The following is a 461373-nucleotide window of genomic DNA, read 5'->3' as shown; positions in this document are numbered from 1 at the left end:
CGCTCCGCCCGCCGGGCCTTTCGGGCCGGGGCGGCCCGATAGGCTCGCCCCATGCTCTGGCCCATGATCGCTGTCGCCCTCGGTTTCCTGGGGATCGCCGTCCTCGGAGTCCTCGCCCTCCGCGTCTTCGCGGAGGTGCGGCGGCTGGCCAGGGAGGTCGGCACGGCGACCGAGCGGATCCAGCGGGCCGCACAGGACCTGGAACGGGCCGCGGTGCCGCTCGCCTCCCGGATGCACGACGTGGGACGCGACCGTAGCTGACGGCGGCAGCACCCTGCTGACCCGGACGTCCGGAAGGTAGGCTGCTCAGCGGTTCAGACACCGCGGTGGCGCGGTCAATCCACAGGATGCACGGGGATTGCCGGACGTTCACCGCCGAACGTTACGATCGAGGCACCACCAGGACGCCAGTCCGACTCCATCGGCAGGCACCACAGGAGACGCCGCCCCGGCGAGAAGGTAGTCGCACATGCTAGCCAACCTGAGGCTCCCCGAGATTCTGCTGATCATCGCCGTGATCTTCCTGCTGTTCGGCGCGAAGAAGCTTCCGGACATGGCGCGTTCGCTCGGCAAGTCGGCCCGCATCCTCAAGAGCGAGGCCAAGGCGATGAAGAAGGAGAGCGAGGCGGAGCGGACGGCTGACGCCGGCACCGCGTCGCAGGCTCCGGCCGACGCCGCCCAGCAGGCGCCTCGTACGATTCAGGCTGCGCCCGGTGACGTGGCCAGCTCGCGCCCCGTGGCAGAGCCGAACCGCACCAACCAGAGCTGACCCAGCCGATCCCGGCCGTGCCGACGCCGTCGGTGCGGCTGACGTACGAGACGAGGAAGTGGGTTGCTCAAGTCTGCCCGCAATCAGCAGAAGGACCCCGAGGGGCGGATGCCCCTCGCGGCGCATCTGCGTGAGCTGCGCAACCGGCTGCTGAAATCGGTGCTTGCGATCCTCGTGGTCACCGTCGTCGCCATGTGGCAGTACGACCCCATCGCCCATTTCATCACCGGGCCGACCATCGCGGCCGTGGGCTGCCCCAAGGGTGGTGCTTCCGCCGGTGGGCAGCCCCATCCGTGCGCGGAGATCGTCGCGAACGGCTTCATCGCGCCGTTCACGATCATGCTGAAGCTGTCGCTGACCGTGGGCCTGGTCGCAGCCAGCCCGCTCTGGCTCTACCAGTTGTGGGCCTTCCTCGCTCCCGGCCTGCACAAGCACGAGAAGAAGTACGCGCTGAGCTTCGTGGCCGCCGGTGCGCCGCTCTTCCTGGGTGGCGCCTACCTCGCCTACGCGGTGCTGCCGACCACCGCGGGCGCGCTGGTCGGCCTGACCCCGAGCGACTGGTCCAACCTCTTCCCGGCCGACGACTTCTTCGACATCGTCACGCGGATGGTCCTGGTCTTCGGACTCTCCTTCGAGCTGCCGCTGCTGCTGGTGCTGCTGAATTTCGGTGGTGTGCTCACCGGTAAGCGGGTGCTGAGCTGGTGGCGGTTCATGGTGCTGGGCATCACGATCTTCGCGGCGGTCGCCACGCCGACCGGTGACCCGCTGACGATGTCGCTGCTGGCCGCGCCGATCGTGCTGCTGTACTTCGGCGCCGTGGGCATCTGCTTGTTCAACGACCGCCGCCGGCGGCTGGCCAACCCCGACCGGGAACTGGCCGACGACGAGGCGTCCGAGCTCGACCTGACGCCCACCGACATAGAGGCGATCGAGCCGGTCGCGCCGACCCGGATGCTGCCGGAGCAGACCGACGGGGACGGTGCCCAGGACGGGCGCCGCGGTTACGACGACGTCACGTGAGGTGATGGGTAGTCGCGGGGTCACGTGAAGTGACCTTCCGCGGAACGGATTTCGCGGCCCCCGCGCTCTTCGAGCCGGGGGCCGCGGCTGTGGGCGGTGGTCGTGACGGGCGGGCAGGTAAAGGGCCGCCATAAAGATCCGGTCGATGTCAGAGGTGGCCGGTAGTCTCGTAAGCACGATGACCGAGGACATGTCCCCTGCTGAGCGCTATGCCGCCGCCAAAATCCGCGCGGCCGAGCAGGCCACCGCACTCGCGCCGTTCCGGGAGCTGTACGACTTCGACCTGGACCCGTACCAGGTCGAGGCGTGCCAGGCCCTGGAGGCCGGAAAGGGTGTACTGGTCGCCGCTCCCACCGGATCCGGCAAGACGATCGTCGGCGAGTTCGCCGTCCACCTGGCCCTGACACAGGGCCGAAAATGCTTCTACACCACGCCGATTAAGGCGTTGTCCAACCAGAAGTTCCAGGACCTGGTCAAGCGCTACGGTCCCGAGAAGGTCGGTCTGCTGACCGGCGACAACAGCGTCAACGGCGACGCCCCCGTGGTCGTGATGACCACCGAGGTGCTGCGCAACATGCTCTACGCCGGCTCGCAGTCGCTGACCGGCCTGGGCCATGTCGTCATGGACGAGGTGCACTACCTCTCCGACCGCTTCCGCGGCGCCGTCTGGGAAGAGGTGATCATCCACCTCCCGGAGTCGGTGACGCTGGTGTCGCTGTCGGCGACGGTCTCCAACGCCGAGGAGTTCGGCGACTGGTTGGACACCGTCCGCGGCGACACCGAGGTGATCGTCTCCGAGCACCGCCCGGTCCCGCTGTGGCAGCACGTCCTCGCCGGCCGCCGGATCTACGACCTCTTCGAGGAGCGGAACGGCGCCGCCGGCAGCCGCCGCGAGGTCAACCCCGACCTGGAGCGGCTGGCCCGGATGGAGGGCAGCCGGCCGACGTTCGGCCGGGACAAGCGGCGCGGCCGCACGATGCGCGAGGCCGACCGGGAGCGGGAGCGGCGCCAGCGCGCCCGGATCTGGACGCCGAGCCGGCCCGAGGTGATCGACCGGCTGGACAACGAGGGCCTGCTGCCGGCGATCACCTTCATCTTCAGCCGCGCCGGCTGCGAGGCGGCCGTCCAGCAGTGCCTCCACTCCGGCCTGCGGCTCAATGACACGGAGGCCCGGGAGAAGGTCCGCCGGATAGTCGAGGCCCGGACGGCCGGCATTCCGGACGACGACCTGCACGTGCTCGGCTACTTCGAGTGGCTGGAGGGCCTGGAGCGGGGCATCGCGGCGCACCACGCCGGGATGCTGCCCACCTTCAAGGAGGTCGTCGAGGAGCTGTTCGTCAAGGGCCTGGTCAAGGCCGTCTTCGCGACCGAGACGCTGGCGCTGGGCATCAACATGCCCGCGCGGTCGGTGGTGTTGGAGAAGCTCGTCAAGTGGAACGGCGAACAGCACGCCGACATCACCCCCGGCGAGTACACCCAGCTGACCGGCCGGGCCGGGCGGCGCGGGATCGACGTCGAGGGCCATGCGGTGGTGCTGTGGCAGCGCGGGATGAACCCGGCCGCGCTGGCCGGTCTCGCCGGGACCCGGACGTACCCGCTGCGCTCCTCCTTCAAGCCGTCGTACAACATGGCGGTCAATCTCGTCTCGCAGTTCGGGCGGCATCGTTCGCGGGAGCTGCTGGAGATGTCGTTCGCGCAGTTCCAGGCCGACAGGTCGGTGGTCGGCATCACCCGTCAGGTGCAGCGGAACGAGGAGGGCCTGGGCGGATACCGCGAGGCGATGATCTGCCACCTCGGCGACTTCGAGGAGTACTCGCGGCTGCGGCGGGAGTTGAAGGACCGCGAGACCGAACTCGCCAAGCAGGGCGCGGTCCAGCGGCGCGCGGCCGCCGCGGCGGCGCTGGAGAAGCTCCGACCGGGCGATGTCATCCACGTGCCGACGGGCAAGTACGCCGGACTGGCGCTGGTGCTGGATCCCGGTATGCCCTCCGGGCGGACCAACGGCCACCGCGGCCTGGACGCCCACGACGGCCCGCGGCCACTGGTGCTCACCGCCGAGCGGCAGGTCAAGCGGCTCGCTTCGATCGACTTCCCGGTGCCCGTGACGGCCCTGGACCGGATGCGGATCCCGCGCACCTTCAACGCCCGCAGTCCGCAGTCGCGCCGCGATCTGGCGTCCGCGCTGCGCACCAAGGCCGGCCACCTGGTGCCCTCGCGGCACCGCAAGCCGCGCGCGGAGGCGGCCGACGACCGCGAGGTCGCCCGGCTGCGCAAGGAGATCCGCGCGCATCCCTGCCACGGCTGCGACGAGCGGGAGGACCACGCCCGCTGGGCGGAGCGCTACCACCGGCTGCTGCGGGACACCCGTCAGCTGGAGCGCCGGATCGAGGGCCGGACGAACACCATCGCCCGCACTTTCGACCGGATCTGCGCGCTGCTGACCGAGCTGGACTACCTGGAAGGCGACACCGTCACCGACGAGGGCCGCCGACTGGGCCGCCTCTACGGCGAGTTGGACCTGCTGGCCAGCGAGTGTCTGCGGGAGGGCGTCTGGGAGGACCTCGGCCCCGCGGAGCTGGCGGCCTGCGCCTCGGCGCTGGTCTACGAGGCGCGGCAGGCGGACGACGCGGTGGCGCCCAAGCTCCCGGCCGGCAAGGCGCGGGACGCGCTGGCGGAGATGGTGCACATCTGGGGCCGGCTGGACGCCCTGGAGGAGGACCACAAGATCAGCCAGGCGGAGGGTGTCGGCCAGCGGGAGCCCGATCTGGGCTTCGCCTGGGCGGCGTACCGCTGGGCCTCCGGCTTCGGCCTCGACGAGGTGCTGAGCGAGGCGGACATGCCGGCCGGCGACTTCGTCCGCTGGTGCAAGCAGCTGGTGGACGTCCTCGGGCAGATCGCGGCGGCGGCGCCGACCGAGGGCACGGTGGCGCGGTCCGCGCGCAAGGCGATGGACGGGGTGCTGCGCGGAGTCGTGGCGTACTCGTCGGTCGGCTGAGCGGCTGAGCGGCCGCCGGGCCGCGGCGTCGGAGCGGGATGTTCCGACGCCGCGGCGCGGTGGGTGCCGCGGCGGCAGCGGTCAGGACGCCGTGCGCTCCGCCGCCCGTTCGGTGCCGCGCCGGGCGTCGCGCTTGGCGACCTCCTCGCGGACGATCGGGATGACGTGCCGTCCGAAGTCGATGGCGTCGTCGAGCAGGTCGTAGCCGCGCGCGGAGAGGATGGTCACGCCCAGGTCGTAGTAGTCCAGCAGGGCCTGGGCGACGGTCTCCGGCGTGCCGACCAGGGCGGTGGAGTTGCCGGCGCCGCCGGTCTCCGCGGCGGTCGGCGTCCACAGCGCCCGGTCGTGCCGCTCGCCCTGCGCGGCCACCGCCAACAGCCGCTGCGAGCCGGCGTTCTGAGGGCTCGTCAGCGGATGGCGGCGGCTGAGTGCCCCGCCCGCCTTGCGGGCCTTGATCCGGGCCAGGGTGTGGTGGGCCTTCTCCCAGGCCAGCTCCTCGGTGGGCGCGATGATCGGCCGGAAGGCGACCTGGATCCTGGGCGCGTCGGTGCGGCCGGCCGCGGCGGCGGCCGCCTTGACCGACGCGATCTGCTCGGCGGTCTGCGCCAGCGGCTCGCCCCACAGGCAGTAGATGTCCGCCTCGGCGCCGCCCGCCGCGTAGGCCGCCGGCGACGAGCCGCCGAACGACACCCGCGGATGCGGCTGCTGGACGGGGAAGGTGTCGGAGACGAAGTCCTGGAAGCGGTAGTGCGCGCCCTCGTGGTCGAAGGGCTCCCGGCTCGTCCAGACCTTCTTGACGATCCGGATGTACTCGCGGGTGCGGGCGTAGCGTTCGTCCTTGGTGAGGGTGTCGCCCTCGCGGCGCTGCTCGTGGTCGTTGCCGCCGGTGATGAAGTGCACCGCGAGCCGGCCGTCGCTGATCCGGTCCAGCGTGGCGAAGGTCTTGGCGGCGAACGTCGGGTAGGAGACGTTGGGGCGGTGCGCCACCAGGAGCTGGAGCCGCTCGGTGTGGGCCGCGACATAGGCGGCGGCCGGGGAGGGGTCGGGGGAGCCGGAGCCGTAGGCGAACAGGACCCGGTCCCAGCCGTACTCCTCGTGGGCGCGGGCGAGTTCGAGGGTGTAGTCCTTGTCGAAGGAGACGCCGGAGCGCGGGGTGACTTCGGAACCGTCGTGGGTGGCGGCTATGCCGAGGAACTCGACAGGCATGGGTGCGGCCTCGTCTTCTCGTCGATCATGCGTGGGTGGGCATGCGAGGGCATGCGCGGTGCGCGGGAATACCGGCAGGGCGGCATGCGGGTGTGCGGGGCGGTGCGCCCGGCGCGACACCGTGACGTCAGAGGCAACAGGAGGCGGACCACACGCGACCGAAGTCGATGTGGTCCCGGGTGACCAGCCGTTGCTGAGGTCGCATGGGGCCAGTGGAACAGGCAGGTCCATGCGCCGTCAACCATTGCTCGGGAAAGCATGTGCCGTCGGAAGTCGGGCGCTTCTGCGCGCTCGACCGCCTGCTCGCCCCAACGCGCATGACGGAGGGGTTAGTTCGACGCCACTGGTCGCCGCTGCCGGCCTCGTAGCCGGAGCGTGCCGCGCAGGCACAGAAAGAGCAGGACGCCGAAGGGGGAGAGCAGGATGGTCAGGGCCAGGAGCGGAGCCATCACCAAGGGGTGGATGCCCAGGGTGCGCGCCTCGCGGTACATCCACTGGCCGAGGAAGAGGTCCCAGGCGATCAGCTGCGCCCAGATCGCCCCGGCGCCGCCGCCGAGGGCCAGCAGCTGCTGGAAGCCGGCCAGGTCCGGGCGGCTCACCGCGGCCCACAGCTGCGGGAAGACCGGTATGGCCAGGGCGAGGTAGACGCCGATGACCGGCACCATCGGCAGCGGTGAGGCGGCGATCCGGTCGGTCCAGCGGCGGCCGGGTGCGAGGATCAGCAGGGCCCAGAACGGGGCCGCGAGGACGAACGCGAGACTGAAGAGGGTGCGGTCCGTCATCGGGTCAACTCCGTTGGGCGGCAGGTCTGTTCGGTGTCGGTGTCGGTGTCGGTGCTGGTGGCGGCATCGGCGGCGGGGGAGGGGTGGAGCGCCGCGCAGCCGCCGGCCGTGGTGGCGACGGCGAGGGCGGTCAGCGCGCTGAGGGTGACCGCGTCGGGGTGGATCAGGGCCTGGCCGCGCAGTGCCTGCCAGGTCACCAGCGCGAGCAGCCCGGTGAGGAAACCGGCCGCGGTGAGCACCAGCCGCAGCCGGACCCGCTCGTCGCGCAGTCGGGCGCTGCGGCGGGCCAGCGCCTCGATCGCGTAGAGGAAGAGCGGCAGGGTCTGGAGGGCGTGCATGCCGACGAAGTGCGGGATGCGCAGATCGCCGCCGGTGGTGTTCCAGCCGGTCAGCGGCATGGCCGGGCCGCCGTCGGGGACGCCGACGCTGTGCGCGCCGATGAGGGTGGGCGCGAGGCCCGCGGCCTGCTGGGCCTGCTGCTCGGGGGTGGGCATCACCATCAGCCCGCCGAGCAGCAGTCCGGCCAGGGCGATCAGTGCGCCGAGCCGGATCGCCCAGGTCGTGGCGCGGTCGCCCAGCCGGGCCCGGAACAGCAGCACCGCGAGGACCAGGGTGGCGGTCCACAGGGCGACGATGGTGCCGCCCATGACCAGGAGCAGGCCCCGGTCCAGCGGGGTTTCGATATTGAAGTGGCTGCGCCGGCCGCGCAGCGTCTGGCCGACGATGATCGCCATCTCGATCAGGCCGGCGACCACGACGGTGTGCGCGGCCCAGGTGCCGGCCCGGCCCGGGGCGGGGTGGCGGGACAGCATCCAGGCCAGCGTCAGCCCGTAGGCGGCGAACGACACCGCGAACTTCAGCGGTTTGAACCAGATCGGCGCGCCGACCAACACCCGGTCGTCGACGATCATCCCGACCGCCGCGATCACGGCCAGTGCGGCCATCGCCCATGAGAAGCCGAGCAGCGAACGGTATCTGGACATGCGCACGGAACCCCCTGGAAGAACAGTGGATAGTTGCACTACGGATAGTGGTGCTCTCCGCTATCTGATAGCGCGACTATCTATGATGGGAGGCCGGTTGGCAAGGCCGGGTGGTGGTGGGGCGCCCGGACATTGCGGAACACGCGGATCCCGGGACCGGGGTCCGGGACGGAGAGGGCATCGGATGCGCATCGGTGAGTTGGGTCGCGAGACGGGCGTGGCGGTCCCGACGATCAAGTTCTACGTCCGCGAGGGGCTCCTGCCCGCGGGCCGGCTCACCAGCCCCAACCAGGCCAGCTACGACGAGAGTCACGTCCGCCGGCTGCGGCTGATCCGCGGGCTGATCGACGTCGGTGGTCTCTCGGTCGCGGCGGTGCGCGAGGTGCTGGCCGCCGTGGACGCACCAGGTGGGGCGGTGCACAAGGTGCTCGGGGCGGCGCACGACGCGATCACCCCGGTGCCGCCCGGCCGCCCGGAAGGGCTGCCGCAGGCCCGCCGGACGGTCGCGGAGCTGATCCGTCGGCGCGGCTGGCTGGCCGAGGAGGGCCACCCGGCCGCCGAGGCCATGGCGGTCGCGCTGGCCGCCTTCCAGGACCTCGGGCAGGGCGCGTTCGTGGAGGTGCTCGACGACTACGCCGACGCCTGCGAGCAGATCGCCGACGCCGACCTGGCGTACGTGGGGCGCCACGCGGACGTGGAGGAACTGGTGGAGAGCGTGGTGGTGGGGACCGTCCTCGGGGACGCGGTGCTCACCGCGCTGCGGCGGCTGGCGCACGTCGACCGCTCGGCGCGGCGGTACGAGGGGTACGGGGAGGGCCGGCCGGTGGCGGGGGGCGGCGCGGACGAGGGTATGGAGAAGGGCGGCGCCGACCCGTCCTGAGTCGTGCCGCCCTCGGCGTGATGGAGCGTCAGGCCGCCGCCACGGGCTCCTGCTCCGCCTCCACCTGGTCGTTCCAGGCGCGCTTGCCGGCCTGCCAGCCGTCCTCGTCGTGGCCGGTGCGCCAGTAGCCGGAGATCGACAGCGCCTCGCGGGGGACGGCGTGCTCGACGCGGAGCAGCTTGCGCAGCTCCTTCACGCAGCCCGCCTCGCCGTGCACGAACGCCTGGACCCGGCCCTGGGGGAACTCCAACGCCCGTACGGCGGCGACCAGTTCGCGGCCGACCGGGGCGGCGCCGCGGAACAGCCAGTTGACCGTCACGCCGGGCGGCGCGGTCAGCTCCTGCCGCTCCTCGGCGTCGGCGACCTCGACGAAGGCGTGCCCCACCGCGTCCGCCGGCATCCCGGCCAGTGCGGCGGCGATGGCCGGCAGGGCACTCTCGTCGCCGGCCAGCAGATGCCAGTCGGCGGTGGCGTCCGGGGCGTAGGCGCCGCCGGGGCCGAGGAAGGCGATCTCGTCGCCCGGCCGCGCGGCCAGCGCCCACGGCCCGGCCAGCCCCGTGTCGCCGTGGACGACGAAGTCCACGGTCAGCTCGCGCGCCGCCGGGTCCCAGGCGCGCACGGTGTACGTGCGCGTCCGGGGCCACTGGTCGCGCGGCAGCTCGGCCCGGATGCGGCCCATGTCGAAGGGCTCGGGGTAGCTGATGTGCGGCAGCGGGAAGACCAGCTTGACGTAGTGGTCGGTGTAGGTGCCCGCGTCGAACGCGGCCAGTCCCTCGCCGCCCAGGACGACCCGCATCATGTGCGGGGTGAGCTGCTCGGTGCGCCGCACCCGGGCGCGGTGCAGTGTGGGCGTGCTGCGGGCCGGTCGCTCTGCTGCCACGGTGGTCTCCCCTGACGCGGTCGAGGGCGGGCGCGCTCGCGGGCGGCACCGCCGGTTAGGTTTACCTAACCTAACAGGTCACCGTCGCAGTGTGACCAACAACCGCTGCAATGCGCCACCCAGGCCCCACTGTGCGGCCAGCGCCTCCAGACGCTCCGGGTCGGCCGGCTCGTCCGGCAGCGCGTGGTCGACGTCCGGCACCGGGACGTCGGTGGCCACCTTGACCACCTTCGGGGCCACCGCCAGATAGGGGCGCGCCTCGGTGAGCCGCTTGCGCTGCGCCGGGGTGATCTTGGAGGACGGGTCCTCGGCGGCGGCGATGATCCCGGCCAGGTCGCCGTAGGCGTCCAGCAGCTTGGCGGCGGTCTTCTCGCCCACGCCCGGGACGCCCGGCAGGCCGTCGCTGGGGTCGCCGCGCAGCAGCGCCAGGTCCGCGTAGCCGGGGCCGTCCACGCCGTACTTCTCGTGCAGCAGCGCCCCGTCGGTGAGTTGGAGGGTGCCGACGCCCTTGAGGGGGTACAGGACGCGGATGCCGCGGGCGTCGTCGACGAGCTGGAAGAGGTCGCGGTCGCCGGTGACGATGTCGACCGGGCCCTTCGCCCGCGCGGTCAGGGTGCCGATGACGTCGTCGGCCTCGTAGCCCGCGGCGCCGATCCGGGCGATGCCCAGCGCGTCGAGCACCTCCTCGATCACCGGGACCTGCGGGGAGAGGGTGTCCGGGATCTCTTCCGTGTCGGGCGCGGCCGAGCCCGCGGGGGCCTCCTCGGCGACCCGGTGCGCCTTGTAGGAGGGGATCAGATCGACCCGCCACTGGGGGCGCCAGTCGAAGTCCATGCAGGCGACCAGGTCGTCGGGGTGGTGGTCCTGGACGAGCCGGGCGATGAAGTCCAGCAGTCCGCGCACCGCGTTCACCGGGGTGCCGTCCGGGGCTTTGACCGATTCCGGTACCCCGAAATAGGCGCGGAAGTACAAGGAGGCGGTGTCGAGGAGCATCAGGCGTCGAGTCACACCCCGCATGATGCCGTATGCCCCAAACGTGCCTGCGTTGTGAGCTGAATCACCGATGTGTTTGAGCCCTACAAAGCCGGGCAGGCGCGCAGCCGGAGCGGGCCCGGCCGAACTTTTCCCACACCGCCGGTGAAGACGAGCGGAACTCGTCCCGCACCACGACCTGCCGACCCATCGGACGGACCCTGCGGGGGTGGCAGGTCGTTTCTCGTGCGACAAGAGAGGTATATGTGTCCAGGCTGCAAGCCGAGCACCTGTACAAGGTGTTCGGCAGACGACCCGAGGACGCGGTCCGCAAACTCCAGGCCGGCGCCGGCCGGGACGAGTTGCGGGCCGAAGGCACCACCGCCGCGGTGATCGACGCCTCCATCGAGGTGGACGAGGGCCAGATCTTCGTCGTCATGGGTCTGTCCGGATCCGGCAAGTCCACGCTGCTGCGCATGCTGAACGGGCTGCTGGAACCGACCTCGGGCACCGTCCGCTTCGACGGCCAGGACCTCACCTCGCTCAGCGACAAGGAGCTGCGCACCGTCCGCTCCCGGAAGATCTCCATGGTCTTCCAGCACTTCGCGCTCTTCCCGCACCGCAGCGTGCTGGAGAACGCCGCCTACGGTCTGGAGGTCCAGGGCGTGGCGCGCGCCGAGCGGGAGCGGCGCGCGACCCAGGCGCTGGAGCTGGCCGGACTCAAGGGCTGGGAGAAGTCCTGGCCGGACGAGCTCTCCGGCGGTATGCAGCAGCGGGTCGGCCTGGCCCGCGCGCTGGCCACCGACGCCGACCTGCTGCTGATGGACGAGTCCTTCAGCGCGCTCGACCCGCTGATCCGCCGCGACATGCAGGACCAGCTCCTGGAGCTCCAGAAGACACTGAAGAAGACCATCGTCTTCATCACCCACGACCTCAACGAGGCGATGCGGCTCGGCGACCGGATCGCGGTCATGCGCGACGGCCGGATCGTCCAGACCGGCAGCGCCGAGGACATCCTCGTCCGGCCCGCCAACGACTATGTCGCCTCCTTCATCCAGGACGTGGACCGCAGTCGGGTGCTGACCGCCGGTGCGGTCATGGCGGAGGTCGGCACCGTCCTCGGCATGACCTGCCCGGACGGGACGAAGCTCGGCACCGCCGCCGAGTTCCGGGCCGCCGCGCCCGCCACCGTCGGCACCGAGACCCCGCTCGTGGAGCTGTTCAGCGCCTGTTCGGCCAGCGACGTACCGGTCGCGGTCACCGACGAGCGCGGCGAACTGGCCGGCGCGGTCACCGCCGAGCGGCTGCTCGCCGTCCTCGGCGAGCCGGGCCGACCGGCACCCGGTGCAAGCACCGGCTCCACTGGAGCGGCTGGAGCCGCGCCCCCTGCTGTGCCGACCCAGTCCGGGTCCTCCGCCAAGACCGGGACCGAGACCGGGACCGAGGGGACGGTGGCCGCCGATGCCTAGGATCCAGATAGGCAGCTGGGCCAACGACGCCGTCAACTGGCTGCGGGACAACCTCGACTGGCTGTTCAACCTGATCACCACGGTCCTGAACGGCCTCTACAACGCCATCCACACCGTCCTCGCGGCCCCCGAACCGCTGATCCTGGCGGGCATCCTGGCGGTGCTCGCCTGGTGGCTGCGCGGGCTGCCGGCCGCGGTGCTCACCTTCCTCGGCTTCGCGCTGATCGACTCCATCCAGCAGTGGAACCCGACCATCGAGTCGCTCTCGCTGGTGCTGGTGGCCTGCCTGATCACCGTCGTGGTCGCGGTGCCGCTGGGCATCTGGGCGGCCCGCAGCAAGGTCGTCGGCGGGGTGCTGCGCCCCGTGCTGGACCTGATGCAGACCATGCCGGCGATGGTCTACCTCATCCCCGGCATCCTCTTCTTCGGCCTCGGTGTCGTCCCCGGCATCGTCGCCACCATCGTCTTCTCCATGCCGCCCGCGGTGCGGATGACCGAGCTGGGCATCCGGCAGGTGGACGAGGAACTGGTCGAGGCGGCCGAGGCGTTCGGCACCCACCCGCGGCGCACCCTCCTGCGGGTGCAGCTGCCGCTGGCGCTGCCCACGATCATGGCCGGAATCAACCAGGTCATCATGCTCGCGCTGTCCATGGTCGTGATCGCCGGCATGGTCGGCGGCGGTGGCCTGGGCGCCTCCGTCTACAACGCCATCAGCTCGGTCAACGTGGCCCTGGGCGCCGAGGCCGGCCTCGCCGTGGTCATCCTCGCCATGTACCTGGACCGGATGACCGGCGCGCTCAACCAGCGGGTCTCGCCGCTCGGCCGGCGGGCGCTGGCCAAGGCGCAGGCGGCGCTGGGCGGATGGAGGTTCCTGCACTGGCGGCCGGCGACCTCGGTGGCCATGGTCGGCGTCGTCGTCCTGGCGCTGCTGGCCGGCGGGATGAGCTACCTGAACAAGGGCGGCGGCGCCGGGTCCGGCGGCAACGGCAAGCCGATCACCCTGGGCTACGTCAACTGGGACGAGGGCAAGGCCACCACCTACCTCTGGAAGGAGATCCTGGAGGAGCGCGGCTACAAGCCCAAGGTCCAGGCGCTGGAGGCCGGCCCGCTCTTCGCCGGGCAGGCCCGCGGCGACATCGACGTCCAGACCAACGCCTGGCTGCCGGTCACCCACGCCGAGTACTGGAACAAGTACAAGGACAAGCTGGAGGACCTCGGCACCTGGTACGACAAGACCTCGCTGGAGATCGCGGTCCCGTCGTACGTCAAGGACGTCAAGACGCTCGACGACCTCAAGGGCAAGGGCGCCGAGTTCGGCGGCAGGATCACCGGCATCGAGCCGGGCGCCGGTGAGATGAAGATCCTCAAGGACAAGGTCCTCAAGGACTACGGCCTCGGCGGCGAGTACCAGGTGCAGGAGTCCAGCACCGCCTCCATGCTGAGCGAGCTGGACCGCGCCCTCCACAACAAGAAGCCGATCGCGGTCACCCTGTGGTCCCCGCACTGGGCGTACGACAAGTACCAGCTCACCAAGCTCAAGGACCCCAAGGGCTCCTTCGGCTCCGGCGACGGCCTGCACCTGATCGGCCGCAAGGGCTTCAGCAAGGACCTGCCCGAGGTCGCGAAGTGGATGAAGAACTTCCACCTCGACGAGAAGCAGCTCACCAGCCTGGAGAACGACATCAAGTCGGCCGGTGAGGGCCATGAGCAGGACGGCGTCCGCACCTGGCTGAAGAAGAACCCGGGCCTGGTCGAGAAGATCGCCCCGTCCGCGCACGCCAGCTACGCCAAGGGCAAGGACGCCGGCAAGGCCCCCCATATCGGCTACCCGGCGTGGGACGAGGGCATCGCCACCGCCTACCTGTGGAAGAACGTCCTGGAGAAGCGCGGCTACCGCCCCGACCTGCGCAACCTCGACGTCGGACCGATGTGGACCGGCCTGTCCACCGGCCAGATCGACGTGGAGACCGACGGCTGGCTGCCGGTCGCCCAGAAGCAGTACTGGGACCAGTACCAGAACGACCTCACCGACGTCGGCGCCTGGTACGACAAGACCTCGCTGGAGATCGCCGTCCCCTCGTACGTCAAGGACGTCAAGTCCATGGACGACCTGCGGGAGCACAAGGACGAGTTCAAGGGCAAGATCATCGGCATCGAGCCGGGCACCGGCGAGATGCAGCGCCTGAAGAGCACCGTGCTGCCCGCCTACGGCCTGACGGACTTCGAGGTCACCTCGGCCGGCACCAGCGCGATGCTCGCGGAGCTGGACCGGGCCTACCACAAGAAGGAGCCGATCGCGGTCGTCCTGTGGTCGCCGCACTGGGCGTACAGCAAGTACCAGCTCACCAAGCTCGCCGACCCCAAGGGCACCTGGGGCGCCAACAACCAGATCAAGACGCTCGCCAACAAGAGCTTCCCGGACAAGTTCCCGGAGTTCCACGGCTGGCTGAAGAACTGGAAGATGTCCCCCGACGAGCTCGGCAGCCTGGAGCAGGACATCCAGGACGCCGGAAAGGGCAACGAGGACAAGGGCGTCGAGAAGTGGATCGACGACCACCCGGGCATCGTGGACAAGATGGCACCGGTGAAGTAGCCCCGGACCACGGGCTCATGGCGGCGCGCCCCGCCCCGGCAACGGCCGGCGGCGGGGCGCGCCGTCGTTCCCGGACACGGTGGCGGCGGCCCGCCACCTGACTGGGCGCGTCCGCCTGGCCCGGCGGGCCGGCCGGTGGTTCGCTCGCCCTGTGCCGGTGTCCGTCCTCGGCGGCCACAGCAGCCGCGGCCGGCCCGGGAGCCGACCGTGAAGCCTGCCCGACCGACCGCCGCCGTGCTGCTCGGCCTCCTCGCGGTCACCCTGGCCGCACCGGCGGCCCGGGCCGCGGCCGAGCCCGATCCGGTGGTGGCCGGCGAGCGGGTCAGCATCAACGACGGCGGATGGTGCGGGCCGATCCGGCAGGCCACCGCGGCCTCGGAGCTGTTCGGGGCGGTGGCGCTGCGGCCCGTCGCCCGGGGAATGGCCGCGGAGGTCCGGGTCGGCCAGGAGGTGGCACCGGGCCGCTACCAGGTGACCATCGAGTGCGGGCGCGGCGGGGCCCGGCACGTCGACAGCGTGACGGTGACCGAGGGGCGGGCCGACTCCGTCGGCGCGGCGCAGGTGATCGGAGGGTTGGCGCTGTTGGCGGTGGCGGGTGGGGCGGCGTATCGGCTGCGGCGTCGGGGGTCCGCGGCCCTTGGTTGACATCCCACGGTGTCGGCCCTTTCGCTGCGCTCGGCCGGCTTCCCGCGGTGTCGGCCTTCCCGCCGTGGGGTTTGCCTTGTGCGCCTGCGGCGCGGGCGGATCCGCTGCGCGGGGCTGTTGGGTGCGGTGCCGGGGCTGCGGGGCTGGGGGTGTCCGGACTGCTGCGCTTTACGTCCGGACACCCCCAGCCCCGCAGCCCCGTCCCCTCCCGTGGGTGGTCATCAAGACGGTGGGTGGGGGCCCGCGTGAGTGGTGTCAACGGGGTGGTGGGGTGGTGGGGTTGGGTTCTCCGGTGGGGTGGGGGTGGACGCGTACGGTGGGGGGATGGAGCTGCGTGGAGGCGGGCGGCGGGTGGTGTCGCTGGTGCCGTCGTTGACCGAGGCGGTGGCGGTGAGCGCGCCGGGGATGGTGGTCGGGGCGACCGACTGGTGCAGTCATCCGGTGGGGCTGGATGTCGTGCGGATCGGTGGGACCAAGAACCCCGATACCGAACGGATCGCCCGTCTGGCGCCGGATCTGGTGATCGCCAATGAGGAGGAGAACCGTCCGCAGGACCTCGACGCGCTGCGGGAGGCGGGGCTGGCCGTCATGGTCACCGAGGTCCGCACCCTGGAGCAGGCGTTCCGGGAGCTGGCGCGGGTGCTGGTGGAGGGCTGCGGGCTGGCCCGGCCCGGGTGGTTGGACGCCGCCGAGGAGGCATGGCGGGCGTTGCCGGGCGGGCCGCCGGAGCGGGCCGCGGTGGTGCCGATCTGGCGGCGGCCGTGGATGGTGCTGGGGCGGGACACCTTCGCCGGGGACGTGCTGGCCCGGCTCGGGGTGCGCAACGTCCACGCCGGGCACGCCGAGCGGTATCCGCGGATCCCGCTGGAGGACCTCCGTGCCGCGTCGGCGGACCTGGTCGTGCTGCCCGACGAGCCCTACCGCTTCACCGCGGAGGACGGGCCCGAGGCGTTTCCCGGGCTGCCCGCCGCGCTGCTCAGCGGGCGCCATCTGACCTGGTACGGGCCCTCGTTGGTGGAGGCGCCGAAGGTGCTGGCGGCGGCCCTGGACGGGCCGGCGCTGCTCCGCAGCACCGGCCCCTGAGCCGTCAGGCCGCCGTCCGTCGGGGCGCCGCGGCGGGCGGCGGGGCCAGCAGTGTGCCGCGCAGCAGGCCCTGGGCGGTGCGCGTGCCGGCGACCGCGACCGCGGTGACCAGGAGCGCGAACAGCGCCGTCGCGAGCCAGCCGAAGGCCGTCAGCCCGGTGTGCCGGGCCAGGCCCGCGGCGCCGGTGACGCAGGTGCCGAGGGGGAAGGTGAAGCCCCACCAGGTCATCGCGAAGCCCATGCCGTGCCGGGCGGCGCGCACCACCAGCGCCGTCGCCAGCACCAGCCACAGCAGCGCGAAGCCCAGCACCGGCACTCCGTAGAGCACCGCGAAGGCGCTCATGGCGTGCGCGTACGAGGGGACGACGACTCCGGGGGCGGCGTCGGCGAGGTTGTTGACGGCGGTGGTGGACTGGCCCAGCGGACCCAGGACGAGGAAGAGGGCGGGGGTGAGGGCGAGCGGTAGCGGCCCGTGGTGGATCAGCCGGCTGAGCACCAGCGGCAGCACCAGCACGGTCATCAGCAGCGACATCCCGAAGAGCGCGTAGCACCCCAGCAGCAGCGTCTCGCGCGGCTGGCCGGGCGGCAGGTGCGGCACCAGCGCGGGGCCCAGCGCGGCCGAGACCATCGGGGCGACCAGCGGCAGCAGCCACACCGGTGAGGCGCTGCCCTCGGTGATCCGGTGCCGGACCACCATCAGGTACGGGATGCCCGCGGCGGCGGCCAGGCCGACCAGGGTTCCCACGGACCACAGCACCGCGTCGGCGGCGACCGCGGCCGGCTCGCCGAGCACGTCCTTGCCGACCGCCAGGGTGCCGCCGCCGACCGCGAGCAGCGCCATGGACAGGCACCCGTAGAACGGGGCGACGGTCGGGTCGAGCAGGTGGCGGCGGGCCTGGTCGCGGTGGTGGATCCAGTGGACGGCGCGGGCGGCCAACAGGGTGAGCAGCATCAGCGCCGACAGCGCCCAGACCACCCGGTACGCCGTGCGGAGGCCGGGCGCGGCGAGTGGCAGCGTCGCGCCGGCGTTGGCGACGATCGCGGTGCCCATGACGGCGGCGTACCAGTTCGGGCCGAGGTGACGGACCGAGGGGCCGGTGCCGGGGGAGCCGCCGCTGGTGGCGGGGTTCCGGGACGGGGTGGGGGCGAGCGTTGGCATGTCTCCAGGTTCGCCGGAGCGGGGCGCGCCCACCAGGGATCTTGTTTCTATGAGGGCATAAGCTGGGGTTATGAGTGGGGAGATCAAGGGGCGGCCGGTCGAGCCGCCGGAAGCCGGCGTGCCGCTGCACCACCGGGTGCCCGACCTCGGGGCGCTGGAGCTGCTGCTCGCCGTCGCCCGGCTCGGCAGTCTGGGCCGGGCCGCCCGAACACTGGGCATCACCCAGCCGGCCGCCAGCAGCCGGATCCGGTCCATGGAGCGGCAGTTGGGGGTGGCGCTGGTCGAGCGGTCGCCGCGCGGCTCCCGGCTCACCGACGCCGGGGTGCTGGTCACCGACTGGGCGCGCCGGGTGGTGGAGGCCGCCGAGGCGTTCGACGCCGGCACCCAGGCGCTGCGCGGGCGGCGCGACTCCCGGCTGCGGGTCGCGGCCAGCATGACCATCGCCGAGTACCTGCTGCCCGGCTGGCTGATCGCGCTGCGCGCCCAGCGCCCGGGGACGGCCGTGTCGCTGCTGGCCGGGAACTCCCGGGTGGTCGCCGAGCGGCTGCTGGCGGGCGAGGCGGACCTCGGCTTCGTGGAGGGGCTGGACGTCCCGGCGGGGCTGGACGGCGCGGTGATCGGCCACGACCGGCTCATCGTGGTGGCCGCCCCGTCCCACCCCTGGGCCCGGCGGCGCACCGAACTGACCGCCGTCGAGCTGGCCGCCACGCCGCTGATCCTGCGGGAGCGCGGCTCGGGCACCCGCCAGGTGCTGGACGCGGCACTGGCCGAGGCGGGCGGGCTGGCCGAGCCGCTGCTGGAGCTGGCCTCGACCACCGCGGTGAAGTCGGCGGTGGTCAGCGAGGCGGCCCCGTCCGTGGTGAGCGAGCTGGCGGTCCGCGAGGAGCTGACCGCCGGCCGGCTGGTGGAGGTCCCGGTGCGTGCGCTGCGGCTGGGCCGGGAGCTGCGCGCGGTGTGGCCGGCCGGCCAGCGCCCGGTGGGCCCGGCCCGCGATCTGCTGGGGTTGACCCGGCGCGTGTCCTGACCCGGCCGGGGTCGCCCGCGGCCGTCAGCCCGCCCCGGCCGGTGCGGTCCGGCCGCCCGCGTCCAGCCGGTCGAAGAGCGCTGAGAGCAGCGCGGCGGTGAGCGCGGCGGCCGGTACGCCGCTGCCGAAGAGGGTGTGCGCCCAGTCGGGCAGCGGCGCGTACAGCCGCGGGGCCAGGACGGGGAGCAGGCCGGCCAGGAGGGCCAGGGCGACGATGGTGGAGGCGGCGCGGTCGGTGAGGTCGGTGCGGCGCAGCATGTCGATGCCCATGGCGGCGATCACCGCGTAGATCACCAGGGCGGCGCCGCCGACGACCGGCACCGGCAGCGCCGCCAGCAGCCGGGTGACCGGCGCCAGCAGCCCGCCGACGACCAGCAGCGCCCCGGCCGCCGCGGTCACGAACCGGCTGCGCACGCCGGTGAGTCGGACGATGCCGATGTTCTCCGCGCTGGTCACCATCGTCGTGCCGCCGAGCAGCCCGGCGGCGAGCGAGGCCACCGCGTCCGCGCGGGCGGTGCGCGGTACGTCGCGGGCCGGCTCCGGGGCCCGGCCCACCGCCTCGCTGTTGAGCACCGTCTGACCGGTGGCCTCGGCGAGCGAGGCGAGCGCGAAGACCAGCAGCGGCAGCGCGGCAAGCAGATCGAAGTGCGGCGCACCGTACGGGAGGAGGCGGGGGAGGGCCAGCACCGCGTCTCCGGGTACCGCGCGGAACGGGGCGTCGGTCAGGGCCGCGGTGGCGGTGCCCACCGCCATGCCCAGCAGGACCGACAGCTGGCGCAGGACGCCGCGCAGCAGCACGAGGCCCAGCGCGGTGGCGGCTACGGTGACCAGCGCCGGACCGCTGCCGACGGCCGCCATCGGGGCCGCCGCGGCGACCATGTTGACGCCGATGACCAGCACCGTGGTGCCCATCACCAGCGGCGGGAAGAACCGCACGATCCGCCCGTACAGCGGCAGGACGGCCAGCAGCAGCGCGGCCGCGAGCAGCACCGCGCCGGAGGCGGTGGCCGGTCCGTGCTCCCGGGCGATCTGGAGGAAGAGGGCCGCCGCCGCGCCGCCGGGCAGCATCATGAACGGCAGCCGGGCGCCGATCCGCAGCACCCCGAAGGACTGCAGCAGCGCCCCGATGCCGCACAGCACGAGGGTGGCGCTGAGCAGGGCGGCGGTGCGGTCGGGCGGCAGGCGCAAGCCGCCGGCCAGCAGGAAGACGGTGGAGACCGGCGCGGCGAGCATCGCCAGGACGTGCTGGGCGGCGAGCGGCACCAGCCGGGCTGGGGGCACCCGTGCGTCCACCGGCGCCACGGCGGGCGCGGGGGCGGCCATCGCTACACCTGCCGCTTCAGCCAGGGGAGTTCCCCGGCGGCGTAGCGGTAGGCGCGGAAGACCGCGTTGTGCCGGCTGGGGAACAGCTCGCCGACCTCCGGTTCGTGGTAGCCGCCGAACTCCGGGACGACGTACTCCCAGCACACCTGCCCCTCGGCGGTGACCTCGAAGAGCCGGCCGGCGGGGGAGTCGGTGACCAGGGTGTTGCCGTTGGGCAGTCGCTGGGCGCTGCCCATGAACGGCGCGAAGAACGCCTCCCGGGCCGGGTCGTGGTACTCCCAGACCACCGCGCCGGTGGCCCGTTCCACCTCGATGACGCGGGAGTGGGGTACGTCGCAGCCGGGCCGGAAGACGCCGTTGTCGAAGATCAGGAAGTTGCCGTTCGGCAGCTCGGTGGGATGGTGCTGCTGGGAGACCACGCCGGGCCCGGTGCGCCAGAGCACCTCGCCGGTCGCCCGGCTGATGACGATCACCGCCGAGGTGCTGCGCAGGCTGGCCAGCACGTTGCCGTCGGCGAGCGGCAGCACGGAGTTGATCAGCGGCCAGTGCTCGCGGGAGTAGGCGGGGTGCAGGGCGTAGCCGTCCGGGTCGAGGTGGTCGGCGGCGTTCCAGGACCACAACAGCCGCCCGTCCGCGTCGACTTCGCGGAGGGTGTCGGCGTACACCGTGCCGTCCGGCGCGGAGCCGGGGACGCCGCCGCGGACCGCCGCGGCCCGGTCGCCGGTGAGCGGTTCCAGCGCGGAGTAGAGGATCCGCCCGTCGCCGTGGTGGTGGGCGTCGTGGTGCTGGAGCGGATCGGTGAAGGAGCGCAGCACCGTGCCGTCCGGGGCGATCTCCTGCATCAGGCCGCCGCGGTACTTGTGCCACATCGGGAAGAGCGCGTGCTGGTCCGGGAGGGTGGCGTTGTAGGCGAGGTTGCCGTTGGGGAGGATGCGGGCGTGACGGCCGGGGCGGTGCGGCAGCTGCCAGCGGTGGACGACGGTGCCGCGCAGGTCGATCAGCAGGACCTGGCCGCCGCCGGTGAGCGGGGCGTAGAGCGTGTAGCCGTCGTACGCGGCGGTGGCGTCGAGCGCGATCAGGCCGGTGCCGCGGCGGCGCCGTGTGTTTTGATCGACTGCGGTAGGGCCGGAGGTCATGCCGAGTTCCCCTCGTCAAACTACGTCTTGTCAAACTTTGTTTGATGGGATCAAACAGCGTAGACGCTAGGGGCGGAGTGTTGCAGCGCCGTGAACGGCTCGATAAGGAGTGTGCGGGTGCGCGAGGGAGTCGGTGAGGAGCGGGGGATGGGCGGGGGCGAGGCCGGGGCGGAGGTCCCGCGGGTGGGGACGGCGGTCCGTCGGCGGCGCCGCGCGCGGGAGTTGACGCTGGCCGACCTCGCCCGCGCCACCGGGCTGTCCGCGCCCTTCCTCAGCCAGGTCGAGAACGACCGGGCCCGGCCGAGCATGCGCTCGCTCCAACTGATCGCCGACGCCCTGGAGACGACCGCCGTCCGGCTGCTGGCCGCCGCCGACGGGCCGCGCACGGTCGATGTGGTGCGGGCCGACTCCGCCGCGGTCCCCGAGGACGGCGAGGTCGGCCGGGTGCGCCCGCTGGTCCGCGGCCACCAGCAGCTGCACGCCCTGGAGTTCACCGGCCGGCACGACTGGCGGCGCGAATTCCGGCATCCGCACGACGAGTTGATGTACGTCATCCAGGGCGCGGTGGAGGCCGAGGCGGACGGCCACCGCTACGAGCTCGGACCGGGCGACACCCTCTACTGCTCCGGCGGGGTCACCCACCGCTGGCGGGCGCTGGTCCCGGAGAGCCGGGTGCTGCTGGTGGGGGTGTCGGACGACTTCCGGGGCTGAGCCGCCGAGGGCCAGGACGGGACCCTGCGCGACGGGCGTTGTCAGACCCGCGCGCTACTGTGTGCGCAATCGTCGATCGCGGCCGTTCCGGCGGCCGCGGTAGCGACTGACGCACCGTCACCGGACAACAGGGGGATGCCCGATGAAGCTGAAGACCGCCGTTCCCGCACTCGCCTGCGCGGCCGTGCTCGGCACGGTCGTGGCCGGCGGGACCGCCGCCGCCGCGCCCGCGACCGCCCGCCCGGCCGCCGTGGCACGGGCCGCCGCGCCCGCCACCTGCGTCTACGCGGAGGCCAAGGAGAGCGTGAAGATCCGCAACGCTCGGAAGGTGAACGCCACCGCGCTCGGGCTGCTCCCCAAGGGCGCGCTGGGCTGCCGCACCAGCACCCCGACCACCGCCGGCGAGTCCTACGACCTCTGCGGCGTCAAGGACAACGCCTGGTCGGAGATCACCTACCGCGGCAGCCGCGGCTGGATACCCCGCGGCTGCACGGTGAACCGCGCCTAGGTCCTGACCCGTCGGGCAGGCCCTGGGGCGTGTCCGCCGAAGCGGGCGCCCGGTGGTCGGGCGCCCGCCGGGCCGTCAGGGGTTCACACCCCGGCCGGGGACGCCTCGCGGGCCGCCGCCACCAGCGCGTCCATCACCCGGGTGTCCTCGCCGGCCTCCGGATGCCACTGCACCGCCAGCGTGAAGGCCGGTGCGTCCGGCAGCTCCACCGCCTCGATGGTGCCGTCCGCCGCGTGGGCCGAGGCCACCAGCCCGCGGCCGAGCCGGTCCACCGCCTGGTGGTGGTAGGTCGGCACGGCCACCGGCTCGGGCAGCGCGGCGGCCAGCAGCGTGCTGGGCACCGGCTCGATGTCGTGCCGGCCGAAGACCCCGGGCGGACCGGAGTGCCCGTCCAGGTGCTGGACGAGGGTGCCGCCGAGCGCCACGTTCAGCAGCTGGAGCCCCCGGCAGATGCCCAGTAGCGGCACCCGGGCCGCCAACGCCGCCTCGATCAGGGCCAGTTCCCAGGCGTCCCGGTCCGGCGCGGGCGGGCCGGTTCGGGGGTGCGGCTCCGCGCCGTAGCGGTCCGGGGCGATGTCCGCGCCGCCGGCGATCACCAGTCCGTCCAGCCGGGCGACGGTCGCTGCGGCGGTCTCCGGGTCACCGGGCGGCAACAGCGCCGCCAGCCCGCCCGAGCGCCGCACCAGGCGGGGATATCCGGCGGGCACCAGCGCGGCGGGCAGCGTCCACACCCCCCACCGGGCCTCTTCCTGGTAGGTGCTGATGCCGATGAGGGGCGGCTGCGGCTGGGACATCGGGTGGTTCCTCCGTACGGTGCGGTGCGGGGCGGGTCAGTCGCGTTCGAGTTCGGCCTCGGCGGCGGCCAGCGCCGCGAACTCCTCCTCGGGCGCGGCGGCCACCAGCCGGTGGCGGGAGTAGAAGGCGAAATAAGCCAGGGCGACCCCGTAGACGCCGAGTGCGATGAACGCGGCCTCCTTGTCGACCAGGAACGTCGCCACCAGCGCCGAGCATGCCAGCACGAAGGCGACGGCGGAGGTCAGCATGCCGCCGGGGGTGCGGTACGGGCGGTGCAGACCGGGCTCGCGACGGCGCAGCACGAGGTGCGAAAGGGCCATCAGCGCATAGGAGATGGTGGCCCCGAAGACCGCGACGTTGAGCATCCGGGCGCCGTCGCCGGTCGCCGCGGCGAGCCCGAAGCCCAGCGCGCCGGGGACCAGCAGCCCCAGGTAGGGCGCCTTGCGGCGGCTGGTCAGGGAGAGGAAGCGGGGCAGATAGCCGGCCCGGGAGAGCGCGAAGAGCTGCCGGGAGCCGGCGAAGATCAGGGAGAAGAAGGACGCCACCAGGCCGGCCAGCCCGGCGTAGTTGACGATCCGGCTGACCGTGGTCGGGGTGCCGTGCGGCTGGAGCGCCTGGACCAGCGGGTCGCCGACGGACTGGATCGCGGCCGAGCCGCGTGCCCCGGTCGCCGCGGCGAAGGTGATCAGCGCGAGCAGCAGCAGGACGCCCATCGCGGCGGCCATCGCCCGGGGCAGTGAGCGGACCGGGTCCTTGGTCTCCTCGGCCGCCAGTGGCACACCCTCCACGCCCAGGAAGAACCACATGCCGAACGGGAACGCCGCCCAGATCCCCAACACGCCGAACGGCAGCCAGGAACTCGCCCCGAAGGCACCGGACTTGACCGGGATGTCGTTGAGCGCGTCCACATGGAAGTCGCTGAGCGCGGCGACCGCGAAGACCAGCAGCGCGGCGACCGCGATCGCGGTGACGATCAGGCTGAACCGCAGCGCCTCGCCCACGCCCCACAGATGGATCCCGATGAAGATCACGAAGCAGGCGAGATAGACCGGCCAGCTGGAGTGCAGCCCGAACAGTCCCAGCGATTCGACGTAGTCGCCGATGAAGATGGAGATCGCGGCCGGCGCCAGCACGTACTCGATCAGGATCGCGGTGCCGGTCAGGAAGCCGCCCCAGGTGCCCAGCGCGCGCCGGGCGAAGCCGTAGCCGCCGCCCGCGGTGGGCAGGATCGAGGCCAGCTCCGCCAGCGCGAAGACCAGGCAGGTGTACATCAGGCCCATCAGGACCGCGGCTATCGCCAGCCCGCCGAAACCGCCCTGTGCCAGCCCGTTGTTCCAGCCGGAGAAGTCGCCGGAGACGACGTAGGCGACCCCCAGGCCGGTCAGCAGCAGCGGGCCGGCGCTGCCGCGGCGCAGCGTCCGCCGCTCCAGATAGGCGTCGCCGTCGCCCGGGGGCCCGCCACCGGGGGACGCTGCGGTCTGCGCACGGGTGCTGTCGGCCATGAGCCGCTCCTGCCTCGCGGGGACATCCGGAGTAAAGGTTTAGCCGCATACCTTTGCTGTCCGGGTGGCTCAGCGCAAGACCCCTGCGTAAAAGACTGGTTACGGGGCGGCGGAGCGGGCCGCGGGGCCGGTGCGGCGGGGGCTACGGGGCCGGCGCCGCCAGGAAGCCGCGCAGCAGGGCCGCGGTGCCGCAGCAGTGCTCCCGCATCACCTCGCGGGCGCCGTCCGCGTCGCCCTCCAGCACCGCCTCCACCAGCGCGGCGTGCTGGGTCTGGGAGTGCTCCAGATTCCGCACCAGCAGCGGGATGCAGTCCAGCAGGTCGTTGACGCCGGCCCGGACCGCGGCGTACTGGGCGGCCAGCGACGGCGACCCGGACAGCTCCGCCAGGGTCAGGTGGAGCAGCGTGTCGCGCCGGCGGTAGTCGGCCAGCGGCGCGTCCTGGGTCGCGGCCAGCGCCTCCCGCAGCCGCTCCGCCTGGTCGTCCGACAGCCCGTGCGTCGCGCACAGCCCGGCCGCGCCGACCTCCAGCACCTCGCGGAAGCGCAGCACGTCCTCCACGTCGATGCCCTCGACCCGGCGGCGCAGCTCCGCCTCGCCCGGATTCTCGGTGCGCACCCGCACGAAGGTGCCCCCGTACCGGCCGCGCCGGCTCTCCACCAGGCCCTCGTCCTGGAGGACCTTGAGCACCTCGCGCAGGGTGACCCGGCTGATCTGCAGCCGCTCCGCCAACTCCCGCTCGGCGGGCAGCCGTTCGCCCTGCGGCACCAGCCCGAGCCGGACGATCTGGAGTATCTGCTCCAGCGCCTCCTCGAAGCCGTTGCCCGCCCGGACCGGCCGCAGCACCGGCGCCAGCCGATCGGACGCACCGTCCATCTGAACCCCTTCCCAATCAATGGTTCGCGTGCCTACCTTATGACCTCCGGATGCAGCGACAGGAGGCACCACCGTGGCAGACCGCAGGCCCCCGCTCTCCGTCGAGGAGCTCACCGCCCTCGTCGACAACGGGGAGATCGACACTGTCGTCCTCGCCTTCACCGATATGCAAGGCAGGCTCCAGGGCAAGCGGTTCGCCGCCCGCTACTTCCTCGACACCGTCCTCGAACACGGCACGGAGGGCTGCAACTACCTCCTCGCCGTCGACGTCGACCTGAACACCGTCGACGGCTATGCGATGTCCTCCTGGGAGCGCGGCTACGGCGACTTCGCCATGCACGGCGACCCCGCCACCCTCCGCCGCACCCCCTGGAACCCCGGCACCGCCCTGATCACCGCCGATCTCGCCTGGCACGACGGCTCCCCGGTCGTCGCCTCCCCCCGGCAGATCCTCCGCCGCCAGCTCGACCGGCTGGCCGAGCGCGGCTGGACCGCCCACGCCGGCACCGAGCTGGAGTTCATGATCTTCAAGGACTCCTACGAGGACGCCTGGACGCGCGGCTACCGGGGGATGACCCCGGCCAACCAGTGGAACGGCGACTACTCGGTCCTCGGCACCGGCCGGGTCGAGCCCGTCCTGCGCCGGATCCGCAACGAGATGGGCGCGGCCGGCATGACCGTCGAGTCCGCCAAGGGCGAGTGCAACCTCGGCCAGCACGAGATCGTGTTCGTCTACGACGAGGCGCTCACCACCTGCGACCAGCACAGCATCTACAAGACCGGCGCCAAGGAGATCGCCGCCCAGGAGGGCATGGCGCTCACCTTCATGGCCAAGTACGACGAGCGCGAGGGCAATTCCTGTCACATCCACCTCTCGCTCCAGGACGAGCTGGGCCGGCCGGTGCTGGCCGACGACGCGGGACCGCACGGCATGTCGCGGACCATGCAGCACTTCCTCGCCGGCCAACTCGCCGCGATGCGCGACTTCACGCTGCTGTACGCCCCCAACATCAACTCCTACAAGCGGTTCCGCCCCGGCTCCTTCGCGCCCACCGCCGTCGCCTGGGGCCCGGACAACCGCACCTGCGCCCTGCGGGTGGTCGGCCACGGCCGCTCCCACCGCCTGGAGAACCGCCTGCCCGGCGGTGACGTCAATCCCTACCTCGCGGTCGCCGGCATGGTCGCGGCCGGCCTGTACGGCATAGAGCACGAGCTGGAGCTCCCCGACGCCACCACCGGCAACGCCTACACGGGGGGTGCCGCGCACGTCCCCACCACCCTCCGCGAGGCCGCCGACCTGTGGGAGCGCAGCCCGATCGCCCGCGCCGCCTTCGGCGACGAGGTTGTCGACCACTACCGCCACATGGCCCGCGTCGAACAGGACGCCTACGACGCCGCCGTCACGGACTGGGAGCGCTTCCGCTCCTTCGAGCGCATGTGAGGAACGCCCGTGTTGCAAGAGCTGACCATCCTCAACCCGGCGACCGAGGAGGTGGTGGCCACCGTCCCCACCACCTCGCCCGCCGAGGTCGACGCGGCCGTCCGCCGGGCCGCCGCCGCGCAGGAAGCCTGGGCCGCGGTGGCCCCCGGCGACCGGGCCCGCCTGCTGCGCCGGTTCGCCGACGTCGTCGACGCAGCGATCGAACCCCTCGCCGCGCTGGAACTGCGCGAGGCCGGCCATCCGCTGGGCAACGCCCGCTGGGAGGCGGGCAACGTCCGCGACCTGCTGCACTACGCGGCCGGGGGAGTGGAGCGCCTGACCGGTACGCAGATCCCGGTCGCCGGCGGCCTGAACATCACCGTCCAGGAACCGCTGGGCGTGGTCGCCGTCATCGCCCCCTGGAACTTCCCGATGCCGATCGCCGCCTGGGGCACCGCCCCCGCCCTCGCGGCCGGCAACGCCGTCCTGCTCAAGCCCGCCGAGACCACCCCGCTCACCGCGCTCCGGCTCGCCGAACTCGCCCTGGAGGCCGGGCTCCCCGAGGGCCTCTTCCAGGTCCTGCCCGGCGAGGGCCCGGTCACCGGCAGCGCACTGGTCGACCACCCCGGCGTCGCCAAGGTCGTCTTCACCGGCTCCACCGCCACCGGCCGCCGGATCGCCGCCCAGTGCGCCGCGCAGACCAAGCGGCTCACCCTCGAACTCGGCGGCAAGAGCCCCAACATCGTCTTCGCCGACGCCGACATCGAGGCCGCCGCGGCCGCCGCCCCCGGCTCCTTCCTCGACAACACCGGCCAGGACTGCTGCGCCCGCAGCCGGATCCTGGTCCAGCGCAGCGTCTACGACCGCTTCCTGGAGCTGCTGGAGCCCGCCGTCAAGGCGTTCGCCGTCGGCGACCCGAGCGACCCCGCCACCCAGATGGGCCCGCTGATCTCCGCCGCCCAGCGCGACCGCGTACGGTCCTACGTCCCCGAGGACGCCCCGGCCGCCATCCGCGGTGAGGCCCCGGCCGGCAAGGGCTTCTGGTACCCGGCCACCGTCCTGGAGGGCCGCCCCGAGGACCGCGCCGCCGTCGAGGAGATCTTCGGCCCGGTCGCGGTGGCCATCCCCTTCGACGACGAGGCCGACGCGATCCGGATCGCCAACGCCACCGACTACGGCCTGGCCGGCTCGCTGTGGACCCGCGACGTCGGCCGCGCACTGCGCGTCTCGCGGGCCGTCGCGGCCGGCAACCTCTCCGTCAACTCCCACAGCAGCGTGCGCTATTGGACCCCCTTCGGCGGGTTCAAGCAGTCCGGACTCGGCCGCGAGCTCGGCCCGGACGCGCTGGCCGCCTTCACCGAGACCAAGAACGTCTTCATCGCCACCGAGCCGGCCGGCTCGTGATCCGCACCGCAACCAGCACCGCCACCACCCGCGAGGAGAGCAAGTGACCGACCAGACCGCCGTGTGCCGCCGCCTCGTCGGCCGTACCGCCGTGATCACCGGGGCCGGCAGCGGCATCGGACTGGCCACCGCCCGCCGGCTGGCCTCCGAGGGCGCCAACGTCGTCTGCGCCGACATCGACGAGACAGCCGGCAAGGCCGCCGCCGAAGAGGTCGGCGGCACCTTCGTCCAGGTCGACGTCACCGACGCCGAGCAGGTCGAGGCGCTCTACAAGACCGCCTTCGACACCTACGGCTCGGTGGACATCGCCTTCAACAACGCCGGCATCTCGCCGCCCGACGACGACTCCATCCTCACCACCGGGATCGACGCCTGGAAGCGCGTCCAGGAGGTCAACCTCACCTCGGTCTACCTCTGCTGCAAGCACGCCCTGCCCTATATGCAGCGCCAGTTCGAGCAGACCGGGCGCGGCGGCTCCATCATCAACACCGCCTCCTTCGTGGCCGTGATGGGCGCCGCCACCTCGCAGATCAGCTATACCGCCTCCAAGGGCGGCGTGCTGGCCATGTCCCGCGAGCTGGGCGTGCAGTTCGCCCGCGAGGGCATCCGCGTCAACGCGCTCTGCCCGGGGCCGGTCAACACCCCGCTGCTGAAGGAGCTGTTCGCCAAGGACCCCGAGCGCGCCGCGCGCCGCCTGGTGCACGTCCCGGTCGGCCGGTTCGCCGAGCCGGAGGAGATCGCGTCCGCGGTCGCCTTCCTCGCCAGCGACGACTCCTCGTTCGTCAACGCCGCCGAATTCCTCGTCGACGGAGGCATCGCGGGCGCCTACGTCACCCCCCTGTAGGCTCCATGATCAACAGCGGGACCGGCACCACCGGGTGCCGGTCCCGCCGTGCTTCCCCCCTTGACCACGGAGGACCCATGACGACACCTCTCAGGCGGCTGCTCGCCCTCGGCCTCGCCGGCACCGCCGCGCTCGCCGCCCTCACGGCCACCACGCCGGCCACCGCCGCCGCACCCGGCTCGGCGCCGACCCGCGCCCGCTGCCCGCAGCTCTCCAAGGACCTCCCCTGGTACGGCGACAACCGCGCCAAGCTCCAGAAGATGATCGACGAACGCGGCACCTGCTCGGCGTCCCACGACGGCCCCCGCCCGGTCGCCGCCTTCGACTGGGACAACACCGTCGTCAAGAACGACATCTCCGACGCCACGCTGGCCTGGATGCTCCGGCACGACAAGCTGCCCCGGCCCACGAGTTGGCGGGACACCAGCCGCTGGCTCACCCCCGCCGCCGACCGCGCGCTGACCCGCGCCTGCGGCACCGGCACCCCCGGCCGCCCGCTGCCGACCTCCCGCAACGCCGCCTGCGCCGACGAGATCATGGAGATCCGCGGCGAGGCACGGACCATGAGCGGCGCCGCGGCCTTCGCCGGCGACTGGAACCACCGCCGCACGGTCCCCGAATACGCCTGGGTGCCCCAGCTGTTCGCAGGTCTGAAGCCCGCCACCCTCACCGCGTACGCCAAGCGGGCCCGGGCCGAGAACCTCGCCGCGCCCGTCGGCGCCGTACAGACCGTCGGCACCCACAAGCTGGCCGGGTACATCCGCTACTACGACCAGCAGAAGGACCTGATCCGCACGCTCAAGGCGGCCGGCTTCGACGTCTACATCGTCTCCGCGTCGTCCGAGACCGTCGCCGAGGCGTGGTCCGGCGGTGTCGGGGTGGACGCCCGGCACACCATCGGCATACGCAACCGCGTCCGCCACGGCCGCCTCACCACCACCATCGCCGGCTGCGGAGACGTCAAGGACGGCGAGGGCGAGGTCATCCCCTACGTCGACGGCAAGCGCTGCTGGATCAACCAGGAGATCTACGGGATCAAGGGCGCCGAGGCGTGGCGGAAGCAGGACCCCGCGCACCGCATCGCCCTGGGCGGCGGCGACGCCAACACCGACGTCACCTTCGTCGACGACGCCACCGGCGCCCACCTGGCGATCAACCGCAACAAGGACGAGCTGATGTGCCGCGGCTACGACAACGCCGACGGCCGCTGGGTGGTCAACCCGATGTTCATCGACCCGCTGCCCCGCAAGTCCGGCGCCTACCCGTGCGCCACCAAGGGCTACACCAACACCGACGGCTCCCACGGCCCGGTCCGCCGCCCCGACGGCACGGTCGTCGCCGACCAACTGGACCGGATCCACGGCTGACCCGGCCGCGCCCGGCCACCCGAGGAGCAGCTGCGGCCCCACCCGGCAGGGCGGGGCCGCACCACCGCCCTATAACGCCGTTACAGGAAGGTGTGGCCCTCGCCCCGGTACGTCGGCACCGTCCCCACCACCCGGTCCCCCTCGATCAGGTGCAGCTCCGCGAACCGCTCGCACAGCTCCCCGGCCTTGGCGTGCCGGAACCACACCTTGTCGCCGACCGCCAGCCCGTCCGCCGCCGCCCCCAGCAGCGGCGTCTGCACCTCGCCCGGCCCCTCCTGCGGGTCGTAGCGCAGCCCGGCCGGCAGATACGGCTCCGGCAGCCGATCCGCACCGGCCACCCCCGACGCCGGATACCCGCCCCCCAGCACCGTGACGACGCCGGGCCCCGGCCGCCGCACCACCGGCTGGGCGAACAGCGCCGCCGGACGCCCGCGGAACGACCGGAAGTTGTCGAACAGCCGCGGGACGTACAGCCCCGAACCGGCCGCGATCTCGGTGACCGCCGCCTCCGCCGCGGTGTGCTGCACGCTCCCCGTCCCACCGCCGTTGACGAACTCCAGCCGCGGCGCCACCGCCCGCACCGCCCGCACCGCCTCCCAGCGCCGCCGCGCCAGCTCCTTGCGGGCCGCCGCCTGCATCACCCGTATCGCCCGCGAGAACACCGGCTTCCCGGCGACCTCGTCGCCCACCCCCGCCACGTGCCCCTCGTAGGCCATCAGCCCCACCAACCGGAACCCGGGGCGCCGGACCACCGTCCGGGCCAGCGCGGCGAGCGCCCCCGGATCCCGCAGCGGCGACCGCCGCGCCCCGACCCGGACCCGCCCGGCCAGCACCCGGTACGAGGTGTCCAGCTCCAGGCAGACCCGGATCTCCTCGCCGCGGCCCGGACCGGCCGGGCGCGCGGCGTCGATCAGATCCAGCTGCGCCGGGTCGTCGACCACCACCGTCACCGCCGCCGCGAGCCCGGGGTCACCGGCCAGCTCCGCGAACCCGGCCCGGTCCGCCGACGGATACGCCAGCAGCACGTCCGGGAATCCCGACCGCGCCAGCCACAGCGACTCGGCCAGCGTGAAGCTCATGACCCCCGCGAAGCCCTCGCGCGCCAGCACCCGCTCCAGCAGCGCCCGGCAGCGCACCGACTTGCTCGCCACCCGGATCGGCTTCCCCTTCGAACGGCGCACCAGATCGGCGGCGTTGGCGTCGAAGGCCGCCAGATCGACGACGGCCAGCGGCGCGTCGAGGTGGGCGGTGGCCCGGTCGTACGGGGTCTCTCCGGCGCGCGGGGGTCCACCCTGCACGAGCGGGGAGGGTCGCTCGGGGGAGCGGCGGCGGGCCCGGGGAAGGGCGCTGCCGGCGGGCGCGTCGGTGGAGTGCGGGGACATGGCCGCAGCCTGCCAGACCCCGCTACCACTGGGTAGGGGGACGAACCGCATCGGAAGTGACGCCGGAGCGCCGAGGGGTTGGAGCAGCGGCCGGGCCAGCCCTTACAGTGGCTCGACACCGCAACCAGCAGGTCAGCGGCGTGATGTCCGGATACGAACCACCCTGCCCCGATTGCCTGTCGGGTCCGGGGCACACCGTGCGAAGGGGAGCGCTGGTGAGCGCCGACGCCGATTACGCCGATGCTCCGCGCATCCCACCCATACCCCCGCGCCCGCCGCACCGCCCCGCCGCGCCGCCCGCCGACGAGGACCCCAGGACCACCGTCCTGCGCCCGGTCCCCGCCGACCCCACCGTCCCCCCGCCCGCGGCCCCGGCCACCTCCTCCGCCACGCCCCCCGCCGCCCGGCAGCCGCTCCCCGCCGAGACCGCCCCGGCCCCCACACCGCCGGCCACACCCCTGGCTCCGGCCGCCCCGCCCCGCCCGTCGGCCCCGCCGACCACCCCGCCCCCGCCGCGCACCGAGCCGCCGGCCGCCCCGCCGCGCCCCGGCCGCGCCCCCCGGTCGTTCCGCGACACCGCCGCCTTCCACCTGGCCAACAGCGCCCCCCTGTGGGACGAGTCGTCCGACCGCCCCGCGAGCCCCCCGCCGCCCGCGAGCCCCCCGCCGCCCGCCGGGCCCACGCCCCCGCCCGCCCCGGCCTGGCCGGCACCTCCCGCCCGCCCCGCGGCGGACGAGCCCGCCCCGCGCCGCCCGCTGGCCGACCGGCTGCCCGGCACCCGGGTCGTCGCCGCGGCCGCCGGCCTGGTCCTCGGCGTCGGCCTGATCGTCGGCGCGGCGGCCGGCAGCTGGCTCACCGAAGCCCCCGCCAAGGGCGCCCCGACGCCCGAGAGCATCTTCACCAAGGGCCAGGACGCCTGGCGCAACACCCCCGTCGACACCCTCTTCCCGCGCACCGTCGAGGGTCTGGCCGCCGGCCCCGGCGGCGCCGACCGGACCTGGACGCGGATCGCCGTCGCCCCCGACACCGACTGCACCGCCCGCTACGAGGGCCCCCTCGCCAAGGAACTCGCCCCGGCCGGCTGCGCCCGCCTGCTGCGCGCCACCTACGTCGACGCCACCCGCACCCACGTCATCACCGTCGGCGCCCAGACCACCAAAGCCGACCGGTCCGGGATGATGGACCTCAACGCCCGCTTCAGCACCAACGACCTGGCCGACCACAAGGCCCTGATGCCGCTGCCGCTGGCCGCCAAGGGCACCCCGGCAGAGGACTTCGGCCCCGCCCAACGGGCCAGCTGGACGGTGCGGATACTCACCGACGTCCCGGTCGTGGTCTACACCGTCTCCGGCTTCGCGGACGGCCGAGAGATCACCGACCCGCAGCCCGCCGACGCCGCGGTCCAGCCCGGGACCGCCACCACCGCCGCCGAGTCCGGGCTCGGCCACGACGCCAAGGGCCTCGCGGACAAGATCAGCGCGACCTTCCGCACCGCGTCCGGCGTCCCCGCCCGGTCCACGGAGGTGGCGTCGTGATCAAGTCCGCGCTGCGGGCCGGGACCGTCGCCCTGGCCTCCGCCGCCCTGGCCGTCCTGCCCGCGCTGCCGGCCCGCGCGGACGCCATCCGTGCCCAGCAGTGGGGCCTGACCGCCATCCACGCCCAGGAAGCCTGGCAGACCACCAAGGGCGCCGGGATCACCGTCGCCGTCCTGGACACCGGCGTGGACGCGGACCACCCCGACCTCAAGGGCCAGGTGCTGCCGGAGAAGGACCTGATCGGCTTCGGCGCCCGCCCCGGCGACGACGCCTGGGCCCAGCACGGCACCGGCATGGCCAGCGTCATCGCCGGCCACGGCCATGGCGCCGGCCGCTCCGACGGCATCCTCGGCGTCGCCCCCGAGGCCAGGATCCTGCCGATCCGGGTGATCCTGGAGGACCACGACCCCGACCGCCGGCGGGCCCGCGACCAGAAGCCCGGCGCCCTCGCCGACGGCATCCGCTGGGCCGCCGACCACGGCGCCGACGTGATCAACATGTCCCTGGGCGACGACAGCGAGACCGCCCACCCCGACCCCCGCGAGGACTCCGCGATCCAGTACGCCCTCGGCAAGGGCATCCCGGTGGTCGCCTCGGCCGGCAACGGCGGCGAGAAGGGCAACCACATCTCCTACCCGGCGGCCTACCCCGGCGTCATCGCGGCCACCGCCGTCACCCACCTGGACGCCCGCGCCTCGTTCTCCACCAGCCACTGGTACGCCACGGTCAGCGCCCCCGGCTACGACATCCTCATGGACGACCACGGCACCGGCTACCTCTCCGGACAGGGCACCAGCCCCGCCGCCGCCTTCGTCTCCGGCTCCATCGCACTGATCCGCTCCGCGCACCGCGACCTCAGCCCCGCCCAGATCCGCGACCTGCTGACCAGCACGGCCCAGCACCGCCCCGACGGCGGCCGCAACGACGACTTCGGCGCCGGCCTCGTCGACCCCGCCGCCGCCCTCAAGGCCGCCGCGGACCTCGCCCCCACTCCCCAGAAGCCGGCCCCCGTCGCCTACCCCCACCGCTACTTCGGCCCCGGCCCCGTCACCGACCCCGCCGACGACACCCCCGTCAACTGGCTCCCCTGGACCCTCGCCGCCACCGGCCTGGCCCTCACCACCGCCTCCTACTTCGCCTGGCGCACCCGCCCCACCGGCCCCCCGAGGCACACCCCCACCCACCCATAACTCACCGCACCCAACAACCCCGCGCCGCAGGCGCACAAGGCGAACCCCACGGCGGGAAACCCGACAACGCGCGAAGCCGGCCGCAGGCCCACGGCGGGAAACCCAACAACGTGGGAAGCAGCCAGCCGCAGGCGGATACGCTCAGGACCGTGCAAAAGAACATCCCCAACCCCGGTTTCGCCGACGACGACGGCTCCGCCGACCCCGCCCTCGGCGCGGCGCTCGCGGCCTACGCGACGGACCGCGGCACCGAACCCGGCCTGCTCGCCGCCCTGGCGGACGCCCGCCTCCTCGTCCCGGTCGTGGCGGTCCTCGGCGAGGTCGAGACCGGCCCCGACGGGCTGCGCCGGGAGAAGACCAGCGACATGGCGGTGCCCACCCTCACCGCCCCCGACGGTCGCCGCGCGCTGCCCGCCTTCACCTCCATGGAGACCCTCCAGCGCTGGCGGCCGGATGCCCGCCCGGTCGCGGTGCCGCTCCGCCAGGCGCTGCTGGCCGCCGCGCACGAGCAGGCCGACACCGTCGTCCTCGACCTGGCCGGACCGGTCACCTACCAGCTCACCGGCGCCGCCCTCCGGGCCCTCGCGGAGGGCCGGACCAGCGCCGACCCGCTCGCCGACCCGGCCGTCACCGAGGCGCTGCGGGCCCTCCTCGCCGCCGAGCCGGCGGTCCACGTCGCACGTCTGACGCGGTCCGCGGAGACCGACGGCACCCTCGCCCTGGGCCTCGCCCCCGGCGCCGTCCCCGCCGAGGCCGCCCAGCGCCTGGCCCAGGCACTCGCCACCGACGAGACCCTCCGCGCCCGACTCGTCCGCGGCCTCGACCTGGCCCTCCTTCCGCCCGGCGCCGACGCCTCCGGAGACCTCCTCTACCAGCGCTGATCCGCCGGCAGCCGGGCCGGCCGGACGCTCCTCGCGGCGGGCCCGACGGCTCGCCCGCCGCTCGCGCTCAACGGGCGGCGCCGCTCTCCGGGCCGCACAATGCCAGGAGAGCTCAAGATCCACGCGAGGAGAGCCCATGGAGACCACGGAGACCCGCACGGTCGTATCCGAATTCCTCGGCACGCTGCTCCTGGTGTTCTTCGCCGTCGGCGCGGCAGTGCTGGCCGGCGAATACATCGGCACCTTCGGCATCGCCCTGGCCTTCGGCTTCGTCATGCTGGCGCTTGCCTACGCGCTAGGCCCGATCTCGGGCTGCCACATCAACCCCGCGGTGACGCTCGGCATGCTGGTGGCCCGGCGCATCACGGTCCGGACCGCCGTCGAGTACTGGATCGCGCAGATCCTGGGCGGCATCGTCGGCGCGGCCCTGCTCTTCCTGGTCGCCAAGCAGGTCCCGGGGCTGCAGACCCACGCGGCCTTCGGCACGAACGGCTGGGGCGACCGTTCGGCGGTGCACATCAACCTCGGCGGCGCGTTCGTGGCCGAGATCGTGATGACCTTCCTGTTCGTCTTCGTCGTGCTCGGCGTCACGCACAAAGTGGCGGTGGTGGGCTTCGGCGGCCTGGCGATCGGTCTGGCCCTGGCCACCGTCCACCTCATCGGCATCCCGTTGGACGGCACCTCGGTGAACCCGGCGCGGAGCCTGGGCCCGGCCCTGTTCGCGGGCGGCGCGGCGATCACCCAGGTGTGGTTGTTCCTCATCGCGCCACTGATCGGCGGTGCGCTGGCGGCAGTGGTGCACCAGATCACCCACCCGCCCCAGGAGCCGGTCGTGGTCGCCGACCGGGCCGCCCGCGGCGAATCGAAGGCTTCGGGCGAGCCGCCGGCCTCCGGCGACCGCGTCTGAGGGCACGGGGCGCGGCCCCGTACGCGCACGAGCCCCGGCCGGAGCGGATCCGGCCGGGGCTCGTCGTCGCTGTGCGGGGCTACCCGCCGGGCTCAGCCGTAGACCGGCCCGGTGAACTTCTCCCCGGGGCCCTGGCCCGGCTCGTCCGGGACCACCGACGCCTCGCGGAAGGCGAGCTGGAGCGACTTCAGGCCGTCCCGCAGCGGCGCCGCGTGGTAGGAGCCGATCTCGGTGGCGCTGGCGGTGACCAGCCCGGCCAGTGCGTGGATGAGCTTGCGGGCTTCGTCCAGGTCCTTGTGGTCCTCGCCGCCCTCGGCGAGCCCGAGGTTGACCGCCGCCGAGCTCATCAGGTGCACCGCGACCGTGGTGATCACCTCGACCGCCGGCACGTCCGCGATGTCCCGGGTCATGGTCTCGAAGTCGGGCCGGGCCGCGTCGCCGGTCTCCGGGGCGGTCGGCTGCTGGGGGGTCTGCTCGCTCATGTGCTGGCGCTTCACTTCCTGCTGGACGGGTCGCCCCCAGCCTATGGCCCCGGTCCGGCGACCCCGCGCCCGGGAGCGCCGGACCGGCGCCGGACGGGCGGCGGCGGGCCGCGGCGGGCGCCGGGCCGGGCGAGGGCCCGGCGCACAGGAGTGGGGCTGCCCTCTTGACTCGTGTATTCTGGTGTTCCGACCGGCCGGACACGCATGTGACCGGCCCACAAGTGGAGGCTCCGATCTCCCACCCGACCGATCTCAGGTTGGCGGGTCAACGGTCTGGCTGCGCCCCGCGGAGATTTCGCGGCGGTGCTCCTGATCCACGTGGAGCCCCGCCTGTGTCCCGTCCGGGGCGTTTTTCGTATGCCGGCGCGGTTGGTCACATCGAAACAGACGTTACGCGGCAGTCCGCCAGGCCGTCGCGTGGTGCTACCGAGGAGGATCCATCAGCGCCGAGCCCCGCATCAACGACCGGATTCGCGTCCCCGAGGTGCGACTCGTCGGTCCCAGCGGCGAGCAGGTCGGCATTGTGCCGCTTGCCAAGGCCCTGGAGCTTGCGCAGGAGTACGACCTCGACCTGGTCGAGGTGGCGGCGAACGCCCGTCCGCCGGTCTGCAAGCTCATGGACTACGGGAAGTTCAAGTACGAGTCGGCCATGAAGGCCCGTGAGGCGCGCAAGAACCAGGCGCACACGGTCATCAAGGAGATGAAGCTCCGGCCGAAGATCGACCCGCACGACTACGACACCAAAAAGGGTCACGTCGTCCGGTTCCTCAAGCAGGGTGACAAGGTCAAGATCACGATCATGTTCCGTGGTCGTGAGCAGTCGCGCCCCGAGCTGGGCTTCCGACTGCTCCAGCGGCTCGCGGAGGACGTCCAGGACCTCGGCTTCATCGAGTCGAACCCGAAGCAGGACGGCCGGAACATGATCATGGTCCTCGGTCCGCACAAGAAGAAGACCGAGGCGATGGCCGAGGCCCGCGAGGCGCAGGCCGCCCGCAAGGCGGAGCGCCAGGGCGTCGCTCCCGCGGAGCCCGCTGAGGAGCACGCCGAGGCGTGAGCTCTTGGGTGAGCCGCCCCGGATCCAGGCCGGGGCGCCAGCCCCGGAACAACCGATACATCTGACGCTCCCGCGTGCCGGTCCCCGCCGGTGGGAGCGCCACTGACGAGGAGAGAACGGCGCATGCCGAAGAACAAGACGCACAGCGGTGCCAGCAAGCGCTTCAAGGTCACCGGCTCCGGCAAGGTCCTGCGCGAGCGCGCCGGCAAGCGCCACCTGCTCGAGCACAAGTCGTCCCGCGTGACGCGTCGCCTCACCGGCAACGCCGAGATGGCCCCGGGCGACGCCGCGAAGATCAAGAAGCTTCTCGGCAAGTGAGCCGGGGCGCTCCGCCACACGGGCGGGGCGCACCGTCCCGACCGGGACCTAACGTCGATTCGGGCTGTGTGACGAACAACCACGGCCCCGCTACAAGGAGTTAACAAGTGGCACGCGTCAAGCGGGCAGTCAACGCTCACAAGAAGCGCCGGGCGATCCTGGAGCAGGCCAGCGGCTACCGCGGTCAGCGCTCCCGCCTGTACCGCAAGGCCAAGGAGCAGGTCACCCACTCCTTCGTCTACAACTACAACGACCGCAAGAAGCGCAAGGGCGACTTCCGTCAGCTGTGGATCCAGCGCATCAACGCCGCTGCCCGCGCCAACGGCATGACCTACAACCGCCTCATCCAGGGTCTGAAGGCCGCCAGCATCGAGGTGGACCGCAAGATCCTCGCCGACCTCGCCGTGAACGACGCCGGTGCGTTCGCCGCGCTGGTCGAGGTGGCCCAGAAGGCGCTGCCGAGCGACGTCAACGCCCCGAAGGCTGCTGCCTGAATCGCGGCCTGACGGCGTCGTGACGATGTGACGACGTTGTGATTGCGGACCCGCGGGCCCCGGCCTGCGGGTCCGCCGCGTTTCCGGGATTCCCGGGCCCTCCCCCCGCGCTCTCCGTTCGAGCGGGGGAGACCCCCATCGTCCGCACCGGGCCCCCGCACCGAACGAAAGAAGCGAGCCGCCGCCCATGGGCACCCCCGAGCTGATCTCCCCGCGTTCCCCGCGAGTCGCCGCCGCCCGGCGGTTGGCCCGGCGGCACTTCCGGGGCAAGGAACGCCGGTTCATCGCCGAGGGCCCGCAGGCCGTCCGCGAGGCCGTCGCGCACCGCGCCGGCGGATCGCCCACCCTCATCGAGCTGTTCGCCACCGTCGAGGCCGCCGAGCGGCACGCCGAGATCGTCGAGGCGGCCCGGGCGGCGGGGGCGCTGGTGCACTTCGCCGACGACAGGACCGTCGCGGACGTCTCGCAGACCGTCACCCCGCAGGGACTGGTGGGCGTCTGCCGGTTCCTGGACTCGCCGTTCGAGGAGATCCTCGCCGCCCGCCCGCGGCTGGTGGCCGTGCTGGCCAACGTGCGCGACCCCGGCAACGCCGGCACGGTGCTGCGCTGTGCGGACGCCGCGGGCGCCGACGCGGTGGTGCTGACCGACGCGTCCGTGGACCTCTACAACCCCAAGTCGGTGCGGGCATCGGTGGGTTCGCTGTTCCACCTGCCGGTCGCGGTGGGCGTGCCGGTGGAGCAGGTGGTGACCGGGCTGCAGGGCGCCGGGGTGCGGATCCTGGCCGCCGACGGGGCCGGCGACCGCGACCTGGACGCGGAGCTGGACGCCGGTTCCATGGGCGGGCCGACCGCCTGGATCTTCGGCAACGAGGCGTGGGGGCTGCCCGAGGAGACCCGGGCGCTGGCCGACGCCGTCGTCCGGGTGCCGATCCACGGCAAGGCCGAGAGCCTCAACCTCGCGACCGCCGCCGCGGTTTGCCTGTACGCCTCCGCGCGGGCCCAGCGCACCACCGGCGGGTGCCGCGCGACGTCACCCGCCGGAGGGGCGTAGCCGCGAACCCGACGGTGGGGCCGGGCCGAGCGAGTAGTCTTGCCAGCTCCGGCCCGGGAGGGGGTAACACGGCGATGACGGCGAGGACTTCGGCCAGTACTGCCACCGCTGGTGGCTGCCCGCCCGAGGGGGCCGGCGCGGATCTCGGGCTGGCCCCGGACGACCTCCCCGACGGTCTGGTCGTCGCCGACGAACACGGCCGGGTGATCTGCTTCAACGCCGCCGCCGCCCGGATCACCGGCATCGAGCCGCCGCAGGCGCTGGGCCGCCCGGTCGGGGAAGCCCTGCCGCTGCAGGACATCGAGGGGCGCCGCTGGTGGCAGCTGACCGACCCGTACGGGGGACTGGCCATCCGCCGCGGCCAGCCGGAGCGGAACCTGCTGCTGGGCGGCCGCGAGGTGCTGGTCTCGGCCCGCTACGTCCGCAGTCGCCCCACCGGTCCGGTGCGGCGACTGGTGATCGCGCTGCGCGGCACCGAGGCCCGGCGGCGCACCGAGCTGAGCCACGCCGAGCTGATCGCCACCGTCGCCCACGAGCTGCGTTCGCCGCTGACCTCCGTCAAGGGCTTCACCGCGACCCTCCTCCAGAAGTGGGAACGGTTCACCGACGACCAGAAGCGGCTGATGCTGGAGACGGTGGACGCCGACGCCAACCGCGTCACCCGGCTCATCGCCGAGCTGCTGGACATCTCCCGGATCGACTCCGGGCGGCTGGAGGTCCGCCGGCAGCGGGTGGACATGATCGCCGCGGTCCGACGGCACGTGCAGGCGCAGACCACCGCGGGTCAGCTGCCGGACCGCTTCCTGATCCGGATGATGGAGCCGCTGCCCGATCTGTGGGCAGACCCGGACAAGGTGGACCAGGTCCTGGGCAATCTCCTGGAAAACGCCGTGCGTCACGGTGACGGAACGGTCACCATCGAGGTGGGACCGGCGAAGGAGACCGGCGGCGGAGAGGGGACGAGCGTCACCGTGAGCGACGAGGGCCCCGGCATCCCCGAGGAGTCGATGAGCCGCGTGTTCACCCGTTTCTGGCGGGGCAGCAAGCGCGGCGGCACCGGGCTGGGCCTGTACATCGTCAAGGGCATCGTCGAGGCGCACGGCGGCACGATCACGGTCGGCCGGGCCCCGGCCGGCGGCGCCCAGTTCCGATTTAGCCTGCCCGTCGCGGCCCCTGCCTTCCTGGCGTGAAGGGGAGCGGCGGGCGCCGCGCGACGGCCCGGACAGGGCCGACGGCGGGTCCGGGAGGGCCCGCCCCTTAGACTTGACCTTTGGCACCTTTGGCGCACAGGCATCGCGGACACGCGGGCGCAGAGCCGAGGCGAAGCGAGCCGCGCCAAGCCACACCACCGGAAGCACGGGAAGAGATGTCCGCACCCAATAAGTCGTACGACCCTGTCGAGGTCGAAGCCCTGAAACCGGAAGAGATCGCCCGACGGGTCGACGAGGCGCTGGCCGCCATCGCCGCCGCGGGCGACCTCGACGCGCTCGCCCAGGCGAAGATCGCGCACGCCGGTGGCACATCGCCGCTCGCCCTCGCCAACCGCGAGATCGGCGCCCTCCCCCCGCAGGCCAAGGCGGACGCCGGCAAGCGCGTCGGCCAGGCCCGCGGCCGGGTGGGCCAGGCGCTCAAGGCCCGCCAGGAAGAGCTGGAGGCGGAGCGTGACGCACGCGTCCTGGTCGAGGAGGCGGTGGACGTCACCCTGCCGTACGACCGGGTCGCGGCCGGCGCCCGGCACCCGCTGACCACCTTCATGGAGCGGGTCGCGGATGTCTTCGTGGCGATGGGCTACGAGATCGCCGAGGGCCCCGAGGTCGAGGCCGAGTGGTTCAACTTCGACGCCCTGAACTTCGTGCCGGACCACCCGGCGCGGCAGATGCAGGACACCTTCTTCGTCCAGGGCAACGGCACCCAGGGCGACGAGTCGGGCGTGGTGCTGCGCACCCACACCTCGCCGGTGCAGGCCCGCACGCTGGTCGACCGCGAGCCGCCGGTCTACGTCGTCTGCCCGGGGCGGGTCTACCGCACCGACGAGCTGGACGCCACGCACTCCCCGGTCTTCCACCAGATCGAGCTGCTGGCCGTCGACGAGGGCCTGACCATGGCGGACCTGAAGGGCACCCTGGACCACATGGTCCGGGCGCTGTTCGGTCCGGACATGAAGACCCGGCTGCGGCCCAACTACTTCCCGTTCACCGAGCCGTCCGCCGAGATGGACATGGTCTGCTACGTCTGCCGTGGCGCGTCCGTGGGCAACCCGGACCGGCCGTGCCGTACCTGCTCCAGCGAGGGCTGGATCGAGCTGGGCGGCTGCGGCATGGTCAACCCCAAGGTGCTCATCGCCTGCGGCGTCGACCCCGAGAAGTACAGCGGCTTCGCCTTCGGGTTCGGAATCGACCGGATGCTGATGTTCCGGCACAACGTGGAAGACATGCGCGACATGTTCGAGGGCGACGTCCGGTTCACCCGGCCGTTCGGGATGGAGATCTGATGCGGGTCCCGCTTTCTTGGCTGCGGGAATACGTCGACCTGCCGGCGACGACGACCGGCCGGGACGTCCAGGAGAAGCTCATCGAGGTCGGCCTGGAGGTCGAGACCGTCGAGCAGCTCGGCGAGGGCCTGAGCGGCCCGCTGGTCGTCGGCCAGGTGCTGACCATCGAGGAGCTGGACGGCTTCAAGAAGCCGATCCGCTTCTGCACGGTCGACGTCGGCCGGGCCAACGGCACCGGTGAGCCGCAGGAGATCGTCTGCGGTGCGCGGAACTTCGCGGTCGGCGACAAGGTCGTCGTGGTGCTGCCCGGCGCGGTGCTGCCCGGCGACTTCAAGATCGCCGCTCGCAAGACCTACGGCAAGAAGTCGCACGGCATGATCTGCTCCGGCGACGAGCTGGGCATGGGCGACGACGGCACGCACGGCATCATCGTGCTGCCGCCGGAGTACGAGGTCGGCACCGACGCCATCGAGCTGCTGGAGCTCCGTGACGAGGTGCTGGACATCGCCGTCACCCCGGACCGCGGCTACTGCCTGTCGATGCGCGGCGTGGCCCGTGAGGCGGCCATCGCGTTCGGGCTGCCGCTGCGCGACCCGGCGCTGCTGGACGTGGCGCCGCCGAACGCCGGTGGCTACCCGGTCCAGGTCGGCGACCCGATCGGCTGCGACCGCTTCACCGCGCGTACGGTGACCGGTTTGGACCCGGAGGCCCGCACCCCGATCTGGATGCAGCGCCGGCTGCAGAAGGCCGGGATGCGGTCGGTGTCGCTCGCCGTGGACATCACCAACTACGTGATGCTGGAGCTGGGCCAGCCGCTGCACGCCTACGACCGGACGACCGTCGAGGGTCCGATCGGCGTCCGCCGCGCCACGCCCGGCGAGGAGCTGGTCACCCTGGACGGCACCAAGCGGGTGCTGGACGGCGAGGACCTGGTCATCACCGACAACCGCGGCCCGATCGGGTTGGCCGGCGTGATGGGCGGCGCCAACACGGAGATCGCCGCGCCGGTCGCCGACCCCGGGACCGGGCGGGTGCACGGCACCACCGACGTGGTGATCGAGGCCGCGCACTTCGACGCGATCTCCATCGCCCGGACCGCCCGCCGCCACCGGCTGTCCTCCGAGGCCGCCAAGCGCTTCGAGCGCGGGGTGGACCCGGAGGCGGCGTCCGCGGCGGCCCAGCGGACCGTGGACCTGCTGGTGCTGCTCGCCGGCGGCACCGCCGAGGACGGCGTCACCGAGGTCGTCTCGCCGCGCGGGCCGCGGACGATCACCATCCCGGCGGACCACCCGGACAAGGTCGCCGGCGTGACGTACGGGCGGGAGACCGTCGTGCGCCGCCTCCAGCAGGTCGGCTGCGACGTCTACGGGCAGGACGAGCTGGTGGTCACCGTGCCGTCCTGGCGGCCCGACCTCGGCGACCCGAACGACCTGGCCGAGGAGGTCATCCGGCTGGAGGGCTACGAGAACCTGCCCTCCACGCTGCCGCTGCCGCCCGCCGGCCGTGGGCTGACCGAGCGTCAGCGACTGCACCGCCGGGTCGGCCGCGCGCTGGCCGGCGCCGGCTACGTCGAGACGCTGAACTACCCGTTCACCGGCCCGGCCGTCCTCGACCAGCTCGGCATCGAGCCGGACGACCCGCGACGGGACGCGGTCACCCTGGTGAACCCGCTCTCGGACGAGGAGCCGGACCTCCGCACGACCCTGATCCCGGGGCTGCTGGCCGCGCTGCGCCGCAACTACGGGCGGGGCAACCACGACCTGGCGCTCTTCGAGACCGGTCCGGTGTTCCGGGCGACCGGCACGGAGCTGCCGGCCCGCCGGCTGGTGGTCGACCGCCGGCCGACCGACGACGAGATCGCCTCGCTGGACGCCTCGCTGCCGCAGCAGCCGCGCCGGGCCGCGGTGGTCCTGGCCGGCGCCCGTGAGCAGGCCGGCTGGTGGGGTGCCGGGTACCCGTCCGGGTGGGCCGACGCCGTCGAGGCCGGTCGGGCCGTCGCCCGGGAGGCGGGCGTCGAGCTGATCGTCCGTCAGGACCAGCACGCCCCGTGGCACCCCGGCCGGTGCGCGGCGCTGCTCGCCCTGGTCGACGGCGAGGAGGTGCTCGTCGGCAACGCCGGTGAGCTGCACCCCCGGGTCGTCAAGACCCTCGGTCTGCCGGAGCGCACCAGCGCGATGGAGATCGACCTGGACCGGCTGGAGCGGGCCGTGGCCGGTTCGCTGCAGGCGCCGCGGATCTCCACCTTCCCGGTCGCCACGCAGGACGTCGCGCTGATCGTCGACGCCTCGGTGGCGGCGGCGGACGTGGAGACCGCCCTGCGGGACGGCGCCGGCGAACTGCTGGAGTCGGTGCGGCTGTTCGACGTCTTCACCGGTGAGCAGGTGGGCGACGGCAAGAAGTCGCTGGCCTACGCGCTGCGGTTCCGGGCGGACGACCGGACGCTGACCGCCGAGGAGGCCACCGCTGCCCGGGACGCGGCGGTCGCCGTCGCGGTCGAGCGGGTGGGCGCGGCCCTGCGCGGCTGACGCCCAGCGGCCCCGTGCCTCGTACGGGCCTCCGTCCACGCTGGTGGGCGGGGGCCCGTCGTGCTGTGCGGGCGGACGCCGCCGGCCGGTTCGGCACCGCTTCACACCGGGTGTGAACTCCCCCTGATTACGCTGGACTTACGGAGTCCGTACGTCCTTGGGGGCGAGGCATGGAGCCCAACACGCTGCTCGACGCGATCCTGGACGAGGCCGGCATCTCGCACGCCGGGCTCGCGGCGCGGATCAACCACCTCGGGCGGCGGCGCGGGCTCGCGCTGCGCTACGAGCACACGGCCGTGGCGCGGTGGCTCAAGGGGCAGCGGCCGCGCGGGCAGGTACCCGACCTGATCTGCGAGATCCTCGGCGAGCGGCTGCACCGGCCGGTGGGCCTGGCCGACATCGGGCTGAGCGGGCCGGGGGCGCGCCAGGATCCGGGCACCCCGCTGTCCGGGTTCGTCGAGCGGGCCACCGCGCTGTGGCGGTCCGACGAGCAGCAGCGGCCGCACGTGGTCGCGGCGCCCGCGCTCACCGGGACCTCGGCGATCATCCCGGTGTGGGAGTGGGAGAACCCGCCGGAGGACTTCGACGTCTCGCGCGACGGGATGACCCGGGTCGGGATGGCCGACATCGAGATGTTGCGGGTCGCGCGGACCCACTACGAGCAGATGTACCGGAAGGCGGGTGGTATCGCTACCAGAGCGCGCATCGTCGGATTCCTCAACACCGAGGCGGCGCCGCTGCTGCGGGGCAGCTACAGCGACGCGACGGGGCGTCAGCTGCACCGGGCGACCGGTGGGCTGGTGGCCGTCGCGGGCATCTGCGCGTACGACTCGGACGCTCTCGGGCTGGCTCAGCGCTACTTCCATCAGGCGCTGCGGCTGGCCAAGGCCAGCGGGGACCGCGGACTCGGCGCGTATGTCATCGCGCTGTTGGTCAACCAGTCCCTCTTCGTACGGGAGTACCGCCAGGCGGTCGCCTTCGCGGAAGCGGCCCTGCGCACCGCCGGCGGGCAGCTCACCCCGGCGCTCTCGGCCGACCTCTACGCCATGCAGGCCAAGGCGTATGCGCGGCTGGGCGACGGCACGGGCGCGCTGGACTGCATCCGGCGGGCCGAGGCCGCGGCGGAGCGGATCCGCCCGGGACTGGAGCCCGCCGAGACGGGCTATGTGCAGCCGGGCCTGGTGAACGTACAAGTGGCGGAGGCGCTGCTCAGCCTCGGGGACCTACGGTCCGCCCGGGAGCAGGCGGACGCCGCCGTGGACACCCCCGCACACGACCGCGGCCGGGTTCACCGGCTGGCCATGCTCACTCATATCGAGCTGCGCCAAGGGGATGCGGACCGGGCCGTGGCCAACGCCGCGGAGATGACGGAGCAGGCTCGGGGCATGGAGTCGCAACGCCTGCGGGACCGGCTGCGGGCGGTGCGCGAGCATCTGGCGGAGACCGGGAGCTCCGCGACGGACGAGGCTGCCGATCTCATCGACGAGGTGCTGCGCGTTCCGCTGTGACCGGGCTCGTGTCACCTTGCCGGCCCTCAAGCGGAAGGTGGCAGTTACGTGCGTTGGAACAATCTCAGCGAAAAGCCGGTCTACGCGAATCCCTGGTTCCGGGTCAATCTGGCCGATGTGGAACTCCCCGACGGCCGTCACCTGGATCACTTCCTGATCCGGATGCGGCCGGTGGCGGTGGCCACCGCGGTCAACGAGGCCAATGAGGTGCTGCTGCTGTGGCGGCACCGGTTCATCACCGACAGCTGGGGCTGGGAACTGGCCGCCGGCGTGGTGGAGGACGGGGAGGACCCGGTCGCCGCGGCCGCGCGGGAGATGGAGGAGGAGACCGGGTGGCGACCCGGACCCCTCCAACACCTCCTCTCGGTGGAGCCGTCCAACGGCCTCACCGACGCGCGGCACCACATCTACTGGTCCGACCGGGCGGAGTACCTCGGTGCGCCGCAGGACGACTTCGAATCGGACCGGCGGGAGTGGATCGACCTCAAGCTGGTGCCCGACATGGTCGCGAGGGGGGAGGTGCCGGCCGCGAACATGGCCGCGGCGCTGCTGATGCTGCACCACATCCGGCTCGGCTGAGGCCGGCCGGCCTCAGCGTCCGGACGCCTGCCACAAGGCGGCCGCCATCGCCGCGAGTCCCGTGAGCGCGGCGAGCGAGGGCAGCGGCCAGCGGCGGCTCTCCAACCGCGTGATGCGGGCCTGGAGTTCGTCCGCGTCCCGGGTGGTCTGTTCGCAGCGTTGGGCCTGCAGCCTGAGCTGACCGTCGACCGTGGCGGTGCGTACGTCGAGTAGGCGTCGCAGCTCCGCTAAGTCGGCGGCGATCGTATCGGGGTCCCGATGGGCGGTCACGTTCCGCTCCTCTTTCCTTCTCCGAGTGACGGTCGGGTGGTTACCCGCACCAGTCAACTGCCCAGGGAGGGAAGGCGGGAGCGTGTGCGGCGGGCGGATCCGGGTCAGCGGTTCACACCCCGTGCGAAGTGACGCAGGGTGAGCATTTCGCACGGGGTGCGAACCAGGCGCACGGAGATGGCGCATTCACACGCTGTCATCAACGGGGGGAAAGGGGTTGACTCTTAGTACGGGGGCCGAAGCCGGCGGTCGGGCGCCCGCCGGCCGGGTCCGCCCGCCGAACCATCCCCCGAGCGGCGGGCGGACGGCCCCCGTTTCCCCGTGATGGGCGTTCGGCCGAGCAGATGCTCGCTGACGAACGCCGGGGCGCTGTCGAAGGCGGTGCAACGCCGCCTTCGACAAAGGCGCTTGACGTGATCTGCGGCCTCGGATGGAATACCTCGACCGTTGCGAAATCTGTTCGTACCACCGGAATTGCTCCGGAATCAAACAGCTTTCCTTGGGGGGCCATGGAGAACGCCACCATCAGCATGGACGAATTCGACCTCGACCTGGATGTGGACATCATGGATTCGGCCACGGTCGCCGTGGACGCCCAGGAGTCGAAGCTCATGACGCAGGTGTGTCCGTCCACGTCCTGGCGCTGCGGCTGGTAACGGCCGCCGAGCCACAGGTGCGGGGTGGTGCCCGGGACGTGGTCCCCGCCACCCCGCACCGTTGCCAGGTGAAGGAGCGTACGGGGAGCGGGGCGGGGCCGGCGTGGGTGGTACGGGTGACGTTGATTTCGCATGCGGGACGGTGGTTCTGGTACGCGCCGCGGCCCTCCCGCTGCCCCCGGACGACGCCCCTGGGGGCGGTCCCGGCCGTCCGACGGGGCCCCGTACGACGAGGACCGGCTGCGCCGGAGGATAGCCGAACTCGCCGCCGATCCACGGCTCATGGAGGCGGTTGGCCTGGCCAGCGCGGGCCTGGCGGCGGAGGTCGACCGCGCCGTCGCGGGGGGATCGGCTCAGGCTCAAGTCCCTGCGTCGGATCGCGCTCTCGCTAGCTGCTGACACCGGGCTGGGACGCCCTGCGCGGCGGGGACTTCCCTCTGGTGCTCGCGCCCGATGCGGTCTCCCCGCTGGCCGGGGCGACCTTCAGCCGGTTCGCGCCGGTGCTCGGCCGGTCGGCCGCACAGGTCCGGGAGCTGGCGCTGCGCACCGAGCGGAGCGCACCGCAGGACGAGATCCCCGCCGCTGTCGCCTTCCGGCCCAGGGTGATGCGGTCCGCCAATGTGTCCGCCGTCCCCCAATGGCTTGCCCATCGCATCCCGTTGGGGGTCGGACCCGCCGCGGCGGAGACGGCCCACGACCTGCGCCTGGAGCACCTGGCGGTCTGCGCGGACACCGACGGCCTCCGGCTCGTCGACACCGCGACCGGCCGAAGGGTCCGGCCGCTGTCGTACTCGATGCTCAACCCCAGCGGCCGCCATCTTCCGTATGTGGCACGGTTCCTGCTGGAGATCGGGCAGGAGGGGCGGTCCTTCTGCGCGCCGTGGAGCTGGGGAGGCTGGGCCGCGGCCCCCGCGCTGCCACGGGTGCGCCACGGCCGGACCGTGCTCTCCCCGGCGCGCTGGCTGCCGGACCGCGCGCTGCGTGCCGCGGCCGACCGGGGGGGACGCGGAGTGGAGCGGACAGGTCGGGCGGTGGCGGCGGCGCTGGGTCGTCCCCCGGCGGGTGCTGCTCACCAAGGCCGACCACCGCGTCGCGGTCGATCTCGACGACCCGCTGCACCTCCTGGTGTTCCGCGACGAGGTGCGGCGGGCGCCCGGGCTGACGGTGGTGGAGCGGTTCGCAGGGCCGGCGGAACGGCAGTGGTTCCGGGGCCCCGAGGGTGCCCATGCCGCCGAGTTCTTCTTCCCCCTCTTCGCCAGGCCCACCGGCCCGGGCGTTGCGCGCGACACCCGGCGGGCCGGCCCCGTGGCGGCGCCGGTCCCGCCGCTTTCGGGCGAGTCCGCCACGGGCCGCGCAGCGCGTGCCCATCTGCCCGGTGGCGAGTGGCTCTACGCGAAGATCCATGTGCCGCAGGCCCGCCAGCCGGAGGTGTTGGCCCGCCACCTCGGGCCGTTGACCGATCCCGGGCTGCTGCGCAGGGCCGGCGTCGACCTCTGGTTCTTCGTCCGCTACGAGGATCCGGCCCCGCACATCCGGCTGCGCTTCCACGGCACCCCGGAGTCCCTGTGGCCGGTGCTGCTGCCCGAACTCCATGCCTGGGCGCGGGCGCGCGAGGAGGCGGGGGTCCTCGGGAAGGTGGTCCTGGACACCTACGAGCCCGAGGCCGAACGGTACGGGGGAGCGGCCGCCCTCCCGCATGCCGAGCGCTTCTTCCACGCCGACAGCGAGGCCGTCGTCGCGCTGCTCGCCGGGTCCGCCGCCCGGCCGGACGATCCGACGCTGCCGGCCGTGCCGGGCATACTCCACATCGTCACCCGCCTCGGCTCTCCGGAAGATGCGCTCGGCTGGCTCAGCGGCCCGGCGGTGCTGGCGCGCCGGGGGGACATCCCGCGGGAGCGGAAGCAGGCCGTCGCCGCTCTGCTGGACTCCCGGGCCAGGCCCCGGCCGCCGGCCGCGGCGGACGGCCGCGGCGGACGGCGGGGACGCGGGGTGGAGCGCCGGTGCCGCGGCGCTGTCCGGTCTGCGCGAGGTGCTGTCCGCCGGCGCGCCGGACCCCGGGCGGCGGGCACGGATCGCCCTGAGCCTGACCCATATGCACGCCAACCGGCTGCTCGGCCCCCGGCCCGAGCAGGAACTGGCCGCGCGGGTGACGGCCCGTGAGGCGCTCGCGCTGTGGCTCGGCCGGAAGCGGAACACCGGATGACCGCACCCCGCGCCCTGTGCGACGCGGCATCGGACACCGCCCACCGCGTCGCCGAGCTGCTGAGCTCGCCGGAGCGGGTGGCCGGCGCCGCCCGTAGCGCGTTCGCCGCGCTGCCGTCCGAGGTGCCGCCGCCCGCCTGGCAGCCCGCATCGCTGCTGCTGGGGCACCCCGGCATCGCGCTGCTGCACACCAGGTGCGCCCGGAACGACGCACGGTACGCGGCGACCGGGCACGCCCATCTCGCGGCCGCCGTCGCGGCGACCTCCGACGCCGGCCCGGCCGCGGTCGGTGACCTGCTGCTGCCCGCACGGCTCCACGCGCGCGCCCACGGCGGGTACACCCGGCTGCTGGCGCGCTCCGCCGAGGTGCACGCCGCACACGTCGGGGCGCGCGTCGCCCGGCTCGTGACGCGGCGGCAGGAGCACGGCCCGGGGCTGGCGTACGGCGACTACGACGCGATCTCGGGCCTGGCGGGACAGGCGCGCGGCCTGTTGGCGGCGGCCGACGACGGCGACGAGCGGAGCGCGCGGGTACTCCATGACGTCCTGGGCTTCCTGGTCGGGATGACGCACCCCGTGCGGCCCGCGGAAGGCGACGGGAGCCAGGTGCCGGGGTGGTGGTGCGCGCCCGACCGCTATCTCCTCCCGCGCGATCGCACGGAGTTCCCCGGAGGCGACCTCAACGTCGGCGTCGCCCACGGGATCTGCGGTCCGCTCGCGCTGATGTCGCTGGCGTACCGCGCCGGACACCGGGTGCCGGGCATACGGGACGCGCTGTGCCGCATGGCCGACTGGGTGGTGGGCGTGGGCCGTGCCGACGACCGCGGCAGCCAGTGGCCCGGCCTCGCGCACCGCCCGCGGGACGCGGTCACCGCCGTCGATCCGGGCTTCTGCCACGGCCGCGCGGGCATCCTGCACATCGTCGGTCGGATGGCCGCCGCCGGCGGGTCGACGGAGTTGTGGGCGGCGGCGGATGCCCTCGCCCGGGAACTCGTGGCGGACTTCGACGCCCGAACTCCCTTCGGCTATCGCCAGGTTCTGCCGCCCTCCGGCACGTCGCGGCCGGCACCGCACCGGGTCCACCACCAGGGGCTGCTGGACGGCGCCGCCGGCATCGCCCTCGCCCTGGCCGACTACGCCGACGCCCGCCGCGGAGCCGCGATCGAGGACACCGCCGGCTGGGACGCGGCGTTCCTCATGAGCTGAAGCGCCCCCCTCCCCGCCGCCCGGGCACGACCACGCGGCCGAACGGGCCGGGACTTTTCAGGGGCGTGGGGGCCCGCCAGGACCTCGGTCCGGGCGGGCCCACGCCGATGATTTCTCTAGGCGTCGATTTCTTTAGGCGTCCTGCCTGAAGGACGGGTTGCAGATGGTCGGGGCAGCAGCGGCTGACGTCTGGTGGGCGGTGCGGGTGTGTGATGCGGAACGTACGGCGACTGTCGATGGGTGGGTCGTGGAGGGTGCTTGGTCGGCGGCCATCGCCACCGTCGAAATAAGGGCGAGCAGGCCGACAGAGGCAGCATGCATCATGAGGTTAGCCTTACTTTATTTCGTGACCCTGTATCCGTGCGCGCATGTGAAGCCACGGTTAATGGGGTCGGGTAATCAATGAAATGCTCAAGCGACGCTACACGGGGCTGCACGGCATTGCGAAATCCAGCTCATAGGTCCTGGAGGGAACCATTGAGGCTCAGTCCGTGGCCCCATTCGAGGTCTGCTGCAGCCGGCCGCTCACACGCGCGGCCGCGCCCTCGTCGCCTAGCTCGCGGAATATGCCAAGAGCATTTTCCCAGAGTGTCTGCGCTGTATCGAGGGCGCCCGCATCGTGCCGGACTTCCGCCAGGGCCTCCAAAGCTCGCCCGGTTTCCTCGGGATCCTGGGTGCGGCGGGCCAAGAGGAGTGCGGACTCGAAGTGCTCGGTGGCCGGCCGCAGCTGTCGTATGGCGGCTTCCGCGTTCCCCAGGTGGCGCAGGGCGCGGCACTCCTCGTATCGGGCGCCGATGCTACGTGCGAGGTCAAGCGCCCGGGTGTGGTATTCGATGGCCTCGGGGAAACGCCCCAGACTGTGCTGGGCGGCGCCGAGGCCGATGAGTCCGTTGGCCTCGTTCTTCCGGTCACCGAGTCGCTGAAAATCGAGGAGGCAGTCCCGGTAGAGCTTTGATGCTTCCTTGGCGTTTCCGGCGAGTGCCGTAATGTCTGCGAGGTTGAATCGGGCTATCGCTTCGTCGTGCGGGTTTCTGATTTTCTTGGCGATGTCTAGTGCTTCCTCGATGCACCGTCGAGCGAAGGGGATATTTCCCATGCGTACATGGAGATCGCCCAGGTTGTTCTTCGTTTTGCCGACGGTCCTTGTGTCGCCGGCCCGCTGGGATTCGTCAATGGCTTCCAGGAAACGCTCCTGCGCCTTTTGGTACTCACCCAGGTGCAGCAGGACGATGGCGATGTTGTTCACGTACTTGGCGCGGTTGCCGGCGTTTCCGGATGCATTTTGTACGGCCAGCGCCTGCAAGTAGAAGTCCAGGGCCGTCCGGTACTTTCCGCGATTCCAGTCGAGCACGCCGAGCGCGCGCAGCGCCTCGCTCTCCGCATCCGGGTCGCCCAGGGCGCGGGCCAGTTCCAGTGCGCGGTGGCAGGCTTCCTCGGCCTGCGGGTAGTGGCCGGTCTGTGCGTGCGCGCCGCCTAGATCCAGCAGGGCGAGGCAGAGCGCGCGCCGGTCATCGGTGCGCTGCCAGTGGCTGACGGCGTGTCCGTGCAGCCGGTCGGCGTGTGTCCAGTGGCATTCGGCGTCGAGGAAGCCGGCCAGTATGTGACAGAGCTGGGCGGCGCGCCCGGGGGAGCTGTGAACGCGGTTGTAGTGCTCTGTGGTGAGGAGGTTGGCGCGTTCGAGGCTCAGCCATGACCGGGCGTCATCAACATCCCTGAAGGGAGGCAACGGCCAAGGTCCTGGGGCGAGTTCATGGATCAAGCGCAGCCGCTGGGGGTAGATCAGGGCGTCGGCCCGTGACGCGGTGCACAGATAGAAGTCGGTCAATCGGTCGAGGGCATTACACCGCTCGGCGTCGTCGTCCTTGGAGTTGACCAGGGCGCGCGCGTACTCACCGAGAAGATCATGAAATCGATACCGGTGCGGGGCGGGTTCCTGCAGCAGGTGGCACTGCAGTAAGGCTTCAAGAAGTCGCTCGGTTGCCTCCAGGGACCGGTTCAGCAGGGCGGCAGCCGCGTGTGGGCCGAACTCCGATCCCAAATGCAGACCGAGAAGGCGGAATGCGGACCGCTGGCCGGGCGTCAGCGTCTGGTACGAGATTTCGAATGCACGGCCTATTTCGCGGAAGCCGTCCCGGATTTCTCCCAGCCGTCCCGAACCGCGTGCGAGGCGCTCGCGGAGGGTGGCCAGCGTCCATGACGGGTGGGCGCTGAAGCGGTTGGCGACCAGCTCGATCGCCAGCGGCAAATACCCGCAAAGATGGACGATTTGCTCGACTTCCCTGATGTCCTGGCTGCGGTGCTCCCCGGCGAACTGCAGAAAGAGCGCAATCGCGTCCTGTGGCGGCAGTACGTCCAGAGCCAGCGAGTGGGCGCCGGGCAGGCCGGCCAGGTGCCATCGGCTCGTGACGATCGCCAGGCTGCGGGAGTCACTGGGGAGGAGGGGGATGACCTGGGAGGGCGAGGCGGCATCGTCCAGGACGAGGATCACGCGCCGGCGCGCCAGAATGGTGCGCCACAGTGCGGTGCGTTCCTCGATGTCGGCGGGGATGGCGTCGGCGGGAACGCCCAGCAGTCGCAGCAGCATGGCGAGTGCCTGGCCGGCTTCCAGCGGTTCCTGTACGCGGGCGTGGGCGCGGAGATCGAGATAGAGCTGCCCGTCCGGGAACCGGTCGCCCATGTGCCGCGCGGCGTTGATCGCCAGCGCCGTCTTGCCGATCCCGGCCATCCCGGAGATCGATTCCAGGGTGACCACCGACCCGTGGTCGGCAACCGCTTCGACGGTCTGGCTCAGCCGCCGTAGCTCCGCCTGCCGTCCGACGAGGGCGGATTGCCGGGGCAGATTGTGCGGTGCGGGCATCGTTACGGGCGGCGCGGCGCCGGAGGGGGCCGCGACGGACCACGTTGCCGCGGTGGCGCCGGCGGACGCGGCGGATGCGAGGGGCCCTGTGGGACCTGTGGGCCCTGTGGACCCGGTGGATCCGGCGGACTCGGCGCTCCCGGGAAGCAGGTCCTGCACCGGCGCGCGCCGGAGGATGCGCTGATGGATGTGCGCCAGTTCCTCACCCGGCTCCGTGCCCAATTCGGCGCGCAGTCTGCGTAAGGCGACCTGGTAGGCGCGGAGGGCGTCGGCGTGCCGTCCGCATCCGTAGTAGGCGACCATGAGGTGGCCGATCAGCGTTTCGTCGTCGGGGTGCTGGTCCACCAGGTCGGCCAGGTCCCCGACGACGTCGGCGAAACGGTGCAACCGCAGTTCGAGGGCGATCCGGGAGGACGTGACGCCGAGGCGCCGCTGGGCGAGCTTCCTTCGTGTGCGCTCGGGCCACAGCCCGGGTAGCCCGGCCAGTGCGTCGCCACGCCAGAGATCGTCGGCCTGGTGCAGGAGGTCGACGGCGGCTTTGGTGTCCCCGCGGTCCGCTGTGGAGCGGGCCTGGGAGGTCAGGTGCTGGAAGCGGTGCCAGTCGATCGAGCCCGCGTTCACGCGCAGCGCGTAGGTGTGCGCGTGACGTGAGATATGTGGCGAATCGGGTCCGGCGCCGTACTCGCGCAGTGCCTTGCGGATGCGCGATACGTAAACGTGCACGTTCTTACGGTCGTTGGCCGGCGCATCGCCCTCCCAGAGTCGATCGATGAGCGTATCCAGCGAGACCGGACGGCCGGCTTCCAGAGCGAGTGAGGCCAGGATCAGACGTTCTTTGTCCGAACCGAGGCCGAAACGGCGACTTTGTGCCACGAGTCCTACCGGGCCGAGCACTTGGATTTCCACCGGCGCCTCCCCCTGGCAGCGCACACCCCGCCGATAACGACTATGACAGGGGTCACAAAAGAGGGGCCAGAGGGCCTGGCGCAATGGCCGAATTACTATGCCATCGCTCTATGTCGGGGTCTCTGTGCCGTACTTGATGGGTAGCTCCCTTCCGATCAATGCGCGGCCGGTCGCCCGTCCGTGACCGATCCGTGAGCGAGTCGATCCACTTTTTGGTGCAGAGGTGATCGGTAGTGGGGTTGGCGGAACAGGGGGGCGGATGCGTCGGGACGGGAACGTGGTCGGCGGCGAGGCGCAGCTCAACGGCCCCGTCATCCAGGCGGGAGAGGTCACCGGTGGCATCCATCTTCATGGCGCCGAGCGGCGGCCACCCCTTCCGGTCCCACGCCAACTCCCGCCCCTCACTGCCCATTTCATGGGCCGCGACGACGACCTGGCGGCCCTGGACGCTCTGCGTTCCCGGCACGATGGACACGCGGCGCCGCTGATAGTGGTCAGCGGTCCTGCCGGCGTCGGCAAGACGGCGTTGGTGACACGGTGGCTGCGCGATACCAGTGAGGCGTATCCGGACGGGCATCTTTACGCCGACCTGCGCGGGCACTCCCCCGAGGGGCCAGCCGAGCCCGGAGAGATTCTCGGCCAGTTCTTACGGGCCCTCGGAGTGGGCCCGGTCCCGGCCGGGCTGGCCGAACAAGCCGCGCTCTGGCGCTCGGTCACCGCGAACCTCCGGATCGGCCTGGTGATCGACAACGTTCTGTCCGCGGCCCAGGTCCGGCCCATCCTGCCCGGCGGCAGAGGCGGCCTCACCGTCGTGACCAGCAGAAACCGGCTGACCGGACTGGGCGTGGACGGCGCTGTGGTGTACCACCTGGGCGTCTTGGACCCGGCGGCGGCCGAGGAACTCCTGTCGCGTGGAGTGGGTCGGGAACGGGTGCAGAAGGAGGCCGCGGCGGCTCGCGAGGTGGTTCTGCTGTGCGCCGGCCTCCCCCTGGCCGTATGCCTGGCCGCCGCGCGTCTCGCAGCGCGGCCCAAGCAGCCGCTGCGCGCCCTGGTCGACGCGCTCGCCGAGGATCGCGATCGCCTGGAGGAGCTGACAGTGGAAGGGGAAAAGGCGGTACGCAGCGGACTGGACGGCTCGTATGCGGTCCTGTCGGAGGGCGCCGCGCGGCTGTACCGGCGCTGGGGCCTGCTGCCGGTGCGGGTGTTCGAGGTGCGCAGCGCGGCGGCGGTCTGCGGGGTGCCCATGCGGGTGGCCGAGCGGCTGATCGACGCGCTGCTCGAGGCCAATCTGATCGAGGAGTCCGGGCCCGACGCGTATCGCTTCCATGATCTGGTGCGGCTCCATGCGCGCGAGCGCGGCTTCCTGGACGAGACGGACGGCGGCCGCAGCGAGACCCTGCGCCGGGCGTGCGACTGGTACCTGGCGACGGCCACTGAGGCTCAACGGTTGCTGACGCCCATTCAGTTCACCCTGCGGCGGGACTTCGCCTTCTGTCCCGACGGTCTCCCGCTCCCGTTCGACGACGAGATCGGGGCGCTGGAGTGGTTGGCCGCACACCGGCTGGACCTGCTGGAAGCCGTCCGCACCGCGACCGGACAGGGCTGGTACGACACGGGCTGGCAGATCGTCGACGCGATGTGGCCGCTGTTTCTGCGGCTGAGACACTACGGCCTGTGGATCGAGGCCCACGAACTGGGACTTGCCGCCGCGGAACGCGCCGGTGACCGGGCCGCGGAGCGCCAGATGCTCAACTCCGGCGCCATCGGCTTCACCAGCGCGCATCGCATCGACGACGCCATCGACTGGTACCACCGGTCCCTGATCGCCGCGCGCGAGGCCGGCGATGTGCGGGACGAAGGACAGGCGCTGCACGGTCTGGGCACATGCCATCGCGAGGCGGGCCGCACCGGGCAGGCCGTCTCGTACCTCGCCCAGGCCATCACGGCGTGGGAGAGCTGCGGCTATCAGCGCGGTGCCGCGCTGTCCCGGATCATTGTCGGTGAGATCGCCCTGGAGGGCGACGACATCGACCGCGCCGTCGGCTGCTTCTCCCAGGCGCACACCGTGCTGACCGAGGTACGGGACCCGTACGACGCGGCGCGGGCGCTGGCCTTCCTCGGATACGCGCACACACGGGCCGCAAGCCCGGGAAAGCGGGCCGCAGGCGCCGGGGCCGATGCCTACGAGCGGGGCATCGGCGAACTCCGGGAGGCACTGGCCGTATTCGAGGAGTCGGGAGCGACTCACTGGCGGGCCAGGGCCTTGGAACTGCTCGGCCGGAGTGCCCAGCACCATGGCGATACGGATGCCGCCCGGGAGTTCTACGAGCGTTCCCGGGCGGCTCACCTGCCGCACAGCCCTGATGAGGCGGAGCGGCTGGCGGGGCGGTTGGGCGAGCTGGGCGGGTGAAGCCGCTGGGGGGCGGACGCTCCCCAGGGACGCCCGAACAAAACCCGTAGGGGGCGCGAGGACCCCCTACGGGTCCACAACGCGCCGGGCGGCGGCGGTCTTCCCGTAGCTCGGCGTGTGAGCGACTCGTGAGTGCCTTGGTACGTACCAGGCTCTCAAACTGTGTATGTAGCGCGGGTGAGTACGACCATCGACGCCAGCTTGCCCCAGGGTTGTCCCGCTGCCGCCCAGCCGTACAGGCAAGAGGGGAGCAACGCTCGGTCCGCGGCCGTGGGCGGACTGCCACACCAGGACGGCGCGGGCACCAGGCACGGTCGCACCTGCCCCCGGCCGCCCCGGCGTTCCGCCACTGCCCAGCCCCCGTCATCCAGGGGCAGCGTGGCGAGCCGGCAGCCGACCCGGTCGGCGAGTACGTCCGTCACCCAGCGCAGGGCGTGGTCACGTGGGCGGGGAACGCTGCCGTGCAGCAGGTCGGCGCACCCGAGCCAGCGTTCTTCGGCACAGAGGTCGATATCGACCGCGAAGTGGTCATGCAGGCAGGGCGGTCGGCCTGCGTCGACGCGTTCATCGGCGGTCTTGGCCGTCCCGTCGCCCTGTGCGTTGACGACGTACACGCCTTCCCTCACGGCCTCCACCACATAGGCGCCCCCCGGCGTGCCGAGGACCATCCGCAGCGTCGGCGCCCCGGTGCCGGGCAGGGCCCACCGGCCGCCCGCTGTCGTGGCCGGTTCGACGCTCACCAGTCGGCCGCCGCGCCGCACCCATCGGGGCGCATCGGACGTGGACGCGGTCATGCCGGGACCTCCGACTCTCCCGCGTGCCAGGCGTCCCCGTCATCCCCCGCCACCCAGGTCTCCAGCGCCGGCGGAAGCGGCAGGCGCCGGGTGAGGGCGGGGAATGCGGGCTGGCCGAGGCCCAGGACGCGGTACATCAGCCGCCGCATGTTCCGGCTGAACCGACCCGGTTCGGAGGTGATACGCGCGGCGATGGCGGCGTAGTCCTGCCGTCGGTATTCGGCCGCCGCGTAGTCCAGTTGCTCCAGCAGCCCGTGGGCGGGCGACAGCGTGGGTGCGGTGAGGGCGAGCGCGGCGGCCGGCGAGGCAGGGTTGATCTCCGCTTCCGGTGACGCCGCCAGCAGGATCGGCGCGTGGGTGAGCGTGCCGTAGAGGGTGACCGAGCCGTGGTCCCCGATGATGCCGTCGGCCGCGATCAGGACCGTGCGCCAGTCCGCCTCGGGCGGCACCACCGCGATGCCCCGCGTCCGGCATTGCGCCAGCCAGGCGCGTACCTGCCAGGCCCCGTGCCCGGACCACACATTGGGGTGGACGAGGACGGCCACCCGTACCGAGTCGTCGTTCAGCTCGCTCAGGAGCCGGGGCAGCAGCGTCTCGAACGAGCCGAAGGACGAATGCGGACCCCAGGTGGAGACCACGCCGATCAGCCGCTCCCGGGCGCCGAGGCCGAGCGCCCTACGATAGGCATCGCGCTGCGGCAGGCTGATCGCCATCCGGTCATGCGCCGGGTCACCGGCCACGACCGCCACGGGAAGGGCCGCCGGGCAGTGACGTGCCAGTTCACCCGCATCGTCCTCGTGGGGCAGTACGACGGCGGCCGGCAGCGGCCTGCCGTCCGGGACGATGTCCCGCCGGGACAGTCCCGCCACCCACTGCTTGCCCGAAGGCCCCACCCGCTTGAGGTAGTTGGCGCCATGAGGCAGTGTGATCAGCGGTCCCCGGATCTCCTCCACGCCACGCGGACCGGCGGCCAGTACGAGATCGAACTCCATCCGCACCGCTTCCTGCCAGGTGAGGTGCACACTGCCCAGCCGGCGGAGCAACTGCGCCACCCCGTCGCTGAACTCATGCGGCGGCGCGGTGAACATCACCTGGACGCGGAAGTCCGACTCCAGCAGCGAGAACACCTCCTGCAGCCGCTTCCCGTAGGTCACGGTGTGCACGATGACCAGGACGCGTTTGCGGCCGACCAGCGTCAGCCACTCGCGCTTGTGCTCCGGTTTCTGGCTCTCCCGCCCCGGTCCGTAGGACGTGGTGATTGCCGACATGACATCCCCCAATGCCTGCTGTCCGCCGCCGTCGTCGTGACGGCCGCCTCCCGTTGCCCCCTGCCGATCCGCGGGGGTATGGAGGAGATGCCCGGGCGGGTGTGCGAAAGGCTTGCCGGGGGGTTGCAGAAAACTTGCGGCGCGGGCGACGCCGACAGGTCCTGGAGCGTCTGCGCCGGTCAGGGCGTGTCGTCGTCGAAGGTGGCCAGCCAGCGGGCGGTTCGAACGGATCGGAGTGCACGCCGCGTTTCCGCGCCGCTGACGTGAGCACCCACCAGGCACGGTCGTCGCCGACCGGGGCTTCGGCACCGCGGCCGACGACCAGGCCCAGACCTGGGCCGGACGTGGATTCTTCGCCCGCAACCTCCCGCGGACGACCACCCTCAGCCGTTGAGACAGGAACCGATGTCTGGCCGTCGGACGGGTGCCCTCCAACAGCTCCGACCGCGTGGACGAGTTGCCTGCGGGGAGGGGGAGCGGCGCCACTCGTTCGCCGCGCCACCACTGGCGCCGCTCCAGGTGAACTCCCCCTGAAGTAGCGCCACTTGATGACGTCGGCGCGCTCCCTGGTACGAGTAGAACCCCGACCCGCTCTTGCGCCCGAGCCGGCCCGCGTCCACCATCCTCTGCAGCAGCGGGGGAGCGGCGTACAGGGGCTCGTTGTACTCCTCGTACAGGCTGACGATGCGGGCGACTACTGCCCGGATGTCATCGAGAGTGCGGACTTCTGGAGCTCCCCGGAGTGTATGGGGAGCTTTGCCCGTCCGCCGTCAACGCCTCGCGGACATCGGCCGCCGGCGGGCCAGCCCTGCCCTGGAGTCCACAGCCGTCCTCCCGCCGGGACTCGGCTTGCTCGCGAAAGGGCGCTACGAGGAGGCCATCCCGCCGCTGCGACGCTCGGCCGACCTCGAACGCGAGGGCGGAAAGCCCGAGCGGGAGGCATACGCCCTGATCAACCTCGGCCGCGCCCTGTCCCGTTCGCAGCGAACAGCGAGTCCGTCGCCTTGGCCCGCAGCCTCGGGCAGCACGACCTGGAGCGATCGGCCCTCAGCTTCCTGGCCAAGGCCCAGGCGGCGCTGGGCCACTCGGGTGCGTATCGCGTCGTGCTCGATCTGCGGGAATCGCCCTCGCGGCGGGGCCTGAACCGGTAGATCTTCTTGCGTGACGCGGCCCTGTGGGATGCCCACACGGCCGGTGCTCCTCGTCAGGCGGGGACGGCCGTGGTGTCGAAGGTCAGGTGGACAGCCTGATCGTGGAGGGCGGCGGTGCTGACGACCGCGACGGTCTCATCTCCGATCGCGGCGAGGGTGGCGGTGTAGCCGCCGTACGTGACTGCCTGCGCATCGACCTCCGTTCCGTCGACGACGAGCTGGCCTGTTCCGGTGGTGAGTACGTTGGGCAGCCAGATCGGTCCGTCAGGCGAAGAGTTGAAGAGGAACTCACCCAGGAGCGCATCGGGCTTCAGCGTGGAGAACACGCGGACGTGCTCAGGCAGGCGCCGCTGGGTGGTGACCTGCACCAGCATGGTGTGCTCCTCGTAATATCCGAGGTCGAGCCGCTGGAGGAAGCCGTCGACGGACCCCTGGCTCACCAGGCGGCGCCATCCGGGCTGGGGCCGTACGAGGACGGCCACCGGGCGGCTGAACGCCCGGAGAGTCTCCAGCCAGATGCGATCGTCGGGACGGCCCGGGTGGGCGGAGCTGTGGAACATGACGGCCCTCTCTGGATGGTCGCAGCCGCGAGCGCGGTGCCTTCATCGTGGCATCGCACCGGCGTTCGCGGGCCGGAATATCGACGGACCCGATCATGGAGGACACCGCGGCGGGGCCAAGGAAAGGTGCCTGCCGCGCGCGGGGCCCGAGGCGTCCGCAGCAAGGGTGCGTATCGGGTCGTGCTCGATCTGCGGGAATCGCCCTCGCGGCGAGCCTGAACCGGTAGGTCTTCTTGCGTGACGCGAGTACAACTGACGGACGAGGAACGGGAGTTCATCGGGCCGTACCTGCCGATCGGTGAGTACGGCCCGTATCTCGGGGTGTGCAGCAGGCGTCCAACCGTTGCCGCGCTGACCGGGTGGCCCTGAGTGGTCAGCGCGGCAGGCCAGGGACCGCAGCGAGAGCGTGGTCCAGCGCAACGGCGAGACCGGATCGCCCCGGGTGTGCGGCTCGATCAGCGCTTCGAGCGCGGCAGCAGACCGCCCCGGGCCGCTGCGAGAATCCCCGACGAGCGCGCCTTCGCCACCAAGGGTGACCTGGCCAAGGCCATGGTGACGCGTGCACTGGCTTCGCCGCTGCCCGTCGCCTGGGTGACCGCGGACTCCGCCTCCGGCCAGGAATGGCGGATGCGCCGCATGCTGGAGGAGGCCGGCGTCGGCTGCGTCCTGGCCGTGCCGAAGTCCCAGTATGTCCTCGCCGCCACGGCATCAGCGGCAGCCGAAAGGGGGCGGCAGAGACGGTTCCGGCACTCTTGCCCCGCTCACCGTGGCAAAGATCCGGCGCCTCATGGCAGTTGGCCGTCCCTCGGCCACGCACCTTCGGCGCGCCGGCCACGCGCTGAACTGGTCCCGCTGGCGCCGCCACCACCAGGCCATCGCCAGACGCTGCCACTACCGCCGCCGCACGCGAGGTCGCGAACTTCCACAACCCGACGGAACGTCAGCCAAATACGCCCAGGGGCGCGGCCCTGACCAGCAGTGATAGCGAACCGTGACTGGAGTGCTAGTCAGCGAGCCGGCTCGCGCGGCGGCTGGATGCGGGTGTCTGGTTGATCTCGTTCATGCGGCGACCGGCTCGGGGCGACAGTTACTCGCTCATTCTGACGATGCGGCCTGCCAGGCCGTCGAGAACCCTTTGAAGCCCGTACGCGAACTTGTCGTCGCGCATCTCGCGCGGGTCCCTTCCCCGTAGCGAGGCGTATTGCTCCCGCAGTTGGGGGTGGTCCTGCACGGCTTCCTCGGCGGCCGGCCACAGGCGCTCCATCCACTCCCGCTCGTCCTCTCCGCTGCGGGCGAGCATCGTCAGCCAGGCGGCCTCGCTGGTGGTCATGCCGATGACGTACGCGGTGAGGGTGGTCACGGCGTGATCGACCTCGTCCGCGGGGAAGCCCGCCTTCTGGAGCACGTCGAGCATCGTCTCGGAGATCCGCATCATGTTCGGCCCGAGGTACGACATCCCCACCCCGCCGAGGACGGAGGCCATCCAGGGGTGCCGCAGAATCGCTGCCCGCAGACTGTGGGCGCAGTCGCCGACGGCGCTGCGCCAGTCTGCCCGTGCCCCGGCGTCCGGGACCTCGATCTCGCCGTAGACCTCGTCGACGACCAGCTCGATGAGCTCGTCCTTGTTGGCCACGTGCGAGTACAGGGAGGCCGCGCCTGCGTTCAGGCGGGTGCCCAGGTTGCGCATGCTCAGGGCGTCGATCCCCTCCTCGTCCAGCAGCCGGACGGCCGCGGAGACGATCTGCTCCGGGCTCAGCGCGGGCTGTTCCCGCTTGCGGCGTTGGGGGCGGGTCCACACCGACGGAATCGGCTGCTTCTTGTCGACCGGCATGCGTGCGGCCTCCTCTCTCTGCGGCTCAGGATATCCCCTGCTCCGCACGCCGTACGTAGTTGCGAACACCGTTCGGACCACCGTACGATGTTCGAAGAAGTCGTGGACCGTTCATCACCGTTCATCACAACGAGGGAGACGTCATGTCGAAAAACCTGAGCCGCGAGGTGTCCGAGCTCGTGAACCGGGAAGTGGCGCGGGCCGTCGGCCGGGCCGACCGGGCGGTCGCGAGGGCGGTGCACCGCGAACTGAGCCTGGAGGGCTCGGCGTTCACTCGGGACGGTCTGCGCAGGTTGCGCGACACCCTGGCCGGACCTGTGGACTCCGGTGCGATCCCCGGCTTTGTCGCCCTGATCGACCGGCACGGGCAGACCCACGTCGAGACGATGGGAACGCTGCACACGGGCGGCGCCGAGCCGATGCGCCGGGACACGATCTTCCGGATGGCCTCGTCGACCAAGCCGGTCACCGCGGCGGCCGTCATGACCCTCGTGGACGACTGCCGACTGCGCCTGGACGACCCGGTCGACCCCTGGCTGCCCGAGCTCGCCGACCGACAGGTGCTCAAGCGGATCGACAGCCCGCTGGACGATACCGTGCCGGCCCGCCGCGCGATCACTGTGCGGGACCTGCTGACCTTCACGTTCGGGTTCGGAGCGGTCGTGGCAGCGCCGGACACTTACCCCATCCAGGTCGCGATGCGCGAGTCGGGGCTCTACAGTGACGGCGCCTTCCCGTCCGGCGACCCCGACGAATGGATGCGCCGCCTCGGCGCACTTCCCCTGATGTACCAGCCCGGAGAGCGGTGGCTGTACAACACGGGGGCCGATGTGCTCGGCATACTCATCGCCAGGGTTACAGGACAGTCGTTCGGGTCGTATCTGCAGGAGCGCGTCTTCGCGCCGCTCGGGATGACGGACTCCGGATTCTGGGTGCCGCAGGAGAAGATCCACCGACTGCCGACCAGTTACGCCCACGACCCGGAGACCGGCGCCCTCGCGGTGTACGACGAGGCGGCCGGTGGCCGGTTCAGCAAGCCGCAAGCGTTCGAAGTCGGCGGCAGCGGCCTCACCTCGACCGCCGACGACTACCGTGCGTTCTGTCGGATGCTCCTCAACAAGGGCATGGGGGACGGAGTGCGCGTCCTGTCCCGGCAGTCGGTTGAGCTGATGACCGCCGACCAGCTGACGCCGGAACAGAAGATCGAGAAGGACCAGTTCCCCGAGCTTTTCGGGAACCACGGCGGTTTCGGCTTCGGAATGGGCGTACGCACCCGCCGACTGGGCTTCGCCGGGGTCGGCCAGTTCGGCTGGGACGGCGGATTGGGCGTGTCGGTGCAGATGGACCCGGCCGAGGACCTCACCTTGATCCTGCTGACCCAGACGGCGATGGACACCCCGGATTCACCGCACCTGGTGAACGACTTCCAGACCTTGGCCTACCAGGCGATCAACGACTGCTCGGGCCAGCGCATTGGCGAATGAGATCGTTCCATCCTGAACGCGCAGGTCATGGGGCTGGCGTGGGTCGCGACCGGGATGTTCGTACCAGCCGGAAGTGCGACCCTTCGCCGGTGATCGTCCGTCAACCCTGAACCTCGGTGTCGGTCATCACGAGCAGGGCGCGGAGGAGCTCGGCGGGACCAGGTCCCGCCGCGCCCTTCCGATTGGCGATGACGTAGGAGGGCACTCGGAACGACGGCCCCACGCCGGGTTGAACAAATCAGCCCAGCACGGTTCCGTGCGGCTGTGGTGGCGGCTCACTGATGGCGCGGGCCCGAGGACGCCGAGTTCGCGGAGCACGGACAGGCCAGCCGTAAGCCGCAGGGGTGCCCCCTCGACATCGGCCTCGGCGGCGCGCACGTGGCGCTGGACCTGCCGCGTCACAGGTACGGGAGAGACGGCGGCGTCGTGCTGCTGAGGCCGTGGCCAAGAGGTCGGCGGCGGGTGGTGCTCTCGTCCGGCCGGGCCAGGCTGCGGCGGGCCAGGACCCAGCGTTGGTGGGTGGGCTGATCGCGTCGAAGTCGTCGATGGCGGGCAGTTGGGCTGCGGCCCAGTCGTCGCCGCGCGGGCCTTTGGCGCCGTTGCGGCAGGAGTGGTGCCCCCAGGCGTCGTCGGGTGCCTGGGTGACGGCGAAGTCGATGCGGCCGAGGGAGTGGACATGCTGGGACTTCGGCAACGGCCAGGACGCAGCCGACGCCGGCCGCCCCAGCATGCGGCGCGTCCGCCATTCCTGGCCGTAGGCGGAGTCCGCGGTCACCCAGGCGATGGGCAGCGGCGAAGCACTCCCGCAAGCTGACGAAACGTCAGTCACATGCGCTCAGGAACACGGCCCCGACCAGCAGGAACAGCGACACCCCCATGGCGATCGTGGCGATGTCACCTGTGGTGTTCCGGTGCTTTCTTCGCCTTTGGTACATCGCCTAGCGTCGGTCGTAGGACCGGTGCATGGCGGGCCAAGAAGTCCCACAGCTGGTCAGCGACTGGTCCGTGCGGCCGGTCGCGCCGGCGAGCTGCCGAGAGTTCCTCAACCACACCGGGAAAGTGCCGTCCGGCGATGGAAAGCAGGCTTCCGTCACGCAACTCGGTCTCGATCATGAACCGCGGCACGTGTCCCCACGCCATGCCGTGCAAGATCAGCTCCTTCTTCATGAGGTGGTCCGGAACGGAGCTCCGGGGCGCGCCGTCGACCAGGAAATGGCCTTGCTCCGACGGATGCCGCGCCGAATCCCGGACCACGCATTGGGTGAAGGTCTGCATCCGCTGCGGTGTGATGTCGGTGTCCGGAGGGAAGGGCAGGAAACCGGGCGCCACGACGGGCACCAGCGCGACGCGGCCGAGATCGATCCACTCCATCCGCACGTCGCTTTTGGGGACGCGGTGCACGATGAGGTCGGCTTCGTCCTCCAGCAGCCGCTCCCAGGGGCCGGTGACCGTCTCGAACTGCAGGTGCAGTCGTGTCTGCGGGCACTGCGCGAAGAAGCGGCTGAGCATCTCCAACACCGGTGGGAGTGGACACAGGTCCCCCAGCACCACTCGCAGTTCGGCCTCTTCGCCCATCGCCAACTGCGCGGCGTAGGTCTGCAGTTCCTCGGCCTCGTGTAGCAGGAAGCGCACCTTGCGGTGGAAGGCGTGCCCCGCCTCGGTGAGCTGAACCCGATAGCCCGAGCGATCCAGCAGGTCCAGGCCCAGCTGGCGCTCCAGCTTGGCGACTGCTGCGAACACAGAAGGGTGCGAGCGGTGCAGCCGCTCGGCGGCGGCCTGGAAGCCGCCGTCGAGCACAACGGCGTTGAAGCACTGCAACTCGTGGAGCGTGAAGTTTGACATTGTCCAGCCAACCTACAGGGCTCGTTCGATCTTTGTAATAGAACTCTGCAGGTGGCGTTCATAGGCTGAGCGCATACCCGCTAGATCACTGGAGCTGACATGACTTCTCAGACCCGTACTGCCATCACCACCGGCGATGGCGTCCGCATCGTCTACCGCTTCGACGGTGACGAGAACAAGCCGGTGCTGCTGCTCTCGAACTCCATCGGCACCGACCTCCACATGTGGGATGGCCAGGTGTCGGCCCTGACCGAGCACTTCCGGCTGCTGCGTTACGACGCGCGCGGCCACGGCGCTTCCGATGTCCCGAGCGGCCCGTATTCCCTGGACCGACTGGGGCGCGACGTGGTGGAACTGCTGGATGCCCTGGGCCTGCAGCGGGTGCACGTGCTGGGCCTGTCTCTGGGCGGAATCGTCGCGCAGTGGTTGGGGATCCACGTTCCGGAGCGCGTTGACCGCCTGGTGCTCTCCAACACCGCCGCGTACCTCGGCCCGGCGAATCAGTGGGATCGACCGATCGCCGAACTGCTGGAAGCCTCCGACATGCAGGTCACCGCGGAGAGGTTCCTGCACAACTGGTTCCCGGCCCGCATGCTGCAAGGCGACGACGAGGTTGTCGAGGGCTTCCGCCGCACCCTGCTCGCCACGCAGCGCGAGGGCGTGGCCGGGAGCTGGGCTGCGGTGCGCGACTACGACCTGCGCCGCACGGCCACGCTCATCCACAACCCGACACTGGTCATCGCGGGCGAGCACGACACCGTCACGTCCGCCGACCACGGGAAGGAGCTCGCCGCGACCGTCCCCGGCGCGCGGTTCACCGTCCTGCCCACGGTGCACATGGCGAACGTCGAAGCGCAGGCGGAGTTCGTGGACGCTGTGGTGGCCTTCCTCGCAGAACGGTCTTGACGGTTACTGCGTCGTGTCTGGACGGCTCCTTCCCACTGCCCCGACCAACAGGCTCTTACCTTGATTCCGCCGGTGATCTTGGAGTTTCCCGATGCGTCGGTTGCAGGCGTTCATGCAACTCGCCGCCCTCGGAACTTCTCCGCCTGCGCGGAGATGTCCCAGACCAAGAGAGAGCGACCTGGTTGAGCGGTTTCCACATGCCGCCGGCATCGTCCGCAGAAGGACTTGTCATGACTGGGGTGACCCACGCACCCTCGCCGCCGCACCAGGGCAGACGTTGGTGCACCCTCGAAGGCACCGCGAGTGTCAAAGACATGGGTACCGCCAAGCCTCCTGGCTGGTAACTCCAAGAGGTTGGCGCCTACGTCAACATTGAAGCCGCGCCAACTTGATTCGCGCTGGTCGGGCGGGCTGGTGTGAGGCCGTCGAGGGAGCCTTGGGCTGGTGGTGGGCGGTAGTCCGTCGTCTTGATCGTCGGGCGAGAGTCACGGGCGGTCTGTCCGTTTCCAGGCCAGGGGGCTGAGCGGGTTCGTAGGCTCGCGGGATGACGGAGATCAGCGAAGTCGCCGAACGCGTCGCCGCTCGCCGGGCGGAACTCGACGAGGAGGAGAAGCTCCTGGTCGAACGACTTGAGAAGGTCCGCGCCGAGCGCGAGGATCTCGCTGCGGCGATGCGCGTGTGGGAGCGCATGCGCGCTCAGCTGGAGGCGGAGCAGGCCGCCACGCAAGCGGTGCCCGCGCAGGTCGGCGGCCGTGGCGTGCTGCTGGTCCGGCACCGCGAGGCGGGCATCGCCGAGGACGCGCTGCCGCCGGACTACCAGCAGACCATGAAGATCGTCCGGGAGGCGGGCGGCCCGGTACGCGTCAAGGACGTCGGCACCGCGCTCGGCCTCGAAGTAGAGGTCAAGGGCCGACTGGAGCCACTGCGCGGGAAGCTGACCAAGCTGTCGGGCCGGGGCTGGCTGCGCAAGCTGCCCGACGGGCGCTTCCAGCGCATGCCGTAGCCACGGCCGCAGGCCGTAACCGGCGTGCCCCCGGCGGCCGTTGACTTCGACGTGTACATGAAGAAGATCAACGAGCCCACCGGGGACACCGGCTTCCCTGTCTACCAGTGCCGTCTGCCGGTGTCCCGGAAAACCAACGAATACTGCGCGGGCCTGCTGCGGCGCCACCTCAAGACGATCGGCTCGCGTTGGCGCCGCCTGGAGCCTGGGCAGATCGTCGTCATCGTCCTCGCCGTGCTCCGCCACGACCAGCGCATCGCCGACATGGCCGGCGGCAACCAGATCGGCGAAACGACCATACGACGCTGGCGAGATGAGCTGACTGCCCTGCTCGCCGCCCGTGCACCGCGGCTGGACCGCGCGTGCAAGAAGATCGTCAAACGGGGCGGCGAAGTCGTCCTGATCGACGGCGCCCTCATCCCCACCGTCCGCCGCACCGGCAAGGACAACCGGCCCAACTACTCGGGTAAACACCGACGTCACGGCCTGCACTTCCTCGCCCTCACCGACGAGAAGGGCCGCCTCATCTGGATCTCCGCGGCCCGCCCCGGCCGCACCCATGACATCACCGCGGCCCGCCGCGACCACATCCTCGAGCATCTGCGCGCCGCCGGTCTCGGCGCCCTGGCCGACCTCGGCTTCCTTGGGCTGGACGACGACGATGACCAGCCGGTCGTCGTCACCGGTTACAAAGCCACCCGCGCCCGCAAGCTCACCCCCGGCCAAAAGGAGGCCAACCGCGTCCTGGCCGCCTCACGCGCTCCCGTCGAACACGGCTTCGCCCACCTCGAGATGTGGCGCACCCTCGCCAAGCTCCGTACCGATCCGGCCCGCGCCACCGAACTCGTGCGAGCTCTGCTCGTGCTGACGAACCTTGAGGCGAACCGCTGACAGGCAATCAAGGGCAGAGACCGTCGCTCGCGAACCGCATGGGCATGCCCCTCAACGATCACGCCACCTCGCTGACCCGCGACTTCACGTTGGCACGGCTTCAATCCTGGGGCATGTCGATGAGTAGGCGAATACCGTCGATCAGTGCCCGTGCCTGCCCATCGGGCCAGTCCGCGATCCGGTCCGCAAGGTGCCGGGTCAGCGCGTTGCGGAGCCCAGTGACCGTGGCGTGACCCTTGGGCGTCAATGCGAGCAGGGTGGCCCGGCCGTCGCAGGGGTCGGGGCTGCGCTCAAGCAGACCCGCGCTTTCGAGCCGGTCGGCGTAGCGGCTTGCGCCGGATCGGTCGATGCCGACCTCGTCGGCAAGCCGCGCCGCCGATTGCGGTCCGAGTCGAGCCAGCCCACTGAGCACCGGGTAGGTCTGACGATCGACACCCGTCGGTGCCGAGTCGAGGACCGCGTCGTAGAGCACGCTGCGGTTGCGCCGCAGCAACAGCTGTCCCAGCGCTTGCTCCAGGTCCCGTGCCAAACCCGTATTCGCCATCCACCAATGATACGTGCGAAGCGCACGGAATGGGCGTACTGTTGCGTGCAAGTCGCACGCACTTCTCTTGGGAGGTCTCATGGTCGTAGGTAATGTGCTGACCCGGCGGATCACCGGTCAGCCGGACGACGCTGCGGTCGACATCGCGCGCTACTTCCAGCCGTCCGACGTTCAGGTCACCGATGGCGTCGTCAGCGACTACCCGGAGTGCGTCGAGCACATCACACAGGTTCCCCAAGGCGCGTTACTCGGCCTTGCAGACACCGAGCTTGCGACGTTGATCGGCGCGGGCGAGGTTGTTGAGCGACTGATGGGCACGCGGCGGACCGAGGGGACACGGTGATGACCGAGAGGCGTCGCAGCGCGCTGATCGGGCCGGTGCTGGTGCTGGCCACGCTGGTCGCCAGCATCATCAGCTCGTTCGGTGCTCCGCTGATCCCCACTGTTGCTCGCGATTTTCATGAGTCGCTGAGTACGGCGCAGTGGTCGCTGACCGTGGCGCTGCTGGTCGGCGCGGCGAGTTCCCCGGTCCTGGGTCGGCTCGGCGACGGCCCGCGACGGCGAGTGACGTTGCTCGGCGGCTTGGCCGTGGTCACGGCGGGCGGTGTCGTGGCTGCGCTGGCAGGCGGCTTCGGGATGCTGCTCGTCGGCCGCGGACTGCAGGGCGTCGGGCTCGGGCTGGCGCCGCTGGCGATGGCCACCGCCCGGGAAGAACTGCCGCAGGCCAAGGTCGCGCCGATGATTGCGCTGTTGTCGGTATCGGCGGGGGCCGGCCTCGGCGCCGGTTACCCGATCAGCGGGTTGCTCGCCGAGGAGTGGGGATTGGCGGGTGCGTACTGGTTCGGCACGATCGTGTCCGGCCTCGCGTTGATCTGTGTCGCCGCAGTCGTACCGTCGAGCGCGGGGCGTAGCGCCCCCAACCGGCTCGACTGGGCCGGCGCCGTGCTGCTCGCGCTGGCGATGGTCACCGCACTGGTGGCAGTGGCAGAGGGGACACAGTGGGGCTGGGGCTCGCCGGCGATCACCGGCCTGTTGGCCGTCGGCGTAGTGCTCTTCACGGTGTGGGCCGTGCAGCAACTGCGCGCCGGGAACCCGCTGGTTCAGCTGCGTCTGCTGCGCCATCCATCCGTGCTTTCCGCCGATGCCTGCGCCATGGTGCTCGGCGTCGCGATGTACATGGTGCTTTCGGGGGTGACGGAGTTTGTGCAATCCCCACGCTCGGGCGGATTCGGGTTCTCCGCATCGGCCGTCGTGGCCGGCCTCGTCCTCATCCCCCTGTCCTTCTTCATGCTGATCAGCTCCCGCACACTGCCGGCCTTGGTGACACGCATAGGGATCCGGGCGGTGCTGACACTGGGCTGCCTCGTAGCCGCGCTGGGCTGCGGATTCTTCGCGGTCTTCCATGGCGCCCTGTGGCAAGCCTTCGTGATGACGGGTGTCCTGGGAGTGGGACTGGGCACCACCTTCGCCGCGATTCCCGGTTTGATCGTGCAGTCGATCCCCGCTCGGGAGACAGGTAGCGCCATGGGCTTCTACCAAGTGGTCCGCTTCACCGGCTTTTCCCTGGGCAGCGCGCTCACCGCCACCATCCTGGCCGCTCATGTCAGCGGCAATGGTCAGCCAGCGGTGGGCGGTTACACCATGGCGCTGTGGTTCTCCGCCGGCTTCTGTGTCCTCGCCGCCGCCCTTGCCTGGTTCCTGCCCGCCCGATCCACCCGGCTCACGCCCGCGGAGCGCCTGCCCGCCGACGAGGTCCGGCTACTGGAACAGGCCGACGGCGACGACGTCTTGTCGTAGGCAGCCCCCAGGCCTGACGCCCCGCGCCAGAGTCCGCCTCTCCTGCCCGTGGTTCGATCCACGGACCCCGTCCAGCCACGTCAGGGCTGCATCGTGGTTCCTGAACGGGGCACGGGCGTTGCGCGGCGGCACCGGTAGATCGGCAATGTGCAGCCGGTCTCCGTACAGGATCCGGTCGGCGGAAGGACGGAGCACTTGGACACCAGGGTGTCCACCGAGCCATCCCGTCTGCGATCAACTGGTTCCGTGGCGTTACTCTGCCGCTCTGCATAGAGTCATGCAGCACGATCTCGGCAAGCAGGAGTCTCAACATGTTGCGCTCCGCTCTCCCACACGTATTGAAGGCCCGTGGCTCGGTCGTCGCGTCGAAGTCAACGGCCGTCGGGGGCGCGCCGGTTACGGCCTGCGGCCGTGGCTACGGCATGCGCTGGAAGCGCCCGTCGGGCAGCTTGCGCAGCCAGCCCCGGCCCGACAGCTTGGTCAACTTCCCGCGCAGTGGCTCCAGCCGGCCCTTGACCTCTACTTCGAGGCCGAGCGCGGTACCGACGTCCTTGACGCGTACCGGGCCGCCCGCCTCCCGGACGATCTTCATGGTCTGCTGGTAGTCCGGCGGCAGCGCGTCCTCGGCGATGCCCGCCTCGCGGTGCCGGACCAGCAGCACGCCACGGCCGCCGACCTGCGCGGGCACCGCTTGCGTGGCGGCCTGCTCCGCCTCCAGCTGAGCGCGCATGCACTCCCACACGCGCATCGCCGCAGCGAGATCCTCGCGCTCGGCGCGGACCTTCTCAAGTCGTTCGACCAGGAGCTTCTCCTCCTCGTCGAGTTCCGCCCGGCGAGCGGCGACGCGTTCGTACCGCCTACGCCGGATCGTCGGCCTGTTCTTCGGAGCCATGCTCTGGCTCGGTGTCGCGGCTGGGTGCCTGCTCACGCGCTGAGCTTGTTCTCCCTCCTCGTTCTCACTCACGGATCCACCGCCAGACCGGTCACGGGACCCATCGGACACGCCCCAAGCCGTGGCCCTCGAATGAACGTGTCGCCGTGCCTGGGCGCATGAATGCCGGGTGCACGGCCTGGTGACCGAGCGCGTAAGCCGATCCCGGCCGCTCAACCGTGACCACGCCGGGCTGCAGATCAGTGCCCGTGAAGTCGCCGTCCGCACAGCCCGGGGCCTCTTCGCGGTCAGTTCCGATCTGCCAGGCGGCGGCGGGCGGTGCCCGCCGGAGCGGTCAGCGGGATGTCGTCGTCCATGGACGGTCGCCTCGGCACCGCTGGCGCCGCTCCAGGTGAACTCCCCCTGAAGCAGCGCCACTTGATGGCGTCGGCGCACTCCTAGTACGAGTAGAACCCCGACCCGCTCTTGCGCCCGAGCCGTCCCGCGTCCACCATCCTCTGCAACAGCGGGGGAGCGGCGTACAGCGGCTCCTTGTACTCCTCGTACATGGAGGCGGCGACCGAGGCCACGGTGTCCAGGCCGATCAGGTCGGAGAGCCTGAGCGGGCCCATCGGGTGGGCGCAGCCCATCTCCATGCCGTGGTCGATGTCCTCGCGGCTGGCCATGCCGGACTCGAACATCCGGATCGCGGAGAGCAGGTACGGGATGAGCAGGGCGTTCACCACGAAGCCGGAGCGGTCCTGGGCGCGGATGGCGTGCTTGCCGAGCACGTCCTGGACGAGCGACTCGGCGCGCTTGAGGGTCTCCTCGCCGGTGGTCAGGGCGGGGATCAGTTCGACGAGCTTCTGGACCGGTGCAGGGTTGAAGAAGTGGATGCCGATGACCTGGTCGGGCCGCGAGGTCGCCACCGCCAGCTTCACCAGCGGGATGGACGAGGTGTTGGAGGCCAGGATCGCGTCCGAGCGGACCACCACCTGGTCGAGCACCTGGAAGATCTCCGTCTTGACCTGCTCGTTCTCCACCACGGCCTCGATGACGAGGTCGCGGTCGGCGAACTCACCGAGGTCGGTGGTGAAGCTGAGTCGGCCGAGCGTCGCATCGCGCTCGGCCACGGTGATCTTGCCGCGTTCGGCGGCTTTGCCGAGGGAGTTGGTCAGGCGGGTACGCCCCAGCTCCAATGCCTCGCCGGTGGTCTCCGCGACCTTGACGTCCAGCCCGGCGCGGGCGCACACCTCGGCGATGCCAGCGCCCATCTGGCCGCAGCCGACCACTCCGACGCGTGCAATGTCGGCGAATGAGTCCGTCACCTCGTGCCTTTCGCTGATCTTCAGGACCGGCGGTACGCCGTAAGGGTCCGGCGCCCGCCTCGCCCCCGACGTTACTCCGCGAGGTGCTGGGAGGACGGCGCCGGGGCGGGCATTCTGAGCCTGCCACATCGGACGAAACGGACAAGATGGGGGCTTTTCATGCGAGGGATCACACGCCGCGGGTTCGGCGCCGCGACACTGGGCGCGGCCTCCTGGCTGCTGGGCCCGGGCGCCGAGGCCGCCCGGGCCGCCGAGGGCGCCCCGGTCGCGCGGGAACTGCGCGGGATGTGGCTGGCGACGGTCGCCAACCTGGACTGGCCGACCCGCCCCGGCCTGGACCGCACCACCCAGCAGCGGCAGCTGACCATGCTGCTGGACACGGCGGTCGAGCGGCGGCTGAACGCGGTGTTCTTCCAGGTACGGCCGACGGCGGACGCGCTGTGGCCGTCGCGGTACGAGCCCTGGGCGCAGTACCTGACCGGGGTCCAGGGCCGCGACCCGGGCTGGGACCCGCTGGGGTTCGCGGTCCGCGAGGCCCACCGGCGCAACCTGGAGCTGCACGCCTGGTTCAACCCGTACCGGGTGGCCAACCACACCGACCTCGGCCGGCTGAGCCCCGACCACCCCGCCCGCCGGCACCCGGGCTGGATCGTCCCCTACGGCGGCAAGCTCTACTACAACCCCGGGCTGCCCGAGGTCCGCCGCTTCGTCCAGGACGCGATGCTGGACGCGGTGCGCCGCTATCCCGTCGACGGGGTGCACTTCGACGACTACTTCTACCCGTACCCGGTCGCCGGCCAGGCGTTCCGCGACGACGCGGCCTACGAGGCGTACGGCGCGGACTTCGCCTCCCGCGCCGACTGGCGGCGGGACAACATCGACCGGCTGATCCGGGAGATGGGGCAGCGGATGGTGGCGATTGACCGGCAGGTGCGCCTCGGCGTCAGCCCGTTCGCAGTCTGGCGCAACGCCGCGACCGACCCGCGCGGCTCCCGGACCGAGGCCGGGGTGCAGACCTACGACGACCTCTACGCCGACACCCGGCGCTGGGTGCGGGAGGGCTGGATCGACTACATCGTGCCGCAGGTGTACTGGCCGCTGGGCTTCGCCGCGGCCGACTACGCGGAGCTGGTGCCGTGGTGGGCCCGGACCGTGGCGGGCACCCAGGTGGAGCTCTACATCGGCGAGGCCCTCTACAAGGCGGACCGGAACGCGCAGTCGGAAGCCTGGCGGAACCCGGCCGAGCTCTCCCGCCATGTCTCCTTCGCCCGCCGCTACCCGCAGGTCCGCGGGCACGTCTACTTCTCGGCCAAGGACGTGGTGCGGGACCCGCTGGGCGCGCTGGCCCGGGTCGTCGAGGACCACTACGGGGGCCCGGCACGGCGGTGATCGCGGCTGCCGCCGGGCGGTCGCACGGACGCGGCGGTGGCGGGCCGCCCGCCACCGCCGCGAGGTCCGTCAGTGGATGGTGTGGGGTTCGGTCGACTTGGGGTGCTGGACGACGCAGTCCGGGCCGGGCCACATGATCGTTTCGTGGCCGTCCTCGGCGCGGATGCGGTAGGGCGGTTCGCCGTTGGTCCCCAGCACTTCCACGATCTCGACCATGTGGTCGCCATGACCGACGGTTCTGCCGTGCACCAGCAGCCGGTCGCCCTTGCTCGCGTGCATCTGGGCTCCTCCCGCCTCGGGTGGCCGCCGACCGGGGCGGCCGACGCGCACGACGGCCGGGCGGTGGAACGGCCAAACGGATTGCGGGCCCGGGAACGGCCCGGACGGCACGACTGCCGTCGCCGCCAGTTTATGTCCGCACGCCCGGGGCGCACCCGGTGAAGCGGGCCCGCGCCCCGGCCCGCGGCCCCGCCGCCCGGGTCCGTCAGGTGCGTGCCCGCTGGGTGACCACGATGCACGCCAGGACCGCCAGCGCGGTCAGCGGCGCGGCCGGCGGCAGCTGCTCGCCGAGCAGCACCACCGACCACACCAGGGTCAGCAGCGGCTGGGCGAGCTGGAGCTGGCTGGCCCGGGAGACGCCGATGGCGGCCATCCCGCGGTACCAGACCACCATCCCCAGGAACGTCGAGCCGACCGCCAGCCACAGCAGCCCGGCCACCGCGCGGCCCGTAAGGTGCGGCGGCTCGGCGCACAGCGCCCACACCGCGCCCGGCCCGGTCACCGGCAGCGCCAGCACCAGGGCCCAGCCGATCACCTGCCACCCCGGCATGTGGCGGGCCAGCCGGCCGCCCTCGGCGTAGCCCGCCGCGCACACCAGCAGCGCCGCGAAGAGATACAGGTCGCCGGTGGTCGGCGCGCCGCCGCTCTGCTGCAGCGCGAAGGCGATCACGGCGGCGGCGCCGACCGACGCGGCGATCCAGAACGTACGCGAGGGCCGGGCCCCGGTGCGCGCCACCGAGCAGGCGGCGGTGGCCAGCGGCAGCAGGCCGATCACCACGGCGGCGTGCGAGGTGGTGGAGGTCTTCAGTGCGAGGGTGGTCAGCAGCGGGAAGCCCAGCACCACCCCGCCGGCGACCACCGCGATGCCGGCCCAGTGGCGGCGTTCGGGGACCCGGGCCCGGCAGACCGCCAGGCACGTCCCGGCCAGTGCGGCGGCCAGCACGCTGCGCAGCATCACCACCGTCCAGGCGCCCATGCCCGTCAGCGCCCAGGCGGTCGCCGGGAAGGTCAGCGAGAAGGTGGCGACCCCGAGGGCGGCGAGGAGGGCGCCGGAGCCGGACGCGCGGGCCGGGGGCGCCGGGCGCGGTGCGGCAGGGCCGGCGGCCGGGGTGGGATCCGGGGCGGTGACCGCTATCGGCGTGGCGGCAGTAGCGCTATCGTTGGCTCTCATGCATGAGCGTAGCAGTGGTGCTGAGCTGGCCGCGATCCTGCGAGAGGAGCTAAAGCGCTACTCTCCCGGTGAGAAGCTGCCGTCGAGTCGCGCCCTGGTCGAGCGCCACCGGGTCAGCCCGGTGACGGTCTCCCGGGCGCTCGCCGAACTGGCCGCCGAGGGGCTGGTCGTCACCCGCCCCGGTGCCGGGGCCTTCCGCGCCGAGCCGCGCCGCGCGACCCCGCCCCCGGTCGACACCTCCTGGCAGGAGATCGCGCTGAGCGCCGAACCGGCCGGCGACCAGGTGCCGCGCAGCGTCGACGCCTCCGGGGTCCTGGCCACGCTCTCCGCCCCCGGGCCCGGCGTCATCGAGCTCAACGGCGGCTATCTGCCGCCCGCCCTCCAGCCCGAACGCGCCCTGGCCGCCGCGCTGGCGCGGGCCGGCCGGCGGCCCGGCGCCTGGAGCCGCCCGGCGGTCGACGGGGTGCCGGAGCTGCGGGCCTGGTTCGCCCGGGAGATCGGCGGCCCCGGCGGCCCGCTCTCCGCCAACGACGTGCTGATCACCGCCGGCGGCCAGAGCGCCCTGACCGCCGCGCTGCGCGCCCTCGCCGCGCCCGGCGCCCCGGTCCTCGTCGAGTCGCCGACCTACCCCGGCATGCTCGCCGTCGCCCGGGCCTCCGGGCTGCGCCCGGTGCCGGTCCCGATGGACGCCGACGGCGTCCGCACCGATCTGCTCGCCGACGCCTTCCGGGTCAGCGGCGCCCGGCTGTTCGTCTGCCAGCCGCTGTTCCAGAACCCGTCCGGCGCGGTGCTGGCCGCCGAGCGCCGCCGGGAGGTGCTGCGGGTGGCCCGGGCGGCCGGCGCCTTCGTCGTCGAGGACGACTTCGCCCGGCTGCTGGGGCACGCCGACGCGCCCCCGCTGCCACCGACCCTGCTCGCCGACGACCCGGACGGCACCGTGGTGCACGTCCGCTCGCTGACCAAGGCGACCTCGCCGAGCCTGCGGGTGGGCGCCCTGGCGGCCCGCGGCCCGGTGTTCGACCGGCTGCGCGCCATCCAGGTCGTCGACAGCTTCTTCGTGCCCGGCCCGCTCCAGGAGGCCGCACTGGAACTCGTCGGCTCGCCCGCCTGGCCGCGTCACCTCCGTCTGATCGCGGGGGAGTTGACCTCCCGTCGGCAGACCGTCCGGGCCGCCCTGCAGCGCGAACTGCCGGCGCTGGCCGTGGCGGGCGCCGGGCAGCGCACCGCGCTCGGCGGCTACCACCTGTGGCTGCGGCTGCCGGACGGCACCGACGAGGCGGCGCTGACCGGTGCCGCACTGCACGCGGGCGTCGCGGTCGCGGCCGGCCGCCCCTACTTCGCCGCCGAGCCGCCGGCCGCCCACCTCCGGCTGAGTTACGCCTCGGCGGCCGGCGCCGCCGAACTGACCGAGGGGGTCCGCCGGCTCCGCACCGCCTGCGACGAACTGGGCGTACCGGTGGCCTGAACGGGACGGCGGGGCCGGGCCCGGCAACCCGTTCGACGCGGGCCCGACCCTTCTGCCAGGCTCCGGGCATGACTGCCCGCGCCCTCGACGGCTACGAGATCTCCACCGACCCGGACCGCCTCGACTCCGGCCTGGTCCACGACTGGCTCGCCAACGACTCCTACTGGGCCCTGGGCCGTACCCGCGCGCACCACGACCGCGCCGTCGCCGGCTCGCTCAACTTCGGCCTGTACGAGGCGGCTTCGGGCCGTCAGGTCGCCTACGCCCGGGTCGTCACGGACCACGCCACCTTCGCCTGGCTCTGCGACGTCTACGTCTCCCCCGACGACCGCGGCAAGGGCCTGGGCACCGCCCTGGTGGAGGAGGTCGCCGAGCACCTGGCGTCGCAGGGACTGGCCCGGCTCACCCTCGCCACCAAGGACGCGCACGGCGTCTACGAGAAGGTCGGCTTCCGGCCGCTGGCCGCCCCCGAGCAGTGGATGACGCTGGGGCTGCTCGACCCGGGCCCGGTCGGCCCCTGACCCGCGCCGGGAGCCCGCCGATGACCGAGCGTGCCGTCCCGCCGCCCGACGACTGGGCGGTCCGGGCGCTGCGCGACCTGGCCGCCGACGCCGCGCCGACCCCGCTGCGGCCGGTGCGCCTGCCCGCCCTCCCGGAGATCGACCTGTACGTCAAGGACGAGTCGGCGCACCCCACCGGCAGCGTCAAGCACCGGCTGCTGCGCGAGCTGTTCCGCGCCGCCGTCCAGGACGGGACCCTCACCGAGGGGACGCCGGTGGTGATGGGCAGCGGCGGCGCGGCGGCGGTGGCCGGGGCGTACTTCGCCCGGCTGCTGGGCCTGCCGTTCACCGCCGTCCTGCCGCGGACCGCGCCGGCCGCCGCCCACGACCGGATCGCGGCACACGGCGGCCGGTGCCGGACCGGCGAACTGCCGCCCGCCGCCGTGCTGGAGGAGGCCCGGACGCTGGCCGGGCGCACCGGGGGCCGTTTCCTCGACCACTTCGCCGCGGCCGGGCGGTCGCCGGACGGTCCGGCCCCGATGCCGGACCTCGGCACCGAGATCCTCGACGGGCTGCGGGGCGCCCGCCATCCCGTCCCGCGGTGGCTGGTGACCGGCGCCGGCACCGGCGCCACCTCCGCCTCCCTGGGCCGCCATCTGCGCCGCCACGGCCTGCCGACCCGGCTGGCCGTCGCCGACCCGGAGCACTCCGCCTACTTCCCGGCCTGGGCGAGCGGCTGCGGCGACTACGCGACCGGGATGCCGTCCCGGATCCCGGGCATCGGCCGCCCGCGCACCGAACCCGGCTTCCGGCCGGAGCTGATCGACCTGGTCGTCCCGGTCCCGGACGCCGCCTCCGTCGCCGCGATGCGCTGGCTGCACCGGGCCGCCGGCCTGGCCTGCGGCCCGGCGACCGGCACCGCGCTGTGGGCGGCCTGCCACCTCGCCGCGCGCCTGCGGGCCGAGGGCACCGGGGGCGGCCTGGTCCTCCTCGCCGGGGACGGCGCGGAGCCGTACCGCACCACCCATCTCGACGCCGGCTGGCTGGCCGCAAAGGGGCTCGAACCGGCCCCGTACGAGGCCGGGTTGGCGCGCTTCGCGCAGAGCGGCCGGTGGACCTGGCCGCCCGCGTCCCGCTGAGCCGGCGGCGGCCCGCCCGGCGCCTCACGCCCCGGCGTCCGGCCCCCGGCCCGGCCGCCCGGCCTCCCGCATCAGCCAGGCGTTGGCCGCCGCGACCCGGCCGCCCACCTGCAGCTTGGCGTAGGCGTGCTCCAGGTGCTTGTCCACCGTGCGGGGGCTGATCGCCAGCCGGTGCGCGATCTGCTGGTTGGTCAGACCGTCGGCGAGCAGGCGCAGCACGGCCGATTCGCGGCGGGTGACCAGGTCCCGGGCCGGGGCCGGGGCCGGCGGGGCGAGGCGGCCCATGACCCGGCTGAGGCGGGTGCGCAGCAGCACCGCTGCGGCCACGTCCGCGTCGCTGAAGTCGCTGCCGTGGCGGTCGCGGCTGACCACCACCGAGACCCGCCGCGGAACGCCCGCGGCATAGCCCGCGGGGAAGGACATCGCCAGCTGCCGCTCGGCCCCGAACGGCCGGTAGACATCGGAGTAGACCGGGAGCGCGTGGAACTCGCCGGGGGTCTGCAGCGTCGAGCGGCGCAGCGGGACGCCGCTGCCGATCCGGGTGTGCCGGACGAAGGAGTCGCACCACCACCCGCGGTCGAACGCGTCCAGCACGTCCTGGCTCAGCAGGTCGTCCGGGAGGGTGCGCAGCGGATGGGCGGGGTCGGGTCGGGGCGACCAGATGATGCTGTCGCCGGGCAGCGCGCCGAGCAGCAGCGGCAGCAGCGCCGGAACCAGGGTGTCCTCGTCCACGGCGTCGATCAGGAGGTCGACGACGGAGAGGATGCGCCGCAGGCCGGCCTCCGCGGCCGCGCTCATACATCCAGCCTGCCGAGCCCTTCAGCCCGGGTCAAGGCCGCTCGGAGCGGCTCCCGGGGCGTTGCCGGGAGCCGCCCGGAGCGGGGCCGCCCGGCCGGCCGGGGGAAGACCGGCCGGGGGCGTCGGGCGGGTCAGCGCCCGACGGCATAGACGCGGTTGACCGGGCTCTGGGCCGCCAGCCGCCAGTGGTGCAGCCCGGCCGCGTCGGCGAGTTCCCGCAGCGCCCGCTCGCCCGCGTGGTTCCCCAGCGCCTGCGGGCCGTGCTGGGCCAGCGCGGACGGCAGGCAGACGGCCACCGAGGCGGCGGTCAGCACCCGGCCGACCGGGTTGGCGTTCTCCTCGGCGTGCGGGGAGGCGTTCGGTTCCACGATCATGCAGGTGCCGCCCTCGGCGAGGGCGTGCTCGGCGTGCCGGAGCGCGGCGCCCGGGTCGCCGATGTCGTGCAGGCAGTCGAAGTAGGTGATCAGGTCGAAGTCCTCGCCGGGGAAGTCGTCGGCGCCCGCCACCTCGAAGGTCACCCGGTCGGCCACGCCCTGCTCGGCGGCGATCCCGCGGGCCGCCTCCACGGACGGGCGGTGGAAGTCGTAGCCGGTGAAGCGGGAGTTGGGGAACGCCCGCGCCATCAGCGCCGTCGAGTAGCCGTAACCGCATCCGACGTCCGCCACCGCGGCCCCGCGCTCCAGCTTCTCCACCACACCGTCCAGCGAGGCCAGCCACTCGGGCACCAGCGACGCCGCGTAACCGGGGCGGAAGAACTTCGCGGTGCCCTCGAACAGCGCCGCTCCGTGTTCCTCCCAGCCGATGCCCTCGCCGGTGCGGAACGCGTCCATCAGGCTGTCCTCGGTGGCGTACAGCGCCTGCAGCATGGTGAAGAAGCCGGCCGCGTAGCTGGGCAGCCCGGGCTCGGCGAGGACCGCGGCGTGCTCGTCCGGGAGCAGGTAGGTGTCGCGGTCCGGCGCGTACGTCACGTACCCGCCGGCCACCTGGGCCGCCAGCCACTCCCGGACGTACCGCTCGACCAGCCCGGTGCGGGCGGCGAGCTGGGCGGAGGTCAGCGGGCCGACGCCGGCCATCGCCCGGTACAGCCCGAGCCGGTCGCCGAGAGAGGTGCACAGGCCCGCGACCGCGGCCCCGCCGTCGGTGATCACCCGTTCCAGGAACGCGCTCACCCGTTCCTGCCGGGTGGTCCCGCCGCCGACGGCGCCCGGTGCGGCCGGGGCGGACACCGCCATGGCCGTCACCTCCTCGCCTTGCTGCTTCCACTGCACCAGCTCCGACCGCCGTCGCGCCATACGCGGTTCCCCGTATACGCGCGGCGCCTGAGCCGACGGGGGAGCGGTGGCCCCTGCCCGGCCGTCCCCGCGGGGCGGCCGGGCCCCGTGTGCCTCCGGGCGGGCCCCCGATACCCGCGTTCGGGCCCGCTGCGGTCGTCCGGCCGCGCCGCCGGGCGCAGGATCGTCCTGGGACGGATCGTCCCGGACGGACCAGGCACCAGGAACGCACGGACGGGAGCGACCCGATGGCGGACGGCGCCGCACGCGACGCGGGGGAGCGCCGCGCCGCGGACCGGCCGCCCGCCGGCCTGGACCGCCGGCACTTCCTCGGCGCCGCCACCCGCATCGCGGCCCTGGCCACCGGCCTGGCCGGCTGCGACTCCCCGGCCGGCACCCGCGGCCACCGGCCCGCGGACCCGCTCACCGCCGAGCGCACCCGCCCCGGCAGCCCGGACTGGCGGCTGCGCGCCACCGGCCCGCCGGACGCGATCGAGGGCTATGCGGACCGGGTGAGCGTGCTGCCCGGCGAGGAGTTCGGCCTGCACGTCTCCACCACCGCGCCCGGCTTCCGCATCTGCGCCTACCGGGTCGGCTGGTACGGCGGCGCCCAGGCGCGGCTGGTGTGGCGCTCGGCGCGGCTCGCCGGGCGGCGCGGCCCGGACCCGCGGCTGCTGGCCGCGACCCGCACGGTGGTGGCCGGCTGGCCGCGCAGCACGGCCGTCCGCACCGACGGCTGGCCGCCCGGCGCCTATCTGCTCCGCCTCGACACCGACCACGGCCACCAGCGGTACGTCCCGCTGATCGTCCGCTCGGCCGGCGCCGCGGGCCGCACCGCCCTGATGCACGCGGTGACGACCTGGCAGGCGTACAACGCCTGGGGCGGCCACAGCCTCTACCGGGGCCGGGACGGCGCCTACGCCACCCGCTCGCTGGCGGTCACCTTCGACCGCCCCTACGACGCCACCGGCGCCGAGAAGTTCCTGGTCTACGAGCGCGCCCTGGTGGTGCTGGCCGAACGCCTGGGCCTGCCGCTGGCCTACACCACCTCGGTGGACGTCCACCGCGACCCGTCCGCGCTGCGCGGCGCCACCGCCGTGCTCTCCCTCGGCCACGACGAATACTGGACGCCGCAGCAGCGCGCGCACGTCACCCGGGCCCGCGACAGCGGCACCAACATCGCCTTCCTGGGCGCCAACGCCTGCTTCCGCCGGGTCCGTCTGGACGCCGGCGAGGACGGCCCGCTGCGCACCGTGACCTGCTACAAGACCGCCTACCGCGACGACCCGGGGTTCGCCGACCACGGCGACCCGCCCACCCACGACTTCCGCGCACCGCCCGCCGCCGACCCGGAGTCGGCCCTGACCGGCGTGTTCTACGAGGGCTACCCGACGGACGCGCCCTACGTGGTGCACGGCGCCGGCCACTGGCTCTTCGAGGGGACCGGCGTCAGGACCGGCGACGCCTTCCCGCACCTGGTCGGCGTGGAGTACGACCGGGTCACGCCCGAGGCCCCCACCCCCGCCGACCTGGAGATCGTCGCGCATTCCCCGCTGGTCTGCCAGGGCCGCGCCAGCCACGCCGACTCCGCCTACTACACCGTCCCCGGGGGTGCCGGCGTCTTCGCCACCGGCACCATGCGCTGGGTCGAGGCCCTCATGGCGGGCACCCGGGACGACGGCCGCGACCACGGCATGGACCGCCGCACCGGCGCCTTCGTCACCCGCACCACCGAGAACCTGCTGCGTGCCTTCGCCGCGGGCCCGGCGGCGCAGCACCGCCCGGCGCCGGAACCGAACACCGGCCGGGTGTACGGGAGATGAGCCGGCCGGCCCCCGGCCCGGGCCCCGGCGCGGCGTGATGCCCGGGCCCCTTCCCGTGTCCGGGGCCGCCCTCCGCCCCTCTTGCCCCGGTGAGCACATCTCTCTTGCGCGGGTGAGCAAAACGTCTTGCTCGGGCGAGCAAACCCGGCTACCGTCTTGCTCATGCAAGCAAAGAACAGCACGGCCAAGCAAAAGGCGACGCGCAAGACCGGCCAGCCCTCGTTCACCGAGTCGGGCCGCCGGGCCCAGATCGTCGCCGCGGCGATCGACGTCATCGCCGAGGTCGGCTATCACCGGGCCTCGTTCGCGAAGATCGCGGAGCGCGCCGGGCTGAGCAGCACGGGGATGATCTCCTACCACTTCGACGGCCGGGACGACCTGATGCGTGAGGTCGTCACCGAGGTGATGCGGCTCGCGGACGGCTTCATCCGCCCCCGCATCGAGGCCCACGAGAGCTACGCGGCCCGCCTGCGCGCCTCCATCGAGGGCAACCTCGACCTGTTCGCCGAGTACCCCAACCACCTCGCGGCGATCGTCGAGATCCTCGGCAACCTCCGCGGCGAGGACCCCGGCATGGTCGCCTTCCTCGGCACGACGGAGGCGAACCTCGCCGTCCAGGTGGAGCAGCTCCGCAAGGCGCAGCGCGCCGGCGAGTTCTGCGACTTCGACCCGTGGGTGATGATGCGCGCGATCCGCGCCGCCATCGACGACGTGGTGCGCCGCGCCACCCACGATCCCGATCTCGATGTACGGGCCGCCGGCCGGGAGTTGGCGGACCTGTTCGACCGCGCCACCAGGAGGGCGTCATGACCGCGGACACGGGGGCACACACCATGGCCACGCACCGGGCACCACGGACCGAAGCGGACGGGGCCCTCGCGGCGGCCGCCCGGCGCCGCACGAAGGCGCTGCGCCGCCGGCTCGCCGCGCAGCTCCTCTTCGAGCTGGCCCTCCCGCTCGGCTCCTACTACGGACTGCGCGCGGCCGGCCTCGACCAGTGGCTCGCGATGGCCGTCGGCGGCGCGCTGCTGCTGCCGTGGATCGCCTACGGCATCGTGCGGCAGCGCCGGGTGGAGGCGATGGCGGTGTTCACGCTGAGCCTGGTGGTGATCGGCACGGTGCTGACCCTGATCTCCGGCAGCCCCCGGGTGGTGATGATCCGGGACAGCTGGCTGACCGCGGCGATCGGCCTCTGGGTGCTCGGCACGCTGCTCACCCGGCGCCCGTTCATCATGACCGCCTCGCGCGGCATCGTCATCGCCAAGGTCGGCGAGGCCGGACTGGTCGAGTGGGAGGCGCGGTGGGACACCGAGCCGACGTTCCGCCATCACCTGCGGCTGGTCACGGCGGTGTGGGGCGCGGTCTTCCTGCTCGACGCGGTGCTGCGGGTGGTGCTGGCGTACACGATCCCGGTGGACGACTTCCCGCTCACCAGCACCGTGCTGTGGCTGGTGATGCTCGGCGGGCTGTTCGCCTGGCACAACTGGTACCTCACCCGGCACGGCATGAAGCTGTAGGGGAGCCGTGGACACCGACTACGAGGTGCTGATCGCGGGGGCGGGCCCGACCGGCCTGCTGCTCGCCAACGAGCTGGGCCTGGCCGGAGTGCGGGCGGCCGTCGTGGAACGGCTGCCCTTCCGGACCGGTCGGTCCAAGGCACTCAACCTCCAGCCGCGCACCGCCGAGGTGCTGGACTGCCGAGGCTGGCTGGAGCCGGTCCTGGACCGGTCGCTGACGCTGCTCCCCGCCGGCCACTTCGCCGGACTTCCGCTCCACTACGACGCGCTGGACACGCCGTTCCCGCACCAGGTCGGCATCCCGCAGGCCCGGGTCGAGGAGTTCCTGGAGGACCATCTCGCCGGGTACGGCGTCCCGGTGCTGCGGGGACGGGAGTTGACGTCGTTCCGGCAGGACGAGGGCGGTGTCACCACCACCCTCCGCGGGCCCGACGGTGCGGAGCGCACCGTCCGGGCCGGGTACCTGGTGGGCGCGGACGGCGGGCGCAGCACGGTGCGCCGCGCCCTGGGCGTGCCCTTCCCGGGGTGGGACGGCCGGATCGGCATGGTCGTCGCCGACGTCGAACTCGTCGCGCCCGCCGCGGCGGAGGCCGGATCCGCCGGCCCCGGCGAGGCATGGCGCCTGCCCGACCTCACCCCGGACCCCGCGGGCGTCGCCTTCCTGCTCCCGCTCGGCGACGGGGTGCACCGGCTGATCCTCGGCGGCCCCGATCAGCAGGGCGTGGACCGCGACGCCCCGGTCACCGAGGACGAGGTGCGCACGGCGCTGGCCCGCTGCCCCGGCCCGCCGCGCGAACTGCGCGCCGTCCGCTGGGCGTCCCGCTTCACCGACGCAGCCCGGCAGGCCGAGCGGTACGCCGACGGCCGGGTGCTGCTGGCCGGCGACGCGGCCCACATCCACGCCCCCGCCGGCGGGCAGGGCCTCAACCTCGGCATGCAGGACGCGTTCAACCTGGGCTGGAAGCTGGCCGCGGTGATCCGCGGCCGGGCCCCGGACGGCCTGCTGGCCACCTACGACGCCGAGCGGCACCCGGTCGGCGCCCGGGTGCTCGCCAACACCCGCGCACAGATGGTGCTGACGCTCCCCGACCCGGATGCCGTGGTGGTCCGCGAGATGTTCGCCGACCTGCTCACCGTGCCGGAGGCCAACCACCGCATCGCCGCCGTGATCGCCGGCACGGACATCCGCTACCCGATGCCCGACGCGCCGGACCACCCGCTGCTGGGGGCGCGGCTGCCCGGCGTCCGGCTGCCGTCCGGCCGCGGCGTCCTGCTGGCCGGCGCCGCCTCGACGGCCGCCGCCGCGGCGGACGGCTGGGCGGACCGGGTCGACCGCGCCGATGTCGGGCCCGCGGCGGGCGCCGGCGAGGCACTGCTGGTCCGCCCTGACGGGCACGTCTGCTGGGCCGGCCGGGACGGCGGGGCGGAGGGCCTGCGCGCCGCCCTGGCCCGGTGGTTCGGCGCGCCCCGCCCGGGCCGCCCGCCCGGCATTGCATAAAACTGCAATCATCCGTATAGTCATGCCATCGAGACGGAGGGTCCAGGGGTCATGACGGTACGAGCAGCAGTCGCCGGTGCGAGCGGATACGCGGGAGGGGAACTCCTGCGCCTGCTCCTGGGGCACCCGGAGGTCGAGATCGGCGCGGTGACCGGGCACTCCAACGCGGGGCAGCGCCTGGCCGCGCTCCAGCCGCACCTGGCCCCGCTCGCCGACCGCGTGCTGGCGCCGACCTCGCCCGAGGCGCTGGCCGGCCACGACGTGGTGTTCCTCGCGCTGCCGCACGGCCAGTCCGCGGCGGTCGCCGAGCAGCTCGGCCCCGAGGTGCTGGTGGTGGACTGCGGCGCGGACTTCCGGCTGAAGGACGCCGCCGACTGGGAGGCGTTCTACGGTTCGCCGCACGCCGGCACCTGGCCGTACGGCCTGCCGGAGCTGCCCGGCGGCCGCGCGGCGCTGCGGGGGTCCAAGCGCATCGCGGTCCCGGGCTGCTACCCCACCGCCGTCTCGCTCGCGCTGTTCCCGGCCTACGCGGCCGGCCTCGCCGAGCCGGAGGCCGTGATCGTCGCGGCGTCCGGCACCTCCGGCGCGGGCAAGGCCCTCAAGCCGCACCTCCTGGGCTCCGAGGTCATGGGCTCGATGAGTCCGTACGGCGTCGGCGGCGGGCACCGGCACACCCCGGAGATGATCCAGAACCTCGGCGCGGCGGCCGGCGAGCCGGTCACGGTGTCCTTCACCCCGACCCTGGCGCCGATGCCCCGCGGCATCCTCGCCACCTGCTCGGCCAAGGCCCGACCCGGCGTGGACGCCGAGGCGGTGCGCGCCGCCTACGAGAAGGCGCTGGCCGGCGAACCGTTCGTCCGGCTGCTGCCCGAGGGACAGTGGCCCACCACCGCCGCCGTGTACGGCTCCAACGCCGCACAGATCCAGGTGGCCCTCGACCCGGCGGCCGGCCGGATCATCGCGATCAGCGCCATCGACAACCTGACCAAGGGGACCGCGGGCGGCGCGGTCCAGAGCATGAACATCGCCCTCGGCCTCCCCGAGGAGCTGGGACTTTCCGCGACGGGAGTCGCGCCGTGAGGGTCGCACGCGCGGCCACCGGCCGGCGGACGACCGGGGGCACCTCCCAGGCCCTTGAGGCACTGGGGGAGGATGCCGCGCCGCTGCGCTGCGCGGGCGAGAAGGACACGAGCCGCTGCGGCGGCGGGGCGAACGAGGAGAAGCAGTGAGTGTGACGGCAGCGCAGGGATTCCTCGCGGCGGGCATCGCCGCCGGGATCAAGGAGAACGGCAACCCCGATCTCGCCCTGGTGGTCAACAGCGGGCCGCGCCTGGCCGCCGCCGGCGTGTTCACCTCGAACCGCGTCAAGGCGGCGCCGGTGCGGTGGTCCGAGCAGGTCCTCAAGGGCGGCCGGGTCTCCGCGGTGATCCTCAACTCCGGTGGCGCCAACGCCTGTACGGGCCCGCTCGGCTTCCAGGACACCCACGCGACCGCGGAGAGGGTCGCCGAGGTGCTGGACGGGCACAGCGCCGCCGAGGTCGCGGTGGCCTCCACCGGCCTGATCGGCGTGCGATTGCCCATGGACAAGCTGCTGCCCGGCGTCGAGAAGGCCGCGGCCGAACTCACCGGCCACGGCGGCGAGAAGGCCGCGATCGCCATCAAGACCACCGACAGCGTCCACAAGACCGCGCAGGTCACCAAGGACGGCTGGACGGTCGGCGGCATGGCCAAGGGCGCCGGCATGCTCGCCCCCGGCCTGGCCACCATGCTCGCCGTGCTGACCACCGACGCCGACGTGCCGGCCGAGCAGCTGGACGCCGCGCTGCGCGCCGCCACCCGCGCCACCTTCGACCGGGTCGACTCCGACGGCTGCATGTCCACCAACGACACGGTGCTGCTGCTGGCCTCCGGCGCCTCCGGTGTCGTGCCGGACCAGGACGCCTTCGCCGAGGCGGTCCGGGAGGTCTGCGACGACCTGGCCCGGCAGCTGATCGGCGACGCGGAGGGTGCCAGCAAGGACATCCGCATCGAGGTGATCAACGCCGCCGACGAGGACGACGCGGTCGAGGTCGGCCGCTCCATCGCCCGGAACAACCTGCTCAAGTGCGCCATCCACGGCGAGGACCCCAACTGGGGCCGGGTGCTCTCCGCGATCGGCACCACCGCCGCCGCCTTCGACCCGGACCGGCTCAACGTCGCGATCAACGACGTCTGGGTCTGCAAGAACGGTTCGGTGGGCGAGGACCGGGAACTGGTGGACATGCGCTACCGCGAGGTGCGGATCACCGCCGACCTCGCCGCCGGCACGGAGTCCGCGGTCATCTGGGCCAACGACCTCACCGCCGACTACGTCCACGAGAACAGCGCGTACTCCTCATGACCGGCCCCGCCGCGCACCGGCGCGTACCGGACGGACACCCCACGGAGCGGAACGAGGCCGCCGCATGACCACCCGTAAGCACACCGCGCTCCCCAAGGCCCGCACGCTCGTCGAGGCGCTGCCCTGGCTGACCCGGCACCACGGCAAGACCGTGGTGATCAAGTTCGGCGGCAACGCCATGGTCGACGACGAGCTCAAGCGCGCCTTCGCCCAGGACGTGGTCTTCCTGCGGCACGCCGGACTGCGCCCGGTCGTCGTCCACGGCGGCGGCCCGCAGATCAGCGCCCAGCTCGAACTCCTCGGCCTGCAGTCGGAGTTCAAGGCCGGGCTGCGGGTCACCTCGCCCGAGGCGATGAACGTCGTCCGGATGGTGCTGGCCGGCCAGGTCCAGCGCGAGCTGGTCGGCCTGCTCAACGAGCACGGCCCGCTCGCCGTCGGCATGACCGGCGAGGACGCCCGGCTGATGTCCGCCACCAAGCACTACGCGGACGTCGACGGCGAGCGGGTCGACATCGGCCGGGTCGGCGAGATCACCGCCATCGACCCCGGCGCGGTGCGGGCGCTGCTGGACGACGGCCGGATCCCGGTGATCTCGTCCGTCGCCCGCAGCAGCGACGACGGCGACGGCGCCGGCGTCTTCAACGTCAACGCCGACACCGCCGCAGCCGCCCTGGCGGCGGCGCTCGGCGCGGAGACCCTGATGGTGCTCACCGACGTCGAGGGCCTCTACGAGGACTGGCCGCACAGCGACGAGGTGATCTCCCGGCTCACCGCGAGCCAGCTGGAGAAGCTGCTGCCCGACCTGGCCAGCGGCATGGTCCCGAAGATGCAGGGCTGCCTGCACGCCGTGCGCCACGGCGTGCGCAACGCCCGGGTCATCGACGGGCGGGTCCAGCACTCGATCCTGCTGGAGATCTTCACCGACGAGGGCATCGGCACGATGGTGGTCCCGGACCCCGATCCGGCGACGGCCACCGGCCCGCACGGCAGCACCACACACCACACTGCGGAGGGGACGGCATGAGCAACGGCACGGCGGCGGACACCCCGGCCACCCGGGGCACGGTGACCGGCGGAGGACCGGTCACCAACGAGGGGCTCACCGGGCGCTGGCAGGGCGCCATGATGGACAACTTCGGCACCCCCCGCGTCCCGCTCGTCCGCGGCGAGGGCGTCACCGTCTGGGACGCCGACGGCAGTGCCTACCTCGACTTCCTCGGCGGGATCGCGGTCAACGCGCTCGGCCACGCCCACCCCGCGGTGGTCCGCGCGGTCTCCGACCAGGTCGCCACCCTCGGCCACGTGTCGAACCTCTTCGTCGCCGAGCCCACCGTGGCCCTGGCCGAGCGCCTGCTCGCGCTCACCGGCCGGCCCGGCCGGGTCTACTTCTCCAACTCCGGTGCCGAGGCGAACGAGGCCGCCTTCAAGATCGGCCGGCTGACCGGCCGCACCCACATGGTCAGCACCACCGGCGGCTTCCACGGCCGCACCATGGGCGCCCTGGCCCTCACCGGCCAGCCCGCCAAGCAGGACCCGTTCCGCCCGCTGCCCGGCGACGTCGACCACGTCCCGTACGGCGACGTGGACGCCCTGCGGGCCGCCGTCACCACCGACACCGCCATGGTCGTCCTGGAGCCGATCCAGGGCGAGAACGGCGTGGTCGTCCCGCCGCCCGGCTACCTCCGGGCCGCCCGCGAGATCACCGCCGCCACCGGCACCCTGCTGGTCCTCGACGAGATCCAGACCGGCATCGGCCGCACCGGCCACTGGCTGGCGTCCACGGCCCAGGGCGTCGAGGCCGACGTCATCACCCTCGCCAAGGGCCTCGGCGGCGGCCTCCCCATCGGCGCCACCCTCGCCTTCGGCCCGGCCGCCGACCTGCTCACCCCCGGCTCGCACGGCTCGACGTTCAGCGGCAACCCGATCGTCTGCGCCGGCGCCCTCGCCGTCCTGGACACCATCGAGGCGGACGGCCTCCTCGACCACGTCCAGCGGGTCGGTGCGCGCCTGCGCGCCGGCATCGCCGCCCTGGAGCACCCGTTGGTCGGCCAGGTCCGCGGCGCCGGGCTGCTCCTCGGTATCGTCTTGACCGGGCCCCTCGCGTCACACGCGCAGCAGGCGGCCCAGGACGCGGGCCTTCTGGTCAACGCGGTCGCGCCGGACGTCATCCGGCTCGCCCCGCCGCTGATCGTCTCCGACGAGCAGGTGGAGACCTTCCTCCAGAAGCTCCCCGGCGTCCTCAAGAAGGCCGAGGAATCGGCCAACGGGGTACGAGGATCCGGAGACTGACGCAACGATGACCGAGCCGCAGGGCAACGAGTCGCACACCAGCGGCCCGGCCGTACCGCAGACCCGCACCGCCCGCCACCGCCGGATCGTGGACATCCTCAACCGGCAACCGGTCCGCTCCCAGAGCCAGCTCGCCAAACTGCTCGCCGACGACGGGCTCTCCGTCACCCAGGCGACGCTCTCCCGCGACCTGGACGAACTGGGTGCGGTCAAGATCCGCAACACCGGCGGGGAGCTGATCTACGCGGTACCGAGCGAGGGCGGCGACCGCAAGCCGCGGGCGCCGCTGGGGGAGTCCGCCAAGGAGGAGCGGATGCGCCGCCTCTCCGGCGAACTCCTCATCTCCGCCGAGGCGTCCGCCAACCTCGTTGTCCTGCGCACCCCGCCGGGCGCCGCCCAGTTCCTGGCCTCCGCCATCGACCAGGCGGAACTCCACGACATCCTCGGCACCATCGCGGGCGACGACACCCTGATGCTGATCAGCCGCGACCCGTCGGGCGGGCAGGCGCTCGCGGACCACCTGCTGCGGCTGGCGCAGAAGGACGACCGCGGGGCGCCGTGACCGCCCTACTGCGGCAATCACCATCCGTAGGCATATAAGTGCATATAGTGACTGAGGGTGCGGTGGTGGCTCCGGCGCTCACCGCCGCGCGAGCCGCCGCCGTACGGACGGACGCCGCGACGGCGCGGCGTCATCACCCTCAGCTGCGTCGGCCGGGGCCGGTCCGCAGGAAGGAGCGCTGCACAGTGAAGCCTCAGCGGAAGGCCGGCCCGCGCACCAGGGCCCTCGGGGCGGTGGCCGTGTGCGGCGCCCTCGCCCTCACGGCCTGCGGTGCGAACGGCGGCTCGGCCCCCTCTCCCAGCCCGTCCGCCCCGTCCCCCAGCCCGTCCGCCGCCGCGGGCGCCATCGCCTGCGGCAAGGCGGCCACCCTGCGGGCCTCCGGCTCGACGGCCCAGCAGTACGCGATGAAGTACTGGATCACCACCTACACGCGGGCCTGCGCCGGCACCAAGATCAGCTACGACGGCAACGGCTCGGGGGCCGGCCAGGACGACTTCCTGCGCGGCCGGACGGCCTTCGCCGGCTCGGACTCCCCGCTCGACGCCGACCAGGTCAAGCAGTCCGAGAAGGTCTGCGCCGACGGCGGCCGCGCCATCCACCTGCCGATCGTCGGCGGGCCGATCGCGGTCGCCTTCCACCTCCCCGGGGTCGATCGGCTGGTCCTCGACGCCCCCACCCTCGCCAAGATCTTCAACGGCCGGATCACGCAGTGGGACGACCCGGCGATCGCCGGGCTCAACAAGGACGCCAAGCTCCCCGCCACGCCGATCCGGACGTTCCACCGCTCCGACTCCTCCGGCACGACCGACAACTTCACGGCGTACCTCGCCGCCACCGCCCGGGACGCCTGGCCGTATCCGCACGCCAAGGAGTGGCCGGCGCAGGGCGGCGGATCCGCCAAGGGCTCTGCGGACCTCGCCGCCCAGGTGCAGCGGACCACGGGCGGGATCGGCTACGTCGAGCTGCCGTACGCGGTGGACCGGATGCTGCACACCGTCTCGGTCGCCACCGGCGCGGCGACCCCCGCCGACGCCAACGTGATCGCGGCATCCCACGCGATCGCCGGTGCCCGGACGGTCAACACCGGCCATGACGTCATCCTCGACCTCGACTACGGGACCAAGGTCCCCGGCGCCTATCCCATCGACGTGGTCACCTACGAGATCGTCTGCGACAAGGGCAACAAGCCGGAGACCTGGCCCGCGACCAAGGCGTTCCTGGCGTACATGGCCAGCCAGAAGGGCCAGCAGAACCTGACCTTCCAGGGCTATGCGACGCTCCCGGCCAAGGTCGTGGACGCGGTCCGCCACGAGATCGGCACGCTGTCCTGAGCCCCGCGCGGCCGGCTGACGGGCCGTGAGCTCGCGGCCCGGAAGCGTGCGGCCCGACGCCGCGCCCCATACGGCACAAGGCCCGTCGATCCGGGATTCCTCCCGGATCGACGGGCCTTGCGACACCGTCGGGACGACAGGATTTGAACCTGCGACCCCTTGACCCCCAGTCAAGTGCGCTACCAAGCTGCGCCACGTCCCGGTGCCGTGTTCCGACCGGAGACTCCCGGTCGGGCCGTGCAGACAGAAAAATACCCTGTCCGGGCCGATGAATCCAAAGCGGGTCCCCTTTGGGGTGCTCCGGGGCCTCCCGGCGGGCCCGCGGCGACCGTGTTCTGATGGGAATATGCCGGCAAAAGCGCAGAAAACGAAGAAAACGAACAGGTCGCGCACGGTCGAGGTGCGCCGGGTGTACGACCCGCCGGAACCGGCGGACGGGGCGCGGGTCCTGGTGGACCGGCTGTGGCCCCGGGGGATGGCGAAGGGTGACGAGCGGGTCGCCGACGCCGAGTGGTGCAAGGACGTGGCGCCCTCGACGGAGCTGCGCAAGTGGTACGGGCACGACGAGGCGCGGTTCGAGGAGTTCGCCGAGCGGTACCGGGCCGAATTGGCCGAGGGGGCGCCGGGCGCGGCGCTGGAGCACCTGCGGGAGCTGGCGGCGGACGGTCCGCTGACGCTGCTGACGGCGACGAAGGAAGTGCCGCTGAGCCATACGGCGGTGTTGCTGGAGGCGCTCCGCGAGGGCTGAGGGGTGCGTCGCGGCACTTCGGGGGTGGGTCCCGCGTCCGTGCGGGACCGCTGGCGGCGTCGCCGACCTGGGGTTTTCCGAATCCGTTGACGAAGCATGCAGTGGAGTGCATACTTATGCCTAGCAGTGAATGCACCGTAAGGAGAAACCCATGACCGAGCGTGTCGTACTCGCCTATTCGGGCGGCCTGGACACCTCCGTCTGCATCGGCTGGATAGCCGAGGAGACGGGCGCCGAGGTCATCGCCGTTGCCGTGGACGTCGGCCAGGGCGGCGAGGACCTGGACGTCATCCGCAAGCGCGCGCTCGCCTGCGGTGCGGTGGAGGCCGAGGTCGCCGACGCCAAGGACGAGTTCGCCGAGGGGTACTGCCTCCCGGCGATCAAGGCCAACGCCCTCTACATGGACCGCTACCCGCTGGTCTCCGCGCTCTCCCGGCCGGCCATCGTCAAGCACCTGGTCGCCGCCGCCGAGAAGCACGGCGCGACCACGGTCGCCCATGGTTGCACCGGCAAGGGGAACGACCAGGTCCGGTTCGAGGCGGGCATCTCCTCGCTCGCCCCCGGCCTGAAGTGCATCGCCCCGGTCCGCGACTACGCGATGACCCGGGACAAGGCGATCGCCTTCGCCGAGAAGGCCGAACTGCCGATCGCCACCACCAAGAAGTCGCCGTACTCCATCGACCAGAACGTCTTCGGGCGGGCCGTGGAGACCGGCTTCCTGGAGGACATCTGGAACGCGCCGATCGAGGACCTCTACGAGTACACCGAGAACCCGGCCACCCCGCGCGAGGCCGACGAGGTCGTGATCACCTTCAAGGAAGGCGCGCCGGTCGCCCTCGATGGCAGGCCAGTCACCGTCCTCCAGGCCATCCAGGAGCTCAACGCGCGGGCCGGCGCCCAGGGCATCGGCCGGATCGACATGGTCGAGGACCGCCTGGTCGGCATCAAGTCCCGCGAGGTGTACGAGGCCCCGGGTGCGATCGCGCTGATCACCGCGCACCAGGAGCTGGAGAACGTCACCGTCGAGCGCGAACTGGCCCGCTACAAGCGGCAGGTCGAGCAGCGTTGGGGCGAGCTGGTCTACGACGGCCTGTGGTTCTCGCCGCTCAAGCGGGCCCTGGACGGCTTCCTCGACGAGGCCAACGCGGCGGTCTCCGGCGACGTCCGGATGACCCTGCACGGCGGTCGCGCGGTGGTCACCGGCCGGCGCTCCGCGCAGTCGCTGTACGACTTCAACCTGGCCACCTACGACACCGGCGACACGTTCGACCAGTCGCTCTCCAAGGGCTTCATCGAGCTCTTCGGCATGTCGAGCAAGATTGCCGCGCAGCGCGACCTGGCAGGCTGACCCTTCCGGGATCCGGCGCACGGGGCCGACCCGCCCGCCGTTCGAGCGCCGAACGGGCTGACCGTCAGTCCGTCCGGCGCTCGCCGTGAATCCACCACCGACGAGGAGCACAGCAAGTGAGCAGCAACAACGGCGACGTCCGGCTCTGGGGCGGTCGCTTCGCCGACGGACCGGCCGAGGCGCTGGCCAAACTCTCCGCCTCCGTCCACTTCGACTGGCGGCTGGCCCCGTACGACATCGCCGGCTCCCGCGCGCACGCCCGTGTGCTGCACAAGGCCGGACTGCTCACCGCCGACGAACTGGCCCGCATGATCGAGGGGTTGGACCGGCTCGAACGGGACGTCGCCGACGGCTCGTTCACCGGCACCATCGCCGACGAGGACGTGCACACCGCCCTGGAGCGCGGGCTGCTGGAGCGGCTCGGCCCGGACCTCGGTGGCAAGCTGCGGGCCGGCCGGTCCCGCAACGACCAGGTCGCCACGCTCTTCCGGATGTATCTGCGGGACCACGCCCGGATCGTCGGGGGGCTGCTGGCCGACCTCCAGGAGGCGCTGATCGGCCTCGCCGAGGCGCACCCGGACGTCGCCATGCCCGGCCGCACCCACCTCCAGCACGCCCAGCCGGTGCTCTTCGCCCACCATGTGCTCGCCCATGTGCAGTCGCTGTCCCGGGACGCCGAGCGGCTGCGGCAGTGGGACGAGCGGACCGCGGTCTCGCCGTACGGCTCCGGCGCGCTGGCCGGCAGCAGCCTCGGCCTCGACCCGGAGGCGGTCGCCGCGGACCTCGGCTTCGAGCGGGGCTCGGCGGGGAACTCCATCGACGGCACGGCCTCCCGGGACTTCGTCGCGGAGTTCGCCTTCATCACCGCGATGATCGGGGTCAACCTCTCCCGGATCGCGGAGGAGGTCATCATCTGGAACACGAAGGAGTTCTCCTTCGTCACGCTGCACGACGCCTTCTCCACCGGCTCGTCGATCATGCCGCAGAAGAAGAACCCGGACATCGCGGAGCTGGCGCGGGGCAAGTCGGGGCGTCTGATCGGCAACCTGACGGGGCTGCTGGCGACGCTCAAGGCCCTGCCGCTCGCCTACAACCGCGACCTCCAGGAGGACAAGGAGCCGGTCTTCGACTCCTGCGACCAACTGGAGGTGCTGCTTCCGGCGTTCACCGGGATGATGGCCACGCTGACCGTCAACCGCGCACGGATGGAGGAACTGGCGCCGGCCGGCTTCTCGCTCGCCACCGATGTCGCCGAGTGGCTGGTCAAGCAGGGTGTGCCGTTCCGGGTGGCGCACGAGGTGGCCGGCGAGTGCGTCAAGGAGTGCGAGGCGCAGGGCATCGAGCTGGACGAGCTGACCGACGAGCAGTTCGCCAAGATCTCGCCGCACCTGACGCCCGAGGTCCGGGGCGTCCTCAACGTCCCCGGTGCGCTCGCGGCGCGCGACGGCCGCGGCGGCACCGCGCCGTCGGCGGTGGCGGTGCAGCTCGCCGAGGTGCGGGCGGACCTGGTGCGGCAGCAGGAGTGGGCCGCGGCCAAGAAGTGACGGCGCGGCCGGCGCGGCCCGCGCCGGCCGACGAGGGCGGCACCACCTGATCAGGTGGTGCCGCCCTCGCGTTTCACGGGTGCCCGGCGCCGGTGCGGTGGCCCGGAGGGGCGTCCGTCTGCGACAGCACAGAATTGAATGAGACGTGAACGTCTCATTCGGGTATCCTCCGTCTCATGCCCGTGGACAGAGAACACGTACTCACCGAAGCCGCCGCCCTGCTCGCCCGGCGCGCGACGACGTTGATGGACGAGATCGCCCGCGCCGCGGGCATCAGCCGGGCGACCCTGCACCGGCACTTCGCGGGCCGCGACGCGCTGATCCGCGCCCTGGAGGAGCACGGGATCGAGCGGTTCGCCCGGGCCATCGACGCCGCCCGGCTCGACGAGGGGGACGCCGCCGGCGGGCTGCGCCGACTGGTCCGCGAGGCCGAGCCGGTCGCCGGCGTGCTGGCCTTCCTCTTCACCGAGAACCAGCTCTTCGAGAACGAGCCGGTCAACGCCGGCTGGGCCCAGCTCGACGCCCGGCTCACCGCACTGTTCCGTCGCGGCCAGGAGGAGGGCACCTTCCGGGTCGACCTCAGCGCGAACTGGCTGACCGAGGCGTTCTACGGCCTCCTCGGCGCCGGCGCCTGGGCGGTGCACGAAGGCCGCGTCGCCCGGAACGACCTCGACCACTCGATCGCCGAGCTGCTGCTCGGCGGCATCCGACGGAGCATGGAGAAATGAGCGATCCCATAGCCGAAAGGCGGGCTGGTTCGGCCCATGTGGACGACCAGCCCCGGCCGGGCCGTTGGCTCGCCCTCTCGGTCCTGGTCCTGGCGGTCCTGCTGGTCGGCGTCGACGCCACCGTGCTCGGCCTGGCCACCCCGTTCCTGAGCGAGGACCTGAAGCCGTCCGGCACCCAGCTGCTGTGGATCGGTGACATCTACTCGTTCGTCATCGCCGGACTGCTGGTCTCCATGGGCAGCCTCGGCGACCGGATCGGCCGGAAGAAGCTGCTGCTCATCGGCTCGGTGGCGTTCGGTGCGCTGTCGGTGCTCGCCGCCTACGCCACCAGCCCGTCGATGATGATCATCGCGCGCGGCCTGCAGGGCGTGGCCGGGGCGACGCTGATGCCCTCCACCCTCGCCCTGATCCGCAACCTCTTCCACGACCCCAAGGAACGCAGCCTGGCGATCGGCATCTGGGGCGCCATGGCCTCGGCCGGCACGGCGGTCGGGCCGGTCCTCGGCGGCTTCCTGCTGGGCCACTTCTGGTGGGGCTCGGTCTTCCTGATCAACCTCCCGGTGATGGCGCTGCTGGTCGTCGTCGGCGCCAAGGTGATCCCCGAGTCCCGCAACCCCGACCCCGGTCCGTGGGACGTCCCCAGTGTCGTGCTGTCGCTGGTGGGCATCGTCGGCGTCGTCTACGCCATCAAGGAAGCGGCGGTGCACGGCCTCCGCTGGGACATCGGGCCGGCCGCCGTCATCGGCGTGCTCGCCCTGCTGCTGTTCGTCCGCCGCCAGCACACCCTGGCCTCGCCGCTGCTGAACATGAAGCTCTTCCAGCACCGGGGCTTCTCCGGCGCGGTGCTGGCCGACCTGCTGACCATCCTCGGACTGTCCGGTCTGGTCTTCTTCCTCTCCCAGTTCCTCCAGATGGTGCAGATGCGCTCGCCGTTCAACGCCGGGCTGGTCGAACTCCCGGCCGCGGTCGGCGCGGTGGGCGCCGGCCTGGCCGCCGGCTGGGTCGCCCGCCGGCTGTCGGTGCGCCTGGTGGTGGCCGGCGGCCTCGCGGTGGTCGGCCTCTCGCTCGCCGGCTGCATGGCCCTGCACGCCGACACCGGCACCCTCGCGCTGTGCGTCATCCTCTTCGTCGTGGGCGTCGGCGCCGGCTTCGCCTTCACCGTCACCGCCGACGTCATCCTCTCCAGCGTGCCCAAGGAGGAGGCCGGTTCCGCCTCCGCGGTCTCCGAGACCGCCTACGAACTGGGCGCCGCGCTCGGCATCGCCCTGCTGGGCTCCATCGTCACCAGCATGTACCAGGGCTTCAGCGTCCCCGCCGGCGTGCCCGAACACGCCGCCGAAACCGCCCGCTCCTCGCTCGGCGGCGCCGTGGACGCCGCCGCCCACCTCCCCGCCGAGCAGGGCGCCGCCCTGCTGAAGGCCGCTCAGGACTCCTTCGTCAACGGCGTGGACACCGCGGCCGGACTGGGCGCGGTGGTGCTGCTGGGCGCCGCGGTGGCCGCGTGGTTCCTGCTCCGCGGCCAGACCCTGGCCGACAGTGCGGAGCCGCAGCCCGCGCCGGAGGCCGAGACCGCTCCGGTGGCCGGCTCCGGCTCCACCGCCGATGGCCCGACCGGGCACCCGTAAGGGCCCCACCCGGCGGGCGAACGAGGGACACCACACCGCCCCCTGCCCCCGCACAGGCGTGTCCCGTGGATCGTGACCGCGCGCACCGGCCATGATCCACAGGACACGCCCCTGGGGGCGACTGTCCCCTGCCGTTCACGCCCGGTACGCGTCCTGGTGACCGGTTGTCCCGCACGGCTCGTTTGACTCTCGCGTCGTCCCCCCAACGGTCGGACCCGCTCAGGAGAGTGACGCAGTGCGCGACATCGGACGACGGTCCTTCGTAACCGCCGCGGGGGCGATGGCCACCGCCAGCGCGATCGGCAGCAACGCCTACGCCACCGGCCACGCCCGCGACGCCGCCACGGCCGACGAGTACGTCGACGTCCAGCTGCTCAACATCACCGATCTGCACGGCTATCTACAGGGCGCACCGGGCGCCAACTCCGTCATCACCGGCACCGGCGGCAAGCGCCACACCGTCGGCGGCGTCGCCTACATGGCCGCCCACCTGGAGCGGCTGCGCGCCGGACGGCGCAACTCCCTCTTCTTCGCCCCCGGCGACCTCTTCTCCGGCTGGGAGTTCGACGCCGCCGCCTTCGCCGACGAGCCCACCATCGAGGCCCTCAACGCCCTGCAGATGGACTTCGCCTCGGCCGGCAACCACGAGTTCGACAAGTCGACGGTCTTCCTGCGGGAGCACATGGAGCGCGGCCGGCCGTTCCCGGTCGTCGGCCGCGACGCCTCCTTCACCGACTCCACCGGCCACCGCTTCCGCGGCGCGAACTTCCCCTACTACAGCGCCAACATGGTCTGGCACGACACCGGCGAACGGGTGCTGCCGCCGTACAACATCGTGCACGTGGACGCCGGCCGCGGCCGGCGGCTGCCGATCGGCTTCATCCACCTGACCGCCATCGGCACCGAGTCCTTCCCCGGCTCCTACCAGCCCCAACTGCGCACCCTGGACGAACTGGAGACCGCCAACCGCTGCGCGGCGGCCCTCAAGAGCCGGGGCGTCAACGCGATCGTCCTCAGCATGCACGACGGCGCGGTCGCCGGCAGCAACTTCGAAAGCGGCACCAACCCCTCCGGCCCCGCCTACGAACTGGCGCTGCGGGTCTCGCCCGCCATCGACGCCATCGTCACCGGCCACTGGCACTGCGCCTTCACCATGATGCTGCCCGACCCCAAGGGCGTGCCCCGCCCGTTCGTCGAGGCCGGCTGCTACGGCCAGATCATCAACGAGATCAACCTGCGGCTGGACCCGGTCTCCGGCAGGGTGATCCGGGAGCTGACCACCTCGGTCAACCACCCCAACACCCGTGATGTGACGCCGGATCCGGAGCTGAAGTCGATCGCCGACTACTGGGCCGGTTACGGCGCCCGCCGCGCCCGCACCCGTATCGGCACCCAGACCGCCTCGTTCACCCGGCGGCGCAACGCGATGGGGGAGTCCACCATGGGCAACCTCGTCGCCGACTGGGCACTGTGGGCGGGCGGCCGACCGCACGGCCCGATGGACGACCGCGGAGGGCACCGCAACGTCCCCGCCGAACTCGCCGTCATCGCGCTGGCCCCGCGGGTCGGTGCCGCGATCATCGCCGGCGACCTGGTGCGTGACGAGGCGTCGGGCGGCGTGGTCACCTTCGGGCAGGCGTGGAACGCGGTCGGCTTCGGCGACCCGATCATGACCGTCACGGTCACCGGCCGGCAGATCCACGACGCCCTGGAACAGCAGTGGGCCCCCACCCCCGGCGGCGGGATGTCCTTCTCCCCGCTGGCCGTCTCCGGCAACGTCCGCTACACCTTCGACGCCACCGGCCCGGCCGGCCACCGGATCGACCCCGCCGATGTCCTCATCGACGGCGAGCCGCTGGACCCCGCCCGCCGCTACCGCCTCGCCGCCCCCTCCTACACCCTCATCAACCAGGACGGGTTCAGCGCCTTCACCGGCTTCACCGAACCCGTCCGGCACACCCGGGACTTCGAGAGCTTCGTCTCCTACGTCCGCACCCGGCGGAGGCTGTCCCCGTCCGAACCGAACCGCGTCATGGCCAAGAACGCCCATCGCCCCGGCGCCCACGTCGGCTCCGTCGCCGAGCACCAGCAACTCCTGCAGGCCGACGCCAACCACGTCCCGCGCCCGGAGGTGGCCCTGCGCGCCGCGCTGACGGGCGACGCCGAGGGGCAGCGCGCGCCCGGCGGCTTCCAGGTGCCCTGCTGACCGCCCGGTAGCGGCGAGGGGCCCCGTCCGGGGATACGGACGGGGCCCCTGGCGGCGTGGGACGGGTCAGGCGGCGGCGCGGGCCTTGGTGGCGTACACGTCGACGTACTCCTGGCCGGACAGCTCCATGACGTCGCTCATCACCTCGTCGGTGACCGCCCGCAGCACATAGCGGTCCCGGTCCATGCCCTCGTAGCGCGAGAAGTCCAGCGGCTCGCCGAACCGCACGGTCACCGGGGCGATGCGCGGACGGCCCTTGCCGCCGGGCTGCACCTTGTCCGTGCCGATCATGGCGAACGGGACGACCGGGGCGCCGGTCATCAGCGCGAGCCGGGCGACGCCGGTCCGGCCGCGGTACAGGCGGCCGTCGGGGGAGCGGGTGCCCTCCGGGTAGATGCCGAAGGCGTGGCCCTCGTCCAGGATCCGGCGGCCGGTCATCAGCGCCGCCACCCCGCCGTGCCCGCCGTCGCGGTCCACCGGGACCATCCCGGCGGTGGTGAAGAACCAGGCCATCAGCCGGCCCTTGATCCCCTTGCCGGTGACGTACTCGTCCTTGCCGATGAAGAACACCGGGCGCTTGACCACGAGGCTGAGGAAGATCGAGTCGATGAACGTGACGTGGTTTCCGGCCATGATCACCGGGCCGGTACCCGGAATCCGCTCGATGCCCTCGACCTTCGGGCGGAACAGGACACGCATCATCAGTCCGAGGATCGCCTTCAGCACAATGCGGGACAACGGGCCCTCCGGGTCGTGGCTGGACAGGATCAGGGCGGCGCAGCGCTCTGCAGCCCAGGACCATACTCGCGGGTCACTCCCGCGCGCACATCGGGTTCACGGGGCCGATACGCAGAGTTGACGTGCGTCACGTCCATGTTCCGCGCGGTACCCCCGCACGTCTCCCCGGCATCACCCGTCCGTGCTTACGATCAAGGCGCTTCCGGGAGACGTGCGTATACAGCTCGCGGGACACCTTGATACACCGGAACGCCCTGGAACGCCCGGAACGTCACCGGGCCGGCCGGGGCACGACGCAGAACGAGGAGCACGGGCATGGAGAAGCGGCACGAGCCGGGGCGGCGGACAGTACTGGGAGCCGCCGCACTGGGCGCGGGGGCGGCGGTACTGGCCGGCGCGGGACAGGCCCAGGCCGCCGGCCCGGCGGAGCGGGCGGCGGGCCCGGCGGCCCGGCAGGCGCCCGCCGGACGGCCCGACAAGCTGCCGGTCCCGCTGGTCGTCGGCCACCGGGGCGCCAGCGGCTACCGCCCCGAGCACACCTTCGGCTCCTACCAACTGGCCCTCGACATGGGCGCGGACGTCATCGAGGCCGGTGACCTCGTCCCCACCAAGGACGGGCACCTGGTCTGCCGGCACGAGAACGACATCACCGCCACCACCGACGTCGCCGACCACCGCGAGTTCGCCGGTCGCAAGACCACCAAGACCGTGGACGGCAAGAAGCTCACCGGCTGGTTCACCGAGGACTTCACGCTCGCCGAGCTGAAGACCCTGCGCGCCAAGGAGCGCATCCCGGACGTCCGCCAGCACAACACCCTGTACAACGGCCACTGGCAGATACCCACCTTCGAAGAGGTCCTCCAGTGGGCCGAGCGCGAGGGACGCCGCCGCGGCCGCCCCGTCTGGATCTACCCCGAGACCAAGCACCCCACCTACTTCCGCAAGCTGGGCCTGGGCATCGAGGAGCCGCTCGCCAAGCTGCTGCGCCGCTACGGCCGGCACACCGCGCACGCCCCGAACTTCGTGCAGTCCTTCGAGCCCAGCAGCATCCAGCGGCTCGGCAGGCTCGGCGTGAAGTGTCCCAAGGTCGTCCTGCTCGACGAGCCGTCCGTCAAGCCCTGGGACTTCGTCGAGTCCGGCGACCCGCGCACCACCGCCGACCTCCTCACGCCCGAGGGGCTCAAGTGGATCTCCGGCTTCGCCCAGGGCATCGGCCCCTGGCTGCCGCAGATCATCGCGCAGGACGAGCAGGGCAAGCTCGGCAAGCCCACCACCCTCGTCCGTGACGCGCACGCCGCGGGCCTGGTCCTCCACCCGTACACCGTGCGGAACGAGAACAACTTCCTGCCGCTGGACTTCAGGGTCGGCAAGAACCCGGGCGACTACGGCAACTCGCTCGCGTACTTCAAGGCGCTCTTCGCCACCGGCATCGACGGGCTCTTCTCCGACAACCCGGACACCGCGCTGCTGGCCGCCGAGGAGTTCCGCCGGCACTAGGTCGCGCCCGGACCGGCGCCCGGCCCCCATCCGCCCGCGTACTCATCTGAGTTGGGAATGTCACAGGGGAGCTTGGCGCCGGTCCGTTCCGCTTGTCCCGAATGCCTGCGCAGAATGCCCGCGGCGGAGATTGCCACCGCCGAATGCCGGGGAGTCCGGAAGCGAACAGCGAACCCAAAAAGGGGAGGCAGACGCGCATGGGCACGAGCGTGACCATCTCGACGGCGACCGACGACGACGGCGAGCAGATCCTCAAACTCCAGTACCTCTGTTACCAGGCCGAGGCCGCGCTCTACGACGACTACGGCATCGAGCCGCTGACCCAGACGCTGGACTCCCTGCGCGCCGAACTCGCCCAGGGCTGCGTCATGGTGGCCAGACTCGGCCGGGAGGTCGTCGGGTCGGTGCGCGGCACCGTGGACGCCGACGGCACCGCGAAGATCGGCAAGCTGATCGTGCACCCCCGGCTCCAGCGGCACGGCCTCGGCGGTCGGCTGCTGGCGGCCGTCGAGCGGCGGCTGGCCGAGGAGCGCTCCGCCAAGCGCTACCGCCTCTTCACCGGCCACCGCAGCGAGGGCAACCTCCGGCTCTACCGCAACCACGGCTACGCGCCGGTCGGCACCGAGCAACTGACCCACCGGCTGAGCCTGGTCACTCTGGAGAAGGAGCCGAGCGCCGCGCCGTGACCCGGGACCGGGCCCGCGTCCACGGCGGGCCCGGACGTCCGACCGCGCGCTACGCCGTCGCCGTACGGGCCCGGCGCAGCCACATCAGCCCGGTGACCGGCAGCGCGACCGGGATGAAGAGGTAGTCCATGCCGAAGTACGACCAGACCGTGGAGTCCGCGAACGCCGCCGGGTCCACCAGCGTCCAGGTGCCGATGCCGACCACCCCGATCAGCTCCAGCGCACAACAGGCCACCGCCGCCCGCCGGGCCCCCTCGCCGCCGCGCACCAGCGAGAACGTGATGAAGCCGTAGACCAGCGCGGAGACCGCCGACAGCAGGTACGCCAGCGGGGCGCGGTCGAACTGGGCGATCAGCTGGTAGATCGAGCGGGACGCGGCGGCCACGGTGAAGACGCCGTAGAGGGTGACCAGCAGCCGCCCCGGGCCCGCGCCCAGCCTCGTGACCGGATCCCGGCCGGTGGTCTCGTCCGCGGCACCGGCCGCCGTGGTCCTCGGCGCAGTCTCAGGCACTGCCGCCTCCCCAGATGTCGAAGAGCCGTACTTCCAGAACGGCCAGCACCACGGAGCCCGCGGCGACGGTGGCCGAACCCCACCGGGTGCGCTCGGAGAGCGACATGAACCCGGTCGCCGGGACGCACGCGGCCGCCCCCAGCAGATACGCCAGGAAGAGCGCGGTGCCCTTGTCCGGGTGCTGCCCGCGCGCCAACTGCACGACGGCGACGACCAGTTGGACGACGCACAGCACGGACACCACGGCCATGCCGATGAAGTGCCAGTCCTTGGTGGGTTCGTTGCGGTACGCGGCGAGGCCGCACCAGGCGGCCAGCGCGAGAGCGGTCACGCCGACCGCGAGCGTCAGCGCGTCGATCACCGCGGCCTCCGGACGAGGCGGCCGCGCGCCGTGGGGTTGTGGGGCATGCGCCCGATGCTAATCGGCGCCGGGTCGGGCACCGCGTCCGGCCCCGCCGCGGCCGGACGCGGCGCTCGCCGGGACGGGCGCCGCCCCGGCGGCCGTGGCGTTGGCCACAGCCCGTCCCGCGCCGCACCGGCCGACCGGGCGCCGTGCCCCCGCCCCGCCGGCGGCATCCGCGCAGGCCACGCGCGGACCGGCCGAGATCATTCGGGACGGGCGGGGCCCGGTCCAGGCTCCGGTCGCCGCTGTCCGCTATACGGACGGGCTTGATCGGGCCACACCGCTGTCTGGTTTACTGACCGCCATGACCACGACGAGCAGCCGCACCCCTGCGACCGAGGCGCTTCCCGCGCCCGGTGCTCGTTGCATGTGTCGAATGTGTGACCGCTGAGGGCCCCCGTCCGAGCCTCGCGCCCCGAAGCGAGACCTCCGCCATGAGCCGAACGTCGCACCCCGGCGCCATCGGCCGCCCCGCGTCACCGGAACCAGGAGCCGGGCCCCGCGCCCACCGCCGCTCCCCGTTTCCCCCTGCCGCACTCGCAAGAATGCCCCGTGCCCGGCGGGCCAGCCGCCGAGCACTCGACAGTGACGGAATTCCCCTGTGATCACCACAACGGGCCTGACCAAGGTCTACCGATCGGGAGGCCGTGAGGTCACCGCCCTTGACGGCGTCGATCTGCACGTCCGAGAGGGCGAGGTGTACGGCGTCATCGGTCAGAGCGGCGCCGGCAAGTCCACCCTGATCCGCTGCCTCAACCTCCTGGAGCGCCCCACCTCCGGCACGGTCACCGTGGCCGGCCAGGACCTCACCGCCCTCGGCGGACGGGGGCAGCGCGCCAACGCCGCGCTGCGCGCGGCGCGCAGCCACATCGGCATGGTCTTCCAGCACTTCAACCTGCTGTCCTCGCGCACCGTCCAGGACAACGTCGAACTGCCCCTGGAGATCCTCAAGGTCGGCCGCCGCGACCGCGCCGCCAAGGCGCTGGAACTCCTGGACCTGGTCGGCCTCGCCGACAAGGCCAACGCCTACCCCGCCCAGCTCTCCGGCGGTCAGAAGCAGCGCGTCGGCATCGCCCGCGCCCTGGCCGGCGACCCCAAGGTGCTGCTCTCCGACGAGGCCACCAGCGCCCTCGACCCGGAGACCACCCGCTCCATCCTGACGCTGCTGCGCGACCTCAACCAGCAGCTCGGCCTCACCGTCGTCCTCATCACGCACGAGATGGACGTCGTCAAGACCATCTGCGACTCCGCCGCGCTGATGAAGGGCGGCCGGGTCGTCGAGCAGGGCACCGTCGCCGAGCTCCTCGCCACCCCCGGCTCCGAGCTGGCCCGCGAGCTGTTCCCGGTCGGCGGCGAGCCCTCCGCCGAGGACCGCACCGTCGTCGACGTCACCTTCCACGGCGCGGCCGCCACCCGCCCGGTGATCTCCGAGCTGGCCCGCACCTACAACGTCGACATCTCCATCCTCGGCGCCGCCATGGACACCATCGGCGGCAAGCAGGTCGGCCGGATGCGCATCGAGCTGCCCGGCCGCTTCGAGGACAACGTCGTGCCCATCGGCTACCTGCGCGAGCAGGGCCTGCAGGTCGACGTCGTCGACGGCGCCGCTGCCGACGCCGCCCCGGCGACCACTCCGCTCCAGAAGGAAGATGCCAAGTGAGCTGGAACGACATGCAGCCGCTGCTGTCCGACGCCACCCTCGACACCCTCTTCATGCTGTGGTGGTCCGCGGTCTACTCGGTCCTCATCGGCATCCCCGTCGGCGTCCTGCTGCACCTGACCGACCGCGGCGCCCTGCTCCAGAACGTCGTGGTGAACAAGGTCCTCGGCGCGATCGCGAACATCGGGCGGTCCTTCCCGTTCCTGATCCTGATCGTCGTGCTGATGCCCTTCACCCGCTTCCTGGTTGGTACCGCCATCGGCCCGACCGGTGCCGTGGTCACGCTCACCATCGCCGCCATCCCGTTCTTCGCCCGCCTCGTGGAGGCCGCGCTGCGCGAGGTCGACCACGGACTGGTCGAGGCGGCCCAGGCGATGGGCGGCGGCACCTGGACCGTCATCTTCAAGGTGCTGCTCCCGCAGGCGCTGCCGGCCCTGGTCGCCGCCGTCACCACCACCGTCATCACGCTGATCGGCTACTCGGCGATCGCCGGCGCGGTCGGCGGCGGCGGGCTCGGCGCCCTGGCCTACAACTACGGCTACCTGCGCTACGACACCAGGCTCATGATCATCACCGTCGCCGAGCTGATCCTCATCGTCACCGTCGTCCAGCTGCTCGGCGACCTGATCGTCCGCCGGCTCGCCGCCCGCGGCACCCGCTCCTCCGCCCTGCGGGTCGGCCTGCGCAGGGTCCGCACCGAGGAGCCGACCCCGGTCACCGAGGCCGCCTGACCCCACGCACCACCCGCGTCACCCGCACCCCCAAAGCCCGGACCCTTTGCCGGGCGCAGCCCACACGGATCCCCGTGTGCACAAGAAAGAGGCACTCTTCGTGCGTAACACCATCAAGATCACCGTGGCCATAGCCGCCGCCTCCGCCGTCGCCCTCGGCGCGAGCGCCTGCAGCGCCCCCTCCGACGTCAGCGCGAGCGGCGACAAGGGCGACAAGAACGCCCCGCTGGTCATCGCCGCCAGCCCCACGCCGCACGCGACGATCCTCGACTACGTCAAGGAGAAGCTGGCGCCCCAGGTGGGCCTCAAGCTGGTCGTCAAGCCCTTCAACGACTACAAGCTGCCGAACAAGGTCACCGACGACGGTCAGGTCGACGCCAACTTCTTCCAGCACAAGCCGTTCCTGGACACCTTCAACAAGGAGAACGGCACCCACATCGTCCCGGTCGTGAACGTCGAGATCGAGCCGCTTGGCATCTACTCCAAGAAGATCCACAAGCTCTCCGACCTCAAGGCCGGCTCCACCGTCTCGGTGCCCAACGACCCGTCCAACGAGGGCCGCGCGCTCAAGCTGCTCGCCGACAACGGTGTGATCACCCTCAAGCCCGGCGTCGGCTCCGACGCCACGCTGACCGATGTCAAGGACAACAAGGGCATCAAGATCACCGAGCTGGAGGCCGCCCAGACCGCGCCGCGGCTCGCCGACGTCGACGCCGCCGTCATCAACGGCAACTTCGCGGTCGGCGCCAACCTCAAGCCCTCCAGCGACGCGCTGGCCCTGGAGAAGGCGCAGGGCAACCCCTACGCCAACTTCCTCGCCGTCAAGCAGGGCAACGAGAACGACCCGCGGATCAAGAAGCTCGCCAAGCTCCTCAACTCCGACGAGGTCAAGAAGTTCATCGAGGACAAGTACAAGGACGGCTCGGTCATCCCGGCCTTCGGTCCCGTCAAGGGCTGACGCTCCGTTCCCGGGAGGCGGGGCGCGTCCTCGCTCCACGCGGCCGCCCCACCGTGCCTCCCGTCCTCTCCGCGCCGCCCACCCCTGCCACAGGGGTGGGCGGCTGCGGTCACGGGCCCCGGGCGCGTGGCACGCCCGCGGGCCCATGCTGCATGCTGGTGCATTCAGGACGGTCAGGACGGCCCCGGCCGCGCGGTGCACACGGCCCGCGACATCCCGGGGCACCCCAGTCAACGGCGTTGGAGCAGCAGCATGACATCCACCTTTCCGGACATCTCCCTCAGCACGGACCGGTTGGTGCTGCGCGCGCTCGACGAGGACGACATCCCCGCCCTGGCCGCGATGATGAACGACGAACTGGTCGCCGCCTGGACCGCGGTGCCCCAGCCGTACACCGAGGACGCCGCCCGCACCTGGGTCACCCAGTACGCACCCACCGAACGCATCGCCGGCCGCGGCCTCGACCTCGCGGTCACCGAGTTCCTCACCCAGCGCCTGGTCGGCATCGTCCAACTCGGCCACACCAACTGGCGGGTCCGCTCCACCGAGATCTCCTACATCGTCGCCTCCTGGGCCCGCGGCGAGGGATACGCCTCCGAGGCGGCCCTCGCCACCGCCCGCTGGCTCTTCGAGGACCAGAAGTTCGAGCGCCTGGAGCTGCGCACCGCCGCCGGCAACACCGCCTCCCAACAGGTCGCCCAGAAGATCGGCTGCATCAGTGAGGGCGTGCTGCGCAACGCCTGCATAGCCCGCACCCGTGCCGACGACGGCGGTTGGACCGACGTCCGCACGGATCAGATCGTCTGGAGCCTGCTCCCCGAGGACCTCGACGGGCCGCCCGCCCGGACGGTCGACGCCAACGGCTTCGCCTACCCCGAGTGGAACTGACCACGCGGCACCTCCCACCCCGGTCGCCGGGGTACCCTCGGCCTGCCGGACGGCGGCCGGGCCCGCCCCGACCAGCACGGACCGGCACCCCGCAGCACCCCCGGACGGCGGCCACCGCACCCGTCAACCGCCCCAGGAATTCCCACCAGCCCCAGGAGACTGACGAGCATGGCCGACCGGGTCACGGTGATCGGATGGGACGGCTCTCCGCTGACCGCCGCCGGCCGCTCCGCCCTCGGCGCCGCGACCCTCGTCGCCGGTGCCGCCCACCACCTCGCGCTGCCCGAAGTCCCGCCGTCCGCCGAACGGATCCGGCTCGGCAGCGCCACCCTCGCCGCCCGCCGCATCGCCCAGCACCGCGGCACCGCCGTCGTCCTCGCCGACGGCGACCCCGGCTTCTTCGGCGTGGTGCGCACCCTGCGCGACCCCGAATACGGCCTGGAGGTCGAGGTCGTACCGGCCGTCTCCTCCGTCGCCGCCGCCTTCGCCCGCGCCGGCATGCCCTGGGACGACGCCCAGATCGTCGTCGCCCACAGCCGCGACCTGCGCCGCGCGGTCAACGTCTGCCGCGCCCACCCCAAGGTCGCGGTGCTCACCTCGCCCGGCGCCGGACCCGCCGAACTCGCCCTCCTCCTGGAAGGCGTGCACCGCACCTTCGTCATCTGCGAGGACCTCGGCACCGAACGGGAACGGGTGACGGTCCTCACATCCGACAAGGTCGCCGACCACGTCTGGCGCGACCCCAACGTCGTCATCGTCGTCGGCGGTTCGCCGTCCGGCGCCGCCGCCCAGGGCACCGGATGGATCGCCGGGACCCCCGGCAACGCCGCGGGCCACCCCACCGGACCGCGCGGCTGGGGACTTCCGGACCGCGCCTACGGCGGAGCACTCGGCGAGGGCGAGGCCGTCCAGCTGCGCACCGCCCAACTCGCCCGCCTCGGGCCGCGGGTGGGCGACCTGATCTGGGACATCGGATCCGGCAGCGGTGCCGCGGCGGTCGAGGCCGCGCGGTTCGGTGCCGCGGTCATCGCGGTCGACGCCGACCCCGACGCCTGCGGCCGCGCCACCGCCCTCGCCCGCCGGTACGGCGTCCAACTCCAGGCCGTGCACGGCCTGGCGCCACAGATCCTGGAGGACCTCCCGGAGCCCGACGTGGTGCGCGTCGGCGCCGGGGGAGCGGCCGTGGTCGCCGCCTGCGCGACCCGTCGCCCCGAACGGATCGTCACCCACGCCGCCACCCGCGACGAGGCCGAGGCGCTCGGCCGCGCCCTCGCCGACGGCGGCTACGAAGTCGAGTGCGCCCTCCTGCAGTCCGTCGAACTCGACACCTCCGTCTGGGTCGAACGTGAACGCTCTGTGGTGTTTTTGCTGAGCGGCTATCGCGTTCCTCACCCGTGACCAGGAAGGCCACCCGCGCGCGGTAGGCTGGCGGATCGTTGCGCCGCCGTTCCGCGTTCGCCTTCGTACGCCAATATCCGGAAATTGCCGTGGTTTTGGACGAAAATGAAGCACTTGAGTGCGGACGTGCCGGGAGGCGTGCTCGCTCGTTCTCGCTATCGGGGCGTCGGTGCGCACCGGTCGGCGCGTCGCACGAGCGGTTGGAAGGAGCACTAGCAGTGGGCGAGGGGTACGCATGACCGACACCGGCCAGGTCCCGGGCCAGGGACAGCCGGAGAACGCAGGCGGACACCGCGGGCAGCCGCAGGCCGTTCCCACCCCTGCCGACCCCGGACCCACCCAGCACCCCGGCGACTATCCCTACCTCGGCCCGGCCGACGGCGTCGTCGAGGACGACGACCTGCTGATGCCCGGTGCCCAGGGCGCCTGGAGCGAGCAGGGCGCCCAACAGATGCCGCAGCCCCCGCAGCCGCTTCTCCCGCCGCAGGCCGTACCGCCGCAGCAGGCCGTGCCGTTCGACCCTGCCGCCGGCGACCACGAGAGCGGCGGCCGGGACACCGGCGCCGTCGACCTCACTGCCGTCCGCGCCCCGCAGCCCACGGTCCCGCAGCAGGTCCGCGCGCACGCCGGCGAGCAGACCGCCGCCGCGCCCCGCCGCCCGCTCCACATGGGCCCGCCGGTCCCGGACGCGACCGGCGGCGTGGTCCGTTCGCTGGCCGACCGCGGGCCCGCCGAGGCGCCCCAGCAGGCCGTCCGGCCGAGCGCCCGCCCGACCGGTGGCCCCGAGTACCTCGACGGCCCGGCCGAGACCCCCCAGCCCGTACCGCTCCCCGCCCAGGAACAGCCCGCCGCCGCGCCGGCCGTCGAGCCGCAGCCGGTTGACGACGGGTCGGCCGCCGCGCAGGCCGTGCCCGCCCAGCCGTTCCCGGAGCAGGCCACCCCCGTGGACGCCGCCCACCAGGAGCCGCCGGCCGCCCCGGTGACGCCGTACGGCCAGCAGCCCTACGAAGGCCAGTTGTACGCCGAGCAGTCCTACGGGGCAGCGGGCCAGGGCCCGTTGCCCGGCCCGCAGCTGGGCGAGATCCCGTCCCAGGTGCCGGCCCAGGTGCAGCCGTGGGGCGAGGCGTCAGCCCAGGTCGCCGCGGTGCCCGTCGCGGAGCCGACGGTCGCCCCGGTCGCCCCGGCCGGCGGCGAAGCGGTCGCGCCCGAGGCACAGCCGCCCGCCCGGGAGGGCACGCCCGCCGACCAGCCCACCGCCGAGCAGCCGCCTGTCGAGCTGCCCGCCGAGCAGCCGACGGCCGAGCAGGTACCGGCCGCGCAGCCGCAGGAGCAGCCCGCGCCGGTGGCCACCGAGGTCGCGCCGGCGGTCGCCGAGGACGGCGCCGCCGCCCCGGTCGTCGCGGAGCCGGCCGAGGCCGACCCCGCCGCCCAGGCCCCGGCGGCGGAGCCCGCTGCCGAGCAGCCGCAGGCCGTGGACGCCCCCACCGAGGCCGTCACCGCCCCGGACCCCGCCGCTCAGCAGCCCGCACCGGAGCAGACCGCCCCCGAGCAGTCCGCCCCCGAGCCGGTCGCCGCCGCGCAGCCGGTCGCCGACCCGCCCGCCCCGGCCCAGGCCGTCCCGGAGGCCGCGCCCGAGCAGCCCGAGGCGCCGGCGCAGGAGGCAGCGGTGGCGAGCCCGGAGGCCGTCCAGCCGCCGGCCGCCGAGCCCCAGCCCGCTCCGGCCCCCGCCGAGGCGCCCCAGGCCCCGCAGGACGCCGCCCAGCCCGAGGCCCAGCCCGTGGCGGAGCAGCCCGCCGAGCAGCCGGCAGCCGACGCCCCGGTCCAGGCCCCGGTGACGGACCAGCCGCAGACCGAGGCCCCGGCCGAGCAGCCCGCCCCCGAGGCCGCCGCGGAGCCCGCCCCGGCCGAGGCCGCCGCCCCGGCCGCGCAGCCCGAACACCCCACCACCGAGGACCAGGCCAGCGCGCCGCAGCTCGTCGAGGACGGCACCGTGGCCGAGGTCGAGCAGGCCGCCGTCGAGACCGAGCCGGCCCTCGTCGAGGTCGAGCAGGCCCCGGCGGACGCCGCGCCCGCCCCCCAGGAAGCCGACGCCGCGCCGGCTCCGGAGCAGACGCCCCAGCAGCCCGTCATAGAGGCAGCCGCAACGCAGCCGCCGCAGGACGCCGGACAGCCGGAGCCCACCGCCCCCGAGGACGCCGCGGGCCAGCAGCCCGCAGAGGAGGCGGCGACACCGCAGCCCGCCCCCGAGGACGCGCAGCCCGAGCCGGCCGCCGACGCCGCCCCGGAGCACCCCGGCGAGCCGGCCGAGTCCCCCGCCCCGCCGGCCCCCGACGAGACCGCCGACCAGGCCCCCCGGCCCGCCGCGGCCCCCGCCCCGCAGGACCCCGCCCAGGCGCCCCCCGAGCCGGCCGACGCCGCGCCGCAGCCCGCCGCCGACCAGGCAGCGCAGGCCCCCGAAGCCGACTCCGTCGCCGCCGAGGCCCGCCCGCACGAGCAGGACGACGCCCAGCTCGTCGAACACGCCGAGGGCGACGACACGCACCCGGCCGAGGCCCCCGCCGCCGAGCCGACGCCCGCCACGGCCCCCGCGCCCGGCTACGACGACTCCGAGCGCGCCGCCGTCCACCGCGTCATCCGCGAACGCCGCGACATCCGCAACGGCTTCCGCTCCGACCCGATCCCCAACGAGGTCCTGCTGCGGGTCCTGGAGGCGGCCCACACCGCCCCCAGCGTCGGCCACTCCCAGCCCTGGGACTTCGTCGTCATCCGCTCCGACGAGACCCGCGGCAAGATGCACGAGCTCGCCATGCGGCAGCGCGACGCCTACGCCAAGTCGCTGCCCAAGGCCCGGGCCAAGCAGTTCCGCGAGCTGAAGATCGAGGCCATCCTCGAAACGCCGGTGAACATCGTCGTCACCGCCGACGCCACCCGCGGCGGCCGCCACACCCTCGGCCGGCACACCCAGCCGCAGATGGCCCCGTACTCCTCCGCGCTCGCCGTCGAGAACCTCTGGCTCGCCGCCCGCGCCGAGGGCCTGGGCGTCGGCTGGGTCAGCTTCTTCGACGAGCGGGAGATGGTCCGCGAACTGGGCCTGCCCGACCACCTTGAGATCGTCGCCTACCTCTGCGTCGGCTACGTCGACGAGTTCCCGGACGAGCCCGAACTGCTCCAGGCCGGCTGGTCCAAGCGCCGCCCGCTGTCCTGGGTCGTCCACGAGGAGACCTACGGCCGCCGCGCCCTGCCCGGCGAGGACCCGCACGACCTCCTCCAGGAGACCCTCGCCGGCATCCGCCCGCTGGACGCCAAGGCGCTCGGCGAGGCGTGGGAGCGGCAGAAGCGGATGACCAAGCCGGCCGGCGCGCTCGGCATGCTGGAGATCATCTCCGCGCAGCTCAGCGGCCTGTCCCGCAAGTGCCCGCCGCCCATCCCGGAGCCGGCCGCGGTCGCCATCTTCGCCGGCGACCACGGCGTGCACGCCCAGGGCGTGACCCCCTGGCCCCAGGAGGTCACCGGCCAGATGGTCGCCAACTTCCTGGGCGGCGGCGCGGTCTGCAACGCCTTCGCCAACCAGGTCGGCGCGGAGGTCTGCGTGGTCGACGTCGGCGTGGCCGGCGACCTGCCCGCCACCCCCGGACTGCTGCCCCGCAAGGTCCGCCCCGGCACCGCCGACTTCACCCAGGGCCCGGCGATGACCCAGGAGGAGGCCCTCAAGGCCATCGAGGTCGGCATCGAGACCGCCCGGGACCTCGTCGCCGCCGGCAACAAGGCGCTGCTGACCGGTGAGATGGGCATCGCCAACACCACCGCCTCGGCCGCCCTGATCGCCGTCTACACCGGCGTCGACCCGGCCGAGGTCACCGGCCGCGGCACCGGCATCAACGACGAGACGCACGCCCGCAAGGTCGAGGTGGTCCGCCGTGCCCTGGAGTTCCACCAGCCGGACCCGGCCGACCCGATCGGTGTCCTCACCGCCCTCGGCGGCCTGGAGCACGCGGCCATGATCGGGCTGATCCTCGGCGGCGCCTCCCTGCGCACGCCGGTGATCCTCGACGGCGTCAGCGCCGGTGCCGCCGCCCTGGTGGCCCGGGCCATCGCCCCCGAGGCGCTGGCCGCCTGCATCGCCGGCCACCGCAGCGCCGAGCCCGGCCACGTCGCGGCCCTCAACAAGCTGGGCCTGCGCCCGCTGATCGACCTCGACCTGCGGCTGGGCGAGGGCACCGGCGCCCTGCTCGCCCTGCCCGTCGTGCAGAGTGCCGCCCGCGCCATGCACGAGGTCGCCACCTTCGACTCCGCCGGAGTCACCGAGAAGAGCTGACACCGGGGCCGACCCGAGCCGGGGCCACCCCGCGTGACCCCCGGCCCGCAGCCCCCGTACCTGTCGGCGCACCCCCGCCCGTCGTCCCTCCGGGCGGCCGGCGGGAGCGCGCCGACAGGCCCTAGGCTGTGGGCCGGGGCCGTAAGCTCCCACGGGCACGCCCCGAAGGGCCGCACCACCCCTCAGCCGCTCCGGCGTCGCAGCGACTGAACGGTCGTCGAATTCGCACCACCGCACAAGGAGCCCACCCCACCATGGCCGAGCCTGCTGCCGAACACGCTGCCTACCCCGTCGGACTGCGGCTGTCCGGCCGCCGTGTGGTCGTCCTGGGCGCCGGCCAGGTCGCCCAGCGCCGGCTCCCCGCGCTGCTCGCCGCGGGCGCCGACGTCCTGCTGGTCTCCCCGTCCGCCACCCCCTCCGTCGAGGCGATGGCCGACGCCGGCGAACTCCGCTGGGAGCGCCGCCGCTACCGCGCCGGCGACCTCGACGGTGCCTGGTACGCGCTGATCTCCACCGACGACCCCGAGGCCAACGCCGCCGCCTCCCAGGAGGCCGAGGAGCGCCGCGTCTGGGCCGTCCGCTCCGACGACGCCGAGGCCGCCACCGCCTGGACGCCGGCCACCGGCCGCAGCGAAGGCGTCACCGTGGCCGTCCTCACCGGCCGCGACCCGCGCCGCTCCGCCGCCGTCCGCGACGCCATCGTCGAGGGCCTGCGCGATGGCAGCATCGCCGCCCCGCACCACCGCCGCCCGCACACCCCCGGTGTCGCGCTGGTCGGCGGCGGCCCCGGCGACCCCGACCTGATCACCGTCCGCGGCCGTCGGCTGCTGGCCGAGGCGGACGTGGTCATCGCCGACCGGCTCGGCCCGCGCGATCTGCTCGCCGAACTCCCGCCGCACGTCGAGGTCATCGACGCCGCCAAGATCCCCTACGGGCGGTTCATGGCCCAGGAGGCCATCAACAACGCCCTGATCGAGCACGCCAAGGCCGGCAAGGCCGTGGTCCGCCTCAAGGGCGGCGACCCGTTCGTCTTCGGCCGCGGCATGGAGGAGGCCCAGGCGCTCGCCGACGCGGGCATCCCCTGCACCGTCGTCCCCGGCATCTCCAGCACCATCTCCGTCCCCGGCGCCGCCGGCATCCCCGTCACCCACCGCGGCGTCGCCCACGAGTTCACCGTGGTCAGCGGCCATGTCGCCCCGGAGGACGAGCGTTCCCTGGTGGACTGGGCGGCGCTCGCCAAGCTGCGCGGCACCCTCGTCGTCCTGATGGGCGTGGAGAACAGCGGCGCCATCGCCGCCAAGCTCATAGAGTGCGGCCGCCCCGCCGACACCCCGGTCGCCGTCGTCCAGGAGGGCACCACCGCCGCCCAGCGCCGCGTGGACGCCACCCTCGCCACCCTCGGCGAGACGGTACGGGCCGAGGGCGTCCGCCCGCCGGCCGTCATCGTCATCGGCGACGTCGTCGCCCTGACCCCCGCCGCGCCCGCCCAGTAACCGGACCGCTCCCCGGCATAGGCTCCTCGACACCGACAAGGCACTATCTCCCCGTGGCAGAAATCATCACCGTCGATGACCCGGACGACCCGCGGCTGCGCGACTACACCGGCCTCACCGACGTCGAGCTGCGGCGCCGCCGCGAACCGGCCGAAGGACTCTTCATCGCCGAGGGCGAGAAGGTCATCCGCCGCGCCCGGCACGCCGGCTACGAGATGCGCTCCATGCTGCTCTCGGCCAAGTGGGTCGACGTCATGCGCGACGTCATCGACGAGGTCCCGGCCCCGGTCTACGCCGTCAGCCCGGACCTCGCCGAGCGGGTGACGGGCTATCACGTGCACCGCGGCGCGCTCGCCTCCATGCAGCGCAAGCCGCTGCCCACGGCCGCCGAACTCCTCGCCGGCACCCGCCGGATCGCGGTCATGGAGGCGGTCAACGACCACACCAACATCGGCGCCATCTTCCGCAGCGCCGCGGCCCTCGGCATGGACGCGGTCCTGCTGTCCCCGGACTGCGCCGACCCGCTCTACCGCCGCTCGGTGAAGGTCTCCATGGGCGCGGTGTTCTCGGTCCCGTACGCCCGCCTGGAGAGCTGGCCGCGCGACCTGGCCGTCGTACGGGAGTCGGGCTTCAAGCTGCTCGCGCTGACCCCGGCCGAAGGGGCCACCGGCATCGACGAGGTCGCCCCGCACACCCTCGAACGCGTCGCCCTGATGCTCGGCGCGGAGGGCGGCGGCCTGACCACGGGCGCCCTGCGCGCCGCCGACGAATGGGTCCGCATCCCCATGGCCCACGGCGTGGACTCCCTCAACGTAGGCGCCGCCGCCGCGGTCGCCTTCTACGCGGTCTCCACGCCCCGCCGTCCCCCGGAATAATCCCCCCATCCACCCCGTTGTGGCCCCGCAGGGGGCCCACGCACCCCCTAGGGAATCCGTTCCCCCACCCCCTAAGGCCCCACCCGAGCCCCGTCCACCGCCCCCGCGCGCCCACAGCCCCGGCACACCCGCACCGACGCGGCAGGACGCACCGAGGTCACCGGCACTTCCGGCGTACCCGCCCCGGGCGGCCGAGGTGATTCGCCGTCAGGGACGCTGGGCTCCGCCACCGGGCGTGCCGCCGCCGTCGTGCGACGCGACACTCACCGGCCGCTCCACACCCAGCCCGCGGGTCGGCCCCTGACACCCCTGGGCCGCCGCGATCCCGAGCGCCACCAGCAGCGTCACCACCACGAACACCACGACGCGCTGCCGCAGCAGCCGACGGTCCGGGCCCGGCCGCCGGCCGCCCGCGCCGGTGCGCACCGGGGTACGCGAACCGTTTCGCCCGGTGGGCCGCGAGGCCGGCCCCCGCCCGGTGTTCCGCCCGCCGGTCCGCGAGTTGGCCCCCGACGCCGGACCCTGCGCCCGCGCCGCGCCGCCGCGGGACGCCGCGTCCCGGGACGCCGCCGGCCGGGCCGGCCGGGGACGCGGCGCGGGGGTACCGTCCGCCCCCCGCTCGGTCCGCTGGCGCGCGTACTCCTCGGCGCGCTGTCCGGTCGGACGCCCCGACGGCCGCCGCTCCGCGCGCTCCCAGCCGTCCCCGCCCCCCGAACCGTTCTCCCAGGCTCCGGCCGAGTGCCCGTGCGCCTCACGGGCCGCGATCTCCTTCAGCCGCAGCGACAGCGACAGCGTGCTGGGCCGGTCCGCCGGGTCCTTGGCGAGGCACGCCGCGAGCAGCGGCGCCAGCGCGTCCGGCACCCCGGCCAGCTGCGCCTCCTCGTGGACCACGCGGTAGAGCATGACCTCCGAACTGCCCTGTCCGAACGGCGAGTCCGCGGTGCAGGCGTAGGCGAGCGTGGCGCCCAACGAGAAGATGTCGGTGGCCGGCGTCACCGCGGCGCCGCGCACCTGCTCCGGCGCCAGGAAGCCGGGCGACCCGACGGCCGTCCCGACGTGCGTCAACGTGCTGGCCCCGGTGGCCCAGGCGATGCCGAAGTCGATGATCCGCGGGCCCTTGGGCGACAGCAGGATGTTGGACGGCTTCAGGTCCCGGTGCACCACGCCCGCGTCATGGACGGCCAGCAGCCCCTCGGACAGCGCCGCGCCGATGGCGGCGACCTGCGCGGGGGAGAGCGGCCCCTCCTCGTTCACCTTGTCGTGCAGCGAGGGGCCGGGGACGTACTGGGTGGCGAACCACGGGCGGTCGGCGTCCAGGTCGGCCGCCACCAGCCGCGCCGTGCAGCCGCCGCGGATCCGCCGGGCGGCCGAGACCTCGCGGGCGAACCGCGACCGGAATTCCTGATCCTCCGCCAGATCCGGCCGGATCACCTTCAGGGCGACCCGCTGCCCGCGCTTGTCCGAGCCGAGGTAGACCACGCCCATCCCGCCCGCGCCGAGCCGGCGGTGCAGTCGGAACGAGCCGACGACACGCGGGTCCTCGCGTCGGAGCCGCATCATCGCCATGTCCGTCCCCTGCCTGCGGTGGGGAGGCCCCACTCCGCTCAACCGTCTGACGTGGCACAGCTTACGGATTGCCGGCTCGCTGTGCTGAGAGGCCGCGCATGCGTCGGCAACCGGATTACCCGCGGCCGTCCCGATCCCCGCCGCACGGAAGGAAATCGGCCCGCCCCCCGGCCTCGCTACCCGCACCGCCCCCCAATGATCCCTTTCCCAAGGGAGTTTGACGGTGCGAAAGGTGCGGGGGCGGCGCGGGCCCCGGATCCCGCGAGCCCCGTCCCGCGGCGGGGGCGGCCGGCCGCGGGGGAGCGCCCCGAGTGATCGAAGTCACCGTTTCGACACCCTTGCGCCCGGCAAGCCCGATACCCGCCGTCGCGCCGCCCACCTGCGCCGTGCGCCCCTGTCAGGGATCTCTCCGGGCCCCGCCCCCGTTCTCTCCACCCAGGGGAGTACTCCGGGCCCCCTCCCGTCATCCTCCCGGAGGCCCGCCAAGCGGTACGACGGCATGACGCCCGCTACCCCCACGCCCGCCTAGGCTTGAGGTCAAGCGGCGGGTGCAGCACTCGTCCCCCGAGGTCAGACGCCCGCCGCCCTGGAACACGACAGGAGCAGAAGGATGGCGGACAGTACGGGGCGGACGGCCCTCCGGACGCGGGGCCGCAGGGCCACCACCGCGCTCGGCGGCAACCGGCCCGCCGGCACCCGCCATCCCCTCATAGCGGTCGCCATGGTGCTGCCGCTGGTGTTCCTCCTGGCCGTGGTCTTCGGCGGCTGGGAGGCCGTCGTCACACAGGCGTCGTCCGTGGTCGGAATGCTGGGGCGCTGAGCGGCGCCCCGGTCCTGGGAGAGCGGCCCGGGACGGGGACTTCCGGCTGAAACCCCGTGGGGACGGGGGTGCGGCGGACGGCACGAGTGGCCGGGCATCTGGGGAGATGCCCGGCCATCGGGTTTTCGGGAACCGCCCGTCGGGCCTGTCGGGAACTGCCTCGCCGCCCGGGGGAGTTGACCGCCGAAATGCGGTGACACAAACGACCGAGGGCCGGAGCTGCTGCTCCGGCCCTCGGGCTTCGGTGTGGACGATACTGGGATTGAACCAGTGACCTCTTCCGTGTCAGGGAAGCGCTCTCCCGCTGAGCTAATCGTCCTCGGGACCGCGGATCTCAAAGATCACCGCGGGCACTGCGTGCGCGATACTGGGATTGAACCAGTGACCTCTTCCGTGTCAGGGAAGCGCTCTCCCGCTGAGCTAATCGCGCGGGGATCCGGCGTTACCGGATCAGTGGACGATACTGGGATTGAACCAGTGACCTCTTCCGTGTCAGGGAAGCGCTCTCCCGCTGAGCTAATCGTCCTTGGAGGTGGAGACGGGATTTGAACCCGTGTAGACGGCTTTGCAGGCCGTTGCCTCGCCTCTCGGCCACTCCACCAGGAGTGTGTGTAGGGGGTTCGGGATGATCCCCCACATCGAGCGGACGACGAGACTCGAACTCGCGACATCCACCTTGGCAAGGTGGTGCTCTACCAACTGAGCTACGTCCGCGGGTGGCTCTCCCTGACTAGGTCGGGAAGCTACCTGGCCTCCGGGGCGCTTCCGCGTCCCGGCGACGTGTTGAACTCTAGCGGATTCCTGGGCCAGTACAAAAACGCGTTTGTGCAGCGTGCTGCGGTGCTCGGTCGGCCCGGGCGATCGAGGGTGCCCCGCCATAGACTCACTGACGTGCACGATTTCGCTCCGATGGCCCGCTTCGGCGGCCTGATAGCCACCGACCTGCGCGATGTGACCAGCGATCCGGCGGCACTGGATTCCGCGGGTTGGTGGGCGGTGACCGCCGACTTCGAGGGGGGCGTGGTCTGCGCCCGCTTCGGCGACGTACGCCCCGCCACCGCCGCGGACGCCCCGGCGCCCGGCGCCTGGCGCGGCCCCGCCCCGGCCGACTGGCGCAGCTCGCTGGACCGCGCCGCCTATACGGAAGGCGTCCGGCGCATCCGGGCCCACATCGCGGCCGGCACGGTCTATCAGGTGAACCTCTGCCGGGTCCTGACCGCGCCGTTGCCCGACCCCGAGCGCGCCGACGTGGACGCGCTCTCCGCGGTCCTGGCGCACGGCAACCCGGCGCCCTACGCAGGAACGATTCGTTTGCCCGGTCACGGCGTCGAGATCGCGACCGCCTCCCCGGAGCTGTTCCTGCGCCGGGACGGCCGCACCGTCGAGTCCGGTCCCATCAAGGGGACCGGCCGCATCGCCGCGGACCTCTCGGAGAAGGACCGGGCGGAGAACGTGATGATCGTGGACCTGGTCCGCAACGACCTCGGGCGGGTCTGCGCCACCGGCTCGGTGACCGTTCCCGCCCTGTGCGCGGTGGAGGAACACCCCGGCCTGGTCCACCTCGTCTCCACCGTGCGCGGTGAACTGGCCGAGGCACACGAGAAGACGGCGTGGGCCGATCTGCTCGGCGCCACCTTCCCGCCCGGCTCGGTCACCGGAGCCCCCAAGTCCAGCGCCCTGCGGATCATCGACGAGTTGGAGACCGCCCCGCGCGGTCCGTACTGCGGCGGCATCGGCTGGGTGGACGCCGACCGCCGTACCGGCTGGCTCAACGTCGGCATCCGCACGTTCTGGATCGACCGCGCCCCCACCGAGGGGCCGGTGCTCCGCTTCGGCGCGGGAGCCGGGATCATCTGGGACTCGGACCCGGAGCGGGAGTGGGCGGAGACCGAGTTGAAGGCGCGCCGGCTGCTGGCGGTAGCGTCTGGTGAGCACGAAGTGACGGAAGGACCCAAGCGATGAAGATCTGGCTCGACGGGGAACTGCGGGACGCCGAGGGCGCCCGCGTCTCGGTCTTCGACCACGGCCTCACGGTCGGCGACGGGGTCTTCGAGACGATCAAGGCCGAGCGGGGGCGGGCCTTCGCCCTTACCCGCCATCTGGAGCGCCTGGCCACGTCCGCCCGGGGGCTCGGCCTGCCCGAACCCGACCTCGACGAGGTGCGGCGCGGCTGCACGGCCGTCCTGGACGCCAACCCGATGCCGCTGGGCCGGCTGCGGATCACCTACACCGGCGGTGTCTCGCCGCTCGGCTCGGACCGTGGCGAGGCCGGCCCGACCCTGGTCGTCGCCGTCTCCGCGACCAGCCGGCGGCCGGACACCACCGCCGCCGTCACCGTCCCCTGGACCCGCAACGAGCGCGGCGCCCTCACCGGCCTGAAGACCACGTCGTACGGCGAGAACGTCGTCGCCCTGGCCCGCGCCCGCGAACAGGGCGCTTCCGAGGCGCTGTTCGCCAACACCACCGGCGCGCTCTGCGAGGGCACCGGCTCCAACATCTTCGTCGTCCTCGACGGCGAACTGCACACCCCGCCGCTGGCCTCCGGTTGCCTGGCCGGCATCACCCGCGCCCTGACCGTCGCCTGGGCCGGCGCCAAGGAGACCGACCTGCCGCTGGACGTCCTGGAGAGCGCCGAGGAGATCTTCCTGACCTCCACGTTGCGCGATGTCCAGGCCGTGACCCGGATCGACGGCCGCCAACTCGCCGACGAGCCGGGCCCCGTGACCGCCGAGGCGATGCGGATCTTCGACCGGGAGTCGGCCGCGGACTTCGACCCGCGCTGAGGGTGACGGGCTCGCGGGCGGGCGAGTAGAAAGTCCTTCGTGACCACTACGCTGCGCCCCGCGGGCCCCGAAGTACGACACGACGACGGCCGCCGGTCCCGCCCCTACGACATCTGCGTCAACAGCCGCCGGGTCGGCGGGATCCAGCTGGCCACGGACGCCCGCTTCGGGCCCACCGCCGGCCGGATCGAGGCCCTGCACGTCGAGGCCCCCGACCGGCACCGGGGCCGCGCCACGGTCGCCGCGCTGGCCGCCGAGGAGGTACTGCGCGGCTGGGGCTGCCGACAGATCGAACTGACCGTGCCCAGGGACGCCGAGGCCGCGGTGCGGCTCTCGGCGGCGCTGGGCTACACCGAACGCGGCCGGATCATGACCCGGGCCCTCACCCGCCCGGGCGGGCTCCCCGACGGCAGCGTCGACCGGCCGATGTCCGAGGACGGGTACCCGGCCTGGCGGGACGCCGCGATCGCCGAGCGCGTCCGGCAGCAGACCGCCGAGGGGATGTCCCGCGAACGCGCCGAGGCGACCGTGCCCGCCGAGCACGCGGCACTGCTCCCCGAGGGCGCGGCCACCCCCGGTCACGTCCTGCGGGTCCTCGCCCACGAGGGCACCGACGTCGGCACCCTGTGGCTCGCCCTGCGGCTCCCCGGGCAGCCCGGCGGGTACGTGATGGACGTGCGGGTGGCGCCCGAGCACCGCGGCGAGGGACACGGCCGCAGCCTGATGCTCGTCGCCGAACGGGAGACCCTGGCCGCGGGCCGCTCCTCGCTGGCGCTCCACGTCCACCCGGACAACGCCGCGGCGCTGGGTCTGTACCGCTCGCTGGGCTACCGGACCACCGCGTACCGGATGTGGAAGCCGATCCTCTGACCCGCTCCACCGACCGGCCCGCGGGGGCCTGACGGGCCCGACCGGAGCGGGCGGCCGGGCCGCGGTCGCGTCAGCCGGCGGCGGAGTCCGGCCCGGCCAGCAGCCGTTCGGCGATCTCCTCGATCCGGGCGCGCAGCCCCTCCTGGCTCCTGCCGCCGTCCAGCCGCTCGCCGCCGATCTCGTACGTCGGGGTGCCGGTCACCCCGATCGCCTTGCCCTCGGCCTGGTCCGCGTCCACCGCCAGCAGATGCCGCCCGTCGACCAGCGCGGTGTCGATCTCCTCGGCGTCCAGCCCCAGCTCCCCGGCGACGTCGAGCAGCACCTTCTCGCCGTGCTTGCCGAGCTCCGCGGTGCGCGCTAGCAACGCCTCGATGTACGGCCAGCCCTGCCCCTGTTCGGCGGCCTCCTCGGCGGCCTGGGCGGCCGCGTAGGCGTGCTTGTGCTTGGCCAGCGGGAAGTGCCGCAGCCGGATCTCCAGCCGGTCGCCGAAGCGCTCGCGCAGCGCCCGTACGTCCGCGAGGGCGGTGGCGCAGTCCGGGCACTGCAGATCGCACCACACGTCGAGGACGGGGCTGACAGGGCGGTCGGGGCTGACGGGACTGGTGGGGCCGGAGGCGGCGGCGTCGTTCATACGGCCAGTCTTCCAGCCCGCCGCCCTGGGGAGGAACCCGGACCTGCGGAGGAGAGCGACCCGGAGATCTCCCTGAGGTCCTGGCCCGGACGTGGCCTGTGCGGGGTCGGAGGGGGCAGGATGGAGGGGAGCGCGGAACGCCCGCTCGCCCTTTGGACCGGCAGGAGGACCGGATGCTGACCTCGACAGTCTGTGCCGCGGTGTCGGCAGCGGGCCTGGGTATCGCCGCGCTGACCGCTTATCGCAAGCGTTTCCTGGCCGCGACCCGGATCGCCGCCTTCGCCCTGATCCCGATCGGCCTGGTCATGACGGGCGTCATCGACTGGGTCACGAGCATCGTCTTCAAACCCACGGTCTGGGCCGGGTTCGGGGTGCTCGCGCTCTCCGCGGGGCTGTTCGCGATCAGCAGGCTGGTGGAGCGGCGTCGCGGGATAGCCGGTCGCAAGGAGCGCCGGGCCGCGGCGGGTTCCGGGGCGCCGGCGGTGGCGCCGGCCGCTTCCGCGCCGTCCCTCGGCCCCGGCCGGAAGGCGCCGAAGAGCACCCCCGCGCCGAGCGCGGGCAGCGCTCCCAAGGATGACTTCTCGGACATCGAAGCGATCCTGAAAAAGCACGGGATCTGATGAACTCCCGCTGCTGAGCGGCCTATTGCGGCTTCCGGGACGATCATCTGCGCGATGATGCGCGCGAGATGAACGATGAGTGCGCCCTCGCCCAAGACGACGCCCCGTCCCCCGAGCCACGCGGCTGCCTGTTCGCGCTGTCCCAGCCGCCGCTGATGCTCTTCCTAGCCGTGATCGGCCTACTGCTCCTCCTAGGCGCGGTACACGACCTCTACATCCTCTGAGGTCCGCACGGGCCGGATGCGGACCCGGCCCGCCGGCCACCGTGCGACCGCGGGCCGTACCCGCCGCGGTCGCTCAGCCCGCCGCCTCCCGCCGCCGTGCGCGGTACGCCGCGACGTGCAGCCGGTTCCCGCAGGTCCGGCTGTCGCAGTAGCGCCGCGAGCGGTTGCGGGAGAGGTCGACGAAGGCGTGTCGGCAGTCCGGTGCCTCGCAGCGCCGCAGCCGCTCGCGCTCCCCGGCGACGAGGATGAAGGACAGCGCCATCCCGCCGTCCGCGGCCAGGTGGTCGGCGACCGAGGCGCCCGGCGCGAAGTAGTGGACGTGCCAGTCGTAGCCGTCGTGGTCGGTCAGCCGCGGGGTGGTGCCCGCCGAAGCGACCAGCGTGTTCAGCCGTGCGGCGGCGGCGCGGTCGTCGCCGGCGGCGAAGACCTCCGCGAACCGCGCCCGGACGGCCCGTACGGCCGCCAGGTCGTCCGGGCCGAGGGATCCGACGTCGCTGACGTCGTTGCGCCGGACGAACTCCGCGAGGGCCGCGAGGTCGGTCAGGCTGTCCGGGGCGCCGGGGGAGTCGCCCTCGGGGGCGGTGTTCAGCAGATCGACGACCGCGTCCAGCGCGCACCGGGTGTCATGGGTGATCATCACGGTTCCGCTCCCTGGCCGGGTGGGGTCGGCCGCTGCCGCCCCGGTGTCGTTGGCGAATGGTCGCCGACTCTAGCGCCTGGGACAAGCCTCGGCGCCGTCACCGCGGTGGGTCCGCGGTGACGGCGCCGAAGTGTGCCGTGTGAACTTGTCGGTCCTGCGCCGTCTCCCCGAGTCGGACGGTCGCAAGTGTGAGCGGGTGGATGCGGTGGGTGTGCGTGCTGCGTCTCAGCTCTCCGCCAGGATGTGGGAGAGCTCGGTGTCGAGGTCGAAATGCCGGTGTTCCGTACCGGGCGGTACGGCGGCATCCGTCCGCTTGAGGAACGATTCCAGTGCCCGCGCCGGCGCCTCCAGGAGGGCTTCCCCCTCCGGGGAGCTCAGGGCGATGCAGACGACGCCCTGTCCGTGGCTCCGGGACGGCCACACGCGGACGTCTCCGGTGCCCGTGGGCCGATGCAGGCCCTCGGCGAGGAGGTCGCGGGCGAAGACCCACTCAACCGTTTCCTCGGCTCCGGTGTGGAAGGTGGCGTGCACGGCATACGGATCGGCCGTGTCATACCGCAGGCCCGCGGGTACAGGCAGTGAGGACTCGCTCGACACAACGAGGCGCAGGTGCAGCTCGCAGCTGACCGTGGTGTTCATAAGCGCCAGGGCCTTTCGCTCAGTGTGCGCTCGGGGATTCGCACGTCGGCGAAATCGACATGCCACCTACGGTGCCGTTGTAAACCCCTCTGACGGTTTTGTGTGGCTTCAGGTACCTCTTACGGCGGATTGCGTGAGCGTCCTCGGCGGTAAGTTCGGCCAGGCGAACATGCCGGTTGCATAGGCGATACGAATACGCAGAGTAATGGAGCGGGCAGCGCTTCGCGATGATCTCGGGCGGTTCGGCGTGCCGGGTGTCGGGGTTCGGCGCCCGGCGCACGGCCGGGTGCCCGGTGCGTGCCGGGTGAAGATCGGCGATGCCGCGACGGTGGTCAGGAGCGCCCCCGACGTGCGGTAATGTTGTCGATGCGCCCGGGCGATTAGCTCAGTGGGAGAGCGCTTCGTTCACACCGAAGAGGTCACTGGTTCGAACCCAGTATCGCCCACCCCGGACGACGGCCCGGAGACTTCAAGTCTCCGGGCCGTTGCGGTTGTTGGGCCGTTCTCGGCCGGCGGGGGCGCACACTGGGATCATGCCCGACTCGTCAGGTCGATCGTGCCGTCTGCACCGCTACCGCTTCCGCAGCGTCTGGCTGCTGCATGCCCCGCCCGCCGTCGTCTACGCGGTACTGGGGCGGGCCGAGGCGTATCCCCGCTGGTGGCCGCAGGTGCGTGAGGTCGTCCCGCTCGACGATCGCAGCGGCACCGCGCGGTTCCGGTCCTTCCTGCCGTACGAGCTGACCGTGGTGGCGACCGAGACCCTGCGGGATCCGGCGGCCCGGGTGCTGGAAATAGGGATGCGCGGCGACCTGGCCGGCTGGGCGCGCTGGACGATCATGCCGGGGGAGGGCGGTACGCGGGCCGTCTTCGAGCAGGAGGTGGAGGTCCGCAAGCCGGTGCTGCGGCGCTGGGCGCTGCTGGGACGGCCGGTGTTCCGGGTCAATCACGCGCTGATGATGCGGGCCGGGCGGCGCGGCCTGAGGGCCTGGCTGGCCCGCGGGTGAGGGGTGGCGGGACAGGAATTTGATGGAAGGGCGTGACGACCTGTATCGTTCAGGTCGTTCGCGAGGGAAACCCCGCCGACACCCGGGCGATTAGCTCAGTGGGAGAGCGCTTCGTTCACACCGAAGAGGTCACTGGTTCGAACCCAGTATCGCCCACCGGGATCGAGAACCGGGCCGCCAAAAGGCGGTCCGGTTCTTTTTGTTGGTCGGGTGCGGCCGTGATCCGGGGCGGGCGATTGTGCGGTCGACGGCGGAGTCCCCCGGGGAAGGCGCGGTGGGAACCCTGACGAGGAATCAGGCCGCGGAGGGGAGTTCCGGCCGCAGCGGCCAGTGCGGATCGACCGGCTCGGGGGAGCCGCTGCGGGCGAACCACGCCTGGAGGCCGCGTGCCTGGGCCGCGTGCCAGACCGCCTGCCGGGTGTGCAGCTCGGCCGGCTGCAGCCCCTCCAGCCGGTCGGCGAAGCGCAGGCCCAGCTCCCGGACCACCCGCAGTGCGGCCAGTGCGTCCGCCGCCGCCTCGTGGGCGTCGGTCAGCTCGACCTCGTAGTGCGCGCAGAGATCGGTGAGGGTGCGACGGCCCTTGCGGTAGCGGTCCAGGTGCTTGTCCAGGACGCGCGGGTCGAGGACGTGCAGGGGGTACGCCCCCAGATAGGTGCTCAGCGAGCTGGCGCGGTGGCGCTTCAACTCCCGCTCCAGGAGCGTGAGATCGAACGGGGCGTTCATCACCACCAGCGGCCGACCGGCCACCGCCTGGGCGGCCAGTGCGCGGGCCAGCTCCTCCAGCACCGGCGCCGGCCAGCGGCCGTGCAGCGCGAGGTGACCGGCCGTGAGCCCGTGCACCGCGGTCGCGGCCTCGGGTATCTCCACCCCCGGGTTGATCAGCCAGCGGGTGATGCGCGGGGCGGCGCGCGGGGTCTCCTGGACGACCAGGGCGGCCGAGACGATGCGATCGCGCTCCACGTCGATGCCCGTCGTCTCGGTGTCGAAGGCGGCAAGTGGACCGTCATACCAGCGCGGCATCACCCAACTCCTCGCGGTCGTACGGGGGATGACGGTGCACGTCACCCGAGCTGGTGATACCCGAGACCAGGTCGGCTCGAACCGCCCTTGTTTGCGGCCGGTCTGACGCGGAGACAACCACAGTGACGGGCCGGCGCACACCGCGCGGCCCGGCGTCTCCCCCGCGCCGGGTCCCGCCCCGCCGCCCCGACGCATCGATTCGGCACGGCCCGGAAGGCATCCCGCGATGACCCTCGCGCAGCCCGAACCGGGCGGGCTGTCCCCCGCAAGCGGGCGGTACCCCCGGCCCTCCCTCACCTCGCAGCGTGGTGGCCTGGCCACCACGGCCTGCATGGAAACCCTCCAGGTGGGCTACCTGCACGCGGTCGCCGCCGCCTCCGGGTGCTCGCTGGCCCAGCCCTTCCCGGACAACGGAATCGACTGGCACGTCAGCCACGCCGCGCCCGACCACGCCGTCGACGACGAGGTGACCATCAAGGTGCAGCTCAAGTGCACCTACCAGACCGCCCCGCGCCCGCCCGGGCCCACCTTCGCCTTCACGCTCGACAACGACCACCTGGTGAAGCTGGCCCGCACGCCGGTGGCGGTGCACAAGATCCTCGTCGTGATGCTCGTCCCGCGGGATCCGGACGACTGGCTGCGGGCCGGGCACGACCACCTCGAACTGCGGCACTGCTGCTACTGGATCAACCTCGCCGGCCATCCGGTGACCGGCCGGCGCAGGACCACTGTGCGGATCCCGACCACGCGGATCTTCGACGACCGCGCGCTCCGCGAGATCATGACGCGGATCGGGGCGGGAGGGAGGCCCTGATGGACCGGCCGATCGACGACTACGGCGCGCGGTCTCCGGACCCCGCGCGACTCGACCCGGCGGTGCTCGGCGCCCTGCTGGCCCGGCACGGCTGGCGGCGCCGGGGCGGCCCGGCCGGCGACTACGCCCGCTGGATCCCGCCGGACGGGACGGGCGGCACCAGCCTGCTGGTGCCCCACCACCGTCTCTTTCCGGACAGCGCCGAGCTGCTGGCCGAGGCATTGGCGGCGCTGGAGCGGAGTGCCGCGCCCTCGGCCCGGGAGGTGCTGGTCGGGCTGGCGGTGCCCAGCGACGAGGTCCGCTGGGAGCGCGAGGTGCCCGACGGCGGTCCCGGCACCGCGCACTGGGTGGCGCAGGAGCAGCTGCGCGGCGCGGCCCGGGCCCTGCTGACCGCCGGCGCGCTGGGCAGTTACTCCCGGGCCGGCTTCTACGGTGCCCGGCACAAGCGGCGGGCCGAGGGGTTCCTGGGCCAGGTGCTGGTCGGCCCGGCGCCGGCGGGGCGGCGCCTGGCCGCGTTCGTCCCCGTACCGGCCGGGCGGGACGTGGTCGCCGGGCTCCAGCGGGCGCTGCACGCGGCCCGGGACGCCACCGACTACCAGCGGGCCACCGGCGGCATGGAGGCGTTCGACGCGGCGGTCGGGCTGGGCGTCTGCCACGAGCTGGCGCAGGCGCTGATCGCGCTGGTGCGGGGCGCGGAGGGGGTGCGGATCAGCATCGCCTGGTCGCCCGCGGCCGGCGCCCCGGCCGGCTCCGCGGCGCGCCCCGAACCGGTCGAGTTCTCCCCCGGCGACCTGCCCGCGCTCCAGCAGGCGGCCCGGCGCTACGTCCGCACCGAGCCGTCGCTGCCGGTGCGGGTGACCGGCACCGTCGTGCGGCTGCGCCGGGAACGGCCGGACGGCCCGGGGTCGGTGCGGCTGCGGGTGATCACCGGGGCGGACGTGGGGCAGGTGCGGGCCGCGCTGGAGGAGGAGGACTACCGGATCGCCGGGCACGCGCATCTGGCGGGGCTGCCGATCCGGGTCAGCGGCCGGCTGGAGAGCCGGGGCGGGTTCCGACGGATCACCGGCGGCCGGGACGTCACCCCCGTACAGGTCGATCCGGCCGACCGCGACCGGCTGCTGAAGGCGCTCAGAGAGGAGCCCGGGGACGGGGGATTCGACGACGCCGACGAGGCGTGCGGCGGGCCGCCGGCGGACGCCTGAGCGGGCGGGGGCAATCCGTTTCGCGGTGCGGTCCTGCGGCTCGGTACGATTCGGGAGCGCAGCAAACGCTGACGCGAGGGAGACATGAGTCAGGAGAGACCGGTGTCAGACGTCCGTGTGACCGTCCAACGCGATTCCGAGCGGGAAGAACGCGTGGTGACCACGGGCACTACGGCCGCCGACCTCTTCCAGGGCGAGCGCAGCATCGTGGCCGCACGGGTGGCCGGCGAGCTGAAGGACCTCACCCACGAGCTGGCCGACGGCGACGAGGTCGAGCCCGTGGAGATCACCTCCGAGGACGGCCTGAACATCCTGCGGCACTCCGCCGCGCACGTGATGGCCCAGGCCGTGCAGGAGCTCTTCCCGGAGGCCAAGCTCGGCATCGGTCCGCCGATCAAGGACGGCTTCTACTACGACTTCGACGTCGAGAAGCCCTTCCACCCCGACGATCTCAAGCGCATCGAGAAGAAGATGCAGGAGATCCAGAAGCGCGGGCAGAAGTTCGCCCGCCGTGTGGTGTCCGACGACGAGGCCCGCGCCGAGCTGGTGGACGAGCCGTACAAGCTGGAGCTGATCGGCCTCAAGGGCTCCGCGGCGGACGCCGCCGAGGGCGCCTCCGCCGAGGTCGGCGCCGGCGAGCTCAGCATCTACGACAACCTCGACGCCAAGACCGGCGAGCTGTGCTGGAAGGACCTGTGCCGCGGCCCGCACCTGCCCAGCACCCGGCACATCCCGGTCTTCAAGCTGATGCGGTCCGCCGCCGCCTACTGGCGCGGCAGCGAGAAGAACCCGCAGCTCCAGCGCATCTACGGCACCGCCTGGCCGACCAAGGACGAGCTCAAGGCGTACCTGGACTTCCTCGCCGAGGCCGAGAAGCGCGACCACCGCAAGCTCGGCGCCGAGCTGGACCTCTTCTCCATCCCGGAGGAGCTGGGCTCCGGCCTCGCCGTCTTCCACCCCAAGGGCGGTGTCGTCCGCCGGGTGATGGAGGACTACTCCCGCAAGCGGCACGAGCTGTCGGACTACGAGTTCGTCAACACCCCGCACATCACCAAGGAAGCCCTCTTCGAGACCTCGGGGCACCTGCCGAACTACGGCGACGCGATGTTCCCGCCGCTGGAGTTCGACGGGCAGAACTACCGCCTCAAGGCGATGAACTGCCCCATGCACAACCTGATCTTCAAGGCGCGCGGCCGGTCGTACCGCGAACTCCCGCTGCGGCTCTTCGAGTTCGGCACGGTCTACCGCTACGAGAAGTCGGGCGTCGTGCACGGCCTGACCCGCGCCCGCGGCTTCACCCAGGACGACTCGCACATCTACTGCACCAAGGAGCAGATGGCGGACGAGCTGGACAGCCTGCTCACCTTCGTCCTGGACCTGCTGCGCGACTACGGCCTGACCGACTTCGAGCTGGAACTGTCCACCCGCGACCCCGAGTCCGACAAGTTCATCGGCGAGGACGCGGAGTGGGAGGAGGCAACCGAGGCGCTGCGCCAGGCGGCCGAGAAGCAGGGGCTGCCGCTGGTGCCCGACCCGGGCGGCGCCGCGTTCTACGGGCCGAAGATCTCGGTGCAGGCGCGCGATGCGATCGGCCGGTCCTGGCAGATGTCGACGATCCAGGTCGACTTCCAGCAGCCCGCCCGCTTCGGCCTGGAGTACACCGCGGCGGACGGCTCCAAGCAGCAGCCCGTCATGATCCACCGGGCGCTGTTCGGCTCCATCGAGCGGTTCTTCGCGGTGCTGCTGGAACACTACGCGGGTGCCTTCCCGGCGTGGCTGGCCCCGGTGCAGGCGACCTGCATCCCGATCGGCGACGCCCACGTCCCGTACCTGGAGGAGTTCGCCGCGGAGGCGAAGGCCAAGGGGCTGCGGGTCGAGGTGGACTCCTCCTCGGACCGGATGCAGAAGAAGATCCGGAACGCGCAGAAGTCCAAGGTGCCGTTCATGATCCTCGCCGGTGACGAGGACATGGCCGCCGGGGCAGTGTCGTTCCGCTACCGCGACGGGTCGCAGGAGAACGGCATCCCGCGCGAGCAGGCGATCGCCAAGCTGCTGGACGTGGTGGAGCGCCGCGTCCAGGTCTGACGCAGTCCAGGTGGCGAGGGGCGGTCCCAACGGGACCGCCCCTCGCCGCTTCCCCCGCCGGCCGGGGAGAATATGCTTCGCAACATGACGAGTGAGCCGGAACAGCAGATCGGAGTCGGGACGCAGGACGCCTTCCAGCGCCTGTGGACGCCCCACCGGATGGCCTACATCCAGGGGGAGAACAAGCCGAGCGGCCCGGGGGCCGAGGACGGCTGTCCGTTCTGCACCATTCCCTCGAAGTCGGACGAGGACGGCCTCGTGGTCGCCCGCGGTACGTACGTGTACGCGGTGCTGAACCTCTACCCGTACAACGGCGGCCACCTCATGGTCGTCCCGTTCCGCCACGTCGCCGACTACACCGACCTCGATGAGCCGGAGACGGCGGAGCTGGCGGACTTCACCAAGCGGGCGATGACGGCGCTGCGCGGCGCGTCCGGGGCGCACGGCTTCAACATCGGGATGAACCAGGGAGCGGTCGCCGGCGCCGGCATCGCCGCCCACCTCCACCAGCACGTCGTCCCCCGGTGGGGCGGCGACACCAACTTCATGCCGGTGGTCGGGCACACCAAGGTGCTGCCCCAACTCCTCGCCGACACCCGCGCGATGCTGGCCGCGGCCTGGCCGGCGTAGCCGGGGTCCACGCCGGGTGAACGGGGCGACACGCGCCCGGATGAATCGTATGAATCGCCCCGATTGGGAATTCTTGCCCCTCTAATGGGGTGGTGACCTCCCTGGATCGTCGCTCCGTGCTGCGCGTGGCCGCCTCGGCCGCGGCGGCCGGTGCGCTTGCGTCGGGCTGCGACCCCAAGCGATCGGCGGACTCCGCCCCCTCCGTACGGGCCGCCGGTGGACCGAGCCCCCGAGCGACGGGCCGGTCCGCCCCCGCCCGACACCCCGCCGCCCGGCCCCCGACCCGCGCGCCCGGCCTGCCCGCGGAGATCGAACACGGGCCCCGGGACGGCCACGCGGTGGCCCTCACCTTCCACGGCCGGGGCGACCCCAAGCTGGCCGAGGCGCTGCTCGGCGAGGCCGAGCGGGCCGGCGCCCGGATCACCGTGCTCGCGGTCGGCGACTGGCTCGACGCGCAGCCCGCGATGGCCCGCCGCGTCCTGGACGGCGGCCATGAGCTGGGCAACCACACCATGCACCACCGCAACATCTGCGCGCTGCCCGCCGACGCCGCGTACGCCGAGATCAGCCAGTGCGCCGACCGGCTGCGGAAGCTCACCGGCAGCATCGGCAGCTGGTTCCGCCCCTCGCAGACCCAGCGGGCCACCGGGCAGGTGATCCGGCTGGCGCGTCGGGCGGGCTATCCGCACGTCCTGTCGTACGACGTGGACTCCCTCGATGCGAACGACCCCGGCGCCCCGGCCGTCCAGCGCACGGTCCTGGACGGCATCCGCCCGGGCTCGGTCGTCAGTCTCCACCTCGGGCACGCCGGCACGGTGGCCGCGCTGCCCCCGATCCTCGACGGCCTCCGCCGGCGCGGTCTGCGCGCGGTGACGACAACGGAGCTTGTGACCTGATGGCTGACCGGAACCGTACCCACCCCCGTCCGACCTGCTCCCGCCCCGACCGTCCCACCCGCCGGGCCGCACTGCTGGTCGTGGCCTGCGCCCTGGTGGCGGCGGGTTGTGCCGGCGGCGGGGAGCAGTCCGCCCCCACGCGCCCCGTCGGACCCTCGCCCCACAAGGCCGTCACCCAGGGCCTGCCCGGGATGCCGCCGCCGCTGGACGACCACGACCTGTACGCCGCGGACCGGCCCAACCGGCTGGCGCCGCAGGTCAAGCACTACCCGTCGCGGGTGTACGTGCCCAACACCGGCTCCGACACGGTCAGCGTCATCGACCCCAAGACGTACAAGGTCATCGAGACGATCCCGGTGGGCGTGCAGCCGCAGCACGTGGTGCCGTCCTGGGACATGAAGACCCTGTGGGTCAACAACAACCGGGGCCACGACCTGACCCCGATCGACCCGGCCACCGGCAAGGCCGGCAAGCCGGTCAAGGTCCACGACCCGTACAACCTCTACTTCACGCCGGACGGGAAGTACGCGGTGGTGATGGCGTCGATGGACAAGCAGCTGGTGTTCCGGGACCCGCACACGATGGAGGTCCGCAAGACCGTCCCGGTCAGCTGCGCGGGCGTCAACCACGCCGATTTCTCGCCGGACGGGAAGTACTTCATCGTCTCCTGCGAGTTCTCCGGCGAGCTGCTCAAGGTCGACACCGCGAAGATGGCGGTGATCGGCCAGCAGAAGCTGCCGTTCGAGGGCGCCATGCCCCAGGACGTGAAGATCTCCCCGGACGGGAAGACCTGGTACGTCGCCGACATGATGGCCGACGGCGTGTGGATCCTGAACGGCGACACCTTCGGCCGGCCCAAGCTGCTGCCCACCGGCAAGGGCACGCACGGGCTCTACGTCAGCCGCGACTCCCGCACCATGTACATCTCCAACCGGGGCGAGGGGTCCATCTCGCTGCTGAACTTCAAGACCGGCGAACTCGCCGACAAGTGGCACATCCGCGGCGGCGGGAGCCCCGACATGGGCGGGGTCTCCTCGGACGGCAACGTGCTGTGGCTGTCCGGGCGGTACAACTCCGAGGTCTACGCGCTCGACACCCACACCGGGAAGACCCTGGCGAAGATCCCGGTGGGGCTGGGCCCGCACGGGCTGGCGGTGTACCCGCAGCCGGGACGGTACTCGCTGGGGCACACCGGGATCTTCCGCTAGCGAAGGGACGGGCGCGCGCACGGCGGAAGGTCGTGCGCGCGCCCGCCCGTGCGGTGCGCGGGGTGGTGCTACGCGTGGTACTCGTCGGCGTTCTTCGGCTCGGCGCTCTGGACCATGCCGCTGAGCACCAGGGAGCGGTTGTCGAAGCGCTCGGTGTTGACGCCGTGCTCCTGCAGGACGCTCATCGCGGCGGCGTGCACCGCCCGCAGCACCGGGGTCGCGGCGCGCAGCGCGTCATCGGCCATGAAGCGGTGGCGCCAGGGCTTGTCGGCCCAGACGTGGCGCAGGCCGAACGGCTCGGGGAGGGCGAGCTTGCCGCCGAGGAAGTCCAGCACCGGCGGGAACCACGTCAGCGGAGCGCGGGCGGCGAGCCGGACCACCTCCGACGGCTCGATCAGCGGCAGCGTCTGGGTCCTGGTCTCCCAGAACCGGACGACCTTGGCGATCTCCTTGGTCTTGGGCTCCGGCTTGCTGGTGAAGAGGGAGTTGACCGGACCGAGGGCGTGACCGCTGACCTCGATGCGCAGCGTCTCGTGCAGGACGGTGACGGTGATCATCAGCGTGAGCACCAACTGGCCGTCCCACAGGACGAATTGGACGCCGAGGTAGTGGCGGTCGCCGCTGCCGAACTGCTGCTCGTTGCAGATCCGCTCTATCTCGTGGCCGCGGACCTCGTACCCGTCGACGTGGGCGCCGTCGGGGCGGCCGACGGCCTTGGCCTTCTCGCCCACCGGGGAGACGATCCAGTGGCGGACGGACGGCGGCTGCTGGAATCCGCCGGTGTGCAGCGGGCTGCGCTCCAGCAGGCGCAGTCGGTCGTGGATCGCGCGGATCACGTCCCAGCTGCGGAAGGGGTGGATGTCGGTGCCCTCCTGGGCCGGCCGGAGCTCCTCGGCCAGCTGCCAGCTGCCCCAGCGGGTGCCCATGCCGAGTATGCCCTTGGGGCCGGCGTAGAAGACGACGTTGCTGCGCTGCTCGGCGGAGACCTTGGCGAGGTTGTGCCGGAGGGTCTCGGCGGAGGTGTGGTTGGGGTCCTGCGGCACCGCCTCGGGGATCTTCGCGGCGACCCCGCCGCCCTCCAGCAGCCCCTTCCACGCCTCCCGCAGGGTCACCGCGGTCCGCTCGCAGATCTGCTTGGCCAGCCACCAGCCCACCACCGGGGCGATGAGCATGCCGCGGGCGTACAGCGGCCAGAAGCCGGTGAACGGCAGCTTGACCATGAAGAACACGCCGGCCAGCGCGAGCAGGATCAGCAGCGCGCCGCCCGCCAGGGAGATGCCCTTGCCCTCGCCGTCCTTGGAGAACATCTTCCGGAGCTGGAAGGCGCCCAGCCAGAGCAGCACACCGGGCAGGAACAGCAGCCCGCACACCACCATCAGGACCGTCAGCTGGCTGTCGCGCTGCTTGCGGATGCGGGTGGCCGACAGGCAGTGCTCGACGATCGTCTGCGGCTCCGTCCCGAAGGACTGGATCAGCGGCTTGCGGCCGCCGCCGAGCATCCGCACCTGGACGGCGCGGGAGAACGCCTCGCCGAGGTTGGGCGCGAACAGCGACAGCTTGGGTTTCTTGATCTCCGAGGTGCCGGAGTCGGAGTCCGCCTTGGAGATGTCGGCCAACGGGCTGTCGCGGTAGGCGGCCGAGGCCAGGGCCTGGGTCGCCGCCGTCTGCCCGGCACCCCCCGAGATGGGGACCTGCGCCCCCGGACTGAAGTCAAAGCCGTCTGCCACTACCCGCCCCCATCACGCGCGTATCCGCTGATGCGCTCTACCCGACTACGCCGACGCGCACACCTGCCGGGCCGGCGTGCTCGCAGGTTGGCCCGGAACGCGCGGCGCGGCGGTGGAGTCCCAGCGTACAGCCGCCGGCCCGGCCCAAGTGGGCTGTCCGGGACGGCGGCTGACCGACCGTTAACTACGCGCTGACCGCCTCCTGTTCCCGCATCCGGGCGGCGAGCTGGCCGGGCATCGGCTCATGCCGCAGGTAGCCGCGGTTGAAGCGGCCGGTGCCGTGGGAGAGCGACCGCAGATCGACGGCGTACCGTCCGATCTCGATCTCCGGCACCTCCGCGCGGACCAGGGTGCGGCCGGCGCCGGCCTGCTCGGTGCCCACCACCCGGCCGCGGCGGCCGGAGAGGTCGCTGAGCACCGGGCCGACGTACTCGTCCGGTATCAGGACGCGCACCTCGGAGACCGGTTCCAGCAGGTCGATCCTGGTCTGCGCGGCGGCCTCCCGCAGCGCCAACGCGCCCGCCGTCTGGAACGCGGCGTCCGAGGAGTCCACCGAGTGGGACTTGCCGTCGAGCAGGGTGACCCGGATGTCGACGAGCGGGTTCCCGGCGGCGATCCCGCGGGCGGCCTGGGCGCGGACGCCCTTCTCCACGGACGGGATGAACTGCCGGGGGACCGCGCCGCCGACGACCTTGTCGACGAACTCGATGCCGGAGCCGCCCGGCAGCGGTTCGACCTGGATCTCGCAGATCGCGAACTGGCCGTGGCCGCCGGACTGTTTGACGTGCCGGCCGCGGCCCGCGGCGGAGCCGCTGAAGGTCTCCCGGAGCGCGACCTTGTGCTCGACGGCGTCGACCTGGACGCCGTAGCGCGAGCGCAGCCGCTCCAGGGCCACGTCGGTGTGCGCCTCGCCCATGCACCACAGGACGACCTGGCGGGTGTCCTGGTTGTGCTCCAGACGCATCGTGGGGTCCTCGGCGACCAGCCGCGCCAGGCCCTGGGAGAGCTTGTCCTCGTCCGCCTTGCTGTGCGCCCGGATGGCGATCGGCAGCAGCGGGTCCGGCATCGCCCACGGCTCCATCAGCAGCGGGTCGTCCTTGGCGGAGAGGGTGTCGCCGGTCTCGGCGCGGGTGAGCTTGGCGACGCAGGCCAGATCGCCGGCGATGGCCAGCGGGAGCGGCCGCTGCTGCTTGCCGAACGGCGCGGACAGCGCGCCGACCCGCTCGTCGACGTCGTGGTCCTCGTGGCCGCGGTCCGTCAGGCCGTGCCCGGAGACGTGCACCGTGTCGTCCGGGCGCAGGGTGCCGGAGAAGACCCGGACCAGGGAGAGCCGGCCCACGTACGGGTCGGAGGAGGTCTTGACCACCTCGGCGGCCAGTGGACCCTCCGGGTCGCAGCCCAGGCTCGGCCGCGGCGAGCCGTCCGGGCCGGTGACCGCGGGGGCCTCGCGCTCCGCGGGGGTGGGGAAGCCACCGGTGATCAGCTCCAGCAGTTCGACGGTGCCCAGCCCCTGCTTGGCGCCGTCGACGGCCGGGGCGGCGGCCAGCACGGGGTGGAAGGAACCCCGGGCGACCGCGGTCTCCAGGTCCCCGACGAGCGTTTTGAGGTCGATGTCCTCGCCCGCGAGGTAGCGGTCCATGAGGGTCTCGTCCTCGCTCTCGGCGATGATCCCCTCGATGAGGCGGTTGCGGGCCGCTTCGATCAGCGGGAGCTCGTCGTCGGTGGGCGCGCGCTCGGTGCGGGTGCCCGAGGAGTAGTCGAAGACGCGCTGGGAGAGCAGGCCGATCAGACCGTCGACGGGGGCGTGGCCGTCGGACCCGGGAGTGCCGTACAGCGGCAGGTACAGGGGCAGGACGGCGTCCAGGTCGTCGCCGCCGAAGGTCAGCGCGCACCGCCGGGTCATCTCGTCGAAGTCGGCGCGGGCGGCTTCCAGGTGGGTGACCACCAGGGCGCGCGGCATGCCGACGGCCGCGCACTCGTCCCAGACCATCCGGGTCGCGCCGGCCACGCCGTCGGCGGCCGAGACGACGAAAAGGGCCGCGTCCGCCGCGCGCAGACCGGCCCTGAGCTCCCCGACGAAATCGGCATATCCGGGGGTGTCCAACAGATTGATCTTGATTCCGCCCCAGTCGACCGGGACGAGGGAGAGCTGTACGGAGCGTTGCTGCCGGTGCTCGATCTCGTCGTAGTCGGACAGGGTGCCACCGTCCTCGACCCGGCCCGCCCGGTTGACTGCGCCGGACGCCTGTGCCAGCGCCTCGACCAGAGTGGTCTTTCCCGAGCCGCTGTGGCCGACCAGCACCACATTGCGCAGGGCGGCGGGCCGGTCGGCCGCCGGTGCCCTTCCGGCGGCTCCTGGGTTCGTACTCGACTTCTCGCTCATGTGTCTCGCCTCCAGGTCGACACTTTGCGGTGATTCGAGCTTTCCACCGGGTTCAGGATGCGTCCATACGTGGCACGTGCGCGCGGTGCGCTCAAGGGGGCCGTCGGCCGTCCTCCGGGTCCCGCCGGCGCGCTCGCGGGCGCGCGGGGGCCGGTCCGAGCCGCGGGATGCACCCCGCGCCGCGATGCGTTCGCGGTGCCCCACGGCCTCGTGGCTACGATGGGCCAGCCGGTGGCCCCTTGACCGCGCGGCCCGTATCGACTTTCCGGGAAGGTCATGCTGAACAAGTACGCGCGTGCGTTCTTCACGCGTGTTCTCACACCGTTCGCCGCCCTGCTCATCCGTCTCGGGGTCAGCCCGGACGCGGTCACCCTCGTCGGGACCGGCGGTGTGGTCGCCGGCGCCCTGGTCTTCTACCCCCGGGGCGAGTTCTTCTGGGGCACGGTCGTGATCACGCTGTTCGTCTTTTCCGACCTGGTCGACGGCAATATGGCGCGGCAGCTGGGGCGCTCCAGCCGGTGGGGCGCCTTCCTGGACTCCACCCTCGACCGGGTCGCGGACTCGGCGATCTTCGGCGGGCTGGCCCTGTGGTACGCCGGCCGCGGCGACAGCCTGGCGCTCTGCGCGATCGCCATCTTCTGCCTCGCCAGTGGCCAGGTCGTCTCGTACACCAAGGCGCGCGGTGAGGCCATCGGGCTGCCGGTGGACGTCAACGGCCTGGTGGAGCGGGCCGAGCGGCTGGTCATCACGCTGGTCGCCTGCGGTCTGTCCGGGCTGCACACGTTCGGCGTGCCGGGCGTCGAGGTCCTGCTGCCGATCGCCCTGTGGGTGGTCGCCGTGGGCAGCGCCGTCACCCTCGGCCAGCGCGTGGTGACGGTACGCCGGGAGTCGGCCGAGGCCGACGCCGTGGCGCAAGGGGGGAACGGCTGATGCGGATCGACACCGACAAGCTGACGGACGGGCTGTACGGCCTGGGCTGGAGCACCGTCAAGCGGCTGCCCGAAGGGGTCGCGGTGCAGCTCGGGCGGCAGCTCGCCGACCTGGCCTGGCGACGCCGCGGCAAGGGCGTCCAGCGCCTGGAGTCCAACCTCGCCCGGGTCGTCCCGGACGCCTCCCCGGAGCGACTGGCCGAGCTCTCCCGGGCCGGGATGCGGTCGTACATGCGCTACTGGATGGAGTCCTTCCGGCTGCCGGTGTGGAGCCCGGAGCGGATAAAGGCCGGTTTCACCCCCGAGGACGTGCACCACCTGGAGGACGGCCTCAAGAGCGACCGCGGGGTGATCCTGGCGCTGCCCCACATGGGCAACTACGACCTCGCCGGCGTCTGGGTCACCACCAAGCTCGACACCCCGTTCACCACCGTCGCCGAGCGCCTCAAGCCGGAGTCCCTCTACGACCGGTTCGTCGCCTACCGCGAAGGACTGGGCATGGAGGTGCTGCCGCACACCGGCGGCGCCGCGTTCGGCACGCTGGCCCGGCGGCTGCGCGCCGGCGGCCTGGTCTGCCTGGTCGCCGACCGCGACCTGTCCAGCTCCGGGATACCGGTGAAGTTCTTCGGCGAGGAGACGAAGATGCCGGCCGGGCCCGCGATGCTGGCCCTCCAGACCGGCGCGATGCTGCTGCCGGTCACCCTCTGGTACGACGACACCCCCATCATGCGCGGCCGGGTCCACCCGGAGATCGAGGTGTCGCAGAACGGCACCCGCACCGAGAAGGCCGCCCTCATGACCCAGGCGCTGGCCGACGCCTTCGCCTCCGGCATCGCCGAACACCCCACGGACTGGCACATGCTGCAGCGCCTGTGGCTCGCCGATCTGGAGCCGCGCGGCGCCGCCGGAACGGAGCCCGCGTGAAGATCGGCATCGTCTGCCCGTACTCCTGGGACGTCCCCGGCGGCGTGCAGTTCCACATCCGCGACCTGGCGGAGCACCTGATCCGCCTCGGCCACGAGGTCTCCGTCCTGGCCCCCGCCGACGACGAGACCCCGCTGCCGCCCTACGTCGTCCCGGCCGGCCGCGCCGTCCCCGTGCCCTACAACGGCTCGGTCGCCCGCCTCAACTTCGGCTTCCTCTCCGCCGCCCGGGTCCGCCGCTGGCTCCAGAACGGCGCCTTCGACGTCATCCACATCCACGAGCCCGCCTCGCCGTCCCTGGGCCTGCTCGCCTGCTGGGCGGCGCAGGGCCCGATCGTGGCGACGTTCCACACCTCCAACCCGCGCTCCCGCGCCATGATCGCCGCGTACCCGATCCTCCAGCCCGCCCTGGAGAAGATCAGCGCCCGGATCGCGGTCAGCGAGTACGCCCGCCGGACCCTGGTCGAGCACCTCGGCGGCGATGCGGTGGTCATCCCCAACGGCGTGGACGTGGACTTCTTCGCCCGGGCCGAGCCCCGGCCGGAGTGGCAGGGCCGCACCATCGGCTTCATCGGCCGGATCGACGAGCCCCGCAAGGGCCTGCCGGTCCTCATGAAGGCGCTGCCCGCGATCCTCGCCGCGGTCCCCGACGCCCGACTGCTGGTCGCCGGCCGCGGCGACCAGGACGAGGCCGTCGCCGGCCTGCCCGCCGAACTGCGCTCCCGCGTCGAGTTCCTCGGCATGGTCTCCGACGAGGACAAGGCACGACTGCTGCGCAGCGTCGACGTCTACGTCGCGCCCAACACGGGCGGCGAGTCCTTCGGCATCGTCCTCGTGGAGGCGTTGTCCGCCGGGGCCCCCGTACTGGCCAGCGACCTCGACGCGTTCGCCCAGGTCCTGGACCAGGGCGAGGCCGGCGAACTCTTCGCCAACGAGGACGCCGCCGCGCTCGCCGCCGCGGCCGTCCGCCTGCTGAACACCCCGGACCGCCTCGCCGAACTCCGCGAACGCGGCACCAAGCACGTCCGCCGCTTCGACTGGACCACGGTCGGCGCCGACATCCTCGCCGTCTACGAGACGGTGACGACGGGCGCCTCGGCAGTGGCTACCGACGAACGAGTGGGAGCCCGGGGCCGTCGCTGGCCGTAGCGCGGAGCTTGGTTGGCTTCCCACGTTGTTGGCTGTCCCGCCGTGGGGGTTGCTCGCTTTCGCGCCTGCGGCGCCGGGCCGCCTGACGGCGGATGTTGTCCGCTGCGCGGGGCTGGTCGGCCGCGGTGCGAATCCGCTGCGCGGGGCTTTCGGCCGCGGTGACGGGTCTGTGGGGTGGGGGTTGTGCGGACTGCTGCGCTTTACGTCCGCACAACCCCCACCCCACAGACCCGTCCCCTCCCGTGGGTGGTCATGGAAACGATGGGTGGGGGCGTATGCCGGTGGCCCCCTGCGGGTCCGTCGCTGAGTGGTGACCGTCACCGGACCACCGGCATCAGCACCCGCGTGCCTGTCTTTCCCACCCCTCAACGGGAGGGGACGGGCCGGAGGGGGTGGTGTGCAGGACGTAAAGCGCAGCAGTCCTGCACACCACCCCCGCAGGCCCGTCACCGCACCCAACAGCCCCGCGCAGCGGACCCGCAAGACCCCGCCGTCAGGCGGGCCCGGCGCCCGCAGGCGCAAAAACGCGAACCCCCACGGCGGGACAGCCGACAACGTGGGAAGCCAGCCAAGCGCAGCGGACGGGTAACGTGACCCCGCGTGACCACGTTTATCTGGATCGCCGCCGCGATCGTCCTCATCGGTGTCTACCTGAGCTGGACGGCCGGTCGGCTCGACCGACTGCATGCGCGCATCGACGCGGCGAAGGCGGCGCTGGACGCCCAGTTGCTGCGGCGGGCCTCGGTCGCGCAGGAGGTGGGCACGTCGGGGGTGTTGGATCCGGCCGCGTCGATCGTGTTGTACCAGGCCGCGCACGAGGCCCGGCAGGCGGCGGAGGATCATCGCGAGGTCGCGGAGAGCGAGCTGAGTCAGGCGCTGCGTGCGGTCTTCGAGGACGAGGCGCAGTTGGAGGCGGTGCGGGAGGCCCCGGGCGGGGAGCGGACGGTCGCGGAGCTGATCGCGGCGGTGCGCCGGGTGCCGATGGCGCGCCGGTTCCACAACGACGCGGTGCGGGCCGCGCGGGCGGTCCGTCGGCACCGGTTGGTCCGCTATCTGCGGCTGGCCGGCCACGCGCCGTTCCCGATGGCCTTCGAGATGGACGACGAGCCGCCGGCCGTCCTGGACGACCGCTCGGGCGGGAACTGACCGACCACGAAGCGGAAGTGGCACGTCCGAATACCGCGACGGCAGAGCCGACAAGCCACTGGCCTCTAATTGGCCCTTTTCCCGGGCCGCTGACCAACGGTTGTGTGGGCGGCGAAGTACAACCACCCGCACTGAGTGAGGTCAACGTGTCCAGCACGCCCACCACGCCCCAGACCCCCGAGACCGGAACCGCGCGCGTCAAGCGCGGAATGGCCGAGCAGCTCAAGGGCGGCGTGATCATGGACGTCGTCACGCCGGAAGAGGCGAAGATCGCCGAGGACGCCGGTGCCGTCGCCGTCATGGCCCTGGAGCGGGTCCCGGCCGACATCCGCAAGGACGGCGGGGTGGCCCGGATGTCCGACCCCGACATGATCGACGGCATCATCAACGCCGTCTCCATCCCGGTCATGGCCAAGTCCCGGATCGGCCACTTCGTCGAGGCCCAGGTCCTGCAGTCGCTCGGCGTCGACTACATCGACGAGTCCGAGGTCCTCACCCCGGCCGACGAGGTCAACCACTCCGACAAGTGGGCCTTCACCACCCCCTTCGTCTGCGGTGCCACCAACCTCGGTGAGGCGCTGCGCCGGATCGCCGAGGGCGCGGCCATGATCCGCTCCAAGGGCGAGGCCGGCACCGGCAACGTCGTCGAGGCGGTCCGTCACCTGCGTCAGATCAAGGGCGAGATCGCCAAGCTGCGCGGCTGCGACCACAACGAGCTGTTCGCCGCCGCCAAGGAGCTGCGCGCCCCGTACGAGCTCGTCAAGGAGGTCGCCGAACTCGGCAAGCTCCCCGTCGTCCTGTTCTCCGCCGGTGGCGTCGCCACTCCGGCCGACGCCGCGCTGATGCGCCAGCTGGGCGCCGAGGGCGTCTTCGTCGGCTCCGGCATCTTCAAGTCCGGCGACCCGGCCAAGCGCGCCGCCGCGATCGTGAAGGCCACCACCTTCTACGACGACCCCAAGGTCATCGCGGACGTCTCCCGCAACCTGGGCGAGGCCATGGTCGGCATCAACTGCGACACCCTCCCCGAGGCCGAGCGCTACGCCAACCGCGGCTGGTAAGGACGCAGAAACTGATGAGCACCACTCCCACCATCGGTGTGCTGGCGCTCCAGGGCGACGTCCGCGAGCACCTCACGGCGCTCGCGGACGCCGGCGCCCGGGCGCTGCCGGTACGCCGTCCCGAGGAGCTCGCCGGGGTCGACGGCCTGGTGATACCGGGCGGCGAGTCCACCACCATGTCCAAACTGGCGGTCGCGTTCGGGATGTTGGAGCCGCTGCGCGCCTTCGTCCGGGCCGGCCGGCCGGTCTACGGCACCTGCGCCGGCATGATCATGGTCGCCGACAAGCTGCTGGACGCCCGCGAGGACCAGGAGACGCTCGGCGGCATCGACATGATCGTGCGCCGCAACGCCTTCGGGCGGCAGAACGAGTCGTTCGAGGCGGCCGTCGAGGTCGCCGGGATCGACGGCGGCCCGGTGGAGGGCGTCTTCATCCGGGCGCCCTGGGTCGAGTCGGTCGGTGCCTCCGTCGATGTCCTTGCGACGTACGGTGGACATACGGTGGCAGTGCGGCAGGATAACGTCCTGGCCACGTCGTTCCACCCGGAGTTGACCGGCGATCACCGCATCCACGCGTTCTTCGTGGACATGGTGCGTTCGGGGGCCTGACGCAATCCCGGTAGGATCTGGGGCGATCGTTTCTGAAATGGGTTACGCGAAGGAGACAGGCGGATGTCCGGCCACTCTAAATGGGCTACGACGAAGCACAAGAAGGCCGTGATCGATGCCAAGCGCGGCAAGCTCTTCGCGAAGCTGATCAAGAACGTCGAGGTCGCGGCGCGGATGGGCGGCGTTGACCTGGAAGGCAACCCGACGCTGTACGACGCCGTGCAGAAGGCGAAGAAGCAGTCGGTCCCGAACAAGAACATCGACTCCGCGATCAAGCGCGGTGGCGGTCTCGAAGCCGGCGGCGCCGACTACGAGACGATCATGTACGAGGGCTACGGCCCCAACGGCGTCGCCGTCCTGATCGAGTGCCTCACCGACAACCGCAACCGTGCCGCCTCCGACGTCCGCGTCGCGATGACCCGCAACGGCGGCTCCATGGCCGACCCGGGCTCGGTCTCGTACCTGTTCAACCGCAAGGGCGTGGTGATCGTCCCCAAGGGCGAGCTGTCCGAGGACGACGTGCTGGACGCGGTCCTGGACGCCGGTGCCGAGGAGGTCAACGACCTCGGTGAGTCCTTCGAGGTGCTCAGCGAGGCCACCGACCTGGTCGCGGTGCGCACCGCGCTCCAGGAGGCCGGCATCGACTACGACTCGGCCGAGGCCAACTTCGTCCCGACCCTGCAGGTCGAGCTGGAGGAAGAGGGCGCGCGCAAGATCTTCAAGCTGATCGACGCGCTGGAGGACAGCGACGACGTGCAGAACGTCTTCGCCAACTTCGACGTGTCCGATGAGGTCATGGCCAAGGTCGACGCCTGACGGCCAGGGGCTTACCGGTCTACGACGGGCCGGCGGGGACACACCCCGCCGGCCCGTCGGTTTGTCAGTGGCAGCCACTAACCTGCAGGAACATAAGGAACAGGCGACCGAACGACGGCGAGGGGCGGGGCCGATGAAGGTGCTGGGGGTGGACCCGGGACTGACCCGGTGCGGGGTCGGCGTGGTGGACGGGGTCGCCGGGCGTCCCCTGACCATGGTCGGCGTCGGCGTCGTGCGGACCCCGGCGGACGCGGACACCGCGCACCGCCTGGTGCTGATCGAGCGCGGCATAGACGAGTGGCTCGACACCCACCGCCCCGAATGCGTCGCCGTGGAGCGGGTGTTCAGCCAGCACAACGTCCGTACGGTCATGGGCACCGCCCAGGCCAGCGCGGTCGCCATGCTGTGCGCAGCCCGCCGCGGACTGCCGGTCGCGCTGCACACCCCCAGCGAGGTCAAGGCCGCCGTCACCGGCTCGGGACGAGCCGACAAGGCGCAGGTCGGCGCGATGGTCACCCGCCTGCTGCGGCTCGCCGAGCCGCCCAAGCCGGCCGACGCCGCCGACGCCCTCGCCCTGGCCATCTGCCACATCTGGCGCGCCCCCGCGGTCAACCGCCTCCAGCAGGCCCAGGCCGCGGCCCGTCGCACCCCCGCTCCCGTACGCACGCTGAAGGGCACCCGATGATCGCCTTTGTCTCCGGCCCGGTCGCGGCCCTGGCACCGGATCTCGCCGTCGTCGAGGTCGGCGGTGTGGGCATGGCCGTCCAGTGCACGCCGAACACCCTCTCCGGCCTCCGGGTCGGCGAGCACGCCAAGCTCGCCACCTCCCTCGTCGTCCGCGAGGACTCGCTCACCCTCTACGGCTTCGCCGACGACGACGAGCGGCAGACCTTCGAGCTGCTGCAGACCGCCAGCGGCGTAGGCCCCCGGCTCGCCCAGGCGATGCTCGCGGTGCACTCCCCGGACGCGCTGCGGCTCGCGGTGTCCACCGGGGACGAGAAGTCGCTGACGGCCGTACCGGGCATCGGCAAGAAGGGCGCGCAGAAGCTGCTGCTGGAGCTCAAGGACCGGCTCGGCGCACCGACCGGCGCCGCCCGCCCGGTGGCCCGGGCCGCGGCGCCGGCCGGCTGGCGCGATCAGCTCCAGGCCGCGTTGATGGGGCTGGGCTATGCCGCGCGGGAGGCCGACGAGGCGGTCGCCGCGGTGGCGCCGCAGGCCGAGGCGACCGCCGCCGCGGGCGGCACGCCGCAGGTGCCGCAGCTGCTCAAGGCGGCCCTCCAGACCCTCAACCGGGCCCGCTGACCGACGCGCTCCGGCGCCCCCGACCCCACGACCACGCAGGCGGCCCGGCCGCCCCGACCCCGCGAGGCAATCCGCAGTGAACTGGGACGACACCGCACCGTCGACCGCCGAGGAGAGCGCCGGCGCCCCGGCCGACCGGCTGGTGGCGGCCGACGCCGATGGCGAGGAGAACGCCGTCGAGGCCGCGCTGCGGCCCAAGGACCTGGACGAGTTCGTCGGCCAGGAGCGGGTGCGCGAGCAGCTCGACCTGGTGCTGAAGGCGGCCCGGGCCCGTGGCGCCACCGCCGACCACGTTCTGCTCTCCGGGGCGCCCGGGCTCGGCAAGACCACCCTCTCCATGATCATCGCGGCGGAGATGGGCGCCCCGATCCGGATCACCTCCGGTCCCGCCATCCAGCACGCCGGCGACCTGGCGGCGATCCTCTCCTCCCTGCAGGAGGGCGAGGTGCTCTTCCTCGACGAGATCCACCGGATGTCCCGGCCCGCCGAGGAGATGCTCTACATGGCGATGGAGGACTTCCGGGTCGACGTGATCGTCGGCAAGGGGCCGGGCGCCACCGCCATCCCGCTGGAGCTCCCGCCGTTCACGCTGGTCGGGGCGACGACCCGGGCGGGGCTGCTGCCGCCGCCGCTGCGCGACCGGTTCGGCTTCACCGGCCACATGGAGTTCTACGCCCCCGCCGAGCTCCAGCGCGTTATCCACCGCTCTGCCGGCCTGCTGGACGTGGCGATAGAGCCCGAGGGCGCCGCCGAGATCGCCGGTCGCTCCCGCGGCACGCCCCGGATCGCCAACCGCCTGCTGCGCCGGGTCCGCGACTACGCCCAGGTCAAGGCCGACGGCGTGATCACCCGCGAGGTCGCGGCGCAGGCCCTGGGGGTCTACGAGGTCGACGGCCGTGGGCTGGACCGGCTCGACCGGGCGGTGCTCACCGCCCTGCTCAAGCTGTTCGGCGGCGGCCCGGTCGGGCTGTCCACCCTCGCGGTCGCGGTGGGGGAGGAGCGCGAGACGGTCGAGGAGGTCGCCGAGCCCTTCTTGGTGCGCGAGGGGCTGCTGGCCCGTACGCCGCGCGGCCGGATCGCGACCCCGGCGGCCTGGGCCCACCTCGGGCTGGTGCCGCCGCAGCAGGCGGGCGGCGGACAGCACGGCCTGTTCGAGGCATGACGGCGCGGAGACTCGCCCGGTCAGGAACTGCGGTGCGATGCTGGGCGTTGTTCCTGTGGTGCGGACTCGCTTAGACTCCGCCGATGCCGTCCGTCAGGATCGGTATACCCACCCCGCTATATGAGACCGCGAGAGAAGCGGTCGTGCGAAGGATTTCCGTCCCGTGCCCAATATCGTGACTCTCCTCCCCTTCATCGTCCTCATCGGGGCCATGTTCCTGATGACGCGGTCCGCCAAGAAGAAGCAGCAGGCGGCCCAGCAGATGCGCAATGAGATGCAGCCCGGCACCGGCGTCCGGACGATCGGTGGCATGTATGCCACCGTGAAGGAAATCCACGAGGACACCGTCCTCCTGGAGGTCGCTCCCGGCGTGCACGCCATCTACGCGAAGAACGCCATCGGCGCGGTGCTCGCGGATGAGGAGTACAACCGCATTCTGGACGGTGCCGACCCGATCGTCGCCGAGGAGAGCCCGGTCGTACCGGACGATGTCTCGTCGCTGACCGGTGACGGTGCCGACAAGGCCACCGAAAAGGGTGACAAGTCCGGCAAGATCGACCTGGGCAAGGCCGAGGCCGGCGAGGGCACCGAGCCCGCCGCCGACAAGGCCGAGGCCGCTGAGGCCGCCGAGGGCGACAAGGCCGGAAAGGCCGACGAGCCGGCCGCCGAGACCGGCAAGGACAAGAAGGCCGGCGACGCCGACGCGAAGTAGTCCGTTCCGTAACGTGGAACCGCGGCACGCCCCCGATCGGGCGCACCGCGGTTCCCGGACGGTCTAGGCTCCGGCGGGGGCACGTCCCCACAAGACTTCGTGGCCGCTCGGCAGACATCCCAGGCCGAGGGGTTGGACAGGGAGAAACGACAAGGTGGCAGCACCGAAGAAGGGCCGCAGGGCGCCCGCGAGCCAGGGGCATCCGGGGCGCACCCTGATCCTGGTCCTGATCGCGATGGCGGCGCTCATCGGAGGCATGTTCTACTCCGGCACGATGACTCCTCGCCTGGGCATCGACCTGGCGGGCGGCACCAGCTTCACGCTGGCGGCGCAGAACCAGCCGGGCAAGCCCAACGCGATCAACGAGACCAACATGAACACCGCCGCCGGCATCATGGAGCGGCGGGTCAACGGTCTCGGTGTGACCGAGTCCGAGGTCCAGACGCAGGGCAGCAACCACATCATCGTGAACATCCCCAAGGGGACGGACGCGAAACAGGCTCGCCAGCAGGTCGGTACCACCGCCCAGCTCGCGTTCCGGCCGGTGCTGACCACCGCCGCCGGCACCAAGGCCCCCGAGCCCACGCCCAGCCCCTCGCAGGGCGGCAAGGGCAAGGAAGGTGAGAAGGCCACCGGCGGCAAGGGCTCGCAGCAGAGCGCCTCGCCGACCCCGAGCGCCAGCTCCACCAGCCAGGGCCGCGCGGTCACCGACGCGCTGAAGAAGCCGTCCGCCTCGCCCTCGGCCTCCGCGTCGGACAAGTCCTCGACGCCGCCGACTCCGCCCGTCCCCGGCGGCGCTGACATCCCGCCCGCCCTGCAGAAGCAGTTCGCGGCGCTGGACTGCTCCACGAAGAAGGGCCTGGCCCAGGCCAATGAGCAGGCCGCCGGCTCCAAGCCCACCGACCCGGTCGTGGCCTGCAAGGACGACGGTTCGCAGAAGTACGTGCTCGGCCCGGTAGGCGTCGAGGGCACGGACGTCAAGGACGCCAAGGCGGTCTTCGACAGCCAGCAGGGCCAGGGCTGGATCGTCCAGATGGACTTCACCTCCGACGGCGGCAAGAAGTTCGCGGACATCACCGGCAAGCTCGCCACCAAGACCCCGCCGCAGAACCAGTTCGCGATCGTGCTGGACGGCGCGGTGGTCTCCGACCCGCGCGTCAACGAGCGGCTCAACGGCGGCAACGCCACCATCTCCGGCGGCTTCACCCAGCAGTCCGCCGAGGACCTCGGCAACATGCTGTCCTACGGTGCGCTGCCGCTCTCGTTCAAGATCGACGACGAGACCACGGTCACCGCGGCGCTCGGTGGCGAGCAGCTGCACGCCGGTCTGATCGCCGGTGCCATCGGCCTCGCGCTGGTCATCGTCTACCTGGTCGCCTACTACCGCGGGCTGGCGCTGGTCGCGCTGGCGAGCCTGGGCGTCTCGGCGATCCTGACGTACACGATCATGACGTTGCTCGGCCCGGCCATCGGGTTCGCGCTGAACCTCCCGGCGGTCTGCGGCGCCATCGTCGCCATCGGTATCACCGCCGACTCGTTCATCGTCTACTTCGAGCGCATCCGGGACGAGATCCGCGAGGGCCGCACGCTGCGCCCGGCCGTCGAGCGCGGTTGGCCGCGGGCCCGCCGCACGATCCTGGTCTCCGACTTCGTGTCGTTCCTGGCCGCGGCGGTGCTGTTCATCGTCACCGTCGGCAAGGTGCAGGGCTTCGCGTTCACGCTCGGCCTGACCACCCTGCTCGACGTCGTCGTGGTCTTCCTGTTCACCAAGCCGCTGATGACGCTGCTGGCCCGGCGGAAGTTCTTCTCCGAGGGTCACTCCTGGTCCGGTCTCGATCCCAAGCGTCTGGGCGCCAAGCCCCCGCTGCGTCGTCGTCGCACCGCCCCCACCCAGACGAAGGAGGCGTGAGATGTCCAAGCTCGGCAACCTCGGCGCCCGGCTCTACCGCGGTGAGGTCGGCTACGACTTCATCGGCAAGCGGAAGATCTGGTACGGCGTCTCGATCCTGATCACCATCACGGCCATCGTCGGCCTGGCGGTGCGGGGCCTGAACTTCGGCATCGAGTTCTCCGGCGGCGCGGTCTTCACCACCCCGAAGACCTCCGTCTCCACCTCGGAGGCCCAGCACCACGCCGAGTCGGCCGCCCCCGGCCACCAGGCCACGGTGCAGAAGCTCGGCGGCGGCGCGCTGCGCATCCAGATCAGCGGTCTGGACACCAAGCAGTCGCTGCCCGTCCAGGAGGAGATCGCCAAGGACCTCAAGGTCCCGGTCAAGGACGTCAACACCCAGCTGGTCGGCCCGAGTTGGGGCGAGCAGATCGCCAACAAGGCGTGGCTGGGCCTGGGGATCTTCATGGTCCTCGTGGTGCTCTACCTGGCCATCGCCTTCGAGTGGCGGATGGCGGTCGCGGCACTGGTCGCGCTGATCCACGACCTGACGATCACCGTCGGCGTCTACGCCCTGGTCGGCTTCGAGGTCACCCCGGGCACGGTCATCGGTCTGCTGACCATCCTCGGCTACTCGCTCTACGACACCGTGGTGGTCTTCGACAGCCTGAAGGAAGCCTCCAAGGACATCACCAAGCAGAGCCGCTTCACCTACAGCGAGATCGCCAACCGCAGCATCAACGGCACCCTGGTGCGCTCGATCAACACCACAATCGTGGCGCTGCTCCCGGTCGCCGGGCTGCTCTTCGTCGGTGGCGGCGTCCTGGGCGCGGGCATGCTGAACGACATCTCGCTGGCCCTGTTCGTGGGTCTGGCCGCCGGCGCCTACTCGTCGATCTTCATCGCGACGCCGCTGGTCGCCGACCTGAAGAACGGCGAGCCGGAGATGAAGGCGCTGGCCAGGCGGGTCGCCGCCAAGCGCGCCTCGGCCGCCGCCAAGGAGGCCGCCCGTCAGGATGAGGGCGGCGCCGGTGAGGCGGAGGGCGCCGAGGACGACGCCGAGGGCGCCGCGGTGGTCGGCCAGCGCGGACAGACCGACACCCGTGGCCGTGGCCGCGGCGGCCGTCCCTCGGGGAGGCGTCGATGAGCGCCCCCGTCGAGCTGCGCGAGCTGCTGCTCAGCCGGATCTCGGACGTCCCGGACTACCCGCAGCCGGGCGTGATGTTCAAGGACATCACCCCGCTGCTCGCCGATCCGTCCGCGTTCCGCGCCCTGACCGGTGCCTTCGTCGACCTGTGCGAGCGTTTCCGGGCGGACAAGGTGGTGGGCCTGGAGGCCCGCGGCTTCATCCTCGCCGCGCCGGTCGCGGTGGCCGCCGGCATCGGTTTCGTCCCGGTCCGCAAGGCCGGCAAGCTGCCCGGTGCGACGCTCGGCCAGGCGTACGAGCTGGAGTACGGCACCGCGGAGATCGAGATCCACGCGGACGCGCTGGCGCCCGGCGACCGGGTCCTGGTGATCGACGACGTGCTGGCCACCGGCGGCACCGCGGACGCCTCGCTCCAGCTCATCCGACGGGCCGGCGCCGAGGTGGCGGGCCTGGCGGTGCTGCTGGAGCTGGGATTCCTGGACGGCCGGCAGCGGCTGGAGGAGGGCCTGAAGGGCGCTCCGCTGGAGGCCCTGATCACCGTCTGAGAGCCCGCTCGGGGCTCGTCGCCGGCACCGTCCGGCACCCGTGGCGATAGTGGGGGCATTCGGAACATTCCGGATGCCCCCGCTGCTGTGTCATGTACGGACCCATGGCCGCGGGGCAGTCATGGCCATGGGCTCGATACCATGGCACCCCGGCCGCTTCGAGGCCCTGGGGTCCGTACCCGCATGAGGAGTGCTCTTGCCAGACGAGGCCCAGCCGCTCTCCCCCGGACCGCGTCCGACGGGAACCCCCGCCGTGCGCCCGGACGAGCCGAAGCCGCAGTCCGCGGTTTCCTCCGACGCGCCGAAGCCCGAGCGGCAGGGCGCGGCCGACGGCACCGCCGCGCCCACCGCGTCCCAGGCCCCCGCCGGCCGGTCCCGCCCGTCCCCGGCGTCGCAGCCGCCGGCCAGGAACCTGCCGGCCGGTCCGGTCGGCCGCTCCGGCTCGCCCAACCGCGTCCGGGCCCGCCTCGCCCGTCTGGGCGTCCAGCGCTCCAGCCCGTACAACCCGGTCCTGGAGCCGCTGCTGCGGGCCGTGCGCAGCAACGACCCCAAGATCGAGACGGCCACCCTGCGCCAGGTCGAGCGGGCCTACCAGGTCGCCGAGCGCTGGCACCGCGGCCAGAAGCGCAAGAGCGGCGACCCGTACATCACCCACCCGCTCGCGGTGACCACCATCCTCGCCGAGCTGGGCATGGACCCGGCGACGCTGATGGCGGGGCTGCTGCACGACACCGTCGAGGACACCGAGTACGGGCTCGACACCCTGCGCCGGGACTTCGGCGACCAGGTCGCGCTGCTCGTCGACGGCGTCACCAAGCTGGACAAGGTCAAGTTCGGTGAGGCGGCGCAGGCCGAGACGGTCCGCAAGATGGTCGTCGCGATGGCCAAGGACCCGCGGGTGCTGGTCATCAAGCTCGCCGACCGGCTGCACAACATGCGCACCATGCGCTACCTCAAGCGGGAGAAGCAGGAGAAGAAGGCCCGCGAGACGCTGGAGATCTACGCCCCGCTGGCGCACCGGCTGGGCATGAACACCATCAAGTGGGAGCTGGAGGACCTCGCCTTCGCGATCCTCTACCCCAAGATGTACGACGAGATCGTCCGGCTGGTCGCCGAGCGGGCGCCCAAACGGGACGAGTACCTCGCGATAGTGACCGACGAGGTCCAGGCCGATCTGCGGGCCGCCCGCATCAAGGCCACCGTCACCGGCCGGCCCAAGCACTACTACAGCGTCTACCAGAAGATGATCGTGCGCGGCCGCGACTTCGCCGAGATCTACGACCTGGTGGGCATCCGCGTCCTCGTCGACACGGTCCGGGACTGCTACGCGGCCCTGGGCACCATCCACGCGCGGTGGAATCCGGTCCCCGGCCGGTTCAAGGACTACATCGCGATGCCCAAGTTCAACATGTACCAGTCGCTGCACACGACGGTGATCGGCCCCAGCGGCAAGCCCGTTGAACTCCAGATCCGTACCTTCGACATGCACCGGCGCGCCGAGTACGGCATCGCCGCGCACTGGAAGTACAAGCAGGAGGCGGTCGCCGGCGCCTCCAAGGTGCGCACCGACGCGCCCAAGGGCAGCGGCAAGGGCGTCGGCCAGGACACCGTCAACGACATGGCCTGGCTGCGGCAGTTGCTGGACTGGCAGAAGGAGACCGAGGACCCGGGCGAGTTCCTGGAGTCGCTGCGCTTCGACCTCTCGCGCAACGAGGTCTTCGTCTTCACGCCCAAGGGCGACGTGATAGCGCTGCCCGCCGGCGCCACCCCGGTCGACTTCGCGTACGCGGTGCACACCGAGGTCGGCCACCGCACGATAGGGGCGCGGGTCAACGGCCGTCTGGTGCCGCTCGAATCGACGCTGGACAACGGCGACCTGGTGGAGGTCTTCACCTCCAAGGCGCCCGGCGCGGGCCCGTCCCGCGACTGGCTGAGCTTCGTGAAGTCCCCGCGCGCCCGCAACAAGATCCGCGCATGGTTCTCCAAGGAGCGCCGCGACGAGGCCATCGAGCAGGGCAAGGACGCCATCGCCCGGGCGATGCGCAAGCAGAACCTGCCGATCCAGCGGATCCTGACCGGCGACTCCCTGGTCACCCTCGCGCACGAGATGCGCTACCCGGACATCTCCTCGCTCTACGCCGCCATCGGCGAGGGCCATGTCGCCGCGCAGGGCGTCGTCCAGAAGCTGGTGCAGGCGCTCGGCGGACAGGACGAGGCCACCGAGGACATCGCCGAGTCGACGCCGATCCGGCCGCGCTCCAAGCGCCGGTCCAGCGCCGATCCGGGCGTGGTCGTCAAGGGCGTGGACGACGTGTGGGTGAAGCTGGCCCGCTGTTGTACGCCGGTGCCGGGCGACCCCATCATCGGGTTCGTCACCCGCGGCAGCGGTGTCTCGGTGCACCGCGCGGACTGCGTGAACGTGGACTCGCTCTCCCGGCAGCCCGAGCGGATCCTGGAGGTCGAGTGGGCGCCGACCCAGTCCTCGGTCTTCCTCGTCGCCATCCAGGTGGAGGCGCTGGACCGCTCCCGGCTGCTGTCGGACGTCACCCGGGTCCTCTCCGACCAGCACGTCAACATCCTCTCCGCGGCCGTGCAGACCTCCCGCGACCGGGTCGCCACCTCCCGCTTCACCTTCGAGATGGGCGACCCCAAGCACCTGGGCCATGTGCTCAAGGCGGTCCGGGGCGTCGAGGGGGTCTACGACGTCTACCGGGTGACCTCGGCACGTCGGCCCTGAGCGCGGCGCGGGGCGGACGGCGGGGGAGACGAGGGGGAGGGCGATGGGGGAGGACGTGCTCGGCGGGCGGTACCGCCTCGTCCGGCTGATCGGCCGGGGCGGGATGGGCGCCGTCCACGAGGCGGTGGACACCGGTCTGGACCGCCGGGTGGCGGTCAAACGGCTGCTGTCCGTGGGCGGTCCGGACGCGGCCTCGACGGCCCTGCGGCGCTTCCGGCGGGAGGCCCAGGGACTGGCCCGGATCAGCCACCCGGGAGTGGTGCACGTCTACGACAGCGGCGTCCACGAGGGCACGCCGTACATCGTGATGGAGCTGCTGGACGGGGTGGGACTGGCGGAACTGGTCGAGAGGCACGGGCCGCTGCCGCCACCGCTGGCCGCCGAGGTCGGGCTGGGCATGTGCCGGGCGCTGGCCGCCGCCCACGCGGCCGGTGTGCTGCACCGCGACGTCAAACCGACCAACGTCGCGATCACCCGCGCCGGCCGGGTGGTGCTGCAGGACTTCGGCCTGGCACGGCTCGTCGAGGAACCGGCCATCACCCAGGCCGGTGCGCTGATCGGCACCCCGCAGTACATGGCCCCGGACCTGATGCGGGGCGAACTCCCCGGCGCCGCCGCCGACTTGTACGGGCTCGGCGCCTGCCTGTACCTGATGCTGACCGGCACGCCGCCGCTGGGCACCGAGGCCGTCGACGTCGGCGCGCTGGTGGAGCTGGCGGTCGGCCCGGGCGTCCCGCGGTTGGCCGGCCGGGCCGGCGGCGGGCTCCCGGAGGAGCTGGCGCGGCTGGTGGACGCGTTGTGCCGGCAGGATCCGCGGGACCGGCCGTCCGCCGCGGAGACCGAGGCGGCGCTGGCGGAGCTGCTGGACGCGGACGGCGGGCGGGGACTGCGGGAGCTGGTGGCGCGCTGCGTCCGCGAGCAGGCCGTGGAGTTCGTCTACAGCCCGCCGGCCCTGGACGCCTCCGCGCCGGAGCTGCTGGACTGGGCGGCGATCCCGCAGTCGGAGCCGGCCGGCCCGGACGTCCACCGGCCGCTGACGCTCAGCGACGGCACCCGCCAGCTGCTGCTGCGCAGCATGACGGCGGAGAGCGCCCGGTCCCGCCAGCGCGAGGCGGTCAACCTCGTCCTGCGCGGCGACATCCAGGAAGCGGTGCGGATGATCACCGCGGTCGCCCAGGTCTGCGCCTCGGCCCTGGGGCCGGATCATCCGACCACCCTGACCAGCCAGTACTGGCAGGCGGTGTGCCTGGCGCGGCTCGGGGCCGGCGCGGAGGCACTGGAACTGTTCTCACGGGTCAACGCGGCAACCGAACACAGGAGGGGGCGGGATCGTGACTGATCTCGACGTACGGGCGGCAACGGAACCGGGCGGCGACCCGGAGGAGGAACTCCGTTCCCTGATGCGGTGGTTGCACGAGGACGAGGGGCTGCACCGCCAGGTGCGCGGCACCCTCACCGCCTCCCGCGGCCCCCGGCCCGGCGAGATGGGCCTCGGCTTCGACCTGCTCCAACTGGCCCTCGGCACCGCGGTCTCCGGCGGCTCGCTCGCGGTGTCGGTCCTCCAGTGGCGGGACGCCCGCCGCCGCGCCCCGGAACTCACCCTGCGCGCCGGCGAGATCGAGATCCGCATCCCGCGCGACGCGGCCGGCGACCCGGAGACGCTGCGCCGGATCGCCGCTCTGCTCGACGAGGCCCGGGAGCCCGGGGGCGATGACCGGACTGCCTGATCCGGCCACCTCCCGGGCCGTACTGCTCGGCACCGCCTCCTACCGCCACCTCGACGCGCTCCCGTCCGTCGAGGCCAACCTGCGCGACCTGGCGGCCACCCTTGGCGACGCCACGGTCTGGGGCCTGCCGGAGCCGCACTGCGAGGTGGTGCTCGACCCGGGCAGTGCCGACGCGATGCTCGACCCCGTGCACCGCGCCGGCGACGAGGCCACCGACACCCTCGTCGTCTACTACGCCGGCCACGGCATGCGGGACACCGAGTCGGCTGACCTCTACCTCGGCCTGACCGGCTCCCGGGACGGCGTCGGCTACACCGCGGTCGCCTACCAGCACCTGCGCGGCGCCATCCGGTCCGCCCGGGCCCGCCGCAAGATCATCGTCCTGGACTGCTGCTTCAGCGGCCGGGCCGTCCGCACGCTCGCCGGCCGGGGCGACGTCCTGGCCGCCCGGGCCGCGGTGGACGGCGCGTACGTCCTGACCGCCTCCCCACGGGACCGGGTCGCCCTGGCCCCGGACGGCGAGCGGCACACCGCCTTCACCGGCGAACTGCTCGGCATCCTCCGGCACGGCCTCACCGACGGCCCCGAACTGCTCGACCTCGACACCCTCTACCGGGCGCTGACCGAGCGGCTGGGCGCCAAGAACCGGCCCCTGCCGCAGCGGGCGCAGGAGAACGGCGTGGGACGGCTGCCGCTGGCCCGCAACCGGGCGCTGGCGCAGCGCCGCGCCCCCGCCGGGCCGGTGCTCGACGCCGAGGTCCGCGCCGCCATGGTGGCGTCCGGCCTCGGTCTGGCGCGGATGCTGCGGGCGACCGGCAACAGCCGCGACGCGCTGCCGGTGCTCCGGCTCGCCCTCAGGGAGCGCGGCCCGAAGGACGCGGGCAGCCTGCTGCCGGTGCAGCTGGAGCTCTCCGAACTCCTCGCCGAGACCGGGCAGATCAAGGAGGCCATCGAGGTCCTGGAGCAGGCGTTCCACCAGGCCCGTCAGGTCTACGGCCCGGAGGCCGTGCTGGTCTGCCGGCGGCTGGCCGACCTGCTCCAGGAGTCCGGCAACCACATCCAGGCGTGCGAGGTGCTCAAGCACGCCCTCGACCTGATGGAGACGGGCCACCGCAGCCGGCTGTGAAACGCCCCGGAACAGGCCGAACGGCCCGCCGGGAATCCCGGCGGGCCGTCACAGGGGGTGCGGCCGCTCAGCCGCCGAACTCCTCCAGGCCCTTCAGCGCCTGGTCCAGCAGCGCCTTGCGGCCCTCCAGCTCCCGACCGAGCTTGTCGGCCTTGGCGGTGTTGCCGGCCGCCCGGGCCTGGTCGATCTGCTTCTGGAGCTTGTCGACGGCGTCCTGGAGCTGACCGGTCAGCCCCGCGGCGCGGGCCCGCGCCTCAGGGTTGGTCCGCCGCCACTCGGCCTCCTCGGCGTCCTGGATGGCCCGCTCGACGGCGTGCATCCGGCCCTCGATCTTGGGACGCGCGTCCCGCGGCACGTGGCCGATGGCCTCCCACCGCTCGTTGATCCCCCGGAACGCGGCCCGGGCCGCCTTCAGTTCGGTGACCGGGAGCAGCTTCTCCGCCTCGGCGGCCAGCTCCTCCTTGCGGGTCAGGTTCTCCCGCTGCTCGGCGTCCCGCTCCGCGAAGACCTCGCCGCGCGCCTGGAAGAAGACGTCCTGCGCACCGCGGAAGCGGTTCCACAGGTCGTCCTCGTGCTCGCGCTGGGCGCGCCCGGCGGCCTTCCAGTCCTGCATCAGCTCGCGGTAGCGGGCGGCGGTGGCCCCCCAGTCCGTGGAGCCGGACAGCGACTCGGCCTCGGCGACCAGCTTCTCCTTGGCCTTGCGGGAGTCCTCGCGCTGCGCGTCCAGCGAGGCGAAGTGCGCCTTGCGCCGCTTGGAGAACGCCGACCGGGCGTGCGAGAAGCGGTGCCACAGCTCGTCGTCGGCCTTGCGGTCCAGCCGCGGCAGGCCCTTCCAAGTGTCCACCAGCGCCCGCAGCCGCTCGCCGGCCACCCGCCACTGCTCGCTGGCGGCCAGCTCCTCGGCCTCGGCGACCAGCTTCTCCTTGGACTGCCGGGCCTCGTCCGTCTGCCGGGCCTTGGCCGCCCGGCGCTCCTCGCGCCGCGAGTCGACCACGGCTACCAGCGCGTCCAGCCGCTTGCCCAGCGTCGCCAGATCGCCCACCGCGTGGTGCTCGTCGACCTGCTGGCGCAGGTGGTCGATGGCGGTCTGTGCGTCCTTCGCCGAGAGGTCGGTGGTCTTGACCCGCCGTTCCAGGAGGTCGATCTCCACGACCAGGCCCTCATACTTGCGCTCGAAGTAGGCGAGGGCCTCCTCGGGAGTTCCCGCCTGCCACGATCCGACGACCTGCTCGCCATCGGCGGTACGCACGTACACGGTCCCCGTCTCATCGACGCGGCCCCATGGGTCGCTGCTCACAGCGCCTCCTCCACATGATGCCGACGCGGGCCTGTGGCCCCCCGGCATCGTCCACAGTTTCTGTCCGGCGGGGCAGCGCCCCGGCCGGTCCGACGGGCTGAATTGCGGTGAGGGTGGCAGGCCGTCGGAGCAGGCACCCTACACAACGCCAATCTAGGCGACCGGAGGTCGGCTGTCCGCATCCAGCACGACCGAAATTGCCGCCGGGACGCCGGAACGCGCCCCCGGCCGGCCCGATCGCTCAGGATTTGCCGACCGTCGCCCGGTCGATGACCACCGTGGCGTTGGGCGCGGTGTTGCCGGTCGCCGGTTCGGGGTGCGAACCGGCGTCGGCGATCTTCTTCAGGACGTCCATCCCGCCGGTGACCCGGCCGAACGGCGTGTAGTTCGGCGGCAGCTGGCTGTCCTTGTAGACGAGGAAGAACTGACTGCCGCCGGAATTGCGGGTCTTGGGGTTCGTGCCGTCGTAGCGGTTGGCCATGGCGACCGTGCCCGCCGGATAGACATTGCCCTTGATCCGCGGGTCCTTGAGGTTCTCGTCCGGCAGGGTGTAGCCGGGCGTGCCCTCGCCGGTGCCCTTGGGGTCGCCGCACTGCAGGACGTAGATGTTCTGGTCGACCAGCCGGTGGCAGCGGCTGTGGTCGAAGTAGCCCTGGCCCGCGAGGAAGGCGAACGAGTTCACGGTGTGCGGCGCCTTGGCCGCGTCCATCGTGAACGTGATCTGCCCGCAGGTGGTGGCCAGTCGGGCGGTGTACGGCGCCGAGGCGTCGATCGCCATCGCCGGCTCCTTCGGCCAGGTCTTCTTCGACGGCGTGCCCGGGGCGGGCCGGGCACACGGGTCGGCGGACGCGTCGTCGGTGGTCGACCGGTCGCCGCCGATCAGCTTGACGGACGCGTAGGCGGTGGCGCCCGCGGCCAGGGCCACGGCCACGACGCCCGCGATGAGCACGTTGCGGCGCTTGGCCCGCTGCGCGGACTCGACCCGCCGCTGCTGCTGGCGCGCGTACTTCTGCCGGGCGAGTTCGCGCCGCCGCCGGTCCTTGTTGACCACCGGTCGCCTCCTTGTCCTGGGCGTCGATCGCTGCCGCCGGGCCCCTCGCCGGACTCCCGCCCGCCGTTCCGGGCGGGCGGCGGGAGGTGCGACGACGGGCGCCGGTCGTGGCCGTACCGTATACGGGTTCGCCCTGCCGGGAGTCCCGCCGGTAGGCTCTGGAGCTGCCGAGATGTTCCGGGCGCGGCCCCGCTGGCCGCTCCCCGCCGATCTTTAAGGACGAACGTGCTGATTGCCGGGTTCCCCGCCGGGGCCTGGGGGACCAACTGCTACCTGGTCGCCCCCGCCGCCGGCGAGGAGTGCGTGATCATCGATCCGGGCCACCAAGCGGCCCCCGGGGTCGAGGACGCGCTCAGGAAGCATCGGCTCAAGCCCGTCGCGGTGATCCTCACGCACGGCCACATCGACCACGTCGCGTCCGTCGTCCCGGTGTGCGGTGCGCACGACGTCCCCGCCTGGATCCACCCCGAGGACCGCTACATGATGAGCGACCCGGAGAAGGCCCTGGGCCGCTCCATCGGTCAGCAGCTCATGGGCGAGCTGACCGTGGGCGAGCCGGACGACGTCAAGGAACTGGCCGACGGCAGCCTCCTGGAACTGGCCGGATTGGAGTTCTCGGTTGCGCACGCCCCGGGCCATACCAAGGGGTCGGTGACCTTCCGGATGCCCGAGCAGGCCGACATCCCCTCGGTCTTCTTCTCGGGCGACCTGCTGTTCGCCGGCTCCATCGGACGTACCGACATGCCGGGCGGCGACCACGCCGAGATCCTCACGTCGCTGGCACGCGTGTGCCTGCCGCTGGAGGACTCCACCGTCGTCCTGTCCGGCCACGGCCCCCAGACCACCATCGGCCGCGAGCGCGCCACCAACCCCTTCCTCCGGCAGGTGGCCGCCGGCCTCGGAGACGGCATCCCGACCGCCGCTCCGCGACGAGGAATGTGACGAGAACCTTCCGTGAGCACCTTTCAGGCACCCAAGGGCACCTACGACCTGATCCCGCCGAACTCCGCGACGTACCTCGCGGTGCGCGAGGCGATCTCCGTACCGCTGAGGAACTCCGGCTACGGCTACATCGAGACGCCCGGCTTCGAGAACGTCGAGCTGTTCGCCCGCGGTGTCGGTGAGTCCACCGACATCGTCACCAAGGAGATGTACGCCTTCGAGACCAAGGGCGGCGACAAGCTCGCCCTGCGCCCCGAGGGCACCGCCTCCGTGCTGCGCGCCGCGCTGGAGGCCAACCTCCACAAGGGCGGCAACCTCCCGGTCAAGCTCTGGTACTCCGGCTCGTACTACCGCTACGAGCGCCCGCAGAAGGGCCGCTACCGGCACTTCTCGCAGGTCGGCGCAGAGGCGATCGGCGCGGAGGACCCGGCGCTGGACGCCGAGCTGATCATCCTGGCCCACCAGGCGTACCGCTCGCTGGGCCTGCGCGACTTCCGGATCCTGCTGAACTCGCTCGGCGACAAGGAGTGCCGCCCCGTCTACCGCGCCGCGCTCCAGGACTTCCTGCGCGGGCTGCAGTTGGACGAGGACACCCGCCGCCGGATCGAGATCAACCCGCTGCGGGTCCTGGACGACAAGCGCGAGGCGGTCCAGGAGCAGCTGATCGGCGCGCCGATGCTGCGCGACTACCTCTGCGAGGCGTGCAAGACCTACCACGAGCAGGTGCGCGAGCTGCTGACCGCGGCGGGTGTGGCCTTCGAGGACGACCCGAAGCTGGTCCGTGGCCTGGACTACTACACCCGCACCACCTTCGAGTTCGTCCACGACGGCCTGGGCTCGCAGTCCGCGGTGGGCGGCGGCGGTCGCTACGACGGCCTGTCCGAGATGATCGGCGGCCCCGCGCTGCCGTCCGTCGGCTGGGCGCTGGGCGTGGACCGCACGGTGCTCGCCCTGGAGGCCGAGGGCATCACCCTCGACATCCCGGCCGCCACCGCCGTCTACGCCGTCCCGCTCGGCGAGGAGGCCCGCCGGGTGCTGTTCGGCAAGGTCACCGAGCTGCGCCGGGCCGGTGTCGCGACCGACTTCGCCTACGGCGGCAAGGGCCTGAAGAACGCCATGAAGTCCGCCAACCGTTCCGGTGCCCGGCTGGCCCTGGTCGCCGGCGAGCGGGACCTGGCCGAGGGCGTGGTCCAGCTCAAGGACCTGGTGAGCGGCGAGCAGACCCCGATCGCGCTGGACGCGGTGGTCGACGAGGTCCGGCGGGCACTGGGCTGAGCCCGAACCTTCAGATCCCGAGGGGCCCGGACGGCAGCGCGCCGTCCGGGCCCCTCGCGTCAACGGCGGCCGCACCGAATCACCCCGCATCCGCGCAGAGCGCCCCGGGTTCACAGGGAGGTGCGGCACAATGAAGGTCGCGGCCGGGTCCGCCGGCCGGGTGACACCTCCCACGGGACCGACGGAACGGCCATATGACGACGACAGAGCTTGACGACGTGTCCACCGACGACGACCACGTGGGCGCCGCGGAGACGACCGGCTCCGGTCGCGCCTTCGCCCTGCTCCTGGTGATCACCGGTGCGCTCGGCGGGCTGGCCGCCTGGGTCATCACCCTGGACAAGTTCGAGCTGCTGAAGGACCCGAATTTCAAGCCGGCCTGCAGCCTCAACCCGATCATCTCCTGCGGCAGCGTCATGCAGAGCAAGCAGGCGGAGGTCTTCGGCTTCCCCAACCCGATGGCCGGGCTGGTCGGCTTCGGGGTGGTCGTCGCGATCGGCATGGCCCTGCTGGCCGGTGCCCGCTTCCGCCGCTGGTACTGGCTCGGCCTCAACGTCGGCACGCTGCTGGCCGCGGTCTTCTGCATGTGGCTGATGACCCAGTCGCTCTACGACATCAACGCGCTCTGCCTGTGGTGCACGCTGACCTGGTGCGTGACCATCCTGATGTTCTGGTACACCACCGTGCACAACCTCAAGCACGGCATCATCCCGGCGCCCCGGGGGCTGCGCGACGCGGTCCTGGAGTTCCACTGGGTGGTCCCGGTGCTCTGGTACGGCGTGATCGCGCTGCTGATCCTGACCCGCTGGTGGTCGTACTGGAGCAGCCTGCTCTGAGCCGCCCCGGAGCCCGTCCGGACCCGTCCGGAACCGCCTCTCCGCCCCGGCCCGCCGACCCCGGCGGCCGGGGCGTTGTCAGTGGGGTGGCATAGGCTCCGTAGGCGTGGAGCCCGACCTGTTCACCGCCGCCGCGGAAGACCGTCAGGAGAAGGACCCAGCGGGGTCCCCTCTCGCCGTACGCATGCGCCCCCGCACCCTCGACGAGGTCGTCGGGCAGCAGCATCTGCTCAAGCCCGGCTCGCCGCTGCGGCGGCTGGTCGGCGAGGGCGCGGGAGGACCGGCGGGCCCGTCGTCGGTGTTCCTGTGGGGCCCGCCCGGCATCGGCAAGACGACCCTGGCGTACGTCGTCAGCCAGGCGACGAACAAGCGCTTCGTCGAGCTCTCCGCGATCACGGCCGGCGTCAAGGAGGTCCGGGCGGTCATCGACGGCGCCCGCCGCGCCTCGGGCGGCTACGGCAAGGAGACCGTCCTCTTCCTCGACGAGATCCACCGCTTCAGCAAGGCCCAGCAGGACTCCCTGCTGCCCGCGGTGGAGAACCGCTGGGTGACGCTGATCGCCGCCACCACCGAGAACCCGTACTTCTCGGTGATCTCCCCGCTGCTCTCCCGCTCCCTGCTGCTGACCCTCGAACCGCTCACCGACGACGACCTGCGGGGCCTGCTGCGCCGGGCGCTGACCGACGAGCGCGGGCTCGGCGGGGCGGTCACCCTCCCCGAGGACTCCGAGGCCCATCTGCTGAGGATCGCGGGCGGCGACGCCCGGCGGGCGCTCACGGCCCTGGAGGCGGGCGCCGGATCCGCGCTGGCCAAGCGGGAGCAGGAGATCACCCTCCAGACGCTGGAGGAGGCGGTGGACCGCGCGGCGGTGAAGTACGACCGGGACGGCGACCAGCACTACGACGTCGCCAGCGCCTTGATCAAGTCCATCCGCGGCTCCGACGTGGACGCCGCGCTGCACTATCTGGCGCGGATGATCGAGGCGGGGGAGGACCCGCGGTTCATCGCCCGCCGCCTGATGATCTCGGCCAGCGAGGACATCGGCCTGGCCGACCCGACGGCGCTGCAGACGGCGGTGGCCGCCGCCCAGGCGGTGGCGCTGATCGGCTTCCCCGAGGCCCGGATCACGCTGAGCCAGGCCACCATCGCGCTCGCCCTCGCCCCGAAGTCGAACGCCGCGTATCTGGCGATAGACGCCGCGCTGGCGGACGTCCGGGCCGGCAAGGCCGGGCCGGTGCCCGCCCACCTGCGCGACAGCCACTACAAGGGCGCCCAGAAGCTCGGTCACGGTCAGGGCTATCAGTACCCGCACGACCTGCCGGGCGGCATCGCGGCCCAGCAGTACGCCCCGGACGCGGTGCACGGCACGCGCTACTACACCCCCACCCGGCACGGCACCGAGGCGCGCTACGCCGATGTCGCCGAGCGGGTGCGGGCCCGGCTGCGCGGCGAGAGCGGCGGCGACTGACCGGCCGGGGTCGGGCCGGGCGGTCAGCTCGCCGCGGCCTCGAAGAGGACGTGCATCGCCCGGCGCAGCTCGACGATGTCCCGGACCGGCTGGGGGAAGTCGAAGCGGGCGTCGAAGGTCCGCCGGTCGCCATCGGTGAAGCGGACCCGCAGCCCGAAGCGGTCCAGGCCCACCGGCACGGCCCGGTCGCGCAGCCCGCAGACCTCGCCGCGCTCGCCGAGCAGCGCGCACAGCCCGCGCACCTGCTCGGCGTGGGCCGCGTGCAGGTGCTGGAGCAGCTCCGCCTCGTGGGCGACCAGCGGGTCGGGTGCCGCGGCGGCGAACTCCTCCGGTTCGAAGGACTCCGCGCCCCACAGGTCGTCCACCGCACCCTCGCCGACCTCCAGGCGCAGCAGCATCCAGGCGGGCCGCCCGTAGAGGCCCGGTGCCGGGTCCGGTGCCAGGGCCTCGTCGATGCCCAGCAGCTCGCCGACCGGGTGCCGCTCGGCGAGCAGCATCGCAGCCCGGGCGCGCTGCTCGTTGCGCACGGGGGTGAGCCAGCCGGCCACCCAGGCCCGGCCGCGGATCCGGTGGGGCACCGAAACCGGCGCCACATCCGTGATCTCCATCACGGCGGGAAGGTCGTCGTCCTGGGCGTGCGCGGCGGCCCGAGCGGCCGCGGAACCCCCAGGAACCAAGAGCAGCACGTCTCCTTCGGGCGTCACGGTCCGGCAGACGGGAGCCGAGAGGCCGGTCTCGTCGGAATCCTCGACTCCGGGGATGTCCAGCGACGCCATACCATGGGAGTCGACGAGAGTTCGTACGCGCTCAGCCGCCGAGGGCCGCTGGGCGTCTTCCACGGGACGCGGCTGACCCGTCCCGGTGCGGTCTGCGCCGGGCAGGTGGATCCCAGGTCGAAACATGCGTTCTCCTCGCGCTAAGGTAAGCCTCACCTAACTTACATGGAGGAACGTTCCACGTGAACCAGTCGCGTCCCAAGGTCAAGAAGTCCCGCGCGCTCGGCATCGCGCTGACGCCGAAGGCCGTCAAGTACTTCGAGGCCCGTCCCTACCCGCCCGGCGAGCACGGCCGTGGCCGCAAGCAGAGCAGCGACTACAAGGTCCGACTGCTGGAGAAGCAGCGTCTGCGCGCTCAGTACGACATCAGCGAGCGCCAGATGGTCCGTGCCTACGACCGCGCTCGGAAGGTCGAAGGCAAGACGGGCGAGGCCCTGATCGTCGAGCTTGAGCGCCGTCTGGACGCGCTCGTCCTGCGTTCCGGCCTGGCCCGGACCATCTACCAGGCCCGCCAGATGGTCGTCCACGGCCACATCTCGGTCAACGACCGCAAGGTCGACAAGCCGTCCTTCCGCGTCCGCCCCGGCGACGTCGTGATGGTCCGCGAGCGCAGCCGCGAGAAGCACCCCTTCCAGGTTGCCCGTGAGGGTGGCTACGCCACCGACGGCGAGACCCCGCGCTACCTGGAGGTCAACCTCCAGGCGCTGGCGTTCCGCCTGGACCGGGACCCCAACCGCAAGGAGATCCCGGTGATCTGCGACGAGCAGCTCGTCGTCGAGTACTACGCCCGCTGATCCACTCGGCCGGCGCACCGCCCAGCCCGCCGGCTCCCCCTCCACTCGTGGACGGGGAGCCGGCGGGCCGGCGCGTTTCCGGGGCGGTGATCCGTGCCTCCCGGGCTGCCGATCCGGCGGTCAACTCCCTTCCAGCGCACGGGAGTTCAGGGGTGGTCGAGTCCCGTTCCCGGTGGCTGCGCGCGGCCGCCGCCGTGCCGGACCGTCCGGTGAGGAGCGATGGCCGCACCCCGCGACGGTGGGCGGCGCCGCCGCGCGAGGCGCCGCACGCCCGACGGAGCGTGGTCGCATCGCAACGGACCGTGCGCTCCCCCCTCTTGGCGACCCGGACGGGAACGGCGACGCGGTACGGACGGACAGTCACGGCGCGATAAGGTCAAGGTTGCCGTTCGAGCAGGACGAGACCAGACCAGAGCAGACCAGTCGGAGTGTGGTGCCAGCGTGTCCGGTGGAGAGGTGGCCGGGATCCTCGTGGCCGTCTTCTGGGCGATCCTCGTGTCGTTCCTCGCCCTCGTGCTGGTGAGGCTCGCACAGACCCTCAAGGCGACCACCAAGATGGTGACCCAGGTGTCCGAGCAGGCCGTTCCGCTCCTCGCCGACGCGTCCGAGACCGTCCGCTCCGCGCACACCCAGCTCGCCCGCGTCGACGCCATCGCCGCCGACGTCCAAGAGGTCACCGCCAACGCCTCGGCGCTCTCCTCGACCGTCTCCTCCGCCTTCGGCGGGCCGCTGGTCAAGGTCGCCGCGTTCGGCTACGGCGTACGGCGTGCGATCGGCAAGAAGGGCCTGCCCGAGCCGGACCGCACCGTCGTCGTCGGCCGCACCCTGCCCGGCGCCCGCCGCGGTGGGCGCCGCTCCCGTCGCTCCAAGGACTGATCACCGCGATGTTCCGCCGTGCATTCTGGTTCACCACCGGCGCCGCCGCCGGGGTGTGGGCCACCAACAAGGTCCACCAGAAGCTGCGCAAGCTGCAGCCCGACAGCCTCGCCGCGCAGGCCGCGGACAAGGCCGTCGAGACCGGACACCGGCTGCGTCAATTTGCATTGGACGTACGGGCCGGAATGGCGGACCGTGAAGAGCAACTGCACGACGCCCTCGGGCTCGCGGAGCCCACCGAGGTGCGCGAGCTGCCGGCACCGCGCCGCGCGGTGCCTCACCTGCCCTACCGAACCACGAGAACACCCGGCCTGACCGGACCGACCGGAAATGAGGACCACTGATGGAGTCGGCTGAAATCCGCCGCCGCTGGCTGCGCTTCTTCGAAGAGCGCGGGCACACCGTCGTGCCGTCGGCGTCGCTCATCGCGGACGACCCGACGCTGCTCCTGGTCCCGGCGGGCATGGTCCCCTTCAAGCCGTACTTCCTCGGCGAGGTCAAGCCCCCGTTCAAGACCGCCACCAGCGTCCAGAAGTGCGTCCGCACGCCGGACATCGAAGAGGTCGGCAAGACCACCCGGCACGGCACGTTCTTCCAGATGTGCGGCAACTTCTCCTTCGGCGACTACTTCAAGGAAGGCGCCATCAAGTACGCCTGGGAGCTGCTGACGACTCCCGTGGCGGAGGGCGGCTACGGCCTGGAGCCCGAGAAGCTCTGGATCACCGTCTACCTGGACGACGACGAGGCCGAGCGCATCTGGCACGAGGTCGTCGGGGTGCCCAAGGAGCGCATCCAGCGCCTGGGCAAGAAGGAGAACTACTGGTCCATGGGCGTCCCGGGCCCCTGCGGCCCGTGCTCGGAGATCAACTACGACCGGGGCCCCGAGTTCGGCGTCGAGGGCGGCCCGGCCGTCAACGACGAGCGCTACGTGGAGATCTGGAACCTGGTCTTCATGCAGTACGAGCGCGGCCAGGGCATCGGCAAGGAGGACTTCGAGATCCTCGGCGAGCTGCCGTCGAAGAACATCGACACCGGCCTCGGCCTGGAACGCCTCGCCATGATCCTGCAGGGCGTGCACAACATGTACGAGACCGACACCCTCCGCGTGGTCATCGACAAGGCCGGCGAGCTCACCGGCGTCCGCTACGGCGCCGCCGTCGACTCCGACGTCTCGCTGCGCGTGGTCGCCGACCACATGCGCACCTCCACGATGCTCATCGGCGACGGCGTCACCCCCGGCAACGAGGGCCGCGGCTACGTCCTGCGCCGCATCATGCGCCGCGCCATCCGCAACATGCGCCTGCTCGGCGCCACCGGCCCGGTCGTCGGTGACCTGCTCGACGTGGTCATCCGGGCGATGGGGCAGCAGTACCCGGAGCTTCTGGAGGACCGCAAGCGGATCGAGACGGTCGCCCTCGCCGAGGAGGCCGCCTTCCTCAAGACCCTCAAGGCCGGCACCAACATCCTCGACAGCGCGGTGACCGAGACCAAGGCCGGCGGCGGCACGGTGCTCGCCGGCGACAAGGCGTTCCTGCTCCACGACACTTGGGGCTTCCCGATCGACCTCACCCTCGAAATGGCCGCCGAGCAGGGCCTGTCGGTGGACGAGGACGGCTTCCGCCGCCTGATGAAGGAGCAGCGGGAGCGCGCCAAGGCCGACGCCCAGGCCAAGAAGCACGGCCACGCCGACATGTCGGCGTACCGCGAGATCGCCGACACCTCCGGCTCCTCGGTCTTCACCGGCTACACCGACACCGAGGGCGAGTCCACCGTCGTCGGCCTGGTGGTCAACGGCGCCTGCGCCCCGGCCGCCCACGAGGGCGACGACGTCGAGGTCGTGCTGGACCGCACGCCGTTCTACGCCGAGGGCGGCGGCCAGCTCGCCGACACCGGCCGCATCAAGCTGGACAACGGCGCCGTCGTCGAGGTGCGCGACGTCCAGCAGCCGGTCCCCGGCGTCACCGTCCACAAGGGCGTGGTGCAGGTCGGCGAGGTGGTGCTCGGCTCCGCCGCGTACGCCGGCATCGACATCCAGCGCCGCCGGGCCATCGCCCGCGCCCACAGCGCCACCCACCTCACCCACCAGGCGCTGCGCGACGCCCTGGGCCCGACGGCCGCCCAGGCCGGTTCGGAGAACTCCCCGGGCCGCTTCCGCTTCGACTTCGGTTCGCCGACGGCCGTGCCCGGCTCGGTCCTCACCGACGTCGAGCAGAAGATCAACGACGTCCTGGCCCGTGAACTCGACGTGCACGCCGAGGTCATGAGCATGGACGAGGCCAAGAAGCAGGGCGCCATCGCCGAGTTCGGCGAGAAGTACGGCGAGCGGGTCCGCGTGGTCACCATCGGTGACTTCTCCAAGGAGCTGTGCGGCGGTACGCACGTCCACAACACCGCCCAGCTGGGCCTGGTGAAGCTGCTCGGCGAGTCCTCCATCGGCTCCGGCGTGCGCCGCGTCGAGGCCCTGGTCGGCGTGGACGCCTACCGCTTCCTGGCCCGTGAGCACACCGTCGTCTCGCAGCTCACCGAGCTGGTCAAGGGGCGCCCCGAGGAACTGCCGGAGAAGATCTCCGGTGTCCTGGCCAAGCTGAAGGACGCCGAGAAGGAGATCGAGAAGTACCGCGCGGAGAAGGTGCTGCAGGCCGCGGCCGGGCTGGCCGAGGGCGCCAAGGACGTCCGCGGGGTGGCCCTGGTCGCCGCCCGGGTCCAGGACGGCACCTCCGCCGACGACCTGCGCAAGCTGGTCCTCGACGTGCGCGGCCGGATCCAGGGCGACCGCGCCGTCGTGGTGGCCCTGTTCACCGTGGCGGGCGGCCGCCCGCTGACCGTCATCGCCACCAACGAGGCTGCCCGCGAGCGCGGCATCAAGGCCGGCGACCTGGTCCGCACCGCGGCCAAGACGCTCGGCGGTGGCGGCGGCGGCAAGCCGGACGTCGCCCAGGGCGGCGGGCAGAACGCCGCCGCGGTGCCCGAGGCCGTCGAGGCCGTCGAGCGCCTCGTGGCCGAGGCGGCCTGACGGCCGTGAGTGAGATGCGACGCGGCCGCCGCATCGCCGTGGATGTCGGGGACGCCCGGATCGGGGTCGCCTCGTGCGACCCCGACGGGGTCCTCGCCACCCCCGTCGAGACTGTGCCGGGGCGGGACGTCCCGGCGGCGCACCGGCGGCTCAAGGCGATCGTCGAGGAGTACGAGCCGCTCGAAGTCGTGGTCGGCCTGCCCCGCTCCCTCAGTGGGGGAGAGGGGCCGGCCGCGGCCAAGGTCCGGGCGTTCGCCCAGGAACTCGCCGGGAACATCGCCCCCGTCGGGGTCCGGTTGGTCGACGAGCGGATGTCGACGGTCACCGCGACCCACGGGCTGCGGGCCTCCGGCGTCCGCAGCAAGAAGGGCCGCTCGGTGGTCGACCAGGCCGCCGCGGTGGTCATCCTCCAGAGCGCGTTGGAGACCGAACGGACCTCCGGGCGGCCGCCCGGGGAGCACGTCGAAGTGGTCATCTGATCGCGGTACGGTAACGTTCCGCGCGTTGTGGCGGCGGTTCGAACAGCCGCGCGTGCAAGTAGAGGCGGAACGGTACGTCAGGCGCTGCCCGGATGGAGCGCCCCGCCTCGCGGCTCTAGGGGATCGATGACCGAGTATGGCCGGGGCTACGGCTCCGAACCGTGGCATCCCGACGACCCGCTCTACGGAGACCGGGGTCAGTACGGAAGCCAGGATCAGCAGCCACAGTGGGCCGGACAGCAGCCCGCCGGGTATCCCCAGGAGCAGTACCCCCACCAGCAGCACCAGCAGCACCAGCAGCACCAGCAGCACCAGCAGCACCAGCAGCACCAGCAGCACCAGCAGCACCAGCAGCACCAGCAGCACCAGCAGCACCAGCAGCACCCGCAGCACCCGCAGCACCCTCAGCAGTACCCGGCGGGCCACGGCGGCTGGGACGGCACCCAGCAGCCGGGCGGCCAGGGGTCGTACGACCCGTACGACCCCTACGCGCAGCACCCGCAGGCCGACCCTTACCTCCAGCCGGGCCAGGACTACCGGGCCCCGCAGCACCCCGGCCAACAGCACCCCGGCCAGCACTACGCCGGCCAGGAGTACTACGCCGGCCACGACGGCTATGCGCTCGACGGGACCCAGCAGATGCCCGCCCAGCCGCCGGCCCCGCAGCACGGGATGCCGGAGCAGACCCCGGCGGACCCGCACCGACAGCCTTACGGACAGGCCCCGCACCCGCAGCACCCGCAGACCGGCCCGCACCACGACGAGCCGCGCGCCGGCGACGACTGGCGGGCGGCACCGGACGCCGACGAGCTGGAGCCGCGCGCCCCGGAGCGGGACCACCCGTTCTTCGCCGACGACCCGGACGCCGAGGACGACGGCCACGACGACGAGGACGACCGGCAGTCCGGCCGCGATCGCCGGGGCCGGAAGAACAAGAACAAGAAGAACAAGCGGCGCAGCGGTACCGCCTGCCTGGTCGTGACCCTCGCCCTGACCGGTGTCGTCGGCGGCGTCGGCTACTTCGGCTACGACTTCTTCATGCGCCACTTCGGCTCGTCCCCCGACTACGAGGGCGAGGGCAGCGGCGAGGTCCAGGTGGACATTCCGGACGGGGTGCCGCTCTCCGAGATGGGTACGATCCTCGCCCGCGACGGCGTGATCAAGAGCGCCGGCGCGTTCACCGAGGCGGCCCGTGACAACAAGAAGGCGCAGAGCCTCCAGCCCGGGACGTACACGCTGCGCAAGCAGATGTCGGCGGCGTCCGCCATCGACCTCATGCTGGATCCCAAGAGCCGCAACGGTCTGACGATCCGGGAGGGCCTGCGGTCCAGCGCGGTCTACGAGCTGATCGACAAGAAGCTCAAGCTCACGACGGGCACCACCAAGGAGATCGCGCACAGCCAGGCCAAGAACCTCGGCCTGCCGTCCTGGGCCGGCGACTCCCCGAAGATCAAGGACCCGCTGGAGGGCTTCCTCTACCCCTCGACGTACAGCGTCGGCGATCACGCCAAACCCGCGGACGTGCTCAAGCAGATGATCTCGCGGGCCACCCAGGAATACCAGAAGTACGATCTCGAAACGAACGCCAAGAAGTTCCATCTGGATTCTCCGCTCCAGCTCATCACCGTCGCCAGCCTCACCCAGGCCGAGGGCATGACGCACGATGACTTCCGAAAGATGGCGGCCGTCGTCTACAACCGACTGGCCCCGACAAACACCGCCACGAACCAGAAGCTGGAATTCGACTCGACGTTCAACTACCTCAAGAACCAGAGCAAGATCAATATCAGTACGAAGGAGATCCGGAACTTCGACGACCCCTACAACACGTACTTCTACCGGGGGTTGCCGCCCGGTCCGATCGGAAACCCCGGCGCGGACGCGCTGAAGGCGACGATCAATCCGGACGACTCCGAGAAGTGGCTCTACTTCATCTCGGTGGACGGCAAGAAGACGGACTTCACCACCAACTACGCCGACCACTCGAAGCTCGTCCAGGAATTCAACAAGCGGCAGCAAGAACAGAAGCAGAACGGAAACTGAAGGCCGACCGGTGTCCCACAGCCCCGAGCACAAGAAGGCGGCGGTCCTCGGATCGCCCATCGCGCACTCCCTCTCGCCGGTGCTGCACCGCGCCGCCTACGACGAACTCGGTCTGACCGGCTGGGAGTACGGCCGGTACGAGGTCGACGAGGCTGCCCTGCCCGCGTTCCTGGAGAAGCTCGGCCCCCAGTGGGCGGGCCTGTCGCTGACCATGCCGCTCAAGCGCGCGGTGATCCCGCTGCTGGACGAGATCAGCCCCACCGCGGCCTCCGTGGAGGCGGTCAACACCGTCGTGTTCACCCCCGACGGGCGCCGGCGCGGCGACAACACCGACATCCCCGGCATGCTCGCCGCGCTGCGCGAACGCGGCGTCCAGCAGGTCGAGCGGGCCGCCGTGCTCGGCGCCGGCGCCACCGCTTCCTCGGCGCTGGCCGCGCTCGCCCGGATCTGCACCGGCGAGGTCACCGCGTACGTCCGCAGCGCGGCGCGCGCCGACGAGATGCGCGGCTGGGGCGAGCGGCTGGGGGTCCCGGTCCGCACCGCCCTCTGGGACGACGCCGCCGCGGCCTTCGAGGCACCGCTGGTCATCGCGACCACCCCGGCGGGCAGCACCGACCCGCTCGCCGCCGCCGTCCCCGACCGGCCGGGCACCCTCTTCGACGTGCTCTACGAGCCCTGGCCGACCGCGCTGGCCGCCGCCTGGGCAGACCGCGGCGGCGCCGTCGTCGGCGGTCTGGACCTCCTGGTCCACCAGGCCGTCCTCCAGGTCGAGCAGATGACCGGCCGGGCGCCGGCGCCGCTCGCCGCGATGCGCCGGGCCGGCGAGTCGGCGCTCGCGGCCCGCTGACCGGTCGCTTCGGTCCGCACCCTGGACGGCGCGCCACACGACCGGTGCGACGTGGGAGGATCAGGGGAGACCGTACGCGGATGAGCAGCATATGAGCAGTACTGAGGAGCACCGTTGAGCAGGTTGCGCTGGCTGACGGCGGGGGAGTCGCACGGCCCCGCACTCGTGGCGACGCTGGAGGGCCTTCCCGCCGGCGTGCCGATCACCACGGAGATGGTGGCGGACGCCCTGGCCCGCCGCCGGCTCGGCTATGGCCGCGGTGCCCGGATGAAGTTCGAGCAGGACGAGGTCACCTTCCTCGGCGGCGTGCGGCACGGCCGGACGCTGGGCTCCCCGGTGGCAATCATGGTCGGCAACACCGAGTGGCCCAAGTGGGAGCAGGTCATGGCCGCCGACCCGGTGGACGAGGCGGAGCTGGCCGCGCTGGCCCGCAACGCCCCGCTGACCCGGCCCCGCCCCGGCCACGCCGACCTCGCCGGCATGCAGAAGTACGGCTTCGACGAGGCCCGCCCGATCCTGGAGCGCGCCTCCGCCCGCGAGACCGCGGCCCGGGTCGCCCTGGGCACCGTCGCCCGCTCCTTCCTGAAGGAGACGGCCGGCATCGAGATCGTCTCGCACGTCGTCGAGCTGGCCTCGGCCAAGGCCCCCTACGGCGTCTACCCCACGCCCGCCGACGTCGAGAAGCTGGACGCCGACCCGGTGCGCTGCCTGGACGCCGACGCGTCGAAGGCGATGGTCGCCGAGATCGACCAGGCCCACAAGGACGGCGACACGCTCGGCGGCGTCGTCGAGGTGCTGGCCTACGGCGTGCCGGTCGGCCTCGGCTCGCACGTCCACTGGGACCGCCGGCTGGACGCCCGGCTGGCCGCCGCCCTCATGGGCATCCAGGCCATCAAGGGCGTCGAGGTCGGCGACGGCTTCGACCTGGCGCGGGTGCCCGGCTCCCAGGCGCACGACGAGATCGTCGCCACCGACGAGGGCATCAGGCGCGCCTCCGGCCGCTCCGGCGGCACCGAGGGCGGCCTGACCACCGGTGAACTCCTGCGCGTCCGGGCCGCGATGAAGCCGATCGCGACCGTGCCGCGGGCGCTGGCGACGATCGACGTCACCACCGGCGAGGCCACCAAGGCGCACCACCAGCGCTCCGACGTCTGCGCGGTCCCGGCCGCCGGCATCGTCGCCGAGGCGATGGTGGCGCTGGTGCTGGCCGACGCGGTGGTGGAGAAGTTCGGCGGCGACAGCGTGCCGGAGACCCACCGCAACGTCCGGAGCTTCCTCGACAACCTGGCGATCAAGTGACCGCGCCCGTCGTCGTGCTGGTCGGCCCGCCCGGGGCCGGCAAGTCCACCGTGGGCGCGCTGCTGGCCGAGCGGCTCGGCGTCGGCTACCGCGACACCGACGCCGACATCGTCGTCACCGCCGGCAAGCCGATCGCCGAGATCTTCATCGAGGACGGCGAGGGGCACTTCCGCGAGCTGGAGCGGGAGGCGGTCCGCACCGCCCTCGACACCCACCCCGGCGTGCTGTCGCTCGGCGGCGGCGCGATCATGGACGACGGCACCCGGAAGCTGCTGACCGGCCTGCCGGTGGTCTTCCTGGACGTCGAACTCGCCGACGCCGTCAAGCGGGTGGGGCTGGACGCGCCCCGCCCGCTGCTCGCGGTCAACCCGCGCAAGCAGTGGCGCGAGCTGATGGAGCGGCGCCGCCCGCTCTACACCGAGGTCGCCCGGGCCGTGATCGCCACCGGGGACCGCACCCCCGCGGCCGTCGCCGACGCGATCGTGGCCGCTTTGGAGCTACGGCCGGCCGCGGAGCCCGCGCGCCCCGCCGGCAGGGAGGAACAGGCATGACGGAGCACGCCACCCGCATCCAGGTCGGCGGTACCGCCGGCACCGATCCGTACGAGGTCCTCGTCGGGCGGCAGCTGCTGGGCGAACTCCCCGGCCTGATCGGCACCGGAGCCCGCCCGTCGCCCGCCGCCACCCCAGGCGGAGGCTCCCCCGGTCTCCGACCGGGGGGACCCCCACCGCGCCACAGTGTCCAACGCGTCGCCGTGCTGCACCCCGAGGCGCTGGCCGCCACCGGCGAGGCGCTGCGCGAGGACCTGGCCGCGCAGGGCTACGAGGCGATCGCCATCCAGCTGCCCAACGCCGAGGAGGCCAAGACCGCCGAGGTCGCCGCCTACTGCTGGAAGGCGCTCGGCCAGACCGGCTTCACCCGCACCGACGTGATCGTCGGCGTGGGCGGCGGCGCCACCACCGACCTCGCCGGCTTCGTCGCCGCGACCTGGCTGCGCGGAGTGCGCTGGATCGCCGTTCCGACCACCGTCCTGGGCATGGTGGACGCCGCGGTCGGCGGCAAGACCGGCATCAACACCGCCGAGGGCAAGAACCTCGTCGGTGCCTTCCACCCGCCGGCCGGGGTGCTGTGCGACCTGGCCGCGCTCGACAGCCTCCCGGTCCACGACTACGTCTCCGGGCTGGCCGAGGTCATCAAGGCCGGCTTCATCGCCGACCCGGTGATCCTCGACCTGATCGAGGCCGACCCGGAGGGCGCCAAGCGCCCCGACGGCCCGCACACCGCCGAGCTGATCGAGCGGGCCATCCGGGTCAAGGCCGAGGTGGTCTCCGCCGACCTCAAGGAGTCCGGCCTGCGGGAGATCCTCAACTACGGCCACACCCTGGCCCACGCCATCGAGAAGAACGAGCGCTACAACTGGCGGCACGGTGCCGCGGTCTCCGTCGGCATGGTCTTCGCCGCCGAACTCGGCCGGATCGCCGGCCGGTTGGACGACGCCACCGCCGACCGGCACCGCGCCGTCCTGGCCTCCGTCGGACTGCCGCTGAGCTACCGCGGCGACCAGTGGCCCAAGCTGCTGGAGACCATGAAGGTCGACAAGAAGTCCCGCGGCGACCGGCTCCGCTTCATCGTCCTGGACGGCCTGGCCAAGCCGGTCGTCCTGGAGAGCCCGGACCCGGCGATGCTGCTCGCCGCGCACGCGGAGATCGCCTCATGAGCCGCCGGGTGCTGGTCCTCAACGGTCCCAACCTGGGCCGGCTGGGCTCCCGCGAGCCCGACGTCTACGGCGCCACCTCCTACGCCGGGCTGGTCGCCGAGTGCGCCCGGCTCGGCAAGGAGCTGGGCCTGGAGACCGAGGTCCGGGAGACCAACGACGAGGGCGAGATGGTCCGCTGGCTGCACGAGGCGGCCGACGGCTCCCTCCCGGTCGTCATCAACCCCGGTGCCTTCACGCACTACTCGTACGCGATGCGGGACGCGGCGGCCCAGCGGACCGCCCCGCTGATCGAGGTGCACATCTCCAACCCGTACGCCCGCGAGGAGTTCCGCCACACCTCGGTCATCGCGGCCGTCGCCAGCGGCACCGTCGCCGGCTTCGGCATCGGCTCGTACCGCCTCGCGCTGCGCGCCCTCGCCGAGGAACTGGACGCCTGACCGGCGCGTCGGCCACACACCCGTCCCCTCGGCCGTTCATTCGACGGACGCCGGGGGTAGGGACACCTTCCGGCAGCCGCCGGGGGAGTACGGTTCACCGCAGCACCGCCCGGCGGTGGGGCACCAACGGCCCGTGCCCGCCCCGTAGTTGCCGCCACGGCGCACCGGGCCGCCCTGCCCGGTGCGCCGCCCCGCACCACGTCGACCGCACGAGACGGAGAGCCACCGGATGCAGTACGCAGTGGGGGCTCCGCTGCCACCGCCCCGCGGCCCGCTTCACACCCAAGGCGCCGGCATGAGCATGAACTGGACGCCGCACCCCGGCCAGCCCCACCCGCCCGGCGCGCCGCACGCCCCCGCGGTCCCGCCGCCGCCTCCCGCCCCGCCGGTGCCAGCCGCCCCGGGCCAGGGCGGCTGGCCCGCCCCCGCACCCCACCAGGCCCCGCCCGCCGCGCCGCACCCGAGCTCGCCCACCCCGCACAGCGGGGACATCACCGGCCACATCCAGCTGCCCCCCGGCGCCCTCGTCCCGGTGCCCAGCAACGCCACCCCGGACGCCGCGCACGCCGCCGTCGCGGTGCTGCTGATCGGCCCGGCCGGCGCCGGCAAGACCAGCGTCGCCCGGCACTGGGCCGACACCCGGCGGGTGCCGACCGCGCACATCAGCCTGGACGACGTCCGGGAATGGGTCCGGGCCGGTTTCGCGGACCCGCAGTCCGGCTGGAACGACCACTCCGAGGCGCAGTACCGGCTCGCCCGCCGCACCTGCGGCTTCGCCGCCCGCAACTTCCTCGCCAACGGCATCTCCTGCATCCTCGACGACGCGGTCTTCCCGGACCGCCCGGTGGTCGGCCTCGGCGGCTGGAAACGCCACGTCGGCCCCGGCCTGCTGCCGATCGTGCTGCTCCCGGGCCTGGAGGTCGTCCTGGAGCGCAACGCCCGGCGCACCGGCAACCGCCGCCTCTCCGACGAGGAAGTGGCCCGGATCCACGGCCGGATGGCCGGCTGGTACGGCTCCGGTCTGCCGATCATCGACAACTCCCAGCACGACGTCGCCACCACCGTGCGGGCCCTCGACGAGGTCGTCGCCCGCGGCCTCGCCAGCCCGCCCAGCTGGTAGCCGGTCCCGTCCCCCGGCCGGCCGTCTCGAACGGCCGCCCGGGGAGAGCGGTCGTACGCTGGCGATATGTCCGAGTTGTACGCAGTCCGACGCGCGCAGCTGCGCGACCGCTGCGCCGCAACCGGAAGTACCGCCGCCCTGATCTCCCGTCCCGCCAACGTCCGCTATCTCACCGGCTGCACCCCACCCGGCGCCGCCCTGCTGCTCGGCCCCGGCGGCCCCGGCGGCCCCGGCTGCGATGTTCTGGTCTGCTGCCGTCCGCTGACCGGTGACCCCACCGAGGGGCGGCCCGCCGACGACGTACGGGTCACGGTGCTGCCCGCCCGCGACACCGACCCCGTCGTGGCCGCCGCCGGCCTGGCCGCCAAGGCGGGCGCGGAGGTCCTGGCCGTCGAGGAGCACCACCTCACCGTCACCCGCCACCGGGCGCTGTCCCAGGTCGCCCCACGGATGCGGCTCGCCGACCTGGCCTGCGCCGTCGAGGCGCAGCGGCTGGTGAAGGACGACGACGAGATCGCCTGTCTGCGGATCGCCGCAGAGATCAGCGACCAGGCGCTGGGCGAGCTCCTGGAGTCGATCCTGGTCGGCCGCACCGAGCGGCACCTCGCGCTCGAACTGGAGCGCCGCCTGGTCGACCACGGCGCGGACGGCCCGGCCTTCCCCACCTCCGTCGCCACCGGCCCGAACTCCGGGCGCGCCGGGCACCTGCCCACCGACCGGCGCGTCGAGGAGGGCGACTTCCTGACCGTCGGGCTGGGCGCGAACTACCGCGGCTACCGCTGCGAGATCGGCCGGACCTTCGTCATCGGCACCACCCCGGCGGACTGGCAGATCGAGCTGTACGACCTGGTCTTCGCCGCCCAGAAGGCCGGTCGGGAGGCGCTGGCGCCGGGCGTGGAGTGCCACGAGGTGGACCGGGTGACCCGTCTTATCCTGGAGACGGCGGGGCACGGCGACGGCCTCGGACCGTGGACCGGGCACGGTGTCGGACTCGAAATCGACGAGGACCCTCAGTTGTCACCCGGCGCCATGGGTAAACTGGACGCTTGCGTGCCGGTCACCGTCGAGCCAGGGGTCCACATCCCGGGCCGTGGGGGTGTCCGGATCGACGACACCCTCGTCGTCCGCCCCGAGGCGGACGGCGGACCCGAGCTACTCACGATCACGACCAAGGAGCTGCTCGCCCTGTGAGCCACCGGGCTCGCTGCGGGCGGTTCCTCGGTATCCACCACCTGTAGTCCAGGAGATTCCGCAACCGTGGCTTCCACGAACGACCTCAAGAACGGCATGGTGCTCAAGCTCGAAGGCGGCCAGCTCTGGTCCGTCGTCGAGTTCCAGCACGTCAAGCCCGGTAAGGGCCCGGCCTTCGTCCGTACCAAGCTCAAGCACGTGCTCTCCGGCAAGGTGGTGGACAAGACCTTCAACGCCGGCACCAAGGTCGAGACGGCGACCGTCGACAAGCGGGGCATGCAGTTCTCGTACATGGACGGCGACTACTTCGTCTTCATGGACATGGACACCTACGACCAGCTGCACATCGACCGCAAGACCGTCGGTGACGCCGCCAACTTCCTGCTCGAGGGCTTCGAGGCCGTCGTCGCGCAGAACGAGGGCCAGGTCCTCTACGTCGAGCTGCCGGCCGCCGTCGAGCTGGTCATCAAGGAGACCGAGCCGGGCCTCCAGGGCGACCGCTCCACCGGTGGCACCAAGCCCGCCACGCTGGAGACCGGCTACGAGATCCAGGTCCCGCTCTTCATCACCACCGGTGAGAAGATCAAGGTCGACACCCGTACCGGCGACTACCTCGGCCGGGTGAACAGCTAACCGTGGCTGCCCGCACGAAGGCCCGTAAGCGCGCCTTCCAGATCCTCTTCGAGGCCGACCAGCGCGGTGCCGATGTGCAGTCCGTGCTCGCGGACTGGATGCGCCATGCCCGGACCGACCCCCGGCAGCCGCCGGTGCACGAGTACACCCTGGAACTGGTCGAGGGGTACGCGGACCACGTCGCCCGCATCGACGAGCTGATCTCCACCTACTCGGTCGACTGGGACCTGGACCGGATGCCGGCGGCCGACCGCTCCATCCTGCGGCTCGGGGCCTACGAGCTGTTGTGGGTGGACGGCACGCCGGACGCGGTGGCGATCGACGAGGCCGTGCAGCTGGCCAAGGAGTTCTCCACGGACGACTCGCCGTCCTTCGTCAACGGCCTGCTGGCCCGGCTCAAGGAGCTGAAGCCGGGGCTGCGCCGCGAGGAGACGCGCTGATCCGGTCGTACGGCCGCTGATCGGCTTGAGACCCGAGGCACCGAACGGGCCCGGAGCGATGACGACATCGCTCCGGGCCCGTTCGTCTGCCAAGCGCTCGTCCGCGCCTCGCCCCGCGTGCGTCCGTATCCGAGCGCCCCGGGGGCCGTGACAGCCCCGGATACGCCGACCGCCGCCCCGGGCAGCCCGGAGCGGCGGTACGTTTCTGCTGGTGAAGCGAAGGGGGCGAGACTGCTCAGATCTCCTCGTGCTGCACGGCCCGGCGGGCATCCGCGTCCAGCACGCCCCAGCTGATCAGCTGCTCGGTGAGCACCGAAGGCGACTGGTCGTAGATCACCGCGAGGGTGCGCAGGTCGTCCTGGCGGATCGAGAGGACCTTGCCGTTGTAGTCCCCGCGCTGACTCTGGATGGTGGCGGCATAGCGCTGGAGCGGGCCGGCCTTCTCCTGCGGTACGTGGGCCAGGCGCTCCAGGTCCAGCACGAGCTTCGGCGGCGGCTCTGCGGCGCCGCCCGGCGTCGTGCCCGGCAGCAGCTCCTGCACCGGCACGCCGTAGAAGTCCGCGAGCTCCGCGAGGCGCTGGACGGTCACGGCACGGTCGCCGCGCTCGTACGACCCCACGACCACGGCCTTCCACCGGCCCTGGGACTTCTCCTCGACGCCATGGAGAGAGAGGCCCTGCTGGGTACGGATGGCGCGGAGCTTGGCCCCGAGCTGTTTAGCGTATTCGCTGGACATAAAGCTCCCCAGACGGCTGTATCGACATGCGGCTCCGCCGCGTGGCTGGTAACTCACTGTGAGGTTACGCAGCGTAATCTGACTTCGTCAAGCCGAATGGGGCAGACCATCACCCGTCAGGGGGGCGTACGGGTCCCCGAGGGCCTCCTGATAGCCTGAACCTCGTAATTCCGACGTCCTTTAAAGTCCGTCCCGTGAGGCGGAGAAGGAGGTCCGTTTCGTATGGACGCACGCAGTTCCGACTCGCGCACGCAAGCTCCCGCCCGGCCGGTGCTCGAAGGCCCCGACATCGCGCGGATGCTGACCCGTATTGCCCACGAAATCGTCGAGCGCGCCAAGGGCGCGGACGATGTGGTGCTGCTGGGAATCCCCACCCGCGGCGTATTCCTCGCCCGGCGGCTGGCCGCCAAGCTCGAGGAGATCACCGGTCGCGCCATTCCGGTCGGCTCGCTCGACATCACGATGTACCGCGACGACCTCCGCCTGGGCCCGGCGCGCACGCTGGCCCGCACGGAGATCCCCACTGACGGCATCGAGGGCCGGCTGGTCCTCCTCGTCGACGACGTCCTCTTCTCCGGACGCACCATCCGCGCCGCTCTGGACGCCCTGGGTGACATCGGGCGCCCGCGTGCCGTGCAGCTCGCGGTCCTGGTCGACCGCGGCCACCGAGAGCTGCCGATCCGCGCCGACTACGTGGGCAAGAACCTCCCCACGTCGCTGCGGGAGGCGGTCAAGGTCCAGCTCACCGAGGAGGACGGCCGCGACGCCGTGCTGCTCGGCCTGCGCTCCGCTCCGTCCCGCCCCGGCTCCGACGCCGCGTCCTCGGCGGCCGAGCAGACCGTCCCGGCCGACGAGCGCTAGCGCACGCGCGTACGGACCCGGTGGCCCCGGGCCCGCACCCATGCCTGCTCAACGGACATTCCCGTACACCTCCCTCACACCCGGAGAGAACCGGATGAAGCGTCACCTCATCTCGGCCGCCGATCTCACGCGGGACGACGCCGTGCTGATCCTCGACACCGCCGAGGAAATGGCCCGGGTCGCCGACCGGCCGATCAAGAAGCTCCCCGCCCTGCGCGGACGCACCGTCTGCAACCTCTTCTTCGAGGACTCGACCCGGACCCGGATCTCCTTCGAGGCCGCCGAGAAGCGGCTCTCCGCGGACGTCATCAACTTCGCCGCCAAGGGTTCCAGCGTCTCCAAGGGCGAGTCGCTCAAGGACACCGCCCAGACCCTGGAGGCGATGGGCGTCGACGCCGTCGTCATCCGGCACGGCGCCTCCGGCGCCCCCTACCGGCTGGCCACCTCCGGCTGGATCGACGCCCCCGTGATCAACGCCGGCGACGGCACACACCAGCACCCCACCCAGGCCCTGCTGGACGCCTTCACCATGCGGCGCCGGCTCGTCGGCCCGGACGCCGGGCTCGGCCAGGACCTCGCCGGGAAGCGCATCACCCTCGTCGGCGACGTCCTGCACAGCCGCGTCGCCCGCTCCAACGTCGACCTGCTGCACACTCTCGGCGCCGAGGTCACCCTCGTCGCGCCGCCCACCCTGGTGCCGGTCGGCGTCGAGACCTGGCCGTGCGAGGTCTCCTACGACCTCGACAGCGTGCTGCCCAAGTCCGACGCCGTGATGATGCTGCGGGTGCAGCGCGAGCGGATGAACGCCGCCTTCTTCCCGACCGAGCGCGAGTACTCGCGCCGCTACGGCCTGGACGGCGACCGGATGGCGCGGATGCCCGAGCACGCCATCGTGATGCACCCCGGCCCGATGGTTCGTGGCATGGAGATCACCGCCGAGGTCGCCGACTCCGACCGCTGCACGGTCATCGAACAGGTCGCCAACGGCGTCTCCATCCGGATGGCCGTCCTCTACCTGCTGCTCGGCGGCAACGAGCCCGCCCTCACCAACCCCCGTACCGAGGAGAAGTAAGACCCATGAGCAAGATCCTGATCCGCGGTGCGAAGGTGCTCGGTGGCGCGCCGCAGGACGTCCTGATCGACGGGGAGTTCATCGAGGCGGTGGGCACCGGTCTGTCCGCCGAGGGCGCCGAGGTCGTCGAGGCCGACGGCAAGGTCCTGCTGCCGGGCCTGGTCGACCTGCACACCCATCTGCGCGAGCCCGGCCGGGAGGACTCCGAGACCGTCCTGACCGGCACCCGGGCCGCGGCCAGCGGCGGCTACACCGCGGTGTTCGCCATGGCCAACACCTTCCCGGTCGCCGACACCGCCGGCGTCGTCGAGCAGGTCTACCGGCTGGGCAAGGAGTCCGGCTACTGCGACGTGCAGCCCATCGGTGCGGTCACCGTCGGCCTGGCGGGCAAGAAGCTCGCCGAGCTGGGCGCGATGCACGAGTCCGCGGCCGGCGTCACGGTCTTCTCCGACGACGGCAAGTGCGTCGACGACGCGGTGATCATGCGGCGCGCCCTGGAGTACGTGAAGGCGTTCGGCGGTGTCGTCGCCCAGCACGCCCAGGAGCCGCGGCTGACCGAGGGCGCCCAGATGAACGAGGGCATCGTCTCGGCCGAGCTGGGGCTGGGCGGCTGGCCGGCCGTCGCCGAGGAGTCGATCATCGCCCGGGACGTGCTGCTCGCCGAGCACGTCGGCTCCCGGGTCCACATCTGCCACCTCTCGACCGCCGGCAGCGTGGAGATCGTCCGCTGGGCCAAGTCCCGCGGCATCGACGTGACCGCCGAGGTCACCCCGCACCACCTGCTCCTCACCGACGAGCTGGTGCGCAGCTACAACCCGGTCTACAAGGTCAACCCGCCGCTGCGCACCGAGCGCGACGTGCTGGCGCTGCGCCAGGCCCTCGCCGACGGCACCATCGACATCGTCGCCACCGACCACGCCCCGCACCCGCACGAGGACAAGGACTGCGAGTGGGCCGCGGCGGCGATGGGCATGGTGGGCCTGGAGACCGCGCTGTCGGTCGTCCAGCACACCATGGTCGAGACCGGGCTGCTGGACTGGGCCGGCGTCGCCGACCGGATGTCCGCCACCCCGGCCCGGATCGGGCAGCTGGCCGGCCACGGGCGCCCCGTCTCGGCCGGCGAGCCCGCCAACCTCACGCTGGTCGATTCCGCTTACCGTGGAGAGGTGGACCCCGCCGGTTTCGCTTCCCGCAGCCGCAACACCCCCTACGAGGGCCGTGAGCTGCCGGGACGCGTCACCCACACCTTCCTGCGGGGCCGCGCAACGGTCGTCGACGGGAAGCTGGCGTGACTCCTTCACTCATCCACTTGGCTGCGGCGCCGCACTCCGCCCCGGTCACCGACTGGGCCGGACGCATCGCCTGGGTGGTCGGTCTGCTGGTCTTCGTCGTCTTCGTCTACTGGCTGATGCGCCAGGGCTGGAAGTGGCGCGGCACCCTCCAGGGCGATCTGCCCGAGCTGCCGGCCCGCCCGTCGCCCACCACCGCCCTCGCCGGAGGCGGCGAGCCGCCGCTGCCTGAATCCGACGACGCGGGCGAACCGCGGCTGACCCTCAGCGGCCGCTACCACGGCTCGACCACCGCCGGGCAGTGGCTCGACCGGATCGTCGCCCGTGACCTGGGCACCCGCAGCAAGGCCGAACTGACCCTGACCGAACAGGGCCTGGACGTCGTGCGGCCCGGCGCCACCGACTTCTTCGTACCGGCAGCCGCCCTGCGCGGCGCCCGTCTGGAGGCGGGCATCGCCGGCAAGGTCCTCCCGGAGGGCGGCCTGCTGGTCGTCACCTGGGAGCACGGCGGCAAGCAGATCGACTCCGGCTTCCGCTCCGACCGGGCCGGCGAACACCCCGCCTGGGTCGAGGCCATCAACCAGCTCAGCAGCACCGAGCACACCACCGAGCACACCACCGAGCACACCGAAACGGAAGGCGCACGATGACGACCTCCACCAAGGGGACCGGCAAAATCCCCGCCGTACTCGTCCTGGAGGACGGCCGCACCTTCCGCGGCCGTGCCTACGGGGCCGTGGGGGAGACCTTCGGCGAGGCGGTGTTCTCCACCGGCATGACCGGCTACCAGGAGACGCTGACCGACCCCTCGTACCACCGCCAGGTCGTCGTCATGACCTCCCCGCACGTCGGCAACACCGGCGTGAACGACGAGGACCCCGAGTCCGCGCGGATCTGGGTCTCCGGCTACGTCGTCCGCGACCCCGCCCGGGTCCCGTCCAACTGGCGCTCCCGCCGCTCCCTCGACGAGGAGCTGCGCCACCAGGGCGTCGTCGGCATCTGCGGCATCGACACCCGCGCGCTCACCCGCCACCTGCGCGAGCGCGGCGCGATGCGGGTCGGCATCTTCTCCGGCAACGCGCTGCCCGACGAGGGCACGATGCTCGCCGAGGTGCGCCAGCAGCCCGAGATGCAGGGCGCCGACCTCTCCGCGCAGGTCGCCACCAAGGAGCCGTACGTCGTGCCGGCGATCGGTGAGAAGAAGTTCACCGTCGCCGCGGTCGACCTCGGCATCAAGGGCATGACCCCGCACCGGATGGCCGAGCGCGGCATCGAGGTGCACGTCCTGCCGGCCACCGCCACCGCCGAGGACGTCTACGCGGTCAACCCCGACGGCGTCTTCTTCTCCAACGGGCCCGGTGACCCGGCCACCGCCGACCACCCGGTCGCCGTGATGCGCGAGGTGCTCTCCCGGAAGACGCCGCTGTTCGGCATCTGCTTCGGCAACCAGATCCTGGGCCGGGCGCTGGGCTTCGGCACGTACAAGCTCAAGTACGGGCACCGCGGCATCAACCAGCCGGTGCAGGACCGCACGACCGGCAAGGTCGAGATCACCGCGCACAACCACGGGTTCGCCGTGGACGCCCCGCTCGACGAGGTTTCCGACACTCCCTTCGGCCGCGCCGAGGTCTCCCACGTCTGCCTCAATGACAACGTGGTGGAGGGGCTCCAGCTCCTGGACCAGCCGGCCTTCAGCGTTCAGTACCACCCCGAGGCGGCCGCCGGCCCGCACGACGCCGCGTACCTCTTCGACCGGTTCGTCGAGCTTATGCGAGACAACAATCAGCACAGCGTTTCTCTGATGGAGGGCCAGCGTGCCTAAGCGCACCGATATCCAGTCCGTCCTGGTCATCGGCTCCGGCCCGATCGTCATCGGTCAGGCCGCCGAGTTCGACTACTCCGGCACCCAGGCATGCCGGGTCCTCAAGTCCGAGGGCCTGCGCGTCGTCCTGGTCAACTCCAACCCGGCCACGATCATGACCGACCCGGAGATCGCCGACGCCACGTACGTCGAGCCGATCACTCCGGAGTTCGTCGAGAAGATCATCGCCAAGGAGCGCCCCGACGCGCTCCTGCCGACCCTCGGTGGCCAGACGGCCCTGAACACCGCGATCTCGCTGCACGGGTCCGGCGTCCTGGACAAGTACGGTGTCGAGCTGATCGGCGCCCATGTCGAGGCCATCAACAAGGGCGAGGACCGCGACCTGTTCAAGGAGGTCGTCGAGGAGGTCAACCGCAAGATCGGCCACGGCGAGTCCGCCCGCTCGGTCATCTGCCACTCCATGGACGACGTCCTGGCGGGCGTCGAGGAGCTCGGCGGCTACCCGGTCGTCGTCCGCCCGTCCTTCACCATGGGCGGCGCCGGCTCCGGCTTCGCGCACGACGAGGAGGAGCTGCGCCGGATCGCCGGCCAGGGCCTGACGCTCTCCCCGACCACCGAGGTGCTCCTGGAGGAGTCCATCCTCGGCTGGAAGGAGTACGAGCTGGAGCTGATGCGCGACAAGCACGACAACGTCGTGGTCGTCTGCTCCATCGAGAACTTCGACCCGATGGGCGTGCACACCGGCGACTCGATCACCGTCGCGCCGGCGATGACGCTCACCGACCGCGAGTACCAGATCCTGCGGGACGTCGGCATCGCGATCATCCGCGAGGTCGGCGTCGACACCGGCGGCTGCAACATCCAGTTCGCGGTGAACCCCGAGGACGGTCGCGTGATCGTCATCGAGATGAACCCGCGGGTCTCGCGCTCGTCCGCGCTCGCCTCCAAGGCCACCGGCTTCCCGATCGCGAAGATCGCGGCGAAGCTGGCCGTCGGCTACACCCTGGACGAGATCCCCAACGACATCACCCGGGAGACCCCGGCGTCGTTCGAGCCCACCCTCGACTACGTCGTGGTCAAGGTGCCGCGGTTCGCCTTCGAGAAGTTCCCGGCCGCCGACGCCACCCTCACCACCACCATGAAGTCGGTCGGCGAGGCGATGGCCATCGGCCGCAACTTCACCGAGGCGCTCAACAAGGCGCTGCGCTCGCTGGAGAAGAAGGGCAGCCAGTTCGCCTTCACCGGCGAGCCCGGTGACAAGGCCGAGCTGCTGGAGCGGGCCCAGGTCCCGACCGACGGCCGGATCAACACGGTCATGGCGGCGATCCGGGCCGGCGCCACCCCGCAGGAGGTCTTCGACGCCACCAAGATCGACCCGTGGTTCGTCGACCAGCTCTTCCTGATCAAGGAGGTCGCGGACGAGATCGCGGCCGCCGACAAGCTCGAACCGGAAATCCTTGCGGAAGCAAAGCGTCACGGCTTCTCGGACGCCCAGATCGCGGCCATCCGCGACCTGCGCGAGGACGTCGTCCGCGAGGTCCGGCACGCGCTGGGCATCCGCCCGGTCTACAAGACGGTCGACACCTGCGCGGCCGAGTTCGCGGCGCGGACCCCGTACTTCTACTCGTCCTACGACGAGGAGACCGAGGTCGCCTCCCGCGAGAAGCCCGCGGTGATCATCCTCGGCTCCGGCCCCAACCGCATCGGCCAGGGCATCGAGTTCGACTACTCCTGCGTCCACGCCAGCTTCGCGCTCAGCGACGCCGGCTACGAGACCGTGATGGTCAACTGCAACCCGGAGACCGTCTCCACCGACTACGACACCTCCGACCGGCTCTACTTCGAGCCGCTCACCCTGGAGGACGTGCTGGAGATCGTGCACGCCGAGTCCCAGGCGGGCCCGGTCGCCGGCGTGATCGTCCAGCTCGGCGGGCAGACCCCGCTCGGCCTGGCTCAGGCCCTCAAGGACAACGGCGTGCCGATCGTCGGCACCTCGCCCGAGGCCATCGACCTCGCCGAGGAGCGCGGCGCGTTCGGCCGGGTGCTGACCGAGGCCGGGCTGCCGGCCCCCAAGTACGGCACCGCCTTCTCCTTCGCCGAGGCCAAGGACATCGCCGCCGAGATCGGCTACCCGGTCATGGTCCGCCCCTCCTACGTGCTCGGCGGCCGCGGCATGGAGATCGTCTACGACGAGCCCTCGCTGGCCGAGTACCTGGAGCGGCACGCCGGCCTGATCGACCAGCACCCGGTCCTCATCGACCGGTTCCTCGACGACGCCATCGAGATCGACGTGGACGCGCTCTACGACGGCCACGAGCTCTACCTCGGCGGCGTCATGGAGCACATCGAGGAGGCCGGCATCCACTCCGGCGACTCCGCCTGCGCGCTGCCCCCGATCACCCTCGGCGGCTTCGACATCAAGCGGCTGCGGGCCTCCACCGAGGCCATCGCCAAGGGCGTCGGCGTCCGCGGACTGATCAACATCCAGTTCGCCATGGCCGGGGACATCCTCTACGTCCTCGAAGCCAACCCGCGCGCCTCACGCACCGTGCCCTTCACCTCGAAGGCCACCGCGGTCCCGCTGGCCAAGGCGGCCGCCCGGATCTCGCTCGGCGCCACCATCGCCGAGCTGCGGGCCGAGGGCATGCTGCCCAGGACCGGTGACGGCGGCACGCTGCCGATGGACGCGCCGATCTCCGTCAAGGAGGCGGTCATGCCCTGGTCGCGGTTCCGGGACGCCTCGGGCCGCGGCGTGGACACCGTCCTCGGCCCGGAGATGCGCTCCACCGGCGAGGTCATGGGCATCGACACGGTCTTCGGCACGGCGTACGCCAAGTCGCAGGCCGGCGCCTACGGCGCGCTGCCCACCAAGGGCCGGGCGTTCGTCTCCGTCGCCAACCGCGACAAGCGCTCGATGATCTTCCCCGCCCGCGAGCTGGTCGCCCACGGCTTCGAGCTGCTGGCCACCTCCGGCACCGCCGAGGTGCTGCGCCGCAACGGCATCAAGGCCACCGTGGTGCGCAAGCAGTCCGAGGGCCAGGGCCCGAACGGCGAGAAGACCATCGTCCAGCTGATCCACGACGGCCAGGTCGACCTGATCGTCAACACCCCCTACGGGACCGGCGGCCGGCTCGACGGCTACGACATCCGCACCGCCTCCGTGGCCCGCGGCATCCCGTGCCTGACCACGGTCCAGGCGCTGGCCGCCGCCGTCCAGGGCATCGAGGCGACGTCCCGCGGCGACGTCGGGGTGCGCTCCCTCCAGGAGCACGCCCGGCAACTGACCGCGGCCCGCGAGGAGTAGGCCGGGAGAGGGGGACACCGCAGCGGTGTCCCCCTCTTCATGAGACCACCCGACCCCTCGCGCAAAGGCCCTGCCACCACCATGTACCGCCTGTTCTTCCAGCTGGTCTTCCAGCGCATGGACCCCGAGAAGGCCCACCACCTGGCCTTCCGCTGGATCCGCCTGGCCGCCCGCCTCCCCGTGCTGCGCACCTTCGTCGCGGCCGCCCTCGCCCCCCGCCACAAGGAGCTGCGCACCGAGGCCCTGGGCCGCCGCATGCACGGCCCGTTCGGCCTGGCCGCCGGCTTCGACAAGAACGCCGTCGCCATCGACGGCATGACCATGCTCGGCTTCGACCACGTCGAGATCGGCACGGTCACCGCCCAGCCGCAGCCCGGCAACCCCAAGAAGCGGCTGTTCCGGCTGGTGCCGGACCGCGCGCTGATCAACCGGATGGGGTTCAACAACGACGGCTCGGCGGCGGTCGCGGCCCGGCTGGCCGCCCGCAACCCGGTCTTCCGGACCACCGTCGGCGTCAACATCGGCAAGACCAAGATCGTTCCGGAGTCCGAGGCGATCGGCGACTACGTCACCTCCACCGAGCGCCTGGCCCGGCACGCCGACTACCTGGTCGTCAACGTCTCCTCGCCGAACACGCCGGGGCTGCGCAACCTCCAGGCCGTCGACCACCTGCGCCCGCTGCTCACCGCGGTCCGCGAAGCCGCCGACCGCACGGTCACCGACCGCCGGGTCCCGCTGCTGGTCAAGATCGCCCCCGACCTCGCGGACGAGGACGTGGACGCGGTCGCCGACCTCGCCCTGGAACTGGGCCTGGACGGCATCATCGCCACCAACACCACCATCGCCCGCGACGGCCTGGGCCTGACCTCCGACCCCAAGCTGATCGCCGAGACCGGCGGCCTGTCCGGCGCCCCCCTCAAGGAGCGCTCCCTGGAGGTCCTGCGCCGCCTCTACGCCCGGGTCGGCGACCGGATCACCCTGATCGGCGTCGGCGGCATCGAGACCGCCGAGGACGCCTGGCAGCGCATCCTCGCCGGCGCCACCCTCGTCCAGGGCTACAGCGCCTTCATCTACCAGGGCCCGTTCTGGTGCCGCGCGATCCACAAGGGCCTGGCCGCGCGCCTGCGCAACAGCCCGTACGCCACCCTCGCCGACGCGGTCGGCGCCGACCACAAGAAGGTGACTTCATGACCGCCAGCCCCGAGCCCTTCGGCGCCCGCCTCCGCCGTGCCATGGACGAGCGCGGCCCGCTGTGCGTCGGCATCGACCCGCACGCCTCGCTGCTGGCCGACTGGGGCCTGAACGACGACGTCGCGGGCCTGGCCCGGTTCACCCGGACCGTGGTGGAGGCGCTCGGCGAGCACGTCGCGGTCTTCAAGCCGCAGTCGGCCTTCTTCGAGCGGTTCGGCTCGCGCGGCATCGCCGTCCTGGAGACCGCCGTCGAGGAGGCCCGGGACCGCGGTGCGCTCATCCTCATGGACGCCAAGCGCGGCGACATCGGTTCCACCATGAGCGCCTACGCCGAGGCGTTCCTGCGCCCGGACTCGCCGCTGTTCTCGGACGCGCTCACGGTCTCCCCGTACCTCGGCTACGGCTCCCTGCAGCCCGCCGTGGAGCTGGCGCGGCAGAGCGGCGCCGGGCTCTTCGTGCTCGGCCTGACCTCCAACCCGGAGGGCGCGGAGGTCCAGCGGGCGGTCCGCGAGGACGGCCGCAGCGTCGCCGCGACCATGCTCGGCCACCTCGCCGCCGAGAACGCCGGGGCCGAGCCGCTGGGGTCCTTCGGCGCGGTCGTCGGCGCCACCCTCGGCGATCTCTCCGCCTTCGACCTGGCGATCAACGGCCCGCTGCTGGCGCCCGGCATCGGGGCGCAGGGCGCCACCCCCGCGGACCTGCCCACCGTCTTCGGCAAGGCGGTCCGCAACGTGGTCCCGAGCGTGAGCCGGGGAGTGCTGAAGCACGGTCCGGACACCGGCGCACTGCGCGCGGCGGCGGCCCGCTGCGCCGACGAAGTGCGCGCGGCCGTCGCGTAACGCGGTTATTTGGTCCCGAAATGTCCTGGTCAGCTGAGTCTGACCAGGACTTTTCGTCTGTTCTCGCTGACTCCAGCGCGATCGGCCGCTAGTCTCCGTCGAGAGCACTGCACGTAAGCGCGTTGCTCGTTGCTCCGCTGTTGCGGGGCGACTAGGTTCCACACCGGTCCGTATCCGACAGTTCGACATCCGAGGTGACGTAGGCGTGGCTCTTCCGCCCCTTACCCCTGAACAGCGCGCTGCCGCGCTCGAAAAGGCCGCCGCGGCTCGCCGGGAGCGCGCCGAGGTCAAGAATCGGCTCAAGCACTCCGGAGCCTCCCTGCACGAGGTCATCCAGCAGGGCCAGAAAAACGATGTCATCGGCAAGATGAAGGTCTCCGCCCTCCTGGAGTCCCTGCCGGGCGTGGGCAAGGTCCGCGCGAAGCAGATCATGGAGCGACTCGGCATCTCCGAGAGCCGCCGGGTGCGCGGTCTGGGGTCCAACCAGATCGCATCACTGGAGCGTGAGTTCGGCAGCACGGGTTCCTGAGTTTCTCGGCACCGCCGGGTAGCTGGAATAATCGCTGCATGAGTTCAGCAGTCTCCCGGGGGTCCGCCCCCGTACCCCCGGCCAGACAACCGCGCCTGACCGTGCTCTCCGGCCCCTCGGGGGTCGGCAAGAGCACGGTCGTCGCGCATCTGCGCAAGGTCCATCCGGAAATCTGGCTCTCGGTTTCGGCCACCACCCGTAGGCCGCGCCCGGGGGAGCGTCACGGCGTCCAGTACTTCTTCGTCGAGGACGAGGAGTTCGACAAGCTCATCGCCAATGGTGAGCTGCTGGAATGGGCCGAGTTCGCCGGCAACCGCTACGGCACCCCGCGCAAGGCGGTGCTGGACCGGCTGGAGGCCGGCGAGCCGGTCCTGCTGGAGATCGACCTGCAGGGCGCCCGCCAGGTGCGCGAGTCCATGGCGGACGCCAATCTGGTCTTCCTGGCCCCGCCGAGCTGGGAGGAGCTGGTCCGCCGGCTCACCGGTCGCGGCACGGAGGCGCCCGAGGTCATCGACCGGCGCCTGGAGGCGGCCCGGATCGAACTCGCGGCGGAGAAGGAGTTCGACGTGACGCTCGTCAACACCTCCGTCGAGGATGTCAGCCGTGAGCTGCTAGCCTTGATGCTGCGCCGCCCTGAAGACCGGACCACCGGCGACTGACTCCGGTCCCGATCGCGGCGCCACGGATTTCGGCGCCTACGCGCCATCACCTGCTTCATCCCCTTTCGGAAGGTAGAGAGTGTCCTCTTCCATCACCGCACCCGAGGGCATCATCAACCCGCCCATTGATGAGCTGCTCGAGGCCACCGACTCGAAGTACAGCCTCGTGATCTACGCCGCCAAGCGTGCGCGCCAGATCAACGCGTACTACTCCCAGCTCGGCGAGGGCCTGCTGGAGTACGTCGGCCCGCTGGTCGACACCCACGTGCACGAGAAGCCGCTGTCGATCGCGCTCCGCGAGATCAACGCCGGTCTGCTGACCTCGGAGGCCATCGAGGGCCCGGCCGGCCAGTAAGCGGCACCGCAACCCTCACCAAGGGCCCGGCAGGTTCCCCCAGCTCCACGTTGGGGGTGCCCCTGCCGGGCCCTTGGTGTGCCGGGAGGGCATAGGTTGAGGGTCATGCGTTCGGACCTAGGCTCGGGGAGCGGGGAAACGATGGACAAGCGGGAGCGACCCAGGGTCGTCCTGGGGGTGAGCGGTGGGATCGCCGCCTACAAGGCGTGCGAGCTGCTGCGCCGGCTCACGGAGTCCGGCCACGACGTGCGCGTCGTGCCGACCGCCTCGGCGCTGCACTTCGTCGGGGAGGCCACCTGGTCGGCGCTGTCCGGCAACCCGGCCACCACCGAGGTCTGGGAGTCCGTCCACGAGGTCCCGCACGTCCGCATCGGTCAGGCCGCCGACCTCGTCGTGGTCGCCCCGGCCACCGCCGACATGCTGGCCAAGGCCGCCCACGGCCTCGCCGACGACCTGCTGACCAACACCCTGCTCACCGCCCGCTGCCCGGTGATCTTCGCGCCCGCGATGCACACCGAGATGTGGGAGAACCCCGCCACCCAGGAGAACGTCGCCACGCTGCGGCGCCGCGGCGCGCTGGTCATCGAGCCCGCGGTGGGCCGGCTCACCGGCGTCGACACCGGCAAGGGCCGTTTCCCCGACCCGGTGGAGATCTTCGAGCTGTGTCGCCAGGTGCTGGCCCGTGGCGCCAAGGGCCTGCCGCAGGATCTGGCCGGCCGCCACGTCGTGGTCAGCGCCGGCGGCACCCGCGAGCCGCTGGACCCGGTGCGCTACCTGGGCAACCGCTCCTCCGGCAAGCAGGGCTACGCCCTCGCCCGCACCGCCGCGGCCCGCGGCGCCCGGGTCACCCTGGTCGCCGGCAACACCGAGCTGCCCGATCCGGCCGGCGTGGACGTGGTCCGCATCGGCACCGCCCGGCAGCTGCGCGAGGCCGTGCTGAAGGCCGCCGCGGACGCCGACGCGGTGGTGATGGCCGCCGCGGTCGCCGACTTCCGCCCCGCCGTCTACGCCACCGGCAAGATCAAGAAGCAGGAGGGCCAGGAGCCGGAACCGGTCGCCCTGGTACGGAATCCGGACATCCTCGCCGAGCTCTCCGCCGACCGGGCCCGCCCCGGCCAGCTGGTCGTCGGTTTCGCCGCCGAGACCGACGACGTGCTCGCCAACGGCCGCGCCAAGCTCGCCCGCAAGGGCTGCGACCTCCTGGTCGTCAACGAGGTCGGTGAGCACAAGACCTTCGGCTCGGCCGAGAACGAGGCCGTGATCCTGGCCACTGACGGCACCGAGACCCCCGTCCCGTACGGTCCGAAAGAAGCCCTCGCGGACACTGTCTGGGACCTGGTCGTCCCCCGACTGGCCGAGTCCCGCCCCTGACGCCGCCGACCCGTCCGGAACCTCCGTGGCGGGCCGCCGAGGATGCTTATTCGGCCACCAAAAATCGGTGTGCCCCCTTGACCCGACCGATCCGCAAGGTGATCGTCACTACCGTGAGTCAGTGGTGTCCCAGGTCACGGGGGTTCCATAAATCGAGACTGATTGCCCGGACGCCACATTCGACCGATAAACTGGCAGCGGATCCGGCCGAGCGCAGCTCTCGGCCGTTCCGCTAAATGATCAGCCAGCAGCCGCTGCAACCCCAGGGAGCGATGTGTCCCGCCGCCTGTTCACCTCGGAGTCCGTCACCGAGGGCCACCCCGACAAGATCGCTGACCAGATCAGCGACACGATTCTCGACGCGCTTCTCAAGGAGGACCCGACTTCCCGGGTCGCCGTGGAGACGTTGATCACCACCGGCCTGGTGCACGTGGCCGGCGAGGTGACGACCAAGGCGTACGCCGACATCCCCAACCTTGTCCGGAACAAGATTCTGGAGATCGGCTACGACTCGTCCAAGAAGGGCTTCGACGGCGCCTCCTGCGGCGTGTCGGTGTCCATCGGCGCGCAGTCCCCGGACATCGCCCAGGGTGTCGACACCGCCCACGAGTTCCGCGTCGAGGGCGACGACGACGAGCTGGACCGCCAGGGCGCGGGCGACCAGGGCCTGATGTTCGGTTTCGCCTGCGACGAGACCCCCGAGCTGATGCCGCTCCCGATCTACCTGGCGCACCGCCTCTCGCGCCGGCTCTCGGAGGTCCGCAAGAACGGGACCATCCCCTACCTCCGCCCTGACGGCAAGACCCAGGTCACCATCGAGTACGACGGCAACAAGGCCGTCCGCCTCGACACCGTGGTGGTCTCCTCCCAGCACGCCAGCGACATCGACCTGGACTCGCTGCTGTCGCCCGACATCCGCGAGTTCGTCGTCGAGTACGTCCTCAACGAGCTCGTCGAGGACGGCATCAAGCTGGACACCGACGGCTACCGCCTGCTGGTCAACCCGACCGGTCGCTTCGAGATCGGCGGCCCGATGGGCGACGCCGGCTTGACCGGCCGCAAGATCATCATCGACACCTACGGCGGCATGGCCCGCCACGGTGGCGGCGCCTTCTCCGGCAAGGACCCGTCCAAGGTCGACCGCTCCGCCGCGTACGCGATGCGCTGGGTCGCCAAGAACGTGGTCGCCGCCGGCCTCGCCTCGCGCTGCGAGGTCCAGGTCGCCTACGCGATCGGCAAGGCCGAGCCGGTCGGTCTCTTCGTCGAGACCTTCGGCACCAACGCGGTCGACACCGACAAGATCGAGCAGGCCATCGGCGAGGTCTTCGACCTCCGCCCGGCCGCGATCATCCGCGACCTCGACCTGCTCCGCCCGATCTACTCCCAGACCGCCGCCTACGGCCACTTCGGCCGTGAGCTGGAGGACTTCACCTGGGAGCGCACCGACCGGGTGGAGGCCCTCCGCAAGGCCGCGGGCCTCTAAGGCTCCGCACCACCAGGGCTACCACCGAGGGCCCCGGACCGCTGGTCGGTCCGGGGCCCTCGGCCGTTCCCGCGCACCCGCCGTTGTCGGTGCCGTCTGCTAAGACTGGTTGCTGTGAGCAGGGAGAACGGGCGGGAATCGGGGGAGCAGGGCGAGCAACTGGCCCTGATCCGGGAGACCGTGCGGGAGACGAAGGCGGAGCGGGCCAAGCCGCGCACCTGGCGGGGGGCCGCGCTGGCGCCCCGGCTGCCGGTGGCAAGGGTGCTGGTGGACAAGGGCCCCGTGCACCTGGACAAGCTCTGGGACTACGCCGTGCCCGCCGCCATGGACGCGGAGGCCCAGCCCGGGGTGCGGGTGCGGGTGCGGTTCGGCGCGGGCACCGGCAAGGTGCGCGAGGGGCGCCGCGAGGGCGGGGGACTGCTCGACGGGTACCTCGTCGAGCGGGTCCCGGAGTCCGACTACCGCGGTCCGCTCGCCGCGCTCGCCCAGGTCGTCTCGCCGGAGCCGGTGCTCAGCGAGCCGTTGCTGGCGCTGTGCCGGGCGGTGGCCGACCGCTACGCCGGTTCGCTCGCCGACGTCCTGCAACTCGCCCTCCCGCCGCGGAACGCCAAGGCCGAGGCGGCCCGCTTCCCGGTGCCCCCGCCGCCGCCCGCGGCCCCGGCGCCGGCGAGCTGGAGCCGGTATCCGGCCGGACCGGCGTTCCTGGAGGCGCTGGCCCGTGGGGACGCGCCACGGGCCGTGTGGACCGCTCTCCCGGGGCCGCACTGGCCGACCGAGCTCGCCACCGCGGTGGCCGCCACCCTGGCTTCCGGCCGCGGTGCCCTGGTCGTGATGCCCGACGGGCGGTCGGCGGCCCGGGTCGAGGCGGCACTGACCGAGCTGATCGGGGCGGGGCGGCACACCTTGCTGGTGGCGGAGTCGGGCCCCGAGGAGCGCTACCGCCGCTGGCTGGCGATACGCCGCGGCGCGGTGCGGGCCGTGGTGGGGACCCGCGCCGCGATGTACGCACCGGTCGCCGACCTCGGGCTCGTCGCCATCTGGGACGACGGCAATGGCAGCCACAGCGAGATCCACGCACCGCATCCGCACGCCCGGGACGTGCTCCTGCTCCGTGCCGTCCATGAGAAGGCCGCGTGCCTGGTCGGGGACGTGGGCCGCTCGGTCGAGGCCACCCAGCTGGTGGAGAACGGCTGGGCGCGCTCGCTGACGGCCGACCGCGAGGTGGTGCGCAGGGTGGCGCCGCTGGTCCGCACCGTCGGCGAGGCCGAGGAGGCGCGGGACGAGGCGGCGCGCGCCGCCCGGCTGCCGTCGCTCGCCTGGCAGACGGCGCGCCAGGCACTGGCCCGGGGGCCGGTCCTGGTGCAGGTCCCCCGGCGGGGGTACGTCCCCCGGCTGGCGTGCGGGCGCTGTCGGGAGCCGGCCCGGTGCCGGCACTGCGCGGGGCCGCTGGAGGCGCAGAGCCAGGGCAGCGCGCTGTGCTGCGGCTGGTGCGGGCAGGCGGCGCCGGACTGGGCCTGCCCGGAGTGCGGGGGCACCCGGCTGCGGGCGCAGATCGTCGGCGCGCGGCGGACGGCGGAGGAGCTCGGGCGGGCGTTTCCCGGTGTGCCGGTCCGCACCTCGGGCCGGGACCACATCCTGGAGACGGTCCCCGACCTGCCCGCGCTGGTGGTGAGCACGCCCGGCGCCGAACCGCTCGCCGAGGGCGCGGGCTATGCCGCGGCGCTGCTGCTGGACGGCTGGGCGCTGCTGGGCCGGCCGGATCTCCGCGCCGGTGAGGAGGCGCTGCGGCGCTGGTTGGGCGCGGCGGCGCTGGTCCGCGGCCAGGCGGAGGGCGGCACGGTGGTGGTGATCGCGGAACCGACGCTGCGGCCCGTGCAGGCATTGGTGCGCTGGGATCCGGTCGGCCATGCGGTCCGCGAACTGGCCGAGCGGGCGGAGCTGGGGTTCCCGCCGGTGTCGAGGATGGCCTCCGTGGCGGGCCGTGCCGAGGATGTGGCGGGGCTGTTGGCGGCGGCCGAACTCCCCGCGGATGCCGAGGTGTTGGGCCCCGTGCCGGTGCCGGTGCCGGATCCCGGACGGCCCCGCCGGCCGGGGGATCCTCCGCCGGGCGAGGAGTGGGAGCGGGTGCTCGTACGGGTCCGGCCGGGCCGGGGCGGGGCGCTGGCGGCGGCGCTGAAGGCGGCGCAGGCGGCCCGGCTGGTCAAGCGGGAGGGGCAGCCGCTCCGGGTCCGGGTCGATCCGCTGGACCTGGGCTGAGGGGCGCCGCGCGGTCCGGTGGGCGCCGCGTCGGCCGCGCTCGCGAACGGCCCCGTGCCGCACCACGCAGCGCACCGGGACCGTAGTCGGCAGGCGGTCCCGGGTGCCGGCGCGTGGTGCGGCACAGGCGTGGTGTCCGGGGCGGGGGAGTCGTTCAGCCGTTGCGGGGGCCGGGGAAGGCGCCGGGGCGGGCCTCGTCGCGGGAGGACGCGGTGGGCTGGGTGGGCATGGAGCGGGCGGCGGGGACGGCGGCGGGGCCGGTCAGGCCGCCGGCCATGCTGACCGCGCGGGCAGCGGAGGCCGCCGAGGCGTCCGGGGAGCGCACCGTCTCGTCTCCGCTGTCGCCGGACGGCTGGGTGGCGGCCCGCCGGGCGCCGTAACGACGGTGCACCGCCTGCTTGGTGACGCCGAGCGCGGAGCCCACCGCGTCCCAGGAGAAGCCCAGCGAACGGTCGAAGTCGACTGCCGCGGTGACGAGCGTCTCGACGCTGTCGCGCAGCTCCTGGGCGAGGCGCACGGTGGGGGCGGGTGCCCGTCCGTAGACGACGAAGCCCGCGGAGGGGCCCGTGCGCCGCGGCCGGTAGACGTTGCCGAGCTGCGCGGTGAGCGTGCGCAGGGCGTCCACCTGCCGGCGGACCCGCTCGATGTCCCGCACCAGGAGATGCAGGCTGGCGCGCGCCTGGGCGTCGTGGGTTGCGTGGTCGGCCATGAGCAAGCCTCTCGAACCGGCGTGGAAAGGAAGGGGGAAAGCGATCGGGCCGCCAAAGCGGCCCGTGAAGCGGTCAATGCTGCTTGACCAACGCGCCAGCAGCGACTCTGGTCACGGTGCAGGGGCGTACGAGCGTGTGCGCGGGGCGCGGACGACTTCGCACGCCCCCTGGCGTTCCGGCCCATGACCTGCGCCAAGGCCCATAGACTGGTGCGTCGTTCCGCAGCGCGTGAGAGGTAGTCCGTCACCCATGAGGCTTGTCTTCGCCGGTACCCCCGAGGTCGCCGTACCCGCTCTCGATGCCCTGATCGCCTCGGACCGGCACGAGGTGGTGGCCGTGGTGACCCGGCCCGACGCGCCGGCCGGGCGGGGCCGCCGGCTGGTCGCCAGCCCCGTCGCCGAGCGCGCGGAGGAGGCCGGCATCGAGGTGCTCAAGCCCGTCAAGCCGCGGGACGAGGACTTCCTCGCCCGGCTGCGGGAGATCGCGCCGGACTGCTGCCCGGTGGTCGCCTACGGAGCGCTGCTGCCCAAGGCGGCGCTGGACATCCCGACCCACGGCTGGGTCAACCTGCACTTCTCGCTGCTGCCGGCGTGGCGGGGCGCCGCGCCGGTGCAGCACGCGGTGCTCGCCGGCGACGAGATCACCGGCGCCACCACGTTCCAGATCGAGCAGGGGTTGGACTCCGGCCCGGTGTACGGGGTGCTCACCGAGGAGATCCGGTCCTCGGACACCAGCGGCGATCTGCTGACCCGGCTGGCGTTCGCCGGTTCCGGTCTGCTCGTCGCCACGATGGACGGCATCGAGGACGGCACCCTCAAGGCGGTGCAGCAGCCGGAGGAGGGGGTCACCCTCGCCCCGAAGATCGAGGTCGAGGACGCCCGGATCGACTGGACGGCGCCCGCGCTGCGGGTGGACCGGGTGGTCCGCGGGTGTGCGCCGGCGCCCGGCGCCTGGACGGTCTTCCGCGGCGAGCGGCTGAAGGTGATGGCGGCCGCGCCGGCCGCCGGGCACGACGGACCGGCCCTGGAGCCGGGCGAACTGGGCGTCACCAAGAAGACGGTGCACGTGGGCAGCGGCAGCCACCCCGTGCAGCTGCTCTGGGTCCAGCCGCAGGGCAAGAAGCCCATGCAGGCCGCGGACTGGGCGCGCGGCGTGCGGATCGCGGCCGGCGAGCGCCTGGGCGACTAAGGGCTGCCCCGCCAGGCATCACGGGACGACCCGTAGCACCGACCGCTCCTGCGGTGCGCCGCCGGGGGCCGTCCGCCCGCGCCGCCGGCTTCCGGCCCGCGTAGGCTGGGGCGGACCCCGTCCCGTAATACCGGAGCACCTTTCTGTGAGTCAGCAGCCGCCGCGCCGTCACGGCACCCGCAAGCCCTACCGCCGCCCGAAGAAGGACCCGGTCCGGATCCTCGCGTTCGAGGCGCTGCGGGCCGTGGACGAGCGGGACGCGTACGCGAATCTGGTCCTGCCGCCGCTGCTGCGCAAGGCGCGGGAGGCCGGCGACTTCGACGCCCGGGACGCGGCGCTGGCCACCGAGTTGGTCTACGGTTCGCTGCGCCGCCAGGGCACCTACGACGCGATCCTGGCGCGCTGCGTGGACCGGCCGCTGCGCGAGGTGGACCCGCCGGTGCTGGACGTGCTGACGCTCGGCGCACACCAGTTGCTCGGCACCCGGATCCCGCCGCACGCCGCGGTCAGCGCCACCGTGGAGCTGGCCCGGGTGGTGCTCGGCGACGGCCGCGCGAAGTTCGTCAACGCGGTGCTGCGCAAGGTCACGGCGCACGATCTGGACGACTGGCTGGAGCGGGTGGCGCCGGAGTACGACGAGGATCCCGAGGAGCACCTGGGGATCGTGCACGCGCACCCGCGCTGGGTCGTCTCCGCGCTCTGGGACGCCCTGGGCGGCGGACGCGCGGGCATCGAGGAGCTGTTGGCCGCGGACAACGAGCGCCCCGAGGTGACGCTGGTGGCGCGGCCCGGTCGGTCCACGGCGGAGGAACTGCTGGCGGCCGCGGGCGAGGACGGCGCGGTGCCGGGCCGGTGGTCGCCGTACGCGGTCCGGCTCGCCGAGGGCGGGGAGCCGGGCGCGCTGGACGCGGTGCGCGAGGGCCGCGCCGGGGTGCAGGACGAGGGCAGCCAGTTGGTCGCGCTGGCGCTGGCCGGCGCGCCGCTGGACGGCCCGGACCGCACCTGGCTGGACGGCTGCGCGGGACCGGGCGGCAAGGCGGCGCTGCTGGCCGCGCTGGCGGCGCAGCGCGGCGCGGCGCTGCTGGCGTCGGAGAAGCAGCCGCATCGGGCGCGGCTGGTGGCCCGGGCGCTGGACGGCAACCCCGGGCCGTACGCGGTGATCGCCGCCGACGGCACGCGTCCGGCGTGGCGGCCGGGGGCCTTCGACCGTGTGCTGGTGGACGTGCCGTGCACCGGCCTGGGCGCGCTGCGCCGCCGGCCCGAGGCGCGCTGGCGGCGCCGCCCCGAGGACCTGGACGGCTTCGCGCCGCTCCAGCGGGAGCTGCTGCGGCAGGCGCTGGCGGCGGTGCGGGTCGGCGGCGTGGTCGGCTATGCGACCTGTTCGCCGCATCCGGCGGAGACCCGGGCGGTGGTGGAGGACGTCCTCAAGGGGCGCGGCGGCCCGGCGGTCGAGGCCGAGTGGATCGACGCCCGGCCGCTGATGCCGGGTGTTCCGGAGCTCGGCGACGGGCCGGACGTCCAGCTGTGGCCGCATCGGCACGGGACCGACGCGATGTATCTGGCGCTGTTGCGGCGGACCGGTTGACGGACCCGTTCCCGTGGTGGGCGGCCCCCGTCGTACGAGGGGCCGCACCGCCGGGGGAGCGGATCGGAGCACCAGATATCTTGATGTCGAGCAATCTTGATATCTTGACGTCGAGCAATATTTGAGACGTGGATGGAGCGGAGTACCCGGTGACTGACTCGACCATCATTTACACCCACACTGACGAGGCCCCGGCCTTGGCGACGTACTCGTTCCTGCCGGTGGTGGAGGCGTACGCCGCGACGGCCGGGGTGACGCTGGAGACCCGCGACATCTCCCTGTCGGGCCGGATCATCGCCAGCTTCCCCGAGCGCCTGAAGGAGGACCAGCGGATCGCCGACGCCCTCGCGGAGCTCGGCCAGCTGGCCAAGACCCCCGGCGCGAACATCATCAAGCTGCCGAACATCTCGGCCTCCATCCCGCAGCTCAAGGCGGCCATCGCCGAGCTCCAGGAGCAGGGCTACGCGCTGCCGGACTACCCGGACGACCCGAAGACCGACGAGGAGCGCGAGACCCGCGCCCGCTACGACAAGGTCAAGGGCAGCGCCGTCAACCCCGTGCTGCGCGAGGGCAATTCGGACCGCCGGGCGCCCGCGTCGGTGAAGAACTACGCCAAGGCGCACCCGCACCGCATGGGCGCCTGGACCGCCGACTCCAAGACCAACGTCGCGACCATGGGCGAGAACGACTTCCGCTCCACCGAGAAGTCCGCCGTGATCGCCGAGGACGGCTCCCTGCGCATCGAGCTGGTGGCCGAGGACGGCACCACCACCGTGCTGCGCGAGTCGGTGCCGGTGCTCGCGGGCGAGGTGGTGGACGCCTCCGTCATGCGCGTCGCCCAGCTCCGTGAGTTCCTCGCCGCCCAGGTCGCGCGCGCCAAGGCGGAGGGTGTGCTGTTCTCCGTGCACCTGAAGGCCACGATGATGAAGGTCTCCGACCCGATCATCTTCGGCCACGTCGTACGGGCCTTCTTCCCCAAGACCTTCGCCCAGTACGGCGAGGCGCTGGCCGCGGCCGGCCTCACCCCGAACGACGGCCTCGGCGGCATCTTCAAGGGCCTGGAGGCGCTGTCCAACGGCGCCGAGATCAAGGCGTCCTTCGACGCCGAGCTGGCCGAGGGCCCGGAGCTGGCCATGGTCGACTCCGACCGCGGCATCACCAACCTGCACGTCCCCAGCGACGTCATCGTGGACGCGTCCATGCCCGCGATGATCCGCACCTCCGGCCACATGTGGGGCCCGGACGGCCAGGAGGCGGACACCCTCGCGGTGCTCCCCGACAGCAGCTACGCCGGCATCTACCAGGCCGTCATCGACGACTGCCGGGCGCACGGCGCGTTCGACCCGGCCACCATGGGCTCGGTGCCGAACGTCGGCCTGATGGCGCAGAAGGCCGAGGAGTACGGCTCCCACGACAAGACCTTCGAGGTCGCGGCCGCGGGCACCGTCCGCCTGGTCGACGCGCAGGGCAACGTCGTCATCGAGCAGGCCGTCGCCGCCGGTGACATCTTCCGCGCCTGCCAGACCAAGGACGCGCCGATCAAGGACTGGGTCAAGCTGGCCGTCAGCCGCGCCCGCGCCACCGGCGACCCGGCGGTGTTCTGGCTCGACGAGACCCGCGCGCACGACGCCCAGCTGATCGCGAAGGTCAACGCCTACCTCGCGGAGCACGACACCGAGGGCCTGGAGATCAAGATCCTGGCCCCGGTCGAGGCGACCGCGTTCTCCCTGGAGCGGATCCGCCGCGGCGCGGACACCATCTCGGTCACCGGCAACGTCCTGCGCGACTACCTGACCGACCTGTTCCCGATCCTGGAGCTGGGCACCAGCGCCAAGATGCTCTCGGTCGTCCCGCTGATGAACGGCGGCGGCCTGTTCGAGACCGGTGCCGGTGGTTCCGCCCCCAAGCACGTCCAGCAGCTGGTCAAGGAGAACTACCTGCGCTGGGACAGCCTGGGCGAGTTCCTCGCGCTCGCGGTCAGCTTCGAGCACCTCGCGACGACCACGGACAACACCCGTGCCAAGGTCCTCGCCGACACCCTCGACCGCGCGACCGGTTCGTTCCTCAACGAGAACAAGTCGCCGAGCCGCAAGCTGGGTGGCATCGACAACCGCGGCAGCCACTTCTACCTGGCGCTCTACTGGGCCCAGGAGCTGGCCAAGCAGACCGACGACGCGCAGCTCGCCGAGGCGTTCGGGCCGCTGGCCAAGACGCTGACCGAGCAGGAGCAGACCATCGTCGACGAGCTGATCGCGGTGCAGGGCTCCCCGGTCGACATCGGCGGCTACTTCCGCCCCGACCCGGCCAAGGCGTCCGCGGTGATGCGTCCCTCGAAGACGCTGAACCAGGCGCTGGCGACCCTGCAGGGCTGAGCACCGTAGCACCACCTCGTCCGCCCCGGCCGGGCCGCGCGTCCGGCCGGGGCGGCCCGGTGTCGCCGGGGTGACGGGGCTCTCGCGGCCCGGCGCGGTCGGTCCCTGACGGGACCGCCATACTGGGGGCATGGCCTTGATCAACCCCAGCATCCTGTCCGCAGACTTCGCCCGCCTCGCCGAGGAGGCGAGGGCCGTCGAGGGCGCCGACTGGCTCCACGTCGACGTGATGGACAACCACTTCGTCCCCAACCTCACGCTCGGCGTGCCGATCGTCGAGTCGCTGAGCAAGGCGACGGACACCCCCCTCGACCTGCACCTGATGATCGAGGACCCGGACCGCTGGGCGCCGCAGTACGTGGAGGCCGGGGCCGGTTCGGTCACCTTCCACGCGGAGGCGGCCGGGGCGCCGGTGCGGCTGGCGCGGGAGATCCGGGCCAAGGGTGCGCGGGCGTCGATGGCGCTGAAGCCGGCGACCCCGATCGAGCCGTTCGAGGACCTGCTGCCCGAACTCGACATGCTGCTGATCATGACCGTCGAGCCCGGCTTCGGCGGTCAGGCGTTCCTGGACATCATGCTGCCGAAGATCCGCCGCACCCGGGAGCTCATCTCGCGGCACGGTCTTCAGATGTGGCTCCAGGTGGACGGCGGGGTCTCGGCGGAGACCATCGAGCGGTGCGCGGAGGCCGGCGCCGACGTCTTCGTGGCCGGTTCCGCGGTGTACGGTGCGGACGATCCGGCCAAGGCCGTCCGCGACCTGCGGGAGAAGGCCGAGGCGGCGACGGCCGCGAGCTGGGGCTGCGCCCACTGATCGAGTCGCCCGGCTCGTCACGGGGCCCGGGACCGGTCCGTCCGGCGCGTTGCGTGCCGGCGGTTGACCTGGTGGCAACCGAGCGTTCATGCCCGTCGTGCCGCTCTTGGTCCCCGTACACCTCGGGTTTCTGAAAGGATGAGCAAAGACTCGATCAGATGCGCAAAAGGGGAGATTTTCGTGGTAGCCAGCCGCCCGCAGTCCGGAATGGGCCCCGCCGAGCTGGTGCAGGCCGCGGCCATGGCCCGCCGCTTCTATCTCGAGGGCAAGTCCAAGATCCAGATCGCGGAGGAGTTCGGCGTCAGCCGCTTCAAGGTCGCCCGTGTCCTGGAGACGGCCCTGGAGCGTGATCTCGTACGGATCGAGATCCGGGTGCCCTCCGAACTGGACGCGGAGCGCTCCGACGCCCTGCGTGCCCGCTACGGCCTGCGGCACGCGGTCGTCGTCGAATCGCCCGCGGACGCTTCCGAGGACGCCGCCGACCCGGAGAACCTCGGCGAGGTGGCCGCCGACCTCCTCGGCGAACTCGTCGCCGAGGGCGATGTGCTCGGCCTCGCCTGGGGCCGCTCGACGATTCACATGGCGGCGGCGCTGCACCGGCTGCCGCCGTGCACCGTCGTCCAGCTGACCGGGGTCTACGACGCCGGCACCGCCGACCGCGGCTCGGTCGAGGCGGTCCGCCGCGCGGCCGACGTGTCCGGCGGCGAGGCGCACCCGATCTACGCGCCGATGCTGCTGCCCGACTCGGCGACCGCCGCCGCGCTGCGCGGCCAGACCGGCATCGCCCGCGCCTTCGAGTACTTCGACAAGGTCACCGTCGCCTGCGTCTCCATCGGTTCGTGGGAGCCGGGTGTCTCGACCGTCTACGACATGCTGTCGGAGGAGGAGCGGGAGCACTACGCCTCGCTGGGCGCGGCCGCCGAGATGTCCGCGCACCTCTTCGATGCCGAGGGCCGGCGCATCGGCCGCGACCTCGGGGAGCGGTGCATCACCGTCGAGGCGGACCGGCTGCGCCGCATCCCGGAGGTCGTGGCGATCGCCGGCGGCCGGCGCAAGGCCGCGGCCATCGGCGCGGTGCTCCGCTCCGGGCTCGTGACGAGCCTGGTGACGGACACCGCGGCCGCCGACCACCTGCTGCTGGAGACCGGTCCCGGCCCGCGGCCGGCCCTGGACCGGGCGGACCCCGACGGGAAGTGAAGCGGGCCCCCGGGGTCTGTCGGCACACTCCCGCCTGCCGTCCGGCGGGCGGACGACGGGAGGGTGACGACAGGCTCCGGCGCCCGCCGGCGAGCAGCCCGCGCGTGGCTGTGACAGCATCGGCGCATGCTGATCCACACCGCCCCGCGCCGGGCCGCCGCCCTCGTCGGCGCGCTGTTCGCCGCGCTGCTCCTCGTCCTGACCGGTTGTTCCACCGGCGGTGACGGCAAAGGGAGTTCGGCCGGCACGCACCGGCCGTCCGCGTCCGCCAGCCGGCCGTCCGGCGGCACCACCGCACCGGGCTGGGCGAAGGGCCTGCCGACCGTCCCGGCCGGCCGGCTGCCCGCCGAGGCGCAGCACACCCTCAAGCTGATCGACGCCGGCGGGCCGTTCCCGTACCCGAAGGACGGCACCGTCTTCGGCAACTACGAGAAGCGGCTGCCCAGTGAGCCGCGCGGCTACTACCACGAGTACACGGTCGACACCCCGGGCGCCCGCAACCGCGGCGCCCGCCGCCTGATCACCGGCAAGCACCACGAGTTCTTCTACACCGACGACCACTACAAGAACTTCAAGGCGGTGCTGCGGTGAGCCCCGAGGTACCTCCGGCACTGGCCGCGGTGCTCGACGGGCGGACGCCGGCGGGGGTGCTGCCCTGGCCGGCCGACCGCCCGGTGGCGGACGCCCTGGCCGCGGCCGAGGACGCCGGCTGGAGCGCTGCCGCGCTGGATCTCGACGGGGTCGCGGACAAGGCCGGGTTCCTCGACCGGTGCGCCGCCGCCCTGGACTTCCCGGCGTACTTCGGCCACAACTGGGACGCGCTGGCCGACTGTCTGACCGATCTGTCCTGGTGCCCCCCGGCGCGCGGCCGGCTGCTGGTCGTCACCGACTGGCAGGGGTACGCGGGCGCCGCGCCGGAGGACTGGAGCGTGTTCGAGCAGGTGCTGGCGGACGCCGTGGGCTACTGGCGGGACACCGACACCGGGCTCTCGGTGATCATGGCCGGTGGGCGCGGCCGGCAGGGGACGTAGCCGGGGGCACGGCCCCACGGGGCGCCGTGCCGCGCCGTTCCGCGACGTGACGCATGCGTCCCGTGAGGCGGCGTCCCGGTGGGTGGACTGCGGATTGGCGGATCACACACACGGCCCAGGTGGCCGTAGGACTATCACATGAGTCCTGGTCAGGGCCCGTATCCTGGCGGTATGCGATTCCTCAATCCGAAGAACGGCGCCCTCGAAGAGAGTTCTTCGGTGCCCTACGACCTGACCTACGACGATGTCTTCATGGTGCCCAGCCGCTCGTCGGTGGGCTCCCGCCAGGCCGTGGACCTCGCCTCGCGCGACGGCTCCGGCACGACGATCCCCCTCGTGGTCGCCAACATGACGGCGATCGCCGGCCGCCGCATGGCCGAGACGGTCGCCCGCCGCGGCGGTCTGGTCGTCATCCCGCAGGACATCCCGATCGACGTCGTCACAGACGTCATCACCTGGGTCAAGCAGCGCCACCTGGTGCTGGACACGCCGATCGTGCTGTCCCCGGTCTCGACCGTGGCGGACGCGCTGTCGCTGCTGCCCAAGCGCGCGCACGGCGCGGGCATCGTCGTCGAGGGCGGCCGGCCGGTCGGTGTCGTCACCGAGCACGACCTGGCCGGGGTGGACCGCTTCACCCAGGTGTCCGAGGTCATGTCCAAGGACCTGCTGGTCCTGGACGCGGACATCGACCCCCGCGAGGCGTTCAACCGCCTCGACGCCGCCAACCGCAAGCTGGCCCCCGCGGTCGACGCGGACGGCATGCTGGTCGGCATCCTGACCCGCAAGGGCGCGCTGCGCGCCACCCTGTACACCCCCGCCACGGACGCGGACGGCAAGCTGCGGATCGCGGCGGCCGTGGGCATCAACGGCGATGTGGCCGGCAAGGCCAAGGCGCTGCTGGAAGCCGGCGTGGACACGCTCGTCGTGGACACCGCGCACGGCCACCAGGAGTCGATGATCAGCGCGATCAAGGCCGTTCGGGCGCTGGACCCGCAGGTCCCGATCGTCGCGGGCAACATCGTCGCCGCCGCCGGCGTGCGCGACCTCATCGAGGCCGGCGCGGACATCATCAAGGTCGGTGTCGGGCCCGGCGCGATGTGCACCACCCGCATGATGACCGGCGTGGGCCGCCCGCAGTTCTCCGCGGTGCTGGAGTGCGCCGCCGAGGCGAAGAAGTACGGCAAGCACGTCTGGGCCGACGGCGGCGTGCGGCACCCGCGCGACGTGGCCATGGCGCTGGCCGCGGGCGCGTCCAACGTCATGATCGGCTCGTGGTTCGCCGGAACCCTGGAGTCGCCGGGCGACCTCCAGCACACCGCCGAGGGCCGGCCGTACAAGGAGAGCTTCGGCATGGCCTCCGCGCGTGCGGTGCGCAACCGCACCAGCGAGGAGTCGTCCTACGACCGCGCCCGCAAGGCGCTGTTCGAGGAGGGCATCTCCACCTCGCGGATGTTCGTCGACCAGGCCCGTCCCGGCGTCGAGGACCTGATCGACTCGATCATCGCGGGCGTCCGCAGCTCCTGCACGTACGCCGGCGCCGCGTCGGTCGAGGAGTTCGCCGAGAAGGCCGTGGTCGGCGTGCAGAGCGCCGCCGGCTACGCCGAGGGCAAGCCCCTGCACAACAGCTGGAGCTGACCTCCAGGAGCCCGCTGCCGGCTCCGCTCGCGCCGCTCAACGGCCCCGCACCGACCTGGTGCGGGGCCGGTTGCGTTCTACGGGCGGGACCGTGATTCACTGAGGTGGAGCGCAACGTTCCGCCGCCCTTCGCCGCCGTGCGCAACGTTCCACCGCGGTTGCGCAAGGATCCTGCATTACGGCAGGTCAACGAGGGGCCGTAAGGTCATGCGCTGTACGTGGAGTGGCGGAGACCGCCTGCTCGGCGGTCTCCTGCTGCAGGGTGGTTCGTCCTGCCTGCCTGGCCGCTGCGGTCCTGTCACCGGAATGTGCCGGAATGTGTCAGTCTGACCGGCAGCGACGAAGGAGCCCCTCGTGTTGGAGAACGGCGCAGTCCCGCCCCCGCGGGACAGCTATTCCGGGCCGCCCGCCGCCGGAGGAATCGGCACTCGGCTGATGCGCCGCAAGCCGGTGGAGCGGCTGGTCGCCGAGGGCGGCAAGGGCGAGGGGGGCACCCTCCGCCGCTCGATGGGCGTCTGGCAGCTGACGATGATCAGCATCGGTGCCACGCTCGGCACCGGCATCTTCGTGGTCCTCGGCCAGGCCGTCCCGGACGCCGGGCCGGCGGTCGTCCTCTCGTTCGTCATCGCCGGCATCACGGCACTGTTCTCCGCGCTCTCCTACGCCGAGCTGGCCGGCACCATCCCGGTCTCGGGCTCGTCCTACTCCTACGCCTACGCCACCCTCGGCGAGCTGGTCGCCTGGGTCTGCGGCTGGTGCCTGATCCTGGAGTACGGCGTCTCGGTGGCGGCCGTCGCGGTCGGCTGGGGCCAGTACCTCAACGAGTTCCTCGACGGCACGCTGGGCTTCACCATCCCCGACGCGCTCTCCGCGCCGCCGGGCCAGGGTGGCTACTTCAACCTGCCGGCCCTGCTGGTCGTGGTGCTGGCGATGGTGTTCCTGCTGGGCGGCGCCAGGGAGAGCGCCCGGGCCAACACCATCATGGTGATCGTCAAGATCGCCACGCTGCTGCTCTTCTGCGGCGTCGCGATCCAGGGCGTGAAGTCCGGCAACTACGCCAACTTCATGCCGATGGGCATGGCGGGGGTCAGCGCCGCCGGCGCCACCCTGTTCTTCTCCTACATCGGCTTCGACGCCGCCTCCACGGCGGGCGAGGAGGCCAAGAACCCGCAGCGCGACCTGCCCCGCGCGATCATGCTGTCGCTGGTGATCGTCACCGCCCTGTACTGCCTGGTCGCGGCCATCGCGGTGGGCGCCCTGCCGTGGCAGGAGTTCAAGGGCTCGGAGGCGGCGCTCGCCGGGATCCTCAAGACCGTCACCGGTCACGGCTACTGGTCGGTGCTGCTGGCCTTCGGCGCCGTCGTCGCCATCGCCAGCGTCGTGCTGACCGTGCTCTACGGCCAGACCCGGATCCTCTTCGCGATGTCCCGGGACGGGCTGGTGCCCAAGTCGTTCTCCAAGGTTCACCCCAAGAGCGGCGTGCCGCGGGTGAACACCGTGATCGTCTGCCTCTTCTGCGGCGTGCTCGCCGCCGCGGTGCCGCTCGGCGAGCTGGCCGACGCCACCAGCATCGGCACGCTCTTCGCGTTCGCGCTGGTCAACGTGGCTGTGATCGTGCTGCGCAAGACCCGTCCCGACATGCCGCGGGCGTTCCGCACCCCGTTCTCCCCGCTCTTCCCGGCGATCGGTTTCCTGCTCTGCGCCTTCATGATGACCCAACTCGGCCCGGTGACCTGGGTGGTCTTCGGTGTCTGGATGGTGGTCGGCCTTGTGATCTACTTCGGATACGGCATGCGCCGCTCCCGATTGGCCACCGCAGAGAAGTGATCCACCCGCAGTGCGACTGAACGATCTCGACGAACGCATCGTCCACGCCCTCGCCGAGGACGCCCGCCGCAGCTACGCGGACATCGGCCAGGAGGTCGGACTGTCCGCACCGGCGGTCAAACGCCGGGTGGACCGGCTGCGGGCGGACGGCGCGATCACCGGGTTCACGGTGCGCGTCGACCCCGCCGCCCTCGGCTGGGAGACCGAGGGGTTCATCGAGATCTTCTGCCGCCGCAACACCTCGCCCGAGGCGATCCACCGCGGCCTGTCGCGCTACCCGGAAGTGGCGTCCGCCTCCACCGTCACCGGTGAGGCGGACGCCCTGGTGCAGGTCTTCGCCGCCGACATGCGGCACTTCGAACGGGTCCTGGAGCGGATCGCCGGCGAACCGTTCGTCGAGCGCACCAAGTCCGTCCTGGTCCTCTCCCCGCTGCTGCGCCGCTACGGGGCGGGGACGCCCGGCTGAGGTCCGGCGCTCAGGCGGCGTCCGCCGGCCCCATCCCCGCCGGCAGGCGCGGCGGGGTGCCCCGGGTCCATACGACGCGCAGGGCGCAGGCGGCGATCCGCCAGCCGTCCGGGGTGCGCACCAGCTCGGTCTCGGCCTGGCCGCCGGAGACGAAGAGCGCCTCGGACCCGTCCGCCAGTACATGGGTGCTCAGCTGGGGTCCGTGGGCGGTCGCCCGGTCGCCGTCGATCTCGATGACCGGGGCGCCGCCCAGGTGCACGGTCCGGTCGAACAGTGCCATCCCCGCACGGATCCGCGCCACGATGGCGTCCCGGCCGCGGACGGTGCCGAGCGGCATCTCGGCGGTGGCGTCCGCGGTGAAGAAGGCGCGGCCCCACGCCTCGTCGAACACCCCCTCGTCCAGGGAGCGCAGATGGCGGCCCAGCAGGTCGGCGACGGCGGCGCGGTCGGTGAGGTGGCGCAGCTGCCGCGCCGTCTCGGTGGCCTCGGCGGCGGGGGTGATCGGGGCGGCGGTCGCGATCTCGTGTGTGGTCATGCAGCGATCCTGCGACCTCAAGCGAACTTGAGGTCAAGTGCGGGGGCCTGCGGCGCCGGTCGACGGCGGTGCAGACGTGACCATGGGCCGCGCGTAGAGTCCCGCTCAGTTGATCTCAACTGCAAGGTGTGCCGCCATGATCGCGCGATACGCAAACATCGACCTCAACCTGCTGATCGCCCTGGACGCACTCCTGGAGGAAGAGAGCGTCACCGGCGCCGCCGGCCGGATCGGGCTCTCCGGGCCCGCGATGAGCCGGGCGCTCGGCCGGATCCGGCGGACCGTCGGCGATCCGATCCTGGTCCGCGCCGGCCGCCACATGGTGCCGACCCCGCACGCCCTGGAGATCAAGGCCGAGGTGCGGCGGCTGGTCGAGGCCGCGCAGGTGGTGCTGACCCCGCCCGCCCCCGTCGACCCGGCGCGGCTGGCCCGGAGCTTCGCCATCAACGCCAGCGACCTCTTCGTCACCCTCCTCGGGCCCGCGCTGCTCGCCCGGGTCGCCCGGCAGGCGCCGGGGGTGGTGCTGCGGTTCCTCGGCGAGGGGCATGCCGATCTGCCGCTGCTGCGGGACGGCGCGGCCGACCTGGAACTGGGCGTGGGCGGCGGCCCGCAGTCGGAGATCCGCACCGTGCCGCTGTTCACCGACCGCGCGGTCGCGGTCGTCCGGGACGGCCACCCGCTGGCCGCCAGGCCGCTGACCGTCCGCCGGTACGCCGACGCGCCGCACCTCAACTTCTCCCGGCGCGGGCGGCTGACCGGCCCCATCGACGCCGCGCTGGCCGACCACGGGCTGCGCCGCCGGGTGATCGCCACCGTCCCGACCCTGGCGGCGGCGCTGATGATGGTGCGGGACAGCGACGCGGTGGGCATGGGCCCGGAGCGCGCCGGGGCCTCGATGATCAGGGAACTGGGTCTGCGCACCCTGCCCGTCCCGCTGGACCTCCCGCCGCTGCGGATGGTGATGGCCTGGCACCCCCGGCAGGACGCCGACCCGGGCCATGTGTGGCTGCGCGGGGTGGTGCGCGCGACGGTGGCCGCCGTGGTGGCCTGAGCCACTCCGCGGGCACCCCGCCCGACCGGCGCGAATGCCCCGTGCAACGAATCGCCGCGGTGGCCCTTGAAGGCGCAACGAATCGTCCGCCGCCGCGCAACGGTGGCGCCTTGTCCCGGATCGTCGGCGCCCCGTACCGTCAATGCGTCCCGCCCGCACCGCCGTCACCGAGGGGTCCCATGTCGCCACTGCACACCGCCCTGCTCCAGAGTTCGGGACGGCCCGGCGACGTGGCGCACAACCTGAAGGTCCTCGACGAGGCGGCCCGCGAGGCGGCCGCGACCGGCGCCCGGCTGCTCGCCTGCCCCGAGCTGTTCCTCACCGGCTACGCGATCGGCGGCGACCTGCACCGCCTGGCCGAGCCGGCCGACGGCGCCAGCGCCCGGGCCGTCGCCGCGATCGCCGCCGAACACCGGATCGCGGTGCTCTACGGCTACCCCGAGCGCGCCCCCGAGGAGCACGGCGTGGTCTACAACTCCGCCCGGCTGATCGGCCCCGACGGCACCCCGCTGGCCAACTACCGCAAGACCCACCTCTTCGGCTGCTTCGAGCGCGAGTGGTTCACCCCGGGGGACCGGCAGGTCGTCCAGGCGGAGCTGGACGGACTCCGGATCGGCCTGCTGATCTGCTATGACGTGGAGTTCCCGGAGAACGTCCGGGCGCACGCGCTGGCCGGGACCGATCTGCTGCTGGTGCCCACCGCGCAGATGCACCCCTTCCAGATCGTGCCGGAGCAGATGATCCCGGTCCGCGCCTTCGAGAACCAGATGTACGTGGCGTACGTCAACCGGGTCGGCGCGGAGGGCGAGTTCGAGTTCGTTGGCCTCAGCTGCCTGGCCGGACCCGACGGGGTCGTCCGCACCCGTGCCGGGCGCTCCGAGCAGCTGGTGCAGGCCGCGGTGGACCCGGACTTCCTGAAGGAAGCGCGGGAGAACAACCCCTACCTCCAGGACCGCAGGCCGGAGCTCTACACCGACCTCGCCTGACCGGCGCCGCACCGCGCCCGCCGCACCCCGCCCGCACCGCCCCCGGTCCGCCGCCGCGGTCTGGAGCCCCCGCCCACGACGGCGTCCCGGCGCGCCCAGCAGCGCCCGATACGCCCTGTTATGCCCGCCCCCTCGCAAGGAGTCCGCCCGATGACGTCCACGGTGCCCCCCGCCGTCCCGCACACCACCGCGCAGCCGCCGATCACCATGTTCGGCCCGGACTTCCCCTACGCGTACGACGACTACCTCGCGCACCCGGCGGGCCTGGGCCAGATCCCGGCGACCGAGCACGGCACCGAGGTCGCCATCGTCGGCGGTGGCCTCTCCGGCATCGTCACCGCGTACGAGCTGATGAAGATGGGCCTCAAGCCCGTCGTCTACGAGGCGGACCAGATAGGCGGCCGACTGCGCACGGTCGGCTTCGACGGCTGCTCCGCCGCAGGTGACGAAGGTGTCCTCAACTGCGAGCTGGGCGCGATGCGCTTCCCGCCGTCCTCCACCGCGCTCCAGCACTACATCGACCTGGTGGGCCTCACGACCCAACCGTTCCCCAACCCGCTCGCCGAGGCCACCCCCTCGACCGTCGTCGACCTCAAGGGCGAGTCGCACTACGCCGAGACCCTCGACGACCTGCCCGCGGTCTACCGCCAGGTCGCCGAGGCGTGGAACGCCTGCCTGGAGGAGGGCGCCGACTTCTCCGACATGAACCAGGCCATGCGCGAGCGCGACGTCCCGCGCATCCGCGAGATCTGGGCGCAGCTCGTCGAGAAGCTCGACAACCAGACCTTCTACGGCTTCCTCTGCGACTCCAAGGCGTTCAGGTCCTTCCGGCACCGCGAGATCTTCGGCCAGGTCGGCTTCGGCACCGGCGGCTGGGACACCGACTTCCCCAACTCCATCCTGGAGATCCTGCGGGTCGTCTACACCGAGGCCGACGACCACCACCGCGGCATCGTCGGCGGCTCCCAGCAGCTGCCGCTGCGCCTGTGGGAGCGCGAGCCGCGCAAGATCGTGCACTGGGCGCCGGGCACCTCGCTGTCGTCGCTGCACGACGGCGCGCCGCGGCCGGCCGTGACCCGGCTGCACCGCACCGCCGGCAACCGCATCACCGTCACCGACGCCTCCGGCGACATCCGCTCCTACAAGGCGGTGGTCTTCACCGCGCAGAGCTGGATGCTGCTGTCGAAGATCGACTGCGACGACGACCTGTTCCCGATCGACCACTGGACGGCGATCGAGCGCACCCACTACATGGAGTCCAGCAAGCTCTTCGTCCCCGTCGACCGGCCGTTCTGGCTGGACAAGGCCGTCGACGACGAGGGCAACGAGACGGGCCGCGACGTGATGTCGATGACGCTCACCGACCGCATGACGCGCGGGACGTACCTCCTCGACAACGGCCCGGACCAGCCGGCCGTCATCTGCCTCTCCTACACCTGGTGCGACGACAGCCTGAAGTGGCTGCCGCTGTCGGCGAACGAGCGCATGGAGGTCATGCTCAAGTCGCTCGGCGAGATCTACCCGAAGGTCGACATCCGGAAGCACATCATCGGCAACCCGGTGACCGTGTCCTGGGAGAACGAGCCCTACTTCATGGGCGCGTTCAAGGCCAACCTGCCCGGCCACTACCGCTACCAGCGGCGCCTGTTCACCCACTTCATGCAGGAGCTGCTCCCCGAGGACAAGCGCGGCATCTTCCTCGCCGGCGACGACATCTCCTGGACGGCGGGCTGGGCCGAGGGCGCCATCCAGACCGCGCTGAACGCGGTCTGGGGCGTGATGCACCACCTCGGCGGCGGCACCGACGCGACCAACCCGGGCCCCGGCGACGTCTACGACGAGATCGCCCCGGTGGAGCTCCCGGAGGACTGAGCGGTCCCAGGGCGCCGCGTCGACACGAGCGCCAACTGAGGTGCGCAGGGCCCCGGTCGATCCGGGGCCCTGCGCACGTCCGCTTCCGCCCGGCCGGTCGCGCCCGCCGGCCCGGTGCTACAGCCCGGCCGCCCGGATCCGCCCGTACAGGTCGGCGGCCCGGTCGGTCAGCTCCTTGCCGTCCCGGCAGTGCGCCTGGAAGTCCAGCAGGACCTCCCGGGCACCGGCGTCGGCGGCACCGGCCAGATCCGCCAGCACCTGTTCGTGGCTGCCGGTGTACGGACGGCGGCCGTCCTCCGGCAGCGGCGCGCCGGTCAGGTCGATCCCGACCCGCAGGACGACGTCCAGCTCCCCGGCGTCCCGGCCGTGCCGTTCGGCCGCCGCCCGCAACCTCCCCAGGAGCGGGGCGAGTCGGGTGCCCGTCAGATGGCCGGGGAGCCAGCCGTCGGCGCGCCGCGCCACCCGGTCCAGGGCCCGGCCGTTGCTCCCGGCCAGGTAGACCGGGACCGGACGGGCCGGCTTGGGGCCGACCGAGGCCGGCGCGATCTCCGTCCAGCGGCCCCGGTACGCGACCGGGTCGGGGCCCCAGACCGCCGCGCAGACGTCCAGCAGCTCGTCCAGCTGGGCGCCGCGGTCGGCGTACGCGGTGACCCCGGCGGCCCGGTACTCGTCCTGGGACCAGCCGGTCCCCAGGCCCGCCAGCACCCGCCCGCCGCTGGCCGCGTCCAGCGTCGCCAGCATCCGGGCGAGCGGGAACGGCGCATGCAGCCCGGAGACCAGCACGCTGCTGCCCAGCCGGACCCGGTCGGTGACGGCGGCGGCCAGCGTCAGGGTGACCAACGGGTCGGCGCAGTGGCGGTAGAAGTCGGGCCAGGGCTGGCCCGGGACGCCGTAGAGCCCGTCGAGCGGCTCGTTCGGGACCAGCGTCCGCTCGAAGCCCCAGACGCTGTCGAATCCGATCTCCTCCGCGGCGCGGGCCACGTCCCGCACATCGCGCCGCGGGTCGTACTGCGGCATCTGGGGCAACCCCAGTCCCAGTCGTAACGTCATGGACCGCACCCTACGACGGGGCGCCCGGCCGTGGAACGACGTCGCCGCCGAGCGCTTCGATGCCCCACGGGCTTAGCCGAGCGGGGTCAGCAGACAGCGCCCGATCAGGCCGACGCTCGCGTCCAGGCGGTCGGCGAACTCCTCGGCCACGTCCGGGAGCCGGCGGGCACCCCACAGCATCCGGGCCGCGGCCCAGGCGCCGTCGCGGGCCATCTCCAGGCTCCAGGAGCCGACGAGATGGGTGAGCGGATCGGCGATGTCCAGGAGGTCGGGACCGGGCATCAGGGTCTCCCGGATGCCCTCCTCCAGGCCGGTCAGGAGCGTGCCGATGCGGTCGAAGTCGCCTTCCAGGGCGGGGGGTTCGCACTCCAGTGCCCGGCAGGCGTCCACCACCGCCAGTGCGAGGTCGTGGCCGATGTGCGCGTTGATGCCGGCGAGGGCGAACTGGAGCGGGCGGATCCGGGGGTGTCGGCGCAGTTGGAACAGCGGCCGCCAGCAGGCCGGTGGACGCAGCCCGGTGGCGTCGGCGTCCACCGCGGTGAAGTAGCGGCGGGCGAACCGCACGTCCAGTTCGCCGGCGGCCCGGGGGTCCTCGAAGGCACCGTCGCCGACCCGCTCGGCGACGGCCTCGGTGACGGCCAGATAGACGCGGTTGAACACGGCCACCCCGTCGTCGGTGGGCAGCGCCCGGTCCAGTGCCCGCATCCGTTCCAGTACCTGCGCCACTCCTGCGGTCGTCGCAGGTCCGGCGCCGCCGGCGGGCCCGGCGACGGATTCCGCGGCGGTGTGCGGCGGGCCGTTTCCGACATGTTGCTGAAAGGTCGTCATCCGTTCAGCGTGGCATTGGCATACCCCCGAATATGCCTAATCCCGTGGACAGTTGACCGGAACGGAGTAATAATCGGCCCGCCGTCTTGAGGCTCTTCCCACTGATCTGCGCCGGGCTCGTCCCGCGGTACCCACTGCCGCGTCGATTCGCGCTGCGCATTTCCGGTCGGGCCGCAGGGAACGGCGAAGTCTCCGCCATGTCCTTTGAGAACACCCACATCCATATGGCATGCCAGAAAGCGCCGCCCGAACGCGGCGTGGATTTCCGGAGGTTGATTCGTGTCCCGAAGACTCGTCGCCACGCTGGTCACACCGTTACTCGCGGTCTCCGCGCTGGCCGTGGCCGCCGCCCCGGCCCAGGCCGCCCCCGCCGACAAGCCGCAGGTGATGGCGAGTTTCACACAGACCAGCGCGGCGAGTTACGACAACTGGCTGGCGGCCCGCAACAATCAGGCGAAATGGGCCGCCTACGATTTCGACTGGTCCACCGACTATTGCTCCAAGTCCCCGGACAATCCCTTCGGATTCCCTTTCAAACTCTCCTGCGCCCGGCATGACTTCGGCTACCGCAACTACAAGCAGGCGGGCACCTTCTCCGCCAACAAGGCGCGTTCGGACAGCGCCCTCTACGAGGACCTGAAGCGGGTCTGCGCGGGATATTCCGGCGCGACGAAGACGTCCTGCAACGGGCTGGCCTGGACGTACTACGAGGCCGTCAAGAACCTCGGTTCGTGAGCGGAGCGACGGCCCGGGGCGCACCCCGGGCCGTCGCGTCGTCACGACCGCTCGTCCGGGCCGCCCGCCGCGTCGTACGCGGAGGTGCCCTCGTCCAGCAGCGGTTGCTGTTCCTTGAGGTGCGCCGGCGCCAGGGCGCGCAGGACGTGGTAGCCGGTGAGCACCACGATGGTGCCCAGGGCGATCCCGCCCAGTTCGAAGTTGTCGCTCAGCCGCAGGTTGACCCCGCCGATGCCGATGATGATGCCCGCGGCGACCGGGACGAGGTTGAGCGGATTGCGCAGGTCCACCTTGTTGTGCACCCAGATCTGGGCGCCCAGCAGGCCGATCATGCCGTAGAGGATCACCGTGATGCCGCCCAGCACCCCGCCGGGGATCGCGGCGACCACCGCGCCGAACTTCGGGCACAGGCCGAAGAGGAGCGCGAAGCCGGCGGCCGCCCAGTAGGCCGCGGTGGAGTAGACCCGGGTCGCCGCCATCACGCCGATGTTCTCGGAATAGGTGGTGTTCGGCGGGCCGCCCAGCGCGGTGGAGAGCACCGAGGCCGCGCCGTCGGCGGAGATCGCGGTGCCGAGCTTGTCGTCCAGCGGGTCACCGGTCATCTCGCCGACCGCCTTGACGTGTCCGGCGTTCTCCGCGACCAGCGCGATCACGACGGGCAGCGCCACCAGGATCGCCGACCACTGGAAACTCGGGCCGTGGAAGGACGGCAGACCGATCCAGTCCGCCTTGCCGACCGCGGAGAAGTCCAGCCGCCAGTGGTCGGTCACCTTCCCCGCGCCGTTGACGGAGTGGATCATTCCGAAGGCCCGGTCGAAGATCCACGAGATGGCGTAGCCGAAGACCAGGCCGAGGAAGATCGCGATCCGCGACCAGAACCCGCGCAGGCACACCACCGCGAACCCGGTCGCCAGCATGGTCAGCAGCGCCACCCACTGGTCCTGCGGCCAGTACGTGGTCGCCGTCACCGGCGCGAGGTTGAAGCCGATCAGCATCACCACGGCGCCGGTCACCACCGGCGGCATCGCGGCGTGGATGATGCGCGCCCCGAACCGCTGGACGGCCAGCCCGACCAGGAACAGCGCGACCCCGACCACCAGGACCGCACCGGTCACCGTGGCACTGGTGCCGCCCTGCGCCCGGATGACGGCCGCGACGCCGACGAACGACAGCGAGCAACCGAGGTACGAGGGCACCCGGCCGCGGGTGGCCAGCAGGAAGATGACGGTGGCGACGCCCGACATCATGATCGCGAGGTTGGGGTCGAGGCCCATCAGGACGGGGGCGACGAAACTCGCCCCGAACATCGCCACGACGTGCTGCGCACCCAGCCCCACCGTCCGCGGCCACGACAGCCGCTCGTCCGGTCTGACCACGGCGCCGGGGGCCGGGTTGCGCCCGTCGCCGTGCACGGTCCAGCGCACACCGAGGCCCATGACTGCTCCAGTTGTTCATGTGTTCTTCACAGGGGGACGCGAAGCATTCTAAGCAGCCGCTTACGATGGCTCGGGCTTGTCGCGACGGCCCCTCGGCCGCTCCAGCACCGGACCACCCCCTTGAGAACCCCAGGAGCACCACCCGTGAGCGTCGAACCCCTCCAGGCCGCCGGCCCCGTCACCTACGGGCAGCTGGTCCCCGTCACCGTCCACTTCGACGACCTCGACGCGCTCGGCATGCTCCACAACTCCCGCTACCCGCTGCTGGCCGAGCGGGCCTGGGCCGAGTACTGGCACGGCTTCGGCTTCGGCGGCGACTGGGCCGCCGCGGGCGACATGTGCAACGTCATCAAGGAGATGAAGGTCTCCTACGAGCGCCCGGTCACCAGCGCCGGCCTCCCCCACGCCTGAACGGCGCGGGGGACCCCCATCGCCGTGCACCTGTGGGTCGAGCGCCTCGGACGCACCGGCCTGACGTACGGCTTCCGGCTCTGCTCCGCCGACGGTACCGAGACCCATGCCCGCGGCCACCGGGTCCTGGTCCGGGGCGACCCGCAGGCGCTGCGCCCCACGCCCTGGTCGGACCGGGCCCGGGCGATCGCCGCGGACCTGCTCCGGCCGGAGCGGACCGACGCCGGCGCCGACGCGGCCTGAGCCGCCGCGGTCAGGAGCGCTTCGGGGCGCGTCCGCGGTCGGCGGCGGTCTGCGCGCCCGCCGCGGCCGTGCGGCCCGGCACCCGTAGCACCCCGGCCCCCGCCACCAGACCCAAGGTCAGCGCCGTCACCAGCAGGAACGAGCCGGTCAGCGAGGTCGCCTGGGCGATGCCGCCGATCGCCGAGGGGGCGATCAGGCCGGAGGTGTAGGTGATGGTGGCGACCCCCGCGATGGCCTGGCCGGGGGCCGGGCCGCTGTGCCCGGCCGCCGCGAACGCCAGCGGGACCACCACGGCGATCCCCAGGCCGACCAGCCCGAAGCCCGTCATCGCCTGCGCCGGACGGCCGGCGGTGACGATCAGCAGCCCGCCGGCCGTGGCCAGCACCCCGCCCGCCCGGACCGTGCGCACCGGGCCGAAGCGGGCCACCACCTTGTCCCCGGCCAGCCGGGCGGCGGCCATCGTGCAGGAGAACGCGGTGGTGCAGGCCGCCGCCAGCCCGGCGTCGGTGCCCAGCCGGTCGCGGAGGTAGACCGCCGACCAGTCCAGCGAGGCGCCCTCGGCGAACACCGCGCAGAACCCTGTGGCGCCGATGATCAACGCCGACCGGGGCGGCAGCGCGAACCGCGGCGGCGGATGCTCCTCGGGGGCGCTGCGCAGATCCAGCACGCCCTGGCAGGCCAGCACCCCGAGCAGCGTCGTCACCAGGGCGGCGCCCGCGAGGTGCAGCCGGGCGTCGGTCCCGGTGTGCGCGGCGACGGTGCCGGCCGCCGACCCGAGCAGCGCGCCCACGCTCCACATGCCGTGCAGCCCGGACATGATCGGCCGGCCCAGCCGGTCCTCGGTCTCCACGCCCAGCGCGTTCATCGCCACGTCCGCCATGCCCGAGGTGCCGCCGTAGACCAACAGCGCGCCGCAGAGCGCCGGCAGGCCGGGGGCGAGGGCGGGCAGCGCCAGTGACAGCGTCCACAGGGCGAGCAGTCCGCGCAGCGCGGCGCGGGTGCCTGCGGGGGTTCGGCGCGTAGCGCCGCCTTCTGGGGGCGGAGGTCGGGTGGCGGGAGGGCGGCCGATCCGGCCGGCCAGCGGCATCGCCAGCGACGCGCCGATCGCGGGGAAGGCCAGGGCCAGACCGAGCTGGCCCGGGGGGATCTGGGCGTGGTCCTGGATCCAGGGGATCCGGGTGGCGAAGTTCCCGGTGACCGAGCCGTGGACGAGGAACACCGCGGCGATCGCCCAGCGGGCGCGGCGCAGCCGGCGGTCGGGGAGTGGGGGCAGCGGGGCACGGGGAGTGGCGTCGGGAACGCCGTTGCCAGCCATGGCCGGCAAATTATCAGGAACCCTGCCTGATAATAAGGGTGACCGCCCTAGAGGAGGGAAGGATCAAGCCATGCATGCACCGCTCGCGACAGCCGCCGGCCGCACCGCCTCCCCGACCACCGCCCGGCTGATCAACGACCGGCTGGCCCTGCAACTCCTGCAGTCCGAGGGTAATTTGACGGCCGGTCAGCTCAGGCAGCTGACCGGCCTGTCCCGGCCCACCGTCGCCGATCTGGTCGACCGCCTCCAGGAGGCCGGGCTGATCGCCGTCGTCGGCGAGAGCGGCGCTCAGCGCCGCGGACCCAACGCCCGCCTCTACGGCATCGTCGCCGACCGGGCCCATCTGGTCGGCCTCGACCTGCGCACCCACAGCCTCACCGTCGCGGTCGCCGACCTCCTCGGGCGACTGCGCGCCGAACGCACCGTCCCCATCGGCCCGTTCGGCGCGCCCGGGGACGGCGACCGACCGGCCCGCGACACACCCGACCCCACCGCGGCGGCCCGCACCGCCGCGCTCGCCGCCGTCGACGCGACCCTCGCCGAGGCCGGCGCCGCCGGCCCGCACACCCTCGCCATCGGCGCGCCGGGCCTGATCGATCCGGCCACCGGGCGGCTCGGCGGCTCCATCCCCGCCTGGCATGACGCGCTGATCGGCGCCCTGCGCGACCGCGGGGCCGGCACCGTCCTGCTGGAGAACGAGGTCAACCTCGCCGCCCTCGCCGAACAGCGGGACGGCGCCGCCCGCGACCGCGACACCTTCGTCCTGTTCTGGCTCGGCCACGGCACCGGCGCCGCGGTGGTGCTGGACGGGACGCTGCGCCGCGGCGCCTCCGGCGGCGCCGGCGAGATCGGCTTCCTGCCCGTCCCCGGCACCGGCGGACTGCCCTCCGCCACCGGCTGCGACGGCGGCTTCCACTCCCTCGCCGGCTCCGCCGCGATCGTCCGGCTCGCCGCCGAACACGGCCTCGCGCCCGCCCCCGACGACACCCCGGAACACGCCGCCGCGCCGCCCGCCGAGGCCCTGGTCCGGGACGCGGTGACCGCCGGCGGCCCCGCCGCCTTCCTCGACGCGCTGGCCGCCCGGATCGCGCTCGGCGTGTCGGGCGTGTGCGCGGTGCTCGACCCCGGGTGCGTCGTCCTCGGCGGCGAGATCGGCCGGGCCGGCGGCGACCCGCTGGCCGAACGCGTCGCCGCACGGCTGACCCGACTCTCCCCGCTGCGCACCGACGTCCGCGCCGGGACGGTCGGCGGCCGGGCGGTGCTGCGCGGCGCGGTGCTCGCCGCCCGGGAGGCAGCCCAGGACGACCTCTTCGGCGCCACCCCCTGAGCCGCCCCGACACGCCCCGCGGCCGGCGCCGCACCGCGCCGGCCGCCGCGCTCACTCGCCCACCCGCGCACCCGCCCGCTCCGCCAGGAACTCCGCGTAGGTGCGCCGGCCCACCGCGTGCTCCGGGGCGAGGTTCTCCCCGCGCCGCAACGCCGCCGCCGAGGGGCCCGGCAGCCACACCGGCAGTGGCAGCCGGTGCCGCCCGCCCGCCGCCAGCGTCATCCGGACCACCTCGCCGGCCGTCAGCACCTCGGGCCCGCCCATGTCGGCGACGTGTCCGGCCGGCCCGCCCAGCGCCAACTCGACCAGCCGATCGGCCACTTCGCCGACGTCGACGGGCTGCACGCGGGTCCCGGCCGGCAGCGGGACGACCGGCGACCGGGCGCCCGTCCTGACCAGCCGCAGCAGCAGGTCGTGGAACTGCGTCGTGCGCAGCACCGTCCAGCCGAGCCCGGACTGCTCCACCAGCCGCTCCACGGCGAGCTTCGCGCGGTAGTAGCGCAGCGGGATCCGGTCCACGCCGACGATCGAGATGTACACCAGGTGCCGGACCCCGGCCCGGCGCGCCGCCTCGACGAGCCGCCCGGCCGCCTCGGTGTCGCCGCCGGAGGGGGTGGAGGCGCAGTGCACCACCGTGTCCACCCCCGCCACCGCCTCGGCCAGCCCGGTGCCGTCCCGCAGATCGACCGCGTACGAGCGCGGGCGGCGGCGCCCGGTGCCGGTGTGCGGATGCCGGCTCAGCGACCGGACGCCATGGCCGCCGTCCAGCAGTCGGTCGACCACGGCGCGCCCGAGGGTGCCCGTGCCGCCGGTGACGAGGATGTCCGTCGTGACCGTCATCGCGGTTCCGTCCGTCCTTGGAGAAGGGGAGAGGAGTACCCGCCCTATGACGGAACATCGGCGGCGGCTCCGACAGGCGGCGCGCCCGCATCCTGTGAGGCAGCCCACAGGGCTTCGCTCGCATGGGGGACGATCAGCCGTGGCAGACTGGGGCTGTACTGACATAAGCAGCAGCGCACTCCGGGGTCGGTGTAATTCCGAACCGGCGGTAATAGTCCGCGACCCGTCCGCAGCCAGCGGCCGGTTGAGCAGGTGGAATTCCTGCACCGACGGTGAAAGTCCGGATGGGAGGCAGTGCGCGGCGGGCGAGTTCGAGTACACCGCCGTCGGCGGCGCGTCCGGACGTCCTTTTCCGGTCGGGCCGTGCTTTCCGGCTCCGGTGTGCGCGGCTTCAGCGTCCGCTCCTGTCGTCCAGACAGCCCCGGAGTCCGTGCCCGAAGAGGCAGGAGGACCCGGTGGCCACCCCAGCCCCCGAAGAGACCGCGGCGATGCGCCGGGCCATCGAGCTCGCCGCCCGCGGTCTCGGTCGCACCAGCCCGAACCCGGTCGTCGGCTGTGTCGTCCTGGATTCCGCGGGCCGCACCGCGGGCGAGGGCTGGCACCAGCGGGCCGGCGGACCGCACGCCGAGATCCACGCCCTGCAGGCCGCCGGTGAGCGCGCCCGGGGCGGCACCGCCCTGGTCACCCTGGAGCCCTGCAACCACACCGGTCGCACCGGCCCCTGCGCCCAGGCACTGATCGACGCCGGTGTCGCCCGGGTCGTCTACGCCGTCGCCGACCCCAACCCCACCGCCACCGGCGGCGCGCTGACCCTGGCCCGGGCCGGGATCGACGTCGAGGGCGGACTCCTCGCCGACGAGGCCGCGGCCGGCAACGAAGCGTGGCTGACCTCGGTGCTGCGCGGCCGCCCGTTCGTGCTGTGGAAGTACGCCGCCACCCTGGACGGCCGGATCGCCGCCGCCGACGGCACCAGCCGCTGGATCTCCTCGCCCGAGTCCCGCGCCGACGTGCACCGGCTGCGCGCCGCGGTGGACGCCGTGATCGTCGGCTCCGGCACCGCCCGCGCCGACGACCCGCAGCTCGGCGTGCGGAGCGCCGGACTCGCTGTCCTGGGGGCCGACGAGGTCAGCCAGCCGCTGCGGGTCGTCGTGGACTCCGGCGCCACCGCCGTCAAGGCCGGCGCGCGGGTCCTGGACGGCACCGCCCCGACCCTGATCGCGGTCGCCGAGGACGCGGACGCCGCGCATCTCGAAGGGCTCGCCCCGCTCGTCCGGCTGCCGCGCGCCCCCCAAGGGCGCGGGCTGTCCATCCCCGCCCTGCTCCAGGCCCTGTTCGCCCGCGACGTGCGGTCCGTCCTGCTCGAAGGCGGACCCACGCTCGCCGGGGCGTTCCTCGCCGCCGGCGCCGTCGACAAGGTCGTCGGCTACCTCGCCCCGGTGCTGCTCGGCGCCGGCCCGGCCGCGGTCGGCGACGCCGGAATCACCACCATCGCCCAGGCGTTGCGGCTCGATGTGACCGACACCGCCCGCCTCGGCCCCGACCTCCGCATCACCGCCACCCCAATCCGCCACGCCCGCCCCGAGGAGAACTGACGTGTTCACCGGAATCGTCGAAGAACTGGGTGAGGTCGTCGCCGTCGAGAACCTCGGTGACGCCGCCCGCTTCCGCCTGCGCGGCCCCGTCGTCACCGAGGGCGCCAAGCACGGTGACTCGATCGCCGTCAACGGCGTCTGTCTGACGGTCGTGGACACCGCGGACGGCGAGTTCACCGCCGACGTGATGGCCGAGACCCTCCACCGCTCCAGCCTCGGCGCGCTGACCACCGGCTCCCGGGTCAACCTGGAGCGCCCGATGGCGCTCGGCGGACGGCTCGGCGGACACCTCGTCCAGGGCCATGTCGACGGCACCGGCACCCTCGTCGAGCGCACCCCCGGCGAACACTGGGAGCTGGTGAAGGTCGCGCTGCCGACCCAACTCGCCCGCTACGTCGTCGAGAAGGGCTCCATCACCGTCGACGGCGTCAGCCTCACCGTCGTGGACGCCGCCGACGACTACTTCACCATCAGCCTCATCCCCACCACCCTCGCCCTGACCACCCTCGGCATCAAGCAGCCCGGCGACCCGGTCAACCTTGAGGTGGACGTGCTCGCCAAGTACGTCGAGCGGCTGCTCGGCCGGGGCGACAAGGACGCCGACGACCTCGCGGAGATCAAGGAGATGGACCGGTGAGCGTCCTGGACTGGCTCAACGGCCCGGCCTTCACGGCCTTCGGCCAGCGGGTCATCTGGTCCGACATGATCGGCAACACCATCGGCCTGGCCGCCCTGGCGCTCGGCTGGCGGCGCTCGATATGGACCTGGCCCACCCAGTTCCTCTCCGGCGTCATCCTCGTCGCCGCCTATGCCTCCGCCCACCTCAGCGGCGGCGTCGGCAAGCAACTGCTGGTCATCGGGGTGGCGGTGTGGGGCTGGCGGCAGTGGCAGCGCGGCCGCCAGCAGGCGCAGGACGGCTCGATCGCCGTCCGGTTCGCCACCTGGCGCGAGCGCGGGCTGCTGATCGGCGGCACCGCCCTGGGCACCCTGGCCGTCGGCGGACTGTTCACCCTGGTCCCACAGCTGTCCTGGAACCCCTGGCCGGACGCCTACATCTTCGTCGGCACGCTCGCCGCGATGGTCGCCCAGGCCCGCGGGCTGGTCGAGTTCTGGTTCGCCTGGCTACTGGTCGACGTGGTCGGCGTCCCGCTCGCCTTCAGCAGCGGCCTGGCCTTCTCCGGCCTCGTCTACGTCGTCTACCTCGCCCTCGTCGCCTGGGGCATGCGCGACTGGTGGCTCCGCTCGCGGACCACCGCCGAGCGCCCCGCACTGGAAGGAGTCGCGGCATGACCGCACTGCAGAGCTGGTACGCCGAGGCCGAGACCGGCGACCTCACGCTGGACCCGGTCGAGCGGGCCATCGCCGACATCGCCGCCGGTCGGCCGGTCGTGGTGGTGGACGACGAGAACCGCGAGAACGAGGGCGACCTGATCGTCGCGGCCGAGAAGGCCACCCCGGAGATCGTCGCGTTCATGATGAGCGAGTGCCGCGGTCTGATCTGCGCCCCCATGGAGGGCACCGACCTGGACCGGCTCGACCTCCCGCAGATGGTCGAGCGGAACACCGAGTCGATGGGCACGGCCTTCACCGTCTCGGTCGACGCCACCGCCGCGCACGGCGTCTCCACCGGCATCTCCGCCGCCGACCGCGCCACCACCCTGCGGCTGCTGGCCGCCGGCGGCTCGGCCCCCGGCGACTTCGTCCGGCCCGGCCACATCTTCCCGCTACGCGCCAAGCCCGGCGGCGTCCTGGCCCGCAGCGGCCACACCGAGGCCGGGGTGGACCTCGCCCGGCTCGCCGGACTCCGCCCGGCCGCCGCCATCGTCGAGATCGCCGGCGAGGACGGCACCATGCTGCGGCTGCCCGAGCTGGTCCCGTTCGCCCGCAAGCACGGCCTGACGATCATCTCCATCGAGGACCTGATCGCCTACCGCAAGTCCCCCGAGCTCTCGGCTTCTCCCCCACTCTCAACTTCGTTCGAGCAGGGGGACCCCCACGCGCAGGGAGGACCCCCATCCGAACCCACCGTCCGCCGTGAGGCCGCCACCTGGCTGCCGACCGGGCACGGCGAGTTCACCGCGTACGGCTACCGCTCCACGGTCGACGGCGTCGAGCACGTCGCGCTGGTCGCCGGGGAGCTCGGCGACGGCGAGGACGTCCTGGTCCGGGTCCACTCCGAGTGCCTGACCGGCGACGTCTTCCACTCGCTGCGCTGCGACTGCGGCCCCCAACTGGAGGCGTCGCTGCGCCGGATCAGCGAGGCCGGCCGCGGCGTGGTGGTCTACCTCCGCGGCCACGAGGGGCGCGGCATCGGGCTGCTGTCCAAGCTGCGCGCCTACGAGCTCCAGGAACGCGGCCGGGACACCCTCGACGCCAACCTCGAACTGGGCCTGCCGGCCGACTCCCGGGACTACGGCGCCGGCGCCCAGATGCTCCGCGACCTCGGCGTCCGCTCGCTGCGCCTGATGACCAACAACCCCGAGAAGACCGCCGCCCTGGTGCGGCACGGCCTGACCGTCACCGGCCGCGAGCCGATGCCCGTCCAGGCCGGCGAGCACAACCTGCGCTACCTGCGCACCAAGCGCGACCGGATGGGACACGACCTGCCCTGGCTGGAGGGCACCCCCGGCGCCGGCACCGGTACCGCCGGCACCGCGACCACCTGCGACAACCAGTAACCACCGTCAGCCGGGCACCGGCACATCACTCGTACGAGGAGAACCATGAGCGGCAAGGGCGCACCCGAACTGTCCGTGAAGAACTGTGGCGACCTGCGGGTGGCCGTGATCGCCGCGCAGTGGCACCAGCAGGTCATGGACGGCCTGGTGGACGGCGCGCTGCGGGCCCTGCACGAGCTGGGCATCGACGAGCCCACGCTGCTGCGGGTGCCCGGCACCTTCGAGCTGCCGGTGGTCGCCAAGGTCCTGGCCGGCCGCGGCTACGACGCGGTGGTCGCGCTCGGCGTGGTCATCCGGGGCGGCACCCCGCACTTCGACTACGTCTGCCAGGGCGTCACCCAGGGCCTCACCCAGGTCGCGGTGGACACCGGCGTCCCGGTCGGCTTCGGCGTGCTGACCTGCGACACCGAGGCGCAGGCGCTGGACCGTGCCGGACTGCCCGGATCCACCGAGGACAAGGGCCACGAGGCGGTCACCGCGGCGGTCGCCACCGCCGCCACACTCCGTACGGTCTCCGAGCCCTGGCGATGAGCGCCCGCCCGTCGCCCGCCACCACCCTTCAACCGAGGCGCTGCGCGCCGCCCGCCACCACCCTTCAGACGAGGCGCTGCGCGCCGCTGTGACACGACCGCGTAGGGTAGGCGGCATCATGTCCAAGAAGACGTTCGAGGAGCTCTTCGCCGAGCTCCAGCAGAAGGCCGCCACCGGCGACCCCGCCACCTCCCGGACCGCCGAGCTGGTGCAGGCCGGTGTCCATACGATCGGCAAGAAGATCGTCGAAGAGGCCGCCGAGGTGTGGATGGCCGCGGAGCACGAGTCGCACGACGCCGCCGCCGAGGAGATCTCCCAGCTCCTCTACCACCTCCAGGTGATGATGGTCGCCAAGGGGATCTCCCTCGACGACGTCTACGCCCACCTCTGAGCCAGCCCCCTCCGCAATCCCCAACTCTCCCAGCTGCAAAGGAAATCGCTGTCATGCTGCGCATCGCTGTCCCCAACAAGGGTTCACTGTCCGAGCCTGCGTCGGCGATGCTCCATGAGGCCGGCTACCGCCAGCGCAAGGACCGCCGTGAACTGGTCCTGGTCGACGCGGAGAACGAGGTCGAGTTCTTCTTCCTCCGCCCCCGCGACATCGCGGTCTACGTCGGCTCCGGCAAGCTCGACATCGGTATCACCGGCCGCGACCTGCTGCTGGACTCCGGCTCGCCGGCCGAGGAGATCCTCCAGCTCGGCTTCGCCGCCTCCACCTTCCGCTACGCCACCCGCCCCGGCACCGCCAAGGACGTCGGCGACTTCGGCGGCATGACCATCGCCACCTCGTTCTCCGGCCTGGTCACCAAGCACCTCGCCGACAACGGCGTGGACGCCTCCGTCGTCCACCTCGACGGCGCGGTGGAGACCGCCATCCAGCTCGGCGTCGCCGAGATCATCGCGGACGTCGTGGAGACCGGCACCACCCTGCGCAACGCCGGCCTGGAGATCATCGGCGAGCCGATCCTGAAGTCCGAGGCCGTGGTCATCCGCGGTACCGGAGCCCCGGACGACGACCCGAAGGTCCGCCAGTTCCTCCGCCGGATGCAGGGCGTCCTGGTGGCCCGCCGCTACGTGATGATGGACTACGACATCCGGGTCGAGCACGTCGAGAAGGCCGTGGCGCTCACCCCGGGCCTGGAGTCCCCGACCGTCTCCCCGCTGCACCACGAAGGCTGGGTCGCGGTCCGCTCCATGGTCCCGTCCAAGGACGCCCAGCGCATCATGGACGAGCTCTACGACCTCGGCGCCCGCGCGATCCTGACCACCGGCATCCACGCCTGCCGGCTCTGACGCACCGCCGCCCGCACGCCCACCCCCTCCGACGGAAGACGACACGTGTCCGCGCCCGCGTCCCCCGCTGACTCCCTGCCCGGCCTGCCGGTGACCTTCCGGCCGGCCCGCACCCGGGCCGTCCTGTACGCCGTGGGTATCGCCCAGCTCGCCGCCCTCGTCGCGGTCGCGATGCTGCTGCCGGAGCTGACCGGCGGCGAGCGGATCAGCTTCGTCGGCACCGGGGTCCTGGTGGGCGCCGTCCTCCTGCTGCTCAGCCGCCCCCGGGTGGTCGCGCGGCAGGAGGGCGTCACGGTCGTCAACCTCACCACCCGGCGCGACCTGGCCTGGGCCCAGGTCCTGCGCGTCAACCTCCGGGCCGGCGACCCCTGGGTCCATCTGGACCTCGCCGACGGCACCAGCTTGCCCGCGATGGGCATCCAGCCCGGCATCGCCCGGGAGCAGGCCATCCGCGACGCGCGCGCCCTGCGCGATCTCGTCGAGATCCACGGTGCCGTCGACCACACGGCCCGCTGACCCTGCCCCAACGCGGGCCCCGCTGTTTACTCTGTTCTCCGGGGTGCGCCCGCGCCCCGCCCCTCAGTCAGGGGACCCAACGAACCGAGGAGTGACTCCCTCCGGCAATGGACGGATCGTCCTGTAGTACCTGCGCCGCCCCTCCCGAACCCCCGCATACGACGGAGGCGGCGGCATGATCGGCCCCCTGCTGCTCCTCCTTGCGGCACTCGCGCTCATCCTCGCCAACGGCTTCTTCGTGGCCGCCGAGTTCGGACTCGTCACCGTCGAGAAGGCGGACGCCGAACGGGCCGCGGCCAACGGCGACCGCCGGGCCGACACCGTCGTCTCCGCACTGCGGGAACTCTCCTTCCAGCTCTCCGGCACCCAACTCGGCATCACCATCACCTCGTTGGTGGTCGGCATGCTCGCCGAGCCGGCGCTGGCCGGGCTGCTGTCCGGACCGCTGCTCGCCCTGGGCCTGCCCAAGGGCGCCGTCCCGGGCGTAGCGGTGGTCATCGGCATGCTGCTGGCCTCCGCCGTCCAGATGGTCATCGGCGAACTGGTGCCCAAGAACTGGGCGGTCTCCAAGCCGCTCCAGGTCGCCCGGTTCGTCGCCGGCCCGCAGGGCGCCTTCTCCCGCTTCTTCCGGCCGGTGATCACCCTGCTGAACACCGTCGCCAACCGGCTGGTCCGCGCCCTGGGCGTGGAACCGACCGACGAACTGGCCTCCGCCCGCACCCCCGGCGAGCTGGTCTCGCTGGCCCGGCACTCCGCCCGGGCCGGGGCGATCGAGCAGGACACCGCGGACCTCTTCGTGCGCACCCTCTCGCTGGCCGACCTCACCGCGGAGAACGTGATGACGCCCCGCGTCCGGGTCAGCGCCCTCCAGGCCACCGCCACCGCCGAGGACGTCGTCAACCTCACCCGCGCCACCGGGCTCTCCCGCTTCCCGGTCTACCGCACCCGGCTCGACGAGATCGTCGGCATGGTGCACCTCAAGGACGCACTGGCGGTCCCCGCCGAGGAGCGGCTGCGCATCCCGGCGGCCCGGATCGCCGTGCCGCCGCTGCTGGTGCCCGAGACGCTGCCGGTGCAGCCGCTGCTGGAACGGTTGCGCAGCGAGCAGCCGATCGCGGTGGTCGTCGACGAGTACGGCGGCACCGCCGGCGTGGTGACCCTGGAGGACATCATCGAGGAACTCGTCGGCGAGGTCCGCGACGAACACGACCGGGTGGACCTGCCCGAACTGGGCCAGGCCCCGTCCGAGGACGGCCGTCCGGCGTGGGACGCCGACGGCGGCTGCCGGGTCGACACCCTGCGCCGGATCGGTCTGGAGGCCCCCGACGGCCCGTACGAGACCGTCGCGGGGCTGGTCGCCCACATACTCGGCCGGATCCCGGCCCCCGGCGACACCGCCGAGCTCGACGGCTGGCGGCTGCGGGTGCGGCTGGTCGCCCACCACCGCGCCGAGCGGATACGACTGGTCCGGCTGGCGCCCGCCGCCCCCGCCGTCCCCGAGGCCGCCCGCGAGCGGGTCGCGGCCGGAGCGGAGGTGGCCCGATGAGCGCGGCCCAGCTCCTCTTCGCGGTTCTGCTCGTGCTCGCCAACGGCTTCTTCGTCGGCGCCGAGTTCGCCCTGGTCTCGGTCCGCCGCAGCCAGATCGAGCCGCTCGCCACGATGGGCTCCAAGCGGGCCCGCCGGGTCCTGCACGGCCTGGAGAACCTCCCGCAGATGATGGCCGCCGCCCAGTTCGGCATCACCGTCTGCTCCCTGACGCTCGGCGCGGTCGCCGAGCCGACCGTCGCGCACCTGCTGGAACCGGTCTTCGAGGCCGTCCGGCTGCCCGCGGCCCTGGTCCACCCGCTCGGCTACGCCCTCGCCCTGGCCCTGGTGGTCTTCCTCCACCTGGTCATCGGCGAGATGGTCCCGAAGAACCTGGCGATGGCCGCACCCGAGAAGACCGCCCTGTGGTTCAGCCCCGGCCTGGTCGCCTTCGCCCGGCTGTGCCGCCCGGTCACCGCGCTGCTCGGCGCGCTGGCCCATGGCGTGCTGCGGCTCTTCCGCGTCGAGCCCAAGGACGAGGTCGAGGCGGTCTTCACCAGCGAGCAGCTCACCCACCTCGTCGAGGACTCCGGCCAGGCGGGCCTGCTCGACCCCGCGGAGCAGGAGCGGCTCTCCGACGCCCTGGAGCTCGGCAGCCGCCCGGTCACCGACGTGCTCCTGGACCCCGCGGGGCTGATCACCGTCAAGCCCACGGTGACGCCCCGCCAGGTGGAGGAGCTGACCGTACGGACCGGCTACTCCCGCTTCCCGGTCTGTGCGCCGGGCGGCGCCTACATGGGCTATCTGCATGTCAAGGACGTCCTGGACCTGGAGGAACGGGACCGGGCGGTGCCGCAGCGGATCTGGCACCCGATGGCCACCCTCCGCGCCGAACTGCCCCTGGACGACGCGCTGACCGCGATGCGCCGGGCCGCCTCCCACCTGGCCGCGGTCGCCGACGCCGGTGGCCGGGTGCTCGGCCTGGTCGCGCTGGAGGACGTCATGGAGATGCTGGTCGGCGAGGTCCGGGACCCGGCGCACCGTACGGAGCGGACAGCCGGCCCGGCGCCCCGGGAGGGGGCCGGACGGGTCGGCGAGCCGCGTGAGGGGGCGTCGGTGGCGGCCGAGGACCCCGCGCTGGCGGGCTGAGCCACGCCGGACCCGACAAAGGGGCGCGCCGGACCACCGGCGCGCCCCTCCGCGTTCCCGGCGGCTACAGGTCCGGTCCCTTCGGCGGCGCCTGCGGATCCGGCCCGCGGCCCGAGAGCACCTCGCCGTACGCCTGCATCAGGTCCGGCAGCCGAAGGGTGGCCAGATCGTCCCGGGTCGGGATGCCCTGCCAGGTGGACAACCGCAGATCGCGGTAGGCGCAGCTCTTCTCGTACAGGGTGCGCAGGAAGCGGCCGTTGCCCAACTCGTCGATCCAGCCCTGCTCGACGACGTGGCCGTTGATGCTGGACAGCTCGTCGCGGGCCTCCTCGTCCCAGCGGTCGCCGTTCTCCGCGGCCAGCACCTCGCCGATCCTGGTGAGTTCCAGCGGACGGTAGCTGGGGAAGTCCACCCGGCTGGTGAAGCGGGAGGAGAGGCCGGGGTTGGTGGCCAGCAGCCGGTCCATGCCCTCGGGGTAGCCGGCCAGGATGACCACCAGCCGGTCGCGGTTGTCCTCGGCCCGCTTGAGCAGCACCTGGAGGGCCTCGTCGCCGTACGCGTCGCCCTTGCTGTAGCCGGAGTTGGACAGGCTGTACGCCTCGTCGACGAAGAGCACCCCGCCCAGCGCCGAGTCGATCAGCTCGTTCGCCTTGACCGCGGTCTGGCCGAGGAACTCGCCGACCAGGTCGGCGCGTTGGGCCTCCACGAGATGGTCGCCGCCGAGCAGCCCCAGCGCGTAGAAGACCCGGCCGAGTATCCGGGCCACCGTGGTCTTGCCCGTTCCCGAGGGGCCGGAGAAGACGAAGTGCCGTTTCGGGGGCGCCACCGGCAGGCCCTGGCCGGCCCGCAGCCGGGCCATCCGCAGCTGCGCCGACAGCGCCCTGACGTGCCGCTTGACCGGCTCCATGCCGACCATCCGCTCCAGCTCCGCCAGGGCCTTCTCCAGCAGCACCGGATCGGCCGGCCCGGTGGGCAGGAGCTCGCCGCCGCGACGGCCCGGCGCGGTCGTCTTGATCCGGGCGGTGCCGCCGTCCCCGGCGGACGGGCCGGCCGGCTCCGCCTGCGCGCCGGCTGGTTCGCCGGCCACCAACAGCTCCCGGCCGTCCACCGGGTCCAGCGGCGCCAGCGGGTCGAGGTCGCCGCCGGCCTCCTGGGCCGGGCCCTGGGCCGAGACCGGAGCCAGGCCGGCGCCCTCGTCCAGCCCGTCCGCCTCCGCGATGGCGGCGAGCCGGGCCGCGGTGTCCATGAACGTCGGATCGACCCGGTGCACCGCGCGGTAGAGGGGGAGCGCTGCGGCGCTGCGGCCGGTGCCCTCGTAGGCGCGGGCGAGCCAGTAGCGCAGTTCCTTGCGCTGTGGCTGCTCGCTGCGGCAGCGCATCAGCGCGGCGGCCAGCAGCGGCTCGGCCTGCCCGTACGTCTCCAGCCGCACCCGCGCCATCCCGCCGAACAGCCCCGCCTCGATGCCCAGCGTCGGATCGCCGAGCAGCGGTTCGGTGTGCCGGACGAGCTGCTCCCAGTCCTTGACGAGGTAGGCGCGGCAGGCGTGCAGGAAGCGCACCTGGGGGTCGGTCTCCACCGGTGGGCAGCCGGCCAGCGCCTGGTCCAGCTCGGCGACGTGCCGGCCGTCGAGCCAGTGGGAGGCGTGTGCCAGCAGCAGATCGCGGCTGGTCTCCAGCACCGGCTGGACCCACCAGCCCAGCCAGTACCAGGAGTTCAGGGCGCGTCGGTGGCGGGCACGCTGCTCGCCGAAGCGGTCGCGGTGCTGGTGCATCCGCAGCAGCGCCATGGAGGTGTCCGCGCGCAGCGCGTGGAGTCCGAGCCAGGCGTCGGCCATCGACGGATCGAGCCGTACCGCGGCCCGGAACTCCTCCTCGGCCTGGGGGTAGGCCCCCATGGTGTAGGCGTCGACCGCGCGCAGCCAGGCGAGTTCAGCCGGAGCGGGCGAACCCTGAGCGCCGACATCCATCCCGTCCCCCCACAAAACGTCCCCCCGTGGTGTACCACCGGACGTGTGCCGCGCCGTGGGCCCGGGGCCTGGCCGGCCCTTGGCGAACCGGCGTGCGGCGGGCGGGAGTTGCCCTGCCGCGCACCCGGGTCCGGGTCCTGCGGTGGCACAGACTCGCATCGTACCTGCGCTGTCGGTGCAGGTCGTAGAGGGCCGCACGAGGTGGAGACGGGGGAGCGAAAGGGGGCGCATCGGCGCGAAGCAAGCGGTGACCCTGAGTGAGGAAAGTGCCGCGCGGCGAGCGCCGCGAAATGTGCTTTCACACAGGACGAAGCCCCCGATCACGGGGGAACAACCGGGGGCTTCGCGTCTGCGGGCGGTCCGTTGAACCGCGCATTGAGAACGTAAGTCCTGTACGCCCCCCAGGTCAAGCCGAGTTGGGGTACTCGGCGGGTCCCGGTCAATGACTGGCGGCGTGTCAGCCATGGTCGGCTACGCACGGTGAAATCCGGGCCCGGTCAAGGCTACTTGGCGGGTCCCACGCACACCTCGTACCCCATCTGCCCCTGGTGCACCAGGAGATCGGCATACGGTCGGGATGGATCCGCCGCGAAGTGCGCGCGCTCCGCCGGAATCCAGCCATCCCAGAACGCAGAGAGCCCCGGACCGTCCCGGAGTTGACCCCGTTCCCATGAATGCTCGCGCGCCAGTTCCATCCACAGCAGGCATGCGACGTACGGCCGCAACGCGCGTCGCCCGGTGCCCACGCCCTCGACCAGTACCACCGGCTCGGGCGCCAGCTCCCGCACCGTGGCGAACTCCCGGCGCACCCAGTCGTAGACCTCGTAGCGTGCCGTCCCGCCCCGGGACAGCGGCGCCAGCACCTGCTCCCGGAACCGGCCGCCCCACGCGAACAGCTCCTCGTGCGTCGCGAGGTCGTCGGTGTGCACCACCGGAGCGCCGCCGAGCGCCTCCGCCAGCCGGTCGGCGAAGGTGCTCTTCCCCGATCCCGCGTGTCCGTCCACCGCGACCAGACGCACCGGGCCGCACGACGGCGGGAGGGTGCGCAGCCGGGCGGCCAGCGAGGTCAGTACGGGGTCCGGGGCGGGGGTCATCCCACCAGCGTACGCCAGTGGTCCACACCAATATTCGTGCCGCGACGCGCGTCGAACCGCCTTCCTAAGCCCGCCCGGAACGGAGATAGTTGAGCGCATCCGCCGCACCGCACCGGACCCGACCGCCCGCACCGCGAGCCGTCCGCACCGACTGGGGGACCTCATATGACCAGCTCCGCGCCCCGGCGCACCGTCCTGGCCGCCGCACTCGCCGTCGCCGCGGGCGCCGCCGCGAGCCCCCTGGCCCCCGCCACCGGCGAGCCCGCCCGCCGGCCCGCCCCGGTTCCCGAGACCACCCCGCGCCGATCGAAGAGCCCCGTGGACTACCACGCCTGGACCACCGCCGCCGACTGGCACCAGGGCACCGGCCACGGCACCCGCGTGATGTCCGGCCGCCGCCCCGGCATCGCCCTCGCCCGCCCCGCCGGCACCACCGAGTACCGCGACCCGCACACCGGCAAGACCGCCACCTGGGAGTACGCCACCTGGACCAGCCCGGTGCACCGCCTCCCGGTCCCGGCCACCGAGGCCGTCGCCTCCTGGAACGCGCGCACCCCCGCCGGCACCTGGATCGCCGTCGAACTGCGCGGTACGTACTCGGACGGCGGCCACACCCCCTGGTACATCATGGGCCGCTGGACCGCCGGCGACGGCGAGACCGACATCCGGCGCACCTCGGTCGACGGCCAGAAGGACGGCCGCAGCGCCGTCTCCACCGACACCTTCGCCCTGGACGACCCCGCGAGCGGCCTCCGCCTGGCCGCCTACCAGCTCCGCCTCACCCTCCACCGCCGCCCCGGCACCACCGCCACCCCCACCGTCTGGCGACTGGGCGCGATGGCCTCCGACCTGCCCGACCGCTTCGAGGTGCCGGCCTCCAAACCCGGCCTCGTCGGCTGCGAACTGCACGTCCCCCGCTACTCGCAGGAGATCCACAAGGGCCAGTACCCCCAGTACGACAACGGGGGAGAGGCGTGGTGCAGCCCCACCTCCTCCGAAATGATCATCGAGTACTGGGGCCACCGCCCCACCCGCCAGCAGCTCTCCTGGGTGGACCCCTCCTACGCCGACCCCCAGGTCTGCCACGCCGCCCGCTACACCTACGACTACCAATACGAGGGCTGCGGCAACTGGCCCTTCAACGCGGCCTACGCCGCCACCTACCCCGACCTCCAGGGCGTCGTCACCCGCCTGTCCTCCCTCACCGACGCCGAACGCCTCGTCCACGCCGGCATCCCCGTCATCACCTCCCAGTCCTTCCTCAAGACCGAACTCGACGGCGCGGGCTACGGCACCGCCGGCCACCTGATGACCGTCATCGGCTTCACCCCGACCGGCGACGTGATCGCCAACGACCCGGCCTCCCCCACCGACCCTGCCGTCCGCCGCGTCTACAAGCGCCACCAGTTCGAGAACATCTGGCTCCGCACCAAGCGCCACGACGACAAAGGCCAAGTCAAGAGCGGTTCGGGAGGGGTGTGCTACCTGTACTTTCCGGCGCGCGTCTCGGCAGGGCAGCGGCGTGTGCTGGCGTCGGTGGGGGTGCGCTGAGACGTCGTCGGGCGGGGCGTCAGGCGCGGAGTGCGAGGCGCCTGACGAGCCCGGTGCGCAGACGGGGCGGAGGTCCCGCGGAGCGTCCCGAGCCGTCGGACCTCTTCTGTCGCGAGTTCGGTTCGTGCTGCCAGGGCGAGCACGGCGGCATAGGGGCGTTCGCCCTCGGCGAGCTTTGCCGCCCCGGCATCGCGCACGGCCCGCAACACCATGAGGTCCGCACCCGGATGCTCCGCCAGCAGGCACAGGAGCTTGTTGTCGTTCCAGGTGCTGTCGTGGGCCGTGCTCAGTTCCACCAGGGCCTCGGGTGCGGTACGGGGATTGACCGCCAGTGCACGGATGGATTCCCCTAAGGACCGTCGAAATGGCCATCCTCGCGGGGGATTTGGCCACTCGTGGTGGGGCGGATTCCGCAGGCGATCGATCGGCGGGAAATCACCCATGGATGTTCCTCGGCGCGGCGGGTACTGACGGTTTCTCGGCGAGGTCGGTCCTGGTGGATCGGCCGCTCTAGCCCAGCCAGGCTACGGTGGGCGCCGCACGGTGACGTTGTTGCCGGTGGTTCGTTGGCACGACATGAAAAATACGCGTTGTGCACTCGCCGGTCTCGTGCTCGCGACCGCGCTTCTCGGCTCCATGTCGGTGCAGGCCGTGGCCGTCCCCAATGACGAAACCCCGCTTCAAACGCACCTCACGATGCCGCTGAGCAGTCTCCTGACGGAAAACGGCACTCCGGCCGATTGGAGAATCCTCGGTTACCGACTCTGAAAGGCCCAGCGCCGCAGGGCCGTTCAGCCGCTTTCGGTAGCCGCTGGTCGTGGTGCGGGATCAGGCGGCTTGCCGGCGCCAATGGCGGGAACCCGGGGAACGCAAGGAATCCGGGGGACGCAGGGATTCCGGGAATCCGGGTAATCCGGGAATCCGGGGAATCCTGGGTGCATTGCATGCTCGTGTCGTCGGTGCTTGCCGGTGTTTGTCGGTGCATGCCGGTGCTGGTCAGTGGTTCGTGTTGTGGGCCGCCGGTGCGAATGCCTGGGTCACGGCGAGGCTGTCCTCGTAGACGTGGTGGCGGGTGATCAGGCCGTTGTCGACGGTGAGGTGGAGGGCGAAGCGAGCGCGGTAGGCGCGTCCGGTGGTCCGTGCGGTCTGGCGGATCTCGCCGAGGACGACGGCGTCCGGTCCGTCCACCAGGATCCGCTCGATCTCGGTGGCCGCGGCCTCGGGGATGTGGTGCTCGGCGAGTTCGCGGTAGTGGGCGGCGGCGTCGGCGCGGGTGGTGCGGTGACGGATCCAGGGCGTGGCGGCGCGGCCGTGCTCGGCCTCCGGCCAGTCCAACTTCCAGTCGGCGTCGTCGGCGTACAGCTCGGCGATGCGCTCCGGGTCGCCCTCGCCGATCCGGTGCAGCAGCTTCTCCACCACGGAGCGGGTGGTCGTCGCAGTGGTCGCGGTCATGAGGGCGCGTCCCTTCGGATTGTTGATGCGGTGCGTGCGGGTGCGGGTGGTCGGGGTGGGTGTGTCGGGGGTGCCCCCATCTTGTCGAAGGGGGAGGAGGGGGGCGATTACCTGGGAGGTAAGGGAGCGTGGTCGACGGCCTTCCCGTGGGTGTCTGGGCGTGGGGGAGGCGCTGATCGAGGCAGTTGGGGAGTTGAGGGCGACGACGCCAGCGGTCCCGAAGGCGCCCGTGCCGTTCCGGTGTGTGCGGGGGACGGCCGGTCAGGTCACCGAGAAGCCGCCGTCCACGAACACCGTCTGGCCGGTCACGAACGCAGTGCTCGGGCCGGTCAGGAAGACCGCGGCGCCCGCGAAGTCGGACAGTTCGCCGTTGCGGCCGGTCATCGTCCGGCGGGCCATCGCCTCGGTGCGCGTCGGGTCGGCGAAGACCGCCTCGGTGAGCGGGGTGCGCACGAAGCCCGGGGCCAGGGCGTTGACGGTCACGCCGCGCCCGGACCACGCCTCGGCCTGGGATCGGGCCAGCGCCGCCACGCCCGCCTTGGACACCCCGTAGGCCCCGCTGTTACCGAAGGCCCGGATGGTCTGCTGGGAGGCGATGTGCAGGATCCGCCCCCAGCCCCGCTCCGCCATCCCGGGCCCGAAGCGCTGGCCCAGCAGGAACGGGGCGTCGAGGTTGACGGCCATCGTGCGGTCCCAGTCCTCGGTGCTCAACGCGTCCATGGGCGGGCGGGGGTTGACCCCGGCGGCGTTGACGAGGATGTCCGGTTCGCCGCAGCGCTCCGCCACCTCGTCGGCGGCCGTCCGCACCGCCGCCCGGTCGCCGAGGTCGGCGGCGACCCAGTCCGCCGTGCAGCCCGCCGCCCGCAACCCCTCGGCGGCGGTCCGCAGCGGTTCCGGTCGGCGCGCCATCAGGACGACCTCGGCGCCGGCCCGGCCCAGCGCCTCGGCGATCGCCCAACCGATCCCGGAGCTGCCCCGGTCACCAGGGCCCGGCGGCCGGTGAGCGAGAACAGTGCGTCGAGGTACGGGGCGGGGGTGGGCATGGGCCGGCCTCCTGGTCGGAACGGGGCGTGCGGGTCCGGTGCGGCGGTCGCGGCGCGTCGCGCTCCCTGGCGAGCCGCACCGGCAGACGATCACACACCGGTCGGGCGGCGCGCCACCTCCGTCCGGCGCCACCCGCGTCCTGCGCCGCCCCTGCCCGGTGGGGCGGCCCGGCCCCGTGCGCGCTGCTCAGCCGATCAGGTCCAACACCGGGCGCAGGCCATCGGGGCGCCGGTGCACGGGGAGAGGGTCCACCGGGAAGTAGGCGCAGCCGACGGCGGTGGCGCCCCCGTCGGCGGTGCGGTCGTCGCCGACCATCAGCACGTGCGGCGGCGCCACCCCCAACTCCCGGCAGGCGAGCTCGAAGAGCCGCGGGTCCGGCTTCTGCAGGGCATGCTCGAAGGAGAGCACGCAGGCGGACAGGTGGCGGTCAAGGCCGTGCGCGCGCAGGACCGGGCGCAGGTCCCAGCCGATGTTGCTCAGGACGCCGGTGCGGATGCCGCGCAGATGGAGCGCGGCCAGCACCTCGGCGGCGTCGGGGTAGGGCAACCAGGCGTCGGGCGTCATGTGGCGGTCGTAGAGGGCGTCGTAGAGGGAGCGCCCGGCGCCCGGCGGGTCGTACAACTCGGCCCGGGGAAGCGGTACTTGGCGGGCCAGGCCGGTGTAGACGGCGCGGTGGTGGCGGGCGTCGCGGTCGCGGAGGTCCCACAGGGCGGCCAGCTCGTCGGGAATCGTGGCCGGCGAGGCGCCGCCGGGGAGGGCGCCGGCCCGCTCCAGGGCTGCGGCCAGCCCGACGATCTCGCCGTCGGCGAGGAGGCAGGGCGGCGTTCCGGGGACGGCGTGGAAGGCGGCGAGGGACGCGCGGAGCCAGGACTCGGCCGGCTCGATGCGCAGCAGCGTCCCGGAGAAGTCGAACAGGACGCCGTCGATCCCGCCGCCGGCGGTACCGCCGGGCGCGCCGTTGGTGGTGGTCATGGTCTCCATGGTGACGGTTGTCCGGCGGCCGGTCAGGTGAGCGCGTGCAGTCCGGGCCCGAACGCCACCAGCAGCGGGACGGCCGGCAGCAGCAGCGCATAGGCCGTCATCCGCAGGCGGCGGCCGGGGGTCAGGCGGGCGGCCGGGGCCAGCAGCCGGTTCACCCGCTGCGGGACCTGGGCCAGCTGGGGCGGGCAGGGCCCGAACACCCCGCTGTCCTCGTTGAGTTCGACCAGTGCCAGGGCGATGGTCAGCCGGCCGAAGCGGCGTGAGGCGACGTCGTCGGCGGCCATCTCGACCAGCCGGTGCACCTGGTCGCGGAACGCCGCGAACACCGGGATCTGCGGGAAGCCGGCGGCCAGCGCCGACGCGCAGTGCAGCAGGACGTCGTGCCGGGCCCGCAGGTGCCCCTGTTCGTGGGCGATCAGCGCATCGAGCTGACGCCCCCTCAGGCGCTGCAACGCCGAGGTGGTGATGACGAGTTGGGGCGAGGGGTGGTGCAGCAGGAACGCCCGCGGCCGGTCGCCCTCCAGGACCACCAGACGACTGCCGCGCGGGTCCTCGCCGGGCAGCAGCGGCGAGCGGCGCAGCAGTTCGCTCCGGCGTCGCCTGCGGCGGACCCGCGCCGCCCGCACCTCGCGGGTCAGCGCCACCACCGTCCATGCGCCGCCGCCCGCCAGCAGCAGCGCCAGCACACCGGCCCACGGCCCGTACGTGTTGAGCGCGTACGCCTCGACGACCACCCGCGGGGCGAATCCGAAGACCGGGCTGCGCACCGTGTCCCAGGCGGCGGCCGCGCTCAGTGCCATGGCGAGCACACAGCACAGCAGCACACCCGCCACCACGCACTGCCACACCCACAGGGCCAGCACCGGCTCGCGGTCGGGCCAGTCCGAACGGGCCATCACGCGCGGCGCCATTGCCGCGGCCAGCACGCCGAGGATCATCAGCGTGAGGGGGACCATCATGGCGCCAGCCTATGAGCGGCCCGCTACCGGTTGGTACGGTCCCGCGACGGAAGTGACGTACACCACGCCCCGCGCAGGCGTGCGGCGCGCGGGGCGGTGCGGCCGATGGCGCGCGACGGACCTCAGAGCGCCAGGAGCATGGCGAGCATGCCCAGCCCCATGGCCACCTGACAGGCCCGCAGGACGACGGGCGGGCCGGCGCAGGCGACGGAGGTCCCGGCGGCGGCGCCCGGTGCGCCGGCGGGGGCCAGCCGGATCCCGGCGGCGAGCACATAGACCGTGTAGTAGACGAGCAGCAGGCCGGTCAGCAGCGGGATGCCGGCGGGCGCGCCATGCGACCCCCCGGTCATCCCCGCCATCCCGTGCGCGCCGTGCATCCCCGGCATCCCCGCCGTGCCGGACGCGGCGTGCATCCCCGGCATGTCCTGCATGCCGACCATCGCCAGCGCCATGTAGACCATCGCCAGCGCCCCCACCGCGTGGTGCAGATGGCGCCGCACCAACGCCCAGAGCGCCGACGCGCCGAACACCGCCGTGTACACCCAGGGCGACCACGCCGGCGGCGCCACCGCGGAGGCCGGCAGCGCCATCACCGCCATGCCCGACGCCATCAGCGCCTCGCCGCGGGCCGTGGCCCGCTGTTCCGGGGGGCCGGTGCGGGTACGGGACAGGCAGTAGCCGCCGGTGGCTGCGCACAGCAGCACCAACAACCAGCCGACCAGTGACGGTGTGTGCATGGAACACCTCCCGGACCGGGGGACGGTGAGCACCCGCAGGATGCCCGGCAGGGGGGTGGCATACAGGAGCGCACAGGCGCAATCCGGGAGCGCAGGAAGGCCGGTCCGCACCGCCGGTCGGGGCGGCGGTGCCCCGGCGCTCCGGTCAGTCCGCGGCCACCCGCTCCGGCCCGCACCAGGCGGTCAGCGCCGCACGCAGCGCGTCCTCCGCCACCGGCCCGTCGCTCGCCCAGGCGAGATAGCCGTCCGGGCGCACCAACAGCGCCGCCGCGGAGGGCGCCTGGGTGGCGGCCGGGACGATCTCGACCCGGTCGGCCCACCCCGCCGCGGCCTTGAGGGCGCCGTCCGCATCAGGCCCCTCCAGCCCCAGCAGCAACGGCCGCCCCTGGCGCAGCAGTTCCGCCAGCCGCGTCGTGCCGTCCGCCGTCGTCACCGGTAGATCGCGGGCGAACGTCCCCGTCAACGGATGCCCGTCGGGCCCGGCCGGGTAGCGGATGCCGGTGCCGTAGATGACGTCGCTGAGGTGCTTGTTGACCTCGTCCATCGCCATCAGCCGGGTGAACAGCGCCCGCAGCGCGTCCACCTGCGGGCCGGGCCGCATCAGCGCGACCTGGGCGCGGGTGTTCTCCAGCACCTCCGCGGCGACCGGGTGCCGCTCCGCGTGATAGCTGTCCAGCAGCCCCTCCGGCGCCCGGCCCCGGCACACCGCGGCCAGCTTCCAGCCCAGGTTGAACGCGTCCTGCAGGCCGAGGTTGACGCCCTGCCCACCGGCCGGGAAGTGGATGTGCGCCGCGTCGCCGGCCAGCAGCACCCGGTCCACGCGGTACCGGTCCGCCTGGCGCGCGCTGTCGGTGAAGCGCGTCACGAAGTCCACATCGCTCAGGGTGACCCGCTGCCCGGTCACCCGCTCGATGCCCCGGGCCAGTTCGTCGACGGTCTCCGGACTCTCCAGGTCCTTTGGCGGCTCCCACTCGGTGACGGCGATCCGCCCGTCGGGCATCCGCATGAACCAGCCCCCGTCGGTGCGCTGCCAGGCGGCCGGCAGCTTCCCGCCCCCGTGGACCTCGACGCGGCCGCGCCCCATCCGGGACACCAACGACGGGTCGGTGCCCGGGAAGCCGATCCCGGCGTCCTTGCGCACGACGCTGCGCCCGCCGTCGCAACCGACCAGGAAGCCCGCGCGTACCGTGGTGTCGCCGTCCGCGGTCCGCACGTGGACGGTGACGCCGTCCGCGTCCTGGGCCAGGCCGGTCACCTCCTGGTCGTAGCGGACCACCGCGCCGAGGTCCTCGGCCCGCCGGGCGAGCAGGTTCTTGAGGACCTGGTGGGGGAGGGCCAGGCCGTGCGGCTGCTCGGCCGGCTCCGCCGAGTGCCGACCGAGCAGGTACAGGCCGGCGAAGTGGCCGCGCGCGGCCCGGTCGTCGAGCTGCCGCCGGAAGTCCGCCAGCCCCGGCAGGCTCTCCTGGGCGCGGGTGAACTCCGCCAGCAGGCCCCGCCGGTCCAGCGTCTCCAGCGTCCGGGAGTGCAGCACCAGCGTGCGCGGCTCGCCCTCCCCGCGCCGCCCCCGCTCCAGGACGAGCGCCGCGACGCCCTGCAGTCTCAACTCCGCGGCCAATGTCAGGCCGACCGGTCCGCCGCCCGCGATGACGACGTCGAAGTGCTCCCCGCCTATGGGGGATTCCGTAGTGGTCATACCCGCGACGCTAGCGACCGCGGGGACCCACCACCAGTGACCGTTGTGCAACCCAGAGTTGCACCGGACGCACTCCGGCCCGCGCCACCGGACGCGGGCCGGTCCGCCGGGTCAGGGCCGGTAGCGCAGCGGATGGTCGGCGGGGACCTCGGTCACCACGATCCGGTGCCCGTCCGGGTCTCCGAACCGAAGGGAAGCAGTAATTAAGGACATAGTAGGCGTATGGCTACATATGGCATCAACGCGCTCTCGGCGATCCGCCTCAGCGTGAGGACGGACGAAACAACCTCCCCAGGGCGACAGCGGACAGCCAATGAAGAGTCTGCCCGGGGCATCGGTGCAGAGATCATCGGTGAGGCGGAGGACCTTGATGTCTCCGCCTCGAAGACCACCCCTTTCGAGCGCCCCCAGCTGGGCGCATGGCTGGCCGATCCAGCCAGCTACGACGCCATCCTGTGGTGGCGCCTTGACCGCGCCGTCCGCTCCATGGCGGATATGCACGCGCTCGCGAAGTGGGCCCGGGACCACCGCAAGATGCTCGTCTTCGCCGAGGGGCCCGGCGGCCGGCTGGTCCTGGATTTCCGCAATCCGCTGGACATCATGTCGGAGCTGCTGGTCACCCTCCTTGCATTCGCGGCGCAGATGGAGGCGCAGGCCATCAAGGAGCGGGTCACCAGCGCCACCGCCGCGCTCCGCCTGATGCCTCTGCGCTGGCGCGGTGCGCGGCCTCCGTATGGGTACGAACCCGTGCCCATGCCCGAAGGCGGCGGCTACACACTCGCGCCCGATCCAGAAGCCGTCACGGTGATCGAACGCATCATTCGGGAACTTGTCGACGGAACCGCCGTTTCGGCGATCGCAGTGGCCTTGAACGAGGAAGGCGTTCCGTCGCCCCGTGACCACTGGGCACTCAAACGAGGGCGGTCCACCGGTGGCAAAACAGGTGGGCGTCACTACGACGCCGGAACTGAGGTCGAGCGCTTCCGATGGGGTGCCTCCGCCATCAAGGCGCTCCTCACCTCGCCGACGCTGCTCGGCCATAAAGTGCACAAAGGCACTCCAGTCCGTAACGCGGCGGGGCAACCCATCGTGGCAACGGATCAGCCCCTGCTGAACCGTGAAGAGTACGACTACATCGGCTCACTGCTGAACGCACGAGCAACGAGGCCACGGACCAGGAAGGACACCAACGCGCTGCTCCTCCGGGTCGCCTTCTGCGACAGCTGCGGAGGCCGCCTCTACTACGCACGCGCCAGCGGAAAGCGTCCCAACATCTACGGTTGCCGCCCCTTCGCCGATGGGCGGACCTGCTCCGCGACGGCCAACATCAAGGCGGAATGGCTGGAGGAGTACGTCAAGGAGGAATTCCTCGCACGTGTGGGTTCTTGGGAACTGGTGGAGGTGAAGACGATCCCCGGCTACGACCCCGGACCGGAACTCGCCGAGGTGACTACGGAACTCGAAGCGCACATGTCTGAGGCAGAGCGATTCCGTTCGGACGCCGGCCGCCGGATCTGGCAGTCGACGGCGGACGCCCTTGAAGCACGGCTGGCCGACCTGGAAGCCACCCCCGCTCGCCCACCGCAGGAGCACGTGGTCCGGACGGGTAAGACTTACGCGGACGAGTGGCGCCGGCAGGACGTAGTCGGCCGTCGCCGCATGCTCCTGGACGCCGGTGCGCGCGTCGTCGTCAAGCCTGGCCGCAAAGGCGGCAGGCACAGGCCGGATGAGTCCCGCTTCTCGTTCGCCCTGGGAGCGAGTCGTACCACCGCGATCCGGCTCGGCGAGATCGCTGCAGAAGAATCCACCGCCTGATCCTCTTCGGAAACCTTCCTACCGCTGCCCCGAGCGGTACGTCCTGGCCTGCCGCACTTACCACTCTGTCGTCTACGTCTTCGAGGTGCTGCCTTTCAATCTCGGCAGGGGCGCGACGGGTGAGGGGCAGCGGGCAGCAGCCAGCGGTCTTGCGGTGGGGGAGCGGCGGTGGCGACGCAGGGCTTGGCCGCAGGTTTGAGTCCCTGGCGGGAGCCGCAAACGAGGGCTGGTCATGCCGTGCCCGTGGTCAACCGCGGAGATTCGCTCATTGTGACGATGTTGGTACGTCTACCGAAGCCGAAGACGCGTGTCGGATGACGTGGGGATCGCGGTTCTCTGAACTGGTTTGCCCAGCACCGGCACGGCCCCTTGGCGGGATTCGAACCTGCGCACACGGCTCCGGAGGCCACGGGGAGATGCTGCCTGACCTGGGGTTTCTCTGCTGGAGCGCCGAACTCTCGCGCAGGTCTCTCGCAAGCAAGATCAACTACTCCCGGATTGGCTGAGGAGGGGCCTCCACTCGGCGTTGCTGCCAAGGTGACACGGCGGCCTCCGGGCGAGGCCCACAGGCGCTCCCTCCCGGCGCCCGGGTACTTCGACCGCTGGGGTATCCCAAATGCGGGGGATCTTGTTCGTTCGGCCGCTCTGGCCTGGGCCTGTCCGGCATGATGTCAGGTCATGGCGGCAGCAGGTGGCATGGACGAGTTAGCCGAGCACCGGGCGGTGTTCGATGATGGGCTGGAGCTCGTCGTGAGGAACGGGGCGGGATGCGCGTCAGCTTTCGTGTTGCTGAAGTACGACGCCTTGTATGGCTCGACCTTGGCTCCGCTGTGCCTTCTGCCCAGCGAGTCGGGCCGAAGGCTGTGAGGCGATGGGTGGCCGGGCGTGGCTGTCATTGGCGCCGACGCAGTTCCCGCACGAGTTCCGCGACGGCGCGCAGGATGCCGGCGCGGTCCTGTGACGCGGTGTCTTTAAGCGCCAGGCCGGTGATGGTCACCGCGGTGATCGCAAGGATTGAGAGCCCGGCCAGGAGCATCGTTGCCCACCGGATATCCATGTGTGGTCCTTCCCCAAGACGTCTCGACCGCCCCGGGACGAGGCGGACACGAGCACTGTCGCCACACTCCCAAGGGCACGGCTATGGATTCCGGATCGCCGGATTTTTGGCCGCAAGCTACCAGGTCACAGAGCTGTCCGGTCCTGGTCGCCGGATCGCGTCGGATGGGATCAACGCGGAAGAGGGAAAGGGGAGGCCGTGAGCGTCAGGGAAGAGACCGCGGGCCGGCAAGCCCTGGCGGCGCAACTGGGTGAGCTTCTCGCCGAGTTGCGTGGGCCGGGGAAGTCCCAGAAGGCCGTGGTCGACGAGGCCAACAGGCGCCGGCGGACCGCCGCTGGCCGCCCCAAAGACGAGCCCTGGCCACGTGGGAAAGGCGGCGAGGACCTGTCCCCGAAGACGCTCAACGGTTGGCTCCCCAAGCAGCCCGGCTCGAAGGAGCCCAGCGTGCCGCAGAGCTTTGAGGCCCTGTGGTCTGTGGTCGAAGTGATGCTGCGTTGGACCGGCCAACTCCGCGACAAAACCTCTGAGGACAAGCTCCGCCGCCACTGGAAATGGCTCTATGAGGAGGCCCAGCGCGGGACCAGTCTGGACGAGGAGGTGCGCGGCTACCTTGAAGCTGCCCGGAAGGCCGCCGATCCGCACCCGTATCCCGGCATCCACGGCCAGATAGGCCCACCACCGTCCCTGGCTGAGGTCCACGTGCGCCAACGCAGCCGCCTTGCGGTTGACGACGCGGACGCTGAGCACGGCAACGGCCCCGCGGCCGAGCCGGCAGAAGCGGCTTTCCGGAGACCGGATCGCTTGTGCATGCTCATCGCAGGCCCGGGAGCTGGCAAGTCCACGCTGCTTCGCATTCACCTGCGCGATGCAGCAGGTGAATGGATCAGCAACACACAGAGCGCTGGTAAGTCCTCTGCGACAGTCCCGATATGGGTGAGTGCACGCGGCCTGGTCGGGGAGGGGACACAGGTCCCTGATGCGCTCGCCGCCGCCACCAGAAAGCTCTCCCGGTACGGGCGGCACCCGGAACTGGCCAGGGACCGCTTCCTTCAGCGGCCATGCGCCGGCGCTTACTGGCAGGTGCTCGTCGATGGTCTCGACGAGCTCCCCAATGCCGAGGAGCGTCGCGCCGTTTTGCAGAAACTGACCAACGCCGTCATGCAAGACCCACCGCTATACCGCTGCGTCGTGGCAACCCGCCCACTAGCCGAGAACGAACTCACCACCCTCGGCAGTGCAGTGCCGCGCTACGAACTGCAGCCCTTTACGAGCGATGACCTGCACACCTACATCGAAAAGTACTTCAGCACCCGATGGCTGCAGCAGGAGGCCACCGACCGCGCTCATCAGTTCACCCGCGCGCTTGGCAACGTCCATCTGGTCGAGCTAGCTCGCACGCCGCTGATGGCTTTCATGCTCTGCCAGCTCTACCTCGCCACACCTGAACGCCCGCTGCCCGATGGTCGTACCGCGGTGTACGAAGCTTTCACTGACCTTCTCTACGAAAGTAATCAGAGCAAGCGTGTCGCCGAGAGCCACGAAGCAGCGGTCCAGCGCCTCGTGAACGGCCTGCAGACTCCGCGGGCGCGACAGGAGGCCGAGGCTGCGGCGCGGCAGATCCACGAACGGCTGCCCGAGCTGGTCGACTACCTGGCCCACCAATGGCTTACCGGCCATCAGGCGCCGGTGACCGAGGCCCTGGCCTCGCACGAGGCCGTCTGCCGCCCCAGCAAGGTGCGCTCGCAGCGCTGGGAGGCGTTCGTGGAGGACCTTCTCCGTCACACCGGTCTGCTGGCCCACCACGCCGACGGCCTAGGCTTCCCACACCAGACCCTCCTCGAATACCACGCGGCCCGCCACGCCACACGCGACGAAGGGGCACGCGCCAAACTCCTCGACGAGCTGTTCCCTCCAGGGCAAAGACCCCGCGTTCCAGGCACCGAACCGTCCTACCTGGGCTTCCTCCTCGACGGCCTCCTCGCCTCCCCTGACGACATCGCAGCCGCGACCACGACCAGGATCGAAGCCCTCGCCCACAAGGCAGGAGATCACGCCTGCTTCTTCCTCGAACAGCAGGTGAAACTAAGGACGAACCTCCCCATCGCGCAGACTGCGGAACAACTCAACTCTTTCGCCCGAAACGGCGCCTTCTTCAGCTTGACCCGTGTGGGGGCGGCCGAGGCCCTGGCAGGGGTGGAGGGGCACCGGGACCACGCTGCCCAACTTCTCACCCAGCTCGCCAGCGACACCTCCTTCGAGGGCTTCGCCCGTGTGCGAGCGGTCGCGGCCCTGGCGGAGGTGCAGGGGTACCGGGACGCGGGGGCAGACCTGCTGATCGCCTTCGCCGACAACACCTGCTTGGACGGCCACGACCGAGTGGGGGCGGCCACAGCCGTGGCGGGGGTGGAGGGGTACCGGGACCACGCTGCCCAACTTCTCACCCAGTTCGCCGACGACACATCCCTCGACGGATCCGACCGCGTGGAGGCGGCCAGGACCCTGTCGGGCATGGAGGGGTACCGGGATGCGGGGGCAGACCGGCTGATCGTCTTCGCCGATGACACCTCCCTCGGCGACGAGGACCGCGTGGGGGCGGCCACCGACCTATCGGGGGTGGAGGGGTACGGGGACCGCGCTGCCCAACTTCTCACCCAGCTCGCCGATAACACCTCCATCTACGACATCGTCCGCGTGGTGGCGGCCTCCGCCCTGACGGAGGTGGAGGGGCATCGGATCGTGGGAGCAGACCGGCTGATCGCCTTCGCCGACGGCACCTCCCTCGACGGCTTCGTCCGCGTGGGAGCGGCGAGGACCCTGGTGGAGGTGGAGGGGTACTGGGATGCGGGGGCAGACCGGCTGATTGCCTTCGCCGACGGCACCTCCCTCGACGACTCCGACCGCGTGGGGGCGGCCAGATACCTGTCGGGGGTGGAGGGGTACTGGGATGCGGGGGCAGACCGGCTGATTGCCTTCGCCGACGACACCTCCCTCGACGACTCCCTCCGCGTACGAGCGGCCGAGGCCCTGGCGGAGGTGGAGAGGTACCGGGACCGCGCTGCCCAACTTCTCACCCAGCTCGTCAATAGCCCCTCCGTTGACCACTCTGACCGCATGAGGGCGGCCAGGGCCCGGGCGAGGGGGGAGGCGTACCGGGACCACGTTGCCAGCCTGAAGGCGACTGGTGTCGGCAATCATGTAAAGGGCCTCTGACATGCGTGCTCACGACCACGTGAGCTTCCGGCAGGAGCCGACGACTAGGGCTGGTCGTGCCGCACCCCCTGTGACCTGCGGAGATTCGCTCATCGTGACGATGTCGATATATCCGCCGAAGACACGTATGGGCTGACGAGGTGCTCACACCGCTCGGAACGACTCGCGCTGCGCAGGTTTGAATCCCCGGCGGGGGACCCAGGACATGGGAATCGGGAGAATCCCGGAACAATAGGGGTGAGCTGGTGATCTGCTCGGTCGTCCGGCTCAAGCCGTAGTCGGGCGCCCCCGAGCACAGAGCGATCGGAGGATCTTTCCAGCCGGGAGAGATCGAGTGGCCGGATGCATCGCCCAGGGACCTGCTCCTGCCGGAGTGCGCGAGTACGTCGTTTCCGCCGTAGCACCGTGACTGGGGCGAGGCCGTGGAGCGACGTAAGGCGTGCCCGGCAGGCAACGGAGAACCCTCTGCCTGCCACACTGCTCGCTCGTCGGCTGACTGATCTCACACCGGTACCTTCACAGAAGGTACCGGTGTGAGGGGAATACCGATGGACGTAGGGGAGTTCTGGGCACATCGCGCGAGGGCGCATGGTCCAGTGGCTCGGGTGGAGGTGCTTCGCTTGGGCACCAAGCGCCCGCCACGCATCAAGATTCGCTTCGCCGCGGACGAGGAGGAAGGGCGTGAAGCCTGGGTGCCACGCTCGCAACTGCACGTTCCGTGGGACCAGGCCGATCGGTGGCTCGCGGAAGAACGCCGCTGGAAAGAGCTGAGAGCCGCCACACCACCAGGTGACGCCCCCGAACGGCGTGCGGCGAACATCGTCTTCGAGTCCTGCCCCTGGGACGAACTGGCGAGCGTCGGCTATTCGCGGCACGACGACGGCGTGTTGTACGTGGAGGACGTTAATGCGTTCGCCGAGGCGCTGGGGGAGAGCACAGGCTTCTTCACCGGTGATGCGCTGACGGTGGTTCGTGACGACAGGAGTGCGGAAGCGCCATGGGCAGTAACGCTGGCGTGCGCCCGTAAGGGCGCCACCCTGCACACGGACCGCGTCATGGCAGACGTGGAACGTGAGGAGCAACGGGCCCAACGGGAAGCGATCTACGGTTCATATACTCCGGGGCCGGGCAAACGGGAGGGACATCATTTCAGTCCCGAGGTCTGTGCCCAGGTCGACAGGGAGTACAAGCCTGCACGCGATCTCGTTCGGCAGTGGTGTGGTGCCCCAGCTGTCGAGGCGTACGCCGAACTCCGCGTCCTGCGTGCCGAGGTCATCAGACTCGGCAGGATCGTGGAGCAGGCCGTCGGCATACTGCGGCAAGCCGGCAGGGACAAGGACGCCGCGAAGATCGAGGCACAGTTCGAGATTCCTGTCGTGGCATTCCGCAGGATGGCGCCGCCCAGCTGACCCATCCACGCGCCGTTATCAGCGCACGGTCGTCCGCATCTTCGTCCGCCGTCCGCGAGTAGGAGGCACAGATGGCAAAGACCCCGCCCAACGAGCGGCAGAGGGAAGTGCTCTGCTGGATTGCGGAAGGCTGTCCTGCGGGAGCATGGGGTGAGGGCGACTTCACCTACAAGACCAGCGCGCAGGCGCTGCAGAATCGCGGGCTGGCGAAGATCAGCAGACGCGGAGGCGCGTGGAGCGCCGAGGTCACGGCCGCGGGCCGCCACTACCTTGAGCACGGCACCTACCTCGCCCCTACAGAGCGCCAGGAGCACGCCAGACGGCACAGCAAGGCCAAGGCTCAGTCGACGACGTCGGTAACGGCACACCCTACGCCATCGCGGAATTCCACTCCCTGTGAGCCCGCGGCACCCGAAGCGGTAGCTCGCCCCGCTTCCACGGGACGTACGGCATCGAGGCAACCGAAGAAGACCCTTGGTGAACAGCTCATCGACGATGTCCTGGCGGCGGGTGGCTCGCTCGTGGTCAAACCCCATTACGGGGCAGGGGCACCCAACTGGACGGCCCGGATCAGATCGGCGCAGCGATGCGGAAGGCTGCCCGAAGGGAAAGAGCTGGTCCATCGCTGGCGGGCAGGAGGCTACGAGATCACGATCCAGGACATACCGGCGTGGAAACTGGCCGTCCTGGACCCAATCCCCGTTCCCGAGCGACTCCACCGGCCACACACCATCGTCGCCGCGCTCCGGGACGGCGAACCCACCCTGGGCTTGAGCAAGTCCGTCCAGCCCCGGGCACTGCGCCTCGTACAGGCCATCGTGACGGAGGCGGAGAGACGCGGGCACACGGCTCAACTCACCCGAGGCGGACACCGCTCACGCCGGACTGACGACGCAGGTCTCTTCATCGTCACAGCCCAAGAGCAGCCGTGTGGCTTCTCCTTCGGGCAGGAGCAGGACAGGACGGAACACGTGCCCACGGCGAAGGAACTCGCCGACGCCGAGCGGTACTCCTGGGTCAGGATTCCGCAATACGACTACTCCCCCTCTGACCGCCTCACCATCACTCTGAACGGAGGGATCCCCCATCGCCAGTCCGTGTGGAAAGACGCAGCTGACCGCCCCCTGGAAGCCCAGCTGCCGGAGATTCTGCAAGAAGTGGACCTGCGCGGACTGGCCGCCGAACGCAAGCGTGCCGAGGAAGAAGAACAGGCCAGGCTCAAGCGGCGCCGATGGGAAGGAGCGATGCGGCAGGCCCACGTCGACTATGCCGAAGCCGTCCGCATCCGTGCGCTGGAACAGCAGGAGAAGCGGTGGCGTCAGGCCAGACGGTTCTCCGCATACCTGACCGCGGTGAGCCAGCATGTCGAAGCCATGCCGGACGGCACCGAGCGCGCCGAGGCCGAGGCGTGGCTGTCCTGGGCGACGCACTACGTACGTTCGATCGATCCGCTGACTCAACCGCTTCGCATGCCTGAAGTGCCCGAGTCCCGGCACAGTGACCTGGAGCCCTTCCTGCACGGCTGGAGTCCGTACGGCCCCAACAGCAGGTGAGCAGGAGCCACGACCTCATGGCTCATAGCCTTGAGGGGCAGGCGGTCCGAGCCGCCCCGCGCCGGCGCCACGGCTGCGGCGCCTGGCGGTCGCCGGCGAGGAGCCCTGGAGAGATTAATGCGCCGTGGTGCAGGCGGTCGATATCGATCAGCTGGATGGTGGGGTCGTTCTTTGCCCGGTGGCGCAGTTCGTCGGTGAAGCCCGTGCCGCTGAAGCACTGGAGTCGGGTGTTCTCGGTGGCGGTGCCGCGTGTGGTGAGGAGATCACGAATGTGCTGGAGGCGGTCCAGGAGGCCGAGCCCCATGACGTCGTTCCATTTCGCTTCGCCGATGGCGAGCAGTGCGTCGCGGCCGGTGCCGGCGTCGCCGTAGGCCGCGATGTCGACTTCGTGGCTGGTCCTGGCCGCGGGGTCGTTGACGGTGCCGCTGGCGACGCGGGAGGTCTGGCCGCCGTGGGTTTCGGGGGCGGCGTGCCAGCGGGCCCATGCCCGGCAGATCTGTTCGGAGTGGGGGCCGATGACCTTGCTGCGGAAGGTGGATTGGGCGCGGCGCCATACGGCGCGGGCTCGTCCTGGACGTTCCAGGTCCCCCAGACCGGGCGCATGACCGCGTGGTAGAAGGTCACGAGTGGCTCGGTGATGCGGTAGGCGGATCAGTTGCGGCGGAAGGCGTCGGCCTCGTGGGTGATCATCCCTACGTCTTGGAGGACGTTGAGCGGGTGGGCCAGGTCGGTGGATTTGCGTCCGAGGTAGTCGGCGATGCCGCCGCGTGAGGGGTTGCCGCTGGCGATCGCGGCGAGTACGGAGTGGTAGACGGCGGCGTCGTGGAGTTCGGGTTCCTCTGCCAGCAGGTAGCGGGCTTCGCGGAAGAGTGGGCGGGCGGGGTTGAGGACGGCGCGGGCGACCCAGTCGTCGAAGTCGTCCGGTCCTTGTGGGGTGTCGCCCTGGGTGAATTCGCGGCGGTAGGCGGGGGTGCCGCCCACGATGGCGTTGGTCTGCAGGGCGGTGCGCGGGTCGGAGATCTCCGAGAACTCGGCAGCAAGCCGGAAGTCCAGTGTGGGGACGACGAGTTCGAGGCCGGCGCGGCCACACAGCGGGGCGTTGCCGGCCAGGAGCTTGCTCATGAAGGACAGAGCGGAGCCGCACAGCAGTAGCCGTACCGGGGTGTTGGTGTGCTGGGCGGCCGGGTCGAGTGCACGTTGGATGATCGAGGGCAGGGGGGGGGAGGACTTGGCGAGTAAGGGGAACTCGTCGATCACCGCGACGGTGGGGCCGCCGTCGGCGATCCGCATGAGCTCGGTGACGGCCTCGTCCCAGTGCGCGAAGCGGAACGGTGCGGGCTGGCCACGGTAGCGGGCCAGGGCCTCGCCGAACTGGCGCAGGGTATCGGCCTCGGTCGTCTCGGTGGCGGTGAACATGAAACCGCCGCTGCTGCGGGCGACCGAGTCAAGGAGGAAGGTCTTGCCCTGCCGCCGTCGGCAGGAGCCGCGAACAAGGGCTGGTCGTGCCACGCCCCCTGTGACGTGCGGAGATTCGCTCGTCGTGACCATGTCGACGCATCTACCAAAGACACGGGTCGGCTGACGTGGTCACGAGGCTTTCTCTGAGCTGCTTGCGCTGCGCAGGATCGAGCTCTTGGCGGGGGACCCAGGACATGGGAACGGGGAGAACCACTGGCTGGGGGTGGGCAGCTGGTGATTCAGACGGTTGTACAGCTGGATCGGTAGGCCGGTCGCGTGTGGCGGCAGGGCGAGTCCTTGGCAGGAGCCGCGCAAGAAGGCTCGGCGTGCCAGATCCCCGTGACCTGCGAGAACGAGCTGATCGTTCAGCTAGAGCCTCTCGCAGGGTTTCGGCGTAGTCGCGTGGCGCCCGTTTCGTGACGTACTGTCAGTTCGGCTGTGCCCCGGGACGCGACAGGCACGGCTTCCAAGATCATGGAGTTCTCTACGCCCCGTGATCCGAGTGGAAGACCGCGCCTGCCGACGTGTCATCGCTGATCCCGCCTGCCCTTGACCAGCATCCCGAGGTCGTATCCGACGAGGTCCCGCGCCTGCTGAAGCAACTGGCCGAGGTGCCCGGCCGCGAGACCCACGCGTCATACGGCACGCTCTGGTTGCCGTGCTCGCGCTGACCGCGTGCGCGGTTTTGCCGGGGGCGACCTCTGTGCTGGTAGTCGGCGAGTGGATCGCCGACGCCCCGCTGAACCTCCTGGAACGCCTCGGCATACGCCTCGACCCACTCTTCCCGCAGCGGCTCCTGCCTGCGGAAACGACGGTCCGGCGGCTACTGGCCCGCATCGACGGCGACGCGCTGGACTGGACGGTCGGGCGCTGGCTCGCCGACCGACGCCCGAAGGCGACCGGGCTGCGCGGCCTCGCAGTGGACGGCAAAAGCCTGCGTGGCGCGGCCAAAGCGAAGGGCCGCAAGATCCACCTGCTCGCCACACTGGAACACACCACCGGCCTGGTCTTGGCCCAGCTGGACGTCGGCGACAAGACGAACGAGATCACCTGCTTCCAGCCGCTGCTGGACACCGTCGCCGACCTGGCAGGAGTCGCCGTCACCAGCGACGCGATGCACGCCCAGCGCGAGCACGCCGACCACCTCCTCGGCCGCGACACCACCTTCGCCGAGGACGCCTTCCAGCTGTGGACCGGCAACGCGCCCCGCGCGATGGCCACCTGGCGCAACCTCGCCATCGGAGCTCTCCGCACGGCCGGAGTGAAGAACATCGCGGCCGGCCTCCGCCCCAACGCCCGCGACCCTCACCGCCCCCTCGCGCTCCTCGACCTCGGATGATCACGAACTGGACGTTATGCGACTACGCCGAAGCCCTAATCACACGCCCTCCAGCGCCCGCAATCTCCTCGTCTACCTCAAGGCGGACCCGAAGAGGGTGGACATTGTTTCCGGGTTCACCCGGACGTGACGGGGCTCGGCCACCACGGCACCGGGGACCTGGAGGTGCAGCTTCGTACGGAGCAGGAGTGGTCCGTCCATCATCGCGCTGCGCGGCACGGCTCGTCCGGGCTAATGTCGAGACCTTGACAACGCCGTCTGGAAGGTGATCCGTTGAGCGATGGTCGACTCGGTGTGGTGATGGTTCACGGGATCAGGTCGGGTCCCGAGGTGTGGGATCCGCTACGCCGACTGATTGCGCAGGACGAGAAGCTAGCCTTCGCTGAACCGCTCCAGTTTCGGTATGCCACCGGGGTGCGGCGCCTGCATCCGCTGCGGGTGTTCCCCACCATCAACACGGTCGCCGACAGCTTCAAAGAATACCTCGCGACCGAGGCTGGCGAGTTCACGCGGCTCGTGCTGGTCACGCACAGCCAAGGGGGTCTGGTGGCCCAGCGTTTCCTGGCCCGCGCCCTGGCCGATGGGGAGGGGCGCCGCCTGGCCCGCATCCGGCGGCTGGTGATGCTGGCGTGCCCCAACAACGGCTCCGAGTTGCTGCTGTCGCTACGTCGTAACGTCATCGGGCTCGGCCATCCCCAGGAGAGGGATCTGCGTCCGCTCAACGACCAGGTGAACGCGACACTGCGGACGGTCCTGCGGGATGTCGTCCACGCCACCGCTGTGAGCGACCGCACCTGCCCCATCCTCGTCAGCGCTTACGCGGGCGAGAGCGACCGAGTGGTGCGGGCGGTGTCCGCGCAGTCGGTGTTCCCCGACTCCGCCGCGCTTCCCGGTGACCACTCCACCATCCTCAAGGCCAGGAATGCCGGGCACCGCACCTTCACCACACTGCGCCGCCTGCTTCTCACCGTTCCCGATGCTGCACCTGAGCATGCGGCCGAGGCCACTAGGACCCCCGCCGAACAACCAGGTCTCCGGCGGACCGTCACTAACACTTTCAGCGGCGGTCGGGCCTACGGGCCCGTCATACAGGGCGACACCGTGCACGTCTCCTTCCCGTCCGTTCCGCCCTTCCAGACTCCCCCGGCCGGCTTTGACGCCGACAGAAGCGGGAACGACGACACCTCCGAGAACGGACACAACGACCGGGAGACCTGACTGGCCACGCCTGAGGTTGACAGCTTATGAGGCCCGGCTTCTCGCTGAGTAGTCGACCCTCGGTTGGAAGATGACATTGGCGCCATTATCCGCCATGCAAATCGAGACATCGAAGGTACGGAAGCCAGGGCAAAATGGCCAGCGGAGACAGCCAGCTGCTGTACGACCTCCTGCAGGTGCACCTCGCGCCGTGCTCCCAAGGCCACAGTCCGTAGGAGCGCTGTGCGCCTATGCGGACGTAATAAAGGCGAAGTACTCGGGGTCAGCCGAGGAGCTGTTCGAACTATTCCCGATCGAAGCCGACCAGGAATTTCGCGAAACCAACTAGTCTAGATAATCAGTAGCCTCAGCCCACATGTGTTGAGGTAGGTGACGTTCGGCAGGGTCGCACCAAGCTGCTGCACCACCATCAATGTGAAGGAGACGCCTGTGACAACATCGAATGAAATCGATGACGGAATCTTCTTCAATGCGGTCATCCAGGGACATACCATCACGGTGCAACTACCACCGTCCATCACACCTGCCCTTAGTGGGCTGCCCCTACGCTCGCGAACGTATGTGGGGCGATCCCGAGAGCTCAGTTTTCTGCTCGGTCAATTGGATCCGAGTACATCACAACATGAGACGGCACGGTTTGCGGCTGTCGTAGGCATGGCAGGAGTAGGAAAGACCGAGCTTGCCCTACAGGCAGCGGTGGAGGCCGAGAAGAGAACCGACTGGTTTCCTGGCGGTATACTCTTTATTGACCTCTTTGGCTACGACGATGAGCGCTACCTTTCGCCCGAACAAGCATTGGGTTCATTGCTCATCGCTCTCGGCATTCCAGGCGAACAAATTCCGTCTGACCTGCCTGATCGAGCGCGGCTGTATCGGTCGATCCTGTCGGCCTACGCCAGCCGGGGGAAGCAGATTCTGGTAGTGATTGATAATGCGTCCAGTGATGGGCAGGTCGAGCCGCTATTGCCGTCGCACGATGACGGAACGGCAATTGTTACATCTCGCCATTCACTCGCTGTGGGCGCGCGAATCCTTGACCTAGAAGTGCTTGAGCCGTCAGCGTCAGTCGAACTTGTTCGACGAATGCTGTTTCAGGCCCGCGGAGAAAATGACTCGCGGGTCGCCCATGAACAGGACCAAGCCTATGCCCTGGTCGAGCTTTGCGGTAACCTGCCTCTCGCACTGCAGATCTGTGCCGCCCTGCTCGCCGACTCTCCGACCCGCCCCATTTCGTCTCTGGTCCAGGCGCTTTTCGCCGCCCACGCAAGGCTTGACCGTCTTAAGCGAGAGGATCGCGCTGTTCGGGCAGTCTTCGAGCTCTCATACCTACAGTTGAGTGAAGACCAGGCTCGTATTTTTCGGTTGCTGCCGCTCAATCCGGGACCCGACATTTCCTCCCGTGCCGCGGCACACCTAACGGGCGATACGAACATTGAAGTCGCCCTTGAGGATCTGGCTCGGGCGCACCTGATCGAGCCCGGCGCAACATGGGGACGCTGGCGCCTGCATGACCTGCTTCGTCTCTACGCAGACGAGAAGGGGAGGGAGTATGCCGAACTTGACAAGCGTGAATTCTCATTGGAGAGGGTCCTTTTCTTTTATCTCGCGACGACGACCTCAGCCAACCTCATCCTGAAGGAACGCAATGGGCATGGGGAGGAAGAGGTCGAAGCCCTTAAGTGGCTTGAGGAAGAGCGATCGAATCTCGTTGCAGCTGTCCAAACGGGCCATGACATCGGCATTGACCTCGCCTTTGCGCTGGACGAGTTTTTTCATCTGCGCCGCTACTTCGATGATTGGATTACGGTAATTAATTCGGCGCTGAAGGCACTCCGAATGCAAGGTGACCTGTACCGCGAAGGCTGGGCATTGGGTGCCCTCGCGCAAGTCCTCTATCACGTTCGGCGCTTTGACGAAGCCCTCGAGATCGGTGAAGCGGCACTTGACGTCTGTCAGAGGTCGGGGCATCGGTATGGCGAAGAAGCAGCCCTCAATGCGTTGTCGCAGTCTCTGTACCATCTGGGTAGATATCGAGAGTCGGTCGACGTCGGCCTCAAGGCCGCCGAAATTCTCCACGAACTTGGCGACCCTCAGGCGGCGAAGGCGCTCGGAAGCCTTGCGCTAGCGCTCCAGGAGATAGACGTCCACGAGGCGATCCCGCTCCATAGGTATGCTGTCTCGGACTGCCAGGCCCGGGAAGACCGTCATGGAGAAGCCGCAATGCGAAACCTTCTTGGAATGGCACTAAGGAAGTCGGGAGAATTTACCGAGGCAGCGCAGGAGCATCTGGCTGCGGCTACCCTCTACCAGGAGTTCCGCGACCACCATGGCGAGGCAGCAGCACTCGGCAGTTACGGCCTCGCGTTGCAGGGCGCCGGGCGCTATGCGGAGGCTATCGAGGCTCACTGGCAAGATGTGCGACTCTGCGAGGAGACCGGCGACCGTCATGCACTCGCTGAGGCTCTAGACAATTTGGCACTGGCCCACCGAAAGGCCGGACAGGTAGAAGATGCTGTCGCTGTCTATCGCCAAGCAGCCGAAATCTTCCACGAGGTAGGAGACTCTTCTATGGGAGGTCTGGCGATAGGCGGCTCTGGGCGGGCATTCGAAGAGATGGGAAGGTTTGATGAAGCCATCCAGGCGTATCGTGAAGCTGTACAGTCTTTTCGCAACGCGAACGATCGGGAGAACCTTCTTATGGCTCTCGAAACCCTCGGGATTACATTACTGAAAGCCGGGCTGGATGAGGAATCCGATAAGGTTCGAGGAGAATTCATGACCCTCGCATCGGATCTAAATGCTCGCTGATCCTGTCGCTCGCAGGACAGACTGACCCGCGCTCGGGCTATATCGGATCGTGTTTGGAGTCCTATAGATATTCCAACTACGATCTGCGGCGTGCTTAAGTCTTGCGGACAGTCAGCGTGTTGCTTCCCTGCGCCAGAGTTCGTTCGCGAGCAACTCGCCGTAGAGTTCCGGGTGTTGTTTCCTCAGCTGGACGGACTGAAGCGGCGGCCAGTTCGCCACGAGCTGGCTCCAGCAGGTGACCCGTTCAGGACATGGCGCGGCCAGCGTGTCCGACAGGAACCTTAGAGGTCCTAACAGAAGTGGTTCAACACGTGACTGTTGGCCTATTTGCTCGTTGGTCTGGTCGTGGGGAAGCGTCAGTCGCGGCCGTGGATCGTGTCGGATGAACTGTGGGCGTTGGTCGAGCCGTTGCTGCCCAAGCCGGGGCCGAAGCTGGTCAAGGGGCGGCCGAGGTTGCCGGACCGGCAGGCGTTGTGCGGGGTCCTGTTCGTGCTGCACACCGGCATCCAGTGGGAGTACCTGCCGCAGGAGCTGGGCTTTGGTTCGGGTATGACCTGCTGGCGGCGGCTGGCCGCGTGGAACGCGGCCGGGGTGTGGGGCCAGCTGCATGTGCTGCTGTTGAAGAAGCTGCGGTCGGCGAAGAAGCTGGACTGGTCCCGGGTGGTGATCGACTCTTCCCATGTGCGGGCGGCTCGCAGGGGCCCAAAAGCGGTCCCAGTCCGGTCGATCGCGCACGGCCGGGCAGCAAGCACCACGTCGTCACCGACGCTCGGGGCATCCCGCTCGCGGTGTCGCTGACCGGCGGCAACCGCAACGACGTCACCCAGCTCCTGACTCTGCTCGACAAGATCCCCCCTGCCGCCGGGGTTGTCGGCCGGCCCCGACGCCGGCCCGACTCGCTGTTCGCCGACCGTGGCTACGACCACGACAAGTACCGGCGTCTGCTGTGGCAGCGCGGCATCCGTCCCGTGATCGCGCGGCGAGGCGAGCCACACGGCTCCGGCCTGGGCGTCTTCCGGTATGTCGTCGAACGGACGATCGCCTGGCTGCACGGCTTCCGTCGCCTGCGCATCCGGTGGGAGCGACGGGACGACATCCATGAAGCCTTCCTCGGGCTCGCTACATGTCTCATCACCTACAGACACGTCCAACGCCTTTGTTAGGACCTCTTAGTGGGCGGTTCGTGAGTTGATGTCCGTTTCGAAGTGAGGCTTGGGACAGGTGTGCTGGCCGCGGTGCCGGCTAGTGTCGCCGGGTAAAGCAGCCGGTGTCGGCTTCGGTGAGGATGCCGAGTTTGACCAGGCGCTTCAGTTTGGCCCGGGTGCCTTCGACGTTCTTCGGCAGCAGTTCATGGCCAAGGGCCTGGCAGACGTCCTTGGCTCGCAGGGGGCCGGTCGACTCGTTGAAGGCGGCGAGGATGCGCGGGTAGTCCGGGTGCTCGCGCAGTTCGGGCGGGGATGCGGGGAACTGGTCGGCGAGGCTGGTGACGGTCTTGCGGGTGATCGCGAGGTGCTCGAGGTGTGTCTCGGCCTCCCGCAGCCGGGTCTGCAGGTCGTCGATCTGCGCGCGAAGGTCGTCAGCCAGGGCCCGGGCGGCTTCCTCTTGCAGGTCCAGTGCCTCAAGGAGGGGGCGAACGTTCACGCGCTTACCGCCTCCTCGCGCCAGGTGGAGGTGTTCGTGCCGGTGAGACGGCGGATCATGACATGGGACATCGCCCAATAGACGCGGGAGGCGGACGAGGCGGTGCGGTGCTCGTAGTCACGGACCAGGCGTCGGTGCAGTATCAGGATGCCGTAGGTCTGCTCGACTCTCCACCGCTTCGGTTGCGGCAGGAATCCCCGGTAGCCGGGGTCGCGTTCGACGATCTCGACGTCGATGCCCAGGCCGGCGCCGTGTTCGACGACCTGGTTCTTGAAGCCCTGGTCGACCAGGGCTTTGCGGACGGTGTCGCCGGTGTGCTCGGCGACCTGGTCCAGCAGGGCGATGCCCGCGGTGTTGTCGTGGACGTTCGCGGCGAGGACGGCGACCGCGATGACCAGGCCGAGGACGTCAACTGCCACGCCGCGTTTGCGGCCCGGCACCCGTTTGGCCGGATCGTAGCCGGTCGTGGCGGCGGGGACCCCGACGGCCGCGTGGACACTCTGGGTGTCCAGCACCACCAGGGTCGGGTCCTCTAATCGTCGGGCGCGTTCACGGACCTGGCAGCGCAGGAGTTCATGAATGACCTGGTCGGTTCCGTCGTCCCGCCAGGCGGCGAAGTAGTAGTACGTCGCACTCTTCTGCGGCAGGTCGTGCGGAAGGTAGGCCCACTGACAGCCGGTCCGCCCCTGATAGAGGATCGCGTTCACGATCTCCCGCATGTCGTAAGCGCCCTGATGACCGCTGACCGAGCGGTGCCGGTCCTTCCACGCGGTGATCACCGGCTCGATCAACGACCACTGCTCGTCCGATAAGTCGCTGGGGTACGGCTTGCGTTCACTCACCCCGCCAACCCCAGCAGACCCCGCACCACGAATCCGCGGATTCCGCCCCCGCCTCACACCATCAGGCGACCACAGAACGACTCAAAGACTCACGAACCGTCCACTTAGGGCCGAGCTGAACTGATTAATTTTCGAGACAAGCGCGTGAAGCTCCAGGCGGGCAGGTTGCTCTTGGTTGGCAACCCGTCTACCGGGCAAGGCTTCGGCGTAGTCGCATAACGTCCAGTTCGTGATCATCCGAGGTCGAGGAGCGCGAGGGGGCGGTGAGGGTCGCGGGCGTTGGGGCGGAGGCCGGCCGCGATGTTCTTCACTCCGGCCGTGCGGAGAGCTCCGATGGCGAGGTTGCGCCAGGTGGCCATCGCGCGGGGCGCGTTGCCGGTCCACAGCTGGAAGGCGTCCTCGGCGAAGGTGGTGTCGCGGCCGAGGAGGTGGTCGGCGTGCTCGCGCTGGGCGTGCATCGCGTCGCTGGTGACGGCGACTCCTGCCAGGTCGGCGACGGTGTCCAGCAGCGGCTGGAAGCAGGTGATCTCGTTCGTCTTGTCGCCGACGTCCAGCTGGGCCAAGACCAGGCCGGTGGTGTGTTCCAGTGTGGCGAGCAGGTGGATCTTGCGGCCCTTCGCTTTGGCCGCGCCACGCAGGCTTTTGCCGTCCACTGCGAGGCCGCGCAGCCCGGTCGCCTTCGGGCGTCGGTCGGCGAGCCAGCGCCCGACCGTCCAGTCCAGCGCGTCGCCGTCGATGCGGGCCAGTAGCCGCCGGACCGTCGTTTCCGCAGGCAGGAGCCGCTGCGGGAAGAGTGGGTCGAGGCGTATGCCGAGGCGTTCCAGGAGGTTCAGCGGGGCGTCGGCGATCCACTCGCCGACTACCAGCACAGAGGTCGCCCCCGGCAAAACCGCGCACGCGGTCAGCGCGAGCACGGCAACCAGAGCGTGCCGTATGACGCGTGGGTCTCGCGGCCGGGCACCTCGGCCAGTTGCTTCAGCAGGCGCGGGACCTCGTCGGATACGACCTCGGGATGCTCGCGGAGCTGGTCAAGGGCAGGCGGGATCAGCGATGACACGTCGGCAGGCGCGGTCTTCCACTCGGATCACGGGGCGTAGAGAACTCCATGATCTTGGAAGCCGTGCCTGTCGCGTCCCGGGGCACAGCCGAACTGACAGTACGTCACGAAACGGGCGCCACGCGACTACGCCGAAACCCTGCGAGAGGCTCTGCCTACCGAAGGCGGCTGCCAGATTTGATACGCCGCCAGTGACCCCGTTTTCAGGCGTCGCCGAGCTGGCTTGCTTAGGTCATGCACCATCCAGAATCGCAGGCGCCGTCGTCTTCGTTATCGCTCGGCATGTCGGGTACCGCCTCGCCGAGCGGAATCCCGTAACGGGTGAGGTACGCAGCATCCCGACCGAGAGCCGCCCTTCGCACATTGATGAATTCCTCAAGCTGCTGAGACTTGGCGAACAATGCCGGGTCCGTCTTGCGCAGCTCCTGCCAATCGCTGACCGTGTGAAACGGGCAGAAGAAGCAGGAGCTCTTTGGGGGAACGGGGAGACCAGACTTGCGGATGAGGCGCGTGCAGTCCTCGCGACGTAGCCCGAGGTCAAGCAGCGGGTAAGTGATCTCCTCGCGAGGGTCGCTCCTTCTCCTGTTCGCTCGATGGATCTCGTCAACTGAGATCCCGATGCCGACAGTCGCCGGAGATTTGGCGGTGGCGCCGTGCTCTCGAAGCCATCTCGAAACTACCTTGATCTTAAAATCGGCAGTGCAGTTGCGTCGACCGGGAGCCCCGTTGGCCATCCGGATGGGAATTGGTGTTGACCTTGCTTCTGGCTTGTGGAGCCGCCCCCAGAGGGTCTCGGTAGCGCCATTGCGGCGCCGGCGCTCTAGAGTGTGGAGGTCGATCCTGTGCTCCTGCGCGTACGGTCTCGCGACTTCCTCAATAAATTTCAGCGTCGCGGGATTCTCGCTGTCATCGCCCACATTTGAAAACAGGAACGTTTGAAAGTCGATGTCACGCTGTGCGGCCAGTACCAGAAGGGCCGTCGACTGGACGCCACCTCCGTAAGAGATCACCTTGACTTGAGCCTCCGCCATTTCTCTCCTCGCCCCAAGTGTCTCGCGGGACGACACAGCAAACGACACTCTATGGGGGAAGTCAAGCTGGTTTTATGGCAAGGTGACTCTGATTGAGCATGCTGAAAATCCCGAAACGACGAGACCAGATCATCTCGATGTGGAACCAGGCAAATCCTTCCGGCGGATAGAACGTGATTGAATCCGCCGACCGCAAGTCCAACCCGGTTCCGACGAGTTCCTGCACATGAAGTTGAACGCGTGGATCACCGGTGCCGATCCTGACGCCGCCGGGCGTGTTGATACGAACGACTTCGTTGCCGTTTTTCTTGAACGTCAGGGACCTGGGGTCGACGGTGCCCAGGTTGGTGCCGACGTTGTCCGTGGGTTTCTAGTCTCCATCCGTGATGGCGGGACCCCGCTTAGAGTTGCCTGATCGTGGAAGGGGTATCGGACCAGGGCATTGCGCAGAGCGCCAGCGGACGCCCGGGCGATGAAGAATTCAACCCTCGTGCGCCAGTTCGCCGCATACCCCTGTACCCAGCGACGACCGTACGTATCAGCTGCGCAACTGGTCGGAAGGGGGAGGGTGCGACGCGCGCTCATCGGCCGGATAGGCACCTGCGGCGGGAGTGCCAGCGAGAGCTATTGCCGATCCGGTTCGCGTCGGTCGGCTAGAGCTTTTACGGCCCCCCGAGAATTACGAGGCAGGATTTAGAAAGCTCCTGAGGCCCGTCAGGGCCCCAGGAGCGATGGGAGCTTAGTGGCCTCGTTGTTGAGTGCCAGTGCCTCTGCTGTCTTGGCGCTCAACAACTTCACAGATCAGACTTCGAGGTCAATCCATGAAGCGAGGGAATCCCATGCCAGGCTGCAAAGACGCTCTGAACGTTCACGGATGAAGTCTTCCGACCAGTCCTCATCTCGCTGAGCGAGGGAAGAGACAAGCGGGAGGTAGTCCGACCGGCGGATGATCGCCTCTGCTCCTTGCCCCAAGGAGATACCTTCACGCGAGGCCAGGGCAAGGGCCTTCTCCGCTTCCTCCACCGTCGTTGCCGAGAGGGCGCGGAACATCAGCCGCTTCAATTCCCACGAACGATCGCTGGCCGAGGAGTTCTCGACCTTAGGGAGGAGGGTTAGGTTACCCAGGGTGTGCACGGTCGCTGAATCCTCGTAGATCTTGGGATCCCAACCATTTGCACCCGGATTCTGCGGTGCGATGTGCTCGATGGTGCTGAAGGCAGCGTCGTTCCAGCGGCTCAAATTGAGCGTGCTGAGCAGACCCTTCCTTCCGTGAGTGACCAGGCCTAGGCGATCTGCATCCCGAGCAGCGTCGTTGGAGGCCCCCAGGAGCAGCAGCTTGGTGAGGTGACGAGAGCTCGTATAAGCCGGCGTGGCCGCAGCCTTGGCCACCCACTGGCTCTTCATCGCGATGCCCTCAGCCTCAAGTTGTTGGCGCAGGAAGCGCAGCAAGTCCTGAACCGGAGGAACGGCGGTCAGCTGCTGGCCGAAGCGCGGGAACCGGGGGCCGCTGCTCTTGGAGTCGTACGCCATGAGCTTGCGGTAGATGTTGTCTATGTTGTGGGTGCCACCGAACGCCCCCCTCCAGAGAGCGAAGAAGGCGCCACAGGCACGAACGGCAGTCAAGTACTCATTTGCTTGCCTGTCGATGTGTTCCCCGGAGCTGAGTCGATGAGCGGCGAAGTACCGGGTGAGTGGAGCAACCACGATGTCATGCTTCGCTTCGCGAAGGACCTGCAGACACAGTGCGGCCTGCTGGCGCAACTCGTCGTCGCTGTGTTCCGGGAGGATCTCCGAGGATACCCACGGTCCTGATACAAACCGCGTAACCTCAGCCAAAGAATGAAGGAAGGTACGGCGTCCTGCCTGGTCCGCTTCCTTATCGAAGGCAGTGCGCAAATACCGGCGTTGTTCACTCAATCGCTTGCTCAACCGCTGGCCATCATGCAGCAGAGCAAAGGGGATGAGGATGTTGCTCGTGGCTGTTTGCCGCTGGTCGGCTGACGAAGCCCGATCGAGGTACTTCTCGACGGTGTCGAAGTAGTTGTAAGACTCCGACCCATTCCAATTGCTCAGGCCCTCGTTCTGGATGGCCTTGGGCTTGAACGTCTCGATAGCTGTGAGGGGTTGCCCTGTGGTGTTCAGGGCCTCGAACATGTCGAAGCCGTAGTCCTCCCTCTTGGCGGTTACTACAGCGACCGTCACGCGATTCAGCAGGTAGTTGGCGAACACAATCAAGCGGAGCAGCGACCCGATTCGATCATCCTCGTTCGCGGCTTCGACCACAGCGTCAGGGAAGGGGCTGTTGAACAGCGCTTCCTGCAGCTTCTTCGACTCACCGATCGCCCTGGCGGGAGGGATCTCGGTCTCGTCCTCTCGCGCGCTCCGCGACGGTGAGACAGCGTTGCGGAGAGTTCGGCGCAACAAGGTGCGGATAGCCTCCAGGCCCACGTGCGCCTGAGCGTTGGCGTCAGTGGCTTCCCCATCGACGAAGGAAACGTGCTTGTAGTCCTTAGTGGAGGATTCGTCGCGCGCGTATCGGCCGTACTGGTGGAGGTAGTACCCGATAGGCGAGTCGTATTTCGCTCGGTCCGAGTGCCGAGACCAGACGTCGTGGTACGAGCGAACCATGCGAGGGTAGTAGCGGAATTCACCTTCGCCATACCGCATGTCTTCTTCGAACGTGTCCGTCAACCGGCTGGTAACGTCGATGGCCTGGTTGTAGCACCAATCCCTCGCTTCACCCCCGTTCTTGGGCAGCCTCTTGGCGCGGACGCTGATCTCTTCGTGCAGCACCGTGGTCAACAGCAGCAGTGTCGTAAGCCGCTGTTGCCCGTCGATGATGGTCATGACCTTGGCCGGCACCATGGGACGGTCGATCGGTTCGACCGTCGTGTACTGCAGATCACGGAGCGCGATGACGGTCCCGAGGAAACAGATCGAGTCCTCAAATTCGGTGATTTGTTCAAGACCATGAGCGACATCGGCGATGAGACGTTTGACCTTCGCGGCTTCCCAGCTGTATGCCCGCTGATACGGAGGGATGTACAGTCCCTGTCCCGTTTCGCTGAGGAACTCTGCTACTGCCCGCGGCGCAGCATCGAAGATCTCCCGCGTTTCCATCCATGATCTCCCGTTATCTCGTACGGCTGTGCCGCGAACCTGTAGCGTTCGGCAGCGCCCTTACAGTCCGTCGCAGAAGGAGAAGGCGAGCGGGACCGCGCCCCTCGGGCATGCGCACCTGCTCGGTTTGCGCCACGATGCAGGACCCCCCCGATCCTCGACTGCAAGCCACCCCCTCCTACGGCAAAACCGCATGTCATGACCGTTCGCAAGCGCGTGGGCCACAACACTGGATCAAGGGTAGACCGGAGCGCTGACAGCCGAGGGGCACTCTGGGAATTCGGATGCCCCGGCTCGGAGTGCTACGGACTGCCCGGGGCAGCGAGCGGTAGTCGTGCCAGCACTCAACGTTGCTGGTGCTCCAGTTTGGGCGAGCCGCTTCGAGGGGTGGATGCGTCCGTTAGGATCTCAAGGCACTCCTGGTGGAAGCTGAGCGGGTCTAGAGAGAAGCAACCAGGAGTGGCCAGAGGAGCGCATCGCAACGAGTGAGGCAAACCGTGGAGCATACAGGGCCGATCTACCTCGACTACAACGCAACGGCTCCGATCCGCCCGGAGGCGCTCGCAGCCATGCTCGATGCCCTCCACTCAGTCGGGAACGCCTCCAGCGTTCACCACCACGGCAGAGACGCCGCAGCAAGAGTCGACAAGGCCCGTCGTCAAGTCGGCGAGCTCCTAGGTTGCGCACCGGGTGAGATCATCTTTACCTCTGGTGCAACTGAGGCGAACAACCTCGCGCTCCGTGCAGCTTCCGCCCAAGGCGGAGCTTTGGTGACTACGGCGGTGGAACATCCTGCTGTCCTTGAGACAGCCCGGTCGCTCAGTGCTGAATCTTCTGCTCCCCTCGTGACCCTGCCTGTGAGCGCTGACGGGATCGTCGATCTCGCGGCTCTGGAAGCATCTGTGCAGGGCGAAGAAGTGGCCGTGGTGTCCGTAATGCTCGCGAACAACGAGACGGGCGCACTCGCGGATCTGGCTTCCGTCGTCAGGATCGCACGCGCCGCGGGAGCGCTCGTGCACTCTGACGCCACTCAGTACGTCGGGCGCCTTCCCGTCGACCTGGACGACCTCGACGTGGACCTCCTGTCTCTGTCTGCCCATAAGTTCGGTGGGCCACAAGGCGTCGGCGCCCTGTTTGTGCGCCGAGGTATCTCACTCCCTCACCGACCACTGCTCGTTGGCGGAGGCCATGAGAAGGGTTGGAGGGCTGGGACCCTCAACGTGGCCGGTATCGTCGGCATGGGCGCCGCCGCGGAAGCCGCCCGCAGACAGCTCGGCGACGAAGCCCCGCACATCACCAAGCTGCGCGATCTCCTGGAGGGCGAGCTCCTCGCGCAGCTCCCCGGCAGCCACGTCAACGGCGCTCGCGCTCCGCGACTGCCGGGCGTCACGAGCATCACCTTCCCTGGTGCCCCCGCCGACGCGGTGCTCGCCTCGATGCCTGCTATAGCTGCATCCGATGGCAGCGCCTGCTCCGCAGGAGCGCCGAGTCCTAGCCATGTCTTGCTCGCCATGGGGCTCAGCAGGGAGGCAGCCGACTCCACCATCCGCTTCTCAATGGGCTATGCCACCACAGAGCAGGAGATTCGCCGCGCCATCGACGCCACCCTACGGGCCGTCACTCACGTACAGACCGTCATGAGCGGCACCGCCGGACCTTGACCGTCGCTCCAAAAACTTCGCACTCACACTTTGAACTGAAGGGTTCGACCGCAATGCCAGAAGGCCGCCTCTCCGCCGACGTCGTCGGACTGAAATTCAACAGGCACGAGAGCTTCCCTCCGCGCTTCGGCTGGCTTCACAAGGCATACCTGCGGGTCAAGGAGGACGAGTTGCTCTTCCACGCCCCAGACGCGCTCGTGCGCCTTGGCGTGGGAAAGAACATGGTCGATTCGATGCGCTATTGGTCGCAGGCGTTCAAGCTCACCCACGAATACCGTAGCGCCGGCGTGCAGGCGCGAGCGCTCGCAGCCGCCCCAACGTGGCGCGCTCGGTGGCTCCTTGACGAGGATGGTGCTGATCCCTACCTGGAGGACACCGGAAGCCTCTGGCTATTGCACTGGTGGTTGGTCTCTGGAGAGAAAGAGGCCAAGTGCCTCGTCCCGAGCTGGTACGTGATGTTCCACTTCGCGCCGCTCAATCGCGTCACAGTCGAGGGGATGGCCACCCTCATCACACGTGAAGTGCACAACAGCTTCGACCGTGACGAGTGGCCCGCACCCGACTCGATCAACCGAGACGTCCAGTGCTTCGTCAAGATGTACGCCCCGGACCCGGAGGCGAACCCACTTTCCCCGGGCAGCTTCGAGGACTCCCTCCTCTGCCCCTTTAAAGAGCTCGGCCTACTTGAGTACCAGGGAGGGCGGGGCAAGGAGCGTACGTACCGCTTCACCAGCGGCATTCGCCCTAGCCTGCCGCCCAGCGTGCTTGTGCACACCTGCCTCGACTATGCGGCTCGTTTCTCTCGTAAGCCGGACTCGATTTCGCTGGCTCGCCTCGCCAGCGAGCCCGGCGCCCCTGGCCGTGCTTTCCACATGCGTGAACCGGAGCTCGGCAGGTCGATTGAAGCTTTCGTCGAGAACCACCCCCAGCTGGAGATCGTGGAGTCGCTCGGGCAGCGGAGCCTGCGCTTCGCGGACAACCCGGAGACTCTCGCCTGGGACATCCTTGATGAGCAATACGGCCGAGTGCGTGATCGCGACGGTTTCCCGACTCCCGAGGAATGGGCGCGGCAGAACCCCGGCCTGAAGAAGACCACGGACGACGACGCTGAGGCCGTACAGGGGCAGATCCCCCAGCAGCCCAACATGATCGAGGAGCTCTCGTGACCACGGCCACCAAGCCATCTCCCCGAACCCCGCTGAAGGGCACTAATGCCCAGATCCCCGCTGGGATCACCTTCGTCGGTACGGAGTTCCGCTCCACCAACCTGGAACGCGACGTCCGGGTCCAGGACCTGCACTCCCCGTACGTAGGCGTACGCGCCCTCGACGTCCTGGACCGGGTTGGCAACGCCCTCGGCGACCTCAAGCGCACTCGCGCCTGGTCCTTTACCGGCCCGTATGGCTCCGGTAAGTCCACGCTCTCCAACCTGATCGACGCTCTACTCGGCCACGACGCCGAGCGTCGAACCACCGCCTACGAAGCAGTGGCCGCGACGAACGCCGCACTGGCCCAGGAGATCGCCGAGAATCGCGAGACACTTGCGGCTGACGGCTTCTTGGGAGCTGTCACCACGGCACGCAGAGAGCCGCTGTCCGCCACGGTTCACCGGGCCCTGCAGACCGCGGTGGAGCGCAGGTGGAGCAAGCGCGTCCCGAAGGACGTCTCCACTGCCATGGCGGTCTGTGCCGAGACGGACGTCCCCACAACCGACAGCCTGCTCAACGCGGTCACAACGCTGTGCGGTAGGGCACCGCTCCTTCTGATCATCGATGAGTTCGGCAAGACGCTCGAGTATCTGGTCTCCAGCGGTGAGAGCAGCTACGCCGAGAGCGATGTATTCCTGCTCCAGCTTCTTGCGGAGAAGGGCGCCGGCACCAAGGGGCTGCCGCTCTTTATGTTCACTCTGCAACATCTGGCCTTCTCGGACTACGCTTCGCGGTCCAGCTCTGTCCAGACCCAGGAGTGGGCCAAGATCCAGGGGCGTTTCGAGGACGTCACCTTTGGGCCCAATCTCGGTGACGCTGTCTACCTTCTCCAGCGGAAGCTGGCCCACTCTGCGGTAGCGGAGCAGGGGCGCAAGCTGGTCGAGGCCCAGGCTAAGGCGGCGCATGGCATCTGGCGCCAGCAGTCACTGCACTCGGTCGTCGACATCTCCGCGGAGTCGTTCGCCAACCTGTACCCGCTGCACCCGCTCACCGCCGTGGCGGCTCCCCTCATGGCGGCACAGATCGGTCAGAACGACCGGAGCCTCAGCGGCTTCCTGGTCAACGATGAGCCGTACACGGTGCGGCGCACTCTCGACACTTGCACGGTCGAGGCACCGGGGCGCGCCTCGACGATCCGGATCCCGCAGCTGTACGACTTCTTCTTCTCCGCGGGGCGCACCACGATCCTCGCCTCCTCTAAGGCGAGCCGATGGCTGGAGATCAACGCCCGCCTTGAGGAAGCCCACGGGCTCCCTGAAGCAGATCAGGAGCTGCTCAAGGCCATCGGCGTACTCAACCTCATCGACGCCGACGGACTGCTGCGCGCTACGCCGGCGATGATCCAGTTCGCGCTGAACGACCCGACCGACGCCACCAACGCCAAGCGGTTCGACCAGCTGAAGAAGCGGCTGAACAAGCTGGCGGAGGACGGGCTCGTCGTACACCGCTCGTACAGCGATGAGTATCGGATCTGGCAGGGCACCGACGTCGACATCGATGCCCGGGTGCGCGAGATCGCCACCCAGCTTCAACCCGATGACGTGGTGCGCTACTTCAATAAGCACCTCGGTACGAATGTCCTCCCGAACGCGGTCGCTGCGGGCGCACACAGCCAGCTCACCGGCATGCAGCGGCACTTCGTGACCGCCGTCAGCCACCAGACCGAGAAGCTGCGGGGCCCCAAGGTCGTGCAGGACGCGGCCGACGGGATGCTTGTCTTCCACTTCGGCGACCTGAAGAGCAGCCCTCGGGTCGACTCACCGCTCCCGGTCGTCGTCGGTGTGACCAAGAACCCCCAAGCGGTGCTAGACGTCGGCAACACCCTCGTGGCGCTCCAGGACCTCATGAGCGATGAGGAGCTGGACCATGTTGCCCTGCGGGAGATCAATGAACGGGCCGGAGAGTTCTCCCAGCGCATTACCGCCATGCTTGCCGAGGCGTTCCGCCCGGGAAGTGATGAGTCGAGCTGGTACTTGTGGAAGAGCGGCGAGGACACCGACAGCGAACCCGCCCAGCAGCTCAAAGCCCGCAGCTACGCGGGACTCGTATCCGAAGCGTGCAACGTGGTCTACGACCAGACCCCGCACGTACGGAACGAGATGGTGGGACGACACCAGCTCACCAGCAACGCTGCTCGTACGCGCCGCGAAGTCCTCACGTCGATGATTGAGAGGACCGGGCTGCCACTGCTTGGTTGGCCTCAGGACAAGTTCCCCGCGGAACGTGCCCTGTACGACGGCGTCGTTGAGCACCTCGGACTGCACCGCGCCGCTGGAGAGTTCAGCGGCGGTCAGAACTCTGAAGGCAGCATTCACACACATGGGATGTCCCGTCCGAGTGCTGCAACGAACAAGAGCGTCATGCCTGTGTGGGAGGCACTTGAGGAGGCATTGAACGAAGCCACAGAGCCGACCAACATCGTAGAGATCTACGAGCGGCTCATGGCTCCCCCGTACGGCGTGAAGGCCGGCGTCGTCCCGATCCTGGTAGTCGCCGCCCTCGTCCTGCGCGGAAACGACGTCGCGCTCTTCGAGGAAGGCAACTACTGCCCCCGACTCACGGCCGCCATCGTGGAGCGCCTCAACGTCCCCTACCCGGAGCGCTTCACTGTAAAGGCGGCCCCGGTCGACCGGGGGCAGCGCCGCCTCGTTCTCGACGGATTGGTGAAGTCCCTCGGCGTCGACATTCCTCGGAGCCGGGCAAACCGGAACCCGGCGCTACTCGCGGTCACCCGCGGGATGCTGGAACGGGTGATGGTCCTGGACCAGTACTCGCGCAAGACCCGGCGGCTCAGCGACGACACCCTTGTGGTCCGCAAGGTGCTGTCCGAAGCAACCGATCCGGACCAGCTGGTCTTCGAAGAGCTTCCCGAGGCACTCGGCTTTGAGAAGATCACTTCGAGCGCACGGAAGGACTCCGAGGCGGCAGAGGCATACGTCGTCCGCCTCACCACCGCGCTCAACGAACTCACTGACGCCAGCGCAAACTTGTGCCGGTACGTAGTAGAGGTGTTGGCGCAGGAATTCAGGCTCCCCGCGTCGAGCACCGGCGAACTGCGCGCCGGTCTGGCCGAGCGTATGCGCGGCTTCGCCGACGCCTCGCTCGAAGTCAGTCTCCACGGATTCGTGACCCGGGTGCTCAACGAGATGCTGCCCGACGACGACTGGCTCGGCACAGTCGTGGTCCAGCTCGTCAATCAGGCCCTCGGTGACTGGACCGACCGAGACATGGATGCCTTCCCCCGCGTAGTACGAGACAGGGCACGCGCGCTGGACCGCGTGAGCCACCTGTACAACGTCGTGGAGGAGGAGCCGGCCGACGAGACCCCCACGGCATCCCACAAGCGCGCAAAACCGAAGCAGCGCCAGATCGACACCCACCTGCTGACCCTCACCACTCCCCAGGGGACGGAGGAGCGCACGCTCATCCACGTCCCGAAGAAGTCGCGGAATGCCGCGGACGAGCTCGTTGTCAGTGTCATCAGGCAAGCTGAGGAAGTACTGGGCCCCGACGGCGCACGCATCCTGCTCGCCGCTCTGGCCGAGCACCTGTCCGGCCAGGACAGCGCCGCATCCGAGAGGAAGGAGTAGCTGTGACAGACGCCAACAGCTCCAACGGCAAGAAGCGCCACGTACTCGGGATCTCGGGAGGCAAGGACTCCTCAGCCCTCGCGATCTATATGCGGGATCGCGTACCGGAAATGGAATACTTCTTCTGCGACACCGGCGCCGAACTCCCCGAGACCTACGAGTACCTCAACCGCCTCGAAGGCGCCCTTGGCAAGCCCATCGAACGGCTCAACTCCTCCCGGGATTTCGACCACTGGCTTGAGGTCTACCAGGGGACCCTGCCCAGCCCTCAGATGCGCTGGTGTACCAAGAACCTGAAGATCAAGCCACTCGAAGAATGGATCGGCGACGACGAAGCGGTGTCATACGTTGCCATCCGTGCGGATGAGAATCGACTCGGCTACGTCAGCACCAAGCCGAACATCACCGCCGTCTTTCCCTTCCGCGAAGACGGCATCGATCGTGAGGGCGTGGACCGCATCCTGGACGAGGCCGGCATCGGGCTCCCGGGCTACTACGAGTGGCGCACACGCTCCGGCTGCTACTTCTGTTTCTTCCAGCGCAAGCATGAGTGGGTTGGGCTCAAGGACCGACACCCGGAGCTCTTCGAGAAGGCCATAGCGTACGAAGAAAAGGTCAAGCACAAGCACACCGCTATGCAAGACAGGAAGTACACCTGGTCGCAGGGTGAATCACTTGACGAATTGATAGAGCGGCGAGAGGAAATCGAGGCTAAGCACCAGGCGGCACTTGAGCGGGCCGCTAAGCGCCAAAAGCCCAACCGCCCTTTGTTGGAAATACTGTCCAATGCTCTAGATGAGGACGACGACGAAGCTGCCTGCGCGGTATGCCACCTCTGACCGCTTCTCGTTAGGTGCCTGGTCTGCGGATGACCTTCGCAGACCAGGCTTCGTCCCTTGGCGATCGCCAAATACCGCCGCGCACAGCCCGGCGCGCTGTCCCGGCCGCACCGCTGGTGAGCCCCGGGCCGCGGGGCAGCCCCCGGTCTCTCCGACGCCGTGCCACGTCGCCGTTCACCGGGACGTCGACGGTGTCCCAGACGGGTACGCCAGCTACTCGGTCGAGTCCGGCACCTGACGGTCGACGAGACCATCGCTACCGACGACGCCGTCTTCACGGTTCTGGCCTGGTTCGTGCTCGGACACGACCTGGTCACTCATGTCGTGTTCATGGACGTCCCGCCCGAGCACCCACTGCGCCGGCTAGGTGGGCGACGACACTGACTGGCTCTGGGGGCGGCTGCTGGACACCCCGCGTGCGCTGACCGCGCGCGGCCGGTTCACGGATGGCGAGTTCGTCCTCGACGTCGACAACTCGTTCCTCGGCGGGCAGGCACGGCCACTACCTGCTGACCGTCCGGGAGAGCAAGGCCGACTGCGTCCTGACGGACCGGGAGCCTGACCTGTCCCTGGACGTGAGCGACATGGGCTCGGTCTACCTCGGCGGCACCGCCCCGAGCACGCTCGTGCGTGCCGGACACCTCCGAGCCCACCGCCCGGGCGCGGCCACCCTCGCTGACGCCCTCTTACGCGCCGAGCGCTCCCCGCACTGGTTCTGACCAAGCGCTCGCCGACCCTGCACAAGTCTATTGGTTGGGCTACAAGCTGGTCGCCCTCAAGGTGCGCGAGGTGCTCGACAATCGCGGCGCGGTCCCGGGCGGTGTAGACGCGCAGCAGATCGAGCGCTTGCCACGCTGCCTCGTTCATGCGCGGGTCGGTGAGGTCCTGGAAGTCCTTCATCGTCTCTCCGCGGTGGTGCGGGCGACGGTGTCGGCCGGGGGGCGAGGGCGGGGCACGACGACCGCCGGCCCCAGATCGATCCGGGTGTCCATCCCCAACCGGAATGTGCCGTACGGGTTGATGTTCGTCCAGAACGACGCTCTAAAGCCGCGCCGGTCTTCTTCCGAGAGCCGGTTCGCCCACACCGGTTCGGCCAGCACCTGCTGCAGCAGCGTGTTGACGTTCACCAGAAGCGCTCTGCCGCTTCGTTGTGCCGTACTTCGGAGGCGGCCCGGCGGGTCCGCAGCGACGCGAATGTGTACTCCCCGCGGCCCGTCTCGCGCGGTATCGTGCCCGTGGCATTCCGTTACAGCGGGAACCTGGAGGTGGCTCGTCGTGGCCCGAGCCTGGGAAGCTGACCTGTCGGCGTTATTCGTCAAGCGGTTGGGGAAGTCGGCGGAAGAGCTGGGAAACTCCCAGGGCAGAGAGCAGTGCCCGGACATCTGGCAGCTCAGCAACGGCGACATCGCCGTCATCGGCCGCGATCTGACCGATCACTACGGTTCGCGCCTGCCGGAAGGCGTGGCACTTGGGGCTGACGAACGGCTTGTGGTCATCCCCGGCAACATGCTCATCGCAGCGAAGCCGGACATCCCCGATGCTTGACGTGCACGCTCCGGCCTTCCCTGTGGAGCGTGGCCAGCGGCTCGGCAACGAGGAGTATCTTCGCGACTTCCGCGCTCGGGATGCAGTGATCCGCAACAGCGACTCGTGGAAGCTGGAACGGCTGCAGCACTTCGAGGAGGTGGGCAGTCCGTCCCGCGACGCGCTGCGGCGCGGGGACTGGACCACTGCGCTTCGTTTGTTCGAGGAGGGCCGTGACAACCTGCGCGCGATCCAAACGGACGAAGAAGCCCGTGGCTCGGTGTTCCACCGCGTGCGCGTGGTGGAGCAGCCGCTAACGCCGTACGTCCAGTGGGAGCTGCATTCGCTGCGGATCAGTGCCGAGTACGGAGAGCGGGTGAGGATCTTGCCGGCCAAGGCGGTCGCTGCGGCTGAGGTCGACAAGCTGCTTCCGGAGCTGACCATTCAAGACGGCAAGGTGCTCTTTCGCGTCCTGTACACCGATACCGGGGTACCGGATGGTGCGATCCGCTTCACCGACCCGGACGTTGTCGATTCGTGGGCGGCGTACGTGCGGAGCGCCTACGCGGCTGCGGAGGACATCGCGTCGTATTTCGACCGTGTCGTCGCACCACTGCCGCCGCCACCGGCGGCCTGACCCAGAAGGGATGACTCAACGGCATGTCGGCAGACGCCAACGGGTGGTCCGGTGACTCGACCAACGACCTCTCCGGGGAGTCTCGCGATGTCGTCCAGGCCGGGAGCATCTCCGGCGGCATTCACTTCCATCAGGCGCCCGGAGCACCTGACCGTCCGCGGACCACCCCTCGGCAGCTCCCTGCCGACGTGCACGCCTTCGTCAACCGAACGGACGAACTCGGTCAGTTGAACGCCGTCCTGACCGGGCGAGATGGCGGTCAGCTCGTCGTCTCTGTGCACGTGGTGGCCGGTACGGCCGGGGCGGGCAAGACTTCTCTGGTCCTGCATTGGGCCCATCAGGTCAAGGATCGCTTCCCCGACGGGCAGCTCTTCGTGAATCTGCGGGGCTACGACCCGCGTGAGGGGCGTTTCCCCTTGATCGTGGACACCCTGATCATTGGATTGTGATGATCCATAGGACAGGAGTTCCCGTTGGGGACGTCGAAGTACGCGCCTGAGTTCCGGGCTGATGCCGTCGCGCTGTACCACTCGAGGCCGGGTGGGACGTATGCGTCGGTGGCCAAGGACCTGGGCGTCAACCACGAGACGCTCCGCACCTGGGTGCGGGATGCCGAGCAGGCTGCCCAGCCCGGGGCCGTGGAGGCCACCGCGATGGAGAAGGAGAACCGGCAGCTGCGAGCGCGGGTCAAGGAACTCGAACTCGAGCGGGAGATCCTGCGGAGGGCCGCGAAGTATTTTGCGGCGGAGACCAGCTGGTGAGCAGCCGCTTCCAGTTCGTCGACGATCACCGTGACGCCTTCGGCGTCAAGCGGCTGTGCCGGATGCTGCAGGTCTCTCGGTCCGGCTTCTACCGGTGGCTGGCCGGCGCGGAAACGCGGGCCGGCCGGAGAAAGGCGGACGCCGAGCTCGCCGAGCGCATCGCCCGGATCCACCGGGAATCGGACGGCACCTACGGAGTCCCGCGCGTCACCGCCGAGCTGAAGGATGCTGGGAGGCCGGTCAACCACAAGCGTGTCGAGCGCGTCATGCGCAAGTTCCGCATCGTCGGGCTGCATTTGCGCAAGAAGGTGCGCACCACCATTCCCGAGCCCTCGGCGACGCCGGTGCCGGACCTGCTGCGGCGCGACTTCACCGCCCAGGCGCCGAACACCAAGTACGTGGGGGACATCACCTACCTCCCTGTTGGAAATGGCCAATTCCTTTATCTGGCAACGGTGTTGGACCTGCACTCGAAGCGGTTGGCAGGCTGGTCGATCGCCGACCACATGCGCACCTCCCTGGTCACCGACGCACTGAGGGCCGCCGCGGCGGCCCGTGGCACCGGCGGCCTGCGAGGGGCGATTTTCCACAGCGACAACGGGGCGCAATATGTGTCGAAGGAGTTCGCCCTGGTCTGCTCGGCGCTCGGCGTGACCAGGTCACGCGGCGCGGTGGGCACGAGCGCGGACAACGCCGCCGCGGAGAGCCTGAACGCGACCATGAAACGCGAGACGCTCCAGGGACGGAAGCGGTGGAACGGGGCCCGTGAGGCTCGCCTCGCGGTCTTTCGCTGGGCGACCCGCTACAACACCCGGCGACGGCACTCCCGCCTTGGCCAGATCAGCCCGATCGCCTACGAGCAGCGATCAACTACGCTGGCCACCGCCGCATGACAACCGGTGTCCACGATCAAGGGGAAAGCCCCTGAGCCGGTCACCGCAGAGCAGGCATTACGCCGCTTCCTGACCGCGCTCGGCGTGCCCTCGGGCGACGTACCGCAGAATGTGGACGATGCAGCCGCACTCTACCGTTCTCTCCTCGCCGACCGCCGGATGCTCATCGTGCTCGACAACGCTGCCACCGTCGGTCAGGTACGGCCGCTGATTCCCGGCAGCGGAGACAATCTGGTCCTGGTGACCAGCCGCAGCCGCTTGGCCGGCCTCACCGTGCGCGATGGCGCTCGCAGGATCACCCTCGGCACGCTCCCCGAGCCGGAAGCCGTCGCACTGTTGCGGGCCGTCACGCAGGACTACCGCCCGGGCGACGCTCCGGACAAGCTGACAGAGCTGGCCCGGCTGTGCGCACACCTCCCGCTTGCCCTGCGGATAGCAGCCGAGCGCGCCGCCAGTCACCCGCACCTGAGCCTCGACGACCTGCTTGCAGACCTGCACGACGAGTCCGCACTCTGGGACGCGCTCAGCACGGGAATCGACGAGGAGGCCGAAGCCGTCCGGACCGTCTTCGCATGGTCCTACCGCGCGCTGCCACCGCAGTCGGGACGCCTCTTCCGACTCCTTGGCCTGCACCCGGGACCCGAGTTCGGGCTCCACGCGGCCGCCGCGCTCGCCGACCACACCCGCAACCGCGCCCGGCAACTCCTCGACGACCTCGTCGGCGCCCATCTGCTGGAGCAGACCGGCCCCGACCGTTACCAGTTCCACGACCTCCTGCGTGCCTACGCCGCCGACCAAGCTCACGACGAGGAACCCACAGAGCAGCGCGAAGCTGCCCTACGCCGCGCGCTGGACTGGTACCTGCACACTGCCGCCGCGGCACAGACATGGCTCCAACCCGGCGAGGACCAACTGCCGCTGCCCCAGGCGACCACATCCCTGCCGCCACTGGCTTTCGCCGACTACGATGCCGCCGCCGACTGGGCAGAACGCGAACGCACCACCTTCCCGCACGTCGTACGAGCCGCTGCCACGGCCGGGCTACACGAGCACGCCTGGCAGCTCACCGCAACGCTGTGGAACGCGTTGTCCGCTTCCGCTGCCTTCGCGGACTGGCTCGACTTCGCACCCATCGGCCTGGCTTCCGCCGCGCAGGCAGACGACGCGGACGGGCAGCTCCTGCTGCTCAACCAGCTCGGTATGTCCCACCGTTCAGTCAACCAGCTCGACCAGGCAGTCGGCTTCTTGAACCGCGCCCTCGTTCTCGCCCGCACCGCGCGGAAGCGGATTGATGAGGCGCATGCCCTCAACCTCCTGGGCCTCATCCACCTGCGCACCCGCCGACTCGAAGCGGCCACCGCCCACTTCGTACAGGCCATCAGCATCTTCCGCGACGTAGGCGGCGAGCGCTGGGCTGCCTCCGCCCAGTCCAACCTGGCCGGCGCCCACCTGGAAGCAGGCCACCTCGGGGAAGCAGACGCCGCGATCCACGCCGCCCTCGCTGCTCACCGCGCCCTGGACAACCAGCAGAGCACCGGCAACTCCCTGTGGCTCGTCGCAGAGCTCCATCGCGAGCGGGACGAGATCGAGGCCGCGCGCGAGGCCATTGATGAGGCCCTCGGAATCGCGCTGAGCCTGCGCAATCGTGGACTGGAGGGCTTCTGGTTGCTCACTCTCGGCGGCATCCAGCGCGCCGCCGGGCAGCACGGCGACGCTCTGGCCTCCTACCGGCAGTCGGCCCTGCTCCACCGGCGCCTCGGTGATCGCAGTCGGGAAGCCCTGGCCTGGCGTGGCACGGGTCAGACGTACGCTGCAATGGACCGCTGCGGTGAGGCTGCCGCCTTCCACCGACAAGCCGCGGCTGTCCACCGAGACCTCGGGGACGAGTGGGAGTTCGCCGTGGAGCTCGACCACCTGGCCGCCGCTCTCCACACAGAAGACCCCGAGGCGGCTCGCGCCCACTGGGCCGAGGCCCTGACATACCTGACCCCCTACACCGACCCCCGGGCCAGGGCCATACGCTCACGCCTGGAGAGGCGGCTGGCCGAAGCCGCCGACTGAACACGCCGCCGCCCGGAAGGACAGGACTACGAGGTGTGGCACGGCTGCCCGACGGCGTGTTGAACGCTCGTGCCCTGCGGCCAAGGTGCCTCGGGCGGCGCAGTGGGCTGGCACCAGCATGACCCTGTTCTGCGCGGTCGACGCGTGACTTCCCGTCGGGCTGCCGCAGGGCGAGGGCGGGTACAGAGGCTCGTGGCGTCGCAGACAAACGTGCCGGAATCGGCGGGCTCGCAAGCCGGGTTGCGGCGTGTCTCCCGCTTGCCCGCCCGGGCGGGGCCCGCTCACCACACGTCACCGTCCGCGAGCCGTTGTTCCCGCGTTCGCATCACCTTGAGCGTGGCCGGGGCGTCAGTCGGCCACAGCCGACCTCCTGCCGCTCGCAGGTAGGGAATGCCGTCCCTGATGTCGGTGACGATCGCCCGGCGGCCAGTGGCGTATTCGACTTCATCACCGACCCGCGGACGGTCACTAGAGTTACGCATGGCTACCTCCCAGCATGCCGATGGTGAGCACGAGAACAAGCGCGGCCAGGCACATCAGGTAGGTGACGATGCGCCGCTGGTGAGGAGTCACGGGGCCCTTCCGAGCAGCACGGCGCGCAGGGTGGGCTGGACGGGCTCGTCGAACGTGGTGACTGTCCGGCCTCCGGCTGCGATGACGCGCTGTTGGAGCAGCAGACGGTGCGTGGTGTCGGTTGCCAGCCTTTCCGAGGTGTGCACCAGGCAGAGCACCTCGTGATGGTCCGCTTCTGTCTGCATGATGGTCAGCAGTGCAGTCAGTTGCGGCCGGTGCATGGTGAGGGCGTGCTCGCCGAGGTCGACCCAGCGGCCGGCGATGGGCCAGCCCATGTCATCGGCGTAGTGGCGGCAGCCTTCCAACCGCATGTGGAGCTGTCGGCGGGATCGGCTTGCGCTGCGGTCGTAGATGAAGGCCAGCGGTGGCGACGGGGCGGCTGTCATCGCTGGCCCTCCGCAGTGTGTCGGGCCAGCAGGTACTGGCAATCCCGGGCGAGCTGGTGCACCTGGATGTGAGCGGAGAGCACCCCTTGCCCGAGACCCCGACTGAGCTGTCGCTCGATGCTGTCGAGCCGGGCCTCGAGTCGGTGGGCCTCGATGCTGCTGGGCCATAGTCGCCGGGCGGACTCACGAACCTCGGGGAGGAGGAGAGCGATGTGCCCACTCAGTTCCTCCTCCAGGTGGGTCAGGGCGCCGGGGGCCGGTCGGCCGAAGCCGAGACGCAGTGCGCGCCGGATCGTCGTGGTGATGGTCTCTGCATCGACCGGTAGCAGCTCGTGTCCAGGCGAGGCTCCTACGAGGTGCGCGACGCGGTGGGCTGTTTCGCGCTCGTCGCCGTACTGTCCGACCTCGTACCCGTAGGCGGTGACGTAGCGGCCATCGTCGGCGGCAACGTCCTCGCGGGCTGCCGAGTTCAGCGGGTGGGAAGCAGAGAGGGCGGTCGCGTCGGTCCAGACGACCATGACACCGTTCGCTCGGAGGTGCTCGGCCAGAATGGCGGCCGAGTCGTTTCTCGTGTCCATGGTTGTAGTGCACTGTGAAGCGAGCCGACTGGGGATCTGACAACCTATGACACGGACTTGATCATGGCTATGAGCATTGCCATCACCGGAACACGGTCAACGGGACACCACGAAATCACCTGGTACACGGACCTCTTCGCCCGCTATCTCGGTCCGTTTGCGAGCGAGGACGCCCACTTTCATATCGGTGGGGCGAAGGGGATCGACTCGCTGTCGTTGCTGTGGCTGGCCGGCCATGCGCGGTCGACGATCACGATCGTCGTCCCGGGGACCGTCGACCAGCAACCGGACGAGGCCCAGGAGGCGATCAGCCGGTGCAAGGACCGGATCGCGGAGGTCGTCGAACTACGTGCATCCGAATTGCGGACGCCTGCCTACTACGCCCGGAACCGATACATGGTCGACCGGTCCGAGATGGTCATTGGGTTTCCTCTTGACGGGAGCGACAGCACGTCCGGCACATGGCAGACGATCGAGCACGCTGCGACGAGCCGGAAGCCTCGCTTGATCGTCCCTGTGTGACGTACGGCACGGGCATGATGGGGACATGAGCGCGCACGATCGCCAGCGCGGTGCGGCCACGCTGAAGCAGTTGCGCCGCAGCCGCGGCATGTCCTTGGCCGACACCGCCCGCGCCCTGATCGACGTGGCAGCCCGTCTCGGACAACCTCTGGACGTCAGCGTCGCCAGTGTTCAGCGGACCGTCGCTCGATGGGAAAGTGCCAGGCCGATCTTGCCCAGCGAGCGGTACCAGCTGCTGCTCGCGCACCTCTACGCCCGACGCTCCGATGGCGAGACGTGCCTCGGCTCCGGCTCCGATTTCGCCGAACTGCTCGACGCTCTCAGGCACCTCGGCGAGAGCGAGCAGGCCGTCGTCGAGCTTCGCCGACTGCTGGTGCGTACCTCGACGGACGACAGCAAGAGTCTGGACCTGCTGGCGTTGCTCGGCCCGCAGGCGCGCACCACGTTGGTCACGGCGCTCGCGGATCCGCGGCGGGTGGACGAGGCCCTGCTCGATGTGATGAGGACCGGCGTGAGTGATGTGAATCGCGAAGTCGGCAGCCTGCCGTTCGTACGGCTACAGCTCCTCCTCGCGCCCGTTGTCGAGTCGTGCCGGCGACTGCTGCTCGCCGACGACGTTCCCGCGTCGCTGTTGCCGGGCCTACGTACCATTGGCGCAGAGGCGTACACGCTGGCAGGCCGACTCGCCTTCGAAACACGCGATGACGCCGCTTCGCACAGCTTGTACACCGCCGCCACCGAAGCGGCCGGGAAGATCGGGACGCCGTGGCGACGGGCCATGGTGCACATGAGTCATGCTCTGGTCACCCTCTATTCGACGCCTGGCCTGGAACCCGCTCGGCAGCTCGTCGACTCCGCGGTGCGCGATGCACGCGCCGGCGGCAGCACCATCGTCCGAGCCCGTGCCCATGCGCTGCAGGCAGAGATCACCGCGCGGGCGGGAGGAGAACATGCTGAACGGCAGGCGCGGGCGGCTCTCGCCCTGGCCTGGTACGACCTCGACGGCGACCATTCCGACGATCCGTCGACGTCCTCCTTCACCGCCGCACACCTGCGAGGCTTCGAGGGCGTGACGTCGTTGTACGTCGGCGACGCAGCCGCCGCGCACGACGAGTTCGCCCGGTCCGCAGCGGCGCTCACCCGGCCGCGCGAGCAGGTACAGCGAGCCATCGTCAGGTCTGACCAGGCACTGGCTCGACTGCGCCTCGGCGACCCGCAGTCGGCAGCCACACTGCTGCACGAGTGCATCAACGCCACGTCAGCGACTGGCGGACGAGTGGCGACGATCCGGCTACGCCATGCCCGACGCGAGCTGCGGCCGTGGCGCCGGGAGGACTGGGTTGCCGACCTCGACGATCACATGATCGATGCCCTGGGCGCGTAGGCGAAAGCATCACCTGCTCCGGCAGGACAGGCACCGCCAGCGGCCCTGAGCCTTCCGCTGGCGTGGCACTCAACTGTTGGCAACCGCAGGGCACGGGGTCCAGCGATGCTGGACCCCGGCGATGCTGCACTTACCTGTGAATGATCAGGCAGGCCATCCCGGGCGAGACGCGTCCTGAAAGGTCTTTCCACTCAGTGCACAGCCGCGAGCCGTCCGGAAAGTTCTGGTTGATGCTCCAACTTGTGTGGTCGGTGTTGCCATTGGTGTCGGCCGACGTCCAACCCCGGATGTTCTGCTTCCACTTCCCGTTCTCCCAGAGGGTCAGGAGTGCCTGGGCATGGATCCGGTGGGGTGTCCGGGAGGTGGTCACGCTGTCCACGTGCAGACCACTCCCATAGACGGTGAGCCGGTTCCCCAGTCGGGTAGCGGAGCCTGTGGCTCCCGCGGGTGGGGCAATCACCAACACGGCAAGTGCGGCAAGGCTGGCTGAAGTCTTCGCTTTTCTTCGCATGCTGAAAGAACGAGGAGAACGGCCTTCTCGTCTCGCATGTACTCGGAGATCAGTCCGTGGTGTGAAGGCTGCAGATCCACCTGACGGGGACGATAGCGTCGCTTTGTCAGGGCGCTATTGAGCCGCTTTCGGTGACCGCGATCACTCTCCTCGGCGGCTATTAGCCGAATCGCGGCCCGTCTCGACAACACAACAAAGACCTCTTGATTAGCGGCTTCCGCTCTTCACGAGCGCCGAGGTTCGGTGGTCGCGTTGCAGCCGCGATCACCGTGGAGGTCTTCAGCATGACCCCTGTTCTGTTCATCGCCGCATCTCTGACATTGTTGTTCACCCACGCAGGCTCCGCTGCGCTCGACGAAGCAAGCATGTGCGTGCGCCCGGGGCGAGGCCGCCACCGTCGCGTCGCCCGAGGGCGCCACGCCGTGCGAGGGGGGCGACGATGACCCCGCCGCTGCACCGCAAATCCAACGTCGTCCGCGTGCTCTGGCGCTGGACCGGAGACACCCCGCATGCAGTGTCGCGTGCCCGAACCGCCCTGCACTGCGCCTTGGACCAACTCGGTTATGGCGGAGGGGAAGTCGAAGATGCCGTGCTGGCCGTCTCGGAGCTCGTCGCCAATGCCCTTGAGCATGCACCGGGCCCATATGAGATGAGGCTGCGTCGGGTCACGGCTGGAATGGTCTGTGAGGTGGTGGATCGAGATCCTCGCATCCCTCGGATCCCCGACATGTCGGCAGGGATGTCATTCGCTCCCGTACCGGAAACGCGCGGGGGCGGCTTGGATGCTTTGTTGGGGGTCCTGTCGGAACGGGGCAGGGGCCTTCACATCGTGCATCAACTCACCAGTGGCCGCTGGGGCTTCATGGCGCGCACGCGCGAAGGGATGAAGGCCGCTTGGATGCTCATCCCCGGCGGCCGAGCGGACGGCTAGGGGCTGGTGACCGCAGGCTGCCACCAGGCCGGACGGCAGCCTGCAGGTCGTTTCCGGGGCGCATCGACACAAGACTCCGTGAGAGGCGCAGGACGTCGGATGGGCCTCACTCGTTGCGGTTGAACTGCGCAACACCGGGTAACTCCAGTTTGCAATTGATCACAGAGAGTGGTTATTTGGGGGCTGTTGGTGACGGAAGGTGGGGGATTGTGTTGAGTGGCGGCCGAGTGACGTTGCGGCTTTGCGGTGCCTGCATGGTTTCGACGGCTCTGGTCCTGGTGGGTGGGTGTGCTGGGGAAAAGCCTGGCGCCAAGCCATTGCCGGAGAGGACAGCTGAAGCGACGGCGTCTCATGCGCCTGGCGCGGAGCACACGGCAGCCCTTGAGGCCTACCGAGCCATGTGGCGCGATCTGACGAAGGCGTCGGAAACGTCCGATGCGGCGTTCCCGACGCTGGGAGATCACGCAACCGGTGGCGCCCTTGAGTTGATGAAATATGGCTTGCGGAAAGGCAAGGAAGACAAGGTCGTCAGTAAAGGGGCGCCAAAGGTGAACCCTAAGATCATCAGGGCGACAGGCCGGGAGGTCGTGTTGCGGGACTGCGTGGACGCCCGGAATTGGCTGGAGTACAAGCTGAACGGTGAGTTGAAGAATAACGTGCCGGGCAGTCATTTCCGGGCCGATGCAACTGTTCGCCCCAGTGAGGGGGTGTGGAAGGTTTCACACCTTTATATGCACGAATCTGGATCGTGCTGATGCCTGGATCTATCGCAGCCGGGGGCGTGGTTATGGGCGCTCTGGCGATGCTCTCCGGTGCGGCCTCTGTGCTGGCCTGGGCGGATGATTCCCATTCGCGATTCGCGGCAGTCACGTGCGCCCCGGGTCAGTGTGAGGTGGCGGCTGGCAGCGTGTCGAAACAGCCGGACCGTCCGAGCGAGAACGGTCCCACAGCGCAAGCGGCGGATGCGAATTCGAGTCGTGGGGGCGTGAAGACCCCACCGGCCGGCGAGACAGGTGGCTGGGGGCCCGCGTTGGCCACGATGGGCCTGGCCAAGGCGGGTAAGGGGATTTTTCCGCGTTCTGACGGCGAGGAGTCGCACAAGCCCAAGGCGGACGTGGAGCAGCACGTGCCGGTGGAGGCTGTGGTGCAGCGGGCGGTGTCGCGGTTGAAGTTGCCGAGACCGGTGATCCGTACGAGTCCGAGGGAGGATTTCGTGCAGGTAGTCAACCTGCCGACGTGGATGTGGGTGGAGCGTGGGACGTGGGGTCCTGTCACGACATCGGCGGCGGCGGATGGGGTGGCAGTGACGGCGATCGCCAGGCCGCGGCGGGCGGTGTGGTCGATGGGTGAGGGCGGCACGGTGGTGTGCCGGGGACCGGGGACGCCGTACTCGGCCCGGTTTGGCCCCAAGGCATCGTCGCCGGACTGCGGATACACCTACCGGCGGGCTTCGACATCCGAGACTGGGCAGGCGTTTCGGGTGTCTGTGCGGGTTGTCTGGGATGTCGAGTGGGAGGGAGGTGGGCGATCCGGAGCGGTGCCGGGGCTGACGATGTCGGCCGAGCGGCGACTGGTGGTCGATGAGGTGCAGGCCGTCGTGACGAGCTGACGGCTGGAGTGGTCGAACGGTGCGGTGCTGATGCGCCGCTCGGTGGAAGTGGACGTTCTTACTGCGGGGTGAATTGTGGGTACCTCCTTGTCTTCTTCAGCCCCGAAGGGGGCTGCCGTTGGTGTGCCGGGGGCGCGTCGCGCGGGTCCGGAGCGGAAGCCGGTGGCGACGGGTGGCCGGAGGCGTCGGCTGGGCTGGGTGTGGGCCGGGGTGGGGGCGGTGGTGGTCTCGGCGGTCGGCTTCACGATGGTCGTAAAGATGGCGGGTGAGCGGGACCGGGTGTTGGCGGTCGCTCACGACGTGCCAGGAGGTCAGGTGCTGGAGCCGGGTGACCTGCGGGTGGTGGAGGTGGCTGCGGAGGCGGGTGTAGTGCCGGTGGCACAGCGGGGCGCGGTGTTGGGGCGGCGGGCGCGGGTGCCGCTGGCGGCCGGGGCACTGTTGGCGCCGGGGCAGGTCGGAACGCGTGCCGGGTTCCCGCCGAAGGGGTCTTCACAAGTGGCGTTCGCGGTGGAGCCGGGCGGCTCGCCGCCGGACCTCTCGCTTGGTGAACATGTTGCAGTGTTTTCCGGGCCGGCGGCCACCGGAGCTGTGGCGGGTGACGCGGAGGACAAGGTGCCGTCGGTGGTGACCGGAACGGTGACGGGGGTGCGGGCACCGGAGTCGGCGGGCGGGCCCCGTGTGGTCACGGTGCTGGTGGAAACCGGGGCCGCACGACGGGCGGTGCAGTTGGAGAGTCCGCGTGTAGTGGTGCTGCCGGCAGAGGGGCGTGAGGCCCCGTGAGACGTCTGGTGGCGGTCGGGTCGGTCTCGGGTGCGCCGGGGGTGACGACGACGGCGCTGGCGTTGGGCGCCGCCTGGCCGCGTGAGGCGGACGGTGGGGTCCGGCCGGTGATGGTCGAGGCGGATGGCTCGGGTGGTGACCTGATGATGCGCTTCGGACTGCCGCCTGCGCCGTCGTTGCTGGATGTGGCGGCCGCGGTCGGGAAACCGCATCCGGGTTCGCTGCTGGGCGCGGTGAGCGAGCTGCCCTTCGGCGTAAGGGCAGTGGTCGCGGTGCCCGGGCGTCGGCCGTGCAACGAGGCCGTGAAGCTCTTGGCTGCCGAAGGCGGCCGGCGCCTACTGCTGGGAGAGGAAGGCGATCAGGGAACGGTGCTCCTGGACGTCGGGCGGCTCGGCGAGGACACCGTGCCCCTGCTGCGGGTCGCTGATCAGGTGGTCGTGGTGGCGCGGGGTGGTGCGGAGCCGCTGACGCATGTGTCTGCGTACGGCCTGGAGGCTGAGGTGTTCGCAGAGCGCTTGACGTTGGCAGTCGTCGGGCCGTGCCCGTATCCGGCGGATGAGGTCGCGGGAGCGCTCGGCATCGAGAAGGTGGTCTTCGTGCCGTGGGATGCCAAAGCCGTAGCCGCGATGAGCCGACCGCGCCGGGGAACTCTGCCTACGACGGGTTTTCGGGCACGGCCGCTGATGGCTGCTGCCCGGCTGCTGGCCCGACAGTTGGGCTATCCACGGGAGGCCGAACCAGAGACCTCGGTGGACGGGCAGCGGCCTCGGAGGCTTGTGGCTGCTGTGCGTGATGAGGGGAGTCCCTCGTGGGCGAGACGGTGATGCCGCCGCCAGGTGTGATCCCGGTACAGGGCGAGCACGAGCTGGTGCTGCTGGTGCGGCAGCGAGTGGCGGCGCGACTGGCGGAGTATGCCGGTGAGCGGGAGGCAGCGGGGCTGCCGGCGGAGGGTGAGGCGGCACGCCGGGCCACCGTGGACCGTCTGCTGGTCGAGGAGCTCGGCGCCCAACGGCGCCTGGCCCTTTCCTACGGAAGCCAGATTGTCGATGCGGCCATCGAGGAAAGGGTCGTCCAGGCGGTCACCGATGCGCTGTTCGGGACGGGACGCCTGGAGCGACTGCTGGCGGACACCACGTTGGAGAACATCTGCGTCAACGGCTGCGATGTGGTCTGGGTCAAGGACGCTTCCGGGACGTGGCGCCGCGAGAGTCCCGTGGCGGCCTCAGATGCTGAGCTGGTGGAACTCGTGCGCACCCTCGCGGCCAATACGGGCGACGAAGAGCGACGCTTCGACAGGGGAATGCCTCGGCTGAATCTGCAACTTCCCGATGGCTCTCGTCTCTTCGCCGTCATGGCAGTCACCGGTCGGGTCTCGTTGACGATCCGACGCCATCGCTTCCCGGTGGCGTCGATGGCCGAGCTGGTGCGACTTGGGGTGTGTGACCAACAGCTGGCGGCTTTCCTGACCGCGCTGGTGCGGGCACGCAAGAACATCGTGATCGGAGGCGGGACCAACGTCGGCAAGACCACGGTGCTGCGGGCCTTCGCGCACGAGATTCCGCCCGCGGAACGACTGGTAACGATCGAGGACACGTTCGAGCTCGGGCTGGACGCGGATCCGGCGGCGCACCCGAATGTGGTGGCCATGCAGGCCAGGGAGCCAAACATCGAAGGGCAGGGCGGCATCGACCAGGCGGAGCTGGTGCGTTGGGGACTGCGGATGTCCCCGGACCGGGTCATCGTCGGCGAGATTCGCGGCGCGGAGGTCATCCCGATGTGCAACGCGATGTCGCAGGGCAACGACGGCTCCCTGTCCACCATCCACGCCTCGACCTCGCGCGGGGTCTTCACCAAGCTTGCCTCCTACGCGGCTCAGGCCCCAGAGCGACTGTCGCTGGAAGCGACGAATCTGATGGTCGCCTCCGCCGTCCACTTCGTTGTGCATCTGGGCTGGGATGCGGCGGGGCGACGGGTAGTTGACTCGGTGCGGGAGGTCGTCGACGCGGATGGGGCGCAGGTCGTATCGAACGAGGTCTACCGTCCTGGGCCGGACGGGCGGGCCGTTCCCGCAACTCCCCTTCGTACGGAGACCCTCAACGACTTGGTCGCGGTTGGACTGGAGCCCCGGGCTACCACCGAGGCTCCGTGGTGGGGAGCAGCCGGATGACCACAAGCAACTGGGGAACCGGCGCCGTCACAGCGGTGGCAGTGGCCTGCGGCACAGTGTGTGGACTGGGGCTCGTGGCGATCGGCTACGGAGCCGTACGAAGGACGGCGCGGGAGGAACAGCCGGGGCTCAGGCGGCGTTGGCTGATCGAGCGGCTGCCCAGGGACTGGACCACCCGCCGCTTCGCGATCGCAGTGACGGTCGGTGTGGTTGTGGGTGCCCTGACGGGTTGGCCCGTGGCATCGGTGCTGACCACGGTTGGCGCCCTGACGCTGCCCGGTCTGCTCGGCCCGGACCGGGCGACGGCCTGGCGGACAGAACGTATGGAGGCACTGGCGGCGTGGACGGAGATGCTCCGCGACACCCTCTCCGCAGCGGCAGGCCTGGAGCAGGCGGTGCTGGCGACGGCCGACATTGCGCCGGCCGCCCTTGAGCCTGAGATGCGGAAGCTGGCTGCGACCGTGCGGTCGGGGTGCTCCCTGCCCGCCGCGCTGCGGGGATTCGCCACGGACGTGGATGACCCACTGGCGGATGTGGTGGTGGCGGTACTGGTCGTGGCGGCTGAGCAGCAGGCAGGGCAGCTGGCGCCGTTGCTGGGTGAGCTGGCGGAGTCGGTGCGGGAACAGGTGGCCATGCGCCAGCGCATCGACGCCGGACGCGCCAGCGTACGGACCGGAGTACGCGTCACCGTGATCGTCACGTTGGGGATGGCCGTGGGCATGGTGGTCTTCAACCGCCCCTACCTCGACCCCTTCAACACCTGGACCGGGCAAGTCATCCTGGCGGCGGTCGGTGGCTTGTTCGCCGCCAGTTTCACCTACCTCTCCGCGATCGGCCGGGTCGGCGAACCCGTCCGCCTGATTCCCCCTGCCGTCGCCGGAACGGGGCCTGCACTGGGAGGCGAATCGTGATCGTTATGGTGCTCGGGGCGCTCTTCGGTGCTGGAGCGGCCGCCCTCGTCTACGGGCTGCGTCCTCCCAGGCCCGCCCTTGCCGATGTCCTGGCCGCACTCAACACGCCCGTGGAGCTCGTCTCTTCGCCGAGACAGGAAGCGGAGAAGACGGAGTGGGCGACTCGACTGGGGCGGCGTGCCGTGCCGCTGGTGCGAGCGCTCGGTTTCCCTACGAAGTCGTTGTGTGCGGATCTGGCCGTGTGCGGCACGGATGAGGAACAGCATCTGGCGGGCAAGGCGGCCTGCGCGATGACTGGGCTCGTCGCACCGTGGGCCGTGGTCCTGTTGCTGCGTCTGGGGGTCGATGTCGCGGCGGGATGGTGGGTACCGCTGGCCGGATCCCTGGCCCTAGCGGCAGCGCTGTTCTTCGTCCCCGACCTCGATCTGGGCAGACGGGCGGAGTGCCGACGACGCGAGATGCGGCACACCCTCAGCCTCGTCCTGGACCTGACTGTGATCGCCCTGGCCGGCGGCGCCGGCGTCCAACAAGCCCTGACCCAGGCCATCGCCGCGCCGCAGGGTTGGGCGGCAGGCGCCTTGCGGCACGCCCTGCACGTCGCGCAGCTCACCCGCACCAGCCCGTGGACCCACCTGGGAGAACTCGGCAGACAGCTCGGCGTCAGCGACTTGGTTGAACTCGCCTCCACCTTGAGCCTCGCAGGCAGCGAGGGCGCCAAGATCCGTGGGTCGCTGGGCGCGAAAGCGCGGGCGATGCGGCGGCGCCGTACGTCGGAGGCCGACGGGGCGGCGCAGGCGGCCACTGAGCGGATGTCGCTGCCTGTGATGGGGCTGTTCGCCGCCTTCCTGCTGTTGATCGGCTACCCGGCCCTCGCCCACGTGCTATCCGCGACCTGACCGCCCCGAACCGTACGAGATCCAAGAGAGAGACCCGTTATGTTCGACATCAAGGCCCTGGCCCGGCTGCTGCGAGCTCATCTGGCTGAGGTGCGCCGGCATGCCCGTGGGGACGCCGGATACACCACCGAGACCGTTCTGATCACCGCCCTGCTCGTGCTCCTGGGGCTGAGTGTGGTGGGCATCATCGTCGCCAAGGTCACGGCCAAGGCCAAGGGAATCGACCTGGGGTAGACGTGACCGCCATCCTTCGCAGGCCACGTGACGACCGCGGGACGGCGACGACGCAGCTGGTTTTGGTCGTGCCTGTGCTGCTGCTCCTTGCCATGTTGGTGGTGCAGTTCGCGCTGGTCTGGCACGCCCGGCACGTCGCGCAGTTCGCCGCCCAGCGGGCTCTGGCTGCCGCCCGCACGAAGTCCGGTTCGGCTGCTGACGGCCGGGCTCAGGCCGGTCGCAGCCTCGCGGCGCTGGGCAGCCGGATCCTGACCGCGCCCTCGGTGACCGTCGCGCGCACCGCTACGCAGACGACCGTGCGGGTGCGCGGAACGGTGATGGCAGTCGTGCCCGGCCTCCACCTCCACGCCTCTGGCGCTGTCTCCGGCCCCACCGAACGCCTCACCACCCCCACCGGAGCTCGGTCATGACGTCCCCCTCCCACGAAGCTCGTGCCGCGGGCCCCGACTGCGGTTCGGCCTCGGTGGAACTGGTGCTGATCACTCCGCTGCTGGTGCTGGTGCTGCTCGTCGTGGTGGCATTGGGACGGCTGACCGATGCACGCCTCATTGTGGGGGACGCCGCCCACCAGGCCGCCCGTGCCGCTTCCCTGGCCCGTACCGAACACGCCGCCCGTACGGAGGCCGTCGGCGCCGCAACCGTGGCCCTCAAGGAAGCAGGTGCCGCCTGCACCAGTCCGAGCGTTCACGTCACCACCGGCGGGCTCACCCCGGGGGCCAGTGTTTCGGCGAAGGTCTCCTGCACTGCCGCCCTCGCAGACCTCACCCGCACTGGCATGCCCGGCCACGTACACCTGGACGGCACCGCGTTCTCCGTCGTCGACTCCCACCGAGGTGCCTCGTGACGCCACGACTCCGAACCCACCTGACCAACGTCCGCGCCAGGCTCAATCACGGAGACGACCGAGGGCAGGCCACGGCGTTCGTCATCGGTGTCATGGCTGCGCTGTGGCTCTTCGCCGGGATCGTCGTCGACGGGGGCCTGGCCCTGGCCGGCAAGGCCCGAGCGCTGGACGTGGCGCAGGAAGCCGCCCGCAGTGGCGCTCAGCAGCTCGACGCCGGTCGGCTGCGCGATCGCCACGAGGTCCGCCTCTTACGTGCAGAGGCCACTCGCGCCGCCCATGCCTACGTCGTCTCCGCCGGGGACAGCGGTGGCGCGTTGGTTAGGGGGAACGCCGTCACCGTCGAGGTCACCCACCGCTACCGCACGCAGATCCTGCAACTGGTCGGCCTGCGCTCCCTCACCCTGCACGCGACCGCCACCTCACACGCCGAACGCACCAGCCCGTAAAGACTGTTCATCACTTCTGCCGCGGAGAGCGAACCGGCCGTCATGAGCACTCACCACGCCGCACTACGCGAGCGCCTGACCGCGGCCGCCACGGCCCTGGGCACTCTCACCGTCACGCTTGGCCTGCTGGGCGGAATGCCCTACGTGCTGTGGCAGGCCACCGGCGTCCCGTGGCCCGACAACATCCATTCCTGGCACGAACTGGGCGAACGGCTCGCGCAGCCGATCAGCGATCCGCTGGTCATCGAGCTGCTGGCGGTGGTGGGCTGGGCCTGTTGGGCCGCCTTCGCCTATACCGTGGTCCGCGAGATCTGCTGGTATACAGCCCACCTCCCACAACTGTTGCAGGACCGCCGCGCCCACCACGACCACGTCGCCACCCTGTCCCTCAAGGGCTCGCTGGGCGCGCTGTGCATCGGCACCCTCGTCGTCGCCCTGCTCAGCCTCTGGCGCCCCGCAACTGCCAACGCACAGCAGCTCTCTTTCGCGAACGAGGCCCCGCACCGGATCGCCGCGACAGCCCCCCTCGACCCCGCGGTGGTGCAGCAAGCCGCCCCTAGGACTTGTCCGGTCGATCATGTGACTATCCCTGGCTCAGGTCGTTGATGTGGACATGGGGCGGGGCGATCTGAGTGATGCCGAGTGGGAACGGCTGCGGCCGTTTCTGCCGGTCAGTAACAGGCGTTGTGGCCGGTGGCGGGACCATCGGCAGGTCATCGACGGGATTTTGCATCGGGTGCGGACCGGGGTGCAGTGGCGTGACCTGCCGGAACGGTTCGGGCCCTGGAAGACCGTCTATGAACGCCATCGGCTGTGGTCGGCCGACGGCACGTGGGAGCATCTGCTCCAGCAGGTCCAGGCGGCAGCTGACGCCGCGGGTGAGATCGACTGGGACATCTCGGTCGACTCCACCGTCGTCCGCGCCCACCAGCATGCGGCCGGCGCCCGCAATGATCCGCCGCCGGTCCCGGTGTCAAAGGGGGCCGAACTGCACGAACATCAGGGCGAGACGCCGTGGCAGAGCCTGTGCGGCCGGCTGGTGGAGGTGGTGCGGGAGGTGAGGGGCTGGGCCGCTCGCGCGGCGGGTTCACCACCAAGCTCCACCTGAGCGCGGACGGCCGCTGCCGCCCACTGTCCTTGGTCGTCACCCCAGGTCAGCGGGCGGACTGCACCCAGTTCAAGGCCGTTATGGACAAGATCCGCGTCCCGCGGGTCGGCTCGGGCAGACCACGGAAGAAGCCCAACAGCCTTGCCGCGGACAAGGCTTACAGCAACAGGCTGTGTCGCGCATACCTGCGAAGGCGAGGAATCCGGCACACCATCCCGGAGAAGACCGACAGCCAAGCCGCCCGCCTACGCAAAGGCGCACGCGGCGGGAGGCCACCCGGCTTTGACGAAGAGCGGTACAAGAAACGCAACACCATCGAGCGAGCCATCAACCGACTCAAGCAACACCGAGCCGTGGCCACCCGCTATGACAAACGCCGCTACATCTACCTCGGCACCGCAACCGCCGCCGCCCTCACCATCTGGCTCCGCACATGATCGACCGGACAAGTCCTAGTTCCGCAAGCACGGCAGCGACGTCCCGTACTGAGGCTGCCGAGCCTCATGCCAATGTCAAAACGGTGCGACACATCGAGTACACGGTGATGGAAGGCGACACGCTGTGGGACATCGCCTACGCGCACCTCGGCGACGCGCTCAGGTGGCCACGGATCTACGCCCTCAACAAGGATCGGGTGCAAAGCGACGGTGTCCGCCTCCGCGACCCTGACCTGCTAAAGCCCGGCTGGCAACTGACCATCCCCGTCAGCGACCGCCACCCCGCTTCGTCGGCAACCATCCCCGTTCCCGACGGCCCTCCGCCGGATTCCGTAGCGGAGCCCCCGTCCGACTCGCCCGCTTCGCCACGGCCGGCTCCCGCCCGCAGACCCGTCACCGACCGGCAGGTCACCGGACGGAACGTCCTCTCCACACCACGACAGGACGACGGTGCCGCGGACCGCAAGGTGGAGATGGAGGCCGCGTCGGGATCGGCCACGATTGGGTTCGGGGAGGCGAGCCTGATCGGCATCACTGCGGCGGCAGGTCTCCTGGCCGCGCGCCGCTACTGGTACGTGCAGCAGCGTCGTCGGCGTGAACCTGACGCGCAGGTCCCCGCCTTGAGCCCGCTGGTCGACAAGGCCGCTCAAGCCGCGCATGCCGCTGCACAACCCCGTCGCTCCCACGACCCCGAAGCCCTGATCACCCGCCGCACGCCGCCCCAACAACCCCGTAGCGCAGACACAGTGACCATCGGGGTAAGCGACAACGCGGAGGTGCCCGTCGACGTCCTGGCCACCACCGGCGGCTGCACCTGGACCGGTCCCGGAGCCGAGGACGCCGCCCGCTCCCTGCTGACCGGCGTGCTCACCGCCGCCGAACGCCAACGCCCCGCCCCTCCCCACACCAAAGCCGTCGTCACCGAAGACACCGCCGACCGCCTGCTCCCCGGACTGCCACCGCAGTTCACCGCCTTGACCCAGACCACCGACACCGCACAAGCGGTCCGCATCGCCGAACAACACCTGGTCACCCACGCCCGTGCACAGCAGGACCGCGACACGCCGACAGCGGGCCCGGCAACAGCGGACAGTGCAGACGAGACCGAACCCGGTGCTCTGCTCCTGCTGGCCACACCGGACGCCGCCCACCTCGGGCAGGTTCAGGCCCTGGCCGCCCGCAGCCAACCCGGCGTCCTGATCGTGCTCACCCTCGACGTCCCACTTTCGGGCGCCGAGCACTGGAACATCGCCGCCGACGGCACCACTACCCGACCCGACGCACACCCCCAACACCCCAGTCACCTGAAGCTGTTCCACCTCACACCCGACGCCGGCCGCGACATGACCGAAGTCCTCCTCGGCGCCCACGGCCAACGCCCCCACCTGCGCATCCTTCCCGACCAACGCCCACCCGCCCGAGACAGCCAGCCGAAATCCACTGCCGCCGACGACTCAGAGGGCGAACCGGCCCCCGCCGCCCCGTATCCCAACACCGCCTCCCGCCCGCAACAGACCAAGCCCGTTCGCCTCCACGTCCTCGGCCCCATCACGCTGTACGCCCGCGGCCACGCCGAACCCGTCGGCACCAACCTCAGGCCCGAAGTCCACGAATTCCTCGCCCTGCTGGCCACCCACCCCACCGGACTCCTCGCCACTGACATCGCCGACAAACTCCACCTGGAACCCGACAACGCATCCAACGCCTTGAAAAACCTTCGTCGCGCCGTACGACGTGCCCTGCGTGCCGCAACGGGGATCACCGCACAGGAATTCATCCTGCTCCAAGGAGAGCTCCATAAACTCCACCCGGAACTCGTAGAAACCGATCTCGAAGATTTCACTAGAACCCTCAAGGAAGAATTCTCTCCACCGAAAGATTCAGCGCATGACGCCCTGCCCGCTGCGCGAGAGGCCCTTGTCCACTACCGGGGCCCCTTCGCGCAAGGTGCTGACTATCTGTGGGCTGACGCGATCCGGGAACACCTCACCACGCAGGCCACCGACGTCGCTCTCCGCCTTGCCCACCGAGCCGAACACGCCACCGCTGCCCCGCAGCAGCGGGACACCATCCTGACGCTCCTGGAACACCTCGGAGCGCTCCACCCTGACCACGAGCGGCTGACCCAACACGCCATCCGGCTATACCAGGCCGCGGGCCGCCACGACGCCGCCCGCCACGCCTACACCCGTCTCGAACGCCACCTCGCCGACCTCGGCCTCGAACTCGACCCAGCCACCCAAGCTCTCATCGCACCGCGGACCCCCACGCGCCGAATGGGGTGAAAGCGCAGCTCAACGCCCCTGTAAGCCACATATCGAGCCCGAGCGGCGCGTTGGCGATTCCCCCGTCGATCCGGGCGTCGTTTCCACCCTCGCTTCCGTGTACGCGCTTGGATACGACACCCCCGCTGGGCCCGTAGCCACAGGTCAAGCGCCCGGCGAGCCACCCGTGGGCGAGGGCGACTGTATATCGGTGCAGCAAAGCATCCCGATCTACTTATGACAGGCCCCGGCCGCCTGTGATCCCTGAGCGTTGCCGGCACCAGGCCGTGCAATCGTCCGTACCTCAACCCCGCCCTGTGGTCACCCTCCTGCAGATCTTCCTGTAACTGCTCAGCTCTCCGCACACCTACGAGGCGCGGCGGCGCCCGGGCGCAGCCGAGGGTGCCGCCGCGCCGGGGGCCGCGCCGGGGGCCGCGCCGGGGGCCGCGCCGGGGGCCGCGCCGGGGGCCGCGCCGGGGGCCGCGCCGGGGGCCGCGCCGGGGGCCGCGCCGGGGGCCGCGCCGGGGGCCGCGCCGGGGGCCGCGCCGGGGGCCGCGCCGGGAGTGTCGCGTGCCGACACCTGGGAAACGGTCGTCAATACCACGAACCACGACGCCTTGCGTCGCACGCCCGGAAATGCCCCTGAATTCCCGTCGTGAATTCGCGAGAAGTCCAGCATTATCAAGCCTAATCCGGCTTCAGGTGAAATGCGGATCGAGCTATATTTGAATTGTTCCCGGGGGCAGGAATGGGAAATCCCGCCAATTCCTTCGCGGAGGATATCCGCGTACGGGTGAAGTGCGGCCAAAAGTGATTCCGGCCACCGCTGCCTGAAGGCCGCCGTACACCGCCCCCACCAACGCCTGAAGAGACGGAGCCGACCCATGTGCCATGCCTCGGACGACAACGCCCCTGTAATCCCCCGCATCCCCCGGCCCAGACGGCCGATCGAGCCCATGTCTCGCCCGCCCCGGCCCCGTGTGCCGCGCCAGGCGCCGCCCGCCGACAAGTAGCCGACCTACCACCTTCCGACGCCCATGAACGGAGGCGCCCATGGCCACCCCACCCCAACCAGCGTCCCAGTCCCAACCTCAGGCTCAGGCACCATTCGCCTCGGCCGCCCCGACATCCCTGGCTGCGCCGTCGAAGGCGCGCCCGGGTGAGTTGCGGGCCCGCGTCGCGAAGATCCTGGCAGATCACCCTGGTTCGATGTTCAGCGTCACCGAGCTGGCGAAGATGCTGGGACATTCCGGAGGCGCGGTTGGCAACGCCTGTGAAACCCTGGTGGTTCAGGGCGGAGCGGAGCGGGTGGGCTCCAAGCCCCGTATGTACCGGGCAACTCCCAAGACCGCAGCCGCAGCACAGCGGGCCGTATTGCTTCAGCCCACCCCGGGGCCCACGCCCCCAGCACCCCGCCAGGCGTCCTCGGCACCCGCGCAGCCGCCCACTGCACCACCGGGCGGACGACCGCTGCCCATCAGGCGTCCGAACGGGCAGCACTACCACCCCAGGGCACTGGCGCAGCTCCCAGATGTCGAAGCGTTGCGCAGGTTGCGCGAGGCGGGGGTTGCGGTGTTGTTGTACGGGCCGCCGGGGACAGGGAAGACCTCATTGATCGAGGCGGCCTTCCCGGACCTGATCACGGTGGCCGGGGACGGGGACACCACGGTCGGCGACCTGATCGGCGAATACACCCAGGACTCAAGCGGCGGCTACGAGTTCATCTACGGACCACTCGTCACCGCGATGCAAGAGGGGCGAGCCCTCCTCTTGGACGACGCGACGCTGATCTCGCCGAAGGTGCTGGCCGCCTTGTATCCGGCGATGGACGGGCGGCGGCAGATCCAGGTCAAGGCGCACAAGGGCGAGACGATCACCGCCACCGACGGTTTCTACGTGATCGCCGGTCACAACCCCGGCGTGCACGGGGCGGTGCTCACAGAGGCCCTCGCCAGCCGGTTCTCGGTCCAGATCCAGGTCGGTTCGGACTACGACCTGGCCGCCTCCTTGAAGATCAACCGCACGGCGGTTCGCGTCGCCCGCCACCTCGCCACCAGCCAGCAGGCAGGCGAAGTCGGCTGGGCCCCGCAGCTACGTGAGTTGATCGCCTTCCAGAAGATCTCCGATGTTCTGGGCACCGAGGCGGCCTTCGCCAACCTGGTTGGCATTGCGCCCCTGGAAGACCGCGATGTAGTCGCCGAGATCGTCACCAAAGCCCTCGGCCGCCCGATCACCGCCCTCGCCCTCGGCCGCCAGCTCTGAACACACCCCCGGCCCGGCGCACGGCCGGGCCGGGCCCACAGGCCCACGCCCAGGCCGCCCCAGGCGCCACCACCGCACACCCCGTACGCCACGTACCCGAAGGGAATCCCCAGTCATGGCTGCGCAGTTGCACAACCACCTCCCAGCAGCCCCGCCCGCCCTCTCCGAAGCCGAATGGGCAGCCGCACGGTGGGCGGACGACGGTGGCTGCCTCACCGAACCCCGCCCCACCGCACACAAGCGTCACTGGCTTCGCATCGCAGCAGCACTGAGCGCCCGGCTGCCGGAACTGACCGGGCGCGAGGACATCCTGGTCACCTGCGAACACGGCACCCGCTCCGGCGCCCCCGCCGCCTTCTACCCCACCACCGCCCAACTCGAGATCGACACCGCCCTCTTCGCCCCGCTGACCCCCGCCAGCATCCGCCCAGGACGCCCCGGCGACGAGGCGCGGTACCCCACGGCCTGGGGCGCCTTCGTTCACGAGGCCGCCCACGCCGCCCACTCCCGCTGGCTGCCCGAACCCCACCTGCGCGGCACGGCCCTCGATGTGGCGGGGCAGGTGCTGGAGGAGTCCCGCGCCGAGCAGGCCCACCTGCGCCGCCGCCCCGGCGACCGCCGCTACCTGCGTGCCGCTGTCCGCACCCTGGTCCTGGACGACTTCACCAGCCAGACCCCCACTGACCGGTGGCAGGCAGCCCTCGCCGCCGGGCTGCTCCTGGCCCGCCGGGACGCCGGAATCCTCGACCCGGACGAAACCGAACCCCTGCACAACACCGTGACCGGCATCCTCGGCCCCGACATTCTCGACACCCTCGCCGACATCTGGACGGCGGCCCACGCCACCGCCGACGAAGATGGCGCGACGATGATGGAGCACGCCAAAGCCTGGTGCCAGGCACTCGGCACCAACTCCACCGGACCGGAACCGACACCCGACAAAACACCAGGCGGCGGCCGCACCGGCGAACTGGCCGAAGCGATCAGCAAGGTCGTCGCCACGGTCCAGGCGAACGAGGCCGCCCGAGCCGAGGCCGAAGCCAAGGTCGCCGCCACCCGAGCGGCCCGTGCCCAGGCCAAGAACACCCAGGCCGCCCAGCAACGACAGGCCGCGAAGACCGCCGAGAAGGTCTTCGCCCCCGGCGCCCGCCCCTACACCCCCGGAAAGCCCACCAACGGCCGCTACCGCTCACCGGTGACCGGCACCCGGCCCCCGCTGGCGGGTGAAAAAGCGGCCGCCGGACAGCTGGCACGGGCACTTCGGGCCGCCGCCTACAGGGAACGCACCACGACCGTCACCGCATCCGCCGCCCCGCCCGGCCGCCTCAACATGCGCCAAGCCCTGGCCCGCGATGCCCAACGCGCCGCAGGCGCCACCCCCACCGCAACACCCTGGACCCGCACCATCCACCGCCCCACCTCCACACCAGCCCTGCGGGTCGGGATCGCCGTCGACGTCTCCGGATCCATGTCAGCGGCCGCCGCACCCATCGCCTCCGCCGCCTGGATTCTCGCCAAAGCCACCGCTCTCACCGACCCCGACTCCCGCAGCGCCACCGTCGCCTACGACCAATCCATCACCGCCATTACGGCCCCCGGGCGTACCCCCGCCTGCGTCACCCAGTTCAACGCCAAGGGAGGGGGCCACTGCCTCGCCGAGGCCACCGACGCCCTCACCGCCGGACTCGACCTCAACCGCCCGGGGGCGGGGCGCCTGCTGGTCATCGCCTCCGACGGCTACTACCGCCCCGACGAAGCCGCCCGTGCCACCGCCCGCATCACCGCCCTACGGAAGACCGGATGCGCAGTCCTTTGGCTCGCCTTCGCCCCCGACCCTCGCCCTCTACCAGGCACTACCGTGTTGGAACTGACCGACCCGGCCCAGGCCATCACCGCCATCGGCAAAGCCACCACCACCGCCCTGGCCACCACCCAACCCTGACCGCCGGCCGCTCCAGCGACCGCCCGGGGCGGCACCACCGATCCAAGGACGGCACGGTGGCGCTGCTCTCCGAGTTGCACCGTGACAGCAGAACCCGACCGCTGCTTCGTAGAGGTCGATGACTCCGACGCGTACCTCCAAGACAGCGCCGCAGCTGAGGTGTCACGAGAGCAGGTGGTAGCCGGCAACGGCTACCACCTGTACCTGCACAGCCTGCAACCCGCCATCGGAGTTGACGTCATCATCCGCATCTGGGACGAGCCACAGACTCCCGCCCACTGCGGCGGTCGGCGTCCGGGCCGCCGGTACGGTCTCACCTCTTCCGTAGCTGGTCTTTATCGCCGGCCACGACGGTGCGGGCGATGTTGGGGCATCGGTTCGGGTTCGCGGAGGGTGCCGTCCGCCTTGCAGCGGCCTTGCGGCCGGTGCCGTCGGCCCGCGGCCAGTCGCGTTCTGTGCTGCGTGACGGTGACGCCCGGCCCCTCCTGTATGGCGACGTTGAGCCGCTGGACTCGTCGACGTCGGTTACTGGAGGCACACTTTCAAGCCAGCGCGACGTGTTCAAGATGCAACAAAGCGAATTTTTGAGTCAGCCTGATCATCACTGTGCGAGAAGAGCCCTACCAGTCACTGTCCTGAATCCATCGCCAGGTCACAGCATGTGGTGGCGGCTCTCTTCTTTCGCACGCAACTTCGCAGAGTAATGCAAGCAGGCAGTTCCCGAACGGGAGGATTCTCCTCCGGTCTTCCGATGCCTCGCTCGGTGCGGAGCATCTGCAACACGCATAGTTTCAGGACAGGTCGGATCAGGCTTTTCTCCTCTTACTCTGTAGACGGCGCTTGCGAGGGCATGGAAATATTCATGACGCATTGCAAAGCCCTTCCAAATCGAAGGGCCGGGGGGTAAACGGGGGTAGAGCTGCATGTGTTACGGGGATTCATCCTGTTGCCTTGCGAGACTTCCTTAGCGGATTCAGGATGAAGTGATGTGTGCCGGCGTCTAGCCGACGACTACTCTTTTTCGTTCCAGTGGTTTTCGCCATGGCTGCGATTCCGGTAGGGCGTACGCATCTTTGTCATGCGTTGAGCGCATGCATCCTGAGATTCATTTACCCGTCATGCCGCCCGTCGTGCCTGATGGGTGTATCACCTGCCTGCTGTTGAAGCAGGCCGTAAAGGAAAGGGAAGAGTGTGAACAAGAAGAAGATAGCCGCGGGGGTCGGTGTCGCGCTTGCGAGTGCCGCCCTGATTGTGACGACTCAGGGCTCGGCGCAGGCTGCTGAGGCGAAGGCGCCGGCCGTTCCTGCGGCCGCCATGAAGGTGCAGGAGCCGGGCAACGCGCCGCAGGCCATCGGTGGCCTGGCAAATCTGGCGGGTAAGGTCGGCAGGGCGGTTGCCGGTGCGGCTCAGAAGGCGTACGTGCACGGGAAGGCCGCGGCTGAGCTGGCTGGAGACGCGGCCGCGGAGGTGGCCGGTAACGTCTTTGGTGTCGCTCCGGCTTCGTCCGCTCCGAATGCCTCCTCCGTCGAGATGGTTTTCGACAAGTGAAGGATCACGCTATAACCAGGAGGGTGGCGCTGATTGTCGGCGCTGCCCTCCTGGGCCTTCATTTCTGCGTAGCAAGCTTCTCGCAGATGCCGCTGACCCCAGTCAAGCTCCGTTTCCTGAGCTTCGTAAACAATTACCTGCAGCCGTACCAGACGCAGAACTGGAGGCTCTTCGCCCCGAACCCGCTATCCGAAAACCGAGGGATTCTGGCCCGAGGTCGATGCGCGAACGGCAAGACCACCGAGTTCTACGATGTGACGAGCAGATACATCGAAGCAGCCCAGAACAGCAGGTTCTTCCCTTCCCGCATGTCGCGACTGGTGACAGGAAACGTTCTTCAGCTAAGCGGCGGCGATCCGGTGCTGGACGAACTCAGAGAGCAGCAAAAGACGTTGCATAAGCGGCCGCTTCCGGAAACCCCCCTTGAGAAGAAAAATCGAAAGGAAACCGTCACGTTCCTTTCGAGGTACTCGCTCACTCAGATGCCCCAGATGTGCGGCGGAAGGCCGGATGAAGTACAGGTCCGTGTCTATGTAGAGAAAATGCCGCCGTGGTCCAAGCGGAATGACCCGAAGGCCAGGAGTGAGACGAAGATACAGGACATGGACTGGGTGAAAGTGGGGGCACTGTGAAAAATATAACCCGCCTCCTGGACATGGCTAGCACCCGGTCTTTCAGCGTCCTCGGTGTCAGCGGAACACGTGCATTGCTGGGCTTCGTGGGGTTTATGTACTACGCGAGCCAGTACGGGGATCGATCTTACCTTTTCGGCCCCGACGGTGTGCTTCCCTGGCGAGAGTTCGTCTCCCAATTGCACGACAGCGGGACCTTCAGCCTGTACGCCTTCAGTAACTCCGAAGCCTGGTTCCAGATCATCTTTCATCTGGGAATGCTGACGGCTTTAGCGGTGGCCTGCGGTGTAGGTGGGAGGTTGGTGCTGGCCCTCCACTGGGTGTTCCTGTGGTCGATCTACCAACGTCAGACTGTCCTCCTCGATGGTGGAGACAACCTGGCCTATGTAGTGATCCCCATGCTGCTGCTCACTCGCTGCTACGGGCGCCTTTCATTTTCCACAGGAGTTGCACGCAAAATTTCACGACGCACACCCAGCGTCGTGAAAGCACTCTCAGACCCCATACACAATCTCGGCCTCCTGGCCATTGCCGTTCAGATTTGTTTGGTGTACATGGTGAGTGGCCTATCTAAGGTACAAGGCAAGGTGTGGCAGGACGGGACAGCCCTCTTCTACGTCCTTCGGCTCTCCGAATTCAAACTCCCCGGAGTCTCCGAACTCATCTACCAGAATGAATTTCTGGTCTTCCTGGGAACGTACTCCACAACGATCTTTCTGGTGTACTTCCCGCTGGGCATCCTCGTTCCGCGACTGCGGCCATGGGCCGCGGCCGCATCCATAAGCTTCCACCTGGCCATCGGCATCATCATGGGCCTCACGAGCTTCGCGTTGACCATGATGGCCTGCGACCTCATCTTCCTGAGCGGAGCTCTCGACGCACTCGCGAAACGTTGCAGCCGGCTGATCCACCGGCAGCGATCTGCGGTCGCCCACGAGCGGCACCCCGGCATGGCCCCCGTTTCGCCGTCGCCCAGCGCGGCGCAGTCTCCACCACACCCTGCGACTGTCTCTTCCGATGGATGAGCTGACAGCCGTTCCGATCGGACCGCTCTCAGATGTTGCCTGTCGACGGCCGTGTTCGGCCATCGGCCAGACCCGAGGAAAGTCCCATGACTTCACCGATCACTGGTTCGGAACCGCTATTGCTCTTCGACGGAGATTGCGGGTTTTGTCAGAACGTCATCAACCGCATATCCGCCCTGAGCCGGCCGGCCGTGGACGCGGTGCCCTGGCAGTCTCTTCCAGAAGAGACAACACGGCCCCACAGCGAGCGTCTCGACCGCGAGGTCCTGCTGGTGCGGCACGGCCAGGCCCTGGCCGGCGGCGCTGACGCCCTGGCCATCTACCTGCGTCACTCCCCGCGCCGCAGGTACCGGATCGCCGGCATGGCGATCACCCTCCCCGGAGTAGTCCGGTGTGCCCATGCCGTCTACCGATGGGTGGCGCGAAACCGACACCAGATGCCCGGCGGAACGCTTTCATGCCGCCTACCACCACCACAGCCATAAGACAGCTCCACCCCGCGCTCGTCAGATGAGAACAGACAGGAGAAACGATGCCGGTGCCCACCTGTGTTCTGGGCAGCAGAGGAGTCCAGGACCACGTATCGCGCGGTCACTCTCTCAACCACTTCGTCGAATTGGGATCGCTCTCCAAAGTGGTCACCGGCACGATCCTGACCCAACTCGCCACCGCGGGGGCTCTCCACCTCGATGACCAGCTCGAACTTCACCTCGCCGACGTCCCCAAGGACACCGGGGTCACTCTTCGACACCTGGCTGAACACACCTCCGGACTGCCTCGTCTCCCTCCCCAAGCCAACACCTCCACCGCCGACCCCTACCGCTCTTTCACTGAGACCGCTTTGCGCGACGTGCTGAGGAACTGGCACACGACAGCAACCGGCCCCGTGGGCAAGAAGGAGTACTCCAACCTCGGATATGCCATCCTCGGTCGCGTACTCACCACAGCAACTGACTCCACCTTTCAACGGCTGACCGACGAGCACGTGCTCGCTCCGCTGGACCTACCACCAGGCGCCGTAACTGCCACGCCACCGCCCGAACGGCGACTCGTAGCCCAGGGCTTCCTCGGCCGGCCCCGCCCCCACTGGACGTTGACGGGACCGATCCTGCCGGCCGGCGGATTATGGGCCACCCCGCACACAGCAGCCCGTCTGGTAGTCGGACTCGTAGTGGACCGCGTGCTCGGTGAACCTGCTCCCACATGGGACCGCAGCGGACCGGCTCTCTGGCACATCGGCGCAACGCGAACCGCATCCGCCTTCGCCGGCGCACACGAAGACGGCCGTTGGATCTTCCTGCACCGCCTCCACGGAAACCACCGCCGCACCACTCGCCTCGCCCTGCAGAAACTCAAGGCATGAAGGACAGGCCATTTGCTGACGGACACCGGCAACAGCCCTACGGTCCATACAAGAACGCCGCTGCTGTTGGGGATGTCTCTCGGTTGGTCCGCAGTTGCTGGCTGCGTAGCATGCCTCCACGTCGTGATCAGACGCTCGTTGGGGGAAATCCGATCTGGATGAGTCCAGGAGCCTGTTTCCGGGGAACGAACTGTGCTCGGCCCGGGGGCATGGGCGCGGCCTTGACGTTCCCCATGAGCGGCCCTTCCTCCGGGGAGCCGGAGAAGACGATGCCTTGGGCGCCGAGATCCTTCAGGCGTTGGGTGACAGGCTCGAAGGTGGCGCTGGCCGCGCCGGCGGTGTTGCTGGCGACGATGACGCGCAGCCCGATGTCGCGGGCGTAGGGCAGGTAGTCGGCCAGGGCGTCGAGGGGGTTGCCGGAAGGCAGGGCGACCAAGTCGTAGTCGTCGATGATCACGTAGACGTTGGGGCCGCGCCACCAGCTGCGGGACCGCATCTGGTGAGCGGTGATGTTCCCGGACGGGATGCGGGCAGCGAGGAGTGGGGCGAGCCGGGCGAAGCCCTGTTGGAGTGCGGTGGGAACGGGAGCGTAGTGCAGGAGGTGGGCCTCGGGCAGTTGTCCGTACAGGCCGCGGCGGTAGTCGCCGACCATGAGGAGACCTTCGCGGGGCTGGTGGCGTTCGGCGATGCGTTGGGCGAGCAGGCGCAGCAGGGCGGTTTTGCCGGACTCTCTCTCACCGTAGATGACGAGGAGCGGATCGGTGTCGAAGTTGACATGTGCGGGGCAAAGGGTGGTCTCGTCGACGCCGATCGCAAAGCCGCTTTCGAGAGTCTCGTCAGCTTTGGGCAGGTCGTACGCGGACAGATGGGTGGGGAGGAGGCGGACGGGTGGGCAGACCGGTCCGGACCAGTGGGAGGCGATCTGGGCTACGAGGTCGTCGCTGTGCTTGGCCGGGCTGGCGACTTCGGTGTGCGCGTCCTCGACGTGGGGGAGGGCGGTGATGAAGTGGAATCCGCCGGTCGCGAGTCCGTGGCCTGGGCGGTTGGCAGGGACGTTGCGGGCGCGTCGGCGGTCGTGTTCGGAGTCGAGTGGATTCGCCAGGCGTAGTTCCAGGCGGGTGCCGAACTGGTCCCTCAGCGCGGGGCGCAGCTCGTTGTAGCGGGTGGTGGTGGTGATGAGATGGATACCGTGAGCGAGCCCGCGGAGGGCGATCGCCTCAATGTCGGGGACCAGGTGCTCGTATTCGTGCCTGAAGGTGGCCCACCCATCGATGACCAGGAAGACATCGCCCCAGGGATGGTCCGGATAGTGGCCGTCGGCGCGACGCACACGGTAGGTGGCCATGGAGTCGATATGGCGGCTGTGGAAGAACTCCTCTCGGCTGTTGAGGATGTTCCGTACCTCGGCGACGCTGCGGCGCACCCTGTCCGCCTCCAGTCGTGAGGTGATGCCTCCGGCGTGGGGGAGGTCTGCGAGGGTGAACAGGCTGCCGCCGCCGAAGTCCAGGCCGTAGAACTGCACTTCGGCGGGGGTGTGGGTCAGTGCCAGGGCCATGACGAGCGTGCGCAGTAGGGTGGATTTGCCGGTGCGTGGACCGCCGACGACCAGGGTGTGGCCGCCGGCTCCGGCCATGTCTGTGGTGAGGGTGTCGTGGCGTTGTTCGAGGGGTTTGTCAGTGATGCCCAGTGGGACGGTGAGTTTCGGGGCCCGGTGGTCGGTGGGGTGCAGGCCGCGCTCGGGAGTGTTGGTCAGGGGCGGTAGGAGTTGGCTGAGTGAGGGGGACGTTTCCAGGGGCGGCAGCCAGATGGGGTGAGCGTCTGGGCCGTAGCTGGCGAGCTGACGGACGATTACGTCCAGCACTGTGTCGACGGTGGCTGGATCCGAAGGCCCGGGTATTAGCGGCTCGACCGGGGACGCGGGAGTGAGGGCGGCGGCCCGGACGGCCTCCGCGGTGAACAGGATCGGAGCGTCTACGGCAGGTTGTCCGGGGCGCGGAGAATTTGGGTCGTGGTAGGGGCCGGAGACGTAGGCGGCCTGGAACTCGGTGGCGGGTGCGGTGCTGTGCTGAAGTAGCCCGGCGCCGGGGAGACGGCGCAGGTAGTAGGCGTCGGGGGTGCCGAGGACAGCTTGGGATTCCTGGGCGGAGAAGGTTCGCAGAGCCAGTCGGTACGACAGGTAGGTGTCCAGTCCGTGCAGTCGTCCGGATTCCAGCCGCTGTGTGGCGAGCAGCAGATGCATGCCCAGGGAGCGGCCGATACGACCGATCTGCAGGAAGATGTGCAGGAAGTCGGGCCTGGCAGCCAGGAGTTCACTGAATTCGTCCAGGACGATCAGCAGGGTCGGCAGCGGTTCCAGAGGCGCGCCGGCCTCCCGTGCCTTCTCGTAGCCACTGATGCCGGTGAAGTTCCCGGCCGTGTGGAGAAGTTCCTGGCGGCGCACCAGTTCACTGGTGATCGCATCGTGCATGCGGTCGACGAGGGCGAGGTCCTCGGTCAGGTTGGTGATCAGTGCTGAGACATGCGGCAGGTCGGCCAAACCGGCAAAGGACGCGCCGCCCTTGAAGTCAGCCAGGACGAAGTTCAGCGCTTCCGGGGAGTGGGTGGAGGCCAGGGCGAGGATGAGCGTACGCAGCAGCTCGGACTTACCCGAGCCGGTGGCTCCCACACACAACCCGTGCGGCCCAATGCCTCCCTGGGACGCCTCCTTCAGATCAAGGACGACCGGGCTGCCGTCCTTGTCTACGCCTATCGGGACGCGGAGCCGGTCTGCGGGCCGTCGCTGACGCCACATCTGCGCCACGTCCAGGTCAGCGGGGTCCGCGATGCCCATGAGCTCGGTGAAGTCCAGGCTGCTCAGCAGCGGCTCTTCGGCCTCCTGGGCGTGCGTACGCAACGGCGCCAGGGCTCGGGCCAGCGCTGTGGCCTCGCTGCTGGACAATGCGTCCGGTGTTCCGGAGTAGACGGCCCTGGTACCTGTTTCCAGGCGAAGTGCGCCGGCGGACACGGTCAGCACCGGCTGTCCGTACAACGACGGCGACGATGACCGTTGCCCCGGCGCGACCTCGACGACCGTCACCCCCTGCAGGCCGTCTTCCGCGGGCGCCTCGGTCGGCGGGTGGTTTCCGCTGTCCACCAGGACGACCAGGTGCGGACGGTCCAGCAGCGGCTGTGCGCCGCGGAGGAAGGCGGGCCGTGCTGCCAGGTCCTCCGCCAGAACCTCCTCCAGTTCATCGAGGGAGTCGCACACCAACAGTCCACTCCCCGACCGGGACGGTTCACCACCGAGGTAGGCGTGCGGCAGCCACTTGATCCACTCCCACTCCGGCACCGCCCCCGGCGCCGCGACCAGCGCGAGTTGGAGGTCCTCGGGCGCGTGCAGAGCGGCCAACTGTCCCATGACAGCTCGGACAAGACCGTAGACCGCCTCCGTCTCGCCGCGCACCGTCAACCACGGGAAGGCTCGCAGAGAGAGCGCCAGGGGCAGACCGTCGAGGCGGGCGTGGGTGGCCACGAAGCGGCTCAGCGCTCGCTCGGTCAGCGGTTCCCACTCCTCCGCCTCCTCCTGCGGCAGGACCAGCTCAGTGGCCAGCCGCTGTGGCCCCACACCGATCCGAACCTCGGCGAAATCCCCATCGCCGAGACGTCGCTCCCACAACCGCGTCCGCTGGGTGACAAGCGCCCACAGGTGACCTGGCTCGGGGAAGAGGTAGCACTCCGCCCGCCGCTGTTGCCGGGCGGTCTTGACTACTTGCTCACGCGTGCGCGCCAGATACGACAGATACCTCCGCCGCTCCCCACTCATGTACGTGGTGGGGCCGCGGCGGGCGCGCACGATCTGCGCAAGCGCCATGCCCAGTGAGGACAGCACCATGATGGCGCCCATCATCCTCATGAACGCAGGGGCATCGGGCAGAAAGAAGAACGCCGAAGTACCGGCCATCCCCATAGCCGGCAGCAGCGTCAACGCCATCGAGACGCCCTGCTGCCGCGGGAGCGCCGGCGGCGCCTTCAGCCGTATCTCGTCCTTGGAATAGTCGTCCGGCCATTTCCGAGGCCGACGCTTGATGTTGACCGTTCCCAACAGGGGCCTTGGCTAGGAGTGGAAACCGCGATCGGACTGCTGTCCGCTGCCGTTCTGGTTGCCGGGAATCCCGTTGTGCGGATACGCGTCAGGTGCGTTCGGCGCACCCGATGCGTACGGTGGAACGGGCGGAACCGGGGGCACCACGGCCCGTCGGCGCCGGCGCCACAACAACAGCCCACCCAGAGAAATCCCCACCGCAACCACGCAGCCGACGATGACCAGAGGCACCAATGCGCTGTGGCTCGCCGAGGGCGCCTTGGCGGCACCGTCGGACGCGACGGGCGCGGGGCTGGCGGCTGACGGCGACGGAGCAGGCAGTGGGCCGTTCTTGGGGCCAGCCGGAATGTCTTCCGTCAGTGCGCTGTACGGTCGGATGAATCCGTAGCCGTAGTGCTGATCCGGAACCTTCAGATTCCTCGCCGACTCGGGCAGCTTCGCCGTCTTCACCAGCCGGTTGGCGATCTGTCCGGCCGACAGGTCCGGGAACTTCGCGCGCAGGAGGGCAGCCGCAGCTGATACATAGGCAGTCGCTACGGACGTCCCGTCACCCGTCGAATACATGTGATCCACGCTTGTGCTGATCGTGCCCACTCCCGGTGCCGTCAGCAGGACATCGGGGCCGTAGTTGGACTTCGACCAGATCTTGCGGGACGAGTCGACTGCCCCCACGGCGATCACACCTGGGATGCTCGCGGGGTAGGTGGGCGTAGCGGAGCCGTCATTCCCCGTTCCGGCGACGAGCACAACGTCCTTCTGCTGTGCGTAACGGATGGCAGCTTCGAGGCCAGGGACTTCTTCGGGGCCTGCCAGAGACATGTTGATCACTGATGCCCCGTGGTCCACGGCATAACGAACGGCGTCGGCGACAGGCGTACCGTGCGTGACGACGAGCGAGGCGTTGTCCGCGGTGACCCTCAGTGGGAGGATCTTGGCTTCAGGCGCCAGCCCCATGACTCCAGCTGAGCGGCCAGTTCCGTGTCCGTGGCCCGCGATGAGCCCGGCCATCGATGTCCCATGGTCATCCGTTGTCACATGGTCAGCCGTCCCTCCCTCCAAGAAGTTCTTGCCGCTCAGCACGTTGCCCACGAGGTCGGGATGTGTGCCGTCGGTGCCCGTGTCGATGACGGCGACCGTCACGCCCCGGCCTGTCGAGATCTTCCAGACCGATTCGGCGTCATAGGCAGACAGGGGCCACTGCTGGTCACGGATCGAGTCGGCGGCTGCGGGCGAGGTGAGCGTTCCGAGGCACAGCACAGCGAGCAACGCTGTGCAGAGAGTGCCCCTCAGCCGTCGGCCGTCCGTCATGCCTCGCCCTGTCCTTCCGCCTTGTCCTTCTCCGATTCCTGGCTGTGCTGCTCAGACGCATCAGTGTCCCGTGTGGAGGCGGCAGGAGTCACCTCGCCGACGACACCCGGCACCACGTCCCGTTGCGGAATCCAGGTCTCCTCGTCTTCCACCAGATAGTCAGGGCGACTGGCCCCCTTGCGGCGCTCATCCTCACGAGAAGAGCGGCCATGCGGTGGAACGGCTCCAGGGGGCAGCGGATTTGACGTTGCATTCCGACGACTGCCAAGCGCACCACCGCGGCTGCGATGCAAGCCGGAACCACCCTGCCCACTGCGTCCCGGAGTACCGGGCCGGCTGGGCTCACCGACGACGCCCCCACTGCGCCGTGCCAAACTTCCCTGCTTGCCACTGGACGTCGAGCCGCGCCCGCCGCCCGACACCCCAGGAGTTCCGGGTGCTCCCGTAGGGAGACGGCTCGCCTGCCCTGGCTGGCCAGAAACACCTGGCTCCGTGCCTCGAACCTTCCCCGAGGGAACGCGTCCCCCCGTGCTCTCTCCTGGCTCGCTAGGGCGCATCGTCCTGGCACCGGGAAGTGACCGACCACCCGCAATCGGACCTCGACCGGATACTGCACCGGGCACTCCTGGCGGGACAGTGCCGAGACCGCTGCCGCCTCCTGACACACCTCTGCTGATCTCGCCTGCGGAACCACCGGCTGGAGGGGCTACAGGTGTTGGCAGGCCACCGCGGACACCGTCCAATGCCATACCCGGAGTCGGCGCCTTCGGAGCGGAAGTGGAGCTACTTCCGGGAGAAGCCGACTCTCCACCCACACTCGGCGCTCCAGTCCTTAGCGGTGCCGCCGGAATGGGAGGCGCCGAGGCAGCGCGACCTCCGGAACGGCGAAGTGACGGTCGACCCACCTGCCGTGGAGCGGAAGCCGGCGCCATGCCGGGGGCCACCACGACCGGCGGCGGCACAATCGTGTCCGGCGGAGGGATGACCTTTCCACGCTCCTTGATCGGAGGTAGCGACCCCAGGTGGCTGGCCTGGACGTTGTACGAGGCGCCGAGCCGCTCCATGTGGACAGCCGCCTGCAGGGCGATCTCCCGGCCCCGCGACAGCGTGTCCCGGTGCTTGGCCAAAGCATCGCTGCTACTCATGCCGTTGGCCACGTCCCGTTTCAGTCCGCTGTCGTCGCGCGTACCGAAGTTGCTCACCCAGTCCGCGCCGTCTTCGACGCCCGAGACGATGGCCCCCAACACGTTGCCGTGATTCCTCTCAGACACGGTGTCCTGGAGGGCCATGACTGCTCTTTGGACATCGCGGAGCTCAGATGCCGCGCCTTGAAGGGTGTGGCAGGTGTTCTTGGCGTACAGCGCGCCGTTCTGGAGGCTGAGGCTGAGGTCCCTTGCCCGCTTGGCAAAGGATTCAGCGGCGTCGCCCCGCCAGTACTCCAGGACATCTGCAACGGCCTTGTCGAGCAGAGCTCGCACGCTGCCGTCCGGGGCGTCGCCGGCCAACTGGTCGTGGACGTGCATCCAGTGACTGGCGATCTCCTCGACCTTGTCCGGCTGAGCGTCTCGAACCATGCCCTTCAAACTCTGCAAGGTGTGGTTCGAAAAGTTAGTGGTGTGGCCGCCACCTTTGCCCATCGTGCGCGTCTCCCCGTTTGTTTCTCTTGCTTCCTCACTACACCGACTGCGTGGGCAGCTCAGCGCATCGAGCCTTTGACGTCCTGCTCGCGGTTGTCGTAGCTCCTGTGCGCAGTCGAGGTATTTTGGCCTGCCTCGGCAATCATGTTCTTGAGTTCGGTGACCATGTCCCCGACCGCCCTCTTCATATGGCCATGTGCGTTGCGCAGAGCTGCTTCCTCGGCGAAGCTCCGACCGAGATACCCCTCCGGTAGCTCCGTCTTGTACTCCGCCGTGCCACGGACACCATCCATCGTGTCGACCAGGTGGTTGAGGCGTTTGATGACCTGTTCCAACGCACTCAGATCGACGCTGTAGCCGTCAGCCACTCCGAAACTCCCCCCTGCCTGTACTGTTCCCAGCGTGCGTGACCACGCCAGGAACAGCGCGCAACGTACTGGCGCAATCTAACGTTCGATACTCAAGTCGCGCCAACCATCGGCCCGCCGGATTGGCTTGATACTGCGGCACGGCGGACGAGAGGTCACTGCAAGAGGCCCGCACGATTCGCCGCACTGGGCCTGAACAGCGTTCGAGCAGCACCGTGGCTCAGCCCGCGGCGCTCCGGAAGTCCGCAAACTGGCTGATTGTCCAGGGCGGAAGGCCGACCTCCGATGCAACGTTGCAGGCGGGCGCTAGCTGTTCTGTCCACGGAGGTTGGCGACGGACAGCGCGGTCTTGTGGCCTTGAACGGGCGACGGCCTTCCGGTAGTCACACATCGCTCAACGACCGGACACCACCAGAAGTAAAGACTGCCTAGTGAGGCAAACTTGTGGTATCCGCAACTGAGCGCCACCGGCAACGTCTGTATGATCAACGGCTCCCTGCGGGCGGCGCCGCTCGCCCGCAGAGAGAGCATCGACATGAAGGGGGACCATGTGATGGCGTGGGGAACCACACCCAATCCTCCCAACTCAGGAGGAAGCGACGCTACTCAGATCAACAGTCCGGCGAAGCTGCGCCAGGCCGGTAACAATTCTCGGGAACTCGCGGGCGAGCTGAATTCCAAGGGGCGTACTGCCAAGGAAGAGACCGTGCACGCGGCCGCAGGTCTCAAAGGTGCTTCCTGGGACGGCAGGTTGGGCACCGCTATGGAGCAGGCCGCCAAGACCTGGGACGACCAGGTCGCACAGCTCGTCAGGACGTTGCGCGAGATACACGCCAAGTGCACCACTACCGCCGCAAACTATGAGCGGTCGGAGCAGGAGAACGCGGCGAAATTCAAGTCTCAGCCCAAGACGACGCCCTTCGGATGAGGTGACAGCGCATGGTGACGTATGAGCAGCTCTATCACCTCGACCTGGACAGGCTGAACAGTGCCATCGAGGCATGGGAAACCCAGATCCGCCACCTCGAATCACTGGACGAGGCATTCACTCGCGACGTCTCCAAAACGTTCGACCAGGCCGGTTGGCACAGCCTCGGCTTCACGTCGATGCTGGCTTCCGGTCAAGTCAAGGATGCCGATCAGGAGCTCACAGATGCGGTCACGGAGGCCAAAGGCATCCGAGACATCTTGCGCGACGCTCACACCAGACTGAAGAAGCATAAAGCGGATATCCATCAACTCGCCGATGTCGAGGCGCCGGACCGAGGGTTGGTGGTCAGTAGCTCTGGCCACGTCGAGGCTCGCGACGACATCACCAAGGACCTCCCTAATCAAGATGACCCCGACAACGAGTCGATTCGGGCCCTGCAGAAAGAAAAGATCGAAGACTTCACCGGCAGGATCAAGCAGATCCTCGACGACGCAGACGAAACAGACGAGCTCGCCTCCCAAGCTCTCCACATCAACACTGCAGGAAAAGCAGAGGACGGCTTCAGGGGCAAGGTCTACACCTCGATCAGCTCGTACAAGAAAGCCTCCAGCAAACCTTCCGAAGTCGGCATGCACAAGCTAGGCGCTAGCCCATGGGGCAGTGGCACCATCAAGCCGATAGCAGAGTTCCTCAGCTATAAGTCGTGGATCAATGCAGGAAATTCCGCGTTGCACGGCAGGTTCGGGGAAGCTTGGGATTATTTCGTAGGGGGCACCCCGCCGAACGCCATCGCTGGGATGGCGAAATCAGCAGAGACGAAGATCGGTTCGGGCGAAGGATCCGTCTTCAACAAGATCGGTAGTGGACTTTTCAAGGGTGCGGGGAAGGTTCTTGGGGTGCCCGTTGCCGTAGTTGCGACATTTGTCGACTATGCCTATACCCCCGAGGACGATGCGGCAAAGAAAGAGCAGCAGAGTCGGAACGTAGGACCTGATCAGTTCAACCATGAGTATGGAAAGGGGAAAACTCGTGGAGGAAGCGGACCGATCGCGTAGATCTCACCGTAGGAGATTCGGCCCTCTGTGGACTTTGAACGAGCTGCTGGGATCGTTCCTGAACCTCAGATCGTTCCACGTGGTCATCCTTGGCGGCCTCGCGACCTGTGCTGGCATTGGCGGATTCATATTGGGCCTTGTTGAGGGGCGCAGTCTCGTGAGCGCTCTCGTCAGCCTTGCGATTGGCATCGTCGGGGCGTGCCTAGTGCTTGTCTGTATTCTGGAACATTCGAAAAAGTAAGTCGATTCATGCCCCGGGCGGCGCTTCTGGTTCGCCTCACGAAGTAGGGCGGTCTTAGCGCTAAGGCAGGTTGATCGCCGGCAGGCACACCGGCCGTGCCAGGAACGGCCGGTGTGCCTGCCGGCGATGGCCCGGCTGTGGCGCCCGAGGCAGGAGCAGTCCGAGGTCGACCTCGCCGCGTCCGTGATCCGCCTGCTGGCCGCCTGCCACCACGGGCGGCGCATCCACGTCGTCGCGGACGCCGCCTACCACGGCAAGGCGCTACGCGCTCTGCCCGCGACCTGCACGTTCACCACCCGCCTGCCCGCTTCGGCGGTGCTCTACGACCTGGCCCCGCCGCCCACCGGGCGTCGCGGCCGACTCGTCCTGACGGGCAAGCGGCTGGGCACGGCGAAGGACCTGGCCGACGCAGCCGTCTTCGCCGCATTCGAAGTCACGCGCTACCAGCGCACCGAGACCGTGCAGCTGGCCGCGGTCACCAGCGTGTGGTGCGGCTCGTTCCACACCCGCATCGTCCGCGTGATCCTCCTGCGTGATGAGGACACCGTCAGCGGCTACGACCTGGCCCTGGTCACCACGGACCTCGACACGCCGCTGCCGGAGTTGGTCACCCGGTACGCATGGCGCTGGTCGATCGAGGTCACCTTCGCCGAGGCCCGCGAACTGCTCGGGGCGGCCGGGCCCGAAACCGCACCCGTCACGCGGTGGAACGCACCGTGCCGTTCGGCTTGTACTGCTACGCCATCACCGTGGCCTGGTACGCGCTGCACGGCCACCACCCGGCCGATGCTGCCGAGCACCGCGAGCGGGCCCCGTGGTACACGACCATGGCCGACCCGTCCCTATCCGACATGGTCGCCAAGCACCGCCGGGTCATCATCGCTTCCCGATTTACGCCCATCAGCCCAGACCGGCTCATGGATGAGGAAAACCGCGCCGTCCAGCAGGCATGGGCCGCAGCCAACGCCGCCTGATCACCCAAGCGTGCCAGAACGTCGAAAGTCGAGTAATCCTGCTGCAGGAACCTCTGTTGGGGCAGGGGACGCGAAGCTGGGAACACGTTTCACCCTCTTCTCAGGCGGAGGCAGCCTGCGTAGCGATGTTGCTGAGCAGCCGTCACTGGGACACATAGGGGGCCGGGCGCATCCCCGTGTGCTGCGGGGGGGGGGCGCCCGGCCGTTGGTGTCAGCGTTTACTCGGTGTTGTTGGTCGGGGCGGCAGCGGCCAGGCGGAACGTGCGTGGTGTGTCGCTTGCCTGCTCGGCGATGCCGAGACGAACCAGTGTGGTGAGGGAGTTGGCGATTGCGCCGGAAGACTTCTCGATGATGCGGCTGATCTTGGTGGCTGTGAACGCTTCGTCGGGGTGCGCTCGGAGGTGGTCGATGACCATCTGCCGGAGCGCTCCGGGGGCGAGCCGTCGCTTCTCGCTCAGCTCGGTGCTCACGTTCGCCGGTGTTGCCTGCGGAGCGGTGGGTTCTTGAGGTTCGGGGGCGTTGTCGTGCCCCGCGGCACGTGTGGGTTCGATGGGCTGTGAGGGTTCGCCCTGGTCCGCTTGGGTCTGTCGTGCGGAAGTGGGGACGGCATCGTTGGTGGCGGGGGCGTGCTGGTCGGCAGTGGGCTCCTCTTGGGCTGCGTCGTCGGTGTCAGGGGCCGGAGTGTCGGTCGGAGCCTCGCTCTGGGGGCCCAGTGCGGTATGGGTGTCGGGTTCGGCCTCGGCCGCCGCAGTGGCGTTGCCGTTCGGGGTCTGAGTGTCGGTGGTGGCGGTGTCCTGCGTGCCGCTGATGGTGGGCTCCGGCTCGGTCTCTGTGGGGGCCTGGCCGTTTCCGTTGTTGCCGTTGGGCTTGTGGTCGGTGGTGGCGTACCAGAGGTCGGGGGTGCGGCAGGGGCCGTCATGGCCGCCGGGGTTGCGTGCGGCGAGGTCGCGCTTCTCCAAGGCGTTCAGCGCCTTCCCCGCGGTGGAGTGACCCACGCCTGCGGCGTGGGCGAGCTTGGTGACGGCGGCGGGTTCGGTACGGGCGAGCAGTTCGGTGTAGACCGCGGCTTGTGCGCCGGTCAGGCCGGTCAGCGGCTCGGGGGCGGTTGCGGCATGTGGTGTGTGGCTGCTGTCGGGGGTGGTGTCGGACATGTGTGGTCCTCGCTTGCGGGTGTGATTCGGGTGGTTGAGGACCCCGGCCGGGGTGGGCCGCGTGTGCGGCCGTGGGTGTTCGCCGGCGCGTGCGCACCGCGGGGTTCCGGTGAACGTGGCCGCGAGGGGAGCGAGTTCACGTTTTGCGAACCCACGGGCTTCAGTGGCCACGACCATGGACGCTCGAACCGTGGGGGAAGTCAAGCGACGGAATTCGTGGGATCGTCCCTGGTCAGAGTCGGTGGTGCGGTTGGCGGGCCGGATCTGAGAGAGCGGCCGTGGCGCGTCCCGTTGGGGGGTGGGGTGCGGGGCGGTCCCGGAGTGCGGGTGGTCGGTGATCCGGTCGGTGCAGGGGGCGGTGGGGTTCATCCGATCGTGGGTGGGCGGTCGGTGTGCCGGGTTTGTAGCTGGTTGTGGAGTCGACTGGCGCGTTTGGAGCCGATGCCCAGTTCGTTGCGTAGGCGCCAAGCATTGATCGGCTTGCCGGTGGTGGCGCGGCTGACCTCGTCGAGGGCGAGGGCGTGCGGCCATACGTCGGCGTCTGCCGCCCTGGGGCCGACCGGTGGGCGGTCGGGGGGCGGGGGCTGGCCGGTGGGGGAGTTGTCGCCGCTGCCGGGTCCGGCTGGGCGCCCGTTTGTCGTGGCGGGGATGTCGACGGCTCGGCTTGGACCGTCCTCCGATTCTTTGGCCGATCTGGACGTGTCCGGTCGGGGGGCGGTCGGTGGTCGGGTGGCTTGGGCGGCCTGGGCGGCCTGGGCGGCCTGGGCGGCCTGGGCGGTGGGGGCGGTGGGTGGTCGGAGGGCGGGGGCGGTGGTCGGTTTGAGGGAGGTGAGGTGGTCGAGGAGGTTGGTGATGGTGCGGCGGTAGGCGGCGATGGTTTCGGTGAGGGCGATGAGGAGGAGGGCGGGGGTGAGGTGGAGGAGGACGGCTGCGGGGTCGGCGTGGTGGGGCCAGCCGATCTGTCCGTCGGGCCAGAGGCTTTGCCAGGTGTTCATGAGGGCGGCGGTGGAGCCGGCGCTCCAGCGGAGGGTGGTGGACCAGGCGGGTGGGGTGATGCCCCAGGCGGCGAGGCGTGCATCGACGTAGAGAATGCCGGCGAGCGCGGTGCCGATCATGGGGTCGAGGAGGACGGCGATGGGGAGGGGGACGTCGCGGCTGGTGGCGAAGCGGGTGACGTTGACCGTGGTGAAGACCAGTGCCAGGATCCCGACGATGCACAGGACGCGGGTCATCGATCTGAGCAGGTGGACGGCTTCGCGGGCTTCGATCTGCTTCACCGGTTTCTCCTACGGGCCGTGGGCCTGGTTGCTCCCTGGAAGGACGAGATGGCCAGGTGTGCGGGGCCCTGGTGGACGACCGCTCCAGAGTGCGGTGCGTCGATAGCCCTTCCGGCGCCGATGAACAGCGAGACGTGGGTGATGCGGTCCGGGCTGGGCCCGAAGAACAGCAAATCGCCCGGGGCCAGTGGTGCTCCCTTGGGGAGGTGGAGGTCGGTGTCGTATTGGGCTTGGGCGACGCGGGGGAGGGCGATGCCTGCTGCGCGGTAGGCGGCCTGGGTGAGGCCGGAGCAGTCGAATCCGCCGTCGGAGGGGCCATCGCCGCCCCAGACGTAGGGGACGCCGAGCTGGGAGTGAGCGAAAGCAACTGCCTTGGCAGCAGCACTGGTTGGGGTTGGTGTGATGGCCGTGTATCTGCGCGCGATCGTGAGAACTTCGCTGACGTAGGCGTGGGAGTGGTTGTAGGCGAAGATCGCCGCCTGGAGGTTCTTGTCGCCCCGGGCTCCGTTGGCGCACAGCAGTCGGGCCGCGGCGTAGACGGCGTCGGCCGGGTCCCAGGGCGTGGGTGGCTTCTTGCCTCCGGGGGGCACGGGGTGCGCGTATGCCTGGAAGGTGGAGGGCAGGAACTGCATCGGCCCGACGGCGCTTGCCGAGGAGATCATGGTGGGGTGGCGGGCGTGGTCGGTCTCGACCTTGCCGATGGCGGCGAGGACGGTCCAGGACAGCCCGGGGCAGGTGAGGACGGCGCGCTGGTAGAGGGCGAGCATGTGGGGCGGGATGTCGTTGAGGGCGTGTGCGCTCGGAGAGGCAGGTGCCCCGTTGTTTGCGGACAAGCCGCCGAGCGCCGCAGCGATGGTGAGGGCGGCGAGCAGTGGCAGAGCCAGGACCGTGCACCCGATGCCGGTGATCGCTTTTGTCAGCAGGGAGCTCACGATCCGGCCTTGGGGGCGGCGGGTGGTAGTGGGGGCACGGGGAGAGTGAGGGAGGTGTCGGCGTCGGTCGGTTCCAAGCCGGAGGCGGGGCTGAGGCCGGGCCAGTGGGTGGCGAGGTGAGTAAGGGCGATGCGGCGGGCGCCGGACTGGAGGGGCGTCCACCAAGGGCCCCAGGGTTCGGTGGTGGTGAAGTCCGAGGATGAGGTCGCCACGTTCAGGTTCAGGTTGCGGGCGGTGTCGGCGAGACGGTGGCGGAGGGCTTGGGCGCGGGAGTGGGTGCGGGTGTGGATGAGCAGGGCTGGGCGGGTGTCGGTGGCGGTGGTGAAGGCGGCGTAGCCGGCGAGTTTGGCTTCGACGCGGGGTAGGGGCTGGCTGCCCGTGTCGTATTCAAGGAAGAACGGCAGCAGGCAGTCGCCGTCGCGGTAGTGGGCGTAGGCGTCGGGGCGGATGATGTCGCCCCAGCGGCGGGCTGCGGAGGGTTCGGAGAGCCAGAGCGTGAGGCCGGTGGTGGGGGCGGTGTGGGCGTGGGCGGCGAGGTGGGCGAGGAGGTCGTTGACGCCGAGGTCGTGGCCGAGGGAGGGGGAGTAGGCGATGCGGCCGGTGTGGGTGGGGCGCCAGCCGACGGCTTCGGGGTCGAGACCGGCCTGGGCGGCGAGGAGGGCGGCTCCGGCGGGGCCGAGGGTGTAGTGCTCGGGGGCGGAGCCGGTCTGTGTCAGGGGGCGGAAGGAGTCCACGATCGCGTGGTGGTGGAGGGTGCGTAGGCGGCGTTGGGCGGAGCGGAGTGAGGTGTAGGCGAGGCGGGTGATCTGGTGGGTGGTCAGTACGCGGTGCTCGTGGAGCATGCGGGTCAGCCAGAGGTCGCGGGTGGTGAGGCGGCGGGCGAGGGTGGCGATGTCGGTGTGTTGGGTGGGGCGGGGGCGGCTGGTGGCGGCGCGGGCGGTGTAGCGGGAGCCGGGGCCGGAGGCGGGGCGGGGGAGTGCGGGCATGGCGGATCACCTTCGGGCGGGGCGAAGTGACTGGCGAGGTGGTTGGTCAGGGGCGGGTGGCTTGTCGTGGGCCGGTGCGGGAGGCGGCAGCGGTTCGCAGGTCTTTGGCGCGGCCGGGGATGGCGGGTGGCAGGGGGCGGGTGGTGAGGGTGAAGGCGGTCGATTCCGCGCCGTTGGTCAGGAGGTGGGCGGCAGCTTGGTAGGGGCCCAGGTGGGCGAGGTCGTGTGCGGCGAGGGTGGGCAGCGTGTGGCGTTCCAGTGCGTTGGAGTCCTCGGGTGAGGCGTTGAAGAAGACCTTGTTGCGGGCGTTGGCGGAGATGCCTTCGCGCAGGTCGCGGGGGAGCTGGGCGAGGTGCTGGTGGGCCAGGAGCATGGACAGGCGGTAGCCGCGGGCCTCGGCGAGCATGTCCTCCAACGGGTAGGGCAGCGTCAGGAAGTTGTGTGCCTCGTCGATGCTGAGCGTGGCGTCGATGCGCTGGCGTTCGGGGGTGCGGGCGCGGGCTGCGGCGGCCTGCCAGGTGCCGGCGACGATGAAGGAGCCGAGGAGACGGGCGGTCTCCTCTCCGAGGGCGCCTTTGGGGAGGCGAGCCAGGAGGATGCCGCCGTTGAGGACGCCGGTGAGGTCGAAGGTGGAGGGGCCGGCGGCGATGGAGCGGCGGGCGAAGTCGCGCAGCAGGAAGGCGCGCAGCTTGTTCATGACCGGGCCGACCACCGCGGCGCGGGAGGGATCGGACATCGACTCATACCAAGCCCAGAACCCTCGCAGGACAGGGTCTTGGAGGGCAGGAACGATACGCAGCCGGTAGGCGGACTCGCCCAGCAGACGGGGAACGTCGGCGAGAGTGACCAACTGTCCGGTGCGGTTGCGGTGTTTGAGGAGGGTCAGGCAGGCGGCGCGCATGACGTCGTCGGTGCGGGGGCCCCAGAAGGCGGTGAAGATGCGGCGGAAGATGCCGGTGATGTTGTCCACGACGACATCGATGTCGCTGCCGTCGAGCACGTTCAGGCACGGCGGTCTGTGGGGGTCGTCGGGGTCGATAAGGACGAGGCGGTCGGTGCACGTGTCGGGCAGGCGGTCCAACAGGTGGGTGATCAGGTCGCCTTTGGGGTCGATGACGATGACGCCGCGGTGGTTGCGGACGTCGTCGAGGACGAGGTTGGCGATCAGGGTGGACTTGCCGGAGCCGGTGGCGCCCATGACGTGCAGGTGGTGGCGGGCGTCGGCGACGGCGAGACCTATGCCGCGGCGGGTACCGGTGTCGGAGTGGCCCAGGGGTTTGACGCTGTTGCCGGGGGTGGGCTTGGGGATCTGCGGGGGTGGGAGGACGGAGCGGGCGCCGGCTCGGCGCAGGCCGGGGGCGTTGGGGTCGTAGGGGAGGTGGGCGAGGGCGGCGAGTTCGGGCACCGAGAGCAGCGCCGGTCGGCAAGGCGGGAACTGTCGGGCGGTGAGGCGTGGTTCGGGGTGACGGAGGCGGGTGCGGGTGAGGTAGTTGCGGTCGGCGTACAGGCCGAAGGCGGAGGCGATGGCGTGGGCCCGGCCTCGGGCCACATCGTGTGCGCGGTCGGTCTTTTGTGAGCAGGCGGCGGCGTAGGCGAGGGTGCACTGCCACTGGGCGCCGGATTGTTTGGCCACCATCTGACGTACGGCGGTGCCGTGGTCGGGGTCCTGCTTGCCGGTGGTGGCGGGTTGGGCACGGTGGAGGAGGAGCGCGGTCAGGGCTGGGAGACGGGCCGGGGCATGCCCGGCTTTGAGCTGCCTTGCCTGGCGCCGGGCGCGGCGCAGGGCGCGGCCGGTGGCGGGGCGGGCCAGGATCTGCACGCAGGCCGATTCATGGTCGGCCATGCCGGTAGCGGCCTGGAGCAGGGCACGTAGAGGGTCGGTGGGGTGGTCGGTGCGGAGGGGCAGGACGTCGGGGCGGGCCGGCCGCAGACCCCCGGCCGTGCAGGAGACGGCGTCGTCTGCGTTCGGGAGGAGGGGAGCGGGGGCGGTGACGCGGGTGTGGGCGCCGGGCCAGGCGGCTTCGACGGCGCGGCACACCAGGCCCATCGGTACGGTGCCCGGGACCCACAAACGGATGCGCAGGCCACTGTGCGACCAGGTGTATTCGAAGGCGAGGTGGGGCTGGCCGGTGGTGAGGCGGCGCCACCACGGGCGCAGCAAACCGGAGAGCTGGGCCCACAGGACCTCGCCGCCCTTGGGCGCGACGTGGGGCGGGGCGAGGATCTCCACGCAGCGGGCGCCATCGGCGAGGCGCTGCTGGCGCGAGCGTAGAAGACGGCGTCGGGCTGCGTACCCGCTTGCTGCGGACAGGAGGGCAGTGGGGATCAGGAGGGGCGCGGCCGCGGTGCACCAGGTGAGGGCGGCATGGAGCGCGGTGGCGGCGAACGTCTCGGGGTGGGTGAGGAAGTCCACCAACGGTCCGTCCGGCGGGGCGATGGCTCGCAGCATGGAGCCGGTCACAGCATCCGCCCTTCGTTGCTGTCGTCGCAGATGCTGTCGTCTGCGCAGCCATCGGCGTAGACGGATCCCTCATCTCTTGTGTGCTGAGCGGTGGCCGCGGTGGCCAGCTCGCTGGGGTCTGTCGTGATCACGTCGTGTTCGCCCGGAGCGGCGACGCTGATCAGGGCGACCTTGTGGCGGCGGTCCCCGGTAAGCAGCAGGGCCTCGCCCCGGGAGGCCGAGAGCAGGAATTCCCGCTCGCCATGGCAGAGGTGGAAGTTCTCGCTGATGGTGTCGATGGCCTGTGGGGCTTGGCGGAGCAGGATCTGGGTGGCGGCGTTCGAGACGATGGCCCGGCCCAAGGGTGAGGCGAGCACGTCATCAGCGTCCTGGGTGACGATCGCCAGTCCGGTCCAGCGCTTGCGGGCGGCCTTGGCCATGCGGAACAGGAAGCGGGCGCCTGCCCCGTCGCGCATCAGCCGCCATGCCTCGTCCACCACGACCAGATGGCGGCCCGCGCTCGGGCGGGAGGTGACTTGCCGCCAGATGGCGTCCAGGGCGAGCAGCATCGCCGGGGCCGTGACCTCTTCCGGCAGGCCGAGGAGCGCGTAGACGACCAGATGCCCGGACGTAGCAGTGGTGCTGGGACCGTTGAACAGGTGGGCGTGCGAGCCGGTGGTGTACGGGACTAGGTGGTCGGCAAGGTCCGCGGCAACCACGCTGCCGTCCTCATTCAGGACGGTGGCCAGGTCGGCGAGCGTGGGCGGAGTGCGCTGCCAGGTACGAGGATCCGCGGTGATCCCTGCACGGATGTACGTGCCGAGGATCGCCCGGTCCAGCACCGCTTTCTTGGCGGCGGTCAGATCGGTGCCGAGCAGGACGGTGAGGAAGGTGTGCAGGAACAGCACGCGCCGCGTCAGGGCGTCTTCACTGTCGCGTGCGGATACCGGGAGGTCGAAGGGGTTGAGGCATACACCTTCCGTACCTAGCCGCACCACGTGCCCGCCGACGGCCTCGGCGAGGCGGACGTACTCGTCCTCCGGGTCGATGACCGAGGCAGTGACACCGGTGAACAGCAGCCGCAGCAGTTCGAGTTTGGCCAGGTAGGACTTGCCGGTGCCGGAGCGGGCCAGGGTGATGGAGTTGTAGTTGTCCTGCGCGAAGCGATCCCACATCACGGGGGCACCGGAGACCGCGTTCAGCCCGTACAGCACCCCAGAGACGGCGGTGCCGTCCTCACCCGTGGTGACTGGTAGGTCGGGGCTGGTGAAGGGGAAGCACGTGGCGAGGGCGGCGGTGTCGAAGGTGCGGCGGATCTTGAGGGTGTCGAGGCCGAGCGGCAGGGTGGCCAGCCAGCCCGGTAGTGCCCGGTAGGTCGTGGGCGCGACCGTCATGAGGAGTGACTCGGCGATGGCGCGGACGGCGGCGGCCTGCTCGGCGAGGGCGTCCTCGTCCGGCGCGTGCACGGTCAGGTACAGGGCGACGTGGAAGAGTTTTCCTTCGCCGCGGGCGATGCGGTAGGCGAGTTCAGCGGCGTCCGCGGCTGCGGCCTCTACTTCGGGGTCGTCCAGGCGGCCTTTGTCGAAGCCGGTGCGGCGGCCGGATTCCAGGCGGGCGCGCTGCTTCTTCAGTCCGGCGGCGGCCACCGGGTTGGGGACGGGCTCGATGTGCAGGGCGATGTCGAGATGGCCGGGGAAGTTGAGCAGGGGGGCGAGCCAGCCGGGGGTGACCTCCGCCGGGTAGCCGGTGACCACGAGGGTGGTGGCCAGGTGGGCGCCGATGGCCAGAGCGCGGGCGTGCACCTCGATGGCCTCGGGACCAGGCGCGTCGAGCAATGCTGCTCCGTCGGTGGTGGGGGTGGGGGCTGGGCGGTGACGGCGGCGGAGAAGACGTGGAGTCACGTGAGGTCACCTTCCGATGCGGTCCTGTGCGGGGTGGGTGTGTCGGGGTTGCAGGCCGCGTGCACCAGGCGGGTGCTGTGTGGGCCGTCCTGGGGCGTGACGGTGATCTCGGCCGGTGCCAGGGCGCGGGCGGCCTCGTCGAGGCGCTGGAGTACCCGCCCCGCGCTCGCATTCCGCGTCACGCTGGAGGCGGGGGCTTCTTCGCGGGCGACGAGCAGGAGCTGTCGGCCGATGAGGTTGCCGCTTGCGGCGAGGTCGGTAAGGAAGTCGGCGTGGGCGTGGGCGGCTGCTTCCAGTGCCGGGTGCGGCAGGGCGGCGGCCCCGTGGTGCAAGGCGTCGGCCAGCGGGGTGAGTTCGACGTGGTGAGAGCGCACCAGCAACTGGGTCGGTCCGGTGAGGGAGTTGAGCCAGCGGGCGAACGCGGCGGTCAGCCCTTGTTGTTCGGCCACCGAGCGCAGCTCGAAGTTGACCGTGGAACACCTCGCCATGGCAGCGCTCCCCGCATTGCCCAGGTCGAGCACCCCTTCCGAGGCGATGCCGCCGTAGGGCATGTGCATGGCGGCCGGGGGTGGACCTGCGGCCTTGGCCCAGCGGTTGGGCACGATGGCGGGCAGTGGGGGAACGCCTTCGGGGGCGTGTACTCGGCGCTTGGGCGTGCGTGTGTGGGTGAGCGCGGCGAGCAGGAATCGGTCCAGGCCGATGCCTTCCCGGTGGCCGAGGGCGAGCGCTGCCACGGCTCCGGCAATGGGGGCGGCCAGGGCCGCGTAGGCGAGCGGTGCCATGAAGGCGCGTGTTGCCCACCAGCCGCCGTACAGCACGGCGGCTGCGGTGGCGAGGACGGCGGTCTGTCGGGCGGTGAAGGGGCCCAGGAGGCGGTCGGGGCGGGAGATATCTGCAGGGATACGTGTGGCGTATGTGGTGTCGGTTGGGTCGTCTGGTGCTGCCATGGGATCTACCTCCGGGGTGGTTCGAGGGGCAGCCGCAGCTGCAGGGGGCGCGGCGGCCGTGGGCGTACTTGCGCGGTGGGAGTGCGTAGGGGCAGCGGCCGTGACTGCGGTGCTGCCGAGGGGAAGGCGAGCGGTCGGGCGGCCCGCTGGGTGGGGGAGTTGGGCGTAGGCGTGGTTGTGCGTTCGGCACGGATCGGCAGCGACATCTGCGTGGGCCGGGTCGCCCGGGCCGGGATGCGCTCGGTGGTGACAGGGAGGGCGAGTTGCCGGATCCGACGGGTCTGGCTGGGGCGAAGTACGGAACGGGGACCTGTCGGTGTACGGCTGAGAGGGGCAGAGCGCGGGCCGGGACGTCGAGCAGCCGGGACGCCGGAAGCAGTACCTGCGGGAGTCCGCGAGGACGCGTTGGCGACGGCCGTCGCCGGACGCGTTGCGCTTGATGTCGGGGCTGGCGGTGCCGGTGCCGACCGGCCGTCGGGGGCGGTGGATCCAGCGTGGGAATGTCCCGAGGAGGAACCACCGCGGGAATGCAACGTTCGCCGCCGCCCGCCTCCTCTACTCCCCGGCCCTGGTGCAGATGGCCGCCCGCCACCACCGCCCCCGCCTGAACCAGGACGTCCCCCTCCACCCAACGGCCCTCCAGGACCTGGGCCGAGTCCCGCTGCGCCGCCTCCACCGGGACGGCGCCGCAGCAGGCTCATGCCGGGCACGTAGTGGTCCATGAGCCGGTATAGCGCCAGGTGCTTGAGCATCCGCACGGCAGAAGGCGTATGGGGGCTGTGGGCGGGGGTGCCGCGCAGGATGACTTGCATGGTCCAGCCGGGGATCTTGAACAGCACCCAGAACAGTCCGAGTCCGGCGAGCAACGTGCCCAGCTGGTCGGCTTTCGGGATGCCCAGTGTTGAGGCGCCCGGAGCGAAGAACAGCCTGAGGGCGAGAATGAACGTGATCGACTGCGCGACCTGGATGACCAGGCATCCGGCCAGCGCCCGCCACCACAGTCGCGCGATCGGATCGGTCAGCGGGTGGGCGTGACAGGCCAAGGCGAGGGGTCCGCAGACGGCCACCAGGGCCAGCACCGCGACCCGCACCATGAAGCCGATCATCACCGCCAGCACCAGCGCGATTATCATGATCGCCAACAGCAGCAGATACAGCTTCAGCCCGGCCACCTTGAAGAGGGTGAAGGGCAGGACGCGTTCGACCATGCCCTGCCCGGCGTCCGACAGATCGGTGGTCATGATGGCGTGGGCGAGGGCGTTGGACAGACTCATCGCCTTGCGCATCACGGTCAGCGAGCTGGCCGCCGCGATCATCCCCAACAGCAGCCGCGGGAGGATCTGTTTGAGGGCGTAGCGGGTCTGGACGGTTTCGTGGCCCATGACGGTGATGCCGCCGGCGGTCACGAACAGCACGTAGATCCCGACCGTGATCTCCAGCGTGGCTTTCCACAGCCGTTTGACGTCGGCGTGCTGGGTGACGTCGGGGGTCGCCAGCAGGGTGTCGGCCAGAAACTCGCGGAGCGGTTTCATGACCTGCTCGATCAGCGTGCCGAGGAACGAGGTGATCGCGTTCACGATCATCGCGGGGAAGTCGGGGAGCACGTCCCAGCCCGAGGAGGTGTCCTTGACGCACTCACGCCCCTCGGCCTCGCACGCCGAAGGCGTAGGACCCGGCTTCGGCTCCGGGGACGACGGCCGCGAGGGCTGTGAAGGCTTCGGAGACGGACGGCCCCGTGCGGGCGTCGGCCCGGGCACGGGGTCAGGTTTCGGTGAGGCGGAAGGCGGCTTCGGAGCGGCCGCGGTAGGGCGGGGTGCGGGCTGAGGCTCGGGCTGCGGCGGCTCCGGAACTGCGGACGCTCGAGCAGAAGCCGCTGCGTAAGCCGTTCTCGGTGCGGCGTTCTGCGCGGACAGCGCTACGGGAATGAGCACGGCCAAGATGCAGAGAGCGGGCACGACCCGTGCGAGCCTCTTGGCACGGCTCACTTCCCGTCACCGCCGCTGACGCCGACGATGTGCTGCAACACGGTGACCAGGGCAGGCGCCAGGACAGCCAGCCCGTACCCGATAGCCGCGGCCTTCAAGGCCCGCTTCGCGGACTCGACTTCCCCCGGATCGCCCCCGGCCATCAGATACCGCAGGCCACCGAAGGTCAGAAACAGCGTGGCGAGCCCCGACAGTATGCCGACGACCCAGTTCCGCAGATTCTTGATCACGGTGGGAATGTCCGCGACCGCCCAGACACGGGGCGAGTTCGCCAACAGCACCAGCGCAGCGCCCGCAGTGACGAAGGCGAACCGGGTCACCCAGCGGCTCCTCGGGCGGCTCAGCCGCCGGTACGACCGACGAAATCTTGCGAGCATGACGGACGCACCTCCAGCAGACACAGCACGGCACGGGAAAGAAGCGGATCGACGAAGTGCGACGCGACCAGGCGCATCACAGGGGTTCGTGCGGTGTGGGGTGAACACGGAACCTGTCCCGGGGCCGTCCTCCTTGAGGCGGTGGGAGCAGGGGGCTCGGGTGTCAGCACGAGACGGTGCGTTCACCCCACACGGCAACGACCTGGCAGCAGCCTCGATAAGGAAGACTGCGCCGGGGACCGTCATCGACGGGTGCGTGGTGCGCATCCGATCGCGACGTTCACTGGTAATAGGGATTTACGACCCCGGGAAATGACATTCCCAGCCGGAAAGTCCCTCGAATGCACGCGGGTTACTGGTCACGCATCTGGTGGCGCAGGTAGGCAGCCAGGTGTTGTTCGGCAGCGGCGCGGTGGCGGTAGAGCTGACGTACGCTCACTCCCCGCTCGTCCGCCAGGCGCTGCATCGGCTCACCGTCCAGCCGCGTACGGGCGATCAACTGAGCCTCCGCGACACTCACAGCACCGGCGCTGACCGCACGCGCCAAGACCGCGTACTCGTTTCTCGCCTCACCGCTGCCAACCTCCAGGGAGGTGGCTTGACAGGCGGCCTGCGCCGTCGACCGGGTGAGACGGCCGAGGTGAACAGCTTGGTGCCCCGTCTCCTGCTCGACGCGTCGCCGTGCGGCGTAGACCAGCCGGTTCGCCGCCCGGTCGGCCGCTGCGAACAGCTCCCGGGCAACGTCCGCGGCATCCACATCCACGGTGGACAAGGCACAGGTGATGGCAGCCAGGGCCTCCTGCTCGACCTCGGCCCGCTCCAGGTGAGCGGGGCAGGCCAAGCGGGCCAGCATCCGGCGCAGCACCGGAACCGTCATCCCCACCGTCACGATGTCCCAGGGATCGCCCAGGCGCCGAGCGCGGCGCGCCACTTCACGCCAGGTCTGCTGACGCAGCTCAGGTGAAGTGGCGGCGTGGGCAAGGCGGGAGCGGACCTGGTCGATGGACAGCATCGGCTGCTCCGGCTCCTCACACACCAGATGAGCAGGGAGAGCGAGCGGTTGGTCCGCGATGGCGAGTGCGAGGAAGGACTCCTCCAGTGCCTGGAGAGGCGAGCGGCCCGCTGAACGCGTACAGGCGGTGCGCCGTGCTGCGGGGCGGGAGGTGCGGTGGGGGTGCATGTGCAGCTCCTTGCGGGAGTGGCGATCACTGTCGCCGCAAGCCCTTTCACCCCTCCGCGCCACCCACGGTCCACCCGCGGGCCAACGCCGGGCGACCGCCGTACCACTGGTTCGGTATGTGCGATGGCTCGGCGCCGGCCCACCCCACACGACCAGCACCACCGCTGTGGCCCATCGCCCGAGAATCGAACACAAAGAATTTTCTGGCCGTGCTTGTGGAGGCCACCGCCTCGGCCAGGACTGGCTCGATGGTGGCTCGCCACTTGCTCATGTGGCAGTAAAGCGCGAGCGGCTGTGCGGTACGTGCTCCGCTCGTCTTCTCTGGGCCGCTACCCGTGCGGGATTTCCGCTACTCCCTCCAGCGCCACGCATGTTCGGGGAAGCCGTCGATGATGGACCCAACGGTTTCGGCGAGGGACAGAAGGTCCTCGTAGGTCTTGAACCCGTCCGTCCACCCGATCATGCGGCTCCCCTCGATGCGCCAACCGAGCTGGGCTTTGTGCATGAGCCGCTCCAGGGCGTACGTGTTGATAAGTGCCGCGAAGTCGACGTCCGCTGAGTGGCAGTGCACCAGGTGGGTGCCGATCTCCGTCAGGTCCCGGAACCGGCCGGGAGTGCGCGGCAGCGCGGGAAGCTTTTCCCGCCCGGACAGCATCAGCCGCCTGCTGGTAAAGGCGGTGGCCGGGAGTGCGCGGGGCAAGGGGAGCACGGCCACGGAGTAGGGCCACGCGACATGGGCCCGACCACTGCGCTTCAGCGCCCGGAGGTGGAACATGCTCACCTCCCGGCCCAGGAGGCCGCCCTGCAGCAGATGGCGAAGAGAAAGGCCGTCCGGGCCGAGGCTGAAGGGGTAGCCGTCATGGTTGAACGTGTTGAGGTAGTCGCGGTCTTTCTTGCGGTAGGTCCAGGCCGGGTCGTCCCGGAAACGGTTGATGCTCCTGCGAACCTCGAACACGGTCAGTCTTCTTGTTCTTTTTCCTGCGGCAACTCGGCGTTGGCGGCGTTGCCGATGCCGTAGATGACGCCGTCCGTGGGGACCTGCTGCCAGGCGGGCATCTTCTCGCGGCTGGTCGCGCGGTGACCGCCACCGCCGTTGTTGATCTTGTCCCCTGCATGGTTCGCGGCACCGCCGGCAGCTCCGGCTGCTCCGCTGAAGCCGACGTCCCGCCAGAAGTCCTTTTTCTGCCCTTCCCACATGTCCACGCCGTCCGCAGCTGCTTGCCCGCCTGCGGAGCCCACGCCTTCCACGACCATCCTGCCGGGCAGATTCTCGCCGCCGAGCCCTCTGCCCAGGGCCGCCCCTGGGCCCCACGCCTTTTCGGCAGCGTGCTCCCCGGAGTTTTGCGCCCACTTGGTAACGCCCCGCCCAAGGGCGCCGGCGCCTTCCGAGATGGCCGTGCCTCCCAGCCCGGCCACGGCAGCGTCCTGCAAGTCCTGACCCCAGTCGATGTCCTGCCCGGTGACCAACTGCCCACCGACATTGCCGATGAAGTTGGCGTCCATGGCCTTGCCGAATTCGAAGCCGAACTTGAGCAACTTGTTACTGTTCATCGCCGTTCTGATCTTCTCCATCACTTCGGCGACGCGGATCAGGAGTTGCCCGAGTCGGGTGACTTCGCCCGCTGCCTCGGCGACTTCCGCAGCGGCCGCGCCGGCCGCGATGGCGTCGGAGAAACCGCCGGTCAGCACCGTCAGGCCGATCCCGATCGCCACCGTCGCGGCGATCTCCTCGGCCACCCGGTGGACCTCGTCGTTGGCCTTCTTGATGGCATCCGCGGTGTGTTCCAGCTGCTGGGCGACGGTCTCGAAGTGCGGCAGTGCCTTCTCCACCTGGCCCTTGGTGTGGTTCCAGTGAGCGTGGAAGGCGTCGGCGGCGGCACCGGTCCAGTTGTCGCCGAGCCGGGCGACCTCGTGATCCTGGGTCTCGATGGTGCTCTTCAGATCGTGGGCCATGCCCCGCCACGCCTCAGCGCACGCCCGCAGCACCGACGGGTCCCCGCCAGGGTTGAACAGGTCGAAGCTCTTCTCGATCTGCGGCTGCTGCTCCTGCTGCTGACCGGCCACGTCACTTCCCCCCGAACTGCTGCGCCTGCGCGGCATCGGACGCCTGGTACGTGGCGACGGTGCGCTGCAGGCCCTCGGCGTAGTGCTGCAGCCCGGCACGTAACTGCTGCAGGCTGGTCACGGTGTGGCGGGCCATCTCCACGTACTGGGACAGGGTCTCGGTGGACTCGGACATCACGCCGAAGGCGTCGTTCACGTTTTCCGCGCGAGAGGCGAAAGCACTGATGCGGTTATCGAGGTGGTCGGCGGAGGCAGTGAAATCCTTGCCGAGAGCCGTGACCGGCTCGGGATGGATCGAAAAATGCTCATGCGCCAACGCAGTCCCCCATGGTGACGTCGTGTGTGATCGCTTCACCCAGGAGCGTAGGCAGACAGGCATCACAGGTTCGATGCGCAGGGCATGGATCTTCACGGGCCCCTAACGCGATCCGAGATCCTCGGACAAGCTCATGGAGCGGCCCGAGGCCGACGCAACCAGAGCGAGCACAACAGTCTTGCCAACAACCGTGGCCTGGTTGCCACTACCGTGCCCTGACTCGGGCACGAACCGGGCGGTCACCAACCTTCAGTGAAGGTGATCCAACTTCGACGGCACGGAGCGCCGCAAGCGCTCAGCGTCACCCCTGCGGCCCATCGCCCAGGAATCGAACAAAAAGAATTTTTGGGCCACATCTACCGAGACTACCGATGCCCTCAGGGCTGGCTCGGCGGTGGCTCGCAGGTGGCTCGGTACTGGCTCGCTTGGCCACTGAGCTGGGCAAAGTCGGCGCGCCGATCAGCGCGAGCCTCAGCTGCCACATCGGGCCACTGGCCGCCCGGTGAGTTCGAACGCGTCCAACGGCGATGACAATTTGGCGCCGTCGTTTCCCTATTACTCATGTCAGCACCAGACGGCTTGGAACCCATGTCCCGGGCGCCACCCGCCGATGTCCACCAACCACCGTCACGCCCCCGAAAGCGCTTCCCGCCGCCACACCACCCGCCCGCTGCCGACCACCCTCTGGCTCCCCGCCCCCGGCCAGCCCGACCCGGTCCCGGCCCCCGGCACCGTGCTGCCCCACTGGGCGATCGAGAAGATCCGCACCGAGTTCACCCACCGCCCCGGACAGGCCCCCGCGCCTCTGCTGAAGCTCTCCATCCCGGACGCCGAGCCGGGCATGGACGCCCGCACCCCCGTCATCACCTACACCGACGGCACCCCCAGCAGGCTCTCGATGCTGCTCGCCGAACTCCACCCCAGCGCTCTGCCCACCCCCACCGAAAGCCTCCCCGGGACCGTCGGTGAGATGCCGGGGGCCATGGACGAGGGCTGGGCCGGCTTCTTCCACCGCGCCCACCGCCTCCTGCCTGCCGACGGACTGCTGTTGCTGGCCACCCGCCAGCGCCGGGACGACAGCGCAGGACTCACCGACCCGCTCGGCTCGCTGATCGCCTGCGCCCGCACCGCCGGCTTCCGCTACCTCCAGCACATCATCGTCGCTCACGTCCACCCTGCTGCCGACCGCCTCATTCCCGCCCCGCCCGCCGATGCCAGCCCCGGTGTCGCCCATAGCGATCTCGTCGCTCTCTCGGCTATCCACCACACCCGCTGAGCTGGAAGGAGTCCGATCATGACGCGTCCGATCTCGGTGTGGAACACCGCTCCTACCTCCGCCCCGGCCCAGCGCAAGGACCGCTATGTGCCCGGCTCGGCGGCCCACCCGGCCAAGATGCATCCCGGCATCGCCGCCCACGCCATCGCCACCTACACCCGCCCCGGCGACCTCGTCCTCGACCCCATGTGCGGCATCGGCACCACCCTCGTCGAAGCCCTCCACCTCGGCCGCAACGCCCTCGGCATCGAATACGAACCCAAATGGGCCACCCTCGCCTCACTCAACGCCCGCGCCGCCGCGCAAACAAGTGGCACCGGTATCGGAATCGTCCGCTGTGGCGACGCCCGACGGCTCACTGACCTCGCCCCCGCGTCCGCCCGTTCGGAGGTGGCGCTCGTGGTCACCTCACCTCCCTACGGGCCCAGCGTCCACGGGCAGGTGCGCTCCTCCAGGGAGACCGGCGAACCCGGGGTCGTCAAGAAGGACTTCCGGTACGGCCACGACCGCGCCAACCTCGCCCATGTCTCCACCGACCGGCTCCTGGAAGCCTTCACCGAGATCCTCGCTCAGTGCCGCACCATGCTCCGCCCTGGCGGCACCGCCGTCATCACCACTCGCCCCTGGCGCGAACGAGGCGAACTGATCGACCTGCCCTCCGCCGTCCTCGCCGCCGGGCAGGCCGCAGGACTGGTTCCCTCCGAACGGTGTGTCGCCCTCCTCGCCGGCATCCGCAACGGCCGCCTCGTCACCCGGCCCTCGTTCTTCCAGATGAAGAACGTCCGCGACGCCCGCCGCCAGGGCATTCCCCTCTCGGTGGTGCAGCACGAGGACGTGTTGATCTTCACCAAGTCCGGAACTTCCAGGAGTTCAGGGAAACTGAAGGGACTTCAGGGTGAACTTCAGGGTCGACCCGGCTCGTTGTCCAGTATGGGCCCTGGAGTTCGGGGTGGGGCGGCGGGTGCTGTCTCGTGAGGGGGTTGAAGGAGGATGCGGGCGTTGGCCGCGTAGCGGATGGCGGTTGTCTCGCTCCCGCCGAAGACCGCGAGGAACAGGGCCGGGTCGCCGCCGGAGGTGAGGGCCTCTGCCAGACGGCGGTCGATGCGCAGTTGTTCGAGCGTCAGCCCGGCTCGGCGCAGGTCGGTCACGTAGGCGTGGCTGACTGGGCCGAGGCCCAGGGCGCTTTCCGTGCTGATCAGGAGGTGGGGGTTCGCGGTGTGCGGCCAGTGCTCGCGGCGGTAGGCGAGCCACTGTTCCAGAAGAGGGCAGGTGAGGTCGTCCGGGGAACGCTGCCTGCCACCGATTGTGACGCGCCGGGTGGAAAGGTCGACGTCCCCGACACCGAGCGAGCGGATGCGGTCGGGGCGGGCGGCACGAATGGCGGCGAGCGCGATGTAGAGCTTGGCCGGAAGGGTGGCGGCGGCCGCGATGGTGGAGCGGATCTTTTCAGGCGTCAGCGGCTGCAACGGGGGGCGTTCGCGTCTGCCGAGGCGGATGCGAGCTGCCGGGTTGTGGAAGACCGCCTTGTTGCATTTGGCCCAGATGAGCAGCGACCGCAGGGCGGACAGCCTGTCGTGGCGAGTGTGCCCCTGGTGGCGCCCCTTGTTCAATGCCGGCTTGAGGCGATTGGACCGGGCAGATGACATCTCGGCCGTGGGCGCAGCAAGAGGCGATTGAGGAAGAAGCAGGCCTCCCGCGCATGCCTCATGCGGCTGGGACTGGCTGTCTGGAAGCTGGGGAATCGACGCGCAAGGAGATGCAGGCATGGACAGTGTCTGTGGGGCGATTCAGGGCTGGAACTGTGTGTGCCGGGCGTCCGGTTGCACTGAACACTTGGAGAGTAACGACCAGTGACATGAACGTCGCCCGCTGTATCGCCGCACGCTTCGGTGGCAAGCCAAAGTGGTGCGGTCAAGAGGGCGACGACATGGTTGAGGTCACGACTGACGCTGCTTCTGTAGATGTGGTCGTAGATCGGTTGGCCGCGGTTGAAGCTCGTATGAGGATTTACGACTCGGATAGCTTCGCTCTCTCTGCTTCGACACAGAACGAACGACGATTCCCGCCAGCAAGAGAGAGTGCGAGAGAAGGGGCAGTACCGTCACGGCGCACTCTTTCGACCCGGGTGGGGCAAGGGCTGCGACCGAGTATCTTGCTCGAGTTTCAGTTGGCCGAGCTTCCTGATGCGGGGAAGTTTCAATTGGTGTCGGCAGCGTGGTCCCTTGTAGAGGGCTTGTATGTGCTGATTGAGCAGCTTCGTGCAGAGGGGTGCCCTGTTCGCGCGCGATTGGCCTTGGAGAGCGCCATGGCTTCTGGCGAGGACAGCCAATTCAGCTACCCCGTGATGCGGTTCCTGGGGCCTGGTTAGGACTGTTGTCACCATTGGTGCCATCAAGTGCCTCGGGAGCCCTGTCGGAATCTTCTTCCGACAGGGCTCCCGAGGTCCTCATATCTCTCGCACTTTACGTGTGTGCCGCTCCGCTCTTAAATGCCTCTACCGTTGGCGATTGAAGCTAGAGCGCTCTCAATCGCATTGCGAAGATGCGGGCGTGCAGCACCTACGTCAGCCTTCTCGAGCAGGATCGAGAGAAAATCAGAATCCGGGTAGCCGTTTACCCCTTCATCTTTCATCGCCCAGGCCTGCGACCAAATGGCGATCATCATCTCATTGCAGGCTTGAGCCTGCCGCACGCCTTGCGAAACGTCTCCGGCGAAGGCATCACGTGCTGAGATTCCGAGGCGGTGCCCCAAAGCCAGCAGGAATGTCTCCTTGGCGTCCGAGTTCATGATCGCCAGAACTTGTTCTCGAGTGCTCATTGATCCATATCCCAAAAATCTTCGTCTGACATAGGTCGACCTCCGCCGTAGGATTCACGCGGCAATGAATCGACATCGTACCCGCGCGACCTCAGAACCGCGATTCTGGTATTTCCGTTCATGATTGTTCCATCTGGCTTCACGATCAGTGGCTCTTGTGCTCCCGACCTCAACGAGAAGATGATGTCCTCGGTGTCCTGCTTATGCCAGAAGTCCAGTGAACTTTTATCGAGCGAGCTACCGGGATGCAAGGGCTTCAGGGGCGGGCCGCAACAGTCATTGTGAACGAGAACTGGAGTCTTACCCGCCATTACATAGTACGTATGCAGGCCCTCGACGGTGAGGTTATAGGTCCGGGCGTGTTGGGCGAAGGAGCGGTTTGCCTGGACGGTGACGGGAGTTCCGTCGACGGTTCTCAGGGTCATCCCCGCCTTAAGATCGGCGGCTTCGACCCATGCCTTCTGGGAGGGGGACCAGAAGGGGTGCTTGTTCGTGGCGGTGAGTCGCTCATTGCCGCGCCGCGTAGCAATGGTGAGTTCGTTTAGGTTCTTGTCATGTTCGGTAATGATGCGGTCGGTCACCCTGCGCCCCGCGGTTTTCCCGCTGATGGGATCTGTAGCGACGACCAGATCGCCTACCTTGACGGACTCGATGTTCTTGGTCGATTGGTCGGCCATGAGCACCTTGGTGCCGGCAAGGAAACACTGAACGCATTTCCGCACCTTCGACGAGTATCGAGTTCCTTTAGCGATGTCTTCGACGCCTTCGGCAGCCTTCTTGGCGAGTTTCCATTTGCCGACGGGGAGAACCGATATGACAGCCATAGCGCAATGACCGAAGCTGGGGTCCTTGGCGCATTCCATGGCATCGTTGAGGCCGAAGACTTCCCAGACAATGCCCTTCATGGTGGGGTCGATTTTCGGCACTTCAAGAACGTACTTGTCGGACCCACTGGCGATGGCCCACGCACAGGGCGGTGCCAAGTCGCGATTGTTATCGAGGATGCAGGGTGTCTTCTCTTTTTTCTCCCGTTCCTTTTTACGTTGTTCTTCGGCCTGGCGGCGTTCTTCGGCCAGTTCGGCTTCACGCTTCTTTACCACGTCTGCCCACGCCTCGGAAGCAAGGGTGTTGGCTTCCTCGGAGCTCTTTCCAGCATCCAAGGCGCTGGTGCGAGCCTCGGAGGCCGCGTTCCTGGCCGTGATGGCAGAGTCACGTGCGTAGCGCGCGGAGAACTGAGCTTGTGAGGCGGATTCTTCGGCAGCCGTGACGTCACGCTCGGCCCGGTCTGCGGCGCCCCGGGCAGTAGCAGCGGACTTGGCGGCCTTGTCAGAACTGGCTTTGGCCTTGTCGGCGGACTCGCGGGCCTCGACGGCGTACCGGTCAGCGTCGGCTGCGGACTTGGCTGCTTCGTTAGCGGCTTGTTGCGCCGCGTCTTTGGCGTCCTTGGCCTGGGCTGCGGCTTTGTCGGCGAGGTGGCGGTTCTGCTGGGCTTTGGCCGCGACCACGTCGGCTTCGTGGATCAGGCGCTGGACCTGGTTTTCATGGGTGGCGGCGAGCTGGTCTTTGCGGTCAGCCATGTACTGGCCGACGTCGATGAAGTCGTGCAGCCGGTCCGCGGAGCCGACGAGGGCGATCTTGGCAGCGGACCGCATTTCGTCGCCGCCGTCGTTGAACAGCTTGCCGGCGATGACTCGTTCGTCGATGTGCCGTGCCTGGTATTGCCCGCTGTTGAGGAAGGCGAGCATGGCCTTGGGACTGCCGTCGGCGAGCGCCGCCTTGGCCGCCTCCTTGACGGATGTCCCGCCCTGATTGTGGATCTTGCCGATGAGGACGCGGTACTCGATGTTCGCGACCTGGTACTGGCCCGTGGTGTAGAACTCGCGGACCTGATCCGGCGTGCCCTCCAATGCCTTGGCGGCACCGGTGCGAACGGCCTCGTACGGACTCTGCGTCGCCAGGTCGGCGACCTGCTGGCGTGTTTCGTCCTGCTCGGCCTTCTTCCAGCCGGTGCGCAGGTATTCCAGGACGTCCGCGTCGGTACCGGACAGGGCCTGGGCTGCGGCGTCCTGGCGCCAGGAGCCGAAGTGCTTCATCGCGCGCAGCGAGACGGCGCGCCCCTTGGCGGCAATGGCCTTGGTGTCGGCATCGGGCTTGGCGGCCTGGATGGCCAAAGCGGCGATGTCGTCCTCGATGGCTTTGCCTTCTAGGACCGATTCCGCTGCCTTCGCGGTGAACTCGTCGGTGGCTGCCTTCTGCGACTTCGCGCGTTCCATGGCGGCCGCCGTACGGGTGTTGAGGTCTTCTGTCTCGGTTTCCCGAGCCAGGGCGAAGACCTTCTTGGCGGTGGCGACTGCGGTGGTGGCTTGGTCAGCCGCCTCCTTGGCGGCAGCCGCGTGCTTGGCTGATTCGGTTGCCGCGGTGGCGGCCTCACCGGCATGCTTGGCAGCTTCCTCGGCGGCCTTCGCTGCGTTCTCGGCATGAGTAGCGGCCTTGTCGGCGGCTTCGCGTGCCTCGTCGGCGAGGTTGGCCGACTTGGCAGCGAGCGCTGAGGCGGCGTTGGCGGCGCGTCTGGACTCCTGGGCGTGGCGACGGGTTTCCGCGGCTGCTGCCCTGGCTTGTCCAGAGTAGTGTCCGGCGGCGCTTGCGTATTTGTCGGCTTCGTCGGCGGATTCGGCTGCAGCATCGGCATTGGAGCTGGCGCTGAGTGAGGCGTTGGCCGCCTCACCGGCTGCTGCAGATGCCTTGCTGGCCTTCTTCGCAGCCTCGGAGGCCTTCTTGGCGCCGGCGGCCGCGGAACGGGCGCGGGCTGCGGCGTCCTTCGCCTCCTGGGCCTTGCTGGCATCACGGTCGGCGTTAGCGGCGGCGTTCAGGGCGCGTGCGGCCTCGTTGGCCGCGCCGATAGCGGCGTTCGCGGCCTGGGCTGCTGCCAACGCGGCGACCCGGGAGGACCGGTTGGCGGCATCGGCCGCGTCGATAGCCCGCTGGGACGCTTCGGCGGCAGCCTTGGCGGCATTCGCTGCCTGCTGCGCCTTCAGTGACGCCTCCTTCGCGTTACCCTCGGCGGCTTTGGTCTGGTCGGCAGCCTCCTTCGCACTGTCCCTGGCCAACTGCGAGGCCGCAACCGCGCGGTCCTTAGCCTCAATCGCTGCCTCGGTAGCCTGCTCGGCCCTCACTCCCGCCTGCGTGGCCTGCTCGGCAAGCTGCTCGACGGTGGCGTATTCCTGGTCCCGGTTGCGTGCCACGAACTGGCCCACTTCGAGGAACTCAACGACATCATCCGGGGTGCCCTGCAGCGCTGTCTTGCCGGCTGCCTTGACGTTCGGGCCGCCTGCGTTGACGAGCTTGCCGGCCTCGACACGGTTGTCGATTTCCCGGGCCTTGTACTGGCCCACCTTGAGGAACTCGGCGACGTCCTCCGGGGTGCCCTGCAACGCCTTCTTACCGGCGTCCTTGACTCCGTTGCTGCCTGCGTTGATGAGCTTGCCGACCTCGACACGCCGGTCTACCTGCAGTGGCGCCTGCCAGCCGTCCTCAAGGAAGACCCGGACATCCTCTGGCTTCCGCGTCTTGAGCGCGGCAACGGCAGCCTCGCGCACCGAGGGACCACCCGCATTGATCACGCGACCGACAGCTACTCGGTCGTCGATCTGTTGGATGGCGTCCTTGCCCTTGAGGAAGTTCTCGATGTCCTCATCGGTGCCCAACAGGGCCTTCTCGGCTGCTTCCCTGATGCCGGAGCCGCCGCTCCTCCACTGCTGGACGACGTAGCTTCGCTTCAACGAGGCATTGGCGCCTTGCGCGTCGCTATCGGTGCCGTACGCCGGCGTACCTCCGAGCAAGCCTGCCGACAGCGCGATTGGCAGGACTGCGGAGCAGACGACACGACGTCCGAATAGCCGTCTTCGATCCATAACGACTTCTCTATGACGCGATGCCCCAGTAGGGGCTATTCGTCTTCTCACTTGGCTGATCCCTCCTCTGCTGACTCCAGTCGCCACCGCGTCCACACGCAGGAGAGCCAACTTCCGGCCATGCGTACGTTCATGAGACAAAAAGGGACGTAGATGGGCCGCCAAGTCGGGCAACAGTGGCCCAACTGTTGTCATGCGGGTATTTCTGCAAGAACCCTTTGAATCAAGTTGATTGAGGGTGCATTGGCACGCATCTTACATATGCTTTACTTGCGTGCATCCAGGGCGCCGAGTCAGCGCCCACCTCCCACATCTAGGAAGGCAACGTGGCGATATCCCACGCCCGAAAGGTCCTGTTCGCCGGCGTCGCGGCGACAGCGATGTGTGCCGGGCTGGCGACTCTGACGGTTGCTCAGGCCGCCCCGCAGACAACACCCGCCGTCACGGGCGCGGCGGCATCCACCGAGATGCCCTCCGCCGTGGAGGACTTCACCTATCCCGGTGCAGCGAAGATCCTCGAAGAGCGGAAGATCACCCTGAAGCGGGGTGATGGCCGCATCATGCTCGCCGACTGCGACTCGGCGTACGACGTCATGGTGGAGTCCCGTACAGGCAAGAACTATTTTTGCTTCACCATCAGCGGTAAGCAGGGCTACCTGACCATGGAGCTTCCTGACGCCTACGCCATGTGGACCAAGGACCACCCGGTCAAGGCCACAATCACTGCTGACGGAGCGACGACTGTCGTCAACGCTCCCAAGAACCAGTACACGTCCATGGGAGAGACGGGCAACGCTGGTAAGCGCTCAGTCCTGGTTGAGCTCCGGACCACCGGCTGACACACGCTCTGGGTCACGAAGGCCCGTTTGCAGCCCACCCGCACTGTGTGCACTTCGACGTGCAGCATCGCATCAGGCCGAACCTGCCTAGGTTGCCTTGAATCCGAGGGTTTGTGGCTTGATGGTGACGTGGTGGGTGTGGCGGCGGCGTCACTCAACAGGAGCCAGACACCTCCCCAGGCCGCAACTGAGGCGATTCCTTACGTTGAGCGGTCGTCCGAAGCCGCTGTCGCCGAAGTAGTTCTTCAGCTCCTCTCTGGTGCTGTCGTAGGTGGTTCTTGAGACTCCATGGCTGGCTGCTGCCGCCTCCTCGCGTGACCTGTTGCCTACCCCTTCTACGAATCAGGGAAAGAAACGTGCTCGGTAGACGTCCGCGGCTAGCGTGGATGACAGGACTTCTTACTACTGTGGTTGCCGCTGGTGCGGTGACTGCGGCACCGGCGAACGCCGTGGCTGGTGACACAGCCACGGCCGGTACCTATACGTTTGCGGTGAAGCTCGATATCGGCAGCGGTGAACGCAGTTGCACCGGTGCCCTCGTGGACAAGCAGTGGGTGCTCACCGCCTCCAGTTGCTTCGCGGAGAATCCCAGCCAGGGCTTCAGGATTGCTGCTGGCGCGCCGAAGTGGAAGACCACAGCCACCATTGGCCGGACCGACCTCACCCAGGCGACTGGCAGTGTGACGGACGTCGTTGAGCTGGTCCCGCATGACAGCCGTGACCTGGTGATGGCAAAGCTCGCCAAGCCAGTCACCGGAGTTACCCCCGTACCCGTGGCCAGCGCTGCGCCCAGGCAGGGCGAAGAACTGAAGGTCGCGGGCTTCGGTCGTACCAAGACGCAATGGGTTCCCGACCAGCTGCACGCCACCTCGTTCACGGTGGACTCGACGCAGGACGTCTCGATGTCCATCAGTCCCAAGTCCCCAGCAGACGGAGCGGTCTGCAAGGGCGACACCGGTGGTCCGGCGCTACGGGAGACCGCCGGGCGGGTGGAGTTGGTTGGTATCAACAGCAGGTCTTGGCAGGGCGGCTGTCTGGGGACCGATGCGTCCGAGACGCGTAAGGAGGCCGTTGATACCCGCCTGGACGACCTCAGCACCTGGGTACTGAAGGTCAGCTACCGTGATGTTTTCCCCAAGGCGCCCTGGAACAAGGCGACTCATGTCGCCTCGGGATACTTCACCGGTGGCTCGGCCGGCGGCACGCGGCACATGGACCTGATCGTTCGCTGGAACGACTCCGAGGTCACGCTCTACCAGGGCGCGGACGACAAGGATCCGTACCATCCCTTTGTCGCCGAGTACCAGCTGGGCAAGCCGCTGAGCGAGGACCCGAAGACCATCTGGCAGTACGCCAACAACATCACGGGTGCGAGCTTCGGCAATGGCACCGATGGGCTGGTGGTGCGCTGGGGCGACGGAGAGCTGACGCAGTACACGCACGTGGACAAGGACGGCTTCCATGACGAGAAGACGATCCTCCCTGGGGACCACAAGGGCCCGTGGGCGGCGGGGCACGTCAAGCAGATGACCGCGGGCCGGTACACGGACAATGCCCTGCGTGATGACCTCGTGGTCGTCTGGGAAGACGGCCGGGTCACGTTGCATCCCGACCTGAACACCAACGGCGTGGCGAACGGCGCGAAGAAGACGCTCGTCCAGAAGAACACGACCTGGCCCTTCGCCACCCAGATCACCGCGGGCGAGTTCACCGGGAAGAAGACCGCCGATCTCCTGGTGCGCTGGGGTGATGGAGAAGTCACCACCTATCCGGGTGTCGACGCTGAGGGACTCCACGGTGAGATCAATGTCAAGCCGAAGGAAAAGAACGCGCCGTGGCTCAAGGCCACAGTGGTGACCGCTGGGGCGTTCGTCGCCAACGACAGGGCCAATGACGTCCTGGTCCGGTGGGAGAACGGCACGCTGTCCCTTTTCCCGGGTGTGGACGCTGCCGGGTTGCATGAGGAAGTCAAGCTGGTCGGCTGACCGACTGCTTGGAGATCTGGTCGACCGGTCGTCCGGGTGACGGTCGGCCAATCGTCCGGGGCCGGTGCCACACGGCACCGGCCCCGGTGCCACGCCGCGGCTTCCCTGATGGAAGGCTCACCCTCCCGCAGCTCTTTACCGACGAGCACGCCGGGATATACACGCTCCGCCTCACCACCCTCGAGGGAGTCACGTTGGACATCCCCCTCACTGTCGGTGAACCAATGTCCGACCGGTCTGCTTCCTGAAGCCGCCGGGACCGATGGGACCGACTCCCTTGCCTCAATTCTTCTCTGCCTTACCCCTTTTTGCCGTCAACAGGAGTTTTGATGAGACGCATACCCACGATGCGAATACCTTGGATGCGCGCCGCGGTCCTGGCCGTCTGTGCCACGGTTGCCTTCACCACCCCCGCTTCGGCCACCCCCAGCCCAGACAGCGACCGAGACGGCCGGGTTGAGCCCTCGAAGGGTGTGACGGCGGAAGAGATCCGGGAGGCCCGGGAGACGGAGCGTTACTGGACCCCCGAGCGCATCCGCTCCGCCGTACCCGTTGACGCGGCTGACGGTGCTGATGCCACGGACGACGCACAGCGCAAGGGCCTGAAGGACGGCGGCCAGTACGCGCCCCAGCCGCCCGGCACGCCCAAGCCGCCCGGCGGCCGGCAGAAGCGCTCGCTCGAGGAGCCCAGTCATGTCATCGACGAGGGCATGGCCACGGTTGGTGTCTTCCTGATCCGCAACGACAACGACGAGGCGACGCCCAACCAGTTCTGCACCGCTGCCTCCGTGGCCTCCCCGACCAAGAGCCTTGCCGTTACCGCTGCTCACTGTCTCAACGGCTCATCCGGCCGTAACATCGCCTTCGTCCCCGGATACCGAGCCGGCGGCTCGACGGCCGGACAGGTGGGTGAGACCCCGTACGGGATCTTCCCGGTCAAGCCCGGCAAGATCTGGATCGACAGCCGCTATCTCGGCTCGGCGCCCGACGACGACGTCGATTTCGCGTTCCTCCGCGTCGGCCCCAACTCCCAGGGACAGCTTCTGGAGGACGCGACCGGCCGCGGCAACACCCTCACCGCGGTGACCTCCGCGAACCTCGCACGTGAGAGTGTCACGGTCATCGGATATCCCGGCGGTCAGAAGACCCCGCTGCGGTGTACCAACAACACCACCGCCTTCCAGGGCCGGTTCATGGAGATCAAGTGCGACAGCTTCCGGGCCGGCGTCAGCGGCGGACCGTTCCTGGAGAACTTCGACGGCATCCGCGGCGACCTGGTCGGCGTCATCGGCGGCTACAAGACCGGTGGTGCTTACGACCACACCTCCTACACTTCCCAGTTCGACGACGACGTCTTCCGGCTCTACAACCAAGCGGTCAATGACGCACCCGTGGACACCGGAGCCGGCGCCGGCATGGGCAGTTCCGGCACCTGGTCACACGCGAGAGCTATGACCGCCGGCCGTTTCCACACCGCCTCGGTCCGCAACCACACCAGCGACCTGATCGTGCGCTGGTCCGACGGCGAGGTCTCCCTCTACCCCGGCAACGGCACGTACGGCTTCGGCAAGGACATCCAGCTCGCCAAGGACGAGACCTGGCAACAAGCGAAGCTCATCGCCGCCGGTGACTTCACCGGCAGCGGCAGCAACGACCTCTTCGTCGTCGGGACCGACGGCAGAGTGACGCTCTACAAAGACGTCAACGAAACCAACAAGCTGAACAACAGAGTCGAGCTACGCGGACCCAACGGCACATGGACGCACGCAGTCGCCATAACCGCCGGCCGCTTCGGCGGCGGCAACACCCGCAGCGACGACCTCGTAGTGGTCTGGTCCGACGGAGAAGTCACGCTCTACCCCAACGTCGACGGCAGGGGCGTGCACGGTGAGAGGCAACTGATCGAACCACCCGACATCGTCTGGCCCCACGCCCGCGACCTCGCCGCAGGAAACTTCAACGCATCGACGGGAAACCAGGACCTCTTCGTCCGCTGGAGCGACGGCAAGGTCACGGTTTACGAAAACATCGCCGACAACGGAGTGGCCAAGAACCGAAGGGAACACCAGCTCCAGCCCGATGGGTCACCGTGGAGCAACGCCACGCTTGCTACCGTCGGATCCTTCGGCGGGCCGGACCGCCAGGACGACATCGTCGCCCTCTGGACCGGAGGCAAACTCACCCTGCACGCCGACACCACCACAACATCCATAGCCCCCGAACGCGTCCTGGTGCGCCAGTAGAGCAACCACCAAGCGCCCAGGTCATTCGAGCTCCCCACCGTAGGGAATTGCGTCCCCTACACACGGACGGCGAGTAGGTGCTGATGCGGGGTCCACGTACGTCTTTCCGAGGCGAGGCAGTGGAAACTCGGTGGCGGCCCGTTCAGCCGACGCCGACGCGGAATCCGGGCCTCGGTGGAATGTCGAGGAACTGCGCAGCGCACAGCCGCCGTCCCTGGCGTTTCAGCTTCGCGGTCCTTGCCCGGGGGAGTGCGCTCGTGATTGAGCGTCTCTGCATGGAAAGTAGCCCTGTTCGCCCACGATTGGCGTGGGGTGTGCGTGTCCCCGGCAAGGGCGGGGCGGCTTCGAAGAGCCTATGGAATGTGCCCCGAGGTCCCGTTAGGCTGTGTTTTGTCAGGGTCGGTATCGGAGTGGATGGTCCGCTGGGATTTCCACGATTACAACTTTGTGCCCGTCCGGGTCGGCGATCCACATCTCGATCAACCCCCACGGCTCGCGCACCGGCGGCCGCAGCACCGCCACCCCGCGCTCCACCAGCTCCTCGTGCGCCCGTGCCGCGTCGTCCACCTGGAGCCACAGCTGGAGGGTCGGCGTCGCGGCGGCCGTCGCCCGCCCGGAGACCTCCAGGAAGCCGCCGCCGAGGAAGTACACCGTGCCGCGCTCCGGACCGGTGCCGAACTCCCGGTAGATCGCCAGCCCCAGCGCCTCGCCGTAGAACTTCCGCGACCGCTCCGGATCGGCCGGCCGCACCAGAATCCTGCTGCTCAGTACCTGCACCATGGCTGGACCCTACGCCGCAGTGACCGTCCGGCCCTGCCGTCGGCCGGCGCGTCTTGTTAGCCTCGATTTTTCCGCCATCGCCACGGCCGAGAGGACCCCGCTCCCATGCCCACCACCTCGCTGACCTTCCGCAACGCCACCGAGGCCGACGTCCCCGCGCTCGTCGCGCTGGTGGAGTCGGCCTACCGCGGGGACGCCAGCCGGGCCGGGTGGACGACCGAGGCCGATCTGCTGGACGGCCAGCGCACCGACCCGGACGGCGTCGCCGAGGTGGTGCGCAACGAGAGCGGCCGGCTGCTGGTCGCCGAGCGGGACGGCGAGCTGATCGCCTGCTGCCAGCTGGAGCACCGCGGCGACCACGCCTACTTCGGGATGTTCGCGGTCCGCCCGGACCTCCAGGGCGCCGGCCTGGGCAAGGTGATCATGGCCGAGGCCGAGCGCACCGCGTTGACCGCCTGGGGCACCCCGGAGATGCGGATGACCGTCATCCGGCAGCGCGAGGAACTCATCGCCTGGTACGAGCGCCGGGGCTACCGCCGCACCGGCCGGTTCAGCCCGTTCCCGTACGGCGACGAGCGGTTCGGCATACCGCAGCGCGCCGACCTGGAATTCGAGCTGCTGGTCAAGCCGCTGGGCTGACCACCGGCCCCGACCGCGGCCCCGACCGGACGGACCGGGCGGCCCCGTAACGCGCCGCCCGGCCGCCCGCCCGCGCACCGCGCCGGCTACGCCGTGAAGCGCACCGCCCGCCGGATCTCCGGCTGGTCGGTCACCACCCCGTCCAGCCCCAGCCCGCGCGCCAGCCGCAGCTGGTCATGGGTGTTCACCGTCCAGCCCAGCACCTTCAACTGCGCGGCGTGCGCCCGCTCGACCAGTTCGAGGGTGAGCCGCCGGATGTCCAGCGACACCAACTCCGCACCCACCGCCTTGGCGCGGTCCACGACATCGGCGCCGTACCGCTCGGCGACCAGCCCGGTGCGCACCCCCGGCAGCAGCGTGCGGATCGCCGCCAGCGCCTCGTCGTGGAACGAGATGATCTCCACCCGGTCAGCCAGATCGCGCGACCGCACCACCTCGGCCAGCGCCTGCGCCGCCGCCACGTCCTTGATCTCCGCCTGGAGCGGCAGCCGCACCGTGTCCACCACCTGCTCGAACACCGGGATCCGCTCGCCCTGCCCGGCGTCCAGCTCCCGCAGCTCGGCGAGGGTGCGATCGGCGATCGCCCCGGTGCCGTCGGTGGTCCGGTCGACGTCCGGATCGTGCATCACCACCAGTGCACCGTCCTTGCTCAGGTGCAGGTCCAGTTCGATGACGTCGACGCCCTCGCGTTCGGCGCGTACGAAGGAGCGCAGGGTGTTCTCCGGCTCCACACCCATCATTCCGCGGTGCCCGATGGTGAGAAAGGACAAGGCTGCCTCGCTTTGTGTCGGCTCGGTTGCGGTCGGCTCGGTGCACATGTCGCCGCCGGCGCACTGCCGCCCGAAATGGCGCACAGCCTAATCCGCTGACGAGCGGCAGCGACGTAGGGACAAGTGCCCCCTAGCCCGTACGAGTGCCCCCGTGCCGCGCCGTCTACGCCCCGCCGGCCGTCCGGGCCGTGCCATCCGCGCCAGATCCGCCAGCACCGCCTCGGCACGTTCCTGCCGGGCCCGGGCGAGGCGCCGCTCCACCCGCGCCGACCTACGCCTGACGACGGGTCATATCACTGCCTGGAAATGCGAGCCGGCCGCGCCGACAAGATGAACAGCCTTACCACCAGAGCTAGTTGACGCGACGACAGGCATTGATCCGGTGACGCGGTCCTGGCCGCGGGCGCCCTCGTCATGCGCTGCGCCGGACCGGACGAGGTCGCCCGGCTGCGCACCGCCCGCGCCGATGAGAGGTGAGGTGCCTGATCCGGATGGGCGCCGTGCCGCAGGAAGCCTGCCCGGGGGCCATCCGGCAACGGGGCGAACAGGTCATCCCGCGCTTCACCGGACCCGGCCCGGCCCGGTGCCCGCCACCCGCCCGGACGCTCTGTGATCCCCACTTCTACCCCTGTCCGAGCCGGAGAAAACGCGGAATCCCTCGCCGTGAAGGGCAGGAAGTGAGGTCGATTCCGTACCCCACAGGAAAAACAGTCGTGACCATGGGGTGTCTGCAGAATATTTTTCACCGACCCCACTTGAACGGGCGATCCTTGGCTGGTTACGGTGTCCCCACAGGACGATCTACCGCCGGAGGGCAGTCATGACGGAAATTCTTTCGCCTGTGGGTGTCCGGGGCGGCACCCTGTCCGATGAGTCCGTGGTCGCGCACCCCGCCTGGCCCGTGCTGAAGGACGCCATCGAGAGCATCCGCCCGTGGCAGTCCAAGGACGGTGCGATCGACCTCGCCGCGGACGGCGCGCCCAGCGCCGCGGCCGTGCGCCACGAGGTCGACTGCGCCATAGCGGCCATCCGCGAGCTCGCCCCGCTGCTGCCGCACAACGCCGCCTACCACCAGGCGCTCGTCGACGATCTGCGCCGCTGGGCCGACGAGGGCTTCGGGATCCCCGACTTCCTCGACTCGCTGCTCGCCTTCCAGCCCGCCCAGCAGCGCGCCGACGGCCTCCAGCACCTCGTCGTCTTCCCCATGTACACCCAGAACGGCAACCCGAACCGCAACTTCGAGGCCGTCGTGCTGCGCATGGTCTGGCCGGACTGGCTCGCCGAGCTGGAGCGCACCCGCTACGACAACCCCCTGTTCTGCGGGATCACCTTCGAGGACTTCACCGCCGGCTACGACACCAACTCCGCCGTCCTCTTCCCCGAGACCATCGCGGTCCGCCAGGCCCCCGAGCGGTTCAGCTGGGGCGGTATCTTCTGCGACCGTGAGGCCGCCCGCTTCCGCCGGGTCAGCGAGGCCGCCGTGGAGATCCTCGGCGTCGAACTCCCCGCGGACATCGCGGCCATGCTCGATGACCAGCAGCGCTGCCAGCAGGCGTTCGTCCTCTGGGACATGATCCACGACCGCACCCACAGCCACGGCGACCTGCCGTTCGACCCGTTCATGATCAAGCAGCGGCAGCCGTTCTGGATGTACGGCCTGGAGGAGCTGCGCTGCGACCTCACCGCCTTCAAGGAGGCTGTGAAGCTGGAGGCCGAGGGCTACCCGCAGGCCCGGGACGTGCAGTTCGCGGTGATCTTCGACCGGATGTTCCGCTTCCCGGTCACCGGCGACCGGGTGCGCAATTATGACGGCCTCGGCGGCCAGCTGCTCTTCGCCTACCTCCACAAGCACGACGTCGTACGCTGGACGGACAACACACTGCACATCGACTGGGAGCGGGCGCCCAAGGTCACCAACCAGCTCTGCGGTGAGATCGAGCAGCTCTACCGCGACGGCATCGACCGGCCCAAGCTGGTCCACTGGTTCGCCGCCTACGGCCTCGTCTCGACCTACCTCGCCCCGCACCCGGGCTCGGTCTGGGCCAAGGGTCCGGACGCCCTCAACCTGGACCAGCCGCCGCGCAAACTCGTGGACGACGTGCTTCCCGACGAGTTCCCGCTGAGCATGTTCTACGAGGCGCTCGCCAAGAAGCTGCGCTCCGTGATCGCCTCGACCAAGGGCATCACCGCCCACAGTGAAGCACCGGCGGCGGCGTGACGAGCGTGCGGACCGAGCAGGATCAGAACATGCAGCACAGCGATCGGAACACCCGGCCGACGGCCGTCCAGGGGCAGGACGAGGAGGCGACGGAGATGGTTACTTCGACGGGCGGCCAGGGGCCGCTGGAGGGTGCGGTCATCGCGGTGGCCGGAGCGGCCGGCCCGGCGGGCCGCGCCACCCTGCTGCGGCTGGCCGAGGCCGGGGCGGTGGTGGTCGGCTCGGACGCCAACCCCGAGCGGCTGGCTGAGGCCGTTGACGCGGCCCGCTACGCCCACGGCGGCGCCACGGTCATCGGCGAGACCGTCGACCTCCTCGACCTCGACCAGACCCGCGAATGGGCGGCCCGTACGGAGAAGGAGTTCGGCCGGGTGGACGGCGTCGTCCACCTCGTCGGCGGCTGGCGCGGCTGCTCGACGTTCACCGAGACCGACCTGGCGGACTGGGACACCCTGCACAAGCTGCTGATCCGCACCGTCCAGCACACCTCCCTCGCCTTCAGCGAGGCGCTCGAACGCAGCGGCAACGGCCGCTACGTGCTGATCAGCGCGGCCGGCGCCAGCAAGCCCACCGCGGGCAACGCCGCCTATGCCGCGTCCAAGGCGGCCGCCGAGGCGTGGGTCCTCGCCATGGCCGACGGCTTCCGCAAGGCGGGGGGCGAGGGCGGACCGCGCGCCGCGGCTGCCATCCTGATCGTGAAGGCGCTCGTCAACGACCAGATGCGCGCCGAGCGACCGAACGCCAAGTTCGCGGGCTTCACCGACGTCACGGAGCTGGCCGAGGCCATCGCCGGTGTCTGGGACCGGCCCGCCCAGGAAGTGAATGGACAGCGTCTGTGGCTGACCCCCAAGCCGTGAACCGGGCGAAGACCGACGCCCGGCAGCACCACGACCCGCAGATACGCGGCTTCGCCAGCGACAACTACGCCGGTGCGCACCCCGAGGTGCTCGCCGCGCTCGCCCTCGCCAACGGCGGCCACCAGGTCGCCTACGGCGAGGACGACTACACCGAGCACCTCCAGCGCGTCTTCCGCAGCCACTTCGGGCAGCGCGCCCAGGTGTTCCCGGTGTTCAACGGCACCGGCGCCAACGTCGTCGCGCTCCAGGCGGTCACCGACCGCTGGGGTGCGGTGATCGCCGCCGACACCGCGCACATCAACGTCGACGAGTGCGGTGCCCCGGAGCGGATCGGCGGCCTCAAGCTGCTCACCGTCCCCACCCCGGACGGCAAGCTCACCCCCGAGCTGATCGACCGCCAGGCGTGGGGCTGGGACGACGAGCACCGCGCCATGCCGCAGGTCGTCTCGATCACCCAGAGCACCGAACTCGGCACCGTCTACACCCCGGACGAGATCCGCGCCATCTGCGACCACGCCCACGAGCGCAACATGCTCGTCCACCTCGACGGCTCCCGGATAGCCAACGCCGCCGCCACCCTCGACGTCCCCATGCGCGCCTTCACCAACGCCGTGGGCGTCGACATCCTCTCCTTCGGCGGCACCAAGAACGGCGCGGTCTTCGGCGAGGCCGTCGTGGTCCTCAACCCGGACGCGGCCCGTGCCATGAAGCACCTGCGCAAGCTCTCCATGCAGCTGGCGTCCAAGATGCGCTTCGTCTCCGTCCAACTGGAGGCGCTGCTGGCCAAGGACCTCTGGCTCCGCAACGCCCGCCACGCCAACACCATGGCCCAGCGCCTGGCCGCCGGCGTCCGCGAGATCCCCGGCATCGAGATCCTCTACCCCGTCCAGTCCAACGGCGTTTTCGCCCGCCTCCCGCACGAGGTCAGCGAACGTCTCCAGAAGCGCTTCCGCTTCTACTTCTGGGACGAGCAGGACGGGGTGGTCCGCTGGATGTGCGCCTTCGACACGACGGAGTCCGACGTGGACGCGTTCCTTTTGGCGATCCGCGAGGAGATGGGCCGCTAATGGGCCGCTAGCGGCCCGTTTTTCCCACGTTTTTGGCTTTCCCCGCCGTAGGGGTTCGCCTTGTGCGCCTGCGGCGCCGGGGCCGCCTGGCGGCGGGGTGTTTCGTTGTCCGCTGCGCGGGGCGGGTCCGCTGCGCGGGGCTGTTCGGGTGCGGTGCCGGGTCTGCGGGGCAGGGGTTGACCGGACTGCTGCGCTTTACGTCCGGTCAACCCCTGCCCCGCAGACCCGTCCCCTCCCGTGGGTGGTCATGGAGACGGTGGGTGGGGGCGTATGCCGGTGGTCTCCTGCGGGTTCGTTGTGGAGTGGTGACCGTCAGCGGACCACCGGCGTCAGCTCCCGTGTGCCTGTCTTTCTCTCCCCTCAACGGGAGGTGACGGGTCTGCGGGGGTGGTGTGCAGGACGTAAAGCGCAGCAGTCCTGCACACCACCCCCGCAGGCCCGTCACCGCACCCGACAGCCCCGCGCAGCGGACAACGCGACAACCCGCCGTCAGGCGGACACGGCGGACAACGAAACAACCGCCGTCAGGCGGACCCCGCAGGCGCAGATAGCGGCGGCGAACCCCTACGGCGGCGGTAGCCGACAACGCGGGAAGCCAGTCCAATACGCTGGACCGAGGGGTATCGTTTGCTGAACCGCCCGTCGGCATGCTCCAATGCCGGGGGAGGTCGTCGCTCGGCCTCGACTTTGGTAGATGTTCCCGAGAGCTCCGAGGTACGGCCCATGATCCGCACCCTGCACGTCGCCGACGAGGTGCGTGCCCTCGCGCCCGGTTTCGGCTGTCTCGCCGTGGAGGCGCACGGCCTGACCAACGGGCCCAGCGACGAGTTCAGTTCGGCGCTGCTGGACGAGGCCGCCCGGCGGCTCGTCGCGCGGCTCGACGGCCGGGCGCCCCAGGACGATCCGCACATCGCCGCCTGGCGCGCCGCGTACACCGCGTTCGGCTGCAAGCCCTCCCGTACGCGCAATTCCGCCGAGGCGCTCGCCAAGCGTGCCCTCGCAGACGGCGGGCTGCCGCGGATCAACCGGCTGGTCGACGTCTACAACGCGATCAGCGTCGCGCACCTGATCCCGGTCGGCGGTGAGGACCTGGACCGCATCCAGGGGGAGATGCGGCTCGTCCGGGCCGTCGGCGACGAGCCGTTCGTCACCGCGGCCGGCGGGGCGGAGGTGGTGGAGCACCCCGAGGCGGGCGAGGTGGTCTGGTGCGACGACGAGGGCGTGACCTGTCGGCGCTGGAACTGGCGGCAGGGCGTGCGCACCCGGCTCACCGAGGAGTCGGTCAACGCGCTCTTCCTGCTGGAGCGGATGGCGCCGATGACGTGGGACGAGCTGCGGACCGCGGGTACCGAGCTCGCCGAGGCGCTGGAGAAGGCGTGCCCGGGTGCCCGAGTCGAGGTGGGAGAGGTCTGGGCGCAGGAATCCTGAGCCCGGGAGACTATGCGCGGCCGCCGGGGGCCGGGGCCGTGCCGCCGAGGTGGGCCGGGATCCACCAGGTGTCCTCGGCGTCCCGGGGGCGTACGGGGTAGGCGCGCTGGGCGGCCTCCAGCAGGTCCTGGACGCGGGCCCGCAGCCGGTCGGTGATCTTCTCGGCCTGCTCGGCCGGGTCGGCCTCGACCGGCTCGCCCACCCGGATCGTTATCGGGAAGTGCTGGCGGCCCAACTGGCGCTTGTGGCCCTTGGTCCACAGCCGCTGGGTGCCCCACAGCGCCATCGGGAGCAGCGGGACGCCGGCCTCCTGGGCCAGCCGTGCCGCGCCCGACTTGAAGGTCTTCAGGGTGAACGACTCGGAGATCGTCGCCTCCGGGAAGACCCCGATGATCTCGCCGGAACGCAGCGCGGAGAGCGCGTGCTTGTAGGCGTGCATGCCCTGCGTCCGGTCCACCGGGATGTGCTTCATGGCCCGCATCAGCGGCCCGGAGACCTTGTGGCGGAAGACCGATTCCTTCGCCATGAAGCGCACCAGGCGCTTGGCCGGGCGCGCCGCCAGCCCGCAGAAGACGAAGTCCAGATAGCCGATGTGATTGCTCACCAGCACCGCCCCGCCGCGCTGCGGGATGTGCTCGGTGCCGGCGATGTCGAACTTCAAGTCCATCGTCTTGAAGAGCGTGCGGGCGGCGCCGATGACGGGCGGGTAGACGAACTCGGCCATGTCCGGGGGACCCCTTCTCTGTGCCTGGGGAGGGTTCTCCCGGCGGAAACCTACGCAGTCGTAACTCTGCGGCTTCGGAGATCGTGCCCGATGTCCGCCCCGGCGGCCAGCGCCCGAGCCCCCCGGAGCGGGAGATTCTCGTCACGTGGGCGGGGAAAACCGCAGGTCTCGGCCGGTTGCCCGCCGTAGGAGAAGGTACACCTCGCCCCCGGGCAGCAGCCCGCCGTCGGGGGCGATCCGCTGTTCCGCGGGGGCGGACCCCCGCCCGCCGACGTCCGGTGGGCGATCCCGGGAATCTTTGTGGTCGCCAGAGCGCTGCACCCTGGGATGACGGGGACGGCAGGGCGCCTCGTGTGCGTCGCGGTGCTCGTGGCGGCGGGCCCGGCGCCCTGGGCCTGTCCTCCGTCGCCGCGACGGAGGGACGTAAGGAAGGACGAAGGTGCGCAAGCGGGACGACGAGGCGCGGCTGGATGCCGCGGGGATCGGTGCGGAGCTGGGGGAGCGGGCGACCCTCGTCCAGTTCTCCAGCGCTTTCTGCCAGCCCTGCCGGGCCACCCGGCGCATCCTCGCCGAGGTCGCCGGGATGGTCGACGGCGTGGCCCATGTGGAGATCGACGCGGAGGACCGGCTGGAGCTGGTGCGGCGCCTTGGCGTCCTCCGCACGCCCACGGTCCTGGTGCTCGACCGGCACGGTGCGATCGTCCGCCGCGCCTCGGGCCAGCCGCGGAAGGCCGACGTCATCGCGGCGTTGGGGGCGGCGGTCAGTGATTGATCTCCCAGATGTCCGGCGGCACTTGACGCTGCGGGGCGCGCCTCGTCAGCCTGACGTGATGCGGCCAGGAATTCCCCTCCTTCTGTACGGACGCGCACACGTCGACCTTCTGCGGACCGCCAGCGCGCGCTGTCCCGGCGCGTGAGCAGCGACGACACCCCTGCCGCCGCCCGCCGTTCGGCCGCCGGCGGCCCCGCCCGGGCTCGTAGCCCACAGCAGAAGGACAACTCCATGACGGCCTCGCCCGATGTCGGCACGCCCCGCACCGCCTCCCCCGAACTTCTGCGTTCCGTCTTCCGTCAGCACGCCGCGGGCGTCGCGGTGATCACCGCGGCCGGTTCCGGACCCGTCGGCTTCACCGCCACCTCCCTCACCTCCGTGGCCGCCGAGCCCCCGCTGCTCTCCTTCGGCATAGGCACCGGCGCCTCCAGTTGGCCGACCGTCTCCGAGGCCGAGCACATAGGCGTCCACATCCTCGGCGAGCACCAGCAGGAGCTGGCCGCCACGTTCGCCCGCAGCGGCGCCGACCGGTTCGGCCCGGCCACCTCCTGGCGCACCGGCCCCGAGGGCGTGCCCCTGTTGGACGGTGTGCTGGCCTGGTTGGTGTGCAGGGTCGTGGCCCGGATCCCGGCCGGCGACCACCGGATCGTGCTCGCCCAGCCGGTCGTCGGCGACCCCGCGGGGCCGGGTCGGCCGCTCCTCTACCACCAGGGCCGCTTCAACGCGTTGCGCGACTGACGGGTTCCTCCGGACCTGCTTCGTCGCCCGGTCGGGGCCGTTGGGAAGGTCACATTTCGACGGCCTTGATTCGGGGCGACAGAGTGTATGTACTGGCGAGTAATATGACGGTCGGCGCGGGGATCCGTATCCGACCGGGAGCCGCCCCGTGAGGCGCCTATGCTGCCAGCACAAGGCAGTTCTGAAGAGACGAAGCAGGTAGGAGAGCCGGCGTGAGCTTGAGGATCGTTGTCTGTGTGAAGTACGTGCCCGACGCCACCGGCGACCGGCACTTCGCCGAGGACCTGACCGTCGACCGGGACGACGTGGACGGTCTCCTCTCGGAGCTCGACGAGTACGCCGTCGAGCAGGCCCTGCAGATCAAGGAAGCCAACGACGGCGAGGCCGAGATCACGGTCCTGACCGTCGGTCCCGAGGACGCCACCGACGCGCTGCGCAAGGCGCTGTCGATGGGTGCCGACAAGGCCGTCCACGTCGAGGACGACGACCTGCACGGCACCGACGCGCTCGGCACCTCGCTCGTGCTCGCCAAGGCCATCGAGAAGACCGGCTACGACGTCGTGGTCTGCGGTATGGCCTCCACCGACGGCACCATGGGCGTGCTGCCCGCGCTGCTCGCCGAGCGGCTCGGCGTCCCGCAGGTGACCCAGCTCTCCCAGGTCGCCGTCGCCGACGGCAAGGTCACCGGCCGCCGGGACGGCGACACCGCCAGCGAGCAGCTGGAGGCCGCGCTGCCGGCCGTCGTCTCCGTCACCGACCAGTCGGGCGAGGCGCGTTACCCCTCCTTCAAGGGCATCATGGCGGCGAAGAAGAAGCCGCTGGAGACCCTGGACCTGGACGACCTGGACATCGAGGCGGACGAGGTCGGCCTGGAGGGCGCCTGGACCAAGGTCGAGTCGGCCGACGAGCGCCCGGCCCGCACCAAGGGCACGATCGTCACGGACGAGGGCGAGGGCGCCAAGCAGCTCGCCGAGTTCCTCGCGGGCCAGAAGTTCATCTAGGCCGCGGGGCCGGGGCCCGGCCCCGGTCCGGCACCGCTTCCGTGGTCGGGATCGGGCGTCATCTCCCGCCTCCCCGCCCGCAATTGACGGTCCGTCGGAACCATCCGTCCTCCCTTCGCCCGCACTCTTCCTGCAGGAGCAATTCCCATGGCTGAAGTCCTTGTCTACGTCGACCACGTGGACGGCGCCGTCCGCAAGCCCACCCTCGAACTGCTCACCCTCGCCCGCCGCATCGGCGAGCCGGTGGCCGTGCACCTCGGTGCCGGCGTGGACACCGCCGCCCCCGTGCTCGCCGAGCACGGCGCGGTGAAGGTCCTGGCCGCCGACGCCCCGGAGTTCGCCGACTACCTCGTCGCCCCCAAGGTCGACGCGCTCCAGGCCGCCTACGACGCGGTCTCGCCGGCCGCCGTCCTGCTGCCGTCCTCCGCCGAGGGCAAGGAGATCGGCGCCCGCCTGGCCGTCCGCATCGGCTCCGGCATCATCACCGACGCCGTGGACGTCGAGGCCGGCGACGAGGGCCCGGTGGCCACCCAGTCGGTCTTCGCGGCCTCGTACACCACCAAGTCGCGGATCACCAAGGGCACCCCGGTCATCACCGTCAAGCCCAACTCCGCCGCCCCGGAGGCCGCCCCGGCCGCCGGCGCGGTCGAGCAGCTCGCGGTGACCGTCGCCGACGCCTCCAAGGGCACCAAGATCGTCTCGCGCACCCCGCGCGAGTCGACCGGCCGCCCGGAGCTGACCGAGGCCGCGATCGTGGTCTCCGGTGGCCGTGGCGTCAACGGCGCCGAGAACTTCCCGGTCATCGAGGCGCTCGCCGACTCGCTCGGCGCGGCCGTCGGCGCCTCCCGCGCCGCGGTGGACGCCGGCTGGTACCCGCACACCAACCAGGTCGGCCAGACCGGTAAGTCGGTCTCGCCGCAGCTGTACATCGCGGCGGGCATCTCCGGCGCGATCCAGCACCGCGCCGGTATGCAGACCTCGAAGACCATCGTCGCCATCAACAAGGACGCCGAGGCGCCGATCTTCGACCTGGTCGACTACGGCGTGGTCGGCGACCTCTTCGACGTCGTCCCGGCGCTCACCGACGAGGTCAAGTCCCGCAAGGGCTGACCCGGCCGGGCCCGCCGAGGCCGACCGGCACCGCATGGCCGAAGGCCCCGTACGCACCGGACGTACGGGGCCTTCGGCCGTGCGGCTTCCTTCCGGCCGCTGTCGCGGTCAGTCCCCGGTCTCGCCGTCCAGCGCCTCGCGCAGCAGGTCCGCGTGCCCGTTGTGCCGCGCGTACTCCTCGATCATGTGGACGTACACCCAGCGCAGGTTGAGGGTGCGGCCGCTGGCGGTGGTGAAGGTCTCGTCCAGGTCGCGGCCGGCGGCCACCGCGTCGCAGGCCGCGATCTCTGCGCGGAAGGCGGCGTGCTCCGCCTCGGCCCGGGCCGGGTCGAGGTCGTCGAAGTCGGCGTCCGGGGCGTCCTCGGTGAAGTAGAGGCTGTCGATCTGCTCGCCGGCGAACCGCTGCCGGAACCAGACGCGTTCGACGTAGGTCAGATGACGCACCAGGCCGAGCAGGGTGAGCGGGGACGGCGGGGTGGTGGCCCGGGCGAGCTGTGCGCCGGTGAGGCCCGCGCACTTGCTGAGCAGGGTGTCGCGGTGAAAATCGAGCCAGCCCTGCAGCATCGCGCGCTCGCTCGCCGCGGCGGGTATGTCCCGGCGTTCGATCCGGGGTGCGGTCCATGTCATGACGGGGATTGTGGGGTGCGGCGGCGGGTCGCGCCAGGGAGTTGTCGGGGCGGTGCAGGCCGGTGACCTGGGTCGGCACGACCGGGAAGGGTGTTGACCTCACCAACCGACAGCATTAGCTTCGCTATGCGGATTGTTGATTCCGTTAGACGGAAATGCTCGGGTCGATGGCGGCAGCGGGCACAAGCACCGGGAGGGTACCGAAATGGGGCAGCAGGAGACCGTGGCGACGAGCCTCGCGGACACCGTACGCGAGGGCATCGGAGCCGCCCTCGCCCAGGTGGACGCCGACCTGGCGCGGCGCTACCCGGGGGACCCCGGCACCCGCCAGCCGATCCACACGGTCTACGTACCCGGCGACGCCTTCACCGCCGGCACCCTCCGGTCCTGGGGCGACCAGGCGCTGGCCATGCTCGACGAACACGCCCCCGACGCCACCGCCCTCGCGGGCGTCCTCGGCCTCTCCGACGAGCTCGCCGGCCCGGTCTACGAACGGGTCCGTGCCAAGCTGGAGCGCGAGCCCGTCGAGGACCTGCGCATCGACTTCGAGGACGGCTACGGCCTGCGGTCCGACGCCGAGGAGGACGAGACCGCCGCCCGCGCCGCCGCGCTGGTCGCCGCCGCGTACCGGGACGGCACCGCCGCCCCCTACATGGGCATCCGCATGAAGTGCATGGAGGCGGCCGTCCGCGACCGCGGCATCCGCACCCTGGACGTCTTCCTCACCGGCCTGATGGAGGCCGGCGGCCTGCCCGACGGCCTGGTCCTCACCCTCCCCAAGGTGACCTACGCCGAGCAGGTCACCGCCATGGTCCGACTGCTGGAGGCGTTCGAGAAGGCCCGCGGCCTCGCGCCCGGCCGGATCGGCTTCGAGATCCAGATCGAGACCACCCAGGCGATCCTGGGCGCCGACGGCCGCGCCACCGTCGCCCGCATGATCGAGGCCGCCGAGGGCCGCGCCACCTCCCTCCACTACGGCACCTTCGACTACAGCGCCTCCTGCGGCGTCAGCGCCGCCTACCAGGCCAGCGACCACCCCGCCGCCGACCACGCCAAGGCCGTCATGCAGGTCGCCGCCGCCGGCACCGGCGTCCGCCTCTCCGACGGCTCCACCAACGTCCTGCCGGTCGGCCCCACCGCCCAGGTCCACGAAGCCTGGAAGCTGCACCACGGCCTCACCCGCCGCGCCCTGGCCCGCGCCTACTACCAGGGCTGGGACATGCACCCGGGCCACCTCCCGACCCGCTACGCCGCCGTCTACGCCTTCTACCGCGAGGGCCTGGAGAGGGCCGCCGCCCGGCTCGCCGCCTACGTCGCCAAGGCCGGCGGCGATGTCATGGACGAGCCCGCCACCGCCAAGGCCCTCAGTGCCTACCTCCTCCGCGGCCTCGACTGCGGCGCCGTGGACGCCGCCGAGGTCGCCCGCCTCACCGGCCTCACCCGCACCGACCTCGACGGGCTGGCGGGGCGGGGGGTGGTGTCGGCCTGAACCCCTCGTCGCGCTGCACCAGCCGCTTCGACGCCTCGTTCGGCTCCCCTAATTCATCGCCGGCACGCCGCAGCGCGGTCGCGAACTCGTCCTGACTCATGCGCAGGCCCATCCGTACGGCCCGCAGCACATCATTCGGCACCGCAGCTCGTCGTCATGACGTCCAAGCTAGACAGAACGACCGTCAAATGACACCGGTTTGACGCCCATCGGGGCGTCACGGACGCCTCTCCGAGTGACGCCCCGGCGACGCCCGAAGTGTCGTCGTCACGCCCGTTCGGCAGCGAGAACATCGAACGCGCCAAAGGGGTCGAGGGAGAGGGCGGTACATGACCGAACGCAAGAGGGGAACCCCGGGGAGTGGCGTCGGCGCGGCGGCCCATCTCGCGCTGCCGGCGTCGCAGCCGACTCCTGTCGAAGGCTGTGCCGCCTGCGGCGCCCTCGCAATACAGCGAAAGGCCGCCGCCGAGCAAGGGGACCTGTCCGCGGTGACGGACGCCAACGTACGGCTCCGGAATCACCGCTCCCACTCGGGGAGCCTCCCGTGACCATGACCCTGCGTGTCTCACGCGACTCCGGCAGAACGTGGGAAGCCGCGATCAGCTACCCCGTCAGCACCACCCGAAGGTCACTGCTCCCGGACACCTCCGGCACGTGGCCGCCCTGCAAATGCCCACGCTGCAAACGAACTTCGGAGGATTCCGTCCCCGTCCGCCCGGAGCGGCGGTAGGCGGGCAGCCCCCGACCGGACAAGGTCCGAACAGGGGAAGGCCGTTCCCCGTCTGAGCTGACGCGCTCAGGTTCGCCCCCGGTCCGCCCTTGAGCGGGTGCCGCCCTGGCGGTGAGGGCACCGCTCCGGCGCCAGGGCAAGCCGGAGCAACCGGACTTCCGTCATACGGGACGGGTCCGAAGAACGATCACACACCATCCGACACGGAAGGCAAAGACGTGACGATCACTCACGACAGCACGACCAACGTCTTCGAGTTGATCGGTCCGGGCACGCGGGCCGACCTGATCCAGAGCGTGCGCGAGAGCCACTGGACGGAGCTCACCGATGACCTCGGCGAGCGCGGAGTGGACCAGATGACCTCGCGCACCTCGACACGCTCGGAATGCGGGCGGTGGGAGTGGATCTCTCGCCGGCCCAACTCGCCAAGGCCCGCGGGCGCTGGAACGGCGTCGAAGGCATGGCACTGCACCGCGGCGACGCGCTGGACCTCCTCGCCGCCGCGGAGCCGTTCGACGCGATCTACTCGGTGTTCGGGGCCGCGTACTTCACCGACCCGGCCCTCATGCTGCCCGCCGTCTTCGCCAAACTCCGACCGGGTGCTGTGTTCGCCATGTCCCAACAACCAGCCGTAGAAGGCTGTTATGGATGCCAGGCGTCCTATATTCCCCGCGGGCCGGACGAGGACCCCGCCGTCGTCAAACGCTGGGACTACCCAGTGGAGAGGTGGCCCGCTCTGCTCGGGGAGTATGGCTTTGGGGACTGCCGCGCGACGGTTGTTCCGGCCCTCTCACGGGGAAGAGGAAGAGCGGAACGCTCGTTGTCCGGGCGGTGCGCGAGCATGAGGGCCTGTCCGGCGGATCAGGGTCGGAAGGGCCGTGGCACAGCCTGCGCAACGGTCGCACACCGCTCGCACATCAGGAGCGGACAGCCCTGGAGGGTGTGCGGCCCGTCAGCCCTCCGGTGGTCCGATTTCCCCCGAGCCGCGGGGGATCAGCCGGGTGGGGAGCTCCAGGCGCTGCGGGGGGTCGTCGATGCCATCGAGGCGGCGGAAGAGCAGGCCGGCGGCGGTGCGGCCGAGGTGGGCGGAGTCCTGGGCGACGACCGTGATGGCGGGGTGGACCAGGTCGGCCAGTTCGAAGTCGTCGAAGCCGACCAGGGCGACCGGGCGGGGATGGTCGCGCAGGACCCGGACGGCGGTGACGGTGACACGGTTGTTGCCGGAGAACAGGGCGGTGACCGGCTCGGGCGCGGCCAGCATGGCCGTGGCCGCGGCGCGGACCCGGTCGGGGGCGGTCGGGCCGAGGGAGACCCAGGAGTCGGCGACCGGAAGCCCGGCGTCGGCCATCGCGGTGCGGTAGCCGCGCAGCCGCTCCTTGGCGGTGTGGATGCGCGGCTGGTCGCCGATGAAGCCGATCCGGCGGTGGCCGTGCGCGATCAGGTGGGCGACGGCGGCCTGGGCGCCGCCGAAGTTGTCGGAGAGGACCACGTCGGCGTCGATCCGGCCGGCCGGGCGGTCGACGAAGACGGTCGCGACGCCGGCGGCTATCTCCGGTGCCAGATAGCGGTGGTCGTCGCCGGCCGGGATGACGACCAGCCCGTCCACCCGGCGGGCGCACAGCGCCAGCACCAACTCCTGCTCGCGGGCCGGGTCCTCGGCGCTGGAGCCGTTGATCAGCAGGGCGCCGTGGCTGCGCGCGACCTCCTCCACGGCGCGGCTGAGCGGGCCGTAGAAGGGGTCGGCGAGGTCTTCGAGGACCAGGCCGATGCTGGCCGTCCGGCCCTTGCGCAGGATCCGCGCGGAGTCGTTGCGGCGGAAGCCGAGCGCGGTGATGGCCTCCTGGACGCGACGTTCGGTGTCCGGGGTGACGCCCGGTTCGCCGTTGACCACCCGGGAGACGGTCTTCAGACCGACGCCGGCGCGCGCCGCGACATCCTTCATCGTGGGGCGGGTGCCGTAGCGATGGGAGGTACCGCGGGCGGTCTCGGTCACGTGTGCGGTCCTGTCTGGCGGGGGACGGATGCGGTGGCGGGCGCGGCCGGACAGGGCGCGCGGCCGGCCGCCGTGTGGCGACGAGCATAGCCCCTAGACAACGTTGTCAAATCCCGGAAGACTGGCGTTCTCACGCCGGCCGGTACCCCGGCCCTCCATGCCCACCAGGAGAATTCGACACCGATGCAGACGGACCTCAGCGCAGCGCTGGACATTGGCGGCACCAAGATCGCCGGCGCTCTGGTGGACGCGCAGGGCAGACTCGTCGTCCGGGCCGCCCGGCCGACCCCCGCGGACCAGGACGGGGCCACCGTGATGCGCGCGGTGGCCGAGGTCGTCCGCGAGCTGGCCGCTGCGCCGCAGTGGGCACGGGTGGCGGCCGTCGGCATCGGCAGCGCCGGCCCGGTGGACGCCGCGGCCGGCACCGTCAGCCCGGTCAACATCCCCGGCTGGCGCGACTTCCCGCTGGTCGCCGGGGTGCGGGCGCTGGTGGGGGAACTCCCGGTGACGCTGGTCGGCGACGGGGTCGCGATGACCGCGGCGGAGCACTGGCAGGGCGCCGCCCGGGGCCACGACAACGCGCTGTGCATGGTGGTCTCCACCGGGGTCGGCGGCGGACTGGTCCTCGACGGTCGGCTGCATCCGGGCCCCTCGGGCAACGCGGGCCACATCGGGCACATCAGCGTCGACCTCGACGGCGACCCGTGTCCGTGCGGCGCGCGCGGTTGCGTGGAGCGGATCGCCAGCGGCCCCAACATCGCCCGCCGCGCACTGGCCAACGGCTGGCGGCCGGGCCCCGACGGGGACGCCAGCGCCGCCGCGGTCGCCGCCGCGGCGCGCGCCGGCGACCCCGTCGCGCTGCGCTCCTTCGAACGGGCCGGCCAGGCGCTGGCCGCCGGCATCGCCGCCACCGCCACCCTCGTCGAGATCGACATAGCGGTCATCGGCGGCGGGGTCGCGGGCGCCGGGGATGTCCTTTTCGACCCGCTGCGCACCGCCCTGCGGGACTACGCGACGCTGTCCTTCGTCTCCGGGCTGACCGTGGTCCCCGCCCAAATGGGAACCGACGCCGGGGTGGTGGGCGCCGCCGCGGCCGCCGCACAACGGTCCCGTCTCGATGCGTTCACCCCTGCCCCATAAGGGCACCGGCCGCCCCCCTCCGCCCCGTAGTCTGATGCCGGCCGTCCGGGGGCCGCGGCGAACGCCCCGGCGTCCAGGACGCACAGGCCGCTGTGGGGCACGTATTCGGGTAGCGAGGGGATCGACACGGTGACTTCGGGGGAGCACGAGCAGCGCGGTGCGAACGGGTCCGGTGCGGCGGGCGGTGCGAACGGCCCCGGGCCGGCCGGTGAGGTGCCCGGCGGCGGTGCACCGCGGGCCGCTTCCCGCAGCGGACCCCGGCGCGGCAACGACGACGACCTGACCGGGCGGGTGCTCGGCGGCCGCTACCGCGTCACCGGGCGGATCGGCCGCGGCGGCATGGGCGTGGTCTGCCGGGCCGACGACCAGGTGCTGGGCCGTGAGGTCGCGCTCAAGGTCCTGCGGGCCTACACGGACGCCTCCGGGCCCGAACTCGCCGACCTGCGCACCCGTATGCAGCGCGAGGCGCGGGCCGCGGCCCGGATCCGGCACTCCGGCGTGGTGACCGTCCACGACGTCATCGAGGAGGGTGGGCGTCCGGTCATCGTCATGGAACTGGTGGACGGCCCGTCGATGGACGACGCAGTCGGCGAGCACGGGCCGCTGGACCCTCGGGAGGTCGCCCGGATCGGCGCCGCCGTGATGGACGCGCTGGACGCCGCCCACCAGGTGGGCGTGCTGCACCGCGACGTCAAACCGGGCAACGTCCTGCTGGAGGGATGGGGGCGCCCCGCAGGCCGTTCGGGCCCCGGGAGGGGGCGGGTGGTGCTCACCGACTTCGGCATCGCCAGCATCGAGGCCCCCGGCGACGGCGCCACCACCAACATCACCCGCAGCGGCGAACTGGTCGGTTCGCTGGACTACCTGCCGCCCGAGCGCGCCCAGGGCATGGACCCCACCCCGGCCTCGGACATCTGGTCGCTGGGCATGACGCTCTACGCGGCGGTCGAGGGCGGCAGCGCGCCGTTCCGTCGTACGTCGGTGTACTCGACGCTGACCGCGATCGTCACCGAACCGCTCCCCACACCGCGCCGGGCCGGCCCGCTGACGCCCGTCCTGCACGCCCTGATGGCCAAGAACCCGGCCGACCGCCCGTCCGCCGCCCGGGCCCGCAGCATGCTCCAGGCGGTGGCCGAGGGCCGCGACCCCGGTGTGACGCCGCCCGCCCCGCCGTCGGTCGCCCAGCCCGGCCTGCCGTACGCGCCCACCGCCACGGACGTCACGGCGGGGGTCGGGCCGGTGCCCGGTCCCGCGGGCGCCGCGGCGCCGGCCGGCTGGCTCGGCGGGCCCGGTGCGCAGGGCGGCCCCGTGCCGCAGCCGCCGGCCCCGTACGCGCCGCAGGCCCCTGCGCGGGCCGCCCACGACCCGTCGGCCACGGCCGGGGCCACCGGCCCGCACCCGTATCCGGGCCGACCGGACGGCGACACCACCCGGCTGCCGGCCCGCCGGCGCCGCCGGGTGCTGCTGGCGGCGGCCGCCGTCCTCGCGGTGCTGGCCGCCGGCGGCGGGATCACCTACGGACTGGTCGGCGGGGGCTCCGGTGACCGGGACACCGCGGGCGGACGGCACCCGGCGGCACCGGCCACCACGCCGACGGCGGGCCGACCGAGCGTGTCCGCCGGCAAGGGCGGGGTCGGTGGCGACGGCAAGGCCACCGACCCGTCGCCGTCCGACGCGGCGAGCCCCTCGGGCGACACCTCCCCGTCCGGCAGCCCCAAGCCTGGTGTCCCGGGCGGCAGTACGGGCGGCCAGTCCGACGGGGGCCGGACCGGCGGCCAGGGCGGCACGGACGGCGGCGGTGCCTCGGGCGGTGGTCAGAGCGGCACTTCGGGTGGTGCGCACGGCGGCACCACCACCGGCGGGTCCGGGTCCACGGCCGGCGGTACCGGCGGCGGGGGACCGACCCGCGGCCCGTCCTGCACCGACGTCGGCGGCGGCAAGGCCAACTGCGACGTGTGGCGCACCGCGAACTCCTACACCGCGTCCTTCCAGCAGGTCGGCCACCTCAACATGGGTACCAACTACTTCTACTGCCAGGCGAAGCTGGGCCGTCGCGAGACGTACGGGAAGTGGACCAACGTGTGGTGGGCCAAGACCGATGACGACAGCGGCAATTCCGGTGTCTACGTCAGCGTCGTCTACCTCACCGGAGGGGAGAACGACCAGCCGGTCCCGGGACTGCGGACCTGCTGAGCCGCGCCGGCGCTCCCCGGACGCCGGGATCTCCATGGGACTCCGGCATATGCGACGTACCGCCCCGCCCGCGGCCGACCGGAGGCCGTGCGCGGGTGGGGGTTTCGGTGCTGAAGGGGCGGGGGAGCGCTTGATTGCCGGGGCTTCGCGGCGGGGGAGACGGACCGGAATCCCCCGTGCGGTGTGTTCTTCGAGGCGGTGTTCCCGGTGCTGTGCGCGGCCCGTGGCCCCGAGCGTTTCCGTGGCAGGGTGTTGCGGGCAACTCACCTGGGTCTAGGGAAGAGGGGAAACCGTGATCGTCTGGCTGAACGGCACGTTCGGTGCGGGCAAGACCACTGCGGCTCAAGAATTGCTCGACCTGCTTCCCGGAAGCACGCTCTACGACCCCGAACTCCTCGGCAGCGGGCTGCGGTTGATGCTGCCGGCCAAGCGGTTCGAGGAGGTGGACGACTACCAGGACCTGCCGTCCTGGCGGCGCATGGTGGTGGACACCGCGGCGGCACTGCTCACCGAGGTGCCGGGCCCGCTGGTGACGCCGATGACGCTGCTGCGCCAGGAGTACCGCGACGAGATCTTCGGCTCCCTCGCCGCCCGTCGGATACCCGTCCGACATGTCCTGATCCATGCGGAGGAAACGATCCTGCGCGAGCGCATAGAGCGCCGTGAGGAGACGCCCGGCGACCCTGAGGGCAGCGCGTCCGTGCGCCGCTGGTGCCTGGAACACCTGGAGCCCTACGCGCAGGCCCTGGACTGGCTCAAGAGCGACGCGCACGTCGTGGACACCTCGGCGCTGACTCCCCGTCAGACCGCCGAACGGGTCGCCGAGGCCGTCCGCACCGGCGCCGGCGCCTGCGACATCGTCCAGACCCCCGAGCCCACCGCGGAGACCCTCGCCGCCGGAGTGCTCCTCTTCGACGACCAGGACCGCGTCCTCCTGGTCGACCCGACGTACAAGCCCGGCTGGGAGTTCCCCGGCGGCATCGTGGAACCGGGCGAGGCACCCGCCCGCGCCGGCATACGCGAGGTGGCCGAGGAACTGGGCATCCAACTCCCGCGCGCCCCCAAGCTGTTGGTCCTCGACTGGGAAGCCCCCAAGCCCCCCGGCTTCGGCGGCCTGCGCCTGCTCTTCGACGGCGGCACGCTCACCGCCGCCCAGATCCGGGAACTGCTGCTTCCCGGCTCCGAACTGCGCGAATGGCGCTTCGTCACCGAAGCCGAGGCGGAGTCCATGCTGCCGCCAGTCCGCTGGAACCGACTCCGATGGGCCCTACGGGCGCGGGAGCGGGGGTGCCCGTTGCACCTTGAGGCCGGTATTCCTGTGGGGTAGCCGGTCCGCTGCGCTTGGCTGGCTTCCCACGTTTTTGGCTTTCCCGCCGTAGGGGGTTCGCCTTGTGCGCCTGCGGCGCCGGGGCCGCCTGGTGGCGGGGTGTTGCGGGTCCGCTGCGCGGGGCTGTCGGGTGCGGTGACGGGTCTGCGGGGCAGGGGTTGTCCGGACTGCTGCGCTTTACGTCCGGTCAACCCCTGCCCCGCAGACCCGTCCCCTCCCGTGGGTGGTCATGGAAACGGTGAATCGGGGCGCCCGTAAGTGGTCCTCTGCGGGTTCGTTGTCGAGAGGTGACCGTCACCGGACCACCAGCATCAGCCCCCGCTCACCTGTTTTTCCCACCCACTCACGGGAGGGGAGTAGAGAGAGAACCAGATTCTTGTCCGATGGTTGAGTCTGTCAACCATTCCTGCGCTCCCGGGCATGCGAACGGCCACCCTCCGTGATGTTGGAGGGTGGCCGTTGGCCTACGGTGTGTCGCCTCAGCCGGGGAACTCCCCCTGCTTGATGGCTGATACGAACGAGGTCCAGTCGTCGGCCGGGAAGACCAGCGCCGGGCCGTGCGGGTCCTTGCTGTCTCGCACGGGGACAAGGCCAGAGAAGCCGTCGGCGACTTCAATGCAGTTAGAGTTGGAATTGCTGTAGCTGGACTTTCGCCAGGTTGCGTGATTCAGATCAGCCCTGTTCATACTTTCCTGCCGTTTCGAGAATCAGGCGCCTTGATGCTTCCTCGGACAGCGCCTTACCTGAAATATCCTTGAATGCTGTGTCGTAGCGTTCAACCTCATTTGGTTTATCCAAATAGAGGTCTCCTGTGTAACCGTCCGCGTAGACAGTCGGCGGTTCCGTTTGTTTCCCGTTTCCGCTCAGAGGGAAGCGCAAGATGGTGAACTGCCCCGACATGAGCCCCTGATGTAGACCAGCGTCGAACGGGAGCACTCTTATCGTCACGTTCGGAAGTCCACTGACCTGCGCCAGGTGGCGCAGCTGACCTGCGAAGACGCCGCGTCCGCCGATGGGGCATCGTAGAACAGCCTCGTTTAGCACCACCGTGACCTTAGGCGGGTTAATCACCCTGGCCAGCACCACCCCACGTTTGACGCGGAATTGGATTCGGCGCTCAATCTCCGCCGGGTCTTCGCCTGCATGGCCTACTTCAATGACCACGCGGGCGTACTCTTCGGTTTGAAGCAAGCCCGGAATCAACCCGACTTCATATACGTCAAGTTGCGCCGCTGCTTCTTCCAACCCGACGTAGAGGTCAAACCCTTCGGGAATCACATCTCCGAAAGCATGCCACCAGCCCCGAGCTTTCGTTTCTTTCGCCAGAGCCATGAGCGCTTCAGTCAGGTCTGCTGATGCTCCGTACACGCGGCACATGAGTTCAACCTCATGGCTGCGACTGGAAGTCTTTCCCGACTCGATACGCCACAGCGTCGCCGTTGATCGCTCCAGCTCGTGAGCTGCCGCTTTCGCGGTGAGACCTGCACGTTCGCGTAGTTCGGTCAGGTATCTGCCGAGTTGCCTACGCGGCACAGTCGAACCGGTTGGCCCCGCTGACTCTTCCGACATACCTCACCCCTTCCCCTTGGACGCCAATCTGAAATGCCGTCGCGCTCGAAATGAAATCAGCACAGTGAGCGACTTGCAACGTCCGTCAACTCAACCGAGCGACTTCGATGGAAGTCTTGCAAAATGCTCCACTCTCCAGCACTCTGCGGGATGAGGCCCCGTCAACTCCCCAACGACACACGGGAGATGCAGCGGGGCATGAGAAGACCCCCGCAACCGATGCGCGTCGGTCCGGGGGCGTGGCCATCAACCGCATGGAGGTTGACGACAGTGCTGCACACTATCCGAGTGATCTTCGGATCGCTGCTGAGTCGCTTACTGCCCGCACACGGGCGTCACCGGTCCGCCGACGCACCGCCGGCCCCCGAACTCCCCGACACCCCGACGCTCGCCATCCGCTGTGTACCGGTCGAACAGCGGTTGCTGCGGGGTGAGGACGTGGCGTTCCTCCGTCCGTACGTCCTGACGCCCCAGGAGCGCCAGGAGCGGCGTTCGCAGCGTGCCCGGCGCCGGGCTCTGTGGCTGGCGACGGACGGCGTCGAAGCGGGGCCGCGTTGGATTCACGGTGTGGGGGTGGGGTGCTGATGGCTCCGAGCTTGAGTGGCCCCGTCCACCTGTCCGACCCGACCGCGAAATCCGACCCCGAGCCCGTTGCCGGGTGTGACGTGTGTCGGGCTTTGGTCCGGCAACGTGCGGCAGCACGTTCCCGTGGGGACATGTCGAAGGTGACCGACTGCAACGTCGAGTTGCGGCGTCACTCTCACCACAAGGCGGCTGGCTCATGAGCGGGGATGTGTGGTCGCGGTGGCGCGCTCAGGTAGAGGAAGCACGGAACCGGCACCGCAGGTATCCGGAGCTTGACCGCCAACTCGACGCCATGCAGGCGGACTCCAAACTTCGTGCGTGGGTGGATGAGCTGACCTACGAAGAGATGGAGGAGATGTTGCGTGGTCTGGCTGCATGCATCGACGCCATACAGGATGCGGTCGGTGAGGCCCCAGAGCGTCCGGAGAGTACGTCATGAGGGGCCGGGGGAGGTTCCTGGAATGGACGCTCCAGGACACGCAGCAGACGGGTTTGAGGTACGTGGGGAAGTGCGGAATCTGCTCGGCGTTCTGCATTGATACCGACTCCGACGATGAAGCCCGGAAGTGGTGTCTTGAGCACGTGGGCGCTACTGGTCACGTCTTCTTCGAGGTAACGGCGTCCCTGTACTTGGACGCTGTGCTAGCTGACCACCCGGCAGGCGACGGCACTCCGCCGACGTAGCCCGGTGGGATAATCTCGCATCTGCGTTCCTGGCAGACGGAGCTGTCAGGAATGGTTGGACCCGCCAGTTTGGGGCTGGCGGGTCCTTTGCTGTCAGTGTGGGGTTTCGCTTTTGATGTGGTGCCAGGTTTGCAGCACGTGTAGTGGATCGAGATTCAGAATCGAGTCTGCGTGTTCTTTTCTCAGGTCTCGCCATGCGTAGAGGGCGCAGGCTTGGATGATGGATTTCATTTTGTTGGGTGTTGGGACGTCGCCTCTCCGGTAGCGGCGCATTTGCCGGTCGGAGACGATGCGATCAGTTATGCATTGCGCCTCAAAGGGCATGATGAGGGGTAGCCAGTCGTCCCAGGTTTTCCCGAATAGGACCGGCGCGATTCCTTCGGCGTCGAGTAGTTCGGTTCCTTCTAGGCTGTTGGATTCCTTGCCTACCGTCGTGGCGCTGGGGGCGTGTATCCATTGGCGCCGTAGGATTCCTCGTGTTGGCGGTATGCAGGGCTGTCCGTTGAGATCTTCGAATTTCCATTCCGGGTGAACGGCGTAGTCGTCGATGACGTCTTGGAAGACAACGAGCGGCGGGCGTTTGACGGGTCTCTCGGGATTGTTCCTGTCCACCCATGTAACGTGTCCCCATTTGCTGCTGTCGGCCTCATAGGGCGCGATGAGCAATCCGCCTTTAGGGTCGCGGTACATGGGATCCACCTGCCCGATCATCATGAAGTTAAAAGGCTTCATTTGCTGCGGGTAGGGCTTTTTCGCATTGAGAGTGCGGAAGGCGTTGTAAAGGCCCCAGGATGAAACGCTGTGCGGCATGAGGGCGGGGAAGGTTCCCCATGCGGGTTCTTCGTCATCGAGAATGGCCCGCCACAGTTTTTCAATCCATGCCTTGTGCTGGCCCTTCTCCGGCGCCATGAGATAGCCCAGACCGTGTTCCGAACTCTTCACGATGTTCCCGGCCGCGTCGGTCAAGACATAGCGTTTGGCGCTGATGACGTAGGCGTATCCGTCAAATTCTCGTTTGAGCATGTGGGGCACGAGGTCACGGTCATAGGGGTTCAGGGCGTCGAATCGTTCAATGATGGCATCGGGATCGGTGCCGGTTACCGCACAGGAATCTGTGTCCATGAACGCGTAATACCCGCCGGAGTCCAGCACGATTCTTTCCATGAGTGCGAGCATCAGTCGGGCACCGGAAGTCGGCATGGTTGCCAGTGGCGGATAGCAATACTCGCCCGGTATTTCCTTGACGGTGCTGATGCGTTGGGTTACCCCGGAACGGTGCAGCAGTTTGCCGGGTGTCGGTTGTGAGAATTTCTTTCGGTTGACCTGGGCGAAGATTCCATACGATCCCGAGTTCACCACCGTCTTAAGGAGCGCTGCCAATTGGGGGTCAGAGTTCTTCACCCGTTGGCGTTCCTCCACGGCGTATTTGAAGAAGTCTTCTTCCGGGGATACTTCGATTCGCCCCAGGAGCGAGACTGGTTGAAGTGAGGGGGCGCGGCCGGCCGACCGAAAGCGAAATGCCTTGAGAATCTTTGGCGCCTTGCCTGTGAGCAGGGTTGAGGCGATTACGTCGGGAATGGCGTACCAAAAGGGTTCGGTGGCGCTGAAGTGGTTGATTCCGATATTGGGAGTCTCGTTCGGTCCGTAGTTCGCGCGGACTGGTAGCACGTCTTTATCCGGCATGACTTGGGCTATGCCGACGAAGCTAGGCCAGTTATCGGGATTCAGGCAGTAGTCCACATCGACGTTCGACAGGTCGAGGTCGATTTCCTCGGCTTGAATGTCTGCGGACGTGATCAGGTCCCACAGTCCCATAAGGTGACCGACGGTGGGATACATCGACGTGAAGTCGAGAACGCTCACAGGGACGTGCACGCGTCGGATGCGTGCTTCGGCCCGGCCGCCGAAGAAGGTGGACATGGTGTACCCCAATACGTCGTCCGGAACCGAGGAACGCCCCATGTGCGGAGTGATGCCCATTGCCTCGAAGTAGCCTTTGGCCAATGTGGCAGGTGAGTAGACCTGATGCGCCAGTTTTGGGATGGGGTGCTTGTAGAACTCCCTCAGCATGGCGTCGAAAAGCCTGGCGGTCGCTGCTACGTCCTCACGGCAATAATCGATGTACTCGGCCGTGATGACGCCGTGTTCTGTCACGGGATTCTTGCCCTCAACTCCGAACGCCCGGCACGCCGATTCGAGACCGTGCGGCGTGCTGGTCAATCCGAATGCCAGCGTGCGGCAGTCGATGAACAGTCCCCGCCATTTGTGCTCAGGAGTGGTGCCCCATCCAATGAACGACTTCTTCGAATCCAGGTGCTTGACGCGCAACCTGGGACGCCAATGGTCGTTGTCCTCCCAGAGTTTGAACGAGAATCCTCCGTCGTAGAAACCTCGTGCGGCGCCTACGTCTACGGCGATTCGGGAAATGTCGAAGGGGAGGTTGAAGCCGACGATTCCCATGCGGTACCGGTAGGCGCGTCGCCAGATGTAGTGTTCGACGAATTCGGAACGGGAGAGGAAATGCAACTTCCGATCTGCGATCGATATCGACAGGATGCGGTGATCGATGGGGGCCGTGTGGGATTCGGCGTATTCCCGCATTGTCGCGAACCCGTCCGGATTGCGCTCCGGCAAGTCGTCTTGATAGAAGATGCCTTCTTCTATCAGGGTGAGTATCTGCCCTTCGTAGTCGAGTTCGTAGATGCGGAACGCTCCGAAGTTGAGATTCTGTGTGGTGTCGGCGGTCGTTTCGGTGTCGAAAACGAGAATGTGCCTCATGGTTCCACCCCTCGAACGATGACGTCGATGACACGCGCTTTAGTCGGAATGAGATCTTCGGGCTTAGGCAGCACGAGGGGTTCGGTACCCGGTTCGGGTGTCGGGTCGAAGTCCGTAGCGTTCTGCGATTCGTCGGGCGTAGGCATTAGCGATCGTCTCCACAATGATGAGCAGTCCGAGAACCATGGCGGCGGTGCGCTGCGTTTCTTCGAGGGTGCCGGAAAGGGGTACTCCTATTGCACCTTGGCAGGCCGTGATGCGTCGGTGGCATTCGACGCACAGTCGGATGGTGGCATTAGAATTGCGGCGCCCTGCGATGTGGTGTTCTTCGTAGCGCACAATCGCCCTTTCATGCGGCCTTGACGTAGATGGATTCGACGTTCATTTGCCCGGTTTTAGCGAGGTCGTAAAGCTGCATGCTCACTCCGGCAAGGGGGATGTTTTCTCCGGTGTCCACATCTTGCACCGTGATACCGGCCATGGCGTTGATCTTTTCGGCCTGGCCTTTTTTCGCCCACAGTCGTGCGGCATTCCAATGCTGGGCGACTTTGCTACGGTCGGCTTTGTCGAGTCGCACCCGGCGTAGCCCCTCATCGGTGAGGACATTGATTCTCTTCGCGTTGCGGACTCGGTAGGCCGTGAAATCGGCCGGGCGCCGAGCTGCGTCGCGTGGGTGCTCGGGTGTTTCCCTGTGCCCTCGTGCGGATTTGAGGGAGGCCCCGGATTCGTAGGCTGCACGGTCGATGCCTTTTCTTTCGAGCCGTGAGCGGTATCCGTCGCTGAGGGCGGACCATTCGCGGCGACTGGCCACCACGCGCCCCTTTCAGCTACAGGAAAGGCGGGGCACGCGTTCCCCATTGCGCGTGCCCCGCCGGTTTCCGGGATCAGGTGAGATAGAAGGTGGTGGCCTTCCGCCAGTCCCCTTCGGTGTCGGGGCGCCTGCGTGAGATGGCGCCCGTGTCGAAGTTGAACCAGTATTCCGACGTGCTCAACCCGCCCTTGTGCATGATGGGGCCACGCTGTCGTCCGATGCGTTCGCTCAGTTGCTTGTACTGGCGGTATATCCCAGATCCACCGTCATTGAGGACAGCGAGGGAGTTATCCCGCCGCATGATGACCGCCGACACGAATTCGCCGTTGTCGCCCTCGTGGAACTGCCACTCCAGCGAAACGAACGGGACCGCCAGCAATTCCCGCTTGTCCCTGATGACCGGGTAGGAATCCGAGAACTCTTCGAAGTTGGCAGCGTGTGATGCGACGGAATCGAATCCCGCTTCCCGAATTCGGGTAAGTTCCTCATCGGTGAAGCGGCCCATCTCCGCTTCGGGGGTAGTGGTTACGTCGGTGCTTTGCGTCGCCTTACGCGGCAATGTGACCTCCGTGTGTCGCGGGTGGATGAGCACTGTAAGCAGATGTGCGCGGCGCGCGCCAGGGATTACATATTCGTCTTTTTAATTGCAGAACACGGATTGATAGAGGGGAAATCTAACGGAAGTTCTGCACTATTGGCCTTTCTGCGCTGCAAATGAATACGGAATGCAAGACGAATGCGCAACAGAAACAGATACTTTTTCATGCAGAAGTCCCTCCGCTACCCGGCCGTGCCTTGACCGCACCGCCCGAACTCCCAGGAGGGTTCCCGGAGTTGACGCCGGAGTTCCCGGTGCAGCCCCCCTGTACCCGCGTCGCGTCGTCGGTCGTGACGCCCTGGGGGAGCACCCACACCGCTGGGGCCTGGCCGGTCGGGGTGGTCCCTGCGTTCACGTCCTGGCCCTGCTGGCCAGACGCGGCCGGCATAGGCTGACCAGCAGGTTTCTTCGGCGATGCCTTGAACCGCTCCCACAGGTACATCGCAGCGACCCCGCCGAGCATCCACACCCACATGGGCCACGGGCCAAGATCACGGGTGAAGAACTCACGATCCACCCCCTCAGCCATCACGGCCCCCGATCACCTGCGTGGTGGCGGAGTAGGTCTGCCCCCGGTAGCGCTGCTCGGTCAACCGGTTCCGCCGGGGCCGCACCATGTTCTTGGGCTTGTTGCTCCCCGCCGTCCTGGCGGCCCGCATGGCAACCGGGGTACCGGTGTGAAGCCCTGTCCGGTCCTGGTGACTCCCCCCGCTCCAACGGCGCCAGGTGCGAGTGTCCATGTGCAGCTCTGCACGGATCGGGCCCGAGTCAGTCCAGCGCAACGGGTCAGCGGCCGGGCGGTAGTTGCCGACCCGCCAATACGGCCCCCTGCGGCGCTCCTCAGTCGCCGTTGAGGGGTTGGCGAACACGGGCCCGCCCACACGCTCAATGGGGCCCCAGGCGTGCCGTACACGGCCACTCTCCGGCGGTCCGCCGGACGCGTTGCCCCGCCGGAGGGTCGCGGTGTCGTAGCGGGGCCGGGCGTAGGGCAACGGGGTGCTGCTGCGGTGTCCCATCACGACCACGACCCCCCGCCCGTCGCAGCCTTGATCATGCTGGAGAAGCTACTGCCGACGGAGTTCACCAGGGACGGCCCCTGCGATCCCGGGCGCACCAGGACCATGATTCCGGCGACGATGATTATGCCGGTAAGGATGTCAACGATCTTGTTCATGTGCTCACGCTCCCGTTTCCCTGACTTCCATTTCCTTGGCTTCCGTTTCCCTGAGTTCCCATTCCGGTACCGAAGCCACTGTTGGTGTTGGTCGGCCACGTCACACCGGAGAACAGTGTTTGCGCCTTTGTGTCGCTGGACTGCTTTGCATTCGACCCGCTATCGCCGGATTGAAGCGCCTGACCGAGTTTCCCCAGGGCACCGGAAACCAACAACCCTTCCCGGGCCGACCCTCCGTAGACCAGCAGACCTAGAACAATCAGCCCGCCAAGTCCGGCTGCAACCTTTCCTGTCCGGGCTCCGAATTTCGAGGCCAGCATCAGAAACACAAACGTCAGCCATACCGCGACAAGGCGTTTTAGCCACGCCACCGGAGAGAAGTTCTTCGCCACCAGCGGAAAGAGGGCGATGATGATCAGGGCGGCGAGGAATTCAGCCTTGACTGCCTGCGGGTAGCGGCCCGTTGCCTTGGGGAGTGGAACACCCGGCCGTTTCCCTTTCCCCTTCGCCTTCCCGGCCGGCGCCCCCTTTGCCTTTCCTTGCGGCGACCCCTTCGCCTGGTCTTTCGCCCCCTTCGCTGCCACGACCGTAGCGCCTGCCTTAACGGCCGGGATCGGTGCGACTTTGGCGGCGACCTGGGCGGCTTGCTGCACCTTTTCGCTAGGCACCGCCGACCCCCTTTTCATTCGACTGCACCTTGCCGAAGAACTGGCCGAGCATTTCCGCCATGGTGCCCTCGTGGCCGTGCACACCGATCCAAATCAGCATGGCGCCCACACCCATGAGCATCAGCCCGATTACGTCACCCATGACCGGCGACAAAGGTCTGTGGCTTCAGCAATCACCATTCGTGCCGAAAACTGGCGGAGGAACTCCGCCAGGAGCGCGTAGGCGACTGCCCCGAAGACGACACCGGCCGTGAATCTAGACTCCATTGCGAAGTCCCTTGAAACCGGCCAGGAGGATGGTCGGGGAGATCAGCAGTGCTGCCAGCCATCCGACAAAGAACGCGATGACGACGTGCTTATTCATGCGGTATCAACCCCCGTGGGCATTGCGGAAGACATTGCGGAGAAGGGCGTAGGTGCCGAACTCCGCCAAGACCAGCAGAACGAGATAGACAGTGGTGGGGTGCCATGCCGTGACACCGCCCTTTCGGGAGAAATTAGGGCCGTTGACCGGCTGGCTGTTGGGGATATCGCTGGAAGACCCTCCGAGGTCTACGCCAAGTCGGTATTGCATTCTCAGACCCCCTCAAGTTCGACCGGCACCGGTGCCACGGGCACGACCTCATCCGAGATGAATTCAGCGGTTCCGGGGACGTTGGTGGCGTCATTTGGGGTGGCCGACTCGATCACGAGATACGTCGCGTTCGACGTGCCAAGCCAATATTCGCCGATAAGGTCACCAGGGCGCCGGAAGCGCGGGATCACGTAGACACCGGTCTCCCGATGGCTCGTGCCATTGGACAAGAACGGATAGAAGTCCGTCATCTTGTTGACGATGGTTGTCGGGGAGAACACCGATAGCGAACGGTCATCGAGGCGGAATCGTACCGGTGACGACAGGTAATCCTGTCGCTGTCCCTTGGAATCACGCGCCACGATGATGAGGCACCGGACCTCGTTACCGGTGTTGGTGAGCTGAAAGGTGTTGTCGGCCCCGGCCGCGTTGAGCGTGAGAATCTGGTGCCGGGTGATCGCGGCGACTGCCAGACCGTCGGGCCGGGCTTGAATGGGGTTGCCATGCAGGTCTGCGGTATCCGTCTGTGCCCACGCTTCCATTACTCCGGTGACCGTGGTGACTGGCATGGTCGCCGGAACGGTGCTGTAGACCTGTGAAGCGGGCGCCATGGTGATCCGAATGCGGTACTGGGCCCGAGCATCGGTGTTCGCCAGGACTCCGGCGGTGTCGCGAATTTCGGGGAACATGCGGAGTTCGAAGCTGAAGTTCCCGCCGGAGTGCCCAATGTTGTGGGCACGTGGCCCTCGTGCGGGGTCGCCATGCCACGGGGCGCAGTACTTGTTCTGGAGATACCAGGAGAAGCCGTTCATGGGGTACTTGATGGGGGAACCGTCGATGTTCTCCAGTGAAATGCTCTGGATAATCGACCATGGCGCGTCGTCGTGGTACTTGGCGCTACCGGCCCCGCCCGAGTTGCTTACCTGAATGCGTATGCCTCGAAGGAATCCGCCGGGTGTGATGTTGTGGACGTATTCGTGAGCGGAAGAATCCTGAACCAGTGAAAATTGGAAGTTCTGTTCACTGTAGTGGTTGGAGCCGACGACGAATGGGACACCGCCGGTAGCGCTCATTGTGGCGCCAGGAGCCGCACCATTGGCGCCATTAGTGGCAGCGGGCATGTGAATGATCCCTTCAATACTGGAAAGCCATTGCCTTACCGAGGTGATTCGCAAAAGAGCTGTTGGCTGCCGTCAGATGGGCTGCGATGAGTCGCCAAAAGGTGCCCACCACGACGATTCCGAGAAAGGCGCCAAGTGCTGCCATGGCGCTGAAATGCGTGTGCATATTCACCCCCGTTCCGCATAGCGAAGAGAAATCCGGAGAATTCCGGGGAAACGTTTTTGGGGAAGGCCCCGCGGCCCAGGGTACTACGCGATCCGCGAAATATAGGCAAGCCTTTTTCTGCGATGAATTATGAGGAATTCACGAGGCTCAAGAGACATCAATACTTCGGTGTACTTACGTCGTCCGCCGATAATCTCGGCAACTCGTTTGGCTTCGTCCTCATCACTGGGCAGGAAAGCCACCGACCACGTGGGTTCAGAATGCATGTAGCGAGATACGTATCGAGGTCGCTGAGTAGTCGCGACAATCGTGATCCCGAGCGACCGCGCCTCGCGCCAATACTTCGTGATGACGGGTTGAAGGCGTAGATCCTGTTCGACGTAGGCGATTTCGTCGAAAGCCACGATGGTATTCGCGTCCGGTTTCCAGGTCTCCGCGAGAACCTCGTAGATGGCTTTGCGCTGCTGCGGAACCCCTTCGGCAAGTCCCGTGGCTTTGGGCCAGAATATGATGCGTTCTTCGCCGTAGGACGGTGGCCATGTGCGACGCATTTTCCACTCACCGGTTCTGGTGAGTCGAGTCATGGTGGAGTCCGCTGGCTTCGTCGCGATAATCACCGCGTTCGCGCCGCTACGCCTGGCTCGCTGGTCGATGATGTGCGTCATGAAGAACGATTTCCCGGAACCCGTGGGCCCGAGAATCGCCAAGTGTTCTGGCTCCCATTTCCCGCCCGGCCATCCCCATGAACCGATGAACTCCGGCCCGAGTTCAGACCATGGGACTCGTTCCGGCGGCATCGTCACCCCCGTTCTCGAAACGAGAGGCGATGTGATGCATTCGCACCGCCTGAAGAACCGGTGTGATGTGCATGAGCAGTGGAATTACCCGGCCCATGTCGGCGGTGCGAGTGAGGTACTTTCGCGCCCATTCGCTTTTCATCGCCAGGGCCGCGAGATCTTCAGCGATCAAGGGCGCCTGCTGGCCGAGAACTCCGGCGCATACGTCGTCCCGAGTCCCCCAAAAGAGAGCCGCCAATTGCATGAACGCCTGCAATTGGTCGCGAATCTCCGCCTCAATCGACGCATTCGACCGGCGACCGCGCCCCTTCTTCGACTTCTCTCCTGGCTTCGGTTCTTTAGGCGCTGCTGTCGGCTCAGATTCGAGAACATCGAACTCAATTTGTGGTATCGACATGGCTCCCCCGGATCGGGCGGCGAGTGCTTACACTCAAAGCATGCCAGCGAATTCGAGAAATCGACGGGCGCGTTTCCACCCACCCCCGCCGGCCCCCGTGTTTCCGCTGGTCAGAGAGAGGAAACACAGGGTGCCTCACGGCCCCGCGACCGCCCGGAAAAGGCAGGGAAACCCATGGCACGTTTGAGCGCTGAAGAAAAAGCACTTCTGAAGCGATTGATGGAGGAAGCAGAACAGGAACAGAACGAAGCCGAACCCGAAAAGATTGCTGAGCAAGTGGACGACGCGGGAACGGAGGAAATCATCGTTTTCCGGGGAAACGCGAAGGCGTTCAAGAAGGCTTTCGGCCTCGCGATGCCGGAACCCCCGAAGAACGAGGAAACGGCGAAGGAATCGACCGAGGAAACCGCCGAAGTCGAAGAGAGTCCGGAGCGGAAGAAGGAACCGAAGGCACCGAGTAGGAGTCGTTACTTTGGCTGACTCCGTCGTTCAAGCGATCCTTGACGCCACACGCGACCCCCACGTCCGGGAATCCATGCTGCTTGGCTCCCGGCTGGAGTCGAGTTGGAACCCCAATGCGGTGGGTGACAACGGCACTTCCTTCGGTCCCTTCCAAATCCACCTGCCAGCTCACCCGGGCGTCACGGCCTCCCAGGCGCAGAACCCGGCATGGGCAACCCGCTACATGCTCAGCGCCTACCAGCGGGGCGCAGCAGCACAGCCCGAGTCACTGTGGCGCTCCAACCCTGAACAGGCCGCAGAACAGGCTGCGGTAGCCGCTGAGGCCCCGGCAGCCTCCTACTACTCCGGCCGGGGCGCTGAGAGCGTGCACGCGGCTTGGCGGGCCACGGTGGGGGCGCTGGGGGGGCAGGCCCCCGCCGACGGAACACCGCCAGGAGGGGGCGGCGCTGGCACCCCGGGCACGGCACAGACCGCCGGACTCTTCGACTTCGGGATCGGCGGACTCATCTCCGCGATTGCGGCGCCAATCGCGATGATTGCGCAGCCTTTCACGGAGATAGCCACCCTGCTTACGTGGTGGTGGACCAACCGCATGAAAGTCGCGTTCATCGCTGTTGGAGTCGTCTTCTTCATTATCGGGCTGATCTTCTTCGCAAAGGACAACCTATGAAGTTTCGAATCAAGGCGGGGGCGGAAGTCGATTTCCTCACGAAGGATGAACTCAATCAGGTACTCACTGACCAACTGGGCCCGTGGAGAGGTGGAGTTCGATACAAGCGAATCCCCTACTCCGGATCTCTCCCCGTTACCGTCGATGCGCCGGAATCCGGATTCGTGTGGTCGGTCAAACTCGTCTCCGCCGCGTTCAACGAACGCAGCACACTTCGCGTGTACACGCAGACAACCGACCCTTCCTCGCTGGTTGGCGTAGAACGTGGGGTAGAGGCCGAACACGTCATGCGTTGGCAGGACAACCAACTCATCCTGTTCGGAACACAGCCGCTCATTGTGGCCGGAACGGGAGAAGCCGAACGCGTCGCCGGACTCATGTACGTGGCCGAAGTCCCCGTTGGCCGGGAATGGCAACTCTGAGGGCGCATCAGGGAATGACTGTCCACGTAGCAACGTTGAGGGGATAGGTGTAGCAGTGCTTAGCAATGACGTTCCGTCACATGCCCACGGCACGAGACGACTTGAAAAGAAACCTTGATCATCCGGTTACAGTTTATTCACATGCTGGCTGACTACCGGTCAGTTAGACTTACACGGCTGTAAGTCCGTTCTACGGAATGGGGGACCGCAATGCTGTCTGAGACTCCGATAGAAACCGTGCCAGAGAACGAGGTTCCGGCCGGGCGTGGACGCCCCGGCCCCGTCCTCCCTCCCTGGCTACTGGAGAGCATCGCCACAAGCGCCAAGGATGCTGTGGCTCTCCGCCAAGTTCGAGAAGCACGACGAAGCCGAAGAACTGGCGAAGCTACTCCAGTACGTCAACCGCTCCAACCGCTTCGCCTACCACGTCGCCACACGCCGTGACGAAACCGCCGAAGGCTACCGGGTCCTGTTCAAGGCCGAGAACGACAAGGCGTTCAAGGCAAAGCTCTCTAAGGGTGAGTCCAATGGGTGAGGCGACCCTCGTCCTGCGGGCAGAGCTGTACCGCGAAGCCGACGACACTTTCAGCGTCGAAATCATCGATCCGGCCACCGGTACTACCGAACGCCAACCGATTCCCGCTCAGTATGCAGCGATGCTCCCCCAGGTACTCGCGATGCTCCGGTAAGAACGTGCGCAATCAACGCCCCGACCCCGCGTCGGGGCGTTCCGCATTTCTAGACTAATAATGAGGTAATTCCGTGCCTGATCTGTCGCCTATCACCGAACAGGGCTCACTCGTTGACGGGACTGCATTCGGTGCGCCCGGCCAACAAGTCTGGGCAATCCAATTCCCACCGGATAACCGGCCAAGGTCATTCTACCGGATAGCAATCAGCCCACCTACCGGAATCCCGCCGAATACCACTCTCGAACTCCGCAATGACAGCGTCATGATTTCCGGGGCGCCTAGTGCCACCACACGGGAATTCGAGCCGTATCACAAGGTGACCATCCCGCCGGGGACGCGGCTTTACCTCGTGTGGCTCACGGACGCGGGTGTGAACCCGCCCGTGGCGACGCTTTTCACTGAACTTGAGGGGTTGATCTGATGCCGTGGGGTGAGGGGACTCAACACGCTTTCGATTCACTGCACGTGTACGACGCGGGCGGGAAGCTGGTTGCACACATCGACGGGGAAGGGAACGCCACCTTCCAGACCGTGACCGTACGAGTCGGGAGACTCCGGCGAATGTGGCGACGCTTGCGGGGAAAGCGTCCCCAGGTTGGGGAAAACCCGGAAAAGTAGGGGTAGGCTTCATTAGAATTTGAGCATGACAGACGCTGAGATTCCCGAACTGGCCGAGCTGTTCGCCCCCCGCACCATCGGTTCAGCGATCATCGTTGAGGGCTTCGGCGCCAAACTCACCGTAGAACGCGGACAGCTGGCCATCCACGATGGATTCGGACCCTACCGCCGCACCGACAAACTATCTCGCATTGAGCGGAGCGTGGAGCGAATCGTCGTCACCGCCGTTGATGGTTACGTCACCATCGACGCAATGCGGTGGTGTCGGGATGTGGGAATCAGCGTTGTCATGCTGGATCCCTCAGGGGAAGTCATCATGACGACTGAGAGCCCGTGGCGTGATGGACGTCTGCACAGAGCGCAGGCGCTGGGTAGCCCTGACGCCGTGCGGTACATCATGGACCGGAAGCTAACGGGACAGTACGAGGTAAGCGGCCATGCCAAAGTCAAAGACCAATTGATCCGGCTGCACGATATGGAGACCCTCTCTCAAATCGCTGACATCGAGGCGAAAGCCGCACGGTGCTATTGGGGAAGTATGAAAGGCACCCCAGTGAAGTTCCGCGATGCCGTGCCCGAGCATTGGCAGACGTTCCAGGCACGCTATTCGCCCCTCCAGGGCACCGGGAAGACGGCACGGAAGGCGGTAACGCCGTTTAATGCCCTGCTCAATCTGGCCTACTCGATTGGGTACGCGGAAGCCCGGCTAGCCTGCCACGCTACTGGGCTTGATCCTGAGTTGGGTCTGCTTCATCGGCCTAAGGAAGCGAATAAGGTCCCCAGCATGGCCCTGGATTTGGTCGAAGTTGCTCGGCCATACGTAGACCAAATGATTTTAAATGTGGTTTCGGAAAGGACCTTCACCCGCCGCGACTTCGGCGAGACAATCGAAGGACAGTGCACAGTCGGCAGTCCACTTGACCGCGAGATCATCAACCGGGCACGCGACGCAGTAAAAGAACCAATCGCCGAAGCCGCCGAAGACGTCGTCCACATCCTCAGTAAATCGTCCGACACTCGAATCCCGACAAGGACACCCCTAACCAGTCGCAACGCGAAACGGAGTGCCAAATGCAGGGGCTAGACTTCTCAATCGCCATGGTCACCGGTTGGGCTGACAAGCACAGCGAAGAGTTCGAGGGCTGGTGCACAAGGCAAGGCATGCCCGACGTCAGTGTTGAGGGGCTCATCGACTACATGTGCCACATCGTCATGACCGACCACGCACTAGACCGTGACGATCTCCGTTTGTTCCTTCTCTTCGGAGACTTCGCCTCACAGAATCGAGAGGCTTACAGCGAATGGGTCACCACACGATTCAACGTCCCTCCCCTCATCGCAGACATGACCCTTGCAACGGCTCAGTTCACCGGAGTTGAACTCACAGCCTGACGCCCAAGCCCAACGGCCACCCTCCAACATCACGGAGGGTGGCCGTTCGCATGCCCGGGAGCGCAGGAATGGTTGACAGACTCAACCATCGGACAAGAATCTGGTTCTCTCTCTACTCCCCCCACTCACGGGAGGTGACGGGTCTGCGGGGGTGGTGTGCAGGACGTAAAGCGCAGCAGTCCTGCACACCACCCCCGCAGGCCCGTCACCGCACCCGACAGCCCCGCGCAGCGGACAACGCGACAACCCGCCGTCAGGCGGACACGGCGGACGTGGCCGACAACCCGCCGTCAGGCGACCGTGGGCTCAGGCCCGACCTTCGGCGTAGCTCCGCAGGAAAAGGGCCTCGGCCAGCGACAGCCTCCGCAGTTCCTCCGGGCACACGCTCTCGTTGACGGCGTGGATCTGGGCCTCCGGTTCGCTGAGGCCGATCAGCAGGATCTCCGCGTCGGGGTAGAGGGCGGTCAGCGTGTTGCACAGCGGGATCGAGCCGCCCATGCCGGAGGTCTGCATCTCCTGGCCGTCGTACGCCTCGCTCAGCGCCGCCGCCATCGAGGCGTAGGCGGGGCTGCTGGTGTCCGCGCGGAACGGCTGGCCCTGGCCGACCTGCTCGGCCGTGACCCGTGCGCTCCACGGGGCGGCGCTCTCCAGGTGGGCGGTCAGCAGCTTGGTGGCCTCGGCGGCGTCGGAGCCCGGGGGCACCCGCAGGCTCACCAGGGCGCGCGCCGAGGCGTGTACCGACGGGGTGGCGCCGACCACGGGCGGGCAGTCGATGCCGAGGACCGTCACGGCGGGCCGGGCCCAGAGGCGGTCGGCGACGGTGCCGGTGCCGATCAGTTCGACGCCGTCCAGGACCTTGGCGTCCGAGCGGAAGTCCGCCTCGGGGTACTGCAGGCCCTCCCAGGTGGCGTCCGTGGTCAGCCCGCGCACGGTCGTCGAGCCGTCCTCGGCGCGCAGCGAGTCCAGGATCCGGATCAGGGCGGCCAGCGCGTCGGGGGCCGCGCCGCCGAACTGGCCGGAGTGCAGATTGCCGGCCAGGGTGTCGACCCGGACCTGCACCAGGGTCATGCCGCGCAGCGTCGCGGTGACCGTCGGCAGCCCGGCCCGGAAGTTGCCGGCGTCGCCGATGACGATGGCGTCGGCGGTCAGCAGTTCGGGGTGCGCCTCGGCGTACCGCTCCAGGCCGCCGGTGCCCTGCTCCTCCGAACCCTCCACGATCACCTTGATGTTGACCGGGACGCCGCCGTGCTCCTTGAGGGCGCGCAGCGCGGTCAGGTGCATGATCACGCCGCCCTTGCAGTCCGCGGCGCCGCGCCCGTACCAGCGGCCGTCGCGCTCGGTCAGTTCGAACGGCGGGGAGACCCAGGCGGCCTCGTCCAGCGGCGGCTGGACGTCGTAGTGCGCGTACAGCAGGACGGTGGGGGCGCCGGCCGGGCCGGGGAGGTGGCCGTAGACGGACTGGGTGCCGTCGGGGGTGTCCAGGAGTGCCACGTCCTGGAAGCCCTCGGCCTGGAGGGCGTCCACGATCCAGCGGGCCGCGCCCTCGCTCTCGCTTTTGGGGAACTGTGCGAAGTCCGCGACCGACTTGAAGGCCACCAGCTCGGCGAGCTCGGTCCTGGCCCGTGGTTGCAGTGCGGCGACGGTCTGGGCGAGCGGGCTGTCAGACATGGAACGCTCCTTGTGGGCGCGACGTTGGGTACATGGGGCACGTCCGGCGGGGTGAGCCGGGCGGGCCGGACGTACGTGTGCGTGCCACCGATCTTCCCACAGGCGGTTCGGTCGGACGCGGCCCGTAGGATGCGGGCGGTACGCGCAGCCAGGCATCGGACGGGAGCGGAAGCACAGGTGAGCAGCGAGCAGGCAGCCGAGGGCGAGCAGCAGGTGTGGGACGTGGTGGTGGTGGGCGCGGGGCCCGCTGGCGCCTCGGCGGCACACGCCGCGGCGTGTACGGGGCGCCGGGTCCTGCTCCTGGAGAAGGCCGAGCTCCCCCGCTACAAGACCTGCGGCGGCGGCATCATCGGCCCGTCCCGGGATTCCCTGCCGCCCGGTTTCGAACTGCCGTTGCGCGATCGGGTGCATGCCGTCACCTTCTCGCTCAACGGCAAGCTGACGCGCACCCGCCGCTCCAAGAACACGCTCTTCGGGCTGGTCGACCGCCCCGAGTTCGACGCCGCGCTGGTGGAGTCCGCCAAGGACGCCGGCGCCCGGGTCCGGACCGGTGTCACCGTCTCGCGGGTCGAGCAGCACGGCGCCAACGTCCCCGACCGGCGGACCGTCGCGGTGGTGCTCGCCGACGGCGAGGTGGTGCTGGCCCGGTCCGTGATCGGCGCGGACGGCAGCGCGAGCCGGATAGCCGCGCACGTCGGCGTCAAGGTGGACCAGGTCGACCTCGGGTTGGAGGTCGAGATCCCGGTGCCGGAGACGGTCGCCGAGGACTGGGCGGGCCGGGTGCTCATCGACTGGGGCCCGCTGCCCGGCAGTTACGGCTGGGTCTTCCCCAAGGGCGACACCCTCACCGTCGGTGTGATCTCCGCCCGTGGCGAGGGCGCGGCCACCAAGCGCTATCTGGACGACTTCATCGGCCGGCTCGGCCTGGCCGGCTTCGAGCCCGCGATCTCCTCCGGCCATCTGACCCGCTGCCGTGCCGACGACTCCCCGCTCTCCCGCGGTCGGGTGCTGGTCTGCGGGGACGCGGCCGGCCTGCTGGAGCCCTGGACCCGCGAGGGCATCTCCTTCGCGCTCCGCTCCGGGCGGCTGGCGGGCGAGTGGGCGGTGCGGATCTCCGAGGCGCACGACGCGGTCGACGCCCGCCGTCAGGCGCTGAACTACGCCTTCGCGATCAAGGCCGGGCTGGGTGTGGAGATGGGCGTCGGCCGCCGGATGCTGGCGGCCTTCGCGCGCCGCCCCGGGATGTTCCACGCCGCGGTGACGGGGCTGCGGCCGGCGTGGCGGGCGTTCGCGAAGATCACCCGCGGTCAGGCCACGCTCGCCGACCTGGTCCGCGCGCATCCGGTGGCCCGGCGCGCGCTGGACGCCTTCGACCGGGCGGAGGCGTCCCGGGAGACCGCGTCGGCCGCCCCGCCAGCGGAGGTCGGCGACCAGGAGCCGGTGGCCGAACGGCGGTGAGGAGTTGGGCGGCGCCGCGCCGCCGTCCTCGTAGGGGCGCGGCGCCGCCGTGAGTGCCGCGCGGGCGCCGTCCCGGGCGTCCGGGCCGGTGGCCTGACGTCCGGCCGGGTACTCCACCGGGAGTAGGCGCGACCACCGCGCCGGGCGGACGCCGCCGCGCCCGCCGCGGTCTAGCGTTGCGGCATGGACAACGCACGGCCGCCGTGGGCGCGGCGCTGCCTCGGCGCGGCGGGGGAGCTGTGGGCTGCGGCCCCGCAACCCGGAAGACGGGCGGACGGCCGGCTGCCGTGGCGCTCGACGCTCGCGGTGACCCTGCTGGTCACCCTCGGCAGCAACGCCGCCGCCCGCAATCCGCACGGACGTGTCCCGCTCGACTCCTTCGGCCATGCGCTGCTCCTCGCCGGCGCCCTGCTGCTGCTCTTCCGGCACCGCTGTCCGCGGGCCACGGCGCTGGGCACCGCCGCCTGCTGCGCCGCCTACTTCGCGGCCGGCTACCCGTACGGGCCGGTGTTCGTCACCCTGGCCCTCGGCGCCTACGCGGCGATCGTCGCCGGGTACCGGGCGGTCGCGTGGTGCGCGGTGGGCGGGGTGTGGCTGGTCCACCTCCTGGTCGCGCACTGGCTCTACCGCTGGCTGCCCCCGTACCTCGGACCGGCGCCCTGGGCCCAGGAACTGCTCGTCACCGCCTGGGTGGCGGCCGTGCTGGCGGCCTCCGAACTCGCCCGGGTGCGCCGCGAGCAACTGGCCAGGATGCGGGCCGAACGCGCCGCCGCCGAGCGCCGTCGGGCCGACGAGGAGCGGCTGCGGATCGCCCGCGAACTGCACGACGTCCTCGCGCACAGCATCTCGGTCATCAACGTCCAGGCGGGCGTCGGGTTGGCGCTGCTGGACTCCGACCCCGAGCAGGCCCGGACCGCGCTGTCCACCATCAAGGCCGCGAGCAAGGAGGCGCTCGGCGAGGTCCGGCAGGTCCTCGACACCCTGCGCACCCCGGGAGACGCCCCGCGCGCCCCGGCCCCGGGCCTGGACCGGCTGCCCGAACTCACCGAACAGGCCCGGGGAGCGGGCCTCGCCGTGGACGTCACCACCGAGGGCACCCCCGCGGCCCTGCCGCCCGGCACCGACCTCGCGGCCTTCCGGATCGTCCAGGAGGCGCTGACCAACATCGTCCGGCACTCGGGCTCGCGCACCGCCCGGGTGCGGCTCCGCTACGCTCCCGGTGCGCTGGAGATCCGGGTCGACGACGACGGCCCGGCCACCGCCGGCACCAAGGAGCTGACCGGCGGCGGCAACGGGCTGGCCGGGATGCGGGAGCGCGCCGCGGCGCTCGGCGGCACCGTGGAGGCGGGGCCGCGGCCGGACGGCGGCTTCCGGGTCCGGGCCCGCATCCCGCTCGCCGCCGCGGCCCGCACCGTCATCGAGGAGGAGTCGTGATCCGGGTACTGCTCGCCGACGACCAGCTGTTGGTCCGGGCCGGCTTCAAGGCGCTGCTGAACGCCCAGTCCGACATCGAGGTGGTCGGCGAGGCGGCGGACGGCCAGGAGGCGCTGACCGCCGTCCGCGCGCACCGGCCGGACGTGGTCCTGATGGACATCCGAATGCCGGTCGTCGACGGCCTGGCCGCCACCCGGCGGATCACCGAGGACCCGACACTGCGGGACGTCAAGGTCGTCATGTTGACCACCTTCGAACTCGACGAGTACGTCTTCGAGGCGATCCGCTCCGGCGCCTCCGGCTTCCTGGTCAAGGACACCGAACCGGAGGAGCTGCTGAGGGCGGTGCGCGCGGCGGTGGCCGGCGACGCGCTGCTCTCGCCGGGGGTGACCCGCCGGCTGATCGCGGAGTTCGCGGCCCGTTCCAAGCAGCCGGCGCCGGCCGCCGAACTCGCCGCGCTCACCGAACGCGAGCGGGAGGTGATGGCCCTGGTGGGCATCGGGCTCTCCAACGAGGAGATCGCCCGCCGGCTGGTGGTCAGCCCGCTCACCGCCAAGACGCATGTCAGCCGCACCATGGTCAAGCTGGGCGCCCGCGACCGCGCCCAACTCGTGGTACTGGCCTATGAGTCGGGGCTGGTGCGCCCGGGCTGGCTCGGGTAGCCGGGCGCTCATCGCCCGGCCACCCGCGGCCGGCCCGTCGGACATCGGTCAGATGCCCGCCCGCTCCTGCCACAGCGTCCGCAGGGACGCGTCGCCGGAGACCGTCAGCCCGTCCCAGGGGAGGCGGTTCCACAGCGTCAGATACAGCCGCTCGGCCGGGCCCTCGATGGTGCAGTCGGCGGTGGCCCCGGCCTCGGTCGCGTCGGGCGTCCGGACCGTGCGCGGCGGTGCGTCGGGGGTGAGGTGCACCGTCCAGTCCGCGCCGGGGGTGTCGGTGGCGCGCAGCCGCAGCGTCCGAGGCGCGTCCGGGCGCAGCCGGCTGCGGTCACCGGCGTGGAAGCCCGCCACGAGCTCGTCGACACCGTCGGCGGCGAACCGCGCCGGCAGCGGCGTGAGCGGGACGCCGGCCGCCTGCTGGGCGTCGACCCGGTGCACCGACGTCTCGTGGGCCTGCCGGCGCGCCCAGAAGGCCAGCGGGGACGGCGCGGGCAGGAACGCCCACGTCCGCAGGTCCTTCGGCGCGGTGTGCAGCGCCACGACGAGGTGGTGGTGCCCCTCGCGCAGCCACGGCACCAGCTTGTCGTCGGACAGCTCAGGGGCCTCCGGGAAAGGCATCCGCTGATCCCCGGGCTCGGTCACGAACCCCGCCGCCCAGCGGTGGACCCGCCCTATGTGCAGTACCAGATCGCGCATCCGCCACTCGGGGCACGCCGGTACGGGGGCGTCGGGCCCGGCCTCGTCGGCGGCGTCCGCGAGCAGCCCGCCGTCCAGTCGCAGCGTTTCGACGAACTCAGTGATCTCCATGACCCCGAGTGTGCCAGCCACCAATGACAACGCACCGCCCCGGCCCGCCCGCCGCCCCGGCGCACCCTGCGGTGGAGCCCGCCGACACGTCACCGGAAAGGGCGAGCCCGTCGCCGTCGGCCACAACATCGGCCACAACGCCCCGTCGCCCTAAGGATGATGACGTTTCGTCACCCGACCGCACACGCAAACCGGCTCAGGGCCGTGCGACCTCGGTCCGATGCGCCCCGCGCGTCAGATGCGCGACCAGCGCCGCCACCGCGGCCAGCAGTGCGACCGTGGTCAGCGCCACCGGCAGGCCCCACACCTCGGCCAGGAAGCCGATGGCGGGCGGCCCCAGCAGCATGCCGCCGTAGCCGATCGTCGAGGCCACCGCGACCCCGTCCGGGCCGCCCGTCGCCCCGGCCCGTGCGATGGCGATCGGGAAGATGTTGGCCAGCCCCAGACCGGCGACCGCGAATCCGGCGCAGGCGCCCCACGCGGTCGGCGCCAGCGCCCCCAACAGCATCCCGGCCGCCGCCGTGCCGCCGCCCGCGACCAGGGCCCGCGCCGCGCCGAAGCGCTCGACGAGCACGGTCCCGGAGAGCCGCCCGGCGGTCATCGCCAGCGCGAACACCGCATAGCCGGCGGCCGCGAGGCCCGGTGAGGCGGCCAGGTCCTGGGAGAGGTGCAGGGCGCCCCAGTCGGCCAGTGCACCCTCGCCGTACGCGGTGCACAGCGCGATCACACCGAAGACGAGCACGAGCCGGCGGGTTCGACCGGGCATCCTGGATCCCCGCGGCCGCTCGGGCGCCGGGGAGTGCCGCTCGACGCGTTCCTCGGGGGGAGCCGCCGGCGTCCCCGCTCCCGTACGCCGTCGCAGCAGCGCGACGCCCGCGACGGCCGTCACCAGCAGTCCGCACACCGCCAGCACCAGCAGGTGGACGAAGGGCGAGAGGTGCGCCGCGACCAGTCCGCCGAGCCCGGCGCCGACCATCCCGCCCAGGCTGAAGGCGGCGTGGAAGCCGGACATCACCGGGCGGCGCAGGGTCGCGATCAGTTCGACGGCGGCGCTGTTCATGGCGACGTTGAGGGAGCCGTACGCCGCGCCGAAGACCAGCAGCACCAGGCCCAGCGCGGTGGCCGACCGGGCGAGCGGGGGCAGCAGGATGCTCAGTGCGAGCGCGGCACCGGAGGCCACGGTCACGGCATGACTGCCGAAGCGTCGGCACAGCCGCCCGGTGAGCATCATGAACGCCACCGCCCCGACCGAGACGCCCAGCAGCGCCAGGCCCAGCGTGCCCGCGCCGGCGCCGGTCTGCGCCTTGATCGCGGGGATCCGGACGACCCAGCCGGCGAAGAGGAAGCCGTCCATGGCGAAGAACGCGGTGATCGCGGCGCGCAGCCGGGTCGATCCGGGGTCGACCGGTCCCGGGGCGGCGCGCGCTGTCCTGCTATGCGGTGACGTAGGGGATTTTGAGGGGTTGGAGGGGATGTGGGCCCGATTGCGGGTCAAGGCCGTGCGTATTTTGTTTAGCGTCGGCACAAAGCCAGAATAGAGGCGTGACCCAGACTCGGACAACCAGGTTGGAGCGGGGCCGCAGCGCCCTCGGACCCGCACTGGAGCTCGTACACACCGGACGCGCGCCCACCCGTGCCGTCCTGACCACCGAACTCGGCGTGACCCGCGCGACCGCCGGGGCGGTGGCCGCCGAGCTCGAAGCGCTCGGCCTGATCACCGTCGACTCCCGGCCGCACGCCTCCGCGGGCTCCCAGGGACGGCCCTCCCACCGGTTGTCGGTCAACGAGAACGGCCCGGTCGTACTCGCCGCGCAGATCCACGCCGACGGGTACCGCGCCGCCCTGGTCGGCCTCGGCGGCCGGATCGTCGCCACCACGCCCAGCTGCGGCATCATCCCCGCGGACCCCGCGCAGGTCCTTGCCGAGGTGGTGGAGGCCGGCGCCGCCCTGCTGCGCGACACCGGGCGACGCTGCCTGGGCGCCGGCCTCGCGGTGCCCTCCGCGGTCGCCGAACCGGACGGCGAGGCGCTCAACCCGCTCCACCTGGCCTGGCCTTCGGGCGCCCCGGTACGCGAACTCTTCCTGCGCGCGTTGGCCGACGCCGGCATCCCCGGCGTCACCGAGAAGATCGGCTTCACCGGCAACGACGTCAACCTCGGTGCGCTCGCCGAACACCGGCACGGCGCCGGCCGCGGCGCCCGCCACCTGCTGTGCGTCGCCTCCGGCCACCGGGGCGTCGGCGGGGCCCTGGTGCTCGACGGCCGCCTGCACAGCGGGAGTTCGGGCCTCGCCCTGGAGGTCGGTCACCTCACCGTCCACCCCGAGGGCACGCCCTGCCACTGCGGCAGCCGCGGCTGCCTGGACGTCGAGGCCGACCCGCTCGCCTTCCTCGTCGCCGCCGGCCGGGAGCCCGGACCGGAGGTCTCCCTCCTCCACCAGGCCGGCGAACTCCTCCGCAACGAGTACACCGACCCGGGCGTACGCGCCGCCGCCGACCTGCTCATCGACCGCCTCGGCCTGGGCCTCGCGGGGCTGGTCAACATCCTCAACCCCGACCGCATCATCCTCGGCGGCCTCCACCGAGCGCTCGTCGAAGCCGACCCCGAACGCCTCCGAGCAGTGGTCGCCGACCGCAGCCTGTGGGGCCGCAGCGGCGGCGTCCCCATCCTCCCGTGCAGCCTGGACCACAACAGCCTCGTGGGCGCGGCGGAACTGGCGTGGCAGCCGATCCTGGACGATCCGCTGGTCATCCTCGACGGGGCCGCCTGACGGCGGGTTGTCGCGTTGTCCGCTGCGCGGGGCGGGTCCGCTGCGCGGGGCTTTTCGGGTGCGGTGCCGGGTCTGCGGGGCAGGGGTTGTCCGGACTGCTGCGCTTTACGTCCGGTCAACCCCTGCCCCGCAGACCCGGCACCTCCCGTGGGTGGTCATGGAGACGGTGGGTGAGGGCGTATGCCGGTGGGTCTCTGCGGGTTCGTTGTGGAGTGGCGACTGTTAGCGGACCACCGGCGTTAGCGCCCGCGTGCCTGTTTTTCCCACCCACTCACGGGAGGTGACGGGTCTGCGGGGGTGGTGTGCAGGACGTAAAGCGCAGCAGTCCTGCACACCACCCCCGCAGACCCGTCACCGCACCCGACAGCCCCGCGCAGCGGACAACGAAACAACCGCCGTCAGGCGGACCCGCACGGCCACTCGGCCGCAAACGCCCGGGCCGGATTGGTGGTGAGCATCCGGGTCACCGCCGCCGTCCCCACGGCGAGTTCGAGCCGTGGTCGGAGTCTGCGCAGCAGATACCGCATGCCGGGGCCGCCGTTGACCGCGCGGGCGGCGGCCGTCGTGGTGTCGCCGCCGAGCAGGATGCGGTCGGCGAATCCGGCGTCGCAGAGTGCTGCCACCGCGTCCGGCATCCGCCAGTCCGTGCCGTGGTTGGCGCGCGACGGTCCGTCGAAGGCGAGGTACGCGCCGGCCTCGGCGGCCATCCGGTGCACGGCGGGGTCGGGCGAGCGGTTGAGGTGGCCGAGGATCACCCGGTCCGGTGGGACCGCCAGTTCGCCGCAGAGCAGGTCGAGGACGTCCAGCGCCCCGGTGCCCAGCTCCAGGTGGATGCCGATGGCCGCGCCGGTCGCCCGGTGGGCCTCGGCGGCGGCCGTCATGGTGCGCCGGGCGTGGTGGTCCAGTCCGTGGAAGCCGCCGGCCACCTTGATCATGCCGGCCCTCGGCGGGGGCTCCGGATCGTCGCCGGTGGTGGCGCCCGTGGCGCCCGTGGCGCCGATCCCCTCGGTCAGTTCGGCGACGAACAGTGCGGCCGGATCCGCCGGGAGTCCTTCCAGGACCCCGGGGCCGTAGTGCGCCGCCTGGTGCAGGCCGGTCGCGGCGACGATCGTCACTCCCGACTCCCGTGCCAGCCGCGGGAGTTCGGCGGCGTGCCGCCCCATGCCGTAGGGCGTCCACTGGATCACGGCCGTCCCGCCGGCCGCCCGGAAGGCGTGCAGTTCGGCGCCGGCCGCCGCGGCGTCGGCCAGCTCCTGGCCCGGCAGCTGGGGGCTGCTCAGGAAGAGGTGGTCGTGCGCGTCGCAGACGCCGAGCCGGTCGGGGGCGAGGTCGCCCAGGACGGTGCGGACGGTGGGGCCGGCGGGCGCGGTGCGGTGGCCGGGGGCGGATGCGGGGCGCGGGGTCACCACTGCCGCCCGCCGCCCAGTCGTGCGAGGCCCGGCGTGGACAGGTGCAGCACCTGGAAGTGCTCGCCGGCCGTGGACTCGGGGGCGGCGTCCGTCCAGAGGGTGAAGTGGACGAGTTCCCAGTGGTGGGGGTCGAGGCCCAGCGCAGTGGTGTGCACCGCCTCTGCGGCCGCCAGTTTCTCGTGGGTGGCGAGTGCGTCCTCGATGGCGGTCGCCACGTCGGCGCTCTCCGGGAGCGGTTCGGTCCGCCGGGTGAAGGTGGCGGGGGTGTGGCCGGCCGCGGGGCCCGGACGGTGGTACAGGCCCTGCCAGTTGTGGACCGCCGGTCGCCCGAAGTCCCGGATCACGCCGCGGAACCCGTCGCCCGTCAGGAAGCGGTTCATCGCCGCCTGGTCGGCCCAGAGGTAGAACGGCGCGTACTGGTTGACCGGCGAGCCGTCGGTGCCGCGCTCCCGGATGCCGTAGGCCTTCAGGCCGAGGCCCTCGAAGGTGTCCAGCAGGTGGCCCCTGGTCCGCACCCGGTGCCGGATGATCTCCATGTCGTAGTCGGCGGGCAGAGTGACGCTGTACTGCATGGCGTGCATGGGGGCTCCAAGGAGGAGAGGGCAGGTCAGGGGGCCGGCGTGGTCTGCGCGGCCAGCAGCGCGAGCAGGCCGTGCACGGCCGCGTCGAAGGGTGCGGGGTCCTCGGCCGCACGGGCCAGGACGTAGCCGCCCTGGACGACCGCGGCGACGCTGGCCGCGACGGTCGCCGGATCGAGGGCGTCGGACAGTTCGCCGTGTCGCTGCCCCTCGGTGAGGACCTCGGCGATCCGGTGCCGGAGCCAGCCGAACATCTCGTCCAGCGGCGCCCGGAGTTCGGGGTCCTGCACCACGTCGCGGTCCTGCGTCATCCGTCCGATCGGGCAGCCGCGCAGCACCTGCCGCTCGCGCAGCAGATAGGCCGCGACGCGGTCGTACGCCGTGCCGGGAGCGGCGAAGATCTCCTCGGCCGCTGCCCGCATGTCGTCCGCGGTGCGTCGGATCGCCGCCAGTGCGAGGTCGGACTTGCCCGCGAAGTGGTGGTACATGCTGCCCTGGCCCACCCCCGCGTGCTGGAGGATCGCCTTGGGGCTGGTGCCGACGTAGCCGCGCTCCCACAGGAGTTCCTGGGTGCTGATGACGAGCCGTTCCTGAGTGCTGCCGGGCGGGGGCGTGCCGGCCGCCGCTGCGCTGTCCCGTGTGCTGCTCATACAGTGACTGTACATACCAGTAGTTACAAAGATCAAGAGGGGGTGGGAGGGGAGTGGCTCCGGGGCGGGGTACTCCCGGGGGCGGGGGCGGTACCCCGTGCGTCGTACGCGCACTGTCGCCGGGCGTACGACGACGCGCGGGGCCGGGGGAGCGAGTCTCGAAGGCGTATCCCGACGACTCCGGCCGGCCCGCGGGCGGAGGTCGTCCGGCGCGTCCCGTCAAGGAGCTGACTTCCATGAACGCATTGGCAGAACACTGGTCCGGCGGCGGCCCGGGTCCCTGGATCCTGTTCGTCCCGCTCGTCTGGGCGGCCGTCGCCTTCGGTGCGGTGACCCTGCTGCGCCGCACCGTGTGGCGGCACGGCGGCCCCGGCCGGGCCTTCCTCGGCCCGTGGCCCGGCCCCCGGCCCGCGGGCGGCGGTGACACCCCGACGCCGATCGCCGTCCTCGGGCGCCGGTTCGCCGCCGGTGAGATCGACGAGGAGGAGTACTGGCGGCGGCTGTCCGTACTGGAGGAGCACTTCGGCTCCGGCCGCAAGGGGAGCGCGGCGGCCTAGACCGCGTCGTCAGCCGACCCTCGCGCTCCGGTTCCGGGGGCGGGGGTCGGTGCCCACTTCCTGCAGTGGCGCGGTGTCCCAGTGGGTGCGCAGCGCGCGGGCCCCTTCGGGGGCGGTGGTCAGGGCGGGGAGGGTGAACCAGACGACCTTGCCCGGGGCGTGCGGGCGTACCCCCCAGCTCTCGCTGAGCGCCGCGATCAGCGCCAGCCCGCGGCCGGAGGTCTCCCAGCTGTCGGCGGTCCGCAGGCGCGGCAGTCGGGGATCGAGATCGTGCACCGAGACCGTCAACTGGTCGAGCAGGACGCAGAGTTCGACGGTGCACTGCTTGCTGGGGCGGGCGTGCCGGTGGACGTTGGCCAGGAGCTCGGTCACCCCGAGCGAGGCCGGGTCGATCAGGGCGTCGAGATGCCAGTGCCGCAGCTGCGCGGAGACGATCCCGCGCACATGGCCGATGCGGGCCGGGACGGCTTGGAGCTCCACCGTGCAGTGTCTGCTGGGCTGCCTGATCACGACCGCGACTCCCTGATGAGGCCGGGCGCCCCTCGTACCGGGGAGGGGCGAAGATCGGAACCAGCGATACCGGCTGCGCCACAGCGTCATCGCTGGTGAACCCTCAGTGATACGTGTCCAGGGTCGGGCAGGCGGTGCACCGCCGCAACCGCACCGCCTCGGCCGTGGGGGCTGTCCGGTGTACCGGAGCGGACGGGCCCCGGCCGGCGTTCACGCGCGTGGCCGACGGGCCGCCTGTACGGCGCTGAGGAAGCGGTCGCGGGCGCCCAGCGTGAGGGAGTAGCGGTTGCCGTTGAGGATGGCGAGCGCCCGGTCGCGGGCCGCGAACAGGGGCTTGTGGGCCTCCACCGCGCCGAGCGGGGCGCTGTCGATCTCCCTGCCGTAGCTGGTCAGCAGCGCCAGTCGGCCGCCGCTGATGCGGACCTGCCCCGCTCTGGTCAAGGACCGCAGCGACCGCTCGATCCGTACGCCGGTCGCGTTGTATTCCGGCTCGGCCATCCTCACCACTCCCCGGTGTCGCGGGCCGGTGCCGTCCACCGCCCCCCGTAGGGAAGTTTGCCGCCACCGCGCCCTGTACACCAGTGCCGCATGGGGCGCAAAGGCGCACAACACCCTTCCCCCAGGGCCTCCTTGGGGCCTCTCAAAGTGATGTTTATGCAGGTGAGAAGCGTGCGCCGGGTGGTTATAGTCGAAACCGGCCCGACCTTCCAGGCGGGCCCGTGGCCCCCTGGAGGAGCGCGCCGGTGAGTACCGCACAACAGCCGCAGAGCCGGCCTGGAGACCAGGAAACGGCCTCGTCGGTCCAGCCGACCGTCGATGTGGACCGCTCGGATCAGAGCTACCGGGACTGGCTCAACGAAGCCGTCCGCAAGGTCCAGGCGGATGCCAACCGCACCGCCGACACCCATCTGCTGCGCTTCCCGCTGCCCGAGAAGTGGGGCATCGACCTCTACCTCAAGGACGAGTCGACGCACCCCACCGGCAGCCTCAAGCACCGGCTGGCCCGCTCGCTCTTCCTCTACGGGCTGTGCAACGGCTGGATCCGTCCCGGGAAGCCGGTGATCGAGTCCTCCAGCGGCTCCACGGCCGTCTCGGAGGCGTACTTCGCGTCGCTGATCGGCGTGCCGTTCATCGCGGTGATGCCGGCCACCACCAGCCGGGAGAAGACCCGGTTGATCGAGTTCCACGGCGGCACCTGTCACCTGGTCCAGGACCCGCGGACGGTCTACGAGGTCTCCGCCCGGCTCGCCGCCGAGTCCGGCGGCCACTACATGGACCAGTTCACCTACGCCGAGCGGGCCACCGACTGGCGGGGCAACAACAACATCGCCGAGTCGATCTACCAGCAGCTGCGGCTGGAGCGCTACCCCGAGCCGACCTGGATCGTCGCCACCGCCGGCACCGGCGGCACCTCCGCGACCATCGCCCGCTACGTCCACTACATGCAGTACGACACCCGGATCTGCGTCCCCGACCCGGAGAACTCCTGCTTCTTCGACGGCTGGCTCGCCGGCGACGCCTCGACCGACTGCGCCACCGCGTCCCGGATCGAGGGCATCGGCCGGCCGCGCATGGAGCCGAGCTTCCTGCCCGGCGCGATCGACCGGATGATGAAGGTCCCGGACGCGGCCAGCGTCGCCGCCGTCCGCGCGCTGGAGCGGGCGATCGGCCGCAAGGCGGGCGGCTCGACCGGCACCGGGCTGTGGAGCGCCCTGAAGATCGTCGCGGAGATGGTCGCCGAGGGCCGCACTGGTTCCGTGGTGACGCTGCTGTGCGACCCCGGCGACCGCTACCTCGACAAGTACTACTCGGACGACTGGCTGGCCGAGCAGGGGCTCGACATCGCCCCCTACACCCGGACCATCGAGCACTTCCTCGACACCGGCTCCTGGGGCGACTGAGGCGCCAGCGCCGGCCGGGTCGGGCCGTCAGCCGCCGGCGAGCCGCCGGTCCAGGGCCCGTATCGAGGCGCGGAAGGAACGCCCGAGGGCCGGCCGGGCCAGCGGCATCAGCCAGCGGAACGGCGCCGGGCCGTCCGCCGCGAACGTCCACCGCACCCGCGTCCCGGCGCCGGCCGGCGCCAGTTGCCAGTCCTCCAACAGGGCCTGCAGGGCAGGGGCGTTGGTGGTGTCGACCCGGTAGGCGTAGCGCGCGGCGGGCTCGGCGGCCATGATCGTCTCGCTGAACCGGGTGCCGCCGGTGAGGCGCACCTCGCGGCCGAGGCCGTCATCCGTCGGTGCGGCCCGGGCGACGCCGGTGAACCAGTCCGCCCAGCCCGGTACGTCGTCCGCCAGTGCGGCGTAGACGGCCTCGGGCGGGGCGGCGGCCTCTGCGCTGAACGCCAGCCGCAGCGGCGCCGATACGGCGAAGTCGAGCGCGACGGGGCGGAGCCGTCGGGTCATGGGACGCCCACCTCCCGGGGACGGGTCCTGCTGCGCCGGACACCATAGTTGACGGGGCGTCAGCTGTCTGCGTCGCCCGTCGGCTCGCCCGCCACCACCAGCTCCGTCGACCGGTCCGCGAACTCCGCCCGCGCCTCGGCGGACAGTCCGGCGTCCGTCACCAGCACGTCCACCTCGTCCAGCGCGGCGAACGAACTCAGGCCGACCGTGCCCCACTTGGTGTGGTCGGCGACCACCACCACCCGCCGCGCGGACCGCACGAAATGCCGGTTGGTCTCCGCCTCCGCGAGATTGGGCGTGGACAGTCCCGCCTCCACCGATATGCCGTGCACCCCGAGGAAGAGCAGGTCGAAGTGGAGCGACCGGATCGCGGCGTCCGCCACCGGGCCGACGAGGGTGTCCGACGGCGTGCGCATCCCGCCCGTCAGCACCACCGTCGCCGCCTCCGCGGCCGGCCGGCCCTCGCCGCCGCTGGCCGCCGCCCGCTGGGCGTTGTAGAACACATCGGCCACCCGCACCGAATTCGTCACCACCGTCAGCTCCGGCACCTCCAGCAGTCGTTGCGCCAGCGCGTACGCCGTCGTGCCGCCCGCCAGCGCGATCGCGCTGCCCGGTACCGCCAACTCGGCCGCCGCCTTGGCGATCGCCGCCTTGGCGCTCAGCTCCAGCCCCGACTTCACCTCGAAACCCGGCTCGTGCGCGCTGGGATCGCTCACCGGAAGGGCGCCGCCGTGCACCTTCTCGATCATGCCCTGGCGGGCGAGTGCGTCCAGATCGCGACGGACCGTCATGTCCGAGACGCTCAGCCGGCGGGTCAGTTCGTTGACCCGCACGCCGCCGCGTCGCCTGACCTCATCGAGGATCAGGGCCCGCCGCTGCTCCGCGAGGAGATTCTGGTTGTCGCCCACCGCGGCCCGTCCCTTCCACCCGGCTCACCGCCCCGGGTCCTTCCGCCGGCTGTCCGCCGCCTGCGATCTGTGCTGACCACATCCTCGCACGCGGGTCCGACAGCCACCCCGATCCGGGCACACCGCGACCGGGCACACCACAAGCGGGGTACGGCAACCGGCGTCCCGGGAGCCACAACCGGCGCGCCGGGAACCGGAACCGGGGTGCGAACGCTCCCAGAGGGCAGGGACAATCCGAAGAGGCGGCCCACCGCACCACCGACCACGACCGACCCCGGCCGCCCCACAACACCACACCGCACCGCACTGACATCGGGGGACAGCCAGTGGAGACCGCGGCCACCACACCACCACCCGCCCGCTCGACGGATCCCGGTCCGACGAGGGGCGCACCACCGGCCACCGCACCGCAGCCGCAGCTCGCCCTGGAGCTGCTGGTCCACGGCGTCGGCGGCGCCACCCCGCAGGAGATGCTCGGCGACCCGCGGGTCCAGCGGATCACCGGCGACGACACCGCCGCCTGCTACCGCCGCACCGACGACGCGGACGCCGAGCAGCGGCCCGACGACTACCGGACCGAGCCGGTCCGCGAGGCGTACTGCTGGTCCAACCTCACCTCCGGCAACGGCGCCCGCGCGCTCTGGCTGGTCCTGCTGCCGTTCATGGTCGCCAACCTCGCCCACTGGATGCGCCCGGCCGCCCCGCCCGACCACCGCGGCCAGCGGATCTACGACCTCCTGGTGCGGCTGCTCGCCCTCACCCTCACCGTCCTGCTGGCCGCCGCGGCCTGCGAGGTCGCCCTCGACCTCAGCGCCTGGCAGTGCGCCGGCACCCCGTCCTGCGTCACCGGCAAGTCCTGGCTGGGCTTCCTCAACCCCGCGGGCGGCGGCTGGTGGAGCATCCCGGGCCGCCGCCTGGTCCTCGCCTCCCTGCTGCCCCTGCTGGTCGTCGGCTTCCTGTGGTGGCTCTCGCACCGCACCTGGAGCGCCTACGAGTCCGCCTCCCCGCCGCCGCGCCGCCCCGGCGCCTCCCGTGACACCCCCGCCCACGAGCGCACCGCGCTGGGCCTGGACGGCTTCTGGTACGGCCGCCGGCTCGTCGCCCGGCTGCGCGCCGCGCACACCGCGGCCGGGGTGCTGACCATCGCCGCCCCCCTGCTCGTCGCCTCCCTCCGGGCCGACAGCCGGGCCGGCGCCACCGCCCTGACCGCCGTCGGCCGGACCCTGACCGGCCTGGTCCTGCTGCTCGCCGCCGGCACCCTGGTCATCGTCTGGCGCACCGCCCGCAGCGAGGCGGCCCGCGACGAGGAGACCGACCGCCTCGCCGTGCGGGCGCTGCCGTACGCCGCGCTGGCGGTGCTCGCGCTCACCGCCGGCTATGCCGCCTGGGCCCGGCCGGCGGCGCGGAGCCACGGCCCGCTGCCCGGTGTCGCGGCGTTCGGCGGGATCGCCGTCTGCCAGAGCGTGCTGGTGCTGGCCCTGGTGGTGACCGCCTGGTTCCTCCAGCGCGCCGCCCGGGACGAGACCCGGACCGCGCTGCGCGGCATGGGCGGGCCGGCCGTCGCGCTGCTGTCCTGCGCGGTCGCCGGGGTGCTGTCCGGGGGAGTGGCCCAGCGGTTCGCCGACTGGATCGACGGGCCCGCCACCCCCGGCCAGGACCACGCCCCGATCCCCGGGCCGCCGGTCGTGCTCTCCTGGCAGGCGTCGGTACTGCCCGCGCTGCTGGTGGTGGTCGCGGCCGTCGCCGTCCTGGCCGGCGTCCGGGTGCTGGCCGTCCGCAAGCGCGTCGCCAGGGACGTCCCCGGCCTCTACGACCCGCGTGAGCGCCCCGACGTGCTGCGCACCGAGCGCATCGCGGGCACCATCGCCCGCGCCGGGCTCACCGACGCGGCGCCGGTCCTGGTGGCCGCCATCGCCGCCGTCACCCTCGTCCTGGGCGCCGGCGCGGTGGCCGGCGCCTGGCTCACCGACCGCGCCCCCGGCCGCGCCACCGAGGGCGCCGCGCCGTTCGTGCACGCCGCCGCCGAGGCCGCCGAGTCCCTCGGCTCCTGGCTGATGGGCGCCGGCGTGATCCTCCTGCTCACCATGGGCCGGCGCGCCTACCGCGACCACTCCGCCCGCCGCACCATCGGCATCCTCTGGGACGTCGGCACCTTCTGGCCGCGCGCCGCGCACCCCTTCGCGCCGCCCTGTTACGCCGAGCGCGCCGTCCCCGACCTCACCTGGCGGATGGCCACCTGGACCGAGCAGTACGACGGCCGGCTGGTGATCTCCGGCCACTCCCAGGGCAGCGTGCTGGCCGCGGCGGCCGTCTGGCAGCTGGATCTCGTCACCCGCAGCCGGGTCGCCCTGCTCACCTACGGCAGCCCGCTGGAACGCCTCTACGGCCGTTGGTTCCCCGCCTTCTTCGGCCCGCCCGCCCTCACCGGCCTGCACCGCGAGATGGACGACTGGCGCAACCTGTGGCGCTTCACCGACCCGATCGGCGGCCCGATCCTGCTCTCCTGCGAGGACGGCCGGGCCGTCGACGAGGGACCGCTGCGCGACCCGCTCGCCTTCGGTCGCACCCTGCAGAACCCGCTGCCCGCCCAGATCCTGGGCCACGGCGACTACCAGGCCGACCCGGTCTTCGGCCGGGTGCGCGCCGAACTGCTCGCCCGGCTGGGCCCGGGGATACCGGCCCGGCGCACCAACTACACCGGGAGTCAGGTGAGTTCGGGCAGGTCCTCGGCGTAGAGCAGGGTCAGGTCGTCGGTGCTCGGGTCGGTGAGGTTGGCGACCCGACCCGCGTGCCGCTCGACCATCGCCTCGAACGTCTGCCGTGCCGTCCGGCCGTTGCCGAACGACGGCCCCTTGGGTAGCGCCGTGAAGTACTTGAGCAGCGCCTCGTCGGCCCCGTCGGCGAGGCGGTACTCGTGCTCCTCGCCCTGCTGCTCGACGATCCGCAGCAGCTCCTCCGGCGCGTAGTCACCGAACCTGATGGTCCGTGAGAAACGCGACGAGATACCCGGGTTGACTGCCAGGAACCGCTCCATCTCCGCGGTGTAGCCGGCCACGATGACCACCACCGCGTCCCGGTGGTCCTCCATCAGCTTCACCAGGGTGTCGATGGCCTCCTTGCCGAAGTCCCGCCCGGAGTCCTCGGGGGAGAGGGCGTACGCCTCGTCGACGAACAGCACCCCGCCGCGGGCCCGGTCGAACGCCTCCTGGGTGCGGATCGCCGTCGAGCCGATGTGCTCGCCCACCAGGTCCACCCGCGACACCTCGACCAGATGGCCGCGCTCCAACACCCCCAGGGAGTGCAGGATCTCGCCGTACAGCCGGGCCACCGTGGTCTTGCCGGTCCCGGGGGAGCCGGTGAACACCAGGTGGCGGCGGACGGACGCGGCCTTCAGGCCGGCCTCCTGCCGGCGGCGCCCCACCTCGATCATGTTGATCAGGGTGCGCACCTCCCGCTTGACGCTGTCCAGCCCCACCAGGGTGTCCAGTTCGCCCAGCACCTCTTCGGCGGGCCGGCCGGTCGCCGGCGCCTCCGGGGGCGCGGCGGCGGCCGGCGCCGGGCGCGGTGCCGGGACGTTGCCCAGCAGCCCGGCGGTCTGGGTGGTCTGCTGCACCGCCGGGGCGGTCACCGTCGGCTCCTGCGTGGCCCGGCTCTCGTCGCTGGTGCAGTCCTCGACCGTGGGCCCGCCGCCACTGCCGTCGCCGAGCGCGTCGGCGAACTCGTACCCGCCGCGCGCGCACCGCTCCGTACGGCACCGGGTCAGCGTCGTCCGGCAGCCGTCGATCACATGGAAGCCGAAGCCGGAACTGCCGGTGACCCGGCAGCTGTGGAAGGTGCCGCGGCCCTCCGCCGAGACGTAGAAGCCGGCCTCGGTCGGCGAACTGACCGTGCACCCCTCGATGGTGGGGTCCGCGCCCTTGGTGACGATCACGCCGGTCTGTGCCCCGTCGACGGTGCAGTTGGCGAGCGTGCCGCCGCTGCCGTGGTCGCGGAACCACGCACCGGTCGAGACCTCCCGGATCCGGCAGTCGTCCAGCTGGACGGTGGCGCCGTCGCTCACCGACACCGCGGTGTTGCGGACCTGCGCGATGTCGCAGTCCACGACGTCGGCCCGGGAGCCCCGGTCCAGGACGAACAGCGCGTCGGGGACGTCGTGCACCCGCGTCGAGTCCAGCACCGCGGTCGCGCCGTCGCTGACCCACACCGCCGGGTAGTCGCCCGTACTGTCGTGGATCTCGCACTGGTTGGCGTCCACCCGGGTGCCCGGGTCCCACACCGACAGGCCGTTGCGCCCGAAGTGCCGCACGGTGCTGCGGGTCAGCGTCAGCACCGACCGGGACCGCAGGTCCACCGCGTTCTCCGGGATGTCGTGGATGTCGCAGTCGGCGAGGGTGAGCACCGCGTCGGTGTCCAGGGTGACGCCGTCCGCGGTGGTGCGGTGCACCGTGCAGTCGGTGAGGTGGCCGGCGGCCCGCGCCGCGACCTGGATGCCGGTGCCCTTGATCTCGTACAGCTCACAGCCCACCGCCTCGACCGCGCTGCCCTCGCCCGACAGCGACAGCCCGGCGCCCGAGGTGTGATGGATCCGGCAGTTCTCCAGCCGCGGGTGGGCGCCGCCGCGCACCGCCACCCCGGCCTGGCCGGCGGCCATCACCTCGCACTCCTCGAAGACCCCGCCGGCGCCGTCCAGGACGCTGATGCCGACCCCGCCGGCGTTGTCGACCGTGCAGCGCCGCACCGTCGGACGGGCCCCGCCGCGCACCTCGATCCCCGCCGCGGACCGGGTCACCACCCGGATGTCGGTCAACTCGGGGGCGCCGTCCTCCACCAGCAGCGCCGGCGACGCCGAGTCGGTCGCCTCCAGGTGCAGGTCGTGGACGGTGGCCGAGGCCCGTATCGTCAGCGCCACCCCGTCGGCCGGCGCGATCCGCACCGAGCCGCGCGCCCCCTCCGGCCCACGCAGCGTCACCGCCCGCTGGAGCACCAGGTTCTCCCGGTAGGTCCCGGCCGGCACGGTCAGGACGTCACCGTCCCCGGCGGCCTCCAGGGCGGCGGCGAGCGAGCTGTACTCACCGGTGCGGCGCCGCCAACGCGACGTTCCGGAGTGCGTCACCTGGACGGAACCCACACCCTTGTACCGTCCGGATTGCGGACCGTTTCCGCTGGTCAGAGGATTGAAAGATGACTGACGCTCGCCCACTGGTGGACCTCCTCCTTCGGAAAAGCAAGATCGTTCGGGAGGGAGAACAGGCCCTCAGCTTGCGTGCACAAGAGGATAGGGGGCGGCGATGGGCCGACGAGAACGGCTACCAGGTGCGCAGGGTTTGGAAGGAGAACCTTTCAGCCTGGTCTGACGTGGAACGCCCGCAGTACGACGCCGCCATGGCTGCCGTCCTCGGCGGCGAGACCGACGCATTGTGGTGTGCCTTCCTGGACCGACTCAGCCACAACGTACGCACCACCAAGGATCGCCAGCGACGGGAGGGCCGTTGGCTGTCCGCTGCACCTCTCGGCTTGGAGCTCAACGACCCAAAGGACCGGAAGATACGCCCGGGGGAGCGCCGGGGCGTCATCGACGACGTGTTCTACCGAGTGGCCGCAGGTAGGGCCGCCCGCGCGCTGGCCCGTGAGTACAACAGCGCAGGCATGCGCACGGCCACAGGTAAGGACTTCACCGCTGGCACGGTCCGAGACATCGTGGACAACCCCGTGTACGAGGGTTGGCACGTCGGAAGCGGTGGCAAGGGCCAGCAGCGGCGACAGGCATACCGAGACGACAAAGGTCACAAGATCAGCGTTGCTGAAGACACGGCTCGCATGATCCCCGCTGACGTGGCGGAGCGGGCGCGCAGAGTTCTGCACGGCCACCAGTTGCCGGAGGGGTTCCGCCCCGGCCGAACTCGGCACCTTCTTACGGACCTTGTGCGTTGCGCTGGCTGTGGCTCCGCCATGTCGGCATCAGGGCAGTCCACGGCGTGCTCCCGGAGCATGCACGGCGGAGTGTGCCCGGCCCCGGCCAGCGTGAAGCGCATGACGCTGGAGCAGTACGTGGTTGAGCTGGATCTGCCTGCGGAATGTGACGAAGAGTCCGATTCTTGGGCCGAAAGACTGCCCTAGCAGCCTTCTTTTCTATATCCGTACGGAAGAAAGTAGGTACGCAGGGCCGTTTTCGGCCCTGAGGCCAGAGCGCGGGACCGGAGCCTCCCGGCGACCTGTCACGTTCCCCATCTCATTCAGGTGAAGGCGGGCCCTACGCCGTGGACTCCAGCATCCGACGTGGAGGCGTGAGCGTCGCGCCCGCCCGGCTCCTCCCGCGCGCCCTGGTGTCTTTCCGGGATGCCGCGGGGGAGTTGAGCCCCAGGCCCCGTAGCTCAGTGGGAGAGCGCCCGATTTTCGATCGGGTGGCCGCCGGTTCGATTCCGGCCGTGGGCACTGGCGAAAGGTCCGGCTGGATCACGTGTGGCCCCTTTCGTTGGGAGGGACCGACGCGGACGGGAACGTTCAGGTGTTGTGCCGGGGGCGCCACCGACTAGAGACGGTTGCCGAGTTTGGCTCTACTGCTTAGTGGCTCGTCCACCAGGCAGCCCCGGTTCCGGTAGCCGTGGCGATCAAGGTGATGACCCCAATGGGGAAGCGCTGGATCTTTAAGTGCAGTCCACCCCAGCGGAGTTCGAACTGTGGGCGCTGTCTGGTGGTGCTCGGCTTCGAGGTCATGCCACCAGTGCAGCACAACCGACAGGTGTCGTCTTATGCGCAGTGCGCGCAAAACCACACCCCTAACTTGGACTTTCTGTACGCCTAGTGGCCGGAGCGGAGTATCGATACGCAGGTCAGAGCATGGCTGACTGCATTGCATCTGAGGCCCTGAACGCTGAGCGCACCAAAAGGCGGGTCGACTCTGCGTGGCAGAGTCGACAAGGAAAGGCATGTCGTCGGTGACGACCCAGATGACCGCGTACGTCATCCGCGTCCCCCACCGCGTCGCCAATAACCAGGGCAGTCGCCCTGATCAGAATCCGCGCGAGTCCATCGGGTGCCGTTCCAGTCCCAAACGACCTGTGCGACGCGGCCCCACGCCGCGTAGATCCCGTTCCTCGCTCTGCCCCCCCGGGGCCCGAGCTGACCCGAGCCCGCGTCCGCTGTAGGCGTGGATCACGTGCGGTCCCCGCTTTCGGTGGCGAGGACACAGCCAGCAACGCGAGTGTGCCGCGCCGACGGTGCCACCGGCTTGAGACGAGTACGGAGTTCGGGGCATGCGGGACGTGGGACGGACTAGCCCGAACGGCTGGGAAGGTGCCGCCGCCGTTCTAGCGCCGCGCCTTCCCCGCTTCCGGAGTCTCGGGGGCTCGCGGAGGCGGGGAAACGCGTCGGAGGAGCTATGCGCACTGCCCATGCCTGCCACAGTCAGTGCACTCGTCAAACGTTGAACGTTCCTGGTGTGGGTCGTTCGGGTGACGCCACCTTTACGAAGGGGCGCCGCTAGCGGATTCAGGGACGGGGTCGCGCGTGGTGTGACAGCGGCCAGCGCGAATTCCCCACGTACGGCCAGTTGGCTTGTCACCCTTCGTTTGGTTGCCCTGCCCTGCCCGGGCCGCGGCAGCGTGTCGCCACGCTCATGGCTCCACTCGTCGGGGTAGCTGCACCGCCTGTCATGATTCAGTCATGAACATGCACAGTGTGTTGCTCTATGGGTGCGCGGCGGTTGTCGTCGTGTTGGGAAGCCGACTCTTGGTGGCGCTCGCCGCGAAGGACCGCGACGAGACGCCTCCTCCGCTGGCCTTGCTGCGGACGTGGCGGCGGCCGGTCCCCATAGCCGCCGTGGGGCTGGTGGCCACCATGGTGGTGCTCGGCGTGGCCCAGGTGGTTGCCCCCGCCATGATCGATGCGCTGGAGCGACACCCTCATGGTGCATGGTGGCGAGCCGTGACCGCCTTGATGGTGCAGTCGTCAGGATGGCCCCAACTCCTGTTCAACCTGGCCGCACTCGCGGTTGTCGCTCCGGTCGCCGAACGACACCTTGGCCCCTGGCGGATGTTGCTGGTCTTTGCGACCAGCGGTGTGACGGCGCAAGCGGTCAGCATGGCCGGCTGGAGCCTCCAAGGAGGCGGCGACTCGGTAGCGATCTGCGGCCTCGTGGGCGCACTCGCCACCTGGTACGCGGTGCGCGGCGGCGTCGTCGCCCTGCGGCGAGTGGCTCCCCTCATCCCCGCCGCAGGTCTTGTTCTTTGTCTTCTCACCAACAACCACGGCATGGGCCTCCTTGTCGGCTGCGCGCTGGGAGCCGGACTGGCGATCCCTACTCGCCCACCCCTGGCGGCCTGACTCGGCGTGACGGCTGGCGGCCAGACAGCTCCCCAGGAACTGGCCGCCTGTGGGGGATGACAACTGGCCACTGACAGGTGTGCCCAGTATCTCGGAGTGGTGGTGCAGAAAGAGGAGAACATTTGGCCTGGCACGGCAGCTACCGGCGCTCCCGTCTCCCCGCGGACTGGCCGGTCCGCCGCCTCTCCGTCCTGAAGCGTGACGGCTTCCAGTGCGTGGCCGCCCTGCGGGATACAGGGGCGCGCTGCACAGCGCCAGCCACGGGACGTGGACCACGTCATCCCGGGTGACGACCACAACCCGGCGAACCTTCGATCCCTGTGCCACCGGCATCACGCGCGGAAGTCCAGCGCGGAGGGCGCGGCGGCCCGGCGGAGGCCGGAGGGGCGGCATCCGGGAGAGCTGGGGTAAGGCGACACGCGGGGGCTGCACCGCCCATGAGAGACCGCCCCTTGATCGGGGGCGCCGAACGGGGTTTTAAGCGCGTGCGGTCCTCGCCGCGTCAGGACCGGGGCGAATTATTGCGGGTCTCGCAGAAGTTGAGTTTGCAGCTACCTGGACCAGGCTCTCAATTCCAGTAGGGCGAAATGGAATGCTGCACAATGGTTGAAATTCCATTCTCGACTGATGGGAAAATGGGGGCGGGGCAAGTCTGCGTCGCCGCACTGATTAAGAGGTTGTCTCACGTGGCGAGTTTCGCGAGCTTCTTGTAGCAGGTCAGGGCGGTGGCCAGGCCGAGAAGGCGAGGAAGTGCGAGCCCTTTCGTTCGTAACGGACGGTGAGGCGGCGGTAGCCGAAGAGCCAGGTGATCGACCGTTCGATCTCCCAGCGGTGTCGACCGAGGCGTTCGCCGGACTCGATGCCGGGCCGCGCGATGCGCGCGATGAGCCCGCGCTCGCGCAGCCAGGCCAGGTGTTCGGCGGAGAAGTACGCCTTGTCCGCGCGGAGTTTGACGGGTCGGCGCCGCCGTGGTCCCCGGCGGGACCGGACGGCGGGTGTGCCGCGGATGAGCGGCTTGAGGGCGAGGCTGTCGTGCATGTTCGCGCCGGGCACGGCGACGGCGAGCGGGATGCCCTGGGCATCGGACAGCACCGCCCGGTGCAGCCGACGCCGCAGGCCGGCCTCGGTCCATACCGTGAAGCGGCGATGCGCGGTGGCGGGCGACGTGCCGAACGTCGGCGGCAGCTGCCGCCAGGCACAGCCGCTGGTCAGCACCCACGACCGGCATTATGTCGCACGGACATCACGTCGCGTGAGACAACCTCTACGCCTTGCTAGGTGCGGCCGACCTGGCGGCCTGCTCGATCTTCGCGCGGTAGGCCGCACGGGCTTGCTCGTCGATTGGCTTCTCGTGTTCGGGGCGCACCCCGGTCCGGCCGTCGAGGCCCTCGCGCAGGATATCGGCGTGCCCGGTATGCCGGTTGGACTCGCCGAGGACATGGACCATGACGGCGAACAGGTTCGTGTTGGGATAAGGCTCCGGCCACCACGGCACGTGGCCGGGGGCGTCGAGGGGAAGCTCGTTGATCGTCGCGTCCGAGTGTTCCCACGTGCGCCGGTAGAACCCGATGATCTGATCGCGGGTCTCGTCCTCGGTCGCCCATAGATCGCTGCCGTTGGAGTCCTGCCACCGGGGCAGCGGTTCCGGGGAAGGGCGGTCGAAGACCTCGCCGAAGTACCTGGCCTCGACGGTAGCCACGTGTTTGACCAGGCCGAGGAGGTTGGTCCCGGTTACTGACAATGGTCGGCGGGCGTCGTATTCGGACAGGCCGTCGAGTTTCCAGAGCAGCGCCTTGCGGTCCCGCCGCAGTCTCCCGTGCAGGTTGTCTTTCGCGAATTCATCGATCATGCGGCGTGAGACTGCCATGGGCTGCTCGTGGTCTCAAGATCCCGTACGTGGTCCGCAACGACCGGCAGAGCCGAGACCTGGCCATGGCCGCCGCCCTGACCTGCTACAGGAAGCTTGGGCTCCCGGTCTCTCACCGCGGGAGACACAAGGGGAGCACGGAGTCCACCTGACAGGTTCTGTCGGGCAGTCCACGTCGGGTGGACTCCCGCGCCGCCCAGGCCCATCCCAGCCCGGCCTGGGCGGCCATCAACCCCCGCCCGGCACCCCATGGGTACGTCACTGCCTGGGCGGTCCTCCAACCACCGGGAAGCCCAATGAAATTCACCGTGAAAGACGTGGTCCGAGACGCGACAAGAAGTCGAGTCGGCCGAATTGCGGGCACGAACGGGGACTGCCTGGTCCTTGCCGGACCCTCCGGCGAACTGTGGGACGCCCTTACCTCCTGGTGCCTGCCTGCAACCGTCGAGGAACGCCGCGCCTTCGACCGCCAAGCGCAGGAGGGGAGCAACGTCGCCGTACACGCCGCTATGGGTAGAACGGATCGCCGCCCGCCCGGGGCCAAGAGAGCTCGGGTGCGATCCGTTTCCCGGGACGCACCCCGGGAAACGGCTCAGGCGCCGCTAGCTTGTGGTGATGAGGATGATCTCGTAGCCCTTCGCCGAGCTCACCCCGCCGCCGGTCAGACAGCCGGTGAGCTGGTCGCCGAGGCGTATGGCGAGGAAGTTGATCTGGGCGCCGGTGAGTCGGCCGGAGGTGATGGTGGCGACGCTGCGGTTGACGGTGTGTCCTTCCACGCGCTCCTGGGTCAGCGCCGTCACGGTGTAGGCCGACTCGACTTCGTCGGACCACTCCAAGGTGCCGGAGAAATTGAATGCCTGGGGTGCGCCTACGCACGTACCAGTGACGGTGCCCACTCCCTTGTCGGCGAGCAGCAGCACCTGCGGTTCGCCGATCAGGGAGAGGCTGGTGAAGGCGCCGGTGTCCTTCACGTGGGAGGTGGTGACGGACTGGATCAGGGGCGGGTCCCAGGTGGTGGTGACGGGTCCGATGCCCGCGAGGGCGAGGGTGGTCATCGTGCGACTCCTTCTGGGCTCGGCCGATTGGCGGACTACCAACTTGGCCAGTTAGGCCGAAAATTCCCGCCGAATTTCGGCCATGAACTCCGCGGATGCGGCGAGAGTGAGTGCGCCGGGGGCGGACGGCCGCCTGCTTCAGCGCACATATGTAGTCGCGCAACCCGCAGGTTGGGTGCGCGTTGCGCTGATGGCCTTCTGGGGGCAGTGGGTGTCCATGGGCAGGCGGCCCCACCACGATCAACGCTCCTTTGCCGGGTGCCCATTCACAAGGTCCCCCCTCAAAGAGATACCGGCAGGAGAGCGGTTCCACGCCCCCGCAATCCTGTGGGGGCTTCCTAATGTCCGAACCGCACTCTTGACCGCCCACACCAGTAGGGCGATGGTCGCGCAATCGACTGCAATCGACTGCAATCGACTGCAATCGCATCGGCAGAGGGAGACCGGCGTGCAGCTGCGCTTCCTGGGGATCATCCCGAACACCCCCGTTGACGACTCACCCGCCATCTGGATGGACGAGGACACCGGGGACCTGCTGATCCAGTCCTACAAGGCCACGGAGGATGAGGTGAAGGCATGCCAGGAAGTCGGATCCATCCCCGGCCACTCCATGAACGTGCCGGATCACGAGACAATCATCCGACTCCCCGCCGTGATGCGGAAGTTCATCCCCCCACCGGAGGACCGGCACAGTGAAGTACCCCGTACGTGAAGGGATCAGCAACGCGCGCCGCTCCGCTGTGCACCTGGAGATGCGCGACATGTACACCCCGGATGATCAGGAGTTCGCACGGTCCCTCCGGGCCGTCGAAGGCATGTGGATCGAATGGCGCCGGATGGAACGCCACGGGCTCCGCCGCGCGCAAGAACCCGTCCACCCCTTGTTCGAACGAACCCGCTGGTTTCAACGAGTGCTACACGAAGGCTCCGCCACATTCGCGTTCCTGGTGGAGGAGTCGGTCCTGCGGACCAGCCTTGGCAGTATTGATACGCAAGTTGAGCAACTGGAACGCCTCCACACGGTCGGCGCATTGCCCAATGTCAGCTTGGGGGTGGTGCCCATGCGCACCGGCCGGCCCCGGATGCCCGTCGAAGGCTTCTGGATCTACGACAAAGCCCAAGTCGACGTCGAACTCGTCTCGGGCTACCTCACGCTCACCCAGCCGACAGAGGTACGCGCGTACGCCGAAACGTTCGCCACACTGGCCGATAGCGCGGTGTACGGAGCCAACGCCCACCGGCTGATCAAATCGGCGATCCGCTCGCTCGTGTGATCCGCCTGCAATCGAGTGCAATCGGCTGGGCGAGGGTCCACCACCTCCCTGGCGTTGTCGTCATCCACACGACGCGAGGCCCGCGGAGATGGCATGACGACACCAACCCGGTACAGCCCCAGGCCCATTGAACTGTCGATTGACAAGTGGCTCGTGGAGGGTACGGCGGTCCCCGGGTGCGACGCATGCGCGACGCGAGCCGAGAGGCGGGACCGAGCACTGAAAGCCGATGACTGGCGGACCGCGTGCACGGCATCCCGCGGTATCCGGAACCATCACCAAGGGCACAGGGAGGCGCTGTGGCCGCTCCTAGCCCCGCTCCGATGACGCAGTCAGCCGGAGAGCCACCAACCTTCATTGGTGGCCCCGGGGGCCGTTCCGGCTCCCCCCCAGCCATTGCTCAGAGCATGAGACTCCCGCCCCGGCGGCGGAAACCCTGGACAGGTGAGCGCCGGGGCGGGTGACCCAACCGCAGAACTCTGCGGACCTTCGGGCCGTGCCTTCGACGGTACGGCGGCACGGCCCCTCACGGAAGGGGAGGTTGAGAGATGAGCGCTGTAGCGGTCGAGACCTACGAGTCGCGCACCCCCGATGCTGAGGGCTGGTGCGGCATCCCGTTCCGGCACCCGGCGGACCTGGCGGTCGTCGCCGAGGCCGACGGCGGGAAGCATGACGGCGGGCCGATGCCCCCGGAGGCGCCCCGCGACCCCGCGCCGCAGGGGGGCGACGGGAAGTAAACCGCTGACGGCCCCGTGGCCGCCTCAACTCCCGGCGTCGGCCCGTCCCCAGTCCTGCCCGGCGCGCGCCCAGGCCGCCTCCCAACGCCGGAACCGACGCGCCATCAGCTGCCGTACGGCCAACCGCCGGGCGCCCTCGACGAGCCCGCCGGCGGCCGCCGCGGCGCCCAGCGCGGCCAGTGCCGTGTGCGTCTGCGCGGTGCCCTCGTCCAGCGGTCGCGGCACCGCCCGCCCCCGGTCGTCGGTCCACAGGCGGAACCGGTCACCGGGCTCCACCGGTCGCGGCGCCGCGACCTCGCCGGTCCGCGGGCCGCCGTCCGGCCCCGTCCAGCGGGCGACCACCCGCAGGTGCGCGGCGCGCTGCGGGAACGTCTCCGCAGCCGGGTCGACCGGGGTGCCGGGCGCCGGCCGGTCCGCGACCGCCCACACCGGGCGGCGCTGCCGGTGTTCGAGCCGTACGGCCTCCAGGAGGGCGTCGTGCGCGGCCCGGCCGGCGAACCAGCCGGCGCAGGGCGCCCCGACGGCGATCAGCAGTGCGGCGGCCAGCGCCAGCCAGGCTTCCACTTGGTCGGTCCGGCGGCGGAGCGGATTGTGCCGCCAGCGCCGGATGCCCCTGATAGCCCGCATCGTGCCCCCTCTCGTCTCCGTGCATACCGCATGGCGGGGAGCCCCGGCGGGTGTTCCGGGAAGAGGAGGGCGACATCGCGCCGCGGGCACCGCTGACCCTCGGGCACCACCCGCCCCAGCCGACCCACCCGTTCGTCAACTCCCGTGACTCCACGGCCGATTGGCGGCGTTTGGGTGCGCTTGCGGCGCCTGTGCGACGGGGCCGGATCCCGCCCCGCGGGACGGTGCCCTCAGCGCAGCCGGACCGCCACCGTCACCACCGCGCCCTGTGCTTCCTCGGTGCCGGTACCGGGGGCGACCGCGAACCGGTCCGCCACCAGTCGCGCCAGCCACAGCCCGCGCCCCTTGGGCGCGCCGTCCAGGCCCGGCAGCAACTCCGGGATCACCGCCTCGCTGAAACCGGGGCCGGCGTCGCTGATCCGGCACTCCAGCTCGTCCCCCACCCGCCGCAGCACCAGCCGCCCGGCGCCGCCGGCGTGCTCCACGGCGTTCCCGGCGATCTCGTCGACCGCCAGCACGAACTCCCCGCGCCGGGGCTCGTTCAGCCCCTCGCGGGCTGCGCACTCCTCGACCAGCAGTCGCAGCTGCGGCAGCAGTCGCGCGGTGAAGCGCCGCTGCAGCAGCCGTCGGCCGGACTCCTCCGCCGGCGCCTTCGCCCGATCGTGACCGGCCGGTTCCGGATTCAGCACAGCCCTACCGCCTCCCTCGGCGCCAGCCGCGGCACCGCATCGGCGCCCAGCCGCCGCAGCATCTGGCGCTGCCCGCGGTCGCAGCGCACCTCGACCAGATCGTGGCCCGTGGCGCCCCGGGCCAGGGTGAGCAGACCTACCGCGCAGCCCACCGACAGGAAGTGCAACCGCGTCAGGTCGACGGTGAGCCGGCGGGTCGCCGCCGTCCGCGCCAGCGCGATCTCCAGCGACCGGACGAACGCGGCCCGGTTGGCGCCGTCCGCTTCGCCGACGAAGCACAGCACCTCGTCCGGTGTGCGCACCGCCCGCAGACTGCCCAGCCGCTCCAGCACGGCGTGCGGATGGGCCCGCTCCATCGCGATCACCATCGACCGGTCGAACCGCCGGCGGTCGTACGCGCAGACCTCGGTGTACGGCCGCCCGGCGAACAGCGCTCCGGCGCCGGTCTCCCGCCGGGCCACCGTCGCGACCTCGGCGCCGAGCGCGGCCACCCAGCCCATGTCGATGAACGCCCGCAACCCGGTGTACCCCTCGGCCGTCGCCCGGTCGGTCGCCAGGCTCAGCCGCCCCATCTGTCGGGCGGCGGTGAACTCGACGTCCGGCCGGATGAGTTCCCGCATGCTGGTGACCACCAGCTGGCCGCGCTCGCGTGCCCGGACCGTGCTGCGGCTGGGGAAGTCGATCCTGGCCAGCACCTCTTCCTCCGGCACGTCGGGGCACGGCAGGACGAGGACCTTCTCGCCGCGCGCCAGACCGAGTCGGACGAAGGCCGTGACGGTCTCCCACCGCACCTCGTCGTCGCCGTAGCCGACGAAGGCATGGTCGCCGGGGCGCAGGCGTTGCACGGGGATGAGGTGATCACTCAACGCGTCCCTGGCAGGCATCGGCACAGCAGCTCTCTGTCTCCCCCCGCGGCCCGTCCCGTCGGCGGCGCTGTGCGCTCACTGTAGGCAGCCGCCGACCAGCCCGCAATGAGGGCGGCGGCGACCGCGTGCGGCCGTCAGTCGAGTATCTCGAACGGGTCGCCGACGCGGAGCGTGCCGGCTCCGCGGGGGATCAGATTCTGGCCGAACACCAGCTGGTCGCCGAAGCGGCGGTGCCGGGCGAGCGTCCGCAGCGGCTCCTTGCCGCGCTCGGCGGTGCGCTGGTCGGTGGTGGTCACCACGCAGCGGCCACTGGGCTTGGCCACCTGGAACTCCACGCCGCCGATCCGCACCCGCCGCCAGTCGTCCTCCGCCCAGGGCACGGTGCCGTCGATGACCACATTGGGCCGGAAACGGTTCATCGGGAGGGGGCCCTCGGCGGCGTGGTCGCCCTGCGCGATGAGGGAGTTGAGGGCGTCGAGCGAGGCGGAGGTGGTCAGCAGCAGCGGATAGCCGTCGGCGAAGCTGACCTTGTCGCCGGGCCGGCCGTAGCGCGGGTCCACGGGACGGCGCCGCTCCGGGGCGTCCATGTGCATCAGGCGGGACTCGACGCCGAGGAAGCCCCGCCACCAGGCGGCGGCCTCGGGGGACGCGGGCACCGCCTCGACGACGTTGCCGAAGATCTCGACCGGGGCGGTGCCCGTCGGTTCGGGCACCTGGACCACCAGCGGCGGCATGCCCGGCGCGGTCAGCCGCAGGGCGCCGCCGGGCAGCTCCTCGGCACGGGCCAACGCCAGCCTCCGCTGCTGGCGTTGGGTGATCTGTCGACCCTCGGCGTCGACCACCAGCCAACGCCGATCCCCGGCGAGCCCCCACGGCTCGACCACCGCTTCGCCGGGACCGGACCCCGCAAGGGCCTTGACCGGATAGACGTGCAGCGACTGGACGTGTGGCATGGGCATATGCCCATCTTGCCAGCCGCTTCGGACATCCGGTCGAACGGCCGGTTCAGTACCCCCGCGGATACTGGCGGCCGTACCCCGGGTCGTCGAACGGCGAGCCGGGCCGCGGCGCGACCGGGGCGGCCGGGCGCATCGCCTCGTACCCCGTGCCCGGTGCCGGGCGCTGGTACTGCTGCGGCGGCGGGTAGCCGCGGGTGCCGGCCTGCTGCGGGATGTACGGGGCGGGGGTGTGCTGCAGCGGGGCGACCGGCTGCGCCGCGGCGCCCGGGTACCCGTGGCCCGGGTTCGGCTGGGAGGGCGCGGCCGGAAGTGCGGGCAGCGCCGAGGGGAGCGCCGGCAGCGAGGAGGAGCCGGTGTCCCAGGGCGACGGGTTTACGCGGATCGGGGCGATCTGCGGAGTACCCCGCTCTGCGACAAGGCTGTCGTAGATGGGGGTGTCCGGGAAGGAAGGCGATGCGTAGTAGCCGCCGCTGTAAGTGGAGCGGGGGGAGGTCATGCCTCATAAGTTAAGCCCACGATGTGTCGATTGGGGAGCCTGACAAGAGGGTTGTTTTACGGGTTCGGAGCGGCCCCGGGTCACCAAACCGAGCGAACTTGTGAAAATCGGTCGCGATCGCCCGTAGGGATCGTGTAAAGACCGCCCTTCCCGCAGATGAACAGTGGGCGTTCGGGGCGTTCCCGGCCAAGTAGGTTGGTGGGGGCCACCGGTGATGGGCACGAGGCCACCAGGACGACAGGAAGGTGCGGCGATGTCGATGCTCAAGGGCGGCAATGTCCCGGTTCCGGCGCCGGCGGTCCGGGTGGAGCTGGGCTGGCGGCCGGCCCCCGGGGCGCCGGACGTGGACGCCTCCGCGCTGCTGCTGGTGTCCGGCCGGGTCCGCGACGACGCCGACTTCGTCTTCTACAACCAGCCCGCGCACGCCTCCGGCGCGGTGCGCCACGAGGGCAAGCGCCCGGCCGGCGGCGCGATGACCGACACCCTTCGCGTGGATCTGGCCGCCGTCGAGCCCGCCGTCGACACCGTCGTCCTGGCCGCCTCCGCCGACGGCGGCAGCTTCGGCGCCGTGCCGGGTCTGTACGTGCGGGTGCTGGACGCGGGCAGCGGCGCCGAACTGGCCCGGTTCGACAGTCAGGACGCCGGCACCGAGACCGCCTTCGTGCTCGGCGAGCTCTACCGCCGGCAGGGCGGCTGGAAGTTCCGCGCGGTGGGGCAGGGGTACGCCACCGGGCTCGCGGGGCTGGCCACGGACTTCGGCATCAGCGTGGCGGACGGGCCCGCGCCGCAGCCTCCGGTCGCGCCCCCGATCGCCCCGCCGCCCGCCGCCCGCGGCCCCCGCGCCCCCGTTGCCGACCGGTCAACCGGTGGCGTCAATTCCGCCCCCGCCCGGACAGGCCGCGCCGGCGCCCGCGCCGGCTCCCGTCCGGCTGACGAAAGTCACCCTCACGAAGGACGCCCCGGCCGTCTCGTTGACGAAGCAGGGCGGCACGTCCGGAGCGATGCGGGTCAACCTCAACTGGAGCGCGGGCGGGGCCGGCAAGCGCCTCGGCAAGAAGTTCGGCCGCAAGGCGATGGAGGCACTGGGCGCCCGCAGCGCGCTGCTGCCGCCCTCCGGCGACCTCGACCTCGACCTGTGCGCGCTCTACGAACTCACCGACGGCACGGCCGGCGTGGTGCACCCGCTCGCCCAGGCGTTCGGCGACCTGCACACCCCGCCGTACATCCAGCTCGACCGGGACGACCGCACCGGCGCCGTCGCCACCGGCGAGAACCTCACCATCAACCTCGACCACCAGGCCCGCTTCCGGCGCATCCTGATCTTCGTGACGATCTACTCCGGAGCCCGCAGCTTCGAGGGCCTGGACGCCACCGTCACCCTCCAGCCGCAGCACGGCGCCCCGGTCGAGTTCACGCTCGACGCCTGCACGGTGCCGGCCACCGTGTGCGCGCTGGCCCTGATCACCCACACCGGCGGCGAACTCGTCGTCCAGCGCGAGGCCCGCTACCTCGTCCCGGCGCCCGGCGTCAGCCCCCAGCGCACCGTCGACCACGCCTACGGCTGGGGCCTGAACTGGTCCCCGGCCAGCAAGTGACCGCTCAGGGCGCCCCGTAGGTGCGGCCCTTCCAGGCCGCGCCGCGCCCCCGGTAGTGCTGCACGGCCGAGTCCACGGTCATCAGGAGGTAGAGCAGCGCGGTGAACGAGAGCAGCGGCGCCGCCCACGGCGGCTGCCGGTAGTAGCGCAGCATCGGCAGATAGGTCCCGCACATCACCGCCCAGGCCGCGCCGCCCGGCGCCGCCACCACCGGGTCACCGGCCGCGACGCCGGCCAACAGGGCGGCCGGCGGCGCCAGATAGACCAGTGCCAGCCCCAGGACCGTGCCCAGCAGGAGCAGCGGCCGGTGCCGGAGCTGGGCGTAGGCGCTGCGGGACACCATCCGCCATAGTTCCGCCAGCCGCGGATACGGGCGCACGCTGGTCACCCGGTCCGCCAACCCCAGCCAGACGGTCCCGCCCGAATCCTGTACGGCCCGCGCCAGCGACACGTCGTCGATCACCGCGTGCCGGATCGCCTCCGGCACGCCCGCCCGCTCCGCCGCCTCCCGCCGCAGCAGCACGCACCCGCCGGCCGCCGCCGCGGTCCGGGCGCCGCGCCGGTTGACCCACCGGAACGGATAGAGCTGCCCGAAGAAGTACACGAAGGCCGGCACGATCAGCCGCTCCCAGGGGGTCGCCACCCGCAGCCGGGCCATCTGGGACACCAGGTCCAGCCCCGCGGAGCGGGCCGCGGCGACCAACTCCCGCAGGCTGTCCGGCTCGTGGGCGATGTCCGCGTCGGTCAGCAGCAGGTACTCCGGGGCGGTGCGCTCCCGGGCCAGCGCGATGCCGTGCCGGACCGCCCACAGCTTCCCGGTCCAGCCCGGCTCCGGCTCACCGGGCGAGGCGACGGTCAGCGGCAGCCCGCCCGCGCCGGCCGCCAGCTCACGGGCGAGCGCGCCGGTCCCGTCCGTGCTCCCGTCGTCGATGAGGAAGACCTCGGCGCGGCCCGGGTACTTCTGGGCCAGCAGCGTCGGCAGGCTCGCCGGCAGCACCGCCGCCTCGTCCCGGGCCGGCACCACCACCGCCACGGAAGGCCAACGGTCCGGATCCCGGCGGGCCGGCAGCCGGACGTCGGTCCGCCAGAAGAAGCCCTGTCCCAGCAGCAGCCACAGCCAGGCCAGCAGGGACCCGGCACCGATCCACGCGATCGCTTCCACGGGCGCAGTCTGCCCCACCGAGCCCGCCGCGGACCGGCGCCCGACACGGGCCGTCGGGGTCCGTCCCGTTCCGGCCCTTCCCGGCCGGTATGACAAGAGGGGCGGACCGTTGAGTAAAGTGTCCGGGTGAAGATCGCGCTGATGGACTCCGGAACCGGCCTGCTCCCGGCGGCCGCCGCCGTGCGGCGCCTGCGGCCCGACGCGGACCTGGTGCTCTCCACCGACCCCGACGGCCTGCCCTGGGGGCCGCGCACCCCCGACGACGTCACCGCGCACGCCCTGGCCGTGGCCCGGGCCGCCGCCGCGCTCCGCCCGGACGCGCTGATCGTCGCCTGCAACACCGCCTCCGTGCACGCGCTGCCCGCGCTCCGCGCCGCGCTGGAGCCGGACATCCCGGTCGTCGGCACCGTCCCGGCGATCAAGCCCGCCGCGGCCGGCGGCGGCCCGGTCGCCATCTGGGCCACCCCGGCCACCACCGGCAGTCCCTACCAGCAGGACCTGATCGCCCGCTTCGCCCAGGGCGTCGAGGTCACCGGAGTGCCCTGCCCGGGCCTCGCCGACGCCGTCGAGCAGGCCGACGACGCCGCGATCGACGCCGCGGTGGCCGCCGCCGCGCAGCTCACCCCGCGCGACATCCGGGCCGTCGTCCTGGGCTGCACCCACTACGAGCTGGTCGCCGAACGCATCCGGGCCGCCCTCCAGCAGCCCGGCACCCCGCCCCTGGTCCTGCACGGCTCCGCCGAGGCGGTCGCCGCCCAGGCACTCCGCCGGATCGGCGCCGAGCCGGCCCCCGCGGCCGCCCCCACCGGCACCCTCGACGTGCTCCTCAGCGGCCGCCCGGGCACCCTGCCCGACGAGGTCCTGGCCTACGAGGAGGGCCGGCTGCTCACCGGCGCCGTCCCGGCCGCCCCGCGCACCGTCTGACCCCACGGGCGGCGCACCGCACGGTCCGGCGTACTGCCCCAGGGTGCGAAGGCGCGTACGCTGCGTCTCATGAGGGACCACCCCCACGAGGGGGCCGCAGCCCCCGGTGAGCACGGAAGCACGGACGGCGTTCCTACCGGTGCCCGGCCGGCCGGCGGCTCCCCTGCGGAGATTCCCGAGGTCTGGCACGGCAGTGCCACCAACCGCTTCCAGTGGCTGTTGGCCGCCATCGGTGCGGCCTGTCTGGCGCTGGGCGTGTACCTGGCCGTCAACAGCACCTGGACCTCCGGACCGGCGCCGCTGGTGATGGCCGTGGTCGGCTGTGTCGCGGCCGGCCTGCTGGTGCTCTTCGGCACCCTCGCCTTCGTCCATGTCGCGGTCCGGGTGGACGACGACTGCCTGGAGGTGCGGTGCGGCCACCTGGGGGTGCCGCGCCGCCGGATCCCCCTGGACACCGTCGTCGGCGCCGACTTCGCGCCCCGGGTCACCCCGCGCCACTGGGGCGGCTGGGGCTACCGCTGGCGCCCCGAGCAGGGCACCGCCGTGGTCGTCCGCCGTGGCGAGGCGATGGTGCTGCGGCTCGGTGACGGGCGCACCTTCACCGTCACCGTCGACGACGCCGAGGGCGCGGTGCGCTGCGTCCGCGAGCGGCTCCGACTGCGCCGCCCGGCCTCGACCGCGTAGCGCGGCGGCGGCTGCCCGGGTCGCCTCCCGGCCCCGGCCCCGGCCTGCTGTCCCCGTCGGTCTCGGTAGGTCTGCGCGGGTCCGCACGCGTTGCCGTCCGGTGAGTCGTCCGGGGGCGTCCCGTAGGGTCGGGGCATGGCAATCCCCGATTTCATCCGTGACCTCCGGGCCGACATCGGCACCAAGTTGCTGTGGCTGCCCGGGGTGAGCGCGGTCGTCCTCGACGACGCCGGCCGGGTGCTGCTGGGCAAGCGGGTGGACACCGGCGGCTGGTCGGTGATCGGCGGTATCCCGGAGCCCGGGGAGCAGCCCGCCGAGACCGCGGTCCGTGAGGTCTACGAGGAGACCGCGGTGCGGGTCGTCCCCGAGGGCGTGGTCCTCGTCGAGGCCATGCCGCCGACCCGGTACCCCAACGGCGACATGTGCCAGTTCCTGGACGTGACGCTGCGCTGCCGGGCGGTCGGCGGCGAGGCGCGGGTCAACGACGACGAGTCGCTGGAGGTCGGCTGGTTCGCGATGGACGCCCTGCCGGAGCTGGACGACTACGCGCTGGTGCGGATCAAGAAGGCGCTGGACGCCGGGCCGACGTGGTTCCACGGCATGGCGGAGGCGCAGGCGTAGGCGGAGGCCGGGTCCCGAGGTCAGCGCCCTAGATGTCGGTGGTCGACGGCTCCTCCATGGGGGGCGAGGACTCGTCGGGCAGGCCGGGCAGTTCGGACGCGCCCGGCGGGCCGCTGGGGCCGGTGGACCGGCCGGCGTCCTCGGTGTGCATCTCGCGCTCGTCGCGTCGGCAGTCGGTGATCCAGGTGCCGGTGGGGCCGCCGTCGTACTGGCAGGACCAGCCCCGCACGGCCAGCGCCCCTTGTTGCCCGGCCGTCTGCGGGGGTGCCCGTAGGAAGAACTCCTTCATCACCCCGCGGGCCTCGTCGCAGCCCACCGCGCCGGCCGGGCCGGGGTCCGCGAACAGCGCGACGCCGTGCGCCTTGCCCAGCACGTCGGCGATCTCGCCGCAGCTCACCGGCTGGCCCGGGATGGTGGGGGAGCCCTGAGGCCCCGGCGTGCCGTTCGGGGCCATGCCCGGGTCGGATGCGGACGAGACGGTCGGCGCGCCCTGACGGTCCTCTCCGGCACAGCCGGCGGCGGCCAGGGCGAGCAGCACGGTCGGCACGGCGATCAGCCTCCGCATGGCGGCCTCCTTGTGGCGGCGGTGCGCAGTCGGCGCGTTGCGTCGTTCGACGCTAGTAAGACCCGCGGGTGCGGGGCGATCCGGGGCGGCCGTTCGGGTGAACGGTCGAACGGCCGCGGACGTCCGACGAGGGGCTGTCGGGGCGCGGATCGCGCCGGGACCATGCGCGGACGAGCGCGGGCGACGGCCCCGGTGGGCCGGGGAGCCCGGGCAGCCCTCCTGCGGGGGGCCGAGCGGGCCCGGCGGCCCTCGCTCTGCGCGGCCGGACCGCTCTGGTCAACGGTGCCGCCGGCGGCACCGCGCCGGCCGGGGGCCGCGGGGGCTTCGCAGGGCGGCCGAGGGATGGTACGTACGGGTATGGCGACAGTGGTGCGGGATTGTGCGGTGGCGGACCGGCAGCGGGGCCGGGGCGCCGAGCGCATGGTTTCGGCCAACCGCCATACTGCGTGCGATCCTCCGCCCGGCCCGAAGGGAACCACCCACCGTGTCCTCGCCCGCACCACGTCCCGCCGCCCCGCCCGTCTCCCGTGCCTCCGTCGTCATCGTCGGGGCCGGGCCCGCCGGGCTCACCGTGGCCAATGTGCTGCGGGCCGCCGGTGTCGACTGCGTCGTACTGGAGGCGGAGAGCCGGGAGTTCATCGAGCGGCGGCCGCGGGCCGGGTTCGTCGAGGAGTGGGCGGTGCGCGCGCTGGCCCGGCACGGGCTCGCCGAGCGGCTGCTCGAACGCGCCCATACCCAGGGGGAGTTCGAGTTCCGCTTCGACGGCGGTCGGCACCCGGTGCGCACCGCCCGGCTGTCGGGGCGGCGGCATTTCGTCTATCCGCAGCCGCTGTTGGTCGGCGATCTGCTCGCCGCCTACGCGGACCGGGCCGGCGGCGCGGTGCACTTCGGGGTGCGCGACGTACGGCTGCACGACATCGACGGGCCGCACCCCGCGGTCTCGTTCGGCGATCCGGTCACCGGCGCACGGCACCGGATCGCCTGCGACCACATCGTCGGCGCCGACGGGGCGCGCGGGGTGAGCCGGGCGGCGATACCCGAGGGGCGGGCGCGGATCACCCGTCAGACCACGGGGTCGCCTGGCTCGCGGTGCTGGCCGAGGCGCCGCCGTCAGCGGACGGCGTGGTCTTCGGCATCCACCCGCGGGGATTCGGCGCGCACATGGCGCGCAGCGCGCACGTCACCCGTTACTACCTGGAGGTCCCGGCCGGGGACGGGGTCGCGGACTGGCCGGACGAGCGGGTGTGGGCGGAGCTGCACCTCCGGCTGGCCGCCGACGGCGCCTGGCCGCTGCGCGAGGGGCTGTTGAGCGAGAAGACCGTGCTGGCGATGCACAACTACGTGGTGGAGCCGATGACCTACGGCCGGCTGCACCTGGCCGGGGACGCGGCGCACCTGCTCGCGCCGATCGCGGCCAAGGGCATGAACCTCGCGATCAACGACGCCCTGTTGCTCGGTGACGCGCTGATCGCCCACTACAAGGGCGATGACCGCGGGCTGGCCGGCTACTCGGCCGCGAGCCTGCGGAGGGTCTGGCAGTACCTGGAGTTCTCGCAGTGGCTCTCCGAGGTGCTGCACGGCGCCTCGTCGGGCGATCGGTTCCGCGCCGGGACGGCCATGGCCCGGCTGCGGCGGCTGCTCGGCTCGGAGGCCGCGGCCAAGGCGTTCGCCGGGCTCTACCTCGGTGAGGAGGCGGACCTCTAGTAGGGCCTGTCGTCACACTCCCGTCGTTCGCCCGGAGGGCGGGCCTCGCGGTGTACTGGTGCCTGCGGTCTCAAGGCGGAGGCCCCGGGGCCGCCAGCGACCGGGTGCCGTGCCGGGCCCGGAAAGGGCGCCCTCGGCCGCTGGGGCGGGCGCGTCAGGCGGTCGCGTAGACGCGGGCGGCGAATTCGGCGACCTGCGCGTCGGTGAGGTTCTTGGCCAGGTTGGCCTCGGTGATCATGCCCACCAGCTGGTGACCGCCCTTGGTGTCGATCACCGGGAGGCGCTTGATCTGGTGCTGTTCCATGGTGCGCAGGACGTCGCCGGCGTCCGCCTCGGCGTCGATCCAGTGGATCTTGCTCTGTAGGGAACCCGCCTGCACCGTGGACGGGTCGATGCCCTCGGCGCAGCACTTGATGACGATGTCACGGTCGGTGATCATCCCCGTCAGTCTGTTGTTGTCGCCGCAGATGGGCAGCGCGCCGACCTTCAGGTCGCGCATCATCTTCGCCGCGTCCTGCAACGACTGGTGCGCGCCGACGCATTGCACGCCGCCGGTCATGATGTCCCGGGCTCGCAGCTTGCCGGCCATGATTCCTCCCGCTGTCGCAGCGTTCTTCTCGGGGGTTCTTCTCGGGCTTCTCCGGAGCGTTCTTCGCATGGCGTCCGCGTGGTTCGCAGGGCGTCCACCCTTCGATGACACCACGGATGGCGCAAGGTCGCTTCCGGGGCCGGGACGCCGGTGACCGGCCCGAAATCCCGCTGCTGCACGGCCGCGACGCGGTTGCCGCCGTACCTGCTGCCCCACCGGCGAAACGGGCATATCGTTCATAGTGTGGTAGAGCGCCGGGGGTCGGGCGAGGCTATCCGAAGGGGCTGCTCCGGACGGTCCGGACTCCTCGATTCCGCGCTCTGCAGCGCTCCTTGAACCCGTATCCGTGAATCCGTTCCGTGAATCCGTTCCGTGAATCCGCTCACCGAAAGAAGGGTTCCGATGCATGCTGCGCTCAGCCCTGCTGAACTCGCCAAGCTTCGCCGGCAGCGGCCTTACCCCGCCGTGTCGGTGCTGATGCCCACGCATCGCCGTGAGCCGGACAACGCACAGGACCCGGTCCTGCTGCGGAACATGCTCGCCGAGGCCAAGGACCGGCTGCAGGCCGATCCGGACGTCTCCAGGGAGCGACGGATCGACGTCATCGAGCAGTTGGACAAGGCGGCGTCGGAGGTCGATCTGACCCATGCCGAGGAGGGCATGGTCCTCTTCGCGGCGCCGGGGGAGCACCAGGTGTGGTCGCTGGGCCGCACCGTCCCGGCCCGGGTGGTGCTCTCGGACACCTTCCTCACCCGCAACCTCGTCGCCGCGCACGCCGCCGAGCACCCCTTCTGGGTGCTGGCGGTCTCCGCCGACCACGTCAGCCTGTGGAGCGGCGCGCTGGACCGCCTCACCGAGGTGCGGCGCGGCGCCTTCCCGCTCACCCGCAGCCTGGTCGATCCCGACCCCGAGGACCAGTTGCAGGTGGGCGAGGTGCCCAGCACCTTCCGTGACGAGCACACCCGCAAGTTCCTGCGCGAGGCGGACACCGCGCTGGCCACCGTGCTCAAGGCCGACCCCCGGCCGCTGTACGTGGTCGGCAAGGCGGCGGCGCTCTCGCTCCTCGACGACGCGGGCACGGTCATGCGGGGCGGCACCGGCACCAAGGTCACGGTGACGCAGGTACCGCAGGCCGGGCTGGCCGCCGGACCGCCCGAGTCCCTCTGGCAGGCCGTCCGCCCGTACGCGGAGAAGCGCGCGGAGGCCGAAGTCGCCGATGTGCTGGCCGAACTGGACCGGGCGCGCGGTCGGCGGGCCTTCGCGGCCGGGCTGGACGAGATCCGGCAGAACGCGGAGACCGGGCGGGTCGCCCTGCTGGCCGTGGAGGAGAACTACCGGGAGACGGTTCGGGACACCGGCGGCCATCTGATGCCGGCCGCGAGCGGTGAACGGGACGCCGTCGACGACATCGTGGACTCGATCGTGGAGCGCTCCCTGGACACCGGCGCGGAGGTGCGGTTCGTACCGGACGGCGTGCTCGCCGAAGTGGGCGGGATCGCGGGGACGCTCCGGTACTAGCCGTCAGGGGCGAGCACAACAGTGGCCAATGGGTTGCCCGTTGGCCACTGTCGGTCGCGCCGGCTCCGCGCCGGTCGTCGCCGTCCTCCCACCGCTACGCCGGGAGCAGGTGGAAGTGGCGGGTGAACCAGTCGCGGGCCAGCGTGGACACCTTCTCCAGGGCGCCCCGCTCCTCGAAGAGGTGCGTCGCGCCGGGGACGATTTCGAGCTTGTTCTCGCAGGTCAGCGCGGACTGTGCCTGACGGTTGAGATCCAGTACCAGGGTGTCGGCGCCGCCGACGATCAGCAGCGTCGGGGCCTCCACGGAGGAGAGCAGCGAGCGGCCCGCGAGGTCGGGCCGGCCGCCGCGGGAGACCACGGCGGCGATGCCCGCGTCGGGGTAGGCGGCGGCCCGCAGGGCGGCCGCGGCGCCGGTGCTCGCGCCGAAGTAGCCGATCGGGACGGACTCCCGGGCCCGCAGCCAGCGGGTGGCGTCGGCCAGGCGCCGGGCCAGCGTGTCGATGTCGAAGACGTTGGCCCGGTCGGCCTCCTCGGCCGGGGTGAGCAGGTCGAAGAGGAGGGTGCCCAGGCCCGCGCGGTTCAGCGCGGTGGCCACCGCGCGGTTGCGCGGGCTGTGCCGGCTGCTACCGGAGCCGTGCGCGAACATCACGACCGGTCCGCCCGGTACCGGCAGGGTGAGGTCCCCGGTCAGCACGACCGGCCCGGCCTCGACCCGCACCTCCTCCCAGTCACCGGCGCGGTGTGCTGTCCTGGCCCGCCTGCCGCCCGTCGCACCGGCCAGGGGCGCGGTGCCGGCGGCGGCCTGGGCGAGCAGGGAGACCACCTCGTCGTCCGACGTCTGGGAGAAGTCCTGGTACCACTCGCCGACCGCGGAGAACGCATAGGGGGTGGACAGGCAGACGAACTCGTCGGCGGCGGTGCGCAGGCGCTCGGCGGCGTCCGGCGGGGCCACCGGCACCGCCAGCACGACCCGGGCCGCACCCTGGGCGCGGACCACCTGGCAGGCGGCCGCCGCCGTCGCCCCGGTCGCGATGCCGTCGTCGATCACGATCACGGTCCGGCCGTCGAGCGCACGCCGCGGCCGGCCGGCCCGGAACCGCTCGGCCTGGCGCGCCAGTTCCGCCTCCTCGGTGCGCTGCACCGCCTCGACGTCCTCGGGGCCGACCCGGCCCCGGCTGATGATGTCCTGGCTCAGTACGCGCACGCCGCCCTCGCCGATCGCGCCGAACCCCAGCTCCCGCTGGTACGGGACGCCGAGCTTGCGGACCACGATCACATCGAGGGGGGCGTCGAGGGCCTGGGCGACCTGATAGGCCACCGGGACTCCGCCCCGCGGCAGACCCAGGACGACGGGATTTTCCTTCGCCACATGGCGCAGCGCCTCGGCCAGTCGCCGTCCGGCGTCCGCGCGGTCAGTGAAGAGCACAGTGTGCACCCCCTACCCAGGGGAGACGAAAGCCACGTCCACACCTGACTCCGGCATAACTCCACCCGCGGTCATTCCGCAAGTCGGGACGGCGCGGGCGGGGCGGCCGGGTCCGCGGTCAGCAGGGCCGCGATCTTGGGTGCCGACCACCGAGGGTGTACCCCCGGGCACGTGGCGAGATACGCCGCGGTCCGGTGCGGGGGCCAGCCGTGCGCGGCGCCGATGCCCGCCGCGATATGGCGCAGATAGGCGGCGGCGGGCGGGTTGGGCGGGACCTCGGTGCTGCGCCAGGGGGCGGTGAAGGTCAGCACCGGGTGGCCGTCGAGGAGACCGGCGCAGACCAGCGTCTCGTAGCGGCCGGGGCCCAGCCGGTCGCGCCCGCGGGCCAGCACCCGCGTCAGGTCCAGGTCCCGGTCCGGCTCCCGGTACATCTCCTGCGCCGCGATGTCGGAGAACTGAGAAACCGTCAGGAGATAGGCGTGGGCGGGGAGTTCGCCTTCCGCCTCGGGGTCGTAGAAGGCCCGGCCGCCGGTCCACACCGCGGACTCGGTGGCGAAGTGCAGCCGCCCGCGCAGCAGTACCGGCGCGCTGCGCCGCGGCCGACGGGGATCGCGGCATCCCGGGACATCCCGCCGCCCGCCCGGCGGACGGCCCCCGGCGAGGTAGCAGTCGAGCCGTTCCGGGTGGGTGTTGGAGCCGTACGCGGCGTACCAGACGTGGGTGACGGGGCCCGGGCGGGAGGTGCTCCCGGCGGCGTCGAAGGGTTCCGGGACACGGGGCGCGGTCACCTCCTCACGGTAGCGCCCCGGCGGTCCGGTCGGCGCGGCTGCTCGGGCCGGGTGCTCGGGTGCGGGTTCGAGGGCCGGTCCGTTGCGGGAGCGGTGGCGGCGCCGCGGGGGCACGATGACCGTATGTTGCTCGCCGCTCTCGCCCGGGTGTCGGCGGAGGTCGCCGCCACCTCGGCCCGGTCGCGGAAGACCGCGCTGCTGGCCGGGCTGTTCTCGGCCGCGGACCCGGTGGACGCGCCGCTGGTCATCCCCTACCTGGCCGGGCGGCTGCCCCAGGGCCGGATCGGCGTCGGCTGGAGCGCGCTGCGCGACCCGCCGCCGCCCGCCGACCGGCCCACCCTCACCGTCCGCGACGTGGACGCCGCGCTGACCGCGCTGGCCGGGGTCGCCGGCCCCGGCGCCCAGGACGAGCGGCGGCGGCTGGTCGGCGGCCTGCTCGCCGCCGCCACCGACCAGGAGCAGCGGTTCCTGCACGGGCTGCTGACCGGCGAGGTCCGGCAGGGCGCGCTGGACGCGCTCGCCCTCGAAGGGCTCGCCGCCGCCACCGGCGCGCCCCCGGACGCGGTGCGGCGCGCCGTGATGCTCGCCGGCTCACTGCCCGACGTGGCCCGGACCCTGCTCTCCGACGGCCCGCCGGCGCTGGCCGGATTCCGGCTCACCGTCGGCCGGCCGGTCGGGCCGATGCTTGCGCGGACCGCCGCGTCCGTGGCCGAGGCGATCGACCGGCTCGGCCGCTGCGCGGTGGAGGAGAAGCTCGACGGCATCCGGGTGCAGGTGCACCGGGACGGCCCGCACGTCCGGATCCACACCCGCACCCTGGACGAGGTCACCGACCGGCTGCCCGAGGTCACCGCCCTGGTCCGGGAACTGCCCGCCGAGCGCCTCGTCCTCGACGGCGAGGTGATCGCGCTGGGCGCGGACGGGCGCCCGGTGCCGTTCCAGCGGGTCGCCGGCCGGTTCGGCTCCCGGGCGGACGTCGCAGCGGCCCGCGCCGCCCTCCCGCTGACCCCGGTCTTCTTCGACCTCCTCGCGCTCGGCGACCGCGCGCTGCTGGACCTCCCCGGCGACCGCCGGCACGCCGAACTCGCCGCCCTGGTACCGGAGTCGACCCGGGTGCGGCGCTGCGTCGTCGAGGACCCGGACGACCCCGGCGCGCGCGCCGCCGCCGCGGACTTCTTCGACCGCACCCTGCGCCGCGGCCACGAGGGCGTCGTGGTCAAGGCCCTCGACGCGCCCTACAGCGCCGGCCGCCGGGGCGCCGCCTGGCTGAAGGTGAAGCCCGTGCACACCCTGGACCTGGTGGTCCTGGCGGCGGAGTGGGGCCACGGCCGCCGCACCGGCAAGCTCTCCAACCTGCACCTCGGGGCGCGGGCCGCAGGCGGCGGCTTCGTCATGCTCGGCAAGACCTTCAAGGGGCTCACCGACGCCACCCTCGGCTGGCAGACCGAGCGGCTCGGGCAGCTGGCGGTGGCGGACGACGGCCATGTGGTGACGGTCCGTCCGGAACTCGTCGTGGAGATCGCCTACGACGGGCTCCAGACCTCGCCCCGCTACCCGGCCGGCGTCACCCTGCGGTTCGCCCGTGTGGTGCGCTACCGCGAGGACAAGACGGCCGCTGAGGCCGACACCCTCGACACCGTGCTCGCCGCGCACAGGTGACGCGTCGGGAGCGGAGAACGGGACGAAGGGAGCGCCAGAGAGGATGGCCGGGAAACGGAGCGCCGGACTGCTGCTGCACCGCAGCGGCGCCGACGGCGGCACCGAGGTGCTGCTGGCGCACATGGGCGGCCCGCTGTGGGCGCGCCGGGACGCCGGCGCCTGGTCGGTGCCCAAGGGCGAGTACGCACCGCCGGAGGAGCCGCTGGCCGCGGCCCGCCGGGAGTTCGCCGAGGAGCTGGGCATGCCGCCGCCGGACGGGCGGTACGTACCCCTGGGGGACGTCCGCCAGTCCGGCGGCAAGGTGGTGACCGTCTGGGCCGTCGCGGGCGACCTCGACCCGGACCGGATCGAGCCGGGCACCTTCGAGCTGGAGTGGCCGCGCGGCTCGGGGGTGATCCGCAGCTTCCCGGAGATCGACCGGGTGGCGTGGTGCACCCCGCAGCAGGCGCGCGCCCGGCTGGTCACGGCCCAGCGGGAATTCCTGGACCGGCTGGCGGAGGCGCTCGCCGCCGGGCGCGCCGACGCCGGCTGACCGCCCGCACCACCCGGGCGGGCGGCCCGGTCCCGGTCACTTCACCGCGCCCAGCGACAGGCCCTGCACCAGCTTGTCCTGGGCGGCGAAACCGGCGACCAGCACCGGCAGCGACACCACGGTGGCCGCCGCGCACACCTTTGCCAGGAACAGCCCCTGGCTGGTCACCAGCCCGGTCAGGAACACCGGGGAGGTGCCGGCCACGATGCCGGTCAGCACCCGCGCGAACAGCAGCTCGTTCCAGCTGAAGATGAAGGAGATCAGCGCGGTCGCGGCGATGCCCGGCAGGGCGACCGGCGCCACGATCCGCACCAGCGTGGTGGGCAGCCCCGCCCCGTCGATCGAGGCGGCCTCCAGGATCTCCACCGGCACCTCGGCCAGGAAGGACCGCATCATCCACACCGCGATCGGCAGGTTCATCGAGGTGTAGAGGATGACCAGCAGCCAGATGTCGTCCAGCATCCGGGTGTTCTGGGCGACCAGGTAGATCGGCAGCAGTCCCGCCACCAGCGGCAGCATCTTCGTGGAGAGGAAGAAGAACAGCACATCGCGCCACGTGCGCACCGGCCGGAGGGACAGCGCGTACGCTGCCGGCACCGCCAGCACCAGCACCAGCAGCGTCGAGGCCACCGACGCGGTCAGGGAGTTGAGCAGCGGCGGCCAGGGGCTCACGCCGGCGCCGCCGACGCCGAAGAACTCCCGGTAGCCGTGCAGGGTGAGCGGCGCGGCCAGGCTCGGCGGATTGGTCGCGGCGTCCGTCTCGCGGTGGAAGGAGGTGAGCACCATCCATGCCACCGGCAGGAAGAAGGCGATCCCGCACAGCCAGGCCGTCAGACCCAGCGCCGCCCCGCGCACCCGCCGTCCGCCCCTGCGGTCTCCTCGCGTCATCGGGTGATCTCCTCGCGCAGCAGGGACGACACGGTGCGCAGGGCGAAGTTCGCCACCAGCAGGGAGCAGAGCACCACCACGACGCCCTGCGCGGACGCCCGGCCGTAGTCGTGGGCCTGGTAGAAGGTCTGGTAGATGGTGTACGGCAGGTTGGCGGTGCCCAACCCGCCGGAGGTGAGGGTGAACACCGCGTCGAAGTTCTGCACGATGTACACCGTCCCCAGCAGCGCCGCCAGTTCGAGGTAGCGCCGCAGGTGCGGCAGGGTCAGGTGGCGGAAGATGTCGAAGGCGGTGGCCCCGTCCATCCGGGCCGCCTCCACCGCGTCCGCCGGCCGGCTCTGCAACCCCGCCAGCAGGATCAGCATCATGAACGGCGTCCACTGCCAGATCAGCGACAGCTCCACGGACAGCAGCGGGGAGTCGGTCATCCAGTCCGGCTGCGGCGGGTCGCCGGCGCCGAACAGCTGCCACAGCCACGTCAGCGCCCCGTTGAACAGCCCGTACGAGGCGTTGTAGAGCGCGTGCTTCCACAGCAGCGCGGCGGCCACCGGCACCACGAGGAACGGGGTGATCAGCAGGGTGCGGACGATGCCCCGGCCGCGGAAGCTCCGGTCCAGCAGCAGTGCCAGCCCCAGCCCCAGCCCCAGGCTGACCAGCACCACCGACGCCGTCAGCAGCACCGTCGTGCCCACCGACGACCGCAGCGCCGGATCGGTGACCACCGCCCGGTAGTTGTCGAGGGCGGCGAACCCGCGGTGGTCGGGGGCCAGTGCGTTCCAGCGCATGAACGAGATCACCACCGTTGCCACGAACGGGAGTTGGGTGACCACGATCAGGAAGACCAGGGCGGGCAGCAGCGGGGCGCGCCGGGCCCAGCCCTTGGCCCGCTCAGCGACGGGTGTACGCATCGGACACCTCCCGCGCCAGTCGCTGGCCCGCCCGCAGCGCGTCGTCCACGCTCTGCTTGCCGGCGATCGCCGAGCTGATCTCCTGCGACACCTTGGTCCCCAGGTCCGAGAACTCCGGTATGCCCACGAACTGGATCCCGGGCGCCGGCCGCGGCTGCACCCCCGGGTCGTCCGGCCGCGCCGAGGTGATCGCCCGCTCGGTCGCCCCCGCGAACGCCCCGGCCTCCTTGAGGTAGTCGGGGTCGCGGTAGGTAGAGGCCCGCTTCCCGGCCGGCGCCCGGGACCAGCCCAGTTCCCGGCCCGCCAGCCGCTCGTAGGACTTCCCGGACGCCCAGCGGACGAACTCCCAGGCGGCCTTCTGGTGCGTGCTGGCCTTCTGGATGCCCCAGGCCCAGGTGTAGAGCCAGCCCGCGCCGGCGGTCCGCTCGACCGGTGCCGGGGCGTACCCGATCCGGCCGGCGACCGGGGAGTCGGCGCTCTCCAGCGACCCGGCGCCGGCGGTCGCGTCGTACCACATCGCGACCTTGCCCTGCTGCATGTCGTTGAGGCACTCGGTGTACCCGGCCTGCGGCGCGCCGGGCTCGCCGTGCGCGCGGACCAGCCCGACGTAGAACCGGGTCGCCCGGGCGAACTCCGGGGCGTCCAGCCGCGCCCGCCAGTCCTTGTCGAACCAGGTCCCGCCGAAGGTGTTGACCACGGTCGTCAGCGGCGCCGTCAGCTGGCCCCAGCCGGGCTGGCCGCGCAGGCAGATGCCCTTCTGGCCCTTGCGGAAGCCGTCCAACGTGGCGGCCATGGCGGCCACCTGGGTCCAGGTCGGCCGGGCGGGCATGGTCAGCCCGGCCGCCTTGAGCAGGTCCTTGCGGTACATCAGGAACGACGACTCGCCGTAGAACGGTTCCGCGTAGACCTCGCCGTCGGCCGCGGTGAGCGAGGACCGCACCGGCGCGAGAATGTCCTTCTGGTCGAACTCGCGGTCCTTGTCGGCCAGTTGCCCCAGCGGGGTGAGCCAGCCGTTGCGGGCGTAGATGGGCGTCTCGTAGTTGCTGAGGCTGGCCACGTCGTACTGGCCGGCCTGGCTGGAGAAGTCCTGGCTCATCTTGTCGCGGAGGTCGTCCTCCGGCAGCACGGTGAAGTGGACCCGGATGCCGGTCTCCTTGGTGAAGTGCTCGGCGGTGAGCCGTTGGAGGTCCACCATCTGCGGGTTGTTCACCATCAGCACGTTGAGGGTGTGCAGCCCGTCGTGGCCGGTGTCACCGGCGCCGCGGTAGCAGCCGGTGACCGCCAGGGAGAGGGCGGCCGCGAGGGCGGCCAGCCGGCTCGCCCGGCGGCCCGCGCCGCCGACAGCTCCGGGGGATCGTGCGCGCACGGCTCCTGCCTTTCCAGGTGATTCGGCCCGAGGGGGACGGGCATGGGCATGCCGGACGGGCCGCCGGCCCGGCCGACGGCGGTGAGGGTGAGGGGGAGGTCAGACCCGGAGCACCTGCGGCCCCAGGAGCGAGTACCGGTGTGCTTCCGGCGCGGAGAGCCCCGTGTCGGTGACGATCACGTCCACCTCGTCGATGCCGGCGAACCGGCAGAAGCTGCTGGCCCCGAACTTGCTGTGCACCCCGACCAGCACCCGCCGCCGCGAGGAGCGCACCGCCTGCGCCTTCACGTCGGCGACCGCGGGATCGGGGGTGGTCAACCCGTACTCCCGGGAGATCCCGTTGGCCCCCAGGAACGCCAGGTCGACCACGAAGCCGGCGAGCATGTCCCGGCACCACGGTCCGACCGTCGCCTGGGTCCCGGCCCGCACCCGCCCGCCGGCCAGCAGGACGGTCGTCGAGTCGGACGCCGAGACCAGCGACGCGGTGCGCAGCGACGCGGTCAGCACGGTCAGCGGCCGGTCCGTCGGCAGCAGCATCGCGACCAGCTCGGGCGTGTACCCCTCGTCGACGAAGACCGTCTCCGCCTCGCCGACCAACTGCACCGCGGCCGCCGCGATCCGCCGCTTCTCGGGCACCTGCTGGGTCTCCCGCCGCGCCAAGGTGGTCTCGTACCCGGCGCTCTCGACCGGGTACGCCGCGCCGTGCGTCCGCCGCACCAGCCCCCGGCGCTCCAGGTCCCGCAGATCGCGCCGCACGGTCTCGCGGGCCACCCCGAACTCCGCGGCCGCCTCGGCGACCTCGATGCGTCCGGACTGGCGGGCGAGCACGAGGAGGCGGCTCTGGCGTTCCTCGGCCCTCATGGCTCTCTCCCCACTCCGGGCGGGATGTGCCCGCCCGCTTCCGACCGCCGTCTTCCGTTCGGCCACGTTCCGTGTGGATCGCTTTCCGTTCGGTCACGGCGGTGCCCGCTTCTGCCCGCAGCCAGGTTTATAGCAACAGTTGGACTGCCCGCTGAGGTCCGCAACGGAACCAAACCCGCCCGTTTCTGACCGCCTCCAAGCGCCATTCTTCGGGCCCGTGCCCCGTGAAACGGCCCGTTTCGCCCCGTCTGCGTGCCCGCGGGCGCTGCCCCGGCCCGCCCGCGCACGCCGGTGGGACGCCGGTGGTGCGGTGCACAGGGGCGCTTAGGCTGGACGCCATGAGCTCGGAGATGCGGTCGTTGGCGGTCACCGCACTCGTCCAGGAGGACGAGTGCGCGGTGCTGCGGGTCAGCGGGGAGCTGGACCTCCGCACCGAGCAGGCGTTCCTCGCCGAGGCCCGGTCCATCGTCTCGGCCGGCCACCGCTTCCTCGTGCTCGATCTGACCGCCCTGCGGTTCTGCGACTCCCGGGGCCTGAGCTGCCTGCTCGCCCTGGAATGGCTCTGCCGCCGCCTGGAGGGCCGGCTGCTGCTGGCGTCCCTGGGCGTGCGGATGCTCAAGCTGCTGGTGGGCACGCAGTCCCTCGGGGTCTTCTCCTGCTACCCGACGGTCGGCCACGCCCTGGCCGCGGTCCCCGACAGCAGCCGCCCGACCTGGCCGCCGCCCGCGGCGGACTGACCGCGACCCGGAGCCACTGCGCCATGTGGGGGGAGCACTCACGCCTGCGAGCGAAGCGCCGCCGCCGGGCCGTGCTGACCCCTGCGTGTGACGTTCCCGCCCCCCGGCACCGGACCGCCGCCCGGCACCGTCCGCGGGGCCGTGCCCGCCGCCCGTTCCGTCTCTGACTCCGCGCCCGCCCGCAGCGCCGCGATCAGCGCCGCGACCGAGGGCCGGTCCCAGGCCGCCGTCCCCACCGCCACCACGACGTGCCGCTCGACGGTCTCCCGCAGCGGCACCACCGCGATCCCCTCCGACCGCAGCCGCAGCATCAGCCCGGTCAGCGGCGCCACCCCCAGCCCCGCCCCGACCATCGCCAGCGACGTCGCGGTGTCCGTCACCTCGTGGACCACCCGCGGCTCGCAGCCGGCCCGGCGGCAGGCCGTCCGGATCGCCCGCCCGTAGTACGAGCCGGCCGCCGGCAGGATCCAGTCGTATGCCCCGGCCTCCGCCAGCGCCAGCGGCGCCCGGCCCGCCCCCGCCGTCCCGGCCGGCACCGCCAACGAGAACCGCTCCGTCCGCAGCCGCACCAGCTCCACCGCGCCGTCCCGGGCCAGCGGCGCGTCCGGATAGTCCAGGCCGAGCGCCAGATCCACCCGCCCGGCCAGCACCTCCACGTACGCCTGGTCCACGTCCACCTCGCGGCTGGCCACCCGCACCGCGGGATGCCGGGCCGCCAGCCGGCGCAGGGCCGGCGGCAGCAGTACCGCGGCCGCGGTCCCGAAGACCCCCAGCCGCAGGTGCCCGCCCACCTCCCCGCGGGCCCGCTCCAGGGCCGCCACCGCCTCCGCCTGCGCGCCCAGGATCCGCTCGGCGTGCTCGGCCAGCGTCCGCCCGGCGTCCGTCAGCTCCACCCGGCGCCCGACCCGCCGGACCAGCTCGCTGCCGGTGCTCCGCTCCAGCGCGGCGATGTGCTGGGAGACCGCGCCCGGCGTGTACCCCAGCGCCGCGGCCGCCGCGGTCATCGTGCGGCTCCGGGTCAGCTCCAGCAGCGTCCGCAGCTGCACCCCCGGCAATTCCACGGCGGGACCCTACCCAGCGGCCACCGGCGCCACCCGCGCCCCGCCGGGCCCTGATCCACCGGACGGGCCCCAAACCCCCGGGGCCCCACACCTCCTCATAGATCACTTCCAACGACTCTGCATGGACGGCCGACCACCGGCCGGTCACCATCGAAGGGCACCGGCCCCGCTGCTGTGCCGGCGACCGGAGCACCCACGCGACCGCGCGACCGCGCGACGACGGGAAGGCGGCCCGGATGGCCCACCCCACGGCTTCGACTCCCTCGGACCCCGACCCGCACTCCGCCCCGCTCCCCGCCTCCGCCGACGTCGTGATCATCGGCGGTGGGGTGATCGGCGCGAGCATCGCCTTCCACCTGGCCGAGGCCGGCGCCGGCCGGGTGCTGCTGCTGGAGCGCGACCTGCCCGCCTCCGGCTCGTCCGGCAAACCCCTCGGCGGGGTCCGCGCGCAGTTCTCCGACCCGCTCAACATCCGGCTCGGCGTGCGCAGCCTGGCCGCCTGGCGGGACTTCGCCCGCCGCCCCGGCACCGACATCGGCCTGGACTCCGTCGGCTATCTCTTCCTCCTCGGCGACGAGGCCGAACGGGACACCTTCGCCCGGGGCGTCGAGATCCAGAACTCCCACGGCGTGCCCAGCCGCCTCCTCACCCCCCGCGCCGCCCACGACCTCTGCCCCTACGTCGACCCCGGCACCCTGGTCGCCGCCGCCTACTCGCCCACCGACGGCTACGCCACCCCCAAGGCCGCCGTCGCCGGCTACCTCCGCGCGGCCCGCCGGCTCGGCGCCACCGTCCGCACCCGCTGCCCGGTCACCGCCATCGACACCGCCGACGGTCACCTGACGGCCGTCCGCACCCCGCACGGCACCGTCCGCACCCCCACCGTGATCTGCTGCGCCGGCGCCTGGTCCGCCGAGGTCGGCGCCCTGGCCGGGGTCACCCTGCCGGTCACCCCGCTGCGCCGCCAGATCGCCTTCACCGGGCCGCTGAGCCCCCGCCCGCCCCGCATCCCCTTCACCCTCGACTACGCCTCCACCCTCTACTTCCACAACGACGGCGCCGACGGACTGCTGGTCGGCCTCTCCGACCCCGCCCAACAGCCGGGATACGCACGGGAGTTCAGCCGCGAATGGCTCACCCCGTTCCGTGCCGCCGCGGCCCGCCGGGCCCCGGCACTGGCCGACCTGCCGGTCACCGGCGGCTGGGCCGGCCTCTACGAGATGACCCCCGACCGCAACGCCCTCATCGGCGAGGCCCCGCGCCCCGGCCGCTTCCTCTACGCCACCGGCTTCTCCGGCCACGGCTTCCTCCAGGCCCCCGCCGTCGGCGAGATCGTCCGTGACCTCTACCTGCGCCGCGAACCCTTCCTCGACGTCGGACCGCTCGCCGCCACCCGCTTCGACGGCCGGCCCGCCACCCGCCCCGAAGCCCACGTCATCTAGGTCGGTCCGACCACGAACCACCGGGCAGGCCCGCACCCCGCCGGACCCGGGAAAGGAGACCCCATGGCCCTGATCCCCACCTGGCGGCTGCGCGCCGCGTTCGCCCGCCGGCTCTCCGACATGTACGGCACCGAAGTCCCCGCCTACACCACCCTCCTGGAGGTCGCCGGGCAGATCAACGACGAGGTCGCCGGCCGCGACCCGGACGCCGGCCGGCTCGGCAGCATCGACCGGGTCACCGCCGAGCGGCACGGCGCCATCCGCGTCGGCACCCCCGCCGAACTCCGCCAGGCCGCCCAGGTCTTCGCCGCACTCGGCATGCGCCCGGTCGGTTTCTACGACCTCCGGGACGGCGACATCGGCGCGGTCCCCGTCGTCTCCACCGCCTTCCGCCCCATCGACCCCGACGAACTCGACCGCAACCCCTTCCGCGTCTTCACCTCCCTCCTCACCACCGGCGACCGCCGCTTCTTCGACCCGGACCTGGAAGCCCGCCTGGACGCCTTCCTCGCCCGCCGCCGGCTCTTCCCGCCCGAACTCCTGGACCTCGCCGAGCGCGCGGAACGCGACCACGGCCTGGACGAACCCGCGGCGGAACGCTTCCTCGCCCTCGCCGTCGGCGCGTTCACCCTCTCCACCGAGCCCGTCGACCGCGCCTGGTACGCCGAACTGGAACGGATCTCCGCGGTCGCCGCCGACATCGGCGGGGTCACCACCACCCACGTCAACCACCTCACCCCGCGCGTCCTGGACATCGACGCCCTCTACCGGCGGATGGGGGAGCGCGGCATCACCATGATCGACCGCATCCAGGGACCCCCGCGCTGGGCCGGCCCCGACGTGCTGCTGCGCCAGACCTCCTTCCGGGCCCTGGCCGAACCCCGGACCTTCCGCGACCCCGACGGCCGGCTCACCCGCGGCGCCCTGCGCGTGCGCTTCGGCGAGGTCGAGGCCCGCGGCATCGCCCTCACCCCCGGCGGCCGGGCCCGCTACGACGCCCTTATGGCCGAGACCGACCGCCGGACCGCCGACCGGCCCGGCGCCGACCGGCAGGCCACCGCCCGCGCCCTGTGGGAGCGCGACTTCCCCCGCACCGAGACCCGACTCGCCGCCGAGCGGCTGGCGTTCTTCACCTACCACCCGGTGACCGACCGCCCCCGCGACGGCCGCCGCCCGCCCGCCGTCCTCGCCGACCTGCTCGCCGACGGCTGGCTGACCGCCCACCCCCTCGTCTACGAGGACTTCCTGCCCCGCTCCGCCGCCGGCATCTTCCACTCCAACCTCACCGGCGACGGCACCCGCGACCCGCGCCGCGACGGCACCCCCTTCGACGCCCACCGCCTCTCCGCGGCCCTGGACCGCCCGGTCCTCGACCCGTTCGCGCTCTACGCCGCACAGCAGGACCGCTCCCTGCGCCGGGCCCTGTCCGCCCTGCGCGCCGACGCCGCCCTCCGCACCCTGGACGCCCCGACCACCGCCACCACCCCCACCACGCCCTAGCGGCCTTCGCAGTCAAGGGAGTTATCGATGACCGTCAGCGCGCACCCCGCCACCCTCGGCCTCCCCGGCACCGACGCCCTGCGGGCCCGCGCCAGCACCGCGCTGCGCCACTGCGGCGCCGCCGGACTCGACGCGTACCCGGAGCGGGACCCCGGAACCGGCGCCACGGTCGCCGCCCGCACCCCGCTCACCGGCGCCGTCCTCGCCCATCTGCCCGCCACCACCCCCGAACAGGCCGAGGCCGCCCTCGCCGACGCCCACCGCACCTTCCTTGCCTGGCGCACCGTCCCCGCCCCGGTCCGCGGTGCCCTGGTCAAGCGGCTCGGCGAACTCCTCACCGCCCACCAGGAGGACCTGGCCGACCTCGTCACCCTCGAAGCCGGCAAGATCCGCTCCGAGGCGCTCGGCGAGGTCCGGGAGATGATCGACATCTGCGACTTCGCGGTCGGCCTCTCCCGCCAGCTCTACGGCCGGACCATCGCCGGCGAACGCCCCGGCCACCGCCTCTCCGAGAGCTGGCACCCGCTCGGCGTCGCCGGAGTGATCTCCGCCTTCAACTTCCCGGTCGCCGTGTGGTCCTGGAACACCGCCATCGCCCTGGTCTGCGGCGACCCGGTGGTCTGGAAGCCGTCCGAGCTGACCCCGCTCACCGCGCTCGCCTGCACCGCCCTGCTCGCCCGCGCCGCCGCCGACACCGGCGCCCCGCCCGGCGTCCACCACCTGCTGCTCGGCGGACCGGAGCACGGTGAACTGCTCGCCGACGACCCCCGGGTGGCCCTGGTCAGCGCCACCGGCTCGGTGCGGATGGGACGGCAGGTGGCACCCCGGGTCGCCGCCCGCTTCGGCCGCTGCCTGCTGGAGCTCGGCGGCAACAACGCCGCCGTCGTCACCCCCTCCGCCGACCTCGACCTCACCGTCCGCGGCGTGGTCTTCGCCGCCGCCGGCACCGCGGGCCAGCGCTGCACCACCCTGCGCCGGCTGATTGTCCACGAGGACCTCGCCGACCGCCTCGTCGAGCGCATCGCCCACGCCTACGCGCAGCTGCCGATCGGCGACCCCTACCACCCGGACACCCTCGTCGGACCGCTGATCGGCACCGCCGCGCACACCGCGATGACCGAGGCGCTGACCGAGGCGCGCCGCGCCGGCGGCACCGTGCTCGTCGGCGGCGACCGCCACTTCGCCGACGAGGCCCCGGACGCCGCCTACGTCCGCCCCGCCCTCGTCCGGATGCCCGCCCAGACCGGGATCGTCGCCACCGAGACCTTCGCGCCGATCCTCTACGTCCTGACCTACCGCACCCTCGACGAGGCCATCGCCCTGCAGAACGGCGTACCGCAGGGCCTGTCCTCCAGCATCTTCACCCGCGACCAGCGGGAGGCCGAGCGGTTCCTGGCCGCCGACGGCTCCGACTGCGGCATCGCCAACGTCAACATCGGCACCTCGGGGGCGGAGATCGGCGGCGCCTTCGGTGGCGAGAAGGAGACCGGCGGCGGCCGGGAGTCCGGCTCCGACGCCTGGCGCGCCTACATGCGCCGGGCCACCAACACCGTCAACTACTCCGCCGACCTCCCGCTCGCCCAAGGCGTCAACTTCCTCTGAGCGTGCGGCCGTCGACGTCAGTGGAGGGCCCGCCCCAGGTCCTCCACCAGCGTCGGCGACGGCCGGGGGATGGCCCCGAAGTCCTCGTCGTCCCCCTCCACCACCAGCCGGTTGATCACGTTCTCCAGCGCGGTCGGCAGGGTCGGCGCCAGCCCGCTGTGCCACTGGACGAGGAGGTTGTGCCGGGCCTCGTCCGGCAGCAGCTGCTTCTCGTCGAACGCCGCCACCGCCCGGGGCTCCTCGTCGGGCGCGTGCGCGGCCTGCTCGCGCCAGTAGGAAGCGTCGCGGAACTCGCCGTCCCCGCGGTGTGCCAGATACAGGCAGTACGCGGCGGTCCGGCTGCCGGCCCCGGCGCCGAACAGCCACCAGAAGCGCGCCGCCGCGGACCGCCCGGTGATGTGCAGCAGGCAGCCGAAGACCAGCGCCCCCTCCGGATCGATGTGGTGGTCGTTCACCAGCCGCTCCAGGCTCGCCGCGGCCGCCGCCGCGTTCACCACCAGCGCGCAGGCCAGCTGGAGCTCGTGGACGGCCTCGTCCCGCGCGGTGGGATACCCGCTGGGGGCCGCCCGCCCCGGTCCCGGCGGCGGCACCACCGCGGGCGGCAGCTCCGCGCCCCGCCCCGCCGCCGCGGGCGCCAGACAGCCCAGCCCGTCGAGCGCCCCCGCGTCGTCCAGTGCGCTGAAGTCGGCCAGCCCGTCGATCCCGGCCACCGCCGCCGCGGCGCTGAGCAGAGACTCGACGGTCTCCCGCCGCCCGCCCGGGTACCGGTGCGCTCTCGTCATCTTCCGTTCCCCCATGTTCGACTCCCGCTGCACTGTCCGGCCGTTCCCGGGCCGGCTATCCCTGATCGATGCCGAGCGCGGCGGCCAGCTTCCGCTTGCCCCGGCTCGCGTACGAGCGCACGGTGACCTCGTCCACCCCCAGCAGCGCGGCGATCTGCGCGTCGCCGTAGCCGATGACGTGCCGGAGCACGATCACGTCGCACTGCCGCTCCGGCAGCCGCGAGATCGCCGCATAGAGCCCCAACTGGCTCTCCAACATCGCGAATTGCTGCTGGCACTCGCGCAGCAGGGCGTGGGTGACGACGGCGAAGGCGGCGGTCTCGGTGAGCGCGGTCGGCTGCCGACGGTCGTAGAGCCACTCCGTGACCCGCTCCTTGAGCACCGCCCAGGCGTACGCCTCGACCGACGCCTGCCGCAGCGCGTGCGGCCACACCCGGCCGAGTTGTTCGTACGCGGCCCGGGTCACCTCGTGTGCCGCGTCCTCGCTGCCGGTGTGCAGATAGGCGTAGGCCAGCCACTTGCGGGCGTGGGTCGCCAGGAACGCCTGGAAGGTGAGCGCCAGCCGCCGACCCGATTCCTGCGGGGCGACTATCTCCGGCAGGACGGCACGGTCCGGCCGTCTGGCCGGCAGAAGTCGGTTCCGGTCTGTGCTCACGCGCCGTCCTCGTTCCGTTTGCCGTGCACCGGCGCGGCGCCACCGAGGACGGCGGCCGCGCCGGGAGGACGGTTTGCCCTCACCTTCCAATCAACAGGAAACCAAGCCGATTTGTGGCACCCGACGACAAATATTCCTGCGCTCCGTATTCATATGACTACTCGTGACCGAGAACGACCAGATCCCGCGCGCCGCCGCCCACCCGCGACCACCGGGCCCGGCGCAGACGGCAGGTGCCCGCGCCCGGGTGGTGCCCCGGCGCATGAACGCCCACCCACCGGGCAGTGCTCTCCCCGTCGGACGCCGCTCGCGCGGGCGGTGCCCGGCCGGCGACCCATCCGACGGCGGGGAGGCAGCGCGCGATGACCGAGCACGAGCCCGTGGTGGACCTGCAGTTGGACCGGGCGCACTCGGCCCGCATCTACGACTACATGCTGGGCGGCAAGACCAACTTCCTGGCCGACCGGATGGCCGCCGGCAGCGTCCTGGGCGTCTTCCCCGCAGCCCTGGTGGCCGCCCGGATCAACCGCGAGTTCATGCACCGGGCCACCCGGCACCTCGCCGGCGCCGGCCTGCGCCAGTTCCTGGACATCGGCACCGGCATCCCCACCCCGCCCAACCTCCACGAGATCGCCCAGCGCACCGCCCCCGACGCCCGCATCGTCTACACCGACAACGACCCCATCGTCCTCGCCCATGCCGCGGCCCTGCTCCGCGGCACCCCCCAGGGCCGCACCGCCTACGTGCCCGCCGACGTCACCGAGCCCGCCGGCATCCTGAGCGCCCCGCAGCTCCTCGACACGCTCGACCTGACCCGGCCGGTCGCCCTGAGCCTCAACGCCCTGATGCACTTCGTCACCGACGACGGCCGGGACCGCGCGCACACCGTCGTGGAAACCCTCAAGGCCGCCCTCCCCAGCGGCAGCACGCTGGCGATGACCCACGCCACCGCGGACTACAGCCCCGACACCATGAACCGGATCCTCGGGATCTACCGCGAGGCGGGCACCGCGCTCCAGTTCCGCACCCGCGCCGAGTTCCTCCGCTTCTTCGACGGCTGGGAACTCCTCGACCCCGGCGTCACCCTCTCCCACCAGTGGCGCCCCGACTGCCCCGAGGACGCCACCCACGTCACCGACGCCGAGGCCGCCTGCTACGCCGCGGTCGCCCGCAAACCCTGAGCGCGCCCGCGGGACCGGGCGTTCACCGCTTGCGGTAGCCGTACGCCTCCTCGGCCGTCGCCACGACCGCCGCCAGGTTCGCCCCGGCCGACGCGCTGACCACGGCGGCCACCGCCCCCTCGACGAACGGCGCGTCCACCAGCCGGGCGTCCGCCGGGAGTTCGTCGCCCTCCGCGATCAGCGCCTTCACCGTCAGCACCGCGCTGCCGAGGTCGACCAGCAGCGCGACCCCCGCGCCGCGGTCCACCTCCCGCGCCGCCGACGCGATCAGCTCGGCGCTCGTCCCCAGCCCCCCGTCCGGCGTTCCGCCGGCCGCGGCCACCGGCACCTTCGGGCCGTCCCCGGTCAGCCCGACCGCCAGCTCCGCGACCGCCTCCGCGACCGCCTTGCTGTGCGACACCAGCACCACACCCACCACGCGGTCCTCGCCGCTCATCGCGCCACCTCCGCGAGGGCCGCGAACAGCAGCGCCGAGGACGTCGCGCCCGGGTCCTGATGCCCGATGCTGCGCTCCCCGAGATAGCTGGCCCGCCCCTTCTGCGCGCGCATCGGCACGGTCGCCAACGCCCCCTCCTCGGCCGCCCCGGCCGCCGCGTCGAGCGAGGTCCCCAGCGCCTCCACGCCCGGCAGCAGGGCATCGACCATGGTCTTGTCGCCGGGCGCGGCACCCCCGAGCTCCCGCACCGACTCGACCCCGGCCCGCAGCCCCGCCTGCAACTCCGCCACCGTCACCTCCGACGCCTCGCCCAGGCTCTTCCCGGCCCGCCGCAGCAGCGTCCCGTACAGCGGCCCCGAGGCACCCCCCACCGTCGAGATCAGCTGCCGCCCCGCGGTGACCAGCACCGCCCCGGGCGTGGCGGGCGGCTCGCTCTCCAGCGTCTTCACCACCGCGGCGAACCCCCGCTGCATATTGGTTCCGTGATCGGCGTCGCCGATGGCCGAGTCCAGCTCCGTGAGCCGCCCGGCCTCCTGCTCGACCAGACCGGCCGCCGCCACCATCCACCGCACGAAGAACCCGGCGTCAAACCCCGTGTCCACCACACCATCACCCCTCTGCACACCCGACTCCCAAGTGACTGCCGCCCTTTGCGACACCCACGTACCGCCAACGGCGACCCACCGCCGCCCACGACACCCCACTCCGCCCCCGGCTCACCCCTCCTGCCGCGCCCTAGGGCGCTTCTGACGGATCTCCGCGGCGTCGCGGCGCCTGGCACGCCCGCTCGCGGCGTTGCCGCAATGTCCCCATAGCTCCGCTATGAAGACATCCCGGCGCCTTGCGATCGCACGCACCAGACGCCGCTCCTTCCTCCACGGAGATCCGCCAGAAGCGCCCTAGCGCCCCCACCGCAGCCCGGCCGTCGCCACCGGCGCGTCCCACAACCGCAGCAACTCCTCGTCGACCTGACACAACGTCACCGAGCAGCCGGCCATGTCCAGCGACGTCACATAGTTCCCCACCAACGTACGGGCGACCGACACCCCGCGCTCGTCGAGCACCCGGTGCACCTCCGCGCCGAAGCCGTACAGCTCCAGCAGCGGCGTCGCCCCCATCCCGTTCACCAGCACCAGCACCGGCAGCCGCGGTCGCAGGTCCTCCAGGATCGCGTCCACCGCGAAGTCCGCGATCTCGTGCGAGGTCATCATCGCCCGCCGCTCCCGACCCGGCTCGCCGTGGATCCCCACCCCCAACTCCAGCTCGCCCGGGGGAAGGTCGAACGTCGGACTGCCCTTGGCCGGCGTCGAGCAGGCGCTCAGCGCCACCCCGAAACTCCGCGACGACGCCACGACCTTCCGGGCCACCGCCTCCACCCGCTCCAGCGGCATCCCCTCCTCCGCCGCCGCCCCCGCGATCTTCTCCACGAACAGCGTCGCCCCGGTCCCGCGCCGCCCGGCGGTGAACGTCGAGTCGCGCACCGCGACGTCGTCGTCGACCAGCACGCTGGCGACCTGCACCCCCTCGTCCTCCGCCAGCTCCGCCGCCATCCGGAAGTTCAGCACGTCGCCGGTGTAGTTCTTCACCACGAACAACACCCCGCGCCCGGCGTCCACCGCCGTCGCGGCCCGCACCATCTGATCCGGCACCGGCGAGGTGAACACCTCACCCGGACACGCCGCGTCCAACATCCCCGGCCCCACGAACCCCCCGTGCAACGGCTCGTGCCCGCTCCCTCCGCCGGAGAGCAGCGCCACCTTCCCGGCCACCGGCGCGTCCCGCCGCACGATCACCCGGTTCGCCACGTCCACCACGAGCTCCGGATGCGCCGCGGCCATCCCGCGCAGGGCGTCCGCCACCACGGTCTCGGCGACGTTGATCAACATCCTCATGGGCACCTTCCAAGGATCCTCGACAAGCACGGCCATGGCTTGATCTTTTGCTGGTCGGACGCGTCTTCGCAGGTTCTCGATCTTGGCGTCCCAGGCGCGGAACGGCGGCTTCCGGCGGGACTGATGCTGACCTCATGCTGACGTTCCTGATGGTTGATCAGCCAATCGGGTGACCTTTCCGCTGGACTGCTCCGGCGGATCAAGTATCGGGCCGCGAGCAGCCGGCTGCACCGTCGTCCACAAGGTTTCTCCGCCACAACGGGCGCTCATCGGCCGACGCCCGCCCTTCCCGACGAACGCGCGCTCCGTAACCCCAGGCGATCCGCCAACACCCCCGGTCGTGCGCCGCTCGACGAGAACCGGCGCCCGGCCACCCGAACGGCGCATGCGGCCCTTGACCTGGGACAAGCTGCGCGGCGCCACGTCCCCCGGGCGATGAGGACGGAGCCGCTTGCGTTGGTCAGGAGCTCCGCTGCTCTCGTGTTCGGTGTGCCTCCCGCTCAAAGGGGCCCGAGGCCGGCCGGCTCCACTCTCCTCGACCTCGACCTCGACCTCGACCTCGGCCCTGGCGTCGTGGCGCGGCTCCCCATCGAGGCAGTCGGCTGAGGCTTTCCCGGGGCCTTCCGCATGGTGTGTCCGAACCGGAGGACGGCACGCTCTTCCTGGCACCGCAGCAAGGCGCTGGCTACACCTGCGGCTGGCCACTGGCCGACCCTTCCGCTCGACGAGCGGCGACTCCCCGACTCCCCACGCCTCGGTCTCACCGCGTGGTGTAACCCCCGTCGATGACCAGCGGAGACCCCACGGCGAAGCTCGCGGCGTCCGACAGCAACCAGACGATCGCGTTGGCGATCTCCTCGGGCCGGGCAATGCGGGGCTCGGTGCCGCACTGCGCCGGTATGCCGCGGCGGCCGGATCTCCAAAGCTTCATGACGACTTGGCGATGGCGGCGCGGCTGTACGCCACACCCAGTGCAGCGCGTCGGCTGGACTGCTTCGCCGACAGCGGAACAGGGATCTTGGGACGCGGAGGGGGCGTTGTTGGGGGCAGGGTGCCACGGTTCTGCCGGCAGGACCGGGTTCCCGCGGTACTGACCGGACGAGATCAGGAGTCAGCGCATGTCCGCAGCATTCGCCGTCCCGGCGACCCATCGAGAGGTTCACCTCGTCACCCGCTCCACGGGTGTGCCGTCCGAGGAGCACTTCACCGTCGTGGAGGTCCCGGTGCCCGTGCCGGGGCCGGGCCAGGTGCTCGTCCGCACCACCACGCTGGCCGTCCTCACCATCATGAGCGAACTGATCCGTGGCCGCGGCGAGTTGCCGATGCGGCCGTTCGACGTCGGCGCCTGTGTGCCGGGACCCGGTATCGCAGAGGTCGTGGACGCAGGCGACAGCGGTCTGCAGGTGGGCGATCTGGTCGCCAGCCAGACCGGTGGCTGGCGGGAGTACGCGGTGCTGGACGCCCAGGCCGTCCAGCGCCTGGACCCAGGGGCGCTGCCCTTCCCGGCCGCGCACCTTTCGCAGGGCGCCGCGGCCTACCTGGGCGTCGTGCGTGCCGGCGAAGTCCGCCAGGGCGACACGGTGTTCGTGACCAGCGCGGCGGGTGGTGTGGGCTCCCTGGCCGGGCAGATCGCCAGGCAGCGCGGCGCGGCCCGGGTCATCGGCTCCACCAGCTCACAGCGCAAGGCCGACATCCTGACGAAGGAACTGGGCTACGACGCCGTCGTGCTGCGCAACGCGGGCTCCCTCGACGAACAGCTGCGGGCTGCTGCGCCGGACGGGCTCGACGTGGTCGTCGACAACGTGGGTGGCGAGCAGCTGAAGTCGGCGATGGCATTGGCCCGACGCGGGGCACGCATCGCGTTGATCGGCGCGCTGGCCGGGCAGTTGGGCGACTCGGCCGTCACGGAGATCGACCCCCACGCCCTTATCTCAGGCAGCGTCACGTTGCGCGGCGCGGCGCTCTTCGACCACCTCGACGTCATCCCCGAGTGGACCGACTTCTTCGGCCGCGCGCTGCGGGACGGCACGCTCAGCTTCCCCCGCACCGTGCTGACCGGGCTCGACCAGGCACCGCGCGCGCTGCGGGAGCTGGTGGAGGGCCGGCATATAGGTGCGGTGCACGTGGAGCTTTGACCGTTTCCAGGCCGGGCACAAAACCACTGCTATGGTGCGCCGATGTCATTGATCAGGCAGGTCCAAGTCACTTTCGACTGCGCAGAACCTGAGCGCGTCGCTCGTTTCTGGTGCGAGGTGTTGGGGTACGTCGTACCGCCGCCACCGGAGGGGTTCGCTACTTGGGACGCTTACGATCGCTCGCTGCCGCCTGAGCGCCAGGGGTCAGCGTTCGCCTGTATCGATCCCTCAGGTGTGGGCCCGCGGCTGTTCTTTCAGCGCGTTCCCGAGGGCAAGGTCGTCAAGAATCGGGTGCATCTCGACGTACGGGTCGGCACCGGACTCGTGGGTGAAGAGCGCCTGGCCGCGCTGGAGGCCGAGTGCGCACGACTGGTCGCGCTCGGCGCGGTACGCGTGCAACTGCTGCGTGCCGATGGCGTCAATGAGTCGTGTATCGCGATGCAGGACATCGAGGGCAACGAGTTCTGTCTCGACTGAGCATTTTCCGGGCCGGCGAGGCAGGGGAAGCGCCTGATATCCGGAGCTGGGTACGAAGAAGGCGTCGAATACCGTCGACGCTTCGGCGCCGACCGAGGGAATCGTCAAGGTCGCCGTGGAATGGGGCACCACGCTCGCGCCCAGGAGGTGCCGAGCGAGCGACTGGGGCCGGACGCCGGTCGAGATCCGGGAATCCTGTGCGAAGGCCCTCCGGCGGTCGTCGGAAAGGCCCGCACTCCCGCGGTCGGCTCGGGTGACCCTGTGGTGCAGCGAGCGTGCACCACGGGCGACATCGGGGCGTCGGGCGGGGCGGACATCTACTAACTGGCACGGGCCGGGCGCAACGCTCAGTGTCAAGCTGAACCTGGCGGACGGCCGGGCCGAAGGCCGCTATGCGGCGATTCGAATCCTCATAGTGGACATGAACGGGAAAATCGTGCAGGGCCACTGGAACAAGGTTTCCGGCTATGGCAAACGCAAGGAGGGTGGACGTCGGCCAAGTACAAGGGTGGCATCGGCAACATTGGAGTTCAGGTCGCCACGTTCAAGGGCAGTCGCATGATGGGCTACTGCGTTGATTTGGGTGGAGCGGACTGATGCCGGTGCGGTAGTCGCCAGCCCGTTGAGCCCCCTTGCGTCAAGAGCGAGGGGGCTCAATTCCGTGTGGGGACCTCCACTGGCTCCGCGCTCAGGAAGCCGGCCGAACATGACGTAGGTGTCATTACCCTTATTCGTGACGCATGGGTGAAGAGCTGCGGCGCAGCCTAATGGCTCGGCCGAGGCGCATCCCCGTGAGCTGAGGCGCGACATGATGCCGGGGGAACCTGGTAGGAACCGGTCCGGTAGCGGCTGCGGAATTCGGCCAGCAGCTCATCGGTCGCTTCCGCCCCGGCGCTCACCGCGGCGTGGACGTCGCGGAAGTAGTCCTCGTATCCGGCGGGAGTGTAGAGACACAGGGCGCGTGCCAAGACCGTGCCCGCATTGCGGAAGCCGTGCGGGGTGCCGCGGGTCGCGGCGAGCAGATGTCCGGGACCGGCCGTTACCTCGCCGTCCCCGGTGTGCAACGTCAACTCGCCTTCGAGGACGTAGAAGTACTCGTCGTGCCCATCGTGCACATGCGGTCTGGCGCCGATCACTCCAGGGGCGAGGCTGAACTCCTCGAAGGCGAAGTGCCCGCCTGTGTGTTCGCCGGTCAACCGGAAGAAGTGCGCGACACCGGCGACGTCTATGAGCTCCCCGTCCTCGGGGCGACGCAGCAGTGCACGGGCGGGAATTCGGGACTGATCATCGGTCATGGGAGCATTGTGGCGCACTGCCCAACGCCACCGAGGGGAGAGCCAGTTGATCGCCCGCGCGCCGCAACGAGGGCGTCGTCCGGCCGGGCCTCCTACTCCACCGCGTACAGCAGCCTGTACTCGGCGCCGTCCGCCCTGAAGCGCAGAGTGCGCTCGCCGGGCGTGTCCGTGATCCACTGCTCCCCGGGCTCGCCGTCCCCGCCCGAGGCGCCGGCCTCCCCGAGGGAGACGGCAATCATCCCCGTGAAGTCGCAGTCGTACTTGACGGTGTACATCCGATCTCCCAGCACCGTTCCATTCCACACGGTGCCGCGGTCCTGGACGACGAGCCTCGGTTCGTCGAAGCCGCTCCAGCCCTCGGTCGTGACGCACTTGAGCTTCTCCAGATACAGCTTGGCCATACCGTCCCCTGCGAAGGATCCTGCTCGACGCTCCACATCCTGTCGAGCCGCAATAAACGATCACTAAACATCTCGCGCGGCAGTCGTCGGACGAGCGACGTCAACGGGGCGGCTCGGCCCGGCGGTCACGGGCGGCAGCCACTGCCGCCGTCCGGTCGGGGAGGGGGCGACGACCCCATACACCGCACCGGAGTCCGGTTCGCGATGGTCGCACTCGTCGGTGCCGCCCTGCCGATCACCGCCGGGCGCCGCCGGCCCGGTGCGCCGGTGCCATCGGCGGGCCGCCGCGGTCCGTGGGTCCGGCAGGCCGACGGTCCCGACTTCGCGAGCACCTCGCTGACCCGGCACCTGGTGCGCGGCGCGGTGGGGTTCGGCGCGCTGGCCGGCTCGGTCGCGCTCCTCCCGGCCGTCGGCCCGGCGAGCCTGGTGCTGCTGCCGGTCCGCCTGTTCGCCTTGCGCGGGTGCCCGATGTGCTGGGCGGTCGGGCTGATGCAGACCCTGTGCCGGGGCCGCCTCCGGCGCTCCTGCGAGGACGGCCGATGCACACGGACCACCGCGGGCCGGGGGACGTACCCGGGCGCATCGCCGCCGGCGGGGGACAGGTCCCAGGTCGTGTCCGCTAGCCACCCAGGAACGCCGCGACCAGGCCGCCGGCCTCCGCGCGGCGCTCGTGGAAGTAGGCGTGCCGGGCACCGCGGAAGAGGTGCGTCCTGGCGTCCGGGATGCGGGCGGCGAGCAGCGGGACGTTGTCCGGCGGGGTGAGCCGGTCCTGGTCGCCGTGGAGGATCAGGGTGGGCGCGCCGATGTCGGGGAGCGCGTCCCAGGCATCGTGCGCGTTGCTGGCCACCAGGTGTCCGCGGCGGGCGTGCGGGGGCATGTCGGGGTCGCCGAGGGTCGGGTAGGGGCCGGGGTGGTCGGCGCGCCAGGCGGGGGAGTACATCAGGTCCACCAGGGTCCGGCGCGCGGTCTCCGGGTGGGGGTGGGCCAGGGCGCGCCGCACGGAAGCGTCGCGTTCCACGGCGTGCGGGCCGCCCGGGGAGGTGCAGCCCAGGACGAGCCGCCGGACCCGCTCGGGGTACCGCGCGGCGACCCACTGGGCGACCCGTCCGCCCATGGAGGTCCCGTAGACGTCGGCCCGCTCGACACCCGAGGCGTCGAGCACCGCGATGACGTCGTCCGCGAACTGCCGTGTGGAGTAGCCGCCCTGCGGTGCTTCGCTGTCACCGGTGCCGCGGTAGTCGAGGGTGATCGTGGTGTGCGTGCCGTGGAAGTCCGCCCGCACCGGGTCCCACCAGTGGTGGTTGTTGGCCTGCCCGGGCAGCAGGACGAGGGGGTGTCCCGCGCCCCGGCGCTGGTAGGCGAGCCGGGTGCCGTCGGCGGCGCGGGCGAGGTCGGGAACGTGCGGGGCGCTGTCGGTCATGGGCCTTCCTCCGGGTCCGGCGAGGGCGGCCGGACGCCGGCGGGTGGGCCGGGCGAGGCGCGTGGTCGTCGGCCACCGCCCGCGCCGGCCGTCCGCCGTCCGTCCCCCGCATGGCGGCGTCCCCCGTTGCCCGCTCCTCGCTGCTCGCGTGAGCATGCACGAGGGTATCCGGCCGAACGGGGCGCGTTCCGGCCGCAGTCGAGGACCCGGTGGAGACAAGGAGCGTCGCGGATGAGCACCCTCGATGTCCTCTCGGAGGACGAGCAGAGCGTCGTCGGCACGGTGCACGACTTCGTCGACAAGGACGTCAAACCCGTCGTCAGGGAACTGGAGCACGGCGACATCTACCCCGAGGCACTGATCGCGCAGATGAAGCGGCTCGGTGTCTTCGGCCTCGCCGTCCCCGAGGAGTACGGCGGCACGCCCGTCTCCACCCCGTGCTACGTCCTGGTCACGGAGGAGTTGGCGCGCGGTTGGATGAGCCTGGCCGGCGCGATGGGCGGCCACACCGTCGTCGCCAAGCTGCTGGTGCGCTTCGGCACCGAGGAGCAGAAGCGCCGCTATCTGCCGAAGATGGCCACCGGCGAGATCCGGGCCACCATGGCGCTGACCGAACCGGGCGGGGGCTCCGATCTCCAGGCCCTGCGCACCGTCGCCCGCAAGGACGCGCGCGGCGGTGGCTACCTGATCAACGGGACGAAGACCTGGATCACCAACTCCCGCCGCTCGCAACTGATCGCGCTGCTGTGCAAGACCGACCCGACCGCCACCCCCGCGCACCGGGGCATCTCCCTGCTCCTCGTCGAGCACGGCCCCGGGCTCACCGTCTCCCGGGACCTGCCCAAGCTCGGCTACAAGGGCGTGGAGAGCTGCGAGCTGTCGTTCGAGGACTGCCGGGCGCCCGACGACGCCCTGCTGGGCGGCGTCGAGGGCAAGGGTTTCGGCCAGATGATGAAGGGCCTGGAGACCGGCCGCCTCCAGGTCGCCGCCCGGGCCCTCGGCGTCGGGCGCGCGGCCCTGGAGGACGCGCTCGCCTACGCCCGGCAGCGCGAGGCGTTCGGCAAGCCGATCTGGCAGCACCAGTCCATCGGCAACTACCTCGCGGACATGGCCACGTCGCTCACCGCGGCCCGTCAGCTCACCCTGTACGCGGCGCGCGAGGCGGACGCCGGCCGACGGGTGGACATGGAGGCCGGCATGGCCAAGCTCTTCGCTTCCGAGACCGCCCTGCAGATCGCCCTCAACGCGGTGCGCATCCACGGCGGTTACGGCTATTCCACCGAGTTCGACGTGGAGCGGTACTTCCGTGACGCGCCGCTGATGATCGTGGGAGAGGGCACCAACGAGATCCAGCGCAACGTGATCGCCGGCCAGCTGGTCAAGCGCGGCGGCCTCGACGCGTGAGCGGGGAGAGCGGGGAGGGGCCCAGTTGGCGTGGTGCCATGAGCCTGATCCGGACCCCCTTCGGATCTTCCAGCACCGCGGCCGAGGTCGTCGCGGGCATCGACCTGACCGGTCGGCGCGCCGTGGTGACCGGCGCGTCCTCCTGCCTGGGCGCGGAGACCGCACGCGCCCTGGCCGGTACCGGCGCCGAGGTCACCCTCGCCGTCCGGGACACCGCCGCGGGCGACCGGGGCGCCGAGGACATCGCCGCGTCCACGGGCGGCACCGCCGTGCACGTCGCCCCGCTGGACCTGGCCGACCCCGCGTCGATCGACGCGTTCGCCGCCGCCTGGGACGGGCCGCTGCACCTCCTGGTGAACAACGCGGGCGTGATGGCCTGCCCCGAGCGGCACACCCCGCAGGGCTGGGTGTGGCTCGCCGGTGGTCTTCGGCGATGTGCACTTCGCCTTCCGCCGCTACGACCCGTGGCCGGCCTACGGGCAGTCCAAGACCGCGAACGTGCTGTGCGCGGTGGAGGCCACGCGCCGCTGGTCCGGCGACGGCATCACCGCTAACGCGCTGATGCCCGGGGCGATCTAGACCAACCTGCAGCGGTACACCGAGGGCCGCGGGTCCGGCAGGGTCCCGGCCGAGCTGATCAAGTCGGTCGCGCAGGGCGCGGCGTGCGGAAGACCGTGGAACTGCGCCTGACCGTCATGCCCACCCGCAGGTACAAGGTGAGCGCGCCGGTGTCCGAGTGGGTCCACAGGGTGCAGGTCGACCGCAGCAGTGCGACGGCGTGCGCGTCGTCGCCCGGCACGGTCTGGACGATCCCCTCGCTCCCGGCCCGGCGGGCCCGGGCCTCGGCCCAGTCCAGCAGCGCGGCCCCCAGGCCGCGACCCCGGTGCACGGGGTGGACGTCCACCTCGGAACGCCGGTTGACCCGGGCCCGGGCGGCCAACCGCCCCACCCCGTCGTGGACCAGCAGGGTGTCCGACTCCGGCACCAGGCCCGGCCTGTTGAAGTCCGCGGCGATGCCGCCGGTGCGGCCGGGCCCGCCACGGCCTCACTGCGCTTCGGCGCCGGAGCCGGTGGTGGAGTCGGAGTTGCTGGTGGAGTCGGATTCGGTGGCGGTGCGGCCGGCCAGTCGTTCGTAGCGCTGCCGGGCGGCCTGCGGGGTGCCGAGGCCCAGGCCGAAGGAGATCTCCTGCCAGGTCATGCCGCGACCGCGCGCCATCTGGAGGAGCCCGGTTTCCAGTTCGTCCATGTCGCCGCGCGCCATGGGCACCAGGCTCAGCGCGGCGGTGATGTCGGCGCGGTCCACCTCCGCTTCGCCGTCGTGGAGTTGGGCGGCGCCGCTGAGCAGGAACGAGACGATCCGGACGGCTTCGTGGGGGCCGATGAGCGAGGGGTGGGCCTGGCGGCGGCGCTGCTCGTCGGTGGCCGCATGGCGTTCGGCGATGCGGAAGAGGGCGGCGTGGGCGCGGTGCGCGCGGGCCTGGCCGGGATCGGGGGGAGTGAACGGGTCGGCCGGGCGGGCGGACGCGGGCTGCTGTTCCGAGGTCGATGACATGCCGTCAGAGTGCCGCCGCGCTTACCTCGTTGTCAACGACATATTGTGAACGAGTCGTTCAAGTGGGTCGTTTGGGCGAGTCGTTCACGTGAGAGAGGTGGCGGGCGGCCGGGACGGCGGGTGCTGGCAGACTGCCCGGGATGAAGCCGGAAACCGTCGTGCTGGACGAGGTGGACACGGGGCTGGTGCACGCCCTGGAGATCGACGGCCGGGCGCCGTTCCGGCTCATCGGGGCCGCTCTCGGGGTTTCCGAGCACACCGTCGCCCGCCGCTACCGCCGGCTGCGCACCGCGGGCGTGCTGCGCGTCGTCGGCGCCCTCAACGGCGCCCGGCTCGGCCACAGCGCCTGGACCCTCCGGCTGCGCTGCACACCGGACGCGGCGTCCGCGCTCGCCGACGCCCTGGCGGCCCGCCCCGACACCTCCTACGTCCATCTGCTCTCCGGCGGCACCGAGATCTCCTGCAGCGTCCAGACGCCCACCGCCGACCGCGGCGAGGAACTGTTGCTGCGCAAGCTCCCCAGGACCGGCCGGGTCACCTCGGTCACCGCCCACCTGCTGCTCGGCCTCCCGCAGGGGCCCGGCGTCGCGCGGCCCGGGGGCGGCCCCGTGGCACTGCCGGCCGGCGCCGCGCGGCTCACCCCGGAACAGGTCGCCCTGCTCGCCCCGCCGGCCGCGGACGAGGCGATCGGAGCGGACGGGGACGTCCCGGGCACCGAGGAGGGCGGGCGCGCGCTCGGGCCGGCGGACCGGGCACTCATCGAGGTGCTGTCGCGGGACGGCCGGGCCGGCCACATCGAACTCGCCGCCGCGGCCGGGGTGTCCGAGTCGACCGTGCGCCGGCGCCTGGCCGTGCTGCGGCGGGCCGGTGTGCTCGCCTTCCTCGTCGACATCCCGCCCGCCGCCCTCGGCTTCCGCACCGAGGCCCGGCTGTGGATGTCGGTACGGCCCTCCCGGCTCACCGAGGTGGTCGCGGCGATGGCCGGGCACCCCGAGGTGTCCTTCGTCGCGATGACCACCGGGCCGACCAATCTGGTGGCCGCCGTCAACTGCCGGGACCCGCTCGGCCTCGCCCGCTATCTGACCGGGCGGATCGCGTCGTTGGACGCCATCCGGACGCTGGAGACCGCCCCGGTCATCCGCACCGTGAAACGCGCCGGGGCGCTGCTGCCGCTGCCGCGCTGACCACGGGCGGCCCCGGCCCTGGGCCGCCGCGCGGAAGAGGACCGCCGCCCCGTATCCCGCCGACCGGGCGGTCGCCCCGCATCCCGGTGCCGGCCGCCGGCCCGGCCCCGCGTCCGGATGCCCGTTCGAGTCCCCGGCCCTACCCTCGGGGTATGCCGGGTCTTCGCGGATCCCTCGCGGTGCTGGTGGCGGGCGCGCTGTCCGGCGCCCTGGCCGGGATTCCGGCCGCGGTGGCGTCCCCGGCCCCGGCCGCCGCCGGCCCGGGCCTCAGCCGCTTCTACGCGCAGCGGCCGGCCTGGCAGCCCTGTCCGGCGGGCTTCCCCGGCACCGGCCCGTCCCCGTCCTCGCACGGCTCGCCGCCGCCGACCGGCGCCGCGCCGCCCTCCGGTGGCGCGCGCCGCTTCCAGTGTGCCCGGCTGGAGGTCCCGCGCGACTACGCCCATCCCGAGCGCGGCACGCTGCGCGTGCAACTGGTCCGGCTGCCGGCGACCGGGCCCGGCAAGCGGCTCGGTTCGCTGGTCGTCAACCCCGGCGGCCCCGGCGACTCGGGCGTGAACTACCTCATCGGCAACAGCGACGGCTTCGCCCACCTCGGCCAGCGCTACGACCTGGTGAGCTTCGACCCGCGCGGTACCGGCCACACCGAACCGATCTCCTGCGGCACCGGCTACACCCCGGCCAGCGGCACCGGCGCGGACAGCCTCGCCGCCAACGAGAAGCGGATCAACGAAGCCTGCGGCCGGTACTCCGGCGAGCTGCTGCCCTGGGTCGGCACCCCCGACGTCGCCCGGGACATGGACGTCCTGCGGTCCGCCGTCGGCGACCGCAAGCTCAACTACCTGGGCTTCTCCTACGGCACCCGGCTCGGCTCGGTCTACGCCCACACCTTCCCCCGCACCGCCGGCCGGTTGGTGCTGGACAGCGTCGAGGACCCGACCAGGAACACCTGGCAGACCGCGGTCGCCCAGGCCCGCGGCTTCCAGCGGGTGCTCGACGACTTCGCCACCGACTGCGTGCACACCGGTCACTGCCCGCTGGGCTCCGACGACGCGACCGTGCGACGTCAACTCACCGACTGGTACCAGAAGTTGACGGATCATCCGCTGCGCGTGCAGGGCACGCAGGTCGACGGTACGGCCTATGTCTACGCGCTGCGGCAGTCCCTCTACAGCCGGGACAGCTGGCCCGCCCTGCGGGACGCCCTGGCGCAGCTGCGCGACGGGGACGGGTCCGGGATCCTCCAGCTGAGCGGCAGCGGCGGCGCGGGCGGCAGCACCGGCACCGCCGCCCGTCGCCCCGGGCTCACCGCGACCGCGGCGATGCCCTCCCAGGACCAACTGGCCCTCCGGGCGATCAGCTGCCGGGACACCTCCGAGCGCTACGGCCCCGCCGACTTCCCACGCGCCCAGCGCGAACTCACCCAGGCGTCCCCGCTCTTCGGCCCGGACATCGCCCCGACGCTGCTGGACTGCTACGGCTGGCCCGTGCCGGGCGACGACTCCTCCCGCGACGTGGCCGCCCACGACGCACCGCCCGCCCTGCTCGTCGCCACCACCGACGACCCGGCCACGCCGTACGAGGGCGCCGCGCACATGGCCCGGGCACTGGGCAACGCGAGCGTGGTGCTGACGTACCACGGCGAGGGACACGCCGCGTACCCCTCCGGCAACCCGTGCGTGCGGCAGAAGGTGGACGCGTTCCTGATCGACGGGGTGCTGCCGGTGGGCGGCACGGGCTGCCGCTGACCGGCCACGGCCGCCGCCCGATCGTCGCCCGAGGTGCCCGGCCCGGCGCGGGCCTCAGCCCGCCTTCCGCCCGCGGCCGGTGGCCCGCTTGGCCGCCGTGGCCTTCCGGGCCGTTCCCGCGGCCTTCTGCGCGCCGCTGCCCTTGGCCGCCGCGGTCGTCTTCTTCCCGGCCGTGGCACCGGCCTTCGCCGTCCCCGTGCCCGCCGCCGTGGCCTTCGCGGGCTTGCGCTGCGCGGTCTTTCCCGCGGCGGCGGCCTTCCGGGAAGCGGTCTTGCGGGCCGCCGTCCTCGTCGCCGTACGGCCGGCCGCCCGCCCGTCGCCGCTCCCGTCCGTCTCCGCCGCCTCGTCGATCTCGCCGCGGGCCCGCTTCGCCGCCCGCACGCTGTCCTGGAGCGCCGCCATCAGGTCCATCACCCGGCCCGCCGGCGGCTCCTCGCCGGCCTCGAACTCCGGCTCGCGGTGCGCGAGCTTGGCCGCGACGATCTCCTCCAGGGCCTCCCGGTAGTGGTCGTGCACGTCCTCCTCGGACAGCCCGCCGAAGGAGTCCATCAACGTCTCCGCCGCCCGCACCTCGTCGGCGGCGACCTTCACCTCCCGCTCGGGGAGGACACCGGTCATCGGACGGATCTGGTGCGGCCACAGCAGCACCTGCATGACCAGCACGTCCTCCACCGGCCGGATCATGGCCAGGGTCTCCCGGCCGTGCAGTGCGATCTTGCCCAGGCCCACCCGCCGGTGCCGCTCCATCGCGTCCCGCAGCAGGGCGTAGGGCTTGGCCGCCGCGGGGCCGTCGGCGCCCAGGTAGTAGCCCTTGCCGATCTGGAGGGGATCGATGTCGCCGCCGGCGACGAAGGCCAGGATGGTCAGGGTCCTGGCGGTCGGCAGCGGCAGCGCGTCCAGGTCGTCGTCGGTCAGCGGGACGATGGTGTCGTCGTCGGTCCGGTAGCCGCGGCCGATCTCGTCGGGGGAGACCTCGGTGCCTTCGAGGGAGCAGACCGGCTGGTTGCGGACCCGCCCGCCGTCCGCCGTGTGGATCCGCACGAAGCTGACCGAGGCGGCGGTGTCGGTGGCGTTGTAGGCGGCCACCGGGATCGTGACCAGGCCGAAGCTGAGGGAGAACTTCGCGGTGGGGCGCATGGGAGCCGCCTTCGTGGTGCGGTTCGGTGCCGTACCAGCCTAGGTCGAGTCCGCGACGTCCCGCCTGCCGGCCGGCGCCGACCACCCGGACGCCCGACCACCCGTACGCCGGACCGTCGGGCGCCGACCACCCGGACGCCCGAGCATCCCGGCCGGGCCGACCGGGTACCCCGCTCGCAGTGGTCGGCCGTGTCGCTGCGCGGCCGCTCGTTCCGCGCCGCCCCGAGCGCCCGGACGCGGTGCCGGCCCGACGCCCGCCCGAACCCCGGAGGCACCCGATGAGCCCGCGCCCCGCCCACCAGGACCTCGTCCGCGCCCTGCTGGACCGCCACGGACGGACCTACGCCGCCGAGGCCGGGATCCGTCTGCGCGACACCCCGCAACCGCTCTACCAGCTCCTGGTCCTCGCCGACCTGCTCGGTGCGCGGATCCGCGCCTCGGTGGCGGTGGCGGCGGCCCGCGCCCTGTTCGACGCCGGGCTGGGCACGCCCCGGCGGATGGCCGACGCACCCTGGCGGCAGCGGGTCGAGGCGCTCGGCGCGGGCGGCTACCGCCGCTACGACGAGAGCACCGCCACCCGCCTCGGCGACGGGGCGCGGCTCCTGCTGGACCGCTACGGCGGCGATCTGCGGCGGATGCGGGAGGCGGCCGACGGCGACCTCGGGGCGCTGCGCGGCGCGCTCCAGGAACTGCCGGGCGTCGGGCCGGCCGGCTCCGGCATCTTCGTCCGCGAAGTGCAGGGCGTATGGCCGGAGTTCGCCCCGTACCTCGATGCCAAGGCCCTCCAGGGCGCCCGGCGGTTGGGGCTGCCGGAGGACCCGGACCGGCTGCTCCGGCTGGTGCCCGCGGCCGAGACCGCCGCGCTGGCCTCGGCGCTGGTGCGCGCGGCGCTGGACCGGTCGGTGGCCGAGGAGGTGCGGGAACGGGCCGGCCAGTTCGCCTGACGGGCCGTCAAGAGGCGGGCGGAGCAGGTGAGAGAGGACGGGTCGGCGGTCACCCCGTCCAGGTCCACTCCGCGACCTCCGGCAGGTCCGTGCCGTGCTCCCGGATCCAGGCGTGGTGCCGGGTCCGGACGTCCGCCATCGCCTGCCGCAGCGCCACCGCGCGGGCGCCCAGCCCCGGCACCCGGTCCACCACGTCCATCACCAGCCGGAACCGGTCGAGGTCGTTGAGGACGACCATGTCGAACGGCGTGGTGGTGGTGCCCTGCTCCTTGTAGCCGTGGACGTGCAGGTGCCGGTGGCCGGTCCGGCGGTAGCAGAGCCGGTGGATCAGCCAGGGGTAGCCGTGGTAGGCGAAGATGATCGGCTTGTCGGGGGTGAACAGGGCGTCGAACTCGGAGTCCGGCATCCCGTGCGGATGGACGTCGGCCGGCAGCAACCTGGTCATGTCGACGACGTTGACCACCCGCACGGCCAGCTCCGGCAGATGGCGGCGCAGCAGGTCGGCGGCGGCCAGCGTCTCCTGCGTCGGCACGTCCCCGGCGCAGGCCAGCACCACGTCCGGGGGCGAGGCGTCGGTGCTCCGCGCGGGGGCGAGGACACGCGCAGGCCCGCCGTTCTCGGTGCCCGCCCACTCCCAGACACCGGCGCCGCGGGCGCAGTGCACCCGGGCCTGGTCGAGGGTGAGCCAGTCGAAGCAAGGCTGTTTGCCGGCCACGATCACATTGACGTGGTCGCGGCTGCGCAGCGCGTGGTCGGCCACCACCAGCAGGGTGTTGGCGTCCGGCGGCAGATAGACCCGGACGACCTCGGGGCTCTTGTTGAGGACGTGGTCGACGAAGCCGGGGTCCTGGTGGGAGAAGCCGTTGTGGTCCTGCCGCCAGACGTGCGAGGTGAGGAGGTAGTTCAGGGACGCGACGGGCCGCCGCCAGGGCAGCCGGCGCGCCGTCCGCAGCCACTTGACGTGCTGGTTGACCATCGAGTCGACGATGTGCGCGAACGCCTCGTAGCTGGAGAACAACCCGTGCCGCCCGGTGAGCAGATAGCCCTCCAGCCAGCCCTGGCAGAGGTGTTCGGAGAGCACCTCCATCACCCGGCCGTCGCGCGCGAGGTGCTCGTCGGTGGGCAGCGTGGCCGCCTGCCACGCCTTGGCGGTGGCGCCGTAGACGGCGTCCAGCCGGTTCGAGGCGGTCTCGTCCGGGCCGACGAGCCGGAAGTCGCGGCGCCCGGCGGTCGCCGCCATGACGTCGGCCAACAGGGTGCCGAGCACCCGGGTCGGCTCGTGCAGCGCGGTGCCGGGCTTGGCCACCTCCACCGCGTGCCGTTCCAGCGGCGGCAGCGGCAGCTCGCGCAGCAGCAGGCCGCCGTTGGCGTGCGGGGAGGCGCCCAGCCGGCGCCGGCCCTCGGGCAGGCACGCCAGCACCGCCGGCCGGGGCCGTCCCGCCTCGTCGAACAGCTCCTCCGGCCGGTACGAGCGCAGCCACTGCTCCAGTTGGTGCCGGTGGTCGGTGTGGTCGCGCACCCCGGCCAGCGGGACCTGGTGGGCGCGCCAGGTGCCCTCCACGGGCTGCCCGTCCACCTCCCGCGGACCGGTCCAGCCCTTGGGCGTGCGCAGCACGATCGCCGGCCACCGGGGCCGCCCGGCGTCGCCGTCCGCGCGGGCCCGCCGCTGGATCGCCGCGATCCGGTCCAGCGCCAGGTCCAGGGCGGCGGCCATCGCCTGGTGCACCGCGGCCGGGTCGTCGCCGGTGACGTGCAGCGGGTCGTGGCCGTAGCCGCGCAGCAGGGCGTCCAGCTCGTCCTCGGGGATGCGGGCCAGTACCGTCGGATTGGCGATCTTGTAGCCGTTGAGGTGCAGGATCGGCAGCACCGCGCCGTCGTGCACCGGGTCCAGGAACTTGGTGGCGTGCCAGGACGCGGCGAGTGGTCCGGTCTCGGCCTCACCGTCGCCGATCACGCAGGCGACCAGCAGCTCCGGGTTGTCGAAGGCCGCGCCGTAGGCATGGGTGAGGGAGTAGCCCAGCTCGCCGCCCTCGTGGATGGAGCCCGGGGTCTCGGGCGCGACATGGCTCGGCACCCCGCCGGGGAACGAGAACTGCCGGAACAGCCGCGCCATCCCCGCCGCGTCCCGGGTCACGTCCGGGTACGTCTCGGTGTACGTCCCGTCCAGCCAGGAGTTGGCCAGGACCGCCGGCCCGCCGTGCCCCGGCCCCCAGACGCACAGTGCGTCCAGCTCCCGGGCCCTGATCACCCGGTTGAGGTGGGTGTGCACGAGGTTCAGACC

Annotated in this window: 407 protein-coding genes, 9 tRNA genes, 17 pseudogenes and 1 riboswitch (1 of these 434 cut by a window edge); of the genes and pseudogenes, 276 read left to right on the top strand and 157 right to left on the bottom strand. The window is 70.9% G+C overall.

The annotated features are described in order from the left end of the window. Positions 1–51: 51 nt before the first annotated feature. The 4 genes from JNO44_RS11575 to JNO44_RS11560 all read left to right on the top strand — a co-directional run bounded on the left by JNO44_RS11575 (position 52) and on the right by JNO44_RS11560 (position 4784). Positions 52–261 carry a hypothetical protein gene (locus tag JNO44_RS11575; protein ID WP_039637879.1) on the top strand — a complete coding sequence of 70 codons (210 nt, stop codon included), beginning with the start codon at positions 52–54 and terminating at the stop codon, positions 259–261. A gap of 208 nt (positions 262–469) precedes the next feature. After that, positions 470–769, top strand: coding sequence for a Sec-independent protein translocase subunit TatA (gene tatA / locus JNO44_RS11570; protein WP_039637880.1), 300 nt, complete (start codon positions 470–472; stop codon positions 767–769). A gap of 63 nt (positions 770–832) precedes the next feature. After that, positions 833–1789 (top strand): twin-arginine translocase subunit TatC, encoded by a 957-nt coding sequence (gene tatC / locus JNO44_RS11565; protein ID WP_205363641.1) that lies wholly within the window; start codon positions 833–835, stop codon positions 1787–1789. 178 nt (positions 1790–1967) lie between these two features. After that, entirely contained in the window at positions 1968–4784 is a 2817-nt protein-coding gene (locus JNO44_RS11560) for a DEAD/DEAH box helicase (RefSeq protein WP_205363640.1), read from the top strand. A gap of 81 nt (positions 4785–4865) precedes the next feature. Here JNO44_RS11560 and JNO44_RS11555 read toward each other — a convergent pair whose 3' ends face one another. The 3 genes from JNO44_RS11555 to JNO44_RS11545 all read right to left on the bottom strand — a co-directional run bounded on the left by JNO44_RS11555 (position 4866) and on the right by JNO44_RS11545 (position 7716). Next, positions 4866–5990, bottom strand: coding sequence for an LLM class flavin-dependent oxidoreductase (locus JNO44_RS11555; RefSeq protein ID WP_205363638.1), 1125 nt, complete (start codon positions 5988–5990; stop codon positions 4866–4868). Between the two features lie 329 nt (positions 5991–6319). Then, positions 6320–6772: an ABA4-like family protein gene (locus JNO44_RS11550; protein ID WP_205363636.1), complete on the bottom strand. Its 453-nt coding sequence runs from the start codon at positions 6770–6772 to the stop codon at positions 6320–6322. After that, positions 6769–7716 carry a hypothetical protein gene (locus tag JNO44_RS11545; protein WP_205369678.1) on the bottom strand — a complete coding sequence of 316 codons (948 nt, stop codon included), beginning with the start codon at positions 7714–7716 and terminating at the stop codon, positions 6769–6771. Before JNO44_RS11545 ends, JNO44_RS11550 begins: the two co-directional genes overlap by 4 nt. Positions 7717–7939: 223 nt before the next feature. On the opposite strand from JNO44_RS11545, the gene JNO44_RS11540 reads away from it, so the two are divergent. Next, positions 7940–8635 (top strand): MerR family transcriptional regulator, encoded by a 696-nt coding sequence (locus JNO44_RS11540; RefSeq protein WP_205363635.1) that lies wholly within the window; start codon positions 7940–7942, stop codon positions 8633–8635. A 28-nt stretch (positions 8636–8663) separates the two neighbouring features. On the opposite strand, the gene JNO44_RS11535 is transcribed toward JNO44_RS11540, so the two are convergent. Further along, complete coding sequence (locus JNO44_RS11535) at positions 8664–9515, bottom strand: siderophore-interacting protein (protein WP_205363634.1); 852 nt, start codon at positions 9513–9515, stop codon at positions 8664–8666. 78 nt (positions 9516–9593) lie between these two features. Next, complete coding sequence (locus JNO44_RS11530) at positions 9594–10508, bottom strand: 5'-3' exonuclease (protein ID WP_205369676.1); 915 nt, start codon at positions 10506–10508, stop codon at positions 9594–9596. Positions 10509–10753: 245 nt separating this feature from the next. On the opposite strand from JNO44_RS11530, the gene JNO44_RS11525 reads away from it, so the two are divergent. The 4 genes from JNO44_RS11525 (at position 10754) to JNO44_RS11510 (ending at position 16277) form a co-directional block, all read left to right on the top strand. After that, positions 10754–11956, top strand: a complete 1203-nt coding sequence (locus tag JNO44_RS11525) for a quaternary amine ABC transporter ATP-binding protein (protein WP_205363633.1) — start codon at positions 10754–10756, stop codon at positions 11954–11956. Next, positions 11949–14549: an ABC transporter permease/substrate binding protein gene (locus tag JNO44_RS11520; protein ID WP_205363632.1), complete on the top strand. Its 2601-nt coding sequence runs from the start codon at positions 11949–11951 to the stop codon at positions 14547–14549. Before JNO44_RS11525 ends, JNO44_RS11520 begins: the two co-directional genes overlap by 8 nt. A gap of 207 nt (positions 14550–14756) precedes the next feature. Continuing rightward, on the top strand, positions 14757–15194 hold the full coding sequence (locus JNO44_RS11515) for a hypothetical protein (RefSeq protein ID WP_235092895.1): 438 nt from the start codon (positions 14757–14759) through the stop codon (positions 15192–15194). 324 nt (positions 15195–15518) lie between these two features. After that, complete coding sequence (locus JNO44_RS11510) at positions 15519–16277, top strand: helical backbone metal receptor (RefSeq protein WP_205363631.1); 759 nt, start codon at positions 15519–15521, stop codon at positions 16275–16277. A 4-nt stretch (positions 16278–16281) separates the two neighbouring features. Here the strand turns inward: JNO44_RS11510 and JNO44_RS11505 are convergent, their stop codons facing one another. Then, positions 16282–17436: a TDT family transporter gene (locus JNO44_RS11505; RefSeq protein WP_205363630.1), complete on the bottom strand. Its 1155-nt coding sequence runs from the start codon at positions 17434–17436 to the stop codon at positions 16282–16284. A 70-nt stretch (positions 17437–17506) separates the two neighbouring features. Here JNO44_RS11505 and JNO44_RS11500 point away from each other — a divergent pair, with 70 nt between their 5' ends. Further along, complete coding sequence (locus JNO44_RS11500; RefSeq protein ID WP_205363629.1) at positions 17507–18460, top strand: LysR family transcriptional regulator; 954 nt, start codon at positions 17507–17509, stop codon at positions 18458–18460. A gap of 24 nt (positions 18461–18484) precedes the next feature. Here JNO44_RS11500 and JNO44_RS11495 read toward each other — a convergent pair whose 3' ends face one another. Together JNO44_RS11495 and JNO44_RS11490 are read right to left on the bottom strand one after the other, a co-directional pair. Continuing rightward, positions 18485–19783 (bottom strand): uracil-xanthine permease family protein, encoded by a 1299-nt coding sequence (locus JNO44_RS11495; RefSeq protein ID WP_205363627.1) that lies wholly within the window; start codon positions 19781–19783, stop codon positions 18485–18487. Between the two features lie 2 nt (positions 19784–19785). Further along, positions 19786–20919: an arylsulfotransferase family protein gene (locus JNO44_RS11490; RefSeq protein ID WP_073445353.1), complete on the bottom strand. Its 1134-nt coding sequence runs from the start codon at positions 20917–20919 to the stop codon at positions 19786–19788. Between the two features lie 147 nt (positions 20920–21066). Between JNO44_RS11490 and JNO44_RS11485 the strand changes: the two genes are divergently transcribed. Both JNO44_RS11485 and JNO44_RS43380 read left to right on the top strand, forming a co-directional pair. Beyond that, on the top strand, positions 21067–21630 hold the full coding sequence (locus JNO44_RS11485) for a helix-turn-helix domain-containing protein (protein ID WP_205369673.1): 564 nt from the start codon (positions 21067–21069) through the stop codon (positions 21628–21630). 142 nt (positions 21631–21772) lie between these two features. Continuing rightward, positions 21773–22138 carry a hypothetical protein gene (locus tag JNO44_RS43380; protein ID WP_240167522.1) on the top strand — a complete coding sequence of 122 codons (366 nt, stop codon included), beginning with the start codon at positions 21773–21775 and terminating at the stop codon, positions 22136–22138. 83 nt (positions 22139–22221) lie between these two features. Here JNO44_RS43380 and JNO44_RS11475 read toward each other — a convergent pair whose 3' ends face one another. The 3 genes from JNO44_RS11475 to JNO44_RS11465 form a co-directional block, all read right to left on the bottom strand. After that, entirely contained in the window at positions 22222–22932 is a 711-nt protein-coding gene (locus JNO44_RS11475; protein WP_205363626.1) for a gamma-glutamyl-gamma-aminobutyrate hydrolase family protein, read from the bottom strand. Positions 22933–22968: 36 nt separating this feature from the next. Beyond that, positions 22969–24435, bottom strand: coding sequence for an ethanolamine permease (gene eat / locus JNO44_RS11470; protein WP_205363624.1), 1467 nt, complete (start codon positions 24433–24435; stop codon positions 22969–22971). Between the two features lie 142 nt (positions 24436–24577). After that, positions 24578–25309 carry a FadR/GntR family transcriptional regulator gene (locus JNO44_RS11465; RefSeq protein ID WP_205363622.1) on the bottom strand — a complete coding sequence of 244 codons (732 nt, stop codon included), beginning with the start codon at positions 25307–25309 and terminating at the stop codon, positions 24578–24580. A 73-nt stretch (positions 25310–25382) separates the two neighbouring features. Between JNO44_RS11465 and JNO44_RS11460 the strand changes: the two genes are divergently transcribed. The 4 genes from JNO44_RS11460 to JNO44_RS11445 all read left to right on the top strand — a co-directional run bounded on the left by JNO44_RS11460 (position 25383) and on the right by JNO44_RS11445 (position 30344). Then, the gene (locus tag JNO44_RS11460; RefSeq protein WP_205363620.1) at positions 25383–26750 is read left to right on the top strand and encodes a glutamine synthetase family protein; all 1368 of its coding nucleotides are present in this window, start codon (positions 25383–25385) and stop codon (positions 26748–26750) included. A gap of 9 nt (positions 26751–26759) precedes the next feature. Continuing rightward, positions 26760–28133, top strand: a complete 1374-nt coding sequence (locus JNO44_RS11455) for an aldehyde dehydrogenase family protein (RefSeq protein ID WP_205363618.1) — start codon at positions 26760–26762, stop codon at positions 28131–28133. A 43-nt stretch (positions 28134–28176) separates the two neighbouring features. Continuing rightward, entirely contained in the window at positions 28177–28977 is an 801-nt protein-coding gene (locus JNO44_RS11450) for a 3-oxoacyl-ACP reductase (protein WP_039637907.1), read from the top strand. Positions 28978–29054: 77 nt separating this feature from the next. After that, positions 29055–30344 carry an HAD family hydrolase gene (locus JNO44_RS11445; RefSeq protein WP_205363616.1) on the top strand — a complete coding sequence of 430 codons (1290 nt, stop codon included), beginning with the start codon at positions 29055–29057 and terminating at the stop codon, positions 30342–30344. Between the two features lie 80 nt (positions 30345–30424). Here JNO44_RS11445 and JNO44_RS11440 read toward each other — a convergent pair whose 3' ends face one another. Continuing rightward, a complete protein-coding gene (locus JNO44_RS11440) occupies positions 30425–31726 on the bottom strand; it encodes an amino acid deaminase/aldolase (RefSeq protein ID WP_235092886.1) in 1302 nt (433 codons plus the stop codon). A gap of 215 nt (positions 31727–31941) precedes the next feature. On the opposite strand from JNO44_RS11440, the gene JNO44_RS11435 reads away from it, so the two are divergent. The 4 genes from JNO44_RS11435 to JNO44_RS11420 all read left to right on the top strand — a co-directional run bounded on the left by JNO44_RS11435 (position 31942) and on the right by JNO44_RS11420 (position 36239). Further along, positions 31942–33261 carry a hypothetical protein gene (locus JNO44_RS11435; RefSeq protein WP_205363614.1) on the top strand — a complete coding sequence of 440 codons (1320 nt, stop codon included), beginning with the start codon at positions 31942–31944 and terminating at the stop codon, positions 33259–33261. Further along, a complete protein-coding gene (gene mycP / locus JNO44_RS11430; RefSeq protein WP_205363612.1) occupies positions 33258–34451 on the top strand; it encodes a type VII secretion-associated serine protease mycosin in 1194 nt (397 codons plus the stop codon). Before JNO44_RS11435 ends, mycP (JNO44_RS11430) begins: the two co-directional genes overlap by 4 nt. Positions 34452–34600: 149 nt before the next feature. Further along, positions 34601–35332 (top strand): SseB family protein, encoded by a 732-nt coding sequence (locus JNO44_RS11425; protein WP_205363609.1) that lies wholly within the window; start codon positions 34601–34603, stop codon positions 35330–35332. A 136-nt stretch (positions 35333–35468) separates the two neighbouring features. Further along, entirely contained in the window at positions 35469–36239 is a 771-nt protein-coding gene (locus JNO44_RS11420) for an MIP family channel protein (RefSeq protein WP_205363607.1), read from the top strand. A gap of 92 nt (positions 36240–36331) precedes the next feature. Here the strand turns inward: JNO44_RS11420 and JNO44_RS11415 are convergent, their stop codons facing one another. Then, positions 36332–36721 carry a DUF1844 domain-containing protein gene (locus tag JNO44_RS11415; RefSeq protein ID WP_039637910.1) on the bottom strand — a complete coding sequence of 130 codons (390 nt, stop codon included), beginning with the start codon at positions 36719–36721 and terminating at the stop codon, positions 36332–36334. Between the two features lie 439 nt (positions 36722–37160). Between JNO44_RS11415 and infC the strand changes: the two genes are divergently transcribed. The 9 genes from infC to JNO44_RS11370 all read left to right on the top strand — a co-directional run bounded on the left by infC (position 37161) and on the right by JNO44_RS11370 (position 46741). After that, the gene (gene infC / locus JNO44_RS11410) at positions 37161–37775 is read left to right on the top strand and encodes a translation initiation factor IF-3 (protein ID WP_078875979.1); all 615 of its coding nucleotides are present in this window, start codon (positions 37161–37163) and stop codon (positions 37773–37775) included. A 123-nt stretch (positions 37776–37898) separates the two neighbouring features. Continuing rightward, the gene (gene rpmI / locus JNO44_RS11405) at positions 37899–38093 is read left to right on the top strand and encodes a 50S ribosomal protein L35 (RefSeq protein ID WP_016576627.1); all 195 of its coding nucleotides are present in this window, start codon (positions 37899–37901) and stop codon (positions 38091–38093) included. Positions 38094–38200: 107 nt separating this feature from the next. Next, positions 38201–38587, top strand: a complete 387-nt coding sequence (gene rplT / locus JNO44_RS11400) for a 50S ribosomal protein L20 (protein WP_205363605.1) — start codon at positions 38201–38203, stop codon at positions 38585–38587. A 187-nt stretch (positions 38588–38774) separates the two neighbouring features. After that, positions 38775–39638, top strand: coding sequence for a TrmH family RNA methyltransferase (locus JNO44_RS11395; protein WP_205363603.1), 864 nt, complete (start codon positions 38775–38777; stop codon positions 39636–39638). Between the two features lie 74 nt (positions 39639–39712). After that, the gene (locus tag JNO44_RS11390; protein WP_205363601.1) at positions 39713–40828 is read left to right on the top strand and encodes a sensor histidine kinase; all 1116 of its coding nucleotides are present in this window, start codon (positions 39713–39715) and stop codon (positions 40826–40828) included. A 176-nt stretch (positions 40829–41004) separates the two neighbouring features. Beyond that, positions 41005–42129: a phenylalanine--tRNA ligase subunit alpha gene (gene pheS / locus JNO44_RS11385; protein WP_205363599.1), complete on the top strand. Its 1125-nt coding sequence runs from the start codon at positions 41005–41007 to the stop codon at positions 42127–42129. Further along, a complete protein-coding gene (gene pheT, locus JNO44_RS11380; protein WP_205363596.1) occupies positions 42129–44654 on the top strand; it encodes a phenylalanine--tRNA ligase subunit beta in 2526 nt (841 codons plus the stop codon). Before pheS ends, pheT begins: the two co-directional genes overlap by 1 nt. Before the next feature lie 170 nt (positions 44655–44824). After that, complete coding sequence (locus JNO44_RS11375; protein ID WP_205363594.1) at positions 44825–46162, top strand: NsdA family TPR-like regulatory protein; 1338 nt, start codon at positions 44825–44827, stop codon at positions 46160–46162. A gap of 48 nt (positions 46163–46210) precedes the next feature. Beyond that, positions 46211–46741, top strand: a complete 531-nt coding sequence (locus tag JNO44_RS11370; RefSeq protein WP_039637920.1) for an NUDIX domain-containing protein — start codon at positions 46211–46213, stop codon at positions 46739–46741. 12 nt (positions 46742–46753) lie between these two features. On the opposite strand, the gene JNO44_RS11365 is transcribed toward JNO44_RS11370, so the two are convergent. After that, complete coding sequence (locus tag JNO44_RS11365) at positions 46754–47011, bottom strand: hypothetical protein (protein WP_205363592.1); 258 nt, start codon at positions 47009–47011, stop codon at positions 46754–46756. 509 nt (positions 47012–47520) lie between these two features. On the opposite strand from JNO44_RS11365, the gene JNO44_RS11360 reads away from it, so the two are divergent. From JNO44_RS11360 to JNO44_RS11350, 5 genes and pseudogenes are all read left to right on the top strand, one after another. Continuing rightward, a complete protein-coding gene (locus JNO44_RS11360) occupies positions 47521–47667 on the top strand; it encodes a hypothetical protein (RefSeq protein ID WP_167390757.1) in 147 nt (48 codons plus the stop codon). A gap of 440 nt (positions 47668–48107) precedes the next feature. Beyond that, positions 48108–48599 (top strand): annotated as a pseudogene (locus JNO44_RS45130) (lantibiotic dehydratase); the annotation flags it as partial. Beyond that, positions 48493–49530: pseudogene (locus JNO44_RS11355) on the top strand (thiopeptide-type bacteriocin biosynthesis protein); the annotation flags it as partial. The pseudogenes JNO44_RS45130 and JNO44_RS11355, both read left to right, overlap by 107 nt. Beyond that, entirely contained in the window at positions 49502–49870 is a 369-nt protein-coding gene (locus JNO44_RS45125) for a lantibiotic dehydratase C-terminal domain-containing protein (protein ID WP_420882745.1), read from the top strand. The pseudogene JNO44_RS11355 and the gene JNO44_RS45125, both read left to right, overlap by 29 nt. Then, the gene (locus JNO44_RS11350; protein ID WP_205363582.1) at positions 49867–51075 is read left to right on the top strand and encodes a lanthionine synthetase LanC family protein; all 1209 of its coding nucleotides are present in this window, start codon (positions 49867–49869) and stop codon (positions 51073–51075) included. Before JNO44_RS45125 ends, JNO44_RS11350 begins: the two co-directional genes overlap by 4 nt. Positions 51076–51559: 484 nt before the next feature. Here JNO44_RS11350 and JNO44_RS11345 read toward each other — a convergent pair whose 3' ends face one another. Continuing rightward, entirely contained in the window at positions 51560–54838 is a 3279-nt protein-coding gene (locus JNO44_RS11345; protein ID WP_205363580.1) for an AfsR/SARP family transcriptional regulator, read from the bottom strand. A 259-nt stretch (positions 54839–55097) separates the two neighbouring features. Here JNO44_RS11345 and JNO44_RS11340 point away from each other — a divergent pair, with 259 nt between their 5' ends. Continuing rightward, complete coding sequence (locus JNO44_RS11340; protein WP_205363578.1) at positions 55098–57248, top strand: tetratricopeptide repeat protein; 2151 nt, start codon at positions 55098–55100, stop codon at positions 57246–57248. 155 nt (positions 57249–57403) lie between these two features. Here the strand turns inward: JNO44_RS11340 and JNO44_RS11335 are convergent, their stop codons facing one another. From JNO44_RS11335 to JNO44_RS11315, 5 genes and pseudogenes are all read right to left on the bottom strand, one after another. After that, entirely contained in the window at positions 57404–58042 is a 639-nt protein-coding gene (locus JNO44_RS11335; protein ID WP_205363576.1) for a hypothetical protein, read from the bottom strand. Then, on the bottom strand, positions 58039–59310 hold the full coding sequence (locus JNO44_RS11330) for a hypothetical protein (protein ID WP_205363574.1): 1272 nt from the start codon (positions 59308–59310) through the stop codon (positions 58039–58041). Before JNO44_RS11330 ends, JNO44_RS11335 begins: the two co-directional genes overlap by 4 nt. Before the next feature lie 569 nt (positions 59311–59879). Beyond that, positions 59880–59990 (bottom strand): annotated as a pseudogene (locus JNO44_RS11325) (3-hydroxyacyl-CoA dehydrogenase family protein); the annotation flags it as partial. 524 nt (positions 59991–60514) lie between these two features. After that, positions 60515–61021 (bottom strand): hypothetical protein, encoded by a 507-nt coding sequence (locus tag JNO44_RS11320; RefSeq protein ID WP_205363572.1) that lies wholly within the window; start codon positions 61019–61021, stop codon positions 60515–60517. 311 nt (positions 61022–61332) lie between these two features. Beyond that, a pseudogene (locus tag JNO44_RS11315) lies at positions 61333–61492 on the bottom strand (ISAzo13-like element transposase-related protein); the annotation flags it as partial. Between the two features lie 21 nt (positions 61493–61513). Between JNO44_RS11315 and JNO44_RS44795 the strand changes: the two are divergent. Then, positions 61514–61714 (top strand): annotated as a pseudogene (locus tag JNO44_RS44795) (transposase); the annotation flags it as partial. 394 nt (positions 61715–62108) lie between these two features. On the opposite strand, the gene JNO44_RS11305 reads toward JNO44_RS44795, so the two are convergent. After that, complete coding sequence (locus JNO44_RS11305) at positions 62109–62852, bottom strand: TetR/AcrR family transcriptional regulator (RefSeq protein ID WP_205363570.1); 744 nt, start codon at positions 62850–62852, stop codon at positions 62109–62111. A gap of 143 nt (positions 62853–62995) precedes the next feature. Between JNO44_RS11305 and JNO44_RS11300 the strand changes: the two genes are divergently transcribed. Next, positions 62996–64336: a serine hydrolase domain-containing protein gene (locus JNO44_RS11300; RefSeq protein ID WP_205363568.1), complete on the top strand. Its 1341-nt coding sequence runs from the start codon at positions 62996–62998 to the stop codon at positions 64334–64336. 470 nt (positions 64337–64806) lie between these two features. Here the strand turns inward: JNO44_RS11300 and JNO44_RS45120 are convergent. Continuing rightward, positions 64807–65135, bottom strand: a pseudogene (locus tag JNO44_RS45120) (IS701 family transposase); the annotation flags it as partial. A gap of 95 nt (positions 65136–65230) precedes the next feature. Next, positions 65231–66178: a LysR family transcriptional regulator gene (locus JNO44_RS11295; protein WP_205363566.1), complete on the bottom strand. Its 948-nt coding sequence runs from the start codon at positions 66176–66178 to the stop codon at positions 65231–65233. A gap of 99 nt (positions 66179–66277) precedes the next feature. On the opposite strand from JNO44_RS11295, the gene pcaD reads away from it, so the two are divergent. From pcaD to JNO44_RS11280, 3 genes are all read left to right on the top strand, one after another. Continuing rightward, positions 66278–67084 (top strand): 3-oxoadipate enol-lactonase, encoded by an 807-nt coding sequence (gene pcaD, locus JNO44_RS11290; RefSeq protein WP_205363564.1) that lies wholly within the window; start codon positions 66278–66280, stop codon positions 67082–67084. A 544-nt stretch (positions 67085–67628) separates the two neighbouring features. Next, positions 67629–68087 (top strand): hypothetical protein, encoded by a 459-nt coding sequence (locus JNO44_RS11285; protein ID WP_235092879.1) that lies wholly within the window; start codon positions 67629–67631, stop codon positions 68085–68087. 57 nt (positions 68088–68144) lie between these two features. Continuing rightward, positions 68145–68978: a transposase family protein gene (locus JNO44_RS11280; RefSeq protein ID WP_205363562.1), complete on the top strand. Its 834-nt coding sequence runs from the start codon at positions 68145–68147 to the stop codon at positions 68976–68978. A 100-nt stretch (positions 68979–69078) separates the two neighbouring features. Here JNO44_RS11280 and JNO44_RS11275 read toward each other — a convergent pair whose 3' ends face one another. Continuing rightward, positions 69079–69522, bottom strand: coding sequence for a MarR family winged helix-turn-helix transcriptional regulator (locus JNO44_RS11275; protein ID WP_205363554.1), 444 nt, complete (start codon positions 69520–69522; stop codon positions 69079–69081). 79 nt (positions 69523–69601) lie between these two features. On the opposite strand from JNO44_RS11275, the gene JNO44_RS11270 reads away from it, so the two are divergent. After that, positions 69602–69865: a hypothetical protein gene (locus JNO44_RS11270; protein WP_205363542.1), complete on the top strand. Its 264-nt coding sequence runs from the start codon at positions 69602–69604 to the stop codon at positions 69863–69865. Next, a complete protein-coding gene (locus JNO44_RS11265) occupies positions 69865–71319 on the top strand; it encodes an MFS transporter (protein ID WP_205363540.1) in 1455 nt (484 codons plus the stop codon). Before JNO44_RS11270 ends, JNO44_RS11265 begins: the two co-directional genes overlap by 1 nt. Before the next feature lie 415 nt (positions 71320–71734). On the opposite strand, the gene JNO44_RS43370 is transcribed toward JNO44_RS11265, so the two are convergent. Next, entirely contained in the window at positions 71735–72247 is a 513-nt protein-coding gene (locus JNO44_RS43370) for a hypothetical protein (RefSeq protein ID WP_240167521.1), read from the bottom strand. Between the two features lie 401 nt (positions 72248–72648). Continuing rightward, complete coding sequence (locus JNO44_RS11255; protein WP_039637932.1) at positions 72649–73518, bottom strand: 3-hydroxybutyryl-CoA dehydrogenase; 870 nt, start codon at positions 73516–73518, stop codon at positions 72649–72651. A gap of 159 nt (positions 73519–73677) precedes the next feature. Here JNO44_RS11255 and JNO44_RS11250 point away from each other — a divergent pair, with 159 nt between their 5' ends. Next, positions 73678–74907, top strand: coding sequence for a glycoside hydrolase family 10-like protein (locus JNO44_RS11250; RefSeq protein WP_205363537.1), 1230 nt, complete (start codon positions 73678–73680; stop codon positions 74905–74907). A gap of 69 nt (positions 74908–74976) precedes the next feature. Here JNO44_RS11250 and JNO44_RS11245 read toward each other — a convergent pair whose 3' ends face one another. Both JNO44_RS11245 and JNO44_RS11240 read right to left on the bottom strand, forming a co-directional pair. Beyond that, positions 74977–75186 carry a DUF1918 domain-containing protein gene (locus JNO44_RS11245; RefSeq protein ID WP_039637934.1) on the bottom strand — a complete coding sequence of 70 codons (210 nt, stop codon included), beginning with the start codon at positions 75184–75186 and terminating at the stop codon, positions 74977–74979. A 205-nt stretch (positions 75187–75391) separates the two neighbouring features. Then, a complete protein-coding gene (locus JNO44_RS11240) occupies positions 75392–76357 on the bottom strand; it encodes a DMT family transporter (protein ID WP_205363528.1) in 966 nt (321 codons plus the stop codon). Between JNO44_RS11240 and JNO44_RS11235 the strand changes: the two genes are divergently transcribed. The 3 genes from JNO44_RS11235 (at position 76356) to JNO44_RS11225 (ending at position 79461) form a co-directional block, all read left to right on the top strand. Continuing rightward, positions 76356–77822, top strand: coding sequence for an aminotransferase-like domain-containing protein (locus tag JNO44_RS11235; RefSeq protein WP_102923682.1), 1467 nt, complete (start codon positions 76356–76358; stop codon positions 77820–77822). The two genes, JNO44_RS11240 and JNO44_RS11235, sit on opposite strands and share 2 nt — an antisense overlap. Positions 77823–77890: 68 nt before the next feature. Next, entirely contained in the window at positions 77891–78343 is a 453-nt protein-coding gene (locus tag JNO44_RS11230; RefSeq protein ID WP_205363526.1) for a GNAT family N-acetyltransferase, read from the top strand. A gap of 20 nt (positions 78344–78363) precedes the next feature. Beyond that, positions 78364–79461, top strand: coding sequence for a pyridoxal-phosphate dependent enzyme (locus JNO44_RS11225; RefSeq protein ID WP_205363524.1), 1098 nt, complete (start codon positions 78364–78366; stop codon positions 79459–79461). Between the two features lie 24 nt (positions 79462–79485). Here the strand turns inward: JNO44_RS11225 and JNO44_RS44400 are convergent, their stop codons facing one another. Together JNO44_RS44400 and JNO44_RS11215 are read right to left on the bottom strand one after the other, a co-directional pair. Further along, the gene (locus tag JNO44_RS44400) at positions 79486–80259 is read right to left on the bottom strand and encodes a helix-turn-helix transcriptional regulator (protein ID WP_205363522.1); all 774 of its coding nucleotides are present in this window, start codon (positions 80257–80259) and stop codon (positions 79486–79488) included. A gap of 131 nt (positions 80260–80390) precedes the next feature. Then, positions 80391–81491 carry a class I SAM-dependent methyltransferase gene (locus tag JNO44_RS11215; protein ID WP_205369670.1) on the bottom strand — a complete coding sequence of 367 codons (1101 nt, stop codon included), beginning with the start codon at positions 81489–81491 and terminating at the stop codon, positions 80391–80393. Positions 81492–81778: 287 nt separating this feature from the next. Here JNO44_RS11215 and JNO44_RS11210 point away from each other — a divergent pair, with 287 nt between their 5' ends. The 11 genes from JNO44_RS11210 to pstS all read left to right on the top strand — a co-directional run bounded on the left by JNO44_RS11210 (position 81779) and on the right by pstS (position 92930). Continuing rightward, on the top strand, positions 81779–83353 hold the full coding sequence (locus tag JNO44_RS11210; protein ID WP_205363521.1) for a N,N-dimethylformamidase beta subunit family domain-containing protein: 1575 nt from the start codon (positions 81779–81781) through the stop codon (positions 83351–83353). 162 nt (positions 83354–83515) lie between these two features. Next, complete coding sequence (locus JNO44_RS11205; RefSeq protein ID WP_205363519.1) at positions 83516–84163, top strand: TetR/AcrR family transcriptional regulator; 648 nt, start codon at positions 83516–83518, stop codon at positions 84161–84163. Then, the gene (locus tag JNO44_RS11200) at positions 84160–84870 is read left to right on the top strand and encodes a VC0807 family protein (RefSeq protein WP_240167520.1); all 711 of its coding nucleotides are present in this window, start codon (positions 84160–84162) and stop codon (positions 84868–84870) included. Before JNO44_RS11205 ends, JNO44_RS11200 begins: the two co-directional genes overlap by 4 nt. Positions 84871–84877: 7 nt before the next feature. Then, positions 84878–86368, top strand: coding sequence for an FAD-dependent monooxygenase (locus JNO44_RS11195; protein ID WP_205363517.1), 1491 nt, complete (start codon positions 84878–84880; stop codon positions 86366–86368). A gap of 51 nt (positions 86369–86419) precedes the next feature. Further along, positions 86420–87448 (top strand): N-acetyl-gamma-glutamyl-phosphate reductase, encoded by a 1029-nt coding sequence (gene argC, locus JNO44_RS11190; protein ID WP_205363515.1) that lies wholly within the window; start codon positions 86420–86422, stop codon positions 87446–87448. Then, on the top strand, positions 87445–87597 hold the full coding sequence (locus JNO44_RS11185; RefSeq protein ID WP_205363513.1) for a hypothetical protein: 153 nt from the start codon (positions 87445–87447) through the stop codon (positions 87595–87597). The genes argC and JNO44_RS11185 overlap by 4 nt, the downstream gene beginning before the upstream one ends. Then, on the top strand, positions 87594–88748 hold the full coding sequence (gene argJ / locus JNO44_RS11180) for a bifunctional glutamate N-acetyltransferase/amino-acid acetyltransferase ArgJ (protein ID WP_205363511.1): 1155 nt from the start codon (positions 87594–87596) through the stop codon (positions 88746–88748). Before JNO44_RS11185 ends, argJ begins: the two co-directional genes overlap by 4 nt. Before the next feature lie 64 nt (positions 88749–88812). Beyond that, positions 88813–89772 carry an acetylglutamate kinase gene (gene argB, locus JNO44_RS11175; RefSeq protein ID WP_205363509.1) on the top strand — a complete coding sequence of 320 codons (960 nt, stop codon included), beginning with the start codon at positions 88813–88815 and terminating at the stop codon, positions 89770–89772. Next, positions 89769–91037 carry an acetylornithine transaminase gene (locus JNO44_RS11170; RefSeq protein ID WP_205363507.1) on the top strand — a complete coding sequence of 423 codons (1269 nt, stop codon included), beginning with the start codon at positions 89769–89771 and terminating at the stop codon, positions 91035–91037. The genes argB and JNO44_RS11170 overlap by 4 nt, the downstream gene beginning before the upstream one ends. A 7-nt stretch (positions 91038–91044) precedes the next feature. Continuing rightward, positions 91045–91599: an arginine repressor gene (locus JNO44_RS11165; protein WP_039637945.1), complete on the top strand. Its 555-nt coding sequence runs from the start codon at positions 91045–91047 to the stop codon at positions 91597–91599. A 185-nt stretch (positions 91600–91784) separates the two neighbouring features. Further along, positions 91785–92930 (top strand): phosphate ABC transporter substrate-binding protein PstS, encoded by a 1146-nt coding sequence (gene pstS / locus JNO44_RS11160; protein ID WP_205363505.1) that lies wholly within the window; start codon positions 91785–91787, stop codon positions 92928–92930. 128 nt (positions 92931–93058) lie between these two features. Here the strand turns inward: pstS and JNO44_RS11155 are convergent. Next, a tRNA-Pro gene (locus JNO44_RS11155) sits at positions 93059–93132 on the bottom strand. A 144-nt stretch (positions 93133–93276) separates the two neighbouring features. Between JNO44_RS11155 and JNO44_RS11150 the strand changes: the two genes are divergently transcribed. The 6 genes from JNO44_RS11150 to JNO44_RS11125 all read left to right on the top strand — a co-directional run bounded on the left by JNO44_RS11150 (position 93277) and on the right by JNO44_RS11125 (position 101129). After that, positions 93277–93678 (top strand): DUF488 domain-containing protein, encoded by a 402-nt coding sequence (locus tag JNO44_RS11150; RefSeq protein ID WP_205363503.1) that lies wholly within the window; start codon positions 93277–93279, stop codon positions 93676–93678. A gap of 151 nt (positions 93679–93829) precedes the next feature. Beyond that, positions 93830–95026: an argininosuccinate synthase gene (locus tag JNO44_RS11145; RefSeq protein WP_205363501.1), complete on the top strand. Its 1197-nt coding sequence runs from the start codon at positions 93830–93832 to the stop codon at positions 95024–95026. Positions 95027–95142: 116 nt separating this feature from the next. Next, positions 95143–96570, top strand: coding sequence for an argininosuccinate lyase (argH, locus tag JNO44_RS11140; RefSeq protein WP_039637949.1), 1428 nt, complete (start codon positions 95143–95145; stop codon positions 96568–96570). Between the two features lie 176 nt (positions 96571–96746). Beyond that, entirely contained in the window at positions 96747–97298 is a 552-nt protein-coding gene (locus tag JNO44_RS11135) for a TetR/AcrR family transcriptional regulator (RefSeq protein WP_205363499.1), read from the top strand. Next, entirely contained in the window at positions 97295–98923 is a 1629-nt protein-coding gene (locus tag JNO44_RS11130) for an MFS transporter (protein ID WP_205363497.1), read from the top strand. Before JNO44_RS11135 ends, JNO44_RS11130 begins: the two co-directional genes overlap by 4 nt. 235 nt (positions 98924–99158) lie before the next feature. Next, the gene (locus JNO44_RS11125) at positions 99159–101129 is read left to right on the top strand and encodes a bifunctional metallophosphatase/5'-nucleotidase (RefSeq protein WP_205363495.1); all 1971 of its coding nucleotides are present in this window, start codon (positions 99159–99161) and stop codon (positions 101127–101129) included. Positions 101130–101195: 66 nt separating this feature from the next. Here the strand turns inward: JNO44_RS11125 and JNO44_RS11120 are convergent, their stop codons facing one another. Beyond that, positions 101196–101867: a lysophospholipid acyltransferase family protein gene (locus tag JNO44_RS11120; RefSeq protein WP_205363492.1), complete on the bottom strand. Its 672-nt coding sequence runs from the start codon at positions 101865–101867 to the stop codon at positions 101196–101198. 315 nt (positions 101868–102182) lie between these two features. Between JNO44_RS11120 and JNO44_RS11115 the strand changes: the two genes are divergently transcribed. Further along, positions 102183–103364 (top strand): glycerophosphodiester phosphodiesterase, encoded by a 1182-nt coding sequence (locus JNO44_RS11115; RefSeq protein WP_205363490.1) that lies wholly within the window; start codon positions 102183–102185, stop codon positions 103362–103364. A gap of 197 nt (positions 103365–103561) precedes the next feature. Next, a complete protein-coding gene (locus JNO44_RS11110) occupies positions 103562–104050 on the top strand; it encodes a GNAT family N-acetyltransferase (RefSeq protein ID WP_205363488.1) in 489 nt (162 codons plus the stop codon). 49 nt (positions 104051–104099) lie between these two features. Here JNO44_RS11110 and JNO44_RS11105 read toward each other — a convergent pair whose 3' ends face one another. Both JNO44_RS11105 and JNO44_RS11100 read right to left on the bottom strand, forming a co-directional pair. Next, positions 104100–104561 (bottom strand): hypothetical protein, encoded by a 462-nt coding sequence (locus tag JNO44_RS11105; RefSeq protein WP_205363486.1) that lies wholly within the window; start codon positions 104559–104561, stop codon positions 104100–104102. Then, the gene (locus JNO44_RS11100; protein WP_039637958.1) at positions 104554–104922 is read right to left on the bottom strand and encodes a hypothetical protein; all 369 of its coding nucleotides are present in this window, start codon (positions 104920–104922) and stop codon (positions 104554–104556) included. The genes JNO44_RS11105 and JNO44_RS11100 overlap by 8 nt, the downstream gene beginning before the upstream one ends. Positions 104923–105565: 643 nt before the next feature. On the opposite strand from JNO44_RS11100, the gene JNO44_RS11095 reads away from it, so the two are divergent. The 8 genes from JNO44_RS11095 (at position 105566) to JNO44_RS11060 (ending at position 117282) form a co-directional block, all read left to right on the top strand. Continuing rightward, complete coding sequence (locus JNO44_RS11095; protein ID WP_073445404.1) at positions 105566–106624, top strand: methionine ABC transporter ATP-binding protein; 1059 nt, start codon at positions 105566–105568, stop codon at positions 106622–106624. Beyond that, positions 106621–107355 (top strand): methionine ABC transporter permease, encoded by a 735-nt coding sequence (locus JNO44_RS11090; protein ID WP_205363484.1) that lies wholly within the window; start codon positions 106621–106623, stop codon positions 107353–107355. The genes JNO44_RS11095 and JNO44_RS11090 overlap by 4 nt, the downstream gene beginning before the upstream one ends. A gap of 100 nt (positions 107356–107455) precedes the next feature. Next, positions 107456–108313 carry a MetQ/NlpA family ABC transporter substrate-binding protein gene (locus JNO44_RS11085; RefSeq protein WP_205363483.1) on the top strand — a complete coding sequence of 286 codons (858 nt, stop codon included), beginning with the start codon at positions 107456–107458 and terminating at the stop codon, positions 108311–108313. Between the two features lie 252 nt (positions 108314–108565). Then, entirely contained in the window at positions 108566–109201 is a 636-nt protein-coding gene (locus JNO44_RS11080; protein ID WP_205363481.1) for a GNAT family N-acetyltransferase, read from the top strand. Between the two features lie 168 nt (positions 109202–109369). Next, positions 109370–110599, top strand: coding sequence for a precorrin-6y C5,15-methyltransferase (decarboxylating) subunit CbiE (cbiE, locus tag JNO44_RS11075; protein ID WP_205363479.1), 1230 nt, complete (start codon positions 109370–109372; stop codon positions 110597–110599). 235 nt (positions 110600–110834) lie between these two features. Further along, positions 110835–114914: a nicotinate-nucleotide--dimethylbenzimidazole phosphoribosyltransferase gene (gene cobT, locus JNO44_RS11070; protein ID WP_205363477.1), complete on the top strand. Its 4080-nt coding sequence runs from the start codon at positions 110835–110837 to the stop codon at positions 114912–114914. A gap of 254 nt (positions 114915–115168) precedes the next feature. Further along, positions 115169–116407 carry a uroporphyrinogen-III C-methyltransferase gene (gene cobA, locus JNO44_RS11065; RefSeq protein ID WP_039637965.1) on the top strand — a complete coding sequence of 413 codons (1239 nt, stop codon included), beginning with the start codon at positions 115169–115171 and terminating at the stop codon, positions 116405–116407. Between the two features lie 53 nt (positions 116408–116460). Next, positions 116461–117282 carry a TrmH family RNA methyltransferase gene (locus JNO44_RS11060; RefSeq protein ID WP_073445409.1) on the top strand — a complete coding sequence of 274 codons (822 nt, stop codon included), beginning with the start codon at positions 116461–116463 and terminating at the stop codon, positions 117280–117282. A 207-nt stretch (positions 117283–117489) separates the two neighbouring features. On the opposite strand, the gene JNO44_RS11055 is transcribed toward JNO44_RS11060, so the two are convergent. Further along, complete coding sequence (locus JNO44_RS11055; protein ID WP_205363475.1) at positions 117490–118848, bottom strand: serine/threonine-protein kinase; 1359 nt, start codon at positions 118846–118848, stop codon at positions 117490–117492. 610 nt (positions 118849–119458) lie between these two features. Here JNO44_RS11055 and JNO44_RS11050 point away from each other — a divergent pair. Continuing rightward, on the top strand, positions 119459–119668 hold the full coding sequence (locus JNO44_RS11050; protein ID WP_205363473.1) for a hypothetical protein: 210 nt from the start codon (positions 119459–119461) through the stop codon (positions 119666–119668). A 247-nt stretch (positions 119669–119915) separates the two neighbouring features. Here JNO44_RS11050 and JNO44_RS11045 read toward each other — a convergent pair. From JNO44_RS11045 to JNO44_RS11025, 5 genes are all read right to left on the bottom strand, one after another. Next, a tRNA-Val gene (locus tag JNO44_RS11045) sits at positions 119916–119987 on the bottom strand. Positions 119988–120026: 39 nt separating this feature from the next. Then, positions 120027–120098 (bottom strand) — tRNA-Val (locus JNO44_RS11040). A 24-nt stretch (positions 120099–120122) separates the two neighbouring features. Beyond that, a tRNA-Val gene (locus JNO44_RS11035) sits at positions 120123–120194 on the bottom strand. 1 nt (position 120195) lies between these two features. Next, a tRNA-Cys gene (locus JNO44_RS11030) sits at positions 120196–120269 on the bottom strand. Between the two features lie 40 nt (positions 120270–120309). After that, positions 120310–120382 (bottom strand) — tRNA-Gly (locus tag JNO44_RS11025). Between the two features lie 177 nt (positions 120383–120559). Between JNO44_RS11025 and JNO44_RS11020 the strand changes: the two genes are divergently transcribed. From JNO44_RS11020 to JNO44_RS11010, 3 genes are read left to right on the top strand one after another with little or no spacing between them, the layout of a single operon-like run. Then, the gene (locus JNO44_RS11020; RefSeq protein WP_205363470.1) at positions 120560–121630 is read left to right on the top strand and encodes a chorismate-binding protein; all 1071 of its coding nucleotides are present in this window, start codon (positions 120560–120562) and stop codon (positions 121628–121630) included. Next, positions 121627–122451 (top strand): aminotransferase class IV, encoded by an 825-nt coding sequence (locus JNO44_RS11015; RefSeq protein WP_205363461.1) that lies wholly within the window; start codon positions 121627–121629, stop codon positions 122449–122451. The genes JNO44_RS11020 and JNO44_RS11015 overlap by 4 nt, the downstream gene beginning before the upstream one ends. Positions 122452–122490: 39 nt before the next feature. Further along, complete coding sequence (locus tag JNO44_RS11010) at positions 122491–123321, top strand: GNAT family N-acetyltransferase (RefSeq protein ID WP_205363459.1); 831 nt, start codon at positions 122491–122493, stop codon at positions 123319–123321. Positions 123322–123391: 70 nt separating this feature from the next. Here JNO44_RS11010 and JNO44_RS11005 read toward each other — a convergent pair whose 3' ends face one another. Further along, entirely contained in the window at positions 123392–123952 is a 561-nt protein-coding gene (locus JNO44_RS11005; RefSeq protein WP_205363457.1) for a DsbA family protein, read from the bottom strand. 173 nt (positions 123953–124125) lie between these two features. On the opposite strand from JNO44_RS11005, the gene JNO44_RS11000 reads away from it, so the two are divergent. Together JNO44_RS11000 and JNO44_RS10995 are read left to right on the top strand one after the other, a co-directional pair. Next, positions 124126–124572: a hypothetical protein gene (locus JNO44_RS11000; RefSeq protein WP_039637974.1), complete on the top strand. Its 447-nt coding sequence runs from the start codon at positions 124126–124128 to the stop codon at positions 124570–124572. Between the two features lie 68 nt (positions 124573–124640). Then, on the top strand, positions 124641–124796 hold the full coding sequence (locus JNO44_RS10995; protein ID WP_167390759.1) for a hypothetical protein: 156 nt from the start codon (positions 124641–124643) through the stop codon (positions 124794–124796). Positions 124797–124869: 73 nt separating this feature from the next. On the opposite strand, the gene JNO44_RS10990 is transcribed toward JNO44_RS10995, so the two are convergent. Together JNO44_RS10990 and JNO44_RS10985 are read right to left on the bottom strand one after the other, a co-directional pair. Next, positions 124870–125436 (bottom strand): CGNR zinc finger domain-containing protein, encoded by a 567-nt coding sequence (locus tag JNO44_RS10990; RefSeq protein WP_067353759.1) that lies wholly within the window; start codon positions 125434–125436, stop codon positions 124870–124872. A gap of 225 nt (positions 125437–125661) precedes the next feature. Beyond that, a complete protein-coding gene (locus JNO44_RS10985) occupies positions 125662–126075 on the bottom strand; it encodes an SsgA family sporulation/cell division regulator (RefSeq protein ID WP_003959770.1) in 414 nt (137 codons plus the stop codon). Positions 126076–126449: 374 nt separating this feature from the next. Here JNO44_RS10985 and JNO44_RS10980 point away from each other — a divergent pair. The 3 genes from JNO44_RS10980 (at position 126450) to JNO44_RS10970 (ending at position 127235) form a co-directional block, all read left to right on the top strand. Beyond that, positions 126450–126521 (top strand) — tRNA-Val (locus tag JNO44_RS10980). Positions 126522–126608: 87 nt separating this feature from the next. After that, positions 126609–127079 carry an SRPBCC family protein gene (locus tag JNO44_RS10975; RefSeq protein WP_205363455.1) on the top strand — a complete coding sequence of 157 codons (471 nt, stop codon included), beginning with the start codon at positions 126609–126611 and terminating at the stop codon, positions 127077–127079. A gap of 84 nt (positions 127080–127163) precedes the next feature. Continuing rightward, a tRNA-Val gene (locus tag JNO44_RS10970) sits at positions 127164–127235 on the top strand. Between the two features lie 138 nt (positions 127236–127373). Here JNO44_RS10970 and JNO44_RS10965 read toward each other — a convergent pair. Next, positions 127374–128099: an exonuclease domain-containing protein gene (locus JNO44_RS10965; protein WP_205363450.1), complete on the bottom strand. Its 726-nt coding sequence runs from the start codon at positions 128097–128099 to the stop codon at positions 127374–127376. 226 nt (positions 128100–128325) lie between these two features. Here JNO44_RS10965 and JNO44_RS10960 point away from each other — a divergent pair, with 226 nt between their 5' ends. The 6 genes from JNO44_RS10960 (at position 128326) to JNO44_RS10935 (ending at position 134934) form a co-directional block, all read left to right on the top strand. Then, positions 128326–128913 (top strand): DUF4365 domain-containing protein, encoded by a 588-nt coding sequence (locus JNO44_RS10960; protein WP_205363449.1) that lies wholly within the window; start codon positions 128326–128328, stop codon positions 128911–128913. Continuing rightward, positions 128913–130115 (top strand): hypothetical protein, encoded by a 1203-nt coding sequence (locus tag JNO44_RS10955; RefSeq protein ID WP_240167519.1) that lies wholly within the window; start codon positions 128913–128915, stop codon positions 130113–130115. Before JNO44_RS10960 ends, JNO44_RS10955 begins: the two co-directional genes overlap by 1 nt. Before the next feature lie 102 nt (positions 130116–130217). Beyond that, on the top strand, positions 130218–132200 hold the full coding sequence (gene thrS / locus JNO44_RS10950) for a threonine--tRNA ligase (RefSeq protein ID WP_205363448.1): 1983 nt from the start codon (positions 130218–130220) through the stop codon (positions 132198–132200). Positions 132201–132272: 72 nt separating this feature from the next. Then, entirely contained in the window at positions 132273–132830 is a 558-nt protein-coding gene (locus JNO44_RS10945; protein ID WP_039637985.1) for an HIT family protein, read from the top strand. Positions 132831–132946: 116 nt separating this feature from the next. Then, on the top strand, positions 132947–133726 hold the full coding sequence (locus JNO44_RS10940; RefSeq protein WP_205369668.1) for a polysaccharide deacetylase family protein: 780 nt from the start codon (positions 132947–132949) through the stop codon (positions 133724–133726). Beyond that, complete coding sequence (locus JNO44_RS10935; protein ID WP_205363447.1) at positions 133726–134934, top strand: YncE family protein; 1209 nt, start codon at positions 133726–133728, stop codon at positions 134932–134934. Before JNO44_RS10940 ends, JNO44_RS10935 begins: the two co-directional genes overlap by 1 nt. A 68-nt stretch (positions 134935–135002) precedes the next feature. Here JNO44_RS10935 and JNO44_RS10930 read toward each other — a convergent pair whose 3' ends face one another. Together JNO44_RS10930 and JNO44_RS10925 are read right to left on the bottom strand one after the other, a co-directional pair. Beyond that, positions 135003–136661 carry a hypothetical protein gene (locus JNO44_RS10930; protein WP_205363445.1) on the bottom strand — a complete coding sequence of 553 codons (1659 nt, stop codon included), beginning with the start codon at positions 136659–136661 and terminating at the stop codon, positions 135003–135005. A gap of 184 nt (positions 136662–136845) precedes the next feature. Then, complete coding sequence (locus JNO44_RS10925) at positions 136846–139044, bottom strand: elongation factor G-like protein EF-G2 (RefSeq protein WP_205363443.1); 2199 nt, start codon at positions 139042–139044, stop codon at positions 136846–136848. A 276-nt stretch (positions 139045–139320) separates the two neighbouring features. Here JNO44_RS10925 and pgsA point away from each other — a divergent pair, with 276 nt between their 5' ends. From pgsA to JNO44_RS10835, 18 genes are all read left to right on the top strand, one after another. Then, on the top strand, positions 139321–139974 hold the full coding sequence (gene pgsA, locus JNO44_RS10920; protein WP_039637989.1) for a phosphatidylinositol phosphate synthase: 654 nt from the start codon (positions 139321–139323) through the stop codon (positions 139972–139974). After that, the gene (locus JNO44_RS10915) at positions 139974–140897 is read left to right on the top strand and encodes a phosphatidylinositol mannoside acyltransferase (RefSeq protein ID WP_205363441.1); all 924 of its coding nucleotides are present in this window, start codon (positions 139974–139976) and stop codon (positions 140895–140897) included. Before pgsA ends, JNO44_RS10915 begins: the two co-directional genes overlap by 1 nt. After that, positions 140894–142045 carry a glycosyltransferase family 4 protein gene (locus JNO44_RS10910; protein WP_205363439.1) on the top strand — a complete coding sequence of 384 codons (1152 nt, stop codon included), beginning with the start codon at positions 140894–140896 and terminating at the stop codon, positions 142043–142045. Before JNO44_RS10915 ends, JNO44_RS10910 begins: the two co-directional genes overlap by 4 nt. 600 nt (positions 142046–142645) lie before the next feature. Next, on the top strand, positions 142646–143191 hold the full coding sequence (locus tag JNO44_RS10905) for a LemA family protein (protein ID WP_039637992.1): 546 nt from the start codon (positions 142646–142648) through the stop codon (positions 143189–143191). Positions 143192–143337: 146 nt separating this feature from the next. Next, positions 143338–144249 (top strand): pyridoxal 5'-phosphate synthase lyase subunit PdxS, encoded by a 912-nt coding sequence (gene pdxS / locus JNO44_RS10900; RefSeq protein ID WP_018539801.1) that lies wholly within the window; start codon positions 143338–143340, stop codon positions 144247–144249. A 14-nt stretch (positions 144250–144263) separates the two neighbouring features. Further along, a complete protein-coding gene (gene pdxT, locus JNO44_RS10895) occupies positions 144264–144857 on the top strand; it encodes a pyridoxal 5'-phosphate synthase glutaminase subunit PdxT (protein ID WP_205363437.1) in 594 nt (197 codons plus the stop codon). A gap of 63 nt (positions 144858–144920) precedes the next feature. Then, positions 144921–145673, top strand: a complete 753-nt coding sequence (locus tag JNO44_RS10890; RefSeq protein WP_073445427.1) for a YebC/PmpR family DNA-binding transcriptional regulator — start codon at positions 144921–144923, stop codon at positions 145671–145673. Between the two features lie 133 nt (positions 145674–145806). Beyond that, on the top strand, positions 145807–146358 hold the full coding sequence (ruvC, locus tag JNO44_RS10885; RefSeq protein ID WP_205363435.1) for a crossover junction endodeoxyribonuclease RuvC: 552 nt from the start codon (positions 145807–145809) through the stop codon (positions 146356–146358). Further along, positions 146355–146975 carry a Holliday junction branch migration protein RuvA gene (gene ruvA, locus JNO44_RS10880; protein ID WP_073445429.1) on the top strand — a complete coding sequence of 207 codons (621 nt, stop codon included), beginning with the start codon at positions 146355–146357 and terminating at the stop codon, positions 146973–146975. Before ruvC ends, ruvA begins: the two co-directional genes overlap by 4 nt. Before the next feature lie 76 nt (positions 146976–147051). Continuing rightward, positions 147052–148137 carry a Holliday junction branch migration DNA helicase RuvB gene (ruvB, locus tag JNO44_RS10875; protein WP_205363433.1) on the top strand — a complete coding sequence of 362 codons (1086 nt, stop codon included), beginning with the start codon at positions 147052–147054 and terminating at the stop codon, positions 148135–148137. A gap of 163 nt (positions 148138–148300) precedes the next feature. After that, positions 148301–148849 carry a preprotein translocase subunit YajC gene (gene yajC / locus JNO44_RS10870; protein WP_205363425.1) on the top strand — a complete coding sequence of 183 codons (549 nt, stop codon included), beginning with the start codon at positions 148301–148303 and terminating at the stop codon, positions 148847–148849. Positions 148850–149003: 154 nt separating this feature from the next. Then, positions 149004–150758 carry a protein translocase subunit SecD gene (gene secD, locus JNO44_RS10865; RefSeq protein WP_205363421.1) on the top strand — a complete coding sequence of 585 codons (1755 nt, stop codon included), beginning with the start codon at positions 149004–149006 and terminating at the stop codon, positions 150756–150758. Position 150759: 1 nt separating this feature from the next. Continuing rightward, a complete protein-coding gene (secF, locus tag JNO44_RS10860; protein WP_205363420.1) occupies positions 150760–151884 on the top strand; it encodes a protein translocase subunit SecF in 1125 nt (374 codons plus the stop codon). Further along, positions 151881–152429: an adenine phosphoribosyltransferase gene (locus JNO44_RS10855; protein ID WP_073445434.1), complete on the top strand. Its 549-nt coding sequence runs from the start codon at positions 151881–151883 to the stop codon at positions 152427–152429. Before secF ends, JNO44_RS10855 begins: the two co-directional genes overlap by 4 nt. Before the next feature lie 196 nt (positions 152430–152625). Further along, a complete protein-coding gene (locus JNO44_RS10850) occupies positions 152626–155166 on the top strand; it encodes a RelA/SpoT family protein (RefSeq protein WP_205363417.1) in 2541 nt (846 codons plus the stop codon). A gap of 43 nt (positions 155167–155209) precedes the next feature. Next, on the top strand, positions 155210–156505 hold the full coding sequence (locus tag JNO44_RS10845; protein WP_205363415.1) for a serine/threonine-protein kinase: 1296 nt from the start codon (positions 155210–155212) through the stop codon (positions 156503–156505). Continuing rightward, positions 156498–156893 (top strand): effector-associated constant component EACC1, encoded by a 396-nt coding sequence (locus tag JNO44_RS10840; protein ID WP_205363413.1) that lies wholly within the window; start codon positions 156498–156500, stop codon positions 156891–156893. Before JNO44_RS10845 ends, JNO44_RS10840 begins: the two co-directional genes overlap by 8 nt. Next, positions 156877–158019 (top strand): caspase, EACC1-associated type, encoded by a 1143-nt coding sequence (locus tag JNO44_RS10835; protein WP_205363411.1) that lies wholly within the window; start codon positions 156877–156879, stop codon positions 158017–158019. The genes JNO44_RS10840 and JNO44_RS10835 overlap by 17 nt, the downstream gene beginning before the upstream one ends. A 67-nt stretch (positions 158020–158086) precedes the next feature. Here JNO44_RS10835 and JNO44_RS10830 read toward each other — a convergent pair whose 3' ends face one another. Continuing rightward, the gene (locus JNO44_RS10830; RefSeq protein ID WP_205363409.1) at positions 158087–159316 is read right to left on the bottom strand and encodes a DUF349 domain-containing protein; all 1230 of its coding nucleotides are present in this window, start codon (positions 159314–159316) and stop codon (positions 158087–158089) included. A gap of 241 nt (positions 159317–159557) precedes the next feature. Further along, entirely contained in the window at positions 159558–160367 is an 810-nt protein-coding gene (locus JNO44_RS10825; protein WP_205363407.1) for a peptidylprolyl isomerase, read from the bottom strand. Between the two features lie 225 nt (positions 160368–160592). Between JNO44_RS10825 and JNO44_RS10820 the strand changes: the two genes are divergently transcribed. The 4 genes from JNO44_RS10820 to JNO44_RS10805 all read left to right on the top strand — a co-directional run bounded on the left by JNO44_RS10820 (position 160593) and on the right by JNO44_RS10805 (position 164888). After that, complete coding sequence (locus JNO44_RS10820) at positions 160593–161309, top strand: MBL fold metallo-hydrolase (RefSeq protein WP_102923657.1); 717 nt, start codon at positions 160593–160595, stop codon at positions 161307–161309. Positions 161310–161321: 12 nt separating this feature from the next. Continuing rightward, positions 161322–162584, top strand: coding sequence for a histidine--tRNA ligase (gene hisS / locus JNO44_RS10815; protein ID WP_067353823.1), 1263 nt, complete (start codon positions 161322–161324; stop codon positions 162582–162584). A 194-nt stretch (positions 162585–162778) separates the two neighbouring features. Further along, a complete protein-coding gene (locus JNO44_RS10810) occupies positions 162779–163420 on the top strand; it encodes a vitamin K epoxide reductase family protein (protein WP_039638008.1) in 642 nt (213 codons plus the stop codon). Positions 163421–163526: 106 nt separating this feature from the next. Continuing rightward, positions 163527–164888 carry a replication-associated recombination protein A gene (locus tag JNO44_RS10805; RefSeq protein WP_205363405.1) on the top strand — a complete coding sequence of 454 codons (1362 nt, stop codon included), beginning with the start codon at positions 163527–163529 and terminating at the stop codon, positions 164886–164888. Positions 164889–164911: 23 nt separating this feature from the next. On the opposite strand, the gene JNO44_RS10800 is transcribed toward JNO44_RS10805, so the two are convergent. Next, positions 164912–165664: a DUF2470 domain-containing protein gene (locus JNO44_RS10800; protein WP_205363403.1), complete on the bottom strand. Its 753-nt coding sequence runs from the start codon at positions 165662–165664 to the stop codon at positions 164912–164914. Positions 165665–165846: 182 nt separating this feature from the next. Here JNO44_RS10800 and rpsD point away from each other — a divergent pair, with 182 nt between their 5' ends. From rpsD to nusB, 15 genes are all read left to right on the top strand, one after another. Continuing rightward, complete coding sequence (rpsD, locus tag JNO44_RS10795; RefSeq protein WP_039638011.1) at positions 165847–166458, top strand: 30S ribosomal protein S4; 612 nt, start codon at positions 165847–165849, stop codon at positions 166456–166458. 441 nt (positions 166459–166899) lie between these two features. After that, on the top strand, positions 166900–167334 hold the full coding sequence (locus tag JNO44_RS10790) for a DUF948 domain-containing protein (protein WP_229921457.1): 435 nt from the start codon (positions 166900–166902) through the stop codon (positions 167332–167334). A gap of 8 nt (positions 167335–167342) precedes the next feature. Continuing rightward, a complete protein-coding gene (locus tag JNO44_RS10785) occupies positions 167343–167678 on the top strand; it encodes a DUF6167 family protein (protein ID WP_039638013.1) in 336 nt (111 codons plus the stop codon). Beyond that, complete coding sequence (alaS, locus tag JNO44_RS10780) at positions 167678–170347, top strand: alanine--tRNA ligase (RefSeq protein WP_205363401.1); 2670 nt, start codon at positions 167678–167680, stop codon at positions 170345–170347. The genes JNO44_RS10785 and alaS overlap by 1 nt, the downstream gene beginning before the upstream one ends. Positions 170348–170361: 14 nt before the next feature. Next, positions 170362–170826: a Holliday junction resolvase RuvX gene (gene ruvX, locus JNO44_RS10775; protein ID WP_205369667.1), complete on the top strand. Its 465-nt coding sequence runs from the start codon at positions 170362–170364 to the stop codon at positions 170824–170826. A gap of 126 nt (positions 170827–170952) precedes the next feature. Continuing rightward, positions 170953–172869, top strand: a complete 1917-nt coding sequence (gene mltG, locus JNO44_RS10770; RefSeq protein WP_205363399.1) for an endolytic transglycosylase MltG — start codon at positions 170953–170955, stop codon at positions 172867–172869. Between the two features lie 10 nt (positions 172870–172879). Continuing rightward, positions 172880–173716, top strand: a complete 837-nt coding sequence (locus tag JNO44_RS10765; protein ID WP_205363398.1) for a shikimate dehydrogenase — start codon at positions 172880–172882, stop codon at positions 173714–173716. Between the two features lie 114 nt (positions 173717–173830). Beyond that, a complete protein-coding gene (gene aroC / locus JNO44_RS10760) occupies positions 173831–175015 on the top strand; it encodes a chorismate synthase (RefSeq protein WP_205363396.1) in 1185 nt (394 codons plus the stop codon). Continuing rightward, entirely contained in the window at positions 175012–175566 is a 555-nt protein-coding gene (locus JNO44_RS10755) for a shikimate kinase (RefSeq protein WP_205363394.1), read from the top strand. The genes aroC and JNO44_RS10755 overlap by 4 nt, the downstream gene beginning before the upstream one ends. Further along, the gene (gene aroB, locus JNO44_RS10750) at positions 175563–176732 is read left to right on the top strand and encodes a 3-dehydroquinate synthase (RefSeq protein WP_205363392.1); all 1170 of its coding nucleotides are present in this window, start codon (positions 175563–175565) and stop codon (positions 176730–176732) included. Before JNO44_RS10755 ends, aroB begins: the two co-directional genes overlap by 4 nt. Beyond that, positions 176729–177169, top strand: a complete 441-nt coding sequence (gene aroQ / locus JNO44_RS10745; protein WP_039638021.1) for a type II 3-dehydroquinate dehydratase — start codon at positions 176729–176731, stop codon at positions 177167–177169. The genes aroB and aroQ overlap by 4 nt, the downstream gene beginning before the upstream one ends. 229 nt (positions 177170–177398) lie before the next feature. Next, on the top strand, positions 177399–178289 hold the full coding sequence (locus JNO44_RS10740; protein WP_205363391.1) for a Pro-rich N-terminal domain-containing protein: 891 nt from the start codon (positions 177399–177401) through the stop codon (positions 178287–178289). A gap of 66 nt (positions 178290–178355) precedes the next feature. After that, on the top strand, positions 178356–179480 hold the full coding sequence (locus tag JNO44_RS10735; protein ID WP_205363390.1) for an aminopeptidase P family protein: 1125 nt from the start codon (positions 178356–178358) through the stop codon (positions 179478–179480). Positions 179481–179546: 66 nt separating this feature from the next. Then, positions 179547–180113: an elongation factor P gene (gene efp, locus JNO44_RS10730; protein ID WP_016572352.1), complete on the top strand. Its 567-nt coding sequence runs from the start codon at positions 179547–179549 to the stop codon at positions 180111–180113. A 2-nt stretch (positions 180114–180115) separates the two neighbouring features. Next, positions 180116–180553 (top strand): transcription antitermination factor NusB, encoded by a 438-nt coding sequence (nusB, locus tag JNO44_RS10725; RefSeq protein ID WP_039638025.1) that lies wholly within the window; start codon positions 180116–180118, stop codon positions 180551–180553. 235 nt (positions 180554–180788) lie between these two features. On the opposite strand, the gene bldD is transcribed toward nusB, so the two are convergent. Further along, on the bottom strand, positions 180789–181289 hold the full coding sequence (gene bldD, locus JNO44_RS10720; protein WP_018539834.1) for a transcriptional regulator BldD: 501 nt from the start codon (positions 181287–181289) through the stop codon (positions 180789–180791). A 222-nt stretch (positions 181290–181511) separates the two neighbouring features. On the opposite strand from bldD, the gene pyrR reads away from it, so the two are divergent. From pyrR to JNO44_RS10650, 14 genes are all read left to right on the top strand, one after another. Then, the gene (gene pyrR / locus JNO44_RS10715; RefSeq protein WP_039638028.1) at positions 181512–182150 is read left to right on the top strand and encodes a bifunctional pyr operon transcriptional regulator/uracil phosphoribosyltransferase PyrR; all 639 of its coding nucleotides are present in this window, start codon (positions 181512–181514) and stop codon (positions 182148–182150) included. Positions 182151–182244: 94 nt separating this feature from the next. Next, positions 182245–183222, top strand: coding sequence for an aspartate carbamoyltransferase catalytic subunit (locus JNO44_RS10710; protein WP_205363389.1), 978 nt, complete (start codon positions 182245–182247; stop codon positions 183220–183222). Between the two features lie 5 nt (positions 183223–183227). Beyond that, on the top strand, positions 183228–184514 hold the full coding sequence (locus tag JNO44_RS10705; RefSeq protein ID WP_205363388.1) for a dihydroorotase: 1287 nt from the start codon (positions 183228–183230) through the stop codon (positions 184512–184514). Then, positions 184511–185161 (top strand): PH-like domain-containing protein, encoded by a 651-nt coding sequence (locus tag JNO44_RS10700; protein WP_205363387.1) that lies wholly within the window; start codon positions 184511–184513, stop codon positions 185159–185161. The genes JNO44_RS10705 and JNO44_RS10700 overlap by 4 nt, the downstream gene beginning before the upstream one ends. Further along, positions 185158–186333 (top strand): glutamine-hydrolyzing carbamoyl-phosphate synthase small subunit, encoded by a 1176-nt coding sequence (gene carA, locus JNO44_RS10695; RefSeq protein ID WP_205363386.1) that lies wholly within the window; start codon positions 185158–185160, stop codon positions 186331–186333. The genes JNO44_RS10700 and carA overlap by 4 nt, the downstream gene beginning before the upstream one ends. Further along, entirely contained in the window at positions 186326–189637 is a 3312-nt protein-coding gene (gene carB / locus JNO44_RS10690) for a carbamoyl-phosphate synthase large subunit (protein WP_205363382.1), read from the top strand. The genes carA and carB overlap by 8 nt, the downstream gene beginning before the upstream one ends. Positions 189638–189718: 81 nt before the next feature. Continuing rightward, a complete protein-coding gene (locus JNO44_RS10685; RefSeq protein ID WP_205369666.1) occupies positions 189719–190828 on the top strand; it encodes a quinone-dependent dihydroorotate dehydrogenase in 1110 nt (369 codons plus the stop codon). Next, positions 190825–191667, top strand: coding sequence for an orotidine-5'-phosphate decarboxylase (gene pyrF / locus JNO44_RS10680; protein ID WP_205363374.1), 843 nt, complete (start codon positions 190825–190827; stop codon positions 191665–191667). The genes JNO44_RS10685 and pyrF overlap by 4 nt, the downstream gene beginning before the upstream one ends. Before the next feature lie 205 nt (positions 191668–191872). Continuing rightward, positions 191873–192196, top strand: a complete 324-nt coding sequence (locus JNO44_RS10675) for an integration host factor (protein ID WP_016572363.1) — start codon at positions 191873–191875, stop codon at positions 192194–192196. Between the two features lie 38 nt (positions 192197–192234). Next, positions 192235–192855 (top strand): guanylate kinase, encoded by a 621-nt coding sequence (gene gmk / locus JNO44_RS10670; RefSeq protein WP_205363372.1) that lies wholly within the window; start codon positions 192235–192237, stop codon positions 192853–192855. 79 nt (positions 192856–192934) lie between these two features. Next, on the top strand, positions 192935–193210 hold the full coding sequence (gene rpoZ / locus JNO44_RS10665; protein ID WP_039638039.1) for a DNA-directed RNA polymerase subunit omega: 276 nt from the start codon (positions 192935–192937) through the stop codon (positions 193208–193210). Between the two features lie 141 nt (positions 193211–193351). Continuing rightward, positions 193352–194581 carry a bifunctional phosphopantothenoylcysteine decarboxylase/phosphopantothenate--cysteine ligase CoaBC gene (coaBC, locus tag JNO44_RS10660; protein ID WP_073447242.1) on the top strand — a complete coding sequence of 410 codons (1230 nt, stop codon included), beginning with the start codon at positions 193352–193354 and terminating at the stop codon, positions 194579–194581. Between the two features lie 274 nt (positions 194582–194855). Next, positions 194856–196064 carry a methionine adenosyltransferase gene (metK, locus tag JNO44_RS10655; RefSeq protein WP_205363370.1) on the top strand — a complete coding sequence of 403 codons (1209 nt, stop codon included), beginning with the start codon at positions 194856–194858 and terminating at the stop codon, positions 196062–196064. Between the two features lie 114 nt (positions 196065–196178). Further along, entirely contained in the window at positions 196179–198320 is a 2142-nt protein-coding gene (locus JNO44_RS10650; protein ID WP_205363368.1) for a primosomal protein N', read from the top strand. Between the two features lie 154 nt (positions 198321–198474). Here the strand turns inward: JNO44_RS10650 and JNO44_RS10645 are convergent, their stop codons facing one another. Next, complete coding sequence (locus JNO44_RS10645) at positions 198475–199029, bottom strand: hypothetical protein (protein ID WP_205363366.1); 555 nt, start codon at positions 199027–199029, stop codon at positions 198475–198477. Between the two features lie 250 nt (positions 199030–199279). Between JNO44_RS10645 and fmt the strand changes: the two genes are divergently transcribed. From fmt to JNO44_RS10595, 10 genes are all read left to right on the top strand, one after another. After that, a complete protein-coding gene (fmt, locus tag JNO44_RS10640; protein WP_205363365.1) occupies positions 199280–200218 on the top strand; it encodes a methionyl-tRNA formyltransferase in 939 nt (312 codons plus the stop codon). A 145-nt stretch (positions 200219–200363) separates the two neighbouring features. Further along, positions 200364–201803 carry an RsmB/NOP family class I SAM-dependent RNA methyltransferase gene (locus JNO44_RS10635; protein ID WP_189856601.1) on the top strand — a complete coding sequence of 480 codons (1440 nt, stop codon included), beginning with the start codon at positions 200364–200366 and terminating at the stop codon, positions 201801–201803. Between the two features lie 149 nt (positions 201804–201952). Beyond that, positions 201953–204175 carry an NADP-dependent isocitrate dehydrogenase gene (locus JNO44_RS10630; RefSeq protein ID WP_205363363.1) on the top strand — a complete coding sequence of 741 codons (2223 nt, stop codon included), beginning with the start codon at positions 201953–201955 and terminating at the stop codon, positions 204173–204175. A 130-nt stretch (positions 204176–204305) separates the two neighbouring features. Further along, complete coding sequence (rpe, locus tag JNO44_RS10625) at positions 204306–204986, top strand: ribulose-phosphate 3-epimerase (RefSeq protein ID WP_039638046.1); 681 nt, start codon at positions 204306–204308, stop codon at positions 204984–204986. Positions 204987–205193: 207 nt separating this feature from the next. Then, on the top strand, positions 205194–206183 hold the full coding sequence (locus JNO44_RS10620) for a sugar-binding transcriptional regulator (protein WP_067353902.1): 990 nt from the start codon (positions 205194–205196) through the stop codon (positions 206181–206183). Between the two features lie 126 nt (positions 206184–206309). Next, the gene (locus JNO44_RS10615; protein ID WP_078875984.1) at positions 206310–206774 is read left to right on the top strand and encodes a guanyl-specific ribonuclease; all 465 of its coding nucleotides are present in this window, start codon (positions 206310–206312) and stop codon (positions 206772–206774) included. After that, the gene (locus JNO44_RS10610; RefSeq protein ID WP_205363361.1) at positions 206771–207214 is read left to right on the top strand and encodes a barstar family protein; all 444 of its coding nucleotides are present in this window, start codon (positions 206771–206773) and stop codon (positions 207212–207214) included. The genes JNO44_RS10615 and JNO44_RS10610 overlap by 4 nt, the downstream gene beginning before the upstream one ends. A 171-nt stretch (positions 207215–207385) precedes the next feature. Next, positions 207386–208849 (top strand): GuaB1 family IMP dehydrogenase-related protein, encoded by a 1464-nt coding sequence (locus JNO44_RS10605; protein ID WP_205363359.1) that lies wholly within the window; start codon positions 207386–207388, stop codon positions 208847–208849. Positions 208850–209203: 354 nt separating this feature from the next. Then, positions 209204–210676 carry an amino acid permease gene (locus JNO44_RS10600; protein ID WP_039638049.1) on the top strand — a complete coding sequence of 491 codons (1473 nt, stop codon included), beginning with the start codon at positions 209204–209206 and terminating at the stop codon, positions 210674–210676. A 10-nt stretch (positions 210677–210686) separates the two neighbouring features. Continuing rightward, positions 210687–211142 (top strand): Lrp/AsnC family transcriptional regulator, encoded by a 456-nt coding sequence (locus tag JNO44_RS10595; protein WP_039638050.1) that lies wholly within the window; start codon positions 210687–210689, stop codon positions 211140–211142. A 10-nt stretch (positions 211143–211152) separates the two neighbouring features. Here JNO44_RS10595 and JNO44_RS10590 read toward each other — a convergent pair whose 3' ends face one another. Next, positions 211153–211677 (bottom strand): nuclear transport factor 2 family protein, encoded by a 525-nt coding sequence (locus JNO44_RS10590; RefSeq protein ID WP_205363357.1) that lies wholly within the window; start codon positions 211675–211677, stop codon positions 211153–211155. Between the two features lie 136 nt (positions 211678–211813). On the opposite strand from JNO44_RS10590, the gene JNO44_RS10585 reads away from it, so the two are divergent. From JNO44_RS10585 to JNO44_RS10575, 3 genes are all read left to right on the top strand, one after another. Continuing rightward, a complete protein-coding gene (locus JNO44_RS10585) occupies positions 211814–212728 on the top strand; it encodes a LysR family transcriptional regulator (RefSeq protein ID WP_205363356.1) in 915 nt (304 codons plus the stop codon). A gap of 179 nt (positions 212729–212907) precedes the next feature. After that, positions 212908–213714: a carbon-nitrogen hydrolase family protein gene (locus JNO44_RS10580; RefSeq protein ID WP_205363354.1), complete on the top strand. Its 807-nt coding sequence runs from the start codon at positions 212908–212910 to the stop codon at positions 213712–213714. A gap of 150 nt (positions 213715–213864) precedes the next feature. Continuing rightward, on the top strand, positions 213865–215586 hold the full coding sequence (locus tag JNO44_RS10575; protein ID WP_205363352.1) for a flavin monoamine oxidase family protein: 1722 nt from the start codon (positions 213865–213867) through the stop codon (positions 215584–215586). Between the two features lie 117 nt (positions 215587–215703). Here JNO44_RS10575 and JNO44_RS10570 read toward each other — a convergent pair whose 3' ends face one another. Together JNO44_RS10570 and JNO44_RS10565 are read right to left on the bottom strand one after the other, a co-directional pair. After that, on the bottom strand, positions 215704–216636 hold the full coding sequence (locus tag JNO44_RS10570) for a TIGR03619 family F420-dependent LLM class oxidoreductase (protein ID WP_205363344.1): 933 nt from the start codon (positions 216634–216636) through the stop codon (positions 215704–215706). Between the two features lie 72 nt (positions 216637–216708). Next, positions 216709–217464, bottom strand: a complete 756-nt coding sequence (locus tag JNO44_RS10565; protein ID WP_275695745.1) for a DUF5995 family protein — start codon at positions 217462–217464, stop codon at positions 216709–216711. A 279-nt stretch (positions 217465–217743) separates the two neighbouring features. On the opposite strand from JNO44_RS10565, the gene JNO44_RS10560 reads away from it, so the two are divergent. Next, the gene (locus JNO44_RS10560; RefSeq protein ID WP_205363341.1) at positions 217744–218199 is read left to right on the top strand and encodes a phospholipase; all 456 of its coding nucleotides are present in this window, start codon (positions 217744–217746) and stop codon (positions 218197–218199) included. 41 nt (positions 218200–218240) lie between these two features. Here the strand turns inward: JNO44_RS10560 and JNO44_RS10555 are convergent, their stop codons facing one another. Beyond that, complete coding sequence (locus tag JNO44_RS10555) at positions 218241–219635, bottom strand: uracil-xanthine permease family protein (protein WP_205363339.1); 1395 nt, start codon at positions 219633–219635, stop codon at positions 218241–218243. Between the two features lie 144 nt (positions 219636–219779). On the opposite strand from JNO44_RS10555, the pseudogene JNO44_RS10550 reads away from it, so the two are divergent. Next, a pseudogene (locus JNO44_RS10550) lies at positions 219780–220289 on the top strand (acyl-CoA thioesterase). 10 nt (positions 220290–220299) lie between these two features. On the opposite strand, the gene JNO44_RS10545 reads toward JNO44_RS10550, so the two are convergent. Further along, the gene (locus JNO44_RS10545) at positions 220300–221604 is read right to left on the bottom strand and encodes an MFS transporter (RefSeq protein WP_205363337.1); all 1305 of its coding nucleotides are present in this window, start codon (positions 221602–221604) and stop codon (positions 220300–220302) included. A 70-nt stretch (positions 221605–221674) separates the two neighbouring features. Between JNO44_RS10545 and JNO44_RS10540 the strand changes: the two genes are divergently transcribed. After that, positions 221675–222931 (top strand): ROK family transcriptional regulator, encoded by a 1257-nt coding sequence (locus tag JNO44_RS10540; protein WP_205363335.1) that lies wholly within the window; start codon positions 221675–221677, stop codon positions 222929–222931. A 51-nt stretch (positions 222932–222982) separates the two neighbouring features. Here JNO44_RS10540 and JNO44_RS10535 read toward each other — a convergent pair whose 3' ends face one another. Then, the gene (locus JNO44_RS10535; protein ID WP_205363327.1) at positions 222983–223771 is read right to left on the bottom strand and encodes an SDR family oxidoreductase; all 789 of its coding nucleotides are present in this window, start codon (positions 223769–223771) and stop codon (positions 222983–222985) included. 171 nt (positions 223772–223942) lie between these two features. After that, positions 223943–224073: riboswitch (FMN riboswitch) on the top strand. A gap of 186 nt (positions 224074–224259) precedes the next feature. On the opposite strand from JNO44_RS10535, the gene ribD reads away from it, so the two are divergent. From ribD to JNO44_RS10485, 10 genes are all read left to right on the top strand, one after another. Further along, complete coding sequence (gene ribD / locus JNO44_RS10530; RefSeq protein WP_205369663.1) at positions 224260–225363, top strand: bifunctional diaminohydroxyphosphoribosylaminopyrimidine deaminase/5-amino-6-(5-phosphoribosylamino)uracil reductase RibD; 1104 nt, start codon at positions 224260–224262, stop codon at positions 225361–225363. Between the two features lies 1 nt (position 225364). Continuing rightward, a complete protein-coding gene (locus JNO44_RS10525) occupies positions 225365–226000 on the top strand; it encodes a riboflavin synthase (RefSeq protein WP_067353934.1) in 636 nt (211 codons plus the stop codon). After that, on the top strand, positions 225997–226653 hold the full coding sequence (locus tag JNO44_RS10520; protein ID WP_073447262.1) for a nicotinamide mononucleotide transporter family protein: 657 nt from the start codon (positions 225997–225999) through the stop codon (positions 226651–226653). Before JNO44_RS10525 ends, JNO44_RS10520 begins: the two co-directional genes overlap by 4 nt. Continuing rightward, positions 226650–228041 (top strand): bifunctional 3,4-dihydroxy-2-butanone-4-phosphate synthase/GTP cyclohydrolase II, encoded by a 1392-nt coding sequence (locus JNO44_RS10515; RefSeq protein ID WP_205363325.1) that lies wholly within the window; start codon positions 226650–226652, stop codon positions 228039–228041. The genes JNO44_RS10520 and JNO44_RS10515 overlap by 4 nt, the downstream gene beginning before the upstream one ends. Before the next feature lie 45 nt (positions 228042–228086). After that, entirely contained in the window at positions 228087–228572 is a 486-nt protein-coding gene (ribH, locus tag JNO44_RS10510; RefSeq protein ID WP_039638068.1) for a 6,7-dimethyl-8-ribityllumazine synthase, read from the top strand. Positions 228573–228690: 118 nt separating this feature from the next. Beyond that, positions 228691–228963 (top strand): phosphoribosyl-ATP diphosphatase, encoded by a 273-nt coding sequence (locus JNO44_RS10505; protein ID WP_016571913.1) that lies wholly within the window; start codon positions 228691–228693, stop codon positions 228961–228963. Positions 228964–229016: 53 nt separating this feature from the next. Next, a complete protein-coding gene (hisG, locus tag JNO44_RS10500; protein WP_205363323.1) occupies positions 229017–229865 on the top strand; it encodes an ATP phosphoribosyltransferase in 849 nt (282 codons plus the stop codon). Positions 229866–229910: 45 nt separating this feature from the next. Continuing rightward, positions 229911–230381, top strand: a complete 471-nt coding sequence (locus JNO44_RS10495; protein ID WP_205363321.1) for a PH domain-containing protein — start codon at positions 229911–229913, stop codon at positions 230379–230381. A gap of 175 nt (positions 230382–230556) precedes the next feature. After that, the gene (locus tag JNO44_RS10490) at positions 230557–231927 is read left to right on the top strand and encodes a hemolysin family protein (RefSeq protein ID WP_205363319.1); all 1371 of its coding nucleotides are present in this window, start codon (positions 230557–230559) and stop codon (positions 231925–231927) included. Beyond that, positions 231924–233054: a hemolysin family protein gene (locus JNO44_RS10485; RefSeq protein ID WP_205363317.1), complete on the top strand. Its 1131-nt coding sequence runs from the start codon at positions 231924–231926 to the stop codon at positions 233052–233054. Before JNO44_RS10490 ends, JNO44_RS10485 begins: the two co-directional genes overlap by 4 nt. 64 nt (positions 233055–233118) lie before the next feature. Here JNO44_RS10485 and JNO44_RS10480 read toward each other — a convergent pair whose 3' ends face one another. Beyond that, entirely contained in the window at positions 233119–235020 is a 1902-nt protein-coding gene (locus JNO44_RS10480; protein WP_205363315.1) for an AAA family ATPase, read from the bottom strand. A gap of 503 nt (positions 235021–235523) precedes the next feature. After that, a complete protein-coding gene (locus JNO44_RS10475) occupies positions 235524–236114 on the bottom strand; it encodes a uridine kinase family protein (RefSeq protein WP_205363313.1) in 591 nt (196 codons plus the stop codon). A gap of 165 nt (positions 236115–236279) precedes the next feature. On the opposite strand from JNO44_RS10475, the gene JNO44_RS10470 reads away from it, so the two are divergent. Together JNO44_RS10470 and JNO44_RS10465 are read left to right on the top strand one after the other, a co-directional pair. Then, positions 236280–237665 (top strand): peptidase C39 family protein, encoded by a 1386-nt coding sequence (locus JNO44_RS10470; RefSeq protein WP_205363311.1) that lies wholly within the window; start codon positions 236280–236282, stop codon positions 237663–237665. 543 nt (positions 237666–238208) lie between these two features. Then, entirely contained in the window at positions 238209–238433 is a 225-nt protein-coding gene (locus tag JNO44_RS10465) for a hypothetical protein (protein ID WP_205363309.1), read from the top strand. 228 nt (positions 238434–238661) lie between these two features. On the opposite strand, the gene JNO44_RS10460 is transcribed toward JNO44_RS10465, so the two are convergent. From JNO44_RS10460 to JNO44_RS43355, 7 genes and pseudogenes are all read right to left on the bottom strand, one after another. Further along, entirely contained in the window at positions 238662–239117 is a 456-nt protein-coding gene (locus JNO44_RS10460; protein WP_205363307.1) for a nuclear transport factor 2 family protein, read from the bottom strand. Positions 239118–239378: 261 nt separating this feature from the next. Next, positions 239379–240160 (bottom strand): annotated as a pseudogene (locus tag JNO44_RS10455) (SDR family NAD(P)-dependent oxidoreductase). Positions 240161–240347: 187 nt separating this feature from the next. Next, positions 240348–241142 carry an HAD family hydrolase gene (locus JNO44_RS10450; protein ID WP_205363305.1) on the bottom strand — a complete coding sequence of 265 codons (795 nt, stop codon included), beginning with the start codon at positions 241140–241142 and terminating at the stop codon, positions 240348–240350. Positions 241143–241165: 23 nt separating this feature from the next. Next, entirely contained in the window at positions 241166–242101 is a 936-nt protein-coding gene (locus JNO44_RS10445; protein ID WP_205363296.1) for a M56 family metallopeptidase, read from the bottom strand. 122 nt (positions 242102–242223) lie between these two features. Then, entirely contained in the window at positions 242224–242838 is a 615-nt protein-coding gene (locus JNO44_RS10440; RefSeq protein ID WP_205363295.1) for a DUF5134 domain-containing protein, read from the bottom strand. A 145-nt stretch (positions 242839–242983) separates the two neighbouring features. Beyond that, positions 242984–244531: an FAD-dependent monooxygenase gene (locus tag JNO44_RS10435; protein WP_205363293.1), complete on the bottom strand. Its 1548-nt coding sequence runs from the start codon at positions 244529–244531 to the stop codon at positions 242984–242986. Positions 244532–244642: 111 nt separating this feature from the next. Further along, positions 244643–244711, bottom strand: a pseudogene (locus JNO44_RS43355) (VOC family protein); the annotation flags it as partial. 42 nt (positions 244712–244753) lie between these two features. Between JNO44_RS43355 and JNO44_RS10430 the strand changes: the two are divergent. Then, a complete protein-coding gene (locus JNO44_RS10430; protein WP_205363283.1) occupies positions 244754–246346 on the top strand; it encodes a recombinase family protein in 1593 nt (530 codons plus the stop codon). Between the two features lie 892 nt (positions 246347–247238). Here the strand turns inward: JNO44_RS10430 and JNO44_RS10425 are convergent. Further along, complete coding sequence (locus JNO44_RS10425) at positions 247239–247403, bottom strand: hypothetical protein (protein WP_205363281.1); 165 nt, start codon at positions 247401–247403, stop codon at positions 247239–247241. Between the two features lie 198 nt (positions 247404–247601). On the opposite strand from JNO44_RS10425, the gene JNO44_RS10420 reads away from it, so the two are divergent. The 4 genes from JNO44_RS10420 to JNO44_RS10405 all read left to right on the top strand — a co-directional run bounded on the left by JNO44_RS10420 (position 247602) and on the right by JNO44_RS10405 (position 254191). Beyond that, positions 247602–250613 carry an NACHT domain-containing protein gene (locus JNO44_RS10420; RefSeq protein ID WP_205363279.1) on the top strand — a complete coding sequence of 1004 codons (3012 nt, stop codon included), beginning with the start codon at positions 247602–247604 and terminating at the stop codon, positions 250611–250613. Positions 250614–251233: 620 nt separating this feature from the next. Next, positions 251234–252022, top strand: coding sequence for a hypothetical protein (locus tag JNO44_RS10415; protein ID WP_205363270.1), 789 nt, complete (start codon positions 251234–251236; stop codon positions 252020–252022). A 71-nt stretch (positions 252023–252093) separates the two neighbouring features. Further along, positions 252094–253575, top strand: a complete 1482-nt coding sequence (locus JNO44_RS43350; RefSeq protein ID WP_240167518.1) for a hypothetical protein — start codon at positions 252094–252096, stop codon at positions 253573–253575. A 124-nt stretch (positions 253576–253699) separates the two neighbouring features. After that, positions 253700–254191, top strand: coding sequence for a hypothetical protein (locus tag JNO44_RS10405; protein ID WP_205363268.1), 492 nt, complete (start codon positions 253700–253702; stop codon positions 254189–254191). A 35-nt stretch (positions 254192–254226) separates the two neighbouring features. Here the strand turns inward: JNO44_RS10405 and JNO44_RS10400 are convergent, their stop codons facing one another. Beyond that, positions 254227–255084 (bottom strand): AAA family ATPase, encoded by an 858-nt coding sequence (locus JNO44_RS10400; protein ID WP_205363266.1) that lies wholly within the window; start codon positions 255082–255084, stop codon positions 254227–254229. Between the two features lie 607 nt (positions 255085–255691). On the opposite strand from JNO44_RS10400, the gene JNO44_RS10395 reads away from it, so the two are divergent. The 5 genes and pseudogenes from JNO44_RS10395 (at position 255692) to JNO44_RS10380 (ending at position 261561) form a co-directional block, all read left to right on the top strand. Then, the gene (locus JNO44_RS10395; RefSeq protein ID WP_240167516.1) at positions 255692–256372 is read left to right on the top strand and encodes an ISAs1 family transposase; all 681 of its coding nucleotides are present in this window, start codon (positions 255692–255694) and stop codon (positions 256370–256372) included. Positions 256373–256433: 61 nt separating this feature from the next. Next, positions 256434–256621 (top strand): annotated as a pseudogene (locus JNO44_RS43345) (DUF5655 domain-containing protein); the annotation flags it as partial. A gap of 24 nt (positions 256622–256645) precedes the next feature. After that, positions 256646–257590, top strand: coding sequence for an esterase/lipase family protein (locus tag JNO44_RS10390; RefSeq protein WP_240167517.1), 945 nt, complete (start codon positions 256646–256648; stop codon positions 257588–257590). 429 nt (positions 257591–258019) lie between these two features. Then, entirely contained in the window at positions 258020–260398 is a 2379-nt protein-coding gene (locus JNO44_RS10385; protein ID WP_205363265.1) for an ATP-binding protein, read from the top strand. Between the two features lie 345 nt (positions 260399–260743). Further along, positions 260744–261561 (top strand): IS5 family transposase gene (locus JNO44_RS10380; protein ID WP_420882633.1). Its coding sequence is split into 2 segments (ribosomal slippage): positions 260744–261095 and positions 261095–261561, totalling 819 coding nucleotides; the frame shifts between segments, so codons are not numbered across the junction. A 79-nt stretch (positions 261562–261640) separates the two neighbouring features. On the opposite strand, the gene JNO44_RS10375 is transcribed toward JNO44_RS10380, so the two are convergent. From JNO44_RS10375 to JNO44_RS10355, 5 genes are all read right to left on the bottom strand, one after another. After that, positions 261641–262039, bottom strand: a complete 399-nt coding sequence (locus tag JNO44_RS10375; protein ID WP_205363263.1) for a hypothetical protein — start codon at positions 262037–262039, stop codon at positions 261641–261643. Continuing rightward, entirely contained in the window at positions 262036–262881 is an 846-nt protein-coding gene (locus tag JNO44_RS10370; protein ID WP_039631490.1) for an IS5 family transposase, read from the bottom strand. Before JNO44_RS10370 ends, JNO44_RS10375 begins: the two co-directional genes overlap by 4 nt. Positions 262882–263114: 233 nt before the next feature. Continuing rightward, on the bottom strand, positions 263115–263795 hold the full coding sequence (locus tag JNO44_RS10365; protein WP_240167516.1) for an ISAs1 family transposase: 681 nt from the start codon (positions 263793–263795) through the stop codon (positions 263115–263117). Positions 263796–264165: 370 nt separating this feature from the next. Beyond that, positions 264166–264969 (bottom strand): adenine nucleotide alpha hydrolase family protein, encoded by an 804-nt coding sequence (locus JNO44_RS10360; RefSeq protein WP_205363261.1) that lies wholly within the window; start codon positions 264967–264969, stop codon positions 264166–264168. An 801-nt stretch (positions 264970–265770) separates the two neighbouring features. Beyond that, positions 265771–268089: an HNH endonuclease family protein gene (locus JNO44_RS10355; RefSeq protein ID WP_205363259.1), complete on the bottom strand. Its 2319-nt coding sequence runs from the start codon at positions 268087–268089 to the stop codon at positions 265771–265773. Between the two features lie 569 nt (positions 268090–268658). Between JNO44_RS10355 and JNO44_RS10350 the strand changes: the two genes are divergently transcribed. The 5 genes and pseudogenes from JNO44_RS10350 to JNO44_RS10330 form a co-directional block, all read left to right on the top strand. Continuing rightward, positions 268659–269750 (top strand): cysteine desulfurase family protein, encoded by a 1092-nt coding sequence (locus JNO44_RS10350; RefSeq protein WP_240167961.1) that lies wholly within the window; start codon positions 268659–268661, stop codon positions 269748–269750. Further along, positions 269747–270916 (top strand): DUF4007 family protein, encoded by a 1170-nt coding sequence (locus JNO44_RS10345; protein WP_240167515.1) that lies wholly within the window; start codon positions 269747–269749, stop codon positions 270914–270916. Before JNO44_RS10350 ends, JNO44_RS10345 begins: the two co-directional genes overlap by 4 nt. Next, positions 270913–274548 (top strand): ATP-binding protein, encoded by a 3636-nt coding sequence (locus tag JNO44_RS10340; protein WP_205363255.1) that lies wholly within the window; start codon positions 270913–270915, stop codon positions 274546–274548. The genes JNO44_RS10345 and JNO44_RS10340 overlap by 4 nt, the downstream gene beginning before the upstream one ends. Before the next feature lie 2 nt (positions 274549–274550). Continuing rightward, entirely contained in the window at positions 274551–275387 is an 837-nt protein-coding gene (locus tag JNO44_RS10335; RefSeq protein WP_205363253.1) for a phosphoadenosine phosphosulfate reductase family protein, read from the top strand. Between the two features lie 69 nt (positions 275388–275456). Then, positions 275457–276106, top strand: a pseudogene (locus JNO44_RS10330) (sterol carrier protein domain-containing protein); the annotation flags it as partial. 177 nt (positions 276107–276283) lie between these two features. On the opposite strand, the gene JNO44_RS10325 reads toward JNO44_RS10330, so the two are convergent. Continuing rightward, on the bottom strand, positions 276284–276514 hold the full coding sequence (locus JNO44_RS10325) for a hypothetical protein (RefSeq protein ID WP_205363251.1): 231 nt from the start codon (positions 276512–276514) through the stop codon (positions 276284–276286). A gap of 148 nt (positions 276515–276662) precedes the next feature. Here JNO44_RS10325 and JNO44_RS10320 point away from each other — a divergent pair, with 148 nt between their 5' ends. The 5 genes from JNO44_RS10320 (at position 276663) to JNO44_RS10300 (ending at position 281263) form a co-directional block, all read left to right on the top strand. Continuing rightward, complete coding sequence (locus JNO44_RS10320) at positions 276663–276932, top strand: hypothetical protein (protein WP_205363249.1); 270 nt, start codon at positions 276663–276665, stop codon at positions 276930–276932. Next, positions 276925–277548 (top strand): DUF6879 family protein, encoded by a 624-nt coding sequence (locus JNO44_RS10315; RefSeq protein WP_205363247.1) that lies wholly within the window; start codon positions 276925–276927, stop codon positions 277546–277548. The genes JNO44_RS10320 and JNO44_RS10315 overlap by 8 nt, the downstream gene beginning before the upstream one ends. A gap of 23 nt (positions 277549–277571) precedes the next feature. After that, positions 277572–277997 carry a hypothetical protein gene (locus JNO44_RS10310; RefSeq protein ID WP_205363245.1) on the top strand — a complete coding sequence of 142 codons (426 nt, stop codon included), beginning with the start codon at positions 277572–277574 and terminating at the stop codon, positions 277995–277997. A gap of 24 nt (positions 277998–278021) precedes the next feature. Further along, positions 278022–279202 (top strand): IS3 family transposase gene (locus JNO44_RS10305; protein WP_205363243.1). Its coding sequence is split into 2 segments (ribosomal slippage): positions 278022–278289 and positions 278289–279202, totalling 1182 coding nucleotides; the frame shifts between segments, so codons are not numbered across the junction. A 6-nt stretch (positions 279203–279208) separates the two neighbouring features. After that, positions 279209–281263: a tetratricopeptide repeat protein gene (locus JNO44_RS10300; RefSeq protein WP_205363241.1), complete on the top strand. Its 2055-nt coding sequence runs from the start codon at positions 279209–279211 to the stop codon at positions 281261–281263. 569 nt (positions 281264–281832) lie between these two features. Here the strand turns inward: JNO44_RS10300 and JNO44_RS10295 are convergent. Together JNO44_RS10295 and JNO44_RS10290 are read right to left on the bottom strand one after the other, a co-directional pair. Next, on the bottom strand, positions 281833–282222 hold the full coding sequence (locus JNO44_RS10295; RefSeq protein ID WP_205363239.1) for a recombinase family protein: 390 nt from the start codon (positions 282220–282222) through the stop codon (positions 281833–281835). Then, on the bottom strand, positions 282219–282800 hold the full coding sequence (locus tag JNO44_RS10290) for a DUF6415 family natural product biosynthesis protein (protein ID WP_205363237.1): 582 nt from the start codon (positions 282798–282800) through the stop codon (positions 282219–282221). Before JNO44_RS10290 ends, JNO44_RS10295 begins: the two co-directional genes overlap by 4 nt. Positions 282801–282869: 69 nt before the next feature. Here JNO44_RS10290 and JNO44_RS10285 point away from each other — a divergent pair, with 69 nt between their 5' ends. The 17 genes and pseudogenes from JNO44_RS10285 (at position 282870) to JNO44_RS10205 (ending at position 297865) form a co-directional block, all read left to right on the top strand. Then, positions 282870–283322, top strand: a complete 453-nt coding sequence (locus tag JNO44_RS10285) for a DNA-processing protein DprA (protein ID WP_205363235.1) — start codon at positions 282870–282872, stop codon at positions 283320–283322. Positions 283323–283347: 25 nt separating this feature from the next. After that, positions 283348–284706, top strand: a complete 1359-nt coding sequence (locus JNO44_RS10280; protein ID WP_205363227.1) for an NsdA family TPR-like regulatory protein — start codon at positions 283348–283350, stop codon at positions 284704–284706. A 950-nt stretch (positions 284707–285656) separates the two neighbouring features. Further along, a complete protein-coding gene (locus tag JNO44_RS10275; RefSeq protein ID WP_205363225.1) occupies positions 285657–286148 on the top strand; it encodes an ATP-binding protein in 492 nt (163 codons plus the stop codon). 254 nt (positions 286149–286402) lie between these two features. After that, positions 286403–286903 (top strand): hypothetical protein, encoded by a 501-nt coding sequence (locus tag JNO44_RS10270; RefSeq protein WP_240167513.1) that lies wholly within the window; start codon positions 286403–286405, stop codon positions 286901–286903. A gap of 284 nt (positions 286904–287187) precedes the next feature. Further along, the gene (locus JNO44_RS10265; protein ID WP_420882632.1) at positions 287188–287757 is read left to right on the top strand and encodes a hypothetical protein; all 570 of its coding nucleotides are present in this window, start codon (positions 287188–287190) and stop codon (positions 287755–287757) included. A 162-nt stretch (positions 287758–287919) separates the two neighbouring features. Beyond that, positions 287920–288537 (top strand): SAF domain-containing protein, encoded by a 618-nt coding sequence (locus JNO44_RS10260; RefSeq protein WP_240167512.1) that lies wholly within the window; start codon positions 287920–287922, stop codon positions 288535–288537. Beyond that, positions 288534–289361, top strand: a complete 828-nt coding sequence (locus JNO44_RS10255) for a MinD/ParA family ATP-binding protein (RefSeq protein WP_205363223.1) — start codon at positions 288534–288536, stop codon at positions 289359–289361. Before JNO44_RS10260 ends, JNO44_RS10255 begins: the two co-directional genes overlap by 4 nt. Next, positions 289346–290704: a TadA family conjugal transfer-associated ATPase gene (locus JNO44_RS10250; protein WP_205363221.1), complete on the top strand. Its 1359-nt coding sequence runs from the start codon at positions 289346–289348 to the stop codon at positions 290702–290704. Before JNO44_RS10255 ends, JNO44_RS10250 begins: the two co-directional genes overlap by 16 nt. Then, positions 290701–291615: a type II secretion system F family protein gene (locus tag JNO44_RS10245; RefSeq protein WP_205369649.1), complete on the top strand. Its 915-nt coding sequence runs from the start codon at positions 290701–290703 to the stop codon at positions 291613–291615. Before JNO44_RS10250 ends, JNO44_RS10245 begins: the two co-directional genes overlap by 4 nt. Beyond that, positions 291612–292511 carry a type II secretion system F family protein gene (locus JNO44_RS10240; RefSeq protein ID WP_205363220.1) on the top strand — a complete coding sequence of 300 codons (900 nt, stop codon included), beginning with the start codon at positions 291612–291614 and terminating at the stop codon, positions 292509–292511. Before JNO44_RS10245 ends, JNO44_RS10240 begins: the two co-directional genes overlap by 4 nt. Before the next feature lie 39 nt (positions 292512–292550). Then, positions 292551–292745 (top strand): hypothetical protein, encoded by a 195-nt coding sequence (locus JNO44_RS10235; protein ID WP_205363217.1) that lies wholly within the window; start codon positions 292551–292553, stop codon positions 292743–292745. A gap of 2 nt (positions 292746–292747) precedes the next feature. Further along, complete coding sequence (locus JNO44_RS10230) at positions 292748–293155, top strand: TadE/TadG family type IV pilus assembly protein (protein WP_205363215.1); 408 nt, start codon at positions 292748–292750, stop codon at positions 293153–293155. Between the two features lie 53 nt (positions 293156–293208). Beyond that, positions 293209–293589: a TadE/TadG family type IV pilus assembly protein gene (locus tag JNO44_RS10225; protein WP_205369647.1), complete on the top strand. Its 381-nt coding sequence runs from the start codon at positions 293209–293211 to the stop codon at positions 293587–293589. Next, positions 293586–294035, top strand: coding sequence for a pilus assembly protein TadG-related protein (locus tag JNO44_RS10220; protein WP_205363207.1), 450 nt, complete (start codon positions 293586–293588; stop codon positions 294033–294035). The genes JNO44_RS10225 and JNO44_RS10220 overlap by 4 nt, the downstream gene beginning before the upstream one ends. Positions 294036–294077: 42 nt before the next feature. Then, entirely contained in the window at positions 294078–294641 is a 564-nt protein-coding gene (locus JNO44_RS10215) for a hypothetical protein (RefSeq protein WP_240167510.1), read from the top strand. 7 nt (positions 294642–294648) lie between these two features. Beyond that, positions 294649–295580: pseudogene (locus JNO44_RS10210) on the top strand (IS5 family transposase). 83 nt (positions 295581–295663) lie between these two features. Continuing rightward, positions 295664–297865, top strand: a complete 2202-nt coding sequence (locus JNO44_RS10205; protein WP_240167509.1) for an AfsR/SARP family transcriptional regulator — start codon at positions 295664–295666, stop codon at positions 297863–297865. A gap of 346 nt (positions 297866–298211) precedes the next feature. On the opposite strand, the gene JNO44_RS10200 is transcribed toward JNO44_RS10205, so the two are convergent. After that, positions 298212–298424, bottom strand: coding sequence for a hypothetical protein (locus JNO44_RS10200; RefSeq protein ID WP_205363196.1), 213 nt, complete (start codon positions 298422–298424; stop codon positions 298212–298214). A 629-nt stretch (positions 298425–299053) separates the two neighbouring features. On the opposite strand from JNO44_RS10200, the gene JNO44_RS10195 reads away from it, so the two are divergent. From JNO44_RS10195 to JNO44_RS10165, 7 genes are all read left to right on the top strand, one after another. Beyond that, positions 299054–300106, top strand: coding sequence for an AAA family ATPase (locus tag JNO44_RS10195; protein ID WP_205369637.1), 1053 nt, complete (start codon positions 299054–299056; stop codon positions 300104–300106). A 115-nt stretch (positions 300107–300221) separates the two neighbouring features. Further along, on the top strand, positions 300222–302048 hold the full coding sequence (locus JNO44_RS10190; protein ID WP_205363191.1) for a VWA domain-containing protein: 1827 nt from the start codon (positions 300222–300224) through the stop codon (positions 302046–302048). A gap of 1191 nt (positions 302049–303239) precedes the next feature. Next, positions 303240–303596 (top strand): hypothetical protein, encoded by a 357-nt coding sequence (locus JNO44_RS10185; protein WP_205363189.1) that lies wholly within the window; start codon positions 303240–303242, stop codon positions 303594–303596. Positions 303597–303619: 23 nt separating this feature from the next. Beyond that, positions 303620–304228 (top strand): DUF5819 family protein, encoded by a 609-nt coding sequence (locus tag JNO44_RS10180; RefSeq protein ID WP_205363188.1) that lies wholly within the window; start codon positions 303620–303622, stop codon positions 304226–304228. A 23-nt stretch (positions 304229–304251) separates the two neighbouring features. Next, on the top strand, positions 304252–305253 hold the full coding sequence (locus JNO44_RS10175; RefSeq protein WP_205363187.1) for an HTTM domain-containing protein: 1002 nt from the start codon (positions 304252–304254) through the stop codon (positions 305251–305253). Between the two features lie 32 nt (positions 305254–305285). Further along, positions 305286–305738, top strand: coding sequence for a thiol-disulfide oxidoreductase DCC family protein (locus JNO44_RS10170; protein WP_338058563.1), 453 nt, complete (start codon positions 305286–305288; stop codon positions 305736–305738). A gap of 47 nt (positions 305739–305785) precedes the next feature. Next, the gene (locus JNO44_RS10165) at positions 305786–306616 is read left to right on the top strand and encodes a serine hydrolase domain-containing protein (protein WP_205363177.1); all 831 of its coding nucleotides are present in this window, start codon (positions 305786–305788) and stop codon (positions 306614–306616) included. Between the two features lie 127 nt (positions 306617–306743). Here the strand turns inward: JNO44_RS10165 and eccCa are convergent, their stop codons facing one another. The 3 genes from eccCa to JNO44_RS10150 all read right to left on the bottom strand — a co-directional run bounded on the left by eccCa (position 306744) and on the right by JNO44_RS10150 (position 314010). Next, a complete protein-coding gene (gene eccCa, locus JNO44_RS10160; RefSeq protein WP_205363176.1) occupies positions 306744–310697 on the bottom strand; it encodes a type VII secretion protein EccCa in 3954 nt (1317 codons plus the stop codon). Between the two features lie 12 nt (positions 310698–310709). After that, positions 310710–312005: a type VII secretion-associated serine protease mycosin gene (gene mycP, locus JNO44_RS10155; RefSeq protein WP_205363171.1), complete on the bottom strand. Its 1296-nt coding sequence runs from the start codon at positions 312003–312005 to the stop codon at positions 310710–310712. 1696 nt (positions 312006–313701) lie between these two features. Beyond that, positions 313702–314010 carry a hypothetical protein gene (locus tag JNO44_RS10150; protein ID WP_205363167.1) on the bottom strand — a complete coding sequence of 103 codons (309 nt, stop codon included), beginning with the start codon at positions 314008–314010 and terminating at the stop codon, positions 313702–313704. A 481-nt stretch (positions 314011–314491) separates the two neighbouring features. On the opposite strand from JNO44_RS10150, the gene JNO44_RS10145 reads away from it, so the two are divergent. The 3 genes from JNO44_RS10145 to JNO44_RS10135 all read left to right on the top strand — a co-directional run bounded on the left by JNO44_RS10145 (position 314492) and on the right by JNO44_RS10135 (position 317211). Continuing rightward, positions 314492–314938, top strand: a complete 447-nt coding sequence (locus tag JNO44_RS10145; RefSeq protein ID WP_205363165.1) for a WXG100 family type VII secretion target — start codon at positions 314492–314494, stop codon at positions 314936–314938. A gap of 11 nt (positions 314939–314949) precedes the next feature. Continuing rightward, entirely contained in the window at positions 314950–315996 is a 1047-nt protein-coding gene (locus tag JNO44_RS10140; RefSeq protein ID WP_205363160.1) for a hypothetical protein, read from the top strand. Positions 315997–316941: 945 nt separating this feature from the next. Continuing rightward, complete coding sequence (locus JNO44_RS10135; protein ID WP_205363158.1) at positions 316942–317211, top strand: hypothetical protein; 270 nt, start codon at positions 316942–316944, stop codon at positions 317209–317211. Between the two features lie 218 nt (positions 317212–317429). Here JNO44_RS10135 and JNO44_RS10130 read toward each other — a convergent pair whose 3' ends face one another. The 13 genes from JNO44_RS10130 to JNO44_RS10070 all read right to left on the bottom strand — a co-directional run bounded on the left by JNO44_RS10130 (position 317430) and on the right by JNO44_RS10070 (position 332767). Beyond that, positions 317430–318362: a helix-turn-helix domain-containing protein gene (locus JNO44_RS10130; protein ID WP_205363156.1), complete on the bottom strand. Its 933-nt coding sequence runs from the start codon at positions 318360–318362 to the stop codon at positions 317430–317432. Positions 318363–318727: 365 nt separating this feature from the next. Then, positions 318728–319639, bottom strand: coding sequence for an extensin (locus tag JNO44_RS10125; RefSeq protein WP_205363154.1), 912 nt, complete (start codon positions 319637–319639; stop codon positions 318728–318730). Beyond that, positions 319636–320571 carry a C40 family peptidase gene (locus tag JNO44_RS10120; RefSeq protein WP_205363153.1) on the bottom strand — a complete coding sequence of 312 codons (936 nt, stop codon included), beginning with the start codon at positions 320569–320571 and terminating at the stop codon, positions 319636–319638. Before JNO44_RS10120 ends, JNO44_RS10125 begins: the two co-directional genes overlap by 4 nt. Further along, entirely contained in the window at positions 320568–321557 is a 990-nt protein-coding gene (locus JNO44_RS10115) for a replication-relaxation family protein (protein ID WP_205363152.1), read from the bottom strand. The genes JNO44_RS10120 and JNO44_RS10115 overlap by 4 nt, the downstream gene beginning before the upstream one ends. Before the next feature lie 46 nt (positions 321558–321603). Then, the gene (locus JNO44_RS10110) at positions 321604–324006 is read right to left on the bottom strand and encodes a DUF8128 domain-containing protein (protein ID WP_205369625.1); all 2403 of its coding nucleotides are present in this window, start codon (positions 324004–324006) and stop codon (positions 321604–321606) included. A gap of 8 nt (positions 324007–324014) precedes the next feature. Then, on the bottom strand, positions 324015–325832 hold the full coding sequence (locus JNO44_RS10105) for a VirB4 family type IV secretion system protein (protein ID WP_205369622.1): 1818 nt from the start codon (positions 325830–325832) through the stop codon (positions 324015–324017). A gap of 62 nt (positions 325833–325894) precedes the next feature. Then, a complete protein-coding gene (locus tag JNO44_RS10100; protein WP_205363151.1) occupies positions 325895–326845 on the bottom strand; it encodes a PrgI family protein in 951 nt (316 codons plus the stop codon). Between the two features lie 5 nt (positions 326846–326850). After that, a complete protein-coding gene (locus JNO44_RS10095) occupies positions 326851–328428 on the bottom strand; it encodes a TrbL/VirB6 family protein (RefSeq protein WP_205363150.1) in 1578 nt (525 codons plus the stop codon). Between the two features lie 398 nt (positions 328429–328826). Then, positions 328827–329207, bottom strand: coding sequence for a pilin (locus JNO44_RS10090; protein ID WP_205363149.1), 381 nt, complete (start codon positions 329205–329207; stop codon positions 328827–328829). Between the two features lie 352 nt (positions 329208–329559). Further along, positions 329560–330219 (bottom strand): hypothetical protein, encoded by a 660-nt coding sequence (locus JNO44_RS10085; RefSeq protein ID WP_240167507.1) that lies wholly within the window; start codon positions 330217–330219, stop codon positions 329560–329562. A gap of 517 nt (positions 330220–330736) precedes the next feature. After that, positions 330737–331342, bottom strand: coding sequence for a hypothetical protein (locus JNO44_RS10080; protein ID WP_205363148.1), 606 nt, complete (start codon positions 331340–331342; stop codon positions 330737–330739). Positions 331343–331344: 2 nt separating this feature from the next. Further along, on the bottom strand, positions 331345–332451 hold the full coding sequence (locus JNO44_RS10075; RefSeq protein WP_240167506.1) for a WXG100 family type VII secretion target: 1107 nt from the start codon (positions 332449–332451) through the stop codon (positions 331345–331347). Between the two features lies 1 nt (position 332452). Beyond that, on the bottom strand, positions 332453–332767 hold the full coding sequence (locus tag JNO44_RS10070; protein ID WP_205363144.1) for a type VII secretion target: 315 nt from the start codon (positions 332765–332767) through the stop codon (positions 332453–332455). A 610-nt stretch (positions 332768–333377) separates the two neighbouring features. Between JNO44_RS10070 and JNO44_RS10065 the strand changes: the two genes are divergently transcribed. Together JNO44_RS10065 and JNO44_RS10060 are read left to right on the top strand one after the other, a co-directional pair. Beyond that, the gene (locus JNO44_RS10065; RefSeq protein ID WP_205363143.1) at positions 333378–334043 is read left to right on the top strand and encodes a hypothetical protein; all 666 of its coding nucleotides are present in this window, start codon (positions 333378–333380) and stop codon (positions 334041–334043) included. A gap of 18 nt (positions 334044–334061) precedes the next feature. Continuing rightward, positions 334062–335018, top strand: coding sequence for a TRM11 family SAM-dependent methyltransferase (locus JNO44_RS10060; protein ID WP_240167505.1), 957 nt, complete (start codon positions 334062–334064; stop codon positions 335016–335018). Here JNO44_RS10060 and JNO44_RS10055 read toward each other — a convergent pair. Further along, entirely contained in the window at positions 334946–335653 is a 708-nt protein-coding gene (locus JNO44_RS10055) for a hypothetical protein (protein WP_205363142.1), read from the bottom strand. The two genes, JNO44_RS10060 and JNO44_RS10055, sit on opposite strands and share 73 nt — an antisense overlap. 29 nt (positions 335654–335682) lie before the next feature. On the opposite strand from JNO44_RS10055, the gene JNO44_RS45115 reads away from it, so the two are divergent. After that, on the top strand, positions 335683–336411 hold the full coding sequence (locus tag JNO44_RS45115) for a recombination directionality factor (protein WP_420882631.1): 729 nt from the start codon (positions 335683–335685) through the stop codon (positions 336409–336411). Between the two features lie 116 nt (positions 336412–336527). On the opposite strand, the gene JNO44_RS10050 is transcribed toward JNO44_RS45115, so the two are convergent. After that, complete coding sequence (locus JNO44_RS10050) at positions 336528–336860, bottom strand: hypothetical protein (RefSeq protein ID WP_205363141.1); 333 nt, start codon at positions 336858–336860, stop codon at positions 336528–336530. After that, positions 336857–340771, bottom strand: coding sequence for a polymorphic toxin-type HINT domain-containing protein (locus JNO44_RS10045; protein WP_240167504.1), 3915 nt, complete (start codon positions 340769–340771; stop codon positions 336857–336859). Before JNO44_RS10045 ends, JNO44_RS10050 begins: the two co-directional genes overlap by 4 nt. A 326-nt stretch (positions 340772–341097) precedes the next feature. Here JNO44_RS10045 and JNO44_RS10040 point away from each other — a divergent pair, with 326 nt between their 5' ends. The 3 genes from JNO44_RS10040 to JNO44_RS10030 all read left to right on the top strand — a co-directional run bounded on the left by JNO44_RS10040 (position 341098) and on the right by JNO44_RS10030 (position 345838). Next, positions 341098–341610: a hypothetical protein gene (locus tag JNO44_RS10040; RefSeq protein WP_240167503.1), complete on the top strand. Its 513-nt coding sequence runs from the start codon at positions 341098–341100 to the stop codon at positions 341608–341610. A gap of 386 nt (positions 341611–341996) precedes the next feature. Then, a complete protein-coding gene (locus tag JNO44_RS10035) occupies positions 341997–343595 on the top strand; it encodes a S1 family peptidase (protein ID WP_205363139.1) in 1599 nt (532 codons plus the stop codon). Between the two features lie 329 nt (positions 343596–343924). Then, complete coding sequence (locus JNO44_RS10030; RefSeq protein ID WP_205363138.1) at positions 343925–345838, top strand: trypsin-like serine peptidase; 1914 nt, start codon at positions 343925–343927, stop codon at positions 345836–345838. 393 nt (positions 345839–346231) lie between these two features. Here the strand turns inward: JNO44_RS10030 and JNO44_RS10025 are convergent, their stop codons facing one another. Further along, positions 346232–346618 (bottom strand): VOC family protein, encoded by a 387-nt coding sequence (locus tag JNO44_RS10025; RefSeq protein ID WP_205363137.1) that lies wholly within the window; start codon positions 346616–346618, stop codon positions 346232–346234. 105 nt (positions 346619–346723) lie between these two features. Between JNO44_RS10025 and JNO44_RS10020 the strand changes: the two genes are divergently transcribed. Further along, a complete protein-coding gene (locus tag JNO44_RS10020; protein WP_039638104.1) occupies positions 346724–347257 on the top strand; it encodes a GNAT family N-acetyltransferase in 534 nt (177 codons plus the stop codon). 86 nt (positions 347258–347343) lie between these two features. Here JNO44_RS10020 and JNO44_RS10015 read toward each other — a convergent pair whose 3' ends face one another. Beyond that, entirely contained in the window at positions 347344–348027 is a 684-nt protein-coding gene (locus tag JNO44_RS10015; protein ID WP_205363132.1) for a glycerophosphodiester phosphodiesterase, read from the bottom strand. 820 nt (positions 348028–348847) lie between these two features. Between JNO44_RS10015 and JNO44_RS10010 the strand changes: the two genes are divergently transcribed. The 4 genes from JNO44_RS10010 (at position 348848) to JNO44_RS09995 (ending at position 353597) form a co-directional block, all read left to right on the top strand. Continuing rightward, on the top strand, positions 348848–350245 hold the full coding sequence (locus tag JNO44_RS10010) for a DUF6421 family protein (protein WP_205363131.1): 1398 nt from the start codon (positions 348848–348850) through the stop codon (positions 350243–350245). 29 nt (positions 350246–350274) lie between these two features. Further along, on the top strand, positions 350275–351102 hold the full coding sequence (locus tag JNO44_RS10005; RefSeq protein WP_420882630.1) for an SDR family NAD(P)-dependent oxidoreductase: 828 nt from the start codon (positions 350275–350277) through the stop codon (positions 351100–351102). Further along, positions 351099–352169 (top strand): threonine aldolase family protein, encoded by a 1071-nt coding sequence (locus JNO44_RS10000; protein WP_328285912.1) that lies wholly within the window; start codon positions 351099–351101, stop codon positions 352167–352169. Before JNO44_RS10005 ends, JNO44_RS10000 begins: the two co-directional genes overlap by 4 nt. 723 nt (positions 352170–352892) lie before the next feature. Then, a complete protein-coding gene (locus tag JNO44_RS09995; protein ID WP_205363129.1) occupies positions 352893–353597 on the top strand; it encodes a B3/B4 domain-containing protein in 705 nt (234 codons plus the stop codon). A 10-nt stretch (positions 353598–353607) separates the two neighbouring features. On the opposite strand, the gene JNO44_RS09990 is transcribed toward JNO44_RS09995, so the two are convergent. Continuing rightward, entirely contained in the window at positions 353608–354321 is a 714-nt protein-coding gene (locus JNO44_RS09990; RefSeq protein ID WP_205363128.1) for a lysophospholipid acyltransferase family protein, read from the bottom strand. 439 nt (positions 354322–354760) lie between these two features. Here JNO44_RS09990 and JNO44_RS09985 point away from each other — a divergent pair, with 439 nt between their 5' ends. From JNO44_RS09985 to JNO44_RS09970, 4 genes are all read left to right on the top strand, one after another. Next, positions 354761–355093 carry a TlpA family protein disulfide reductase gene (locus tag JNO44_RS09985; RefSeq protein WP_189856532.1) on the top strand — a complete coding sequence of 111 codons (333 nt, stop codon included), beginning with the start codon at positions 354761–354763 and terminating at the stop codon, positions 355091–355093. 231 nt (positions 355094–355324) lie between these two features. After that, positions 355325–355831, top strand: coding sequence for a flavin reductase family protein (locus JNO44_RS09980; RefSeq protein WP_067353998.1), 507 nt, complete (start codon positions 355325–355327; stop codon positions 355829–355831). 212 nt (positions 355832–356043) lie between these two features. Further along, complete coding sequence (locus JNO44_RS09975; protein ID WP_073447283.1) at positions 356044–356832, top strand: electron transfer flavoprotein subunit beta/FixA family protein; 789 nt, start codon at positions 356044–356046, stop codon at positions 356830–356832. Positions 356833–356979: 147 nt separating this feature from the next. Beyond that, on the top strand, positions 356980–357942 hold the full coding sequence (locus tag JNO44_RS09970) for an electron transfer flavoprotein subunit alpha/FixB family protein (protein ID WP_067354003.1): 963 nt from the start codon (positions 356980–356982) through the stop codon (positions 357940–357942). 108 nt (positions 357943–358050) lie between these two features. Here JNO44_RS09970 and JNO44_RS09965 read toward each other — a convergent pair whose 3' ends face one another. After that, positions 358051–358569 carry a DinB family protein gene (locus tag JNO44_RS09965; protein WP_205363127.1) on the bottom strand — a complete coding sequence of 173 codons (519 nt, stop codon included), beginning with the start codon at positions 358567–358569 and terminating at the stop codon, positions 358051–358053. Positions 358570–358774: 205 nt separating this feature from the next. Here JNO44_RS09965 and JNO44_RS09960 point away from each other — a divergent pair, with 205 nt between their 5' ends. Then, the gene (locus JNO44_RS09960) at positions 358775–360058 is read left to right on the top strand and encodes a DUF6986 family protein (protein ID WP_205363125.1); all 1284 of its coding nucleotides are present in this window, start codon (positions 358775–358777) and stop codon (positions 360056–360058) included. Here JNO44_RS09960 and JNO44_RS43335 read toward each other — a convergent pair. Further along, positions 360045–360170: pseudogene (locus JNO44_RS43335) on the bottom strand (XRE family transcriptional regulator); the annotation flags it as partial. The gene JNO44_RS09960 and the pseudogene JNO44_RS43335 sit on opposite strands and share 14 nt — an antisense overlap. A gap of 1003 nt (positions 360171–361173) precedes the next feature. On the opposite strand from JNO44_RS43335, the pseudogene JNO44_RS43330 reads away from it, so the two are divergent. Then, positions 361174–361341 (top strand): annotated as a pseudogene (locus tag JNO44_RS43330) (class I SAM-dependent methyltransferase); the annotation flags it as partial. A 399-nt stretch (positions 361342–361740) separates the two neighbouring features. Here JNO44_RS43330 and JNO44_RS09950 read toward each other — a convergent pair. Continuing rightward, complete coding sequence (locus JNO44_RS09950; RefSeq protein ID WP_205363122.1) at positions 361741–362781, bottom strand: LacI family DNA-binding transcriptional regulator; 1041 nt, start codon at positions 362779–362781, stop codon at positions 361741–361743. 183 nt (positions 362782–362964) lie between these two features. Here JNO44_RS09950 and JNO44_RS09945 point away from each other — a divergent pair, with 183 nt between their 5' ends. The 3 genes from JNO44_RS09945 to JNO44_RS09935 all read left to right on the top strand — a co-directional run bounded on the left by JNO44_RS09945 (position 362965) and on the right by JNO44_RS09935 (position 367441). Beyond that, positions 362965–363921, top strand: coding sequence for an ROK family protein (locus tag JNO44_RS09945; RefSeq protein WP_205363120.1), 957 nt, complete (start codon positions 362965–362967; stop codon positions 363919–363921). Positions 363922–364050: 129 nt separating this feature from the next. After that, positions 364051–366114 (top strand): serine/threonine-protein kinase, encoded by a 2064-nt coding sequence (locus JNO44_RS09940; protein ID WP_420882629.1) that lies wholly within the window; start codon positions 364051–364053, stop codon positions 366112–366114. Between the two features lie 292 nt (positions 366115–366406). After that, the gene (locus tag JNO44_RS09935) at positions 366407–367441 is read left to right on the top strand and encodes an NUDIX hydrolase (protein WP_205363118.1); all 1035 of its coding nucleotides are present in this window, start codon (positions 366407–366409) and stop codon (positions 367439–367441) included. Between the two features lie 479 nt (positions 367442–367920). Here JNO44_RS09935 and JNO44_RS09930 read toward each other — a convergent pair whose 3' ends face one another. Continuing rightward, positions 367921–368127, bottom strand: coding sequence for a DUF397 domain-containing protein (locus JNO44_RS09930; protein WP_205363116.1), 207 nt, complete (start codon positions 368125–368127; stop codon positions 367921–367923). After that, entirely contained in the window at positions 368114–369010 is an 897-nt protein-coding gene (locus tag JNO44_RS09925) for a helix-turn-helix domain-containing protein (protein WP_205363114.1), read from the bottom strand. The genes JNO44_RS09930 and JNO44_RS09925 overlap by 14 nt, the downstream gene beginning before the upstream one ends. Positions 369011–369298: 288 nt before the next feature. Between JNO44_RS09925 and JNO44_RS09920 the strand changes: the two genes are divergently transcribed. Both JNO44_RS09920 and JNO44_RS45460 read left to right on the top strand, forming a co-directional pair. Then, the gene (locus tag JNO44_RS09920; RefSeq protein WP_240167501.1) at positions 369299–369595 is read left to right on the top strand and encodes a hypothetical protein; all 297 of its coding nucleotides are present in this window, start codon (positions 369299–369301) and stop codon (positions 369593–369595) included. Between the two features lie 435 nt (positions 369596–370030). Beyond that, a complete protein-coding gene (locus JNO44_RS45460; protein WP_478219196.1) occupies positions 370031–370279 on the top strand; it encodes a DUF7848 domain-containing protein in 249 nt (82 codons plus the stop codon). Between the two features lie 93 nt (positions 370280–370372). Here the strand turns inward: JNO44_RS45460 and JNO44_RS09915 are convergent, their stop codons facing one another. From JNO44_RS09915 to JNO44_RS09870, 10 genes are all read right to left on the bottom strand, one after another. Next, positions 370373–373057 (bottom strand): hypothetical protein, encoded by a 2685-nt coding sequence (locus JNO44_RS09915; protein ID WP_205363110.1) that lies wholly within the window; start codon positions 373055–373057, stop codon positions 370373–370375. A gap of 349 nt (positions 373058–373406) precedes the next feature. After that, on the bottom strand, positions 373407–373868 hold the full coding sequence (locus JNO44_RS09910; RefSeq protein ID WP_205363108.1) for a hypothetical protein: 462 nt from the start codon (positions 373866–373868) through the stop codon (positions 373407–373409). 73 nt (positions 373869–373941) lie between these two features. Continuing rightward, positions 373942–374427, bottom strand: a complete 486-nt coding sequence (locus tag JNO44_RS09905) for a hypothetical protein (protein ID WP_205363106.1) — start codon at positions 374425–374427, stop codon at positions 373942–373944. A 560-nt stretch (positions 374428–374987) separates the two neighbouring features. Beyond that, entirely contained in the window at positions 374988–375125 is a 138-nt protein-coding gene (locus tag JNO44_RS09900) for a hypothetical protein (RefSeq protein ID WP_205363104.1), read from the bottom strand. A 356-nt stretch (positions 375126–375481) separates the two neighbouring features. Next, complete coding sequence (locus JNO44_RS09895; protein WP_205363102.1) at positions 375482–375640, bottom strand: hypothetical protein; 159 nt, start codon at positions 375638–375640, stop codon at positions 375482–375484. Beyond that, a complete protein-coding gene (locus JNO44_RS09890) occupies positions 375637–376308 on the bottom strand; it encodes a hypothetical protein (protein ID WP_205363100.1) in 672 nt (223 codons plus the stop codon). Before JNO44_RS09890 ends, JNO44_RS09895 begins: the two co-directional genes overlap by 4 nt. After that, a complete protein-coding gene (locus JNO44_RS09885; RefSeq protein ID WP_205363098.1) occupies positions 376301–376450 on the bottom strand; it encodes a hypothetical protein in 150 nt (49 codons plus the stop codon). Before JNO44_RS09885 ends, JNO44_RS09890 begins: the two co-directional genes overlap by 8 nt. 434 nt (positions 376451–376884) lie before the next feature. Continuing rightward, complete coding sequence (locus tag JNO44_RS09880) at positions 376885–378003, bottom strand: hypothetical protein (RefSeq protein WP_205363096.1); 1119 nt, start codon at positions 378001–378003, stop codon at positions 376885–376887. A 249-nt stretch (positions 378004–378252) separates the two neighbouring features. Beyond that, positions 378253–378966: an ATP-binding protein gene (locus tag JNO44_RS09875; RefSeq protein WP_275695803.1), complete on the bottom strand. Its 714-nt coding sequence runs from the start codon at positions 378964–378966 to the stop codon at positions 378253–378255. Next, a complete protein-coding gene (locus JNO44_RS09870; protein WP_205363094.1) occupies positions 378938–379363 on the bottom strand; it encodes a hypothetical protein in 426 nt (141 codons plus the stop codon). The genes JNO44_RS09875 and JNO44_RS09870 overlap by 29 nt, the downstream gene beginning before the upstream one ends. Positions 379364–379537: 174 nt before the next feature. Here JNO44_RS09870 and JNO44_RS09865 point away from each other — a divergent pair, with 174 nt between their 5' ends. The 7 genes from JNO44_RS09865 (at position 379538) to JNO44_RS09835 (ending at position 383619) form a co-directional block, all read left to right on the top strand. Continuing rightward, the gene (locus tag JNO44_RS09865) at positions 379538–379843 is read left to right on the top strand and encodes a hypothetical protein (RefSeq protein ID WP_205363093.1); all 306 of its coding nucleotides are present in this window, start codon (positions 379538–379540) and stop codon (positions 379841–379843) included. Then, the gene (locus JNO44_RS09860; RefSeq protein ID WP_205363092.1) at positions 379836–380495 is read left to right on the top strand and encodes a hypothetical protein; all 660 of its coding nucleotides are present in this window, start codon (positions 379836–379838) and stop codon (positions 380493–380495) included. The genes JNO44_RS09865 and JNO44_RS09860 overlap by 8 nt, the downstream gene beginning before the upstream one ends. Then, positions 380492–380917 (top strand): hypothetical protein, encoded by a 426-nt coding sequence (locus JNO44_RS09855; protein WP_205363091.1) that lies wholly within the window; start codon positions 380492–380494, stop codon positions 380915–380917. The genes JNO44_RS09860 and JNO44_RS09855 overlap by 4 nt, the downstream gene beginning before the upstream one ends. 328 nt (positions 380918–381245) lie before the next feature. Further along, complete coding sequence (locus JNO44_RS09850) at positions 381246–381452, top strand: hypothetical protein (RefSeq protein WP_205363090.1); 207 nt, start codon at positions 381246–381248, stop codon at positions 381450–381452. Then, a complete protein-coding gene (locus JNO44_RS09845) occupies positions 381445–381606 on the top strand; it encodes a hypothetical protein (protein WP_205363088.1) in 162 nt (53 codons plus the stop codon). Before JNO44_RS09850 ends, JNO44_RS09845 begins: the two co-directional genes overlap by 8 nt. Before the next feature lie 646 nt (positions 381607–382252). Further along, positions 382253–383311 (top strand): CRISPR-associated endonuclease Cas1, encoded by a 1059-nt coding sequence (gene cas1 / locus JNO44_RS09840; RefSeq protein WP_205363086.1) that lies wholly within the window; start codon positions 382253–382255, stop codon positions 383309–383311. Beyond that, a complete protein-coding gene (locus JNO44_RS09835) occupies positions 383299–383619 on the top strand; it encodes a hypothetical protein (RefSeq protein ID WP_205363082.1) in 321 nt (106 codons plus the stop codon). Before cas1 ends, JNO44_RS09835 begins: the two co-directional genes overlap by 13 nt. A gap of 306 nt (positions 383620–383925) precedes the next feature. Here the strand turns inward: JNO44_RS09835 and JNO44_RS09830 are convergent, their stop codons facing one another. Next, positions 383926–385287, bottom strand: a complete 1362-nt coding sequence (locus JNO44_RS09830; RefSeq protein WP_205363081.1) for a dipeptidase — start codon at positions 385285–385287, stop codon at positions 383926–383928. 177 nt (positions 385288–385464) lie between these two features. Between JNO44_RS09830 and JNO44_RS09825 the strand changes: the two genes are divergently transcribed. The 3 genes from JNO44_RS09825 to JNO44_RS09815 all read left to right on the top strand — a co-directional run bounded on the left by JNO44_RS09825 (position 385465) and on the right by JNO44_RS09815 (position 388841). Then, the gene (locus JNO44_RS09825; RefSeq protein WP_205363080.1) at positions 385465–386745 is read left to right on the top strand and encodes a geranylgeranyl reductase family protein; all 1281 of its coding nucleotides are present in this window, start codon (positions 385465–385467) and stop codon (positions 386743–386745) included. A gap of 183 nt (positions 386746–386928) precedes the next feature. Next, on the top strand, positions 386929–388179 hold the full coding sequence (locus JNO44_RS09820; protein ID WP_205363079.1) for a sensor histidine kinase: 1251 nt from the start codon (positions 386929–386931) through the stop codon (positions 388177–388179). Then, positions 388176–388841, top strand: coding sequence for a response regulator transcription factor (locus JNO44_RS09815; protein WP_205363077.1), 666 nt, complete (start codon positions 388176–388178; stop codon positions 388839–388841). The genes JNO44_RS09820 and JNO44_RS09815 overlap by 4 nt, the downstream gene beginning before the upstream one ends. A gap of 48 nt (positions 388842–388889) precedes the next feature. On the opposite strand, the gene JNO44_RS09810 is transcribed toward JNO44_RS09815, so the two are convergent. Together JNO44_RS09810 and JNO44_RS09805 are read right to left on the bottom strand one after the other, a co-directional pair. Then, complete coding sequence (locus JNO44_RS09810) at positions 388890–389645, bottom strand: maleylpyruvate isomerase family mycothiol-dependent enzyme (protein WP_102923624.1); 756 nt, start codon at positions 389643–389645, stop codon at positions 388890–388892. Positions 389646–389841: 196 nt separating this feature from the next. Beyond that, a complete protein-coding gene (locus JNO44_RS09805; protein WP_420882628.1) occupies positions 389842–391170 on the bottom strand; it encodes an MFS transporter in 1329 nt (442 codons plus the stop codon). Positions 391171–391187: 17 nt separating this feature from the next. Between JNO44_RS09805 and JNO44_RS09800 the strand changes: the two genes are divergently transcribed. Beyond that, positions 391188–392414, top strand: coding sequence for an ROK family protein (locus JNO44_RS09800; RefSeq protein WP_039638131.1), 1227 nt, complete (start codon positions 391188–391190; stop codon positions 392412–392414). A 398-nt stretch (positions 392415–392812) separates the two neighbouring features. On the opposite strand, the gene JNO44_RS09795 is transcribed toward JNO44_RS09800, so the two are convergent. From JNO44_RS09795 to JNO44_RS09785, 3 genes are read right to left on the bottom strand one after another with little or no spacing between them, the layout of a single operon-like run. Further along, the gene (locus tag JNO44_RS09795) at positions 392813–393823 is read right to left on the bottom strand and encodes a phosphotriesterase family protein (RefSeq protein WP_205363076.1); all 1011 of its coding nucleotides are present in this window, start codon (positions 393821–393823) and stop codon (positions 392813–392815) included. Continuing rightward, positions 393817–394404, bottom strand: a complete 588-nt coding sequence (locus tag JNO44_RS09790; protein ID WP_205363075.1) for a DUF4865 family protein — start codon at positions 394402–394404, stop codon at positions 393817–393819. The genes JNO44_RS09795 and JNO44_RS09790 overlap by 7 nt, the downstream gene beginning before the upstream one ends. 26 nt (positions 394405–394430) lie before the next feature. Then, positions 394431–395051 (bottom strand): TetR/AcrR family transcriptional regulator, encoded by a 621-nt coding sequence (locus JNO44_RS09785; RefSeq protein WP_205363074.1) that lies wholly within the window; start codon positions 395049–395051, stop codon positions 394431–394433. Between the two features lie 236 nt (positions 395052–395287). On the opposite strand from JNO44_RS09785, the gene JNO44_RS09780 reads away from it, so the two are divergent. Beyond that, the gene (locus tag JNO44_RS09780) at positions 395288–395608 is read left to right on the top strand and encodes an SHOCT domain-containing protein (RefSeq protein ID WP_205363073.1); all 321 of its coding nucleotides are present in this window, start codon (positions 395288–395290) and stop codon (positions 395606–395608) included. A 9-nt stretch (positions 395609–395617) separates the two neighbouring features. Here JNO44_RS09780 and JNO44_RS09775 read toward each other — a convergent pair whose 3' ends face one another. Both JNO44_RS09775 and JNO44_RS09770 read right to left on the bottom strand, forming a co-directional pair. Continuing rightward, positions 395618–396118: an ATP-binding protein gene (locus JNO44_RS09775; RefSeq protein ID WP_205363072.1), complete on the bottom strand. Its 501-nt coding sequence runs from the start codon at positions 396116–396118 to the stop codon at positions 395618–395620. A gap of 210 nt (positions 396119–396328) precedes the next feature. Continuing rightward, positions 396329–396616, bottom strand: a complete 288-nt coding sequence (locus JNO44_RS09770) for a hypothetical protein (protein WP_039638136.1) — start codon at positions 396614–396616, stop codon at positions 396329–396331. A gap of 245 nt (positions 396617–396861) precedes the next feature. On the opposite strand from JNO44_RS09770, the gene JNO44_RS09765 reads away from it, so the two are divergent. After that, complete coding sequence (locus JNO44_RS09765; RefSeq protein ID WP_205363071.1) at positions 396862–398019, top strand: PLP-dependent cysteine synthase family protein; 1158 nt, start codon at positions 396862–396864, stop codon at positions 398017–398019. A 27-nt stretch (positions 398020–398046) separates the two neighbouring features. Here the strand turns inward: JNO44_RS09765 and JNO44_RS09760 are convergent, their stop codons facing one another. Both JNO44_RS09760 and JNO44_RS09755 read right to left on the bottom strand, forming a co-directional pair. Beyond that, a complete protein-coding gene (locus JNO44_RS09760) occupies positions 398047–398520 on the bottom strand; it encodes an SRPBCC family protein (protein ID WP_205363069.1) in 474 nt (157 codons plus the stop codon). A 59-nt stretch (positions 398521–398579) separates the two neighbouring features. Beyond that, complete coding sequence (locus JNO44_RS09755; RefSeq protein WP_205363066.1) at positions 398580–399428, bottom strand: DeoR/GlpR family DNA-binding transcription regulator; 849 nt, start codon at positions 399426–399428, stop codon at positions 398580–398582. Positions 399429–399754: 326 nt separating this feature from the next. Here JNO44_RS09755 and JNO44_RS09750 point away from each other — a divergent pair, with 326 nt between their 5' ends. Then, on the top strand, positions 399755–402163 hold the full coding sequence (locus JNO44_RS09750) for a hypothetical protein (RefSeq protein WP_205363064.1): 2409 nt from the start codon (positions 399755–399757) through the stop codon (positions 402161–402163). Here JNO44_RS09750 and JNO44_RS09745 read toward each other — a convergent pair. Then, positions 402133–404556, bottom strand: coding sequence for a right-handed parallel beta-helix repeat-containing protein (locus JNO44_RS09745; RefSeq protein WP_205363062.1), 2424 nt, complete (start codon positions 404554–404556; stop codon positions 402133–402135). The two genes, JNO44_RS09750 and JNO44_RS09745, sit on opposite strands and share 31 nt — an antisense overlap. Positions 404557–404609: 53 nt before the next feature. On the opposite strand from JNO44_RS09745, the gene JNO44_RS09740 reads away from it, so the two are divergent. Next, positions 404610–405545, top strand: a complete 936-nt coding sequence (locus tag JNO44_RS09740) for a recombinase family protein (protein ID WP_205363060.1) — start codon at positions 404610–404612, stop codon at positions 405543–405545. A 243-nt stretch (positions 405546–405788) separates the two neighbouring features. Continuing rightward, positions 405789–405860: transfer RNA gene (locus tag JNO44_RS09735), tRNA-Glu, on the top strand. Between the two features lie 97 nt (positions 405861–405957). Here JNO44_RS09735 and JNO44_RS45110 read toward each other — a convergent pair. Next, a complete protein-coding gene (locus JNO44_RS45110; RefSeq protein WP_420882627.1) occupies positions 405958–406392 on the bottom strand; it encodes a hypothetical protein in 435 nt (144 codons plus the stop codon). Positions 406393–407090: 698 nt separating this feature from the next. Here JNO44_RS45110 and JNO44_RS09730 point away from each other — a divergent pair. After that, entirely contained in the window at positions 407091–407750 is a 660-nt protein-coding gene (locus JNO44_RS09730) for a rhomboid family intramembrane serine protease (protein ID WP_205363058.1), read from the top strand. Between the two features lie 717 nt (positions 407751–408467). Here the strand turns inward: JNO44_RS09730 and JNO44_RS09725 are convergent. The 3 genes from JNO44_RS09725 to JNO44_RS09715 form a co-directional block, all read right to left on the bottom strand. After that, positions 408468–408965 (bottom strand): transposase, encoded by a 498-nt coding sequence (locus tag JNO44_RS09725; protein ID WP_205363049.1) that lies wholly within the window; start codon positions 408963–408965, stop codon positions 408468–408470. Positions 408966–409014: 49 nt separating this feature from the next. Further along, positions 409015–409599, bottom strand: a complete 585-nt coding sequence (locus JNO44_RS09720; protein ID WP_205363048.1) for a DinB family protein — start codon at positions 409597–409599, stop codon at positions 409015–409017. Positions 409600–410219: 620 nt separating this feature from the next. Beyond that, complete coding sequence (locus JNO44_RS09715) at positions 410220–410672, bottom strand: hypothetical protein (RefSeq protein ID WP_205363046.1); 453 nt, start codon at positions 410670–410672, stop codon at positions 410220–410222. 448 nt (positions 410673–411120) lie between these two features. Here JNO44_RS09715 and JNO44_RS09710 point away from each other — a divergent pair, with 448 nt between their 5' ends. From JNO44_RS09710 to JNO44_RS09700, 3 genes are all read left to right on the top strand, one after another. Then, the gene (locus JNO44_RS09710; RefSeq protein WP_205363044.1) at positions 411121–411384 is read left to right on the top strand and encodes a hypothetical protein; all 264 of its coding nucleotides are present in this window, start codon (positions 411121–411123) and stop codon (positions 411382–411384) included. Positions 411385–411424: 40 nt separating this feature from the next. Beyond that, entirely contained in the window at positions 411425–411946 is a 522-nt protein-coding gene (locus JNO44_RS09705; RefSeq protein ID WP_205369596.1) for a Scr1 family TA system antitoxin-like transcriptional regulator, read from the top strand. Positions 411947–412494: 548 nt separating this feature from the next. After that, on the top strand, positions 412495–412683 hold the full coding sequence (locus JNO44_RS09700; protein ID WP_205363042.1) for a hypothetical protein: 189 nt from the start codon (positions 412495–412497) through the stop codon (positions 412681–412683). Positions 412684–412707: 24 nt separating this feature from the next. Here JNO44_RS09700 and JNO44_RS09695 read toward each other — a convergent pair whose 3' ends face one another. The 5 genes from JNO44_RS09695 to JNO44_RS09675 all read right to left on the bottom strand — a co-directional run bounded on the left by JNO44_RS09695 (position 412708) and on the right by JNO44_RS09675 (position 416320). After that, a complete protein-coding gene (locus tag JNO44_RS09695) occupies positions 412708–413310 on the bottom strand; it encodes an Rv1733c family protein (protein WP_205363040.1) in 603 nt (200 codons plus the stop codon). A 230-nt stretch (positions 413311–413540) separates the two neighbouring features. After that, on the bottom strand, positions 413541–413999 hold the full coding sequence (locus tag JNO44_RS09690) for an ATP-binding protein (protein WP_039638146.1): 459 nt from the start codon (positions 413997–413999) through the stop codon (positions 413541–413543). Next, positions 413993–414883 (bottom strand): MEDS domain-containing protein, encoded by an 891-nt coding sequence (locus JNO44_RS09685; RefSeq protein WP_205363038.1) that lies wholly within the window; start codon positions 414881–414883, stop codon positions 413993–413995. Before JNO44_RS09685 ends, JNO44_RS09690 begins: the two co-directional genes overlap by 7 nt. Positions 414884–414999: 116 nt before the next feature. Beyond that, the gene (locus JNO44_RS09680) at positions 415000–415824 is read right to left on the bottom strand and encodes an MOSC domain-containing protein (protein ID WP_205363036.1); all 825 of its coding nucleotides are present in this window, start codon (positions 415822–415824) and stop codon (positions 415000–415002) included. A 46-nt stretch (positions 415825–415870) separates the two neighbouring features. Beyond that, entirely contained in the window at positions 415871–416320 is a 450-nt protein-coding gene (locus tag JNO44_RS09675; RefSeq protein ID WP_073447315.1) for a DUF6643 family protein, read from the bottom strand. Between the two features lie 253 nt (positions 416321–416573). Here JNO44_RS09675 and JNO44_RS09670 point away from each other — a divergent pair. Beyond that, positions 416574–417915 (top strand): annotated as a pseudogene (locus tag JNO44_RS09670) (TerD family protein). Between the two features lie 4 nt (positions 417916–417919). Here JNO44_RS09670 and JNO44_RS09665 read toward each other — a convergent pair. Next, positions 417920–419068, bottom strand: coding sequence for a glycosyltransferase (locus tag JNO44_RS09665; RefSeq protein ID WP_205369594.1), 1149 nt, complete (start codon positions 419066–419068; stop codon positions 417920–417922). Between the two features lie 135 nt (positions 419069–419203). Here JNO44_RS09665 and JNO44_RS09660 point away from each other — a divergent pair, with 135 nt between their 5' ends. The 3 genes from JNO44_RS09660 to JNO44_RS09650 all read left to right on the top strand — a co-directional run bounded on the left by JNO44_RS09660 (position 419204) and on the right by JNO44_RS09650 (position 421306). After that, on the top strand, positions 419204–420001 hold the full coding sequence (locus tag JNO44_RS09660) for a glutamate racemase (protein ID WP_205363029.1): 798 nt from the start codon (positions 419204–419206) through the stop codon (positions 419999–420001). Positions 420002–420070: 69 nt separating this feature from the next. Next, positions 420071–420685: a hypothetical protein gene (locus tag JNO44_RS09655; protein ID WP_205363024.1), complete on the top strand. Its 615-nt coding sequence runs from the start codon at positions 420071–420073 to the stop codon at positions 420683–420685. 135 nt (positions 420686–420820) lie between these two features. Beyond that, a complete protein-coding gene (locus tag JNO44_RS09650; protein ID WP_205363022.1) occupies positions 420821–421306 on the top strand; it encodes an NUDIX hydrolase in 486 nt (161 codons plus the stop codon). Positions 421307–421334: 28 nt separating this feature from the next. On the opposite strand, the gene JNO44_RS09645 is transcribed toward JNO44_RS09650, so the two are convergent. Continuing rightward, entirely contained in the window at positions 421335–421871 is a 537-nt protein-coding gene (locus tag JNO44_RS09645) for a hypothetical protein (RefSeq protein ID WP_205363020.1), read from the bottom strand. A gap of 484 nt (positions 421872–422355) precedes the next feature. Between JNO44_RS09645 and JNO44_RS09640 the strand changes: the two are divergent. Next, positions 422356–423575: pseudogene (locus tag JNO44_RS09640) on the top strand (4-hydroxybenzoate 3-monooxygenase). Between the two features lie 154 nt (positions 423576–423729). Here the strand turns inward: JNO44_RS09640 and JNO44_RS09635 are convergent. Continuing rightward, positions 423730–424164 (bottom strand): CBS domain-containing protein, encoded by a 435-nt coding sequence (locus JNO44_RS09635; protein ID WP_205363018.1) that lies wholly within the window; start codon positions 424162–424164, stop codon positions 423730–423732. A gap of 402 nt (positions 424165–424566) precedes the next feature. Here JNO44_RS09635 and JNO44_RS09630 point away from each other — a divergent pair, with 402 nt between their 5' ends. Further along, positions 424567–425682 (top strand): baeRF3 domain-containing protein, encoded by a 1116-nt coding sequence (locus JNO44_RS09630; RefSeq protein WP_205363016.1) that lies wholly within the window; start codon positions 424567–424569, stop codon positions 425680–425682. A gap of 94 nt (positions 425683–425776) precedes the next feature. Here JNO44_RS09630 and JNO44_RS09625 read toward each other — a convergent pair whose 3' ends face one another. Then, positions 425777–427108 (bottom strand): phosphoribosyltransferase, encoded by a 1332-nt coding sequence (locus tag JNO44_RS09625; RefSeq protein WP_205363015.1) that lies wholly within the window; start codon positions 427106–427108, stop codon positions 425777–425779. 71 nt (positions 427109–427179) lie between these two features. Then, positions 427180–427896 (bottom strand): histone deacetylase, encoded by a 717-nt coding sequence (locus JNO44_RS09620; RefSeq protein WP_205363014.1) that lies wholly within the window; start codon positions 427894–427896, stop codon positions 427180–427182. A gap of 123 nt (positions 427897–428019) precedes the next feature. Between JNO44_RS09620 and JNO44_RS09615 the strand changes: the two genes are divergently transcribed. Next, entirely contained in the window at positions 428020–429555 is a 1536-nt protein-coding gene (locus JNO44_RS09615; RefSeq protein WP_205363013.1) for an ATP-dependent DNA ligase, read from the top strand. A 43-nt stretch (positions 429556–429598) separates the two neighbouring features. After that, positions 429599–430087, top strand: a complete 489-nt coding sequence (locus JNO44_RS09610; protein ID WP_073447327.1) for an NUDIX hydrolase — start codon at positions 429599–429601, stop codon at positions 430085–430087. Between the two features lie 36 nt (positions 430088–430123). On the opposite strand, the gene JNO44_RS09605 is transcribed toward JNO44_RS09610, so the two are convergent. From JNO44_RS09605 to JNO44_RS09590, 4 genes are all read right to left on the bottom strand, one after another. Beyond that, on the bottom strand, positions 430124–430975 hold the full coding sequence (locus tag JNO44_RS09605; protein ID WP_205363009.1) for a carbohydrate ABC transporter permease: 852 nt from the start codon (positions 430973–430975) through the stop codon (positions 430124–430126). Next, on the bottom strand, positions 430972–431883 hold the full coding sequence (locus JNO44_RS09600; RefSeq protein ID WP_205363007.1) for a carbohydrate ABC transporter permease: 912 nt from the start codon (positions 431881–431883) through the stop codon (positions 430972–430974). Before JNO44_RS09600 ends, JNO44_RS09605 begins: the two co-directional genes overlap by 4 nt. After that, the gene (locus JNO44_RS09595; protein WP_240167498.1) at positions 431864–433249 is read right to left on the bottom strand and encodes an ABC transporter substrate-binding protein; all 1386 of its coding nucleotides are present in this window, start codon (positions 433247–433249) and stop codon (positions 431864–431866) included. The genes JNO44_RS09600 and JNO44_RS09595 overlap by 20 nt, the downstream gene beginning before the upstream one ends. A gap of 99 nt (positions 433250–433348) precedes the next feature. Continuing rightward, positions 433349–434110 (bottom strand): DeoR/GlpR family DNA-binding transcription regulator, encoded by a 762-nt coding sequence (locus tag JNO44_RS09590; RefSeq protein WP_205363006.1) that lies wholly within the window; start codon positions 434108–434110, stop codon positions 433349–433351. A 338-nt stretch (positions 434111–434448) separates the two neighbouring features. Here JNO44_RS09590 and JNO44_RS09585 point away from each other — a divergent pair, with 338 nt between their 5' ends. Further along, positions 434449–434847 (top strand): STAS domain-containing protein, encoded by a 399-nt coding sequence (locus JNO44_RS09585; RefSeq protein WP_235092786.1) that lies wholly within the window; start codon positions 434449–434451, stop codon positions 434845–434847. 38 nt (positions 434848–434885) lie between these two features. Here JNO44_RS09585 and JNO44_RS09580 read toward each other — a convergent pair whose 3' ends face one another. Further along, positions 434886–435908 carry a LysR family transcriptional regulator gene (locus JNO44_RS09580; RefSeq protein WP_240167497.1) on the bottom strand — a complete coding sequence of 341 codons (1023 nt, stop codon included), beginning with the start codon at positions 435906–435908 and terminating at the stop codon, positions 434886–434888. Between the two features lie 236 nt (positions 435909–436144). Between JNO44_RS09580 and JNO44_RS09575 the strand changes: the two genes are divergently transcribed. The 3 genes from JNO44_RS09575 (at position 436145) to amaB (ending at position 440452) form a co-directional block, all read left to right on the top strand. Next, positions 436145–437350 carry an NAD(P)/FAD-dependent oxidoreductase gene (locus JNO44_RS09575; RefSeq protein WP_205363005.1) on the top strand — a complete coding sequence of 402 codons (1206 nt, stop codon included), beginning with the start codon at positions 436145–436147 and terminating at the stop codon, positions 437348–437350. 69 nt (positions 437351–437419) lie between these two features. After that, a complete protein-coding gene (hglS, locus tag JNO44_RS09570) occupies positions 437420–438850 on the top strand; it encodes a 2-oxoadipate dioxygenase/decarboxylase (protein ID WP_205369581.1) in 1431 nt (476 codons plus the stop codon). Positions 438851–438877: 27 nt separating this feature from the next. Then, positions 438878–440452: an L-piperidine-6-carboxylate dehydrogenase gene (gene amaB / locus JNO44_RS09565; RefSeq protein ID WP_205363004.1), complete on the top strand. Its 1575-nt coding sequence runs from the start codon at positions 438878–438880 to the stop codon at positions 440450–440452. Positions 440453–440469: 17 nt separating this feature from the next. Here amaB and JNO44_RS09560 read toward each other — a convergent pair whose 3' ends face one another. Then, a complete protein-coding gene (locus JNO44_RS09560) occupies positions 440470–441234 on the bottom strand; it encodes a hypothetical protein (protein WP_235092782.1) in 765 nt (254 codons plus the stop codon). Positions 441235–441289: 55 nt separating this feature from the next. Then, positions 441290–441889 (bottom strand): RNA polymerase sigma factor, encoded by a 600-nt coding sequence (locus JNO44_RS09555; protein WP_235092781.1) that lies wholly within the window; start codon positions 441887–441889, stop codon positions 441290–441292. A gap of 362 nt (positions 441890–442251) precedes the next feature. Between JNO44_RS09555 and JNO44_RS09550 the strand changes: the two genes are divergently transcribed. Further along, the gene (locus JNO44_RS09550) at positions 442252–443070 is read left to right on the top strand and encodes an SAM-dependent methyltransferase (RefSeq protein ID WP_073447335.1); all 819 of its coding nucleotides are present in this window, start codon (positions 442252–442254) and stop codon (positions 443068–443070) included. A gap of 22 nt (positions 443071–443092) precedes the next feature. On the opposite strand, the gene dhaM is transcribed toward JNO44_RS09550, so the two are convergent. The 4 genes from dhaM to JNO44_RS09530 form a co-directional block, all read right to left on the bottom strand. Next, positions 443093–443506 carry a dihydroxyacetone kinase phosphoryl donor subunit DhaM gene (dhaM, locus tag JNO44_RS09545; protein ID WP_205362999.1) on the bottom strand — a complete coding sequence of 138 codons (414 nt, stop codon included), beginning with the start codon at positions 443504–443506 and terminating at the stop codon, positions 443093–443095. After that, positions 443503–444069: a dihydroxyacetone kinase subunit DhaL gene (gene dhaL / locus JNO44_RS09540; RefSeq protein WP_073447431.1), complete on the bottom strand. Its 567-nt coding sequence runs from the start codon at positions 444067–444069 to the stop codon at positions 443503–443505. The genes dhaM and dhaL overlap by 4 nt, the downstream gene beginning before the upstream one ends. A 336-nt stretch (positions 444070–444405) precedes the next feature. Next, positions 444406–445398 carry a dihydroxyacetone kinase subunit DhaK gene (gene dhaK / locus JNO44_RS09535; RefSeq protein ID WP_205362998.1) on the bottom strand — a complete coding sequence of 331 codons (993 nt, stop codon included), beginning with the start codon at positions 445396–445398 and terminating at the stop codon, positions 444406–444408. Positions 445399–446158: 760 nt separating this feature from the next. Further along, positions 446159–446329 (bottom strand): SDR family oxidoreductase, encoded by a 171-nt coding sequence (locus JNO44_RS09530; protein ID WP_205362997.1) that lies wholly within the window; start codon positions 446327–446329, stop codon positions 446159–446161. Positions 446330–446516: 187 nt separating this feature from the next. Here JNO44_RS09530 and JNO44_RS09525 point away from each other — a divergent pair, with 187 nt between their 5' ends. Then, positions 446517–447533 carry an MDR family NADP-dependent oxidoreductase gene (locus JNO44_RS09525; RefSeq protein WP_205362996.1) on the top strand — a complete coding sequence of 339 codons (1017 nt, stop codon included), beginning with the start codon at positions 446517–446519 and terminating at the stop codon, positions 447531–447533. A gap of 42 nt (positions 447534–447575) precedes the next feature. Further along, entirely contained in the window at positions 447576–448010 is a 435-nt protein-coding gene (locus JNO44_RS09520) for a VOC family protein (RefSeq protein ID WP_205362995.1), read from the top strand. A 764-nt stretch (positions 448011–448774) separates the two neighbouring features. On the opposite strand, the gene JNO44_RS09515 is transcribed toward JNO44_RS09520, so the two are convergent. The 3 genes from JNO44_RS09515 to JNO44_RS09505 form a co-directional block, all read right to left on the bottom strand. Continuing rightward, positions 448775–449305 (bottom strand): cupin domain-containing protein, encoded by a 531-nt coding sequence (locus JNO44_RS09515; RefSeq protein WP_205362994.1) that lies wholly within the window; start codon positions 449303–449305, stop codon positions 448775–448777. Between the two features lie 92 nt (positions 449306–449397). Next, positions 449398–449706: a hypothetical protein gene (locus JNO44_RS09510; protein WP_205362990.1), complete on the bottom strand. Its 309-nt coding sequence runs from the start codon at positions 449704–449706 to the stop codon at positions 449398–449400. A 619-nt stretch (positions 449707–450325) separates the two neighbouring features. Next, on the bottom strand, positions 450326–451126 hold the full coding sequence (locus JNO44_RS09505; RefSeq protein ID WP_073447344.1) for an alpha/beta fold hydrolase: 801 nt from the start codon (positions 451124–451126) through the stop codon (positions 450326–450328). Positions 451127–451357: 231 nt separating this feature from the next. Here JNO44_RS09505 and JNO44_RS09500 point away from each other — a divergent pair, with 231 nt between their 5' ends. Both JNO44_RS09500 and JNO44_RS09495 read left to right on the top strand, forming a co-directional pair. Beyond that, positions 451358–452530 (top strand): acyl-CoA dehydrogenase family protein, encoded by a 1173-nt coding sequence (locus JNO44_RS09500; RefSeq protein ID WP_205362989.1) that lies wholly within the window; start codon positions 451358–451360, stop codon positions 452528–452530. A 38-nt stretch (positions 452531–452568) separates the two neighbouring features. Further along, positions 452569–453193: pseudogene (locus JNO44_RS09495) on the top strand (SDR family NAD(P)-dependent oxidoreductase); the annotation flags it as partial. On the opposite strand, the gene JNO44_RS09490 reads toward JNO44_RS09495, so the two are convergent. Together JNO44_RS09490 and JNO44_RS09485 are read right to left on the bottom strand one after the other, a co-directional pair. Next, the gene (locus JNO44_RS09490) at positions 453168–453479 is read right to left on the bottom strand and encodes a GNAT family N-acetyltransferase (RefSeq protein WP_338058611.1); all 312 of its coding nucleotides are present in this window, start codon (positions 453477–453479) and stop codon (positions 453168–453170) included. The pseudogene JNO44_RS09495 and the gene JNO44_RS09490 sit on opposite strands and share 26 nt — an antisense overlap. A gap of 96 nt (positions 453480–453575) precedes the next feature. Beyond that, the gene (locus JNO44_RS09485) at positions 453576–454082 is read right to left on the bottom strand and encodes a DNA-binding protein (RefSeq protein ID WP_205362987.1); all 507 of its coding nucleotides are present in this window, start codon (positions 454080–454082) and stop codon (positions 453576–453578) included. 140 nt (positions 454083–454222) lie between these two features. On the opposite strand from JNO44_RS09485, the gene JNO44_RS09480 reads away from it, so the two are divergent. Both JNO44_RS09480 and JNO44_RS09475 read left to right on the top strand, forming a co-directional pair. Then, positions 454223–455266: an Lrp/AsnC family transcriptional regulator gene (locus tag JNO44_RS09480; protein WP_205362986.1), complete on the top strand. Its 1044-nt coding sequence runs from the start codon at positions 454223–454225 to the stop codon at positions 455264–455266. Positions 455267–455418: 152 nt separating this feature from the next. Further along, positions 455419–457011, top strand: coding sequence for an alpha/beta hydrolase (locus JNO44_RS09475; RefSeq protein WP_205362983.1), 1593 nt, complete (start codon positions 455419–455421; stop codon positions 457009–457011). A 54-nt stretch (positions 457012–457065) separates the two neighbouring features. On the opposite strand, the gene ku is transcribed toward JNO44_RS09475, so the two are convergent. Next, positions 457066–458148 carry a non-homologous end joining protein Ku gene (ku, locus tag JNO44_RS09470; RefSeq protein ID WP_205362976.1) on the bottom strand — a complete coding sequence of 361 codons (1083 nt, stop codon included), beginning with the start codon at positions 458146–458148 and terminating at the stop codon, positions 457066–457068. A 278-nt stretch (positions 458149–458426) separates the two neighbouring features. Between ku and JNO44_RS09465 the strand changes: the two genes are divergently transcribed. Beyond that, a complete protein-coding gene (locus tag JNO44_RS09465; RefSeq protein ID WP_205362973.1) occupies positions 458427–459092 on the top strand; it encodes an HhH-GDP family DNA glycosylase in 666 nt (221 codons plus the stop codon). A 49-nt stretch (positions 459093–459141) separates the two neighbouring features. Here the strand turns inward: JNO44_RS09465 and JNO44_RS09460 are convergent, their stop codons facing one another. Continuing rightward, on the bottom strand, positions 459142–461373 hold the 3' portion of the coding sequence (locus JNO44_RS09460; RefSeq protein WP_205362972.1) for a phosphoketolase family protein. It continues 234 nt past the right edge of the window; 2232 of the gene's 2466 nt are visible here — the last part of the coding sequence; its start codon lies beyond the right edge, outside the window; the stop codon is at positions 459142–459144.

This window comes from Streptomyces noursei (genome assembly GCF_016917755.1).
Lineage (GTDB): Bacteria > Actinomycetota > Actinomycetes > Streptomycetales > Streptomycetaceae > Streptomyces > Streptomyces yunnanensis.
Note: the sequence above shows the minus strand (reverse complement) of the source record. Positions and strands in the feature narration are given on the sequence as shown.

Excerpts from the sequence above, each read along its gene's own strand:
- JNO44_RS11490 (WP_073445353.1), bottom strand. The coding sequence starts at position 20,919 with ATGACCTCCGGCCCTACCGCAGTCGATCAAAACACACGGCGCCGCCGC.
- JNO44_RS11395 (WP_205363603.1), top strand. The coding sequence starts at position 38,775 with ATGGGCACCCCCGAGCTGATCTCCCCGCGTTCCCCGCGAGTCGCCGCC.
- cobA (WP_039637965.1), top strand. The coding sequence starts at position 115,169 with ATGGCCGAGCCTGCTGCCGAACACGCTGCCTACCCCGTCGGACTGCGG.
- ribH (WP_039638068.1), top strand. The coding sequence starts at position 228,087 with ATGAGCGGCAAGGGCGCACCCGAACTGTCCGTGAAGAACTGTGGCGAC.
- JNO44_RS10020 (WP_039638104.1), top strand. The coding sequence starts at position 346,724 with ATGCCCACCACCTCGCTGACCTTCCGCAACGCCACCGAGGCCGACGTC.
- JNO44_RS11560 (WP_205363640.1), top strand. The coding sequence starts at position 1,968 with ATGACCGAGGACATGTCCCCTGCTGAGCGCTATGCCGCCGCCAAAATC.
- JNO44_RS10685 (WP_205369666.1), top strand. The coding sequence starts at position 189,719 with ATGTACCGCCTGTTCTTCCAGCTGGTCTTCCAGCGCATGGACCCCGAG.
- JNO44_RS11495 (WP_205363627.1), bottom strand. The coding sequence starts at position 19,783 with ATGGCCGCCCCCGCGCCCGCCGTGGCGCCGGTGGACGCACGGGTGCCC.
- JNO44_RS10540 (WP_205363335.1), top strand. The coding sequence starts at position 221,675 with ATGCATGCACCGCTCGCGACAGCCGCCGGCCGCACCGCCTCCCCGACC.
- JNO44_RS09630 (WP_205363016.1), top strand. The coding sequence starts at position 424,567 with ATGCATGCTGCGCTCAGCCCTGCTGAACTCGCCAAGCTTCGCCGGCAG.
- JNO44_RS09480 (WP_205362986.1), top strand. The coding sequence starts at position 454,223 with ATGAAGCCGGAAACCGTCGTGCTGGACGAGGTGGACACGGGGCTGGTG.
- JNO44_RS10575 (WP_205363352.1), top strand. The coding sequence starts at position 213,865 with ATGACGTCCACGGTGCCCCCCGCCGTCCCGCACACCACCGCGCAGCCG.
- cbiE (WP_205363479.1), top strand. The coding sequence starts at position 109,370 with ATGGCCGACCGGGTCACGGTGATCGGATGGGACGGCTCTCCGCTGACC.
- JNO44_RS09865 (WP_205363093.1), top strand. The coding sequence starts at position 379,538 with ATGGCACGTTTGAGCGCTGAAGAAAAAGCACTTCTGAAGCGATTGATG.
- JNO44_RS11165 (WP_039637945.1), top strand. The coding sequence starts at position 91,045 with ATGACCGAGCCGCAGGGCAACGAGTCGCACACCAGCGGCCCGGCCGTA.
- JNO44_RS11375 (WP_205363594.1), top strand. The coding sequence starts at position 44,825 with ATGGAGCCCAACACGCTGCTCGACGCGATCCTGGACGAGGCCGGCATC.
- JNO44_RS10440 (WP_205363295.1), bottom strand. The coding sequence starts at position 242,838 with ATGCACACACCGTCACTGGTCGGCTGGTTGTTGGTGCTGCTGTGCGCA.
- JNO44_RS11150 (WP_205363503.1), top strand. The coding sequence starts at position 93,277 with ATGCCGGCAAAAGCGCAGAAAACGAAGAAAACGAACAGGTCGCGCACG.
- JNO44_RS10295 (WP_205363239.1), bottom strand. The coding sequence starts at position 282,222 with ATGACAGCCGCCCCGTCGCCACCGCTGGCCTTCATCTACGACCGCAGC.
- JNO44_RS10945 (WP_039637985.1), top strand. The coding sequence starts at position 132,273 with ATGCTTCGCAACATGACGAGTGAGCCGGAACAGCAGATCGGAGTCGGG.
- JNO44_RS10645 (WP_205363366.1), bottom strand. The coding sequence starts at position 199,029 with ATGGCCGACCACGCAACCCACGACGCCCAGGCGCGCGCCAGCCTGCAT.
- aroQ (WP_039638021.1), top strand. The coding sequence starts at position 176,729 with ATGAGCCGCCGGGTGCTGGTCCTCAACGGTCCCAACCTGGGCCGGCTG.
- amaB (WP_205363004.1), top strand. The coding sequence starts at position 438,878 with ATGACCGTCAGCGCGCACCCCGCCACCCTCGGCCTCCCCGGCACCGAC.
- JNO44_RS09500 (WP_205362989.1), top strand. The coding sequence starts at position 451,358 with ATGAGCACCCTCGATGTCCTCTCGGAGGACGAGCAGAGCGTCGTCGGC.
- JNO44_RS10045 (WP_240167504.1), bottom strand. The coding sequence starts at position 340,771 with ATGGATCGAAGACGGCTATTCGGACGTCGTGTCGTCTGCTCCGCAGTC.
- JNO44_RS11475 (WP_205363626.1), bottom strand. The coding sequence starts at position 22,932 with ATGTCCCAGCCGCAGCCGCCCCTCATCGGCATCAGCACCTACCAGGAA.
- JNO44_RS10710 (WP_205363389.1), top strand. The coding sequence starts at position 182,245 with ATGAAGCGTCACCTCATCTCGGCCGCCGATCTCACGCGGGACGACGCC.
- JNO44_RS10995 (WP_167390759.1), top strand. The coding sequence starts at position 124,641 with ATGAACGATGAGTGCGCCCTCGCCCAAGACGACGCCCCGTCCCCCGAG.
- JNO44_RS09485 (WP_205362987.1), bottom strand. The coding sequence starts at position 454,082 with ATGTCATCGACCTCGGAACAGCAGCCCGCGTCCGCCCGCCCGGCCGAC.
- JNO44_RS10535 (WP_205363327.1), bottom strand. The coding sequence starts at position 223,771 with ATGACGGTCACGACGGACATCCTCGTCACCGGCGGCACGGGCACCCTC.
- JNO44_RS11350 (WP_205363582.1), top strand. The coding sequence starts at position 49,867 with ATGACCGCACCCCGCGCCCTGTGCGACGCGGCATCGGACACCGCCCAC.
- JNO44_RS09650 (WP_205363022.1), top strand. The coding sequence starts at position 420,821 with ATGGCAATCCCCGATTTCATCCGTGACCTCCGGGCCGACATCGGCACC.
- JNO44_RS11575 (WP_039637879.1), top strand. The coding sequence starts at position 52 with ATGCTCTGGCCCATGATCGCTGTCGCCCTCGGTTTCCTGGGGATCGCC.
- JNO44_RS11115 (WP_205363490.1), top strand. The coding sequence starts at position 102,183 with ATGGAGAAGCGGCACGAGCCGGGGCGGCGGACAGTACTGGGAGCCGCC.
- ruvC (WP_205363435.1), top strand. The coding sequence starts at position 145,807 with ATGAAGGTGCTGGGGGTGGACCCGGGACTGACCCGGTGCGGGGTCGGC.
- JNO44_RS11145 (WP_205363501.1), top strand. The coding sequence starts at position 93,830 with ATGACCGAGCGTGTCGTACTCGCCTATTCGGGCGGCCTGGACACCTCC.
- JNO44_RS10890 (WP_073445427.1), top strand. The coding sequence starts at position 144,921 with ATGTCCGGCCACTCTAAATGGGCTACGACGAAGCACAAGAAGGCCGTG.
- JNO44_RS09465 (WP_205362973.1), top strand. The coding sequence starts at position 458,427 with ATGAGCCCGCGCCCCGCCCACCAGGACCTCGTCCGCGCCCTGCTGGAC.
- JNO44_RS11130 (WP_205363497.1), top strand. The coding sequence starts at position 97,295 with ATGAGCGATCCCATAGCCGAAAGGCGGGCTGGTTCGGCCCATGTGGAC.
- JNO44_RS11285 (WP_235092879.1), top strand. The coding sequence starts at position 67,629 with ATGACGGAGATCAGCGAAGTCGCCGAACGCGTCGCCGCTCGCCGGGCG.
- JNO44_RS10195 (WP_205369637.1), top strand. The coding sequence starts at position 299,054 with ATGTTCAGCGTCACCGAGCTGGCGAAGATGCTGGGACATTCCGGAGGC.
- JNO44_RS10025 (WP_205363137.1), bottom strand. The coding sequence starts at position 346,618 with ATGGTGCAGGTACTGAGCAGCAGGATTCTGGTGCGGCCGGCCGATCCG.
- JNO44_RS11295 (WP_205363566.1), bottom strand. The coding sequence starts at position 66,178 with ATGTCAAACTTCACGCTCCACGAGTTGCAGTGCTTCAACGCCGTTGTG.
- dhaK (WP_205362998.1), bottom strand. The coding sequence starts at position 445,398 with ATGAGGATGTTGATCAACGTCGCCGAGACCGTGGTGGCGGACGCCCTG.
- JNO44_RS09870 (WP_205363094.1), bottom strand. The coding sequence starts at position 379,363 with ATGTCGATACCACAAATTGAGTTCGATGTTCTCGAATCTGAGCCGACA.
- aroB (WP_205363392.1), top strand. The coding sequence starts at position 175,563 with ATGACGGAGCACGCCACCCGCATCCAGGTCGGCGGTACCGCCGGCACC.
- JNO44_RS11530 (WP_205369676.1), bottom strand. The coding sequence starts at position 10,508 with ATGCTCCTCGACACCGCCTCCTTGTACTTCCGCGCCTATTTCGGGGTA.
- JNO44_RS10555 (WP_205363339.1), bottom strand. The coding sequence starts at position 219,635 with ATGGGCCTCGGTGTGCGCTGGACCGTGCACGGCGACGGGCGCAACCCG.
- JNO44_RS11505 (WP_205363630.1), bottom strand. The coding sequence starts at position 17,436 with ATGCCAACGCTCGCCCCCACCCCGTCCCGGAACCCCGCCACCAGCGGC.
- JNO44_RS09960 (WP_205363125.1), top strand. The coding sequence starts at position 358,775 with ATGGGGCAGCAGGAGACCGTGGCGACGAGCCTCGCGGACACCGTACGC.
- JNO44_RS11275 (WP_205363554.1), bottom strand. The coding sequence starts at position 69,522 with ATGGCGAATACGGGTTTGGCACGGGACCTGGAGCAAGCGCTGGGACAG.
- JNO44_RS11465 (WP_205363622.1), bottom strand. The coding sequence starts at position 25,309 with ATGGACGGTGCGTCCGATCGGCTGGCGCCGGTGCTGCGGCCGGTCCGG.
- JNO44_RS11305 (WP_205363570.1), bottom strand. The coding sequence starts at position 62,852 with ATGCCGGTCGACAAGAAGCAGCCGATTCCGTCGGTGTGGACCCGCCCC.
- alaS (WP_205363401.1), top strand. The coding sequence starts at position 167,678 with ATGGAGTCGGCTGAAATCCGCCGCCGCTGGCTGCGCTTCTTCGAAGAG.
- JNO44_RS10165 (WP_205363177.1), top strand. The coding sequence starts at position 305,786 with ATGCCGGTGCCCACCTGTGTTCTGGGCAGCAGAGGAGTCCAGGACCAC.
- JNO44_RS11240 (WP_205363528.1), bottom strand. The coding sequence starts at position 76,357 with ATGAGAGCCAACGATAGCGCTACTGCCGCCACGCCGATAGCGGTCACC.
- rpe (WP_039638046.1), top strand. The coding sequence starts at position 204,306 with ATGGCCTTGATCAACCCCAGCATCCTGTCCGCAGACTTCGCCCGCCTC.
- JNO44_RS11390 (WP_205363601.1), top strand. The coding sequence starts at position 39,713 with ATGACGGCGAGGACTTCGGCCAGTACTGCCACCGCTGGTGGCTGCCCG.
- JNO44_RS10360 (WP_205363261.1), bottom strand. The coding sequence starts at position 264,969 with ATGGCGGAGGCTCAAGTCAAGGTGATCTCTTACGGAGGTGGCGTCCAG.
- JNO44_RS09575 (WP_205363005.1), top strand. The coding sequence starts at position 436,145 with ATGGCCCACCCCACGGCTTCGACTCCCTCGGACCCCGACCCGCACTCC.
- JNO44_RS43380 (WP_240167522.1), top strand. The coding sequence starts at position 21,773 with ATGAAGCTGAAGACCGCCGTTCCCGCACTCGCCTGCGCGGCCGTGCTC.
- JNO44_RS44400 (WP_205363522.1), bottom strand. The coding sequence starts at position 80,259 with ATGAGCGCGGCCGCGGAGGCCGGCCTGCGGCGCATCCTCTCCGTCGTC.
- JNO44_RS09550 (WP_073447335.1), top strand. The coding sequence starts at position 442,252 with ATGACCGAGCACGAGCCCGTGGTGGACCTGCAGTTGGACCGGGCGCAC.
- JNO44_RS10925 (WP_205363443.1), bottom strand. The coding sequence starts at position 139,044 with ATGAGCGAGAAGTCGAGTACGAACCCAGGAGCCGCCGGAAGGGCACCG.
- JNO44_RS10130 (WP_205363156.1), bottom strand. The coding sequence starts at position 318,362 with ATGTCCGACACCACCCCCGACAGCAGCCACACACCACATGCCGCAACC.
- coaBC (WP_073447242.1), top strand. The coding sequence starts at position 193,352 with ATGGACAAGCGGGAGCGACCCAGGGTCGTCCTGGGGGTGAGCGGTGGG.
- JNO44_RS10490 (WP_205363319.1), top strand. The coding sequence starts at position 230,557 with ATGATCGGCCCCCTGCTGCTCCTCCTTGCGGCACTCGCGCTCATCCTC.
- JNO44_RS09770 (WP_039638136.1), bottom strand. The coding sequence starts at position 396,616 with ATGGCCGAGCCGGAATACAACGCGACCGGCGTACGGATCGAGCGGTCG.
- JNO44_RS09510 (WP_205362990.1), bottom strand. The coding sequence starts at position 449,706 with ATGGCCAAGCTGTATCTGGAGAAGCTCAAGTGCGTCACGACCGAGGGC.
- JNO44_RS10960 (WP_205363449.1), top strand. The coding sequence starts at position 128,326 with ATGACCCTCGCGCAGCCCGAACCGGGCGGGCTGTCCCCCGCAAGCGGG.
- rpmI (WP_016576627.1), top strand. The coding sequence starts at position 37,899 with ATGCCGAAGAACAAGACGCACAGCGGTGCCAGCAAGCGCTTCAAGGTC.
- JNO44_RS09720 (WP_205363048.1), bottom strand. The coding sequence starts at position 409,599 with ATGATCGATGAATTCGCGAAAGACAACCTGCACGGGAGACTGCGGCGG.
- JNO44_RS10580 (WP_205363354.1), top strand. The coding sequence starts at position 212,908 with ATGTCGCCACTGCACACCGCCCTGCTCCAGAGTTCGGGACGGCCCGGC.
- JNO44_RS11005 (WP_205363457.1), bottom strand. The coding sequence starts at position 123,952 with ATGAACGACGCCGCCGCCTCCGGCCCCACCAGTCCCGTCAGCCCCGAC.
- JNO44_RS11200 (WP_240167520.1), top strand. The coding sequence starts at position 84,160 with ATGACCGCGGACACGGGGGCACACACCATGGCCACGCACCGGGCACCA.
- secF (WP_205363420.1), top strand. The coding sequence starts at position 150,760 with ATGTCCAAGCTCGGCAACCTCGGCGCCCGGCTCTACCGCGGTGAGGTC.
- JNO44_RS10810 (WP_039638008.1), top strand. The coding sequence starts at position 162,779 with ATGACGACGACAGAGCTTGACGACGTGTCCACCGACGACGACCACGTG.
- JNO44_RS10090 (WP_205363149.1), bottom strand. The coding sequence starts at position 329,207 with ATGCTCGCAAGATTTCGTCGGTCGTACCGGCGGCTGAGCCGCCCGAGG.
- JNO44_RS10955 (WP_240167519.1), top strand. The coding sequence starts at position 128,913 with ATGGACCGGCCGATCGACGACTACGGCGCGCGGTCTCCGGACCCCGCG.
- JNO44_RS45110 (WP_420882627.1), bottom strand. The coding sequence starts at position 406,392 with ATGACGTACGCGGTCATCTGGGTCGTCACCGACGACATGCCTTTCCTT.
- JNO44_RS09635 (WP_205363018.1), bottom strand. The coding sequence starts at position 424,164 with ATGGCCGGCAAGCTGCGAGCCCGGGACATCATGACCGGCGGCGTGCAA.
- JNO44_RS10275 (WP_205363225.1), top strand. The coding sequence starts at position 285,657 with ATGACCCCGCCGCTGCACCGCAAATCCAACGTCGTCCGCGTGCTCTGG.
- JNO44_RS09515 (WP_205362994.1), bottom strand. The coding sequence starts at position 449,305 with ATGACCGATGATCAGTCCCGAATTCCCGCCCGTGCACTGCTGCGTCGC.
- JNO44_RS10265 (WP_420882632.1), top strand. The coding sequence starts at position 287,188 with ATGGGCCTGGCCAAGGCGGGTAAGGGGATTTTTCCGCGTTCTGACGGC.
- JNO44_RS11210 (WP_205363521.1), top strand. The coding sequence starts at position 81,779 with ATGGCGGACGGCGCCGCACGCGACGCGGGGGAGCGCCGCGCCGCGGAC.
- cobT (WP_205363477.1), top strand. The coding sequence starts at position 110,835 with ATGACCGACACCGGCCAGGTCCCGGGCCAGGGACAGCCGGAGAACGCA.
- JNO44_RS11265 (WP_205363540.1), top strand. The coding sequence starts at position 69,865 with ATGACCGAGAGGCGTCGCAGCGCGCTGATCGGGCCGGTGCTGGTGCTG.
- JNO44_RS09980 (WP_067353998.1), top strand. The coding sequence starts at position 355,325 with ATGACGGCCTCGCCCGATGTCGGCACGCCCCGCACCGCCTCCCCCGAA.
- JNO44_RS10785 (WP_039638013.1), top strand. The coding sequence starts at position 167,343 with ATGTTCCGCCGTGCATTCTGGTTCACCACCGGCGCCGCCGCCGGGGTG.
- JNO44_RS10110 (WP_205369625.1), bottom strand. The coding sequence starts at position 324,006 with ATGCTGCGAGCCATCGCCCCGCCGGACGGACCGTTGGTGGACTTCCTC.
- cas1 (WP_205363086.1), top strand. The coding sequence starts at position 382,253 with ATGACAGACGCTGAGATTCCCGAACTGGCCGAGCTGTTCGCCCCCCGC.
- JNO44_RS10425 (WP_205363281.1), bottom strand. The coding sequence starts at position 247,403 with ATGGATATCCGGTGGGCAACGATGCTCCTGGCCGGGCTCTCAATCCTT.
- JNO44_RS11360 (WP_167390757.1), top strand. The coding sequence starts at position 47,521 with ATGGAGAACGCCACCATCAGCATGGACGAATTCGACCTCGACCTGGAT.
- JNO44_RS10705 (WP_205363388.1), top strand. The coding sequence starts at position 183,228 with ATGAGCAAGATCCTGATCCGCGGTGCGAAGGTGCTCGGTGGCGCGCCG.
- JNO44_RS10565 (WP_275695745.1), bottom strand. The coding sequence starts at position 217,464 with ATGACGACCTTTCAGCAACATGTCGGAAACGGCCCGCCGCACACCGCC.
- JNO44_RS43350 (WP_240167518.1), top strand. The coding sequence starts at position 252,094 with ATGGCAAAGACCCCGCCCAACGAGCGGCAGAGGGAAGTGCTCTGCTGG.
- JNO44_RS10985 (WP_003959770.1), bottom strand. The coding sequence starts at position 126,075 with ATGAACACCACGGTCAGCTGCGAGCTGCACCTGCGCCTCGTTGTGTCG.
- JNO44_RS10140 (WP_205363160.1), top strand. The coding sequence starts at position 314,950 with ATGGTGACGTATGAGCAGCTCTATCACCTCGACCTGGACAGGCTGAAC.
- JNO44_RS09850 (WP_205363090.1), top strand. The coding sequence starts at position 381,246 with ATGCTGTGGCTCTCCGCCAAGTTCGAGAAGCACGACGAAGCCGAAGAA.
- JNO44_RS11230 (WP_205363526.1), top strand. The coding sequence starts at position 77,891 with ATGACTGCCCGCGCCCTCGACGGCTACGAGATCTCCACCGACCCGGAC.
- JNO44_RS10855 (WP_073445434.1), top strand. The coding sequence starts at position 151,881 with ATGAGCGCCCCCGTCGAGCTGCGCGAGCTGCTGCTCAGCCGGATCTCG.
- JNO44_RS11555 (WP_205363638.1), bottom strand. The coding sequence starts at position 5,990 with ATGCCTGTCGAGTTCCTCGGCATAGCCGCCACCCACGACGGTTCCGAA.
- JNO44_RS09875 (WP_275695803.1), bottom strand. The coding sequence starts at position 378,966 with ATGCCGCCGGAACGAGTCCCATGGTCTGAACTCGGGCCGGAGTTCATC.
- JNO44_RS09785 (WP_205363074.1), bottom strand. The coding sequence starts at position 395,051 with ATGAGCAGCACACGGGACAGCGCAGCGGCGGCCGGCACGCCCCCGCCC.
- JNO44_RS10935 (WP_205363447.1), top strand. The coding sequence starts at position 133,726 with ATGGCTGACCGGAACCGTACCCACCCCCGTCCGACCTGCTCCCGCCCC.
- JNO44_RS09760 (WP_205363069.1), bottom strand. The coding sequence starts at position 398,520 with ATGACCCGACGGCTCCGCCCCGTCGCGCTCGACTTCGCCGTATCGGCG.
- bldD (WP_018539834.1), bottom strand. The coding sequence starts at position 181,289 with ATGTCCAGCGAATACGCTAAACAGCTCGGGGCCAAGCTCCGCGCCATC.
- JNO44_RS11170 (WP_205363507.1), top strand. The coding sequence starts at position 89,769 with ATGAGCAACGGCACGGCGGCGGACACCCCGGCCACCCGGGGCACGGTG.
- JNO44_RS09990 (WP_205363128.1), bottom strand. The coding sequence starts at position 354,321 with ATGGCCGAGTTCGTCTACCCGCCCGTCATCGGCGCCGCCCGCACGCTC.
- ruvX (WP_205369667.1), top strand. The coding sequence starts at position 170,362 with ATGCGACGCGGCCGCCGCATCGCCGTGGATGTCGGGGACGCCCGGATC.
- JNO44_RS11445 (WP_205363616.1), top strand. The coding sequence starts at position 29,055 with ATGACGACACCTCTCAGGCGGCTGCTCGCCCTCGGCCTCGCCGGCACC.
- JNO44_RS10505 (WP_016571913.1), top strand. The coding sequence starts at position 228,691 with ATGTCCAAGAAGACGTTCGAGGAGCTCTTCGCCGAGCTCCAGCAGAAG.
- JNO44_RS09655 (WP_205363024.1), top strand. The coding sequence starts at position 420,071 with ATGAGGGACCACCCCCACGAGGGGGCCGCAGCCCCCGGTGAGCACGGA.
- gmk (WP_205363372.1), top strand. The coding sequence starts at position 192,235 with ATGAGTTCAGCAGTCTCCCGGGGGTCCGCCCCCGTACCCCCGGCCAGA.
- JNO44_RS09705 (WP_205369596.1), top strand. The coding sequence starts at position 411,425 with ATGCGCGACATGTACACCCCGGATGATCAGGAGTTCGCACGGTCCCTC.
- JNO44_RS10035 (WP_205363139.1), top strand. The coding sequence starts at position 341,997 with ATGACAGGACTTCTTACTACTGTGGTTGCCGCTGGTGCGGTGACTGCG.
- pgsA (WP_039637989.1), top strand. The coding sequence starts at position 139,321 with ATGCTGAACAAGTACGCGCGTGCGTTCTTCACGCGTGTTCTCACACCG.
- JNO44_RS09835 (WP_205363082.1), top strand. The coding sequence starts at position 383,299 with ATGCAGGGGCTAGACTTCTCAATCGCCATGGTCACCGGTTGGGCTGAC.
- JNO44_RS09880 (WP_205363096.1), bottom strand. The coding sequence starts at position 378,003 with ATGCCCGCTGCCACTAATGGCGCCAATGGTGCGGCTCCTGGCGCCACA.
- JNO44_RS11110 (WP_205363488.1), top strand. The coding sequence starts at position 103,562 with ATGGGCACGAGCGTGACCATCTCGACGGCGACCGACGACGACGGCGAG.
- JNO44_RS09855 (WP_205363091.1), top strand. The coding sequence starts at position 380,492 with ATGAAGTTTCGAATCAAGGCGGGGGCGGAAGTCGATTTCCTCACGAAG.
- argC (WP_205363515.1), top strand. The coding sequence starts at position 86,420 with ATGACGGTACGAGCAGCAGTCGCCGGTGCGAGCGGATACGCGGGAGGG.
- JNO44_RS09925 (WP_205363114.1), bottom strand. The coding sequence starts at position 369,010 with ATGTCGGAAGAGTCAGCGGGGCCAACCGGTTCGACTGTGCCGCGTAGG.
- JNO44_RS09740 (WP_205363060.1), top strand. The coding sequence starts at position 404,610 with ATGACTGACGCTCGCCCACTGGTGGACCTCCTCCTTCGGAAAAGCAAG.
- JNO44_RS11250 (WP_205363537.1), top strand. The coding sequence starts at position 73,678 with ATGCGAGGGATCACACGCCGCGGGTTCGGCGCCGCGACACTGGGCGCG.
- JNO44_RS10480 (WP_205363315.1), bottom strand. The coding sequence starts at position 235,020 with ATGGATGTCGGCGCTCAGGGTTCGCCCGCTCCGGCTGAACTCGCCTGG.
- JNO44_RS10170 (WP_338058563.1), top strand. The coding sequence starts at position 305,286 with ATGTTGCCTGTCGACGGCCGTGTTCGGCCATCGGCCAGACCCGAGGAA.
- JNO44_RS11280 (WP_205363562.1), top strand. The coding sequence starts at position 68,145 with ATGAAGAAGATCAACGAGCCCACCGGGGACACCGGCTTCCCTGTCTAC.
- JNO44_RS09525 (WP_205362996.1), top strand. The coding sequence starts at position 446,517 with ATGTCCGCAGCATTCGCCGTCCCGGCGACCCATCGAGAGGTTCACCTC.
- JNO44_RS10280 (WP_205363227.1), top strand. The coding sequence starts at position 283,348 with ATGAGCGCGCACGATCGCCAGCGCGGTGCGGCCACGCTGAAGCAGTTG.
- JNO44_RS10570 (WP_205363344.1), bottom strand. The coding sequence starts at position 216,636 with ATGACGTTACGACTGGGACTGGGGTTGCCCCAGATGCCGCAGTACGAC.
- JNO44_RS09695 (WP_205363040.1), bottom strand. The coding sequence starts at position 413,310 with ATGCGGGCTATCAGGGGCATCCGGCGCTGGCGGCACAATCCGCTCCGC.
- JNO44_RS11300 (WP_205363568.1), top strand. The coding sequence starts at position 62,996 with ATGTCGAAAAACCTGAGCCGCGAGGTGTCCGAGCTCGTGAACCGGGAA.
- JNO44_RS10515 (WP_205363325.1), top strand. The coding sequence starts at position 226,650 with ATGACCGCACTGCAGAGCTGGTACGCCGAGGCCGAGACCGGCGACCTC.
- JNO44_RS10435 (WP_205363293.1), bottom strand. The coding sequence starts at position 244,531 with ATGACCACTACGGAATCCCCCATAGGCGGGGAGCACTTCGACGTCGTC.
- JNO44_RS09900 (WP_205363104.1), bottom strand. The coding sequence starts at position 375,125 with ATGCGGGCCGCCAGGACGGCGGGGAGCAACAAGCCCAAGAACATGGTG.
- JNO44_RS10430 (WP_205363283.1), top strand. The coding sequence starts at position 244,754 with ATGGCTACATATGGCATCAACGCGCTCTCGGCGATCCGCCTCAGCGTG.
- JNO44_RS09915 (WP_205363110.1), bottom strand. The coding sequence starts at position 373,057 with ATGAGGCACATTCTCGTTTTCGACACCGAAACGACCGCCGACACCACA.
- JNO44_RS09995 (WP_205363129.1), top strand. The coding sequence starts at position 352,893 with ATGATCCGCACCCTGCACGTCGCCGACGAGGTGCGTGCCCTCGCGCCC.
- JNO44_RS09615 (WP_205363013.1), top strand. The coding sequence starts at position 428,020 with ATGTTGCTCGCCGCTCTCGCCCGGGTGTCGGCGGAGGTCGCCGCCACC.
- pheS (WP_205363599.1), top strand. The coding sequence starts at position 41,005 with ATGTCCGCACCCAATAAGTCGTACGACCCTGTCGAGGTCGAAGCCCTG.
- JNO44_RS09600 (WP_205363007.1), bottom strand. The coding sequence starts at position 431,883 with ATGCGTACACCCGTCGCTGAGCGGGCCAAGGGCTGGGCCCGGCGCGCC.
- JNO44_RS10215 (WP_240167510.1), top strand. The coding sequence starts at position 294,078 with ATGAGCACTCACCACGCCGCACTACGCGAGCGCCTGACCGCGGCCGCC.
- JNO44_RS11420 (WP_205363607.1), top strand. The coding sequence starts at position 35,469 with ATGGAGACCACGGAGACCCGCACGGTCGTATCCGAATTCCTCGGCACG.
- pcaD (WP_205363564.1), top strand. The coding sequence starts at position 66,278 with ATGACTTCTCAGACCCGTACTGCCATCACCACCGGCGATGGCGTCCGC.
- JNO44_RS10245 (WP_205369649.1), top strand. The coding sequence starts at position 290,701 with ATGACCACAAGCAACTGGGGAACCGGCGCCGTCACAGCGGTGGCAGTG.
- JNO44_RS09715 (WP_205363046.1), bottom strand. The coding sequence starts at position 410,672 with ATGACCACCCTCGCCCTCGCGGGCATCGGACCCGTCACCACCACCTGG.
- JNO44_RS11545 (WP_205369678.1), bottom strand. The coding sequence starts at position 7,716 with ATGGCCGCACTGGCCGTGATCGCGGCGGTCGGGATGATCGTCGACGAC.
- JNO44_RS10100 (WP_205363151.1), bottom strand. The coding sequence starts at position 326,845 with ATGGCAGCACCAGACGACCCAACCGACACCACATACGCCACACGTATC.
- JNO44_RS10350 (WP_240167961.1), top strand. The coding sequence starts at position 268,659 with ATGCTCGATGCCCTCCACTCAGTCGGGAACGCCTCCAGCGTTCACCAC.
- mltG (WP_205363399.1), top strand. The coding sequence starts at position 170,953 with ATGACCGAGTATGGCCGGGGCTACGGCTCCGAACCGTGGCATCCCGAC.
- JNO44_RS11205 (WP_205363519.1), top strand. The coding sequence starts at position 83,516 with ATGCAAGCAAAGAACAGCACGGCCAAGCAAAAGGCGACGCGCAAGACC.
- JNO44_RS10355 (WP_205363259.1), bottom strand. The coding sequence starts at position 268,089 with ATGGAAACGCGGGAGATCTTCGATGCTGCGCCGCGGGCAGTAGCAGAG.
- JNO44_RS10545 (WP_205363337.1), bottom strand. The coding sequence starts at position 221,604 with ATGGCTGGCAACGGCGTTCCCGACGCCACTCCCCGTGCCCCGCTGCCC.
- JNO44_RS09700 (WP_205363042.1), top strand. The coding sequence starts at position 412,495 with ATGAGCGCTGTAGCGGTCGAGACCTACGAGTCGCGCACCCCCGATGCT.
- JNO44_RS10965 (WP_205363450.1), bottom strand. The coding sequence starts at position 128,099 with ATGCCGCGCTGGTATGACGGTCCACTTGCCGCCTTCGACACCGAGACG.
- JNO44_RS11245 (WP_039637934.1), bottom strand. The coding sequence starts at position 75,186 with ATGCACGCGAGCAAGGGCGACCGGCTGCTGGTGCACGGCAGAACCGTC.
- JNO44_RS09885 (WP_205363098.1), bottom strand. The coding sequence starts at position 376,450 with ATGGGTGACGTAATCGGGCTGATGCTCATGGGTGTGGGCGCCATGCTG.
- JNO44_RS11235 (WP_102923682.1), top strand. The coding sequence starts at position 76,356 with ATGCATGAGCGTAGCAGTGGTGCTGAGCTGGCCGCGATCCTGCGAGAG.
- JNO44_RS09970 (WP_067354003.1), top strand. The coding sequence starts at position 356,980 with ATGGCTGAAGTCCTTGTCTACGTCGACCACGTGGACGGCGCCGTCCGC.
- JNO44_RS11225 (WP_205363524.1), top strand. The coding sequence starts at position 78,364 with ATGACCGAGCGTGCCGTCCCGCCGCCCGACGACTGGGCGGTCCGGGCG.
- JNO44_RS09505 (WP_073447344.1), bottom strand. The coding sequence starts at position 451,126 with ATGACCGACAGCGCCCCGCACGTTCCCGACCTCGCCCGCGCCGCCGAC.
- JNO44_RS10605 (WP_205363359.1), top strand. The coding sequence starts at position 207,386 with ATGCGATTCCTCAATCCGAAGAACGGCGCCCTCGAAGAGAGTTCTTCG.
- JNO44_RS09645 (WP_205363020.1), bottom strand. The coding sequence starts at position 421,871 with ATGCGGAGGCTGATCGCCGTGCCGACCGTGCTGCTCGCCCTGGCCGCC.
- JNO44_RS11320 (WP_205363572.1), bottom strand. The coding sequence starts at position 61,021 with ATGTTCCACAGCTCCGCCCACCCGGGCCGTCCCGACGATCGCATCTGG.
- JNO44_RS10235 (WP_205363217.1), top strand. The coding sequence starts at position 292,551 with ATGTTCGACATCAAGGCCCTGGCCCGGCTGCTGCGAGCTCATCTGGCT.
- JNO44_RS10270 (WP_240167513.1), top strand. The coding sequence starts at position 286,403 with ATGGTTTCGACGGCTCTGGTCCTGGTGGGTGGGTGTGCTGGGGAAAAG.
- JNO44_RS10315 (WP_205363247.1), top strand. The coding sequence starts at position 276,925 with ATGCTTGACGTGCACGCTCCGGCCTTCCCTGTGGAGCGTGGCCAGCGG.
- JNO44_RS10470 (WP_205363311.1), top strand. The coding sequence starts at position 236,280 with ATGACCAGCTCCGCGCCCCGGCGCACCGTCCTGGCCGCCGCACTCGCC.
- JNO44_RS09810 (WP_102923624.1), bottom strand. The coding sequence starts at position 389,645 with ATGGAGATCACTGAGTTCGTCGAAACGCTGCGACTGGACGGCGGGCTG.
- fmt (WP_205363365.1), top strand. The coding sequence starts at position 199,280 with ATGAGGCTTGTCTTCGCCGGTACCCCCGAGGTCGCCGTACCCGCTCTC.
- JNO44_RS10145 (WP_205363165.1), top strand. The coding sequence starts at position 314,492 with ATGATCAACGGCTCCCTGCGGGCGGCGCCGCTCGCCCGCAGAGAGAGC.
- JNO44_RS10085 (WP_240167507.1), bottom strand. The coding sequence starts at position 330,219 with ATGCTGTCCATCGACCAGGTCCGCTCCCGCCTTGCCCACGCCGCCACT.
- JNO44_RS11340 (WP_205363578.1), top strand. The coding sequence starts at position 55,098 with ATGCGTCGGGACGGGAACGTGGTCGGCGGCGAGGCGCAGCTCAACGGC.
- ku (WP_205362976.1), bottom strand. The coding sequence starts at position 458,148 with ATGCGCCCCACCGCGAAGTTCTCCCTCAGCTTCGGCCTGGTCACGATC.
- JNO44_RS11215 (WP_205369670.1), bottom strand. The coding sequence starts at position 81,491 with ATGGCGGTGTCCGCCCCGGCCGCACCGGGCGCCGTCGGCGGCGGGACC.
- JNO44_RS10310 (WP_205363245.1), top strand. The coding sequence starts at position 277,572 with ATGTCGGCAGACGCCAACGGGTGGTCCGGTGACTCGACCAACGACCTC.
- JNO44_RS11000 (WP_039637974.1), top strand. The coding sequence starts at position 124,126 with ATGCTGACCTCGACAGTCTGTGCCGCGGTGTCGGCAGCGGGCCTGGGT.
- JNO44_RS09830 (WP_205363081.1), bottom strand. The coding sequence starts at position 385,287 with ATGTCTGACAGCCCGCTCGCCCAGACCGTCGCCGCACTGCAACCACGG.
- JNO44_RS09945 (WP_205363120.1), top strand. The coding sequence starts at position 362,965 with ATGCAGACGGACCTCAGCGCAGCGCTGGACATTGGCGGCACCAAGATC.
- pdxT (WP_205363437.1), top strand. The coding sequence starts at position 144,264 with ATGAGCACCACTCCCACCATCGGTGTGCTGGCGCTCCAGGGCGACGTC.
- JNO44_RS11270 (WP_205363542.1), top strand. The coding sequence starts at position 69,602 with ATGGTCGTAGGTAATGTGCTGACCCGGCGGATCACCGGTCAGCCGGAC.
- JNO44_RS10005 (WP_420882630.1), top strand. The coding sequence starts at position 350,275 with ATGCAGCACAGCGATCGGAACACCCGGCCGACGGCCGTCCAGGGGCAG.
- JNO44_RS11540 (WP_205363635.1), top strand. The coding sequence starts at position 7,940 with ATGCGCATCGGTGAGTTGGGTCGCGAGACGGGCGTGGCGGTCCCGACG.
- JNO44_RS45115 (WP_420882631.1), top strand. The coding sequence starts at position 335,683 with ATGACATCTCGGCCGTGGGCGCAGCAAGAGGCGATTGAGGAAGAAGCA.
- mycP (WP_205363171.1), bottom strand. The coding sequence starts at position 312,005 with ATGACGGACGGCCGACGGCTGAGGGGCACTCTCTGCACAGCGTTGCTC.
- JNO44_RS11335 (WP_205363576.1), bottom strand. The coding sequence starts at position 58,042 with ATGACCGCGTCCACGTCCGATGCGCCCCGATGGGTGCGGCGCGGCGGC.
- JNO44_RS09820 (WP_205363079.1), top strand. The coding sequence starts at position 386,929 with ATGGACAACGCACGGCCGCCGTGGGCGCGGCGCTGCCTCGGCGCGGCG.
- ribD (WP_205369663.1), top strand. The coding sequence starts at position 224,260 with ATGCGCCGGGCCATCGAGCTCGCCGCCCGCGGTCTCGGTCGCACCAGC.
- JNO44_RS09930 (WP_205363116.1), bottom strand. The coding sequence starts at position 368,127 with ATGAACAGGGCTGATCTGAATCACGCAACCTGGCGAAAGTCCAGCTAC.
- JNO44_RS09610 (WP_073447327.1), top strand. The coding sequence starts at position 429,599 with ATGGCCGGGAAACGGAGCGCCGGACTGCTGCTGCACCGCAGCGGCGCC.
- JNO44_RS09585 (WP_235092786.1), top strand. The coding sequence starts at position 434,449 with ATGAGCTCGGAGATGCGGTCGTTGGCGGTCACCGCACTCGTCCAGGAG.
- JNO44_RS11135 (WP_205363499.1), top strand. The coding sequence starts at position 96,747 with ATGCCCGTGGACAGAGAACACGTACTCACCGAAGCCGCCGCCCTGCTC.
- JNO44_RS10175 (WP_205363187.1), top strand. The coding sequence starts at position 304,252 with ATGGCTAGCACCCGGTCTTTCAGCGTCCTCGGTGTCAGCGGAACACGT.
- pheT (WP_205363596.1), top strand. The coding sequence starts at position 42,129 with ATGCGGGTCCCGCTTTCTTGGCTGCGGGAATACGTCGACCTGCCGGCG.
- carA (WP_205363386.1), top strand. The coding sequence starts at position 185,158 with ATGACGACCTCCACCAAGGGGACCGGCAAAATCCCCGCCGTACTCGTC.
- JNO44_RS10800 (WP_205363403.1), bottom strand. The coding sequence starts at position 165,664 with ATGGCGTCGCTGGACATCCCCGGAGTCGAGGATTCCGACGAGACCGGC.
- ruvA (WP_073445429.1), top strand. The coding sequence starts at position 146,355 with ATGATCGCCTTTGTCTCCGGCCCGGTCGCGGCCCTGGCACCGGATCTC.
- JNO44_RS10285 (WP_205363235.1), top strand. The coding sequence starts at position 282,870 with ATGAGCATTGCCATCACCGGAACACGGTCAACGGGACACCACGAAATC.
- JNO44_RS11080 (WP_205363481.1), top strand. The coding sequence starts at position 108,566 with ATGACATCCACCTTTCCGGACATCTCCCTCAGCACGGACCGGTTGGTG.
- JNO44_RS10975 (WP_205363455.1), top strand. The coding sequence starts at position 126,609 with ATGCCCGACTCGTCAGGTCGATCGTGCCGTCTGCACCGCTACCGCTTC.
- JNO44_RS10115 (WP_205363152.1), bottom strand. The coding sequence starts at position 321,557 with ATGCCCGCACTCCCCCGCCCCGCCTCCGGCCCCGGCTCCCGCTACACC.
- JNO44_RS10060 (WP_240167505.1), top strand. The coding sequence starts at position 334,062 with ATGACGCGTCCGATCTCGGTGTGGAACACCGCTCCTACCTCCGCCCCG.
- JNO44_RS11520 (WP_205363632.1), top strand. The coding sequence starts at position 11,949 with ATGCCTAGGATCCAGATAGGCAGCTGGGCCAACGACGCCGTCAACTGG.
- JNO44_RS09895 (WP_205363102.1), bottom strand. The coding sequence starts at position 375,640 with ATGAACAAGATCGTTGACATCCTTACCGGCATAATCATCGTCGCCGGA.
- JNO44_RS09605 (WP_205363009.1), bottom strand. The coding sequence starts at position 430,975 with ATGACGCGAGGAGACCGCAGGGGCGGACGGCGGGTGCGCGGGGCGGCG.
- JNO44_RS10475 (WP_205363313.1), bottom strand. The coding sequence starts at position 236,114 with ATGACCCCCGCCCCGGACCCCGTACTGACCTCGCTGGCCGCCCGGCTG.
- JNO44_RS45460 (WP_478219196.1), top strand. The coding sequence starts at position 370,031 with ATGAGGGGCCGGGGGAGGTTCCTGGAATGGACGCTCCAGGACACGCAG.
- JNO44_RS09790 (WP_205363075.1), bottom strand. The coding sequence starts at position 394,404 with ATGCACGCCATGCAGTACAGCGTCACTCTGCCCGCCGACTACGACATG.
- JNO44_RS11440 (WP_235092886.1), bottom strand. The coding sequence starts at position 31,726 with ATGTCCCCGCACTCCACCGACGCGCCCGCCGGCAGCGCCCTTCCCCGG.
- JNO44_RS10835 (WP_205363411.1), top strand. The coding sequence starts at position 156,877 with ATGACCGGACTGCCTGATCCGGCCACCTCCCGGGCCGTACTGCTCGGC.
- JNO44_RS10010 (WP_205363131.1), top strand. The coding sequence starts at position 348,848 with ATGACGGAAATTCTTTCGCCTGTGGGTGTCCGGGGCGGCACCCTGTCC.
- JNO44_RS11055 (WP_205363475.1), bottom strand. The coding sequence starts at position 118,848 with ATGGCGATGATGCGGCTCCGACGCGAGGACCCGCGTGTCGTCGGCTCG.
- JNO44_RS09675 (WP_073447315.1), bottom strand. The coding sequence starts at position 416,320 with ATGACCTCCCCCCGCTCCACTTACAGCGGCGGCTACTACGCATCGCCT.
- JNO44_RS11330 (WP_205363574.1), bottom strand. The coding sequence starts at position 59,310 with ATGTCGGCAATCACCACGTCCTACGGACCGGGGCGGGAGAGCCAGAAA.
- JNO44_RS09685 (WP_205363038.1), bottom strand. The coding sequence starts at position 414,883 with ATGCCTGCCAGGGACGCGTTGAGTGATCACCTCATCCCCGTGCAACGC.
- JNO44_RS09560 (WP_235092782.1), bottom strand. The coding sequence starts at position 441,234 with ATGACGAGAGCGCACCGGTACCCGGGCGGGCGGCGGGAGACCGTCGAG.
- JNO44_RS10590 (WP_205363357.1), bottom strand. The coding sequence starts at position 211,677 with ATGACCACACACGAGATCGCGACCGCCGCCCCGATCACCCCCGCCGCC.
- JNO44_RS10620 (WP_067353902.1), top strand. The coding sequence starts at position 205,194 with ATGGGCCCCGCCGAGCTGGTGCAGGCCGCGGCCATGGCCCGCCGCTTC.
- JNO44_RS10095 (WP_205363150.1), bottom strand. The coding sequence starts at position 328,428 with ATGATCGTGAACGCGATCACCTCGTTCCTCGGCACGCTGATCGAGCAG.
- dhaL (WP_073447431.1), bottom strand. The coding sequence starts at position 444,069 with ATGGTGGCGGCGGCCGGTCTGGTCGAGCAGGAGGCCGGGCGGCTCACG.
- JNO44_RS11550 (WP_205363636.1), bottom strand. The coding sequence starts at position 6,772 with ATGACGGACCGCACCCTCTTCAGTCTCGCGTTCGTCCTCGCGGCCCCG.
- argB (WP_205363509.1), top strand. The coding sequence starts at position 88,813 with ATGACCACCCGTAAGCACACCGCGCTCCCCAAGGCCCGCACGCTCGTC.
- JNO44_RS09730 (WP_205363058.1), top strand. The coding sequence starts at position 407,091 with ATGAACATGCACAGTGTGTTGCTCTATGGGTGCGCGGCGGTTGTCGTC.
- pyrR (WP_039638028.1), top strand. The coding sequence starts at position 181,512 with ATGGACGCACGCAGTTCCGACTCGCGCACGCAAGCTCCCGCCCGGCCG.
- JNO44_RS09520 (WP_205362995.1), top strand. The coding sequence starts at position 447,576 with ATGTCATTGATCAGGCAGGTCCAAGTCACTTTCGACTGCGCAGAACCT.
- JNO44_RS10290 (WP_205363237.1), bottom strand. The coding sequence starts at position 282,800 with ATGGACACGAGAAACGACTCGGCCGCCATTCTGGCCGAGCACCTCCGA.
- JNO44_RS11015 (WP_205363461.1), top strand. The coding sequence starts at position 121,627 with ATGAAGATCTGGCTCGACGGGGAACTGCGGGACGCCGAGGGCGCCCGC.
- JNO44_RS11485 (WP_205369673.1), top strand. The coding sequence starts at position 21,067 with ATGGGCGGGGGCGAGGCCGGGGCGGAGGTCCCGCGGGTGGGGACGGCG.
- JNO44_RS10190 (WP_205363191.1), top strand. The coding sequence starts at position 300,222 with ATGGCTGCGCAGTTGCACAACCACCTCCCAGCAGCCCCGCCCGCCCTC.
- JNO44_RS11510 (WP_205363631.1), top strand. The coding sequence starts at position 15,519 with ATGGAGCTGCGTGGAGGCGGGCGGCGGGTGGTGTCGCTGGTGCCGTCG.
- JNO44_RS10450 (WP_205363305.1), bottom strand. The coding sequence starts at position 241,142 with ATGGAGACCATGACCACCACCAACGGCGCGCCCGGCGGTACCGCCGGC.
- JNO44_RS10485 (WP_205363317.1), top strand. The coding sequence starts at position 231,924 with ATGAGCGCGGCCCAGCTCCTCTTCGCGGTTCTGCTCGTGCTCGCCAAC.
- JNO44_RS09590 (WP_205363006.1), bottom strand. The coding sequence starts at position 434,110 with ATGAGGGCCGAGGAACGCCAGAGCCGCCTCCTCGTGCTCGCCCGCCAG.
- JNO44_RS10735 (WP_205363390.1), top strand. The coding sequence starts at position 178,356 with ATGTCCGAGTTGTACGCAGTCCGACGCGCGCAGCTGCGCGACCGCTGC.
- JNO44_RS11050 (WP_205363473.1), top strand. The coding sequence starts at position 119,459 with ATGGCGGACAGTACGGGGCGGACGGCCCTCCGGACGCGGGGCCGCAGG.
- JNO44_RS10460 (WP_205363307.1), bottom strand. The coding sequence starts at position 239,117 with ATGACCGCGACCACTGCGACGACCACCCGCTCCGTGGTGGAGAAGCTG.
- JNO44_RS09530 (WP_205362997.1), bottom strand. The coding sequence starts at position 446,329 with ATGAAGCTTTGGAGATCCGGCCGCCGCGGCATACCGGCGCAGTGCGGC.
- hisG (WP_205363323.1), top strand. The coding sequence starts at position 229,017 with ATGCTGCGCATCGCTGTCCCCAACAAGGGTTCACTGTCCGAGCCTGCG.
- JNO44_RS09680 (WP_205363036.1), bottom strand. The coding sequence starts at position 415,824 with ATGCCCATGCCACACGTCCAGTCGCTGCACGTCTATCCGGTCAAGGCC.
- JNO44_RS10615 (WP_078875984.1), top strand. The coding sequence starts at position 206,310 with ATGCTGATCCACACCGCCCCGCGCCGGGCCGCCGCCCTCGTCGGCGCG.
- JNO44_RS10445 (WP_205363296.1), bottom strand. The coding sequence starts at position 242,101 with ATGATGGTCCCCCTCACGCTGATGATCCTCGGCGTGCTGGCCGCGGCA.
- JNO44_RS10050 (WP_205363141.1), bottom strand. The coding sequence starts at position 336,860 with ATGAGCACTCGAGAACAAGTTCTGGCGATCATGAACTCGGACGCCAAG.
- eat (WP_205363624.1), bottom strand. The coding sequence starts at position 24,435 with ATGGCCGACAGCACCCGTGCGCAGACCGCAGCGTCCCCCGGTGGCGGG.
- pyrF (WP_205363374.1), top strand. The coding sequence starts at position 190,825 with ATGACCGCCAGCCCCGAGCCCTTCGGCGCCCGCCTCCGCCGTGCCATG.
- JNO44_RS10065 (WP_205363143.1), top strand. The coding sequence starts at position 333,378 with ATGTCCACCAACCACCGTCACGCCCCCGAAAGCGCTTCCCGCCGCCAC.
- JNO44_RS10915 (WP_205363441.1), top strand. The coding sequence starts at position 139,974 with ATGCGGATCGACACCGACAAGCTGACGGACGGGCTGTACGGCCTGGGC.
- JNO44_RS10845 (WP_205363415.1), top strand. The coding sequence starts at position 155,210 with ATGGGGGAGGACGTGCTCGGCGGGCGGTACCGCCTCGTCCGGCTGATC.
- JNO44_RS11415 (WP_039637910.1), bottom strand. The coding sequence starts at position 36,721 with ATGAGCGAGCAGACCCCCCAGCAGCCGACCGCCCCGGAGACCGGCGAC.
- JNO44_RS09475 (WP_205362983.1), top strand. The coding sequence starts at position 455,419 with ATGCCGGGTCTTCGCGGATCCCTCGCGGTGCTGGTGGCGGGCGCGCTG.
- JNO44_RS10030 (WP_205363138.1), top strand. The coding sequence starts at position 343,925 with ATGAGACGCATACCCACGATGCGAATACCTTGGATGCGCGCCGCGGTC.
- JNO44_RS11500 (WP_205363629.1), top strand. The coding sequence starts at position 17,507 with ATGAGTGGGGAGATCAAGGGGCGGCCGGTCGAGCCGCCGGAAGCCGGC.
- dhaM (WP_205362999.1), bottom strand. The coding sequence starts at position 443,506 with ATGAGCGGCGAGGACCGCGTGGTGGGTGTGGTGCTGGTGTCGCACAGC.
- JNO44_RS10740 (WP_205363391.1), top strand. The coding sequence starts at position 177,399 with ATGCAGTACGCAGTGGGGGCTCCGCTGCCACCGCCCCGCGGCCCGCTT.
- tatA (WP_039637880.1), top strand. The coding sequence starts at position 470 with ATGCTAGCCAACCTGAGGCTCCCCGAGATTCTGCTGATCATCGCCGTG.
- JNO44_RS45125 (WP_420882745.1), top strand. The coding sequence starts at position 49,502 with ATGCGCTCGGCTGGCTCAGCGGCCCGGCGGTGCTGGCGCGCCGGGGGG.
- JNO44_RS09780 (WP_205363073.1), top strand. The coding sequence starts at position 395,288 with ATGAACGCATTGGCAGAACACTGGTCCGGCGGCGGCCCGGGTCCCTGG.
- JNO44_RS10585 (WP_205363356.1), top strand. The coding sequence starts at position 211,814 with ATGATCGCGCGATACGCAAACATCGACCTCAACCTGCTGATCGCCCTG.
- JNO44_RS09965 (WP_205363127.1), bottom strand. The coding sequence starts at position 358,569 with ATGACATGGACCGCACCCCGGATCGAACGCCGGGACATACCCGCCGCG.
- JNO44_RS09845 (WP_205363088.1), top strand. The coding sequence starts at position 381,445 with ATGGGTGAGGCGACCCTCGTCCTGCGGGCAGAGCTGTACCGCGAAGCC.